This is a genomic window from Pedobacter duraquae (assembly GCF_004362245.1).
Classification (GTDB): domain Bacteria; phylum Bacteroidota; class Bacteroidia; order Sphingobacteriales; family Sphingobacteriaceae; genus Pedobacter; species Pedobacter duraquae.
This window is the reverse complement of sequence record NZ_SNWM01000001.1, coordinates 172,680-634,052: the sequence shown is the minus strand read 5'-3', so window position 1 is coordinate 634,052 and position 461,373 is coordinate 172,680. Positions and strand designations below refer to the sequence as shown.

399 protein-coding genes, 2 tRNA genes and 2 riboswitches (2 of these 403 running past the window's edge) are annotated in these 461,373 nt (G+C 41.3%); of the genes, 235 read left to right on the top strand and 166 right to left on the bottom strand.

The window, feature by feature from the left end; all coding sequences use genetic code 11:
- The 13 genes from CLV32_RS02810 to CLV32_RS02750 all read left to right on the top strand — a co-directional run.
- Positions 1 to 461: the end of an alginate export family protein gene (locus tag CLV32_RS02810; protein ID WP_133552173.1), read on the top strand. 919 nt of this gene lie to the left of the window's left edge; 461 of the gene's 1,380 nt are visible here — the last part of the coding sequence; its start codon lies off the left edge, out of view; it ends in the stop codon at positions 459 to 461.
- 24 nt (positions 462 to 485) lie between these two features.
- Complete coding sequence (locus tag CLV32_RS02805; protein ID WP_133552171.1) at positions 486 to 1,226, top strand: M17 family peptidase N-terminal domain-containing protein; 741 nt, start codon at positions 486 to 488, stop codon at positions 1,224 to 1,226.
- A 28-nt stretch (positions 1,227 to 1,254) separates the two neighbouring features.
- A complete protein-coding gene (locus CLV32_RS02800) occupies positions 1,255 to 3,120 on the top strand; it encodes an amidohydrolase (protein WP_133552169.1) in 1,866 nt (621 codons plus the stop codon).
- A 7-nt stretch (positions 3,121 to 3,127) separates the two neighbouring features.
- Positions 3,128 to 3,580 (top strand): DoxX family protein, encoded by a 453-nt coding sequence (locus CLV32_RS02795; protein WP_133552167.1) that lies wholly within the window; start codon positions 3,128 to 3,130, stop codon positions 3,578 to 3,580.
- 4 nt (positions 3,581 to 3,584) lie between these two features.
- Positions 3,585 to 4,262 (top strand): YoaK family protein, encoded by a 678-nt coding sequence (locus CLV32_RS02790; RefSeq protein ID WP_133552165.1) that lies wholly within the window; start codon positions 3,585 to 3,587, stop codon positions 4,260 to 4,262.
- Entirely contained in the window at positions 4,255 to 6,540 is a 2,286-nt protein-coding gene (locus tag CLV32_RS02785; RefSeq protein ID WP_133552163.1) for a tetratricopeptide repeat-containing sensor histidine kinase, read from the top strand. Before CLV32_RS02790 ends, CLV32_RS02785 begins: the two co-directional genes overlap by 8 nt.
- A 13-nt stretch (positions 6,541 to 6,553) precedes the next feature.
- On the top strand, positions 6,554 to 7,489 hold the full coding sequence (locus tag CLV32_RS02780; protein WP_133552161.1) for a ring-cleaving dioxygenase: 936 nt from the start codon (positions 6,554 to 6,556) through the stop codon (positions 7,487 to 7,489).
- 23 nt (positions 7,490 to 7,512) lie between these two features.
- Positions 7,513 to 8,124, top strand: coding sequence for an alpha/beta hydrolase (locus CLV32_RS02775; RefSeq protein WP_133552159.1), 612 nt, complete (start codon positions 7,513 to 7,515; stop codon positions 8,122 to 8,124).
- Between the two features lies 1 nt (position 8,125).
- Positions 8,126 to 8,740, top strand: a complete 615-nt coding sequence (locus tag CLV32_RS02770; RefSeq protein ID WP_133552157.1) for a TMEM175 family protein — start codon at positions 8,126 to 8,128, stop codon at positions 8,738 to 8,740.
- 166 nt (positions 8,741 to 8,906) lie between these two features.
- Entirely contained in the window at positions 8,907 to 9,917 is a 1,011-nt protein-coding gene (locus tag CLV32_RS02765) for a sigma-54 interaction domain-containing protein (RefSeq protein WP_133552155.1), read from the top strand.
- An 88-nt stretch (positions 9,918 to 10,005) separates the two neighbouring features.
- Entirely contained in the window at positions 10,006 to 10,707 is a 702-nt protein-coding gene (locus tag CLV32_RS02760) for a hypothetical protein (protein ID WP_133552153.1), read from the top strand.
- A 246-nt stretch (positions 10,708 to 10,953) separates the two neighbouring features.
- Positions 10,954 to 11,712 carry a hypothetical protein gene (locus CLV32_RS02755; protein ID WP_133552151.1) on the top strand — a complete coding sequence of 253 codons (759 nt, stop codon included), beginning with the start codon at positions 10,954 to 10,956 and terminating at the stop codon, positions 11,710 to 11,712.
- Between the two features lie 83 nt (positions 11,713 to 11,795).
- A complete protein-coding gene (locus CLV32_RS02750) occupies positions 11,796 to 12,668 on the top strand; it encodes a ChaN family lipoprotein (protein WP_133552149.1) in 873 nt (290 codons plus the stop codon).
- Between the two features lie 187 nt (positions 12,669 to 12,855).
- Here the strand turns inward: CLV32_RS02750 and CLV32_RS02745 are convergent, their stop codons facing one another.
- Positions 12,856 to 13,089: a hypothetical protein gene (locus CLV32_RS02745; RefSeq protein ID WP_133552147.1), complete on the bottom strand. Its 234-nt coding sequence runs from the start codon at positions 13,087 to 13,089 to the stop codon at positions 12,856 to 12,858.
- A 315-nt stretch (positions 13,090 to 13,404) separates the two neighbouring features.
- Here CLV32_RS02745 and CLV32_RS02740 point away from each other — a divergent pair, with 315 nt between their 5' ends.
- Genes CLV32_RS02740 through CLV32_RS02730 form a run of 3 tightly spaced genes read left to right on the top strand, consistent with a single transcriptional unit; the run spans position 13,405 to position 18,867 of the window.
- Positions 13,405 to 14,136, top strand: a complete 732-nt coding sequence (locus CLV32_RS02740) for an ImuA family protein (RefSeq protein ID WP_133552145.1) — start codon at positions 13,405 to 13,407, stop codon at positions 14,134 to 14,136.
- 2 nt (positions 14,137 to 14,138) lie between these two features.
- Positions 14,139 to 15,644, top strand: a complete 1,506-nt coding sequence (locus CLV32_RS02735) for a Y-family DNA polymerase (protein ID WP_317130230.1) — start codon at positions 14,139 to 14,141, stop codon at positions 15,642 to 15,644.
- Positions 15,556 to 18,867: an error-prone DNA polymerase gene (locus CLV32_RS02730; RefSeq protein ID WP_317130229.1), complete on the top strand. Its 3,312-nt coding sequence runs from the start codon at positions 15,556 to 15,558 to the stop codon at positions 18,865 to 18,867. Before CLV32_RS02735 ends, CLV32_RS02730 begins: the two co-directional genes overlap by 89 nt.
- A 7-nt stretch (positions 18,868 to 18,874) precedes the next feature.
- On the opposite strand, the gene CLV32_RS02725 is transcribed toward CLV32_RS02730, so the two are convergent.
- Positions 18,875 to 20,683: an erythromycin esterase family protein gene (locus CLV32_RS02725; RefSeq protein ID WP_133552141.1), complete on the bottom strand. Its 1,809-nt coding sequence runs from the start codon at positions 20,681 to 20,683 to the stop codon at positions 18,875 to 18,877.
- 234 nt (positions 20,684 to 20,917) lie between these two features.
- Between CLV32_RS02725 and CLV32_RS02720 the strand changes: the two genes are divergently transcribed.
- The 4 genes from CLV32_RS02720 to CLV32_RS02705 all read left to right on the top strand — a co-directional run bounded on the left by CLV32_RS02720 (position 20,918) and on the right by CLV32_RS02705 (position 25,514).
- A complete protein-coding gene (locus CLV32_RS02720; protein ID WP_133552139.1) occupies positions 20,918 to 21,946 on the top strand; it encodes a hypothetical protein in 1,029 nt (342 codons plus the stop codon).
- Between the two features lie 204 nt (positions 21,947 to 22,150).
- Complete coding sequence (locus tag CLV32_RS02715) at positions 22,151 to 23,407, top strand: sensor histidine kinase (protein ID WP_133552137.1); 1,257 nt, start codon at positions 22,151 to 22,153, stop codon at positions 23,405 to 23,407.
- 7 nt (positions 23,408 to 23,414) lie between these two features.
- The gene (locus CLV32_RS02710; protein ID WP_133552136.1) at positions 23,415 to 23,855 is read left to right on the top strand and encodes a response regulator; all 441 of its coding nucleotides are present in this window, start codon (positions 23,415 to 23,417) and stop codon (positions 23,853 to 23,855) included.
- Positions 23,856 to 23,867: 12 nt separating this feature from the next.
- Positions 23,868 to 25,514, top strand: coding sequence for a hybrid sensor histidine kinase/response regulator (locus tag CLV32_RS02705; protein ID WP_133552134.1), 1,647 nt, complete (start codon positions 23,868 to 23,870; stop codon positions 25,512 to 25,514).
- 43 nt (positions 25,515 to 25,557) lie between these two features.
- On the opposite strand, the gene CLV32_RS02700 is transcribed toward CLV32_RS02705, so the two are convergent.
- Together CLV32_RS02700 and CLV32_RS02695 are read right to left on the bottom strand one after the other, a co-directional pair.
- The gene (locus CLV32_RS02700) at positions 25,558 to 25,989 is read right to left on the bottom strand and encodes an EamA family transporter (protein WP_133552132.1); all 432 of its coding nucleotides are present in this window, start codon (positions 25,987 to 25,989) and stop codon (positions 25,558 to 25,560) included.
- 45 nt (positions 25,990 to 26,034) lie between these two features.
- Positions 26,035 to 26,766, bottom strand: a complete 732-nt coding sequence (locus tag CLV32_RS02695; protein ID WP_133552130.1) for a DUF481 domain-containing protein — start codon at positions 26,764 to 26,766, stop codon at positions 26,035 to 26,037.
- Between the two features lie 121 nt (positions 26,767 to 26,887).
- Here CLV32_RS02695 and CLV32_RS23035 point away from each other — a divergent pair, with 121 nt between their 5' ends.
- Complete coding sequence (locus tag CLV32_RS23035; RefSeq protein ID WP_166641865.1) at positions 26,888 to 27,064, top strand: hypothetical protein; 177 nt, start codon at positions 26,888 to 26,890, stop codon at positions 27,062 to 27,064.
- A gap of 6 nt (positions 27,065 to 27,070) precedes the next feature.
- On the opposite strand, the gene map is transcribed toward CLV32_RS23035, so the two are convergent.
- From map to CLV32_RS02645, 10 genes are all read right to left on the bottom strand, one after another.
- Positions 27,071 to 27,871, bottom strand: a complete 801-nt coding sequence (gene map / locus CLV32_RS02690; RefSeq protein ID WP_133552128.1) for a type I methionyl aminopeptidase — start codon at positions 27,869 to 27,871, stop codon at positions 27,071 to 27,073.
- Positions 27,872 to 27,935: 64 nt separating this feature from the next.
- Positions 27,936 to 29,039 (bottom strand): PAS domain-containing sensor histidine kinase, encoded by a 1,104-nt coding sequence (locus tag CLV32_RS02685; RefSeq protein WP_133552126.1) that lies wholly within the window; start codon positions 29,037 to 29,039, stop codon positions 27,936 to 27,938.
- Positions 29,040 to 29,242: 203 nt separating this feature from the next.
- The gene (locus tag CLV32_RS02680) at positions 29,243 to 31,678 is read right to left on the bottom strand and encodes an outer membrane beta-barrel family protein (protein WP_133552124.1); all 2,436 of its coding nucleotides are present in this window, start codon (positions 31,676 to 31,678) and stop codon (positions 29,243 to 29,245) included.
- A 40-nt stretch (positions 31,679 to 31,718) separates the two neighbouring features.
- Entirely contained in the window at positions 31,719 to 32,450 is a 732-nt protein-coding gene (locus CLV32_RS02675) for a hypothetical protein (RefSeq protein ID WP_133552122.1), read from the bottom strand.
- A gap of 38 nt (positions 32,451 to 32,488) precedes the next feature.
- Entirely contained in the window at positions 32,489 to 33,346 is an 858-nt protein-coding gene (locus CLV32_RS02670) for a DUF4097 family beta strand repeat-containing protein (protein WP_133552120.1), read from the bottom strand.
- Between the two features lie 20 nt (positions 33,347 to 33,366).
- A complete protein-coding gene (locus CLV32_RS02665) occupies positions 33,367 to 34,152 on the bottom strand; it encodes a hypothetical protein (RefSeq protein ID WP_133552118.1) in 786 nt (261 codons plus the stop codon).
- Positions 34,145 to 34,705, bottom strand: a complete 561-nt coding sequence (locus CLV32_RS02660; protein WP_133552116.1) for an RNA polymerase sigma factor — start codon at positions 34,703 to 34,705, stop codon at positions 34,145 to 34,147. Before CLV32_RS02660 ends, CLV32_RS02665 begins: the two co-directional genes overlap by 8 nt.
- 272 nt (positions 34,706 to 34,977) lie before the next feature.
- Positions 34,978 to 35,175, bottom strand: coding sequence for a hypothetical protein (locus tag CLV32_RS02655; protein ID WP_133552114.1), 198 nt, complete (start codon positions 35,173 to 35,175; stop codon positions 34,978 to 34,980).
- 46 nt (positions 35,176 to 35,221) lie between these two features.
- Entirely contained in the window at positions 35,222 to 35,662 is a 441-nt protein-coding gene (locus CLV32_RS02650) for a hypothetical protein (RefSeq protein ID WP_133552112.1), read from the bottom strand.
- 106 nt (positions 35,663 to 35,768) lie between these two features.
- Entirely contained in the window at positions 35,769 to 36,050 is a 282-nt protein-coding gene (locus CLV32_RS02645; protein ID WP_133552110.1) for a hypothetical protein, read from the bottom strand.
- A 177-nt stretch (positions 36,051 to 36,227) separates the two neighbouring features.
- Here CLV32_RS02645 and CLV32_RS02640 point away from each other — a divergent pair, with 177 nt between their 5' ends.
- A complete protein-coding gene (locus tag CLV32_RS02640) occupies positions 36,228 to 37,058 on the top strand; it encodes an alpha/beta fold hydrolase (RefSeq protein WP_133552108.1) in 831 nt (276 codons plus the stop codon).
- A gap of 37 nt (positions 37,059 to 37,095) precedes the next feature.
- Here CLV32_RS02640 and CLV32_RS02635 read toward each other — a convergent pair whose 3' ends face one another.
- From CLV32_RS02635 to CLV32_RS02620, 4 genes are all read right to left on the bottom strand, one after another.
- Entirely contained in the window at positions 37,096 to 39,390 is a 2,295-nt protein-coding gene (locus CLV32_RS02635) for a histidine kinase dimerization/phosphoacceptor domain -containing protein (RefSeq protein ID WP_166641864.1), read from the bottom strand.
- A 4-nt stretch (positions 39,391 to 39,394) separates the two neighbouring features.
- On the bottom strand, positions 39,395 to 39,997 hold the full coding sequence (locus CLV32_RS02630; RefSeq protein WP_133552104.1) for a DUF1275 family protein: 603 nt from the start codon (positions 39,995 to 39,997) through the stop codon (positions 39,395 to 39,397).
- A 253-nt stretch (positions 39,998 to 40,250) separates the two neighbouring features.
- Positions 40,251 to 41,066, bottom strand: coding sequence for a helix-turn-helix domain-containing protein (locus tag CLV32_RS02625; protein WP_133552102.1), 816 nt, complete (start codon positions 41,064 to 41,066; stop codon positions 40,251 to 40,253).
- A 39-nt stretch (positions 41,067 to 41,105) separates the two neighbouring features.
- A complete protein-coding gene (locus CLV32_RS02620) occupies positions 41,106 to 41,999 on the bottom strand; it encodes an oxidoreductase (protein ID WP_133552100.1) in 894 nt (297 codons plus the stop codon).
- Positions 42,000 to 42,469: 470 nt separating this feature from the next.
- Between CLV32_RS02620 and CLV32_RS02615 the strand changes: the two genes are divergently transcribed.
- The 7 genes from CLV32_RS02615 to CLV32_RS02585 all read left to right on the top strand — a co-directional run bounded on the left by CLV32_RS02615 (position 42,470) and on the right by CLV32_RS02585 (position 53,373).
- On the top strand, positions 42,470 to 43,483 hold the full coding sequence (locus tag CLV32_RS02615; protein ID WP_133552098.1) for a sensor histidine kinase: 1,014 nt from the start codon (positions 42,470 to 42,472) through the stop codon (positions 43,481 to 43,483).
- On the top strand, positions 43,480 to 44,241 hold the full coding sequence (locus CLV32_RS02610; RefSeq protein ID WP_133552096.1) for a LytR/AlgR family response regulator transcription factor: 762 nt from the start codon (positions 43,480 to 43,482) through the stop codon (positions 44,239 to 44,241). The genes CLV32_RS02615 and CLV32_RS02610 overlap by 4 nt, the downstream gene beginning before the upstream one ends.
- 178 nt (positions 44,242 to 44,419) lie before the next feature.
- Positions 44,420 to 45,751 carry a TolC family protein gene (locus CLV32_RS02605; protein WP_133552094.1) on the top strand — a complete coding sequence of 444 codons (1,332 nt, stop codon included), beginning with the start codon at positions 44,420 to 44,422 and terminating at the stop codon, positions 45,749 to 45,751.
- Positions 45,752 to 45,753: 2 nt separating this feature from the next.
- Positions 45,754 to 46,812, top strand: a complete 1,059-nt coding sequence (locus CLV32_RS02600) for an efflux RND transporter periplasmic adaptor subunit (protein ID WP_133552092.1) — start codon at positions 45,754 to 45,756, stop codon at positions 46,810 to 46,812.
- Positions 46,813 to 46,823: 11 nt separating this feature from the next.
- Positions 46,824 to 49,949: an efflux RND transporter permease subunit gene (locus CLV32_RS02595; RefSeq protein ID WP_133552090.1), complete on the top strand. Its 3,126-nt coding sequence runs from the start codon at positions 46,824 to 46,826 to the stop codon at positions 49,947 to 49,949.
- Positions 49,950 to 49,964: 15 nt separating this feature from the next.
- Positions 49,965 to 50,984, top strand: a complete 1,020-nt coding sequence (locus tag CLV32_RS02590) for a DUF6268 family outer membrane beta-barrel protein (protein WP_133552088.1) — start codon at positions 49,965 to 49,967, stop codon at positions 50,982 to 50,984.
- A gap of 52 nt (positions 50,985 to 51,036) precedes the next feature.
- Entirely contained in the window at positions 51,037 to 53,373 is a 2,337-nt protein-coding gene (locus CLV32_RS02585) for a mechanosensitive ion channel family protein (protein WP_133552086.1), read from the top strand.
- Positions 53,374 to 53,383: 10 nt separating this feature from the next.
- On the opposite strand, the gene CLV32_RS02580 is transcribed toward CLV32_RS02585, so the two are convergent.
- Entirely contained in the window at positions 53,384 to 54,772 is a 1,389-nt protein-coding gene (locus tag CLV32_RS02580; RefSeq protein WP_133552084.1) for an MFS transporter, read from the bottom strand.
- Positions 54,773 to 54,842: 70 nt separating this feature from the next.
- Positions 54,843 to 55,502 carry a hypothetical protein gene (locus CLV32_RS02575; protein WP_133552082.1) on the bottom strand — a complete coding sequence of 220 codons (660 nt, stop codon included), beginning with the start codon at positions 55,500 to 55,502 and terminating at the stop codon, positions 54,843 to 54,845.
- Positions 55,503 to 55,659: 157 nt separating this feature from the next.
- Here CLV32_RS02575 and CLV32_RS02570 point away from each other — a divergent pair, with 157 nt between their 5' ends.
- From CLV32_RS02570 to CLV32_RS02500, 15 genes are all read left to right on the top strand, one after another.
- Complete coding sequence (locus CLV32_RS02570; RefSeq protein ID WP_133552080.1) at positions 55,660 to 57,057, top strand: glycoside hydrolase family 30 protein; 1,398 nt, start codon at positions 55,660 to 55,662, stop codon at positions 57,055 to 57,057.
- Between the two features lie 10 nt (positions 57,058 to 57,067).
- On the top strand, positions 57,068 to 58,624 hold the full coding sequence (locus CLV32_RS02565) for a carboxylesterase/lipase family protein (RefSeq protein WP_133552078.1): 1,557 nt from the start codon (positions 57,068 to 57,070) through the stop codon (positions 58,622 to 58,624).
- A 111-nt stretch (positions 58,625 to 58,735) separates the two neighbouring features.
- Entirely contained in the window at positions 58,736 to 60,562 is a 1,827-nt protein-coding gene (locus tag CLV32_RS02560) for a sodium:solute symporter family protein (protein WP_133552076.1), read from the top strand.
- Between the two features lie 18 nt (positions 60,563 to 60,580).
- A complete protein-coding gene (locus CLV32_RS02555; RefSeq protein WP_133552074.1) occupies positions 60,581 to 61,774 on the top strand; it encodes a glycoside hydrolase family 130 protein in 1,194 nt (397 codons plus the stop codon).
- A gap of 271 nt (positions 61,775 to 62,045) precedes the next feature.
- Positions 62,046 to 65,354, top strand: coding sequence for a SusC/RagA family TonB-linked outer membrane protein (locus tag CLV32_RS02550; RefSeq protein WP_133552072.1), 3,309 nt, complete (start codon positions 62,046 to 62,048; stop codon positions 65,352 to 65,354).
- Between the two features lie 31 nt (positions 65,355 to 65,385).
- Positions 65,386 to 67,170 carry a RagB/SusD family nutrient uptake outer membrane protein gene (locus CLV32_RS02545; protein WP_133552070.1) on the top strand — a complete coding sequence of 595 codons (1,785 nt, stop codon included), beginning with the start codon at positions 65,386 to 65,388 and terminating at the stop codon, positions 67,168 to 67,170.
- 30 nt (positions 67,171 to 67,200) lie between these two features.
- A complete protein-coding gene (locus CLV32_RS02540; RefSeq protein ID WP_133552068.1) occupies positions 67,201 to 70,071 on the top strand; it encodes a SusC/RagA family TonB-linked outer membrane protein in 2,871 nt (956 codons plus the stop codon).
- A 16-nt stretch (positions 70,072 to 70,087) separates the two neighbouring features.
- Positions 70,088 to 71,779, top strand: coding sequence for a RagB/SusD family nutrient uptake outer membrane protein (locus CLV32_RS02535; RefSeq protein ID WP_133552066.1), 1,692 nt, complete (start codon positions 70,088 to 70,090; stop codon positions 71,777 to 71,779).
- Between the two features lie 11 nt (positions 71,780 to 71,790).
- Positions 71,791 to 72,348: a DUF1735 domain-containing protein gene (locus CLV32_RS02530; RefSeq protein ID WP_133552064.1), complete on the top strand. Its 558-nt coding sequence runs from the start codon at positions 71,791 to 71,793 to the stop codon at positions 72,346 to 72,348.
- A 20-nt stretch (positions 72,349 to 72,368) separates the two neighbouring features.
- Positions 72,369 to 73,514 (top strand): PKD domain-containing protein, encoded by a 1,146-nt coding sequence (locus CLV32_RS02525; protein ID WP_166641863.1) that lies wholly within the window; start codon positions 72,369 to 72,371, stop codon positions 73,512 to 73,514.
- Positions 73,515 to 73,519: 5 nt separating this feature from the next.
- The gene (locus CLV32_RS02520; protein ID WP_133552061.1) at positions 73,520 to 75,082 is read left to right on the top strand and encodes an FG-GAP repeat domain-containing protein; all 1,563 of its coding nucleotides are present in this window, start codon (positions 73,520 to 73,522) and stop codon (positions 75,080 to 75,082) included.
- A gap of 6 nt (positions 75,083 to 75,088) precedes the next feature.
- Complete coding sequence (locus CLV32_RS02515) at positions 75,089 to 76,774, top strand: DUF5060 domain-containing protein (RefSeq protein WP_133552059.1); 1,686 nt, start codon at positions 75,089 to 75,091, stop codon at positions 76,772 to 76,774.
- A gap of 9 nt (positions 76,775 to 76,783) precedes the next feature.
- Positions 76,784 to 77,905, top strand: a complete 1,122-nt coding sequence (locus CLV32_RS02510) for a glycoside hydrolase family 18 protein (protein ID WP_133552057.1) — start codon at positions 76,784 to 76,786, stop codon at positions 77,903 to 77,905.
- Positions 77,906 to 77,967: 62 nt separating this feature from the next.
- Positions 77,968 to 78,987, top strand: a complete 1,020-nt coding sequence (locus CLV32_RS02505; protein WP_133552055.1) for a glycoside hydrolase family 26 protein — start codon at positions 77,968 to 77,970, stop codon at positions 78,985 to 78,987.
- 12 nt (positions 78,988 to 78,999) lie between these two features.
- On the top strand, positions 79,000 to 80,148 hold the full coding sequence (locus tag CLV32_RS02500) for an esterase (protein ID WP_133552053.1): 1,149 nt from the start codon (positions 79,000 to 79,002) through the stop codon (positions 80,146 to 80,148).
- Position 80,149: 1 nt separating this feature from the next.
- On the opposite strand, the gene CLV32_RS02495 is transcribed toward CLV32_RS02500, so the two are convergent.
- Positions 80,150 to 81,025 carry an AraC family transcriptional regulator gene (locus CLV32_RS02495; protein WP_133552051.1) on the bottom strand — a complete coding sequence of 292 codons (876 nt, stop codon included), beginning with the start codon at positions 81,023 to 81,025 and terminating at the stop codon, positions 80,150 to 80,152.
- A 298-nt stretch (positions 81,026 to 81,323) separates the two neighbouring features.
- On the opposite strand from CLV32_RS02495, the gene CLV32_RS02490 reads away from it, so the two are divergent.
- Entirely contained in the window at positions 81,324 to 82,550 is a 1,227-nt protein-coding gene (locus CLV32_RS02490) for an AGE family epimerase/isomerase (protein WP_243732222.1), read from the top strand.
- Here the strand turns inward: CLV32_RS02490 and CLV32_RS02485 are convergent.
- Complete coding sequence (locus CLV32_RS02485) at positions 82,531 to 84,276, bottom strand: tetratricopeptide repeat protein (RefSeq protein WP_133552050.1); 1,746 nt, start codon at positions 84,274 to 84,276, stop codon at positions 82,531 to 82,533. The two genes, CLV32_RS02490 and CLV32_RS02485, sit on opposite strands and share 20 nt — an antisense overlap.
- 181 nt (positions 84,277 to 84,457) lie before the next feature.
- Here CLV32_RS02485 and CLV32_RS02480 point away from each other — a divergent pair, with 181 nt between their 5' ends.
- Positions 84,458 to 84,892: an SRPBCC domain-containing protein gene (locus tag CLV32_RS02480; protein WP_133552048.1), complete on the top strand. Its 435-nt coding sequence runs from the start codon at positions 84,458 to 84,460 to the stop codon at positions 84,890 to 84,892.
- A gap of 32 nt (positions 84,893 to 84,924) precedes the next feature.
- Here the strand turns inward: CLV32_RS02480 and CLV32_RS02475 are convergent, their stop codons facing one another.
- Positions 84,925 to 85,101 carry a DUF3606 domain-containing protein gene (locus CLV32_RS02475; RefSeq protein ID WP_133552046.1) on the bottom strand — a complete coding sequence of 59 codons (177 nt, stop codon included), beginning with the start codon at positions 85,099 to 85,101 and terminating at the stop codon, positions 84,925 to 84,927.
- Positions 85,102 to 85,208: 107 nt separating this feature from the next.
- Here CLV32_RS02475 and CLV32_RS02470 point away from each other — a divergent pair, with 107 nt between their 5' ends.
- A complete protein-coding gene (locus CLV32_RS02470) occupies positions 85,209 to 85,775 on the top strand; it encodes a chemotaxis protein CheB (protein WP_133552044.1) in 567 nt (188 codons plus the stop codon).
- Positions 85,776 to 85,880: 105 nt separating this feature from the next.
- Here CLV32_RS02470 and CLV32_RS02465 read toward each other — a convergent pair whose 3' ends face one another.
- Together CLV32_RS02465 and CLV32_RS02460 are read right to left on the bottom strand one after the other, a co-directional pair.
- A complete protein-coding gene (locus CLV32_RS02465) occupies positions 85,881 to 86,657 on the bottom strand; it encodes an alpha/beta hydrolase (protein ID WP_133552042.1) in 777 nt (258 codons plus the stop codon).
- Positions 86,658 to 86,693: 36 nt separating this feature from the next.
- On the bottom strand, positions 86,694 to 87,209 hold the full coding sequence (locus CLV32_RS02460) for a RidA family protein (RefSeq protein WP_133552040.1): 516 nt from the start codon (positions 87,207 to 87,209) through the stop codon (positions 86,694 to 86,696).
- Positions 87,210 to 87,473: 264 nt separating this feature from the next.
- Between CLV32_RS02460 and CLV32_RS02455 the strand changes: the two genes are divergently transcribed.
- The 13 genes from CLV32_RS02455 (at position 87,474) to CLV32_RS02395 (ending at position 112,617) form a co-directional block, all read left to right on the top strand.
- Complete coding sequence (locus CLV32_RS02455) at positions 87,474 to 88,013, top strand: DUF2975 domain-containing protein (protein WP_133552038.1); 540 nt, start codon at positions 87,474 to 87,476, stop codon at positions 88,011 to 88,013.
- 4 nt (positions 88,014 to 88,017) lie between these two features.
- A complete protein-coding gene (locus CLV32_RS02450) occupies positions 88,018 to 88,230 on the top strand; it encodes a helix-turn-helix domain-containing protein (RefSeq protein WP_133552036.1) in 213 nt (70 codons plus the stop codon).
- A gap of 140 nt (positions 88,231 to 88,370) precedes the next feature.
- Positions 88,371 to 89,369 (top strand): PAS domain S-box protein, encoded by a 999-nt coding sequence (locus CLV32_RS02445; RefSeq protein ID WP_133552034.1) that lies wholly within the window; start codon positions 88,371 to 88,373, stop codon positions 89,367 to 89,369.
- Between the two features lie 141 nt (positions 89,370 to 89,510).
- Entirely contained in the window at positions 89,511 to 92,141 is a 2,631-nt protein-coding gene (locus CLV32_RS02440; RefSeq protein ID WP_243732221.1) for a glycoside hydrolase family 3 C-terminal domain-containing protein, read from the top strand.
- A gap of 266 nt (positions 92,142 to 92,407) precedes the next feature.
- Positions 92,408 to 95,464, top strand: a complete 3,057-nt coding sequence (locus CLV32_RS02435; protein ID WP_133552032.1) for a SusC/RagA family TonB-linked outer membrane protein — start codon at positions 92,408 to 92,410, stop codon at positions 95,462 to 95,464.
- A gap of 10 nt (positions 95,465 to 95,474) precedes the next feature.
- Positions 95,475 to 97,121, top strand: coding sequence for a RagB/SusD family nutrient uptake outer membrane protein (locus CLV32_RS02430; protein ID WP_133552030.1), 1,647 nt, complete (start codon positions 95,475 to 95,477; stop codon positions 97,119 to 97,121).
- A 98-nt stretch (positions 97,122 to 97,219) separates the two neighbouring features.
- On the top strand, positions 97,220 to 98,476 hold the full coding sequence (locus CLV32_RS02425; RefSeq protein WP_166641862.1) for a glycoside hydrolase family 28 protein: 1,257 nt from the start codon (positions 97,220 to 97,222) through the stop codon (positions 98,474 to 98,476).
- A 179-nt stretch (positions 98,477 to 98,655) separates the two neighbouring features.
- Entirely contained in the window at positions 98,656 to 101,901 is a 3,246-nt protein-coding gene (locus CLV32_RS02420) for a SusC/RagA family TonB-linked outer membrane protein (RefSeq protein ID WP_133552026.1), read from the top strand.
- 18 nt (positions 101,902 to 101,919) lie between these two features.
- Complete coding sequence (locus CLV32_RS02415; protein WP_133552024.1) at positions 101,920 to 103,743, top strand: RagB/SusD family nutrient uptake outer membrane protein; 1,824 nt, start codon at positions 101,920 to 101,922, stop codon at positions 103,741 to 103,743.
- Between the two features lie 10 nt (positions 103,744 to 103,753).
- A complete protein-coding gene (locus tag CLV32_RS02410) occupies positions 103,754 to 105,385 on the top strand; it encodes a DUF4957 domain-containing protein (RefSeq protein WP_133552014.1) in 1,632 nt (543 codons plus the stop codon).
- 14 nt (positions 105,386 to 105,399) lie between these two features.
- Positions 105,400 to 107,055: a glycoside hydrolase family 28 protein gene (locus tag CLV32_RS02405; RefSeq protein ID WP_133552012.1), complete on the top strand. Its 1,656-nt coding sequence runs from the start codon at positions 105,400 to 105,402 to the stop codon at positions 107,053 to 107,055.
- Between the two features lie 2 nt (positions 107,056 to 107,057).
- The gene (locus CLV32_RS02400; RefSeq protein WP_133552010.1) at positions 107,058 to 108,128 is read left to right on the top strand and encodes a glycoside hydrolase family 43 protein; all 1,071 of its coding nucleotides are present in this window, start codon (positions 107,058 to 107,060) and stop codon (positions 108,126 to 108,128) included.
- 106 nt (positions 108,129 to 108,234) lie between these two features.
- Positions 108,235 to 112,617: a hybrid sensor histidine kinase/response regulator transcription factor gene (locus tag CLV32_RS02395; protein WP_133552008.1), complete on the top strand. Its 4,383-nt coding sequence runs from the start codon at positions 108,235 to 108,237 to the stop codon at positions 112,615 to 112,617.
- Positions 112,618 to 112,714: 97 nt separating this feature from the next.
- On the opposite strand, the gene CLV32_RS02390 is transcribed toward CLV32_RS02395, so the two are convergent.
- The 7 genes from CLV32_RS02390 to CLV32_RS02360 form a co-directional block, all read right to left on the bottom strand.
- A complete protein-coding gene (locus tag CLV32_RS02390; protein ID WP_133552006.1) occupies positions 112,715 to 112,933 on the bottom strand; it encodes a hypothetical protein in 219 nt (72 codons plus the stop codon).
- Complete coding sequence (locus CLV32_RS02385; protein WP_133552004.1) at positions 112,914 to 113,675, bottom strand: hypothetical protein; 762 nt, start codon at positions 113,673 to 113,675, stop codon at positions 112,914 to 112,916. Before CLV32_RS02385 ends, CLV32_RS02390 begins: the two co-directional genes overlap by 20 nt.
- Positions 113,676 to 113,889: 214 nt before the next feature.
- Positions 113,890 to 114,108 (bottom strand): hypothetical protein, encoded by a 219-nt coding sequence (locus CLV32_RS02380; RefSeq protein ID WP_133552002.1) that lies wholly within the window; start codon positions 114,106 to 114,108, stop codon positions 113,890 to 113,892.
- Between the two features lie 47 nt (positions 114,109 to 114,155).
- Positions 114,156 to 114,752: a M17 family peptidase N-terminal domain-containing protein gene (locus CLV32_RS02375; RefSeq protein WP_133552000.1), complete on the bottom strand. Its 597-nt coding sequence runs from the start codon at positions 114,750 to 114,752 to the stop codon at positions 114,156 to 114,158.
- 100 nt (positions 114,753 to 114,852) lie between these two features.
- Positions 114,853 to 117,321, bottom strand: a complete 2,469-nt coding sequence (locus CLV32_RS02370; RefSeq protein WP_166641861.1) for an outer membrane beta-barrel protein — start codon at positions 117,319 to 117,321, stop codon at positions 114,853 to 114,855.
- Between the two features lie 143 nt (positions 117,322 to 117,464).
- Positions 117,465 to 119,369: an LTA synthase family protein gene (locus CLV32_RS02365; protein ID WP_208110935.1), complete on the bottom strand. Its 1,905-nt coding sequence runs from the start codon at positions 119,367 to 119,369 to the stop codon at positions 117,465 to 117,467.
- A 107-nt stretch (positions 119,370 to 119,476) separates the two neighbouring features.
- Positions 119,477 to 119,890: an EamA family transporter gene (locus CLV32_RS02360; protein ID WP_133551994.1), complete on the bottom strand. Its 414-nt coding sequence runs from the start codon at positions 119,888 to 119,890 to the stop codon at positions 119,477 to 119,479.
- 168 nt (positions 119,891 to 120,058) lie between these two features.
- On the opposite strand from CLV32_RS02360, the gene CLV32_RS02355 reads away from it, so the two are divergent.
- On the top strand, positions 120,059 to 120,736 hold the full coding sequence (locus CLV32_RS02355; RefSeq protein WP_133551992.1) for a response regulator transcription factor: 678 nt from the start codon (positions 120,059 to 120,061) through the stop codon (positions 120,734 to 120,736).
- Positions 120,733 to 121,995, top strand: coding sequence for a sensor histidine kinase (locus CLV32_RS02350; protein WP_133551990.1), 1,263 nt, complete (start codon positions 120,733 to 120,735; stop codon positions 121,993 to 121,995). The genes CLV32_RS02355 and CLV32_RS02350 overlap by 4 nt, the downstream gene beginning before the upstream one ends.
- On the opposite strand, the gene CLV32_RS02345 is transcribed toward CLV32_RS02350, so the two are convergent.
- A complete protein-coding gene (locus CLV32_RS02345; protein WP_133551988.1) occupies positions 121,967 to 123,154 on the bottom strand; it encodes a PepSY-associated TM helix domain-containing protein in 1,188 nt (395 codons plus the stop codon). The genes CLV32_RS02350 and CLV32_RS02345 overlap by 29 nt on opposite strands.
- Before the next feature lie 109 nt (positions 123,155 to 123,263).
- Here CLV32_RS02345 and CLV32_RS02340 point away from each other — a divergent pair, with 109 nt between their 5' ends.
- The 6 genes from CLV32_RS02340 to CLV32_RS02315 all read left to right on the top strand — a co-directional run bounded on the left by CLV32_RS02340 (position 123,264) and on the right by CLV32_RS02315 (position 132,629).
- Entirely contained in the window at positions 123,264 to 123,986 is a 723-nt protein-coding gene (locus CLV32_RS02340) for a hypothetical protein (RefSeq protein WP_133551986.1), read from the top strand.
- A gap of 95 nt (positions 123,987 to 124,081) precedes the next feature.
- Positions 124,082 to 126,475 (top strand): TonB-dependent receptor, encoded by a 2,394-nt coding sequence (locus CLV32_RS02335; protein WP_133551984.1) that lies wholly within the window; start codon positions 124,082 to 124,084, stop codon positions 126,473 to 126,475.
- 143 nt (positions 126,476 to 126,618) lie between these two features.
- Positions 126,619 to 127,407 carry a phosphatase PAP2 family protein gene (locus CLV32_RS02330; RefSeq protein ID WP_133551982.1) on the top strand — a complete coding sequence of 263 codons (789 nt, stop codon included), beginning with the start codon at positions 126,619 to 126,621 and terminating at the stop codon, positions 127,405 to 127,407.
- Between the two features lie 10 nt (positions 127,408 to 127,417).
- Positions 127,418 to 128,665 carry a TolC family protein gene (locus CLV32_RS02325; RefSeq protein ID WP_133551980.1) on the top strand — a complete coding sequence of 416 codons (1,248 nt, stop codon included), beginning with the start codon at positions 127,418 to 127,420 and terminating at the stop codon, positions 128,663 to 128,665.
- Positions 128,662 to 129,594, top strand: a complete 933-nt coding sequence (locus tag CLV32_RS02320) for an efflux RND transporter periplasmic adaptor subunit (RefSeq protein WP_133551978.1) — start codon at positions 128,662 to 128,664, stop codon at positions 129,592 to 129,594. The genes CLV32_RS02325 and CLV32_RS02320 overlap by 4 nt, the downstream gene beginning before the upstream one ends.
- A 2-nt stretch (positions 129,595 to 129,596) precedes the next feature.
- Positions 129,597 to 132,629 (top strand): efflux RND transporter permease subunit, encoded by a 3,033-nt coding sequence (locus CLV32_RS02315; RefSeq protein ID WP_133551976.1) that lies wholly within the window; start codon positions 129,597 to 129,599, stop codon positions 132,627 to 132,629.
- Between the two features lie 273 nt (positions 132,630 to 132,902).
- On the opposite strand, the gene CLV32_RS02310 is transcribed toward CLV32_RS02315, so the two are convergent.
- Both CLV32_RS02310 and CLV32_RS23405 read right to left on the bottom strand, forming a co-directional pair.
- The gene (locus tag CLV32_RS02310) at positions 132,903 to 133,268 is read right to left on the bottom strand and encodes a hypothetical protein (protein ID WP_133551974.1); all 366 of its coding nucleotides are present in this window, start codon (positions 133,266 to 133,268) and stop codon (positions 132,903 to 132,905) included.
- 83 nt (positions 133,269 to 133,351) lie between these two features.
- On the bottom strand, positions 133,352 to 133,477 hold the full coding sequence (locus CLV32_RS23405) for a hypothetical protein (protein ID WP_262711499.1): 126 nt from the start codon (positions 133,475 to 133,477) through the stop codon (positions 133,352 to 133,354).
- Positions 133,478 to 133,633: 156 nt separating this feature from the next.
- Between CLV32_RS23405 and CLV32_RS02305 the strand changes: the two genes are divergently transcribed.
- Positions 133,634 to 133,954 carry a hypothetical protein gene (locus CLV32_RS02305; protein WP_133551972.1) on the top strand — a complete coding sequence of 107 codons (321 nt, stop codon included), beginning with the start codon at positions 133,634 to 133,636 and terminating at the stop codon, positions 133,952 to 133,954.
- 17 nt (positions 133,955 to 133,971) lie between these two features.
- Here CLV32_RS02305 and CLV32_RS02300 read toward each other — a convergent pair whose 3' ends face one another.
- Together CLV32_RS02300 and CLV32_RS02295 are read right to left on the bottom strand one after the other, a co-directional pair.
- On the bottom strand, positions 133,972 to 134,337 hold the full coding sequence (locus tag CLV32_RS02300; protein ID WP_133551970.1) for a cupin domain-containing protein: 366 nt from the start codon (positions 134,335 to 134,337) through the stop codon (positions 133,972 to 133,974).
- A gap of 23 nt (positions 134,338 to 134,360) precedes the next feature.
- Positions 134,361 to 134,594: a DUF2798 domain-containing protein gene (locus CLV32_RS02295; protein WP_133551968.1), complete on the bottom strand. Its 234-nt coding sequence runs from the start codon at positions 134,592 to 134,594 to the stop codon at positions 134,361 to 134,363.
- A gap of 263 nt (positions 134,595 to 134,857) precedes the next feature.
- On the opposite strand from CLV32_RS02295, the gene CLV32_RS23295 reads away from it, so the two are divergent.
- Positions 134,858 to 135,223: an RNA polymerase sigma factor gene (locus tag CLV32_RS23295; RefSeq protein WP_243732220.1), complete on the top strand. Its 366-nt coding sequence runs from the start codon at positions 134,858 to 134,860 to the stop codon at positions 135,221 to 135,223.
- On the top strand, positions 135,217 to 135,444 hold the full coding sequence (locus tag CLV32_RS23290; RefSeq protein WP_243732219.1) for a sigma factor-like helix-turn-helix DNA-binding protein: 228 nt from the start codon (positions 135,217 to 135,219) through the stop codon (positions 135,442 to 135,444). The genes CLV32_RS23295 and CLV32_RS23290 overlap by 7 nt, the downstream gene beginning before the upstream one ends.
- A gap of 117 nt (positions 135,445 to 135,561) precedes the next feature.
- Here the strand turns inward: CLV32_RS23290 and CLV32_RS02285 are convergent, their stop codons facing one another.
- Positions 135,562 to 136,212 (bottom strand): hypothetical protein, encoded by a 651-nt coding sequence (locus CLV32_RS02285; RefSeq protein WP_133551966.1) that lies wholly within the window; start codon positions 136,210 to 136,212, stop codon positions 135,562 to 135,564.
- 505 nt (positions 136,213 to 136,717) lie between these two features.
- Here CLV32_RS02285 and CLV32_RS02280 point away from each other — a divergent pair.
- Together CLV32_RS02280 and CLV32_RS02275 are read left to right on the top strand one after the other, a co-directional pair.
- The gene (locus tag CLV32_RS02280) at positions 136,718 to 137,782 is read left to right on the top strand and encodes a TlpA family protein disulfide reductase (RefSeq protein WP_166641860.1); all 1,065 of its coding nucleotides are present in this window, start codon (positions 136,718 to 136,720) and stop codon (positions 137,780 to 137,782) included.
- 246 nt (positions 137,783 to 138,028) lie between these two features.
- Positions 138,029 to 138,385: a nuclear transport factor 2 family protein gene (locus tag CLV32_RS02275; protein ID WP_133551962.1), complete on the top strand. Its 357-nt coding sequence runs from the start codon at positions 138,029 to 138,031 to the stop codon at positions 138,383 to 138,385.
- Positions 138,386 to 138,402: 17 nt separating this feature from the next.
- On the opposite strand, the gene CLV32_RS02270 is transcribed toward CLV32_RS02275, so the two are convergent.
- From CLV32_RS02270 to CLV32_RS02255, 4 genes are all read right to left on the bottom strand, one after another.
- On the bottom strand, positions 138,403 to 139,191 hold the full coding sequence (locus CLV32_RS02270) for a helix-turn-helix domain-containing protein (protein WP_133551960.1): 789 nt from the start codon (positions 139,189 to 139,191) through the stop codon (positions 138,403 to 138,405).
- A 42-nt stretch (positions 139,192 to 139,233) separates the two neighbouring features.
- On the bottom strand, positions 139,234 to 140,190 hold the full coding sequence (locus tag CLV32_RS02265; protein ID WP_133551958.1) for an SDR family oxidoreductase: 957 nt from the start codon (positions 140,188 to 140,190) through the stop codon (positions 139,234 to 139,236).
- 146 nt (positions 140,191 to 140,336) lie between these two features.
- Positions 140,337 to 141,047: a hypothetical protein gene (locus tag CLV32_RS02260; RefSeq protein WP_133551956.1), complete on the bottom strand. Its 711-nt coding sequence runs from the start codon at positions 141,045 to 141,047 to the stop codon at positions 140,337 to 140,339.
- The gene (locus CLV32_RS02255) at positions 141,044 to 148,369 is read right to left on the bottom strand and encodes an IPT/TIG domain-containing protein (protein WP_133551954.1); all 7,326 of its coding nucleotides are present in this window, start codon (positions 148,367 to 148,369) and stop codon (positions 141,044 to 141,046) included. Before CLV32_RS02255 ends, CLV32_RS02260 begins: the two co-directional genes overlap by 4 nt.
- A gap of 292 nt (positions 148,370 to 148,661) precedes the next feature.
- On the opposite strand from CLV32_RS02255, the gene CLV32_RS02250 reads away from it, so the two are divergent.
- A complete protein-coding gene (locus tag CLV32_RS02250; protein WP_133551952.1) occupies positions 148,662 to 149,570 on the top strand; it encodes a glycerophosphodiester phosphodiesterase family protein in 909 nt (302 codons plus the stop codon).
- A gap of 32 nt (positions 149,571 to 149,602) precedes the next feature.
- Here CLV32_RS02250 and CLV32_RS02245 read toward each other — a convergent pair whose 3' ends face one another.
- Complete coding sequence (locus CLV32_RS02245; RefSeq protein WP_133551950.1) at positions 149,603 to 149,839, bottom strand: hypothetical protein; 237 nt, start codon at positions 149,837 to 149,839, stop codon at positions 149,603 to 149,605.
- A gap of 305 nt (positions 149,840 to 150,144) precedes the next feature.
- Here CLV32_RS02245 and CLV32_RS02240 point away from each other — a divergent pair, with 305 nt between their 5' ends.
- Complete coding sequence (locus CLV32_RS02240; protein WP_243732218.1) at positions 150,145 to 150,540, top strand: helix-turn-helix domain-containing protein; 396 nt, start codon at positions 150,145 to 150,147, stop codon at positions 150,538 to 150,540.
- Between the two features lie 195 nt (positions 150,541 to 150,735).
- Here CLV32_RS02240 and CLV32_RS02235 read toward each other — a convergent pair whose 3' ends face one another.
- A complete protein-coding gene (locus tag CLV32_RS02235; RefSeq protein WP_133551946.1) occupies positions 150,736 to 151,812 on the bottom strand; it encodes a helix-turn-helix domain-containing protein in 1,077 nt (358 codons plus the stop codon).
- 541 nt (positions 151,813 to 152,353) lie between these two features.
- Positions 152,354 to 152,635 (bottom strand): hypothetical protein, encoded by a 282-nt coding sequence (locus tag CLV32_RS02230; protein WP_133551944.1) that lies wholly within the window; start codon positions 152,633 to 152,635, stop codon positions 152,354 to 152,356.
- A gap of 216 nt (positions 152,636 to 152,851) precedes the next feature.
- Between CLV32_RS02230 and CLV32_RS02225 the strand changes: the two genes are divergently transcribed.
- The 3 genes from CLV32_RS02225 (at position 152,852) to CLV32_RS02215 (ending at position 154,613) form a co-directional block, all read left to right on the top strand.
- Positions 152,852 to 153,601, top strand: coding sequence for an SDR family NAD(P)-dependent oxidoreductase (locus CLV32_RS02225; protein ID WP_133551942.1), 750 nt, complete (start codon positions 152,852 to 152,854; stop codon positions 153,599 to 153,601).
- A 30-nt stretch (positions 153,602 to 153,631) separates the two neighbouring features.
- Positions 153,632 to 154,252, top strand: coding sequence for a TetR/AcrR family transcriptional regulator (locus tag CLV32_RS02220; RefSeq protein ID WP_243732217.1), 621 nt, complete (start codon positions 153,632 to 153,634; stop codon positions 154,250 to 154,252).
- 271 nt (positions 154,253 to 154,523) lie between these two features.
- Positions 154,524 to 154,613 (top strand) — tRNA-Ser (locus CLV32_RS02215).
- 75 nt (positions 154,614 to 154,688) lie between these two features.
- Here CLV32_RS02215 and CLV32_RS02210 read toward each other — a convergent pair.
- Both CLV32_RS02210 and CLV32_RS02205 read right to left on the bottom strand, forming a co-directional pair.
- A complete protein-coding gene (locus CLV32_RS02210; protein ID WP_133551940.1) occupies positions 154,689 to 156,188 on the bottom strand; it encodes a cryptochrome/photolyase family protein in 1,500 nt (499 codons plus the stop codon).
- Positions 156,189 to 156,200: 12 nt separating this feature from the next.
- Positions 156,201 to 156,839, bottom strand: a complete 639-nt coding sequence (locus CLV32_RS02205) for a flavin reductase family protein (protein WP_133551938.1) — start codon at positions 156,837 to 156,839, stop codon at positions 156,201 to 156,203.
- Between the two features lie 296 nt (positions 156,840 to 157,135).
- Between CLV32_RS02205 and CLV32_RS02200 the strand changes: the two genes are divergently transcribed.
- Genes CLV32_RS02200 through CLV32_RS02185 form a run of 4 tightly spaced genes read left to right on the top strand, consistent with a single transcriptional unit; the run spans position 157,136 to position 160,378 of the window.
- Positions 157,136 to 157,438: a hypothetical protein gene (locus CLV32_RS02200; RefSeq protein ID WP_133551936.1), complete on the top strand. Its 303-nt coding sequence runs from the start codon at positions 157,136 to 157,138 to the stop codon at positions 157,436 to 157,438.
- Between the two features lie 19 nt (positions 157,439 to 157,457).
- The gene (locus CLV32_RS02195; protein ID WP_133551934.1) at positions 157,458 to 157,961 is read left to right on the top strand and encodes a hypothetical protein; all 504 of its coding nucleotides are present in this window, start codon (positions 157,458 to 157,460) and stop codon (positions 157,959 to 157,961) included.
- Positions 157,945 to 159,381, top strand: coding sequence for an ankyrin repeat domain-containing protein (locus CLV32_RS02190; RefSeq protein WP_133551932.1), 1,437 nt, complete (start codon positions 157,945 to 157,947; stop codon positions 159,379 to 159,381). The genes CLV32_RS02195 and CLV32_RS02190 overlap by 17 nt, the downstream gene beginning before the upstream one ends.
- A gap of 19 nt (positions 159,382 to 159,400) precedes the next feature.
- Entirely contained in the window at positions 159,401 to 160,378 is a 978-nt protein-coding gene (locus CLV32_RS02185; protein WP_133551930.1) for an ankyrin repeat domain-containing protein, read from the top strand.
- A 20-nt stretch (positions 160,379 to 160,398) separates the two neighbouring features.
- On the opposite strand, the gene CLV32_RS02180 is transcribed toward CLV32_RS02185, so the two are convergent.
- On the bottom strand, positions 160,399 to 161,487 hold the full coding sequence (locus tag CLV32_RS02180; RefSeq protein ID WP_133551928.1) for a TlpA disulfide reductase family protein: 1,089 nt from the start codon (positions 161,485 to 161,487) through the stop codon (positions 160,399 to 160,401).
- A gap of 183 nt (positions 161,488 to 161,670) precedes the next feature.
- Here CLV32_RS02180 and CLV32_RS02175 point away from each other — a divergent pair, with 183 nt between their 5' ends.
- Together CLV32_RS02175 and CLV32_RS02170 are read left to right on the top strand one after the other, a co-directional pair.
- Entirely contained in the window at positions 161,671 to 162,750 is a 1,080-nt protein-coding gene (locus CLV32_RS02175) for a sensor histidine kinase (protein ID WP_133551926.1), read from the top strand.
- Entirely contained in the window at positions 162,747 to 163,421 is a 675-nt protein-coding gene (locus tag CLV32_RS02170) for a LytR/AlgR family response regulator transcription factor (RefSeq protein WP_133551924.1), read from the top strand. Before CLV32_RS02175 ends, CLV32_RS02170 begins: the two co-directional genes overlap by 4 nt.
- A gap of 60 nt (positions 163,422 to 163,481) precedes the next feature.
- Here CLV32_RS02170 and CLV32_RS02165 read toward each other — a convergent pair whose 3' ends face one another.
- The 4 genes from CLV32_RS02165 to CLV32_RS02150 are packed head-to-tail and all read right to left on the bottom strand — an operon-like array spanning position 163,482 to position 166,724.
- Positions 163,482 to 164,465, bottom strand: a complete 984-nt coding sequence (locus CLV32_RS02165; protein WP_133551922.1) for a YihY/virulence factor BrkB family protein — start codon at positions 164,463 to 164,465, stop codon at positions 163,482 to 163,484.
- A 9-nt stretch (positions 164,466 to 164,474) separates the two neighbouring features.
- On the bottom strand, positions 164,475 to 164,882 hold the full coding sequence (locus CLV32_RS02160; RefSeq protein WP_133551920.1) for an acyl-CoA thioesterase: 408 nt from the start codon (positions 164,880 to 164,882) through the stop codon (positions 164,475 to 164,477).
- A 4-nt stretch (positions 164,883 to 164,886) separates the two neighbouring features.
- A complete protein-coding gene (gene mltG, locus CLV32_RS02155; RefSeq protein ID WP_133551918.1) occupies positions 164,887 to 165,939 on the bottom strand; it encodes an endolytic transglycosylase MltG in 1,053 nt (350 codons plus the stop codon).
- A 14-nt stretch (positions 165,940 to 165,953) separates the two neighbouring features.
- Entirely contained in the window at positions 165,954 to 166,724 is a 771-nt protein-coding gene (locus tag CLV32_RS02150) for a PASTA domain-containing protein (protein ID WP_133551916.1), read from the bottom strand.
- A 165-nt stretch (positions 166,725 to 166,889) separates the two neighbouring features.
- On the opposite strand from CLV32_RS02150, the gene CLV32_RS02145 reads away from it, so the two are divergent.
- The gene (locus CLV32_RS02145) at positions 166,890 to 167,876 is read left to right on the top strand and encodes a D-alanine--D-alanine ligase (RefSeq protein ID WP_133551914.1); all 987 of its coding nucleotides are present in this window, start codon (positions 166,890 to 166,892) and stop codon (positions 167,874 to 167,876) included.
- Here CLV32_RS02145 and CLV32_RS02140 read toward each other — a convergent pair.
- Both CLV32_RS02140 and CLV32_RS02135 read right to left on the bottom strand, forming a co-directional pair.
- Entirely contained in the window at positions 167,873 to 169,288 is a 1,416-nt protein-coding gene (locus tag CLV32_RS02140) for an MATE family efflux transporter (RefSeq protein WP_133551912.1), read from the bottom strand. The genes CLV32_RS02145 and CLV32_RS02140 overlap by 4 nt on opposite strands.
- A gap of 3 nt (positions 169,289 to 169,291) precedes the next feature.
- Complete coding sequence (locus tag CLV32_RS02135; protein ID WP_133551910.1) at positions 169,292 to 169,711, bottom strand: acyl-CoA thioesterase; 420 nt, start codon at positions 169,709 to 169,711, stop codon at positions 169,292 to 169,294.
- A 129-nt stretch (positions 169,712 to 169,840) separates the two neighbouring features.
- On the opposite strand from CLV32_RS02135, the gene rpsO reads away from it, so the two are divergent.
- The 5 genes from rpsO (at position 169,841) to CLV32_RS02110 (ending at position 175,255) form a co-directional block, all read left to right on the top strand.
- A complete protein-coding gene (rpsO, locus tag CLV32_RS02130; protein WP_133551908.1) occupies positions 169,841 to 170,146 on the top strand; it encodes a 30S ribosomal protein S15 in 306 nt (101 codons plus the stop codon).
- A 116-nt stretch (positions 170,147 to 170,262) separates the two neighbouring features.
- Positions 170,263 to 172,404 carry a polyribonucleotide nucleotidyltransferase gene (gene pnp / locus CLV32_RS02125; protein ID WP_133551906.1) on the top strand — a complete coding sequence of 714 codons (2,142 nt, stop codon included), beginning with the start codon at positions 170,263 to 170,265 and terminating at the stop codon, positions 172,402 to 172,404.
- A gap of 92 nt (positions 172,405 to 172,496) precedes the next feature.
- Positions 172,497 to 173,168 (top strand): ribulose-phosphate 3-epimerase, encoded by a 672-nt coding sequence (gene rpe / locus CLV32_RS02120; RefSeq protein ID WP_208110934.1) that lies wholly within the window; start codon positions 172,497 to 172,499, stop codon positions 173,166 to 173,168.
- A gap of 60 nt (positions 173,169 to 173,228) precedes the next feature.
- Positions 173,229 to 174,299 carry a 3-phosphoserine/phosphohydroxythreonine transaminase gene (gene serC / locus CLV32_RS02115; protein ID WP_133551902.1) on the top strand — a complete coding sequence of 357 codons (1,071 nt, stop codon included), beginning with the start codon at positions 173,229 to 173,231 and terminating at the stop codon, positions 174,297 to 174,299.
- A gap of 5 nt (positions 174,300 to 174,304) precedes the next feature.
- Positions 174,305 to 175,255: a D-2-hydroxyacid dehydrogenase gene (locus CLV32_RS02110; RefSeq protein ID WP_208110933.1), complete on the top strand. Its 951-nt coding sequence runs from the start codon at positions 174,305 to 174,307 to the stop codon at positions 175,253 to 175,255.
- A 33-nt stretch (positions 175,256 to 175,288) separates the two neighbouring features.
- Here CLV32_RS02110 and CLV32_RS23030 read toward each other — a convergent pair whose 3' ends face one another.
- The 3 genes from CLV32_RS23030 to CLV32_RS02100 are packed head-to-tail and all read right to left on the bottom strand — an operon-like array spanning position 175,289 to position 176,762.
- Complete coding sequence (locus CLV32_RS23030; RefSeq protein WP_166641859.1) at positions 175,289 to 175,432, bottom strand: hypothetical protein; 144 nt, start codon at positions 175,430 to 175,432, stop codon at positions 175,289 to 175,291.
- Position 175,433: 1 nt separating this feature from the next.
- Positions 175,434 to 175,937, bottom strand: a complete 504-nt coding sequence (locus tag CLV32_RS02105; protein WP_133551900.1) for a hypothetical protein — start codon at positions 175,935 to 175,937, stop codon at positions 175,434 to 175,436.
- 45 nt (positions 175,938 to 175,982) lie between these two features.
- Positions 175,983 to 176,762 (bottom strand): SAM hydrolase/SAM-dependent halogenase family protein, encoded by a 780-nt coding sequence (locus tag CLV32_RS02100; RefSeq protein ID WP_133551898.1) that lies wholly within the window; start codon positions 176,760 to 176,762, stop codon positions 175,983 to 175,985.
- Positions 176,763 to 176,865: 103 nt separating this feature from the next.
- Here CLV32_RS02100 and CLV32_RS02095 point away from each other — a divergent pair, with 103 nt between their 5' ends.
- From CLV32_RS02095 to CLV32_RS02080, 4 genes are read left to right on the top strand one after another with little or no spacing between them, the layout of a single operon-like run.
- The gene (locus tag CLV32_RS02095) at positions 176,866 to 177,828 is read left to right on the top strand and encodes a PhoH family protein (protein WP_133551896.1); all 963 of its coding nucleotides are present in this window, start codon (positions 176,866 to 176,868) and stop codon (positions 177,826 to 177,828) included.
- A gap of 31 nt (positions 177,829 to 177,859) precedes the next feature.
- Positions 177,860 to 178,804, top strand: coding sequence for a phosphoribosylaminoimidazolesuccinocarboxamide synthase (locus CLV32_RS02090; RefSeq protein ID WP_133551894.1), 945 nt, complete (start codon positions 177,860 to 177,862; stop codon positions 178,802 to 178,804).
- 26 nt (positions 178,805 to 178,830) lie between these two features.
- A complete protein-coding gene (locus CLV32_RS02085) occupies positions 178,831 to 179,220 on the top strand; it encodes an STAS domain-containing protein (RefSeq protein ID WP_133551892.1) in 390 nt (129 codons plus the stop codon).
- On the top strand, positions 179,220 to 180,131 hold the full coding sequence (locus CLV32_RS02080; RefSeq protein WP_133551890.1) for a ribonuclease Z: 912 nt from the start codon (positions 179,220 to 179,222) through the stop codon (positions 180,129 to 180,131). The genes CLV32_RS02085 and CLV32_RS02080 overlap by 1 nt, the downstream gene beginning before the upstream one ends.
- Before the next feature lie 12 nt (positions 180,132 to 180,143).
- On the opposite strand, the gene CLV32_RS02075 is transcribed toward CLV32_RS02080, so the two are convergent.
- The 3 genes from CLV32_RS02075 to CLV32_RS02065 are packed head-to-tail and all read right to left on the bottom strand — an operon-like array spanning position 180,144 to position 182,789.
- Entirely contained in the window at positions 180,144 to 181,094 is a 951-nt protein-coding gene (locus CLV32_RS02075) for an MlaD family protein (RefSeq protein WP_133551888.1), read from the bottom strand.
- Between the two features lie 10 nt (positions 181,095 to 181,104).
- Entirely contained in the window at positions 181,105 to 181,905 is an 801-nt protein-coding gene (locus CLV32_RS02070; protein ID WP_243732216.1) for an N-acetylmuramoyl-L-alanine amidase family protein, read from the bottom strand.
- Positions 181,905 to 182,789: an N-acetylmuramoyl-L-alanine amidase family protein gene (locus CLV32_RS02065; RefSeq protein WP_243732215.1), complete on the bottom strand. Its 885-nt coding sequence runs from the start codon at positions 182,787 to 182,789 to the stop codon at positions 181,905 to 181,907. The genes CLV32_RS02070 and CLV32_RS02065 overlap by 1 nt, the downstream gene beginning before the upstream one ends.
- Before the next feature lie 56 nt (positions 182,790 to 182,845).
- On the opposite strand from CLV32_RS02065, the gene CLV32_RS02060 reads away from it, so the two are divergent.
- The 3 genes from CLV32_RS02060 to CLV32_RS02050 are packed head-to-tail and all read left to right on the top strand — an operon-like array spanning position 182,846 to position 188,146.
- The gene (locus CLV32_RS02060) at positions 182,846 to 185,500 is read left to right on the top strand and encodes a putative LPS assembly protein LptD (protein WP_133551884.1); all 2,655 of its coding nucleotides are present in this window, start codon (positions 182,846 to 182,848) and stop codon (positions 185,498 to 185,500) included.
- Positions 185,501 to 185,502: 2 nt separating this feature from the next.
- The gene (locus tag CLV32_RS02055) at positions 185,503 to 186,759 is read left to right on the top strand and encodes a competence/damage-inducible protein A (RefSeq protein ID WP_133551882.1); all 1,257 of its coding nucleotides are present in this window, start codon (positions 185,503 to 185,505) and stop codon (positions 186,757 to 186,759) included.
- Positions 186,760 to 186,808: 49 nt separating this feature from the next.
- Entirely contained in the window at positions 186,809 to 188,146 is a 1,338-nt protein-coding gene (locus CLV32_RS02050; RefSeq protein ID WP_133551880.1) for a dihydrolipoamide acetyltransferase family protein, read from the top strand.
- Positions 188,147 to 188,199: 53 nt separating this feature from the next.
- Here CLV32_RS02050 and CLV32_RS02045 read toward each other — a convergent pair whose 3' ends face one another.
- The 4 genes from CLV32_RS02045 to CLV32_RS02030 form a co-directional block, all read right to left on the bottom strand.
- Entirely contained in the window at positions 188,200 to 189,444 is a 1,245-nt protein-coding gene (locus tag CLV32_RS02045) for a homoserine dehydrogenase (protein ID WP_133551878.1), read from the bottom strand.
- Between the two features lie 2 nt (positions 189,445 to 189,446).
- Complete coding sequence (locus CLV32_RS02040; protein ID WP_133551876.1) at positions 189,447 to 190,505, bottom strand: homoserine O-acetyltransferase family protein; 1,059 nt, start codon at positions 190,503 to 190,505, stop codon at positions 189,447 to 189,449.
- Positions 190,506 to 190,514: 9 nt separating this feature from the next.
- Positions 190,515 to 191,822, bottom strand: a complete 1,308-nt coding sequence (locus CLV32_RS02035) for an O-acetylhomoserine aminocarboxypropyltransferase/cysteine synthase family protein (protein ID WP_133551874.1) — start codon at positions 191,820 to 191,822, stop codon at positions 190,515 to 190,517.
- A 253-nt stretch (positions 191,823 to 192,075) separates the two neighbouring features.
- Positions 192,076 to 192,188, bottom strand: a riboswitch (SAM riboswitch).
- Positions 192,189 to 192,347: 159 nt separating this feature from the next.
- Positions 192,348 to 193,472, bottom strand: coding sequence for a trans-sulfuration enzyme family protein (locus CLV32_RS02030; protein WP_133551872.1), 1,125 nt, complete (start codon positions 193,470 to 193,472; stop codon positions 192,348 to 192,350).
- A 101-nt stretch (positions 193,473 to 193,573) separates the two neighbouring features.
- Between CLV32_RS02030 and CLV32_RS02025 the strand changes: the two genes are divergently transcribed.
- From CLV32_RS02025 to CLV32_RS01985, 9 genes are all read left to right on the top strand, one after another.
- On the top strand, positions 193,574 to 194,068 hold the full coding sequence (locus CLV32_RS02025) for a lipocalin family protein (RefSeq protein ID WP_133551870.1): 495 nt from the start codon (positions 193,574 to 193,576) through the stop codon (positions 194,066 to 194,068).
- Between the two features lie 93 nt (positions 194,069 to 194,161).
- Positions 194,162 to 195,652, top strand: coding sequence for a phytoene desaturase family protein (locus tag CLV32_RS02020; protein WP_133551868.1), 1,491 nt, complete (start codon positions 194,162 to 194,164; stop codon positions 195,650 to 195,652).
- 6 nt (positions 195,653 to 195,658) lie between these two features.
- On the top strand, positions 195,659 to 196,174 hold the full coding sequence (locus CLV32_RS02015) for a hypothetical protein (protein ID WP_133551866.1): 516 nt from the start codon (positions 195,659 to 195,661) through the stop codon (positions 196,172 to 196,174).
- Positions 196,175 to 196,177: 3 nt separating this feature from the next.
- Positions 196,178 to 196,645, top strand: coding sequence for a sterol desaturase family protein (locus CLV32_RS02010; RefSeq protein ID WP_133551864.1), 468 nt, complete (start codon positions 196,178 to 196,180; stop codon positions 196,643 to 196,645).
- Between the two features lie 90 nt (positions 196,646 to 196,735).
- Positions 196,736 to 197,929 (top strand): aminofutalosine synthase MqnE, encoded by a 1,194-nt coding sequence (mqnE, locus tag CLV32_RS02005; protein ID WP_133551862.1) that lies wholly within the window; start codon positions 196,736 to 196,738, stop codon positions 197,927 to 197,929.
- On the top strand, positions 197,930 to 198,544 hold the full coding sequence (locus CLV32_RS02000) for a histidine phosphatase family protein (protein ID WP_133551860.1): 615 nt from the start codon (positions 197,930 to 197,932) through the stop codon (positions 198,542 to 198,544).
- A 2-nt stretch (positions 198,545 to 198,546) separates the two neighbouring features.
- Positions 198,547 to 199,272 carry a menaquinone biosynthetic enzyme MqnA/MqnD family protein gene (locus CLV32_RS01995; protein ID WP_133551858.1) on the top strand — a complete coding sequence of 242 codons (726 nt, stop codon included), beginning with the start codon at positions 198,547 to 198,549 and terminating at the stop codon, positions 199,270 to 199,272.
- 87 nt (positions 199,273 to 199,359) lie between these two features.
- The gene (gene mutS / locus CLV32_RS01990) at positions 199,360 to 201,969 is read left to right on the top strand and encodes a DNA mismatch repair protein MutS (RefSeq protein ID WP_133551856.1); all 2,610 of its coding nucleotides are present in this window, start codon (positions 199,360 to 199,362) and stop codon (positions 201,967 to 201,969) included.
- Positions 201,970 to 201,979: 10 nt separating this feature from the next.
- Entirely contained in the window at positions 201,980 to 202,480 is a 501-nt protein-coding gene (locus CLV32_RS01985; protein ID WP_133551854.1) for a C40 family peptidase, read from the top strand.
- 109 nt (positions 202,481 to 202,589) lie between these two features.
- Here the strand turns inward: CLV32_RS01985 and CLV32_RS01980 are convergent, their stop codons facing one another.
- Together CLV32_RS01980 and CLV32_RS01975 are read right to left on the bottom strand one after the other, a co-directional pair.
- Positions 202,590 to 204,512 (bottom strand): DUF3857 domain-containing transglutaminase family protein, encoded by a 1,923-nt coding sequence (locus tag CLV32_RS01980; protein ID WP_133551852.1) that lies wholly within the window; start codon positions 204,510 to 204,512, stop codon positions 202,590 to 202,592.
- Position 204,513: 1 nt separating this feature from the next.
- A complete protein-coding gene (locus tag CLV32_RS01975; protein WP_133551850.1) occupies positions 204,514 to 206,490 on the bottom strand; it encodes a DUF3857 domain-containing protein in 1,977 nt (658 codons plus the stop codon).
- Positions 206,491 to 206,669: 179 nt separating this feature from the next.
- Between CLV32_RS01975 and CLV32_RS01970 the strand changes: the two genes are divergently transcribed.
- Both CLV32_RS01970 and CLV32_RS01965 read left to right on the top strand, forming a co-directional pair.
- Positions 206,670 to 207,635 (top strand): 3'-5' exonuclease, encoded by a 966-nt coding sequence (locus CLV32_RS01970; protein WP_133551848.1) that lies wholly within the window; start codon positions 206,670 to 206,672, stop codon positions 207,633 to 207,635.
- Positions 207,636 to 207,673: 38 nt separating this feature from the next.
- Positions 207,674 to 209,533, top strand: coding sequence for a M1 family metallopeptidase (locus tag CLV32_RS01965; protein ID WP_133551846.1), 1,860 nt, complete (start codon positions 207,674 to 207,676; stop codon positions 209,531 to 209,533).
- A gap of 3 nt (positions 209,534 to 209,536) precedes the next feature.
- On the opposite strand, the gene queG is transcribed toward CLV32_RS01965, so the two are convergent.
- A complete protein-coding gene (gene queG / locus CLV32_RS01960) occupies positions 209,537 to 210,472 on the bottom strand; it encodes a tRNA epoxyqueuosine(34) reductase QueG (protein ID WP_133551844.1) in 936 nt (311 codons plus the stop codon).
- A 76-nt stretch (positions 210,473 to 210,548) separates the two neighbouring features.
- Between queG and CLV32_RS01955 the strand changes: the two genes are divergently transcribed.
- Positions 210,549 to 210,758 (top strand): hypothetical protein, encoded by a 210-nt coding sequence (locus tag CLV32_RS01955; RefSeq protein WP_133551842.1) that lies wholly within the window; start codon positions 210,549 to 210,551, stop codon positions 210,756 to 210,758.
- Here CLV32_RS01955 and ruvB read toward each other — a convergent pair whose 3' ends face one another.
- From ruvB to pdxH, 3 genes are read right to left on the bottom strand one after another with little or no spacing between them, the layout of a single operon-like run.
- Positions 210,759 to 211,781 carry a Holliday junction branch migration DNA helicase RuvB gene (ruvB, locus tag CLV32_RS01950; RefSeq protein WP_133551840.1) on the bottom strand — a complete coding sequence of 341 codons (1,023 nt, stop codon included), beginning with the start codon at positions 211,779 to 211,781 and terminating at the stop codon, positions 210,759 to 210,761.
- A gap of 33 nt (positions 211,782 to 211,814) precedes the next feature.
- Positions 211,815 to 212,708 (bottom strand): 3-hydroxybutyryl-CoA dehydrogenase, encoded by an 894-nt coding sequence (locus tag CLV32_RS01945; RefSeq protein ID WP_133551838.1) that lies wholly within the window; start codon positions 212,706 to 212,708, stop codon positions 211,815 to 211,817.
- A 4-nt stretch (positions 212,709 to 212,712) separates the two neighbouring features.
- Positions 212,713 to 213,363: a pyridoxamine 5'-phosphate oxidase gene (pdxH, locus tag CLV32_RS01940; protein WP_133551836.1), complete on the bottom strand. Its 651-nt coding sequence runs from the start codon at positions 213,361 to 213,363 to the stop codon at positions 212,713 to 212,715.
- Positions 213,364 to 213,423: 60 nt separating this feature from the next.
- On the opposite strand from pdxH, the gene CLV32_RS01935 reads away from it, so the two are divergent.
- Positions 213,424 to 213,975, top strand: a complete 552-nt coding sequence (locus CLV32_RS01935) for a YqgE/AlgH family protein (RefSeq protein ID WP_317130228.1) — start codon at positions 213,424 to 213,426, stop codon at positions 213,973 to 213,975.
- Here the strand turns inward: CLV32_RS01935 and purE are convergent.
- Positions 213,968 to 214,462 (bottom strand): 5-(carboxyamino)imidazole ribonucleotide mutase, encoded by a 495-nt coding sequence (purE, locus tag CLV32_RS01930; RefSeq protein ID WP_133551832.1) that lies wholly within the window; start codon positions 214,460 to 214,462, stop codon positions 213,968 to 213,970. The genes CLV32_RS01935 and purE overlap by 8 nt on opposite strands.
- On the bottom strand, positions 214,462 to 215,601 hold the full coding sequence (locus CLV32_RS01925; protein ID WP_133551830.1) for a 5-(carboxyamino)imidazole ribonucleotide synthase: 1,140 nt from the start codon (positions 215,599 to 215,601) through the stop codon (positions 214,462 to 214,464). The genes purE and CLV32_RS01925 overlap by 1 nt, the downstream gene beginning before the upstream one ends.
- Positions 215,602 to 215,618: 17 nt before the next feature.
- On the opposite strand from CLV32_RS01925, the gene CLV32_RS01920 reads away from it, so the two are divergent.
- Entirely contained in the window at positions 215,619 to 216,848 is a 1,230-nt protein-coding gene (locus CLV32_RS01920) for a BaiN/RdsA family NAD(P)/FAD-dependent oxidoreductase (RefSeq protein WP_243732214.1), read from the top strand.
- Here the strand turns inward: CLV32_RS01920 and CLV32_RS01915 are convergent.
- Positions 216,845 to 217,267, bottom strand: coding sequence for a secondary thiamine-phosphate synthase enzyme YjbQ (locus tag CLV32_RS01915; RefSeq protein WP_133553471.1), 423 nt, complete (start codon positions 217,265 to 217,267; stop codon positions 216,845 to 216,847). The two genes, CLV32_RS01920 and CLV32_RS01915, sit on opposite strands and share 4 nt — an antisense overlap.
- A 3-nt stretch (positions 217,268 to 217,270) precedes the next feature.
- On the bottom strand, positions 217,271 to 220,522 hold the full coding sequence (locus CLV32_RS01910) for an amidohydrolase family protein (RefSeq protein WP_133551828.1): 3,252 nt from the start codon (positions 220,520 to 220,522) through the stop codon (positions 217,271 to 217,273).
- Between the two features lie 57 nt (positions 220,523 to 220,579).
- Between CLV32_RS01910 and CLV32_RS01905 the strand changes: the two genes are divergently transcribed.
- The 9 genes from CLV32_RS01905 to rplT all read left to right on the top strand — a co-directional run bounded on the left by CLV32_RS01905 (position 220,580) and on the right by rplT (position 229,597).
- A complete protein-coding gene (locus tag CLV32_RS01905; protein WP_317130227.1) occupies positions 220,580 to 222,484 on the top strand; it encodes a RecQ family ATP-dependent DNA helicase in 1,905 nt (634 codons plus the stop codon).
- 35 nt (positions 222,485 to 222,519) lie between these two features.
- Positions 222,520 to 223,230, top strand: coding sequence for a GIN domain-containing protein (locus CLV32_RS01900; protein WP_133551826.1), 711 nt, complete (start codon positions 222,520 to 222,522; stop codon positions 223,228 to 223,230).
- Positions 223,231 to 223,273: 43 nt separating this feature from the next.
- Positions 223,274 to 224,584, top strand: a complete 1,311-nt coding sequence (locus tag CLV32_RS01895) for an MFS transporter (RefSeq protein ID WP_133551824.1) — start codon at positions 223,274 to 223,276, stop codon at positions 224,582 to 224,584.
- Between the two features lie 21 nt (positions 224,585 to 224,605).
- Positions 224,606 to 225,343, top strand: a complete 738-nt coding sequence (locus CLV32_RS01890) for a (Fe-S)-binding protein (RefSeq protein ID WP_133551822.1) — start codon at positions 224,606 to 224,608, stop codon at positions 225,341 to 225,343.
- A gap of 70 nt (positions 225,344 to 225,413) precedes the next feature.
- Entirely contained in the window at positions 225,414 to 226,283 is an 870-nt protein-coding gene (locus CLV32_RS01885) for a hypothetical protein (RefSeq protein WP_133551820.1), read from the top strand.
- A gap of 160 nt (positions 226,284 to 226,443) precedes the next feature.
- Positions 226,444 to 228,369 (top strand): threonine--tRNA ligase, encoded by a 1,926-nt coding sequence (thrS, locus tag CLV32_RS01880; protein ID WP_133551818.1) that lies wholly within the window; start codon positions 226,444 to 226,446, stop codon positions 228,367 to 228,369.
- A gap of 13 nt (positions 228,370 to 228,382) precedes the next feature.
- Complete coding sequence (gene infC / locus CLV32_RS01875; protein WP_008238148.1) at positions 228,383 to 228,952, top strand: translation initiation factor IF-3; 570 nt, start codon at positions 228,383 to 228,385, stop codon at positions 228,950 to 228,952.
- Positions 228,953 to 228,977: 25 nt separating this feature from the next.
- Positions 228,978 to 229,178, top strand: coding sequence for a 50S ribosomal protein L35 (gene rpmI / locus CLV32_RS01870; RefSeq protein WP_133551816.1), 201 nt, complete (start codon positions 228,978 to 228,980; stop codon positions 229,176 to 229,178).
- A gap of 74 nt (positions 229,179 to 229,252) precedes the next feature.
- On the top strand, positions 229,253 to 229,597 hold the full coding sequence (rplT, locus tag CLV32_RS01865) for a 50S ribosomal protein L20 (protein WP_133551814.1): 345 nt from the start codon (positions 229,253 to 229,255) through the stop codon (positions 229,595 to 229,597).
- A 48-nt stretch (positions 229,598 to 229,645) separates the two neighbouring features.
- Here the strand turns inward: rplT and CLV32_RS01860 are convergent, their stop codons facing one another.
- Together CLV32_RS01860 and CLV32_RS01855 are read right to left on the bottom strand one after the other, a co-directional pair.
- Positions 229,646 to 230,047 (bottom strand): hypothetical protein, encoded by a 402-nt coding sequence (locus CLV32_RS01860; protein ID WP_133551812.1) that lies wholly within the window; start codon positions 230,045 to 230,047, stop codon positions 229,646 to 229,648.
- Between the two features lie 67 nt (positions 230,048 to 230,114).
- A complete protein-coding gene (locus CLV32_RS01855; RefSeq protein WP_133551810.1) occupies positions 230,115 to 230,894 on the bottom strand; it encodes an XRE family transcriptional regulator in 780 nt (259 codons plus the stop codon).
- A gap of 133 nt (positions 230,895 to 231,027) precedes the next feature.
- On the opposite strand from CLV32_RS01855, the gene CLV32_RS01850 reads away from it, so the two are divergent.
- Positions 231,028 to 231,378, top strand: coding sequence for a GIY-YIG nuclease family protein (locus CLV32_RS01850; protein ID WP_133551808.1), 351 nt, complete (start codon positions 231,028 to 231,030; stop codon positions 231,376 to 231,378).
- A gap of 6 nt (positions 231,379 to 231,384) precedes the next feature.
- Here CLV32_RS01850 and CLV32_RS01845 read toward each other — a convergent pair whose 3' ends face one another.
- Together CLV32_RS01845 and CLV32_RS01840 are read right to left on the bottom strand one after the other, a co-directional pair.
- Positions 231,385 to 234,519, bottom strand: a complete 3,135-nt coding sequence (locus CLV32_RS01845; protein ID WP_133551806.1) for a DPP IV N-terminal domain-containing protein — start codon at positions 234,517 to 234,519, stop codon at positions 231,385 to 231,387.
- A gap of 15 nt (positions 234,520 to 234,534) precedes the next feature.
- A complete protein-coding gene (locus CLV32_RS01840) occupies positions 234,535 to 236,991 on the bottom strand; it encodes a transglycosylase domain-containing protein (RefSeq protein WP_133551804.1) in 2,457 nt (818 codons plus the stop codon).
- A 337-nt stretch (positions 236,992 to 237,328) separates the two neighbouring features.
- A riboswitch (cobalamin riboswitch) is annotated at positions 237,329 to 237,524 on the top strand.
- Positions 237,525 to 237,614: 90 nt separating this feature from the next.
- On the opposite strand from CLV32_RS01840, the gene CLV32_RS01835 reads away from it, so the two are divergent.
- The 5 genes from CLV32_RS01835 to CLV32_RS01815 all read left to right on the top strand — a co-directional run bounded on the left by CLV32_RS01835 (position 237,615) and on the right by CLV32_RS01815 (position 242,877).
- Positions 237,615 to 239,489, top strand: coding sequence for a TonB-dependent receptor plug domain-containing protein (locus CLV32_RS01835; RefSeq protein WP_133551803.1), 1,875 nt, complete (start codon positions 237,615 to 237,617; stop codon positions 239,487 to 239,489).
- Between the two features lie 38 nt (positions 239,490 to 239,527).
- A complete protein-coding gene (locus CLV32_RS01830) occupies positions 239,528 to 240,130 on the top strand; it encodes a DUF6580 family putative transport protein (RefSeq protein WP_133551801.1) in 603 nt (200 codons plus the stop codon).
- Between the two features lie 383 nt (positions 240,131 to 240,513).
- Entirely contained in the window at positions 240,514 to 241,446 is a 933-nt protein-coding gene (locus tag CLV32_RS01825) for an ABC transporter substrate-binding protein (RefSeq protein ID WP_133551799.1), read from the top strand.
- A 32-nt stretch (positions 241,447 to 241,478) separates the two neighbouring features.
- On the top strand, positions 241,479 to 242,171 hold the full coding sequence (locus CLV32_RS01820; RefSeq protein ID WP_133551797.1) for a Sir2 family NAD-dependent protein deacetylase: 693 nt from the start codon (positions 241,479 to 241,481) through the stop codon (positions 242,169 to 242,171).
- Positions 242,164 to 242,877, top strand: coding sequence for a Dph6-related ATP pyrophosphatase (locus tag CLV32_RS01815; protein ID WP_133551795.1), 714 nt, complete (start codon positions 242,164 to 242,166; stop codon positions 242,875 to 242,877). The genes CLV32_RS01820 and CLV32_RS01815 overlap by 8 nt, the downstream gene beginning before the upstream one ends.
- Here CLV32_RS01815 and CLV32_RS01810 read toward each other — a convergent pair whose 3' ends face one another.
- Positions 242,878 to 243,168 carry a hypothetical protein gene (locus CLV32_RS01810; protein WP_133551793.1) on the bottom strand — a complete coding sequence of 97 codons (291 nt, stop codon included), beginning with the start codon at positions 243,166 to 243,168 and terminating at the stop codon, positions 242,878 to 242,880. It abuts the gene before it with no gap.
- A 229-nt stretch (positions 243,169 to 243,397) separates the two neighbouring features.
- Between CLV32_RS01810 and CLV32_RS01805 the strand changes: the two genes are divergently transcribed.
- From CLV32_RS01805 to CLV32_RS01760, 10 genes are all read left to right on the top strand, one after another.
- Positions 243,398 to 244,954: a PAS domain-containing sensor histidine kinase gene (locus CLV32_RS01805; RefSeq protein ID WP_133551791.1), complete on the top strand. Its 1,557-nt coding sequence runs from the start codon at positions 243,398 to 243,400 to the stop codon at positions 244,952 to 244,954.
- Positions 244,955 to 244,995: 41 nt separating this feature from the next.
- Entirely contained in the window at positions 244,996 to 246,384 is a 1,389-nt protein-coding gene (locus CLV32_RS01800; protein ID WP_133551789.1) for a mercuric reductase, read from the top strand.
- Positions 246,377 to 247,285, top strand: coding sequence for an ABC transporter ATP-binding protein (locus CLV32_RS01795; protein ID WP_133551787.1), 909 nt, complete (start codon positions 246,377 to 246,379; stop codon positions 247,283 to 247,285). Before CLV32_RS01800 ends, CLV32_RS01795 begins: the two co-directional genes overlap by 8 nt.
- Positions 247,286 to 247,289: 4 nt before the next feature.
- Positions 247,290 to 248,852 carry an ABC transporter permease/substrate-binding protein gene (locus CLV32_RS01790; RefSeq protein ID WP_133551785.1) on the top strand — a complete coding sequence of 521 codons (1,563 nt, stop codon included), beginning with the start codon at positions 247,290 to 247,292 and terminating at the stop codon, positions 248,850 to 248,852.
- 6 nt (positions 248,853 to 248,858) lie between these two features.
- Positions 248,859 to 250,010, top strand: a complete 1,152-nt coding sequence (gene egtB, locus CLV32_RS01785; protein WP_133551783.1) for an ergothioneine biosynthesis protein EgtB — start codon at positions 248,859 to 248,861, stop codon at positions 250,008 to 250,010.
- Positions 250,010 to 250,954 carry an L-histidine N(alpha)-methyltransferase gene (locus tag CLV32_RS01780; protein ID WP_133551781.1) on the top strand — a complete coding sequence of 315 codons (945 nt, stop codon included), beginning with the start codon at positions 250,010 to 250,012 and terminating at the stop codon, positions 250,952 to 250,954. Before egtB ends, CLV32_RS01780 begins: the two co-directional genes overlap by 1 nt.
- Before the next feature lie 139 nt (positions 250,955 to 251,093).
- The gene (locus CLV32_RS01775) at positions 251,094 to 252,203 is read left to right on the top strand and encodes an ATP-binding protein (protein WP_243732213.1); all 1,110 of its coding nucleotides are present in this window, start codon (positions 251,094 to 251,096) and stop codon (positions 252,201 to 252,203) included.
- On the top strand, positions 252,190 to 252,627 hold the full coding sequence (locus CLV32_RS01770; RefSeq protein WP_133551779.1) for a response regulator: 438 nt from the start codon (positions 252,190 to 252,192) through the stop codon (positions 252,625 to 252,627). Before CLV32_RS01775 ends, CLV32_RS01770 begins: the two co-directional genes overlap by 14 nt.
- Positions 252,628 to 252,702: 75 nt before the next feature.
- A complete protein-coding gene (locus CLV32_RS01765; protein WP_133551777.1) occupies positions 252,703 to 253,878 on the top strand; it encodes a lycopene cyclase family protein in 1,176 nt (391 codons plus the stop codon).
- Positions 253,879 to 254,208, top strand: coding sequence for a hypothetical protein (locus CLV32_RS01760; protein ID WP_133551775.1), 330 nt, complete (start codon positions 253,879 to 253,881; stop codon positions 254,206 to 254,208).
- 50 nt (positions 254,209 to 254,258) lie between these two features.
- On the opposite strand, the gene CLV32_RS01755 is transcribed toward CLV32_RS01760, so the two are convergent.
- A complete protein-coding gene (locus CLV32_RS01755; protein ID WP_133551773.1) occupies positions 254,259 to 255,602 on the bottom strand; it encodes an OmpA family protein in 1,344 nt (447 codons plus the stop codon).
- 299 nt (positions 255,603 to 255,901) lie between these two features.
- On the opposite strand from CLV32_RS01755, the gene CLV32_RS01750 reads away from it, so the two are divergent.
- Both CLV32_RS01750 and CLV32_RS01745 read left to right on the top strand, forming a co-directional pair.
- Positions 255,902 to 258,118, top strand: coding sequence for an ATP-binding protein (locus tag CLV32_RS01750; protein WP_133551771.1), 2,217 nt, complete (start codon positions 255,902 to 255,904; stop codon positions 258,116 to 258,118).
- 6 nt (positions 258,119 to 258,124) lie between these two features.
- Positions 258,125 to 258,544 (top strand): response regulator, encoded by a 420-nt coding sequence (locus tag CLV32_RS01745; RefSeq protein ID WP_133551769.1) that lies wholly within the window; start codon positions 258,125 to 258,127, stop codon positions 258,542 to 258,544.
- Between the two features lie 23 nt (positions 258,545 to 258,567).
- On the opposite strand, the gene CLV32_RS01740 is transcribed toward CLV32_RS01745, so the two are convergent.
- The 3 genes from CLV32_RS01740 to CLV32_RS01730 all read right to left on the bottom strand — a co-directional run bounded on the left by CLV32_RS01740 (position 258,568) and on the right by CLV32_RS01730 (position 261,092).
- Entirely contained in the window at positions 258,568 to 259,950 is a 1,383-nt protein-coding gene (locus CLV32_RS01740) for an MBL fold metallo-hydrolase (protein ID WP_133551767.1), read from the bottom strand.
- 54 nt (positions 259,951 to 260,004) lie between these two features.
- Positions 260,005 to 260,814 (bottom strand): SDR family oxidoreductase, encoded by an 810-nt coding sequence (locus CLV32_RS01735; protein WP_133551765.1) that lies wholly within the window; start codon positions 260,812 to 260,814, stop codon positions 260,005 to 260,007.
- Positions 260,815 to 260,885: 71 nt separating this feature from the next.
- Positions 260,886 to 261,092, bottom strand: a complete 207-nt coding sequence (locus CLV32_RS01730) for a cold-shock protein (protein WP_133551763.1) — start codon at positions 261,090 to 261,092, stop codon at positions 260,886 to 260,888.
- 151 nt (positions 261,093 to 261,243) lie between these two features.
- Between CLV32_RS01730 and CLV32_RS01725 the strand changes: the two genes are divergently transcribed.
- The 4 genes from CLV32_RS01725 (at position 261,244) to CLV32_RS01710 (ending at position 263,644) form a co-directional block, all read left to right on the top strand.
- Positions 261,244 to 261,489 (top strand): hypothetical protein, encoded by a 246-nt coding sequence (locus CLV32_RS01725; protein ID WP_133551761.1) that lies wholly within the window; start codon positions 261,244 to 261,246, stop codon positions 261,487 to 261,489.
- 64 nt (positions 261,490 to 261,553) lie between these two features.
- Positions 261,554 to 262,018, top strand: coding sequence for a YMGG-like glycine zipper-containing protein (locus tag CLV32_RS01720; RefSeq protein WP_133551759.1), 465 nt, complete (start codon positions 261,554 to 261,556; stop codon positions 262,016 to 262,018).
- Between the two features lie 176 nt (positions 262,019 to 262,194).
- Positions 262,195 to 262,581: a response regulator gene (locus tag CLV32_RS01715; RefSeq protein ID WP_133551757.1), complete on the top strand. Its 387-nt coding sequence runs from the start codon at positions 262,195 to 262,197 to the stop codon at positions 262,579 to 262,581.
- A complete protein-coding gene (locus tag CLV32_RS01710; RefSeq protein WP_243732212.1) occupies positions 262,547 to 263,644 on the top strand; it encodes a sugar transferase in 1,098 nt (365 codons plus the stop codon). Before CLV32_RS01715 ends, CLV32_RS01710 begins: the two co-directional genes overlap by 35 nt.
- Positions 263,645 to 263,647: 3 nt before the next feature.
- Here the strand turns inward: CLV32_RS01710 and CLV32_RS01705 are convergent, their stop codons facing one another.
- The 5 genes from CLV32_RS01705 to CLV32_RS01685 form a co-directional block, all read right to left on the bottom strand.
- Positions 263,648 to 264,331, bottom strand: a complete 684-nt coding sequence (locus CLV32_RS01705) for a hypothetical protein (protein ID WP_133551753.1) — start codon at positions 264,329 to 264,331, stop codon at positions 263,648 to 263,650.
- A gap of 68 nt (positions 264,332 to 264,399) precedes the next feature.
- On the bottom strand, positions 264,400 to 265,191 hold the full coding sequence (locus CLV32_RS01700; RefSeq protein WP_133551751.1) for a hypothetical protein: 792 nt from the start codon (positions 265,189 to 265,191) through the stop codon (positions 264,400 to 264,402).
- A gap of 75 nt (positions 265,192 to 265,266) precedes the next feature.
- Positions 265,267 to 267,402 (bottom strand): OmpA family protein, encoded by a 2,136-nt coding sequence (locus tag CLV32_RS01695; RefSeq protein WP_133551749.1) that lies wholly within the window; start codon positions 267,400 to 267,402, stop codon positions 265,267 to 265,269.
- A gap of 8 nt (positions 267,403 to 267,410) precedes the next feature.
- A complete protein-coding gene (locus CLV32_RS01690) occupies positions 267,411 to 268,343 on the bottom strand; it encodes a PorP/SprF family type IX secretion system membrane protein (RefSeq protein WP_133551747.1) in 933 nt (310 codons plus the stop codon).
- Between the two features lie 72 nt (positions 268,344 to 268,415).
- Positions 268,416 to 272,279, bottom strand: coding sequence for an Ig-like domain-containing protein (locus tag CLV32_RS01685; RefSeq protein WP_133551745.1), 3,864 nt, complete (start codon positions 272,277 to 272,279; stop codon positions 268,416 to 268,418).
- Positions 272,280 to 272,678: 399 nt separating this feature from the next.
- Between CLV32_RS01685 and CLV32_RS01680 the strand changes: the two genes are divergently transcribed.
- The 7 genes from CLV32_RS01680 to CLV32_RS01650 all read left to right on the top strand — a co-directional run bounded on the left by CLV32_RS01680 (position 272,679) and on the right by CLV32_RS01650 (position 281,625).
- Positions 272,679 to 273,383, top strand: coding sequence for a TolC family protein (locus tag CLV32_RS01680; RefSeq protein WP_133551743.1), 705 nt, complete (start codon positions 272,679 to 272,681; stop codon positions 273,381 to 273,383).
- Entirely contained in the window at positions 273,384 to 275,525 is a 2,142-nt protein-coding gene (locus tag CLV32_RS01675) for an exopolysaccharide transport family protein (protein WP_133551741.1), read from the top strand.
- Positions 275,526 to 275,527: 2 nt separating this feature from the next.
- The gene (locus CLV32_RS01670; RefSeq protein ID WP_133551739.1) at positions 275,528 to 276,712 is read left to right on the top strand and encodes a glycosyltransferase; all 1,185 of its coding nucleotides are present in this window, start codon (positions 275,528 to 275,530) and stop codon (positions 276,710 to 276,712) included.
- Positions 276,713 to 276,841: 129 nt separating this feature from the next.
- Positions 276,842 to 278,344, top strand: coding sequence for an O-antigen ligase family protein (locus tag CLV32_RS01665; protein WP_133551737.1), 1,503 nt, complete (start codon positions 276,842 to 276,844; stop codon positions 278,342 to 278,344).
- A complete protein-coding gene (locus tag CLV32_RS01660; protein WP_243732211.1) occupies positions 278,341 to 279,555 on the top strand; it encodes a glycosyltransferase in 1,215 nt (404 codons plus the stop codon). Before CLV32_RS01665 ends, CLV32_RS01660 begins: the two co-directional genes overlap by 4 nt.
- Complete coding sequence (locus CLV32_RS01655) at positions 279,552 to 280,658, top strand: glycosyltransferase family 4 protein (RefSeq protein ID WP_133551735.1); 1,107 nt, start codon at positions 279,552 to 279,554, stop codon at positions 280,656 to 280,658. The genes CLV32_RS01660 and CLV32_RS01655 overlap by 4 nt, the downstream gene beginning before the upstream one ends.
- A gap of 4 nt (positions 280,659 to 280,662) precedes the next feature.
- Positions 280,663 to 281,625 (top strand): CgeB family protein, encoded by a 963-nt coding sequence (locus tag CLV32_RS01650; RefSeq protein ID WP_133551733.1) that lies wholly within the window; start codon positions 280,663 to 280,665, stop codon positions 281,623 to 281,625.
- Here CLV32_RS01650 and CLV32_RS01645 read toward each other — a convergent pair.
- The 12 genes from CLV32_RS01645 to CLV32_RS01590 all read right to left on the bottom strand — a co-directional run bounded on the left by CLV32_RS01645 (position 281,622) and on the right by CLV32_RS01590 (position 293,566).
- The gene (locus CLV32_RS01645) at positions 281,622 to 282,443 is read right to left on the bottom strand and encodes an alpha-1,2-fucosyltransferase (protein ID WP_133551731.1); all 822 of its coding nucleotides are present in this window, start codon (positions 282,441 to 282,443) and stop codon (positions 281,622 to 281,624) included. The genes CLV32_RS01650 and CLV32_RS01645 overlap by 4 nt on opposite strands.
- A 9-nt stretch (positions 282,444 to 282,452) precedes the next feature.
- Positions 282,453 to 283,805: a flippase gene (locus CLV32_RS01640; protein WP_133551729.1), complete on the bottom strand. Its 1,353-nt coding sequence runs from the start codon at positions 283,803 to 283,805 to the stop codon at positions 282,453 to 282,455.
- A 9-nt stretch (positions 283,806 to 283,814) separates the two neighbouring features.
- Complete coding sequence (locus tag CLV32_RS01635; protein WP_133551727.1) at positions 283,815 to 284,762, bottom strand: hypothetical protein; 948 nt, start codon at positions 284,760 to 284,762, stop codon at positions 283,815 to 283,817.
- 31 nt (positions 284,763 to 284,793) lie between these two features.
- On the bottom strand, positions 284,794 to 285,861 hold the full coding sequence (locus CLV32_RS01630) for an ATP-grasp domain-containing protein (RefSeq protein ID WP_133551725.1): 1,068 nt from the start codon (positions 285,859 to 285,861) through the stop codon (positions 284,794 to 284,796).
- 75 nt (positions 285,862 to 285,936) lie between these two features.
- Positions 285,937 to 286,815 (bottom strand): glycosyltransferase family 8 protein, encoded by an 879-nt coding sequence (locus CLV32_RS01625; RefSeq protein WP_243732210.1) that lies wholly within the window; start codon positions 286,813 to 286,815, stop codon positions 285,937 to 285,939.
- An 18-nt stretch (positions 286,816 to 286,833) separates the two neighbouring features.
- Positions 286,834 to 287,724 (bottom strand): glycosyltransferase family 2 protein, encoded by an 891-nt coding sequence (locus CLV32_RS01620; RefSeq protein ID WP_133551723.1) that lies wholly within the window; start codon positions 287,722 to 287,724, stop codon positions 286,834 to 286,836.
- 1 nt (position 287,725) lies between these two features.
- Positions 287,726 to 288,505: a glycosyltransferase family A protein gene (locus tag CLV32_RS01615; protein WP_133551721.1), complete on the bottom strand. Its 780-nt coding sequence runs from the start codon at positions 288,503 to 288,505 to the stop codon at positions 287,726 to 287,728.
- Positions 288,506 to 288,654: 149 nt separating this feature from the next.
- Positions 288,655 to 290,838, bottom strand: a complete 2,184-nt coding sequence (locus CLV32_RS01610; protein WP_133551719.1) for an LruC domain-containing protein — start codon at positions 290,836 to 290,838, stop codon at positions 288,655 to 288,657.
- Between the two features lie 201 nt (positions 290,839 to 291,039).
- Entirely contained in the window at positions 291,040 to 291,567 is a 528-nt protein-coding gene (locus CLV32_RS01605; protein WP_133551717.1) for an ATP-binding protein, read from the bottom strand.
- Positions 291,564 to 291,902, bottom strand: a complete 339-nt coding sequence (locus CLV32_RS01600; protein ID WP_133551715.1) for an STAS domain-containing protein — start codon at positions 291,900 to 291,902, stop codon at positions 291,564 to 291,566. Before CLV32_RS01600 ends, CLV32_RS01605 begins: the two co-directional genes overlap by 4 nt.
- Entirely contained in the window at positions 291,889 to 293,031 is a 1,143-nt protein-coding gene (locus tag CLV32_RS01595) for a fused response regulator/phosphatase (protein ID WP_133551713.1), read from the bottom strand. The genes CLV32_RS01600 and CLV32_RS01595 overlap by 14 nt, the downstream gene beginning before the upstream one ends.
- A complete protein-coding gene (locus CLV32_RS01590) occupies positions 293,024 to 293,566 on the bottom strand; it encodes a hypothetical protein (protein ID WP_133551711.1) in 543 nt (180 codons plus the stop codon). The genes CLV32_RS01595 and CLV32_RS01590 overlap by 8 nt, the downstream gene beginning before the upstream one ends.
- 36 nt (positions 293,567 to 293,602) lie before the next feature.
- Here CLV32_RS01590 and CLV32_RS01585 point away from each other — a divergent pair, with 36 nt between their 5' ends.
- Complete coding sequence (locus tag CLV32_RS01585; protein WP_133551709.1) at positions 293,603 to 294,514, top strand: glycosyltransferase family 2 protein; 912 nt, start codon at positions 293,603 to 293,605, stop codon at positions 294,512 to 294,514.
- 6 nt (positions 294,515 to 294,520) lie between these two features.
- Entirely contained in the window at positions 294,521 to 295,687 is a 1,167-nt protein-coding gene (locus tag CLV32_RS01580) for a glycosyltransferase family 2 protein (RefSeq protein ID WP_133551707.1), read from the top strand.
- 2 nt (positions 295,688 to 295,689) lie between these two features.
- On the opposite strand, the gene CLV32_RS01575 is transcribed toward CLV32_RS01580, so the two are convergent.
- From CLV32_RS01575 to CLV32_RS01550, 6 genes are all read right to left on the bottom strand, one after another.
- Positions 295,690 to 298,212: a non-ribosomal peptide synthetase gene (locus CLV32_RS01575; RefSeq protein WP_133551705.1), complete on the bottom strand. Its 2,523-nt coding sequence runs from the start codon at positions 298,210 to 298,212 to the stop codon at positions 295,690 to 295,692.
- Positions 298,213 to 298,496: 284 nt separating this feature from the next.
- Complete coding sequence (locus tag CLV32_RS01570; RefSeq protein ID WP_133551703.1) at positions 298,497 to 298,682, bottom strand: hypothetical protein; 186 nt, start codon at positions 298,680 to 298,682, stop codon at positions 298,497 to 298,499.
- Between the two features lie 223 nt (positions 298,683 to 298,905).
- Positions 298,906 to 299,463 (bottom strand): hypothetical protein, encoded by a 558-nt coding sequence (locus tag CLV32_RS01565; protein WP_133551701.1) that lies wholly within the window; start codon positions 299,461 to 299,463, stop codon positions 298,906 to 298,908.
- 9 nt (positions 299,464 to 299,472) lie between these two features.
- Positions 299,473 to 300,129 carry a hypothetical protein gene (locus CLV32_RS01560; RefSeq protein ID WP_133551699.1) on the bottom strand — a complete coding sequence of 219 codons (657 nt, stop codon included), beginning with the start codon at positions 300,127 to 300,129 and terminating at the stop codon, positions 299,473 to 299,475.
- Between the two features lie 359 nt (positions 300,130 to 300,488).
- Positions 300,489 to 300,740, bottom strand: a complete 252-nt coding sequence (locus CLV32_RS01555) for a hypothetical protein (RefSeq protein ID WP_133551697.1) — start codon at positions 300,738 to 300,740, stop codon at positions 300,489 to 300,491.
- A gap of 14 nt (positions 300,741 to 300,754) precedes the next feature.
- Positions 300,755 to 302,122, bottom strand: a complete 1,368-nt coding sequence (locus CLV32_RS01550) for a S46 family peptidase (protein WP_133551695.1) — start codon at positions 302,120 to 302,122, stop codon at positions 300,755 to 300,757.
- Positions 302,123 to 302,232: 110 nt separating this feature from the next.
- Between CLV32_RS01550 and CLV32_RS01545 the strand changes: the two genes are divergently transcribed.
- The 15 genes from CLV32_RS01545 (at position 302,233) to CLV32_RS01475 (ending at position 315,045) form a co-directional block, all read left to right on the top strand.
- Positions 302,233 to 302,709 carry a GAF domain-containing protein gene (locus CLV32_RS01545; RefSeq protein ID WP_133553461.1) on the top strand — a complete coding sequence of 159 codons (477 nt, stop codon included), beginning with the start codon at positions 302,233 to 302,235 and terminating at the stop codon, positions 302,707 to 302,709.
- Entirely contained in the window at positions 302,702 to 303,307 is a 606-nt protein-coding gene (locus CLV32_RS01540) for a DNA-3-methyladenine glycosylase (protein ID WP_133551693.1), read from the top strand. The genes CLV32_RS01545 and CLV32_RS01540 overlap by 8 nt, the downstream gene beginning before the upstream one ends.
- Positions 303,308 to 303,363: 56 nt before the next feature.
- Entirely contained in the window at positions 303,364 to 303,852 is a 489-nt protein-coding gene (locus CLV32_RS01535) for a pyridoxamine 5'-phosphate oxidase family protein (protein ID WP_133551691.1), read from the top strand.
- 69 nt (positions 303,853 to 303,921) lie between these two features.
- A complete protein-coding gene (gene kynU, locus CLV32_RS01530; RefSeq protein WP_133551689.1) occupies positions 303,922 to 305,214 on the top strand; it encodes a kynureninase in 1,293 nt (430 codons plus the stop codon).
- Positions 305,207 to 306,115 carry a histone deacetylase family protein gene (locus tag CLV32_RS01525; RefSeq protein ID WP_133551687.1) on the top strand — a complete coding sequence of 303 codons (909 nt, stop codon included), beginning with the start codon at positions 305,207 to 305,209 and terminating at the stop codon, positions 306,113 to 306,115. The genes kynU and CLV32_RS01525 overlap by 8 nt, the downstream gene beginning before the upstream one ends.
- Positions 306,112 to 307,959: a DNA topoisomerase III gene (gene topB, locus CLV32_RS01520; RefSeq protein ID WP_133551685.1), complete on the top strand. Its 1,848-nt coding sequence runs from the start codon at positions 306,112 to 306,114 to the stop codon at positions 307,957 to 307,959. Before CLV32_RS01525 ends, topB begins: the two co-directional genes overlap by 4 nt.
- A 59-nt stretch (positions 307,960 to 308,018) precedes the next feature.
- Entirely contained in the window at positions 308,019 to 308,384 is a 366-nt protein-coding gene (locus CLV32_RS01515; protein WP_243732209.1) for a response regulator, read from the top strand.
- Positions 308,385 to 309,500, top strand: a complete 1,116-nt coding sequence (locus CLV32_RS01510) for an MBL fold metallo-hydrolase (RefSeq protein WP_133551681.1) — start codon at positions 308,385 to 308,387, stop codon at positions 309,498 to 309,500. It begins immediately after the preceding gene.
- 39 nt (positions 309,501 to 309,539) lie between these two features.
- Positions 309,540 to 309,851, top strand: a complete 312-nt coding sequence (locus CLV32_RS01505; protein ID WP_133551679.1) for a hypothetical protein — start codon at positions 309,540 to 309,542, stop codon at positions 309,849 to 309,851.
- A 29-nt stretch (positions 309,852 to 309,880) separates the two neighbouring features.
- Positions 309,881 to 310,648: a hypothetical protein gene (locus tag CLV32_RS01500; RefSeq protein ID WP_133551677.1), complete on the top strand. Its 768-nt coding sequence runs from the start codon at positions 309,881 to 309,883 to the stop codon at positions 310,646 to 310,648.
- Between the two features lies 1 nt (position 310,649).
- Positions 310,650 to 311,567, top strand: a complete 918-nt coding sequence (gene miaA, locus CLV32_RS01495; RefSeq protein WP_133551675.1) for a tRNA (adenosine(37)-N6)-dimethylallyltransferase MiaA — start codon at positions 310,650 to 310,652, stop codon at positions 311,565 to 311,567.
- Between the two features lie 141 nt (positions 311,568 to 311,708).
- Positions 311,709 to 312,248, top strand: a complete 540-nt coding sequence (locus CLV32_RS01490) for a hypothetical protein (protein ID WP_133551673.1) — start codon at positions 311,709 to 311,711, stop codon at positions 312,246 to 312,248.
- A gap of 185 nt (positions 312,249 to 312,433) precedes the next feature.
- Positions 312,434 to 312,985: a hypothetical protein gene (locus CLV32_RS01485; protein ID WP_133551671.1), complete on the top strand. Its 552-nt coding sequence runs from the start codon at positions 312,434 to 312,436 to the stop codon at positions 312,983 to 312,985.
- A gap of 128 nt (positions 312,986 to 313,113) precedes the next feature.
- Positions 313,114 to 313,650, top strand: a complete 537-nt coding sequence (locus tag CLV32_RS01480) for a DUF3347 domain-containing protein (protein ID WP_133551669.1) — start codon at positions 313,114 to 313,116, stop codon at positions 313,648 to 313,650.
- Positions 313,651 to 313,758: 108 nt separating this feature from the next.
- Complete coding sequence (locus CLV32_RS01475) at positions 313,759 to 315,045, top strand: citrate synthase (RefSeq protein WP_133551667.1); 1,287 nt, start codon at positions 313,759 to 313,761, stop codon at positions 315,043 to 315,045.
- Positions 315,046 to 315,121: 76 nt separating this feature from the next.
- Here the strand turns inward: CLV32_RS01475 and CLV32_RS01470 are convergent, their stop codons facing one another.
- Genes CLV32_RS01470 through CLV32_RS01455 form a run of 4 tightly spaced genes read right to left on the bottom strand, consistent with a single transcriptional unit; the run spans position 315,122 to position 318,820 of the window.
- On the bottom strand, positions 315,122 to 316,369 hold the full coding sequence (locus tag CLV32_RS01470; RefSeq protein ID WP_133551665.1) for a nucleoside permease: 1,248 nt from the start codon (positions 316,367 to 316,369) through the stop codon (positions 315,122 to 315,124).
- A 48-nt stretch (positions 316,370 to 316,417) separates the two neighbouring features.
- Entirely contained in the window at positions 316,418 to 317,035 is a 618-nt protein-coding gene (locus CLV32_RS01465; RefSeq protein WP_133551663.1) for a bifunctional nuclease family protein, read from the bottom strand.
- Between the two features lie 38 nt (positions 317,036 to 317,073).
- Positions 317,074 to 318,045: an electron transfer flavoprotein subunit alpha/FixB family protein gene (locus CLV32_RS01460; protein ID WP_133551661.1), complete on the bottom strand. Its 972-nt coding sequence runs from the start codon at positions 318,043 to 318,045 to the stop codon at positions 317,074 to 317,076.
- Positions 318,046 to 318,082: 37 nt separating this feature from the next.
- Positions 318,083 to 318,820, bottom strand: a complete 738-nt coding sequence (locus CLV32_RS01455) for an electron transfer flavoprotein subunit beta/FixA family protein (RefSeq protein ID WP_133551659.1) — start codon at positions 318,818 to 318,820, stop codon at positions 318,083 to 318,085.
- Between the two features lie 73 nt (positions 318,821 to 318,893).
- Here CLV32_RS01455 and CLV32_RS01450 point away from each other — a divergent pair, with 73 nt between their 5' ends.
- Entirely contained in the window at positions 318,894 to 319,202 is a 309-nt protein-coding gene (locus CLV32_RS01450; protein WP_317130226.1) for a tetratricopeptide repeat protein, read from the top strand.
- An 11-nt stretch (positions 319,203 to 319,213) separates the two neighbouring features.
- Positions 319,214 to 320,413, top strand: a complete 1,200-nt coding sequence (chrA, locus tag CLV32_RS01445) for a chromate efflux transporter (protein ID WP_133551655.1) — start codon at positions 319,214 to 319,216, stop codon at positions 320,411 to 320,413.
- Positions 320,414 to 320,417: 4 nt separating this feature from the next.
- Here the strand turns inward: chrA and dnaB are convergent, their stop codons facing one another.
- Positions 320,418 to 321,995 (bottom strand): replicative DNA helicase, encoded by a 1,578-nt coding sequence (dnaB, locus tag CLV32_RS01440; RefSeq protein WP_133551653.1) that lies wholly within the window; start codon positions 321,993 to 321,995, stop codon positions 320,418 to 320,420.
- Between the two features lie 274 nt (positions 321,996 to 322,269).
- On the opposite strand from dnaB, the gene rlmB reads away from it, so the two are divergent.
- Positions 322,270 to 323,040, top strand: a complete 771-nt coding sequence (rlmB, locus tag CLV32_RS01435) for a 23S rRNA (guanosine(2251)-2'-O)-methyltransferase RlmB (RefSeq protein ID WP_133551651.1) — start codon at positions 322,270 to 322,272, stop codon at positions 323,038 to 323,040.
- On the opposite strand, the gene CLV32_RS01430 is transcribed toward rlmB, so the two are convergent.
- Complete coding sequence (locus CLV32_RS01430) at positions 323,037 to 324,128, bottom strand: mannose-1-phosphate guanylyltransferase (protein WP_133551649.1); 1,092 nt, start codon at positions 324,126 to 324,128, stop codon at positions 323,037 to 323,039. The genes rlmB and CLV32_RS01430 overlap by 4 nt on opposite strands.
- A 25-nt stretch (positions 324,129 to 324,153) precedes the next feature.
- On the bottom strand, positions 324,154 to 325,119 hold the full coding sequence (locus CLV32_RS01425) for a KpsF/GutQ family sugar-phosphate isomerase (RefSeq protein ID WP_133551647.1): 966 nt from the start codon (positions 325,117 to 325,119) through the stop codon (positions 324,154 to 324,156).
- A gap of 89 nt (positions 325,120 to 325,208) precedes the next feature.
- Here CLV32_RS01425 and recQ point away from each other — a divergent pair, with 89 nt between their 5' ends.
- Both recQ and kdsA read left to right on the top strand, forming a co-directional pair.
- On the top strand, positions 325,209 to 327,398 hold the full coding sequence (recQ, locus tag CLV32_RS01420) for a DNA helicase RecQ (protein ID WP_133551645.1): 2,190 nt from the start codon (positions 325,209 to 325,211) through the stop codon (positions 327,396 to 327,398).
- 9 nt (positions 327,399 to 327,407) lie between these two features.
- Complete coding sequence (kdsA, locus tag CLV32_RS01415; RefSeq protein ID WP_133551643.1) at positions 327,408 to 328,223, top strand: 3-deoxy-8-phosphooctulonate synthase; 816 nt, start codon at positions 327,408 to 327,410, stop codon at positions 328,221 to 328,223.
- 15 nt (positions 328,224 to 328,238) lie between these two features.
- Here the strand turns inward: kdsA and CLV32_RS01410 are convergent, their stop codons facing one another.
- Positions 328,239 to 330,134 carry an OmpA family protein gene (locus CLV32_RS01410; protein ID WP_133551641.1) on the bottom strand — a complete coding sequence of 632 codons (1,896 nt, stop codon included), beginning with the start codon at positions 330,132 to 330,134 and terminating at the stop codon, positions 328,239 to 328,241.
- Between the two features lie 43 nt (positions 330,135 to 330,177).
- Positions 330,178 to 330,801 carry a 7-carboxy-7-deazaguanine synthase QueE gene (locus CLV32_RS01405; RefSeq protein ID WP_133551639.1) on the bottom strand — a complete coding sequence of 208 codons (624 nt, stop codon included), beginning with the start codon at positions 330,799 to 330,801 and terminating at the stop codon, positions 330,178 to 330,180.
- An 81-nt stretch (positions 330,802 to 330,882) separates the two neighbouring features.
- Here CLV32_RS01405 and CLV32_RS01400 point away from each other — a divergent pair, with 81 nt between their 5' ends.
- Positions 330,883 to 331,215 carry a Rieske (2Fe-2S) protein gene (locus tag CLV32_RS01400; RefSeq protein WP_133551638.1) on the top strand — a complete coding sequence of 111 codons (333 nt, stop codon included), beginning with the start codon at positions 330,883 to 330,885 and terminating at the stop codon, positions 331,213 to 331,215.
- On the opposite strand, the gene CLV32_RS01395 is transcribed toward CLV32_RS01400, so the two are convergent.
- The 4 genes from CLV32_RS01395 to CLV32_RS01380 are packed head-to-tail and all read right to left on the bottom strand — an operon-like array spanning position 331,216 to position 335,906.
- On the bottom strand, positions 331,216 to 332,097 hold the full coding sequence (locus CLV32_RS01395; protein WP_133551636.1) for a bifunctional 5,10-methylenetetrahydrofolate dehydrogenase/5,10-methenyltetrahydrofolate cyclohydrolase: 882 nt from the start codon (positions 332,095 to 332,097) through the stop codon (positions 331,216 to 331,218).
- A gap of 23 nt (positions 332,098 to 332,120) precedes the next feature.
- A complete protein-coding gene (lepA, locus tag CLV32_RS01390; RefSeq protein ID WP_133551634.1) occupies positions 332,121 to 333,908 on the bottom strand; it encodes a translation elongation factor 4 in 1,788 nt (595 codons plus the stop codon).
- A gap of 29 nt (positions 333,909 to 333,937) precedes the next feature.
- Positions 333,938 to 334,741 (bottom strand): nitrilase family protein, encoded by an 804-nt coding sequence (locus CLV32_RS01385; protein WP_243732208.1) that lies wholly within the window; start codon positions 334,739 to 334,741, stop codon positions 333,938 to 333,940.
- Positions 334,742 to 334,760: 19 nt separating this feature from the next.
- Positions 334,761 to 335,906: a methionine aminotransferase gene (locus CLV32_RS01380; RefSeq protein ID WP_133551632.1), complete on the bottom strand. Its 1,146-nt coding sequence runs from the start codon at positions 335,904 to 335,906 to the stop codon at positions 334,761 to 334,763.
- A gap of 104 nt (positions 335,907 to 336,010) precedes the next feature.
- Here CLV32_RS01380 and CLV32_RS01375 point away from each other — a divergent pair, with 104 nt between their 5' ends.
- The 8 genes from CLV32_RS01375 to CLV32_RS01340 all read left to right on the top strand — a co-directional run bounded on the left by CLV32_RS01375 (position 336,011) and on the right by CLV32_RS01340 (position 352,550).
- Positions 336,011 to 336,781, top strand: a complete 771-nt coding sequence (locus CLV32_RS01375; protein ID WP_133551630.1) for a queuosine precursor transporter — start codon at positions 336,011 to 336,013, stop codon at positions 336,779 to 336,781.
- Positions 336,778 to 339,252: a ThuA domain-containing protein gene (locus CLV32_RS01370; protein ID WP_133551628.1), complete on the top strand. Its 2,475-nt coding sequence runs from the start codon at positions 336,778 to 336,780 to the stop codon at positions 339,250 to 339,252. The genes CLV32_RS01375 and CLV32_RS01370 overlap by 4 nt, the downstream gene beginning before the upstream one ends.
- Before the next feature lie 75 nt (positions 339,253 to 339,327).
- Positions 339,328 to 340,929: a DUF6377 domain-containing protein gene (locus CLV32_RS01365; RefSeq protein WP_243732207.1), complete on the top strand. Its 1,602-nt coding sequence runs from the start codon at positions 339,328 to 339,330 to the stop codon at positions 340,927 to 340,929.
- Between the two features lie 211 nt (positions 340,930 to 341,140).
- Positions 341,141 to 344,266 (top strand): SusC/RagA family TonB-linked outer membrane protein, encoded by a 3,126-nt coding sequence (locus CLV32_RS01360; protein ID WP_133551626.1) that lies wholly within the window; start codon positions 341,141 to 341,143, stop codon positions 344,264 to 344,266.
- Between the two features lie 17 nt (positions 344,267 to 344,283).
- Positions 344,284 to 346,083, top strand: coding sequence for a RagB/SusD family nutrient uptake outer membrane protein (locus CLV32_RS01355; RefSeq protein ID WP_133551624.1), 1,800 nt, complete (start codon positions 344,284 to 344,286; stop codon positions 346,081 to 346,083).
- A gap of 76 nt (positions 346,084 to 346,159) precedes the next feature.
- Positions 346,160 to 347,773, top strand: a complete 1,614-nt coding sequence (locus CLV32_RS01350) for an endo-1,3-alpha-glucanase family glycosylhydrolase (RefSeq protein ID WP_133551622.1) — start codon at positions 346,160 to 346,162, stop codon at positions 347,771 to 347,773.
- 19 nt (positions 347,774 to 347,792) lie between these two features.
- Positions 347,793 to 349,943: a glycoside hydrolase family 97 protein gene (locus CLV32_RS01345; RefSeq protein ID WP_133551620.1), complete on the top strand. Its 2,151-nt coding sequence runs from the start codon at positions 347,793 to 347,795 to the stop codon at positions 349,941 to 349,943.
- Positions 349,944 to 350,084: 141 nt separating this feature from the next.
- Entirely contained in the window at positions 350,085 to 352,550 is a 2,466-nt protein-coding gene (locus CLV32_RS01340; protein ID WP_166641858.1) for a hypothetical protein, read from the top strand.
- 78 nt (positions 352,551 to 352,628) lie between these two features.
- Here the strand turns inward: CLV32_RS01340 and CLV32_RS01335 are convergent, their stop codons facing one another.
- The 4 genes from CLV32_RS01335 to CLV32_RS01320 all read right to left on the bottom strand — a co-directional run bounded on the left by CLV32_RS01335 (position 352,629) and on the right by CLV32_RS01320 (position 357,711).
- On the bottom strand, positions 352,629 to 353,009 hold the full coding sequence (locus CLV32_RS01335) for a YtxH domain-containing protein (RefSeq protein ID WP_133551616.1): 381 nt from the start codon (positions 353,007 to 353,009) through the stop codon (positions 352,629 to 352,631).
- 61 nt (positions 353,010 to 353,070) lie between these two features.
- Positions 353,071 to 353,916 carry a CvfB family protein gene (locus CLV32_RS01330; RefSeq protein ID WP_133551614.1) on the bottom strand — a complete coding sequence of 282 codons (846 nt, stop codon included), beginning with the start codon at positions 353,914 to 353,916 and terminating at the stop codon, positions 353,071 to 353,073.
- Between the two features lie 29 nt (positions 353,917 to 353,945).
- Complete coding sequence (locus CLV32_RS01325; RefSeq protein WP_166641857.1) at positions 353,946 to 354,812, bottom strand: NAD(P)-dependent oxidoreductase; 867 nt, start codon at positions 354,810 to 354,812, stop codon at positions 353,946 to 353,948.
- A gap of 439 nt (positions 354,813 to 355,251) precedes the next feature.
- Positions 355,252 to 357,711 carry a M1 family aminopeptidase gene (locus CLV32_RS01320; RefSeq protein WP_133551610.1) on the bottom strand — a complete coding sequence of 820 codons (2,460 nt, stop codon included), beginning with the start codon at positions 357,709 to 357,711 and terminating at the stop codon, positions 355,252 to 355,254.
- A gap of 84 nt (positions 357,712 to 357,795) precedes the next feature.
- Here CLV32_RS01320 and CLV32_RS01315 point away from each other — a divergent pair, with 84 nt between their 5' ends.
- Positions 357,796 to 359,844 (top strand): prolyl oligopeptidase family serine peptidase, encoded by a 2,049-nt coding sequence (locus CLV32_RS01315; RefSeq protein ID WP_133551608.1) that lies wholly within the window; start codon positions 357,796 to 357,798, stop codon positions 359,842 to 359,844.
- Positions 359,845 to 359,860: 16 nt separating this feature from the next.
- Here CLV32_RS01315 and CLV32_RS01310 read toward each other — a convergent pair whose 3' ends face one another.
- From CLV32_RS01310 to CLV32_RS01285, 6 genes are all read right to left on the bottom strand, one after another.
- Positions 359,861 to 360,580: a DUF4397 domain-containing protein gene (locus CLV32_RS01310; protein WP_133551606.1), complete on the bottom strand. Its 720-nt coding sequence runs from the start codon at positions 360,578 to 360,580 to the stop codon at positions 359,861 to 359,863.
- 1,623 nt (positions 360,581 to 362,203) lie between these two features.
- Complete coding sequence (locus tag CLV32_RS01305) at positions 362,204 to 364,024, bottom strand: M1 aminopeptidase family protein (RefSeq protein ID WP_133551604.1); 1,821 nt, start codon at positions 364,022 to 364,024, stop codon at positions 362,204 to 362,206.
- 76 nt (positions 364,025 to 364,100) lie between these two features.
- Complete coding sequence (locus tag CLV32_RS01300; protein ID WP_133551602.1) at positions 364,101 to 364,613, bottom strand: TonB-dependent receptor; 513 nt, start codon at positions 364,611 to 364,613, stop codon at positions 364,101 to 364,103.
- A 135-nt stretch (positions 364,614 to 364,748) separates the two neighbouring features.
- The gene (locus CLV32_RS01295) at positions 364,749 to 365,375 is read right to left on the bottom strand and encodes a DUF6266 family protein (RefSeq protein WP_133551600.1); all 627 of its coding nucleotides are present in this window, start codon (positions 365,373 to 365,375) and stop codon (positions 364,749 to 364,751) included.
- A 37-nt stretch (positions 365,376 to 365,412) separates the two neighbouring features.
- Entirely contained in the window at positions 365,413 to 366,048 is a 636-nt protein-coding gene (locus tag CLV32_RS01290; RefSeq protein ID WP_133551598.1) for a DUF6266 family protein, read from the bottom strand.
- Between the two features lie 510 nt (positions 366,049 to 366,558).
- A complete protein-coding gene (locus tag CLV32_RS01285; RefSeq protein ID WP_133551596.1) occupies positions 366,559 to 367,596 on the bottom strand; it encodes a cupin domain-containing protein in 1,038 nt (345 codons plus the stop codon).
- Between the two features lie 327 nt (positions 367,597 to 367,923).
- Between CLV32_RS01285 and CLV32_RS23025 the strand changes: the two genes are divergently transcribed.
- Complete coding sequence (locus CLV32_RS23025) at positions 367,924 to 368,100, top strand: hypothetical protein (protein ID WP_166641856.1); 177 nt, start codon at positions 367,924 to 367,926, stop codon at positions 368,098 to 368,100.
- A gap of 142 nt (positions 368,101 to 368,242) precedes the next feature.
- On the opposite strand, the gene CLV32_RS01280 is transcribed toward CLV32_RS23025, so the two are convergent.
- Both CLV32_RS01280 and CLV32_RS01275 read right to left on the bottom strand, forming a co-directional pair.
- On the bottom strand, positions 368,243 to 370,717 hold the full coding sequence (locus tag CLV32_RS01280) for a mechanosensitive ion channel family protein (RefSeq protein ID WP_243732206.1): 2,475 nt from the start codon (positions 370,715 to 370,717) through the stop codon (positions 368,243 to 368,245).
- Between the two features lie 200 nt (positions 370,718 to 370,917).
- Positions 370,918 to 371,706 (bottom strand): PhzF family phenazine biosynthesis protein, encoded by a 789-nt coding sequence (locus CLV32_RS01275; protein WP_133551594.1) that lies wholly within the window; start codon positions 371,704 to 371,706, stop codon positions 370,918 to 370,920.
- Between the two features lie 144 nt (positions 371,707 to 371,850).
- On the opposite strand from CLV32_RS01275, the gene CLV32_RS01270 reads away from it, so the two are divergent.
- From CLV32_RS01270 to CLV32_RS01260, 3 genes are all read left to right on the top strand, one after another.
- Positions 371,851 to 373,086, top strand: coding sequence for a polysaccharide deacetylase family protein (locus tag CLV32_RS01270; RefSeq protein ID WP_133551592.1), 1,236 nt, complete (start codon positions 371,851 to 371,853; stop codon positions 373,084 to 373,086).
- A gap of 124 nt (positions 373,087 to 373,210) precedes the next feature.
- Complete coding sequence (locus CLV32_RS01265) at positions 373,211 to 373,939, top strand: FISUMP domain-containing protein (RefSeq protein WP_133551590.1); 729 nt, start codon at positions 373,211 to 373,213, stop codon at positions 373,937 to 373,939.
- Between the two features lie 249 nt (positions 373,940 to 374,188).
- Positions 374,189 to 375,538: a PhoH family protein gene (locus CLV32_RS01260; protein WP_133551589.1), complete on the top strand. Its 1,350-nt coding sequence runs from the start codon at positions 374,189 to 374,191 to the stop codon at positions 375,536 to 375,538.
- Here the strand turns inward: CLV32_RS01260 and CLV32_RS01255 are convergent, their stop codons facing one another.
- Positions 375,539 to 375,760 (bottom strand): hypothetical protein, encoded by a 222-nt coding sequence (locus CLV32_RS01255; protein WP_133551587.1) that lies wholly within the window; start codon positions 375,758 to 375,760, stop codon positions 375,539 to 375,541. It abuts the gene before it with no gap.
- Between the two features lie 48 nt (positions 375,761 to 375,808).
- Entirely contained in the window at positions 375,809 to 376,675 is an 867-nt protein-coding gene (locus CLV32_RS01250; protein WP_133551585.1) for an EamA family transporter, read from the bottom strand.
- Positions 376,676 to 376,798: 123 nt separating this feature from the next.
- On the opposite strand from CLV32_RS01250, the gene CLV32_RS01245 reads away from it, so the two are divergent.
- The gene (locus tag CLV32_RS01245) at positions 376,799 to 377,962 is read left to right on the top strand and encodes an MFS transporter (RefSeq protein WP_133551583.1); all 1,164 of its coding nucleotides are present in this window, start codon (positions 376,799 to 376,801) and stop codon (positions 377,960 to 377,962) included.
- Here CLV32_RS01245 and CLV32_RS01240 read toward each other — a convergent pair.
- Positions 377,959 to 379,569, bottom strand: coding sequence for a L,D-transpeptidase family protein (locus tag CLV32_RS01240; protein WP_133551581.1), 1,611 nt, complete (start codon positions 379,567 to 379,569; stop codon positions 377,959 to 377,961). The genes CLV32_RS01245 and CLV32_RS01240 overlap by 4 nt on opposite strands.
- Positions 379,570 to 379,711: 142 nt before the next feature.
- Here CLV32_RS01240 and CLV32_RS01235 point away from each other — a divergent pair, with 142 nt between their 5' ends.
- From CLV32_RS01235 to CLV32_RS23215, 3 genes are all read left to right on the top strand, one after another.
- Entirely contained in the window at positions 379,712 to 380,332 is a 621-nt protein-coding gene (locus tag CLV32_RS01235) for a phosphatase PAP2-related protein (RefSeq protein WP_133551579.1), read from the top strand.
- Positions 380,333 to 380,412: 80 nt separating this feature from the next.
- A complete protein-coding gene (locus CLV32_RS01230) occupies positions 380,413 to 381,870 on the top strand; it encodes an aminoacyl-histidine dipeptidase (RefSeq protein ID WP_133551577.1) in 1,458 nt (485 codons plus the stop codon).
- 72 nt (positions 381,871 to 381,942) lie between these two features.
- On the top strand, positions 381,943 to 382,413 hold the full coding sequence (locus CLV32_RS23215) for a hypothetical protein (protein ID WP_208110932.1): 471 nt from the start codon (positions 381,943 to 381,945) through the stop codon (positions 382,411 to 382,413).
- Here CLV32_RS23215 and CLV32_RS01220 read toward each other — a convergent pair whose 3' ends face one another.
- Entirely contained in the window at positions 382,414 to 384,588 is a 2,175-nt protein-coding gene (locus tag CLV32_RS01220) for an outer membrane beta-barrel family protein (protein ID WP_133551575.1), read from the bottom strand.
- A 142-nt stretch (positions 384,589 to 384,730) separates the two neighbouring features.
- On the opposite strand from CLV32_RS01220, the gene CLV32_RS01215 reads away from it, so the two are divergent.
- From CLV32_RS01215 to CLV32_RS01185, 7 genes are all read left to right on the top strand, one after another.
- Positions 384,731 to 386,182 (top strand): sensor histidine kinase, encoded by a 1,452-nt coding sequence (locus CLV32_RS01215; protein ID WP_133551573.1) that lies wholly within the window; start codon positions 384,731 to 384,733, stop codon positions 386,180 to 386,182.
- Positions 386,172 to 386,867 carry a response regulator transcription factor gene (locus tag CLV32_RS01210; protein ID WP_133551571.1) on the top strand — a complete coding sequence of 232 codons (696 nt, stop codon included), beginning with the start codon at positions 386,172 to 386,174 and terminating at the stop codon, positions 386,865 to 386,867. Before CLV32_RS01215 ends, CLV32_RS01210 begins: the two co-directional genes overlap by 11 nt.
- Positions 386,868 to 387,064: 197 nt before the next feature.
- The gene (locus tag CLV32_RS01205) at positions 387,065 to 387,472 is read left to right on the top strand and encodes a response regulator transcription factor (protein ID WP_133551569.1); all 408 of its coding nucleotides are present in this window, start codon (positions 387,065 to 387,067) and stop codon (positions 387,470 to 387,472) included.
- Between the two features lie 161 nt (positions 387,473 to 387,633).
- Positions 387,634 to 387,837 carry a hypothetical protein gene (locus CLV32_RS01200; protein WP_133551567.1) on the top strand — a complete coding sequence of 68 codons (204 nt, stop codon included), beginning with the start codon at positions 387,634 to 387,636 and terminating at the stop codon, positions 387,835 to 387,837.
- A 145-nt stretch (positions 387,838 to 387,982) separates the two neighbouring features.
- The gene (locus tag CLV32_RS01195; RefSeq protein ID WP_133551565.1) at positions 387,983 to 388,162 is read left to right on the top strand and encodes a histone H1; all 180 of its coding nucleotides are present in this window, start codon (positions 387,983 to 387,985) and stop codon (positions 388,160 to 388,162) included.
- Positions 388,163 to 388,240: 78 nt separating this feature from the next.
- Positions 388,241 to 388,627 carry an acyl-CoA thioesterase gene (locus CLV32_RS01190; protein ID WP_133551563.1) on the top strand — a complete coding sequence of 129 codons (387 nt, stop codon included), beginning with the start codon at positions 388,241 to 388,243 and terminating at the stop codon, positions 388,625 to 388,627.
- Between the two features lie 31 nt (positions 388,628 to 388,658).
- Positions 388,659 to 389,678, top strand: coding sequence for a CobW family GTP-binding protein (locus tag CLV32_RS01185; protein WP_133551561.1), 1,020 nt, complete (start codon positions 388,659 to 388,661; stop codon positions 389,676 to 389,678).
- A gap of 96 nt (positions 389,679 to 389,774) precedes the next feature.
- Here CLV32_RS01185 and CLV32_RS01180 read toward each other — a convergent pair whose 3' ends face one another.
- Positions 389,775 to 393,029, bottom strand: coding sequence for a S41 family peptidase (locus CLV32_RS01180; protein ID WP_133551559.1), 3,255 nt, complete (start codon positions 393,027 to 393,029; stop codon positions 389,775 to 389,777).
- Positions 393,030 to 393,322: 293 nt separating this feature from the next.
- On the opposite strand from CLV32_RS01180, the gene CLV32_RS01175 reads away from it, so the two are divergent.
- A complete protein-coding gene (locus tag CLV32_RS01175; RefSeq protein ID WP_133551557.1) occupies positions 393,323 to 395,698 on the top strand; it encodes an ABC transporter permease in 2,376 nt (791 codons plus the stop codon).
- 60 nt (positions 395,699 to 395,758) lie between these two features.
- Here the strand turns inward: CLV32_RS01175 and CLV32_RS01170 are convergent, their stop codons facing one another.
- Genes CLV32_RS01170 through CLV32_RS01155 form a run of 4 tightly spaced genes read right to left on the bottom strand, consistent with a single transcriptional unit; the run spans position 395,759 to position 398,353 of the window.
- Entirely contained in the window at positions 395,759 to 397,102 is a 1,344-nt protein-coding gene (locus tag CLV32_RS01170; RefSeq protein WP_133551555.1) for a thioredoxin family protein, read from the bottom strand.
- Positions 397,103 to 397,109: 7 nt separating this feature from the next.
- Positions 397,110 to 397,448: a hypothetical protein gene (locus CLV32_RS01165; RefSeq protein WP_133551553.1), complete on the bottom strand. Its 339-nt coding sequence runs from the start codon at positions 397,446 to 397,448 to the stop codon at positions 397,110 to 397,112.
- Between the two features lies 1 nt (position 397,449).
- The gene (locus tag CLV32_RS01160) at positions 397,450 to 397,998 is read right to left on the bottom strand and encodes an RNA polymerase sigma factor (RefSeq protein WP_133551551.1); all 549 of its coding nucleotides are present in this window, start codon (positions 397,996 to 397,998) and stop codon (positions 397,450 to 397,452) included.
- A 7-nt stretch (positions 397,999 to 398,005) separates the two neighbouring features.
- On the bottom strand, positions 398,006 to 398,353 hold the full coding sequence (locus CLV32_RS01155; protein ID WP_133551549.1) for a DUF6249 domain-containing protein: 348 nt from the start codon (positions 398,351 to 398,353) through the stop codon (positions 398,006 to 398,008).
- A 167-nt stretch (positions 398,354 to 398,520) separates the two neighbouring features.
- Between CLV32_RS01155 and CLV32_RS01150 the strand changes: the two genes are divergently transcribed.
- On the top strand, positions 398,521 to 399,507 hold the full coding sequence (locus CLV32_RS01150; protein WP_133551547.1) for an aldo/keto reductase: 987 nt from the start codon (positions 398,521 to 398,523) through the stop codon (positions 399,505 to 399,507).
- A 13-nt stretch (positions 399,508 to 399,520) separates the two neighbouring features.
- Here the strand turns inward: CLV32_RS01150 and CLV32_RS01145 are convergent, their stop codons facing one another.
- Positions 399,521 to 399,784, bottom strand: a complete 264-nt coding sequence (locus CLV32_RS01145) for a hypothetical protein (RefSeq protein WP_133551545.1) — start codon at positions 399,782 to 399,784, stop codon at positions 399,521 to 399,523.
- A gap of 212 nt (positions 399,785 to 399,996) precedes the next feature.
- Here CLV32_RS01145 and CLV32_RS01140 point away from each other — a divergent pair, with 212 nt between their 5' ends.
- From CLV32_RS01140 to CLV32_RS01125, 4 genes are all read left to right on the top strand, one after another.
- Positions 399,997 to 401,733 carry a thiamine pyrophosphate-dependent enzyme gene (locus CLV32_RS01140; protein ID WP_133551543.1) on the top strand — a complete coding sequence of 579 codons (1,737 nt, stop codon included), beginning with the start codon at positions 399,997 to 399,999 and terminating at the stop codon, positions 401,731 to 401,733.
- A 70-nt stretch (positions 401,734 to 401,803) separates the two neighbouring features.
- Positions 401,804 to 402,148, top strand: a complete 345-nt coding sequence (locus tag CLV32_RS01135) for a cupin domain-containing protein (protein WP_133551541.1) — start codon at positions 401,804 to 401,806, stop codon at positions 402,146 to 402,148.
- Positions 402,149 to 402,230: 82 nt separating this feature from the next.
- Positions 402,231 to 402,303: transfer RNA gene (locus tag CLV32_RS01130), tRNA-Lys, on the top strand.
- Between the two features lie 207 nt (positions 402,304 to 402,510).
- Positions 402,511 to 403,569: an Ig-like domain-containing protein gene (locus CLV32_RS01125; protein ID WP_133551539.1), complete on the top strand. Its 1,059-nt coding sequence runs from the start codon at positions 402,511 to 402,513 to the stop codon at positions 403,567 to 403,569.
- Positions 403,570 to 404,305: 736 nt separating this feature from the next.
- Here CLV32_RS01125 and CLV32_RS01115 read toward each other — a convergent pair.
- From CLV32_RS01115 to CLV32_RS01100, 4 genes are all read right to left on the bottom strand, one after another.
- Positions 404,306 to 405,040, bottom strand: coding sequence for a FadR/GntR family transcriptional regulator (locus tag CLV32_RS01115; RefSeq protein WP_133551537.1), 735 nt, complete (start codon positions 405,038 to 405,040; stop codon positions 404,306 to 404,308).
- Positions 405,041 to 405,147: 107 nt separating this feature from the next.
- Positions 405,148 to 407,055 (bottom strand): AAA domain-containing protein, encoded by a 1,908-nt coding sequence (locus CLV32_RS01110; RefSeq protein ID WP_133551536.1) that lies wholly within the window; start codon positions 407,053 to 407,055, stop codon positions 405,148 to 405,150.
- A 21-nt stretch (positions 407,056 to 407,076) separates the two neighbouring features.
- Positions 407,077 to 408,138, bottom strand: a complete 1,062-nt coding sequence (locus CLV32_RS01105; RefSeq protein WP_133551535.1) for a histidine kinase — start codon at positions 408,136 to 408,138, stop codon at positions 407,077 to 407,079.
- A gap of 1 nt (position 408,139) precedes the next feature.
- Entirely contained in the window at positions 408,140 to 409,228 is a 1,089-nt protein-coding gene (locus CLV32_RS01100; protein WP_133551534.1) for a sensor histidine kinase, read from the bottom strand.
- A gap of 108 nt (positions 409,229 to 409,336) precedes the next feature.
- Here CLV32_RS01100 and CLV32_RS01095 point away from each other — a divergent pair, with 108 nt between their 5' ends.
- The 3 genes from CLV32_RS01095 to tssD (CLV32_RS01085) all read left to right on the top strand — a co-directional run bounded on the left by CLV32_RS01095 (position 409,337) and on the right by tssD (CLV32_RS01085) (position 410,800).
- Positions 409,337 to 409,552, top strand: coding sequence for a hypothetical protein (locus CLV32_RS01095; protein ID WP_133551533.1), 216 nt, complete (start codon positions 409,337 to 409,339; stop codon positions 409,550 to 409,552).
- A 387-nt stretch (positions 409,553 to 409,939) separates the two neighbouring features.
- On the top strand, positions 409,940 to 410,335 hold the full coding sequence (gene tssD, locus CLV32_RS01090; RefSeq protein ID WP_133551532.1) for a type VI secretion system tube protein TssD: 396 nt from the start codon (positions 409,940 to 409,942) through the stop codon (positions 410,333 to 410,335).
- A gap of 69 nt (positions 410,336 to 410,404) precedes the next feature.
- On the top strand, positions 410,405 to 410,800 hold the full coding sequence (gene tssD, locus CLV32_RS01085) for a type VI secretion system tube protein TssD (protein WP_133551531.1): 396 nt from the start codon (positions 410,405 to 410,407) through the stop codon (positions 410,798 to 410,800).
- Between the two features lie 64 nt (positions 410,801 to 410,864).
- Here tssD (CLV32_RS01085) and CLV32_RS01080 read toward each other — a convergent pair whose 3' ends face one another.
- Entirely contained in the window at positions 410,865 to 412,025 is a 1,161-nt protein-coding gene (locus tag CLV32_RS01080) for an iron-containing alcohol dehydrogenase (protein ID WP_133551529.1), read from the bottom strand.
- Between the two features lie 71 nt (positions 412,026 to 412,096).
- Between CLV32_RS01080 and CLV32_RS01075 the strand changes: the two genes are divergently transcribed.
- The 3 genes from CLV32_RS01075 to CLV32_RS01070 all read left to right on the top strand — a co-directional run bounded on the left by CLV32_RS01075 (position 412,097) and on the right by CLV32_RS01070 (position 413,423).
- Positions 412,097 to 412,519, top strand: coding sequence for a GNAT family N-acetyltransferase (locus CLV32_RS01075; protein WP_133551527.1), 423 nt, complete (start codon positions 412,097 to 412,099; stop codon positions 412,517 to 412,519).
- A gap of 43 nt (positions 412,520 to 412,562) precedes the next feature.
- The gene (locus tag CLV32_RS23020) at positions 412,563 to 412,730 is read left to right on the top strand and encodes a hypothetical protein (RefSeq protein ID WP_166641855.1); all 168 of its coding nucleotides are present in this window, start codon (positions 412,563 to 412,565) and stop codon (positions 412,728 to 412,730) included.
- A 126-nt stretch (positions 412,731 to 412,856) separates the two neighbouring features.
- On the top strand, positions 412,857 to 413,423 hold the full coding sequence (locus CLV32_RS01070; protein ID WP_133551525.1) for a hypothetical protein: 567 nt from the start codon (positions 412,857 to 412,859) through the stop codon (positions 413,421 to 413,423).
- A gap of 14 nt (positions 413,424 to 413,437) precedes the next feature.
- Here CLV32_RS01070 and CLV32_RS01065 read toward each other — a convergent pair whose 3' ends face one another.
- Together CLV32_RS01065 and CLV32_RS01060 are read right to left on the bottom strand one after the other, a co-directional pair.
- On the bottom strand, positions 413,438 to 415,063 hold the full coding sequence (locus tag CLV32_RS01065; RefSeq protein WP_133551523.1) for a serine hydrolase domain-containing protein: 1,626 nt from the start codon (positions 415,061 to 415,063) through the stop codon (positions 413,438 to 413,440).
- 42 nt (positions 415,064 to 415,105) lie between these two features.
- Positions 415,106 to 415,957: an AraC family transcriptional regulator gene (locus tag CLV32_RS01060; RefSeq protein ID WP_243732205.1), complete on the bottom strand. Its 852-nt coding sequence runs from the start codon at positions 415,955 to 415,957 to the stop codon at positions 415,106 to 415,108.
- Positions 415,958 to 416,058: 101 nt separating this feature from the next.
- On the opposite strand from CLV32_RS01060, the gene CLV32_RS01055 reads away from it, so the two are divergent.
- Positions 416,059 to 416,520 (top strand): DUF4268 domain-containing protein, encoded by a 462-nt coding sequence (locus CLV32_RS01055; RefSeq protein WP_166641854.1) that lies wholly within the window; start codon positions 416,059 to 416,061, stop codon positions 416,518 to 416,520.
- Between the two features lie 2 nt (positions 416,521 to 416,522).
- Here CLV32_RS01055 and CLV32_RS01050 read toward each other — a convergent pair whose 3' ends face one another.
- Positions 416,523 to 417,743, bottom strand: a complete 1,221-nt coding sequence (locus CLV32_RS01050) for a DUF2252 domain-containing protein (protein WP_133551521.1) — start codon at positions 417,741 to 417,743, stop codon at positions 416,523 to 416,525.
- A 122-nt stretch (positions 417,744 to 417,865) separates the two neighbouring features.
- Here CLV32_RS01050 and CLV32_RS01045 point away from each other — a divergent pair, with 122 nt between their 5' ends.
- The 3 genes from CLV32_RS01045 to CLV32_RS01035 all read left to right on the top strand — a co-directional run bounded on the left by CLV32_RS01045 (position 417,866) and on the right by CLV32_RS01035 (position 419,581).
- On the top strand, positions 417,866 to 418,183 hold the full coding sequence (locus tag CLV32_RS01045) for a hypothetical protein (RefSeq protein WP_133551519.1): 318 nt from the start codon (positions 417,866 to 417,868) through the stop codon (positions 418,181 to 418,183).
- Positions 418,184 to 418,492: 309 nt separating this feature from the next.
- Complete coding sequence (locus CLV32_RS01040) at positions 418,493 to 418,993, top strand: RNA polymerase sigma factor (protein ID WP_133551517.1); 501 nt, start codon at positions 418,493 to 418,495, stop codon at positions 418,991 to 418,993.
- Positions 418,994 to 419,581: a hypothetical protein gene (locus CLV32_RS01035; protein WP_133551515.1), complete on the top strand. Its 588-nt coding sequence runs from the start codon at positions 418,994 to 418,996 to the stop codon at positions 419,579 to 419,581.
- A 56-nt stretch (positions 419,582 to 419,637) separates the two neighbouring features.
- On the opposite strand, the gene CLV32_RS01030 is transcribed toward CLV32_RS01035, so the two are convergent.
- Entirely contained in the window at positions 419,638 to 420,828 is a 1,191-nt protein-coding gene (locus CLV32_RS01030; RefSeq protein WP_133551513.1) for a PepSY-associated TM helix domain-containing protein, read from the bottom strand.
- Positions 420,828 to 423,302, bottom strand: a complete 2,475-nt coding sequence (locus tag CLV32_RS01025; protein WP_133551511.1) for a TonB-dependent receptor — start codon at positions 423,300 to 423,302, stop codon at positions 420,828 to 420,830. Before CLV32_RS01025 ends, CLV32_RS01030 begins: the two co-directional genes overlap by 1 nt.
- A gap of 204 nt (positions 423,303 to 423,506) precedes the next feature.
- Between CLV32_RS01025 and CLV32_RS01020 the strand changes: the two genes are divergently transcribed.
- From CLV32_RS01020 to CLV32_RS01005, 4 genes are all read left to right on the top strand, one after another.
- Positions 423,507 to 425,390, top strand: a complete 1,884-nt coding sequence (locus tag CLV32_RS01020) for a gamma-glutamyltransferase family protein (protein ID WP_133551509.1) — start codon at positions 423,507 to 423,509, stop codon at positions 425,388 to 425,390.
- Between the two features lie 85 nt (positions 425,391 to 425,475).
- The gene (locus tag CLV32_RS01015; protein ID WP_133551507.1) at positions 425,476 to 426,081 is read left to right on the top strand and encodes a hypothetical protein; all 606 of its coding nucleotides are present in this window, start codon (positions 425,476 to 425,478) and stop codon (positions 426,079 to 426,081) included.
- Positions 426,082 to 426,200: 119 nt separating this feature from the next.
- Positions 426,201 to 426,737 carry a pyridoxamine 5'-phosphate oxidase family protein gene (locus tag CLV32_RS01010; protein WP_133551505.1) on the top strand — a complete coding sequence of 179 codons (537 nt, stop codon included), beginning with the start codon at positions 426,201 to 426,203 and terminating at the stop codon, positions 426,735 to 426,737.
- Between the two features lie 13 nt (positions 426,738 to 426,750).
- Positions 426,751 to 427,461 (top strand): DUF92 domain-containing protein, encoded by a 711-nt coding sequence (locus CLV32_RS01005; protein WP_133551503.1) that lies wholly within the window; start codon positions 426,751 to 426,753, stop codon positions 427,459 to 427,461.
- An 11-nt stretch (positions 427,462 to 427,472) separates the two neighbouring features.
- Here CLV32_RS01005 and CLV32_RS01000 read toward each other — a convergent pair whose 3' ends face one another.
- On the bottom strand, positions 427,473 to 427,859 hold the full coding sequence (locus CLV32_RS01000) for a group III truncated hemoglobin (RefSeq protein WP_133551501.1): 387 nt from the start codon (positions 427,857 to 427,859) through the stop codon (positions 427,473 to 427,475).
- 110 nt (positions 427,860 to 427,969) lie between these two features.
- On the opposite strand from CLV32_RS01000, the gene CLV32_RS00995 reads away from it, so the two are divergent.
- A complete protein-coding gene (locus CLV32_RS00995; protein ID WP_133551498.1) occupies positions 427,970 to 428,959 on the top strand; it encodes a 2-hydroxyacid dehydrogenase in 990 nt (329 codons plus the stop codon).
- On the opposite strand, the gene CLV32_RS00990 is transcribed toward CLV32_RS00995, so the two are convergent.
- Positions 428,956 to 429,459 (bottom strand): DUF892 family protein, encoded by a 504-nt coding sequence (locus tag CLV32_RS00990; protein WP_133551496.1) that lies wholly within the window; start codon positions 429,457 to 429,459, stop codon positions 428,956 to 428,958. The two genes, CLV32_RS00995 and CLV32_RS00990, sit on opposite strands and share 4 nt — an antisense overlap.
- Before the next feature lie 20 nt (positions 429,460 to 429,479).
- The gene (locus CLV32_RS00985) at positions 429,480 to 430,778 is read right to left on the bottom strand and encodes an MFS transporter (RefSeq protein WP_133551494.1); all 1,299 of its coding nucleotides are present in this window, start codon (positions 430,776 to 430,778) and stop codon (positions 429,480 to 429,482) included.
- Positions 430,779 to 430,868: 90 nt separating this feature from the next.
- Between CLV32_RS00985 and CLV32_RS00980 the strand changes: the two genes are divergently transcribed.
- Positions 430,869 to 431,402, top strand: a complete 534-nt coding sequence (locus CLV32_RS00980; protein WP_166641853.1) for a 5' nucleotidase, NT5C type — start codon at positions 430,869 to 430,871, stop codon at positions 431,400 to 431,402.
- Between the two features lie 14 nt (positions 431,403 to 431,416).
- Here the strand turns inward: CLV32_RS00980 and CLV32_RS00975 are convergent, their stop codons facing one another.
- Positions 431,417 to 431,854 carry a helix-turn-helix domain-containing protein gene (locus CLV32_RS00975; RefSeq protein ID WP_133551491.1) on the bottom strand — a complete coding sequence of 146 codons (438 nt, stop codon included), beginning with the start codon at positions 431,852 to 431,854 and terminating at the stop codon, positions 431,417 to 431,419.
- An 86-nt stretch (positions 431,855 to 431,940) separates the two neighbouring features.
- Here CLV32_RS00975 and CLV32_RS00970 point away from each other — a divergent pair, with 86 nt between their 5' ends.
- From CLV32_RS00970 to CLV32_RS00960, 3 genes are all read left to right on the top strand, one after another.
- Positions 431,941 to 432,645 (top strand): CPBP family intramembrane glutamic endopeptidase, encoded by a 705-nt coding sequence (locus CLV32_RS00970; RefSeq protein ID WP_133551489.1) that lies wholly within the window; start codon positions 431,941 to 431,943, stop codon positions 432,643 to 432,645.
- 33 nt (positions 432,646 to 432,678) lie between these two features.
- Positions 432,679 to 433,437: a DUF72 domain-containing protein gene (locus CLV32_RS00965; RefSeq protein WP_133551487.1), complete on the top strand. Its 759-nt coding sequence runs from the start codon at positions 432,679 to 432,681 to the stop codon at positions 433,435 to 433,437.
- A gap of 79 nt (positions 433,438 to 433,516) precedes the next feature.
- Positions 433,517 to 434,935 (top strand): glycoside hydrolase family 125 protein, encoded by a 1,419-nt coding sequence (locus CLV32_RS00960; RefSeq protein WP_133551485.1) that lies wholly within the window; start codon positions 433,517 to 433,519, stop codon positions 434,933 to 434,935.
- Here the strand turns inward: CLV32_RS00960 and CLV32_RS00955 are convergent.
- The 7 genes from CLV32_RS00955 to CLV32_RS00925 all read right to left on the bottom strand — a co-directional run bounded on the left by CLV32_RS00955 (position 434,932) and on the right by CLV32_RS00925 (position 440,733).
- Positions 434,932 to 435,786 (bottom strand): universal stress protein, encoded by an 855-nt coding sequence (locus CLV32_RS00955; RefSeq protein WP_133551483.1) that lies wholly within the window; start codon positions 435,784 to 435,786, stop codon positions 434,932 to 434,934. The genes CLV32_RS00960 and CLV32_RS00955 overlap by 4 nt on opposite strands.
- 106 nt (positions 435,787 to 435,892) lie before the next feature.
- A complete protein-coding gene (locus CLV32_RS00950; protein WP_133551481.1) occupies positions 435,893 to 436,507 on the bottom strand; it encodes a hypothetical protein in 615 nt (204 codons plus the stop codon).
- A 29-nt stretch (positions 436,508 to 436,536) separates the two neighbouring features.
- The gene (locus CLV32_RS00945; RefSeq protein WP_166641852.1) at positions 436,537 to 438,750 is read right to left on the bottom strand and encodes an outer membrane beta-barrel family protein; all 2,214 of its coding nucleotides are present in this window, start codon (positions 438,748 to 438,750) and stop codon (positions 436,537 to 436,539) included.
- Positions 438,751 to 438,770: 20 nt separating this feature from the next.
- Complete coding sequence (locus tag CLV32_RS00940) at positions 438,771 to 439,148, bottom strand: hypothetical protein (protein ID WP_133551477.1); 378 nt, start codon at positions 439,146 to 439,148, stop codon at positions 438,771 to 438,773.
- 43 nt (positions 439,149 to 439,191) lie between these two features.
- Positions 439,192 to 439,629 carry a hypothetical protein gene (locus CLV32_RS00935; RefSeq protein WP_133551475.1) on the bottom strand — a complete coding sequence of 146 codons (438 nt, stop codon included), beginning with the start codon at positions 439,627 to 439,629 and terminating at the stop codon, positions 439,192 to 439,194.
- Between the two features lie 43 nt (positions 439,630 to 439,672).
- Positions 439,673 to 440,122 carry a hypothetical protein gene (locus tag CLV32_RS00930; protein ID WP_133551473.1) on the bottom strand — a complete coding sequence of 150 codons (450 nt, stop codon included), beginning with the start codon at positions 440,120 to 440,122 and terminating at the stop codon, positions 439,673 to 439,675.
- Complete coding sequence (locus CLV32_RS00925) at positions 440,119 to 440,733, bottom strand: RNA polymerase sigma factor (RefSeq protein ID WP_133551471.1); 615 nt, start codon at positions 440,731 to 440,733, stop codon at positions 440,119 to 440,121. The genes CLV32_RS00930 and CLV32_RS00925 overlap by 4 nt, the downstream gene beginning before the upstream one ends.
- Positions 440,734 to 440,882: 149 nt before the next feature.
- On the opposite strand from CLV32_RS00925, the gene CLV32_RS00920 reads away from it, so the two are divergent.
- Entirely contained in the window at positions 440,883 to 441,485 is a 603-nt protein-coding gene (locus CLV32_RS00920; RefSeq protein WP_133551469.1) for a GAF domain-containing protein, read from the top strand.
- 85 nt (positions 441,486 to 441,570) lie between these two features.
- Positions 441,571 to 442,536 (top strand): ligand-gated ion channel, encoded by a 966-nt coding sequence (locus CLV32_RS00915; protein WP_133551467.1) that lies wholly within the window; start codon positions 441,571 to 441,573, stop codon positions 442,534 to 442,536.
- 39 nt (positions 442,537 to 442,575) lie between these two features.
- Here CLV32_RS00915 and CLV32_RS00910 read toward each other — a convergent pair whose 3' ends face one another.
- Positions 442,576 to 444,408 carry a DUF4394 domain-containing protein gene (locus CLV32_RS00910; RefSeq protein ID WP_243732204.1) on the bottom strand — a complete coding sequence of 611 codons (1,833 nt, stop codon included), beginning with the start codon at positions 444,406 to 444,408 and terminating at the stop codon, positions 442,576 to 442,578.
- Between the two features lie 202 nt (positions 444,409 to 444,610).
- Between CLV32_RS00910 and CLV32_RS00905 the strand changes: the two genes are divergently transcribed.
- Together CLV32_RS00905 and CLV32_RS00900 are read left to right on the top strand one after the other, a co-directional pair.
- Positions 444,611 to 445,792: a GAF domain-containing sensor histidine kinase gene (locus tag CLV32_RS00905; protein WP_243732203.1), complete on the top strand. Its 1,182-nt coding sequence runs from the start codon at positions 444,611 to 444,613 to the stop codon at positions 445,790 to 445,792.
- 78 nt (positions 445,793 to 445,870) lie between these two features.
- On the top strand, positions 445,871 to 446,446 hold the full coding sequence (locus CLV32_RS00900) for an acyl-CoA thioesterase (protein ID WP_133551465.1): 576 nt from the start codon (positions 445,871 to 445,873) through the stop codon (positions 446,444 to 446,446).
- Here CLV32_RS00900 and CLV32_RS00895 read toward each other — a convergent pair.
- Positions 446,414 to 448,045, bottom strand: a complete 1,632-nt coding sequence (locus CLV32_RS00895; RefSeq protein WP_133551463.1) for a TPM domain-containing protein — start codon at positions 448,043 to 448,045, stop codon at positions 446,414 to 446,416. The genes CLV32_RS00900 and CLV32_RS00895 overlap by 33 nt on opposite strands.
- Before the next feature lie 119 nt (positions 448,046 to 448,164).
- Here CLV32_RS00895 and CLV32_RS00890 point away from each other — a divergent pair, with 119 nt between their 5' ends.
- The 7 genes from CLV32_RS00890 to CLV32_RS00860 all read left to right on the top strand — a co-directional run bounded on the left by CLV32_RS00890 (position 448,165) and on the right by CLV32_RS00860 (position 453,881).
- Positions 448,165 to 448,983 carry a TerC family protein gene (locus CLV32_RS00890; protein ID WP_133551461.1) on the top strand — a complete coding sequence of 273 codons (819 nt, stop codon included), beginning with the start codon at positions 448,165 to 448,167 and terminating at the stop codon, positions 448,981 to 448,983.
- Positions 448,984 to 449,084: 101 nt separating this feature from the next.
- The gene (locus CLV32_RS00885; RefSeq protein WP_133551459.1) at positions 449,085 to 449,780 is read left to right on the top strand and encodes an HAD family hydrolase; all 696 of its coding nucleotides are present in this window, start codon (positions 449,085 to 449,087) and stop codon (positions 449,778 to 449,780) included.
- Positions 449,777 to 450,613, top strand: coding sequence for a phosphoribosyltransferase family protein (locus CLV32_RS00880; protein ID WP_133551457.1), 837 nt, complete (start codon positions 449,777 to 449,779; stop codon positions 450,611 to 450,613). The genes CLV32_RS00885 and CLV32_RS00880 overlap by 4 nt, the downstream gene beginning before the upstream one ends.
- 1 nt (position 450,614) lies before the next feature.
- Complete coding sequence (locus CLV32_RS00875; RefSeq protein ID WP_133551455.1) at positions 450,615 to 451,169, top strand: TerD family protein; 555 nt, start codon at positions 450,615 to 450,617, stop codon at positions 451,167 to 451,169.
- A 5-nt stretch (positions 451,170 to 451,174) separates the two neighbouring features.
- The gene (locus tag CLV32_RS00870; RefSeq protein ID WP_133551453.1) at positions 451,175 to 451,789 is read left to right on the top strand and encodes a TerD family protein; all 615 of its coding nucleotides are present in this window, start codon (positions 451,175 to 451,177) and stop codon (positions 451,787 to 451,789) included.
- Between the two features lie 23 nt (positions 451,790 to 451,812).
- Positions 451,813 to 452,910: a toxic anion resistance protein gene (locus CLV32_RS00865; RefSeq protein WP_133551451.1), complete on the top strand. Its 1,098-nt coding sequence runs from the start codon at positions 451,813 to 451,815 to the stop codon at positions 452,908 to 452,910.
- An 8-nt stretch (positions 452,911 to 452,918) separates the two neighbouring features.
- Entirely contained in the window at positions 452,919 to 453,881 is a 963-nt protein-coding gene (locus CLV32_RS00860) for a hypothetical protein (RefSeq protein WP_133551449.1), read from the top strand.
- Here CLV32_RS00860 and CLV32_RS00855 read toward each other — a convergent pair.
- Positions 453,878 to 456,037: a TonB-dependent receptor domain-containing protein gene (locus CLV32_RS00855; protein ID WP_133551447.1), complete on the bottom strand. Its 2,160-nt coding sequence runs from the start codon at positions 456,035 to 456,037 to the stop codon at positions 453,878 to 453,880. The two genes, CLV32_RS00860 and CLV32_RS00855, sit on opposite strands and share 4 nt — an antisense overlap.
- A gap of 163 nt (positions 456,038 to 456,200) precedes the next feature.
- Here CLV32_RS00855 and CLV32_RS00850 point away from each other — a divergent pair, with 163 nt between their 5' ends.
- Both CLV32_RS00850 and CLV32_RS00845 read left to right on the top strand, forming a co-directional pair.
- The gene (locus CLV32_RS00850; RefSeq protein ID WP_166641851.1) at positions 456,201 to 457,244 is read left to right on the top strand and encodes a sensor histidine kinase; all 1,044 of its coding nucleotides are present in this window, start codon (positions 456,201 to 456,203) and stop codon (positions 457,242 to 457,244) included.
- Positions 457,241 to 457,954, top strand: coding sequence for a LytR/AlgR family response regulator transcription factor (locus tag CLV32_RS00845; RefSeq protein ID WP_133551443.1), 714 nt, complete (start codon positions 457,241 to 457,243; stop codon positions 457,952 to 457,954). Before CLV32_RS00850 ends, CLV32_RS00845 begins: the two co-directional genes overlap by 4 nt.
- Positions 457,955 to 457,997: 43 nt before the next feature.
- Here the strand turns inward: CLV32_RS00845 and CLV32_RS00840 are convergent, their stop codons facing one another.
- The gene (locus CLV32_RS00840; protein ID WP_208110931.1) at positions 457,998 to 460,028 is read right to left on the bottom strand and encodes a M3 family metallopeptidase; all 2,031 of its coding nucleotides are present in this window, start codon (positions 460,026 to 460,028) and stop codon (positions 457,998 to 458,000) included.
- Between the two features lie 244 nt (positions 460,029 to 460,272).
- Here CLV32_RS00840 and CLV32_RS00835 point away from each other — a divergent pair, with 244 nt between their 5' ends.
- Positions 460,273 to 461,373: the beginning of an outer membrane beta-barrel protein gene (locus tag CLV32_RS00835; protein WP_166641850.1), read on the top strand. Its footprint extends 1,656 nt past the window's final position; only the first 1,101 of its 2,757 coding nucleotides appear in the window; its start codon is at positions 460,273 to 460,275; its stop codon lies off the right edge, out of view.

Genomic DNA, 461,373 nt, shown 5'->3' with positions numbered 1-461,373 from the left:
GCCCCTGGAAGCCTACAATTAACCTTAGGAACGATTACATCTCTGGCGATGCAAATAAGGGCGATGGTAAACTAAATACTTTTAACCCTATCTATCCTAAGGGAGGATATTTTGGCTTTAGCCCCCAGGTGGGCCCAGTAAACCTAATTGATATCCATCCCTATGGCAGCCTGCTGTTATCTGATAAATTGACTTTGCAATTTGATGTTGTCTTTAACTGGCGTTATTCTTTACAGGATGGCGTATACAGACCCAGTGGAACTTTTAACCTCGGCGGTGCAACCTCCCAGAAACGTTATATAGGGACGGCATACCTGGCCAGCGCCATTTATGGCTGGACCAAATTTATCAGCCTAAATGCAGGCGCACAATATTTCAAAACCGGAGCTTTTATCGACGACATTATTCCGGGATCTCAAAATGGCCTGTTCATCAATGGCAGGATCGTATTTAAATTTTAATCTATAACCATTAATCACACAATTATGAAAAAGAACACGATGAACCTGAAAACACACAATAGCAAGTTACTGATATACCTGATGGTATGTCTCGCATGCTTTACCACCACAAATGTAAATGCTCAGGCAACTACGCCGGCAGGAACGGCTAAAATATGGGGCACTATAGATGGTGTCGCTATAGAAGGTGTGGTTCAAGGGCCGTCTGCTCAGGTGAGCGACCTCCAGGTAGCCTGTGTATTTGAATATACTGAAGGAGATATTTTTAATGCTCCCCCGGCTTTACCTGCTCCAGTAAATGGTATGGTGCACCTCGATCATGATATGAAAGGTATGATCACCGAATTACGTAAAAGCGGAAAGTTTATTGGGCACGCTTACGAAACAATATTAATCAGTCCGCCAAAAGGTACTATCGGTGCTAAAACGTTACTGCTGATTGGCCTTGGCAACAGAAATAGCTTCGATGCAGCGATGATGACTACAATTGGTAGCGTAGCCATGCGCGAAGCGCTGCGCCTCGGTGTAACAAACTTCTCTTTTGCAAGCGATTTGAAAGACGCAGGTATAGATTCTCCAACAGCCCTTGTAGCAGGGAATGTGGTGAAAGGGATTTTTGACGCTTACCGCACACAGACCTGGCTTAAAGATAAAAAGATGGCTGGTTTTAAACCGGTAACTAAAGTGATGCTGCTGGCAGGTCCTGCATTTTTTACAGTTGCGGGTCAGGGAATTCAGGATGCCATCGCAGCAATCAAAAACTAATCGGATTATCCATAAAAAACGACAGCTTATGTACGCAGATATGATCTTATTCAATGGTAAAATCCATACCATTGCCAAACATACAAAGGAAATTTCGGCGGTAGCCATTAAAGATGGTCAATTTATAGCCCTCGGTACTGATGCCGAAGTAATGAACTATGTAGGAAGTAGTACGCAGGTTATCGATCTTGAACAAAAAAGAGTGGTGCCGGGTATCAATGACTCGCATATTCACCTGATCCGTGGTGGTTTAAACTACAACCTTGAACTGCGCTGGGATGGTGTGCCTTCCCTGGCTGACGCTTTGCGCATGTTAAAGGTTCAGGTTGATAAAACGCCTGCGCCACAGTGGGTGAGGGTAGTAGGGGGATGGTCGGAATTTCAGTTCGCCGAACGCCGGATGCCCAGCTTAGATGAAATTAATGCCATCGCACCAGATACCCCGGTATTCATTTTGCACTTGTACGATCGTGCATTGATGAATGCTGCAGCCTTACGCGCTGTAGGATACAACCGCGATACACCAGCGCCGCCGGGAGGTCAGATCCAAAAAGATGCCTCGGGAAATCCTACGGGTCTGATCATTGCAAGTCCTAATGCCATGATTTTATATGCTACCCTAGCCAAAGGTCCAAAGCTTTCCCACGAACATCAGGTTAATTCGACCAGACATTTCATGACTGAGCTTAACAGATTCGGAATTACCAGCGTGATTGATGCAGGTGGGGGTTTTCAGAACTTCCCTGACGACTATAAGGTTGTTGATGAGCTCAATGAGAAAAAGCAACTTACGGTACGCATCGCTTACAACCTGTTTACGCAACGTCCGAAACAGGAGTTTGAAGATTTTGACCAATGGACAAATACCGTTGAGCTTTACCAGGGAGATGAGATGTACCGGCACAACGGAGCCGGGGAAATGCTCGTATTCTCGGCAGCTGATTTCGAAGATTTCCTTCAGCCAAGGCCTGATCTTCCAGAAAATATGGAGGCTGAACTGGAACGTGTTGTCAGGCTCCTTGTTGAAAAGCGATGGCCCTTTAGACTACATGCTACTTATAATGAAAGTATCAGCCGCTTTCTGGATGTTTTTGAAAAGGTAAACCGTGATATTCCCTTTGCAGGAATCCCATGGATCTTCGACCATGCTGAAACAATAGACGAACGTAATATGGAGCGTGTAAAGGCGCTTGGAGGTGGTATTGCCATCCAAAGTAGAATGGCGTATCAGGGTGAATATTTCACAGAACGCTATGGTGCTAAAGCAGCACTTCAAACGCCACCAGTAAAAAAGATGCTGGAAATGGAGCTCCCGGTAGGTGGTGGCTCAGACGCCACCCGTGTGAGTAGTTATAATCCATGGGTGTCTATGTACTGGTTGTCTGTTGGAAAAACCGTTGGTGGACTGAGGATTTATGATGAACAAACACAGCTCAGCAGGGCAACGGCGCTGGAACTGTATACACGTGGAAGTGCCTGGTTCTCTAATGAGCAACAGAAAAAAGGAGATATCGCTGTAGGGATGTTCGCAGACCTTGCAATTCTTAACAAAGATTATTTTGAGGTTGCCGACGAGGCCATCAAAAGTGTCGAGTCAATTATGACTATTGTAGCAGGGAAGATAGTATATGCAAAAGGTGATTTTTCTCCCTTTTCACCACCCGAGATTCCTGTACTGCCTGATTGGTCGCCGGTAAAAACCTATAAAGGATATTATTCGGCAGATGGATCAGCCAATCATCAGGCGGTAGCAGTACTAAATGTTGTGCACTCCTGTGTAGGCAGTTGCGATGTTCATGCACACAACCATACCGCTGTAAGACAAAGTAATATACCTATTAACAATTATACCGCATTCTGGGGCGCACTGGGCTGCTCATGCTTCGCATTCTAAAAAAATTATGGAAAATATCATACATACTTTGCTTTACTCCGATCTGGGAAGTCAGGCAAATAACATCTTCATTCTGATATTCAGGTTTTTATTGATGATTGAACTTTTTCGTGTCCACGGTATGAAGAAATTCAGACTTGAAAATGGACAGCGGGAGCATGTGCCTAATCCCTTACATCTGCCTGAAAAGTTAAACGGATTGGTAGCAACATTTTCAGATACCGTAGTTCCCTTTCTCGTTATCCTTGGACTGGGAACAAGGTTGGTACTGTTACCATCTATAGGTGTTACCGCAATTGGTTATTTCGTTGTCCACAAAAACGATAACGTCGAAGTAAGGGATGTTCCCTATATGTATACAATTGCCATGCTTTTTTTATGGGCCGTGGGTCCAGGAACTTACGCATTGGATAACTATATCTTAAATAATCTTTTAACGGGAGTATCCCTGCCAAACTAAAACGATGGAAAATAAAAAAATAGGATTCGTAACCCTTATACTCACTGCGATAGCGGGCTATTGCGATACCATTACTTTCGTTGCTGCAGATAAGATATTTTCTGCTCATGTTACAGGAAACTTTATCGTCTTTGCCTACCAACTTATAAAAGGTGGGGAAGGAGATACCTGGATTAAGTTGCTGACTTTCCCGGTGTTCATGATTTCTGTAATGATAGGCGGATGGATAGCCGCAAAATTTGTAAACAAACACTTCATACTTTTTTGCGAAGGCCTTGTCCTTATTTTGAGTGGTATCCTCGCCTATGCACTGGGCTACCTCGACAATGCTGAAATTACCTGGCCTATGTATCTGGTGGTGATGCTGATTGTTTTCGCAATGGGGCTTCAAAATGCATTTAGTAAAATTTTCCCCAAAGAGACCCATGGGCCAACTACAATGATGACCGGTAATGTGACACAGCTTTCGCTCGATATCAGAAGCGCTATAGTCGCACGTTTTCAAAATCCTGATTTCGTAGCGGGTTTAAAACATGGATTAATTACAGTAGGGGGCTTCCTGATCGGCTGTCTGCTGGGTGCTTATGTAGGTAAACTTTTCGGACTTGCCGGCGCCCTTCTTCCTGGTGTGGCCATGGTTATTTGTTACTACTATACAAAACCTGCTGCAGAAAATGTTTAACCTTCAATCATTTTTGCGCTCTGCATGTGCCATGCTTATTTTGCTGCTGACCTTGGTTAGCAGCAGATTGGCTGGTCAGGAAATCAGAACTACGGCCGACCTCAATGCTGCAAATAAGCGTATACAAGGTACCGGAAACACCAACGGCCGGGTGGATCTCCTGATTGCCATAGGGAACTATTACCTCAACCTTCCGGGAGAATCTAAACAGGATCTGAGTATTGCAATGAGCTTTAGAAAACAGGCGGCCGCTTTGGCTCAAAAGCTTACATATCCTGCTGGCATTGCCCGCTCTATCATTTTAGAAGGCAACATACGCAAGGAAAGTGGAGACCGCTCCGCGGGAGATCGAATTTTCGATCAGGCGATTCAGTTCGCGCAGAAAAATATGCTCAAAGACGAGCTCGGCGAAGCCTTTTTCGCCAAAGGCCAGCTCTTCGGTAATGAGGGTAAGGATCTCGAAAGGAAAATTGCGCTCAGTGAAAATGCACTGAACCAATACCATGCTTCGGGGAATAAGATGAAAGAAGCAAATACACTCAAAGATCTTGGTGATTTTTATCTGGTAAAAGGTGATTCTAAGCATGCTTTTAAACTAATGGACACTGCGCTGGTAATTTATAAGTCTATAGGTTTTAAAGAATTGCAGGGACTTTATAATAACATGTGTATCAATTACGTCCAGTTGGGAGACCTGTCAAAAGCACTGTATTATGGGCTACAGGCCGAAAAAACGGCTGACGAACTACACGATAACAGTCTGCAGAAAAGCTCTATTTATAACCATCTCGGACTTACCTATTACAATCTCAAAAAAGACCAGCTCGCGCTGGATTATTGGTTAAAGGCCAAGCAAATAGCCGTAAAATATAACGATGGTGGGTACATACAGACAATCGTCGCCAACATATCTACCATCTTGGTAAGGATGAAAAGACCTCAGGAGGCCATCGCACAATTGAAGGATCTGGTTAAAAAATACCCACCCCAGGATACACAAACAAAACTTCGTATTCCCTATATCCTCTTTAGTATCTATTATAACATCCAGGAATATCAGAAGGCTGAGCCTTACTATAAACAGTTGCTCAACTTTCACGAAACTTTAGCTAAAGACGATCCAAATCAGAACTATCTGTATATCGTGATCATCAGGCGATTGATGCAATACAAGGACTTCGATAAACTTTATGATTACCTGAAAGAATATGATAAAATCACTTCCGAGCGTAACGATCACCTTGCCCGTGCCAACGTACAGCGGTTCTGGTTTATGGCAGATTCTGCCTCTGGAAAGCCCTGGGCAGCTATAGACCATTATAAACTCTATAAATCACTCACAGATTCCGTTGCAAAAGGTGCACAGAATAAACAGATTGCAAATCTGGAAATTCAATACGAGACTGCAAAGAAAGATAAAGACATCGCATTACTTCGCCAGAAAAGTGCGCTGCAGCAAACAAAAATTAGTCAGGAAGAAACCCTGCGTTATGTTTTTGTATTTGGCCTTGTTCTTCTGGCCTTGTTTATAGCTCTCCTCGCCAGCCGCTATAGTCTCAAAATCAGGAGTAACAAAGTTTTGAAAACCCAGCAGGAAGAGATCAATGTTCAGAACGACATGCTCAGGCGATTACTGGGCGAAAAAGAATGGCTGCTTAAAGAAATTCACCATAGGGTAAAAAACAATCTACAAATTGTGATCAGCCTCCTCAATACGCAATCGGCTTATCTCGATAATGAAGATGCACTGGTGGCGATCAGAAATAGCCAGAATAGGATGCACGCGATGTCGCTCATTCATCAGAAACTTTACCAATCCGATAATCTGGCAGAGATTGATATGAACTGGTACATCAAAGAGCTGGTAGACTATATGCGCGAATGTTTCAGTACAGACAAACAGATCGATTTTATAGTAAATACAGAAGTGATTAAGCTTGACGTGGCGCAGGCTGTACCGCTCGGTTTAATCCTTAATGAAGCGATCAGCAATGCGATCAAATATGCTTTTCCAAATCATAGGAAAGGGCGGGTAACAATCGCCTTTAAGCTTGTACCAGATGATATGTGTGAGCTGAGTATCGCCGACAATGGTGTGGGCCTGCCAGAGAACTTTGATCCCGAAAACAGCACCTCGCTCGGAATGAGTTTAATGACTGGTCTTAGCGAGCAGTTAAATGGAGAAATTAAAATGAGAAATGCCGAAGGCCTGTTACTTGAAGTTCGTTTCAAACGGCATAATGAACTCATTGCACATGCAGAAATTATAGAAAACTAATCAATTTAAACATATGGAAAATAATATTTTAGGTTTACACCACATTACTGCCATTGCAGGAAATGCCCAACAGAATTTCAGCTTCTACACGGATGTTCTCGGACTAAGGCTGGTCAAAAAAACAGTGAACTTCGATGATCCTGGGACATATCATCTCTACTATGGAGATGAAACAGGCGCTGCAGGAACGATATTGACGTTCTTCCCCTGGGAAGGGATCGGTCAGGGTACCGAAGGTGTTGGGATGGCTACAGAGATAGGTTACTCTGTTCCTGAAGGAAGTCTTGATTTCTGGACCAACAGGTTTACCGAAAATAAGGTCAGCTTTACTCTTGCCTCAGAGCGATTTGGCGAAACTTTTATTTCTTTTAAGGATCCGGATGGTTTATCATTAAGCTTAATAATTCCCAAAAATGCAGATGGCAGGAAGCCATGGGAAACTGAATCTGTAAAGAAAGAAAATGCAACGCGCGGATTCCATAGTACAACATTGAGCTTGCAAAAGATTGATGATACCGCTAAAGTGCTGACTGATATTTTTGGTTATCGCTTACTCGGACAAGAAGGTAACCGTTACAGGTTTATCACAGATACAGTGGAGCATTCTGCCATTGTTGACCTCCTGGAACTTCCCGACGGTAAAAGGGGCAGAAATGCTGCTGGTACCAACCATCATGTGGCATTCCGAGTTAAAAATGAAGAGATTCAAATGGAAATGAGAGAGAAAATTCTGAGCAAAAACCTGCAGATCACCCCGCAGATTGACCGCGACTATTTCTTTTCACTTTATTTCCGTGAACCCGGAGGTGTACTCTTCGAAATTGCTACAGATAATCCAGGTTTCACTGTTGACGAGCCACTTAACGAGCTGGGTACCCACCTGATGTTACCTCATCAGCATGCACATCTGAGAGAAGACCTGGAAAAAATTCTACCAAAATTAGGCTAACCTAAACATTAAATCAGAACAGTATGGAACATGTAGTAAGGAGTGGCAAACCACTTAAAGAAGCTGAAAAAGTATTGATTATGATTCATGGAAGAGGTGCCAGTCCACAGGATATCCTGTCGCTGGCACCCAGCCTTCATGTGTCAGATTTTGCATTAATTGCCCCAGCGGCAAAGGGAAATGCCTGGTATCCAAATTCTTTCCTTGCACCACGGGCAGAGAACGAACCCTTTCTGTCCAATGCGCTGAAGCAGCTGTCTACACTGGTCGCTGAGCTCGAAGAGCAGGGGTTTGCAAAATCGCAGATCTACCTGCTGGGCTTTTCGCAGGGTGCATGCCTGGCACTTGAGTTTGCCGCCTCTGGCGCCACGCGTTTTGGTGGCATCGTGGCCTTTACCGGTGGCGTGATCGGAGATCACCTGGATCACAGGAATTATCATGGTGATTTCGATGGTACACCTGTTTTCATTGGTAGCAGTGATCCGGATTTCCATGTTCCGGTAGTCAGAGTACAGGAAACAACCGCCCTCTATGAAAGTATGGGTGCTGCGGTAACAGAGATCATCTACCAGAATATGGGACACACCATTAGTGAGGCTGAAATCAATCAGGTTAATAAACTTATTTTCCCCTAACATGGAAAAGGAAACCGCCAGAATAGAAGCTTTCAGTGATGCTGTATTTGCTATTGCAGTCACATTGCTAGTGCTGGAACTCCATGTCCCTGAATTTAATGAAGGAAAAAATCCCGCAGCACTTTTACACGCGCTCTGCGCACAATGGCCTGGATATGTAGCATTCATTATCTCATTTTTCACCATTTTTATCATGTGGGTAAACCACCATAAGCTTTTTAAACAAATCTATAAAAGGAATACAGGCCTGATGTTCGCAAATGGCTTGATTCTCTTTCTTGCTTCGTTGGTTTCCTTTCCAAGTTCTTTGCTTTCGCAATTTTTCCGTACACCTTCAGAACAGATCGCCGTATCCATTTATACGGGAATGTTTGTACTCGTTAATATTGCCTATAATTGGCTTTGGTATGAGGCCTGTAAGGATAATGGATTACTTAGACCGGGTCTGGGGGCCGGAGATATCAGAAAGATAAGAAACGACAATTTGTATGGCTTACCAGCATATCTCGCAGCCTTTGCGCTTTCCTTTTATTTTCCAACAACAGCGCTGATTATCTGCTTGCTGCTCTGGGGATTCTGGGTGCGCTCATCTAAAAAACTTGAAATAGAAAATTAATAGTAATATTCTGAAACTGGCGGCTGTATTTCGTATGCTAAACTCGCTGATTGGCGAAATATAGTGAGCCTTTAAGCTTTGTTTTTGATTAAATTACTGTATTTTAGTAAGTTAAACAAGATGGCATGTATTTTGGATTTGTTCAGTGTTGAACTAACCAAAATATATGATGGAAGAATCAGAATCACTACAGTACGACACTTTAGAAAGGTACGGATCGTTTGCACAACCTTCAATAATTGGTAATGGCACGGCAATGCGCCGTGTATTTCAATTGCTGGATCGGGTAGCGGATTCTGAAACTACGGTATTGATTCTTGGCGAAACAGGCACAGGGAAAGAATTGATCGCAAAGGCCATTCATTGTGGCTCCAGCAGGAGAGAAGAGACAATGATCAGGGTAAATTGTGCAGCTATTCCAGTCAACCTCGTAGAATCTGTCTTATTTGGGCATGAAAAAGGAAGTTTTACAGGTGCAACGGAAAGACGGATAGGTAAATTTGAGCTCGCACACAAGAGTACCTTGTTTTTGGATGAAATTGGAGAACTTTCCTTGGAGTTGCAGGTGAAATTATTAAGGGTTTTGCAGGAAAAGGAAATTGAACGTGTGGGCGGCTCTAATACGATAGCTGTTGATGTCAGGATTGTATCAGCTACCAACAGGGATCTGGCGCGCGAGGTTGAGGAAGGACGATTTAGGCGGGATCTTTTTTATAGACTTAATGTATTTCCGGTTTCCCTGCCGCCATTAAGACACCGTCGGGATGATATTCCCTTACTGGCCGATCACTTCCTGAAACGTTTCTGCCAGAAATCCAACAGACAAATTTCCGGTTTCTCTCAGCGTGCATTAGCCGACATGATGAATTACCACTGGCCGGGGAATGTAAGAGAACTGGAACACCTGATCGAAAGACAAGTAGTCATGTCTACAGGCCATATTTTAAAGGAAATTGACATCCCTGGCTCAGCTCAGCTCATGATGGTGGATGGAGCTGAACCTACGGCGGTAAAAACAATCTCAGAGAATGAACGTGATCACATTTTTGCCGTACTTAAGTTGTGTAATGGGAAAATATCAGGTAAAAATGGAGCCGCAAAACTGCTCGGGGTGCCCGCTACCACACTGAACTCTAAAATTAAACGACTAGGTCTTTCTAAAAAACACCTGTTGTAATTTGGAAGATTTGCTTTTAAGATTTTCAAGGATGTAATTATGGCGCGGTTTTTATAATAAAATCTGTAACCTTAAGCATACAACTGGCATGTGCATCTCTAAATTCACCAAAAATCTTGTTTTCTTTGCTTGTATCCTATTGGCTTCCTGTCAGGGGGAGCCAAAGATTATCGGTGATAGTCCTTTAAAGCTTGATAACATTGATTTTAATTTTAATGTGGTTAAGTTTTATGACGACTCAGCACTGTTTAATGGAAAAAAGGATATTATTATTCGCAAGGAAGTTGAAGAAGATGGGGACTGGGGAGCAGAAAAGCCTGTAAACATTCAGTACCATCAGGTGAGCTATAGTTCGGATCACATTCTGGCAAAATTTGAAGGACTGTCGTGTTATGGGTTAAACATGGTCACCACCATGGATAATAAGTTGATGGTTATCAGTGCGGTAGTTTCAGAAATGAGCAAAGATGAAAGTGACGACTTCATTGCTGCTATGACCAAAAAATACGGGAAGTCTCAGAAGCGGGAAAATACTTTTATTGAACTCAAATACCCTATTTACAGGTGGGAATTAAAAGACAGGGTTTTGCAGTATAGCCCTGTTTTTAATGATGAAAGTAATACAATAAAACTGGAGGCTGATGGTAATGATGGAAAGCTCAAAGCCGGCAAACCAAATCCACATTATAAAGGCTATATTTACATCACCAAAAAGCAATACGAAAAACAAGTTTTTGGCACCCTCCACTCTGGAGACTTTGTCTTTTACGATCGCATTTCTGAAGAATAAAAAAATCCTAAAAAAAATAATCAGAAAAATTTTGGCCCCTTTCGAAACGATTAAGGTTATCGCTATATAATGGGTACCTGCTCCGTACCTCGTTCGGACACGTTCGACCGGGATCGAAGAAATTCCGAAGAAAATAGGGTACATGTTGACTGATAGATAGGGTCTAATATTTTGTATCTTCTTGTTTACATGCTGGTATTTAGCTGTAGATTTTTGTAGTATTGATTACACACAAATGTAAACAGTATGAAAAAATTAATCATCGTCGCAATAGCCTGTTATGGGCTTAGCGCTGGCGCCCAGGTGCGCCAAAACAACTTCATTTATCTCTATTCTGATTCATTGATCTATGCCAACAGCATCAGATTTCGGCCCGATTTCGCCAATGTATTGCAACTGCGCGTAGATTCCCGAAGGGTGCCGACAGAGCAGGTAAAATTCTTCAATAATGAAGACGGTTTCTTCGCAAATACAAGAAAGCTGAACTATCCGGGATTAAATGAGTTCTCAGAAAGAATTATAACAGGAAGAATTAATTTTTACCGGCAGGTTACTTACGATCCTTATATTTATGACAGAGGATTTAGATACAGGAGTCGGCGACCAGAAGTCGCTGATGCGCGTATGTATTACAATAAGGGATATGGGGATCTTAAAAAGGTAAATTACTCGAACTTAATACAAGATATGGCGGATCGTGCAGAAAGCATGAACCTGCTGGAGCGCTATAGAAAGAATGTGAACACCAGCAGGATTTTATATGGAGCTGCCGGAGCCTCTATATTAGCCGGATTGATATCATTTGTTGCAAAAGGTAAACAAAACCGGGATGTACCGCCTTTTATAGGGGCCGGCCCAAGCAGACGCATTAATGAAAGGCACACAAATTTTGCAGCAAGTTTTGGACTTATGGGTCTTGGTGCAGGTTTAGCCGCCGGTGGTTATGTAGTTGGAGTGCAAGGTGCGAGGCATCTGGAAGATGCTGTTGATGCATATAATAAATAAACTCAGCCTGCTAATCCCTAATTTATAGGATCTTGCTGCTAGTCAGCAAGATTTTTTTTGCAAAAAAATCCTTTACTTTGAGTATGAGAAAAATATTGTTTTTAGCCCTTGCCCTTTCTTTTCCAGCTTTGCTGTTTGCTCAAGGTATGGAGCAGAATTATAAAATTTATGATACTAAAAAGGCGAAGATCATTTCTATTGATGATATTATTGCAGACGTAAAAAATATTGATGTCTTGTTTTTTGGTGAAGAGCACAATGACTCTACCGGCCATTATCTTGAAATGAAAATTTTCAGAGAACTACAGCAACGTTACCCAAAAACTGCCCTTACACTCGAAATGTTTCATACCGATGTACAGCCAGTACTTGATGAATACCTGACCGGAGCTATATCAGAGAAAAACTTCGTTAAGGAAGCCCGTGCCTGGAACAATTATAAAGATTATAAACCCCTTATAGAATTTGCAAAAACAAACAAGCTACCTGTTATTGGAGGGAACGCTGCGGTACGTTACAGTAATATGGTCACCATGGGTGGCTTGCAGGCTCTGGATAAATTACCAGCTGCTTCTAAAGCTTTCCTGCCTCCATTACCTATAGATACTGCTACAGGCAGATATAATGATAAGTTTACAGAAACCCTGGGTGGGCATAGCATGGGTAGCATGAAAATCTACCAGACTCAGAATTTTTGGGATGCTACAATGGCTTGGTCTATTGCAAAATATCTGCAGAAAAATAAAGGATATAAGGTCTTGCAATTAAACGGGCGATTCCATAGCGATGAGCGATTGGGTACCCTTGCGCAATTGCAAAAAATAAATTCTAAAATCAAAATAGCGAATATTTCTGCTTTCTCTGCAGATGATTTTAACAACCCCGACTGGGATAAGTATAAAGTTTTAGGTGATTATGTTATTGTTACCAATCCGGCACTTAAGCGAACGTTTTAAGCTGTCCTTTTACTGATTGCCTTTTTATGCAAAAAGCCCTGATCTCCATCGGGGCTTTCTTTTGTCAACTAAACCTAAACGTAAAATACTAACCAAATATTTTTACAGCACAAACATAGTGGTCTAATATGAACCTAATGTTAAATTTACGCTATTTGTGGCTCCCGCAAAATTTGGTTGTTTTGAATTACCTGTGCGGTTTAAATGTATTCAAGACGCTAAGCAATTCACTGGAATTGATAAATTCAGGGCTGTTAAACTGCCTTGAAATAAGATCATCCGGCACTTCAATATGTCCTGCTGTTGTTTGTAAGGATATTCCTGAACTTGTTTTTCTATAGGAACTATACTCGCCAATTTCTGGATCTAATTCCTGAAGTCTGATCAATAACTCGTAAAAGATGTATACTGCTACCTGCATATTGCAAAATTAGATAACTTTAACGTAACGTTAAGTTATCATTTTGTTAACACATTTGCTGCAAAAAATGAAAGCTTAACATTGATTTGTGCAAAATCGACTTGGATTTCACAAAATTTCGAGCTATTTTTTTGATCTGCTGAAACTCACAGGCTCACCTGCTCTTTACTATAGCTGAACTTCAAGTCGCCAGCATTATTTTTTATTCAAAAATCCAGCGTTTAAATATAGCTGAAAAACAAAATGTGGAAAAGATGTGTATTTATTTATACTGATTACTAAAAATATTAGCATAAATTTACACTTCCAAAGCATATGTTAGCCGCAAAGAAAGATATCGTCAAACAACTTCAGAAGCAGATCCTGCAATGGGAGGGCTTTGCTCCACCTTCGGCAAAGAAGGTTGGAAATATAGGGCTGGGGGAAATCGAGTCTGCTTTCCCCAATGGTGTTTTTCCAACCGGTGCTATCCATGAAATGGTTTGTCCCACGCCTGAACATGCTGCGGCTACGGGTGGGTTAATGGCGGGAATACTGCAGTCATTAATGAAACAAGGCGGCGCATGCCTCTGGATCAGTGTTTCCAGAACACTTTTTCCTCCAGCATTAAGCACATTTAATGTTGCACCTGACCGGGTAATTTTTATCGATGCCAAAGAAGAAAAACAAGTCCTTTGGGTGATGGAGCAGGCATTGAAATGTGAGGGGCTGGCGGCTGTAATTGCAGAAGTAAAGGAAATTAGTATTGTCCAGTCCCGTCGCCTGCAGCTAGCCGTTGAAAGCAGCAGGGTAACCGGCTTTCTACTGCGTCATGATCCTAGGAAACTAGGTGCCAATACCTGCGTAGCCCGCTGGCAAATCAGCCCTTTGCCCAGTATTTTAGCAGATGGCCTGCCCGGTGTAGGTTTTCCAAGATGGGAGGTAAATCTGCTCAGGGTACGCAATGGTAATCCTGGAAGCTGGAAGCTGGAATGGATAGATGATAGGTTTATAGTGAGACATGAGCAGGTTACTGATGGGGTAGAAGAGAAACGTATAGCCGGATAACGATGATGAACAGACGGTTTGTATCTATATGGTTCCGGCATTTAACAACGGATTGGCTAACGCTAAGGCGCCCGGAGTTAAAAACAGTACCCTTTGTTTTTGTTGCAGCTATCCGCAATAAGGTCGTCATCACCGCTGCAAATAGCCTGGCAGAGAGTCAGGGTGTTGTTCAAGGCATGGCCGCAGCAGATGCCAAAGCTATTGTTCCCGGACTGGAAGTTATACCTGATATTCCCGGTCAGGAAGAGAAACTATTAAAGGCATTGGGAGCATGGTGCATCCGGTATTCACCCCAGGTGGCTGTCGACCTGCCCAATGGCCTGGTACTGGATATTTCAGGCTGTGCACATCTTTGGGGAGGTGAACGGGGATATCTGAAAGAAATTGTAACCAGATTGATCTCCAAAGGTTACGATGTGCGTGCTGCTTTAACAGATACAGTTGGTGCATCCTGGGCTATTGCCCGCTACGGAAAAATAAAGCCGATTATTGAACCTGGTGAACATCCCGATGCTTTACTCACATTACCCCCGGCGGCATTGCGTCTGGATCCACTTATTCTTGACCGACTACAAAAATTAGGTTTTTATACGATAAAGAGTTTTATTGGTACTGGCCGGTCGGCTTTGCGCAGACGTTTTGGGCAGGATTTTATCTTGCGACTTGATCAGGCTTTGGGGAATGAAGAAGAAGTACTGCAACTCCTTCAGCCTGTTGAACCCTATACAGAACGCTTGCCCTGCATGGAGCCCATTCGTACCAGAACAGGGATAGAGATCGCAATTAAAACGCTACTGGAAAGTCTATGCAAGCGGCTCGCTGCTGAAGGGAAAGGTGTCCGCACAGCAACATTAAAGTGCTATCGTGTAGATGGAGAGGTAATAGAGACTGCTATCGGCACTAATCTTGCCTCTAATCAAATGGTTCATTTATTTAAGCTCTTCGAGTTAAAGATCGAATTAATCAAACCACGGCTGGGTATTGAGTTATTTACACTCGAAGCCGCTAAGGTAGAAGAAGTAGATCCTGAGCAGGAATTACTGTGGTCGCCAGAAGGCTGTGGACTGGAAGATACCGCACTCGCCGAGCTGCTCGACAGGCTGGCGAATAAGATAGGCGCAGATAAGATTCACCGCTACCTTCCCCAGGAACGTTATTGGCCCGAACAATCCTTTAAACTTGCCACATCGTTAAATGAAAAGCCTGCTGCGCTATGGCGTAAAGACAGGCCCCGTCCATCACTGTTATTGCCCCGCCCTGAAAAAATCGAAGTAACCTCTTTGTTGCCCGATAATCCACCCATGTTATTTATTTATAAGGGTACTCGCCATGTGATCAGAAAAGCCGATGATGCTGAGCGTATTGAGCGCGAATGGTGGGAAGACCAGGGATTGCACAGAGATTATTATGTTGTAGAGGATGAAGAAGGAAGGCGGTATTGGGTGTTCCGTTCCGGGCATTATGCCGATGCAGATTCCACCTGGTATTTACATGGTTTTTTTGCTTAGCGCTATGAATTACGCAGAACTACAGGTTACCAGTAATTTTACTTTTATGCGGGGAGGTTCACACCCGGAAGAGCTGGTAGAGCGTGCCGCAGATCTTGGTTATACCAAGATTGCAATTACAGACCGGAATAGTGTGGCAGGTGTAGTGCGCGCACATCAGTCAGCAAAAATAAAAGGTATAGAAATTATTCCTGCATGCAGACTCGATTTAACGGACGGACCAAGTCTGTTGGCATATCCAACAGATATCACCGCCTGGGGCCGCCTCTGCGCACTGCTAAGTTTGGGCAACCTACGTACAGAAAAAGGCAAATGTGAACTGCACAAGGAGGATGTTTACCGGCATAAAGAAGGTATCAAGTTCATCGTAATTCCGCCGGCAGCGTTAAATAGCCGCTTTGATTTTGATGATGACTTTAAAAATAACCTGAAGGCATACCAGGCTGCTTTTGGTAGTAACCTTTATCTTGCTGCAGTTCGTGCCTACGGGGGAAATGATAATAAACGTTTTCATCGCTTAGCAAATTTGGGCGTTCCTATTGTAGCTACAAATGATGTACATTACCACGAGGCAGGACGACGGGAGCTGCAGGATATACAGACTTGCGTTCGGGAGAAATGCACAATCCACAATGCTGGATTTCGGCTGCATGTAAATGCCGAGCGTTACCTGAAATCAAAAGAAGAGCTGGAACGTTTGTTTAGAAAATATCCTGAAGCAATTGCGCGTACCCAGGAAATTGCGGAAGCCTGTAAGTTTTCTCTCGATACCCTAAAGTATCTGGAACCGGAGTGGGTAAGTCCTGATGGCAGGACTGCCGATGAGCACCTGGCCGAACTTACCTGGGCAGGTGCACACAAAATGTTTAAGGGTGAAATTGAAGAAAAAGAGCGGAAACAGATTGATTTTGAACTCGGATTCTTTAAAAAGCGTAAGCTGGCACCTTATTTTTTGCGTATTCATGCCTATACCAGCAAAGCAACGGAGTTAGGGATTTTGCATCAGGGGCGCGGCTCGGCGGCCAATTGCACGGTATGCTTTTGTTTGGGTATTACCCCTGTAAATCCCAAAAACTCAAGGCTGCTGTTCTCCAGGTTTATGTCTGATGCACGCGATGAGTGGCCGGATGTTGATGTGGATTTTGAGCATGAACGACGTGAAGAAATTATGCAATGGATCTATGAGACTTACGGTCGTGATCATGCTGCAATTGTTGCTACAGTAACCCAGGAAAGGCATAAAGGGGCAATCAGGGATGTAGGGAAGGCAATGGGTTTGTCTGAAGACACGATTAAGCGACTTTCAGGGGCAATATGGGATTTTTCTGAAGAGGCTTTTGACCGCGAGCGGATCATATCCCAGGGACTTAATCCTGATGATCCATTGTTGAAGAAAGTGTTGGAGCTTACTTGTGAGTTAATTGGGTTTCCCCGCCAACTTGGTCAGCATACCGGTGGGTTCGTCATTACTCAGTGCAAATTGTCTGATATCTGCCCGGTGATGAATGCGAGGATGAAAGACCGAACGCAGCTGGAATGGAATAAGGACGACCTCGAAGCATTGGGTATTTTAAAAGTTGATGTACTAGCCCTGGGAATGCTTACCTGCATCCGTAAAGGATTTGATCTTGCTAAGCAACATTACGGGCTGGATCTAACACTTGAAAATGTGCCACAGGCTGATTCAAGGGTATATGACATGATTTGTCGTGCAGATACCCTTGGTACCTTTCAGATCGAAAGCAGGGCCCAGATGTCTATGCTCCCACGCTTGAAGCCGCGCTGTTTTTATGATTTGGTGATAGAGGTGGCGATTGTACGACCGGGACCAATTCAGGGAGATATGGTGCATCCTTATCTTCGGCGGAGGGACGGAATTGATCCTGAAATCTATCCCAAAGAAGAATTGAGAGAGATCTTGGGAAGAACTAAAGGGGTTCCTCTTTTTCAGGAGCAGGCCATGGAAATTGCTATTGTTGCTGCAAATTTCACCCCCGCAGAAGCCGATCAGCTGCGCAGGAGTATGGCAACTTTTAAAGCAAAAGGGCTGGTCAGCGCCTTTCGGAAGAAACTTGTGGATGGCATGGTTGAGAAAGGCTATGAAAAAGAATATGCTGAGCGCGTGTTCAAGCAGCTTGAAGGATTTGGAAGCTACGGTTTTCCCGAAAGTCACGCTGCCAGCTTTGCCCACATCGTTTATATTTCCTGTTGGCTCAAATGTCATTATCCTGATGTGTTTGCTGCGGCTTTACTCAATAGCCAGCCTATGGGTTTTTATCAGCCGGCACAAATCGTTATTGATGCCGAGCGACATGGTGTTGTGATGCGTGCAGTAGACATCAACCATTCTGTATGGGATAATACCCTCGAAGAAAAGGATGGGACATATTGCACCCTGCGTTTGGGTTTTCGTCAGGTGTCAGGATTAAATCAGGAAGATATGGAGCTGCTGGTTTCCCGTAGGCCTGAGGGAGGGTATCAAAGCATTAGTCAGTTGAGCGATGCTGGAGTGCCACAAGCAGCTATTGAAAAGCTGAGCGATGCTGATGCTTTCCGTTCTCTAAACCTTAACCGCAGAGAGGCTTTATGGGAGATCCCTGCTTTAAGTGATAAGCCTATAGGCCTGTTTGCCGGGCAGCCCTCCGAGAGCGCCAAAGAAACACAGATAAGTTTGCCATTTATGACTGATGCCGAACATGTGGTTCAGGATTATGCTGCTACAGGACTGTCTCTAAAAGCACACCCTGTAAGTTTTGTGCGGGAAAAGCTGAAACTCCTGCATGTTACTGAAACTTCCCGTTTACCGGAACTAAAGAATGGAGATCCAATCCGTGTATCAGGCCTGATCACTGTCAGGCAAAGACCGGGTACCGCCAAAGGTGTTTTGTTTATCACTATTGAAGATGAAACCGGCTTTGCCAATCTGGTAGTGTGGGAGCAGACTTTCGAGAAATACCGAAAGGAGATTCTGCAATCCCGTTTATTCATGGTGGAGGGGAAACTTCAGATTGAAGGCGCAGTAATCCACGTGGTTGTAAAACGCTGTTTTAATCTCAATAGCCTCTTAAGTGGCCTTACCTCTGTTGCCAACAATGATCAGCCGGTTTTAACACTTTCGAGGGCCGACGAAACGACTTCTCCATCTCATGGGGGAACAAATAAAGGTCAGCAACAGGTAGCTAAGCAAAAGGAAATATTTCATAAAGGAAGAAACTTTAAGTAGTAACTGTTTATTTATTGATCAGCGTATGAGCGGCTGTTGTATTTTTGAAAAAGAATATCCCGTCAAAGGTTGAACTTAATGTACCATAGTATTTATAGTTATCCTCATTAGCCGAATAGATGTAGCCCAGATCGAGGTGTTTCATCGGTTCCAATGTCCATTTACCTCCGGTTCCATTTGTTTTGTTTTTTGTAAGTGGCAGGAAATAGTTATCCACTTTAGCCTTGTTGAGCACATAGGCATACGTTCCTCGGTAGGGTAGCTCAAGAACGTAAGTTTTCCATAGCTTTTGGCTGTAATCTGGAGTTGCCATATAAGTTCCAGCACCTGTACTAATTGCCAAAGGACAATATCCTTCTTTATAGTTCTCTTTCAGGTAGGCACCCATAACTTTTTCTACTCCCTGGCTTGAATTTGCTATGTGAAAGTTATGCGCCCAGACCATTATTTTTTCCGATGGATGGCTATTTAAGTAATATGAAATGTTCTCTGCCATAAATAAATCCCTTTTTCCATCAAAAAAGCGACTTTCTAACCATTGCTGGCAAACTCTGACTGCAGTGTTTAAATCGAACAGTATATCGGTATCATTGATTTGTATTTCTGAATCACCAAGCAACTGTTGCATACGTTTTAAGTCGGATGCCACGCTGTTGGCCGCCAACTGTATTTTATTTGGATTACTCCTCTTTGAATTCAATACCAACAGTGAATCCAAATCGGCATCTACAAGCTTAATCAGTGTTGCGATTTTCTGGTTTTTCTCTGTTCCATAATCTCTGAGCATTTTTCTTGCTCCTTTTATCTGTATGTCCTCCATGTCAATACCGATTAGCTTGACTTTATTGCTACGTTCAAGGTTATAAGCGCGAAGCCACTCAAAAAGCGCTTCCATCTCGGTCGTTTTCCAACATTTATAAAAAGGCATGCTTAACAGACTTTCTCTGATATTTACCTCAGACTGGTTTATGATTTTGTTCATTTCTATACACGTAGGAATGTTTTCTTCGAGGGCTATCGTTGTGAAACCTTTTTGCTCGACGAGGTATTTGAATAGTTTTAGCTTGAGATTTGTTACCTCACTGGTGCCGTGGGTAGGTTCACCAATTCCTACAATCCGTGCTTCCGAAAGTATGTTTCCTACTGGCACTAATTCAGGTATATGATCGTCAGCTTTAACCGAACCAATAGGATGCAGGTTATTATTTAACCATCGAATGTCAGTTGCACTGGCTTCTTTGTAAAGATTCTGGAGGTCTTTAACAGGTGTTTGATCTACTTTAAGTGATACATCGTCGCACCAGACAACCGCACTGTCGTTCACTTCAATGCCGTAATAGAAGCCATACCACCTGGCTGGCTGTCCGAACTTGAAGCGCAGCGTTACCTTTTGCCACTTGTTGTTAGCAGGACTGCTCAGCTTCAAAAATGACCTGATGATTGTATCTCCTTTTAAGTCCTGAATAAACAAGGCAATGGTCGAATCTTTAGTAGATGCAGTCTTGATCCATGCAGTTAATTCAACACTTTTTAACTGTTGCGAAGATGCGCCTCCAAAGGTGTTTGCTGCAAGTGCTGGTCTTTTTTTAGTTGTTTTCGACTTAGTGCCATCGATGCGAAGGCTATGTTTGCCCTGAAAAAATACAGTGGAATCTATCCCGATGTTAAAACTAGATTCGCCGTTATCTATGATCCAGGTGCGGGGCAAATTTTTGTTGTTTAAAAGTTCAAATCCCCCGTTAACAATTTCCTGTGCTTGCACAGTTACAAGTGATGATATGATAAATAGGAGCAGTAGAAGTGTAGATCTTTTCATATGTATTGGTTTTGTTATAGTACAAATGAAGTTAATGTCACAGCGTAAAGCATGATCTATTCGACCAAGGCCGAGAATCCCGGCTATCAAAGAAAAGCATCTCCAATTTAGTCGTGCGAAAACAAACGTTCGTCGGCAAGACCCTGAATTGAGTATTCGGCATAAGCATCGTAAAAACAGTTTGCTGAAACCTTGAACCCTAAAATTTGTTACTCAGGAAACTTAAGCAACGCTATGTCAATCAAGTCAATCACTAAAACGAAATGGTCTATCGAACCAGGTAGGGTAATTGTTTATCCCAATGGACTATCATTTATTCTCGCCGGAGTACTATCTCTCATCTTTGCAGGTATTTTTTTTCTCTTTTTATACTATGAGAATATGGGGATGAGTTTGTCCTGGGGCATCATTATCGTTTTTATAGCACCACTAGTTTTATTGTGGTTGCATGGTTATACCCAAATCATTTTTGATAACGCAAATCAGACAATGAAAAAAATGCTCTTTGGCATTTTTCCGGTTAAAACTATTCCTTTCTCCCGCATCCACACGATCAATGCAGTATCTAACATGGGTGGGGGATATAACTATAGGGTTTTTACAAAGGAAAACAAGTTTGGCAGAGGAACTACTGTGAGCTGTGGTTACTCAAAAACGGATGATCCAAATGCCATTGCTTTTGTTGAAGAAGCCGTGCCAGCTATTTATGCTTTCCTTGACCAAAGCTATAACCCGGCAGCTGATGCCCCTGAGTTTATAGATAGCTACAAATACTTTACAGCGGAAAATGGGATATATACTTTAAAAAATAAGCGGCTTGGGGCTATCATTTTTGGTCTCTTCTTCATTGCATTAGGAGTTTGGATGGCAATGGTTGATGCAATGGGTAACGAAACAAGTCCGGGAGCCAAATTTTTCATCACTGTAATTCTAATCATTGTGGGATTGGTCTTTATCAATGCAGCCTTTACCAAGGTAGAAATTAACACGATCGACCAGACGCTTAAAAGAACAGGATTAATAAAGCTAGGGAACAAATTTTACGCCTTACAGGATTTCAATGGTTTTCAGACGGTGAGAAAATCGGTTAATTTTATCTACACAGGTACAGAAGTGCATATGTACTTTTCCCCATCAGGTACTTTTAAGCAGGAAGTTATTGTTTTACAAACGCTGAGAAATAGCAATCAAATAGAACGATTCCTACAGGAGATGTATCAAATTATGGATGAGATTAGTGTACAAACCAAAAACCGACCGTAGATAGATCAATTAAAAAATAATACTAAGGAATTCTTACTTGAATAAATTTTAATATCATCCAATCTAATTTAAACAATAGTGCAGAATTGGGCCATTATCAGTTATATTATGTTAGCTTTATAAACAATTCTCTGGGAAAGTCAAATATCCTACCCATCGACGATCCAATACTTCACCAATTTAAAGCAGACATATCCTCAATACATGGAGAACGATGATTCTAATGAATTAATCATTGCAAACAAGGCGATAGATTTTCAAAACAAAGAAAAAGAGCTTCGTGCTGCAGAATTGATTGTAGCTAATAAAGAACTTGTTTTTCAGAATGAAGAAAAAGAAAAGCGGGCCCAGGAGCTCGTTGTCGCAAATGAAGAGCTTGCTTTTCAAAATAAGGAAAAGGAACTCCGGGCTGCTGAACTGATTGTCGCCAATGAAGAACTTGTTTTTCAGAATGAAGAAAAAGAAAAGCGGGCTCAGGAGCTCGTTGTCGCAAATAAAGAACTCGCTTTCCAAAATAAGGAGAAGGAGCTGCGTGCCGCTGAGCTGATCATTGCAAATGAGGAACTTGTTTTTCAGAATGAAGAAAAAGAAAAGCGCGCACAGGAGTTGGTTGTTGCCAACAAGGAATTAGCCTACCAAAATAAAGAAAAGGAAAAGCGCGCCAAGGAGTTGATCATTGCTAATAAGGGCTTGAAAAAGGCCGAGGACAATATCCGGAAACTAAATGATGAACTGGAGCAGAAGGTTATTCAACGTACAGCACAATTGGAAGCTGTAAACAAAGAATTGGAGTCTTTTTCTTATTCGGTGTCGCACGACTTACGTGCACCAATTCGTGCAATTGATGGGTATACAAAAATCATTGCAGAGGATTATGCCGATAAATTTGATGAAGACGGGTTGAAGATTCTCCAATCCATTATCAATAATTCAAAGAAGATGGGGATGCTTATCGACGATCTCCTTGCTTTCTCTAAATTGGGAAGAAAACAGGTTGCTTTTCTCGATATTGATATGATGGCTTTAGTCGGCTCAGTGCGCGAAGAATTACTATTTGAAGTTGGTGAAAATGTGCCGGAGTTTACTATTGATGCGCTTCCACCTGCCAAAGGAGACCAGTCTTTGATCAAGCAGGTCTGGATAAATTTGATTTCCAATGCAATCAAATATTCGAAATATAAAGATAAAACAACGATTACGATTGATTATTATATTGATGGAAATCAAACAGTTTATTCTATAAGGGATGAAGGAGCGGGGTTCGATATGGCATACTACGATAAGCTGTTCGGAGTTTTTCAGCGCCTCCACTCACAATCTGAGTTTGAAGGAACGGGGATAGGGCTGGCAATTGTTCAAAAGATCGTTGACCGACACCATGGATCGGTATGGGCAGAGTCCGAATTAGATAAGGGTACTTGTTTTTATTTCAGCCTGCCAAGCAGTACACAACAAAATTAAAAAAAAAATGATTTACGATAACATAGAAATCTTATTCGTTGAAGATAGTGCAGACGATGCGATGCTAACCATGCGTGCTTTGAAAAAAAGCGGTTTCAATAATAAGTTACTCCACCTTGCCGATGGTGCAGAGGCACTGGACTTTATCTTTTGTCGCGGAATATATCAAAATAGAAATATCAAAGACCATCCGAAATTGATATTACTGGATTTAAAAATGCCAAAAGTTTCAGGCCTTCAGGTCTTGGCGAAAATAAAAGCCGACCCTGAGCTAAAATCAATCCCCGTGGTTATGCTCACTTCATCGAACGAAGGACCGGACATTGAACGCTGTTATGAGTTGGGTGCGAACAGCTATATTGTTAAGCCGGTAGATAGCGACAAATTTTTTCATGCCATTAAGGAAATTGGGATGTACTGGATGCTTTTGAGTCAACCAGGGAATTAATTGATCTGATATATGTCCATAACGCTCCGCATACTCATTCTTGAAGATAATGAAAACGATGCCGATCTGATTAGTCGGGAACTGAGAAAATCAGATCTCATTTTTACCGCTAAGATTGTACAGAGTCGTGCGGAATATCAACAAGCGCTTGATGATTTTTCTCCAGATCTGATATTATCTGATTTCGCCTTACCAGCATTTGATGCAGGTACTGCCTTTAAAATTGCGCAAAATAAACATGCTCATATACCGTTTATCATTGTCTCGGGCACTATCGGTGAAGAGAATGCGGTTAAGTTGATAAAGGAAGGTGTAATAGACTATGTTTCTAAACAAAAGCTATTTACACTCTCTCCAAAAATTGAACGGGCACTAAAAGATGTTAAGGAAAGAACGGAAAAGGCACTTATTGCGGCGACGTTAACTATTCAGACTGCAGACCTCCAGAGCGCTAATGAGGACTTACTTGTCCTCTCCCAAAACTTGAAAGTTCAGCAGGCAGCGCTTCAGAAAGCAAATGAGAAATTGTTGGAAGAAGAAGGCAAAGTTAAGGTGGCTAACCTGGCGCTTTCTGCGCTGAACAAGGAACTTGAGGTTCGTGTAGCGAACCGTACTAATGCACTTGCCGAAAGTGAGCGTAGGTTTCGTACGATGATGGAAACCATTCCCCAGATTGCGTGGACTAATAACATGGAGGGAGAAATTCTTTTCTACAATCAGCGTTGGTATGACTATACCGGTTTGAGTGATGAAAATCATGGTGCTTCTGACGCATACGGTATAATTTATCGCAATGATCGGAAGACATTCATGGCTCGTGTGAAGTCGATTTTCGACAATGGTGGAGAAGGGGAGTTCCAAATTAGGGCCAGGCGCGCAGATGGGGTTTATCGATGGCAGCTGATCCGCATGATTCCCGTTTTGGGTGATGATGGCCATATTCAGGTTTGGGTGGGAACGGCTACCGATATCGAAGAACTTAAGCAGCTGCAGCAGCATAAGGATGATTTCATCAGTATTGCCAGTCATGAGTTGAAAACACCCATTACTACGCTGAAAGCATCCCTGCAACTTTTGGATCGTTTGAAAGATAACCTGGTATCGCCGATGGTTCCGCTCTTAATTGGAAAGGCCAACAGAAATCTGGAAAAGGTTAATACATTAATCGAAGACCTGCTTAACGCAACGATGGCTAATGAAGGCAAACTTCAGATCCATAAGAAAATGTTTAACATCAGGGAATTGATTGAGGAGTCCTGCGACCATGTTCGCTCGGAAGGTTTGTATAAGATCAATACTGATGGTGTTAGAAATCGTGAGGTTTTTGCAGATGCCATCAAAATTGAACAGATCATCGTAAACTTCGTTAACAATGCGATTAAGTATGCGCCTAAGTCACTGGAAATCATTATTCACACTGAAGAGATCGACAGACAACTGAAAATTTCAGTGACCGATAAGGGTGATGGAATCCCCCAAAATAAGCTTGCTAATTTATTTGATAGATATTACCGCGTAAATGCAGGAGAAACACAGTATAATGGTTTAGGCTTGGGGCTATATATCAGTGCTGAGATTATCAAGCAGCATCATGGGACTATCGGTGTGGATAGCGAGTTGGATACTGGAAGTACTTTCTGGTTTACAATTCCACTTTAGACCATTAAACCAGCGCTAGATTCAATACACGTTACCGTGATCATTATTTCTTTGCACTTTCTGAAAGTGCAATTAATACGGCACCCGCTAAAATCAATATTGCTCCTGCAACCAGTTGCCAGGTTATTTTTTCTTTAAGAAAGATCACCGACAGGAGTATTGTGAAAACGAGGGATGTACGTTCGATAGTTACAACCATCGAAGCTGGCCCCATAGACAGTGCTTTAAATGAAAATAAAGTAGACAAGGTAGTGGCGATGCCAGCAAGAATCAGCAGGATCCATGCTTTACGGTCAATCTGCTTCAGTTCGGGTACTGTACCCTGATAAAATACAAGGATCCAGGTAATAGATACGATTAATAGCGCCTGAATGGCAAATGCCAGACTCGAATCAACATTTTTTAAGCCAGCCTTCGTTAGTACCATCACTAGTGCTGCCGACAAAGCGGCCAAAATAGCCCAGAATATCCACATAAATTGATTGTTTGATAAGACAACACTGAAGAGGGCATTTTGATTTTAAAAATACCTTTCAAACGTCAGCCCATAACTTAGTAATGTGTTTTCACGCTTCGTTCTTGAGATTTTATTATAGTTATAAGCGGTTGTGAAACTAATCCACCTGTTCAGTTTTAGCGATAAACCAGCATTGCTGCGGATGATATAATCGTTCTGGTCATTCAAAGAATTCTGTATGAAACTGGTACTGCTTAGCGTAACAGCTTTCCTTATGATAAACTTAAATGACAGGCGGAAAGAGTTTCTAGTGGTTTCATACTGGTCATGTAATCCACCCCCAAGATCCAGGTCGCTGCTATCAAACAAGATCCCATTGCTGATATTCAGATATGCTTCTTCCCGGTCGTAGATATTATAAGCTACTCCCAGGCCGGCAAGTAATTGATTGTTGATTTTTAATGACCTGCTGGTATTGTAATTAGCCAGTCCCCAGTAAAAGAAATGTGGAAAGGTCTTGTACAGATTAAAATCCAGCGTAGATGAATAATCGTTGTTGGTAAGTTGGCTATTCTGTTTTCCGTAGATCCAATTGTTGTTGAAGTTAAGGCTGATGCTCTTTTTTTTAATGCCGAATTTAAGGGTATTGTTGAGAAGATAAGCCCTGCTGTCATTTGTTTTATTTAATGATCCTGTAGGGGAGAAGGTAACTACATACTGAGTTGTATCAGTAAATTGTGCATAGGAAAATTCAGTAAATAAGATGCAGATTAAAAAAGTCAGGATTCTTACCATAGAAAAATGGGATGGTTAAATAGATAACAGCCATCACCAATGTTTGTTTTGGAGCCACATAGACTTATCCATCTTGTAACAAAGCATTTTTTTTGCTGTCTTAACAATAAAACAGACATTTATGATCGTTTTAAAATCCGAATATTTTATGTCGCATGAGCGACTTACTCAGTTTATCAACGAAAACAAAATTAAGCGCGAAGACATTTTATCTATCCTCATCGCAGCAGGGACATTAACTATATTCTTCTATGCAGATGATTCAGTTAAAGAAATTACCCATGGATTTTTTAGCTAATAGTCTCTAATAATAGCTGGTATTCAGGTTCGAATTTTGTTTCTCGGCCAACTCAATCGGGGCATAATCAGATAAGATCAATGCCTCACCTTTTTTGACGCAAACATCATGTTCGAAATGTACAGAGGGGGTGCCGTCTTTTGTTCTTACTGTCCATCCATCTTTCTCGATAAAAACTTCTTTTTTGCCGAGATTGATCATGGGCTCTATGGCAAGTACCAGATTTTCTTTGAGCAACATGCCCGATCCTCTTTTGCCGTAATTGGGAACCTGCGGGTCTTCATGCATGCTTCTGCCTAAACCATGGCCAACGAAGTCTTTAACCACTCCATAACCTTCGTTTTCGTTGTGGGCCTGTATTGCATAACCGATATCGCCAAGTCGCTTGCCCGCCACAGCTTCTTTGATACCCACAAATAAAGATTCCTTTGTTGTTTTTACAAGTTTGAGAATTTCTGGGGAAACCTCACCGATGATAAATGTATACGCATGATCTCCATGAAATCCATTTTTTATAGTGCCTACGTCTACAGAGATAATATCGCCATCTCTCAGCTCATATTTTCCGGGAAACCCGTGAACAACTACATCATTAACAGAGGTGATAATGTGATATGGGAAGCCATTATATTTATAAAATGAGGGAACGGCACCATTATCAAGTATGAACTCATTTGCTATTCTGTCAATTTCAATCGTTGGCATGCCGGGCTTCAGTACTTTTGCAATCTCTGCAAGTGTGTCACTTACCAGTAGCGCACTAATTTGCATCAGGGCTACTTCCTCATTCGTCTTGTATGTAATCATTTACTGCAAATTTAAGAAAATAAGTCTGCTGACTACATTCAAAGATTAAAACATGACCAAATTTTTATTTTAAGCCGAGGGCCGGTAGGCTAAAATGAAATGTTGAACCGCCACTTGGAACACTGTCCAGCCAAACTTTTCCTTTATGACTATTGATGATTTCCTTTACAAGATAAAGACCCAAACCGAAACCTTTGATGCCATTGGGGTTGGTGCGATAGAAGCGGTCAAAGATTTTCGCCTGATCTTCGGGAGCTATGCCGCGGCCCTCATCTGTTACTGAAACCTGTACCTGATCCGCATGGGTTCTGCACTTCACTGATATGGAACCCTTTGCCGGGGAATACTTTACCGCGTTGCTCAGATAATTGACGAGAACCTGAGCAATTTTCTCACGATCAGCAAAAACTATTGCATCAGATGAAAAACAGATATCGAATTTTCTGTCCGGGTAAATCATTCCTATTTCTGTAACCGTATCGTGAATCAATTTAACCATGTCAAATGGCTCATGAACTAACTGCAGACTGGAGTTTGATACTGCAGAGGTTGTAAGAAAGTTATCGATCATCCTGGACATCACCCCAACTTGCATTTCTGCTTTGTCAAGTGTTTCTGAAATCTGATCAGCCTGACCGAGACTGATTTGTTTTAGCGCCATCTGAACATAGAGCTTTATCGTGGTCAGTGGTGATTTTAGTTCGTGATTCAGCAACGCAACATAGTCTTCCTTTCTTTGCTCTTCGGCCTTTTCAGCAGAAATATCTATAATCGTTCCCCCCAGTGCCTCGTTTCCCTTGTCGTTGTTATATTTCCCGCTGATTCGAAGCCATCTGGGATTTTCGTCAATTGCTGTAATGAGCCTAACATCCGCTGATAAGCTTCCTTTTTTTCTGCATGCCTTATTTAGGGCCTTAATTAGAAACCTGGCATCCTGTAGTAAGATCAGGCGTAAAATCCTGAAAATGCTCACGCTGGCCTTGCTGTTTTTGAAAAAAGCACTGGCAGTAGGGCAGAGACTGATCTCATCGGCGTCAATTGCAAAATTCCAGATGCCAATTCCAGCATTTTGCAACAGCTGACTGAGCATATAATCTGATTGAGCTACCTCTGTGGCATTTCTTTCTTGTGATCTTGTGTTATTTGGTAAGGTTGGTCTTAAGTTCATCGCGTTGAGGGTTTTAGTGATGTTTTCCTTACCAGTAGTCAATAGCCGTGCCTGTCTTTTATTTTGCTGTAAATGAGTTTGTTATGTGTTTTATGAGTCTTGCCTGCTTACGCTATTTCGTTAATTAATGATTTGATGATGCAAAGAAACGAAATAAAAAGGCGACAACTCTCCATTGTCGCCGTTGGTAGTTAAATACAACACTATTTACCGGTTGTACTTCCGCCTTTCACGTCATCATTAGTAATGCTGCGCTTGTTTTTCTTAATCTCGTCTTTCAGGCCTCCAAATTTCCAATTTAAGCCTAGCGTAAATGATCGGTTATAGTTTTGTCCCTTGTACTGTTGTCTGAAGTTTGGTCCTTCAGTGAAGCTCTCGTATAACCTGTATTTAGAAAATGGATTGTATATGCCAGCTGATACGGTGAGCTTATCCTTGATGATCTCCTTACTGCCGCTGAACGACATAAATACATATTCGCCAGATTTACCCTGTAATGTTACATAAGGTGCGTTATAACTGAAGCTGGCATTAGCTTTCCACTGCTTTTCGAATTTATAGCCGGTATTGATGTAACCATAGCCTTTTATACCTTCATTTTGAGTTACTACGCCATTGATAGTTCCTTCCAGCCAGGTATATCCAATATTCCCACTCACACTTACATTCCATTTCGCAGTTAGCGGATAGTTAATATTCAGGTTTGTGGTTAGGGATTTATCTCTGCCGATGTTGGCGAATGAAGTCCTTGTGATACCTGTTACAGGGTTATAAACGGACACATTCTGAATGGTGTTATTCGCGAAATTGTAACTCAGGCCAACGTTTACAGATCCTTTTTTAAACTTGCTGTACGTCAGTTCAAAGTTGTTGGCTAACACGGCCTTCAGATCTGGATTTCCGGTAGATTCGAAGTTAGGTGTTGACCGGTCTACAAAGGGATTCATATTATATATACCAGGTCTTTGGATCCGCTGTGTAAATCCGAAATTCACATTGCTTTGATTGGCGAATTTGCGGTTGATGGAGAAGGAGGGGATAATATTAAAGTAATCGGTATTTACGTTTGATGAATTACTGATAAAATCTGCTTTTACAAATGTCTCTTCTATACGTACGCCAGCTTTGAAGACTACGTTCGTCAAACTATACGCATAGGTATTATAGGCGGCGATAATGTTTTGTTTATTGTTGAACATGTTTGTTCTGGTTGGATCGGTTACGTATTGCCCGTTCTGACTATTAAATGTTTGGTACTCAAAGTTACTACTGTTGTCACGAAGGATAGCTTTGATGCCACCTTCTATATTTAACTTGTTTACAGGATGAACATAATCCAGCTGCATGGTCTGTTCCTTCTGCCTGCTATCATTCTGTTGCAGATAATTTGGGTCTGTATAGTTCTGGCGTTCTGTAAATATCAGCTCATTTTTCTGTGGGTTGCTGCCGCTATTGGATTTAAAGGAAAAAGTGAGCAGTCTGTCTTTATTACTTTTGAAACCGTGCTGATAATTTAAAGAAAGTTCTAGTCCATCCCAATCAAAGCGGTTCCTGCCGAGCAGGTGATATGACGAAAGTTGTGAAGGCGTTCTTAGGCTAAAGGTTTGGTTATTTGTGGCATCGTATAATCCATTATAGGGGTTTATACCTGCCGTAAAGAGGTTGAGGGTATCAAGCTCAAAACTAAGATCTGCACCTCCATACCGAAATATGTTGTTTGATTTTCTTTTTCCGATGTTCAGCAATTCGGAAGGGTTGACACCAGTTGTTGACCGGGAGGTTACAATTTCTGTTTCCGGAGCTGCATATTTTCCTGTTCCACCATAGGCAGTAATTCCAAATTTCCCTTGTTTGTAGGCAATATTGGCACTTCCATTTGGTCCACCAACAGGAAACTGGTGGCGAAGGTTGATACTCCCATTATAACCGTTATCTATCTTTTTATTGGTGATGATGTTGATGATTCCTGAAAGGCCCTCGCTATCATATTTGGCAGGGGGTGTGGTGATCACCTCAATCTTTTGAATGGACGAGGCAGGCATTCCACGCAGCACATCTTTAGGATTCCTGTCGAGCATTGCCGATGGTTTTCCATTGATTAAGATCCTGTAGTTGTCGCTTCCTTTCAGTTTGATATTGTCATCGGCGTCAAGCGAGAGCAGAGGTACTTTCCGCATCATGTCCAATGCTGTCAGTACCTTGCTCTCGGGATCTGCCTGAATATCGTAACTGATCCTATCCACTTCCTGTTTAATGATGGGGCGTATGGCTACAACTGCCACGTCTGCAAGCGCATTTACCTGATCTGCGAGCAGTATATTACCTGCGTCGAAGCTGTTTTTTTCAGCCGTTAATTCAAAAGGAACAACTTTAGGTGTATAACCTGTTGCTGTTGCTGTGAGTGTGTATTTTCCAAAAGGGATTTCGGCAAAAGTGAAACCTCCATTTTGAGTAGTCAACACTGTTTTTACAACGTTACCATCCTTTTTAATGGCAAGGGTGATATATTCGGCGGGTTTACTGCTAAGGGAATCGGAAACAATTCCCTTAACACTGCCTGAGAGGTCCTGAGCCATAGCAATTATGGGCATGAAAAACAGGGCCATCAGGGCACAAAGGAGCTTGCAGATATTGTTCATAACTGGAGAGGGGGTAAGGGTTAAGAAATTTACAGCTTGTTTATTTTACGGAACTGCGGAGATAGATGTTGCCGTAAGTAGAACTGAAGTCGTAGCTGGGCCCGGTGCCAGGCGCTGCTGTAATGGAGGTAAAGAAGTCTTTTTGGATTTTTTCGGTTGGCTGGAGCGCCAGGTTCGTAAAGATCTTTCCATATCTCGTTGTGAGTTGCAGCTTGCCAACTGATTTTTCAGCCACACTTGCATCTATGCCGCCATATCTTGCATCCACCTTAATCGGGGCATTGAACGTTCCAACTTCAACAATCCCATAGGTAGACATAATTTCTGTAGTCATTCCATTTGGTATTTTAACATTGATGGTTACTTCTATATCGCGCTGTTGGTAGGTTGATACGCTGTTGCTGCCTTGTTGTGCTACATAAGCATTAAGGTCCTGCTTTGAAGTAAACCGTGTTTTGATGCCTTTATCCAGGATGTAATAACTATCAGGGATCATGTCCATATCCAGTTTGTTGGATATGGAAATTTTGTCGCCAGACGTGCTTTCTGTTAAAGTAAAAGCGCGGTCACTTTCGCCGTTGTTGATCTTTACTGTGGCCTCGACAACGATTTCGTTGCCCTCCCAGGTGCTGATATGAACGATCTTTGGATAGTCAAAATGAAGGTCTACAGTCTGCCCTTTTGTTACCGGGTATGATTTGTTGATTTTTGTCTGGGCTAAGGCAAGGCATGGCCCAATGGCTATAAAGAGCCACAATACTAATGATTTCATATAGATTGGTTAAGAAGCCGTCGGTTGGACTATTGGGGCTATTTTTCTCTCAGGTAGACATTTTTATAGCTCGATTTAAGAATTAAATCGGCACCGCCACCATTGATTTTTCCTTTGATGCTGTCTGAATTACGAACACCAGCCAGGTTGTTGATTGTGAATGCAGTCTGTCCGGTAGCAGCGGTTGAATAATTAATATAGGCGCCTGATCCGGTTTCACTTTTTTCGGCTGTATTTTTTTCAATTGCGATTTTAAGACTTTCTGCAGCATATAACTTTCCGTAGCTGGTAGAGATTTCAACATTTGCTTTTGTAGTTGCAGGAAGTGATACATCAACATAACCATATACGGATACGATGGAAACGGGGCCTTTAATTTCACCTGCAAAGATGGCATCAATAGATCCGTAAAGTGTTTTTACGTTCATTGGTCCGGTGTTGTTCTCCAGCTTGATTTTATTGTAGCTTGTAGACACCTCAATTTCGTTTTTTAAATTTTTAAGGATCACTTCAGACTGATTTACACTGCTTGAATTATTGAAAATGATCTTGATGTTTTGGGGTACTTTGATCGTTAAGATTGAAGATCTGTCTCTGGTAACATTGTTAACAGTCACTTCATCCCCTTGCGTAGACACATCGAATCCCAGTCCGCTGTTGTCTGTAAATCCTGACCCGTTAATTGCGCGAAGGCCTTTTGCACGCTCATCTACAGATTCTTTCTCAACTTGTGGAGAGGAGAAGATAATTTCGTTGCCTGTATATCCTTCTATAATTGCGCCTGAGATATTTAACTTCAGTGTGCCGGATGTTTTAGCTACTTTGTATTCTTTCTGTGCAAATACCGAGGTAGCGATTGTTAAAAGGGAAAACAGTACTATAAATTGCTTTTTCATATTTCTTTTTTTGAATTTGATTATAACTTATTTTGATTGAGAAGTATGCTGTAGGCCTCGTCTCTGACTGCAGCAAAGGTATCGGGGCCATCGGCAAGTGACTTAAGCTTGTCGTCGATTTTTAAATTTTTCTTTTTTCCTAAAAGGCTTACCAGGCCTAATTGTACAATAGGGTCGTTCTGTTTATTTAGTGAGCTGACTAACAAGGCCGAAACATGTCCATCATCACTATATTTCTGCATCAGGCTCAGCGCTGCGAGTCTGACATTGGTATTGCCGTCGTTGTTCAATGTTAGCGCTAACATATCCATTACACGGTTGTCTACCCTGCCAGTTTTTTCCATTTCCAGTATTGCCATCAGCCTGGTACTTGCCGAGGTGCTGTCCTGAAGTCCGGCATACAGATCCTGGGTAGCTGCACTTGTATTAGGCTTCCTGGGCCCTGCTTTACGGTTGCTGGCAAATGCTACCGGAACTGTTTCTGTTGTAGCTACAACGTCTGGTGTTTTTGTCGTTCCTGTAGTATCATTTTGTTTAGTAGCTTCTTTTACCGGTTGCTGTGCAAGTTGTGATGCCGGTTTTACAGCTGTATCATTGAAGAAAAACAACCATAGGCAAGTCACAGTCACCAGTACCGAAGCCGCCACCAGCCATTTGCTTCCGTTAGTTATCAAAAAACTTTTTTTTCTCACTTCCGGAGCAGCCTGAAATCTTGGTTTCAGCTGATCTAGTTTTAAAACAGGGGCTTCGAGATGATCAAATTCCGCTCTGTTCTTTTCCACGAAGTCTTTTATCGGATCATTCATAATAACTCTTGTCTTTTAGTGATAACAATATTTTGTTTTTTGCTCTATGGTATTGTGTTCTTACTGTGCTGTGGGAGAGTCCGAGCATCCCTGCAATTTCTTCCTGGGACAGCTTTTCAAACAGGTACAGATTGATAATCGTTTTGTAACCTGGTGGAAGCGCTTCGATGCTTTTTCTGACATCTTCGACTCGACAATCGAAAATATCATTCTCATCTGCCGTTTGCTGCTCGTCGTCTGCAATCTCTGTTTCTCCCAGATCGGTGAAGGTTATCTTTTGCCTTCGCAGATGAGAGATAGACTTGTTAATTGCTACCCGCCGTACCCAGCCCTCAACACTTGACACCCCTTGCAGCTTTTTCATGTCTCCAAATATCAGGCAAAAGGTGTCCTGAAGGATATCTTCTGCTTCTGCTGTGTGGGAAACAATCCTACTGATGGAGTTGTAAATTCCCCTGGCATACCTATTGTACAATTCAGTATACCCGAAATCTTTGCCTTTAAGGCACATCTCTATCAATTCCTGATCAGTTATCTTTTTTGTAAGCTGCAATTCCGGGCGTTTAATTTAGTTCTTTACTGCGTTTCTATCTTGAAGTCGCAGCCTCATTTAAAATGTTGCATCACGTCACAGATATTTTTTTTGAAAGCCGTTTTTACTGCTTAAAGATAGCGTAAATTTGAATCAGCACAGGAAGCATCATCAGTGGATCAGGAAATCTGGATTGTTATCTGGAAAAAGAAGAATCCGTTGAGGGGCAGCTGCTGGCGCTGCGGAGCATTATTCTTATAAAAGATATAGGTAGACGTTAAAAATTTAAGATCCTAATTTTTAAATGCCCAGGCTGAAACCGCTATCAAAAGTGCGATGAGCAGATAGCTTTCTATTCTCGCAAAATTGAGTGTTAAACCCATTCCCTGGTTCATTTTTGGGACGATTGCCCGGCGATCGTTTCTGTTGAAGTAAATCACACCATACTTATAGTTTGACGGATCCTGGGTGGGCTCATTAAAATCTTGCATGGGGCTTAATTATTGAGCTAAAGTAACGAAACAATCTAATAATGGACTACTTGGTTTTCATTGCCTTCACAAGCAGGCCTGTAACGATGGCGCCAAACAGATAATAGCCAATGGTAAGCACTTTCTTTTCATTATTTTCCGCTACGGGCTCAGGCCTAAGTCCCATAGGTTCTGGTAAGGTAATCGCGCCAATACCTGCAGAAAGGCCAAAGAAGAATACTTTTGCCCAAATATACTTTTGTTTTCCTGAACCAATTAAGCTATAGTAAACGGTGTTGCTGATCAGGTCGCCAACTAAGGTAGCACGGTACAAAGTTTTTTCGTCATCAATATGCTCACCAACCAAACCAAGGCCCTTATTCAACGCTTCTTCACCTAACAGATCTATTCGTGGTGTTTTATTGCTTTTGTTTTTAAGCGCTTCGTGAAGAACATTCATTGCTACGGCGCCGGCAAATCCCGCTATGATATTTTTAATTTTTCCCATGATAACAACATAACATTTATGGAAGTCCAAAGTTTTCTAAAAAGAATAATGAACAAAGGGGATAATCTGCTAATTATCCCCTTTGTTCATCGAGTAGGACGAAGAATTAAATTTCTTCCTCATCATCTTCCTCAACTAATGAGTCGTCTTCAGGTAAATCATCTGTATCAAGATCATCATCTTCTAGATCTTCGAAGTCATCATCAGCAGCAAATTCTTCTTCAAGTTGCGTCCCTTCGCCATCAGCAAATTCTACCTCATCTTCAGTATAATCGCTGTCGTCTTCCTCATCATGTTGTTTCTCTTCTTCAGGGGCTCTTCCCACCTGGAACTGCTCAAGATTTACGATCTCATCTTGTTCCATTTCTTGTTCTTTCTTGTTTTCCATGGTTTTTGTTTTAGATGTGGGTTTAACGATCGGGCTGCTAAAATTGTTTAAGAAGACATGAAATCACTACATATCGCTACACTTTAAATGTTGTTATTTTGCTAATTGGCTGATTGTTAGTTTTTTGAGCCCCGGCATTTTATCTGCTTAAGTTTTGCTGAATTAAAAAACAACAACATGAAAAAGATAAACACCTTAAAATCAATCAATGCCTTCATGGTATTGGCGGTATTGCTCGTTAGCACTATTGCCGTTCAAGCAAAAACAGTGGCACAGAAAAAAACACCTGTCAACACTTATGTGCTGGTGCACGGTGCCTGGGCAGCTCCCTACGCATGGAAAATGGTTAAAGACCAGTTAGAGAAAAAAGGGCAACGTGTAATCACCGTTCAGTTACCAGGACATGGTACAGATCAAACACCTGCTGCTGATATCACCATGGACAGCTACATCACAAAAGTTGTTCATACCGTTAATAACACAAAGGGAAAAGTAATTCTGGTGGGGCATAGTATGGCTGGAATGATCATCTCCGGGGTTGCAGAACAGATTCCGGATAAAATAGAGAAGTTAGTTTACATCGCCGCCTATGTGCCAACGAGTGGCCAGTCTGCTTACGCCATCTCTATGCTGGATAAACAATCATTGCTGGGCGCTTCACTTGTTGCTTCCGCAGACAATACCTTATTTGATGTGAAGCTAGACCAGGTTACTCATATTTTTTGCCAGGATGCCCCTGATCGCATAAGAAAAATGATTCTGGAAAGGTATCGTTCGGAGCCTGCCCATCCGTTTTCGAATCCTGTAATGCTTACCGCTGAACGTTTCGGGAAGGTACCGAAAGCATATCTATCCACTTTATTGGATAACGGGATAGGAGTGGATCTGCAAAATCAGATGATCCGCGCACATGGAATTACAGAAGTGTATAAACTGAAAAGCGGTCACTGTCCATTCTTATCTATGCCAGATGCTGTTACAACGATTTTGATAAAGACTGCCAAATAAGCTATTTCTAAAAAGCATCCCTGCCCCGGGGTGCTTTTTATGCCCTAATTCCAGACTCGTTGAATGCAACATGTTTAAAAGTAATACATACGCGTAAGCCATCTTTATCTTGTAGTGCAAACTCTCCTTCCAATTGATCTGTCAGGCCTCGCATTAGACTCATCCCCAGGGAACTGGTTTCCTCAAGGTCAAAACCCTCAGGCAGGCCCGAGCCATTGTCGGCAATGCACATCAGATATTGCTGCTCACCAACCGGCTGCAGCGAGATCGCAATCTTTCCCTTGCCTGTGTTTTTAAAAGCATATTTTATCGAATTGCTGATCGCCTCATTGAGGATCAATCCCAGTGGTACTGCCTGAGAAACATACAACTTTATTGGTGCAATATCCAGACTCATGCTGATCTGGTGATCACTGCTAAAACTGTCGTGCAGATAATCTACAAGCTCCTTAATATAATGCGACATATCGATGCTGGCCAGATTATCAGATTGATAGAGCTTTTGGTGGATGAGCGACATGGCATGCATGCGGTGCTGACTGTTCTTGATAGCGTCAAGGGCGTCACCGTTATCGAGGTATGCGGATTGAGTGTTCAGCAAACTGATGACGATTTGCAGGTTGTTTTTTACGCGGTGGTGAATTTCTTTCAATAACCACTCTTTTTCAGTCAACAGCATCTGCAGAGCATCGTTAGCGGCATTTAGGCTCTGCTGACTAAGCTCTAGTGCCTGGTTTGACCGTTGTTTTAATAAGTACCTGTTATAACTCAAACCCAGGAGCAGCAATAGCATGATCCCTCCGGCAATGCTGACATTCCTTACTGTCTGCTCATGAAGTAAACGTACCTCCTGGTACTGTGCCTGTTTGTGTAGCAACTGTATGCGTTGTGCTTTGATACGGATGTCTTCATCCTTTTTTTCTGTTTGATAGGATACCTGCAAATCGGCCAGTTGAGATGCTTTTTTTGTATTGATCAGGGAATCTGAAATTGTCTTGAACAATTGGAAATGGGTAATGGCAGATTTTAGATTACCACTTAGAGAATCGGCTTTAAACCAATTCAGGTAGTTTTTAGCGAGAAAATCAATCTGACTGTTATTTCTGCAGGCGGTATCGTTGAGTTTCAAAAATGTAATTGCCTTTTTTTGCTGGCCTGTAGCCATCAGATATTTGATCAATACATTGTAGTTTGTGGTTTGATGGGAATGAAACTTCTCCAGCTCAGCCGTTTGGTTCAATACCTTGCTGTAGTACACTTTCGCAAGGTCGAATTTCCCCGCTAATGTATAAGCTTCCAGAAAATTTACGTTGATAAAATGTCTCCATCCCAGATTACCTTGTGGATAGCGATTTCCTATTTTACGTAGTAAGGCAATGGCTTCATTCGGTTTATGTTGGGCAAGCTTCGATAAAACCAGATTTCCCAATACCTGGGCAACCATGGTCGAATCATTGTTCAATATCGCCTGCTGATGTGCTATTGGCAATGCTTTCTTCAGAAAGTATGCTTGTGTGTCGTATCGTTTCAAAAGACCATTTAACAGCGCAACGTTATTATATATCTTGAAGGCTTTCAAAGAAGTATCGTGATTTCGTTCAATAATTCTGACTGATTGCAGCCCGTACTTTAACGCCTCGGTATAATTATCTTTCCCCAGATATGCATAGACGAACCTTTCGTACAGGAATTCCAGATCCATTTCCTTTTCAGGATACTGCATGGCATCATACAGTTTTTTGGCCCTGTTGAGTAGTTCGATCATGGTCTGATACTTCCCGCCCATCAGATAGATACTGCTTAGTTTGATGAGCGTGGCAGCTTCAGTCCGCTTTGCACCACCTGATTGGTAGATCTTTAATGCCCGTTGATAGTATGCTATTTTTTGTGCCGACATTTTTTCTCCATCCGGCAGATTATCTCCAAGAATAACAAATGCCTCTGCAAGCAAAAGGTTGTTTGTCCGCGCCTCATACATGGTCAGCACTCTGCGCGCATACAATTCAGACTGTTCGGCTTTTTTCAGGTCCTGAAAGATTCTGGCACGCATCAGCCAGCTTTTAGCCAGGCCTGCTGTGTTTTTTTGTGTTGAACTAAGCTGTTCTGCTTTGGCGATATAGGCTAACGCACTGTCGGTCAAAGATGCTGAGCGTACCGTTGATTCAGAAAATAAATGACTGATACGTAGAAGTGCAGTTAGTTTTGTTGTGTCAGAGCCGGTGCTGTTAATTTCCTTTTTAAGCGCTCCAATTTTGGAGCGCTCAGAAACAGACTGCGCATTTGCATAGCCGAACAGTAGCAGAAATAGGAGTAAGGCAGATAACTGCTTCATGCGATTAATCATTTATAGTGGCTAAAAATAGGATAATGCCAGCCAAGGCAATCGCACTCAAACCAAAAAGATGTCCGGTAACGCCGCCGAACAGGAAGCCAGTTAAAAAAGCCAATGCTGAAAAAAACATGCGGTGGGTGTAGAACTTACCCGCACGGGTAGTCTGCGAACTATTAAATATTACATTGTACTTTATTCTTCTAAAACTTGTATACCGAAGAAAAGAAACGACGAATATTACCATAAAGCAAAGGATTTGTCCCCCTACGCTATCGGCAGCGTCTAGAAAATTCTCCGTTAGAAAAGCGAATAGTCCTATAAGCATCAAAGAAAGACCGGATACACGAATAGGGTTGAAGTTTGCCTGGTTTCTATAGGTTATGGATTGTACAGCCAGAATAGACGCTGCGTAGATTGGAACGGTAATGAGTTGGGTAAATGCAATGTTCAAATTGCCGTCGAAAAATTGATAGGCTGCTAAAATGATGTTTCCAAAAACATGTACTGATAAAAAACCAGAAGAAAATAGCGTCACTGAGTCACAATACCCGGCGATAAAAGTTAATAGGAAAATTGTGGACAGTCCGTATGTTTTAGTAAGCTTCATTTGGGTATACTCTGATAACGCATATCCAATTACAATACCAAGCTTAAATGTATTGATATTTAGTGTATTATGTTTATTTTTCTTTGTTCAATTTACTATATATCGTCATTTCACGAATCGATTGATTATATATAGTTTTTGATATTGCAAGGATGGATATATCAAATCTTCAGTGCTGCATTGTTAGTTTATAAGCAAGACTACGAAAAGAGAGAAGATTCACCGGAGTTTGTAGAGCCTCCGGTGTTCTTTTTTATATTGACGCAATTTTAGTTGGTGATATGCCAAATTGCTTTTTAAAGGCAAAAGAAAAATGGGACAGGTCCTCAAATCCAAGATCCAGGTAAACATCAGATGCTGTTCTTCCCTTTGACGAGATCAGATAATATGCTTCCTGTAGCCGTTTATGCTGCAGCCATTTTCCCGGCGTCTGACCGAATGCCTTTTCAAAATCTCTTTTAAAGGACGCCAGACTTCTTCCTGTTAAATAGGCAAACCTCTCCAGGTGTACGTTGAAATGGTAATTTTTGTTCATAAAAGCCTCCAGATCCATTTTATGAGGCTCATTGAAATCGAACAGTACATTTTTAAGCTCCGGATCTGCCTGAAGCAAGAGTATCAGTAGTTCCTTAATCTTTAGATCAATTAAATCCGGGTTTTTCAGGCTATCTGCATTATGATAAAGCAATAACGAATCCATAAAACTTTTCAGTAAAGGGCTTGTCGTAATTGTGGAGATTGGCCGGTCGTATTCTTTATGCGCTGCTTGGATATGATATTCCCTGCTAAAATCTTTTAGGATCTGCTGACTGAGGTAGATGGACAAGGATTTAAACTCACCATTTGCCGGCGGCTGCTTAACGAATTTCAACAATTGATTTCTCTTCACAAAACGTATAGAACCTTGTTCAGATGGATAGTCTCTAGTGCCGTCACTAAGTACCAAAAAACCTGAAATCTGATAACTTAAAACATGCTCAGCTACAAAATGTTCGCCCTCCCTGCTTCTTTGATAGTAACAAGAGTACACGATACCTGAGGCATTTTTTTTCTCTTTCTCTGAGTTCATTTGTACTAAAATAGGTAATAGATTTCTAAAACTAATCAATTACAGTTTAATGCCTTTTTGGCTCAGGTATTTTTTCCCTTCCTCAGATTCGAACATATTTATAGCATCATCATGATCTGTCGAAACCGTTACTGGCATCCATTTTTCAAATTCGGCCTTTCTCTGTTCGTCAGCATTCCTTAAGATGGCCGCTGCTTCGCTACCCAATATCAAGTGAAGGGGAGGCTCTGGATTTTGTACCAGATCAAACATCACTTTGGCTGCTTTAGCAGGATCTCCCATAGGTGTAAATTTTCCTGACAGGAGGAAATCTTTAATTCCGCCTACTGTGCCTTCATATCCGGCTATATCTTCGGCAAAGGACATTGATGGACCGGCCCAATCCGTACGAAATCCACCGGGTTCCACAGAGGTAACCTTAATTCCTAAAGGAGCAACTTCCTTGCTCAACGCTTCAGAAAAGCCTGATAACCCGAATTTCGCTGCCTGATACATCGTTAATCCGGCGTTGCCCACTCTTCCGCCAACAGAACTGATCTGTAAGATATGGCCTGAACGTTGATTGCGCATAAAAGGCAGAACAGCACGCGTGATCGCTATAGGCGCATATAAGTTAACGTCCAGCTGGCTTTTTACCTGATCCTCTGTAAATGCTTCTGCAGCTCCGGTGATGCCAAATCCGGCATTATTAACCAAGACGTCGATCCTACCAAAGTGTGCTATCGCAGCCTTTATAGCCAAAGTAATCTGCGACGCATCACTGACATCAAGTGCCAATGTCAATATCTGATCTGGGTAGCTTTTAGCCAGTTCATTCAATTGTTCAGGATTTCTTGCCGTAGCAACAACGTTATCGCCATTTCGCAGTACTTCTTCCGTCAGGCTTTTTCCAAGCCCTTTGGAGCTTCCTGTTATAAACCATACTTTTTTCATTTTCTTGAGATTTTTATTTAGACAAAGATGCGGAGCAATGCGCTAGATAGCTTTGCTGCGGAGTTCAAAGTTGCTTTGTTAAAAAGCTCAGTTTTTGAAGGTGGCGATCATATGATTATGGGTGTTACAGTCTGTGGGAGAGTTTGTTAGCTTATTGTAGGCATACAGACCCCACAAACGTATCGGAGGCGGCCCCCACAAGGCGTTAACGCGCCCTGTAGCCGGGATAATGCCGCGTCAAGGGCGCGTCAACCCCCCGTGTGTGCCCCGTTTGCCTATAATTTGTCGATAATGTTTTATTAGCGTTCTTACACTTGTCTTATACTGTTTTACTTGACGTGTTTAGCGTCTTATTTTTTTATTTTACTGTTTTTACTTGTCATTGGTTTTTTTGTCCGTTTCAATCTCAAGATTGGCTATTCTGTTGCAAATCTGGGCAACTCCTTAAATTTTTTCCAATACATTTGCAGATGTTTAAATCCTACCAGATCAAGTGGTTTTTCATCCTTACAGGAATTTTAACAATCAGCACACTCTTGTTAAGACAAGAAACGATCAGTGAATACCCATATTGGCAGTTTATAAATTATGGATTCCAACTGGCTGGCTCAATTTTTATTTGTTGGCTCATTATTGGATACTTCTTTCTGCATAAAGTCAACTCGCTAACCATTTATTCAAAGTTTGTGATCAGTGTGCTCTTATCAATTATCGCATCATTCGTCGCTGGCTATCTTTTTTTTACTTTTTTGCCACCCAATGTGTTGGCTACCAGGGTTGTTTTGTATGATAATTTGTCTGACCTTAAACTACATTTTACCGGATCATTTTTTTTAAGTCTGGTATGTTATGTGGTATTTTATAGTACCCATACCAATGCCGCTTTGCAGGAAACTAAACTGGAAAATGAAATCCTGGGGCAGGCCCATCTTCGTGCACAACTGATCTCATTACAACAGCAAATAAGTCCACATTTCCTCTTTAATTCCTTGAGCACCTTGAAAACGATTGCTACAGACCAGCCTACAAAGAATTATGTTGTACAGCTGGCCACAGTATATCGGTATGTGCTCAACTTCAATGAAGAGTATCTTACTCCGCTGATTGATGAGATTAACTTTATCAGGTCTTATCTTTATATCATGAACGAGCGTTTTGAAGATGGACTTAAAGTTGATATTCAGGTGCAGGAAGAGCACCTAAAATTGTTTGTACCAGCATTGTCATTGCAATTGCTAATAGAAAACGCGACAAAGCATAATGCGATTTCTTTGGAGCAGCCGCTACACATATCGATTAGAACTGATAATACGCCTGCGTTGATTGTTGAAAATAATTTTCAACCTAAAAAGATTAAACCTGAAGGTACAGGAAATGGTCTGAAGAATATTACCGAACGCTACAAATTGCTCGTTAAGCGGCCCATCGAGATTATTAAAAACGAGCATATATTTTCTGTAACCATACCCCTTCTGCAAAAATGAAAGTAGTAATCATTGAAGATGAATTAAAAACAGCAAAGGAGCTGAAGTCTATCCTGCAGAGTCTGGATGATGAAATTATCGTTGAGGCAATACTCAGTTCAGTAGCCACAGCGATAGATTGGTTGAAAAAAAATCCTACACCAGATCTCATCTTTTCAGACATCCAGTTGGGGGACGGTCTGAGCTTTGAGATTTTTAAAGAACTTCAAACGGATGCCCCGGTAATTTTTTGCACCGCTTTTGATGAATACGCTATCCGGGCATTTGAGTCTAATAGTGTGGATTATCTTTTGAAGCCTATCGAAGAGACCATGCTTCAAAAAAGTCTTGATAAATACCATCGCCTTAAAGAACCACTGCATGCAGGTGCTCAGACTGCTCAAAACCTGAATAAGGTAATCGCCCAGATGGATACCGGCTATAAGCAAAATATCCTTGCTTACTTTAGAGAAAAGATTATACCTGTCCGGGTTGTTGATATTCAGTTTATCTACGCTTCCAATGGCTCGGTGTATCTGCATACTTCGAATGAAAAAAGCTATATCGTGCAATACACAATAGAGCAATTGGAATCTATGCTTAATCCCCATCAATTTTTTAGGGCGAACAGAAAGTTTATCGTGAACAGGGAATATATCAACAATATAGAGCATTATTTTAACCGCAAGCTCTATGTAGTTACCAGCAGCGAAGCTCCGGAAAAGATCATTATCGGGAGGGCTAAAGCCCAGCCGTTTTTGAAATGGATGGAACAGTAGGTTGTTGACTTCTTTACAGAGATAGTCAATTTCCATCTATTTTGTTTTTTGTACGTTTCATTCTTCATTTTGGCTGCTTCAGCTCTAAATTTCAAATCAGGGCCTATTATCTCTATACTTTTGAATCAATTGGTAAATGCCTTCAGCGCTATTGCCCAATACGAATCAAAAGTAAAATATGAAAAAAAAGGTAATATTTGGTTTGATGTATCTCTTACCCTTTCCGCTGTTTGCGCAAACCTGGGGATTGAAAGATTGCATCGAATATGGGCTCAAGAATAATCGCAATACCATAGTTTACGAAAATGAAAAGAAGGCTGCTGATGCTAAGGCTAAGGAAGCACTTTCAGATTATCTTCCAAAAATCAGCCTGACAGGTACATTAGATGACAACCTTAAAGTTCAGGAATCAATTATTCCGGCAGGCGTATTTGGCCCTACGGATATACGTGTGGCTTTTAGTCAGAAGTACAACACCAACGGATCGGCACAGCTGGATCAGACCATTTACGATCAGTCGTTATTAAATGGCCTTAAGGCAAATAAATATAGTCGGCAGCAGGCAGATCTTAATGTTAAGCAGAGCCAGGAAACAATCATTTATAACATCGGCAATGCATATTACCAGATTTATGTTTACAGGGAGCAGTTGCGTCTTTTGAAATCTAATCTGGAAACCTACCGTAAGCAAATGGAGGTTTATAAATTACAGGTAGAGAAGGGTGTTACACTAAAAAAGGATTTGGACAAGGTTACGGTAGACTACAACAATGCGGTATCACAGATTCGTGTTTCTGAGAGTAACCTGGCACTTGCCGAGAATCAGCTTAAATACGAAATGGGCTTTCCAATGGCGTCAGAACTTCCTGTCGACAGTGTTTCTCAAAAAGACGTGATGCCTGTAGTATTAAAAACCCCTGGTAACACCAGCTTTGAAGTTGGGAACAGGGTAGACTACCAGCTCTCAACCGTAAATTCTAAGTTGCTAGAAATTGATCAGCAGCGGATCAAAGCAGGGTGGCTTCCCAAACTTACCGGCTATGCAAGATATGGGGCTAACGGGTTTGGAAGTACCATAGGACCCGCTTTTAGTGAACTTAATGCGTATTCGGCAGTAGGTTTAAAGTTGAGTATTCCACTTTTTGATTTCTTCAAGCGTAACGCCCAATATAGTCAGGCGAAATATAAAAGCCTCAACGCCATAGAAAACCTGAAGCTTGACGAAGGCAAATACACCCTGGAATATGAAAACGCAAGAACCAAAATGGTAAAGGCAGAAAGTAGTTTGGAAAGCGACAAACGAAATATCGAACTGGCACAGTCGGTTTTCAAAACTACAGATCTTCAGTTTCGAAAAGGGGTTGAAAACCTCACTGAATGGTTGAATGCGCAGAACTCCATTAAGGAATCACAGAATAACTACCTCAATTCACTCTACAGCTATTTACAGGCCAGACTGGATCTGGAGAAAGCTTCAGGCGGTCTTAAAACATTCTATACTTCACTCTAAATATGAAACGTAAATACATCTTAGGTCTGATCGTTATCGTGCTTGTTGCACTTATTATCTTTCAACTCGCTTCCAACAAAAGTAAACTTGATAAAAAAGAACAGCCTGCTCAGGATTCCATTATTCGGATTCCGGTCAAAGTTGCCGCTGTTAAGGAACAGCAGCAGGAAATTAATCTCGTTAAAACGGGAAGTCTCGCTCCCTTTAAGGAAGCGAAAGTATTATCGACCGTTGGAGGTACCATCCAGCAGTTGCGCTTTAACCTTGGCGACCATGTGACTGAGGGGCAGATCCTGGCGATTATGGATACCAGGTTAATGCAGCTTGATTTGCAAAAGGCACAGACGAATGCCGCTAAATTGCGTCGCGACCTGGATACTTATACAGAGTTACTGGCTGGAGAAGCTGCGACGCAGGAAAAGGTAAATGAAGTTCGTCAGAATTATCTGGATGCTGCAAATCAAGTAAGCCAGATCAAAAAACAAATTTCTGATGCAGCAGTAAAGGCACCAACTAGCGGTACCATTGCCAGTAAACCTTTAGAACAGGGTGTTTTTGCAAACGCCGGAGCAGAGATTGCAACTATAGTCAACCTTTCCCAGGCTAAGGTGCAGCTAAATCTTACGGAAACTGAGGTTTATCAGGCAAAACAAGGACAGCAGGTAAAGATCACCACCGATGTGTATCCCGGCCAGTTGTTTATTGGTAAAATCACGTTTATCAGTCCACAGGCAGACGAAACACACAGCTACCTTGTAGAAATTCTTGCTGAGAATAAAGCAGGTTCGCTCCTAAGATCAGGCACATTTGTTTATGCCGATTTCTCGAGGAAGACCATGCAGGATATCTTGCTGATTCCGCGCGAAGCACTGACAGAAAGTATCAAGGATGCTTCAGTATATGTTGTAGAAAAAAATGTGGTGCATCAAAAGCCGATAAAAACAGGCCTGGAGATGAACAACATGATCCAGGTGCTTAGCGGCCTGAAAGCCGGTGAAACGGTGGTTACCTCAGGCCAGATTAACCTTAAAGAAGGTACACAGGTAAGTATTTCCAAATAAAATTAGCAGCAATGTCTATAACCGAAATTGCCGTTAAGCGGCCCTTATTAATCGTAGTGATATTTACCGTGTTGTTTATATTCGGCGCACGGTCTTATTTTAGTCTCAACTATAATTTATTACCCAAACTCGAAGTGCCCACCGTGTCTGTAAGTACCGTTTATCCCGGTGCGGCGGCAGCAGAGGTTGAGACGTCGGTAACAAAAAAGCTGGAGGATGCCTTTTCTTCTATTGAAGGGTTAGATAAGATCACGTCAACTTCACAGGAAGGCGTATCGAGTGTCGTTATTCAGTTAAAAACAGGCACTGACGTTGATAAAGCAGAACGAGATATCCAGCGCAAGGCTGATCAGGCACAAAATGATCTTCCTGATGACATTGATAAGCCTGTAGTGAATAAAATTAATCTCGAAGACGCACCGGTAATCAAAGCTGGTGTGACATCTAATATGGCGCCACGTGCCTTATATGATTTTGTAGACAAACAACTGCTTCCTATTCTACAAAATGTTAACGGAGTGGGGCAGGTTAACATCATCGGCGGAGATGAGCGCCAGATCCAGGTTAATATTGATCAGGAGAAACTTAAAGCCTATGGGCTGGCTATCGGTCAGGTCACCGATGCTTTAAATAATGCCAACCAATCTTTTCCGGCTGGGCGTATTGAAACGCGTGATCAGCAACTCTCGATCCGATTTGATGCGAATGTTACCTCGATGGAACAAATCAGAGGCCTCATTGTACAACAACGTCCAAAGGCTGGTAGTGTTTACTTAAGAGATATTGCCGAAGTTGTTGATGCAACAGCTAAAACTACTGCGGTAAACCATATCGACGGACTGCCATCCATCGGTGTGCAAATTATCAAGCAGACCGATGCAAACGCAGTAGATGTAAGTGAACAGGTAAAGAAGAAGTTTGAAGAGGTAGAAATACAGTACAAAACACAAAAGTTGAAATTTAGTGTCTCTTCAGATCAAAGCGTATATACGTTGAAATCTGCTGACGGCGTGATGGAAGATTTAGGTCTTGCCGTAGTTATTGTAGGTATTGTGATGCTCGCATTTTTACACAGTTTCAGGAGCTCCATGTTCGTGTTAATTGCCTTGCCTTCATCCATTATTCCAACATTTATCATCATGTATTTTCTGGGTTTCTCGCTCAACCTGATGACATTGATGGCCATGTCACTTGTTGTCGGCATTCTTGTTGATGATTCTATCGTGGTACTTGAAAATATCTATCGGCATCTTGAAATGGGATCAGATAAAAGAAAAGCGGCATTAGACGGTAGGAGTGAAATCGGTTTTACAGCGCTTGCGATTACCTTGGTCGATGTTGTGGTTTTCTTGCCAATTGCTTTTTCAGGTGGTATTATCGGCTCCTTACTTCAGGAATTCTCCCTTGTAGTCGTTTTTTCTACATTGATGAGTTTATTTGTTTCCTTCACAATTACCCCTTTGCTCGCCAGTAGATTTGGTAAGATTGAAGAAATGAACAAAAACACACTGTGGGGTAGGATTAACCTGGGTTTTGAAAATTTCATTGATGCTGTAAAAACAGATTACGGAAAACTTTTACTCCTATTGTTGCATAAGAAAAGGTGGCTTTTATCGGGTGTTATTGTACTCATATTTGGGGCCATTGCACTTATTCCATTCGGATTTATCGGTGCGGCGTTCATGCCAACAGCAGATCAGGGAGAGTTGATGATCAATTTAGAATTAGCACCTTCCGCTTCGATTTATCAGACAAATATGGTAACCCAGGAAGCCGAAAAGATGATCATGAAAGACTCGCTTGTAACCAAAGTATTCTCGAGTGTAGGTTTTGTGAGCGGTAGCGTTGCCGGTACATCCAACAATAGTAACAGGTCTGAGATCACGATCACGTTGGTTGACAAAAAGAAAAGGAATATGTCGGCAGAAGAGTTCGGTACCTATATGCAGAGAAAATTAAGTGCCGCAATTCCGGGCGCTAAAATTACCTCCGCACCAACATCTCTTGTAGGCGGGGCTACAGCATCACCCATCCAGATTGGAATAAAAGGCGTTGATTTGAAAGAAGTACGTAAGGTTGCTGAGCAGTATAGAGCAGTTGTGGCAACTGTTCCTGGAACCCGGTTTGTTGAGCTTTCAGTAAAAGATCAGAAAGAGCAGGTTGAGGTAAATCTGAACAGAGAGAAAATGACCTTGCTCGGTATCAATGCCAGTCAGGTTGGGGCTGCATTGCAAAATGCCTTTAGCGGAAATGATAAAGGAAAATTTAAACAGTCGGGCAACGAATACGATATTTTAATCAGCCTCGATCAGTATGACCGTTCTAACATCAATAACGTCAAAAACTTATCTTTTACAAATGCCGACGGGCAGACTTTCGTGTTGAGTCAGTTTGCTGAAGTTAAATCGGGACTGGGAGAAAGTATCCTGGAGCGTAGCGACAGATTGGGAACGATCAGTGTGAAATCAAATGTTGCTGGCAGACCCTCAGGGTCGGTTACCAAAGATATTAAGGAAAAAGTAAGCGGAATTAAGGTGCCTGCAGGGATTACCGTGGAATATCTGGGTGACGCTAAAAATCAGGGCGACGCTTTCGGTAGTCTTGGATTTGCATTGGTTGTCGCAATTGTATTGGTATATCTCATAATGGTTGCCCTTTACGAAAATGCAGTTTATCCTTTTGTGGTGTTATTTTCTATCCCGGTAGCATTGGTAGGAGCCTTATTGGCTCTGGCGCTAACAATGGATACGCTAAACGTATTTTCTATCATCGGTATGATCATGTTGCTCGGACTCGTTTCCAAGAACGCAATTCTGATTGTGGATTTTACCAATCAGCTAAAAGCGGAAGGCAAAGGTGTTGAAGAAGCACTCCTTGAAGCGGGTAAGGAAAGATTAAGGCCTATCCTCATGACCACGCTTGCGATGATTTTGGGTATGTTGCCGATCGCACTGGCAAGCGGCGCAGGGTCAGAGATCAAGAATGGAATGGCCTGGGTGATTATTGGGGGCTTAACAAGCTCCATGATTCTTACGCTGTTTGTGGTACCGTCAATGTATCTGATTGTCGACAAATTAATCGCAAAATTTAAAAAGAAGGATACAGCAGGTCAGCTCTTACTGGAAGCCCATAACTAGCACATATACATACAAATGAAACATAAACTTCTTCTGCTCTCCATTACACTAGGCTCTTTTTCACCCGCAGTATTTGCGCAGACTAAACAGGAACAAGCCATGAAAAGGATGATCGACTCGCTCAAAATGGAAGGTCTTTCTACTTTTGCTATGCGTTATCCGCAACTGAGACAGGGCTTTTTTGCTACCGATCTGATTGGTAAAGGACATGTGAAGTCTGAATTTAAAGGAAAGGATCTGTATGAGGGCGATATGAGTATCACCAGAATAAGGTCGAACTTTAGCGTTCCGATTTCCCAATGGGGTAAAAACGCGGTCATAGGTACTATAGGTTATCAACAACAGCAATTCCGGACAACAAATATTACCAGTTACAATCCGCAATTTTCTAATGAAGATATAGATATCACGAAGCGTACCGTAAGCCTGTCGGCATCATTTACCCGCTCAGACTCTATCTTTAACAAACAGGTTTTTTACTCTGCGGGTATTGCTGGTGTTACCGATGAAGCTTCGTCGATTAAAAGGCTGAATTATCTGGCTACGGTGACGGTTCCTTTAAAGAGAAACGCAACGTCCGCTCTTACTGTCGGACTTGTCGTGATCATTGATCCCTCATCAGTGGCGCCGGTAGTTCCCATCGTGAGCTACTGGCATAAATTCAAAACGCAGGATCTCGAGCTTTTTGTTGATATGCCTTCCAGGGTTGCTTTAAGGAAGCAACTTTCTAAAAAGGCCTGGACTTCTATAGGTACAGAACTTGGGGGTGGATTGCTCTTCTTTGATCTGGATCAGCCTTCGCTGCCACGAAACAATATCTATACGAGTCTGGAATTTAGAAGTGGGGCAACTTTTGAATACCTGCTTACGAAGAAATTAATCTTCGGTGTTAATGGGGGAGTGTTTACAAGCGCCGCATCTCGTATGTTCGAAAAAAACGATAAGCCAAACGATTATTTTTTCAAAGCTAAAACAGGCTCTGTTCCTTATATAAGCTTTTCAGTTTCCTTTCTGCCTTTCCTGAAAAAGTTATAAATAGCTACTCCTGATGGCAGGGATTGGTTAAATTGCCGACTTAAACTTTGATATGAAGATTTTCAATACATTCTTGCTTTTTCTGCTGTTTACCTGTGCTTTACAGGCTACAGCTGTGAATCTGCCAGCGGATTCAATTTCTTTGGGCGGAAATAAGGTTCAACGGACAGATTCCTTATTGAAAACTATCGATCTACTGCATGATAAGGCAAATGAGATAGAAAATTTGTCGGAAAAAGGTTTTAACCTGGATGAAATTAAGACTGGTTTACCCAGCATCATCAGAGATATCCGTACGCTGAAGACAAATCTGAATTCTAACGTTCAGGTGATGGACATGCGGAGCCTGCAGACATTCGCCACCTTGCTTGAACAGTCTCACGACCAGCTTAACGAATGGAGAAGTGTACTTTTGGGTTACAACCAGCAATTGGTTAACATGCAAACAGAAATTCAGGGATTGCATCAGAATAAATTATTAATAGCTTTTCAATCCGATAGTCTTTTCGTTAAACTCTATACCACAGAACTTAATTCTATAGAGGCCTCCTGGAACAAAGCAAAGCAGTTGAATACCAAAAACCTGAAGGAGATTAGCGACTTGCAAGCATCTGTTACCATTTATTATTACCAATCCGGAGATCTTCAGAAAGAGTTGAGAACCCAGATTCGTAACTATGCTGGTCGGGTAATGGGCAATGAATATCCATTTATCTGGAAATCGTATACAACAAATGTAGATAAGGAGGCCTTAAAATTCCTGAATGCTTCTTTGTTAACACAGCGGCAACTGATAACTGAATATTTAAAGAACAACATAGGTTACCATGCGTTCCTTGGGATTGCCATATTAGCACTCTATATTTATTGGGTTAGAAAAAACAGGAACAAACTACTGACCGAAGGTAAAAGCAAGGAGTGGCTTGACTTTACTAAAGATGCCACTATTTCTGCGTTTCCTTTATTGCCTGGATTGATTGTTGTTTTTAACCTAGCACTATTTTTTGATATTGATCCGCCGCAGGCCTATGTTGCTTTACTGCAACTACTGCTGTTTATTATGATCAGCATTTTTATTTTCAGGCATTGGAACAGGCAGGACAAAATTTACTGGACAAAGATTGGTTTATCTTTTATCTTGTTTATTGGGTTGAATGGTGTTTTTCATCCGGGAACGGGGGTAAGGTTAGTGCTGATAGCACTTAACGTTTTTCTCGCGTTTAATGCTTTGTATTTTATCCGTAACAAGTCTACCGTACTCCAGCTCAGCAAATTTGCAAGACAGGTTAGTTATATTGTCTTAATTTTAAATATCCTTGCCATAATACTCAACATTACTGGCCGGGTTACCCTCGCACGGGTGATGACCAACACAGCTATTGTCGGTTTTATTCAAATTATTTCCCTGCTGATATTTACAAATATTGTAAAAGCCGTCTTTTTTCTGCAGGCTCATACTGCAAGTGTGGTGAAGCATGGTGTATCAGTGATCAATTACGAAAAACTGAACAACAGTATATTACGGCTATTGTCTGCAATCGTGGTGATTCTATGGTTTGTCGTATTTACATCCAATATGAACTTGTATAACGGGATTATAGAGGGGCTGGGTAAATTTCTGTTCCAGCCACGGACAGTTGGAAGTACGAGTTTCACTATTGGAAACATTCTGCTTTTCTTTTTTGTGATCTATCTGGCTGCACTTGCACAAAAGTATGTAGGCTACATTTTTGGAGAAAACCAGGGATATACCTCTCCCGGGGAACGAAAAGGCTCAAAGGTGGTTGTTACTAAGTTGATTATCATCATTATTGGATTTCTGCTTGCTGTTTTAGTTTCCGGATTGCCTGTCGATAAGATTACAGTGATCCTTGGTGCATTTGGCGTAGGTATTGGCTTGGGACTTCAAACGATAGTCAACAATTTTGTTTCCGGTATCATCCTGATATTTGAGCGCCCATTGCAAATTGGTGATTATGTGGAAGTAAGCGGCTATAAAGGCTGGGTAAATGATATTGGTATTCGGGCTACGCGTCTTTCGAGTAGTGAGGGGGCAGAGATATTGGTGCCCAACGGAACCATTCTTTCTGGAAACCTGGTAAACTGGACTTTGAATAATGCACAGATCCGATTAGAGCTTGTCTTAAAAATAGCGCCTCAATCGAAGGTCAATGAGGCAAAGGAACTGATCAATACAATTCTAAACGAAGAAGAAGATGTTGTTAAAAACCGCACGCCAGAAATTTTCAACCAGTCAGTAAATGAAGGCGCGGTGGAATTGAAGGTGTGGTTTTGGATCGGGCAGGTGTCGAGACAGCAGATGGTCCGTAGTAATGTAATCACTAACATCTATGCTACATTCGAAAAAAATGAGATCAAGTTATTGTAAGATAGCCTCGTTATTTTGACATGCCAGAATTCTTTAGATATTTAAAATTCAATGTATATAACAATATAGAGAGTAGAATGGCTATCGCTGCGCAGGTATAGATCGCTTGTAAAAGTGACGCTGTATTACCGGCGGCCATGGCGCCGGAAACAGCAACACCGATTGCGCCAGCGGCTTGTCTCACCGTGTTTAACACCGCAGAAGCTGTGCCCGACAATGCTTTATCCGTACTGGATAAAATGCCGTTTGTCATAGATGGAACGGCAAGGCCCATACCCATTGGGATGACCAGAAAAGGAAGGAAAAGCTGCCAGTAAGGTGTATCTGCCTGAGCTATAAATAATCCGGCAAAACCTGCAGCAAAAAGAACCAGGCCAGTTAGGATAGGAATCCGGATCCCGAACTTATTGATGATACGACCACTCAGCAGATTGGAAATGACGAAGCCCAGTGTTAATGGGAGAAATGCAAATCCTGCATGCAGGGATGGGTAGTGAAGTACATTCTGGAGATATAGACTTAAGATAAAAACTGTTCCGTAATAGGCCCAGTTCAGTATTGCGCCCAATAAAAGTAATACATTGAATGTGGCGGACTTGAACAAATGCAGCGGGAGCATTGGCGCAGTTACTTTATTTTCAATGGCAAGAAAAAGTAGAAAAGTCACGCCACTGAAAATCAGGCTACCGTAGATCAATGGATGGCTTAAGCCCAGTTGCGGCCATTCTATTATTGATGCTATTAACGTAGTGATTGATAACATCCATGCTATTTGTCCGGCAAAATCAAACTTCTTTTTGACTTTAGCCATATCCGTTTGTTGTAGGCGGAAGCTCAATAACAATCCTGCAATGCAGAGCGGAACATTTACTAGAAAGATAAATCTCCAACTGCTCAGTTCAATAAGAATACCACCAACAATGGGACCAGCGGCAATTGCAGCACTCCCTGTAGCTGTCCATAATCCAATAGCGCGGGTACGGGTTGCCGGTTGATGGGCAAATGCCTGGTTCAGTATTGCCAATGAACTTGGGATCATCGTTGCTGCACCAACCCCCTGCAGCACCCTAAAGCCAATTAAGCTCCCTGCATTTGGTGCAAAGCCGCATCCCAGTGAGGCGATCCCAAAAATGCACATACCCAGCTGAAAGATCCTTTTAGCTCCTAAGAGGTCGCTCAGGCTGCCTGCCGATAACATCAGCACCGCAAAAGCTAACGTGTATGCATCAACAACCCACTGGAGCATGCTTATGTCTGCCTTGTACGTCTGAACGATTTGCGGTAGTGCAATGTTGACGATGGATACGTCGAGTTGTGCGATTATAAAAGCAAGACTTGTGATTGTGACAATCCAGGCAAAAGATGTGGATGGCGCTGAATTCTGTTTAATAGACGTCATTTGATTTGTTATGAATCGCTGCGAAATTAGGCAATGGATTACCGCAATACGTCATATCGATGTTAGAAACTCAGTTTACAAGGCAATCATGTTTTTTTTTATTTCTGAACGCGACCAGCAGGTTGAAATCCGTGATTAGCGGTTGTACAGATTTACAGTTAACTTCCTTACTCTCCATGTCTGCTGCCCTCGGGTTGGCCTCACTGTTGGAAAACTTTTCGTATTTCTTTTCAAGACAAAGAATAGCCTTCTTACCGGCTATGTATGTCCTTTGTTCAGTAATATTGTCTTTAGTGCTGCCTTCAGCGGCCTCGCCGGATACAAATTCCCAGGTTACGGCATTTCGATATGCGAAATATAAATTCCCATCAGCCACATAATAGATATCCGTTGCAGAAAAGTGATCGTGTTCGTTGTATATGTGTTTTATAATAGCCAGCTTTCCACGATCAGTGTAGTAGGTAATCGTGCCAATGCGTTCATTACTGCAATTGTATTTGCGTGTGGTAGAATCCAGGGTTTTGCGCGTTAACCTGGAAGTTACTGTTGCATATAGATTTTTTATCTCGGCCAGCGGAGCTGGATTTTGTATCTGAGCTATTGTGTCTGTTCTTCTGGCAGGGGTAGTAATTATGCTGTCTTTTTCTACGCTTTGATCCTGAACGGTTTTCGGTTGCTGCTGACAACATATTAAGATAGGAAATAACAGGAGCAGGGCGTATCTTTTCATAACTAGCTATTAGATTCCTTTTGATAACAAAATTTCCGGTGCTTGGTTCTAAACTTTGCAATCGCAGGCTATACTGAAAAAGATCAGAACTTGTTAAAATACTATTACAGCAGGGTAGGCTAATTAATTAGTTTTGAAATATTCTAACCCGATATCCATGAGCCGACACCTCGCCAAAGCTTTTGCAGCTTTTCTTTTGATGCAGTTATTTTTATTTTCTACCGCCTCCGCCCAATCTGTTGCATTGTGGTTGACAAATAAGGAGGAGACTGCATTGTTAAGCAAGCAGCCGACTTTCAATTTCATTCCTGCCGTTAATACAGCGATCCCTGTTGTTGAGGTCAACGCTGAAGAGAAATTCCAAACCATTGATGGTTTCGGTTTTGCGTTAACAGGTGGCAGCGCTCAACATTTGCTTAAAATGTCAGCAGCAGCAAGAACAAAGCTATTGTCGGAGTTATTCGGAAATGGCGAGCGTTGCATAGGGATCAGCTATCTGCGCCTGAGCATTGGTGCATCCGATCTCAATGATCATGTGTTTTCTTACAACGATCTTAAGAAAGGAGAGACCGATCTGCAACTGAAAAAATTCAATCTTAATGTAGATACCGTAGAAGTGATTCCTGTGTTGAAGGAGATTTTAGCTATCAATCCAAAAATCAAGATTATGGCCTCACCCTGGTCGGCCCCAACTTGGATGAAGACAAATGACAATATTCAGGGAGGGAAGTTAAAAGAAGAGTATTATGGCGTATATGCCAACTATTTCCTGAAATATATTCAGCAGATGAAGAAAGCGGGAATAACGATAGACGCTATCACCTTGCAGAATGAACCGTTTAATAATGGGAATACACCAAGTATGCAGATGTTTGCAAAGGAGCAACTCAGGTTTATAAAAAATCATTTGGGGCCGCTTTTTAAAGCTGAAAGGATCCATACAAAGATCATTTTGTATGATCACAATTGCGATGCACCTGAATATCCGATATCCATTCTTACCGATCCGGCCGCGGCCAAATATATTGATGGCTCAGGTTTTCACCTGTATACCGGACAAACGTCGGCGATGTCAAAGGTACATGATGCTTTTCCGCAAAAGAATCTCTATTTCACCGAAATGATGGCCGTGAGCAGGAATGGTTTTAACGTTGCTACTCCCGTAGATCGCATCCTGATTGGTGCAACGCGCAATTGGAGCAAAAATGTAATCCTCTGGAACCTTGCAGCAAATGCCAAATATGAACCGCATACTGATAATGGTGGGTGTTCAATTTGTCAGGGGGCCATTACAATAGAGCAAGACCAGGTGATCAGGAATACTGCCTATTACGTAATTGGTCATGCTTCAAAGTTTGCCTTGCCTGGTTCAGTACGGATTGCCAGTTCTCAATTTGGAGACATAGGAACCGTTGCATTCGAAACACCTGCGCACAAAATAGTCCTCATTGCTGCCAATAAGGGACAGATGGCACAAAGATTTAATATCCTTTACAAAGGAAAAACAGTAGCGGTAAATTTAACAGCAGGAGCTGTAGCAACATATGTTTGGTAAAAAAAAGTATATGAGATCGATACAAATTATGATAGCATTGATGCTATTTTTAGGTGGGAGCAGTATAAAGGCGCAAGATATCACAGTGAAAACGAGTAATGGGATTTTGCAGGGGAGCACAGCAGGCGGCGTAAATTCCTTTAAAGGAATTCCGTATGCGCAAGCTCCAGTTGGAAACTTAAGATGGAAGGCACCGCAACCCGCCCGGAATTGGAAAGCCGTAAGAAAGGCTACAGCTTTTGCGCCGCGTGCGATGCAGAAGGTGGTTTATAAAGATATGATTTTCCGTTCGCCGGGAACTAGCGAGGACTGTCTGTATTTAAATGTTTGGGCACCAGCAAATACAGGGAAGGGCCATTTGCCTGTTTTAGTTTACTTCCATGGTGGCGGTTTTTCTTCCGGCGATGGATCTGAACCGCGGTATGACGGGCAAAGCATGGCTGAAAAAGGAATCATCGTAGTGACAGTAAACTACAGGCTGGGTATCTTTGGTTTTTTTGTGCACCCGGCCCTTACTGCTGAATCTCCGAACCATGCTTCGGGTGATTACGGCCTTCTCGATCAACAATTTGCGCTCAAATGGGTAAATAAGAATATTCAGGCTTTCGGTGGTGATCCAACACAGGTTACCATAGCCGGGCAGTCGGCGGGCTCCATCTCTGTCAGCATGCACATGGTTTCTCCTTCATCTAAAGGTTTATTTCGCGCTGCAATAGGGGAGAGCGGGTCTATTCTGGGTACAAATCCTCCTGTTCCGCTTCATAAAGCAGAACAACTTGGTGTCGACTTTTTGGCTAATTCAGGCTTGAAAGATATTGCGGCATTACGCAAACTGCCGGCAGAAACCCTACTGGATCTGGCAGTGAAACCCGGAACAACATTTTTTCCAGTGGTTTTAGACGGATACTTCCTGCCGCAGGCACCAATAAAGCTTTATGAGCATGGTCTTCAGGCTGACATCCCTTTGCTTGCAGGCTGGACATCTGCTGAAGTTGGCTATGGGCGTTTATTGGATAAGGCAGAGCCTACCCTGACAAATTACCGTGCAGCAGTGCTAAAAACGTATGGGGAAGATGGTGCTGAAGTGCTAAAACTATATCCGGCAGAAAAAGAAGAGGATGTAAAGCTCGCGGCCACAGCACTGGCCGGTGATCGCTATCTAGGTTACAGTACCTGGAAATGGATTGACCTGCATGGCAAAACAAATGGCTTTCCAGTTTATAGATATATGTACAGTCAGCCTCTGCCCGCAATGCGAGGAGCGGAAGCGACTTATATTAAACCCCTTGGCGCTCCTCACTCTGCAGATATCGCTTACGCGATGGGCAATTTAAAACTTGACCCGGTATATGCCTATACGCCTGACGACTTTAAAACATCCGCAACGATGCAGGGCTACTTTGTGAACTTTATAAAGACTACAGATCCGAATGGCCCGGGCTTGCCCTTGTGGTCAGGTTTTCAGAGCAGTATCCCTCAGGTGATGTACCTTGACGCAAACAGCAAACAACAAGGTGAAAAATTCTTGAAAAGATATACCTTACTCGATCAGATCTTCAATAAATAATAAGCCTGATGTTCTTATTTAAGATAAGTACATTCTTTAGTTAAAATAGTATTAACGGAAGAGCTGTGCTGATGATACTTTTGACTAATTAAATATTTCTAACCAATTTGTATGAAACTCCATTTACTAGATATTCTTATTCTTGTTTTTTACCTGGTCATGATGTTGTTCATTGGCTGGTATTACCGCAATAAGGCCAGACAGAATAAAGAAAGCTACCTGATGGGCGGTAAGAAATTACCATGGTACATGCTGGGCTTGAGTGATGCTTCGGATATGTTTGACATTAGCGGAACAATGTGGATGGTGTCGCTTTGTTTTGTCTACGGACTTAAAAGTATCTGGATCCCGTGGCTATGGCCAGTGTTTAACCAGGTCTTCAATATGATGTTCCTGGCGAAGTGGTTAAGGCGATCAAATGCTGATACGGGTGCCGAATGGCTGGCTACCAGGTTTGGACTAAAAGGAACAGGGGTTAAGGCTTCACATAACGTAACGGTAGTGTTTGCTTTGATCGGTTGTCTGGGCTTTCTTGCCTACGGTTTTATTGGGCTTGGCAAATTCGTTGAGATTTTTATTCCCTGGAACCTCGTAGAGGCGTACATTCCATTTCATGTAGCACCACAATACGTCCCTCATTTTTATGGGATCGTCTTCACCCTGTTTGCTACATTCTATTCTGTGCTTGGCGGTATGCACAGTATTGTGGTGGGAGACGTAATCAAATATGCAATTATGATGGTTGGCTGCATTGCTATCGGAATTATTGCTTTCACACACCTGCATGGGCAGAATGTAAATGTTCCCAAAGACTGGGCAAATCCTTTCTTTGGATGGAATCTTGAACTCGACTGGTCGAATATCGTTGCTGATGCCAATAAGAAGATTGCCGATGACGGCTATGGTTTGTTCGGCATCTTTTTCATGATGATGTTATTTAAGGGTGTTTTTGCCAGTCTGGCAGGACCAGCGCCGAACTATGATATGCAAAAGGTACTGTCTACGCGCTCGCCAAAAGACGCTTCAAAAATGACGGGCTTTGTGTCGATCATTCTATTGCCTATCCGGTATACCATGGTAATCGGGTTAACAGTTTTGGCTTTACTATATTACAAACAGCTGGATCTTAGCGCACCCACAGGAACAGATTTTGAAAAAATTCTTCCTTCGGCAATCAACTCTTTTCTGCCGGTAGGAATTCTCGGTATCGTACTGACCGGGCTGATGGGCGCCTTCATGGGGACTTTTTCCGGGACTTTAAATGCCGCTCAGGCTTATATCGTGAACGATATCTATTTAAAATATGTAAAACCTGAAGCCAGCACGAAACAGATCATGACCATGAACTACCTTACGGGGATCGTTGTGGTAATAGTTGGTGTGTTTCTCGGTTTTTTTGCCAAAGATGTAAACAGTATTCTGCAATGGATTGTGTCTGGTCTTTATGGTGGATATATTGCTGCAAATGTGCTTAAATGGTATTGGTGGCGATTCAATGCCAACGGATTCTTTTGGGGTATGGTAACAGGGATTGCAGGTGCATTGGTGTTTTCACACTTCTTCAGTGGAATTCAGTTTCTCTACTATTTCCCGGTGTTGTTTGCCATCTCTATTGCTGGTTGCCTGATCGGAACTTATAGTGCTCCCGCAACAGACATCAGTGTTTTAAAGCAATTTTATAGCACTGTTCGGCCCTGGGGATTCTGGAAACCTGTGCACGACCAGGTCATTGTTGAGCAGCCAGACTTTGTAGCCAACAAAAGATTCTCGTTGGATATGTTCAACGTGGTGCTGGGCGTTGCAGCACAGCTATGTCTGACCGTACTGCCAATGTACTTCATCCTTTGGATGAAGCTACCACTACTGATAACGGTGGGGCTGGTAGCGGTAATCGCGTTGATCCTGAAAAAGACATGGTGGGATAAATTAGAAAACTAAGAAAAATATTTATATAGTATGGATTTTAATAACAGACTTGAGCAATTAAAGAGCAGGTATGAGACGCTTATTGCGAGAGATAACGTTCCTGAGCCTTTCAGTAACGGAATCTATGAACGTTACCAGTTTCCAATCCTGACCGACGAGCATATTCCGTATTTCTGGAAATACGATCTGAATCCAGAATCTAATCCACTATTAATGGAGCGGATAGGAATCAATGCGGTGTTCAATTCAGGAGCGATAAAATTTGAAGGGAAGTATCTGGTGATGTCGCGCGTAGAAGGAAAAGACAGAAAGTCCTTTTTTGCCATTGCAGAAAGTCCTAATGGCATTGATAATTTCAGATTTTGGGACAAGCCGGTGCTGGTTCCTCACCTAAATGGGGAAACCAATTTGTATGATATGCGTTTGGTGAGGCACGAGGATAGCTGGGTCTACGGAATTTTCTGCACAGAAAGCAAAGATCCATCGGTATCAGAAGCAGACCAATCTTCGGCAGTTGCCCAGTGCGGAATAATCAGAAGTAAGGATATGTTACATTGGGAGCGTCTGGCTGATTTCAAGACCACATCTGCGCAACAGCGAAATGTAGTACTGCATCCGGAATTTGTTGACGGTAAATATGCGTTTTATACACGTCCACAGGATGGTTTTATTGAAGCAGGGAAAGGTGGGGGAATTGCTTTCGGACTTGCCGAATCTGCTGAAAATGCTGTCGTAGAACAGGAAATAGTGCTTGACAGGCGTGTTTACCATACCAACTTTGAAGCCAAAAATGGTCTGGGCCCTGAGCCAATAAAGACAGATAAGGGCTGGCTACATCTTGCACATGGTGTGCGGAATACTGCTGCAGGTTTAAGATATGTGCTTTATATGTTTATGACAGACCTGCATGATTTAACAAAAGTAATCCATAAACCTGCAGGGTATTTCCTGGCTCCTCAAGGTGAAGAGCGGGTGGGTGATGTGTCGAACGTGGTCTTTAGCAACGGATGGATCGCTGATGAAGATGGCAGGGTATTCATCTATTATGCATCGTCAGATACCCGCATGCATGTTGCTGTTTCTTCGGTAGATCAGCTCCTGGATTATATGCAAAATACGCCCGAAGACGGGCTTAATTCTTCCGCTTCAGTACAAGCAATTTACCGGTTGATTGAGGCTAATAATCTAGTCGGAATTATGAATAATAACACCATAAATTGGTAAAATAATACCATAATAATGAAGATTGATTTTGGTCAGTTGTAGCCGCTTCAAACCTTGCTCGAAGGTTAATTTGAGCTACTCCGGCAATTTGGTTAGAAGGCTCATGAATCATGAGCCTTTTTTTGTTTGTTAAATTTATACCTATATAAAAATAAGCATCTAATCCTACCATATTTTGTTAAAATATTATTAATATTCAATAGGCTTTCTGCAGTAATATTGTTGATAAATTAATTGCAACCAGCAAATTAACCTAACCAAAATAAACTGTATGAAAAGTTTTTTACACACAATAACAGTGTGCGTAATTTTTTTGCTAATCCTTCCTTTCAAAGGGCAGGCGCAGCAAAAAACCGTTAGAGGTACTGTAAGTGATGCAAGTGGTCTGCCCATCCCAGGGGTGTCGGTCATGATCAAAGGATCACAGCAAGGAACATCTACTGATAACGAAGGAAAATTTACGCTCAATGTTCCATCGGAGGCTTCCATCCTCCAGTTCCGGGCTATTGGTTTTAATACCATAGAACGACCGGCAAACTCAGGCACTATCAACGTGCGTCTTGCAGAAAATGCTGCGGCACTGCAGGAAGTTGTCGTGCAGGCATTCGGCACGACGCAAAAAAAGGCAACTGTTACAGGATCTGTGGCAACTATAAAAGGTGCTGATCTGGTCTCTACATCTGTTTCCAACGTAACCAATATGCTAATCGGTAATGCACCGGGGGTTAGTGGTCTGCAAACGAGCGGCGAGCCGGGCAGAAACGGTGCCACAATTTATATCCGTGGGGTATCAACATTTGCAGGGAGCAGAGATCCATTGGTTGTTATTGATGGAATCGAACAGGCTTCAGAACGTCCTTATGATCAGCTGAACTCGATGGATGCCAACGAAATTGAAAACATCTCTATCTTGAAGGATGCTTCATCTACAGCCGTGTATGGTATCAGGGGCGCTAATGGAGTCATTATCGTAACAACGAAAAGAGGTAAGGAAGGCCGACCAGCGTTAAGCGTATCTACAAACTTTGGGTTAACCAATGCCACAAACCTCATGCATAACGTAAACTCCTACGATTATGCGGTGATGCGAAATGAATCCATTGCGGTAGAGAAAAGTACGTTTGGTACGTCCAGCTTTGACGGTTATGTTTTTACGCCCAATGATCTCTATAAGTTGAAGAACAACAGGGATTTCACGCCTGCCGAAATTGCTGCCTATCCCGGGTTAACAGCCGATCAACGTGCGCAGTTGGCTAACAGTCCGGCATTATATTACGGTAGTCGTGATTTATTCGCGGAGCAATTTGGCAATACAGGTGCACAGCAGCAATTTAACCTGACTGTTTCCGGAGGTTCTCCAAAAATCCGCTATTTCACTTCACTGGGCTATTTTAATCAGGGAAGTATCCTCAATAACACCAGTTACTATGGTGCAAACACTGGATCAACGTTCGATAGGTACAACTTCAGGTCTAACTTCGATATTGATGTTGCTAAAAACCTGTTGGTTTCCATTAACTTATCCGGGCAGTTTGGAACAACCTCGGGTCCGGGATATAATAACGGGGCAAACAGTCCGTACGATCTTAGTGCGCGGTACAAATCAATCATGCAATATATTTTTGATTCCAACCCCCTTACCGCGCCAGGGTTAATCGACAATCATCTGATTAATCAGTATGCGGCCTTGCCAGGCACAGATCTGGCCAGCCTGCTGGCAAAACTAGGAAGTCAGAAAGGCAATCAAAACGCCATCAGAAACCTTTTAACAAGCGGGAGGGAAAGTTTATACAATACCCTGCTCAGCAATAGCATCACGGTTAAGCATACCATGAACTATATCACCAAAGGGCTGTCTGCACGCGCCACGGCAAATTACGATGATAATTATGTGAAATCTGTAGCCTATCAGCTCGCAGTTCCTGAGTACACTGTTCGCCGGAATATCACCAATCCCAATAACATAGACTTTTTTGGGGGTGCTATTGGTACCAATACATTTACTTCCAATGCCGGGCATAACAGCACCTGGAGGAAAACCAACTTTCAGGCCGGATTGGATTATGCATCGCGTTTTGGTGACCATAGTGTAACCGGTTTATTATTGGGAACTGCGCAGAAATACAGTTTGCCATCCAACGATACCTTTTATACCCCATCGGGCGTATTGGGGCTGGTGGCCAAGGCCACTTATAACTACAAAGAAAAATACCTTGCTGAATTCAGTGCCGGATATAATGGTACCGAGCAGTTTGTTGAAGGTAAACGCTTTGGGTTTTTTCCGGCCTACTCTGCAGGTTGGGTAGTAACAAACGAATCTTTTTTTCCTAAAAACGACTATGTAACTTTCTTAAAGTTACGCGGCTCATTTGGTGAGGTTGGTAACGATCAGGTAGGTGATCCACGCCGTCGATATCTTTATCTGCCAAGTACCTACAGTTTAAATCAGGCTGGCTATTACTGGGGAACCAGTAACGGCTCTGTTGTTAACCCGTATTTCAGTGGCACCTATGAAGGCAATATCGGTAATCCTGAAGTGACCTGGGAACGGGCCAAGAAAACCAACATTGGACTGGAAGCAAAATTCTTCGCCAACAGATTGTCATTTACTGCCGATGTGTATGAAGATAAAAGGGATAATATCCTGACCAATCTGAGCGACATCATCCCATATACCTATGGTGTTGCCAGTAACTCTGTACCTCCGGCCAACGTGGGTAAAGTAACCAACAAAGGCTATGAGCTGGTATTGGGCTGGAGTGATAAAGCGGGTGAAGTGGGCTACTTCGCGACAGCAAACCTGAACTATTCGCGCAACAAGATTATCTATAGGGCAGAAGCGCCAAAAGCATATCCCTGGATGAACGCTACAGGCTATTCTATCGGCCAGAAGTTTGGTCTGCTGAGCGATGGATTTTTCAATAACCAGCAGGAGCTGGCAAACCGCCCCTACAATAAGTATAATGCGAATCAGGCCGCTCTGGGTGATGTACGTTATAAAGATGTTAACGGCGATGGCTTTATTGATGAGAAAGATGTGGTGCCGGTAGGGTATTCCAACCTGCCGCAATACAATTTCAGTTTAAAAACCGGACTTACCTACAAAGGATTTGACCTGAGTGTGCTGCTTACGGGAACTGCAAAAGGATCATTCAGCTTAAACAACTATGCTTTTAATACACCTTTCAGTCAGACTGCAGGAAATGTGATGCAATATATGTTTGACGGACGCTGGACTGCAGATAAGGTTGCGAGGGGAGAGAAGATTCTGTATCCGAGGGCAACGATGAATGGTGGAACAGGTAGTACAACAAACTTTATTGCAAGTGATTTGTGGACGATTTCCAGCGATTTTATGCGCCTGAAGAATGTTGAACTCGGCTACACTTTGCCGAAGATAGGCTTCTTAACAAAAGCAAAGATCAGCGCGATCCGCGTTTACGCAAATGGAAATAATCTCCTAACCTGGAATAGTAAGGCTATGGATCTTGGTCTTGATCCTGAAGCTACAGATGGCGGGGGCTATGGTGTATACCCACTCACCCGTGTATTTGTATTCGGTGCCAACATCAGATTTTAATCAGCTATAAAAAAAATATAAACATTTCAATATGAAAAAGTTAGTATATCTCTTATTGGTGTCGGGCTTGCTAAGCTGCCTCTTGGCCTGTCAGAAAGAATTTCTTCAAAAACCAGAGACCACCGGAAATGTGACGGCCGAATCGGTATTTGCTACACGCAACACGGCAGAGGCAGCAGTTGCAGGAACCTACCGCGAGGTGCTGGTTCAAAACCTATGGAACGGTCGGGCCATAGATAACGGTACACTATCGGGTATCTCGGGCGAGATGTCGTACGGAGAGCCCTGGGCAACGCTGGCGCAGTATGTATCCTCGGGTTTTTTACCTACGCCTTATCAGAATAACAAAGCGCAGAGTTCCGATAATTTCTTCGACAGCTTCAGTTCAGTGCGCAAAAGCTACCTCGTGCAAGAGAATATCGATAAAGTTGCTGATATGGATGCGACACAAAAAGGATATGTGAAGGCAGAAATGACAGGGTTAGTCGCTTACCGGTATATGGGCATGATGATCCATTATGGTGGTGTTCCCCTAGTAACGAAATCTCTTGCGCCTTCTGATGACCTAAATATCCCGCGTGCCACCTTGCAGGCTACGCTGGATAAAATTGTAGAGTGGAGTAATGCTGCTGCGGCAGGTCTGCCTGATAAATGGGAAGATAAATATGCCGGCAGGCTAACCAAAGGAGCAGCATTGGCAATAAAGGCCAAAGCACTCATTTATGCAGCGCGCCCTTTGTTTAATTCTGCAACGCCATACCTCAGTCTGGGTGCCAACAGCAACCTGATTTGTTTTGGATCGGCAAATGCCCAACGCTGGACAGATGCAATCACTGCCAATGAAGCGGTAATTTCCTGGGCAAATGCCAACGGCTATGGTGTGATCAACACTGGAGGATCGACGGGAGTTCCTAATCCAAATGCTTTTGCAGATTATGGTACGGCAACATCAACACCCAATAATAAAGAAGTGCTCCTGGCTTTTAAGCTGGATGAGAATGGCAGTAAGTTCTTTAAGTTTTATAATCCGACCAGCGGGAATGGCGAACGGTATCTGATCGCCAGATATGGTATGCTTACCAACTTCTTAACAAACTACTATAAGGCTGACGGAACCGATCAGGTTTGGCCTACCGGCGGCGCGGCGCTGCCCTATGCTGATTATGCCAGTAAAATGCAGAATATGGAGCCACGCTTCAAGGCAGATAACTATGCCCATGGTATTGATTCATGGAATAACCCAGGAAACAGCTTATGGTCTTATGCGAATGCAAGCAAGGGGTCAAACAATCCTACAAACAGTGAAGGCACGCGTGGCCATGGTGTGGCCCAGAGCACTAAGTTTTATTATATGGCAGGTTCAAGAGTCTGGTTTGAGTATCCGCTTTTCCGGATGCCTGAGTTTTACTTAAACCTTGCCGAAGCCTATAACGAGACAGGAAATGCACAGAAGGCATTAGAAAATCTAAATATTGTACATAATAGAGCTGGCTTACCTTCTATTACTGTGACGGATCAGACGGCCTTACGCAGAATCATCCAGCGTGAATGGGCAGTAGAGTTTTACAATGAAAACCACAGGTTCTTTGATGTGAAACACTGGAAACTTGATAACATCGGCAATGGTATTATGGGTGGCGGTATGCGCGAGTTTCAGTTTACAACGAATGGGCAGAATGACCGGTTACCGCAAAATCTGCTAACCTATTTCGATAAGGAAACCTACACAGCCTACTGGAACCCAAAAATGTTCCTCGATCCGTTTCCTCAGGAAGAGATCAACAAAGGTGTACTTATACAAAATCCAGGCTACTAAGCTGAATTAACCAAACTCCAAGCAGAAGAAATGAATAAACAAGATATTTTTAAGGGTATACTTACCGGCGTTTGTTTTCTGGGACTAGCTGCACATACATCTGCGCAGACCAAGTCGAAACAAACAGCTGTGGGCACAATTCAGGATACAGTACCTGGACGACTCTTCACAATTAAACAGAACAGATCTACAGCAGCAGTCTCCACAGTAAGTGCTGAGGTACTTAACAATACTGCTGCACCGAATTTAACAAATACATTATACGGTCGTTTGCCCGGACTTACAGTAAGTCAGCGGGGTGGTGAGCCAGGAAATGATGCAGCTTTATTGGGTATTCGCGGTATTGGAAGCTTCGGCTATCTGGGGGGCGCCTTTGGCTATAAAACCTATAAGATCTTTGTCGATGGCTTTGAGGTTAACGACAACTATTTCAATGGCTTGTCGCCGGCAGAAATAGAATCCGTTTCGGTTTTTAAAGATGCGGCGGCACTATCGACCTTTGGCATGCGCGGTGCTAACGGCGTAATTTCGGTAACTACGAAAAGAGGACGGATAGGGAAACCCAGCATTCAATTCCAGACACGTACCGGACTGCAAAGCGCAACACGTATCAACAGACCCCTGGATTCTTACGGTTATGCAAACCTGTACAATCAGGCAATCAGCAATGATAATGGAAATGTATGGACACCGAGGTATTCAGCCGCACAGCTGCAGGCATACCAGAATGGTACCGCACCAAACGTAGATTGGTATAGCGAGGTGTTGAGAAGCAGGGCACCCTTAACAACCGGTGATCTGCAGTTTTCTGGAGGTGACACCATTGCAAGGTATAACCTGGCGTTGGATTATGCCGATCAGAAGTCCCTGTTAAATGTCGGCAACACAGATGCAACGTCAAATCAGATGTTGAAGCGCTATAACATCCGCACCAACCTGGATTTTAATCTCTTTAAGATTTTCGAGGCGCGGGTAGACTTAAATGGAAGAATTGAGGATGTAAAACAGCCCAACTTTAACATCGCCAGCCTTTTTAGTAATCTGGCCAGCTACCCTTCAAATATTTATAATGTAAGGGATGGCGCAAACTGGTCTGGAACGGCGCTATATCCAAATAACCCGGCAGCTTCAGTGAATGCTTTGGGCTTTTACAATACACACAACAGGATCTTGCAGGGTAACTTTGGCTTAAAGGAAAAGCTTGATTTTATTACGCCAGGACTTTACCTGAATGAAGCTTATTCCTTTAACAGTTATGCCCAGACCCTTTATGGTAAATCAGCAACTTATGCGCGTTACTTCAATGGAGCTACAACAACTACCGATCAGAATACGCCGCTAAGAGCCTTTAACCAATCGGCACAACAGCAGCAGGATTGGAAGCAGTTGATGGTGACTGCGGGTTACGAACGTAGTTTTGGCGACCACCAGCTTACTTCGGCAATCAACTATCACCAGTCGGATTTCCGTGGCGATGGGGATTTCTCCTTTGCATACCATTATCAGAATGTAAGCGGAAAAGCCAACTACGCTTACAAAGGGAGGTACATTGCTGAATTTGGGTTCTCCTATTTCGGAACCGACGCTTACGCACCTGGCAATCGCTGGGGTTTCTATCCATCAATCTCAGGTGCATGGATTGTATCCGAAGAATCGTTCCTTAAGGATTCAGAGACCATTGGCCTCTTTAAATTAAGAGCATCTGTAGGTAAACTGGGGAGTGCCGATACTGAAGGTACGGGCATTTCTATAGGCGGCCTCAACGGGCGTTACCTGTATCAGCAATATTATTCAGGGTCAGGAACTTTTTACCTGGGTAATGACGGAACGCCCGCAGGGCAAACGGGAATAAGTCCGGTATTCATTGCCAACAAAAGCATCTTCGCTGAAAAAAGTATCAAATACAATATCGGGGCTGACTTGACCCTGTTTAAAAAGCTAAATATTCAGCTTGACGCATTTATGGATAAACGCAGCGATATTATCTATCCTGACTATGCCATTCCCGCCAGTTATGGAAATAATGTGCTGGTTAAAAACCTTGGGAAACTAACCAATAAAGGTTTTGAGGCTTCCGCTGTATTTACCGATCAGCCGGGCAAGGTTGGATATAGCCTGTCGGCCATGGCCGCCTATAATAAGAATACAGTAGATTATATGGCCGAAACTGCAGTTGCCTATCCCTACAACGCTTTAACAGGTAGGTCTTATGGAACGCGTATCGGGTTGGTCTCTGCAGGGTATTATCAGTTAAGCGACTTCAATGCCAACGGTACCTTGAAATCCGGAATTCCTGTTCCTGCTTTCGGTACAGTACAGCCCGGCGACCTTCGGTATCAGGATTTAGATCATAACGGAACGGTAGATGATAATGACCGTACTGAAATTGGTAAAGCAGGGTATCCACGGTTAACATATGCCTTTGGTGGAAACATCAACTACGCAGGTTTTGACCTTGCAGTTTTCTTACAGGGTACCTATGGATCCACAGTAGATATATTGAATTCTGCAGCTAGTCAGACGCAAGCTTTTGTTGGAAATGGCAATGCTTACGCTATCGCACAAGGTGCCTGGGCTTATTATCCTGACCAAGGAATCGATACCAGGGCAACAGCAACATATCCGCGATTAACTACAACAACGAATCCCAACAATTACCGTACAAGTTCTTTCTGGATTAAAAGCGGTGATTTCCTGAGGATCAGGAATGTAGAGCTCGGTTATTCTTTCAGCAGCAACGTGATCCAAAAGATCGGCATGCGTAAGCTGAGGATATTTGTTAACGCAGTGAATCCTGTAACCTGGAGTTCACTACTAAAGGACTACCATATGGATCCCGAGACCTTGTCTGGCTATCCCGCCCTAAAATCATTCAACACAGGCATTTCTGTAACTTTTTAAAGATAGGTAAACGACCATGAAATATAAACATACATTATTGATCGCAGCAGCTATTGCTGGCCTGAGCAGTTGTAAAAAAGACTTTCTTGATACTAAGATCGATAAATTTACTACGCCGGAGTCTATTGCTTCAGACCGCGGCTCGCTCTATACTTTCGCCAACGCATTTTACACCCAGCTTCCGTACGGGTTCAATGCGTTGGACAACAACTTATTTGCGGCCGCATCTGATGAAGCACAGCAAACCTCTGCTTTTGCCAATAGCACACTGGCATTTAACCAGGGTACTTTGAGTGCTATTAATCTTCCGGGCGAAGTGGATGCCTATTACAAAAACATGTACGATGGCATCCGCGCAGCGAACTTCTACATAGACTATTCTAAAAACTGGCGTGAGTTTATTGCCAGGGGACGTGACACGCTCGCAGCTTCGGAAGCGATCAGTTATCCCAGGGACAAACAATTTATTGGCTGGTATCGTGGCGAGGCGAGGGTAGTCAGAGCCTACTATTACTCCGAACTGATTAAACGGTATGGTGATGTACCACTGATCACTAAAAACTATAATCCCGGAGAAGCCGTAAACCTGACGAAGACCAAGTATGATGATGTCGTAAACTTTATTGTTTCTCAGATTGATACCTATAAAGACAGCCTGCAGGTAAACTGGCGTACATCCTCCTTCACTGATCAGGATGGAAGATTTACAAAAGGTGTGGCACTTGCTATTAAATCAAGGGTGCTGTTATATGCTGCAAGTCCGCTGCATAATGCCTCAAACGATCTCGCCAAATGGCAGCGGGCAGCAGAGGCAGCAAGGGATGTGATGACTACTCCCGGACTCAACTATTCATTGTATACCGGTGGTTATGGCAATTATTTTCTGGAAAACAATTCGCTAACCAGCAACGAGACTATTCTGGCCGTACGCCGTCCGGCAGATCAAAATCCGGAAAAGCTGAACTATCCAATCGGCACACCTGGTGGAGGCAGCGGTATTGCACCATCTCAAAACCTGGTTTCCGACTATGAACTGAATGGTGCGGCTGATCCTGCAGACCCCTATAAAAACAGGGATCCGCGCCTGGCTGCAACAGTGGTAACTAACGGTAGCAGCTGGAATGGAAGGGTGATCGACCAGTCGGCAGGCGGCAGCGATGACATGAATAAAGCAAATACGAGCAAGACGGGTTATTACCTTAAGAAATTTTTATCGAGCAATCTAAACCTGACCAATGGCGGTACAGCGAGACATAATTGGATCCTGTTCCGTTATGCGGAGATTTTACTCAACTACGCCGAAGCGATGAATGAAGCCTATGGTGCTGATGCGGTTCCCGCTGGATATACTAAGTCGGCACGTCAGGCGCTCAATGAGGTTCGCGCGAGAACTGGCGTTAACATGCCTGCAGTAACCGTAGCTACCGGAATACCTTTCCGCAATGCTGTAAAACATGAACGCAGAATAGAACTGGCCTTTGAAGATCACCGTTATTGGGATCTGCTACGCTGGAAGGATGCCGAATCGGTATTAAACCAGCCTGTTACCGGAGTGAAGGTAACTAAAACCGCTACCGGCACTTTTACCTATCAGACTGCCAATATTAGCACGCGGGTATTCAGGGCTCCAGTGATGTACCTGTTCCCTTTCAGCAGAACAGAAGTGATCAACTCCAATGGTACATTAATTCAAAATTCTGGCTATTAATCTTTAGAAATATGAAACTAAAAACTAAAATATCTTTGCTGCTTAGCATGGCCTTGCTACCGATAATGATCCTGAGTTGCGAAAAAGATGACAGTGATGCTGACTTTGGATTTGCGAAAATATTTATGCCCCAGGCTACATTGGCCAACCTCAATTACAATGTTCCTTCCGGCCGCGATTCAGCAACATTCAACTATAAGATCGATGCCCAGAAAGTAAACGTTTTGCTGGGGGTATCACGATCAGGAAAACTGGATCTGGGCGCCTACAGTGTAAATGTTGTTGCAAATCCAGACACCGTGACCCAAATGATTACCAACGGCATTTTACCGGCGACAACTACCGTAGTAATGCCTGCAGCGATGTATAACCTGCCACAAACGATATCTGTATCCGACGGGCAAAGTCAGGCCACCTTTGTGCTTTCAGTTGACAGGGCGCAACTTAAGACTTATGTTGGGAAGAAAGTAGTGCTAGGCGTAGTGCTGAAAAATCCAAGTCAGTATACCCTCAATCAGGCCATTAACAAAGTGGTCGTAATTATCGATGTCAACCAGTTAAAACTTTAATCACGGCAATTAAGATGAATATGAAAATTAATACAAACATCTGTGCTCTGGGGCTGGCCGCCATGCTGTTGTCGGGCCTGGTAGCCTGTAAGAAAAATGAAATAGTAAGTTCAGTGGTAGTAGATGGGGTTAAGCCGACTACCGCATTTACAAATACAACAGGGTCGCTGGTGATTACTTTTACCAACACCTCGCAGAATGGAGATTCGTACTATTGGCAGTTTGGTGATGGCACTAACTCTACAGAAAAATCGCCCGTGCATACCTATGCCAGTCCGGGTAAATATAATGTGATCCTTAAGGTAAACAGTGCCGCAGGCTATTCGACTACATCGACTAAAGTCGTGCCGGCCTCGGTACCAGCGGTTGCTGATTTTACCCTGGCTTCTAATTTTGAAACCAATGGTGTTTTCAGCAATACTTCCCTGGCTGCGGATGCTGTGGTGTGGGATTTTGGTGATAATACAGCAACGTCAACAGATCTTAATCCGACTCATAAATTCCCGGCATATGGGGATTATACAGTAAAGTTGACTGTTACCGGGCTCCTTGGCGATGTTTCGGTGAAGTCCAAAGTAGTTAGCGTAGCCAATACGAATTTGTTAAAAGGAGGGGGATTTAATGCTGGTGACGGAACATTCTGGCAAACCTGGAGTTCGCAGGCGAGTATACCTCCGGATTTCGGATACACGACAGATAAACCCGCCGGTGGCTATGATGGGTGCTTACGCTTCAAGTCTTTTACCAATAGTGCAGGCTTGAATCATCTGATCTATCAGGCTGTGCAGGTTGTTGCGGGTAAAAAATATAGTCTCTCGGCAGTAGTTAAGGCACCTGCGGGAGGTAAGAACAACTATCTTCAATTTTACATTTCTAAAGACGCAAATACCTGGGTAGAAAGTAGCGCTGCAGATGCCAATTTCTTTTTGGCACTAAATAATTACCACGCCTGGGGAGCTACAAGCAGTAGTACCACCGCCGTTAATGGTGATCTATACAAGGCTGTTGTTGCGAATGGTAGCTACGGACTTGGTGTTGCAACTGCTGGTGTATACACTGCAACAACTACCGGCACCTTATATATCGGCATTCAGTGTGGTGTGTACGCAGGAACATCCAATGGAGATATCCTGATTGATAACTTGAATTTCGTACCACTTAATTAACAATCTTGGAAAACAAGAAAGCCAATAAAATTTCAACAACCATTGCGACAACAATCGCAATGGTTGTCGTATTTGTTGCCGTATACTTTTTGTATCCGAAAAAGAAACCAAGTGTAGCACATTCACAGATAAACAGTGACGCTGAATTTCTGCGAGGCAAAGTTCTTGCCGGTAAATTCTGTGCTTCCTGTCATATGTTGCCAGATCCGGCTTTGCTACCAAAGGCAGTCTGGAGTCGCTCGGTATTGCCAATTATGGGGCTTTACTTAGGCACTACACCTCACCAGGAACAACCCGATCTGGAGCAGTCAGGCCAGCGCTTCATGCCATTTCCTGAGCACCCAATGATGACTGAGGAGGACTGGCGACTGTTGCAGGCCTATTACCTTAACGCTGCACCAGAACAATTAGTCGCCTCTGAAAGTCGGGCGCCAGATGCAAATAATCTTCCCTTTACTGTTATCCAACCTAAGGGATCTGATCTTTATAGTACAGCAGCAGTTGCTTCGTGCCTTAAATTTGATCTCATTTCCCAGCCAGGCCGGTTATTGGTAAATGATGCCGTTCAAAAAACAATCTACGCCTTCAGTTCCGATATGGATGTATTGTCGTCTGGTAAGACCCAAGGCCCGGTTGTAGATCTGCTGATTGAAAAAAACAGGATTATAGCCACTATTATTGGGAAGGAGCTTACCGCTAACGACCTGAAAGAAGGGGAGGTTGTTCGCTTAAAAATATCAGCAAAAGAAATCTCCGCCGAAAAGCAACCCTTATTTGAGCAACTTGCGCGACCGTTACAAGTTCTTGCAGGAGATCTCAATGCTGATGGAAAGACGGATTATGTTGTTGCTGAGTTTGGAAATTTGACCGGCAAACTAATCTGGATGGAAAATAGGGGTAATGATCAATATCAGAAACACGTGATCAGGGAAGTGCCGGGGGCGATAAAGATCGTGTTGAATGATGACGATCAGGATGGGCTTCCGGAAATATACGCGCTGTTTGCCCAGGCTGATGAAGGCATATTTCGCTTTAAGAATAAAGGGAAGGGCATTTTTGAAACAGAGCGCATGCTCAGGTTTCCACCAACCTACGGATCCAGCAATTTTGAATTGGTAGATTTCAATGGCGATGGGAAGCTTGATATCTTATATACCTGCGGCGATAATGCCGACTACAGTCCGGTTTTAAAACCTTATCACGGACTGTATCTCTATCTGAATAACGGACGCTCTTACGAGCAAACGTTCTTTTATCCCATCAATGGCTGCTATAAAGCGCTGGCCAGGGATTTTGATGGTGATGGCGATCTGGATATCGCCGCCATCAGTTTTTTCCCTGCGGCGGCAAAGCCATGGGAAGCTTTTACCTATCTCCAGAATAATGGAAACTATCACTTTAAGAACTATGGCCTTCCTGCGGGAACAAAGTTTCAGAAAGGAATTACGATGGATGCCGCCGACTTTAATCAGGATGGCAAACCAGACCTTGTTTTAGGAAATGGCTATTTCGCCACCGCTGCAAACGCAGAAAAACAGCCCCTGTTTATATACCTCAAACACAAATAAATTAAGATGAATATCAAATCAATCCTATTCAGCCTCAGTTTTTGTATACTGGTGTTGGTTGCCCGGGCACAATCAGGCAATCTGCTGACCGCAACATTGCTGACAAAATCTCCTGATCAATACCTGAAAATGGAATGGAATATTCCGGTATCCGGGAAGTTCAAGAATCCATACGACCAGAAGGAAGTTATGCTCGACTTATGGCTAACATCTCCTTCTGGTAAGCCCTTGCAGCTTCCCTGTTATTTCGAAAAGAAAGATAACGGCACGTCGCTTTTTAAAGCCAGGTTTACACCTCAGGAGTCAGGTAAATACAGCTATTATTTTAAACTGATAACAGGCAAGACATCCCAGGACTCCAAGCCTGAAAGTTTTACAGCGCGCAAGACCCAGAAAAAGGGCTTTATGCATAAGAATAACAACTACACGTTTAAATTTGACAATGGCGAACTGTTCAGGGGCGTAGGAGAAAACGTTGCCTGGGAGTCGAGGGATTTCGAAAATCAGAAATTTACATATGACTACCTGCTGCCAACGCTGGCTAAAAACGGTGCTAACTTTTTCAGGACATGGATGTCGTACTGGAACATTCCTTTGGAATGGAAAAAGGTAGGCGGAACCAAAAGATACCAAAATAGCGACGATTACTTTAACCCTGGAGCTATCAAACGTATGGACGAGCTTGTCCAGCTGACAGATTCTCTGGGTCTGTATTTTATGCTGACACTGGATTGGCATGGTCATCTGATGCAGAACTTCAAACGCAGCAATTACAGCACGGCTATGGGTGGCCCGGCAGCTACACCAACGGAGTACTTTACGCTGCCGGCCAGCATGGAGATGTATAAAAATAAGCTCAGGTATGTGGTAGGCCGCTGGGGTTATAGTACCAACATCGCCGCCTGGGAGTTTTTTAACGAGATTGATAATGCCGCATTCGGGGCAAAGGACAGTGTCATCATCCCGTTAGCTGCAATCAATCACTGGCACCAGGAAATGAGCCGCTATTTAAAAGACCTTGATCCTTACCAGCATCTGGTAACCACGAGTGTCTCCCACCGCGATATCCCAGGGATGAACTCTATTCCTTATATCGATTTTAACCAGAAGCATATTTATAAGCATACAGAAAAGATCCCTGGGATCTATCCGGATTATATACAGACCTTCAATAAGCCATATGTAGTTGGGGAGTTCGGTTTCCGCTGGGAAGATATGGATCCGAAATATGCCAAGGAAGCGAATTATGATTATAAGCGCGGCCTGTGGTTCGGGATGTTTAGTGAGACGCCGATTTTACCTATGACCTGGTGGTGGGAGCTTTTCGACGATCAGAAGATGACTCCATATTTCAACAGCGTAAGAAAGATCAGCGATATGATGCTTGCTGCCGGTAAAGGGAAATTTCAGCAATTTAAGCCCGAGGCGGGTCTGCTGCATGCGCAAGGCATGCAATGTGGTAACAGTTATTTTGTGTACCTGCTAAATGAAACGGAACATGAAGTGGCTGCAGCTGTATCTTTTCCAGTAGCGAAGGCTACTGGTGCGCTCCAAAGCTTCGATCCTGAGGGCAGGAAATTTGCAATACTGAAAAGCAAGGCAATAGCGGGGAATACATTAACTTTAGCTGTTGCTGATGGTGTGAAACTCAAAGCTGGTGAAAGCAGGGTGCTCATCTTCGGTATGAAATAAATGTCTTTTATGAAAGTAGCCAGGTACAGTATTTTGGTGTTGATCTGCCTATCCTTTGGTTTTAAGGTAGGGAAGAAAAAGGTAGTAATAGGCTATGTTGGCGGGTATCGTGGACTTGTAAATACCGCTGCTATTGAAGTAGAAAAACTAACCCATATCAATTACGCCTTTGTAGATATTAAAGATAACAAAGCCTGGTTGCATCAGGAACGTACAGATACTGTTAACTTCAGGAATCTCAATGCGCTGAGACAGCGAAATAAAGACATTAAGATCTTGATTTCCATAGGTGGCTGGACCTGGAGCGGGAAGTTCTCTGACGCCATGCTCAGTGATACCAGCAGGCTTACTTTCGCTAAAAGCGCTGTAGGAATCATAGAAAGGTATAATCTTGATGGAATAGATATCGACTGGGAGTACCCCGGACTGCATGGGGCAGCTGGAAATGTGTTCAGGCTTGAGGATAAGCAAAACTATACCCTGATGTTTAAAACCCTGCGTGAACAACTCGATTCATTGCAGCAGATAACAAGGAAGTCGTACCTGCTTACTACCGCCGTGGGTGCCTTTCCTGGATTTGTATCGCATACTGACATGGGGGAAGTGCAGAAATATCTGGACTACGTAAACCTCATGACCTATGATTTTGGTGGTTCACCCTCAGTGCACCAAAGCAATCTGTATCCTACGGCAGACTACGGATCAGAAAACTCCGCAGATAAGGCTTTTAATGATTTTACAAAAGCTGGTGTTCCTGCCGAAAAGCTCGTTATGGGAATTCCTTTTTACGGTCGTGGTTATGAAGTAGAAGATGCTGTCAATCACGGCTTGGGGCGCAAAGTTATCAGCAGTATCAAATCCGGAGGCTTCACATTTATCAGCGATAGCCTGGAAAATAAAAAAGGGTATAAGAAATTTTGGGATCGCAAGGCGAAAGTGCCATACCTTTTTAACAAGCAGGACCGGCATTTTATTGCGTATGATGACCGGCGCTCTGTAAAGGAAAAATGTGCCTATGTTTTACGGAAAGATATGGCGGGTGTGATGTACTGGGAGCATGACTCTGATCTAAAAGGGTATTTATTGACAGAAATTCACAACTATCTCCTCAAGAAAAAGGCTGTCAATTGAGTATATGATTATGGTAAAATACGATTAGTTGTTTGTGGCAACAGTACTTATTTTTGGATATTATGAAAGTAAATCCCTGTTTTACCATTTTATTATGCCTCAGTCTGAGTGTTTCCCTGAGCTCTGCACAGCAGAAAGTGAAAACTGTTAGGCAGGCTGTTAAAGGACCAACACGTTTTAAATCCTTAAATTATTTATACGAGATTTCCGGTAAAGGGACTATCGCAGGGATCCACAATAGAGAGCCTAATGCAACGCCAGCTGCATGGACGGATGAGGTGAATAAGACAACAGGGAAATTCCCTGGTCTTTGGAGCGGTGACTTCCTTTTTCAGGCCGAAAATATCGCCAACAGGCAGAAAATGATTGATGAGGCTGCCGTACAATGGAAAAAAGGTGCCATTGTAAATATCATGTGGCATGCCTGCAATCCCGCTTTGGAACAACCATGTGGCTGGGACAAACAGGGAGTGCTCAGTAAACTCAGCAATGCGCAATGGGAGGAATTGCTTACCGATGGCAGTAAAATCAATCTCCGTTGGAAAGATATGATGGATGAGGTTGCCGGTTATCTGCAGCAACTCAAAGATCAAAAGGTAGAGGTTTTGTTCAGGCCCTTACACGAGATGAACCAGGGTGTTTTCTGGTGGGGAGGAAGACCAGGTAAAACGGGTACATTGAAATTATATCAACTGACGCACGACTACCTGACTAAGAAAAAAGGCTTGGATAATCTGATCTGGGTTTGGGATATCCAGGACTTCGGCACGCTTGCCAACGATGCGGTGGTCTATAATCCAGGTACCGACTACTGGGACGTTGCTGCACTTGATATCTACGACGATAAAAGTGGATTTAGTCAGCAGAAATATGATATTATGGTAAAGGCAGGCAGTAATAAGCCTATAGCAATCGGCGAATGCCAAAAATATCCTACTGCAGAGATCCTTGCAAAACAACCAAAATGGACTTTCTTTATGGGCTGGTCAGAGTTGGTATTCAGCCATAACACGATCCCGGAAATCAACACATTAATACATGCACCCAATGTGATCACGCTTGATCAGATGAAGGGCTGGTAAAAAAACAACACCATGAAAAAACTTGTCATTTGCTGCCTGCACGTGTTGCTGGCTCTAGCAACCTATGCCCAAAAACCCGAAAATACCTATAGTGTACAAGGGTGGTGGGGACCAGCGTCAGCTCCTTATTCACCGGTAGTACATACAGATCGGACCATTACGTTCCGCTTACTTGCGCCAAAAGCTACTACGGTAAACTTATCTTTCGGAGAATGGGATATCGTGCCTAAGGCTATGACCAAAGACAAGTCAGGAAATTGGGAGATAACCATACCGGCTGTGGCTCCCGGTATCTATTCTTATCAGTATAACGTAGACGGGTTGAGCATGCCCGATCCTAAAAACCCGGTCTTAAAAGTCGGTACCGAGGTATATGGAAGTGTAGTGGAGGTTCCGGGAATGCCTGCGCGATTTGACGAAGTGCAGCTGGTGCCGCATGGTATTCTGCAACAGATTAAATACCAATCCAGCGAGCTTAAGAAGCCTCGCGGCATGGTCGTCTTTTTGCCTCCTTCCTATCAGTCTGATCAAAAACGACAATTTCCGGTATTATACCTGCGCCATGGTGGCGGCGATAATGAGACAAGTTGGACACAGGCTGCGGGGAAGGCTGATGTCATCCTGGAAAATCTGATTGCTGCGCAAAAAGCTAAACCAATGCTTATAGTAATGACAAATGGCTTAACTGACGGAACATGGGCTGGCGGAAGTACCAAAGCAGGTGTAGCGCAGCTTGAAGCAGAATTGCTTAGGGATGTGATTCCATACATGGAGAAAAACTACAGGGTGATACCCAAAAAAGAAGCTCGGGCCATTGCGGGATTGTCTATGGGAGGAGGTCAGGCCTATTTAATTGGCTTGAAAAACCTCCAGACCTTTAACTATGTTGGCGAATTTAGTGCGGGCTTGCTCAGCGATAATAAGTTCGATATCAACGAACGCATACCGGGTATATTCAATGACCCCTCAACGGTAAACAGCAAGCTTAAATTATTGTGGATTGCATGCGGAAAAGATGATCCCCGATTCCAGGGGCATGTTGCGCTCGACTATACGCTTACCGAAAAGCAGATTCAGCATGAGTTTCATCAAAGCGCCGGAGGTCACGAATGGCGATTCTGGCGTGAGCAACTTGCTGGATTTATGCAGCGACTTTTCTAAATCAGATAAATACCCGCTTACCCTGATAGTTTTCGCGGAACTCTATCGGGGTACAACCTTTCTTGCTTTTGAATGTGCGGTTGAAATTAGCCATGTTATTAAACCCACATTTAAAGGCAATTTCCGCTACCGACTGCGTGGTGTCGATCAGCATTCGCGATACATGTCCCAGCCTGATTTCATTGAGGCTGTCAATGAACGTATATCCTGTTCTTTTCTTGATAAAGCGGCTGAAGGATGCTTCGGGCATATGTGCAATTTTCGCCACTTCAGAAAGCGTAATAAGCTTGTTGAAATTGGCATTCATGTATTCAAATACTTTCTCAATCCTGCGACTGTTATAATTAAATTCTTCTTTAGTGAATGTAGCGTCTGACAATAGCTTGCTATCGCGCGAAATAGAAAGATCGTGCAGCATCGAAAATAATTCAAGTATCGAGTCAAATCCATTGATGTTGCTTAAGCCCAACAGTCTCGGTGCAATACGCTCTATTGTCTCCCTGGAAAAAAGAACCCCTCGTTTAGCGTTCTCAAACATGTTCCTGATATATGCCAGTTGGTTTCTTTTCAGGAACTTATCATCCAGTAAATCTTTGTGGAATTGAATGGTGACTTCCCTGATATCCTTACTGGTGCAATTGTGGTTAAACCATCCATGTGAGAGATTTGATCCCACAAGAACCAGCTCCATGTCGTCGATTTCTCCAATGTGATCCCCCACGATTCTTTTTGCTCCGCTGGCATTTAACACCAGGTTCAATTCCATGTCCTCGTGGTTATGCAGGGGAAAATCAAACTCTGTTTTCTTTCTGGAAAAGATAGTAAAACAGTCGTTCTGAGTAAGTGGAGTGATCTCCCTGATTACATTTTTTAACATATTAGATTTGTATTTGGTGCCAGCAATTTAGTTAAAATAGTATTGTCTTGAAAGTTGATCTGTTAAAGGTGGGTTAAATTGATACGTATACGCATATGGTTATCGTTATCAAAATAATGCGCTTTCGCTGAATAAACCTGTAAAATGGATTTTATCTGATTTTTATTGTGAAGGGTTGTGTTAAAATAATACTAACTTTTGATAAGATACAATCAGCTATCGGATAAGCAGATTTACATTTGATAATGGTAAAAAAGTATTATAATAAATGTGCAAGTGCAATTACATTTGATCCTGTATGGATAGAGAACTGCAAATAGCCACTATGGAAAGTTTTAGGGATGCACAGGCTGCTGAATTGAAAAGTATTTTAGACTACTGGGGAAAGCATACTTTAGATGAGTTACATGGAGGCTATATCGGGCAGATTGATGAACATGAACTTGCTCATTCAGACGCTGCAAAGGGATCAGTGCTGAATGCAAGAATATTGTGGAGCTTCTCCGCTGCATATAACCTAAATGCAAATCCCAATTATCTGGAGCTCGCCAATAGGAGTTTTGATTACATAGCCACTTATTTTGTGGATAAGGAGTATGGGGGCGTGTATTGGACGGTAGACCATCTTGGAAATCCCTTGGATACAAAGAAGCAGATTTACGCAATAGCTTTTACGATTTATGGTCTTGCAGAATACTATAAAGCCTCCAGGAAGGAGGCGGCATTGGAACTGGCTAAATCACTGTTTTCAGTTATTGAAACACACAGCTTTGATCAGTTAAAGGGAGGATATTTGGAAGCTTTTACCCGCGACTGGCAGGAAATTCCTGACTTAAGGCTCAGCGACAAAGACGCGAATGAAAAGAAAACGATGAACACGTTGCTACATATATTGGAGGCATACACCTGTCTTTATAGTGTATGGCCTGATGGAAACCTGCGTACGCAGTTGATTGGTCTGATCAGTGTGTTTAATGAATTTATTATAGGTGCCGATGACCATCTACAACTGTTCTTTGACGAAAACTGGAATTTAAAATCGCAGCAGATCTCTTACGGGCACGACATTGAAGCATCATGGTTGCTGCTGGAGGCCGCAAAAGCAATAGGTGATGCGTCAGTGCTACTTGAAACTGAGGCTACTGCCGTACGCATCGCTAAAGCAGCCCTGAAGGGGATGGATCCTGACGGCGGGATGAACTATGAATATGATCCTGTTAGTCAACATCTGGATGCTGATAAACACTGGTGGGTACAGGCAGAGGCAATGGTAGGCTTCTTTAACGCATGGGAATTGTCAGGAGAAGAAATTTACCTCAATACCTGTGATCAGATCTGGAATTTCATTCAAGACTATATCCTCGACAAGCAGAATGGCGAATGGATCTGGGGGGTGCATGCAGATCATTCCCGCATCGCTGGTGAAGATAAGGTAGGACTTTGGAAATGCCCGTATCATAACAGTCGTGCCTGCATTGAACTGATCCACAGAACGGATCATGTGATTAAAAAACTGAGGTCGTAATCGGTAAATCCTTCAACTTCCAGGCATTTTTTAAACTAAGCTGTGTTGCCGCCAGGGCAGTGGTCTTTCCCGTGCTTTGGTAGGCCTGGAGCAAGCCATTTAACGCCCAGCCATTATTCGGGTTGATTACTAAATCCTGTTTAAATACAGCAATTGCTTCATCATTTTTACCCGCCTTTAGTAAAGTCTGCCCAAGATATTGTCGGGCGGGTAAAGGCCAGTCGCGGGGCTCGCCATAAGTAATCTTGTCTTCAGTATCCACAGCCTTTCGTAAGAAGGCGATGGCGGAGGCATATTGCTTTTCCCTATCAGCAATAACACCCAGTAAAATGAGTCGTGCAACCGTTGCCGATTCCAATGCTGTGCTGAAGTTATCCATTCTTGCCCTTAAAGAAGTATCGCGCATTTTTGTGTCCAATAGTTTGAGTTCCTGTCTTGCTTTGGCGGCATCACCTTTTGCCGACCAGGCGATTCCTCTTGCAAAATGTGCCAGGAGGGAAGCATAGGGTAACGAATCAACAGGCTTTGCCTTTATTGCATCGTCCCATTTACCAAACCGAATAGCGGTAATAGCAGGCTCCATATAGATGGACTGCACAAAGTTGCCGTCGGCACCCTTCATGCCCAGATAGTCTGCAGGGATACTTTTTTTAAGTTTATCAGCAGTTGTGCTTGCAGTACCATAGGCGCCAGCCATTTGCGCGCAGGCAAGCTTAAGGTGCATATTGTGTGCTACATACAGGCCAAATCCGTTCATTACCGGCGCATACTGCTTTTGATAAATATTAAATCCGGCGATAGCGACATCGTTGTCTTTAATACCGCGTTCAAAATCGCCGGTGCGGAGATAAATATGCGAAGGCATGTGGGTGATGTGCGAAACCAGGGGCATCAGGGTATCTAACAGATGTGCGCTGCCATTAGCAAGCTGAGGTGTGGCTGAGGGCTCCATGGTATGGATATAATAATGATTCGCACCAGGATGCTTTGAAGAAATTGCAATCGCTTTTTCCAGTAAGCTCCGTATTTCAGGTGTCCATGGCCTTGGCGTAAAATCATGTGCATACAGGTCCCAGGGATGGAGTAACATCAGTGCGTCTGCATACAAAGTCATCACATCCACATTATCCGGATATTTGGTGTACACAGCATGCATGGCATTTGCATAGTTTGTTCTCAGCTGTTTTACTGATACGGTGGTGTCGCTGCTGTAACGCTGTTCCATTGCGGTAATCAATGCCTGTTCCACCGGTGTAGCATTACCCTTCAGGAGTTTGGCTTTTATGGAAGCTTCATATGCGCCTTTCGGCGGAACATAACCGTTTGGATAGTTGATTGTAGGCCCCATCGCTAATGACTTACCGTACCAGGCCATCGCAGATGAAGGATCCAGGTGTGTAGCTTTGGTGAATGACGCAATGGCTTCGATGGTATGAAAAGAATAGTACATACTCAGGCCCTGGTTAAAATAGATCTGTGCACTATCAGATTTGGTCGTGATCTTGAATTTATAATTACCCCATCCGGTTAACAATGGAATGTTAGCGGCAGTATCATCATCCTCATACATCGGTGCGCAGAATGCAGCGACCCTGTTAAAGCCTTTAAACGAATATGCGACATTTACTGTAGGTTTCTTTCGAACATACCCGCTGTAAAAAGACTGAGCTGTTATAAAAAAGATCAACAACAATATAGAACTGACAACTGGATATTTTAATTTCATCACAAAGCGCTTATTTGTTTATAATGAGTAATATAGCGAATTTATCTGAGGAAAACAAACGCTATCTTTATAAATAAAACGGGCACAAATGCCCCTGTAATTTGTCCGGCTTCCCACCTTGTTTTACCTCTTCAGGCAGTAAATTTGGATTAACAGATTCATCAACCTAAAAACCGAAACTATGGTTAAGCAACATTTTAATATTCTGATTAAGGCTTCAAAAGAAAAAATATGGGATATCCTGCTCGGTGAAGATACTTATACACAGTGGACAACGCCTTTTGCACCGGGTTCTATAGCCGTCACAGATTGGAAAAAAGGGAGTAAGGCGCTTTTTACCGATGGGAGTGGAATGGGTATGGTATCAGAGATTGCTGAGCACATTCCAAATGAGTTTTTATCCATTAAACATAATGGAATGATAAAAGATGGGGTAGAAGATGTGGAAAGTAAACAAGCCACACAGTGGGCCGGTTTTGAAAACTATACACTCAAGCGTGATGGCGATCAAACTGAGTGGCTGGTTGAAGTAGATGCGCCAGAAGAACACCTGGACTATTTTACCAATGCCTGGCCTAAAGCCATGGCAATTGTAAAGAAACTTGCAGAAAAATAAAATAAGCCTTTCGATTTTGAAAGGCTTATTTCTTATTTCCCAAGATGCTTTTTCACAGCTTCCCGTGAACTTCCCACTTGCTTAATTGCTTCTCTTATTTCTGAGGCGGACACACCAAATTGTTTTGCTGCATATTCAACCTCATTTGGGTCGTTTGAATCGATCTTGCTATCGTCACGACCGTCCTGTTTGCTTTTGTCATCTGCCATATCGAAAGGTTTTAATTGCTGCTATAACACCTTTCCTGTTTTAAAGGTTTATTTTTTTAAAACATTATTCCTGCAATGTGTTATTGTAATAAATTACAATTTGCCGTATGAATAATGAAGTAACAGTTGTCGGCCTCGGCGCCTCGGCAGGCGGTATTGATGCGTTAACAGAATTTTTCGATCATGTTTCTCCTGACATACCTGTGGCCTTTATTGTCACGGTCCATCTTCACCGTGATTTTAAAAGTAAACTGGACGAAATCCTGCAACGACATACTAAATTGCCTGTGCTGCGGGTTGAAGCAGATACTAAAATTGAACGTTCAAAGGTCTACGTGCTGATAGAAAATAAGACGCTTAAAATAGTGGATGGCCACATCCATACCGAGCCAAGGGGAACAGAAATTATCAATTACGCTGTGGATGAATTTTTCGAATCACTTGCTGCAACTCATGATACAAATTCTATCGTTATCATTTTTTCAGGCGCAGGAAGTGACGGACTGGAAGGGGCAAAATCAATAAGTCAGGAAGGCGGAGTAGTTATGGTTCAGGATCCGGCAACAGCAACCGTTAAGGGGATGCCAAATGCGATCATTGAAGGCGATCATCCAAAAGAGATACAGTCGCCAAAAGAACTTGCGCTGAGCCTCAATAGAATGTTTTTCCTGTAGGGTATTTATGGAACTTACTTTTCCAGGAGCAGGTTTCGTAAAACAAGAAAACCCCTGCAAACGAAAGTCTGACAGGGGCCAAATTGAACCTGGAATATATATTGCTTATTTACTGCCGTTTGCTGCCTTCACAATCACTGCAGATACTTTTGCCGGTTGTGAGATGAAAATAGTGTGACTTCCTTTGACTTCCGTAACGTAAAAAAACTTGCCGTTTTTATACATGTTGCGTTCGATATCCGGGTTGATGGCTTTGTCTTCGGTAGCAACAATACCGTATGCTGGTTTAGTAAGATAAGCCGCAGTTTCGATTTTATCCATGAAACACCTGCCAAAGATCGGACCTTGAGAAGCATACATAAAAGCCGCTAACTCCGGACTAGAATCGGCGCAAAAACCTGCGTGAAACTTCGCTTTATCAAAATAGATCACACCATTTGCATCTGGTGCTAAAATCCCATTTTCAGGTGCCGGAGGTAATGAGCTGGCCCACTGTAAGGTGTTTTCGCCACTGTTTGGTGCAAATGCTGCGATGTAAACCAAACCAACAACTTTTGGGTTGTTTCCAGCCTGGGTAATTACAGAACCTCCCCAGGAGTGTCCAACCAGAATAACCGGGCCATCTTGTTTGTCGATGATTCTGTTGGCTGCATCAACATCGTCCTTTAACGAAGTTAGTGGATTTTGCACTACAGATACATTGTAACCCTGCTTGGTCAGGATATCGAACACACTTTTAAAACCTGAGCCATCTGCAAAGGCGCCATGCACAATTACAATGTTCTTTACTTTAGCTGTAGTCTGTGCTACGGCAACGGTGCTTAATAATCCCAGTGCCATTGCAGCTGTCAGGAAAGCATTTTTAATTGAAATCGTTTTCATTTTTTGTTTGTTTAAGGGGGTGAGTTTATTATTTGTTTATTCTTTTAATTCTACAATCATTTCTACCTCTACAGGCCAGCCGCCGGGTAAACTGGAAACGCCAACAGCAGACCTTGTATGGATGCCAATGTTTCCAAAAACTGCGACCATCATATCTGAAAATCCGTTAATTACTTTAGGTTGATCGGTAAAGGTGTCTACGCCGTTTATAAAGCCTGTAACCTTTACGATCCGTTTAATTCTGGAGAGTTCTCCCAGTTCGGCCTTCAACACCGCCAACTGGGCAAGGGCGCAAAGCTTAGCCGCATCATATCCCTGTTGTACACTGAGATCCTTAACCAGCTTTCCGACAACATAGGTTCCATCCAGTTGCATCGGTCCCCTTCCAGAAAGGAATAACAGGTTGCCTACCCGGACAACGCTGGTGTAATTACCTATGGGGGTGGGTATCGCCGGCAATACCATATTTTCCCTGGTGAATACCGCTTCGGGGCGCTGAGCAGATGCGGTTAAGGCTATCAGGATAAAAAAAATAAGTAGTGGTGGTTTCATGTCGTTTAGATACTGTTAGGGGTATTCAATTACTATGCCTCAGGGCTAAGTGATTGTTTGTTAGTGTGTTGTTTGTAAATGGCGTGATTGAAGATTACTTTATATCGTAAATTGACGCTTTGGCTAACGAAACCAAGTCTCGATCCCTTCAATGCATCATAGCAATTCGATAGCACAGACTTATTTATTGAAAATTAATCTTTATTTGTTGATTATCAATAAATATTTATCTATAATTGTCTCGTTAATTTTATTTAAACGGATATGGAAACAAAAACTAAAAAAATCTTAAAAGTGATGCACGTGGTATGCTGGGTGTTGTTTGTAGGCGTATGCCTGAAAACGGGTGCGTTAATATTTTCATTTGTGGTAAGCCTGACCAGCAGTGCCATTGCAGCGCATAACCTGTATAGAGGACTCGACCTATCTGCCCTTTATGCCAATCAACTACCTCATTACGTTACCCTGGTTTCACTGGTAATCGCAATTTGGGGCTTACAAGCCTTTCTCGTATATCTTGTGCTCAGGATTTTTGCCAAAATCAATTTCATGCACCCCTTCAGTGCAGACATCGCGGAATTAGTATCCCGGATCAGTTACGTTGCCCTGATCATTGGTTTTTCAACTTTGATGGTTTACCACTACGCAGATTGGATTAATGCAAAGCTTACGCATTTGCCCAATTTGCAGGCTTATTTAACCGGAGGAGCCGAATTTGTGCTGTTGGGAATGATTATCTTTGTAATTGCCCAAGTATTTAAAAGAGGAATTGAAATCCAGACTGAAAACGAACTAACTGTATAACGCTATGCCTATTATTGTAAACCTGGATGTGATGATGGCCAAGAGAAAAATGTCGTTGAATGAACTTTCAACAAAGGTAGATTTAACCCTGGCCAATCTTTCGATCCTTAAAACAGGAAAAGCCAAAGCTGTGCGTTTCAGTACGCTTGAAGCTATTTGTAAAGTGCTTGAGTGTCAGCCTGGAGATCTTTTAGAATATCAGGAAACAAAGGAGTAAGTATTTGGTTATGGCTTCACCCTCATGAAGTTCCATAACCAAATACAACCTGAACGAATTGTTCATTTCATTCTTATTCCACCTCAATTGTGGTCTTTTGCAATATTTTGTAATTTGGAACTTTTTCGATTACAAAAATTATGACTGTGCCTACCGCTTCACAACATGATGGCGCTCAACAGGAGCCTGAGGATTTTGAGCAACAACTGCTTAAATACCAGAAACGAATTGCCAATATCCTGGAGAGCTTTACCGATGCTTTCTTCGAAGTAGATGGCAATTGGACGGTTACCTATTGGAATAAAGAGGCCGAGCGGCTCCTTGATAAACCGAGAGACCAGATCATCGGCTTAAACCTATGGGAGGTGTATGCGGATGCGGTCCCCCTCAAATTCTTTGAAGAATACCATAGGGCACGCGATCAAAATATAGCCGTTCGTTTTGAAGAGTACTTCGGGCCAAAAAATATCTGGTTGGAAGTAGCTGCTTTCCCTTCGGGAGATGGCCTTTCGGTATATTTCAAGGATATCAGCTCGAGCAAAGAAAACCTGGAGATGTTGATGCGGGAACGACAAAAGTATAGCGACTTATTCAACTTGAGTCCTGTTCCGCAATGGGTTTATGAGCTCACTACACTCAAGTTTTTGGACGTCAACGAAGCGGCTATTGCTCATTATGGGTATAGCAGGGAGGAATTCCTAAATATGACCATCAAGGATATCCGGCCCGAGAGCGATCTGGAGTTACTACAGGAAACGCTTCGTAAGCAGATCACACCGGGCATATTGAACAAAAGCATGGTCAGGCATCAAAAGAAAAACGGTGATATCATCTCTGTTCTGGTAGAAGGTAATTCTATATTTTTTGAAGGACGTACGGCAAGATTGGTGATGGTCGTAGATCGGACTACAGAAATTGAAGCTGCTGAGGCTGCTAGAATACAGGCGGCGCGACTTCAGGAAATCTCCTGGATACAGTCGCACAAAGTACGGAGTCCGCTGGCAAGTATTCTGGGGCTAATCTCTCTGATCGAAGTCAACAGGGAAGATCCCGGTGCCATCCAGGAATTAATTCCTTTACTCAAAGTATCAGCCGAAGAACTGGACCATGTGTTGAAAGAGATCTTGCAGAAAATTTGATTGCATTAATAAAAACGGCAGTTTATACCGGTTTGAGCAATTTTTAAACCTTTTACATCAATTTCTGGAATAGCACGCTAACCCAATTATAAACCTTCACCATTAGATTTGCTTTTGCCCTTTTGGCAACCAAATTATACAATGATGATGAACAAAAGCCTGATCAGTTCCCTTGTACTGACGTTGCTGCTCCTGAATGCAAAACCTGGAAAAGCACAAACTTTCAAATATCCATTTCAGAATTATAAACTCAGCTTTGAAAAAAGAGTAACAGACCTGGTGAGCCGCCTTACCCTCGAAGAAAAGGTATCTCAGATGCTCAACTCTGCACCCGCCATATCCCGACTGGGAATTCCCGCGTACGACTGGTGGAATGAGACCTTACATGGAGTGGCCAGAACACCATACAACGTAACTGTATATCCGCAGGCCATTGCGATGGCAGCAACATTTGACGAGCCCGCACTATTTAAAATGGCAGATTATTCTGCAATAGAAGGCCGGGCAGTGTTTAATAAAGCAAACGCCAACGGGCGGGGAGGTGGCAAATATGTTGGCTTAACCTACTGGACGCCGAATATCAATATCTTCAGGGATCCACGTTGGGGCCGCGGACAAGAAACTTATGGGGAAGATCCATTCCTCACCGCAATGATGGGCGATGCTTTTGTAAAAGGCTTACAAGGCGACAATCCCAAATATCTAAAAGCTGCCGCTTGCGCTAAACACTTTGCCGTACACAGTGGCCCCGAGCCCTTACGACATAACTTCGATATCGATGTTTCGGCCTATGAACTCTGGGATACCTATCTTCCTGCGTTTAAAAAGCTGGTGGTAGATTCTAAAGTGGCCGGCGTAATGTGTGCCTATAATGCTTTCAGAACGCAGCCTTGCTGTGCCAGCGATATCCTAATGAATGATATTTTACGCAATCAGTGGGGCTTTACAGGATATGTAACGTCGGACTGTGCAGGGATCGACGATTTTTTTCTAAAACATAAAACCCACCCCGATGCTGAGTCTGCTGCCGTAGATGCGGTATTTCACAGTACCGATGTGGAATGCGGACACAGCGCTTACCTTTCTCTGGTGCAGGGCGTCAAAGACGGCAAGATTACCGAGAAGCAGATTGATATTTCTGTAGAGCGCTTATTTATGATCAGATTCCGACTGGGACTATTTGATCCTGCAAGTATGGTTCCTTATGCGCAGGTTCCTGAATCTGTTTTGGAAAGTAAAGAACATCAGGCGCATGCCCTAAAGATGGCGCGCGAATCAATGGTGCTGCTCAAAAACAATAACCTGCTTCCGCTGCGTAAAAACATGAGGAAAATCGTTGTCTTGGGGCCAAATGCTGACAATCCATTATCCATCCTCGGTAACTACAACGGCAATCCATCAAAGCTGGTAACCATCCTCCAGGGGATTAAAAATAAGCTCGGCGCCAATACCGAGGTAGTTTACGAAAAGGCAACAACCTTCACCAGTGATGAATTGCTGGATTTTTCGGCATTGGAGGGTAAGTTTTCTTTTGAAGGCAGGCCGGGTATCAAAGCAGAATATTTCAGTAATAAAGAACTAAGCGGCAAACCTTTATTTACTAAAACAGAAACAACCTTTAACCACAGCTGGCAGGAAGGGGAGGTTATTGCCGATAACCTCAGGGCAGCAGAGTTCTCTGCCCGCTACAGCGCCAGCTTCAAAGCACCGGAAAATCAGACCTTATCTCTGGAGGCCGAAGCAGATAACGGCTGCCGTGTATTTCTGGACGGGAAGCTGATTATTGATAACTGGGGCACTAAAAAAGGGCAGCAAAAGAAATTAGACCTCAAGGTAAACAAGGATCAGGTATACAATCTGGTTGTAGAAATGTGGCAAAGCGATGCTACCGCATACCTCAAATTTAATATCGGTAAATACGTAAAAACTGATTTCAACGCGCTCATTGCAAAACACAAGAATGCCGATGCCTTTATTTTCGCTGGAGGTATCTCACCACAACTGGAAGGTGAATCGATGCGGGTAAATGATCCTGGATTTGATGGGGGAGACCGCACCTCCATCCTGCTGCCCAAAGTGCAAACAGAGCTCATGAAAGCACTACATAGTACAGGCAAACCTGTTGTTTTTGTGATGATGACCGGCAGCGCCATTGCAACACCATGGGAATCACAAAATATCCCGGCGATTTTGAATGCCTGGTACGGCGGACAAGCTGCGGGAACTGCAGTAGCAGATATCTTGTTTGGCGATTACAATCCTTCGGGAAGATTGCCGGTAACCTTCTATCAGGGCGATGACGACCTGGCCAGCTTCACCGATTATAATATGGACAACCGTACGTACCGGTATTTCAAAGGTAAAGCATTGTATGGTTTTGGGTATGGATTAAGCTATGCTACGTTTAAATACAGCCAGTTACAAATACAGGCAACTGCGGCAAAAGGTAAGCCAGTAAAAGTCTCGGTACGCGTAACCAATACCAGCAAAAAAGCAGGGGATGAAGTTGTGCAGCTGTACGTCTTAAACCAGAACAAATCCATTAAAACAGCCATCAAAGCATTGAAAGGATTTAAAAGAATCAGCCTCGCCGCAGGCGAGTCAAAGCTGGTCAACTTTACCCTCAGCAAAGACGATCTTTCTTATGTTAAATCTGATGGCAATTCGGCAAGCATAACCGGAAAGGTCAGCATTAATATCGGAGGGAGCCAGCCAGATGAACCCAACCCAACAAGTGGCAATGTAATCAGTAAGCTGATCAGCATCTATTAAAAGGGGCGTTAATCCCTGTTAAATACCATTTTTTAGAACATTTAGCCCAGAAATTGAACCTCTGGCGCTAAGTTGTTCTTTATGTTTGAACTCCACAAAACCAAGTGTAAACATAGATCTCCAACGGGAGATCTCTAAACTGTAAAGCTATGACGTGAACTGTACGCATATCCCCAACCGGCTGCCCCTTGCTGTCCGATGAAGCAGGAAATATTTCCCCTGCACCCAACAATCAAAATAGGTTTCATTACTAACAAGAAAAAAATATGGTGATTTTAAAACCACGCAATGCGCCACACAGATTGGTCAATGCAGGTTTGTATGCCTCAGGATTGCTTTGTATCCTGCTTGCTGCAGGCAATGCCAAAGCTGCTGCCGTTACGAAACATGCAATACCAAATCCAACTGTTAAGTCCAGTTCTCAAAAACTTGCCGAGCTAACCATAGAAGGTACTGTGAAAGATGCTGCGGGACTTCCTATGCCCGGCGTAAGCATACTGCTAAAGGGAACAAAAAATGCAGCGATGACAGATCCTGCAGGTCGATTTAAGATTGTTGTTCCCGACGGTACCGGAACGCTGGTATTTTCTTATATCGGTTATGCTAACCGCGAAGTGCCCATCAATAACCAGACAAGAATAAACATTGTACTTGCCGAAGATTCAAAAGTGCTGAATGATGTAGTCATCATTGGTTATGGAACGGTTAAAAAAAGAGACCTTACCGGGTCAGTATCCTCTGTTAAAGGCGAAGACCTGAAAAACGTACCCGCGCAAAACGTAATGGAATCTATCCAGGGAAAAATCCCAGGTGCAGATATTACCAGAAGCAGCGGCCAGACAGGATCTGGTGTCAATATTACCCTGCGTGGTAACAGATCACTGGCAGGGAGCAACGCACCTTTGTTCGTTGTGGATGGCGCGATCTATTATGGGAACATTGCCGACATCGCGACTTCAGACGTGCAATCGATTGATGTGCTCAAGGATGCATCTTCAACCGCTATTTATGGATCACGTGGTGCCAATGGTGTAATCATCATCACCACCAAAAGAGGGGCAAATGGAAGTACTACAGTTAGTGCCAACAGCTATGTAGGCGTGTCTGATGTTTCACGCGTTCCAACGCTGGCAACAGGGCCTGAATATGTAGCCTGGAAGCGCGAAGCAAACCGCGCTGCAGGAAGGTGGACCAGCACGGCAAATGATCCTGCAATTTTTAACCCTACAGAAATTGCCGCAATAGCTTCTAATACCTGGACTGATTACCATGATCTTTTGATCCATAGCGGTTTGCAGCAGGATCATCAGTTTAGTGTTACTTCAGGGACAGAGAAAACTAAGATTTATTTCTCTGGCGACTTCTATAAAGAGAAAGGGGTTTTCAAGCTTGACGACCTCAGTCGCTATTCAGCAAGGATGAACGTGGATCAGACGATCAGCAAGATCTTCAAGGCAGGGATCCAGGCACAGATTGTGTACTATAAACAGCACCTGCGGGGCGATCCTTTAAATGCTGCCAACAAGATGATTCCTCTCGGCTCTGCTTTTGATGCCAATGGAAACTTCCTGTTGCAACCAATTCCAGGCGGTGCCTTCAGCCCGCTTTCAGATGAACAACCGGGTGTTTATGCTGGCGAAGGAAGAAACAACAGGAGCTTCGGAACGATCTATGCAGAACTGACACCATTGGCAGGATTAAGCATCCGCTCAAATTTTACAGCCAACCTTTTCAATACCAGAACAGGCTATTACTACGGTGTAAACTCGCTTAACAGAGGTGGATCTGCGGCAAGATCCCAGTACAATACTTCGGGCTCAACAGATCTGCTTTTCGAAACTATTGTAAACTATAACAAAACTATCGGCGATCACTCGTTGACCTTAACAGCTATCGGCGGACTCCAAAACCGGACTGCTGATAGTGGTTCTGCACAGGGCGACGGACAGCTGCTTGGATCACAGATTTTCTACGGACTTGGCGGTGCAACAAGTGGATTGATTTCCAATACCGCTTACTCTCGTCAGGATATCCTTTCTGTAGCCGGTAGGGTCAACTATTCGTACAAAAGTAAATACCTGTTAACATTGACAGGAAGGAATGATGGGTCATCAAAATTAACTGAAGGTAGTAAATGGACCTTCTTCCCCTCGGCTGCCGCTGCATGGCGCGTAAGCGAAGAATCCTTTTTAAAAGATAACAAGACGATCAGCGACCTGAAATTCCGTGTGAGTTACGGCGTTGCTGGAAACGATCCTTATGAGCCTTATGTTACACAGAGTGTGCTCACAAGAAACCCGTATTCTTTTGGTGAAGTACTGGCACCAGGTTATGCCTATAGTACCCAGATTGGAAATCCTGACCTGAGATGGGAAAAATCTAGCACTATAGATCTGGGACTTGACTTTGGTTTCCTCAATAACAGGTTAACGGGTACAGTTGATGTGTATAACACCAATACCAATGATTTACTATTGCCAAGGAGGCTACCTGCAAGTTCTGGCGTATCTACAACCGTTCAGAATGTTGGAAAAACAAATAACAAAGGAATTGAGCTCAGCTTAACATCTGCGAATGTGCAGGGAAAAGACTGGACCTGGTCTACTACGGTAACCTTCACAAAAAATAAAGAGAAAATCAAGGAACTTGTTACTGAAGGGGTAAATGATATCGCCTCGGGCTTATTTCTCGGTCAGCCGATCCAGGTTTATTATGATTACGAAAAACTGGGGATCTGGCAAACAAGCGAAGCAGCAGAAGCAGCAAAATTTGGTCAGCTGCCAGGATCAATCAGAGTGAAAGACCAGAATGGAGATGGAAAGATCGACGCTACAAATGATAGGATCGTGCTTGGCACGTCAAGGCCAAAATGGAGCGGCGGTATAGATAATACGGTGCGCTATAAAAACTTTGACTTCAATGTGTATGTATTTGCGAGAATCGGTCAGATGATCGCGCCAGATTTTCTTGGTGTTAAAACCAACTATGGCGAAAACACCGCAGCTGCCGGCTTAAACTACTGGACTCCTGAAAATCCCTCAGGTATTTATCCACGTCCAAATGCAAACGGAGGTTTTCTGTATACGTCGACCATGAACTATACCAATGGCTCTTTCGTCAGAATCCGCGATATCACTTTAGGATATACCTTACCTAAAACACTGTTCGGTGGTGCTTTCAAAAGCTTCCGTATTTATGCGAACGCCAAGAACTATTTCACGTTCTCTAAAGATCGTATCAAAGAGTACGATCCTGAGCGCGGTGGATCAGAAAACTTCCCGATGACGAAATTGATGACTGCCGGTATTAATGCAACCTTTTAATTATTGAATCATGAAAAAACTAAACCTTTATATACTTTGGGCCGGATTGGCGGTCTTAGCTTGCAGCTCCTGCAAGAAACAGTTGGAGGAATATAACCCTGGTGGGTTAACTGCCGAAGCCGTATTTACTACGCCTGCAGGTTTCGAGACTTTAGTTAATGCAGCTTACGAGTACCAGCGCTGGTGGTATGGTAAAGAAGACGGATATAGCCTGTCAGAAATGGGTACCGATATCTGGACCGCTGGATCTGGCGATGTGTACCCTGAGCTAAACCGTTATATCAACCTTACCGGTAACAGCGTTGCCCTAACCACAGAATGGCAACAGCTCTACGCTGCGGTAAATTTGTGTAATACCGGGATCAACAGGATTTCTGGTGCCGGATACCCCGCTGCAACAGCAACAACCCGCGAAGCGGAACTGCGTTTCCTGCGTGCCTTTTATTACTGGCATATCGTAGAAACCTGGGGCGATGTACATTTTACCCTTCAGGAAACTAATGGAATTGTAACTACAGCGAACAAAACACCTGTAGCTACCTTTTATGATCAGATCATCAAAGACCTGATCTTTGCTTCGGCTAACCTGCCCGCAACGACTACAGATTACGGTCGCGTTACCAAACCTGCTGCACGTGCATTTTTATCAAGGATTTACCTCACCAGAGGTATGAACAAGGAAGCTATCGATATGGCAAATGACGTAATCAAGAACTACGGATTGTCATTACAGGCCAACTACGCAGACCTCTGGAAAATGAGCAACCTGCAGAATAAAGAAGTTGTTTACGCCGTAAACTACTCTGCAAACCTAAGTCTGAACGATTTAAAAGATCCAATTCTATTCCCGAACGGACATGGAAGGGGCGGAAACAACGGACATATGTTGTTCGTCATGAAATACGATGATCAGCCCGGATTAACCAGAGATATCCCTTACGGTCGTCCGTTTGTACGCTATGCACCAACTTTATTTCTGCTAAACCTATTTAACGAAACAAATGATGCCCGCTACGACGGCTCATTCCAAACCGTATGGTATGCCAACAGTCCTACCCGCCCCGCAGGGATGAACCTTGGCGATACTGCTGTATTTGTATCTAAAAATGTGGTTCCTCTGGCAGACCAGGCAAAAAAGGTATACCGTACATATGATCGGAACAAAACCTATAAAGCAGACGGCTCTTATCTGGATAACAACCACTATGTTACCCTGTCAAAATTTGCTGATCCTACCCGCCCAAGCTCCAATGAGGTGCAGAGTGCCAGGGACGTATTCGTCATCAGACTTGCTGAGATGTATATGAACGCTGCTGAAGCAGAATTTAAACTCGGCAAACTGGACTCAGCAGCTTATTATGTGAATATCGTGCGCACCAGGGCAGCAAAAGCTGGTAAAGTAGCGGCTATGCAGGTAACACAAGGTCAAATCAACCTGGATTTCATCCTTGACGAACGTGCGCGTGAGTTTGCCGGTGAGCAGATCCGCTGGTTTGATTTAAAGCGTACAGGTAAGTTGGTTGACAGGGTAAAAGCTGATAACCCGGATGCGGCAGCGAATATTCAGGCCTTCCATTTACTGAGGCCGATTCCTCAATCGCAACTCGATGCAGTGACCAACCGTGCTGATTTCAAACAAAACCCAGGCTATCAATAATATTGTAATACGCTCAATAAATTTCAGGCGCCTCCGTTTAGTACCGGATGGCGCCTGATTGTTTATATTGTTCCACCAACAACATGACTTGTACACAAATGAAATATATTTCAATCCTGATTGCGCTCTTAGCTGCTTCAAGCAGCTCAAATGCACAACATACTGCCTCACCAAGCATTCCAGACCGCACGCTAAACATCACAGCGTTCGGCGCTGATGGCACAGGGAAACGATCTTCAACCCAAGCCATCCAGCAGGCGTTGGATCAGCTGCACAGCCTGGGTGGCGGTAAAGTTGTTGTGCCCAGGGGGATCTACCTTTGTGGCCCGCTGAAACTGTACAGTTACATCAATCTGCAGCTGGATGCCGGCGCTACGCTGCGCCTTAATAACGAAATCAGCAGTTACGTGCTTGAAGACGGTCACTACGGCAATTTTATCGAAGCCAAAGACGCTACAGATATTAAGATCTCAGGTACCGGGACGCTTGATGGGCAGGGAGAAATCTGGTGGCAACAGTTTGATGCGAAGAAGCTTCAATACAGAAGACCACAAATGGTGTACCTCGTAAACCCAACACGCCTGGAAATATCTGGTATCACGTTCCTAAATCCACCCAATACCCACCTTTCTGTAAAAGACGGAACGGATGTTTATATTCACCATATCAGCATGCAGGCACCAGAAAATTCCCATAATACCGACGGGATCAATATCTCTGTGCGTAATTGCACTATTGAGCAAAGTACGTTCAGCACTGGCGATGATGATATCGCCTTAAACTTTGGCAGCAGAAAAGATGCTACCGGATTACCCGCCTGCACACAAATCCTGATCCGCAATTGTACCTTCCTTTCCGGACACGGACTTTCTATTGGCAGTTATACTGCAGGAAACCTAAACGGACTTAAAGTGAGCGAATGCAGCTTTGAGGGTACAGCCTCGGCACTGCGCATTAAGAGTGCGCGCGGCAGGGGTGGAATTGTTGAAAATGTAAGCTACTCAGACATTACCATCAAAAACTCAAAATCGCCGATTTATATATCCGCTTATTACCCTAAAGAACCTGCAAGTCCTGAGTTGGATACTGCAGCAGCGGTAAAGACCACCACCCCAACATACCGGAATATCAAATTCAAAAACGTAACAGTTACCAATGCAGAATATGCATTAAGACTCTGGGGACTGCCAGAATCTCCGCTCCAGAATATCAGCTTTGAAAACGTAGCCATTTCCGCCAAAAAAGCAGGAATCATCGCCAATGCAAAAGACATATCGTTTATAAATAGTAAGCTCATTGTCCAGGATAAATCCGTAATTCAACAATACCATTCGGATGCCAGGGGATTGGAGTAAAACGGAATAATGTGCCTTTTTAGTGTCGTTTGACCAATCTTTGAACCTATTGTACCAATTTCTGAACCCCTGAAAGGTACGCTGCAGATTATGTTTGTAAGATAAACCAAATATAATCAGTTAACCCCATCGGATGATCGAGCGCCCGCTCAGCTTCCGATGAACTAACCAAAACAGCTATGAATAAAGGTCTACTTTACGTTCTTTTATTGCTACTTTTTTCTACGTCCGCTTGGGCGCAAACGCGCCTGGTAACAGGACGGGTAGTCGGTAAAAATGATGAGATCCTGGTTGGCGTAACCATTACGATCAAAGGATCCAAAACACAAACCAGCTCAGATCAGAGCGGAAAATTCAAAATCAATGTCCCCAGTACCGGAAAGCCTGTGCTTGTTGCCAGCTACATCGGCGTTAAGCCTGTAGAAATTACTGTGGGCGACCAGTCGGAAGTCCTGTTCGAAATGAAGCAGGACGACGAAAATGCCTTACAGGAAGTTACCGTTGTAAATATCGGTTATGGTACTGTAAACAAAAACTCAATCCCCGGGGCAGTATCATCTGTAAGTGCCCGCGATCTGAAAGATTTTCCGGTAGCAACAGCAGCAGAAGCACTTGCTGGTAAACTGGCCGGTGTATCCGTTATCACTTCCGAGGGTAAGCCAGGTGCGGATATCCAGGTGCGTGTGCGTGGTGGTGGTTCCATTACGCAGGACAACTCGCCCTTGTATATCGTTGACGGTGTGCAGGTGGACAATGCATTATCGGTAATTTCCCCACAGGAGATCGAGTCTATCGACGTATTGAAGGATGTCGCTTCCACAGCAATCTATGGTGCCAGGGGTGCCAATGGGGTGGTACTCATCACTACCAAATCAGGTAAAAACTCACGTACGGTAGTTTCATTTAGTGCCTTTGGTGGGGTGCGCAAAATTACCAATAGCCTTGATGTATTGAAGCCTTACGATTTCGTGATGTATCAGTATCAGTTGTATAACAACAACACAGATCAGCAAACAAAAGATGCTTTTACGAAGACTTATGGAGCATTCAGCGATCTTGAGATTTACAAGAATGTGCCTTTTACAGATTGGCAGGATCGTGTATTTGGTCGCGATGCTCAATCTTATACCCAAAATTTAACCATCAATGGTGGTACAAAAACATCAAGCTATAACCTGAACGTCAACAATTACAAGGAAGACGGGATCATGCTGAATTCTGGTGCGAAAAGAACCTATGTATCTTTCCGTTTTGATAACTCGAGCTCTGAGAAATTCAGGTTTGGCTTTAATGCCAGATACAGTCGGCAGATGGTATTCGGTGCCGGAACATCCAACACAGGCAGTCAGAGTAACAACAGCCTAAGAAACGCCGTTCGTTACCGCCCTTATGATGAACCCGGACAAACAACCATCGTCGATGAGTTTGATCCTGACTATGCCAATCTAACCAACCTGATCAGTCCCGTACTCGGTGCCTACTCCGTAACAAAAAACGATTATAACAACCAGATGATCACCAGTGCGTATGCACAGTACACCATCATTCCGGGTTTATCTATCAAAACTTTATTCGGGATTACCAATGGAGAGCGTAGGGGAGATCAGTTCAACAGTGCCGTAACCGGTATTGCCAGGCAAAATGCAAACATGCCGGTGGTTACGATTAGTAACGGATCAACGCTCACCATCACCAATACAAACACCATCAACTACGATTTTAAAATTAAGGACGATCATAAGTTTAACTTTTTGTTAGGTCAGGAGATCAACCAGAGCAATACCAAAAATCAGGCTACCTCAACAAAATGGTTACCGGTAGATTTGACGGCAGAGCAGGCTTTTGCAGGGATCCAGAAAGCTACGCCGCCTCCGGGTGGGGTGCAGGATGCGCCAACAACCTCGCAGGGTGCCAACAGGTTATTCTCTGTGTTCGGTCGTGCTTCATATACCTATAAAGATAAATACCTGGCTTCGGTAATCGTAAGGAATGATGCTTCGTCATTATTTGCGCCAGGAAACAGAGATGCCTTATTTCCTTCAGCACAGGTTTCATGGCGATTAACCGAAGAGCCTTTTGTTAAAGGATTGGATCTTCAATGGCTAAGCAGTGCCAAAATCAGAGCAAGTTACGGTGCCGGGGGTAACAACAGGATCGGAACCGATCTGTGGAAAGTGCTCTACCTTGGCGGCGGTAACTACGGCTATGCTGTAGATGACGCTGTTACACCAGGATTTGCGCCAAATGCTTTGGCTAATCCAAACATCAAATGGGAAACTACAGTATCCAGGAACTTAGGTCTGGATCTGAACCTGTTCAACAGTCGCCTAACAGCAACATTTGATATGTATAAAAACAACACCAAGGATTTGCTGCTGTTAGCTCAGGTCCCTGTAACTACAGGCTGGAGCACCCAACAGCAAAACATCGGCGCTACATCCAACAGAGGTATGGAGCTTCAGTTGGCCGGTGCCGTAGTGAATACCAACAATTTCAGTTATAACATCAACTTCAACATTTCCTTTAACCGCAACAAGATCGAAAGCCTTGGTTTAGACCAATACGGAAACCCCAACAGCTCTTATTCTGTAGCCTCGGGAGGTATCAATGGGTTCGACTTCCTGGCTCAGGTAGGTGGCCCGATTGGGCAGTTTTATGGCTATGTTGCTGACGGGCGTTATGAGTTAAGCGATTTTGATGCTACTTTCAACTCAACAGCAAATTCATATTCCTATAAATTAAAAGCAGGCATCCCAAATGCAAGATCTATTGCGCTGGGTGGCAGAGATCCACAACCGGGTGATATGAAGCTTAAAAAACTATCCGGCGCTGCTGGTGATGATATTACCGAAGCCGATAAAACGGTTTTGGGCAATGCCTTTCCAAAGTTCGCCGGAGGTATCAACCAGCAGTTTACTTTAGGAAACTTTGATGCGAGTGTGTTTATGAACTTCTCTATTGGTAACAAAACCTATAACGCTAATAAAACTGAGTTTACAGGTCAGTATCTGTATAAAGACAATAACATGCTTGGTGTAGTTGCCGATCGCTGGAAAATGTTTGATGAGACAGGGGTAAAAGTAACAGACCCTGCAAAACTGGCTGCACTGAATCAGAATACCACATTCTGGACGCCACCAGGTGGTCAGTATATCTTAACTTCTTATGCTATTGAAGACGGTTCATTCCTTAGGGTAAGCAACGTAACCCTGGGTTACTCGCTACCACAGAAATTCCTGTCGAGAACCAAAGTATTCTCGAGGTTCCGTGTGTATGCCACAGTAAATAACCTGTACACTTTTACCAAGTACAGCGGTTACGATCCTGAAGCCAATACCCGCAGAGGTCCACTTACTCCAGGGGTAGATTATGCTGCTTATCCTAGAAGTCGCTATGTGCTGGCCGGTATCGATGTTAGTTTTTAACAACATAAATCAAAGAAAATGAAATCAACATATAAAAAAGCTTGTCTGCTGCTAGTTGCAGGCTATATCACCATAGGATTTACATCTTGTAAAAAATACCTGGATGTAGAAGATCCTTCAACAATATCCCAGGAAACTGCTTTCAGCAGTCCTTCTTACGCCAATACTGCCATTATAGGAATCTATAATGTATTACCGGGTGATAATGGAATTACCAAAGAGGGCACAATCTGGTCTTTATCTACCGATGAGTTTAAAACTTCGGGGAGTTATAGCGCACAGGACCGTCGTGGGATAAGCATGTATGGAGCAAGCAGAGAAAACGGAGAACTGCTTGACGGCTTCAAACAACTGTATACCGGTATCGAACGTGCCAACATCTGTGTAAAAGGTATTACCAATTCTCCATTATACGCAACAGGTTCAGGAAACAAAGCCGTTATGGGTAAATATCTGGGCGAAGCATTAACCTTACGTGCTTTACTGTACTTCACACTGGTCCGTAACTGGGGAAGCGTAGTGGCGCAGTGGGAGCCTTCGGGTGATATTACCGCGCTTGATGTGCCGGTAACAGCGGGAACGGCCATTCTGGATCGTTTGCTTGAAGATCTGAAAACAGCAGAAGACCTGGTACCCTGGCGTTCGGAGTCTGGCTATACCAGCACCCGTTTTACTAAAGGCGCGATCAAAGGTTTACGTGCCAGAATTGCCTTGTTCAGAGGTGGTTATATGATGAATAAAGCTACGCATACCATGGAGCGAAGCGCCGACTACAAAAAATACTATCAGATTGCCAACGATGAATGCAAGGATGTGATGGCGCGCCGCGATCAGCACAACCTGAACCCGATTTATGAAGATGTGTTTAAATCGCTGCACAGCAGCACCCGTGCTGATGCCAATTATGAACTGATGTTCGAAGTTGGTGCTTATGGTGCCGGCTCACGCACAGATACCAAACTGGGTTATTATAACGGACTACGCATCAACTCAGCATCACGGTTTGGTGGTGGTGGTGGCGGTATGACAGCAATCCCAACTTACTTTTATGAATATGATCAGCTTGGCGATTGCCGCAGGGATGTAACCATCGCCTCTTACGAGATTGATGCAAACAGTCAGAAAGTAATGAATACGCTGAACAACATGACCGATAACAAGTTCAGACGTTCCTGGACTAATATCATAGGTACTACCCAAACCTTAGCTGTAAACTGGCCGGTACTGCGTTTCGCAGATATTTTGCTGATGTTTGCCGAGTCAGAAAATGAACTAAACGGACCAACAGCAGCAGCACAAAGTGCTTTACTGGAAGTTAGAAAACGTGCCTTTGTAGGTTTTGAATCCCGGATTCCTGCGGCTCCTGCAGATTATACCAGCTTTTTCAACGCCATCGTTAAAGAAAGGTTGCTGGAGTTCGGCGGCGAAGCTATCCGTAAATATGATTTATTACGCTGGAACAACATGTTTCAGATCTTTGCCGATACCCGCATCAAGTTACGTCAGTTGATGAATGGCGAGGGTGCTTATGTGAACGTACCTAAATACGTGTATTCAAAAGCAGCAGCCTATAACGTCATCAACTCCCAACTGGAATTCAATTCTTTGGATACCTATGGAGGTTCCCCTTCGGTTACCCTGTTCCAGCCAGGGTTGGGTGTAACCGGCGCACCAACAGGCTACACCACCAAAAACTGGCGTGCCTCGTTGAACGAAGAATTCATCTCGGGACCAACTTCGGGCTTTGCTACATTCTTTGTTCCTAATCAGAAGGAAGTATTTCCTTTCCATCAAACTGTATTGCTGTACAATACCAATACGGTTCAGAATTTTGGCTATTAATTTGATCACAATGAGAACATATAAAATTTCATTTCCAGCATTGGCATTACTATTTGGGCTGCTGCTTACGTTTTTCTCCGCATGCAAGAAAGACGATCCTAACGAAGGACTGGAGCCACAACGTTTGTTTAAAGTAAGCGGCGTTAGTGTGCGTACCGACCAGACTACCGCAAAAGTAACCTGGACCAAACCCGTATTGAGTTCAAACCTGAAACTGTCGTATATGACAGAATTCTCACAGGATTCTACCTTTAAAAGTACTGAATTCAGTATCAAGGTAGATACCATAGGCGTTATCGTGACTGATGCCAAAGTAAGTGTCCGTAAAAAATACTGGGTACGGATTAAAGCACTGGCAACAGAAACACAACCAGAATCACAATGGATCACCAGTGTAGGTGGATTCTCCATCTCTGGCGAGCAGTTGTTCTTGCCAGTACGTGATGCCGAAGTGCTGGAAACACAGGTAACCCTAAGGTGGAAACCGACAACTGGTCTGGATAAAATAACCATGACCGCTACCGGCGCAGCCGAAGCAAGTTATACGATTTCTGCATCCGAAGCCACGACAGGGGTGAAAGTGATCACCGGACTTACCGGTGGCCTGGAGTATTCCACGGAAATTTATCAGGCTGGCAGGAGCAAAGGTATCCTGAACATCAAAACACCAGCACCTGTTGTTTATTCTGTCATCCTAAACCCAGGCGATGACATTACTGCGGCTATCAATAATGCAGCAAATAATGCCGTAATTGGTTTGCGTCCGGGTACTTACAGTGCAGGAACAAATACTTTTAACCTGGTATCAAAAACTATTACCTTAAAATCTACCTCAGGTAATCCTGCAGATACAAAAGTTAACTATCGTGAATTTACCTTAAAGGGAACAGGAGCAGGGATTATCCTTGACGGTCTGGAACTTGACGGAACAGCTTCCGGCGCTTTATATTTTATCAACTTAACTGGTGTACTAGCCGATGCGGAGCCAGCGGTATTTACGCAGGTTAATATCAACAACTGTACTATCCATGATGCACAGACCAGCTTGATGCGCGCCAACAGGGGCGATTACAAGATGGATCAGATTGTCGTTAAAAATTCTTTGGTTTACAATATCGGATCCAACCTGAGCTATATCTGTTTCCACCTGGATAAGTTGCAGTTTACAACGATGAACATCACGAAGTCAACGTTCTATAACTTTGGTCAGGCGTTGATCACCGCGTCAACAGTAGTTCCGATTCCTCCGACGATCAACATAGATTATTCAACATTCAATAACTTCGGCTCTAACGCACGTTATGTGTTGCTGGATGCGAATGCGAACCCGATTAAGTTCAATGTAACTAACAGCATTATCGCCAATACCCCACGTTCGGCAGGAAGTGTAAACGGTGTAGCAATCAGGGCTTCAGGTGCAGGATCAACAATTGTGTTCAGCAACAACAACACATTCAACTTTACCAATGGAAGTGGTGCTACGCTTACTTTGCCAACCACCAATACCTCACAGGCAAACAACCAGAGCATTGCTTTAGGCTGGACACTCACAACAACAAACTTTACCTTACCGGCAGCTTCTCCACTAAGAACAGCCAGTAACTCGGGAAGCCCGATTGGCGATCCGAGATGGACGTACTAAATACCAAAATCATCATGAAACGATACCAGAAATTACTTGCCCTTGCCCTATTAGGAGTGGTATTTATCGAAACAGCAAATGCCCAGGAGAAATACTCCTGGGCTAATTTGCCTCAGTCAGCATTGCCCAGCTTTAAAAAGGACACCTTCAACGTTGTCAGCTATGGCGCACGCCCAGACGGAATTACCTTAAACACCTTGCCGATCAATAAGGCTATTGCCGATTGCAGTGCCAAAGGTGGCGGCGTAGTGCTTATACCGCAGGGGGTATGGCTTACAGGACCGATTGTATTAAAAAACAATGTGAACCTGCATGCAGCCAGTGCCGCATTGATCCAGTTTACAGGCGATAAAAGTCAGTATCCATTGGTAGAAGGTAACTTTGAGGGTAAAAAATCCATCCGAAATCAAAGCCCGATCTCCGGATCCGATCTGTCCAATATTGCAATCACCGGCAAAGGGATTTTTGATGCCCGTGGTGAAGTATGGAGACCGGTCAAAAAGGATAAACTTACTGAAGGCGAGTGGAAAACCCTGACCACCTCCGGAGGCTTGGTTGGCCCTGATGCTAAAACCTGGTATCCTTCCAAAGGATACCTCAAAGGAGAAAAAGAACCTGAAAGCACCTATTTTAAAGAAGGTAAAACCTTGAAGGATTATGAAGCTGTCAAAGATTTTTTCCGGCCCAATATGCTGGTACTCAACAACTGCAAAAAGATCCTGATCCAGGGTGCAACATTCCAGAATTCAGCAGCATGGGGAATCCATCCGATCCTGTGCGAAAATCTAACAATTGATGGCATTCAGATCAGAAATTTGCCGAGCGCACAGAATGGCGACGGATTGGATATTGAATCCTGTACTTACGTGACGGTGAAAAACAGTATCCTGGATGTGGGAGACGACGGACTTTGTATCAAATCTGGAAAAGACGAAGAAGGACGTGCCCGCGGAAAAGCAGCAGCCTATATCGTAATTCAGAACAATACCGTTTACCGTGCACATGGTGGCTTTGTAATTGGCAGCGAGATGTCGGGCGGAGCACATGATATTTTTGTATCCGACTGTACCTTTATCGGAACCGATATTGGCTTGCGTTTTAAGACAGCCCGCGGTCGCGGAGGTATTGTAGAGAATATCTTCATTAAAAATATTGGCATGCACAACGTCGTGCATGATGCCATTTTGTTTGATATGTATTACTTTGCCAAAGCACAAACGCTGGCGCAAACCAATGGCAAAGTAGACATCCCGGCAGTAGATGCCGGTACACCTAAATTCCGTAAATTTTATATCAATAACATTGTTTGCGAAGGTGCTGAACGTGCGATGCTGATCCGTGGGTTACCTGAAATGAGTATAGAAGATATCTTCCTGGAAAACGTAAGCATCAGATCGCACCGTGGTGCTGATATCATGGAAGCTAAAAACGTAAGTCTGAAGAATGTAACCTTGCAATGCGATGAGTCCAGCCCGCTCATTAATATCGAGAACAGCAAAAATATTGCTTTTAACCAATTGAAAGCGATCAATCCGGTAGATGTTTTATTTAGCATTAACGGCGATCGCTCAAAAGCAATTACAGTTGAAAAAACAGATAGCTCAACGGCTAAAACCAGTGCCACATTTAATTATGGCGCAACCAAATCACAGTTTGAAATTAGCCGGTAAAAATGATTAAAAGAATCACCCAACTAACCCTAGGCATAAGCCTGTTTGTTGTAACTGTACAGGGGCAGCAAAAGCCTGATACGACAAAAAAGGTTATTCATTATGCCAATGAACCGGTCATTAGTTCAATTTATACGGCTGATCCATCTGCGCATGTGTTTAATGGAAAAATTTATATCTATCCTTCGCATGATATCAATACAGGGAAACCGAGTACCAATGGCGACCACTATGATATGCAGGACTACCACGTACTGAGCATGGATAATATAGGGACGCCAGCCAGAGACCATGGCGTTGCGCTTAAACTTAGTGATGTAAGATGGGCGGAGCGCCAACTATGGGCGCCAGATGTTGCCGTCAAAAACGGTAAATACTACCTCTATTTTCCAGCACGTGATCGTGAAGGCATCTTCAGAACGGGGGTGGCTATAGGTAAATTGCCCGAAGGGCCATTTATACCAGAACCGACATTTATTCCCGGAAGCTTCAGCATTGATCCCTGTGTTTTTCAGGAAAATGATGGAACCACCTACATGTATTTTGGCGGTCTCTGGGGCGGTCAGCTTGCAAAATGGGCGAAAGGAACTTATGACGCTGCCGAAGAACGCAAGGACCTGCGTAAAGCAGATGAGCCTGCATTAACACCTAAAATCGCCAAAATCGACGGCAGCATGCTGAGCTTTGCTGAGCAGCCCAAAGATGTAGTGATCCTTGATGAAAACGGAAAGCCACTTCTAACCGGAGATCACGAACGCCGTTTCTTTGAAGGAGCATGGGTATTTAAAAACAAGGGCCTTTATTATTTTACGTACTCTACAGGCGATACCCATAAGATCGTTTATGCAACAGGTAAAAGTCCATATGGCCCATTTACGTATCAGGGCGTGGTGCTCAAACCTGTTTCGGGCTGGACAACACACCATTCTATCCTGCAGTTCAAAGGGAAGTGGTACCTGTATTATCATGATACCCAGCTGTCTGGTAAAAACCACTTGAGAAATGTAAAAGTAAGTCCGCTTGAGATTACGCCTGGGGGAAAAATAGTAACAATAGATCCCATTAAAACTTAAAGGAAACAGCGGTAAGGCGCTTTAAAACTTGCTATCCGGTTAATTAATGGTAATTTTAAGAGCTGTGTTTACCACATATTAACCAAATAAAAAGAGGAGTGAACGGATGAAGAAATTTACTAGCATAGTAAAGCCTATTTACATGATATTGCTGTTTCTGGCGATGTATGGAAAGCTCTTTGCCCAGCCTCCGGTAAAACTGGAACACTACTCTACGGAAGACGGTCTGTCGCACGACATCATCACCTGTATGTTCAAAGACAGGGAAGGATACATGTGGTTCGGTACCTGGAATGGCATCAACCGTTTCGACGGACATCAGTTTACCGCCTTCACCTCAGTTCCTGGTGATAAATCTCAGATCAAGAATGACAGGATTGACCAGATTTTTGAAGATGCTGCAAATCATTTGTGGATAAAGTCCTACGATGGTGAAGTATACCGGTTTGATAAGGATACTGAGCAGTTTACCCCCTTGTCTGAGATCCTGAGTCTAAAAAAGAAGATTGTATTTGACAGAATCCTTTCAGCTGATGATGGCATGCTCTGGGTAAGTACAGTAAGCAATGGATTAATTGCCGTTGCCGATGTCACGCGCAATCGCTCTCCATATTACACCTTTGCAAACTCAAAAAATAAAGGGGCTAACACGCAGTCAGAGACTGTAAATTTTTTCTACCGACAGGCTCACAATAAATTGTGGGTGGGTACTACACAAGGCTTAATAGCCTTAACCAGAAAATCGTCAGGAACATTTGACGTCAGACAAGTAGCTACCAATACCTCCTTTACGGCCGTAGCAGGCAATAGTCAAAACCTATATTTCGGTACCGCTGCTGGAGTATTGTTTGCGTTTAATGCCTCAGGTAAGGCGCTCAAACAAGTTTTGCTTGGCAAGGGGAAGATTAACGCCCTGCACATCGGGAAAATTACAGGTGAACTGTATGCCAGCTCATCCGGCGGAGCCTTAATTACCTATAATCCCCAATCGGGAACTGTACGTGAAGACAGCACTGGCGGGGATGCATTCTTCTCCATTTTTGAAGACCGGACGGGCAGCCTCTGGTTACAACCGGAAAAAAGAGGGGTAACGCGTTACGAGACCAAAAACAAAACCTTTACCACTTTCGGACAGAAAAATGATGCCTCCAGCATGGTACCGCGGAATCATTTTAAGGTATTTGAAGATAAAAATGGAACGGTATGGTCGGTATTACGGGATGGCGGTTTCGGCTATTACGATACTGCCGCGGCAAAGTTCAGGTATTTCTATAATGAACCAGGTGCCGCTACGCGGAGAATGTCGAACCTGGTTGCTGTAGCATTCTACGATCCGGCAGGGGTGATGTGGCTGCATACCGATCAGCGAGGACTGGAGAAAGTAATTTTTAACCCCAATGACTTTAAACAACGCCTGCTTGCTGACCCCGGACTTTTTAAATCAGATAATGAAGTTCGTGGCATGCTTTCCGACCGCCAGAATAGGCTTTGGGTGGGGGCAAAAAGCAACCTGCTTTATGTGTATAAAAACGGTCAGCAGCAAAATATAACCTTTACAGGCGTTCCGCAAGGCGGTATGGGCGCCGTATATACCATTTTCCAGACTAAAGCGGGAATTGTATGGCTGGGCACCAAGGAAAAGGGGCTTTTTAAGGCTACGCCACTCAATGCAGAAGAAACCAGCTATCGGCTTACTCAATATCGGCATGACGCAGCAAACCCAGGCTCGCTAAGCAGCGATCAGGTATACTCGGTGATTGAGGATGCCAAAGGCAGACTACTGGTTGGTACGTTTGATACCGGGCTCAACATCATGAACCCATCGGTCAGTGCCGATTTTAAACATTATTACGATGGCAGCAATGGCTATCCAAATCGCTTTCACAAAATCAGGCATTTGGCATTGGACGGACAGGGGCGTTTATGGATTGGTTCAACCGACGGCTTGGTCATCGGCACCCCAAAAGGCGATCAGTTTACGTTCAACACCTATAGCAAACAACCGGGCAGTCTGCAAAGCATCGGTAATAACGACATCCAATATATCCTTAAAGACCATAAGAACAGGATGTGGCTGGCCAGTTCTGGTGGCGGATTAAACCTGGCACTGGGTAAGCCCCAAACCGGAATGAACTTTAAGGTATATTCCACAAAGAACGGTCTTGGCAGTAATTATACCCTCAGCATCAAAGAAGATCGAACTGGAAAGTTGTGGATCGCTACTAAAAGTGGCCTCTCTAAATTCGATCCTGAAAAAGAAAGTTTTCATAATTTTAACTCCTATGACGGGGTACCCAATGACGGTTTTTCCGAAGGATCCAGTGTAGAAACTAAAGATGGGCTACTTGTTTTTGGCACCATCAGAGGGATACTGACTTTTGATCCTGCAAAAATTCAATACCATCCCATCCAGTCGAACATCGTGTTTACCGGATTACAGGTGAATAACGAAGATGTGGATCTGGGTGATCCCCAAAAAATCCTGACTAAAGACATTAACCATACCGATCAGATTACCCTTAAGTACAACCAGAATATCATCAGTCTGGACTACACGGTGCTTGATTACCGTTCCGGAAACAGACAGGCTTATTTATACCGGCTTAAAGGTTTTGATAGCACCTGGCATGATAATAAAGACCAGCGCCGGGCCACTTATACCAATCTTCCTCCGGGTGATTACCAGTTTGAAGTGAAGTCGCCTGACCCCGAAAATTACACCAACGTGCCAGCCAGACAGCTCAATATCACCATCCTGCCACCACCATGGAAAACCTGGTGGGCCTACCTGATCTATCTGATCCTGTTCGTAATTGCTGTGGAAGTGACGCGCAGGATTGTGATGACTATGCTGCACCTCAGACAGGGGATTGCCGTAGAGCAGAAAATGACAGCGCTGAAGATGGCCTTTTTTACGAATGTTTCTCATGAGCTGCGCACACCCTTAACGCTGATTTTAAACCCTATAGACGAAATCCTGAAGAAAGAAAAACTTTCTGAACAGGGACTCGATTATGTAGCGATCGTACGGCGCAATGCCATGCGCATGGTTTTGTTTGTCAATCAGCTGCTCGACTTAAGGAAAGCGCAAAGCGGTCAGGCCAAATTAACAGTGTCTGATGTAGAACTAACGGCCTTTGTAAGCGGCATAGCCGAGAATTTTAAAGAAGAAATCAGAGCCAATGAGATCGATTTCAAAGTATTTGCTGATGGTGAGATCAACCTGTCTCTGGATGCAGATAAAATGGAGATTGTGATCTACAACCTGTTGAGTAACTCCTTTAAGTTCTCCAGTCCGGGTACAAGTATTTCTGTTGTTTTAAATGATACCCTCAAACCCGGAATGGTCTGCATTATGGTAGCGGATCAGGGCTGCGGCGTACCGGATCATGACCTGGAGCATATCTTCCAATTGTATCACGAAAGTGTGCAGCCAGAAACACAGCAGATGAAGGGTACGGGTATCGGACTGGCCTTAGCCAAAGAAATGGTGGAGCTTCATGGCGGTACCATTTCCGCAACCAACAGGGAGCAGGGCGGACTGATGATTACCATTTTGTTGCCGATGCAGCAAACCGGACATGTTCAGCGAACTATTTCAGAAGAACCAGCAACATCCTGGTCAAAAATAGCAGACAAAGCCGAAACGCAGCAACAACAGGAGGTTAAAATACCGGCATTGATTGAAGCAGAAGAACTGACCGATGCTAAGCTGATTCTGCTGGTAGAAGATAATGAAGATATGCGGGCCTTTTTGATGGCCAACCTGCGGTCGATGTACAGAATTCAGGCTGCCGCCGATGGGGTAGAAGGGTTGGCGCTGGCCAGAAAAATACAGCCTGACATTATTTTGAGTGATATTATGATGCCTAAGATGGACGGTATTGAGATGCTGGATCAGTTGAAGAACGACCCTTTAACTAGTCACATTCCAGTGATCCTGTTATCAGCAAAAAGTGCTGTAGAAAGTCAGATTACCGGCTTGCGTTATGGAGCAGATTTTTACATCAGCAAGCCTTTTGACAACGAGTTGCTGTATGCAGCGATAGCGAACATCATTGAACAGCGACAAAGGCTGGTAGATAGACTGGTGTCCGGGCAAAAGCTGGTTGAACTGAGTCCGGGGCAAGTGATGGTGACCTCCCGGGATGAACTCTTTTTGCAGAAAGTGATAGAAATTGTAGAAGAGAAGATGGCAGATCCAGACTTCAATATCGATACCGTTGCCGAGATGATCAATATGGCGCGGGCCACATTTTTCAAGAAATTTAAAAGCCTTACCCAGCAGGCACCAGTAGAGTTTGTACGTATTATGCGGATTAAAAGAGCAAGGCAACACCTTGATGCAGGCTCAGGAAATATCACCGAAGTGGCTTATGCGGTTGGTTTTAGCAGTGCAAAGTATTTTGCCACCTGCTTTAAGGCTGAATACGGCATGTCGCCTTCAGAATATTTGAAATCCACACGTCCCCAGGATTCTGTGGTTTAAGATTTTAGTAAACCCTTCATACAGGTTTCCTATTTGGTAGAGACGGGAAGTACCGGATGGTCTTCCCGCTCTTATTTTTTAGCTAAAATATTTTATGCTATAGATAATGGCGAGTGGTTAGCGCTGATTTGTTGTACGCCCTGTAATCTTCTATAGACACCTCATATAAAGCCAATGCTTCTTTGAGGGAAAACGTACCTGCTTCCACAGTACCATGGACAGCTAAACAAGCCTGTTCAAGTTTCACACTGGAACTTTGTCCAAGGGTGTCCTCGGGATAGGCTTCTTCTCCGAAATTAAAGTTCCTTACGTACATATTTTATAAAGTTAAGTAATTGATCTTTATTTTTAAAATCTATAACGCCCTCCCATGATGTACCAAGTAATATATCCTTCATAAAGGGGATGTTCGCCCATCTGACAATAGGAAAACGCTCTCCGTCAGGGTGTAATACATAGTATGTGTCAAAGATCTTTTTAATAGCGGCAAATTTGGTGCCATCAAGCATCCTTTTACCTTTAGCCAAGATTACCTCCATCTGTCTTTTCTCGGTTGCTTCGAAATGATATCTAGCCCAAACTAGTCCACCATCTGTTAATCCAGTCGTTACTAATAATAAGTCAACATCAATGTTTATATACTGCTGTATACTGGGAATAAAAGTTTTGCGTGCTAGGTTATTTCCTCGCGCGATCGATGGGACTCTAAATAACTTATGTTCAACTATCATTTTATGCCCTTCTTTTCTCAATTGTCGATGTAGTGCTAATCCTAATTCATCATCAGCATAAAGATGATCGGCGATGATAACATCTATTTTTAAGGCTCCATACTTTGAGAAAGTAATCTCTTTATAAACTGGCGGTGTTGCTTCCTTTAAGATAAGTTTTTCTAAAATTTCCATCCATTTCAGAAGATCCAGGTTCGGGAAATGTAAATTTACATACGCTGCAGACTGCTTATGATCTAAATTAATTACATAACCCAAAACGCAAAGCACATAAAAGTCTTGTGGTATAGACTTACGTAAGACTTTCTGAGGTATATCTTCGCTCATAACCGTTAAAGTATATTAATAAATATAACTGAACGTAAATCAAGAAATATTAAACGAAATAAAGTAATTTATTAATTAATATATTCTCGTAATGAGGCGATCTAAAATCAACGTTATGGAAGATAAATCAGTGTTATTGAGCTTTCTGTTGCGATGCAGGGCAGCAAAACCGCCAAATTGGGAAAAATAATCTTTAGACAAAATGAAATAATTGCTATTTCTTACCCGCGCGTGCCCGGATTAAATTGAATGCAGTTACGATAAAAGTAAGGATCAGCCCGATAGCCAATGTGATCATAAATCCTGCAAGGAAATTAGTCAGTTCTTCACTTAAGCCTAAAGCTTTATGTCTATCAAATAAACTCGATGCCACTACAAGCAAAATAGTTAAGGCAATGAGGGTATATAGTTTAGACTTTGGTAAAGTTTTCATGCAATAAAACTAAATATTTGTCGCGATATTACAAGGGGAGCTGCAAATCAATTTCCGAAAAATCGTTGTAATCCTTTAAAAGCATTTTCAGCTTGTGGCGCACCAGCCAGCAAAGTGATTTTTTTAAGCACACTAATCCGCATCAAGCCTTTTGAACTCAATATTGCTGTAGTATCCAAGGCATGCTGCATGCCCTTTGCCAACGCAGCAGAAACATCATCGGCAGCAAGGCCAGAAACTCCGGCGTCTTTTAAACTCGGGGCAAAGCAGAAAGCGGTAACGTTTAACTTTGCCGCTTCCAAAACAATCAGGTAGCCCACTTTTTCAAACAGATTGAGACTTACCTCATCAGGATCACCTAACCCTATTAACAGGAGTTGATCAGCAGGAATCTGTTGTTGGGTTGGTGTGATTAATAGCGTTTCGAGCTCCCTTCCAGAGAAAATCCCATTAGATCGGAGTTCAGCAATCGCCCCGGAGAAGTGTGCATTTACCGCGTCGGTTCCACCTTCGTAATGTTGGTTTTTATTGCTGTCAAAAAAGCAAACGATTTGAAGAGGCGTAACGGTAGCAGATGGGCTTTGTACAAGCACACTAAAGGTGATGCCATTTTTATCAAAAGCTAATGGGTTTTCGGGTTTCATAGTGTCAAATAATCAAGTGTGTTTAAGCTTATATCAATTAACATACCTCTAGTACAAAGCTATTGTTCCAGATTGGCTAAGATTTGACGGAACACAGGCATTACTTACCGCCGCCTATATCCGGAAGTTGCGGCGCATTATCCTCTTTCGAATCTTTCTTGAACTGCAACTTACCAAACTTGTAGGTAAAAGTAATGCCAAACGACTGCACGGGAACCATACGCAGGGTGTTCTGATTAAAATTCTGGCCAAAGCTCACCTGTCTTTGATTCAGGTAGGTGTTGAAAGGATTGGCAGCGGTTAATCCAATGCTCGCAGTTTTGTTCAAGAACTGTTTTCTTACCGCCAAACTGTAATTAAACGCTGAGGGCCTTGTGCTCTGCAGGTTTTTCTGTTTAGCATTATAGGTTCCAAAGACCTCTGCCTGTAAACTGTTGGCAAACTGGTAGCTGGCATTTAGGTTAACCCGGTACGCAAATCCAGTTACACTATTTCCCGGATTGCTGTTGGTACGTATGCCTGCCTGTATGTTAGACCGCAGATTTAATTTATCGGTAACTGGTACAGAAGCAAAGATATTACTGCCAACGGAGGTTTGCGAGCCGATATTAACGCGTTGCGTTAATGCTACTGCAGGATAATCAATTCCATTAATCGTTAATACATCGTAAAAAGTAGTAATCGCCTGGAGATCCTGGGTGTTTCTTCTATAATATCCCGAAAAGCTAATATTAGCTCCTTTCTCGAAAGTCTTGTTGTACCCAAGTTCAATATTATTTCCAACCTCTGGTTTCAAGATAGGGTTTCCGGTACTGATGTTATGTGGGTCGCTAATGTTATAAAATGGATTCAGGTCTTCGTAATCTGGTCGCTCAATCCGGAAAGTGTAAGCGAGTTTGATGGACTGTGTTTCATCCAGCTTATGCTGTACAGTAAATGAAGGGGCAAACGTATTGTAGCCGGCAATATCGGCACCGGAAAAATCTGCGACGTTACCTGTACGTTCGTACCTCAAGCCTGCTTTACCGGTCAGGAAATCCTGAAACAAGGTAAACGATGCGGACAGGTAGGCGGCATAAATCTGTCGTTTGTAGTGAAACGCGTAGGTTTGATTTGCATTCCTGATGTAAGCGCTGTTGCCTGATAAAGTATCCGTAACTACGCCATTAGTGAGGTCGTCAATACTAAATTTGCCCCCGGTTTCAATAGTGAACTTTTTACTTACCGGTAGGGTATAGTTCAACTGAATCTCCGTTTGGCGTTCTTTGCCCGGATTTGAGCTCCGCAGTCCTGTAGTCGGGAAATTCTCATTCAGGTAGCTGGAGGTTTGCGATGCATCGATTGTATTGGTGCCGAAACTTCCGTTGTATAACAGTTCCAATTCATGGCCGTCCTTATTGAAGCTCTTTTTATAGGCCACACTGATATCTGTCGCATTGGCGCTAAAACTACTATTAGAATTCCTGATGCTGCGTAAGTCGGATATCAGTCCGCCCGTGGATGCCAGCAGGTATTGTTGCGACTGGTTAGTTATGCCGCTCCCGTTATTGCTGAAATGGTTGTAGCCCAGCGTGGCTGTCAGCTCATCTTTAGGGGAAATTGACCAATTCAGATTTACCCCGGTCTGATAACTTCCCCTGTGCATGGGGTTAGTTCCATCCTGAAAAAATTTGTTAACTGTATCTCTGGAATTATTGTAGGAAAGCCTATCTGAAGAACTTTTGCTGACTGTGTTTAATTGCTTGTTTCCGCTAAAGAACACTCCAAGACCCAAATTACCCCGTTTTGCATTTAAATTAACCGATCCATTCTCCAACCTGGTTCCTGCAGATAAGTTGATGCTTCCATTAATGCCTTCAAATTTATTGTCTTTCAATACGATATTGATGATACCACCGGTACCATTTGCATCATACCTGGCACCCGGACTGGTAATGACTTCTACGCTCTTAATCTGGCTTGCTGGAATCGATTGCAGCGCGTCAGCTAAACTTGCCCCAAAGATACTGGAAGGTTTACCATTGATTAAAAAGCGTATACTTCCACTACCCTGTAGTTCCACGTTGCCGTCAATATCTACACTCACCATCCGTACCTTCTTCAAAACATCCAATGCCACGCCATTTTGTGCTGTCAAATCATTGGCCGTATTGTATACCAGTTTATCAATTTTGTTTTCTATAATCGGTGCCTTTGCCGTGATGGTTACCGTTTGCAGCTGCTCATCTCTGGATATCAGTAAAACCGTATTTAGCGACAGGGTAGCTGTGCCCGTGCTTAGCACTACGGGTTCATAGACTTTTTGTGTATAACCAATAAAATCCACTGTAACACGGTAACTGCCCGCTGCCAGTCCTGTCACCGCAAAGTTTCCTTTGGTATCGGAGCTGGTACCGTTGACCGGCGATTTAGATCCCAATTTGTAGACGGTTATCGTTGCGAAATCTACAGGTAGTTTTGTGGAGCTATCAATCACATTACCTGTGATTTTTCCTTTGCCAGCATTGTTTTTTGCGTATGAATATTGGATGAGACTAAGAAAGAGAAAAGTAAGGAGAAGAAATCGCATGAATAGGTGTGTTGATGTAGGTATAAGGCAAATATCTTCTTGCATTCTGATGCAAAACTGAAGATTGGTTAATTGAAGCGGGTAAACTGAATGTTTAGTAAAATAATTAGGACGATAAGGTTGAAGAAACCAGAATACGATACTTATTTTTCAAATTGATAAAGACCTTTTTGATATAAATAAGATGCCATTTGGTAATTGGCAATGCCTTCCTGAAGCAAACGCTGATCTTCAGCAATTGGTACCGCATTGCCGGTGTTAAAATCAGGTCTGTAGGTAGCCGTCTTTTTGTTCGGATCAAGGATCACCAGTTTGCCATCCTTAATATAGCCAAGACTTTGATAAGTACTGATAAATGCACGTTCTTTACCAAGAGGTAACTTGAATACATCCTGACCAAAAAACTTGCTGGTATAATTAACGTTTAACCAGCCAAGGATGGTTGGACCAATATCAATTTGTGCGGTAAGTCGATCAAATTTACCAGCAGCAATATGTCCGGGGCTATACATAATCATTGGTATATGGTATTTATTTACGGGTAACTCCACCTTTCCGGCACTTGAGGCACAGTGATCGGCAACAATCACGAAGAGGGTATTGGAAAACCAAGGCTTACCTTTTGCCTCCCGAATAAACTTGCCAATCGCGTAGTCGGTGTATTTCACAGCGCCCTCTCTGCTGGTATGAGAAGGGATATCAATCCGTCCTTCGGGATAAGTATATGGGCGGTGGTTAGATACAGTCATGATGTGGGCAAAAAATGGTTTCCCAGCACTATAATCCTTATCCATTTCTCTGATTGACAAGCTGAAAAGATCCTCGTCGGCTACGCCCCAGATATTTGAATAGTGAATCTCTTTATCCGTTAATGAACTGCGATCAGTCACATTGTAGCCGTTTTGAGAAAAGAATTCATTCATATTATCAAAATACCCGTAACCACCATAAATAAAACGACTGTCATATCCCTTGGAGCGAAAGATATTGCCTAGCGTGAAAAGTCCCTGATTGTTCTGACGCTTTACAATAGATTGTCCGGGTGTAGGTGGGATACATAAAGAAAGTGCTTCCAGTCCGCGTACCGTCCTTGTACCAGATGCATATAGATTAGTGAACAACAGCCCTTGACTGGCCAGTGAATCCAGCTGTGGGGTAATTTTTTGGCTATTGCCAAAGCTGCCTAAAAACTCAGCACTCAGACTTTCCACGCTGATGAGCACCACATTCATTTTGCGCTCTGTAGCTTCACTTGCAATCAATCTCTTGGTATTGATCAAGTTATCCCGGCCAGGGATTTTTTTTCCTGACAGAAGCGCTCCGAGGATTGCGTTCGCTGTTTTTACAGGTAGTGTTTTATAAAAAGTATTGTAATCGAGTTCATTGTGCCAGAAAGCGAAACCAAAATCGTACATGCCGTTGCCAGAAAGCTCATTTACATATTGATTATCGCTTTGGTATTTCCATTTATGACTAACGCAGAAGTAAACCAGCACCGGTAAAATCAAAATGGAGAGTGCAATAATACTGCGTTGCCTAAAAGGCATACTGGGCAGCGTAGACTTCTTGATTACAGGACTCAGGAAATAGAGTAACACAGCAGTAAGCACGAACAGCCCCGCTAAAATGCTATTGATCGGATAAGATTGCCTGATGTTGCCCAACACCTCCGTGGTGTAGACCAGATAATCAACAGCAATGAAATTGTACCGAACAGAAAATTCCTCCCAGAAAAACCATTCAGACACTGCATTAAAAATTAAGGTTGCAATAACGATAAAAAAATAGGTCAGCAACAAGAACCTGCTCGTCTTACTATTGTACCATTTGGAGGGCATTACCCAAATATAGATAACCAGAGGAATGAGTGCAAAAGATGCAGCTGCAACGTCGTACAGCAGACCGATCAAAAACACCTTAAGCAGGCTCGAAAAAGACCAGTCAAAAGAACTGGCGCTGTTAATCAGTAAGACGATCCTAGTCATCAGCGAAATTCCGCAGGAAAGTATGCCAGCTAAGAGCACTGCCCCAAATCTCTTAGTAAGCAAATTGTGTATTTTGAGTCCAGGTTGCATAAGTTACGTGAGTAGGCAGCGAAGGTATCTGCACATTCTGAAGCAATTCTGTAGTCAGAATTTATACGAAAAGTGGTGTCTTATAAAAGTATCACCAAACTACCGCCAACGATCATAAGTCCTCCAATCAGTGTCTTGGTTTCGATAGGTTCTTTTAAGATCAGAAAAGCCAATCCCATGGCGATGGCAACGCTGAGTTTGTCGATAGGCGCCACTTTAGCTACGTCACCTGTTTCCAAAGCTTTAAAATAGAAAATCCAGGAGAGGCCCGTAGCAACACCCGACAAGCCCAGAAAAATCAAGTTATTCTTGCTTAAGGTTTTCAGTTCTGATATTTCTCCCGAAGCGAGAACAATGCCCCAGGCGATAAACAATATGACAACCGTACGCAATGCAGTGGCGATATTTCCATTAACCCCCTTGATACCAATCTTCGCTAAGATTGCCGTTGCTGCAGCGAAGAACGCTGATAATAGTGCATAAAATTTCCACATGAGTTAAATCTTTAATGACAGTTAATTCTACAGTCCGTTAGCTACTAAAATAGGCGCCAATTCTGTAGAAAAATTGTTTTTTTATTTCCGAAACCCTGGAAAAAAAGATATGGTAAAAATCTACAGAGTCTCTACAGAATTGACGGCTAAATTTGATAATTTACGAATATGAAAATTCTAATCATCGAAGATGAACAGGCCCTGATGGAAAGTATGCTCGCATACTTTACCGGCGAGGGGAATATCTGTGAGCACGCGTCTAATTTTGCTGCAGCATCCGAGAAAATTGAACTCTACAACTACGATTGCATCCTGCTGGATCTGGGTCTGCCAGATGGAGAAGGTCTGCAGCTTTTATCGCGACTTAAAAAGTTGCATAAAAGAGATGGCGTGCTGATCATATCTGCAAGACACTCTCTGGACGACCGACTTGCGGGGCTGGATCTCGGTGCCGATGATTATCTTGTCAAACCTTTTCATCTTTCTGAACTCAAAGCCCGGGTAAGTGCCATTGTGCGTAGGAAAAATTTTGATGGTGATCATGTGATCACTTTCAATGAAATCAAGGTTGATGTATCTGCGATGAAAGTGTCCGTTGCAGATAATCCGGTCATACTAACAAAAAAAGAATATGAACTTTTAATCTACTTGTTGTCCAACAAGAATAAGGTAGTCTCAAAAAATGCCATAGCCGAGCACCTTTGGGGCGACGAAATGGATCTTTCCAACGATTTCGATTTTATCTATACGCACATTAAAAATTTAAAGAAAAAGCTTAGCGAAGCAGGAGCAAAAGATTACTTGCGTTCCATCTACGGCATAGGCTATAAATTTGGCGAGCTATGAAATTATCTGCACGCTACAACCGCGTCAACATCCTGACCTCAATTTTTGTATTGGTCATCACTGGCGTCCTTTATTACCTGTTTATCCACCTGATCTTAACCAATAAACTTGATCGGGATCTGGCAGTAGAAGAGAACGAAATCAGACAATATACCAGCACATACCAGAAATTGCCCTTGCCTGCAAGTTATCTCGATCAGCAGGTATCCTACAAAAAACTGCTAGCGAATGCTCCGGTTGTACGCGACTTCAGTTATACGACGTATGTTGACCCCAAAGAAAAAGAAACAGAGCCGGGAAGAAGCTTGGTTACCTCAGTGCGGTTAAATGGTAAACTCATTGAGGTAACTATCACCAAATCGCGGGTAGAATCTGAAGACCTGGTCAGGATTATCCTGCTGATTACCCTCGGTGTTACCATTATCGTGCTAATCTCCCTGTTCTTGATCAACCGATTTGTGTTAAACAGGCTATGGAAACCTTTTTACGTGACTTTAGATGGCATGCGGAATTTTGAAGTCGCCAAAACGGATACAATCATTGCAGAACCCACGCGCATCGACGAATTTAATGAGCTCAATACCTCGGCAAATGCCATGGCCGAAAAGGTAAGGCAGGACTATAAGGAACTTAAAAGCTTTACCGACAATGCATCGCACGAAATGATGACCCCACTTGCGGTCATCAATTCAAAACTTGATTCTTTGCTACAAACTGAGTCTTTTACCGAATATCAGGGCGCGTTGCTGGAAGATATTTACCATGCTACAGGTCGACTGTCACGTTTGCACCAGTCGCTCTTACTCCTGGCTAAAATTGAGAATAACCTAATCTCCGATGCGCAGGAGATTGATCTGAAAGACATGATTTCGGGTAAAATCAGGCAGTTTAAGGAGCTCTTTGAACGGGATAACTTGCAGATTAATGCTGATCTCTCGGAAAAGAAAATTCAGATGAGCCGATATCTCGCTGATATTTTATTGAACAACCTTTTTAGTAATGCGGTAAGACACAATATCCCCGGTGGTCAGATCTGGATCTCGCTTTCTGCCGAAACGCTGACAATTTCCAATACTGGCAAAGAAACGCGATTCCAGAACCGCTTGTTTGACCGGTTCTCCAAATCCAATGAATCGGAGGGGATGGGACTTGGCCTTGCCATCAGCAAACAGATCTGCAACTTATATGGTTTCGAAATTAGTTACGATCAGAAGCAACATAACCACACGTTTACAATACGGCTGGCTCCGGCTTACTGAGTAAAGGATTAACCTTCGGCTTGCTCTTCTTTTTCTTGCCCCGGCCTAGCCAAATTAGCAGTCCGGTAATAGGTAAACTCGCAGTAATCAAAGCGGTAAGAAATGCGATAATCTTTGTGGGCCAGCCCAGGATGCTCCCCGTGTGAATCGATTTGTTCAGTTTCCTGACCTGCGATCCTAAACTCAAGGAACTGAAGGACGCTACTTTCAGGACTTTTGCCGTTCTGCTGTCCAGATAAAGCTGACTAACGGTATCCACTAATGCAGCTGAATTCTCTTTTGAAACCGTAAAAGGTTTCCCCTTTTTATCCGGAAAGGTAATCATGATCTGCCCGTGTGTGGGATAAACCGTGTTTGTAGCAGTAACGACGAGTTCTACAATTCCTTTTTCCTTTTTGATCTTTCCCTCAGGTTCTTTAACCACTTCCACCTGTTCTTTCTTGCCATCGGTCATTTTAAACATCATGGTTTCCACCCAATCGTAACTCCATATCAGGCCAGTCAGCGTAATGAAAAACAAAAAGATCATGGCGTAAAAGCCACCAACACCATGAAGATCCCAGTTTAAACGTTTTCTCGAAGCATCCATTTTAACTTTCAGGCGTTGCTTCAAAACCTTCTTGTTATTCGGCCACCAGAGATATAGTCCACTTAGCGTCATGAAAAACGTAATCGCACAGGAAATACCGGTAATTATTTTCCCCGTATCGCCGGCCAGCAAATACCTGTGTAAGTTGAGTACAACCGGGAAAAAACGTTCTGCTTCCTTGCCCTTAGCAAGAATAGCCCCGGTATAAGGGTTCATGTATAGATAATCGTAACCTTTTTTCTTGGTGCCAAAAGTTACTTTCACACTTTGATCCTTTTCTGCAGGCAGATAAATCCTGAAGATTTTTTTCTTTGGATACGTCAACTTCGCTAATGATACCAGCGAATCTGCAGAGAGCCTAGCCGGAGCAGGCGTAACCTTTTGCTCCTGCGCATAAATGATTGGCGTTAATTCATCTTCGAAAGTCAGAATACATCCAGTGAGTGCAACAACAAGCAGGATGGTTCCTGCGGCAAGTCCGAGCCACAAATGGAGAAAAGAAATGACCTTGCCAAATTCCGATTTTAGTGTTTTTGGCTTGCTTCTTTTTTGCGGATTGTTGGCGACCATATTCCCTATTTGTGTTTAAACACCAAAATTACCGATTATTTAGAATAATTAAGAACAGTTGGGGTAATCTTAGCGATTGATAAGTAACTTTGTTGTTCATCATAGGGCTATGTTTCTGAAATCAATCTCTTTTTTGCTATTACTAGTTGGCTTGTCTAGCGTGACGCATGCCGCCGCTTACTGGTTGGAAATTAAGGGTATCGGAAAGATTAATACTGAAGTTGTAGTAGAAATTATCTATGGCAATATTGATGAACAGGGGATCAGGCACAGGCAGCAGGGGAAGGAACTTGTGCTGACTGGTGATTTTAAATTTAATGTAATTACACCTTCCGGTAAAAAGATTCCGGTAGCAATGCACATGAAATCAGACTACTGGACATTCTCTTATTTGCCAAAGGAACAAGGCGTTTACCGTATTGTTGGAATCAATGCAACCCATCCCGTTATAGACCGTTCAAAAACGGGTGGTGAAAACGTGCTGCCCATTGATTACCTCTGTGCACAGTATACAGTTGGCTCAGCGCACAACAGTCCAATGCCAGAACAATTTCTCGATATCATAGCCGATTGGGTCGGCAAATCTGTAAAAATCAGCGCGTTCAATAACAATGCTCCTGCAAAGGCAGGCGTTAAACTTCGGGTCTTCAATCCAGAAAATTGGGAAAAAGAACTTGTGCTGGACGAAAAAGGTGAAGCCAACTTTTGGCCAACTTTAAAAGGAATGTATATGATCAGGCAGGATTGGATAAGTAAAAAGTCAGGCACCTATTTGGATATACCGTATACCAGTGTCAGGCACCGCTGTAATTATTGCTTTTTTCTCAACTGAAATGAATACGCCCGATTTAATATTCCTTAATTAGACTCGTTATAAATAACTTTTCTATCTTTGCTGTTACAACACATAATTAGAAAATTTATTTGATGAGACTTTTACACCGCATCCTGACTGTCATTTTAATAGTGACCGGCTTGAACACTTTCGCGCAGACTACCGGAAAAATATCTGGAAGAGTTACGCTTTTCGATGGACAACCCTTTGCATCCGCTTCAGTCACCTTGTTGCAAAACAAAAAAATAACCCTTACAGATGAGGATGGAAAGTACACTTTTAATCAAGTAGCCCCAGGTAGTTATACCTTGAGAATCCAGGTTCTCGGTGCGCCGCAGAAAGATCTTGCTGTTAGGGTTATCGCTGGTGATTCGACCGTCGCCAATTATCAACTGGAAAGAGAAAATGTGCAGGCCCTGCAAGAAGTAACGATTGCAGGAAACACAAATAGATTTACCCAAAAGGAATCCATTTACATCGCCCGCCTGCCCTTAAAAAATCTGGAGAATCCACAGGTTTACAATTCAGTACCTAAAGAACTTTTCCAGGAGCAGATGGCGGTAGATCTGGGAAGCATCGCTAAAAACGTTCCCGGTGCAGGTATCCCTATGACTGCCAATCAGGGTCGTGTAACCTTCCGCTCCCGCGGTTTTGACACCGAGCCTAATGCCAGAAATGGAGTAGCCGGTGCGGCTTTTTCATTTATTGATCCGGCCAACTTAGAGCGGATCGAAGCCATCAAAGGTCCTTCTGCAACTTTGTTTGGCAATAGTATTGCCAGTAGCTATGGTGGTTTGTATAACCGTGTAACCAAAAAACCTTATAATGCTTTCGGCGGAGAAGTGGGATACTATACCGGTAGTTGGAACTTTAACCGTTTAACTGTGGATGTCAACACACCTGTTAATGCTGATAAAACAGCGTTGTTCCGGATCAATGGCGCCACTACCTGGGAGCGCAGCTTCCAGGATCAGGGCTATACCAACTCCATGAGTATTGCGCCAAGTTTTTCGTATCAGATTACTGACCGACTTTCCTTGTTGCTGGATGTTGAATTCGGACAGGCTAAAGGTACTTCTGTAGTGCGCTTAAACCCTTTTGTAGGTGTTCCAACGGGCAAAACTGAAATAACCAGATCTATTGCTGATATCAACTTCCCCTATAACAAAACATTCCTGAGCAACGATCTGACGTATAAAACGCAGATGATGAATATTTTCGGACAGATCAATTATAAGATCTCCGATTCCTGGACTTCCCAGACTATTCTTTCACGTGCCCGTTCATCCATTAGTGGTGATATCACCGCCCTGAATGGCAGATCTGAAACTGTGATCCGTCCAAATGTGATTGTGGGTTATACCCAGTTTATCGCTACAGATTTACAACAAAACTTCATTGGCGACTTCAAAATTGCTGGTCACAGGAACAGAATTGTTGCCGGTTTAGATTACTACAATAACTTTAACGACTTTGACCGCGTGACTGTAAACCTTCCCGATGTTGATTTTGTAAATATCCCAACAACATACCGCGTGAGCCAGTTTAAAGTGGATTCTTTATCATCCAGAGGTGCTTTACGTAAAGAGTACAATGGCGACAATACCTATGCTGCTTACGTTTCTGATGTCTTCAGTGTAACCGATCGCTTAAATGCTATGGTAAGTCTGCGGATCAATCGTTTTCAATACAAAGGTGTTTATAACGTAGTTACCGGGCAAACTTCAGGTGGATTGAGCGGACAAGGCGTGCAAACCGGTCCTTACGGACAAACCTCTTTATCACCGAAATTCGGTTTAGTCTACGAAGTTGTTAAAGACCAGGTTTCCCTTTTCGGAAACTACATGAACGGTTTCTTCAACAAAAGTGGCGTAAAAAGAGATGGCGGTGCCTTTAAAGCAGAATACGCAGATCAACTGGAGTTTGGTGTAAAAACAGATCTGTTTAACCATAAATTGTTAGGTACAGTAAGTTATTACGATATTAAAGTGCAGAATATCCTGCGTCCGGATCCTGTTAATGTAAACTATTCTATTCAGGATGGATCACAATTGAGCAGGGGACTGGAAGTTGAGTTTACAGCCAACCCGGTTGTTGGATTAAACATTGTTGTAGGGTATGCCTATAACGACAGTAAACTTACTGAGGCTGCTGATGTAAGAAACAATGGTTTGCGCCCAGGACAGTCAGGCCCGCCAAATGCTTTTAACTTCTGGGTAAGCTACCGCATGCCTGAAGGAAAATTAAGAGGATTGGGTGCAGGTTTTGGTGGTAACATCGGCGATCAGTCGTACCACACCAATACCTATAATTCTAAATTTATTATTCCGGCTTATCAGATCTTTGATGCAAGCTTGTTTTATGATCAACCAAAATTCAGAATTGGATTTAAAGTAGATAACCTGACCAGCGAAAAAGCATGGTCGGTAAGGCTAACGCCGCAGATGCCTGCGCGTTTCCTGGCTAACTTTATCCTGAAATTTTAATCATCTTAAACACCTTTAAAAAGTCCTTAAGCCAGCAGGTTTAAGGACTTTTTCGTTTCTCTGCATCAACTCTTTTTTAGCCGGTTAAGTTGCTACAGAATTCCTACATAATTGAGTTCTAGTTTTGATTTAAATATCAGATCATGAAAAAGATTATTGGAATTTCCTTGCTGTTTGCCACTAGCTTGAAGGGCTTTGCCCAAAATCGAGATACCACCACAAACCTGCCTGCAGATACCACTGCAAGATGGTATGCAGGAAAAGAAATTCCAAAAAAACAATTCAAAGTTGCTGCTTTCATCGTGCCTGTTGCCTTGATGGGCTATGGATTTGGCGCGGTTTACGACCATGGAGCCTTAAAACAACTCGATGTAAGCACCAAAGACGAGCTGCAGGAAGACCATCCACTTTTTGCCGCACATCTGGATGACTATATGCAGTTTGCACCTGCGGCAGCGGTTTATGCATTAAACCTGGCAGGGGTAAAAGGTAAACACAACCTGTTCGATGCCTCTATGCTGTACGTTACCTCAGGGCTGATCATGGGTGGATCAACCCATTTCACCAAAAGGTGGGTAGGCAGGGAGCGTCCGGATCATAGCGGCTATAACTCCTTTCCTTCGGGCCATACCGCTTCGGCTTTCATGGCTGCCGAATTTCTCCATCAGGAATATAAAGATGTTGATCCCTGGATCGGCTACGCCGGATATTTTGTGGCCACCGCTACCGGAACACTGCGGATGTATAATAACAAACACTGGTTTAGCGATGTAGTAGGCGGCGCAGGCTTTGGGATCGCCTCCACTAAGCTGGCCTACCTGGTTTATCCGTATATCAAGGAGCTGTTTATGTTTAAAAAACAAAGCAATTTTACCCTGATGCCTTTCCACGGGCAGGGAGGGAATGGCCTGATGTTATCCGGAAGGTTTTAAAGTAAGCGCTATGAGATACAAACGCATTTCTTTAACTATAATCCTCCTGATTTGTACTGCGCTGAGCGCTGTTGCACAGGAACCCATAAAAACCCTGGATGATTACCTGAAGCAGGCAAAAGCGGCCAGTCCGGTGTTCCGGGATTTCGAAAATCAACAGCGGGCGGCAGGTATTGATAGCCTTATTGCCAGAGCAAGTGCGCGACCACAGGTAACCGGCAGCAGTTCGGGCATGTATGCGCCGGTAATCCGTGGTTACGGCTATGATGAAGTAATCACTAACGGGCAGGCGTTGGATGTTCTACTCAATGTCAATTACGATCTGCTCAATAAAAAAAGAATCGATAACCAGCTGGCAGGCATCAAAATTCAGCGCGATTCGATCCGGTATGCCAATCAGCTATCCATTTATGATCTAAACAAAAACATTATAGACCAATACATTACCGCATTTGCCAGTCAGGATCAAGTCAACTTCAACCGGGAGCTCGTTGCCTTGCTGAAAAAAGAAGAAGGCCTGCTCAAATCCCTCACCCGAAGTAATATCTATAAACAATCAGAATACCTCACCTTTCTGGTAACCCTTCAGCAGCAGGAGTTAAGCCTTCAGCAGGCCGAACTGCAGTTTAAGAGCGATTATGCCATGCTGAATTACCTGGCTGGTGCAACAGATACCACCCGGGTAAAATTGGTGGAACCTCAATTACAAAACGAATTGCTGGTTGCCGAAAAAGCCTTCTTTAACAGGCGTTTTGATATCGATAGCCTGAAAACGATTAACCTGAGGCAGTCTATCGCACTCAACTATCAACCCAGACTCAGTGTTTATGGCAACAGTGGCTACAATTCGTCACTGATCTTCCAACCTTACCGGAATTTTGGTGCCAGCGTAGGTTTTACCTTTTCTGTTCCGATATATGACGGTCACCAAAAGAAAATGCAGTATAGTAAACTGGCACTCGCAGAAAATACCCTGTCCGGATACCGCAATTTTTTTAACCGGCAACATGCCCAGCAACTTAACTTGATCAGGCAGCAGATTGCACAGACCGATGCGCTGTATACTAAGATAAACGAACAGATTCGCTTTAGTAAGGGGCTGATTGATGTAGACAGCAAGCTGTTGCATACCGGAGACCTGCGGGTGGCCGACTATGTGCTGGCGATCAACAATTATTTGTCGGCCCAGAACCTGCTTAGACAAACCACTATAAACAAACTCAAACTGATCAACCAATTGAATTACTGGAACAGATGATGATGCATAACTTTACTAAATTTCTCTACGCCGGACTCGCTGTTTTAGAGATGCTTTCGGCCTGTACCAGCGCAGATCCAACGGCCGAACCCGATGCACCAGCGCCAACCACTCCGGTTACCATTACTACCGTGCGCGATAGCAGTTTATCAAACTATGTAGAACTTCCCGCAGTTTCGGCCTATCTCGAGCAAAGTTTTGTGAAGGCCAACATCAATGGCTACGTCCAGAAAACCGCTGCGCGAACAGGTCAGCAGGTGCAGCGCAACCAATTGTTGTTCTCGCTCATCACCAAAGAGGCCCGTTCCATCGGCAATACCATTAATCAACTCGATCCGGGATTTAAGTTCTCCGGCACCTCCAATATCAAGGCAGGGCAGGCGGGAGTCATTATGCAGGTTAACCATCAGAATGGGGATTACGTGCAGGACGGAGAGGCGTTGGCCACCATCAGCAATAGAAATAGCCTCGTGTTTTTGCTCGATCTTCCTTATGCGCTCAACCAGATCATCAAAAGTAATAAAACCCTTCAGGTGCTTTTGCCAGATGGCACCAGGCTGACAGGAATAATTTCAGGAACGATGCCTTTGGTAGATTCCCTGGCACAAACACAACGCTATATCATCCAGGTAAACAGCAAAACCGAAATCCCCCAGGGTTTAATTGGCAGGGTAAGGTTAACGCAGCAGCAACATGCCCAGGCACAGGTGCTTCCCAAGGCCGCAGTGCTGGCTAATGAAACAGAAGATTCCTTTTGGGTAATGAAACTAATCAATGATTCAACTGCCGTTAAAGTGTTGGTTAAGAAAGGTATCGAAAGTACTGGGGCGATTGAAGTTCTAGAACCGCGCTTTAGCAAAACAGACCGGATCATTTCCAGTGGAAATTATGGGCTGGCCGATACAGCGAAAGTCAAAATCCAGCGCTAGCCATGAAAAACTTTTTTATCACCCATAAAAATCCGGTACTGGCGGTGCTTGTCATTTTGCTGGTGGGCGGGGTCTATTCTTTCCAACAATTGAAGACCGGATTATTTCCCGAGATCACCTTTCCAAAGATCAAAATCATTGCTGAGGCAGAGCTGCAGCCTGTGGATAAGATGGTGGTTACCGTAACGCGACCCTTAGAAAACGCCGTCAAACAAGTGCCTGATCTGCAATTGGTGCGGAGCAAGACCAGTCGTGGTAGCTGTGAACTTTCTGCCTATATGAATCCCGGTTCGGATATGGACTTAAGTCAGCAGCGCATTGAAGCACAGATTGCCAAGATCTCAGCAACACTGCCTGCAGGGGTAAATATCACTGTCGAGAAAATGAACCCCTCCATTCTTCCCGTTAGCGGATATAGTCTGGAAAGTCACAATTATTCGCCCGCCGAACTTAAAAAAATAGCGACCTATACCGTCAAGCCATTCCTTTTCCAGGTTGATGGTGTTTCAGAAATCCGCGTTATTGGTGGCAAGAGCAAGGAATATTGGCTCAACCTGGACGCCCAGAAAATGCAGGCGCTAGGCATATCGCCCGATCAGATCTCTGCGGCTTTGGCGCAGACCAATTTCATCAAATCAAACGGGTACCTGGCCGATCATAACTTTCTGTATCTATCAGTCACAGATGCCACCGTAAAAACTAAAAACGATCTGGAAGAACTGGTGCTGGCCAGAAAAGGAAACAGAATTATAAGAGTTGCCGATATTGCCACGGTCAACATTCAGCAAAGTGTAGAATACACCCGCATTAATGCCAACGGGAAAGATGGAATCCTGATTGCTGTGATTAAACAACCCAATGCCAATCTGATTGATCTTTCAGGGGAGATATCAGCTAAAGTGGTGCAACTTAAAAAGATATTGCCTGCGGGAGTTTCCATCAAACCTTATTATGTGCAGGCAGATTTTGTAAATGAGTCGGTTAAAAGCGTGCGTGATAGCCTATTGGTAGGTTTGGCCCTGGCTATTGTTGTTGCGATACTTTTTTTACGGTCGATGAAGGCGAGTGCCACCATTCTGATCACGATTCCAATCACCTTATGCCTCACCGTTATTGTGTTGTATGGTATTGGCTATTCCTTGAACATCATGACGCTGGGCGCTATCGCAGCTGCTATCGGGCTGATTATCGATGATGCTATTGTGGTGGTAGAACAGATTCACCGAACCCATGAAGAACATCCCGAAGAGCCTACAGTAAGTTTGCTGAGTAAGGCCATTAGCTATCTTTTTCCTGCGATGTTGGGTTCATCCATCAGTACAATCGTGATATTTATTCCCTTTGTACTGATGACGGGCGTTGCTGGGTCCTATTTCCAGGTCATGACGAATACCATGATCATCACGCTGGTTTGTTCCTTCCTGGTTACCTGGATCGGCCTGCCGGTAATTTACCTGCTGCTTACAAAAAATGCTGCGGGTAACATGACAGGCAGATCCGAAACCTTCCACGAAGTGAAAAACCAGAACTGGGTACATTATTTTATTGAAAGACCCTATATCAGCTATATTTTTATGCTGTTGCTCAGTTTGTCTATTGTGCTTGCTTACCCGAGACTGGAGACTGGTTTCTTGCCGGAAATGGACGAAGGCAGTATTGTTTTGGACTACGCATCGCCGCCGGGCACCTCCCTGGAAGAAACAGACCGGATGCTGAAAGAAGTAGAAAAAGAAATTGTGAAGATTCCCGAAGTTGAGGCCTATTCTAGAAGAACGGGCACGCAGATGGGCTTTTTTATTACTGAACCCAATACCGGTGATTACCTGATCCAGCTGAAGCACAACAGAAGCAAGACCACCGATGAAGTTATAGCTGAGATCAGGGAACATATTGAAAATACCCAGCCCGCATTGGTTGTAGATTTTGGTCAGGTGATCGGGGATATGCTGGGCGATCTGATGAGCTCTACCCAACCTATTGAAGTTAAAATATTCGGGAACGATCAAAAAAAGCTACAGGTGCTTTCCAAACAAGTGGCGGCGCTGATTTCGAAAGTTCCGGGCACGGCCGATGTGTTTGACGGGATTGTATTGTCCGGGCCAACGGTAAATATCCAGCCCCGGTACGGGATACTGGCACAGTATGGGGTTACCCCGGCATCCTTCCAGGCTCAGCTGCAAACTGCGATGCAGGGTAGTGTAATAGGGGATATGTACGACAAACAACAGCTGTCGCCGATCCGGATGGTTTACCCTGGCAGCCGCAATTTTGGTGTGTCAGATATTGCTAACCTGAAGATTTTTCTTCCGGATGGTACTGCCATACCTATCCAGAACCTGGCTCAGGTAGATCTTCAGGCGGGAAGCGCAGAAGTTTCGCGAGAGAACCTGCAAACGATAGGCGCTGTTACCGCGCGACTCGATAAGCGGGATTTGGGTAGTGTGATGAAGGATATTCAGGCTACAGTGAATACAAAGGTGAATCTGCCTTCGGGCTATCACATCGAATATGGCGGTGCTTTCAGGGAGCAGAAACAGTCGTTTGCCGAACTGCTTACCATATTGATCGCTTCCAGTTTGTTGGTGTTTACGGTGATTCTATTTCTTTTTAAAGATTTCAAAATTGCCTTTCTGATTCTGCTGATCTCGGTATTAGGGATTTCTGGAAGTTATCTGGCCTTGATTTCAACCCATACGCCACTCAATGTTGGCAGTTATACGGGATTGATTATGATCGTCGGCATTATAGGAGAGAACGCTATTTTTACTTTCCTCCAGTTTAAAGAATCGTTGCTTACAAAGTCTGTAGATGAGGCTATTACTTATGCAATTTCTACTCGGTTAAGACCTAAACTGATGACTGCGCTGGGCGCGATTATTGCTTTGTTGCCGTTGGCCTTGGGCATTGGAGCAGGAGCACAGCTGCATCAGCCTTTGGCAATTGCTGTTATTGGCGGTTTTATTATTGCTTTGCCATTGCTGCTGGTTGTACTGCCAAGTCTGATCAGAAAGCTATATAGTGACTGGAGGATCTGAAAAATCTAGTGTCTTAGCGTGGTTGTTATGTGAATAATTTCGGGCCTGGCATCCTAAAAATATTTAGGAAATCGGAACTAAAGCATCTCGTCAAATTTATCCGCACTTTCTCCCATCCTGATCCGGATCTTCTTCGTACCTCGTTCGACAAAATTCGAATAAATCCCGAAAGAGGTGGGCTTAAGTTTATCAGTAAATTACCTTAATTATTTTAGGGTTGTAAATTTGATACCTAAAATAATCTGTATACAAATTATTTAGCGATTTTGGTGACTAACGGTACTGTCCACGTTCCATGAGCGTGTTGATATGCGTTTGTGTTTTGAGCAGCTGATCTTTCAGATCAATGATTTTATTTTTCTCGATGATCAGGCTTTTTAAGCGTTCAATTTCCAGATCGGCTTCCTGTTTGGACTGACTTTTCAGCGTTTTGATTAAAGCTTCATTCTCATACATTTCGAAGAAGTTGAACTTTAATTGTTCGCTGATTTTTAGGAGCAGCTCTGTTTCTATAGACTTACTGTTGAGGATAGTCTGTAGTTTGTTTTTGCTGATTTCCAGCGACTCAGCCAAAGTGGCAACAGAGGTCTGTTGCTGCTTCATTTCTTTCCAGATCATTAGGCCTATATGGATGCTCATTTTTTGATAGATAGTTTCGGGACGAAATTTATATAAACTTCTTCAGTAAGCACGAGTTTGATTGGTAATGATAATTAGATTAATTATTTATAAAGGTTTGTCTTTTTTAAAACGAGGTTAATCTGGTCAATAATCAGCTGTGGTTCGCTGGCCTGGATGATATGTCCGCTGTGCTCAGCCTTTACCAGCCAGCTGAGTAAGGAATACATGAATCAATACTTTCATCAACCAAAAACTAAATTTTACGAACCCAATTATTTTTATTTTCGAATGTATCATTTTATTTGGAATTATTCTAAATAATATCATTCTTTGTAATAAGGCTGTTCAATGCATCAACAGCATCGATACTAAACCAGGATTCTATGTGTAAACCTACAGTAATCAGTCGCGAGGGAGATATTTGTGTTACCCACTGCGTTAATTGTAAAATTGTGAACGTATGGAACAGAAGCGTTTTGATGACCTTCTCTGTTGAGCAGTTCCATGCTTTTATCAATGCAACAAGACAGCTTGAATTTGATGATTACATCGAATATCATCCGGATGGTACAGAGATCGTGGTATTAGCTTCGCCCTTTCCGGATATCAGTTTGTGTTTTACGCGGGTAGAGTGGCATGAATTTTTTTCAGCATTGAGTCAGGCTGCGTATATGCAGCAGATTTACAAGATGGTGCATCACTAACCCTTCGGGTTACTGTTTTATTGTTGTTCGTCGGCCACGAAATATGTGTTGGCCCCTTCTTCAAAAACAATATAAACGCGTTTCCAGGGCTCATCGTTGATGAGTTTCCATTTATGTCCGGTACCTGTGGTGTCGGTGGCAACTAATACATCCCCGGGATGCAGCGTAAATGTTGCTCCGTTTTTGGTTTCAAATTCAAGAATTCCCGATAGGGTGATAACGTATTGTGTAAAAGGGGCGGTATGCCAGTCGTAAGTAGATTGCGCTGCAGTTTCTTTGAATAGCGTGCGATCCGCTTGTAACAATGCGCCTTCGCTGATACTTCCGTGGGTAAAATGAGAATTTCCGTCGGCTCCGGTATAAAGATGAATGGCTCTGATCATGGGTGGTAAAGGTAGTATTTATATTAATTATCCTTTTCTGTGTAATGGTCTATTAGTTTTTTAAGTAATGGGTTCAGGATAAATCCTGTGGGAATTGAGATCAAACATCCGGAGATAAAATCGGGTCTCCAAAGGGTGAAGAACTCCCTGTCTATTGCATGGTGTGTGCATAAAATCCCGAAGCTCAATATCGCGGTAGTACAAATAGAAACCAGAATTATGAATACGATGTCGGCCTGTTTTTTTGAAAGTTTCATCGTTAGGATTTGTTAGGTTCAATAATGGGGTTTACTAAAATCAGACCTAAAATTAACTTGTTTAATTTGAGTTGATTAGCGGATTTTTATTGGTTAATTCTTGACGATATTTCGTGTATTTACCGAGGTTTTTGACGGGTTTAGGTGGTTTGCTTATGATACTATAGTTTACGCGGTGCAAGGTAGCGAAGGTGTTTTTAGGGCAACAAACGGGGAGGAATAAAATAATTGCTACATTTAGCTATGTTTGAGGCGGGCATCCTATGGTAGACTACAGCAATTATACTGATCCTGATTTAACCGGACTTTTAAAAGCCGGTGATCAGCATGCTTTTGCTGAAATCTATAACCGCTATAAATTCATTTTACACAACCACGCCTGGAACAAACTTAAGAATAGGGAAGAGGCCAGGGACTTGATTCAGGAAGTGTTTTCGACGATTTGGGATAAGCGTGAGACGCTGCAGATTGGACATAACCTTTCCGGATATTTGTACAGCTGTGTGCATAACCAGTTTTTAAATAAGGTTGTACACCAATCGGTTAAAAACAAGTACATCGATTCTATTAAACAGTTTGCCGAACATGGGGTGATTCAAACTGATCATCGGGTTAGGGGAATATGTTAAAGGAAATTATTGACAGGGAGATTGATGCACTGCCGCCACGGATGAAACAGGTTTTTATTTTGAGCAGGAGGCAACACTTGAGTCATAAAGAGATTGCGGAGCTGATGAATACCACTGAGCAGACGGTGAAGAAGCAAATGGTTTATGCGTTGAAGATCTTGAGGAAGAGATTGGGGTTGGTGTTGTTTTTATGTGTGTGTTGGATTTATCCGAATATTTAGGGGATTTGACATTAACAAATGTGATCAGTAAGGAGATGTAGTTCATTTCCCGTCGAGACCAAAAAGCCTTTCAACTAACACGGCGAGCTTTTAATATTTCATAGCTATAATAGAGGGCTATTTAGTACTATTAATTAAAGTTAATTCATCCCAAGGGACTACAATAAAGTTATATTCTGCAGCACCTACTAATTCCTTTACTAAAAAAGAGAATTCCCAGCAAAGCCTGTCAAACGTCTCCTTGTATTCAAAGGTTACAAAAAAATTGTTTAAATTGTAATGTCGCGTATTTGCTTCTTTAAATGCGAATTCTTGAATGGCCTTTCTGGAAAGAAACATCTTTGTACTTCCCGCCCCATGTCTTGGCCAATTAAGCTTTAGTATTTGACCATAATCGTCTAAATGAAGTGTTATATTATAACGATTTATGCCTACTGAAGTATCTTTCAGATAAAAATTCAGTTCATACTTCGGGACAACCGAATGTCTTTTATGTGGATCACCATCTTTAAGATAGGAGATAACATCAACAATTTGAGCATTCACGAAATGAATAGAATCTTTTAAACCCCAAAAAGATTCATCCATTAGTATTTTAACTTCCTTTTGTATGCTAGAGGGTAGTTTATTAAAAGATAACACTGTTTTGGAAGCGTCCTGATAAGTATAAGCAGTCCAATCCTCTTCATGAACAATCATCTTTTCCTGACTAACCGCAGAAAACCAAAAGATCGTTATTAACAATGCTATTAGATAAAATTGTTTCATTGTTTAAAGATATAAATCCGAAATTAATGGAACTAAATTTTATGTTTCGTTTTAATCACTTTTGATTGTTAAAGAACGATGAAAAGTACTCATGTCATAGCTGAAAATGTGTTATTTAATTCTTAACTCGTTTATTGTAAGTATACGTTTAACTTTATGTGAAATAAATTCAATTTTTTGAATTATTCCCTAAAAAAAGTGCGATTTTGGGTTTTAATATGAATATATTGCTTTGTAAATAGGTGGTCGATTGTGCTAATTCAAAGTATGGTCCGATTTGTAATATCTCAACGTATTTGGAAACAAGTCTGCCATCAAGATATTACATGGAAGTAGTAAGCTAATGGTGATGCAATTCTTGAAGTGGCACCTTCTTTTGTTTCTCCGGTAATGCTCTTTAATCTTGCCAGTCAAATGCCTCAAAATAAATAAGTTAAATATGCTTAGCAAATCGTTCTACAGTTTTATAATTTTTCCGTTCCTGCTTATATCTATTTGTCATTCTTTGTCAGCTCAAACCCCTTTGAAAATCAGTGGCAGATTTCTGAATGACCCCGGGGTAAAACAAATCAAAATAGGCATCTTGAACGCCCAGACGAAAGAATTCTTGCTTGGAACCGCTCAGGTTGAGCGCATGAATTTTACATTTGATGCGAAGGCGACCGGAATGGAAACTTATTTCTTGAAGTACAATGAAAATATGATTTATTTCGATTTGGGACCCGGGATTGCAGATATTATCCTTAAGGACAGTACACTCAAAATAGTTACTATCCAGGGAAATAAGGGGTATGATGACATGAATGCATTTCGTACCCAACTTCGAGCTGATAGTAATTTCACAAATAACAGGAGAGATCGAGCAAGACTTGATAGTTACCGTCGTGCTAAATTAATTGATTCTGCAGTCTTGAAACAAAAGGAAAATGCTTTCGCAGCTTCCGAGCTAAAAGGGATGAATACGCAATTAGGTTATACTGTGGAATGGATTAAAACACACCCATATTCTTTTATTAATAGTAAAATTTTATTTGAGATTATTCAAACTGCTCCAGAGATCATCATAAAAGACACTTTTAAACAATTACCAGATTCGCTTAAGAAAGATAGCTGGGCAAGACTGACGGAATACTGGATAGATAGTCTCTCTACCGGAGGAAAATTCCCTGAAACGAATTTTCATGATCGCAATAATAAGATCTTAAGCGTAAATAGCCTACTAAAAAAAGGAAAATATACTTTGGTTGATTTTTGGGCAAGCTGGTGCGTACCCTGTAGACAAGAGATGCCACTGCTTGCTTCAGTGTATAGCAAGTATAGTAAAAATAAATTTCAATTTATCAGCGTTTCGCTCGATCAGGATAGAAATGCGTGGTTGGAAGCTATTAAAACAGATAAATTAAAATGGACGCAACTCGCAGGAGAATATAAGCAGGTTTTAGCCAAATTCTTAATACCTTCTATTCCGTCAAATCTTTTGCTCGACGCCAACGGTAAAATTGTAGCTAGAAATATCTCTGCTGAAAAGTTAGACATATTATTGAATGCTGAACTTAAAAGCTTGAATTAGAGCAAATAGTTATTGCTTCCTCAAATCTTCTACTTCCTGAAAGATTATGAATAATGAAGTCTTGATTATGACAGCTAAAACGAGGTTTTCTACTAATATTTTTAACGACAAGTAATTTTAAATAGCCTGTCAATTAAAAGCGCCGAATTTCTAATTCTAACCATCAATCTATTAGAAATTGGGTAGCGTTGTTATAATTGGTTTTCACCAGATTCATTAAATTAAAGCTTTTGTTAAACAAGAAATATGGACAGCACATTTTTTACAGAACTGCAGCAGACCCATGTAAACGCATGGAATGAAAAAGATTCAGCGAAGCGGATTGAACTACTCAAAAAGATCTACAAAGATGAGATCAGGATGTACGATAAAGACTTTATTTTTGAAGGCTTGAACGCTGTTTCTGATTTTATAGGAAAGCTTATTGCTGAGGATCCTGCTTATCATTTTGCCGCGGCCAAGCCTATTGAGCCACTTCAGAACAGCGCAAGATTTTATGGCAACATTCAAACGAGTGGTGGTTTGCTGAATAGTATGGACTTTTTCCTTTTTGAAAGTGGAAAGGTAGCGCATTTATATGCCTATCTGGAGCCCGCGGTGTAGGCGATGGTCGTAACCAACTAAACGTGCGTCACTTCACTTGGACTTTTTCCAAACTCTTTCTTAAAAGCGAATGAGAAGTGCGATAAATCCTCAAAACCAACTTCCAGGTATACTTCACTAGGTTTTAGATGCTGCCTGGAAATTTGGAAATAGGCCTCATCCAGTCTTTTTTTCTTGAGCCATTCGCCTGGTGTAGTGCCAAAGGTTTTCATGAAATCTCTTTTGAAAGAAGATAAGCTTCTGCCGGTTAAATAGGCAAAACGTTCCAGGCTTACGTTGAACCGGAAATTGCGGTTCATGTAAACTTCGAGATCCATTTTATGGGTGATGCCAAAATTGAAGAAGATATTGGCCAGGTCTGGTTGAGACTTTAGCAAAATCAGTAATAATTCCTCTCTTTTGATATTGGCAAAGGTTTCATCCAATTGCAAGTCGCCAGTATAATATGGCGCAAGCGACTGAATGTAGTTCTTGATGAATGTATTTTCCGGAATTAATAGAAAGGCATCCTGATCTTTAGATGCTTCGGCATGGTAGGGATGCCTTTCTAGAAACTGCTTTAAAAAAGCTTCATCAAACGTGATGATTATTTTTTCGAAGTCACCGTTGTCCTTAAACTTTGTATAGCGTACCAAGTGGTTTTTCCGCGCTAAGCAATAATCCCCAGGCTGTAGTTCGTAGTGTTTATTTCCATCGTAACCCTTCATAGACCCTTTAAGCAGATACAAAAAGTAATGTTCCTGAATGAGTAGTTCAGGGGAAATTGCGGGGCCTAAGTGGCAGGACTGTATATTGTTAACTTTCAATCTTCTTTAAGCTAAGTTTTTAGTAAAGATAAGGAAACCAATTTACTGTAAACTATCAACACTTGCTAATTTCGCTTCTTCTTTACTTCTGGGTTGCCAGTGTAATAGCGTTCTGGCTTTGAGGTTAGACATTTGCTTGTAAAATGTAGCTGGAGTAGGTTGCATATGGGCAATGTTTTGTGAAATATCGGGACGTTCTTTTCTAATCAGTTCAGCGACATCGTAAAAGCTCATTACACCATCAGCATTGGCCAAAAATCGTTCGCCAGCTGCTGCTGGGTCGGTCATTGCTTTGATGTGGAGATCGGCTACATCGCGTACATCTACCACGCCCATTGTGAATTCGCCACTTTGATTTGTAGTTCCGTTTAAGATTCCAGTGATCGCAATGTCTAATGAAGCAGATGTGATGCCGCCTAGTGATGGTCCGAAAATTCCGACAGGATTGATCACGGTTAATTTTAAACCTTTACCTTCATTGGCAACATAATCCCAGGCTGCTTTTTCTGCAACGGTTTTTGATTTGATGTAGGCTGGAAGGGGTGTATTGACATCGGACCAGTCCTCTTCTGTAAAAACGTGTCCATCTATATTTCTACTGTAACCGACTGCTGCAAAGGAGGAGGTTAACACCACTCTTTTTACGCCTGCATTTTTTGCTGCTTTTAAAACGCGCAAAGCACCATCACGAGCGGGGATGATCAGATCATCCTCATTTGTAGGTTGTGTTGCCGGGAATGGCGATGCGATGTGCAGCACATAGTCGCAATCTTTAACCGCTTCCTCCCAACCTTTGTCGGCAGTAAGTTCCGCTTCAAAGAAGGAGAGCTTAGTGAAATCGGTAATGCCACCTGCTGTAAGTGCAGCAGTGATTGTTTCTTTTTTGGTTAAAGATCTGAGTGTAGTGTTTACTTCGTAGCCTTTTTCTAATAATTGCAAGATAGTGTGTATGCCTACAAATCCGGTGCCGCCGGTAACTAATACTTTTTGATTGTTCATCTGATGTAGATTAAATTTATGATTCAAAATTCGTCAATTGAAAAAGTATTTGTTTTGCTGTGAAGTTCAATTTTTGTTTGTTGTGGGGGTCGATTCTAACGATAATGAACGGCTAATGGTAAAGATTTTTAAAAAAATGCTTTACACTACTTCACAGTAAACTGATATACGCCCGAATCGGATTTATTTCCCTTGCTGTCTTTTGTCACGACTTTCCATACATAAGCGGTTCCAGGGACAACTGATAAGTCGGCCAGGAAGGAATTTGTTTCATTTGCTTTTACTAGAACAGGGCTGGTTGTTCCGACGTACACATCGTAACCGACGATGTCGCCCTCTACATCACTGCCTCTCCATTCTAGTCTCACTTTGCCTGAGGTTGCGGTAACAGTCTCTGCCATTACAGGAGATATAATTTCTGCAGGAAAGGGCGCATACGTAATCGCTCCGGGACCTGCATTGTAGAATTTCCATACGTCGCTTTTCGTGCTTTCAGTATTCGATTTGGAGGTTATAAACCAGGAGTACGGGGTATTTCTAGCCAGGGTCACTTCAAGTTCAACGGCAGTTGCGACTTTTGTTACGGACTCATTTGTAAGCAGATTTTTGAGCGTGAGCTCATAGCTCGTTGTGTTTTCAGCGACAGCCCATTTGAATACAATTTTACTTTCAGTTTCGGATACCACAGTACCGCTTGTGCACACGTCATTTTGTGCTGGAAAAGATAATGAAGATTTGCCAGGAACCGGAGTAACTACCACCGGTGGTGGAACTACGGGCTCCGGTGTTCCTTCATTTCCTTTTCCACAGGCTATCAATAACGTGGCTATAAAAATAGATGCTAATTGCTTTTTCATTTTTTAATTATTTTAAGATAAGACTCGGTCTTCTGTCCCGTTATTTTCAGGCTATAGATACCACTGTTCAAATCTGATAAGGCAAGTTGTATGATGCCTGATTCATTACGGTGTTTTCCAGTGTACACCAGCTTTCCGTTTAAGTCACGTATTTCAATGAGCACTGGAACTGTATCACCTGTAGACACGCTAATGTTATTTTCAAATGGGTTTGGAAAGGCTATAAGTTTGGTGAATACCTGTACCGTTTTTGTAACTGGTCCCTGACAAATTTTGTCTGAAGAAAGCGTAATTTCATTCTTTCCAGTTTGAAGTGGCAGTGTTACTTCCTGTTGTGTAGTCTCATAGATCTTGCCATTTAAATTAATAAAGTAGTGACTGGCACCTGATAAACTCAACTTGACCTGTTGATTGTCGTTACTTATTGATGAGTACAATTGAAGGTCTTTGGGTTCTTCAATTACCACATCAAAACATTGCTTGTAATCTGGCTGTCCGGCAACCGTAATGCATACGGAATACGTGCCAGCAGCAAGATCACTGACGCTAAGCACATCAGAAAATGTTAATGCGGAACTTCTTTGGCTACCTTCAATTGCCGCTGTATAATTACCTGCAGTTACGGCAGTAATTTTTAATGCGCCGTTAGCACTACCTTTGCATGCCGCAGCGCCAATTTGAAGTTTGAAGTTGTTTGCTGGGAGACCAAATATTACCGTAACAGGTATTTCGTTTGATGGTACTTTAAGCCCTGGTACTACAATGCTAGCCTGATAAGATCCGGATTGTGTTACCGTTATGGATGCCTGTGTCTGGCCACTTATTTCAGTCCCATCCTTATACCAAGCGTATGTAAAATCTGATCCCGTATTTGTTGAAAGCAAGACGCTGCCGCCTGTTCCGAATTTAGTAGATCCGCTGGCAGTGATTACAGGTTGTGGAAGCACGGTCAGTCCTGCCAGTGAAGCAGTTCCGCCAGGGGTGGTTACGGATATAGCGCCAGTACCAGGTGTTGACGTGATGGCAGTTATTGTTTCTGGCCCTTCAACCTTGAAAGATACGGCATCTGTTACGCCAAGCTTAACCTGTGAAGCTCCATTTAAATAAGCCCCGTTTATGGTGACCGTTGATCCAACAGTAGTGAACTGTGGTGTGAAGCTGGTAATCACTGGGAGGGGAATTACCACAACACTAATTTTGTTAGATGGAACTTTAAGCCCTGGAGCTACAATGCTGGCCTGATAAGATCCGGATTGTGTTACAGTTAAGGATGCTTGTGTTTGGCCGCTTATTTCAGTCCCATCCTTATACCATACGTATGTAAAATCTGATCCCGTATTTGCAGAAAGTACTACACTTCCACCATTTGCAAATGTTGTCGGTCCTGCGGCAGCGATTACTGGTTCTGGAAGTAATGTCAATCCGTTCAAGAAAGATGTTCCGCCAGCTGTTACAACCGTTATGCCCGCTGAGCCTGTCCCATTAACTACGGCGGTGATCGTCTGCGCATCGTCGATCGTAAAAGATTTAACATTCACAGACCCGAATTTAACTGAGGTTGTGCCGTTCAGGTTGGTTCCTTTGATTACTATCGTTGCACCGGAAAGTGCGAACTTAGGATTGAAGTCTGTTATAACAGGGGCTGGGATGAATGTAAATCCGTCTTTTGTAGCTACGCCACCAGTGGTTGTAACTGTAATAAGCCCAGATTCTCCTTCACCTACCATAGCCTTGATCTCTGTAGGGGAAATAACCTCAAATGACGCTGCTGGTTGCGTACCAAACAGTACTGAACTGGTCTTGGAGAAATTAGTGCCTGAAATTGTTACGACATCTCCTTTTGCAGCGTTTGCCGGTGAAAAGGATGTTATGGTAGGGGTGATGTTGAAGCCATTGTGGTAAATAGAAAACTTACTCTGATTCTCGCCTGCTACCAGGAGATCGGGCTTTCCATCTCCATTGACGTCTGCTGCAAGCAATTTATTAATCTGCATAAATGCTCCCGGATAGTCGAGTGGAATACTTGCAAGCTCTCCACTGGTAATCCAGTTTGGCCCATATTCTGTGGGTTTATTTAAGTATGCCAAAGCAGCTTTTGAATTTGCATACAGCAGGTCTGGTGTACCATCACCATTTAAATCAATAATAGACGGGAACTTAACCAGCGACTGGGTAATAAGATAGGCCCCAAATTTGAACGAAATGTTATTAGCGTTATCATATAAAGAATTGTTGTATAAGATAGAAGCACCGCCGATGTAAAAAGGGGGGATATTTATCAATATATCTAGTTTATCATCCGCATCAAAATCTTCAATTACTGTATTTTCAACCCTAGTGTAACCGAGATCCAGGTTGGCATTTGATAAGAATGAGAATGTGCCCGGAGTTGAAAGGTTCCTAGCTACAAATTGTTTGTAGTCAGATTCAATGTTTACCGCATCGGGCTTGCCATCTCCGCTGAAGTCTGAAAATGCTATTGGCGGTTGACCGGAAGATCTTCCAATAGCTAAATTTGTGCTTGGGGCAAATGATAGCGTATTGGTAGTAAGATCAGAGGTGTTTCTGTAAATTGCCGTTGTATTCAAATTGACCAGATCAGCTTTACCATCTTTGTCAAGATCGATTATATCAATATTTTCAAATGGACCTGAATTGACATTGTCTACAAAATGATTGGTGAAAGATATCTTTCCTGGTGTCGACGTATTTTGAAGAATGAGTACTCCAGATGAATTATTAAAGCAAAAATCAATCTTACCATCACCTGTTAAATCACCAGCAGCAAAGCAATTTACCGCTCTGTCCTGAACAACTACTTTTTCAAAATAGTTCTCATCGCTGATCAGACCAGGCCCCTTTGAACGGTATACCAATAACTGATTTGAGGTGGTTACGATGATGTCATTTTGCCCGTCACCATCAACGTCGGCTGTTTTTATAAGGCCTAACTGACCATCAACATTGAAGTCAACTTTCTTAGCGAATTGCTGACTAAGATCTGCATTGAAAGCAGCTGATGTTATACGGAATTTGATGGGCGAGATGCCAGTAAGGTGAGTATCGGTATTGATAACGCTAATGGGCAGAAAACTGCCGCCGGCAGGAACAATCGCTGTTAATGTTGTCGCCGATGCCGATTTGACGGTCGCTTTCAGCGAACCGAAATACACCAGGTTCTTGCTGATGTCCACATTAAAGTTGTTTCCAGAGATGGTGATTAGCGTTTCTGGTGGTCCTGAGCGTGGTGTAATTGTCGTAATGGATGGCGGCGTATCGTACAGGAAACCGCTGAAGATGCCTGTTCCGGCTGTGGATGTGACAGCGATTAGCCCCGATTTTCGTGATAGCGGCGTTGCCGTGATTACTGTAGGAGAAACGACTGTAAATGCTGTAGCGGGTTCATCATCAAATTTGACTGAAGTGATGTTATTGAAGTTTTGTCCAGTAATAGTTACGGTTGACGTACCGGGTGCACCATTCCACTTGTAGGCTGTTATCACTGGTTTTGGAATGAAAGTGAAACCCGCTAGCTCGGCAGTGCCATTTATAGCTGTGAGGGTAACGGCACCTGATTTGACTTCGCCGAGCTTAACTTTAAGCACCTGCGAGGTGGAGGTTCCATATTGCACGATTGGCACCGTGACGCCACCAACTTTAATCTCTGAAACTACAAAAACGTCACTGTATTTGATGCTGAGGGTATCGCCTTCAATGGCAGTGGTGGGCGAGAAAGCACTAATTACCGGTTGGCGCAGCCATGTCAACCCTGATTTTGTGCCAGTGCCATTAGGGGTTACAACTGTCACAACTCCTGACTCCTGATTTTCAAGTTCGGCTCTGATTTCAAAGGATGAAACCACTGTGAAAGACTTTACAGGTACTCCGCCAACTGTCACTGCTGTTGCACCGGTCAAATTCAACCCATTAATAACCATTGTATTTCCATTCCATGCAGCAAGGGGTGAAAAGGCATTGATAATGGGAGGAGGAATGTATGTAAACCCTTGAAGTGATCGTGTATCTCTGGAAGTTCTTACGCTAACATATGATAAGCCTGTAGTATATCCACCACCATCAGCCATAACTGCTGTAATAGTGGTGGGAGAAACCACGGTGAATGAAGCCGATTGGATGCCAGCCAACTCTACACTGCGAATGTCAGTGAAATTTGTTCCTGTGATCGTAACGATATCCCCAGCTTTCGCTGATTTCGGTGAAAAGTCAGTGACTGTCAATCCATCGTAAATAAAGCCGGTCTTCACCGCTGTACCTGCTACGGTATTGACTTCAATGTTTCCGCTCCCCGGTAAGTTAATTGGAATATATGCAGTTATTGAGTTTGCGGTGCTTGCAAAGAAGGACGCCGGAAGACCGGCGATTTTTACGCTATTTACACCGATAAAGTTGGTTCCGGTAATTACAATCTGCCCACCATAATTTTGTGATGTGGGACTGAAGCTTGCAATTGTAGGCGGCGAGACAAAAGTGAAGCCTGTGCGTTGGCTAGTCCCCAGGGGCGTTGTTACAGCCACAGCTCCTGATGTACCTCCTGCTACTATTGCCGCTATTGATACTGGAGAAACGACGTTGAAAGATTTCGCAGGTGTGCCTCCGAATGTGACCGCTGTGGCGTTAGTAAAATTCTGTCCGCTGATCATGACAGTTCCATCTGTACCTGCATTTGTCGTGAAACTCGTTACTAATGGCCCCGAATGAGAGAATCCTGATTTTACACCGCTTCCTAAGGCAGTTTTAACAAGAATACTACCACTTTGTCCGTCACCAACAGTTGCACTGATCTGGTTATCGGATAATACAGTAAATGCTGTAGCCGGCACGCCGCCAAAGGCTACACCCGTAGCACCGGTAAACCTGATGCCGTTAATTAGTACAGTGCTTCCGGTGTTGGCGGATGCCGGAGTAAATATGCCTACGACTGGTGCCTTGTGTGTGAATCCAATTCCATAGACTTTCCCGCCAATGGTTGATACCGAAAGATTATCACTGCCTGACTCTGGGACAACTGCCTTGACTGTTGTATTTGATATTGTGGTGAATGATGACGCAAGAACATCCCCAAAATAAACAGCGGTTGTTGTGCTGAGATTGTCGCCGGTAATCGTGACTTCATCTCCTACGGCCGCGGTTGTGGGAGTAAATGAACTTATGCTTGGGAAGGGGATAAAAGTGAAGCCTGGTAAAGTTGCTGTTCCACCGGGCGTAACCACTACCACATCGCCCGAAGCACCTGAAGAGACCTGAGCCTGAATCTGAAATCCATAGCTTGTATATTGATAGCACCTGACGCCGCCAAAGTATACTTCTGTCGCATTGGCGAGGTTTTCTCCTGTAATGATGACTGAACGGAAATTCAGACCTGCTGTTACGGGTGTAAATGAGGTAATCACCGGAAGTGGGATAAAAGTAAATCCATATTGGATAGCTGTTCCAGCTGGTGTAGTCACTTCTATGGTAGTGCCAATTGATGCAGGCGCTACAACAGCCGTGATCCGTGTTTCATTAACTATAGTGAAAGAAGTAGCTGCTTTACCTCCAATACGCACACTTGTTGTATTTAGAAAGTTGTTGCCGTCGATGGTTACAGTACTTCCCGTTTTTCCTTGCTGAGTTATTGCCTGTATAAGGGGTTGCTGAAAGGCTTTGAAATTCGGCGAGGTTGTGAAGCCTGTGCTATTGATTACAGAAATGCCTGATCCTGAGTTGTATGTTGGTACGGTTGCTTCCAGTTCGGTATCTGACTTTACCGTAAATTGAGCCTCGGTATTACCTATACGCACGGAAAGAGTTGTTGAAAACTGCGTTCCAGTTACTGTGACTTTATCACCTGGATAACCATTTGCAGCGCTTAGCGCCGTGATTGTGGGTTCTGTAATCACCGATAAAGAGCCTGCTGTGGCCGTTCCATGTGGATTGCTTAAAGAGAGATTTCCGCTAGCAAGCCCCACAGGAATCTGAATGGTCAGACTTTCGCTTGTAATTAATGTAAAAGGCACTGCCGTGTTACCAATTTTAACTTCAGTTATCCCCGAAAGATTAGTGCCCGTAACTGTCACAGTTTCGTATTTAGCAGCAGCCTTCGGCGTAAAATCGGCGATAGTTGGCGGTGTAGGGGGGATGTTGACACCTATGCGTAGTATGGTTTCTGCCAGCCCGGTGGCGTTAGCTGCGGTAACCACGTAGTCTTTCGCCTCGGATATGACGGTTGGCGTTCCGCTAATCAGACCTGAATTACTTAGTGATAAACCGGCGGGTAGTGCCGGACGGATATCATATCCTACGGTCTTGATGACCTTGATATGAAAGTAATCTACTACGTAAATATCCCCATTTGGATTAACTGTCAAATACGAAGGATAACTCCAGCCTGCTATTGCCCCTGGGCCCTCCATGTCGGATTTGCCCGTAGTGCCAGATAAAATCTTTCCTTTTCCATCGGGAGAATATATATAGATCAGTGCTCCTGAACTTAAGTAAAGATTGTCGTTTTTATCCAGGGTTATATATATGCTTGCTTGAAAGAAGATGTCACCTGGAGTACCGGCTCCTGCAAAGATTGTTGAGGTACCGTCGGGTTTAACTTTGAACACTTTTCCCGTAATCCGATTGTCTGCTATAAAAATGTTTCCTTTAGAGTCTATGCTCATGCTGGATACCTGATCTATACTCCAGGATCCTGGAATTTGAGTCTTGACACCGGTGGTTGTCATTTTCTGTAACTTACCTTTTTCAATGAAGTACATCACATCATTGGAGTCCATTACGATTGGACCTGGAGATCCTAATGAACTGGCTATTGTAGTTACAACACCATTTGGAGTTACCTTCCTGATCCTGCTATTGTCGCCATCTCCAAAATCATAGTCTGTAACATATAAGTCGCCATTTTTGCTAACTGCTATACCGACAATGGATTTGAATTTGGCTGTTTTCGCGTCGCCATCTAGATTTCCGAAAGTAGTTCCGGTTAATAATTTGACGTTGCCCTGAAGATCAATAGAGAAAATGCGCTGATTATTCTCTGTAAAATACATGATTCCGGAAGGTGCTGTAGTAAGCAATTTGAAATTGGTTCCTCCATAATAACCTGGTGTGTAGTTGCTAACAGGGAATGCTTTTGTGTAGCTGTACAACTCTTGAGGAACGGAACCACCTGAATTTTGAATCTGGATGGGTGTAATAGCTGTACCCTGGGTGAAAATTTGCGGTGTAGACACACTAATGTTTGGTAGTTGAAGCTGGCCAAACGAGGGACTCACTGCGAAACACAGCAAGGCACATAACAAAGAAGAAAATTTCATTGAAGTATCGGAATAGAGCGTTAGGTTAGAGAACAAAATTTAGTTCACTAATATAGTGAAAATATTGGAATGCCTGGATCAGGCTGTCAATTTTACTAATGTCATCTAATGAGATAGGTGTTTTTCTAGGCAAAGAATCAGCGATATCTACAAGGTCTTCATTTTGATTAAAAGATGCAATTTTCGATTCGCTAATTGCAAATATTAGTTTAGGCGGTTTATCTGATTTGCCCTTTTTGCAGGTAAATTGTACCTTGCGGGTGCTAACAAATAATGAAAACTGAATACGCATATGAGATCTGCTTTATTTGCAACAATTGTCATCAGCACTTTAGTATCCTGCGCCGGTATGAAAACAAATACACCTGGTAAATCTGAAACTTTTTACACGATCGGTCATAGGGGCACACGTGGGTTAATGCCTGAAAATACGATTGAGGCCATGAAGAAAGCGATTGACCTGGGCTGCAATACGATTGAGTTTGATGTGCATGTGACTAAGGACGGAGAAGTAATTGTATATCACGATGATTCTTTTAATCCCGATTACACCTTGTTGCCTGATGGCGCTGAGTTTAAAAAAGAAGACCGCAAGAAATACACGTTTTACCAGATGGACTATGCTGATATCCGCAAGTTCATCATCGGCAAAAAGAAATATAAAGATTTTCCGCAACAACAGCAGCAGGCAAGTTATACACCGCTGCTGGGCGAGTTGATCGACTCGGTTGAAGCTTATACTAAGGCTAAAAAACTGGCAGGCATCAATTACCTGGTAGAAATCAAAGCCAACCCGGCAACCGATGGATTTGAGCAACCGGTACCTGAAGTTTTCGTAAAGAAAGTAATGGATGTTTTAGCTATAAAGAAATTGGGTAAGCGTTTGATCATGCAGTCGTTCGACATCAGACAATTGAAGGTTTTGCATCAAAACTATCCTAAGGTTGCTGTTGGCCTATTGACGGGTGACAAGGCGGTTACCATGGCGAAAAATCTGAGTGATATGGGTTTTACGCCTGATTTCTACAATCCGCATTACGGCATGGTTACACCACAAATGATCGATACCTGCAGGAGTAAAGGGATGCTGATTGCGCCATGGACGGTTAACGACCTGCCAGAAATGAAGAAGCTTAAGGCTTTAAAGGTAAACGGCATTATTACCGACTATCCTAATTTTTTCGCTGACCTTTCTAAGTAGCATTAATTTTTGCTTCTAAATTTTCAGCGGGATTACTTCTCGTGGTTTAGCATCAGGTGGTACTGGATGCCTTCTCTTATAGCATGTAAAGCAGGGCTATCCAGTTGACATCCGATGCTTTCGCAATGTTCCGGATTTTTATCGTCCAATTGAATTTTCCCAATAACATCGCCTTCTATTGAAATTTCATATTGGGCATTACCTAAGGGGTTAATGTCGTAAAATCTTCCCTCTTCTGCTACGGCTACTTCTATTCTGAATTGTTTCATTTTCTGTCTTTTTCGTATAACAATATGAGCTGAGATAAGTTTCCAATACTATCTACAAGTTATATTTTTTGTGTACTTGTCTAGTAAACGATCAGAAGCGAACTTAGGTTGTTTTTGATTGTGTTGTTTAGAAATTCTAAATTTTATTTATTAATCTAAACATATGTCGTAAATTTAACTCATTGTAAATGGTTGTTATCAGTTATGGTGCGCTGAAAGCGTTTATTATAGTATGACAAATTAAAAGATTGCTCAATGCTTTAAATTGAGCCCCTTGATGCTACTGCGGGTGATCATGTAGTTGAATGATGTTTGTATTTGTTTCGATGAATCTAAAGCGTAAAATCACACAGGATGCCGACTACGATGTAGTTATGGCCAAAATCGATGCCTTAATGGCGAAAGGAAGTAGTAATGTTACCAGTGAGGAACTTGCTCAGATCCGCGAACTTGCACTGGAAGCGCAAAAATACGAGCATAAAAAATATACAGTCGAATTGCCGCAAACCTTAATAGGGATGATTGAAATGAGAATGTATGAATTGAAACTCAAACAAAAGGATCTTGCCGAAAAGCTTAATGTCAGCACAGCAAAATTATCGCTTATTATGAATGGTAAACAAAAGCCAGATGTAGAATTCCTAAAAGCCGTTTATACTGAACTGGGGGTAGATGCTGATTTTATATTACAACATGCGTGATATCGATTAGTAGGCATATAGGTGAGCTCTATTATTGTAAGTGCATTTATAGTTGGTTTTTGGATTATTTTTGTTGGATGGTATATAGGATTGATTTCAAAAACCTTTCTTATTTAACTAAAGGAGATGCAAGACAGCAGCTCGCTTATGTGGCAATTTCTAGGCTAGGTATCATGAATGTACTCTCTTTCTGAATTATAAAGAAGTAGCAATCGAAAAGTTCTCTTTATAAAGCGTTGGCGTAGTGCCGCGGTGTTTCTTAAAGGCAGTGTAGAAGGTGGATTTTGAATTGAATCCAACTTCATATCCAATTTCTTCGAGTTTAATTCCTTTATCGGCAGAAATCAGTTCGCAAGCACGCGCAATGCGGTATTCATTGATGTAAGATGCGAAACTTTTGCCCAGGTTATCGTTGAGCAATTGAGAAAGCTGGTGCGCACTGATATTTACTTTTTGCGCCAGATCATTTAGTTTGAGATCTGGATTTTTATAGAGTTCCTGCTCATTGATTGCTTTATGCAGTCGATCTGTTAGGCTGCTGGCATGGTCTCCGTCGATTTTCTTATTAGCGTAACGTTCAGGCTCTTCGTTCCCGAGAAAGGCAGTGTCAGATTTTTTTCTGCCCAGAAATATCGGGATGTTGAGGTATAGTAGCAGGGAAAAGAAAAGTGCCCCGGCGATGTACACGCTGCTGAAAGACCAGAAAAAGACAATCACATAGGCAATCAGGATGACCATATTACCAATAAAGATGGATAATATAGGTTTTTCGCCAGGCGAGAGCTTTTGAGTATTGTCAAATAATTTAGCAATGGTTTTTCGCAGTGTCCAGCCAGTTAAGAAGAAATAGACTACCCATTGCGCGTAAATGATGTGGACGATGTAATGATTCCAATCCCAGGGATGCGTTTCATAAGGGAGCACCAGTCCGACGCCGACGATAGCAACTATCCACCCCCAATAGGTATACTTCCAGCGTTTTGGTGTAAATTGAATATTACTTAATGCAGCTCTGGTGAAATAATAGAGTGAGGGGCCGATGAGGAAACATCCTGAAAGTCCGATTTGCAGATAGGTGCGTGGGAGACCGTGGAAAAAATAACCGAAGATGGCTTTGGTGATCCTGATGCTAAGTGCCAGCAATAACAAGCCAAGGAAGTAGGAGGCGGGCGACTTTGGCTTTTTAAAGAACAAAAGATAGCCGCTGATCACAAATCCATTGAATGCTCCTAACATGCTAAAGAAGAATAGGATCTGTTGTCCGAGGTTCATGTTCAAAAATAGTAAAATAATCGAAATCTCATGTCTGGTTCTATGATTGTCGACAGAGTCATTATAATTTTCGCATTTGACTTCTGTGCATTAATTTATTATAATATTTGTCTGATTATGAGGATTTTGTGTTTTTTAGGCGTCCTTGATTACTGTTTTAAGAGGGGTGTATGTTACGTGTAACAATGAAAAGCGCAATAGGCCTTTAAAGTGGTTTAAACCGCGATTTTGTTTTTTCTGAAATATTTTTTTTCCCACTTTAAAGTATCACCAAGGCCGATTTTGGTCTTTTTTGCAGGGGGGTGTAACACCCCCCTACACTGTTTTCATTGGTATAGGTTGTGGATATTTGTATAGCAGTTCCATAACAACAACGACAGTAGTCGTGATGTGCTGGGCTTGAGGTGCTAGATGCGTGCATTCGGTTACCTAGCAATCAGCCGGGATGGCGTTGCAAATGTTCTTTGATATATTGGATGAGTCAATTGAAGCAACTATGAATATGGTTGATAGAAGACTTGTCAAATGGGATGTTGATGAATTAATTATCTGCTCCAGGGAGAGGAGCAGATAATTTATCTGACACCGCCCATGATATTACATCGCGAAAATCTATTTTGGCTGCCTCGGTCAGTTGAATAACAGATTTGAGATCTCCTTTTGCGAGAAAAAGTACAGCATTTCTGGTATTATTTAAATTGTATGCTGATTCTGCCATAACATGCCTGAGTTCTATAGATATGAGCTGGTCTTGTACCAACTGTTGATCGGCTGTTTTGAATTGAGCTTGAATTAGTTCGATGAGTTGTGTACTTAATTCCATATCGCTTCCGTTTTTGATCGCTTACCTAGATTTTGAATATAGTGAATCTTTCTGTTTTTATGTTGTGGTGAAAATTTTTAACAGAACGCTATTCGCTCACCGGGACCTGTTTTGTCATGAGAAAACAATATAAATTAAAACAGGAACGATTGTTCCGGTATTGATTGTATGTTTGCGGAACGATTATTCCAAATAGAAAAATAGTCACTCATAACAATGAAAAAGTTAGAAAGCAAAATAGCAGTAGTAACAGGCGCATCAAAAGGTATTGGTGCAAGTATCGCTAAACACCTTGGCGCAGCAGGTGCTAGCGTAGTTGTAAATTATGCATCAGCAAAAGATGGTGCTGAGCAGGTTGCTGCCGAAATAGTTGCCGCTGGAGGAAAGGCCATCGCTGTACAGGGAAATGTATCAAACGAAGCGGATGTAACCCGTTTATTCGAAGAAACTACAAAAGCATTTGGTCCGGTAGATATCTTGGTAAATAACGCAGGAGTATATAAATTCGGCGGTATAGAAGAGATTAGTGCTGAGGATTTCCACAATCAGTTTGATACGAATGTGCTTGGGTTATTACTGGCTACTAAGGGTGCGGTTAAGAACTTCAGCGAAAATGGTGGCAGTATCATTAACATCGGTTCTGTAGTTAGTGCAATCACACCTGTTGGTAGTTCGATATATACGGCAACTAAAAGTGCGGTAGACTCGATCACTCATGTATTGGCAAAAGAGTTGGGTGGTAAAAAAATTCGTGTTAATTCTATCAATCCAGGTATGATTGAAACTGAAGGTACGCATACTGCAGGTTTTATCGGTAGCGATTTCCAGCTTGATACAGTTAAAAACACACCACTTGGTCGTATTGGTCAGCCAGATGATATTGCTGATGTGGCAGTATTTCTAGCTTCTGAGGATGCGCGCTGGTTAACAGGTGAGATTTTACTTGCCGGTGGTGGCTTAAGGTAATACAGCTCTTTTAATAGTTAATAAATTAAAATGAATAGCTTTGCTTTAACAAGCAAGGCTATTTCAGTTATGGCAAGAACGAAAGATTTTGATGAGAACGAGGTGCTGGCTAAAGCTATACAGGTTTTTTGGCACAAGGGGTACAATGGCACATCTATGCAGGATTTGGTAGACGGCCTGGGCATCAGTCGTTCTAGCTTATATGACACTTATACGGATAAACACAGCTTGTTTTTAAGGGCGCTGGATAGCTACCAGTGTAAAGGGGCTGCGCAGATTCAGGAAATTGTTAACGGAGCTGGATCAGCAAAAGCAACGATAAAGCGGCTACTTGAATTTACTGTTGAGGAATTGTTGGGCGACAGACAGCAAAAGGGCTGTTTCATGGTAAATGCAGAGGTTGAAGTTGCTCCGCATGATGAACAGGTAAGTAACTTGGTTTGTAAGAACGACCAGCAGATGGAAGATGCATTTTATCAGGTTATCCAAAAAGGTAAGGACAGTGGTGAAATCAAAGGCACACAGGATGTGCGTGCGCTTGCCAGGTTTATCTTTAATGCAGTAAAAGGTATGCAGGTTACTGCAAAGTCGACCAAGGATAAAGCAGTGTTTGATGATATCATTGCGCTGACGGTATCGGCGTTGGGGTAGGTAAGTACTTTCTTTCATCGAATTTTATCAGTCTATGGTGGAAAAAACGACGTAAAATGTCGTTATCACAAAATATTTTCATTTTGTTTTGGGGTCGGATCCTTATAGTTAAAGCTAACATTGGCTTAACATCAGCAAAAATTGTTGGCTTAAAACTTATTTCAAGGCACATTTAAAATCTTTCTGGCTCATTTTAAACGGCTTATCTGGTTTCTTTAAAAAAAGTGAGATCACTATTTGCAAAATCAATCAGAGTTTGTACTTTTGTCGCGGAGAGTTGGCAGAGTGGTCGATTGCGGCAGTCTTGAAAACTGTTGACTTGTCAAAGGGTCCGCGGGTTCGAATCCCCCACTCTCCGCCAAGGTATCAAAACCTACAAAAAGCCTGAATCGAAAGATTTCGGGCTTTTTTGTTTTAGTTGCAGGTATGGCGTGTTTTAGGATAATGTCATTTCGGTATCCAGCCTTTTCAGAAACTGCTCTGCGTTTGTTGAATGAAGCTCCTGCTTGTCTTTATCCATCTTATCATACATGTTTACCAGCATCCCCAGGCGCGGATTCTTTAAAAAGAAGTTGCGGTGTACATCCATAAATCGCCAGAATAGCCCATCCCACACAGATTGCCATGCTCCTTTTTCATAATCACTCATTTTCATTAAATAATTACTACCACTGATATAAGGTTTCGTTACCATCAAACCACCGTCGGCAAACTGAGTCATTCCGTACACATTTGGTACCATTACCCAATCGTAAGCATCAATGAACATTTCCATAAACCAGCGGTATACTTCGTCAGGATCAAACTCGCATAGTAGCATAAAATTCCCAAGCACCATTAATCTCTCAATATGGTGGCAATATCCAGTTTTCAGAATCTTCTTAATAGTAAGGTCAATAGGAGGGATTCCTGTCTCACCAGTCCAAAAACTGCGGGGAATCTTTCGTTTAAATTTCCAGTAGTTGGTAGTACGCTGCTTTACGCCTTCGCGCTCATATACCAGGTGAACAAATTCCCGCCAACCCATAATCTGTCTTATAAATCCTTCAAGAGAATTTAAGGGAATGTTATATTTTTCCGACATAGCTAATGTTGCCTGGATAATCTGCCCGGGTTGCAGTAAGCCAATGTTGAGCATGGGGCTGAGTACAGAATGGTGAAGTACGTGTTCTTTAGCTACAATAGCATCCTCATAAATACCGAATTTTTCGAAGCGGGTTTTCAAAAAGTTATCCAGCCATTTTATGGCATCGTCAAATGTCACTACAAACAGGCATTGCGTATGAAGCGCTCCATAGTTGTTAGGGAAATGCTTCTCCACATATTGTTTCGCTTCAGTAATAAACTCAATCTCTTCAGGCATTTTTAGCGAAGGTGCCTGTTCTTTTTTGGGGAACCTTTTTCTGTTGTCTTCGTCAAACGACCATTTACCTCCAATTGGTTCTCCATCCCATTCCAATAGGATGTTATTTTTCTTTCGCTGCCAGATATAAAAGTCAGTTTGAAAATAAGCTTTCTTTTTGTTGAAATATTCAGTCGTATCTTTGACAGTATTTAGGAAATTCGGACTGTCGTAAATATACAGGGTAACATGATGAATCTTGCAGGAATGTTGGATTCTCTTTAATAACCAATCGTCGGCCACTGCTGCAATTTCTATACGCGTAACACCTTGTTCCGCAAGATTAGCTACAAGTAATCTGCAGTCATTTTCTTTTGTGCATGTTTCTATATATCGAACAGTATATTCATTTTCTTGCAACCATGATTCGTAAAATTTCATACTTGCCCTGTGCAAGACTAATTTTTGCCGATGAAAATGATACTGTCTGAATAACAACGATTCCTCAACCAGATAGATGACCTGACTCTTTTTAATTGCCGGATGATTTTGAAATAGCTGGTGTGGGAAAATTAGGGTAACTGAATTTACCATTGCTAGCTAAACTTATTTGGTTATTTCGTGGGGTTCAATTCCAGGCTTTGCATAAGCTAAGCGGCCAATCGGCTGTGGTAAAAAATAGGCATCTAAGCCAGCAACTGTCATTGTTTTAGCTTCAACATGATCTACAGTGCCGTCTGTGGTAACTATGTTGTTGTTAGCCAGTATATGGATAATTTCTCCGATCACTATCGTTGTACCATTAATTTTCATATCAATTAGCTCCTGCAGTTTTAAGCCAATGCGGATGCTTGATTCTTGTACGAAAGGTGCAGTAAAACCTTCAATATACAACTCGTTAAAACCACAGGCATCAAACTCAGACACGTCCGCTGGATAAGATGCACTGGTTTGGTGTGCTTTCATGTACCATTCTGGCAGGACATTATTTAATGTATACTGCCCAGATGATTTGATGTTTTTTAGCGTGCTGTTATGCTCACGCTCTGGTCTGATAACCAGGCCCAAAAGTGGTGGGTTGGCGCCCAGGTGAAATGCCGAACTTATCAGGCATAGATTAGAGATCCCTTCATCATTAGCGGTTCCCAGGAGATTAAGGGATTTATATCCGATAACGCTATTGATCAGGCTTATTCTATATTGTTTCTCCAATTGTGCTATCTGTTCACGCTGAATGTTTACCATATTATTTCCGTTTTTAATTTCTTAATTACATCTGCATCCGTAACTACCTAACCACCAGTTGCAAGCTGAATTGATCGGTTCCCTAAATTTAACACAAACTGAATCCAGGCTTGTACTGTAGTTCGAATTAGTACAATAATAAATTATAAAGTACAATCCTGTACTTTTTTATTGAGATTTCATTCGAGGATGTATACTAAACCGTTCTTATCGAATCGGAACGATATTTGATTTGTATGAGCAGGGATACGCTGATATTCCAACCTTGAACTTTTAAAATTAAACCAAAACGACCTATGTTTTCATCTCTAACTAAAAAAGAAGACGGCGCTGAAAGCAGCGACGTAAACGGTAAAATCATGAATTCTCTTGGCCCTGTAATGGCAGAGCATTGGCCAAAAATAGAGCCGTATGCTGATAAGGCTTTAGCAGCTGCACAAGACGATTCAACTTTCGAAATGTTGGCGCGCAAGATATATCCATGGCTTCCGATGTTGGTTCGCTTAGCAATTAAGGAAGATAAATTTGTATCATTTACTTTAGAGCATAAGGGACCACTTCTTGCTAAGCTAGCTGAGGTGAAATCGAAGAATCAATAAATTACGCTAATCATTTAATATGCTCTTAGGATCAACAACTAATAATCAGTCGCAACCAAATTCAGAGTCGTTAATAATCCAGTTATTATTACAACAGCGTTATGCTGAAGCGTATGACTGTTTGATTGGTCAGCAGCCTTTACAAAGCGCGGCGCTTTATAATATGGCGCTTTGTTTGCATTGGGCAGGGAATTATGAGTCCGCTTTAAGCAAGCTCGAAAATATCCAGCTTGCCCCTCAGTTAAGCAATGGGAACAAATTAAATGGTAACGGCGAATATGTAGAGATTAGAAACAAGCAAAATGAAACTAATGATTACCTGCATGGCCTGACTGAGGTATATATAAAAGCCTTTCCATCCTTAGCGCATGATGCGATCATCAGGCTTAAGACTGATTGCTGGTTAAAGTTGCGTAACTACGATAAGGTAAGAGCTATTGCTACTCCAATTGCCAGTAAAGGGTATAAAAATATTACAGACGCATTAAAATTTGCAAATACACCCAATGATGAAAGAATTTAATGATATCAGGGATGCCTACCAACGGAATATGTTTGCGGCAGCTGCTGACAAAGTTGACATATTAAACCTATACAAACAGTTGCCAGATCCAGGCATCACCAGTGAATATGAGGAGAATCTTTACCACCTGGCCGCAAGGTTTACTGACGTTGACGCTATTCATTTTCTAAAAGAAGCTGGGCTAAAGCCAGCAACTGATAAATACGGGAATACCCCTTTACATGCGCTTACTGGTACGCGATTTGACTTTGGCGATCCTAACGTTGAGGAGGTTGCAGTTAAAATTTATGATACTGCCAGAGCCTTGTTAGATGCCGGCATTAACCCAAAAAAGAAAAATGATTCGGGCAAACTTGCCTATTTTGAAGCGGGTCTGCTTTATATGTACCCCTTTTTGCAGGCAATGGGTGAGGCCGATGTTAGGATGGACTTTACAGAAAGTGGCGGTATGAACCTACTGCATACGATATGTGATAAATTGGGAAACCGAAAAGATCTTCGGGGTGCCGTAGAAGCAGTGACTAAAACCGTAAGGATACTGCTTGAAAAGGGCGGTATTGATATTGAAGACAAAGATGTATTTGGTACCACACCACTTACGTATGCGCAGCGCAGCGGCGTAAAAGAAGTAGCGGCCTTGATATCGGGAGATGAAAGTGACGTGGCCACAGGCGGAATGACTATTCATGAGGCTGTCTTAAACCGTGATCCTACTGCCGTAGAAGCTTTGATCAACGCTGGAGTCGATTTGAATGAAGTGTCTGATCAGTACAGGCGTACAGCCCTGATGCTGGCATGTGAATACGCTTCTGCGCCATTAGTGAAGCTGTTGGCCACAGGTGGGGCAGATGTAAATTTCAGAGCGGGAAATGGGGAGACTGCTGTTTATTACTTGATTACCAAATCGGTAAGTAATTTCGGGAGGGGGATAAGTCAGGATCTTAAGGACGTGGTAAAAATGCTGCGCACCTTATTGGAAAACCGATTAGACTTTAACGCCGCTGTTGATAATGAAGGTAATACTGCGCTTAATCTGGTATGTCAGGCTGGATACCTGGCTGATCTTAATTCAAGTCTGGCAGAAGAGTTGATTGATGCCGGTGCCGATCTTAACCAACCCAACCAGTCAGGTAAAACGCCATTAATGTCTTTTGCGCAGCGGGGCAACGAAATGAAATATAACATTGCCGAGTTATTGCTTGATAACGATGCTGATACGAGCTATGTAGACCAATTGGGAAATACTGCATTAATCTATGCAGCTGGAAATTCTGATCAGATGTCGGGTAAGCGGATCGTTTCTTTGATTTTGGAGAAAGATAAATCAACTCTGGAAAGGGTAAATAATGCTGGTCAGACGGCCATGGACGTAGCTATTCAGAATAACAATGAGGCCGTTGTTAAACAACTAATGATATAAAAAACGCAGATAGAGCAATATGGATAATATGTTTTTAAACGCATGTAAAAATGCACAAAAAGGAATTGTACAGGCTTTTTTGAAAAAGGGTGGGATAAATGTAGATAAGCGCGACAGTTTGGGTAATACTCCTTTATATTATGTTTGCGCTAAAGGTGCAAAAGATATTGTAAAACTGTTGATTGAGGCCAATGGCGATGTGAACCTGGCAAACAACATTACCGAAACTCCATTACATATTGCTGCACGCAGTGGCAGCAAAGAAATTATTAAGTTGCTTACGGATGCTGGTGCTGATGTTAACGCGAGCAATAATACTGGGCAAACTCCCTTATTTTATGCCGTGTTGGCTTACAAAACAGAAACGGCCTTGAACCTGATCAGCCTGGGTGCTGATACTTCAGTTAAGGACAACGCAGGATTTAATGTGTTGGATCATGCTACTGCAAATGGTTTGCGCGATTTAGTTTCCGCACTATCGAACGGCAATGTTGCACAAAAAGACGATCATGGCAATACACCCTTGCATCAGGCGGTTTATAATAACCAGAGTGAAACGGTTCGGGCGTTAATTCAAGCTGATGCATCGAATGTCAATGAATTAAATAATGATGGTGTTACTGCTTTGGTATTGGCAGTGAATAATTCTAATATTCATTTAGCCGAGTTGCTGGTTAAAAATGGTGCTGATGTAAATCTGCACCTGTTAAATGGAAATTCAGCCCTGCATTATGCAGCGGGTTTAGGAAACCAACATATGGGAAAATTACTGATTAATGCTGGTGCGGAGATTAATTCGCGCAACAGCTTTAGTGAGACGCCACTACTTGTTGCCGCTCAATGTGGCTTTAATGATTTTACAGCGATGCTGATCGAAAAAGAGGCGGATGTAAATGCTGTAGATAATGGAAGTAGGAGTGCCATGGATTTTGCCAGCGAGCGTGGTTATACTGAGATTTTAGAACAGTTGTTAATGGCAGGTGCGGATGGTAAATAAGCACGTGGATTTTACGAGGTTCAATTCAATAATTTTTCTAATTGCTCATCCAAAGCTTTTCCTCGCAGATTTTTAGCGATGATGATACCATGCTCGTCAATCAGGAAATTATTTGGAATTGCATTGATACCATACATCAGGGCAGCTTTGTTTTTATCACCGCGCAGATCGCTCACATTGTCCCAGGTTAGCTTGTCTTTCTTAACTGCGGCTAGCCATTGTGCTTTATCGTCATCCAAAGAAATACCCAATACGTTAAATCCTTTAGCTTTAAAGCGGGCGTAGGTGAGGACTAGATTTGGATTTTCTTCACGGCATGGCCCGCACCAGGATGCCCAGAAGTCAAGCAGAATATATTTGCCTTTTACCTGTGATAGTTTAAAGTTTTTACCGTTTGTATGTAACTGTTCAAAATCGGCATAGTGATCACCTATTTTCAGGTTTTTAGCAAGCGCAAGGTACTCGCTGATTTCTTTTCCATATTGGGAGGCCTTCATTTCGGGAGCCATGTTTTGATAAAGAGAAGCGGTGATATCCTTACCCCAGGTAGTGGTATAGATATCGAGCACGTTGGCCGCTACCAGCGATTGCGGATTGCTTTTTACCCATTGTTGCTCTACCTGTTTGCTTTGTGCATCCACAGATCTGATCTGTGCGATCAAGCTTTTTCTTGCTATGCTATCTTTAGTGTTCGTCAAGATCAGGTTTAGACTGTCAGAACGATTGTCGAAGGGCTTACGCAAGTTTGCAAGTTGCATATCTTCATCCTGCGTAGCAGAACCTGTGATTGATCCTTTTTTGAATTCGCCGGCTTTAAGTGCCATATTGATTGTGGTGTTTTCAAGCCAGAGATGGACATAATTTGTGTATTTAGCGGTATGTAAGTATACGGGAGTAGCAGGATCAGTAATTTTCCCAGTCATTTCAAATTTACCATCTATAACACGACATGAATCAATGTCTTTGTCGGGTTTGGCTGTACGCAGATAAAGCCATGTGCTGTCTGGCAAACCACTAACTGTTCCTTTAATTTGGTAACCTGGTCCAGCCGGCAAAAATGCAAAAGCAGAAAGGATGCAGACCGTGAGTAGGATAAAAGTATATTTCATGGGGTTGTATAATTATTTGAGTTAAAATTAGCTGGTTAGTTGTTAATTTTTCTGGGAATTAGACCGACCACCTTAGTTTTTCGACTGAATACTAATAGCTGGTTTAGTCGAAAAAAGTTAACGCTTTGTCGAAAATCAAGAAGTATACTTTTTGCCCTGAACAGAATATCCTTATTTTGCGTCATGAAGGCTAATAAGTATTGGGTAGACCGGAAATATTTCTGGATAGAATTAGGCTTTATCTTTTTCCTTTCCTTTATGATCACCTTGATCAGTGATCTGGAATACAGTACCTATGTGCAACACGATATGTCGAGGTTTAGCGAAGACTATGGCTACCGACTAATCACTGAATCACTCAATTTATTCTGCTATGGTGTATTATACTGGGGGTTTTTAAAACGCTATGTTTTTAAGCGTAAACTGATTGGCGTGATGCTATCTTGCGTTGGCTTTGTGATACTTAATCATATTTTCGACAAGTATGTGACCAATTGGGCGCTGATCCATTCAGATATTGTATCCGGGGAGTTCCGTAAACGGGCATTAAAAGATATGCTTGAACCCAAGATACTATTCACGTTTAATTATATGTTGATCTCGGCGATCTTTCCGTTAATCGGTCTAGCTTTTTTGGTACGGTCGCTAACGCAGGATCGTGATATGAAAGCGTTGAAAGAGCAACAATTGATCTCAGAGCTTAATTATCTGAAGGCGCAGCTCCACCCACATTTCTTTTTTAATACGATTAACAATATCTATGCGCTGGCATTAAAACAATCAGCAGATACGGCACCAATGGTAGCCAGGCTAGGGGAAATGATGCGGTATATTCTTTATGAAGCTGATCAGAAGACTGTGCTCTTGTCAAACGAAATCGATTTTCTCTCCAGCTACGTCACCGCAGAAAAGATCAGACATCAGGAACAGATCAATATTAGCTTTGATGCTCAGGGCATCAAAGCCGACGCCCGGATTGAACCTTTGCTGCTGTTACCGTTTATAGAAAATGCTTTTAAGCACGGTTTGGAAGAAGAGACCAAGTCTGGCTTTGTACATATTGTGATTTGTGAGACGGATGAAGACCTGACCTTGCAGGTGAGTAATAGTAAGCCGGAACTGTTAAGAGGTAAAGCGCCTGCAGGTATTGGCATCAACAATGTGCTTAAGCGACTTGAATTGCTATACCCTGACAAGTATAAGCTTAACGTGAATGAAGATGTTGAAAGTTATGAGGTTACTTTAATTATTACCACCGTATGATCAGATGTATTATCATAGATGATGAGCCGTTAGCACAGGAGGTACTGGAAAACCTGATCAGCCGTTTCCCTGCCTTAAAACTGATAGGGAAATGTAATAATGCAATAGCGGCGTTTGAGATGCTGCATAACCAAGCGATAGACCTGATGTTCCTGGATATCAAAATGCCTGGTATTAACGGACTAGATTTTATCAGTTCCTTAAAGGAACCGCCCGCAGTTATTTTTACCACTGCGTTTGCTGAACATGCTGTTCAGGGTTTTGAATTGGATGCCGTAGATTACCTTCTGAAGCCGATAAGTTATGAGCGCTTTGAGAAAAGCATCCATAAAATATTGAAAATCTTTAAACCGGAAGGGGAGGTTCAAAAAGACTATACCTATTTTAAAATATCGGGGAGGTTAATCAAAGTGCCTCATGCCGAGTTGATGTATGCACAATCTGTTAAAGATTATATAATGCTGTGTACGACTACAGGAAATTACCTCACGCACATGACGATGAAGTATTTGAATGAGTTGTTACCATCTCCAGTATTTTTAAGGGTTCATCGTTCTTATCTGGTAAATCCCTCGCACATTAGCCGTTTTGATAAAAACACCATTCAGGTTGGAGCGGAAGTGATCCCGGTAGGTGAAAATTATCGGGGCAATATGGAGAAGATAACCTAGCTGGAAAACTGATTTTGTAGATCCGATACTGGGTTAAGTATATGAAATTGTGTTGCTTGATTAATGCTCAAATTTCTGTTCAATTACATCGCTTTTCTTGAAGATATTAAAGGTTGGGCGGATGATCTTGACACTACGTTTAGAGAGATCTACACTGGCATTTAATTCGAAACCGAGTAGTAGAATCAGGGAATTAAGATATAGCCAGATCATCATTACGATGAGGGTACCGATAGAGCCGTATACTTTGTTGTAAGAACCAAAATGGTTGATGTAGAATGTAAATCCCCAGATGGTTAGGAAGGCAAGAATTGTTGCCAGCCAGGAACCGGCGCTAAAGAACCGCCACTTCTTGGCATTTGCAGGCCCATACCGATACAGGATGGATGTTGTTACAAAATATAACGTGCCAAGCAATGCCCATCGTGTAAACTGGATGGCATAGTAGGTGAGGTTGCCTTTAATGTGGAGTTCTGTTTTGATATAGGTTAAGGCAATTTCTCCAACCGTCATGGCGCCAATACAGACGATTACAGATAACGCGATGATTAAGGTGAGTACAACGGCAATGAGTCGCCTTTTAAGCCATGTACGGGTCTCTATAATCAGCGAAGACTTATTGAAAGCCTTCATCAGGTTGTGCACACCATTTGTTGCAAAGAACAGGGAGAGTACAAAACCGAAAGATAATAAACTGCCGTTCTGGATTTTTACAATTTCCTCAATGGTTCCTTCAAAAGCCTCGAAAGCTTTAGATGGAAGAATTAAAGCAATCAGCGACATCAGCTGATCCTGAAAGCCCCTGGGTAAAAAAGGGATCAGCGTAAACAGAAAGATGATGGCCGGAAAAATAGCCAGCATGAAGTTATAAGCCAACGATGTTGCCCTGTTTGGGAGAGAATCTTTTTGAATCTCTTTAAAGAAAAAAGCGGCAACAGTATAAAGGGGAAGTGGGCTAAAACCGGGTAAAACATAGACTTTGGTCCATTCTATGAACATAGCATAGAATTTTAGCCTTAATAATTGTCTGTGTACCCACTCCATTTATCAAATCTACTCAAAATACTGGCCAATTCTTGTCATGAAGTTTTGTGGCGGAGGGCATGGTCTCTTTTTCACCATGTCGAAAAACACGAGCGTAGTGGCACCCAGGTTAATAAGGTCGCCAGTTTCGTTAAACAACTCGTAAGTAAAATAAATACGTACCCCAGGCAATTCCTTAACAGTAGTCTTGATTGTAATTTCCTGATCGTAATAAGCAGGTTTGATAAATTTACTATTCAATTCGAGCAATGGCATCATTACACCGGTTTCTTCCATGTCGCCATACGACATACCCAGGCTGCGCAGCATTTCTACCCGGCCAACTTCATAGTATTGGGCGTAATTGCCGTTGTACACATAGCCCATTTGATCAGTTTCACTATACCTTACGCGGATTGTTGTGCTGTGTGTATACATATTCTTATCTGAAAATTTTTCTTGCGTTTAAGGCATCTCTGTATTTTTTCGCATTGATCTCATGCTCTGCTTTTGTTTCTGCGAAATTGTGATAGCCTGAAAAATCTTCTTTGGCGCACATGTAGATGTAGTTGTTGGTGTTTTTGTTCAATACTGCGTCAATTGCATTGATGCTGGGCATCATTACCGGCCCTGGAGGTAAGCCTGCATATTTGTAGGTATTGTATTTCGAATCTACCTGCAGAAGCGCGTTGGTTACTCTTTTTACGGTAAAGTCGTTATTGGCAAAGATCACCGTTGGATCTGCCTGGAGTTTAATACCTCGGGTTAAACGGTTCAGGTATAAACCGGCAATGATCGGCATTTCTTTATCGTAAATAGCTTCTCCATCTACAATAGATGCCAAAACAGTAACCTCAGCAGGAGTGAGGTTCAATGCTTTTGCTTTTTGCAATCTTTCAGGATTCCAGAATTTGGTATATTCTTTATGCATTTTCTCGAAAAAATCGATCGGGCTGGTATTCCAGTACATATCATAAGTATTCGGGATAAACATCGTGTAAATATTGTCTGTGGTGAAACCATAGTTTTTAACCAGCTGTGCAGAGTCCAGCACTTTAATAAAGGCCAGAGAATCTGCCTCTAATGTTTTTGCCAGATAGCCTGCAAACTCTTCCTTACGACGGATGTTCTGGAACTTCAGTTTTACGGCATCCTGATTGCCAGATTTGATTTTGTTGATCAGCTCGCGGTTTGTAGCTCCTTTCTTTAGTTCGTAGCGGCCCGGTTTTACGCGCTTTGCCAGATCCATTTTAGCAGCTGCTTCGTTAAAAGATGCTGCGTCTTTCAGCATATGCTTACTGGTAAGCTCGGCAATTACATCATTTGCTGTAGCGCCGGTTTTGATATACAGGTATTTCTCAGTTCCGCTCACGTTGGGCGAGAAGTACACTTTATAAAGTTTCATTCCGAAAAAAGTTCCGGAAAGGAGGATAATCAGGATGAGTACTAATGCGATTTTTTGGGTAGTGCTTAAGCTTTTTTTCTCGTTGCTCATTGGTAGATTAGAATCTAATTCGATTTATTTGACAGGACGATATTGATCGGAGTACCGATTTTTACTTTTGTTACAGAGTCTGTAAGGGCAGGGGTTTGCATCACGATAACAGCGCTGGCGCTATCTGTAATTACACCTTCGTAGGTGATAGTTCCAAAAGAAAGCATTGATCCTTTTAAGGAGAACCTGGCCTCGTCTTTTGTTAAGCCAATTAAGGCGGGGATGTCTACTTCTTCGTTTCCACGACCGTCGCCAAGTACCAGGTCTACTCTGGATCCCCTTAATATAGTTTGTCCGGTTTGAATAGGCTGTCCGCCGAAAGTTGCAGCTAATACCACATCTCTGCTCACGTCGGCTCTGTAAGTGGTATCGCCAATTTTAAGTCCGTAGCTTTCCAGTAAGGGTTGTACTTCGCGCAGGGATTTGAATTCAATATCAGGGAATTTAACGCTGGGTACTTCTCCTTTGTTAATGGTCAGGTAAATTGTTCTGTTGTCTTTTACAAAGGTATTGGCTTCAGGATCCTGATCTATAACAATGCCCGGAGGTTTATCCATAATATATACAGAATCTACTTCGTAACGAAGGCCAGCTTCTTCGAGTTTGCTTACTGCCTGGGTAAAGGAAAGTCCTTTTAATGAAGGTACGTTGAGGCCTTCGCCATGTTTTGTATAATACCTCAGACTAAAAAAAGCGATCCCCAGCAACACAATCACCGTAACGATGGCTGATAGTAAATTGTTTCTGAAGGACTTAGTTTGTAAATAGGCTATGAATTTGCTCATTGAGTTTTCTTGCTGCGGTATATTTTCATCAAATTTAGCTTAAAAAAATATTTTATAGGAATTAAAATCATTTGGGGTTAAACTAATTTATATTTTTGATGCTAACAAACCAACGACAATTATGTTGGATGCCGGCTGCAATTTAGCCTTTTAGAAAGACGACAAATGAAAAAAACGATAGCATTACTTACCGGTGGTACAACAGGGGAATGGGTGATCTCTGTTAAAAGTGCGGCCACCATAGCACAGAATCTTGACCCCGATAAATTTGATGTTTATAAGATCATGCTGACCAAGCAAGGTTGGTTTTATGAGCCTGCCGATTCTGTAAGGATAGAGATTGATCGCAACGATTTTTCTTTAACTATTAAAGGACATAAAATTACTTTTGAGGGCGTATTTATTGCTATTCACGGAGAGCCTGGCGAAGATGGCAAACTGCAGGGTTACTTTGATATGCTCGGTATCCCGTATACTACCTGCAACGCATTAACTTCTGCTGTGACTATGAACAAAGGGTATACTAAAGCTATTGTTCAGGATATTCCCGAGTTGCACGTGGCTAAATCAGCGCAGATTTTTAAACACAGTCCGTATCAGATTGAACAGATTAAAAAAGACCTGAAGTTGCCTTATTTTGTGAAACCAAACAATGGTGGGAGCAGCATCGGCATGAGTAAGGTAAGCAATCAGTACGATTTGACATCGGCTATTGATAAAGCCTTTGCTGAGGATACACAAATCCTGATCGAAGAGTTTATCACCGGTAGGGAATTTACTGTGGGGGTTGTGAAATTAGGCGGAAAGATTATTGTTTTGCCGGCCACAGAGGTGGAGACGGGTAAAGAATTTTTCGACTTTGAGGCTAAATATACACCGGGCGTAGCTACAGAAACCACACCGGCTAACATCAAGGATGATACAAGAGAACGTGTTGTGCGTATCGCTACTGCTGTTTATGAAAAGCTGAATTGCCGCGGCGTAGTGCGGATTGATTTTATCCTTGGGCCAGAGGAGGGTGATTTCTATTTTATCGAGATCAATACCATCCCCGGACAAACGGCAACAAGCTTTATCCCGCAACAGGTTGCTGCAATGGGTATGAAGTTGAATGATTTCTATACAGCTCTGGTGCGGGAAACAATTGGCTAAATCTTAATTTTTTTCCAGCCGCCTCTTTTAAATAAGATATAACCGGCTAAGGCTATTCCTGTTTCTGCGATGGGAATAGCCATAAATACGCCTTTTGGTCCCATATTGAAATGTTTTGCCAATACGTAAGCTAAAGGAATCTGAAATAGCCAGAATCCGAAGAAATTGACTATGGTGGGTGTCCAGGTATCTCCAGCACCATTAAATGTGCTAACAAGTACCATCCCTATTCCATACAAAATATAACCCGTAGCCAGGATGTGAAGTGCTGTGATGGCTACTTCCTGGGTTTTGGGATCGTTGGTGAAAAACGAAACCAGCCAGTCGGCACCGATGAAAGTGATTGCGGTAACAATGGCCATATAGATAATGTTGTACTTGGCTACTTTTAATACAGAATCTTCGGCGCGTTGCAATTCTTTGGCCCCTAAGTTCTGACCAACTAATGTTGCTGCTGCGTTGCTCATACCCCAGGCAGGTAACATGAAAAACATCATGAGTCTGAGTGCTGTCTGATATCCGGCAGAGCCATAATCTCCACCGGTAGTTGCTACCAATTGTGCCAGGAAGATCCAGCTGCAAGAGGCGATAATAAACTGAAAGATAGCGGGTGTTGCTATTTTAAGTAACGCTTTAACCTGCTCCCATTGTAATTTGAAATATTCAAGGCGTGCTTTGACAATATTTTTGCCATTTAGCAGTTGCACCATTTGGTAGGTTACCCCGGCACTGCGGCCGATAGTAGTAGCAATAGCTGCACCTGTTAATCCGAAAGCGGGGATAGGTCCGAGGCCGTTGATGAGGATAGGACAGAGGATGATATTTGCTCCGTTGGCAATAACCAGACTCTTCATGGCAATGGCGGCATTGCCGGCACCACGAAAGATTCCATTGATGAGGAAGAGCAGTACGATAATGATGCTACTGCCCATCATGATCTTAATAAATGTTGTTCCGTGATCAGCAGTTTCCTGCGAAGCTCCCATCAGCAATAAAATTTCCCGTGCGTAGATGATCCCCGCCGCGCTGAGCACTAAATTAAAAAGTACGGCAACACTGATGGCCTGTAAACCTGCTCTGGATGCTGCTTCAGGATTCTTTTCGCCAATACGGCGTGCCACCACTGCCGTTGCGGCCATACTCATACCCACCGCCAGCGAATAGATTATAGTAAGCACGGATTCTGTTAGCCCTACAGTTTGTATAGCGTGACTGCTGTTGTGCAGGTGACCAACAAAATAGAGGTCGACCAAAGCAAACACAGATTCCATGGCCATTTCCAGCATCATAGGAATAGCCAGCAAGATGACTGCTTTACGGATAGAGCCTTGAGTGAAGTCAAGGTCGCCACCCTTAAATGCCGTAATCAGCAGGTCAAATGCTTTTCTGGATTTGGTTGGTGTTGTGGTCATATTTTATATACTATAGGCAAGGATCATCTCCTCGTTAACTTTGCAGCCTTTACCTGTTGTGGTATCAATCATTACATAATCAAAGTAACCATCAGCAGCGATTTTTTTTGTGCGTACATTTTCCATTTCAAATTGTACGCGGCATCCTTTTTCGTTGATGGTGAGAATACCGGTGCGGACTTTGACGATATCACCAAGAATTAACGGACGTTTGAAGTCTACATAGGCTGTGCGTACTACCCAGCCAAAGCCACTGTTGAGGAAGGATTCCATCGGCATTTTATAGAAAAGGTCCATTTGTTCGTATCTTGCAGCAAGCACATAATCAAAGTATTTGCTGTTGTGCACATGGTTGAACATATCGATATCATCTGGGCGGACTTTAAGTTCAGTTTCAAAAATGCTATACTGGTTCTTTTCCATAGGGTTGGCTTATCCAGCAAAAATAGGAAATAGCTTCATGTATCTATGGTATGTATTTGTTAATCTTTAAAACTTAGCTTATCTTTGTCGCTAATTAATTAATTATACACACTTTAGTATCATTCAAGAATGTATTTAAGTACTGAGAAGAAAGCCGAAATCTTCCAAAAACACGGCGAAGTAGCAACCAACACTGGTTCTGCAGAAGGTCAAGTAGCGTTATTTACTTATCGTATTGCGCACTTAACAGAACACTTGAAGAAAAATCGTAAAGATTTCTCTACTCAATTGTCACTTCAGAAATTAGTAGGTAAACGCCGTGGTATCCTGGCCTATCTATTTAAAAAAGATATCAACCGTTATCGTGCAATTATCAAAGAATTAGGTCTAAGGGACATCATCAAACCTTTAGGTTCATCCAGAGATAGCAAGTAAGCGAATAATATCACAAAAAGCCATCCTTTTCAGGATGGCTTTTTTACATTGAAAAGTAAAACACATATATAAATCCGGTGTGTAGAAAGAGGAAAACACACCACAACAACTTTTAAATGAATGTAATAAAAAAATCGTTCGATCTGGGCGATGGTAGAACAATCGAAATTGAGACCGGTAAATTGGCTAAACAAGCTGATGGTTCTGTTGTCGTAAAAATGGGAGACACCATGCTTCTTGCTACAGTAGTATCTACAGTAGGTGCTAAAGCGGGTGTTGACTTCTTGCCACTTTCTGTAGATTATCAGGAGAAATATGCTGCCGCTGGCCGTATCCCTGGTGGTTTCTTACGTCGCGAGGCTCGTTTATCAGACTATGAGGTATTGATCTCACGTTTGGTTGACCGTGCTTTGCGTCCGATGTTCCCTGAAGACTATCACTCTGATACACAAGTGATGATCTCTTTGATTTCATCTGACAAAAATATTATGCCGGACTGTCTTGCTGGTTTAGCTGCTTCGGCTGCTATTGCGGTATCTGACATTCCTTTTAACGGACCGATCTCTGAAGTTCGCGTAGCGAAAATCGATGGTCAGTTTGTAATCAACCCTTATGTTAGCGATTTAGAGCGTGCAACAATGGAATTCCTTGTTGCGGGTACTGAAAATGATATCGTGATGGTTGAAGGTGAAGCTGATGAGATTTCTGAAGCCGATATGGTTGAGGCAATCGAATTTGCACACAAAGCAATTATCGTTCAGGTTCAGGCACAGAAAGAACTGGCTGAGTTAGTAGGTAAAACGGTTAAACGTACTTACTCTCATGAAGACAGCAATCCTGAGTTGAAAGAGCAAGTATATGCAGCTACTTATGATAAAGTATATGCAATTGCAAAAAGCAATACTTCTAAACAAGAACGTGGAGACCAGTTTGGCGCAATCCTGATGGACTTTATCGCTTCTTTAGGTGAAGGTATTGATGACGTTACCGGATTCTTATCAAAAAAATATTTCCACGATGTACAATATGATGCCATCAGAAATCTTGTTCTTGACGAAGGAATTCGTTTAGACGGACGTGATGTACGTACGGTACGCCCGATCTGGAGTGAAGTAGGTTATTTGCCTGCAGCACATGGTTCGGCAGTGTTTACCCGTGGTGAAACACAATCTTTGACCACTGTTACTTTAGGTTCTAAAGACGATGAGCAAATGATTGATGGTGCTTTCGTTAACGGTTACAACAAATTCTTGTTGCACTACAATTTCCCAGGTTTCTCTACAGGTGAAGTTCGCCCGAACAGAGGTGCTGGCCGTCGCGAGATCGGTCATGGTAACTTAGCTATGCGTTCCCTGAAAAAGGTATTGCCTGGTTTGGAAGAAAATCCATATACCATCCGTATCGTTTCAGACATCCTGGAATCTAATGGTTCTTCTTCAATGGCTACCGTTTGTGCGGGTACATTAGCTTTGATGGATGCTGGTATCAAAATCAAAGCACCTGTTTCAGGAATCGCTATGGGGTTGATCACAGATGAGAAAACTGGTAAATATGCAATCCTTTCTGATATCCTGGGTGATGAAGATCATTTGGGTGATATGGACTTCAAGGTTACAGGTACCGAAAAAGGTATCGTAGCTTGTCAGATGGATTTAAAAATCAATGGTCTGAAATGGGAAGTGTTAACAAACGCTTTAATACAGGCTAAAGAGGCTCGTCTTCACATCTTGAACGAGATGAAGAAAACGATATCTGCTCCACGTGAGGATTACAAAGCACACGCTCCACGTATCGTTTCATTAACAATTGATAAAGAATTTATCGGTGCTGTAATTGGTCCCGGTGGTAAAATTATTCAGGAAATGCAACGTGAAACCGGCGCTTCGATCTCTATCGAAGAAGTTGGTAACAAAGGTATCGTTGAGATCTTTGCTGACAATAAAGCGGCAATTGACGCTGCTGTTGGACGTATCAATGCAATTGCTGCTAAACCAGAGATTGGTGCTACTTACGATGGTAAAGTAAAATCAATCATGCCATTTGGTGCTTTCGTTGAAATCATGCCAGGAAAAGATGGTTTACTCCACATTTCTGAAATTGCATGGGAACGCTTAGAAACTATGGACGGTGTATTGAAAGAAGGTGACAGACTACAGGTTAAGTTACTTGATGTTGATAAACAAGGTAAAATGAAGCTTTCAAGAAAAGTTTTATTGCCTCGCCCGGAGAAAAAAGATAACGCTGAGAAACCAGCCTAGTCTTTTATCTGCTTAGGCATATGAATAGTTAAAACCCCGCTTTTTGCGGGGTTTTTTCGTTTACAAAAGTTTATTTATTTTATATTTACCAGATGAAACACCTGGTAGCACCCTCTGTACTTTCTGCTGATTTCGGTAATCTGCAACGTGATGTTGAAATGATCAATGCCAGCGCTGCCGATTGGTTTCACGTAGATGTAATGGATGGGGTTTTTGTACCCAATATCTCTTTTGGCTTTCCGGTGATGGAAGCCTTGAAAAAACATGCCACCAAGCCTTTGGATGTGCATCTGATGATTGTTAACCCTGATCAGTTTATTTCGCGCTTTGCTGAGGCCGGCGCTTATAGCATCACTGTTCATTACGAAGCATGCACGCATTTACACCGCACGATACAGGCTATCCATAATTCCGGATGCAAGGCCAGCGTGGCTCTTAACCCACATACTCCGGTAGATTTATTGCAGGATATTATTGGTGACCTGGATATGGTGCTGATTATGTCGGTAAACCCGGGATTTGGCGGTCAGCAATTTATCCCAAATACCTTAAACAAAGTGATGCAATTGCGGAATATGGCCAATCGGCATAACCCGGAACTTATTATCGAAGTTGATGGTGGTGTTGGTGAAAGCAATATCGCCACACTGATCGAAACAGGGGCTAACGCTTTTGTTGCCGGCAATGCCATTTTTGCTGCGCCATCGCCTTCAGATATGATTGCCGCCCTGAAGTCTGTTCCTAATGGAATTGTCAATATCTAAATTTTGTTGACTGCCAGCTTAGCTAAAACACTTACATTTACAACCATAACAAGTAGACACATGACACATAACTTTGGTGCAGGTCCCTGCATTTTGCCTCAGGAAGTATTTAAACAAGCTGCTCAGGCGGTTCTGGATTTTAAAGATGGTTTATCTATTTTGGAAATCTCGCACCGTACCCCTGAGTTTGAAGCCGTTGTAGCTGAAGCGGGTAAATTGGTTAAAGAATTATTAAATGTACCGGAAGGATATTCGGTGCTGTTTTTACAGGGTGGTGCGAGTCTTCAGTTTGCGATGGTTCCAATGAACCTTTTGCCTGAAGGTGGTACAGCAGCCTATCTGGAAACAGGTGTTTGGGCTAATAAAGCTATTAAGGAAGTATCGACCTTTGGTAAGGCGAATATTGTTGCTTCTTCTAAAGACAGCAACTTTACTTTTATACCAAAAGATTTGAGTATTCCCGAAGACAGCGCATATTTCCATTATACTTCTAACAATACTATTTATGGTACGGAGCTATTTAATGTTCCTGAAACCAGCGTACCTGTAGTTTGTGATATGTCGTCCGACATCATGAGCCGCGTTATTGACGTATCTAAATATGACCTGATTTATGCGGGTGCACAAAAAAATATTGGACCTGCGGGTCTTACTGTTGTGATTGTTAAGGACGAGATCCTTGGTAAGTCGGGCAGAAAATTGCCGTCGATGTTAGATTACAAACAACATATCGACAATGGCTCTATGTACAACACGCCTCCGGTATTTTCTATTTATGTAGCGATGCTGAACTTGCGTTGGTTAAAATCTAAAGGTGGAGTAGCTGATATCGAGAAAGAAAACATTGCTAAAGCGAATGCTTTATATATGGAGATTGATAGAAACCCATTATTTAAAGGCACTTGTGCTGTTGAAGACCGTTCTAGAATGAACGTTTGTTTCGTGATGACCAATCCGGAACTGGAAAAACCTTTCCTGAAGTTTGCTGAAGAGAACGGCGTTGAAGGAATTAAAGGACACAGAAGTGTAGGTGGTTTCAGAGCATCGATGTATAACGCACTGCCAATTACGAGCGTACATGCCCTAATAGAATTAATGCAAATTTTTGCTGAAAAGCATCCAAATAACTAATTGAAATGATCAAGATTCTTGCAAACGATGGGATTGATCCCATAGGTAAAGCATTATTAGAACAAGCTGGTTTTGTTGTTGATACGGAAACAGTTCCTCAGGACAAATTAATTGAAGCATTGCAGAATTACGACGGATTAACTGTACGTAGTGCCACTAAAGTACGGCAGGATGTAATTGATGCCTGCCCAAACCTGAAGCTTATCGGTCGGGGTGGGGTAGGTATGGACAACATTGATGTTGACTATGCAAGAAGTAAGGGTGTAGCTGTTGTAAATACACCTGCGGCTTCTTCTTTATCTGTTGCTGAGCTTGTATTTGCGCATTTGTTTACCGGCATCCGGTTTTTACAGGATTCTAACCGTAAAATGCCTGTTGAGGGTGCTACACAGTTTAATAACTTGAAAAAGGCCTATGCTAAAGGTATTGAGCTTCGCGGAAAAACGATGGGGATAATCGGCTTTGGCCGGATTGGTAGGGAGACGGCTACCCTGGCATTAGGCTTAGGTATGAATGTTTTGGCTTACGACTTGTTCCCTTATGACGGCACGATTACTTTAAACTTCCAGGGCGACCTGAAACTTGATATCCCGGTACGTACCGTGTCTTTAGAAGAAGTTATTACCAAAAGTGATTTCATCTCTTTACATACGCCATTTGCCGACAAGCCTATTTTAGGTAAAGCTGAATTTGATAGTATGAAAGCTGGTGTTGGTGTAGTGAACTGTTCACGTGGTGGTACGATAGATGAGGCGGCTTTAATTGACGCACTGGACAGTGGTAAATTAGCTTTTGCTGGTCTTGATGTATACGACAATGAGCCTACGCCTTTAGCAGCTATATTGCATCATCCTAAAATCTCTTTAACGCCGCATATCGGTGCATCCACAAACGAGGCACAGGAACGGATTGGGACTGAGCTTGCGGAACTGATTATCGCACATTTTAAAAATTAAATGATAAAGGCCTGGAAATTTCCAGGCCTTTATTTATTTCAGGGAGTTTGTTAGTGCCCAGTATCTGAAGCCTAAAACGGCCTTTTGGGCAGTACTTAATTTATTGGGATCTTTTTGGGAATAACTTGGCAGGATGGCGTTGTTTATCTTGACCAATAGTTTAAATAACGTTTTCATATCAGGTTGTTTTTAGTTTTTTACGCTGCATATAGATGTATGCGCCAATGCCTATGAGTAACAAAAAGACAATATACCAGGCACCGCTCATCGGTTCGGGCTTGTTTAGCTGATCCCTCAGTATTGCGTTGTTGTCCTGAAGTTTCTTTATTGCCGCCATATAGCTGTTGAGACGTTCTGTGTTGTCAGTCACAGATGATTTCACCTGCTGAACCTGAAGATCTTTATAGTCGAGCAATACTTTAAGCTCCTTGAATATGGTATTGTCGTTCAAAGTAATCTGACGCAAGATCTCGTTTGAATTACGGATGTCTTGTTTGGTCTGGAAGCCAAAGATACCTGTGCGTTCGTTCAGACTCTGTTCATATTGTCCGAATTTTGTGCTCCGCTCGGCAAGCAGCGCGTTGATCTTTGCACGCTGCGTTTCGTAGGCCGAGGTATCAACTTGTGCATGCGTTGTACTAAAAGAGAAGAGAAGGGCGAAAATGCAGATCAGTCGGGTCATAGTATATTTTTTGTATACCAATCAAACTTCATGCCTTAGAATAGGCTAGGAGTGGAATTCGACCCTAACGATGTCACTAAGGTGTAAACCCAGGAGTCCGCTGGCTTTTCCTTTGTTAATGGCGATCTCCAGATGGTTACTAATGCCAAAAAGACATAGTTTTTCTCCTTCGGGAACTTCATTATAGTGCCAGCTTAGCTGTGTAATGGTTTCACTTTTACGGAAGTACAGCGTGAAATCGCGGTTACGCTGAATTTTGGTAAACAGGTCTTTCGTGATATTGGTGATCACGTTGCAAAAAGTATCAATATAGATTACACTGCCACGGATGATATCTCTTTCGATAACAGGTTGCAACAGCATGCGTTCCTCTACTTTTTCTGCAGGAACGCCGATGTCTTTTAGCTTGCCACCTTTAGCGAGGTGGATGGCAGCTTTAACAAAAATATCCACCAGCGGAAAGTGGAGATATTTAAGATCCTGCATAATATTAAGCTCTACGAGTTCTTCAGGTGCCTCATCAAAAAGGAGCGAGAAAATACCATTATCGGCACCCACAAAGTAGTGGTCGTGGTGCTTCAAAGCCATGTATCTGGTATTCTCGCTGAACACTGAATCTATACCAATCAGGTGCACAGTTCCTTTAGGAAAATAAGGGTAGGTATTCTTTAACACAAAGGCCGCATACGAGATGTTAAAGGATGGAACTTCATGGGTGATATCAATAATATTGGCCGTAGGAAGGATGCTCAGGATACTGCCTTTAAGGGCAGCCTGATAGAAATCCTTGGAACCTAAATCCGTTGTTAAAGTGATAATCGCCATTAAAAATTGAATATTTATGCTTAATCTTGCGTAAGCGGCAAATCGCGTACAAATATTCAATTTTTAAATCAAAGTATACACCTCTATCTTAAAAAACAATATTTTGAACGAAATTAAACTCACTTTAGAATCCGTTGATCCGGCTCAGTTTTGGGGGACTAACAACGAACATTATGAGCTGATTAAGCACGCTTTTCCGAAGCTAAAATTAGTGGCGCGAGGCACTGATGTTAAGGCTTTAGGTGATGAGAAGGAACTGGCACTTTTTGAAAGTAAATTTGACAGCCTTGTTGCGCATCTGGACAAATACCGGTCGATGACGCCGAATGACGTGGAGTCAATTTTGAACTTCAGGAAATCGCCGGTTGCGGCAGAGCCTGCAGCAGAAAAGCCTGCCACTGTGAACGGAGAAGTCATAGTTTTTGGGAACAATGGGCTGATGATCAAGGCGCGTACTGTTAACCAGCGTAAGATGGTCGACAGCATTATCAAGAATGATGTTCTGTTTGCCATCGGCCCTGCCGGAACAGGAAAAACGTATACAGCAGTAGCACTTGCTGTGCGGGCCTTGAAAAATAAAGAAATCAAAAGAATCATCTTAACCCGTCCGGCTGTTGAAGCTGGAGAGAGTCTGGGCTTTTTGCCGGGTGATTTAAAAGAAAAGGTAGATCCTTATTTACGTCCGCTATATGATGCACTGGACGATATGATCCCTGCTGAGAAGCTGAAGTTATATTTGGAGAACAGAACAATTGAGATTGCTCCGCTGGCATTTATGCGTGGAAGAACTTTGGACAACTGTTTTGTAATCCTTGATGAGGCTCAAAACTCTACAGACCTGCAGTTGAAAATGTTCCTTACACGAATGGGGCCAACGGCAAAGTTCATTGTAACGGGAGATGTAACACAGATCGACTTACCGAAAAAACAGATGTCGGGCTTGCACAATGCCCTTCGTATACTCGGAGACATCCCTGGCATCGATATCATTTACCTGAACGGAGATGATGTGGTGCGACACAAGCTTGTTAAAAGAATCTTAAAAGCCTACGGCGATATACAATAATTTATACCACAAAAGCGATTTGGCGCACACCATGAAAGCAATAAAAGAAACACAATTTAACTTTCCAAAACAGACCAGTTTTTATAAAGGCAAGGTCAGAGATGTATATACTATCGACAACCAATATATGGCTATGGTGGTTACCGACAGGATTTCTGCATTTGATGTAGTTTTACCTGAGGCAATTCCATTTAAGGGACAGGTATTGAACCAGATTGCCGCTAAGTTCCTGGCAGCGACGCAGGATATTGTGCCCAATTGGGTAATTACCGTTCCTGATGAGATGGTAACCATTGGCCGCATCTGCGAACCTTTTAAGGTAGAGATGGTAATCAGGGGTTACCTTGCCGGTCACTCTGCACGCGAATATGCAGCTGGCCGCAGAGCGGTATGTGGTGTAACCTTGCCAGAAGGACTGAAGGAAAACGATAAGCTTGATGAGCCAATTATAACACCTACAACTAAAGCGTCGGTAGGACATGATGAGGATATTTCCAGAGAAGATTTACTATCTAAAGGGATCGTATCTATTCAGGATTATGACTTGCTGGAAGAATATACCCGTGCTTTATATAAACGTGGTACTGAAATGGCGGCTGAGCGCGGCTTGATTCTGGTTGATACGAAATATGAATTTGGTAAAGTAGGAGATACGATTTATCTGATTGATGAAATCCATACACCGGATTCTTCACGCTATTTTTATGCTGATGGTTATCAGGAGCGTCAAGATGCCGGTGAACAGCAAAAGCAGTTATCTAAAGAATTCGTGCGCCGTTGGTTGATCGAAAATGGATTTCAGGGTAAAGACGGACAGGTTATTCCAGAGATGACTCCAGAGATCGTTGAATCTATCTCTGACCGTTATATTGAGTTGTACGAACAGATTACTGGTGATACATTTGTGAAAAACGACAGTGCAGATGTAAGTCAACGCATAGAAGAAAACATCAATAAAGCAATTGCCGCTTTATAATGTAATAAAGCTTAAACACAAAGAATATGGCATTAACAGTTGATAAACACGAAAAATACGTTGTTGTTAAACTCAATGAGGCTCAATTTACGAATGACAATACCCCTTTGCTGAAATCAGAATTTATTCATCTGACATCTCAGGGTTACAGAAATATTATTATGGACCTGTCGAGCGTACAACACTGTACAGACTCTCAGGATCTGAGCTGCTTGTTGGTAGGCGACAGGCTGTGTAAAAAAGAAAATGGGATCTTCCTGATTACCGGGGTCAGTACTGAACTGGAAAAGATTATTGAGATCTCAGGATTGGACGAAACACTGAACTTTGTGGCAAGTCTGGAGGAAGCTGCAGACCTTGTTTTTATGGAGGAGATTGAGAAAGATCTGCTTGACGATTTTGATGAGGAAGATTAATGAAGTTTGAAGTAACGATATTAGGAAGCAGCTCGGCCACTCCGGTATATAACCGGAATCCAACGGCGCAGTTGCTGAACTGCAACGAGAAGGTTTATTTGATTGACTGCGGCGAAGGGATACAGCAGCAGATGATTCGTTATGGGTATAAGACGAGCAAGATTGATTATATTTTTATCAGTCACCTTCACGGTGATCATTATTTTGGTCTGATTGGGTTATTGTCGAGTATGCACTTGAATGGGCGGATCAAACCTGTGCAGCTTTTTGCCCCGGCACCTTTACTTGAAATATTAGAACTTCAATTTAAGCACTCTGATACGATACTGAGATACCCCCTTGAGTTTACGCCGGTATATGCAGATGAAAACAGATTGATCTATGAGAATGCTGATGTCTCTGTTGAAACGATTGTATTGAATCACCGCATTCCCTGCACTGGTTATAAGTTTACAGAGAAGAAACGCCTGCGCAAACTTCTTGTTGAAAAGCTGGAAGCCGATGGTGTGCCGGTTTCTTACTACCCACTGCTTAAGCGCGGTGTAGACCTGGATCTGCCGGATGGAAAGGTAATCCTGAATGCCGACTATACTATTGACTCCAATGCGCCTAAATCGTATTGTTATTGTTCAGATACGTTAGCAGACGACAGTTACCTGGAGCCGCTTCGAAATTGCACGATGTTGTACCATGAAGCCACATTTTTGCAAGAGATGCTTGACAGAGCAAATCAAACCTTTCACAGCACCGCTTTACAGGCTGCTGAGGTTGCTGTAAGAGTTGGTGCAGGTAAATTGCTTATCGGACACTTTTCATCACGTTATAAAACACTACAGCCGCTCCTTGATGAAGCGGCTGCAGTATTTCCTAATACAGAACTTGCATTGGAAGGTATAACGTTCGAGATTTAGCTCCCTTTTGTTTTATTTATCTTTGTTACCACCTCCAAATACGGAGAAGTGTACGTAACGTTTTGGATTTTGTTTCAGATCAATTATCAGGTTATCCAGATTTTTCGAAGCGTTGTTCAGGTTGTCATACATTTTGCTGTCGTTTAGCAACAAGCCCAAAGTGCCGTTACCATTGTTCATCTTATTAACTACCCCTTGTAAATCAGCTACGGCTTTATTAGCGTTCTCAATCGTTTGCTTAAAGTTGGCAGCAGCTACCTGATCTGTAATCGAGTTGATGTTATTCATGATCGCATTGATCTTGGCATTGTTGTTTTTAAGGTTACTTGAGATAGATTCAGCATTTGTTAATATGACAGAGATCTTAGATCCTTCAGTACCTACCATATTGTCTACCTTTTTAGAAGTAGCCTCTAAAGAAGCCAATGTTGCAGCAATACTGGTAAAACTCTTATCCACGTTTTTCTGAAAGTTAGGATTTACAATGGCATTAATGCTGGTAAGTATAGAGTCCATTTTGCCGATGATTGCTTCTGCTTTTTTCTGCACGGGCTGAACGGCCTCCATCAGATTTTTTTCTACGTTAGCATTCAGCGTGTCGCCGTCCTGAGCAAAGTCTTTTCCTGTTCCCAGTGCCATAACAATGGCTTTACTTCCCAGCAGGTCTGTACTTTCCAATCTTGCTGTGCTATTTTTTGGTATTTCGTACTTTCCCTTGATCTTCAAAGTTGCCAGGATGGTACCATCCGGTTGGAGTTGTAACTTATCGACACGTCCGATTTGGAATCCGTTGATCAAGACGGGCTTGGAAACGCCTAATCCATCAACATGTGAGTATCTTGCATACAAAACAGTTTCGGTAGAGAAGATGGCATTTCCTTTCAGGAAGTTATATCCAATGATTAACAAGGCTATGGAAAAGGCCGCCAGTATGCCTACTTTAGTTTCGTTCGCTATTTTCACTCTGTTCTGTTTACTTAATTACTTCTGTTTGTTTCTTGTACTGCTTTACGGCATTAAATATGGCATTCACAATCTCTTCCTGCCCTTCGGGAGAATTCATGTAGTTCTCTTCTGCAGGATTGGTGATAAAGCCAATCTCTGTCAGCACTGCAGGCATCCCACACCTTTGCAGAATTAAGATTCCCTGTTCCTTTACTCCCCGGCTTAAGCGCTGGTTCATTTTTTTGTAATTGGATTGGATGAGACTAGCAAAATCCATGCTCTTCGTCCGGAATTTACTTTTAAACAAAGATAGTATAATAAATGTTTCAGGATCGTTAGGATCGAAACCATCATAGTTTTGTTTATAGTTCTTCTCCTTTTTAATATCGGCATTCTCCCTAACGGCTACATCCTGCTCATTGAGGCGATGCGAACCTGCCACGAAGGTCTCCGTACCATAAGGCCCCTTGTTGCTTCCCGCAGAGTTGCAATGTATGGAAATAAATAGATCCGCCCTTGCATTGTTTGCGAGTTCAGCACGTTTATAAAAATCAACATCCACGTCGGTTTTGCGCGTATACAGGATTTTTAGTTCGGGCATGTCGTCCTCAAACCGTTTTCCAAGCTTCAGCGCGACTTTCAGCGCTATGTTTTTTTCTAGTGAGTAAGCTCCGGAGGCGCCAGGTTTGTTGCCCCCGTGTCCGGCATCGATAACTATGGTTTTTAAGCGGTAGCCTTTATCCTGTGCAAGAACAGTTGTGCTGCAACAGATAATCATAAAAAGGAATACCTGAGAAATTAACGCTGTGTTAAATGTTTTTTTGCCCATTAATTACGTTCTACACTCTTCTTATACCGTTGTATGGCACTTAATAATCCGGCGCAGATTTCTTGCTGTCCGGCATCTGAATTGATATAATCTTCTTCTTCGGGATTACTAATAAAACCAATCTCCGTAAGTATTGCAGGCATTCCGGCACGTGCCAGTACAGCAAGGCTTTTTTCTTGGACACCGCGGTTTATTCTTCCTGCTTTTACGTATTCGTCTTGTACCATCTTCGCAAGATTGAGACTCGCTTCACGATAATTGTTCTTCATGAGCGACAGGATGATATAGTTTTCAGGATTACTCGGATCAAATCCTTCGTAGTTTTCCTTGTAGTTGTCCTCAAGGAGGATCGCATCATTTTCTCTTTTTATCACCTCGTTGTCTTGTTCGCTCATACGACCAAATCCGGAAACAAAGGTTTCTGTTCCATGTGTAGAGGTGCTCTTGCGGGAAACAGTTTTAGTGATCGGCACCCGTTTGCCCTTTTTATTGCGGGTATAACCCGTAACAACGGTACTTCTATATACCGGCATGTCGTTACAATGGATCGAGATGAAAAGATCGGCTTTGTTTACATTGGCAATCCCTATCCGGTCATATAATTTTACGAAAACATCTTCCTTACGGGTGTAAACAACTTTTACATCCGGCATGCTCGCTTCAATCATTTTGCCGAGGTTAAGCGCCGTTTTTAGCGCTACATCTTTTTCTGTAGAATAGATCCCCCTGGTACTGCCGTCAATGCCCCCGTGACCGGCATCAATCACGATCGTTTTCACTTTGTATTGTTGTGTAAAAGCCTGACTATAAGAGGCTATAACTAAGGCTGTGGAAATAAATACCATCAAAATCGCTTTTGCACCGGGCAATGGTATATTTTTCATTAATTTTGGACGTTTTGGATTAAACATTAATGCAAAAATAACATTCACACACGAATTTGAAACTTTTACATAAGATCATTTTACTAAATTCAATTGTTTTATTAACTGCGGTTAGTCAAAAAGCATTTGCATTGGCTAGTTTTTCCATGTTCCAGGAGCGTCAGCAAGTGGATACAACGAAGAGAGACACCACAAAAAACAAGGTAGTTAGCACAAGTGGCTTACAGGACGGCATAGAAAATAAATCTGATTCCAGCTTCACGGATAAAAAAACAGGTATTCTGTATTTATTTGGTAATGCAAGGGTGGTATACCAGACGTTTGAACTGGATGCCGATTATATTCAGTACGACACCAAGAACAATATTATTTTTGCCCGCGGTCGTAAAGACGAGAAGGGCAGATATGTAGGCAGACCTATTTTTAAAATGGAACAGGAAGGTTCTTCTATCGCAGATTCTCTTTTTTATAATACTAAGACGGGAAAGGGTACCGTGTTTAATACGTATAGTGAACAGGATGGAAGTTACTTTTCTGGCGGACAAAGTAAAAAACAGCCGGATGATGAAGTGCATATTAAGGGCGTGACCTATAGTACGTGTAATTTGCCGCATCCCCATTTCGGTATTTTTATTACTAAGGGGATCGTCACTAAAAATCAAATCATAACCGGCCCGGCATATCTTAAAATTGAGGATATTCCTTTTCCTTTGGGTGTTCCCTTTGCTTTTTTTCCCAAGCCGAATAAAAAGACTTCAGGCGTGTTGCTTCCCAATGTAGGGGAAGATGCGAGCAGGGGATTCTTTCTGAAGGATGGGGGATATTATTTTGCTTTCAATGACTACGTGGATGCCAAAATTACAGGTACCGTATATACCAGAGGTTCATATGATGGGAATGTGTCAAGTAATTATATGAAACGCTACCGGTATAACGGTAATGTGAATTTCTCTTACGCGAGTACACGTACAGGATTAGAAGGAACGCCGGAATATGAACCCAGCAAAAACTTCCATATCAACTGGAGTCACAGTCAGAATGCAAATGCACATCCTGGAACAACATTTAGTGCTTCAGTAAATGCAGGAACAGCATCTTACAACTTAGCTACTGCGGCAAATGCAAGTTATGATATTCGTACGATATCTCAGAACACCATGGCATCCAGTATTAGTTATGGTAAAGTGATGGGAATATTCAACCTTACGGCCGCTTTGCAACACAGTCAGGAGATCCAGGCAAAAACGCTCAGTTTGACCTTACCTCAGGTAAACTTAAACATGAGTACCATTAATCCTTTTGATTCAAAAACAAGGGTAGGTGATCAGTTATGGTATCAAAAACTAACTTTAGGATATAGTATGACGGCTACGAATACGGTGTCTGGGAAAGAGAGCGAAATCTTTAAAAAAGGTGGTTTTAGCCGTTTTCAAAATGGAATTGGGCACCAGATACCCATTAGTTTGCCGTTTAACGTTGCAAAGTATTTCAACTTCAACGTAAATGCACAATATAATGAGCAATGGCATTTCCAGACTATTAATCAAACGATGATTAAAGGTATTAAACGGGCGGATTCGTTGGTATATGATACCATTCCTGGATTTAAACGTTCAGGAGAATACAATATCGGGATTGGAATGTCTACAAAGATTTATAACACAGCCCAATTTAAGCACCTTGGGAATTTGCAGGCCATCAGGCATGTGATGACGCCTAGCGTTAACTTAAGTTATAAACCCGACTTTGCTACAGAAAGCAGGGGATATTATAAAAAACTGCGGTACCAGGATGGCACGCCGCTTACAGATCCATTGTATCCAGGCCAAGATAAGTTGTACTCTATTTTTGCTGGGACACTTTTATCGGGCCCTTCGCAGGGAAAACAGGCTTCATTAGGCTTTGCTTTGGATAATACGGTGGAAGCAAAAATAAGATCTGATAAGGATACTACAGGCACTGGTTTCAGAAAACTAGCAATCTTGCAAGGATTGAATATTTCTGGTAGTTATAATTTCCTGGCTCCTGCTTATAAATTATCCACCTTGCCATTTAGTGGTAGATCGCAGTTTACCGATAAGCTAGGAATCAATTTTAACGGGGAGCTCGATCCATATCAGGTAGGCGACACCACAATTAATGGTATAAAAACTAAGCAGATTATCGATAAGTATACATTTGCCAATTTTAAATTACCCCGCTTAACCTCCATTGGTTTTTCTTTCTCTTACAGCCTGAACCCTGAAGCGCTCAAAGCAAAAAATGCCAAGATGGACAAGGTGAATTCTCAGACGAATACTGCGGGTCTTACTGCAGAGCAAAAAGAACAACTTGAAGCGGTGAGCAGAGATCCTAACGCTTTTGTCGACTTTAAAATTCCATGGAATTTTGCATTCGATTACAGTTTCCAATACCGCACAACAAGGGCAGGAACAGATCCTACCGTTACCAATGCATTAACATTTAATGGTGATTTTAATGCGACACCGAAATGGAAACTGCAATTCAGATCTGGTTATGATTTAAAAGCCAAGACACTCGCTTTGACAAGTATCGATATTTACAGAGACTTACATTGCTGGGATATGAGTATCCATTGGGTGCCGCTTGGTGTGTACAGAAGTTTTTATCTGACACTGAAAGTGAAATCCTCTATTCTTCAGGATTTGAAATTAAGCAAACAACAGAGTTATTCTCCACGTTATAACTAACTATGCTAGCAGAAATTATTACCATTGGGGATGAGATTCTCATAGGTCAGATTGTTGATACCAATTCGGCCTGGATGGCCAAACAGCTAAATCTGGCAGGAATCAAGGTAAAACAGATCACTTCGGTGTCTGACGATGAGGCACACATTCTGGAGGCTTTAAAGCTGGCTGAAGAGCGTGCAGAGATCATTTTAATTACCGGAGGCTTAGGCCCAACAAAGGACGATATCACGAAACTGACGCTGGCTAAATATTTCAACATGGGCTTCCGCCGGGATGAAGAAACGTTGGAGCAGGTAAAGTCTATATTCAAGCGGTTCAATCGTCCGATGATCGAGTCGAACATGAAACAGGCAGATGTTCCCGATGGTTGCATTGTTATCCAGAACAAAAATGGCACTGCTCCATGTATGTGGTTCAACCATGGATCAAAGGTTATTGTATCAATGCCTGGAGTGCCCTATGAGATGATGTACTTGATGGACGAGGAAATATTGCCAAGATTAAAGGCTGCTTTTGTATTGCCCAACATCGTTCATAAAACTATATTGACAGCTAACATCGGCGAATCTTTCCTGGCGCAACAAATTGAAGATATTGAAGATACTTTACCCGCATATATTAAGCTTGCTTATTTACCGAGACTTGGGCAGGTAAGGTTAAGACTCAGTGGTTCTGGCGAGGATGAGTCTGCATTGCGTGCAGAGATTGAAAGCTATGCGCGACTGATCGTTGATCGTGTAAAGACGTATGTGGTTATTGAAGATGATATTGCATTGGAAAAAGTAATTCTTGATGTGATGATGGCGCAAGGCCTTACCTTGTCGACCGCAGAAAGTTGTACTGGAGGTTATATTGCCCATTTGATTACGACACACCCCGGCTGTTCTGCAGTTTTTGCAGGAGGGGCCGTTGCATATTCTTATGAACTTAAAGAATCTATTCTGGGTGTACAACAGGAAACACTTGCCACCTACGGTGCAGTAAGCGAAGAAACCGTCAAGGAAATGGCTTCCGGTGCGGTTGGACATTTCAATACTGACTATGCTGTGGCTGTTAGTGGTATCGCAGGTCCAGATGGTGGTACGCCCGATAAACCAGTTGGTACTGTGTGGATTGCAGTAGCAAGCAAAGATCGGGTGGAAGCTAAAGTGTTCAATTTTGGCAACAAAAGGATTCAAAATATTGAGCGTTCAGCTATTGCTGCGCTTACTATGATTATTAACCGTCTGAAAGAAGATGATCGTTTTTCTGGATAAATGCCTTACTTTTGTGGGCAATACCAAAGTATAAATTTACTGTAAACAAATGGCTCAATACGAATTGCTGTTACCCAAAATGGGGGAGAGTGTTGCTGAAGCAACCGTGATAAAATGGCTTAAACAGCCAGGAGATATGATCCAGTTGGATGATACCTTGCTGGAAATAGCAACTGATAAAGTAGATTCTGAAGTGCCTTCACCCGTTGCAGGCAAGCTGATTAAACAATTATTTCAGGAAGATGAGGTGGTACAGGTAGGTGCTGTCATCGCAATTATAGAAACTGAGGGTGGCGATAGCTCTGCCCCGGCAATCGAAACTGTTGTGCCTGCTGTAGAAATAGCAATTGAACCTGCTTTTACTGAAACTGATGTTGCTGAATCTATTCCGGGTATGGATCAATTAAAATCTGCTGAACCTGCAGAATCAGGTCGGTTTTACTCCCCATTAGTTAAAAACATAGCCAATCAGGAAAACATCAGTCAGCATGAGCTGGAGGGAATTTCTGGCACTGGCGCTGAAGGTAGATTGACAAAAGATGATTTGCTAAGCTATATAGCTTCAAGAAATTCTGGAAAATCGGCAACGGCTGCTCAACCAGCACATGTACAAAATCCAACTCCGGTAGCGGCTTCTGCTCCTGCTAAATCTGCGCCTGTTGCTGCAAGCGTTAGCGGTACAGATGAGATTATCGAGATGGATCGTATGCGCAAACTTATTGCAGAACATATGGTGATGAGTGTTCAGACCTCTCCACATGTAACTTCTTTTGTGGAAGCTGATGTGACAAATATGGTGATGTGGCGCGAGCGTGTGAAGAAAAATTTTGAAAAACGGGAGAATGAGAAAATCACCTTTACGCCAATCTTTGTAGAGGCTGTAACGAAGGCGATCAAAGATTTTCCGATGATCAACGTAACGGTTAATGGGAACCAGATTATTAAGAAAAGAGATATCAATATAGGTATGGCCGCGGCATTGCCAAGTGGTAACCTGATCGTTCCTGTTATAAAAAATGCTGACCAGCTTAACCTTGTAGGCTTAACGAAAGCAGTAAACGATCTTGCCGGCAGGGCACGTATCTCTAAACTTAAGCCCGACGAAACACAAGGTGGCACATTTACATTAACAAATGTGGGTTCTTTCGGGAATGTGATGGGCACGCCGATTATCAATCAGCCGCAGGTAGCAATTCTTGCTGTAGGCGCAATTAAGAAGAAACCGGCAGTTTTAGAAACGGAGTTTGGTGACGTGATTGCGATCAGACACATGATGTTCCTGTCGTTGTCTTACGACCATAGGGTGGTAGACGGTGCACTGGGTGGTTCTTTTGTACGAAGGGTAGCCGATTACCTGGAGAACTGGGATATTAGCAGAGAAATTTAAATAGCAAAGGGCCGGATTATCCGGCCCTTTTGCATTTCAAAACAAAACAAACATTAGTTAACTAAAGCCGCTTCTTCAGCAATAATGTGCTGAATTTGATTTTCTGTGTAGGTGTACTTGCCTGTGTGCGCGATAAACACTTCTTTTTGTATCAGAAGATCTTTATTAGCGAGTAAGGTTTTTAGCGAAACACTTCCGATCACATATTTATAATTACTTCTTGAAAAACGCTCTACAATGTTCGTCACTTTAAGCTTCTCTATGGTATATTCATGGGCATAGCGGATATATACCTCGATATTTACATTGTCTGTATGGATCAAACCATTATTCTGATTGTATTTTTTATACTCATATCTATATCCGTAACGGAGTGCGGCAATATCTGATAGGACCGCTGCACCAGTAGGATGTCCACCCGCTCCCTTACCAAAAAAGAACTGCTTGTCAGCGAAGGCAGCCTGGACTGTTACACCATTATATTCGTTTTCCACGTTGTACAAGAAATCATCGGACCTAACAAATTTTGGCAGCACGTAGGTTACGATCTGTTTGGTGCTGATCTTCCGCGCTGTAGGAACGAGCTTTATTTTAAAGTTCTTCTCTCTTGCATATTGGATGTCGTCTTCAGATAAATTTTGAATTCCTACGTTTAGAATTTTATCCGGACTGATGAACAAGCCATAGGCATGGGCTGTGGCAATTGCCAATTTAAACTTAGGATCAAATCCTCCAACATCCAGGATAGGATCGGTCTCGGCAAATCCCAAGTCCTGAGCTTCTTTAAGGGCAGTCTCATAAGCCATGTTCTCGTTGAAGATCTTGGATAAGATGTAATTTGAGGAACCATTAAAGATGCCGCTGATACCATGCAACAACTCATTGTCATAATATTCTTCCAGATTCCTGATGATTGGAATACTTCCGCAAACGGCACCTTCGTAAAGCAGTGAAGCGCCATATTTTGTCTGTAGTTCTACCAACTCGGCTAGATGGGTAGCGATCATTTTTTTGTTGGCAGAGACCACGTGTTTACCGCTTATTAAAGCTCTTTTCGTGATTTGAAAGGCCGCTTCTGCATCATCGATCAGCTCCACAATGGTGTTTATTTCTGGGTTATCCAGCAATTCGCTGTGGTCTGTTGTGAAAAGATTGGCGTCGAGTGTCCGTTGTTTTTCGGGGTTTTTAATAGCGATCTTAATGATCTCAAGATTGAGGTCCTGTCCGCGAATAATGTCATGTAAGCCCTGGCCAACAACGCCAAAGCCAAATAATCCAATTTTTATTTTTGTACTCATTACTAAGCTGTCTGATGTAATTTTACTATTTTTTTATTTACGCTTTCTTTAAGAAAGTTTCCGATTACACGGGTAAGGATATCTGTTTCAATTAAGAAGCCATCATGTCCGTATGCGGAATTAACACTGAAGAATTCCGCATTGCGGATGTTTTCGCTGAGGAATTTTTGCTCTGTAACTGGAAACAACACATCGTTTTCTATCCCAATAACCAGGGTATTTGATTTGATCATTCCAAGTGCGTCTGCTATACTTTTACGTCCACGTCCAACATTATGACTATCCATTGCCTTAGTGAGGTACCAATAACTATAGGCGTTGAAGCGGTTGACAAGTTTCTCACCCTGATAGTTCTGATAAGAAGCTGCCCTGAAACCTTCGGTCTTTTCGTTTACACTTTCCAATTGGGTTGTGTTGTAAGCTTCATAAGTTCTATAAGATAGCAGGGCGATGCTTCGTGCTGTTTTTAGACCTTTGGAACCACCGTCAGGTTTGTTTGCGTAAAAGGTACGGTCGGTGCTGATTGCAAGTCTCTGACTTTCGTTAAATGCAATTCCCCAGGGAGAATGAAAAGCATTTGTAGCAACGAGAATCAGATTTTCTATTGATTTACTATCACTTATCGCCCATTCTAATGCCTGTTGTCCGCCAAGGGATCCACCGATCAGCACTTTAATGTGTTCCACTTTAAGGTGCCTGGCGAGTAGCTGATGTGCCTTCACGATATCACGAATGGTGAATTCAGGGAAAGCTAAATAGTAGGGCTGCCCCGTTACTGGATTCGTACTTAGCGGATTTATAGTTCCATATGGCGAACCGATCACATTGGCGCATACGATAAAATGTTCTTCTGGATTAAACAAGGCATTGCTGCCGAAGAGACCTTTCCACCAATCCAGTACATCTGCATTTGCAGTAAGTGCATGGCAGGCCCAGATCACATTGTCTTTTTTTGCATTGAGCGTTCCGTACGTGTGGTAGGCAATTTCTAAGCCACGGAGTTTTTTGCCGCTCTCGAGCTTAAAGATTTTGGTGTCTTTATATTGATGTTGTGTAGTCATGATTCTGATTTATTGGCCCTCGTAGACTTGTTCAAAAGCCTGTTCAAAGTCAGCTTTAATATCATCGATGTGTTCAATGCCGACTGAAACCCTGAGTTGTCCCGGTGTAACACCTGCAGCCAGTTGTTCTGCAGCACCAAGTTGCTGATGGGTTGTTGCCGCAGGCTGGATGATTAGGGTTTTCGCATCACCTACATTTGCCAGGTGACTAACGAGTTGCAGGTGATCGACAAACTTAGTTGCCTGATCCTGATCGCCGTTTAATTCAAATGAGAGTACAGCACCAAAGCCATTTTGCAGGTATTTTTTTGCATTAGCGTGATAAGGGCTGCTTTCTAATCCTGGATAATTTACATTTTTTACGGCGGGGTGTTTTTCAAGCCAGGTGGCCAATGCCAGCGCATTGTCTACATGGCGCTGTACCCGAAGGGAGAGTGTTTCCAGTCCCTGGATTAATAGAAATGAATTGAAAGGGGATAAGGCAGGGCCAAAATCCCTCAGGCCTTCCACGCGGGCGCGGATGCTAAACTGAATATTGCCAAATGGACCGCCGATCCCGAAGACGTCACTGAAGATCAGTCCGTGGTAACCTTCAGCAGGCTCACTAAATTGCGGATATTTGCCATTTCCCCAATTGTAATTTCCTCCGTCGACAATTACTCCCCCAATACTTGTACCATGACCGCCAATCCATTTTGTGGCTGACTCTACAACTACGTTGGCGCCATGCTCTATTGGTCTGAACAAGTATCCGGCGGCGCCGAAAGTATTGTCTACAACTAGTGGCAGATCATGCTTCTGCGCAATAGCGGCGAGTTTCTCAAAGTCTGGGATACTAAAGGATGGGTTTCCTATGCTTTCCAGATAGATTGCTTTTGTTTTGGAATCGATGTGGCGTTCAAAGTCGTTGACATCGGCTCCATCGGCAAATTTTACTTCTATGCCCAATCTTTTAAAAGCTACTTTGAATTGATTATAGCTTCCCCCATAGAGGTGTGAAGAGGAGATGAAGTTATCTCCCGCTTGTACGATGTTGTTTAAAGCGATAAATTGGGCAGCCTGTCCGGATGCAACAGCAACTGCGGCAACACCACCCTGAAGTGCAGCAATTCGCTTCTCGAATACATCTGTGGTCGGGTTCATGATCCGTGTGTAGATATTCCCGAACTCTTTAAGTGCAAAAAGATTGGCACCGTGTTCAGAGCTTTTAAATCCGTAGGCTGTAGTTTGATAGATGGGTACTGCGCGGGCACCGGTTGAGGGGTCAATTTCTTGTCCTGCATGTAATTGCAGGGTCTCAAATTTATATGTTGACATAAAATAAAGCTAATGTGAATGGTTCTGCTGATTGCAGAAAATATATAACAATTTCAGCGTACCTCCTGAAGAGGCCTTCCGTATGATAGATACAAAGGGAAGATTTTTAGGTTAGGCTATGCAACAGCACATACAGTAAGTAGTATGTGATTTGCAAATTTGATTGTTAAAACGGGAAATTCCAGATAGTACCTTAAAATGGTTTTCTGGTGTAGGACTGGTAGTGTTGAAAGCTTGCTTTTTCATCTGTCTCATTTTATCTTTCCAAATAACACCATGTTATCTGGTCAGGAATTGGCACCTTCTCTTTTTTGGAGGGTTGCCAGTGGGTCGTAGAGCCTGTCTCTCGCCACTTCTTTATAAATCAAAACATCTTTTGGAGGTATTGACTTGATTAGCTGTGCTAATGATGAAGCAAATGTATACTTAATAGCTAATAGTTCAAAATATTATTTTGAATTTTAAACAATGCACTGTAAAACAGTTATTTATTTTAGTTATTTCAGTTCATTGGGTTAATTTTTTCTAATTAATTAGTGCCAAAGCCTGATCAAAATCAGCAATAAGATCGTCAATATGCTCCAGTCCTACGGATACCCGAATTAAATTCTGTGGTGTCTTGGTGTCTGGACCTTCTACTGATGCACGGTGTTCTATTAAACTTTCTACACCGCCCAGACTTGTTGCCTGTGCAAATATATGCACATTATTTACTACTGTTTTAGCGTTGTCAAATCCACCTTTGACCAATACTGAGAGCATCCCCCCAAAGTCTGACATCTGGCTTTTAGCAATACTATGCTGTGGATGGCTTGTTAATCCAGGATAATATACGGCATCAACTTTAGGGTGTTGTGCCAGGAAGTTTGCAAGTGTGTTAGCGTTTGCACAGTGGCCACGCATTCTGTATGGAAGTGTTTTGATACTTCTAACCAATAAGAAACAGTCGAAAGGAGATGGGACTGCACCACCTATCTGCTGAATATTCCGGATCCGCGCCCAAAGGTCATCAGCTTTTGCTGTAACCAATGCACCACCTAGCACATCACTGTGTCCTCCAATATATTTTGTGGTCGAGTGCATCACGATATCTGCACCAAGCGTTATTGGATTTTGCAGGCAAGGAGAGGCGAAGGTGCTATCGCAAGCCAAAATAAGGTTGTGTTTTTTTGTAATTGTGCTCAGTGCGGAGATATCTGTTACTTTTAGTAACGGGTTAGACGGTGTTTCAATCCAAATCATCACCGTGTTAGGTTGGATATAGGCTTCTATGCCTTCAGTATGTGTTAAATCGATGAAATCTATCGTTAGGATGTCTGCAAAAATAGACTGTAGCTGTTTTTTAAATCCCCAGTACATATCGTCGGGCGCAATGATGTGGCTTCCAGGTTTAAGGGCCTGAAATACAGCCATGCCAGCGGCATTTCCTGATGAAAAAGCGCAGGCTTCGGCACCGTGCTCCAGTTCAGTAAGCAACTGCTCCAATGATGAGCGGTTGGGATTACTTACTCTGCTATACATGTGCCCACCAGGATAACCACCGTTTTCATCTCTTAGATAGGTAGTTGATAAACTTAAAGGTGGTGTTACATCGCCGGTAGCACTTTTAACAAAATTACCTGCGTGTATCGCTATAGTTTCTGGTTTCATATCAGTAAGCATTCTTATGTTGCCGGCAAATTTAATGATTATATCCTAGCAGCTCGTGTTTTGGCAAGATTTGTGTAAGTTGTCATGAAAATAATATATTTATGAAAAGAATATTCGTCATAGCGGCCATTTTATGCAGTTCATTAATGGTTTTGCAAAGTTGCTCGACTACAAAAAATGCTTCTGGAACTACTGTGGCAAAACGCGGTAATGTGACTGGGAAATGGGTTCTTAACAACGTGAGTTTCGAAGGTATCCCGTCTGTAGCAGTAAAAGGCTTGTTTAATGAGGCGTCTTACCAATGCTTTGTGGGTAGTACATGGAATTTTACCAATAGCGGAAATGGTTCGTATACTTTACCTGGTGGAAGTGGTTGTGAAGCTAAAACTCAAACGATATTTTGGTCAGTAAGTACTGCAGATCAAACTTTCCAGTTCAAAAAGATTTACGAAGGAGAAAAAGCTAAAAATGTAACAGAAGGTTACAGGTTAGTATTGTTTTCTGCGAATGGAGACAATCTGATTCTGAAATCGCCCGTTGAATATGGTTCTGGTACAGCTTACATTGTATTAGATTATACAAAGGCTGCAAATTAATAGCTATAGCTTATTTAATATCGACCCGGCGTAATAGCCGGGTTTTTTGTTACCGGTTGTCGGCTAATTTCCTTAACTTAGGGACATCAATTTATGGCTAAAATATCTATAATAGGTAGCGGATTTTCTGGTCTGTCTGCTGCATGCTTTGCGGCGAGAGACGGTCACGAGGTTACAGTTTTTGAAAAGAACAGCGGCATAGGTGGTCGCGCCAGAACTTACGAAGCGGCAGGATTTACCTTCGATATGGGGCCCAGCTGGTATTGGATGCCGGATATTTTCGAGCATTTTTTCAATCAGTTTGGGAAGTCGGCTGCCGACTACTACCAACTGAAGAAGCTTGATCCTGGATTTCAGTTGATCTTTCCGGGAAAAGAAACCCTTGAAGTACCTGCAAACCTCGATGCGCTTTATGCAACATTCGAATCTATTGAGCCGGGAAGCAGCAAATCACTCACTAAATTTCTTAAAGAGGCCGAATTTAAATATAAAATCGGGATGAAAGAACTGGTTTACAAGCCAGCATTCTCCTGGATGGAATATGCAAACAAAGAAGTAATTGTTGGGATGTTGAAGTCCAATATCTTTAGCTCGGTAAGCAGTTATGTGAGGAAGTATTTCAAAGATCCGCGTCTGATTGCATTGTTGGAATTTCCGGTGCTTTTTCTGGGGGCAATGGCGAATAAGATTCCCGCTTTATATACCATGATGAACTATTCTGCCCTGGTACAGGGAACGTGGTATCCGGAAGGAGGGATGCATAAGATTATAGAGGGGATGTACGAACTGGCAGTATCGTTGGGCGTGAAATTCAAAACGGGCCTTCCTGTTACGCAACTCAAAATTGCTGGAGATAAAGTTTATGGTCTGGAGACTTCTGAGGGGATAATGCTTACCGACGGTGTGATTGCTTCAGCTGATTATAACCATGTAGAGCAGCACCTTCTTGAAGAGCAATACAGAAATTATACGCCTGATTATTGGGATAAAAAGACTTTCGCACCTTCTTGTCTTATTTTTTATCTCGGGGTAAATAAAGAAATTCCAAACCTACATCATCACAACCTTTTTTTCGATGCAGATCTTGATCAGCATGCTAAAGAAATATACGCTACGCCGCAATGGCCTACAGACCCCTTGTTCTATGTTTGTTGTCCGTCAAAGACTGACCCTACTGTAGCTCCAAAAGGAATGGAGAACCTATTTATCCTCGTTCCTATAGCTACGGCTTTGAAGGATACTGAGGAGATCAGAGAAAGCTATTTTAAGGGTATCATTAAACGTATTGAGGATAAGGTTGGTGTAGAATTTTTAGCTGATATTATTTATAAGCGATCATATTGTCTGGATAATTTCGTTACTGATTATAATGCCTTTGGAGGAAACGCATATGGTTTGGCTAATACTTTGATGCAAACTGCGGTACTTAAACCTTCTTTGAAAAATCATAAGGTTGGCAATTTATTTTATACAGGGCAATTAACGGTACCCGGCCCCGGAGTGCCGCCAGCATTAATATCTGGTCAGGTTGCTGCAGCAGAACTTATTAAATCAATGGCAAAGGAAATGATAAAAACCGCTTAGATATTTATGAAACAGCTGCTGTTCTTTTTTATCCCATTTTTTTTTGTTGGCAAAAATTCGACTAACCTCGTTGCTTACCGGAAGATGATGGATGCAGCGGTCGAAAATAGCGACGTAGCGGAAAGAATATACGGTGAATTTAAGGCGTTTGATGAGAACGGGCAGTCTGTGCTTGTTGGATACCGTGGTATTTCGGAACTGTTAATGTGTAAGCACGTATTTAATCCGGTTAAGAAAATAGCCTATTTCAGAAGAGGAAGGGCATTGCTGGAAAGTGCTATTAAATCGTCGCCCGGAGATCCGGAGTTGATTTTTTTACGCTACACAACACAGGTCAACGTGCCATCAATTTTGAATTATTCGGCAAATCTGGATAACGATAAAGACCTGCTGATTGCCTATTTGCAAAAGGGTGTTTCGGGAAACACCGATCAGGATTTATACTGCCGGATAAAAAATTATATGGAACAATCCAGGACTTTAACTGCTTACGAAAGAAGCATCATTAAAAATCTACTCTAAATTATGTCTGTAATAATATATATAGGTATTGTAGTGTTAACTTTCTGTATCATGGAAGGTATAACCTGGTTAACGCATAAGTACATTATGCATGGTTTGTTGTGGACGCTACATGAAGATCACCATAATAAACAACCACATTTTTTTGAAAAGAACGATTACTTCTTTGTGATATTTGCCGTTATTGCGATGACTTTTTTTTCCATTGGAACCTATATTCCTGGATGGGAATTCCTGATCTTCATTGGAATTGGAATTACGCTTTATGGCATAGGGTATTTCCTGGTTCATGACATTCTGATCCACCAGCGGTTCAAGCTGTTTACCAGAACAACCAACGTGTATTTCAGAGCCTTACGGAAAGCACACAAAATTCATCATAAGCATTTGGGCAAAGAGGAGGGAGAATGTTTCGGAATGTTGTTTGTGCCGTTTCGCTATTTTAGAGAGGCCTGGCAGTATAGGAAGTAGTTTACCTTTGACATAATGCTGACAGCTTTCTGGGGGCATAAGACCAAAAGCATTCTATTTTATCTTACTTTTGTCTATACAAATTGGACAATGGATACCTCTATAAAACTCAGTTACTTGTTAAATGACCCGGATCTTCCGGAAATGCTAAGAACAATTGCACTAAAAGTAAATAGCGGTGAGCGCATTAGCTTTGATGAAGGTGTTTATCTTTATGAACATGCAGATTTAGGTTATCTGGGCGTTCTTGCCAACTATATCCGTGAAAAAAAGCATGGTAACAGAACTTACTTCAATAGAAACTTCCATGTAGAGCCAACAAACCTTTGTGTATATACCTGTAATTTTTGTTCTTATTCCAGGTTGATCAAACAAAAAGAAGAAGGTTGGGAAATGAGTGTTGATGGAATGTTAGACGCCGTTAAAAAGTACGATGGCGAGCCCGTTACCGAAGTTCACATCACTGGAGGTGTTGTTCCAAAACAAAATCTTGATTTTTATGCTGAGTTCTTTAGGAGAACGAAGGCTCACCGTCCGGAATTACATATTAAGGCGTTAACACCGGTTGAATATTATTATATTTTCAAAAAGGCAAAGCTGTCACATTATGACGGGATGAAGTTTATGAAAGACGCAGGTTTGGATTCCATGCCTGGCGGAGGTGCAGAAATATTCCACCCTGAAATCAGAACTCAGATTGCGAACGATAAATGTACGGCCGAACAATGGCTCGATATCCATGAGCAGGCACATAAACTAGAAATGCGCACCAATGCGACGATGTTATATGGGCACATTGAGCAGTTTTGGCATCGTGTAGACCACATGGAGCGTTTAAGACAGCTTCAGGACAAAACTGGGGGCTTCCAGGCTTTCATCCCCCTGAAGTTCAGGAATCAGAACAATCAAATGTCAAATGTTGCTGAGGTTTCAGTAATTGAGGATTTAAGGAATTATGCTGTGGCCAGAATTTATCTTGATAATTTTGACCATATTAAAGCATACTGGGCAATGATCAGCAGACAAACCGCTCAGCTGTCGCTAAACTTCGGGGTGGATGATATCGATGGTACGCTTGACGACACGACAAAAATCTATTCTATGGCTGGTGCTGAAGAACAAACACCTGGAATGAGTACCCAGGAGCTGGTCAACCTGATTAAACAAGTTAACCGTGAGCCTATTGAACGTGACACTTTGTATAATGTAGTAACTGATTATACGGATTTTGTTTTTGAAGATGAAGTAAAACCACAGTACTATAAACTACCAGTAATTAATTAAATGCCGAAAACACTTTATATCATCAGACATGGTGAGACTGAATTAAATGCCCGTGGAATTGTACAGGGCCGGGGAATAAACAGCGATCTGAATGATACCGGTCGGGCACAAGCGGAGTCATTTTATGAAATGTACAAGGATGTGCCCTTCGATCATATCTATACTTCATCGCTGAAAAGGACACACCAGACTGTAAAGCGATTTATCGAATCTGGCTTGCCCTGGACGCAGTTGTCAGGTCTTGACGAACTTGCCTGGGGAATTTGGGAAGGCAAAGAGGGATCAGAAGTTTCTATAAGCGCTTTTCGGGATATGGTTGAGCGATGGCAAGCTGGTGAATATACCGCAAAGTTTGAAGGCGGTGAAAGCCCTGAAGAGGTAGAAATCAGACTAAAAGAAGCTATGCATACCATTATCAGTGCGACGTCTGAACAGACCGTATTGGTTTGTATGCATGGACGGGCAATGCGCCTGTTGCTTTGCGTCCTGATGAATAAGCCTCTTGCTGAAATGGCTGATTTTCCACATCAAAATACGACTCTTTACAAGCTCTCTTATACTGATGGTGTTTTTGACATCATTGATTTTAACAATACTGATCATTTAAGTAGTTAACATTGAATAAGATTAAAATTTCTGCAGTAGCCTATACCAATACCAAACCTTTTATTTACGGCATTGAACATTCAGAAGTGAAAGATCTGATTGACCTGACATTGGATATTCCGTCAGACTGTGCCGCAAAACTAATCAGTGGGCAGGTCGATGTAGGACTTATTCCAGTTGCCGCAATTCCAGACGTGCCTAATGCGGAGATCATTGCCGATTACTGCATTGGATCAAAAGGTGCTGTGAATTCTGTGTTTATTTTTAGTAAAGTCCCTGTAGCTGAGATTAAGACAGTGAAGCTGGACAGAGAGTCCCGAACATCGAATAACCTGGCCAAAGTGCTCCTGAAATTTTATTGGAAACAAGAAGCTGTATTCACTACGGATTTAAGTGCCGAGACTGATGCGATGGTGCTCATTGGAGACCGGACTTTTGGTAAAAGGGACGACTATGCCTACGCTTATGATATGGGTGAGGAATGGATGAATTTTACAGGCTTACCATTTTTGTATGCCGCCTGGGTGGCCAATAAATCTATTCCAGCGGAATTTATTGGAACTTTTAACAAAGCATTGAAATCAGGTCTCGATTCACGTAACGAAGTTTTGAAGATGCTACCTGCTGTACCCAATTTTGATGTTGAGGACTATCTCTTGCATAAGCTTGATTTTGAGTTAACGGATGATAAAAGAGAAGCCCTTGCTCTTTTCCTAAGTTATATTAGTAAACTATAGTTTCTGGAAAAATCAAATTATATTGAAATGGAAGCAGAACGCTAATCCAGAACATAGTATATTTACGATTTTGTAAATAGAATCATTTTGGCGAAAGATAAAACTAAGGAAACACCGTTAATGCAACAATACAATGCCATCAAGGCTAAGTATCCGGGTGCATTGCTATTATTCAGAGTAGGAGACTTTTATGAGACTTTTGGCGAAGATGCCATAAAGACTTCCCAGATCCTGGGTATTGTGCTTACCAGAAGGGGCAACGGTCCCGGTGGTCATATTGAATTAGCAGGTTTTCCACATCACTCCCTCGAAAATTATCTTTCTAAACTTGTCCGCGCAGGCCAGCGCGTAGCAATTTGCGATCAACTAGAAGATCCGAAAACCACGAAAACCATTGTTAAGCGTGGTGTTACGGAATTGGTAACACCGGGTATCGCATATAATGACAACATACTTCAGCAGAAGTCAAATAATTATTTAGCGGCGGTATTTTTCGAGAAAAATACTTGTGGCGTTTCTTTTTTGGATATCTCTACCGGCGAATTTCTGGTTGCCCAGGGCAACACTGATTATATAGATAAGCTGTTGCAAGGTTTTAAACCAACAGAAGTTGTGTTTCAGAAAAGCAGGAGAAAGGATTTTCTGGAGTTCTTTGGCGACAAATTTTATACCTTTCATCTGGATGATTGGGCTTTTACCAATGATTATAGCAATGAGGTGCTGACCAAACATTTTGAGGTGAATTCCCTGAAAGGCTTTGGCGTTGAGAAATTGACGATAGGGCTGGTAGCTGCCGGGGTAGTTTTGCACTACCTGAATGAAACGGAACATAGGAACTTAAAACACATCACTGCCATTTCCAGGTTGGAAGAGGATAAATTTATGTGGTTGGACCGTTTCACAATCAGGAACCTGGAGCTGATCAGCACAGCGAATGATAATGCGGTAACTCTTTTTGACGTGCTTGATCAAACCTCTACGCCGATGGGTGCGAGATTATTGCACAAGTGGATTATTATGCCTTTGAAGGAACTGAAACCCATTGAAGAGCGACTGGGTACTGTCGCATTTCTGGTTGATCAGCCGGAACTGATCCAGGAATTTCTAGTGCAGGTAAAGCAGATTGGTGATCTGGAAAGACTGATCTCCAAAGTAGGACTTCAAAAAGTTGGCCCAAGGGAACTTAATCAACTTAAAAAGGCATTACATCATATTGAGACTATCAAAGTAAACTCTGAGCAATCTGGAAATCCATATCTGGCAATGCTTGCCGGACAGCTTAATCCTTGCGTGTCTATCCGGGAGCAGCTGGAGCACACCCTGCAGGAAGATCCACCGGCATTGCTTATTAAAGGGAACGTAATAGCAGATGGCATAGATGAAGATCTGGATAGACTGCGGAAAATTGCTTTTGGCGGGAAAGACTATCTGGTTGAAATTCAAAAAAGAGAGGCGGCGGCAACAGGTATTCCGTCTTTGAAAATTGCTTTCAATAATGTATTCGGCTATTATCTGGAAGTTACGCACACGCATAAAGACAAAGTGCCGGCGGACTGGATCAGGAAGCAAACTCTGGTAAATGCTGAACGTTATATTACACCAGAACTTAAAGAGTACGAGGAACAGATTCTTGGGGCCGAAGAAAAAATTCAGCAGATTGAAGTCCGCCTATACAACGAATTGATGTATCAGGTTGCAGCGTACATTAAACCGATACAGCTTAATGCTTTCGTAATCGCACAGCTTGATGTTCTTTTATGCTTCGCACAGCTTGCAATTAACAACCATTACGCAAAACCGGTGCTTAACACCAGTAAGGTGTTGGATATTAAAGGTGGAAGACATCCTGTGATTGAGAAACGCCTGCCAACAGGTGAAGAATATATCACCAATGATGTGTTTTTAGATAACGATACCCAGCAGATTATCATTATCACCGGGCCAAACATGTCTGGTAAGTCTGCTATTTTAAGGCAAACAGGGCTTATCGTACTGATGGCACAGATGGGATGTTTTGTGCCAGCTAAGGCCGCAGAAATTGGATTGGTCGATAAAATTTTTACACGCGTGGGTGCTTCCGATAACTTATCATCCGGAGAGAGTACTTTTATGGTGGAAATGAATGAGACGGCAAGTATCTTAAATAACATCTCTGATAACAGCCTTATTTTGCTGGATGAGATTGGAAGGGGAACGAGCACCTACGACGGAATTTCTATCGCCTGGGCAATTGCCGAGTTTCTACATACCCATCCGACCGCAAAGCCTAAAACATTGTTTGCTACGCATTATCATGAGCTAAATGAGTTGGCAAATACCATGGGCAGAGTAAAGAATTTTAACGTGTCCATTAAAGAAGCAGGAAACAAAATTATATTTCTGCGTAAGCTGATTCCAGGAGGCAGTGAACATAGTTTCGGTATCCATGTGGCTAAGTTGGCAGGAATGCCGCCAAAGTTGATCAACAGGGCAAACGAGATATTGAAAAAGTTGGAATTAGATCGCACAGAGGGGCAGAGTATTAAGGATAGCATTAAGAAAGTGCAAAATCAGGCATATCAACTGCATATGTTTGCTATTGATGATCCCGTACTGGTTAAAATCAGAGATACTTTAAATAACCTCGACGTGAATGTTTTAACACCGGTTGAAGCGTTGCTAAAATTGGATGAAATCCAACGACTGATAAAAACTTAATCCGCTAGAAATGAAATGTACGCTGACTAAGATCACCATATTGTTTTTGTTGCTGGGCTTCCTTTCTGCATGTAGCTCTAGAAAAAATACGGCAACAGTCCGGACTCCTGCAGCAAAAGCTGCAGAAGCCATGGCGAGTTTAAAAAGCAAAGATTTGTATCGCTTTATAACCGATTGGTCAGGTGTTAAATATAAACTTGGCGGGCTTGATAAAAGTGGTATCGACTGTTCTGGTTTTGCGCTCCTGCTGGAACGTGATATTTACGGCCTCGAATTACCACGAAGGTCAAGAGATCAGGCAGAGACTATTAAATCTAAAAATCTTGACCAATTGAAAGAAGGGGATCTCATCTTTTTTTCTTTTGGGGGTTCGGAAGTGGATCACGTAGGCATCTACCTGAATGACGATTATTTTGTACATGCCTCTACCACCAGGGGGGTGGTAGTGGATAATATCAAATTGCCGGCGTATCAAAAAGTATTTGTTAAAGCAGGCCCTATTAAAAATTAAATCATGTCAAACGATAAACAACCGGTATCATTCTGGACCAAATACAAAAAGTTTGCGGTAACAGAAATTCTGATGTATTTAATTATGATCGTTGCGATTGCCTTGGGAATTATTTTTTTGAGCTAGCGAGCGTAAGGACAATTTTATTTTGGTCGGCGATGTAAGCTTTATTGATAAAGTCGGCAAATTCAGCGTAGGCTTTGGGAGGAAATTTTCCTGTTTTTCCTGTTAGTATTCGCTTGTAAATAAGCGTATGGTCTTTGAAAGTTATTAGCGCATGGTAGTCGCCGAACACTGTTTCCATGTTTATATTCTGGGGTTGATATTCGATCTTAAGGTTTTCTGGTAATGCAAAAGTGAGCTCATCTTCGTAGCTATATCCCCTGTTTAAATAAAGCTCAAGTTTCCGCTCTTTCAAGTCAGGAATACTTCGCGTCTTATTAAATATGTTGAGTTGAAGATAACTTAGATTGCCCGATTGAACCATATAATTTGGGATGGTAATATTGCAGGTTTCTGTTGTTAAAGGCCATGCGGAACCTTTGTTCTGAGCAATTTTGAGTTGCTCAAAATTGATATTGTCTATATCGTATATATCCTTTAGCAAGTTAAGTTGATCGGCATAAGGTTTTGTAAGAAGCTCTTCATCATTGTCGTAATTTGATCCTGCAAAAATAGTTTTCATCTGACCGGTAATATTCCCCTGCATGTCGACGGTTAACTGAGCCCTACGTTTAATGCTATTCATTTCAGCTGTAAGCACGGGGGTGTGCAGTAATTTCCCTCCAGATTCTGTGCAGGCAAGAACAGTTCTGTCATCGGTAAAATCACCGAGATAGCCGAACGGCGTAACCTGACTCGTGCATTCCAGCCAGGTAGTATCTTTTTCGAAAGGGACGCAAAGAATAATGTGGTTTGCCTGATTCATACTGGCAAATTCAGGATCAAGGTTCTGTTTAAAGCTCCCTGCATATACGATGCAATAAAGTGAGGGAATGCCTGCGGCTTTCAACAAGGCTTGCGTGTAATTAACGAGTCCTTTGCAATCTCCGTATCCCAAATAATGAACATTTTCTGCGCTTATCGGTTGATATCCCCCAATTCCGATCTGAACACTAACATATCTCGTTTTATCTTGAACATATTGATAGATTTTGCGTGCTTTTTCTTTTGGATCGTCGATGCCGTTTACTAGTTCCCTGACTTCAGCGATCGTAGCAGGGGATAGCTGTTGTCTACTTTTGATTAAGTCGTTATAAATCCATTTTCCCAACCCTTCCCAATCGGCATAAGTGCCTTTTGTATTGTAATAACTGAAATTTTCGGCTGCGACTTTGACGTAGGTAAGGAAATTATCTCCCGAAGACATATACGGTTCGGCCTTCAATGCTGGTAGGTTAACAACGTCCCAGGTATAGCTAATCATGCCGGGTGTAGAAGATTCTAATGGCTTTCCTGCATAATTGTAAGCTTTCATTCTTAGCTTTTCACCTGTTTTACAGCTAAAGGTATAGCTGCTTTTTTGTACCGCTACATCGGTATAGGGGTTTGCATACCAATCTGGTATTACCAAGTTTTGTTTAAGACGCAATTCATACTCGTAGAATACCGTGTAAGGGTAACTATTTACAGATGGTGTAAAGTGCTTGATGCGTTCATCTTCATATAGAGAGAAATCACTGGCTGCACTGGCATCTTCAAAATCTGAAAGCGTTATTTTTTTGATCAGCAAGCCATCAGCATCGTATACGGATCCTTTTACGGCTTTTATAGTCCGACTTTTGTTGTAAGACAACACGAGACCAGCCATATCTTCTCCATTTTTATTCAGTATAGTGACGGTTTTCCTGATGCGGATTATGACCTGATCTGTGGCAACCATATCTACATTTGTCTCCATATTTCGAATAACAGCACTTGCCCTGACCAACAACGGAGTTGGAATCTCACTGGCTTTGTAGCCGGGTTGTGCATGTACGTTGTATTGGTGTAAAAGTCCAACGAACAGCAGAAAAAGTGTTTTTTTGAACATCCTATTTAACTTTTTGCAATACGAGATCTGTTTTTTGCTGTTGTATGACCTGGCTATATAACGCCTTTAGAAACAGATATTCATCGGGTTGATATACAGGTTTGTTTAGTGTAAATAACGAGCTAAATGTTAATTCGTTTTTGTCTATAGTGGCTGAGGTCTGGTAACGGCCACCATTTCCTGGAAGTCCGACAGCACTATTTTTAGGTACTTCGGCAAAAACATAGTCTGCTGGCAGTGTCAATGTAATACTCACTCTTCTATCTACACCCGCCCCAAGATCTACAGGGTAATTGCGCTCGTTTAGATTAAATGGATTCTTTGTTGTCCTATCTAGAAAATAGGGGTTATAGAAAAACTTATCCAGACCGGGCTTGTCAAAGCTATTCATGGTTACCTCGTACGTTTCTATCAGATACTCGTCGAGGCTGTCGATATTGTCGATTTTATAATTGCCAACCTTGATATTAGTTAGTCGTTCGGCCAGGGATTGAACATAATTGTCAGCTGATCCTGCTGCTGCTATCTTTTGTCTTCTTTCCAATGCTGCGTATCCTTTGGAATAAGTGGTTAATGTTCCAGTGATCTTACCATCTGGCGACAAACTAGCTACTAAATTACTTCTGGTCAATTCTTTTTCTGATGCTAAAAGATCAAACCAATAAGATGGTTTTTTCAGATTCACCACTCTGCCTTTTCCATTGATGCATCTAAGGGGTAACAGACCAAAAGGTAAGAGGGGTTCAGTTGCGTCGAGCAGGTAACTTTTGTCTCCGATATTAACCTTCGCAATGACGTAGTCGAAATCTGTAATTACAGGATATAGCGAGTTTACCAAACCATTCGCCCTTGTGGATAGAATTACCGCTTCAGTCTCTATTCCGGCTGCCGACAAAGCTGCTATTAATGCAAGATTGATATCGCCAACGTTGCCGGAGTGTGTTTCCAGGGCCTTTTTAATTTGAAATTCACTATACTTACCCAGGTAATGGTTCCATTTAATCTGTTTTTTAATATACGCATATACAGCTTTTGCTTTAGATAAAGGATCTGTTGCATTTTGAAGAATGACAGGTAGTTGCGCAGTAAAAAGATCTGTTCTTTTCATCTGGCTGCCAAATTCTCTCGATGAGGTCAGCTCATTATCCACATCCCTCCAGTTTTTTGTATAGTTGGTTGTGCCTCCACTAAAATGGCGTACATCCTGGAGTTCAAAACTGATTGCTGATTTGAAGTTTGAAGCTGCCGTCATGTAATCCTCTTCTTTAAAAGCCGGGATATTATCCATGGTGTATATACTTCTTGAACAATCACATTTATTGCCAGCAATACTGATGCAATCCCGAACAAGTTCGGTTTTTTGTGAGGTAAGTTTCTGTGCCCCACGGAGCGATATGTTATAATTATAGATGGCTGGTAACGAGGAGATGTAAGTGCTTGTTATTTTTGGAATATTGTCCTGAAACTGCCATGATTTGAAATTGAATATATTGTTTACACGTAACCGGTAACTGATTTCTATGATGCTGCCAGGCCTAAGGTTGGGTAAGGTGAATTTGGTAAGGTTGAGATACCTGGTCTTTTGCTCGGTAAACACCTGCGTGATCGGCAATATAGTAGGCTTGGGATAACCATCGGTATAGTTGTAAGTAGTAGCAACAATTTCTGAAATCTCATCTTGTTTTTTATCATATATGTAGCGTTCAATGACGAAATTTGCAGCATTAAACCCATTTTTGGTCAATATCTTGATCCGCGTATGGTATACGAAATTGACATAACTTTCATTTGTGTAATTGTCCAAATCGATATTGGCTGATCCGAATTCGCGAAGTACTACCGCATCGGCAGTGCTGTCATTCGCATAGATTTTCATGTCGAGTTCTTCTTTAGTAAATTTGCCGTACTCGAAGTTTTGGGCGTAAATAGATCCGGAGCAAAAAAAGAATAGGAATAGGAGTGTGAACGTAGTTTTCATTTGAGCATTTAAAGTGGCACAATATAGATTTAGTTGGTAACCTAATCAAATTATTATGCAATTAATGAATGATTTTTCCGACTTTTGGTTGGTAGGATTTTAGCTTTTACAACTAGAGCCCTGAGTCTGGATACTGTTTCAGAAGCCAGTGATGACAATGCATTGAAACTTAAAAGAAAATGAAATTAAACTTAAAGCGTCCCTTAGCCTTTTTTGATCTGGAAACTACAGGAGTAAATGTAGCCTCAGATAGAATAGTAGAAATAGCAATATTGAAGGCTATGCCAGATGGTTCTGAATTGATCAAAACTTTGCGCATTAATCCAGAAATGCCAATTCCTTTGGAATCGTCGTTGATTCACGGGATTTATGATGAACACATTAAAGAAGAGCCGACCTTTAAAACTGTCGCTGCCGAGATTGCTGAGTTTATTGGCGATGCGGACCTTGCAGGATATAATTCAAATCGATTTGATATTCCTGTGCTGCTTGAAGAATTTCTAAGAGCAGGTGTCGACTTTGATATGTTTGACCGTAAATTTGTTGATGTGCAAAATATTTTCCACCAAATGGAACAGCGCACACTGAGAGCGGCTTACAAGTTTTATTGCAACAAAGACATCATCAACGCACATTCTGCGGAAGCTGATATCACTGCAACTTACCACGTATTGTTAGCTCAGCTTGAACGTTATGCGGGTGTAGATTTTGAAGACAAGCAAGGTAAGATCAGTCAGCCTGTGCTGAATGATGTTGATGCGCTTCACCTTTTTACCAATATGAATAAGCCCGTTGATTTCGCCGGACGCATGGTATTTAATGACAAGGACGAAGAATGTTTTAACTTCGGAAAACACAAGGGAAGGACTGTAGAGCAGGTGTTTGACCTGGAACCTAGTTACTATTCATGGATGAAGCAGGGTGATTTTCCATTATATACCAAGAAAAAGTTGGATGAGGTTTGGACAAGGTGGAACAAGAAGAAAGAACTAACGCGTGCTGCCCGACAGCCTCAGCAACCTGCGCCGGCGCCGGCCAGGCCACAGGCTCCAAAACCTGTTACTCAACAAAAGCAGCAATCTAAACCTGCAGTTAGTGTAACTCCAGATATGCTGGAACAATTAAAAATGAAGTTTGGTAAGTAAACAATATAATACACCTCTTAAAAATTAAAGATATCCTGATGAAAAGATTCCTGGTTGTAATCGGGCTGGTATTACTCAGCTTTCAGCTTTTTGCTCAGCTTCCTATATTGCCGGCACTTCAGCCTGCCTATACCAAGCAAACACGTGATTTATCTGGTAAACCAGGTAAAAATTATTGGCAAAATAAAGCAAGCTATGCGTTGAAAGCTGATTTTAACCCTGAAACGAGACTGATTACGGGATCAGAAGATATTGTTTATGAGAATAACAGCCCCGATACACTCAAACAAATTTGGTTTAAGCTCTATCCAAATTTATATACCAAGGAGGCTGAAAAAAAAGCTACACGAATTGATCAAAGCGATCTTGGAGAAGGCGTAAAAATTGCCAGTTTAAAAATAGGTGCCAAGGCATATAACGCTTCGATGTATACCATTCAAGGAACAAACATGTATCTGGATATACAGCCACTTGCGCCAGGCAAGACGGTTAAAGTATCGGTAAGCTATTCTTATGTTTTAAATAAAGGATCTCATACCAGAACAGGCGAGGTAGATCAGGGTTCACATTTTGTTGCCTACTTTTTTCCTCGTATAGCGGTTTACGATGACATTGATGGCTGGAATAAATACCCATACAACGGTGCTGAGGAGTTTTATAATGATTTCTGCGATTTCAAAGCTGAAATCACTGTTCCAAAAGATTATATGGTTTGGGCCACTGGCGACCTGCAAAACAGTAGTTCAGTACTTAAGCCCGCTGTAAATGATAAATTGCGTCGGGCGGAGAAATCTGATGAGGTAATTGACGTGATTACGCCTGAGGATCTGCAGAAGAAAATGGTGACAGCGGATAAACCCAAGAATACATTTAAATTCGAGGCAAAAAAGGTAACAGATTTTGTATTTGCAACGAGTGATCACTACTTATGGAAATCATCGAGTCTTGTTGTAGATCCTAAAAGTGGTAGAAGGACCCGGGTCGATGCTGCTTTTAACCCTATACACAAAGACTATTTTGAGGTAATTGATTTTGCCCGGAAATCTGTATACGATATGAGCTATACTTTTCCAAAATGGCCATTCCCGTATCCCCACATCACTGTTTTTGATGGACTTGATCAGATGGAATATCCAATGATGGTCAATGATAACCCTGTAAAAAAACGGGAGGACGCAATTACACTTACTGTGCATGAGATATTTCATACCATGTTCCCTTTTTATATGGGTACTAATGAAACGAAGTATGCATGGATGGATGAGGGCTGGGCAACAATAGGAGAGTGGAAAAATGGTCCGCTGATAGATACTACTATGGTTGATACCTATGGCGTTTCACAAACTGGCTCAAGCTCGGGCAAGAAAGACGATGTACCGATCATCACTTTTACACCTGATCTAAAGGGTGCAGGAACTTTTACTAACGACTATCCTAAACCAGGGATGGGCTATCTTTACATCTGGGATTATCTTGGCGACGATTTATTTATCAAAGCGCTTCACCATTATATTGAACAATGGCAGGGAAAACATCCTATTCCTTACGATTTCTTTTATAGCATGAACGAAGGTTCAGGGAAAAATTTAGATTGGTTCTGGAAACGTTGGTTTTTTAGTGAAGGCGTTACTGATATGGCAATCATAGGGGCAGACAAAACCGATACCGGCTATAAAATCTCGATACTCAATAAAAGTACTAAGCCGTTGCCCGTGGATTTACTTTTAACCTATGTTGATGGATCTCAAGAGAAAATTCACCGTAGTATAGGGGTGTGGGAACAAGGTGACATGAACATCCAGATATTGGTTCCAACCAGTAAGAAACTGGTGAAAATTTTAATGGGAGATGCACATACACCTGATAAGGACAAATCAGACAATATCTTTAATTTGTAGCGCTCAGGTTCTTTTTATAAAGTCAATATTTCTGGTCAGGCCTTTAAACTTTGTCCTTTTTACTGCCGAGTTTTTGAAGATTTTACTGAATACATCTTCGGTTATATCTTCCCAGTCTTCTTTTCTCATATGAACAATAGACTCGCTGGCCGCAAATTCGGGTTCCTGGTGTGGTACGGAAAATTTGTTCCAGGGGCACACATCCTGACAGATATCGCAGCCAAACATCCAGTTGTCCATCTTGTTACTGAATTGTTCAGGAATTTGATCCTTTAGCTCGATTGTCAGGTAAGAGATGCACTTTGTCGCATCTATGATCGCCGGGGCCAAGATAGCATCTGTAGGACAAGCGTCGATGCAACGTGTGCAAGTTCCACAATGATCTGTTAAAAAGGGTGTGTCGTATTCGAGTTCCAGGTCGATTATAAGTTCGGCCAGGAAAAAAAAGGAACCGCTTTTTTTATTGATTAAATTACTGTTTTTGCCGATCCACCCTAATCCGGATTGTTTAGCCCACGCTCTATCTAAAACTGGTGCAGAATCTACAAAAGCACGACCAGCCACTTCGCCAATTTCTTCTTCGATAAATGATAGTAGTTGGAAAAGTTTCTCCTTAATTACCAGATGGTAGTCTTTCCCGTAAGCATACTTTGATATCTTTGGCGCATTAGGATCAGCTTGAATCACTTCAGGGAAATAATTGAGACTTAAAGATATTACAGATTTAGCATCCTCAACCAATAACCTGGGATCAAGTCTTTTATCGAAATGATTTTCCATGTAAGCCATCTTTCCATGTCTATTGTCAGCTAGCCAGCGCTCTAACCTGGGCGCTTCTTCTTCCAGAAAACCGGCTTTAGCAATACCACATTGCATGAACCCCAAACGAATGGCTTCGTCCTTGATTTTTTTGCTATTTGTGGCGGCAGTGCTGAACATGACACAAAGATAAGGTTTCCGGGGTTTAAAACCTTTCAGTGGCAAGTTTGTTCTATAGGCAAACAAAACTAAAGCCATGGAAAATACAACTGAAGAACATATCGAGGATCCAAACAAGGCACCGAAACCTATTGAACATGATTACGCACATCATGAAAACGACCCCGGGCCATCGCCGCAGGCAGTAGAAGAAAAAAATGAGAATGGGGCAGGCCCCGTAATGAAATGGATTATACCTATCCTGGTAGTAATCTTACTCATCTATTGGTTCGCCTTCCGTAAATAATTAAAAGAGTCTGCCGGATTGGTTGTGGTATATCCTTTTCAGATGCTTATAAGCAGCTTCTGTAACTTCCCTTCCGCGCGAGGTACGCATTAAATAGCCCTCCTGTATCAGGAAGGGCTCGTATACCTCTTCTATTGTACCCTCGTCTTCACCAACAGCGGTAGCTATGGTTTTTAAACCTACGGGACCTCCCTTAAACTTATCTATTATAGTTACAAGGATTTTATTATCCATCTCATCCAGCCCATGTTCATCTACATTCAGTGCAGTAAGGGCATATCTTGCTATATGCGTATCAATTTCCCCATTTCCTTTGATCTGAGCAAAGTCACGTGTTCTTCTCAACAGCGCATTAGCAATACGAGGGGTACCGCGACTTCTTCGCGCAATTTCATATGCTCCTTCGTCGGTAATCGGAGTCTTTAATATCTCAGAAGATCTTTGGACAATTGTTGTAAGCAATTTGGCATCGTAATAAGCAAGTCTCGAATTAATTCCAAACCGTGCGCGAAGTGGTGCGGTGAGGAGCCCTGAGCGTGTGGTAGCACCAACAAGGGTAAAAGGATTTAGCGTAATCTGTACAGAACGTGCATTTGGCCCACTCTCCAGCATAATATCGATCTTGAAATCCTCCATTGCCGAGTAAAGATATTCTTCTACAAGGGGGCTCAATCTATGAATCTCGTCTATAAAAAGGATGTCGCCGGTTTCCAGGTTGGTAAGTAATCCGGCAAGGTCGCCAGGTTTATCCAGTACAGGCCCTGAGGTTACTTTAATGCCAACATTCATTTCATTGGCGATGATATAAGATAGCGTTGTTTTCCCTAGTCCAGGAGGACCATGGAGCAGTACATGATCTAGTGGTTCGCCACGTTGTTTAGCAGCGGCAACAAAAATCTTAAGGTTTTCCATAACTTTCTCCTGACCAGTGAAATCGTCAAAAGCCTGCGGCCGCAATACTTTTTCGATATCACGTTCTGTAGGACTTAAGTTCTCAAAAGAAGGATCCAGATTTTCGTTCATGCTGTAAAGATATTATAAAATTCGTTTTGGCAGTTAAGCGCGAAGGAACTTTGAGGCTACTTTAGCGGCTTTTGGCCCGTCGGCATAGTTGTAAAAGCCTTCGCCAGACTTGATGCCTTTCTTTCCAGCCATAACCATGTTTACCAAAAGCGGACAAGGCGCGTATTTAGGGTTTCCAAATCCGTCGTGCAATACTTTCAATATGGCGAGGCAAACATCTAGACCGATAAAGTCTGCAAGCTGCAATGGCCCCATAGGATGTGCCATGCCGAGTTTCATTACCGTATCAATTTCTGACACCCCTGCAACACCCTCATATAATGTAGCAATAGCTTCATTAATCATAGGCATCAAAATCCTATTGGCTACAAACCCAGGATAGTCGTTAACTTCCACCGGTTTTTTTGCCAATTTCACTGAAAGCTCCATGACAGCAGCGGTAGTCTCGTCACTTGTGGCATACCCCCTGATTACCTCTACAAGTTGCATAACAGGAACAGGATTCATAAAGTGCATGCCAATTACCTGTGATCCCCTGTTAGTTACAGCAGCAATCTGCGTAATCGATATCGAGGAAGTGTTGCTTGCGATAATCGTGTGAGGTGGTGCAAAAATATCGACTTCTCTGAATATTTTCAGTTTTAAGTCCAGTTGTTCCGTTGCAGCTTCTACCACAAGATCAGCTTGAACTACACCTTCCTTCATGTCTGTGAAGATGTTTATACGTGCTAAAGTTTCTTGTTTCTCCGTTTCACTGAGTGTTTCTTTTTGCACCTGTCTGTCGAGATTTTTCTCGATCGTTTTTAATGCCTTTTGCAAGGCTTCCACATTGATGTCAATAAGATTTACCTGATAACCAAACTGGGCAAACGTATGCGCAATTCCGTTACCCATAGTTCCGGAACCTATTACTGCAATGATCTTCATGATGTTATGGTGCTAATCTATTTATAAGCCAGTTCCCGTCAACCAGGTCGTAGACAATTCTGTCGTGTAGTCTGCTTGGCCTGCCTTGCCAAAATTCAATATGTTGCGCTTCAAGAAGGTATCCACCCCAGTATCCCGGCTTTGGCACTTCTGATTCTGCGTATGTTTTGGTGAGAATTTTGACCTGCTCCTCAAGTGTTGTACGATCTGGAATAACACTGCTCTGCGGCGATGCCAGTGCACCAATCTGGCTACCTTTCGGGCGTGAATGGAAATAAGCGGTAGATTCGCTTTCGTCAATTTTACTGATCACACCATCAATGCGAACCTGCCGCTCTAGCTCAGCCCAGAAAAATACCATCGAAGCTTGTGGGTTTTCCAGTAATTCTTTGCCCTTCCGGCTCTCATAGTTGGTAAAGAAAACAAAACCTTTTTGGTCAAACCCTTTAAGCAAAAGGATCCTCGCAGAGGGTTTTCCGTAAGAGTCTGCAGTAGCCAGGGTCATTACATTTGGCTCGTAAATATTGGCAGCCAGCGCTTCCTGAAACCATTTCGAAAACTGGTCTATGGGATCTTTCTCAATCTCCTCTTCAGATAGTGTTGCGGAACGGTAATCTTGTCTTAAATTTTGGATTGCTTCTTGTGTCAGTTCCATATGCAAAAATAGGTTTTAGTTTCGTTAAAATAGTCGTAATTTTCCAAAATGTTGAGTCTTGTGAAACCATCGAAGGGCCGATTGTTAATTTCGGAACCGTTTATGAATGATCCGAACTTCAGGCGTTCGGTAATCCTGCTTACCGAACATGGTGAGCTTGGTACTGTTGGCTTTGTGTTAAATCATCCTACAAATCTTTTGCTGAAAGATCTTATACCGGAGTTGACTTCTGCCGAGTTCAAGGTTTTTAACGGCGGTCCTGTGGAGCTCGATACCATACACTTTATCCACAGATGTTACGATAAGCTGCATAGTGGCGAGGAAATAGCAGAAGGTATTTATTGGGGAGGTAATTTTGAAGCTTTAAAAATTCTAATTGCTAACGGAGACCTTTCAGAAAATGAAGTCAAGTTTTTTATCGGCTATTCTGGTTGGGGAGAAGAGCAGCTGGATACCGAGATTAAGGAGAATACCTGGATTGTCTCAGATAAATATCAGCCAGACGTCCTCTTTTCTACTGATGAAGAGGAAGCCTGGCGTGAGGTAATTGTGAACCTTGGACCGAGATATGCCCATGTCAGCAAATTTCCGGAAAATCCAAATCTTAACTAGCGTCTTCCATATCCTGTGCAGTTTCTTCAACTTTCCTGCGCAGCTCGTCTTTATAATCCTGAAGTTTGATTGCTAGTTCCGGATTTGCTGTAGCGAGGATCTGTACAGCAAGAAGCCCGGCATTTTTCGCGGCATTAAGCGCTACAGTTGCCACAGGAATTCCATTAGGCATTTGCAGAATAGACAGGATAGAATCCCAGCCATCAATTGAGTTTGATGATTTTACAGGGACGCCAATTACAGGTAGAACTGTAATTGATGCTACCATTCCCGGCAAATGTGCCGCTCCGCCAGCGCCGGCAATAATAACACTCAAACCTCGTCCAGCAGCCTCTTTCGCGTAGCTGAACATCCGGTCGGGAGTACGGTGAGCAGATACAACAGTGATTTCGAAGTCTATATTAAATTCCTTCATCACATCAGCAGCGTCATTCATGATATGTAAATCAGATTTGCTGCCCATGATGATTCCTACTTTTGCACTCATTATGATATTACTTTTAAAGTTTGTTTAACGAAATTGGCTTTTTCTATCGCATGTTCCCTATTTTGATCAACAATAGTAACATGCCCCATTTTACGGAATGGTTTAGTGTATTTTTTTCCGTAAAGGTGTACGTATACACCATCAATAGCCATGATTTTTTCTAATCCCTGGTATTTGGCCACGCCGTCATGACCTTTTTCACCTAACAGGTTAATCATAACCGCATTACTCCTGGAACGGGTATCGCCCAAAGGTAAATTGCAGATCGCGCGCAAGTGCTGCTCAAATTGAGAGACAAAATTCCCTTCTATGGTATGATGACCGCTGTTATGCGGGCGGGGCGCAAGTTCATTAACTAAGATATCGCCATTTTTTGTAATGAACATTTCTACTGCAAGTAATCCGGTGATATTTAGTGCCGAGGCAATCTGACATGCGATTTTCTCTGCCCTCTCCTGTACATCTGCCGGATAAGTAGAAGGGCTGATGAGGAATTCTACCAAATTGGCTTCAGCGTTAAACTCCATCTCTACCATAGGGAAAGTCTTGACGTCGCCGTTACTGTTTCTAGATACTATGACCGCTATTTCTTTTTCAAAATCTACCAGCTCCTCCATAAGACATGGCCCCTCGAATGCGTTCTCCACGTCGTATAGGTTTTCGATCTTCATCACACCTTTGCCATCATAACCATCTCTACGTTGTTTTAGCATATAAGGAAAAGGAAAATTGACGTTAACGAGCTCTGCCTTGCCATTTACCAACTGAAACGGTGAAGTAGGAATGTCGTTTTCTTTAAAGAACTGTTTTTGAATTCCTTTATCCTGGATAAGTCTGATAACTCTGGATTGTGGAAATACCAGTTTACCTTCCTTTTCCAGTTGCTCGAGTGCCTCGATATTTACTTTTTCAATTTCAATGGTGATCAGATCAGCCTTTTTTCCAAAATTATATACCGTATCAAAATCAGTTATAGAACCACATTCGAAGTAATTAGCCAGGTTTTTACATGGAGCATCAGGATCAGGATCCAGGATCAAGGTGCTTACATTGTAGTTAACAGCTTCCTGAATCAGCATTCTGCCCAATTGCCCGCCGCCCAATATTCCTAATTTCAGTTCGCTTATTTGTTTTGCCATATCGATATGAAAAAGTTATGCTTATTTTGCACAAAAATAACAATATAAACGGATTGATGGATGTAGATGCTATAATAATTGGCGCCGGAGCGTGTGGACTAATGTGTGCGGTGCAGGCGGGGTTCCTGGGCAAAAGAGTAATCCTACTTGAAAAAGGAGCGAAGGCGGGCGCTAAAATCCTGATTTCTGGGGGAGGAAGATGCAACTACACTAATTTATATAGTACTGACGAGCAGTTCATCTCCAATAACAAACACTTCGTCAAATCTGCTTTTAAACAATGGTCGGTTAGTGACACGATCAGCTTTTTTGAAACGTATGGTGTTTTTGGGAAAGAAAAAACATTAGGTCAATTGTTTCCGGATGGCAAAGATGCCAGAGACATCGTGGCTATTTTCACCGGGCTTTGTGATGAGCTTGGGCAGAACTTAATCTGCAAGGCGAATGTGTTGGATGTTGTCCCAATACCTGATGGCTTTGAAGTTGAATACGAAACAAATGATGTCCGTAATATCATTACTGCCTCCAAAGTTGTGGTAGCCACCGGTGGTCTGCCGATCCCTAAAATGGGTGCAACAGATTTCGCACTTAAGCTAGCCAGACGTTACGGTCTGGAATTAACGGATACAGCACCGGCACTGGTGCCATTAACGATTACCGGAAAAGACGAAGAATGGTATGCTCAATTGTCTGGAAATACTGTTTTCTGCGAGGTGAGTAATGATCACATATCTTTTGAAGAAAACCTGTTGTTTACACATTGGGGTTTAAGCGGGCCATCTATCCTTCAGATTTCTTCTTTCTGGCGCCCGGGGCAAACGATCACAATCAACTTATTACCACATCAAGATATCGCTGTAATAATCGAAGAGGAGCGGAGGAGCAATGGCAAAATTTTGCTATCGACCCTTTTAAGTCGTTTTTATACACGCAAGTTTACTGATGCCATGGGCAAGTTTCTTCCGTTGGATAAGCAGATTGCAAATCTCACGAAAGTGGATATTGATAGCGTTCACAAAATTTTGCATGAATTTACGGTGAAGCCGGCCGGTGACAAAGGGTATGATAAGGCAGAAGTGATGCGCGGAGGGATTGACACCGATGAACTGTCGTCGAAAACCCTGGAATGTAAAAAAATACCGGGTATGTTTTTCGGTGGAGAGTGTGTTGATGTTACGGGATGGTTGGGTGGTTACAATTTTCAGTGGGCATGGGCAAGTGGATTTGTTATTGCTCAGCATATTTAGTTGCCCCAAATAGTAACTACTATATTTCTGCTTCCACCGTGGTTACGGTGTTCACAAAGGTAAATCCCCTGCCACGTCCCTAAAGCCAACTGACCATTGCTAATAGGAATAAGTAACGATGTGTCTAATAATGCAGTTTTTAAATGTGCAGGCATATCATCGGGTCCTTCGTCATCATGCAAATATTCAGGATCATTTTCTGGAACAGTTTTATCAAAGAACATTTCAAAATCCGCCCTTACCGTCGGATCGGCATTCTCATTAATGGTAAGGGACGCGGAGGTGTGCTGGATAAAGATCTGGCACATCCCCACGCTAATTTCGTTCAACTGCGGCAACGCCTGTACAAGCTCTCTTGTTATGAGGTGGTATCCACGACTCCGACCTCGAATTTGTAATGCTTGTTGAAAAATCTTCATCATCTAATCACAGTTTGGTACAGTAAAGGTCCATGTTTCAGAGGCCCTGTTCGGGATAGAATAACCCATTCCCTTGCCCATTTCGAACCATAATTTTCCTCTGATTTTTTCTCTGGTGATAATCTCATTCATCGACATGCTGTCGTATAGGCGACCGTTGACCATTACATATTTTATTCTTTCTGAATTCCTGATATCATCTAAAGGATTAGCGTCCATGATTACCAAATCAGCAAGTTTGCCTTTCTCAAGGGATCCGATCTCTTTGTCCATGCCAAGATAGCCAGCTCCGTTTATGGTTGCACTTCGGATAGCTTGCAGTGGACTCATTCCGCCCTGAACAAGCATCCAAAGTTCCCAATGTGCACCAAGTCCCTGCAACTGTCCGTGTGCACCCAGGTTAACCCTCGTGCCCCCATCAGCAATTTGTTTTACGGCTTTTGATACTTCGATATGACCATAATCGCCATATTCCGAGGTTGTTCTTCGTCTTGATCTCTCATCAACAATGGAACGCGGGGTAAAGGCGAGCAAGCGTTCGTTTTCCCACACGTTAGTACGATCATACCAATAGTTTTCTCCCCACTGTGCACCATATGCTACAATTAATGTGGGTGTGTAACCCACTTTAGTGTTATTCCAGAAATTTACAACGTCTTTGTAGACCGGTGCTACAGGTAAGCTGTGCTCAAGACCTGTGTGTCCGTCGGCAATCATATTCATATTTGTGAAAAAGGTAGAGCCACCCTCAGGCACCACTTCCATTTTCAACTGCCGCGCAGCTTCCAAAATTTGCTGACGCTGCTCTCTACGGGGTTGGTTATAGGATTTAACAGAAAAAGCACCCACAGCCTGCAATCTTCTGAGATTTGAAAGTGCATCGTCAAGGCTGTTGATTACAACTTTCATGTCGGCGTCGGCACCATATAATATAGATCCGGTTGAATATAGCCTTGGACCAACAAGCCTGCCGGCTTTAAGCATCTCTGACTGGCTAAAAACCATTTCCGTGTTGCTTGATGGATCATGAGAGGTTGTAACACCAAACGCAAGGTTGGCCAGGTATGCCCAATCAGTTTGCGGTGTTAAGCCGTCAGGACTGGTGTGCAAATGTGCATGCACATCAACAATTCCGGGCATAATTGTTTTTCCAGTAACGTCTACCACTTTAGCATTCGAGGGGATAGCAATATCAGCCATTTTACCGAGCTCCGTAATTTTATTGTTTTCCAGGAGGATAGTTCCCTCTTCGATTACTTCGTCGCCCTTCATCGTTATTATTCTCGCTCCCTTTAAAGCAACAATTCCAGTGGGTACGTCACTTTTTAGTTTTAGATTGATGGACAGACTATCGGGAGCAACTTTAGTTCCCGGAGCAGGAGCACCTTCAACAAAGCTAAAAGCATTTTTCAGGTCCTGACCATAATACTGTTGACCTAACATCCAATGGATTTTTTTACTATCTGCACTCCAATGCATGTAGGTTCCTGCATCCTTAGTCAAACGCGTAAGTGGAATGGATTTGTTACCTGAAGAAAGCTCCAACGCTGCGCCTGCGGTTACCATTGGTGTGATATAAATATTGAACAATTCCGTAAATGCCATCCATTTGCCATCAGGGCTAGGAGCAAACTGATTGGCATATGTAGATGTATAGTGTGTCATTGGATTTGTGCCGTTCACGGAAATGCTTTTGTAAGCTTTTTTCCCATTTTCGTTGCCCTGGAAAAAAACACGTGTATCATCGCTGTTGAAAACTGGTCTGATACCGGATTCAGAAATCAGTGTTTTTGAACCTCCGTTTGCGGGCATAATATATATTCCGGCACCCTTACTAAAGGTATATCCTAGTACTTCATTTCCCGTACCTTTTCTAAAAACAAGTTTATCTCCTTTGCTGGAATAGGAAGGTCCGTAGTAAAATCCGCGTTCGTCAGTCAGCGTTATCGTTTTTCCCGACTTGAGATCTGTTCGTTTAATTGCCCCCTTAAATTCGTCGCTCCAGGTAGTATAAACCACAAAGCGGCCATCTGGACTAATTGCAGGCTCAAATTCGAAGTCTATCCCAGTGGTTACACGCTCTGGATTTCCATTAGGTAATTCTTTTTTATAGAGGTAACCTGCAGCATTAAAGATCACAAATTTACCATCAGCAGAAGTTATCAGTTGCCTGATCATCTTTACCGTAAAATCAGCATTGAATACTTGTTGGGGGAAATGAAGGGACTCCTGTATAGTTTGTGTTGCATTAACCTGGAAAGGAATTTCTGCCGTAATTAAAGTATTCAGGTCAGTTTTGCGGATTTTCCCTTTAGCATAGAAAATTATGCTTTTAGCATCTGGCGTCCACGCAAAATTCGGATATACGCCAAAAATAGCCCATGTTTCCTGCTGATCGTGACTAAGATCTTCATAAACCGGCCATTCTTCTCCGGTTTGTATATTCTGGATGTATAATGCTGATTTTAGACGTACCCGCTTTACATAGGCCATCAGCAGACCATCAGGGGATATTTGGGGTCTGGCCGCGCCACCTTGCTCATCGATAAGATTGCTCAGTTTACCTGTGCTTAGGTTCAATTGTTTAATGGCGTAAATGGTGCCGTTGGGATCTTTGCTGTATTGAAATGTTGGGCCAGGAGATACATCCTCACTAAAGAAGATGCTTTTCCCATCAGGTGCAACATTAGGTTCACCGGCATCCTGCTGATCATTTTTCCTTTTTGTAAGCTGGATGCCATCACCACCATAAATGCTGTACATCCACATCTCGCCTGCGCCAAGAGAACGTGTACCTGTAAAATGCTTTCTTGCGATAAGGTAGTCACTCCCAGGCATCCAGGTGGCATTATTCAACAACCTGAAACTTTCTTTCGTGATCTGTTTTTTATTGGAACCATCCCTGTCCATAATCCATATATTATCACCGCCTGCTTTATCGCTGGTATAAGAAATGTATTTACCATTGGGACTAAATCTCGGCTGCACATCAAAGGCGATCCCGCCACTAAGTAACTTTGCGTTTCCACCGGTTACAGGCATCACATAAATGTCGCCCAGCATATCAAACACGATTTCCTTACCGTCCGGACTCACATCAAGATTCATCCAGGTACCCTCATCGGTGGCGATGTTGAATGTTTTTGTTGTGCCCCGGTATTTTTCTACATCCCATTTAGGATCAGTTGATTTTTCCTGTGAAAAGGCTAAAGAAGAAACGGATAATAATAGTAAAAGCAAACTACGACTGCGCATAATATCAGGTTATATAAAGCGCAATTTAATAATATCAGTTCGTTTTTATAGTTTTGAATGGAACCTTTTATGAATAAAGCGGAGATTTTAAAACAGTTTTGGGGATTTGAAACCTTCAGACCTTTACAGGAAGATATTATAGATTCAGTTTTAAGCGGGCAGGATACACTTGCGCTTCTGCCTACAGGAGGAGGTAAATCTGTTTGTTTCCAGGTTCCTGCGTTAACTAAGCCGGGGATCTGTCTTGTCGTTTCTCCATTGATCGCTTTGATGAAAGATCAGGTAGAAAATTTAAAGGCAAAGGGCATACAGGCAGTAGCAATCTATGCAGGTATGGGTAAAAGGGAGATTGATATCCTGCTTGATAATTGCATATATGGGAAAATAAAGTTTCTTTATTTATCACCAGAACGGTTGCTGTCGCCTATTGTAAAGGAACGTATTTCCTATATGGATGTTAATCTTATTGCTATTGATGAGGCGCATTGCATTTCCCAATGGGGATACGATTTCAGACCGCCATACCTGTTGATCAAGGATTTAAGGCTCATACATCCTGCCGTACCTTTTATCGCATTAACAGCTACTGCTACAGATTTTGTACGTGCTGATATCATCGATAAACTCGAAATGAAGTCGCCCGGCGTTTTTGTTAAAAGTTTTGCAAGGAAAAATCTGAGCTACGTAGTACTTGATCTGGAAGACAAATACAAAAAGCTGATTGATGTGGTCAAAAATGTGAAGGGGAGTGGACTCGTATATGTGCGTAATAGAAGAGAAACTGCCGAAGTAGCTCAGTTTCTGCAAAGAAATAATATTGCTGCCGATTTTTATCATGCTGGGATCGACAGTAAGGATCGGTCAAAAAAACAAGAAGACTGGAAGAAAAACAAAATACAGGTTATGGTTGCAACCAATGCTTTTGGTATGGGTATAGACAAGCCTGATGTTAGGTTTGTTGTGCATCTGGACTTACCCGAAAGCCTTGAAGCGTATTATCAGGAAGCTGGAAGGGCCGGTCGTGATGAACGGCGTGCATTTGCAGTTTTACTGGCTAATCAATCAGACCAACTATCGCTCAAGGCAAAATATACTGATAACTTTCCAACGGTGCATGAAATTAAAGTTGTTTACCACCATCTTGGTAGTTATTTTCAGCTTGCCTACGGAGCGGGAGAGGGTTTAAGTTTTTCCTTTGATCTTGCCGATTTTTGTAAGAGATTTAAGCTTGGTGTGATCAAGACCATTTCTGCATTAAAGTTTCTGGAGCATGATGGGTATCTTACATTATCAGAGAACATTTTTTTGCAATCCAGGTTGCTTTTTATCGTAGGTCATGAGGATGCTTATCGCTTTCAAATTGAAAATGCCGGCTATGATACCCTGATCAAAACGATTTTGAGGTCGTACGGGGGAGCATTTGACCAATATGTTAAGATTAACGAAAATGATATTGCCGGTAGAATAGGGGCGTCTTACAACGTTGTTGTTAACTTATTAAATAAGCTGCAGGAGCAGGGATTGATATCTTACCTCCCCCAGTCAGATCAGCCGCAACTCCAGTTTATCCGATCCAGGGTGGACCAGCTTCATATGGACATAGATTCCAATTACCTTAATTTAAGAAAACGTATTCAGGAAGATCAGATTGCCGGAGTTCTTCGTTATGCGTCAGAACCTGTTTGCAGAAGTATACAATTACTCGCCTATTTTAGTGAGCCGCATGCCCCTAAATGTGGTATTTGCGATATTTGTATTGACGAAAAGAAAATGCTGGAGAGTGATGAAATTAATGAAAAGATAGAATTCGACATGGTAACCTTATTGCAAACGGGGCCTCAGGTTTTGGATGAAATCATGTTATCAGTTAAAACCGGAAATGAGAACGAAAAGCTCAGCAGACTTCGCTTGTTGCTTGATTCGGGAAAAATTAAAACCGACGGTAAAAACTATTATTTGTAATCCTGTTTTGGAGTGCTATTTGCTACCTTTAACTTATGAAACAACCTGTAGGCCTTTTTCTGATCCTTGCAATAGCTTTTGCTGGCTGCAAATCAAAATGCATCGAAGATTCCGGAAAACATATCGAAAAGAAGATCGTTGCCAAAAACTTCGACAAAATCAGTTTAACGGGTCCCATTAAGCTGGTGATTCATCAGGATAGCAGCTATGCGATAACAGTATCGGCAGATTCGAATGTAGTAGATGCTATTGAAACCAAAGTGAGCGGGTCGGAACTTACCGTGAAACTCGATGCAGATAAATATTGTGGAACAGACTCTATAGTAGTACACGCTGGAATAGGCCCCCTCACACAACTTAAGGTAAAAGGAGCGTCAACGATAGTCAGTACCGGTGTTCTAAAACTGGGCGATTTGAAACTTGAATTTTCAGGAACGATTAGTGCCAATCTGAATCTTCAGGCTGGAAAAGTGAGTACCGTCTCCGAAGGTGTAACTGATTTGAAATTAACCGGGCAAGCTGGTCAGCATGAGCTGAATTCGAAAGGTACGATTACGTTAGGGGCGCAGGATTTCACTGTTGGTATTTACAAGTTAAATATAGAAGGATTGGGTAATTCTAAAATCAACGTTCTGAATGAGCTTTATGTGGAAACTTCAGGCGCAAGTGAGATTTACTACAGAGGTAATCCTAAGACTATCAAAGAGAACAAAAAAGGTGCGGCAAAGCTTGAGAAAGTAAATTAAAGCCTTTATCAATTTTTTTATACTTTAGTTCCTTATTTGTATTATGGGATTGAAAAATGATAAAAAGGTTATTCGTGCGTGGGCGATGTTCGACTGGGCAAACTCCGCATATAATCTCGTTATAACCTCTACGATCTTTCCAGCATATTATACGATCATTACGCAAACACCAGAAAATGGTGATAAGGTTTACTTTTTTGGGATGAGGTTTGTTAACACAGCTTTATCTAACTACGCGCTGGCCGTTGCCTATTTGATTATAGTACTTTTATCGCCAGTGCTGAGTTCTGCTGCAGATCATAAAGGGAACAAAAAGATCTACATGAAGCTTTTTACATGGCTGGGATCGCTTGCTTGCTGCGGATTGTACTTCTTTAAGTTGGATACGTTGGAATTGGGTGTAATTTGTTTCGCACTAGCAGCTGTGGGTTACGCAGGTGGATTTGTGTTCTATAACTCTTATCTGCCCGAAATTGCAAGTCTTGATAAGCAGGATGCGGTGAGTGCTAAAGGTTTTACATACGGTTATGTAGGAAGTGTGCTATTGCAATTGATTTGCTTTTTATTTGTTTTAAAGCCTGAATGGTTTGGTATTAATGACTTAAGTTTCCCCCCCAGACTATCGTTTCTTCTTGTTGGCATCTGGTGGTTGGTGTTTGCTCAGATTCCGTTTTATTTTTTACCTAAGGGAAGCCCTAACTATAATCCTGAGGAGCAAAAGAAGGTGTCTAATGGCTTCGCCGAATTAAAGAAAGTTTGGCTGCAGGTAAAACAGATGGTCGTCCTGAAAAGATTTCTCGTCGCCTTTTTCTGCTATTCTATGGGAGTTCAGACGGTAATGCTGGTAGCAGCAAGTTTTGGAGAAAAAATACTTCATTTACCAACAGAAAGTCTCATCGTCGTAATATTGATTATTCAATTGGTCGCCATCCTCGGTGCCAACCTGATGTCGAAATTGTCGCGCACATATGGAAACGTTCAGGTACTTATCATTGTTGTTTTCATTTGGGTTTTGGTTTGCATCGCGGCGTACTTTGTATACACGGCAAATATGTTTTATGCGCTTGCAGCTGTCGTAGGACTGGTAATGGGCGGAATACAGTCGCTCTCCCGCTCTACCTATTCGAAGTATATTCCTGAAGGTACCGCTGATACGACATCGTTTTTTAGTTTTTATGACGTTACTGAAAAATTAGCTATTGTTGCCGGTCTGGCAAGTTTTGCATATGTAGAAGAACTTACGGGAGATATGAGAAGCTCTATTATTGCGTTGACCTCGTTTTTTATCCTGGGACTGGTGTTTTTGCTGTTGCTAAAAAAAGTGTCGCCTAAATTTGTTGCGACGGAGCTGTAAAGCTACCTATAGAAATTTACCATGAATATAGAATTGTTTATACCGTGTTTTATCGATCAATTATATCCGGAGACTGCCTTTAACACGATTAAGGTACTTGAAAAATCTGGTTGTATAGTAAGTTATAATCCTGAGCAGACCTGCTGTGGACAGCCCGCATACAATGCAGGCTACTGGGAGGAAGCGAAGGAAACAGGGAACAAATTTTTAACTGATTTCTCCGATACAAAATATATAGTGGCGCCGTCTGCTTCCTGTGTAGGCATGGTGAAGAATGGATTTAACGATCTGTTTACAAATACCATAGTCCATAACCGCTGCAGAAATATACAAGGAAATATTTTTGAACTGTCCGATTTTCTGGTGAATGTACTTAAACGTGATTACTTCGGCGCAGAGCTGGAAGGAAGGGCAGTTTATCATGACTCCTGTAGTGGATTGCGGGAATGTAAGATTAAAGAGGAACCCCGGCAATTGCTCGCTAAAGTACATGGACTGGAAATGGTGGAAATGAAGGATACGGATATGTGCTGCGGTTTTGGTGGTACGTTCTCCGTGAAATTTGACGCTATCTCTTCGGCAATGGCAGAGCAAAAGATCAATAATGCGCTGGAACAAGAAGTGGATTACATCATTTCAACTGATCTTTCTTGTCTGTTACATCTTCAAGGTTACATCGATAAACATCAAATTCCGTTAAAGACTATGCATCTGGCCGACGTGCTTGCAAATGGCTGGTTGGAAAGCACTGAATATTAGTAACATTTAACATACTTTAACAAAAGGAATATTTAAATCGCTTAAATTTGTACAAATTTTATCAAGTCCCATGAAAAGACACATTGCGGCCATTTTTGGCATAGTTTTACTTTCTTTACAACTGAATGCTCAACAAAAAAAACAATCAGGAGCTATCCAGTTTACATCTTCATTTGATCCTGCGGCTATGGCAGCGGCAAATGGTGTTAAATTATCTGAAGAAATGTTGGCACGTATGCCTAAAAGTTCTAAATCAAATTTTGAGTTGTTATTTAATGCAACCAATGCCAGTTATATGACCGCTGAAGAGGTAGAAGATAGCAATACCGGTGCTGGAGGTGGTAACGGAGGGGCGCGTGGTTTTGGTGGGTTCGGAGGTTTCGGTGCCGCTGGTCACGATCTTTATTTCAATTTCCTTGAAAACAAACTGACTGAAGTATTTGACCTTAGTGATACCACTTATTTTCTTCAAGCTAAATTAGGTGTTTCCAGTAGTCCGGTGATGAACATGGGACCAATGGCTCCAGCTAAGGCTCCTGTGACAACTGTAACGAAGTCTGATGAGACTAAAAAAATTCTTGGTCTTACTTGTAATAAAGTAGTCTACAAGACGGTTTCTACAAGAAGGATCATGAATGAAGAACGCGAAATTACTGAAGAAACTAATGTATGGTATACTAAAGAGCTCGGATTCGACTTTTCTCCAAAGCCAGAATTCTGGACTGAAGGCGCGGTGCTGGCCATCGAAGGTAAAGGATCCAGTACAATCGCAACGAGTATCGAATATAGGAACGTTAGCAACAAAGACGTTAACCTGCCTAAAAAGGGTATTGTAATTACGCCGGATCAGTACAAGGCGAAAATGGAACAACGCATGAAGCAAATGAGAAATAATAACAATAGAGGTGGCAATGTTCGAAACATTGTGATCGGCGGTTAATATTTCCAAAATTAAATTGATAAGCCTCCAATAAATTTGGGGGCTTTTTTGTGTGTTATAGGGTAGATCGGCGAAAATTATTTACCTTTGTAATTGGAAAATCACAGCGTAGGTGATTTCAATAATTTATACATTTTTAACTAGTAAATCATATTTGTAGATGATTCAGATTACACTCCCGGATGGATCTATCCGTCCGTATGAACAGGGTACAACCGCCCATCAGATTGCATTGTCAATCTCAGAAGGTCTGGCCAGAAACGTTTTAGCGGCTGAAGTAAATGGCGAAGTATGGGATGCTTCCCGTGCAATTGACAATGATGCAACCGTAAAACTGCTGACATGGAATGACACAGCAGGAAAAGCCACTTTCTGGCACTCGTCTGCTCACTTAATGGCAGAAGCTTTAGAAGCTTTATATCCAGGTACTAAATTCGGTATCGGACCTGCTATAGAAACCGGTTTTTATTACGATGTAGATTTTGGCGATAAAGAATTTTCTTCGGATGATTTTAAAGCCATCGAACAAAAAATGCTTGAACTGGCCCGCCAGAAAGAAGTATTCGAAAGAACATCGGTGTCTAAGGCTGATGCACTTGCTTATTTTGAAGACAAAGGGGATGAGTATAAACTCGATCTTCTTCAAGGTTTAGAGGACGGTAAAATCACTTTCTACAAACAAGGTGCTTTTACTGATTTATGTCGTGGACCACACATTCCAAATACTGGCTTTATTAAAGCTGTAAAGTTGATGAATGTTGCAGGCGCGTATTGGCGTGGTGACGAAACAAAAAAACAACTGACCAGAATTTATGGCGTAACTTACCCTAAGCAAAGTGAGCTAACAGAATACCTGCTCATGATAGAGGAGGCCAAGAAAAGAGACCATAGGAAACTGGGTAAGGAATTGGAATTGTTTGCTTTTTCTGAAAAAGTAGGTGCTGGCTTACCACTGTGGTTGCCAAAAGGTACTGCTTTACGTGAGCGTTTGGTTCAATTTCTGACAAAAGCGCAAGGTAAAGCCGGCTATGAGCAGGTAATTACCCCACATATTGGTCACAAGAATCTTTATATTACTTCGGGACACTGGGAAAAATATGGTAAAGACAGTTTCCAATCTATCAAAACACCGCAAGAAGGCGAGGAGTTCTTATTAAAACCAATGAACTGTCCGCACCATTGTGAGATCTACAAGGTTAAACCAAGGTCATATAAAGATCTGCCGTTACGCTTTGCTGAATTCGGTACTGTTTACAGGTATGAGCAGAGTGGTGAGTTGCATGGTTTAACCAGGGTAAGAGGATTTACTCAGGATGATGCACACTTATTCTGCAGGCCTGATCAGGTAAAGGAAGAATTTAAAAAAGTAATTGATCTTGTACTGTATGTCTTCAAATCTTTAGGTTTCGAGAGTTATACTGCACAGATATCACTTCGTGATCCTGAAAACAAAGCGAAATATATTGGTTCTGACGAAAACTGGAAGTTGGCAGAGCAGGCTATCATTGAAGCTGCGGAAGAAAAAGGATTGCCAACTGTGATTGAATTGGGCGAGGCTGCATTTTACGGACCAAAGCTAGATTTCATGGTTAAAGATGCGCTGGGTAGAAGATGGCAACTCGGAACTATTCAGGTAGATTACAATTTGCCTGAAAGATTTGAACTCGAATATACTGGTAGCGACAATCAGAAACATAGGCCGGTGATGATCCATCGTGCTCCATTTGGATCTTTGGAACGATTTGTGGCAGTACTTATCGAGCATTGTGCAGGAAACTTCCCATTGTGGTTATCTCCGGAACAATTCATAATCCTTCCTATTTCAGAAAAATATGAAGATTATGCAAAAAAAGTTTTAGATGAACTAAATAATTCCGATATTCGCGGTTTGATTGACTTTCGTGATGAAAAGATTGGAAGGAAGATCAGAGATGCAGAGGTTAAAAAGATACCTTATATGTTGATCATCGGCGAAAAAGAAATGGCTGAAGGGAAACTATCAATAAGGAAACACGGTGAAGGAGATTTGGGAGAAATGACCCTGCAAGAGTTTGGTGAATTATTAATTAAAGAAATAACAGTTTAAACAAGATACACATTTGGCATTAGGCAGACCAGGATTTAATAGGGGACCACGTCCTCCTTTTAAGAAAAAAGAAGCAGAACATAATATTAATCAGTTTATCCGCGCTCAGGAAGTAAGATTGGCTGGAGATAATGTTGAACCGGGGATTTATCCTTTGGCAAAAGCTTTGGCCCTTGCCGATGAATTGGAATTAGACCTTGTTGAAATTTCTCCAAATGCTGTTCCTCCTGTTTGCAGGATTATAGACTACAGCAAGTTCGTTTACGAGCAAAAGAAAAAGCAAAAGGAAATTAAGGCCAATGCGAAACAAACAGTAATTAAAGAGATTCGTTTCGGTCCTAATACCAATGATCATGATTTCCAATTTAAGCTTAAACATGCAGTTAGCTTTTTAGAAAATGGTGAAAAAGTGCGTGCATATGTACACTTTAAAGGTAGAGCGATCGTATATAAGGAACAAGGAGAAATCCTGTTACTTAAGTTTGCTCAGGCACTTGAAGACATAGGTAAAGTAGAATTGTTGCCTAAACTGGAAGGGAAAAGGATGTTCCTGACACTGGCTCCTAAAGTTGCAAAAAAATAAATAAATTACATAAATAAACAAGGTTATGCCAAAAATGAAAACCAATTCCAGTGCTAAAAAGCGTTTTTCGCTTACTGGAACAGGTAAAATCGCAAGAAAAAATGCATACAAAAGCCACATCTTAACAAAGATGTCAACTAAACGTAAGCGTAATTTGGGCCACACCAGCATGGTGTCAGCAGCAGATACAGGTAACGTTAAACGTATGCTTTGCATCGGTAAATAATTAATTTTTAACCAGGTACCCGGTAGTAAGTTTGCTGAAATACGCAACACCGTTTATCAAAACAACAACACACTATGCCACGTTCGGTAAACGCAGTAGCTTCGAGAAGAAGAAGGAAAAAAGTCCTAAATATGGCCAAAGGCTATTGGGGATCAAGAAGCAAGGTTTTCACCATTGCTAAAAATACAGTTGAAAAAGGTTTGCAATATGCATACCGCGACCGTAAAGTTAAGAAAAGAGAATTTCGCGGATTGTGGATTCAACGTATCAACGCTGGAGCACGTCAACACGGTATTTCTTACTCTCAATTGATTGGTAAACTAGCTACTAAAAACATTGGCCTTAACCGTAAGGTTTTAGCTGACTTAGCTATGAATCACCCTGCAGCTTTCAAAGCTGTAATCGATTTAGTAAAATAGTACTGATAAATAGATCAATAAAAAAAGGGAGCTAAAAGCTCCCTTTTTTTATGCCTTAGATTTTTCGGCTTTTTGTTTGTTATGACCTTTGCCTTTTTTATGGTCTTTTTTCTCTTGTTGTAAACCAGCAAATTTTTTCTTCTGATCTGGTGTAAGCACCTTTTCAAGCTGTCCCTTATTTGCAGTTAGGAAAGCTTTCTGTTTGTCCTTGTCAGCAGCTTTTGCATCGTGCTTTGCTTTATGCCAAGATTCGTTATGCTTAAATTTTTCCAGTTCGATCTTATAAACTGCATCTTTTTGTTTTGCATCCAGGGCTAAGTCTGTCTGCAGTTTCGCAGTAGATTTCTGTGCCTTCTGCTCAGGAGTCAGATGAGCTTTTTCTGTTTTCTGTGCGTAACTGGCTGTTAATCCAAAAACTGCCAGTGCTATTGTTAATGCGATCTTTTTCATATTGTGTGTTTTCTAGAATAGAGCCGATAAATCAAATAAAGTTTAAAGACGCTACTGTTAAAAAATGTTAATTGCTTTTGTTCATCTGAGAAATGGACTTTTGCATTTGCGACATCATGTGCGTTAGCGTTTCCATAGTCGGCTCAGGGGTAGGGTCTGGTAAGCTGGAAGTGATGTAAGCCTTTGCCTTCCATATTTCCATAATGTCTTCTGCTGCCACGGAATATGGATCGTAGACTTTATTGTCAGAAATCAACTTCAGTTCTTTGTTCTCCTTAAATCTATTTCCTGCTCTTTTGTAAACCACACCTTCATTTTTACTGATTATGATATACGTCTCACCTGTCTTAACTTCAGACCAATTTTCCAAGTATTCTCCAATAACAATACTTCCCGGCTGGATCGGTAGCATAGAGTCGCCCATAATTTCAAAGCCTCTGAATGTCCCTTGTTTTAGTGATGGCAGTGGTAATTGGAACTTAGGAAGATCCTTGATATACTCGGGGTCTGAAAAGCCATTTAAATAACCTGCACTAGCCTTAACAGGTACAAGTTCGATATTTTCATTATCGTCCTGATCTACAGAAATACTTAATATCCTCAAATTAGATCCGTGACCCTTAGGTTTAGGCTTCCACTTATCATTAATCTCCTCATTGATAAACTCGTCAATCGTGAAATCATGATATTCTGCTATTCTTTTTAGTAAATCATATTTCGGCTCTGCACGATCCTCCTCATAGGCCCCCACCAAAGATCTTTTAATTCCGATTTCATCTGCGAATTGCTGCTGTGTGAGGCCTTTTTTCTTCCTCAGGTATTTCAAATTGGACGAGATGTTTGACATAAAAATAAATATTTAAAAATAATTTGTTTAAACTAAAAATGTTAGTATTATTGTGCCAATAAAGTTAGCAATATTTATCGGTCTCCCAAATATATGTACTAATTATATTAGTTTAAAATTTAATTTAACAGTGATGAAAAAATTTGTGTATATCGTAACCGACAGAAACAGAACAAGTATGCATGTTGGAATGAGTTCTGACCTGATCAAGACACTTGATTTTTATAAAAAAATGCCAAGTTTGTTTTTCGACAGTGCTCAACAACTCACAAGGCTTGTTTATTTTGAGGAATTCAGGACCGAAGCACAAGCTATTGCGCGTTTTAAGGTTGTAAGCAGGTTTACGCGTATGCAGAAAGAAAGACTTGTAAGATCTTGTAATCCAGATTGGATTGATCTGACTATAGGACTTGATTTTGAGCATATCCTGATGAGCAAGCCAATCAATACTCAGGTGACAATGCCGCTGAGTATTCTGTCCTAAACGTTTCTACCAGCCGGGTGCGAAGGTTAAGCCGAATACACCGCCTTTTACATCTTTACGCTGGAAAGGGAAGGCGTAATAAGGCTCAAGTACAAAGGCATTGAAAATGTTAACCCGCAAGGATACACCGGCACTCAGGGCAGGTACACGTTCAGCTGGTTTACCATTTTCAAGTAAGACGCCGTCTGGCTGACTTTTAAATTTGACATTCGAATATTCGTCCCAAGCTACGCCTGCATCAAAAAACAAATTTAGATCTGTAAACAACAATTTTGATGGAATTTGAGCCAGTTTTTTGGGTCCTGTAAATGGCAGTCTTACTTCGAAATTAAACACAGCTATTTTGCTTCCTGACAACTGGTTGATATCGAAATTTCCATTTTCTCCAGTCTTGCTGTTGTAAAACGAATTAGCCTCATAACCTCTAATCAGGTAGGGATAACCCAAGTATAGTGGGTACAGGTTTTCACCGTCTGCGCCCAGACGCATATCTGCATAAAACCTGGCGGCAAAAGTTACGGGCTTAGCGCGCACATATTTTCGTAGATCAGCATTAAGTTCTTTAAATTTATAATCTCCCAGATATTGTGTAGCAGCAATGCGATATCTAAAACCAGCAATTGGCGCAGTCATACCAAATATCGAATTATCTCCCACAAATCCAGCATTCAGTTGATAGAGAGAGAATGAGCGCAATGGCAGGTTTAATTCGTTGCTTGCCTGGTCATTTGGAATCCTATCCCTGCTGGTACCCACATAACCACCAGACACCCCATTGATATTTTCATAGTAATTGCTGATTCTTTCTACACGATAACTATAGCGTGACACCGCAGTTCCTACTTCAAAACGGTGGATTTTATTGAAAGGATAGGCAGCAAAAAGCTGCAGCTGATCTTCAAAAGTTCTGATGATGTTGGTCTGTTCATTAAAAACGGGAATATTTGTTTTGCCATCGCTGGATGGTAATGACTCGGTGGAGACATCTCTAAAACCAGTAATATATGGTATATGTGAGACAGCAACGCCCCAATTGATCCTGCTTGCCTGATTGATATAGCCTACTAATCCGCCGAAGTCATAAATCTGACCATTCACCGAAATATTAGCGATAATTTGATTCTTTCCAAGGATATCACTAAACATTCCCATTATACCTCCCTGAACACCAGTACCAAACCTTCCTGAAGAAACGCCAACACCGCTATTGGCGAGATAATCCAATTTAAATCTTGCTCTGTATGGAACTGTTCTCATAGAGTCCAAACTCGTCCGCTCAAACCGGCCAAAGTTCCGGAGGTTAGCGTTTACAATGCTGACGCCCGTTTCTGCTACTGGTGGCAATATAGCAGCGTCAAAATTGGTAGACGTGCCATCTATAGGTCTGCTTTTAAAATTGCTGAGGGTAGCGTTATAAAGCGTATACCGCTGTGACCTGTAATAACTATATACAACATCGTCGTTCCTTGATACAGACATAGCAGGAGAGAATTCTGTAATTCCGCTCACTCCCGTAAAGTAGTCAGTTAACTGCAACGTTTCCTGTGTACCCAGGTTATATTGGTATATGTTGCGGAAGCCATCCCTGTTTGATAGAAAGAAAATCTTTTTGCTGTCTCCAGAGAACTGCGGATTTAAGTTGTTTGCACCTTTAAAAACCGAAATATTGGAAATTTCCTGCGTTGAAAGATCAATCATACTTAAATTTAATGCATGTACTGCATTAGTGCTGCCTTTTGTTGCTGCAACACGATCAGAAGAAAATACGATATGTTTGCCATCGGGTGCATAGCTTGGCGCGTAATCCGAGTAGATGTCCTTAGTTAACTGTTTGACCTCTTTTGTGTTTAGATTGTAGGAGAATATATCGCTCTGACCTTCCTGCATTCCTGAAAACGCGATCGTTGATCCGTCCGGCGACCAGCTGAGGTTGCCAAATTGCTCGATTTTCCCCATCCCAGTCTGCAATAAAGTAGTGCCGCGGTTAACATCAATAATCATCAATTGATTACGGCCTTTACTGTAAATGCTGAACGCGAATTTTTTGCTGTCGGGCGACCAGGTTCCGGCCGATTCCAGAAAGTTGAAATCGTCGATGTGGGAATTAGAAATCTGACTGCTTAATTTTCTTATAATTTTACCGGTGCGGGCATCCGCTAAAAACAAGTCGATTCCAAAAAGATCTTTTTCGGAAAGGAAGGCCAACAAGTTACCATCAGGACTGATTGCTGGCGCAACATTCATATTGCCTGCGTTTTTATTATCAATAATCTTAACACCGCTGATTTTAACCTGGGAGCTATCGGTTTTAAGCATCGGCCTGTAATGCGCCTCAATAGCCTGTTTCCATAAGCCAGACAACGATTTGTCGTCGTATCCAAGGGTATGTCTGAGACCATCTTCATAGCCATAGCGTGCAGTAGCTTTGAATAATGGTACTATCGTGCTGTCACCATAGGTTGAGCCTATAAAAGTCCAAAAAGCCTGCCCATAACGATACGGAAAGTATTTATTGGAATTGGTCAGGTCCTTTAATGACGGGATGTCTCTGTTAAGCATCGCGTCACGCATCCACATAGATGTAAAAGCATCGGATTTGCCGATAGATAGATACTCGGCCATTCCTTCAACCATCCAAAGTGGAACCTGGCTTACATTTTCCAGGCTCATAGAATCTTTTTCTAGCAGGAGATGGTATTGAAAAGCATGCACAAGTTCGTGTCCAAGTACATGTCGCGTTTGATTACCCAACTCCATTACCGGCATAATTACCCTATTTTTTAGTGCTTCCGTCACACCTCCGGTACCAATTCCTATTTCGCCGCTTAAGGCAGTAGTCTGTTGGAAATCGGGTTGGTTATTATATAGGATAATCGGATTTTTTTTGAGGAACGTATCTCTGAAAACCTCCTGGTGCATTTTGTACCAGGTCTCGGCATCCTGTGCAAATTTTTGAAGCAATTGCTGGTTTTTAATATAATAGTAGATTTCAAAATGGGGCGTTTGCAGCACCTTAAATGGTTCGTTCTTATATCTTACCTTGTTCTGTCCGAAATATTGCGCTTGCACATAGGTTGTTGTAATAAGCATCAAAAAAACGAGCAGACTTAGATTTTTAAAACCGGTAATTGTTTTTTTCATATCCACGGATTGCTTTTAGTTAGGTGGGTTATTCTTTTTACGTTCTTTTTCTTCCTGCTTTTCCTTCCTTCTTAATTCCCGTTGTTCTTTTCTGGTCAGTGGAACTTCGGGTGCGGGAGGTAGTTTCTGTACAGGTTCAGGAGCTTTTTTCTCTTCAACCTTTACCGGTGTTTCTTCCGTCTTCACCTGTTGAGGCTCTTCAGTAGCAGCAACATCCATATTTAGGGAATCCAACGTTGTGCTGTCTACAGCCGAGGTATCAACTTTATACCGGGGAGTAGGGCAGTCTATATTTCTGGTGATTTTGACCTTTGCTTTAGGAAATGGACCGTACGTATAGCCTGAATTAGGATCATGGTATACTTTCTCCATGAACTTTGCGAAAATAGGCAACGCTGTTTTTGATCCTTCCCCGGTTTCACCATTTTTAAAGTGGGCAGTGCGCTCGTCACATCCTACCCAAACCCCGGTTACGAGGTCCTTTGTTATACCCATATACCAGGCATCTACATAATCTGAGGAAGTTCCAGTTTTACCACCAATCTGGTTGTTTTTCTTAAATAAATCCCATTCCCAAAGCGCAGCAGAAGTTCCACCGGGTTCATCAAGGCCGCCACGGAACATATAAAGCATCAACCAACTGATTTCTTCTGATAAAACTCTTTTCGTTTTAGGCTTGAAATCGTCAATTAAATTATCGTCCTGATCCATTATTTTTTCTACCAGAATCGGATCTGTTTTCACGCCATCATTCAAAAACGTGCCATATGCCTTAACCATTTCATAAACAGAAACGTCATTTGGACCCAGACTTACCGAAGGGACAGACTGTAGATGGCTGTCGATGCCACATTCATGCGCCCACTTCACAACATTATCCCAGCCTACTTTTTCTGTCACCTGTGCAGTAATGGTGTTAACCGATCTGGCCATGGCCAGGCGTAATGACATCTCTTGATAAGTGTTGTTCCAGTCGGCATTTCTAGGTTCCCAGTATTCCGTTTTGCCTTTATCCTGATAGGCAATGCGCACAGGCTTATCGGTAAAAGTATCACATGGATTCATGCCACTTTCTAAAGCTGCCAGGTATGCAAAAGGCTTGAAAGTAGAGCCAGCCTGTCTTTTGCTCTGATTAACATGATCATATTTGAAAAATTTATGGTCAATACCACCGATCCAAACCTTGATTTTACCCGTGGATGGCTCAAGTGTCATCATACCTGTATTCATGATCTTTCCGTAATAGCGAATTGAATCCATCGTTGAAAACAGTGTGTCACGGGCGCCGTTCCAGGAGAAAATCTTCATTTTCTTTTTTTTATTGAAATAGGCTTCAACAGAATCGGGGTTATTTGGGTATTTCTTCTCGAGCATTGCATAGATGGATAAGTTATGCTTTGCGCGGCTTGGATAATCTACCTTATTTTTTTCTGAATCATACCATGGATCTTCTTTACCCCATACATTGTAAAAACGCCGTTGTATAATTTTCATCTGCTCTGCAACAGCTTCTTCTCCGTATTTTTGAAGCTTGGAATCAATCGTTGTGTAAATCTTGAGTCCGTCTTCATATAGATCGTAACCGTTGTCTGTGCACCATTTCTCAAGATATTTGGCCACAGCGGCACGCAAATAGGAATCACCATCGCTCCCCTCATCCAGATTACCAGCTTTTAACTTGAGTGGGCTAGCCTTATATTCTTTTAACTCAGCAGAACTCAGATAATCATACTTGTTCATTTGTCCGAGAACAGTATTTCTTCTTTCCAGTGCCCTTTCAGGGTTTCTTAGGGGATTGTATATAGATGTACCCTTTAACATTCCGATAAGTACCGCAGATTCAGGTACGGTAAGCTCATTTGTTTCCTTGTCAAAATAAATTCGCGCAGCTGTTTTGAGCCCGTATGCGTTGTTACCGAATGACACAGTATTTAGGTACATGGTCAGAATATCATTCTTGGAATAGTTTGATTCGAGTTTCACAGCGGTCATCCATTCTTTAAATTTGGACACTATTGTGCGGATAACCGGAACGTATTTAATAAAACCCTGCGATTTATTGTACCTCGTACGGTAAAGGTTTTTAGCAAGTTGTTGCGTGATCGTGCTGGCCCCGCGTTTATCTCCTGTTGCTGTGGAAATTCCACTGGAAAGGAGTGAGCGGAAATCAATACCCATATGTTTGTAGAAGCGGACGTCTTCAGTAGCAACCAATGCATTGACGGCGCTCGGCGCAATTTCTTTGAAATCTACGGGTGTTCTGTTTTCTTTAAAGTATCTGGCAATTAACTTCCCGTCTGCTGTATATAATTCAGAACCAACACGTAGCGTGGGCGCTTTGATATCTCTATAAGATGGAGAATACCCAAATAGCCACAAAAAATTAAGCTGTAAAGCGCAGAAAAACACTATAACGAAGAAGATGGCTATACTAATAAATCGAATGTATTTATTCCGGATTTCTTTAAACATAGGATAAAGGTCAAAAAACTTGTAAGCGTATAAATATAAAACAGGTAAAAAACTCCTGCAAATTAACGTAATAAATTAACTAAAATTTCAGTGTATTACTGTAAAAGGCATAATTTTCCTCTTGATGATGTCTTTCTTTCGTTTAAATGACGAGCTTGTTGTGCCGCTGTTTTTGAAAGCACAGTTCCATTAGCTTAAATGATCAATTATTGTTTTTGAATGCCTTTTGGTATTCGATAAGACAACCTAATCAACCTATAACATTGATTTATTTTAATTAGCAGTGATAATATATTATCCTAAGGTAATAAAATTTGGTAGGGGTTTATATTTTTCTACCTTTGCGTCGCTTTTTGGTTCCTGAACTAATTAAAACACTCAGGATTAAAAGGGAATGCGGTGTAATTCCGCAACTGTCCCGCAGCTGTAAGCTCCATAACGGATCCAAATCAAAGCCACTGTTTCAGAAATGGGACGGGAAGGCAGGAAAACCGGGAGTAAGTCAGAAGACCTGCCTTTAAGTATTAATTTCATAGCTTTCGGGGATTGAAGCTGGAGATGGGATACGTATTTTGATTTATCCATTTCTGTTCTTCCGATTGCTTTGTTTAAAAACAAAAGCAATGAAAAAAAACAACAATCTATTTTTGGCGGCCGGTTTAGGTTTCGCCCAGGTATTAGGACTGAGTTATGCATCCTTCGCTCAGGAAGATGTTAAATTAAATGAAGTCGTAATTACCACAACAAAAAACGATCAGAAACAATCTCAAACAGGTAAGGTCGTTACCGTAATTTCTGCCGAGCAGCTATCACATAGTGCCGGTAAAACATTACCAGAACTATTAAGCGAGCAGGCAGGTATCATTGTTGGTGGTGCAACCAGCAACCAGGGGCTTAACAAAAGCATCTTTGTAAGAGGGGCTGGGAGTGCCTATGCAGTTGTATTGATAGACGGTATATTGGCAAGTAACCCATCAGGAGCAGGTGCAGCTTTTGATCTGCGCATGTTCTCAATTGATCAGATCGATCATATTGAAATCATCAAAGGTGGTCAATCTACTATCTACGGTTCTGATGCTGTAGCAGGTGTGATCAATATCATCACTAAAAAGGGTGGTAAAGGTGGAAACAGCGTATATGGCACCGCCAGTGCCGGAAGCTACAAAACTTATAAGGGTACCGTTGGAATTAGCGCGAAGGTGGAAGATTTTTCTTACAACGTAGCTTACACACAAGGTAAAACCAATGGGATTTCTGAAGCGGCCAGACCAGAAGGAAGTACTGCAGAATTTGATAAGGATGGTAACAAAACCGGAGCGGTAAACGCCAATTTCTCTCTGCAGGCATCTAAAGAATTCAGTATTAGTCCTTTCCTGAGGTATTACTATGGTCATTATGATTTCGATGCTGGGGCATTTGCTGACAATGCAACAAATAACTTCAAGCTTAAACATTTTGCAGGTGGTTTGAATACCAAGTATGAATTTGCGACTGGAAAAATAAACCTGAATTATAGTCATGAAACAACGTCAAACGAATCGGTAAATCAATATGGTGCGAGCTTGTCACAAGGTCGCATGGATCTGATCGATTTATTTTATAATCAAAAGGTAGGATCCAACCTTGACGTACTTGTTGGCCTGGATAATAGAGTTACAGCAGTTAAAGCCGCTAACAATCCTACAACAAACCTATTCAGTACGTATGCTTCCCTGTTTTTGCATGATCTTAGTATCTTTAATCTGGAAGTTGGCGGACGTTATAATAAACACAAACAATATGGAGAAAACTATACTTACAGTATTACACCATCAATAAACATCATCAAAGAAGTAAAATTATTTGGAACTATCTCGACAAACTTTAAGGCTCCAACCCTTGAAATGTTATTTGGTCAATATGGTGCCAATTTAGCGCTGACACCTGAAAAATCTAAAAATTACGAAGCTGGTTTTAACATCAACGTACTTGATGAGCATGTTACTTTAAGAGTTGCAGGTTATAAAAGAGATTTGACAAATGCTATTGTATACGGTACTGTTGGTTATATCAACCAATTGAGTCAAAAAGCTAAAGGTTTTGAAATCGAACCTGCTGTTCATTACGGAAAATTCAATATCAAAGGTTTTTATGGATATGTAGAGGGTACAGAATTCAACTTCGTGGATAATGCTACTGAAAACTATCTGTTCCGCAGACCTAAACATAGTTTTGGCATAAATGCAGGTGTTCAAGCTACTTCAGCATTATTTGTCAGCGCGAATCTTAAATATATCGGGAAACGCACTGATGGAAACTTTGAATATCCAAACACCTCAGTTGTTAATTTGCCTGCTTATAAGCTACTTGATTTTTATGGGGAATATGGAATAGCGAAAGGAAGAGTTAAACTATTCGCAGATCTGAAAAATATTCTGGACGAGAAGTATACAGAGTTCTACGGTTACAGCAGCATGGGCTTTAATGTCAATGCCGGTGTTAGTTTTAATATCAGATAAAATTTGATAACTTTGTACTACTAACCAACTATATAGATATGTCTAATATTAAATTTAATCCTAGAACACTTATCCTATTAATCTTTATCCTTGTTGTCGGAATGTTACGCGTTCTGGTACCCGTGATTGGAGACATTAAAGTGCTGGCTAATTATTCTGCTATTGGTGCTATCGCGCTATTTGGTGGGGCTTATTTTAATAGTAATGCAAAGGCGTTTGCTTTTCCCTTACTCACCTTGCTAATCAGCGATCTAGTTTTAAGTCTTACTGTTTATAAGCAATACAGTAGTGGGTTTTTGTATGAAGGTTGGTACTGGGTGTATGGTGCTTTTGCACTAATGACTTTAGTTGGGAAACTGGTGATTAAAAAACCGGGTGTATTGAGCTTTGCTGCTGCAACACTGATTATTGTATTGATTCATTGGATTGTTACTGACTTCGGTATGTGGTATGGTTCTCCATCTTTTCCACAAACTTTAGCAGGATTCTGGACTGTGCTTGAAATGGCTATTCCATTCGAATTCCGTTTCTTATATGGAACATTAGGTTATGGGGCGTTGATGTTTGGTTCGTTTGAATTGCTTAGGTATAAATATCCTGTACTGAATTTCAAAGGAAAAGATGCTGCTGTAAGTATATAGGATTTACTAAATTATTGTTTTAAGGCTGCCTCCGAAAGGAAGGTAGCCTTTTTAGTTTCGGACGGAGCGTCATAGCCTGCCAATATTCATTTAAAGATCACCATTTTTTCATTAAAACACTGTTAATCAGATGAATATAAGTCTTTTATGTAGTAACTTAAGAGCATGTTCATAGTTGATTATCCATCCAAGCCTATTCTATACGGCCTCAATACGGCCTTAACGCGCCCAACAGCCGGGTTAAGGCCGCGTCAAGGGCGCGTCACCCCCCCGTTTAGGCCCCGTTTGCCTATAATTTGTCGATAATGTTTTATTAGCGTTCTTACACTATGTTCTCACACTGTCCTCATTGCTCAAACCAAAAAAAAGATTATTTTTACACTATGAAAGTCGTCTCTTTTTTACCTGCTGCAACTAAAATGATTTATGACATGGGATTGGAAGACCTGCTTTATGCAGTTACTTTTGAGTGTCCTAAAGAAGCAGCAGCATTACCGAAAGTAGTGCGCTATGTGCTTGAAGGAAACACCTATACCAGTCAGGAGATTGATCAAATTTTTTCTGCTTCAAAGGCCCAGGGGAAAAGCATGTATTGGGTCGATGAAGAGATTATGGAAAGCATAGCTCCTGATATTATCTTTACCCAGGACACCTGTGAGGTTTGCCTCATCGATACAACCTGTACCTTAGCTTCAATTGCTAACCTAAGCAAGCAGCCTGAACTCGTTTCATTGAGTCCCAATACGCTTGATGATGTATTTGAGTGTGCTGTAACCATAGCCAGGGCACTGGGTAAGGAAGAAGTCGCTTATCGATATCTGGCCGGTTTGAAAGAGAAGAAAGATAACATCATTGATCAGCTCCGGGCACATAAAGCTCCTTTAAAAAGAGTCATGTTAATGGAATGGATTCAACCAATCTATAATTGCGGCCATTGGATTCCCTATCAGATTGCTATCGCAGGTGGTATAGATATGTTATCCAATCCGGCAGGTGATTCTATCGTTAATAAATGGGAAAAGATCAGGAAGTATAATCCCGAGGTTCTGGTAATTGCGCCATGTGGATTCGATCAGCAGAGGAGTTTGGAAGAGATGTATCTACTCGCCTCCCACCCAGGCTGGGATGAACTTGAAGCTGTAAAACGAAATGCGGTATATATTGTCGACTTTGATTTGTTCACGCAGCCAAGTATTGGCACTTTGATAAAGGGGGTAGAGGTGCTGTCCTGTATATTCCATCCCGAAATTTTCAGGCCGGATGATTCTCTGAAAGCATGTTTTACCCACTACGATACTAAGCCTGTCAGGGTTTAGCATATATTGTTTATTTCCAAGATTAGGAACACATGAAAAAAAAACTGGTGGTTTTAACTGGTGCCGGAATAAGTGCAGAAAGTGGCATTCAGACGTTCAGGGATGCAGATGGACTTTGGGCGGGTTATAATATTGAAGATGTTGCCACTCCGGAGGCCTGGTTAAGAAACCCCGGACTGGTACAAGAATTCTATAATCAGCGTAGAAAACAAGTACTGGCGGCTCAGCCTAACTCTGCTCATCAACAATTAGCTGCCTTAGAGGATCTGTTCGATGTTTCGATCATTACTCAAAATATTGACGATCTTCATGAAAGGGCCGGTTCTAAGCATATTATTCACTTGCATGGTATTATTACGAAAGCTCAGTCTGACGTGGATGGAAGCCTAACCTATCCAATTGATGGATGGGAATTAAAAACGGGCGACGTTTGTACTTATGGGCAACAATTGAGGCCCCACGTGGTGTGGTTTGGTGAAGATGTGCCTATGATACAAGTTGCATCAGTAGCCTGCAGTCAGGCGGATGTTTTTATGGTGGTCGGTACTTCACTTGCTGTATACCCAGCTGCCGGCTTGCTTGATTTTGTTCCTGACGACGTTCCCAAGTATATCATTGATCCAAGAATACCCGTTACCGGTTATTATAAAAATACTGTACCGATTGAAGAGGCAGCCACAACAGGAATGCTGACTGTTTATCCATTATTGGCACAATATGCTTGAGAAGTGTGCTTTCTTTAATTGGAGCGGCGGTAAAGATAGTATGCTTGCTTATCACTACGCTTTTATCAAAAACGAATTGGATATCGGCTGTTTTGTAACGTCTATCAGTACTGAATTTGACAGGGTTTCGATGCATGGATTGCGTGCTTCTTTACTTCGTAAGCAGGTAGCATGCCTGAATCAGAGTTTGTATGAAATCCGAATGCCAACGATGCCAGGTATGGAGATCTACAGCGAAGTAATGAATCAGCATTTACAATTTTTGAAAAATGAAGGATATGACTATTCCTGTTATGGAGATATCTTTCTTGAAGACCTTAGGCAATATCGGGAGCAGCAGCTGGCCTCCCATAACATATCGGGCATTTTCCCTATTTGGAAAAGAAATACCAAATCGCTCATCTCTGAATTTATTGATTTAGGTTATAAAACAATCGTTGTATGTGCAAAAGAAGAGCTATCAGAGTTTTGTGGAAGAGTTATAGATCATGATTTTATAAAAGATCTTCCAGCAGCTATTGATCCTTGCGGAGAGCATGGCGAATTTCATACTTTTGTGTTTGATGGCCCGTTATTCAGCAGCCCGGTGAAATTTTCAGTAGGAGAAAAGGTAATCAGGGAATTCCCTGCGCCAAAATCAGCACAGGGTGTAGGAGATTCAGTTAAAGCTTTAGGATTTTGTTATCTGGATTTGATTGATGAGTAATCATTTTTGATTTATCATTTGCTCAATTTCCTCACCAATTTCATCTACCGTTTCCTCATCAAGTACGATCTTTAACCTGTCGCCAGACAAATCATCTTGATATAAAGGCAGGTCGCCAGCCTCAACTTCTTCGGGTGGTACAACTTCCCAAAGGTCTGTGTCGTTTTCGTATCGTACGGCGCCGAGTACACCACCAAAATAAATTACCTTGTAATAACCGTTTTCATGAGGAAGGATGGTTAGGGTAACCTCGTGTTCTCCAAATCCTGTTTTAATGTTGAATGGATCCATGCGCTAATAACCTGATTATGGTCAAAATGTTTTACGTTTCTTTGCGGCAGTTTCTTAAGGCGGAAACAATTATGAGGTGTCGATTGTAAAGCGAAGCAATGACCAGCGCTCAGTGACTTTAACTCCGAAAATTATATGTGTTTATGCTGACCTTTATTTTGTAAGTAAACCCGTAATTATATTTAATAAAGTTTAAATTTAGGTTCTTAAAATTAGACAAGAACAGACAATGGCCGCCAAAAAGAACGATAAGCAGGATGCCGGTAACGCTCTCAATAATCAGGAAGAAATAGCTCAAAGTCGCGATGAGTTGTTATTTGCAATCAATGCGGCGGAACTAGCTACCTGGGATTTAAATCCTGTTACCTTCAAATTTAGTGGAAATAATAGGCTGAAAGAATGGTTTGGTCTGACGCAGGATCAAGATATCGATCTCAGTGTTGCAACAAACGCAATTGCCGCAAAGGACAGGATGCGTGTTTCAGAGGCCATTCAATATGCGATGCAATTTGTCTCGGGTGGTATATACAACATTGAATACACTATTGTAAATGCAATTTCCGGCGTAGAAAGGACTGTCTTGGCTCGTGGAAAGGCGCTGTTTGACGATCGGCAGGTAGTTACGAGATTTAATGGGATTCTTCAGGATATTACCGAAGAAAAAGCTTCTAGATCGGCCCTGGTTGACGCAGAAGAACGGGCCAGACTAGCGGCAGATGCAGTGGATCTGGGCACATATGACATGAATTTAATTACCGGAGTAATGATGACTTCGGCAAGGTTCGATGCTATTTTTGGCTTTGATCGTAAAGTTGCCCGGTCCAAATTTGTAGGTGCAATACATCCCGATGATTTGGGTATTCGCATCAATGCACATCGCAGATCAGTAGAAACAGGTCGGTTATTTTATGAAGTTCGCGTAGTTTGGCCGAACTCAGAGATTCACTGGGTGCGTGTAGAGGGTAAGATTTACTATAACGACTCGATCAGGCCTGTCCGCATTATTGGGACCGTGCTGGATATCTCTGACCGCAAGTTTGCTGAGGAAGAGCTTATGCAGATTAATAAGAAACTTGAAATAGCGCTAGAAGAGCAGAAGGAACTGCAACGGCAAAAAGACGATTTCATCGGCATAGCAAGTCATGAATTGAAAACCCCCGTAACGAGTATCAAAGCCTATACACAGGTGCTGGCAAAGATATTAAATCAGAAAGGGGATGTCAGGGAAGCAAGTATGATGCAAAAAATGGATGCACAATTAAACAGGCTGACAAGTTTGATCGGTGATCTTCTTGATGTTACGAAGATGAATTCCGGCAGACTACAGTTTAATGATGCCCATTTTAATTTTCTGGATATGCTGAACTTTGTGATCGAAGATTTGCAAAGGACAACAGAAAGACACACATTGATTCAGAATTTTGAAAATATAGGTTCGGTATTTGCTGATCAGGAACGGATAGGACAGGTTTTGACCAACTTAATTTCAAATGCCATCAAGTACTCACCCGGAGCAACGGAAATTAATATTTCGTGTAGCGTACAAGGAGATGAGGTGGTTGTGTGTGTTGAAGACCATGGAATTGGAATCCCGGAAGATAAGCTAAACAGAGTATTTGAGCAATTTTATCGGGTGAGTGGTAACATGCAGCATACTTTTCCTGGTTTAGGACTGGGGCTGTATATCTCTTCGGAGATCATCAAACGAGAAGGTGGCAGACTGTGGGCTAATAGCGTTGAAGGAAAAGGATCTACATTTTGTTTCTCGCTGCCGCTATCCAGATAAAAATAGACCGGCGACGGTATTAATACTAAAAGCGAATATATATGAAAGAATTTGATGCAATTGTTATTGGTGCGGGACAAGCCGGTATTCCTTTGGCGAAAAAACTGGCAAAATCAGGGATGTCAGTAGCTTTGATAGAAAAACGATTTGTTGGTGGCACTTGCATTAACGACGGCTGCACACCAACAAAAGCCTTAGTAGCTTCAGCCCGGATGGCCTACCTTGCAGGGACTTTGAGTGAGGAGTTAGGTGTAGATATTCCTTCCTATAAACTGAATTTTGAGCGCGTAATGGCTCGTAAGAATAAAATTGTTGGGCAATTTAGGGCTGGCTCTATCAAAGGGCTGGAAGCAACTGAAAATCTAACACTGATATATGGTGAGGCGAAGTTTGTGTCAGATAAAGTAGTCGCCATAAACAGCAGCACTGGTGATGTTTATGAGCTTACAGCTAAATATATTTTAATTAATACAGGTTGTTCACCTACGGTAACTAAAATTGAAGGCATACACGAGATAAAATATTTAACCTCGACCAGTATTCTTGAATTGGATGAGGTACCTGAGCATTTATTAATCGTGGGCGGGGGGTATATCGGTCTTGAGTTTGGACAGATGTTTGGCAGATTTGGTGCTAAAGTAACGATCATTGAGCATTCTGACCGACTACTGCCTCATGAAGATGAAGATGTATGTGGTGTGATGACGGATATTTTCAAAGAGGAGGGAATTGAGGTGATTACACAGTCTAAAGTTACAAAATTCGAAAAGTATGGTGCTGACCGTATTCGGGTTACTTTTACAACCTCGGATGATGTGCAAACCAGGATGTGTACTCATGTTCTGCTTGCTTCCGGACGCAGCCCACAGACAGGCAACCTTGGATTGGAGAATACAGCTGTCACTGCAGATGATGCAGGATTTATTAAAGTTGACGATTATCTGCAGACGGCAGTCCCTAACGTATTTGCCTTGGGTGATGTTAAGGGTGGGCCGGCGTTTACGCATATCTCTTATAATGATCATTTGATAATCGCTGACCATTTAATCCATGGAAAAAAAGAATCAATTAAAGGAAGGTTAGTACCCTATTGCATGTTTACTGATCCTCAAATAGGTCGGATTGGTATTACGGAAGAGCAAGCTATTGCCAGTGGCGTAGCACATCTAGTTGCCCATATCCCCATGCGAAACGTTGCGCGTGCGATTGAAACGGGTGAAACACGGGGATTCATGAAAGCGGTCGTTGATAAAAATACAGGACTTATTTTGGGTGCAACGATTATAGGTGAGCAGGGTGGTGAGATCATGACAGTGTTACAGATGGCTATGATGGGGAACATCACGTATAGCCAAATTCGCTTTGCAATCTTCGCGCATCCCCTGTATGCTGAATCACTGAATAACCTATTTATGTCATTGGATGCTTAGTCTAAAGAACATCACCAAAAAATTCGACGGACGATTGGCCGTTGACGGGATCAGTTTTGAAGTTGAGACAGGGGAGACGTTAGTTTTACTAGGGACCAGCGGATGTGGGAAAACGACTACCTTAAGGATGATAAACCGACTTGAAGAGCCTGACTCCGGGGATATTCTATTGGACGGTAAATCTGTGAAGGATTTTGATGTTCAGGAGCTGAGGAGGGGAATGGGATATGTACTTCAGAATCACGGATTATTTCCACATTATACTGTGGCAGAAAACATCGCTACTGTTCCTAACTTAATGAACTGGGATAAGAAGAAAATTCTTAATGAGATGGAATCTCTTTTCGAAAAATTGAATCTAGATCCCACAATACGGGATAAATTTCCTGAACAGCTCAGTGGTGGACAGAAACAACGGGTAGGCTTGGCACGCGCATTAATTACACAGCCGGCTGTTTTACTTATGGATGAGCCTTTTGGAGCATTGGACTCCATTACAAGGATCTCAATCCGCAAGGAACTAAAAGGTCTCGCTGATTTTCAGGAAAAAACGATTGTGATGGTCACGCATGATGTTCAGGAGGCATTTGATATGGCAGACCGGATTTGCGTGATGGATCAGGGACGAATCATGCAGCTTGGCACTCCGGAGTCCTTACTATTTGATAGTTCTAATGCGTTCGTTAAGCAATTTTTAAAGGACCAACGCTTACAACTGGAGTTGAAGACGGTAAAAATAGATGAACTTAAATCAGTGTTGCCTGTTGAGTGGTATATGAATTCAGGATTTAAATCCGGGCAATCAGTTTGGGAAGTGCTAGAGGATTCGTTAGCGTCAGGTGATGCCACAATACCTGATCCTGGAATGTTAATGAAGGGTTTCTTTTCGTTTAAAAAATAAATACATGAACGAGGAACAAAGTTTTTGGGAATTTATACATGAACAGTCGGGTAAATTGCTTGATCAGACCTGGGCACATATTGGGCTGACTTTTATTTCACTGATTCTGGCTTTAGTTATTGCATTGCCGCTTGGTGTTTTCATCGCCAGAAAACAAAAACTCGCTGGTGCAGTTCTTGGCTTTGCAGGAATATTACAAACCATTCCAAGTATCGCTTTATTAGGCATTATGATACCCTTTTTAGGAATAGGACCAAAGCCTGCAATTCTAGCTTTATTTCTTTATGCACTGTTGCCTATTATTAGAAATACATATACTGGTATCACTGAAGTTGATCGGACCGTTAAGGATGCGGCGAAAGGAATGGGTATGAGCGATTGGCAAATCCTGACTAAAGTTGAACTGCCATTAGCATTTCCTGTATTAATGGCTGGTATACGAACTGCCGCTGTAATAAATATTGGTGTCGCTACCCTCGCGGCATACATCGCAGCTGGGGGACTCGGTGAGTTTATTTTTGGTGGTATCGCCTTGAATAATAGGAATATGATCCTTGCGGGCGCTGTCCCTGCGGCTATGCTCGCTATAGTGTTTGATTTCTTATTATCGCAGTTGCAAAAGCTGAATTTAAAGAAGATCAATATTTTTGGATTGCTGCTTCCCCTTGTTTTAATTTTATGTTGTTCTTTTTATGTATTGCCTACTAAAATTGGGGGGCGCATGTTAGCAGGATTTACGCCTGAATTTATGGGAAGGTCTGACGGGTTTCTAGGTTTACAGCAGAAGTACAACTTCAAAATGGAAACTGTGGTAATCAGTGATGCAGTGATGTATAAGGCGGCTTTTGAGAAAGATCTCGATGTGATTGATGGCTACAGTACCGACGGAAGACTGAAGGCTTACGATTTGGTTACCCTAATCGATGATAAAGGGATTTTTCCACCTTACTATGCCGCTCCATTGGTTAGACGCTCCACTTTAGTGGCACATCCAGAGTTAACAGCGGTGTTGAATCAACTTTCGGGAACGATTAATGATTCTGTGATGACTAGTTTAAATTACAGGGTTGACAATCTTAAAGAAAGCCCTGAGTTGGTTGCAAAGAACTTTTTACAGGAAAAAGGTTTATTTAAGAGAGATCGACTTGGGAAGGGTGCGACAATCAGAATAGGTTCGAAAATTTTTGGAGAGCAATATATATTGGCGCAGATGTACAGGTTTTTAATCATTGGAAATACGGATTTGAGCGTGGAAACAAAAACAGGGTTGGGAGGGACAAAGATATGCTTTGATGCCTTGACAAATAATCAAATAGATTTTTATCCTGAATACACCGGTACTGCCTTATTAGTACTACTTAAATCTGATGCAAAAGTTATTGACCAATTAAAAGGAGAAAAAGATGCCGTGTATAAATATGTTAAAGATAAGATGCGCAATGATTTACAGCTTGAATGGCTAAAACCTATTGGTTTTAATAATGCCTATGCGCTCATGATGCGCAGAGAACAGGCACAGAGTTTGCGCATTAAAACAATATCTGATCTAACCAATCATCTAAAATAATATTATATGTCGCTTTTGGACCAATATGCCATAACCAGGGCGTTAACGGAGAAAATTTGCTCTGCGCTTGAAAAAGAAGACTACGTGGTTCAGCCAGTGGCGGACGTTAGTCCGCCGAAATGGCATCTCGGACATACCACCTGGTTTTTCGAGACTTTCTTACTCATTCCTCATGCGGTAGCTTATCAACCGTTCAATACCGATTATAATTATGTTTTTAACAGTTATTATGAAACAATAGGTGCAAGGGTGATCCGTACGGATAGGGGTAATTTGAGTCGGCCAACAGTAGACGATGTGTACAAGTACAGGGCATACGTTGACAAAGGAATGGCGCACCTATTAAGTTGCGGCCTTTCAAATGAACTGCTTGAAATTTTTACCTTGGGCATAAATCATGAACAGCAACATCAGGAGTTATTGTGGTATGACATCAAGTATATTCTTGGCCATAATCCTTTGTTTCCAGCATATTCACACGAGAAGACAATCGAAGATGGGCTGAAACATGCTGAGAAAGATTGGCTCGTTATACCCGAAGGCATTTACGAAATGGGCTACAAGGGGTCTGATTTTACTTTTGATAATGAGCTTGGCAGACACAAAGTTTACCTCAATGGTGCCAGTATATCAACCGAACTGGTTACCAATAGAGAATTTAAAGAATTCATCGATGCAGGATGCTACACTGATTTTAATTATTGGCACGCTGAAGGCTGGGATTGGGTGAAGACAAATAACATCAGGTCGCCGTTATACTGGCATAATGTGGACGGTATTTGGTTTAATTATAGTTTGGGTGGCCTGGTACCAGTAAAGGATGATCAGCCGGTCTCACACATTAGTTTTTATGAGGCCTGGGCATATGCTCAATGGAGTGGACATCGTTTGCCAACGGAGTTTGAATGGGAAGTGGCATCGGATAAATTTGAATGGGGCCAGCTGTGGGAGTGGACAGAAAGTGCATATCTCCCTTATCCTGGATTCTCAAAGGCTCCGGGTGCTATTGGTGAGTACAACGGCAAATTCATGGTAAATCAGAAGGTTCTTCGTGGTGCTTCTGTTGCTACCTCTCCAAACCATAGCAGGAATACCTATCGTAATTTTTTTCATCCACATCTGCGTTGGATGTATAGTGGATTAAGGCTCGCAAAATAATGGCAAGACAATTTTTAGCTGATGTGATCAGCGACCTATCTCGATTTCCTAAGAAATTGAGTTCTAAATATTTTTATGATGAAGCAGGAGATAAGCTCTTTCAGCAAATCATGAATTGTGATGAATATTATCCTACGGATTGCGAACTTGAGATATTTACAAGTCGGACAGATGAACTTGTTGCAGCTTTTACCAATAGTACAGCTCCTTTCGATCTAATTGAATTGGGAGCTGGTGACGCTACAAAATCAAGCTTTTTGCTTAGTGCTCTCGTTGCGAAGGGTGTGGATTTCAAATATATTCCGATAGATATTTCGGGCACTATGATCAACTACTTAGAAACTTCCTTGCCAAACAGGATTCCTGGCTTAACAGTGAATGGACTCAAGGGTGATTATTTCGATATGCTGGACCAGGCTTATATGCGGTCCGAAAGACGAAAGGTACTGTTGTTTCTTGGGGGAAATCTGGGGAATATGCCTGTTGCTGATGCGTTAGGATTTTGCCAAAGATTGCATGAGTCCATGAAGCCAGGAGATCTGCTTCTATTGGGTTTTGACCTGAAAAAAAATCCTCAGATTATTTTAGCAGCATACAATGATATCGGGGGGCTGACGCGTGATTTCAATCTCAACTTGTTAAAACGTGTTAATCGTGAACTTGATGGCAACTTCGTGATTGAAAATTTCCAGCACTATCCAAGCTATGATCCTGAAACCGGCGCTTGTAAGAGTTATTTGATTAGTTTAACAGATCAAGAGGTTGTTATAGCGGGAAATACGTTTTCTTTTGCTAAGGATGAATTTATTGATATGGAAATTTCACAAAAATACAGCATTGCAGAAACCGATAATATGGCTACAGATTCTGGATTCGTTCCGGTAAAACATTTGCTTGATTCGAAGGGCTGGTTTCTGGATACTATTTGGGAAGTTAGCCAATAAATCCCCAAACTGGGAAAAAATTGGGGCAGAAAAATATCCGTATTTAAGCTTATCAGGGTTGAGTATGAATTCAGAGCCTGAAAATACACTGGCTTGGAATTTGTTTTTTGTTTGGTACTCTACCTATACCGAATATTAGATGCCGCCATTTACAGATTTCTCCAAATTATTACACATGCTTGAAGAGGTGGAAGACTATGCCATTCTTTTCCTGGATAGAGAAGGAAATATAGAGAATTGGAATAAGGGTGCTGAACACATTAAAGGATATTTGGCTACAGAAATCATCGGCAAGAATTTTACCGTTTTTTATTCTGCGGCCGACCAGAAGAAGGGATTGCCGCAGAAATTAATGTCTGCTGCATTAGAGCGTGGGAAAGCAAAGCACGAGGGCTGGAGAATCAAGAAGGATGGATCCCGATTTTGGGGAAGCGTAACAGTAACCGCTGTTCACGATTCAGCAGGTCGCCATGTGGGATTTTCTAAAGTTACGCGTGACTTAACCGAAAAGCTAGAACAGGAAGAATCTATTCGTGATTATTCGCGTCAGCTGGAGCAGAAGAATAAGGAATTAGAGCAGTTTGTTTACATCGCTTCTCATGATCTGCAGGAACCATTGCTCACCGTAACTAATTTTATCAATCTTTTTAAAGAAGAATATGGTGATAAGTTAGATGAGAATGCGCTGATCTATCTTAAATATATTAACCAGTCGTCTGAGCGTATGAAGGATTTGATTCGTGGGCTGTTAGATTATGCGCGACTAGGACGTAAAGTTGAGCAGCTAAAAGTAGTCGATTGCAAGCTCGTTATGGATAATGTAGCTTCTGATTTGCTAGCAAGTATTCAAAAACATCAGGCTATTTTAAAGTACGGTCAGCTTCCTACTATTGTCGGAGACCAAACGCAGATCAGACAGTTGTTTCAAAATCTGGTAAGTAATGCGTTAAAGTTTGCCAGAGATAACGTTGTTCCCGAAATCGGCATTTCAGCAGTAGAAACTGAGGAAGGCTGGATGTTCAGTATAAAGGATAACGGCATAGGAATGGAACCAAGATATTTGGAGAAGATTTTTATCATTTTCCAAAGACTGAATACGAGGGCTGATTTTGAAGGAAACGGAATAGGGCTTGCACAGTGTAAGAAGATCGTTGAATTGCACAGAGGGAAGATTTGGGTTGAATCAGTACCAGGAAACGGTAGTACTTTTTGGTTTACTTTGAACAAGATAAAGGATGAAAAAATTTAAGGATCTGAATTGTGTTTTGTTGGTAGATGATGACATTCCCACGAATTTTATTCATCGTAAAATCGTTCAGACATCAAATGTTGAGGTCGATGTAACAGCTATTACATCGGCTGAGGAAGCGCTTGATTTCCTTAGATCTAGCGGGAAATATGCGGGAACTTCATGGGAAAGCAAGCCAGGGATAATATTTTTAGATATCAATATGCCTGGTATGAGTGGGTGGGATTTTATGACTGAATATGAAAAGATCGATCCTGCTCAAAAAGCTAAAACAAAGGTGATTATGCTCACCACATCTTTCAATCCAGATGATAAAGAACAAGCATTGGGACATACGGACATTGTTAACTTTATGCATAAACCCTTAACAAGAGAATTGTTTGCGGAGATCGCGGGTACCTATTTCGAAGAATATCTGAGCTAGATTATGAGTGGCGTTAGCTATCTTTACAGAATTAGCCGCAGACATCTTTGTTAGTGCTAATTTAATTCTGTTTGTGTGCAATCCAAAAAAAATCACTTCGATATTATTATTCTTGGTGCTGGTTTAGCCGGCCTCAGCTTGGCGTATCGTGCTTTGCAAGCTGGCATCTGGGATGATCAATGTATATTGATCATAGACGGGCAACAGAAAAATACAAATGATAAAACGTGGTCATTCTGGCAATCTGGTAACGGTTCGTTTGACCACTTGATCTGTAAGAGCTGGCAAGACCTCTCATTTTTCTCTACCTCCGGTGAAGAACTTCTGCTAAATACCGGCGATTATGCATACCACACTATTCATAGTTTAGATTTTTATAACGCTACACTTAAAGCGTTAGAAAAATATAACAATGTATCGTTCATTTTTGAGACAGTTGTTGATTTTTCTTCAGCTGACGGGACGTGTTTGGTCAGGACTAATTCGGGCATCTATTCTTGCAATTATATTTTTAATTCCCTATTCGAAAAACCGAAACTCCCGGCAGGTGGACAATATTTTCTTCAACACTTTAAAGGAATTACGCTGCAAATAGATAAGCACGGACTCGATGTTAACAGAGCTTTCCTAATGGATTTTAGAACAACGCAGGAAGCAGGAACAAGTTTTTTTTATACGCTGCCGTTGAGTGACGACCTGATTTTTATAGAATACACACTTTTTTCTAAATCTTTGTTAGATGACACAGTTTACGATAGCAAACTAACGAGTTATATCCACGATATACTTGGGCTTAATAATTATATTATACTCGAAAAGGAGTTTGGAGTTATACCAATGACTGACTACAACTTTACGCGTTTTAATGAGAAGGTTACGCACATAGGGACGATAGGAGGTGACACAAGAGGAGCAACGGGCTATACTTTTACTAACATTCAGAAAACCGTTAGTGAAATTATCATGCATTGGGAAAAGTTTAAAAATCCATTTTTCAACTCACGTCAAATCGGTGCGAAGGAGCTGATGTATGATGGCACGCTGTTGAATGTGCTTGATCAGGGTCGATATCCCGGACATCAGCTTTTTTACGATTTATTCAAGGGTGTACCTGCCTACCGGATATTTGCGTTTTTAGATGCCGAAACTAACTTGATAGCTGACTTAACAATTATCAAAAGTCTACGACCAATGCCATTTGTAAGCGGACTAATAAGTTATCTATATCATAAAATTAGGAAGCACAAATAGATGCAGGCAAAACTTAACATTCAATTTCCCGATGATTTAAAACAAGTTTCGGGTCCAGCATTAATTGCTCAATTACAACAAGAAATTCAACTGCATAAACTCCAGATTGGTTATCTGATTCAGGATTATTATCCAAAACAAAAGGTGAGGGTTGCCGAAATAATTTTTCCGTCTCCAGAACGTCTTGAATTATTTGTGAGGTTTTCGCTGGAAGAGTTTAGTTCGTGTGCGGCTATTGATACTTATGATCTTGCGGGTATGAAACTGCAGGTTATTATTGATGCACACAATCAGGAGATAGAACTTGTTGGCGAAGAATGGCCTGAATAAAAAAAAGGCGACTGATTCTCATCAGTCGCCTTTTTTTAAAGAAGATATCCTTAGAATAAAGAGAATTCAACTCTTCTGTTCTTTTGACGACCTTCTGCAGTTTTATTTGTTGCAATTGGTTGGTTTGGACCGTAACCTGTTGCTTCAATAGTAGATGCATTAGCACCTTGTGATACTAAATAAGCTTTAACAGCTTCTGCTCTGTCTTTAGATAAAGACAAGTTCAGTGCCATTGATCCCGTATTATCTGTATGACCAGCTAATTTAAGGCTAAAGTTTTTCTCTACTAACAGTGCAGCAACACGGTTTAAGGTAGCATAAGAACTTGCTTTGATTGTAGATTTACCCAATTCAAACTCTAAGTTTTTAATTGCTTCACCAACAACCTTACGGTCAGCTTCAGTAACAATTACTTTTTCTCTGATTACCGGAGCAGGAACTCTTAAAGGACAACCAGCACCATCAACAATAGTATTCGGTTTTGTACCAGGACACTTGTCAAATTTGTTAGCTACACCATCACCATCATCATCACCCATTTCTTGCGCATATTTAGCAGCAGCTTCTTCTCTATCTCTTCTTGCGTTTTGCTCCTGAGTTGATAATTGTCTTCTCAAGTCAGCAGCTTCAGCTGCACTTTCTTCACGTAGCGCAGCAATAGGGCTATATCTTTGTAATTGTGGGCTCGATTTTTTACCCAATGCAATCTCTATACCTGCATGAGCATATGAAAATCTATCATTTGATGCACCGCTGTAACCATCAAAGTCGCGGCTTTTCATGAAGTTAACATCGTATCCGAAATCTAGATTGATGGTGTTAGAAAGACCTAACTTAAAACCAGCACCAATTGGAATAAACCAGTTTTCGTTATATCCTGTGCTTGCAGCTCCAGGTGCAGTGTAATTTACGTTAGCACTTGAAGACATATAACCAGCACCACCTGTCAGGTAAGGAGAGAAAACGCCATTTTTATGGTTTAAGCTTAAGTTAGCTAAAGTAATATTAGCTTTTAAAGCTGCTGACCAATCGATTCTAGTATTAAAAGTAGAATTGTTTTGGGCTGCAGAACCTGAAGGCAGCGCATTAGCTCTCATACCTTTGATTTTACCAGCTAAAAAGTCTGCTTGTAAGCCAAATCCTGGTGTAATTTGTTTTTTGATGTAACCACCGTATCCCCAAGACTCCTGAGGTGTAAAGTAATCACCGTTGCTACCACCATTGAAAGGTGTGTAATGTGTAAGCATACCTCCGTTAAGTCCGATTGACCAGGTACGGAAATCTTTTTTAGCAAATCTGTTTGTTGAATCAGGCATAGAATCCTGAGCGAAAAGCGCAGATGATAATCCTACCAAGGATAAAATCATCGCTGATTTTGTAATTTTTAAATTCATTTTTTTATAAGTTAGATATTCGTTCTTATTGTATGTTGAACGATTGCCTTATTGTAAATACCTTGCCAAATCTGTGTTAAGGTTATATTAAGCCTGAATTTGTTAGTAATCAATCTGTTACAATTGCGTATCATTGGAACCCCAAAAAGCATGTTTTTGGGGAATTGTGTATTGTAATTAGTACATAACGATGTTTTTTACGCTTAAATAGGAGTTCGCACTATTTTTGACCTTATGTTTAGCATAATATATCGTGAATTAGTATTTTGCGATTACCAAAGAATAATCATCTCAGCTTTATGAATACAAATCAAGTGGACTTAACTAATTGTGATAAAGAGCCCATACATATTCCAGGTCGGATACAATCACATGGGTTTTTAATTGCAATAGACATCGATACGTTGCTTATTAAGTACGTAAGCTTAAATACATTCAAATTTATTGAAGTTGAGGCGGCAGATCTACTTGATAAATCCATTTTGTTTCTGGAAGAACAAATGATTTTTAAAGACGACAAAGTTCAGCTAAAGTCTTTGCTAATCTTAGGTAGTCAGAAAGATAGTTACGAAGGAATCAATCCTTACTATCTAAACATTAAAGGCCAACCTTTTTATCTCATCATCTCAAAGTCCGGGGCGTACCATGTGCTGGAGTTTGAACCGGCGATCCTCGATTTTGACATACAGGGAACTGTTGGTAGATCCATTTCAGGAATTCTAGCAGGGCGGCGGTTGATCAGTATGATGGAAAATACTGCTGACGAAATCAAAAAGATTATAGGTTATGACAGGGTAATGGTCTATAAGTTTCATGATGATGGACACGGAGAGGTAATCGCGGAAGCGAAAAATGAAGATTTGGAGCCATTTTATGGATTGCATTATCCTGCGTCTGATATTCCAAAACAAGCACGGGCGTTGTATCTATTGAATTATACACGCATCATTGCTGACGTAAATACCAATGATTCTGCTGTGATAACTACATCTGATAACTTTTCAGCACTGGATCTTACACATTCGGTACTCAGGGCAGTGTCTCCGATACACATACAGTATCTTAAAAATATGGGTGTCGATTCCAGCTTCAGTATTTCGCTAATTACGAACGGTAAGCTTTGGGGACTAATTGCTTGTCATAATTATACCCCAAAATTTATTGATTATAAAGCAAGAGAAAGTACTAAACTGATTGGTCAAATTCTTTCTTCTGCACTGGAGTATCGACAGGAGGAAGAAGATGATGAAAAAGTAAAGTTGCTATTGGCTCATGCAGAAGAGTTACAACAGAGCCTTGTTGCTGATCAGGATTTTATTTCTGCTTTAACCACGCACCGGGTCACCATTAAAGATGTCACTCACAGTACAGGAGTAGTAATTTGTTTTGAAGGGAGGCTGTATACGTTAGGTCAGGTTCCTGCTGAGGAAGAGATCAAAATGCTGGTTGCCTGGTTGACAACAACGATGGAGGATTCTGTGTACCATACAAGTCAACTTCCTGAAGTATTTTCACCCGCAAAGAACTTTAAAAGTACTGCCAGTGGAATTCTGGCTGCTATGTTATCAAAAGATTTAGGAGAATTTGTCATTTGGTTTAAGCCTGAACAGATAACAACTGTACATTGGGCAGGAAACCCAGAAAAGCCCATGACAGAAACTCCTGATGGCCACATGGACTTAAGTCCGAGGAACTCATTTGAATCGTGGGCACAAATTGTGGAAAATACGTCTGCGTCTTGGACTCGGGAGGAAATTGCGTCCGTAATTAAAATAAGACATAAGTTATTAGATGTAATCAATAAGAAAGCAAATGAAATTCGGGCGCTAAATGAGCGACTTAAGCTGGCTTATGAGGAGCTCGATACGTTCAGTTACACGATCTCGCATGATCTTCGGACACCACTAACATCTATTAAAAGCTATACAGAGCTGGTGCTTGCCACAAATAAAAGCTTAGATGAACAAGGCAAAATGCTGCTAAACCGGGTATTAGCAGGAGCAAATAAAATGGCTTTCCTTATCAATGAAATCTTAAAGTTAGCACGGGTTGGTCGTTCTGATCTGAAGGCCGAACAACTGGATATGGGAAGCATTTTAGAAGAAATAAAAACAGATGCGCTTAATGTGGATGGGGCCAGGCATGTAACAGTCAAAATTGGGGCAACACCATCGATCTTAGGAGATCCCACATTGATTACTCAGATATTTGCCAATTTAATAGGGAATGCTGTAAAATACAGTGTGTCGGCCATTGATCCTATGGTAGTGGTTTCTGGTGAAGATGGGGGAGATGAGGTTATTTATACCATCAAGGATAATGGTATTGGTATAGATTTAAACTACCATGATAAAGTTTTTGAGCTTTTTAAACGGATGGATAACGCAAAGGGTTATCAGGGCACTGGTGTTGGTCTGGCAATTGTAAAAAGAATTGTTGAAAAGCACAATGCAAGAATTTGGTTTGAAAGCGAATTAAAAGTTGGCACAGTATTTTACGTAGCATTTAGAAAATAAGACAAAGTGATTTCTCCAGATATATTTTACGTAGAAGATGACCAGGATTTTGCATTCATCATGCAATACGCGGTAAAGGAAGTGAAGGATGATTTAGTGGTTCGAATTGTTGAGGATGGAACCGAGGCTATGCGGATGCTCGACAGTTATGTTGAAACACAGCAAAAGCCAAAGTTGATATTGCTGGATCTTAACCTCCCTGGATTATCCGGGATTGATCTCTTAAAAAAGATCAAAGAAATTCCTTATTTTAAATATGTGCCTGTAATTCTGTTTTCAACGTCAGATGACCCTATTGATGTTAAACGGTCTTTAGAGTTTGGTGCTAACGCATATTTGACGAAACCGGACGGTTATACAAATTTGATTACCTGCATCCAGTCATTATATGATTTCTGGTTTAATCAAAACAGAAGTATTAATTAGGTGTTATTTAATACTTCTACTGTCTAATTAAGATCATATACCTGATCTTTTTTGGCTATTTCAACTTGATAACCTTCCTGTTGAAGGGCCTGCTGAAAACTTAGGAGTCGTGACTGCTCACCGTGAACAAGAAAAATATTTTTAAGTTGTTGATTGTTTTGTGTTCTTACGGTATTCATTAAATCTTCATGGTCCCCATGTCCGCTCAATTGATCAGTTTTCCTGATCGAGGCGTACACCATTAGATCCCTTCCCCTAAGTCTAACTATTGGATCTCCACGAAGAAGTCTATCTCCGAGTGTGCCCTTGGCGCAGAAACCTACGAATAGGATGGTACAGTAATAATTTTGAATATTATAATACAGGTGATCCTGAATTCTACCGCCCTCAAGCATGCCCGCAGAAGATATTATAATGCAAGGCTCATGATAATTTGAGATAGAGAGACTTTCTCTTTTATCATTAATATAAGAAAGCTCGTCAAATTCAAATTCATCACCCCGTTTCTGATAAAAATCTTTAGCCTCATCATTGACTAGATGATGGTGTTTCCTGTAAATGTCTGTCGCAAAGATTGCCAGCGGACTATCCACAAAAACTTGTACTCTTGGCAGAAGTCCTTCACTAAAAATCTTATTTAAGGCGAATACAAGTGCTTGAGTTCTTCCAATACTGAATGCAGGAATGATAAGTCGTCCTGGATATTTTAAGCAAGTCTCATCTATATATTTAATAAGCTGTTCTTGAAGGGAGCTGTCGGTAGTGTGCAATTTGCCGCCATAGGTTGATTCTGATACCAGATAATCGACCTGTGGGAGCGGTTCAGGGTCTACAAGTACCGGGTAATTTTTGCGCCCTATATCACCGGTAAATGCTATTTTTTTTGTAACCCCGTTTTCATTGACTTCTAATATTACCGCGGCAGCGCCTAGTAAATGACCTACGGGTACGAAGTGAAAAGAAATACGATCGTTAATTTTAAACTGTTTATTAAAACTAATTGTGACAAAGCGTTCCACCGTGTCCATCACATGCTTTTGTAAGTATAACGGCGCTGGACCAGATCCTCTACCGCGACCCTTTTTTTGTTGTTTTGAAAGAAATATAGATACGGAGTCCAACAGCAGTAATTCAGTAAGGTCTGCTGTAGGTGGGGTACAAAGGATTTGCCCATGAAAGCCCAATCGAACCAGTGTTGGTAGGTTCCCTGAATGATCGATATGTGCATGTGTAAGAATAACGACGTCGATATCTGCCGGATTGAATGGGAAATGTTGGTTTTCCTCCTGATAAGTATCTTTCTCGTAATCCAGTCCACAATCGATAAGTATATTGTATCCCTGAGTTTCTAAAAGATGCATGCTCCCTGTCACCTGTTCCGCTGCTCCGCAAATCGTTAATTTCATTCTCTAATGTTCACCTTTATCCACTAATATATTACTTTATTATTCAATTATAAATTAAAATTTATCTCCGCAGTAAAAATTGAACTGGTAGTCAAGTAGTTCAGTAATTTTCACACTAGACACAATTTTCCAATTTTTGCATTCCTCAATAAAAATCGGAGATTCCAGCCGGCTGCGAAGCGCTGCTGCGGTATAAAAATCTTTTCGGGATGGATGAACAGGTGAGCATGCATTAATGACATGACCAAAGGCTTCTTTCTCTATTATACTTATGGTGATACCAATGCAATCCTGAAGATGAATTAAATTAACTGGAGCAAGTCCATTAGGAATCATTTTTTTGCCTGCGAGAAATCGTCCAGGATCTCTACCGGGGCCGTATAAGCCTCCGAATCGCAATATGGTTGTCCTAAAAGCAGGGCAATCCATAAATTTTTGTTCTGCGGTTGCTAACAGTTTTCCACCGCTAGTGTTAGGGTTGGGTGGATCATTTTCAGTAACTTCCTTATTAGGCTCCCCATAAACAGATGTGGAACTGATTAGAATAACTAATTTGACTTCATTTTTTATGATCGTTTTAATTAAGATATCAATTTGATCCAGGTAAGTAATACCAGATGTTGAATCCCTTGCTGGAATTGTTATGATAAGCAGGTCGGTCGTAAAAAAAGACGTATTTTCTATCGATGTTGGACTTTCAAGATTAATGGTACTTCCATGAATTCCTTTAGAATTCAACATTTCAGCTTTTTGAGCTGATGTTGTAGATCCTTTGATCCCGTAGTTTAAAGAAATCAGTTGTTCAGCGAGGGCAAGTCCATACCAGCCACACCCAAGGATACTTATATTTTTTTTATCAGGCATTTTAGGAGATTACCACTAACAAAAAAAGGGTTTTGCGAAGCAAACCCTTAGTGTCTTAATGGATAAAAAAGTTAAAGAACTGTTACATTTGAAGCTTCAGGTCCTTTTTTACCGTCATTTAATTCAAATTCTACATCGTCACCTTCTGACAATTCCTTAAAAGAATCTCCAGCGATTGCCGAAAAATGTACAAAAATATCTTTACCTCCATTTTCTGGAGTGATGAACCCAAATCCTTTAGCTGAATTAAACCATTTAACTTTTCCTGTTGTACGCATATTAGTATGAATATATTATTTGTTGTGAAAATAATGAATAGATGTCGTATTCCAAAGCCATAAGCAATTGTTGTTGTTAAATTGACATTTAAATAGTTCGATGTTTTCAAACAAATGAATTGTAGAACTGTTCAGACAATAAAAAATAGCCATGGATTTATCAGACGACAATAAAAAAGCGCCTAATGACAGGCATGAGGTACGAAAAAGTGATGTAGGAATGGAATCAGGGACTGCAGAAAATCTCGGAATGGACGCTGACCGGTCTTCGGATGATCAACGTATTGACAGAAAATACAACATGGATAACGACATTGTATCTCATAATCCTGATGGAGAGAGCGACGACAGCGATGCAAACTTGGAACGGGGTTCCTCTCCATTAATGGACAAATAAAAATAGTTCGATTTTCTGGCACTATTTTTTCTTAACTACTATTGAATATCTAAAATCTCATATCATGAAAAAAATATTTTCCATATTAGCTATCGCGCTTGCGTTGTCAGCGTGTACTAATAAAGCTAAAGAAGAAGAGAACAAACAGGCAGCTATTAAGGCTGTAAAAGATAGTATCAGGTTAGATAGCTTCAAAAGGGCAGATACCGAAAAACAGAAGGTGCTTGCTCAACAGGCTGAAGAAAAACGCGTGATGATGCTTGCTGAAGAGCGTAGAGCAGCGTCTGCACCAGCAGTTACTTCAGGAACAAGTACAACCACATCTACTACCACAACCAAGAAAAAGGGTTGGAGTGATGCTGCTAAAGGTACAGCTATTGGGGCTGGAGCCGGTGCACTTGGTGGAGCATTGATAGATAAGAAAAAAGGTAGAGGAGCTATTATTGGAGGTGTTGTTGGAGCAGGTGCCGGTTATTTGATTGGACGTGGCGAAGACAGGAAATCTGGCAGGGTTCAGCCTAAAAATTAATTGAGATAATATCTCATACACCCGGTTGATTGATATTTACTATTAAATCAACCGGGTTTTTTTATGGATAAATTTTATTTGTAAAAATATGTGGCTCTAATCGATCTTAATCGTGGATTATTTCGTATGTTCGTTACTGAAAAGGCTGTGCAAGCGATTATAAACAGGATCAAAGAATGAAAAAGCAATTATTAATAGTGGATGATGAAATTACGATTCTGAAGTTATTGAATTTTGTATTATCCAACGAATACGATTTGGTGATCAAAACTAGTGGCGTGGAAGCCTTGAGCTGGTTAGAAGAAGGTCATTCTCCGGCCTTGATTCTATCCGATCTAGAGATGCCCTATTTTGATGGAAGTTCTTTTATTTATAATTTAAAAATCAGTGGATTTTATCGCGATACTCCGGTAATAATTCTATCTGGAGCAAGTAATTTGAACGAAAGAGTAGCAAAAATGCCCTTTCAATTAGATGCCTTTATCCCAAAACCATTCAATCCTGCCCAATTAAAAGAAGCCATTTCTAATGTTTTCAGAAAATATGACGCCATCGGAAACTAATTCTAAAGAATCCAATTCTCATCATCAGATCTCTATTTTAGTACATGCTAAGTCTTTCGGAAACGAATTACTTAACAGGTTAAGCGCTGCCTTCCTGGTACATAGCGAAGATACACTGGACAATCTAGATACCTATTTAAAAGAACAGTCTTTATTTAGCCTTCCTGATGTAATCATTTTGGAAGTAGACCCTCAGCTTTCCTGTTTCAATTATGTGAACAAGCTTAAGGAGAATGCTTTGCTTAAAGGTTTGGTTATTATTTTACTATCCGATAAAAAAGATCCCAATGTTAGGAGCTTAGCTATGAAGTCGAAGGTGAACGACTTATATGTAAGTCCTTTGCCTATAGATGATCTTTGCGAGCGTATTATATTTTTGGTTAAATTTAAACTTATAAAACCCCAGCTTTCTGACCTTTCGAGTATAGATTTACGTTATCGAATGCCATTTTTCAAGCGATGTTTTGATGTGGTTGCCTGTGGATCTGTATTGTTGGTAATTTCACCATTTTTATTGATAGTGGCTGCTATCGTGGCTTTGGAATCCAAAGGACCGGTAGTGTTTAAAAGTAAAAGAGTCGGTACTGGTTACAAAGTGTTTGATTTTTATAAATTTAGGTCGATGCGCCAAGGTGCAAGCGATGAATTAAGCAAACTGAGTGCGCTTAATCAATATGATAAGTCTGAAGCTGGAAGCACTACATTTGTCAAACTAAAGAATGATCCCCGGATTACCAGGTTTGGTAAGTTTATACGGAAATTCAGCATTGATGAGCTTCCACAACTTTTTAATGTACTAAAAGGCGATATGTCTCTTGTTGGTAACAGACCACTTCCATTGTATGAAGCGGAAATGTTAACGTCCAATGAATGGACGATGCGGTTCTTAGGTCCCGCTGGATTAACTGGTTTATGGCAGGTAAGCAGAAGAGGTAAGGCCGATATGTCTGAACGTGAGCGTAAAAAGCTTGATAACTTTTACGCCCAAAATCATTCTTTCTGGTTGGATTTAAAAATTATCTTAAAAACATTTCCTGCCTTAGTTCAAAAGGAAAAAGTATAATATCTATAGCGAATTATAGTAGTTCACTAGCTTAGTAAGGTCTTCATCTTTTTTGAAATTTACTTTGTTGTCGTTAATATATTGTTCTATTTCTTTAGCATGTCCAACAAGTGCATTTACAATATCTTTCTTATTCAAAGATAAGGTTCTTAATGGTTTGTCTTTCTCAGCTGTGTAATAGGACGATTTATTTACGTAACTTTTTTCTGTAACCGCCGAACTATATTCTTTAACTTCTTTTACTACTACAGTCGTCTTCTTTAAAAGCAGAATATTCCCTTCTGTCATCACTTCGAGATAATCTGTGGGTTTAACATCAGAGTTAGTGAATCCATTTCTCAAAACTACAGGATTTGTATTTAGTATGGTTGCATCTAGTATTACTTGAGTTACAGGTTCTACAAAGCCCATGGTCTCACCTTTATCTCCTTTAAATATAAATTTTTGGTCAAGCAGATTCAATTTTACGAGCATGTTCTTATAAGTTTTTCCGTTCTTAACAGTTACCGAACCTAGCTGCCAATCTTTATTTAAATAGTTTGTTCCAGAGATTTCATCGGTAGTAGCAGGTCGAATTGGGAAACCACTTACGTCGTTTATATATATCCCGGCATTTTGTGCGTGAGAGGATTGACTGTTAAATACAACTACTGACAGGGCGATAAGGCTTAAATGGCTGATTTTCATAGCTAAATATAACGAACTTTGCGAAAATCTGTATGTTCTTAGGTGAAAAAAAAGGTTTATACCCGGGTTTATTTAGATAATTGCATCTTAAAACACACACCTTGCGTGATGGAGAAGGTAGAAGTCCATTTTTTTCCGCTACATTCGGCCGTATAACTGTAATTTCCTACTGGCAGCGTGAAATTGGCTCCACCATCTGCGCCACATGCTGGCGAGGCGGAAAAAGATTTGTTAATTGTGGCACTTTTCCCGGAAACGCTGACCGTTATATTTCCGCATCCCAGATCAGAATTAATCCAAAAGATGATATTTCCAGTGCCTGTTGTGCCCGTTCCGCCTCCTGAGACCGTGGCGCATTTAGCAATGGCAGACATATTATATCCGTAAAATTGTTTTGTAGATTGTTTAAAACTCAGCAGGGCTAACTGTGGATCAAAAGATCCCTGTGTTGCCTGATGTGCAATATAAATTGTACCGACGTTAGAGAGTAGCAATTTACCCTTGGAATCTACCATTGCTCCCCATTTAAAGGTTGCTGTTGATGCCGTTACAAAAGTACTTGGTTTGGAAGTTATAATGCCTGTTCCATCAGATTTGTATTCGATACAAAAATCATTTCCATCATTATCCCAGCATCCAATGAGCTCAGGTATGTTATAGCTCGTAATAGTCGATTTTCCTGCTGCAGAGATACATTGGTATCGGGATGGGAGTGAAGAGCCGCAGGTTAGCGTTTGATCTTCTTCTGAATTACTGGTATCGTCCTTTTCGCAAGCGGAAAAGACAAATAGAACAGCTAAAACAATAAAAATAAAAATTTGGAGTGTTTTAGGTTTTTTTGAGGAGGATAGTCGTACCATATTTTTTGAGTTTTAATTTCTCTAAAAATATGGTACGATATTCGTTTGTTATATACCTAGTTATAAGTATTTTAGCTACTTATCTTCGCAATTTTGACGCGTGATATTTACCCCATTTAATATCACATCAAACTCCGTCCGCCTGTTTAGTTGTTGGTTTTCTTCTGAACATGGCACTCCGTCGAAACATCTGTTGACTAATCTGGTTTTACCGTAATACTCGATACTGATCCGCGAAGGCGATATACCTCTGGCTATGAGATAAGATTTAGCCGCTTCACCTCGTCTGAATGACAATGCCCTATTGTATTGCTCAGTAGCTCTACTGTCGGTATGGCTAGATGTAATAACCGAGATCTCTGGATATTTAGTCATTAACCTAACGAGCTCATCCAGGGCCGGACGGGCATCTGCTCTAATCTCAGAACGATCCAGGTCATAGTATATGTTTTTTACTGCAAAAACCTTCTTCAGTGAATCGCAATTTGAGATTACATATTGTTGTAAACTTTCTGCTTTATTTAGATAGATATCTTTTCTAAGAGTTGTGTCTCCTACAATTCCAACAGAGCTAACGAAGCTGATTTTATTTACATAACCAAGTTTTTGTGCGGTAATCTCGTAGTCAGTTTCCCTTGGTAAGTCGCGTTTATAATATCCTTTGGCATTTGTTCTGATCGTATCTACGCCATCAAGATGACGCATTAACAGGCGACTACCTGCAAGTGGTATCTTGGTGATCGCATCATAAACCGTTCCTTCCAGCGTCAGTCTGTTGGTAGAACCTTTAAAGTTATAGATATCATCACTTCCTTTCCTGTTAGAACTAAAGTAACCGCTCTTGCCATCGTCACTGATCGTTAAACCAAAATCGTCGAAAGATGAATTGATGGGTGTACCCATATTAACGGGATCCGACTGGGCCTTCATTTCTTTAAGTGCAACCTTAAATAAATCAAGTCCACCAAGTCCAGCATGTCCGTTTGATGCAAAATATAAATTCCCTTCTTTATCTAAGAATGGAAACATTTCATTTCCTTCTGTATTGATTTTCTTTCCTAGGTTTACGGGTCTGGTCCATGGACCCTTACCCGATCGCACGGAGTAATACAAATCCGTACCACCAAATCCGCCGGGCATGTCAGACGCCATGATGAGGATGTTTCCATCTTTATTCAACGCGGGATGTCCGACAGAATATTCGTTGCTGTTGTAGGGAAACTCCGTGATTTTGCTAAGGTTTTCACCGCTAGCGGTATATAATTTCAATTTAATGATCCCGTCGGTGCTTCTTTGAGTCTGGCCTTTAAAATAGTTATTTCTGGTGAATATGATTGATCCATCAGGGAATACAGAAGCTGAGCCATTATGATATTTACTATTGACACTCCCATTAAGCAACTTGGTGAATTTGCTTTCTTCCAGTACCGAACTCATATCTGCCCATCGTACGGGAGCAGCATTGCCTAATGTTTTCGTGTCGTTGCTGGTAGGAGCCGTATCATCAACATTCGTTTTTCTACTTTTTGCATTCTTAGCTTGTGAGGCAGCCAATGCGCTATCTGCATTGATTATTTTGATGTCCTTAAGCTTACTTACCGAATAAAGGTTAGTAAAAGGTGTATTATCCCATTCAAATACATGATTTAGGAATTTCCCTGACTGTCTATTGCTTGCGAAAAGCAGACCATCATTGTAATATACGGGGGAGTACTCCGAACCCATAGTATTTATGTTTAGATAGCCTATAGTCCAGTGACCACCATTTTTACTCAGGTCGCCCAATTTTGTATTAGCAAAATTGGCTGCGCGTTTATCACCTGGAGTAAGGAGTAAATATTTCCTATACCAATTTTCAGACTTTTCGTATTGTTGTGCAACAGCAAGTTGTTCTGCATAATTTAAGGCCCATTCAGGTTTTAGTGGCTTTTGTTTACTGAGCTGCTCATAAGCCGTCAAAGCTTCCTTATAGTTATTCGTCATTTTATAACTATAGGCGAGCATATCCATTGCTTTAACGTTCGTAGTATCACTTTTAACCAATGGACTCAATCTCGAGATCGCAGCAACATACCTAAAGGCTTTGAAATCTTCTGTGGCTTTTTTTAATTCAGCATCATCTTTGGCCGTTGTTTGGCTCATCGCCGTTGTAAGGTTAAACAGCAGGCATATACATCCCAGAATACTGGCTTTTGTAGAGGTTGATTTCATACGTTAATTTAGAAATATCTTGGTGAAATGATTCGTCCGCGCTCAGATCCAAATTCAAATCTAAGCATGATTTCATGACTTCCTGAATTGAAATTCTGTAAACGTGTTGTACTCCGGTCATAACTGTAACCGATACGAAACTGAGGTGTAGCCTGAATTTCCAATATTCCGGAAACATCTGCTTTAGTTCTGTATTGTGCACCAATTCCAATTACGTCCTTAATCCACAGCGTGCCATTGATATCGCCTTCAATTGGGGCACCATGTACATATTTTATCAAAAAGGAAGGTTTCAGTTTGAAATCGTCCGATACAGGAAATACGTATCCTGACGATAAAAATACGTGCAACGCTTGTTTCCCTGCAATCCGGTCACCTGTTGTACCTTGGTCTGATAAGGCATTTGGTATAAGGTCTTGCGCCGAGAGCCCCAAGAAAAATTTATCCGTAGTATAATATACACCCGTTCCAAAATTGAATAGCGTTTTTCTTACATCGTTAGCAAATGCCGGATCATAAGCTGATGTAGATCCTGTGATCACACTACTCAGATTGGACCTGTATTGACTTACGTTTCCCTGAACACCAAAACTTAAACTAGCTTCATCAAGACGTATTCTATAGGCTAAGCTTACAGCAGCAGCATTTGTTTGGGTTACGCCAAGTTTATCTGTCATTAGCTGCAGGCCAATACCAAAACGCTTGTCCATAATCGGGGCGTCAATGGTGAACGTTCCAGTTTTCGGGGCACCTTCGATACCTGTCCACTGACTTCTGGCAAGTGCAGTAGCTGACACAACATTTCTACTACCTGCATACGCTGGATTAATTGCAAGGGTATTGAACATATATTGGGTGTACATGGCGTCCTGCTGGGCACTAGCGCTTATACTTAATAGCAGTAAGGCTGGAAGCAGGAGTAACTTAGTCATTCTTTTCATCAGTGTATAATTTTATGGTAATCAAACAATCAAGCGCAGCTATAATAAATGTGCTGCGCTGAATGCTGTATCCTATCTATTTATTGTAATATATCCTACGTACTTATTATTGTCTGCTATTACTACATAGTAGTAAGTTCCGACAGGAACATCGTCACCGATGTAAACCCCTTCTGTCGTTTTACCATTCCAGGTATTTTTATAGTCGGCAGAACGGAAGATTCTATTTCCCCAGCGGTTAAACACTTCTAAAAGAATTTGTTTTCCACTTCCATTCTCTATGACAAACAGATCGTTAATGCCATCTCCGTTTGGAGAGAATCCTTTAGGTATAAATAGTTCATTGCGGATTAACTTTACTGGTGTTGGGTTGGCAGGCGAATAGTCACCTGCAACGTTTGGATCTGGGTTCACACCATCGGTAGAAGTATCTGAAGTAACGGTACCATCGCTCGCCGAAACTCCGGTTGTAAAGCTGGTGTTATTGAAAGTACCATCTTTATCACCTATCACTACATTAATCTGCAAGATCAGTTGTTCCTTCGATTTTGCTCTTACAGTACTGGTGTTTAAAAGCATTTCACGAACAGTGGTGCCGTTATACAGCGGGTTTGTAAACAAAATGCCACTGGCATTCAGCCTGGTCACTGTAACTTTACAGCCCGGGAATGCTGCTGACAGATCATCTGTCAGGCTGACTTTTTCAACAGCTATATCACCATTATTTACGAGCGAAAATAAATAGGTAAGATCATAACTTCCATCTGTATTTTTAACACTTGTTACAAGACTTTTTGCGAGACCGATTTTGGCAGGAAGCGATACATTGATCGTAATTCTACCTGGAGCTACCGAAGTATTTCCGTTTCCGTCAGTTATTGTATACGTAAAATCATCTGGTCCGCTATAATTCGGATCAGGCGTATATACTGGTAGTCCGGTAACTGGATCGATTGTCACAGTACCATGTAATGGAGGACGCACTATCGTTATCCTTCCGCCTGTTGGCAAAGGAACATTGATTGTTCCTGGTTTGCCAGAGGTTCCGGTTACCGTAAGATCTGGTGTAACAATGGGTGAAGCGATATTAATCGTCACTGTAATTGGATCAGAAGCAATACCATCGGCAGTTGTTAGCACGTAAGTGTATGTGTCTGTTCCTGAAAAACCGTTTGTCGGCACGTAACGCATTACACCAAGTGCATCCACCGTTACTGTTCCATGTGTTGGGCTGGTATTAATTGTTGCAAGCGTTCCTGTTCTGGACAAGTCATTGTCTTTTACGCTGATTGAAATCGCAGTGTTGATTGGCGTTGTTACATTATCAGGACTTCCTACTGGTTTAACTGTGATCGATGCTAAAATAGGGTCAGAGTCAATACCATCCGCAGTTCTTAGTATATATGTAAATGAGTCTTTACCAGAATATCCAGTATTGGGAACATAATTTACTACACCATCTGTTCCTACAGTAACAATACCTCTCAATGGATTGGTCTGGATAATCACTGTTGTGCCCGACTTGGTTAAATCATTATCTTTTACCGGAATTGGTAGTGGTACGTTTGTGTTTGTGGTAACAGCATCAGGGCTCCCTACTGGTTTCACTGTGATGTTGGCTACAATAGGGTCTGATACCAGTCCGTCAGCAGTTGTTAGTGTATACGTAAATGTATCTTTACCCACAAAACCTGTAGTTGGTGTGTAAGTTACCACGCCTGCTGGAGTAACTGTTGCAGTTCCACTAAGTGGGGGAGTGATAATCGTTACGGTCGTACCCGTTCTACCTGCATCATTATCTTTTATTGGGATAATAACAGGAGAGTTCGCTGGTGTTGTTGCATTATCAGTTGAGCCAGCCGGTTTCACGTTAACTGTTACAGTAATTGGGTCGGATTCTAATCCGTTGCCATTGATTAGTTTATACGTAAAAATATCTTTGCCGCTATAACCAGTCGTCGGGGTGTAGGTAACTGTTCCGTTTGCATTAAAAATAACAGTTCCATGTAATGGGTCAGTTGTTTTAATTGGCGTGGTTCCTGCTTTTCCAGGATCATTATCTAATATACTTATAATAACCGGGGTGTTTGTAGGCGTGGTAGTGGCGTCGTCAGCACCAATGGGCTTAACATTTACCGCGATATTGACTATGGCAGTATTGGATTCGACACCGAAATTATCTTTAATGGTGTACACAAAGGAATCCATTCCAGAGTATCCTGGGGTCGGTTTATAAGTAACTAATCCCGTAACGTTGTCTACAACAAGTGTACCATGTGCAGGTGGGCTTTTAATACTTATGGATGCTTTATCAATAGTTGCATTGCCGTCAGCATCAGTATCGTTATTTAAAATTGGAATTGCAACGTCTGTATTTAATCCAGTAGCAAACTCGTCATTTACAGCAACAGGGCGATGATTTACGATGATCTGCACATCGTCTGAGAGCGTACATCCGCCTACCGATGTGAATGACCACCTAAATACATATGTACCACCTGTAAGGTTGGTAACAGTGGTATTGGCTACTGCTGGATTGGTAATTACTGCACCAGTTGGTCCAGATACCTGTGTCCAAATACCACTGTTTGCACCAGGGCTATTTCCGTTTAAAACATATACTGCAGTAGGATTTGTGATATTTACGAACTCATCCGGCCCGGCGTTGGGTTGGGTTGGAGGAGCAGCTATTGTGACAGCTACCGTCGCGATATTAGAAGTCAGCGCGAACGAATCCTGAATGGTATAATTACACGAGGCGGTTCCAGTAAAGGTTGATACTGGAACAAATTGAACAGATCCAGCCGAGTTTACGCTAAATGTCCCCTGACCAGTTAGGGTGAATGAGGTCTGAATACCTGGAGTGTTTGGGTCAAGGTCAATCGAGGCTTTAATTAGCGTTCCTCCAGTATTTGTAGTTTTATCGTTTGCAGCTACATCAATTATAGCTGGGCTGCCCTGACAAACTGTTAATGCATCGTTAGCTGCGGTAGGAGTAGAAAGACCAGCAGGCGTAAACGCATTAATTGCCACATTTCTGATTTCATGTACGTTTGTTTGAAACCCTGTAGAAGAAGCGAAACCATAACGCAAGTTTGTTGGCGCTATGTCTGGATAATAGTAACGGTCGATAATTGTTTCAGTCACCGTTGGAGTTCCTCCACGCGTAATTTTTACAGTTATGTTAAATCCACCATTTAAATTTGGTGCAAGATCCATGAATACCCTTCTATAACCTGTAACGGTTGAATCCGGCTGACGTGCCCCACCATTTCCGACAAGGGGGAAATTTGTAGGCATTTGCACGCTTGTTAAATATCTATAATTGGTAGGTACCGTAGCATTGCCATCGCCCGATCCTCTAAGTGTAACGGATCCGGGTCTTAAACCTGGAATACCTCCCTGACGGGATTCTGTTGGATTTGAGAAATTCCCATATTCATCCAGACCGATAGCAAGGTATCCCTTACTTACCCCGGGAGTAACTATTGGTGTATTTACGTTTATTTGTGCGTAACCTAACGAACCACCAAATCCTCCAATAGTGAATGGAGCAGCTGTAGCATCAAAGAGGAAGAAACTAATTCCGTCAGCACCGCTACCCCCATATATATTATATTCAAACATTACGCTCAGACCATTTGCTGAAGGGAAGTTTGCTGTACTGATAGCATACCCTTTCTGGTCATTGGCACTACTTGTCAATCTTAAGAATCCGTTACCCGGCGCATCTAGTGGTGTACCGGTATGTTGATTTGTTGTTTGATCAAAGCCACTTCCTGCGGCAGTTAAAAAAGCAGACGGTGCACCGCCAAACGTGATACCTGCAGCATTCGCATTCCTAAAACTTTCCACATAAGGAAATTGTGCATACGATTTTTGTGCTATACAAAGCCAAAACAGGAAAAATACGGAGTACCGTAAAAGTTTTATCATAGAACTAATAATAATGTTATCGCAAATCTAATATCCAAATATAAAGCCATTGTGCAAGAAATTCATTCATTATCGCAAAGAACCTTGAAACATAGGTTTAAATCAATAAAATTAGCCTTTAGAATATTGATTTTTCTGTATTTGAAAGATGCTACTAGGTTAGATTGTGGAAATATATCTCCATTGTTGAAAGGATATCCACACTTCTGTGTTTGACGTGGGGAATTATTGCCATTTTAATATCTTGATTATTATTTAGTTTAAGTTATTTTTCGGGTTGTAATTGATTATCAGGCTATATTTGCCTCATTAATGTGGAAATAAACACAACTCCAATTACTGGTATAATATTAGCATTATTTGAAGCATAACTATATATTTGAACTTTACTGGAAATCTATGTCTAAACCCATACACTATTTAAAAATTACTGGATTATCTTTTTTTTTGCTTTTGAGCATCCCGGGGGCCAATGCTCAGGAGAACGTGATCACGGGTATTTCAAATCTGTATATCGAAAAACTTATTGCAACAGCGAAACAAAACTATCCTAGGCTTAAGCAGTTTGAAAGTCAGGTAAAGGCAGCAAAGAGTGATCTTTCTGGTGCGAAAATTTCCTGGTTGGATCCTTTTTCTTTTCAGTATGTCAGAAGATCTAATGATGCAAACTCGACAAATACGCCTACCATTACGACCGCTGATGTGTTAAGTGGTTATCAATTTGGGTTCTCATTTAATCCCGGAACATTATTTCAGAAGCCAAGTCAGGTTAATAGAGCAAAGGAGCAGGTGAAAATTGCTGAATATAATCAGGCTGAATATAATTTAAGTTTGGAGGCTGAAGTTAAACGCAGATATTATACGTTTTTCCAATCAAAAGCTTTACTGGTGCCGATTAATAGTGCGTTTCTAGATGCTGAAAACAATTATAAGGTTGTCAAAATCAAATATCAGCGTGCAGAAGTAACGATACAAGAATATAATACAGCATCTATGTCTTACACGCAGGCTAATGAAGCTAAGATTCAATCGGAAATCAATTATCTGGCTGCAAAAGCTGCTCTGGAAGAATTAACCGTTAAAAAACTGGAAGAAATAAAATAGATGGAAGAGATAAGTAAATTTTTAGGACTTCTTAGGAAATATCGCTTTATTTTAATTGTGATACCTGTTGTTACTGTGTGTATTACTTTCTTTCTGGTTCGTAATCTTCCCAATTCCTATATCTCCCAGTCTCAGATTGCAACAGGGATCGTAGATGAGACTAAGCAGAGTCTAATGGATCAGGTGGCTCCACAAACGTCACAGATTATTCAGAAATTCAGCAATCTTATCGCTATTATGCGGATGAAGAAAATGGTCGATCTGGTTTCTTACAAATTAATCATTCATGATCTCACAGCATCAAAACCGTTCAGGCCACTCACTTCACAGTTGAGTAATATGGATGCCGCGCAGAAAAGACGTGCCATTGCAGTTTATCAAAATTTCTATGAAAAAAATGAGAGTCTGAACTTATACAACAAAGAACAAGCGAATCTCTATGAAATGATTCAGTCGATGGGCTATGATAGTGATGCATTGAGTGGGAAATTGAGTATTTTCAGATCTGGCGATAGTGACTTTATCGTGGTGCAGTGTGAAACCGAAGATCCCGGACTTTCCGCATTTGTTGTTAATGAGTTATCTACGGAATTTGTAAGATATTATTCTTCTGTTGTTAAGAGTAATCAAATCAAGACGACCAATTTCCTCAGTAATTTATTATTGCAAAAAAACGATACCCTGACCCGAAGAATGCTGGATTTAAGAGATTACAAAATTCGGAATCGGGTTCTAAACTTGGACGAGCAGTCCAAACAGCTTTACACTCGAATTATTGAATATGACGACAAAAAGCAGGAGGCTATGCAGAATACCGCATCCACTGCTGGTGCTTTGAGTGAAATTGATCGTAAATTCAGTCCAAACGAACGTCGTTATATTGAGGCGACAATGTCAAAAGTCAACAGTAACATCATCTCAACTAAACAAGAGCTGAGTTCGTTATACGACCTTTATTATCAGAACGATCTGGATGATAAGTATAAACATTCAATTGACTCCTTGCAAGGTAAGTTAACAGAACAGATCAACAGATCTTCAGACGAGTACATCAACAATCCTTTGAGTCAGAAATTGGCCCTTATCCAGCAAAAAATGGATTTAGAGGTTAAGTTGGATCTTTCGAGATACAGCATGAACTCGCTTGAGCAGGAGTTGAGGAAACTAAATGGTGAATTTAGTAGTCTGGTACCTAAAGAAGCGGAAGTTCAAGCGCTTGAAATGAAGGTTGATATCGCAACAAAGGAATATCTGGATATTCTAAACAGATACAATCAAAGTAGCCTGGAAACAGGATTTGAAGTAAAGCTGAACATCGTTCAACAGGGTATGCCAGGCCTGGCGCAGCCGTCGAAAAAGATGCTATTAGTGATTTTGAGTGGGATTATCAGTTTTGTATTCTGTCTTTTTATCATGTTCCTGATGTATTTTCTGGATGATAGTGTCGTTTCGCCGAAAGGGCTTGCAAATGCCTCACAAAGCCCGGTCTTGGGAGGTGTTAATAAGCTTGTTGCACCTTCTGTAGACTTAACAAATTTATGGCAAACAGAATCGACAGAACCCAAACTCCTTGAATTCAAGAACCAATTGCGTTCATTACGTTATGAAATTGAAAACGACTTAAAGGATAAAGTACTTGTCGTTACAAGTATAAGTCCAACAGAAGGAAAAACCTTGCTTGCATTAAGTTTGGCTTTTGCCTGGAAGATGACCAATAAAAAAGTATTGTTGATTGATGGGAATTTTACTAATCCTGAGATTACTAACTCTGCAAATCCTAAAGTTTATCTGGAAGACTTTTTTAAGGGTGAGAGTAATGTGTCAATCAGTGAGAAAAAAGGTTCTATTGATATTTTAAGTAATCGTGGTGGAGACACTTCCTTACTTGAACTTGCGACACATGAACAAATCCGCGCTAAGCTTGATTGGGCTAAGCGTTACTATGATTTAATCATCATTGAAACTGCGGCACTTGATGATATTAACCAGTCAAAGGAATGGATGTTATTCACTCAGGATATAGTGGCGATATTTGAAGCAGGACAAACGATTTCAGAACAGAAAAAGAATTTCATCTCTTACTTGAAAGGAACAGGATTCTTTATGGGATGGATTATGAATAAGACGACAACTAAAATATAAGCATGAGTTTGAGTGAGGTCATATGGCTATTTATTCAATTTGTAATAGGTTACAACTTATTGTTGCCGATTTGTATTTATCTGATCTGGTTAATTTTCGTAAAGAAAAGAAGCAGGGATAATCCGATATCAGTAGGGGAAATAGATTTCGCTGTTATTGTTACTGCATATAAACAAACTGCCTTACTGCCAGCTGTTGTTAAGTCTCTCTTGAATATGGAGTATCAGAATTATCTGGTCTATATTGTAGCAGATAACTGTGATATTTCTGAACTGAATTTTACAGATTCAAGGATAATAGTCCTACGACCTGAGGAAATTCTTGCGAGCAACACTAGATCCCACCAATATGCACTGGATCATTTTCAGCGAAATCACGATGCAGTTACAATAATTGACAGTGATAATATTGTAGATAAGAGATATCTGGCAGAACTAAATCGCGTGTTTAGCAGAGGATATAAGGCTGTACAAGGACTTAGGGCGGCGAAGAATCTGGATAGCACGATCTCATGTCTGGACGCTGCACGTGATATTTATTATCATTTTTATGACGGTCAATTGCTCTATGAAATTGGTTCTTCGGCTACGCTTGCTGGATCTGGAATGGCTTTCAGCTATGACTTGTATAGAGAATTTCTTGTTAAACATAATGTGAATGGTGCCGGATTCGATAAAGTATTGCAATCCTGGATAGTTGGGCAGGACTTGCAAATCGCCTTTACACACAACGCTATTGTGTATGATGAGAAGACTTCCCAGACGGAGCAGCTCGTTCATCAACGTAGTAGGTGGATTAATACCTGGTTTAAATACTTCAAATTAGGATTTGCAATTGTTTTTTCAGGAACTAGGAATTTCAGCAGAAACCAATTCATCTTTGGTTTTATCTTGCTCAGACCGCCATTATTTATCTTTTTGCTATTATCACTACTTTGTGCTGCCATTAATTTGTTTTTAGGTGCTTGGCTAGCCGCCATAATTTGGATATTAAGTTTGATTATTTTCGTGCTGTCTTTTTATATATCGCTGACTTATTCCAATACAGACAAACGCATCTATAGGTCATTGGTAAACATTCCGCAGTTTATTTTCTTTCAGCTGATATCGTTGATTAAAAGTCGCCAGGCAAACAAGATATCAGTTGCGACAACACATTACGTTAAAGAGGAAGAAGGGGGTAAATAAAATGAGAATTGAGCCTGTTGATGTTGAAAAGAAAGCTGCGAAGTTTATTTTATTGGCAAAGAAAAATATTGCGATCTTAATATCCCTGGGGCTAGTATCGTTCTTCTTTATTAAAATTTTATTTTTATAATGGGGAGAGTCAGCGAACTGATCATGAAGGGAAACAATAAGATTGCGATTTTAGCGGTCGGTCTTGGTTTGCTCTTTTTCTCAGCCATCTTTGCGCTCATCGTGGCGATTTGGAGTACCACCGGGGGGTTGTTACTTATCATAGGAATTGTTGTTCCAATATTTGTCTTCTGTATTATCAGGTACCCCCATTTTGGAATTCTTACCTACCTTACCGCTGCTTATTTCGTTATGTATGCATTGGGTTTCCAGATAGATTATCCGCTTGGGACGGTAATGGACAGTATTTTGTTATTGCTTATAATTGGTTTTTTTATCAATCAAAAGACAAAACCAAACTGGGAAATTTTTAAAAACCCTGTTACATTTATGATTCTTGTGTGGATTAGCTATAACCTTATACAGGTAATTAATCCGAATGCCGAATCGCGTTTGGCATGGCTATATACCATCCGTGCGGTAGCGGGGGTGATGCTTTCCTACTTTATATTCAACTACCAGATTAACTCAGTGAAGTTTATACGATTAATTTTTAAGATGTGGTTGGTTTTTAGTATTCTAGGAGCATTATATGCTATCAAGCAGGAGTACTTCGGATTCTTTGACTACGAACAAAGGGTATTGGATGCTAATCCCCTTCTTCAGAATCTTTTGTATATTAACGGACACTGGAGAAAATCAAGTATTTATTCTGATCCGGTATCGTTCGCTTACAATATGGCAGTGTCAACGATATTGTGTATTATTTTGATAACAGGTCCTACACGCGTGAGTTCTAAAATCAAGTTGGCAATTATGGCAGCCCTTTTTATGAATGTGATGCTATATTCAGGAACACGTGCTGCATACGTACTCGTGCCTTCAGCAATGATTCTGTTACTGGTCGTTAAGTTCAATACAAGGATCTTAATATTTTTTGGCGCATTCAGCTTACTACTCGCTATGCTTGTCTATACACCCACTTCGAATGCCAGTCTGGCAAGGTTTCAAAGTGCTTTCAGACCCTCAGACGATGCATCCTATAATGTACGCGCCCAAAATCAGAAACGTATACAACCTTATATACAAACTCATCCGCTCGGTGGTGGACTTGGTGCCACAGGAGTTTGGGGTGTTAGGTTTTCACCGAATTCGTTCTTAGCCCAATTTCCGCCAGACAGTGGTTTCGTGAGGGTCGCAGTCGAACTGGGCTGGATAGGACTGGGATTAATTTGCGCACTGTTCTTTGTGGTACTGAGAACGGGCATAAATAACTATTTTGCAATTAAAGATCCCGAACTTAAAACGTACTGTTTAGCGATGGTCTTGATGGTTTTTGCCATTGCTATTGGAAACTTCCCGCAAGAAGGTATTGTGCAGTTTCCTTTAAGTGTGTATTTCTACCTGATTATTGCATTAATGAATATCACACTTAGACTCGATCAGGAAAAAAACCCCGAACATCACCTTAAGCCTGAAAAAAGTGATGGAGCATTCTGGATGACTAAAAGAAGAGTAGCATGATGAGTTTGGAAAACGAAGTGATTTTTATTTTAGGAATAGCAAAATTTGATGGGCCATATGAATCTACCAGCTTTACGATCGCTAAATTTCTTGCTCAGAAAAATGACGTTTACTACATTGATTATCCGTATACACTAAAGGACTATTTTTCAAACAAAGATGCAGCTTTTCAGATCAGGAAAAATTCTTTTTCCAGGTCATCTGATGGACTTATTGACACGGCGATCCCCAGACTTAAAATACTTATTGTTCCGCCGCTTTTATCAATTAATTTTTTGCCGGAAGGTAGCTTTTACCGGCTTTTGCTAAAAATTAACGAAAAAACGATTTACAACAGAGTAAGGCAATGTATAAAATCGAAAAATATAACAGATTATATTTTCATTAATTCTTTCAACTTTCATTACCCAAATGTGGGATCGCTTCTTAAGCCGAAATTGTTAGCTTATCATTGTGTAGATCCGCTTATAGTGGAGCACGATAGAAAGCACGGTGTTGTATCTGAAGCGATAATCGTTAAAAGAAGTGATCTGGTAATCTGCACAAGTAAACAGTTGTACACTGAGAAATTACCCCAAAATCCAAATACTTATTTCATTCCAAATGCAGCTGATATTACACACACTTCAAAAGCATTAAATGACAATCTTGAAGTTCATCCTTCGTTAGCCAATATCAAACAACCAATTGCAGGGTATTTTGGAAATATTGAACGCCGGATGGACTATGTACTACTTGCCGAAGTAATCGGGTCGAATCCGGACATTAATTTTGTGTTTGCGGGTCCTGTTGATGAGGGGTACCTGCCTAAAGATTTTCGACTGCCGGGCAATGTCCATTTTGTTGGACGCGTACCGTATGAAGAAATGCCAGCGATGATCAAAGGATTTGATGTGGCTTTAATCCCCTTTAAGAAAGACGAAGTCAGCCATACTATTTTTCCGCTTAAATTGTTTGAGTATCTTGGTGCAGGAAAACCTGTTGTAGCTACAGATTTTAATACCGATCTACGTGAATTTACTGGGGAAACGGTACAGTTTTGCGCCAATGCAGAGACGTTTTCTGCAGGGATAAAGGTTGCATTGTCAAAAAATACCAGAGCGGATGTAGAGACCAGGCTTTCGATTGCTGCAGATAATACCTGGGAAAAAAGGGGTAATGAAATTGCAGATTTGTTGGCCAGATTCCTGAAAAATAAATTAAACAGATGAAACCACTAAAGATATTTTTTGATCACCAGAAATTTAGTACACAACGTTATGGTGGTATTAGTCGATATTTTGCCAATATAGTTCAGGATATAAAAAATAAACCTGACTACGACTACCAGATAGGTTGCTTGTATTCACCGAACCATTACATTAAGGATGAACCTCAGTTGCTTAATAACAAGCTGGGCAGGTCACTACTTCAATCTAAATACGGATCCAAAACCTATAAGTTAAACCAACAGTATTGTAAATATTTGATCAATAAAGGTGATTACGATATTTTGCATCCTACCTATTACGACCCATATTTTATTGGACGCAATAAAAAGCCCGTAGTGACTACAGTCCATGATATGACTCACGAGCGGCTGCCTGAGTATTTTTGGGCTGAAGATGATCTGACACATAATAAGAAGCTAAATATTGCTGCGGCAGATAAAATTATTGCAATTTCTGAGACTACTAAATCCGATTTAATTACTTATTCGGATGTTGATCCATCAAAGATTGAAGTAATTTATCATGGGATAGATATTGAATCGCCGCTTATTTATCAGGAGATCCCAGGATTACCCGAATCTTATTTCTTATACGTAGGGGATAGATCAGGGTATAAAAACTTTTATCGATTTTTATATGCATTTAAGGCACTTTCTGAACGGTATCCGGACATTGAGATGCTATTGACCGGCGGTGGTGCAATCGCAATTGCGGATCGCGAATTAATTTCCAGACTCAACCTACAAGAAAAAGTTAAGCATGTTAATGTCTCGGATGAACAACTAAATTATTTATATGCGAATGCAGTGGCTTTCGTATATCCTTCTCTTCATGAGGGATTTGGACTTCCAATATTGGAGGCGTTTAAGGCTGAATGTCCTGTAATTCTAAGTGATACCGCGTGCTTTTTAGAGATAGGGGCTGAAGCTGTTGATTATTTTAGTACGTATGAGGTCGATTCTCTTATCGCAACGATGGAAAAAACATTGATGGATGAATCACATCGAAAAGGTTTAGTTGCAAAAGGTTTAATAAGGTTGATGGATTTCCCAATAGGGAAATCGTTAGAACAAACATATGATGTGTATAAATCCGTAGTTTAATTCTATGTTAAAAGATCCAGTTAGAGGCAAACGTATCCTATTTATCGGAGTGAAATTTTATCATTACAATGATGAGATCATTTCGAAATTAAAGGCCCGAGGAGCTGAAGTAGTTTTTTTCTATGAGCGGGATATCACGCTCAAGCATGCTTTTATTGATTCCTTTTTACCAGATCAAATGGATAAATGGCAGGCGCAACATTACAATTGCATTCTAACATCAATATCCGGACAAACATTCGATTATTTGCTGGTAATTAGGGGTTATAAAATGCCGATCGGTTTTGAAAGTGCTGTTAGGTCTATGAATCCGAACATCAGAAGTATATTGTATCAATGGGATTCATTAAATAACTGGAACTATTTGGACGCAATGGGTAGTTTTGACCGTGTTTACACTTTTGATTATAAAGATGCTGAAGATTTAAACATCAAATATATCCCAACCTTTCATACCGATGAATTCTCTGTACTTAAACCCGTTAAGATTAAGTATGATCTGTTTTTTTTCGGTAACTATACATTGGAACGCTACCAGGAAATGCAGAAAATTATCGATTTTTCTGTTGAGAATGGTTATCGGCTTAAGACACATTTATTCCTGAGTTTTAAACGTTATTTAAGAGAACGTATTAAAGGTGCGAAAATTGACCGTAAATATGTTGCTTTCACCCGGATGAATAAATATAATTATCTGCAGCTATTTAACGAGAGTAACATCATTGTTGACATTACTACAGAAACGCAATCGGGACTCGCCATGCGAGTTCTAGATGCGCTTGGGGCAGGAAAGAAGTTAATCACCAACAACAAGCATATCAGTGCGGAACCGTTTTATAATCCAAAGCAGATTTATATCGTAGATCCAGCTAACTTCGAGATCCCTGCGTCTTTTTTCGAAGAGGAAACCTTTGACAAGATAAATTATTCTATAGATACGTGGATAGATCGAATTTTTGCAGATTAGGATTTAGGTTCAAGTACATCGCACCAAACGAAACGATCTGTCATCACTTTTTTTGGATGTTCTTTACCAATCCTGAATCCAAGCCAATTTTTAGGTCCATAAACCGTATTTTTCTTTTTCGATAAATAACATGCCCACCAGGCGAAGCTACTATTGGAGATAATGGCTATGTCAGCATTGCTGATCAATTGAAAATCGATAATTTCAGAATTTGAAGAATAAACATAATTTGGCATTGGCTCAAAAAACGACTTTACGTGATCCATGTCGTCACTTACAAAAAAAACCTTGTAAGCAGATATATCACCAAGTGCATCAAGTCGATCCTTAAAATATTGCATCGGCAGCGAAATATCCCTTTTACCATAGTTCATATAATCAGTTCTCCTGATATGAACCACAATGGTTTTATTGGTGCTGAAAAGTTCACCAAATCGCTCCTGAAATTGAGTTAAAAATTCCTGCTTCAGCTTAATCTTGAAATCTCCTGAAATTCGTTTAACATACCAGTCGGTCTGAAAAAAACCTTTGTATATAGTCCAGTTTGTTACATCGATTTTTTTAGGTACCTGAATGTTCTGGATATAAATTTCTTTAAATCGAATTAACTTCGGGATTGATCGCGCAATTATCGAATAGAATTTTGAGCCTAGCGTCAGACTTTGATACGGTTCAAGTTCAAAATACTTAGTTAAATAAGCATGATGAGGATTTATAAAAAAAAATGATTGTTTAGGATTATTCGTTTTCAAGTACTGAAAAAAAGCATACTGAAATATTTGATTTCCGAGTCTTCCGTTAAACTTTACACCGATCATATTCTTTGGCTAGTTGGGTTCATTTTGTTTCTTGTCTGGGCGTATGTATTTATGATATACTTCAGGATAAAATCTGTAAGCATAAATGAATGTATGCAGAACATTTACATGTAACTCTTTACGGAGAATGTATTGCGCAATGGCAAATCCTATTACGTTTGATAAAAGTGTAGCATAGGCAGCACCAATCACTCCAAATCTAATGATGAATAAGTAATTTAAACCGAGGTTCAAACTTGCTGTAATCAAGACGATCACAAATGTTAAGCGTGTGCGTCCTATCGAATCCAGGATAGTACCGAATTGACGGCCGTATGGGATCAACAAGCAATATAAAAGTGTTACACGAAGCAAAGGTATTGAATCATCGTATTTACCACCTGCAATAAAATGAACGACAAAGCCAGAACAGAAATAGAGAACAATTAGGCCGGGTATTAAAATAGCCAGGATAGTGCCAACAGACTTTTCATACAAGTATCGGATAGCATCTTTACCTTCGGTCTCCATCCGCTTTGCACTTTGGGGAAAAACAATGGTCGCAACTGCTCCGGTAGGAATATCAATAAGATTGGTAATTCTTACCGCTATGTTAAATGCCCCCGATGCAGCTGGAGACAGTAATCCTCCGAGCATCATCTGATCTATTGTTCCTGATAAGATTGAACTGATTGATGTACCAAAAGCATATTTTCCATAGTTGAACAGCTTCTTAATCCATTCAGGATAGATTTTAAAAGCAATTTTAAGATAAGGTCTTGTATAATAAAAGGCGACTATGGTAGACAATAACGCACTGAAAATCTGTACATAAATTAAATGAATCAGTGGCATGTTGTAATTACTTAAAAAACACGCTGCCACATATAGGAAAAATGATGCCTGTCTGATGAAATTTGTGATTACAATCCCCGTAAAACTTAGGTTAGCCTGCTCAATACAATTAAATTGCGTAAGCAGTCCCGAGAGTAGAAATACAATGTTATAGGTGTAAAACATCGTAGTTAATTCCGGTGATTTCCAGATTACGGCTAAAGTATGCGCGAAAATCAGATTGGCGATAATGCAACCTATCGTAAGTGCACCACTTATGGTAAAGGAAGCAGAAATGATTTTATGATGTTCAGATTTTTCTGAAGATGAAACGAATTTGATCAGTGCGTTCTGGATAAGGCCACTTCTTATAATTTCCAAGATTGTTGTTGTCGACATGAATAACGTCCATGCCCCATAATCCTGCTTACTTAAAAGGCGAACCAGAAAATAAAAACTCGCAAAACCAAAAAATACGCCCGCAAAGTTTTGAATAACATTCAGGAAACCCGATTTGATCCAATATTGATCTTTAAATTTAAATTTCATCTGAATTAGCTAAAAGTACTGCTCAACATAATTTCTGACATCCTCGTCTGTTTTTGCATGAAGGATCGTAGCACCCGAAAACTTAGGATATAGCTTTTCGTAACACTTGAAGTGGTGCTCAGGGCCTTTCTTCGATAGGATAAGATTCACACCACCAAAGTAACTCGCCAAAGTAGCGGTTCCTCCATGTATTGATATAAATTTATCCGCATTTGCATACACCATCATTTGCAAATGATTAAAATTATTGGCTTTAACCAAATTCTCTTTAAAAAGGTTCTCCATTAAAATTACTTCAGGGTATTCCTTTTCCAGCCATTCGAATTCGTCCATGTCATAAACATCACTATTGTCCATTGTAATATTTTGTGGACGGGGACGATTATAGATAATAGTATACCGGTCTTTAAGATTTGATATAATATGCTCCAGCGCTTCGATGCTGTAAAAACTGATTGGAGGGCCATCCCATTCCATATTATACCTATTGGCAATGATCAGTATGGGTTTATCATATTTGTATACGTCATTCTTATAAGTATCCTTTAAAGGAACAGGAAGCCATTTGGACATATCGTAATCCTGGCTGTAAAGAATTCTTGGCATTTCATAGTTGTAATTTCCTTCGTTACTTCTTGTATCAAAACTTTCCGTATGATCGGGTGAGAAAAAATACATTTCCTTAGTAAATTTCGCTGCATTGGTGCTTTTCAGCGTACCATTTTTATAGTGCCAGTAGGCAAATGGAAGAGCGAACTGAAGTTCGGGTGCAAATTCCCCGCTAAATGCAAGCTCTTTATATTTCTTTTTAAATACGTAATCTTTCAAAAGATATTTCCATTGCACAAGCTCGCAGTAATATGTATCACGATAGTAGTAGCGAAGATCGACGGGCAAATTACCATATCTGACTTTTACCAGGAAACCAAGAACCTTATTAATTAATTTTTCGAACATTTGTGATCAATTATAGTATTGTTTTTTATGGTCAGTTGTTTAGGATTTGTAAGGTCCTCGCTACCGGATCAGAAAAATAACTTTTATACTTCGTTTTTTTTAATGATAAGCCATTGGTCAAGATCGATCTAAAATATTCTTTTAGGGAAATCTGCTCTGCATTTCTCTGTTTAGAAATTGATATATGCTCATTTAAAGCTAAGCTAACCATAATTTCAGGAAAATTCAATCCAGCTTTTAAATATGATGAAACTACCGATGCCCAAAACCTACCGTTAATTTCCAATATAAGTGCAGATTCTGTTTTAGCCATCCTGCGCATATCTACGCAAGCCACACCATTCCAGTTTAATAATTTCATCATTTTCTTTATAATATCAATCACTTTCTCGTCGTCATGAAATGTAAGCGTGTCATTTGAACTGAAATCAGATCCTGTTTTTACCGGAGACTCCTGTATCGTATGGAAAAGAACTTCTCCGGATTTACAGATCACATTACATGTAATATCACTTCCAATAATAAACGGCTGGACGATATAGCCGCTCATTGTGTCTGCGTTTTCGTTGTAAAAAGACATTAATTCTTCAAGAGATGAGAATTTTTGGATCATCCTTCCGAAAGATCCTCTAACTGGCTTGACAAGTAAAGGGAAACCGATCTTGCTTGCTGCAAGTTTAAGCTCATCTTCGCTTTCTATATGTGCAAAAGTAGGACAGGGGAGGTCATGTTTTTTTAAAAATTCCGCAAGCAACATCTTGTTGACACCTATATCGAAATTTAATGGATCGGTAACCAGACTGCATTTAGCGTGTTGAGATAATACTTCAAGATTTGCACTGACAAATCGGATTTCCATCTCATCGATTGGCATAATCAAATCTATAGCGTGCTTTTTGGTGATTCCAATCATTTCTCTCAATTGATCATCGGGATCATAACAATAAGTTTTCTTGAGAAATCTTGAATATTTTGCCGCATTCTTCCGATTACTCGTCAGTAAATAAATCCGGTGCCCGGAATTTCTTAAACAGTACAAGACGCCAAGACACAAATTAGCGTCATAGCCAATAATTAAAATGGACTTATTCTTTAGCATCTAACGTAGCTTTACGAAATATAAACATACTGTAGTTGCATATAAAAAACAATACAGGGATACGATAAAGTTTATTTATTTAAACATTTTACCGAGTTTGATCATCACCTTCCTGAACAGCCGCTTATAATCACTCACGGGTTTGAAAGACTTGTACGGTGTTAAACGTAAATATTTATAGAAGGCATCATAATAGGTCTTATTTGTATTATAAGACTTGAAGATAGGTTTTATGTCCAGAAAATGTATAAGAAATGGATCTTCGACATTGAGTATCGAAAAAGTATTCCATCTACGATCAAGTTCCAGCCATTGGCCATGTAGAACTACATTAAGTCCATATTGATCTGCGAAGTTAACGGAATCCATATTTACGTTAATTGCGGTAATCACTTTATTGGATATATCTTGTGCACGCCATTGAATAGGATCGACTAACAATAGACCCGCATTGAAATATTTGGAGGCTGGATCTATTCCGAGTTCTTTATAATTAGGTATGCCTCCCCAGTCACTGCCGACTATCTCACATAGATCCTGTGCTGCTGCGAAAAGGTGTCCCTGAAGATCTGTATTCCATAATTCAGAAATATCTTTCATGACAATCATATCCACATCCAGATACAGCATTTTTTTTGTGTCTGCTGGAATTATATACGGTGCAAACAGACGCATATAGGTGGTGATTGGAAAAGCAGATTTATCTGTGGGAATCTTTACATCCTTTGGTACAACGTCCTTTGTTTTTTGCCAGTGCAATTTAAACATAGCCGGATTTGCAGAGCCAGTGATCATCTGTATGTTCTTTTCAGATATCCCGTCGTCGATGATATAAAAGTGTATAGGCTCGCCAGATACATGGTTAACTTCTATTGACTTAATCAATGCAGCCAGTAGAATGGCATAAAAGTTATCTGTTGCAGCAACAATGGTGATGTGATTCTGATTTTCCAATGTATTGACGTGAGTGTGTTAAAAATTTTCTGAACTTGGACCTGATAAATATTCTTTCATTCTATTTGAATGTAACTTTAATCTATTGAGGAAAGATTGCATTAGTCCACCTTCTGAAGTAAGGCGGCGTGCTGATGTGAATACCCTAGCTTTAGGTGCGGTAACAAGCACCAAATGCCCAACTTTTTTCAGGTTGAGCGCCATCCGCCCATCTTCTGCCTCATCTACAAAATAATCACTCCCTACTGCGTTGTCAAACTTCCTTACTTCCGTTACTTCAAATCCGCCATTGTTCCTGCCAGCCTCAGTAAGAAAGCCCATATTAAAACCTAAAAAGTTAATATGCTCACGTTTATACTTTCTGACCCGGATAAGTAATCCCGTGATCTTCTCGTAAATCGTCATCATGAATCGCTCTTTTGGCTCTTTTGGCATGAAAGAATAACGGCCGTATACGCCAACACAACCTTTAACTGTTCTCAATGGCTTTACCATCAAGTCTACCCAAGAAGGCGGGTAATAAGTGTCGGAGTCAGCACAAAGGTGATATTTACCCTTAGCTGCCTCTAGTCCCATCTGACGTGCATGTGCTGTTCCTTGATTGGGTTGGAAAAGGCTAAGTACACCAAGTTCATCGAGCACGTGTTGTGTATTGTCTGTAGAGTTATTATTGATTACAACAAGCTCTACGCGATATTTTGTGTTGCTTGAAGCCAACGAAGACAATGTTCTAAAGATATTGTTCTCTTCGTTCCATGCCGGGATCATAACAGAAATCTCCGGATCTGCGGACCGGAATTTACTAAGACGTGATTTCAGATCAGCTATCTCATCAGCAGATAAATCTTTGAATTTCTTGTCTGGAAACTGATGTAGCTTAACCCATTTTGGTATATCAAATAAAGCCATATTAAACACTTTTGTTCTGAAGATGAAAGTCCAGATGGAACTTAAGATAGCGATAACTGTGCTTAATTACTACTATTAACGGATTTTTTGTGTTCCTCCAATAGTTTCGTTGGACTGTGCTTGGCTCGGAAGAGGAGTTTTCCTGACTAAACAGCCCGTTTATATCATTGTAAAATAAAGCCTTTCCTTTATGCTGAATAAAAGACATCATCATCCTATATTCTGTCCTTTCTACCGGTATGCCTTCAGCATACCTTCCAAATTTCTCATAAAAGTTACTCCGTCTCAGATGAGGGTGATCACTATAGTAATAAAATTTTCTATAACCGGTATACCAAGGCCAGGAAGAAAAAATCATTTCCGAGAAATTACCCCGATAGGGTTTAAGATAGGGATATTTAAAATAAGCATAATATCTCGTCATATCAAATTGCTCATTTTCTTCCATCATACTAAGAGAAGCTGCAAATTCAGTTTTGAACAGATCCTTAGGTACAAAGTCTTCCTGTACATATAATGTGTATTTTGCTGAAACGCGGTCCTGACCCTTATTTATATTATTGCCCAACCCTTTGTTTTTAAGCGTTGTAACTAATATATAATTATAACTCAATTGCATTTCCTTAAGACGCTCAAGATGCTCAGGCTTACTACCGTCATCAGAAACAACAATTTCATGAAAATGGAAATCTAACTCCTGGAACCTCAACAGAAGTCGCTCAAGCGAACTGCTTCTGTTGTAATGGGTAATCAATAAAGAGACGTTATTAAAAATGCTCATTTTGGAACTGAAATTACGCAATATAAATTATAGTACTAAGCTAAGGTATAATAAGGAACACTGAAACTATTTCTTGAAAAGAAGAGAGAATTTAAAGTTAATGGCATTAATAAAAGATGAAGCACCCATTTTGATGGGTGCTTCATCTTTTATTTTGTGTAGATATAGCTGGAATTGATAAAGTTTGAATTCGTATACCAATCTGGATATAATTTTCCGCCTGAATTTGCCCACTCAGCGAATTTGGTATATCCTTTTGTGATTTCTACGCGTTCGATAAGATAACCGAAATTTGCAATCGGTAACTCTATAGCCCAAGGTAGGTTATTTGCTGTAGTATAATATTTACCGGGTTCAGACTTGTCATCGAGCGTTCCGAACAATTTTTGATTGGCTAGTTTTGTTGGAGCTTTCCCAAACATATGTGTTTCATAACCACGTCCAAATCCTGCAGTGTTATTCCAGATAAAGGGGTTATATGTTCCGATACCGAAATTTGCCAATAACGGGCCGCCCAATACATCAAATGTTATAGAATAATTCTTGACAGGTGATACGGTTTTTCCTGGTTCTGTATTACCTGTTGCTTGTTCTTTTCTGCTGTCGTCAAACAACATAACCACAACGCTATCTTGTTTTCCTTCGAGATAAATACCTTCGCTCGCAGTTACAACTTTCGCATTGGCAGCAGGTAAATTAAACTGTATTCCTGTCCCATTATGATAATCCGCACCTGTAGCTTTCAGTGCATAACTGGCGCTAATCTGTACAACGATATTATTGCTGTTAGTTACTAACAAGTATTTACTATTCAATACCACATCGTTCAAATCATAGTCACCTTTTAACGGCCAGCTATCTTCAAATGCAATTGTCGATCCACCATTAGCGTAGTTTACTGAGTAGCTGTTAAATGCTTTATTCACGTCATTTGGGTAGGCATCCTGCTCATCAATGATTCCATCACCATCAGTATCGGGTTTAGTAACAACTGGGGTAGGAGCTTTGCCATTGCCAGTTGCGTTACAATCTGTAATAGGGATATATAAATCGCATGAAGCGACTGCACCATTTGAATAATGCTTGGTACCAATGTCTGTTGTGCTACAAAATTGTACTGAGCCTGTTAATTTTCCTCCATTATTTTTTACTTTATCGTCAACCCTGCCAGTCACTTTAAATAATGATGGTGAGCTTGTGCCTATTCCCTCAATGCTGCCGTCCATGTTATTGAGTGTTGCAGTTAAGTGCATTGCACCGGCATACAAGTTGATCTTTCCACTACCATTAACGTAAGTATCGCCTTTTACTGTAACTAAACTGTAATTGTTCAGCGTGTTGTTCACAGTGAATGTATTGTTTACGGTAAGGTTACATTGATTATTGACAACAGCATTACCATTTAAGACCAGATTCTGAAATATAGCTGCTTTATTGTTAGTAAAAGTTCCGTCTAACTTCGACTCGTTTGCAGTAACATTGAATTCTAAGTTATTGACGATCGTAGAATTGCTGTTTGTTTCGAAATTGTTTTTTATGGTTAATGTACCATCATTTTGTAAAACAGTGTTGCCAGCCAGTTTCAGACCGTTGAAGGTAATTGTTCCTCTGTTTATAATGTATTCCGCGCTTTTCAATTCATAGTTATTATTAAAAACTACAGTTGTATTACTGGATACCACAATATTTAAGGCCGTATGATTGAAATTATTGATCGTAATTGTTTTAGATGGTGCATTTAATTTTAATGTTCCTCCTTCATTCGCAGTAACATCGAGTGAAAGGTTGTTAGTAGCAGTAAAACAAACGACCTGATTTTTGCTTACATTTAAGCTAGTGTTGTTAGATGATGAAGTTGTAAGTCCGCAATCTGCCTCAGTGATAGTAGCCATAACAGGATTTAGGCTGACCGATTGAGTATTATTAACCGAGCTTAAAGCCACAGAAATATTATTCGACGTCAGCGCTATTTTTTGCGTTGTCGAAGAACCATCCGGTGCTGTTTTTACTACATATACTTCATTGATGGTAGTCGGTAAGGAGATTTTTGTGTTAAAAGGACTAACTAACGAGGCAGATCCTTTAGATATAGGCGTGCCGCCGTTTATAGGATCATTAAGGTAAACCGACACAACATGTAGCTTGTTCTGGAAACGTGTGTCGCTAATTCCAATACTTAGCGAAACGTCACGTGAGGTTTCCCAATGAAAAGACGTTGGAACAGCTAAATCCGTAACTGTTTGATTTGCGGCATTGTCTACCGAACTATCTTTTTTACAGGCAGCCAGAAGTATTACTAGGCCACAGAAAATTGAGCGTACTTTTATATTCATATATCTATGTAATTGCCCTCTACAAGGCAAAATTTATTCCTAAATGAGTAATTAAAGGATGGAAATTAAAATTCGATTAAATTTAGTTGACTATTTGATTTTAAGCTGTGAAAATATATTTCATACTACATATCTATTTATAATTCATGTTTTTTTGTGTGGAATTATTTCCCGATTTGTGGATAAATTGGGGAAAAATGCTCACAAATTTAGATGTACAATAAACCGGTTTTCCAGTAAATCGGGGTCATGCTGGTATATAAAGCTGTCTGATGCTAAAGTAATGATATATAACCCAAAATGTTCAGGTAGAAAATCAATACTGATCCCTTCTTTATAATTGTCTACGAACCTAAATCTATAAGGATCAAGAATCTTAATATGATGGGGTTGTGATTCTGACAGATGAACCTTGATTGTCCTGTCAAGTTCCACAAATGGAATTTGTTCTGAATCTCCTGCAAATTCTATTTGTAGTCCTTTATCTACTTTCTGTATGGTAAGGGTAGGGTGGTTGAATGTAAATTCAATAGACGCATTTTCATCCTCAGAATGTTTAATGGAGTTGGTTACCAGTTCGACAAGAATTAGTTTGATTTTTCTAATCTTGTCTTCGTCCAATGTGACCTGAGCCTTCAATAATTCCAGCACCTCATGTACATACGCAAGTATCCCTTCTGCATCTTTTGGGATTTTTAATCCGATTTGTATGGATGAGGGTTCTTTCATTTAAAATCCTGTAAAGCTGTTTCTAAATTATCTTTCAATATAAATATTTTATCTAACCTGGTTAGTTCAAATAAGTTTTTTATATCCGCATTCAAACCTGTGATTCGTAGCGTGCCATTTAGAGGCAGGAGGTTCTTTAATATCGCTACCAGCGCTCCTAAAAATGAGCTATCGAGATATTCTACCTTTTCAAAAGAAATGATCAATTTGGTTTCTCCCTCCGCTATTTCACTTAAAACCATTTCCTTAAAATGTTCAGATTTAGAAAGGTTCGCTTCTTTTTCTTCAATTGTTAGGATAAGGATATCACCCTTTTTTTCTTTACTGATATTCATCTTTTTTTCTTTTAATAATTATAATGCTGCAGTCGTCGATTTGTGATGTATGTTTATTAAATAACTTGGTTACAATATGCTCAGTTGGCTCATTCCGTAGTTTCAGATCTCGAAGTTTTTGTTTAAACAGGTTTATGTCTGACTTTTTTTCTCCATCTATTTCAAAATCTATCATTCCGTCTGAGATCAGATACATTTCTTCACCAGGTTGGAGGTCTATATTGATGTCGTCATAAAAGACTTTTTCAGAAAATCCGAGTAAGATGCCTGTCGACTGGTAAGCAGCTATTTCAGTTGTTCCTGCTTCATACTTTAGTACGGGTAAATCTCCTGCTCCTGAATAGCAAAGTGTAGCTTCCTCATCGTCGATCAACACAATACTTAATGTGGAGAAGATATCACTCAGAAACTCGTCAGCATAAATTACCCTGTTCAACTTATGAAGGATGATGGGAAGCGAAAATGTTTCATCAAATACACAGAGCCGGATGGCAGATCGGATATAACTCAAAAAGCTAAAGGAAAAAAACCATGCGCCCCACTTTTTCCCCATAACATCTCCAAGGATTACAAAAGTATAACGATCGTTAATTTGAATAAAATCTATGAAGTCGCCGCCGGGCTGATATTGATAGGATTGATTGAAATAACTAATCGAGAAGTTCTTAAGTTCTGGTGCTTTTTTAGGTATATTTCTAAGATTTAATTTTTCGGCTATACCTTTGACTTCACTAAGCGATCGTTCGTAGTGTTCCCTTACCGCAAGCATCAGGTTGTTGATTTTTGACAAAATGCGTGCCGGTGGAATATCTTTAGCCATATAATCTATCGCCTTTAAATCCAGGCCCTGCTGGATAAAATGCTCATCATTTACCGATGTCAAAAAAAGAAACGGAACATTTTTTAATAGGTCATTTTTTAACAGCCTTTTTCTAAACTCGAAACCATTTTTATCGGGCATCTCATAGTCTGAAATGATCAGGTCTGGAATTTCATTGTTGAGTAAGATAGCTTCGGCTTCGTCAACAGACAAAGCTATACGGCAACTGTATCCATTGTTCTGAAGTAGCTTTTCATACAACTTCAACTGAAACATGTCATCATCAACCAATAGAATGGTTTTATTCATTGGGCTTAAAATTAAAAAATGATTTTACAATAATATAAATTCCTACAGCAATTACAATCAATGATATCACATCCATAAGCGTGACCCCATCATTGGGATTGAAATAAAATATAGTAAACATTTCAAAATATGGTGGGGCAGGTAAGATGATCATCGCAAAACCTAAAGTAAGCAACAAAAAACCTATGATTATTTTGATGAATTTTAAAATGAAATTTTTAAAAACAACTTTTTTAACCTGTCGCGAATCGATATGCTGTGTGGTCAAAAGAAATTCCAATTGATCGAGCTGATCAAGCTTATCCAGATTAGCCATAGAGATTTGCTTGATCTCATTGATTACGTCTTCACTCTTGACTTTGCGTTCTATTGCTGTATTGATGGTATCCTGAATTTCTTGTATATTTTTTGAATCCAGCTTACTTTGATCAAGTAGAGCCATAAATTCGCCTAGTTTTTGAAATAATTCTTCATCTTTGGCTTCAAGATGCTTTAATTGTATTAAATCTTCAGTAAGTTTAGTTTTCTCTGTCAAAATGTCCGCGCGCTTAATTATGCAAAATAAGAATAAATGTCTCTGATTTCTATCATTACCGTTAATTTTAATCAGCCAGAGGCTACGCTGGCTTTGCTCAAGTCGATTGCCGACTATGATTCCAAATTCGATCTTGAAATTATCGTTGTCGATAATGGAAGTAAGGAGAATCCAGAACCCCTATTTCTCTCCGCTTATCCCGGAATTACCTTTATTCGCTCCGCAAAAAATCTAGGCTTTGCAGGAGGAAATAATCTGGGAATCGACGTGGCAAAGGGAGATTTGCTCTTCCTGGTAAATAACGATACAGAATTCAGGCCAGAATTAATTGAACAGCTTGCAGATACGTTGAAAGGGAATAATCGAATTGGAATTATTTCTCCAAAAATTCTTTATTTTGATGCACCCGAAATTATCCAGTACGTTGGTTTTACACCAATGAACTATTATACCTGCAGAAATAGGTGTGTCGGGCAATTTGAAATTGATGAAGGGCAATATGATCATATCATCGGACCAACTGGTTATGCGCATGGTGCCGCAATGATGATTACGCGCGAAGCACTGGAAAAGACAGGGGCAATGGCTGAAAATTTTTTTCTTTATTACGAGGAAATGGACTGGTGCGAATTGATTAAGAAGGCTGGATTCGAAATCTGGGTAAACACCAATGCGGTGATCCTTCATAAAGAATCGCTATCAGTGGGCAAAAACAGCGCACTTAAAGAATATTTTATGAATAGAAATAGGATCTTGTTTATCAGAAGGAATGCCGGACTGCTTCAAACATTGTTTTTTATGATTTACTTTGTCCTGTTTGTAGCTCCCCGAAATATCATGAAATATTTCAAAGATGGCTACGCAGCATACAGCAAGGTTTTGTTGAGTGCCATATGGTGGAATTTCACTCATTCAAAATCAAGTAAAGAACTTGGATATAAACTTTAATATATAATGATTATTCTATTCTGGATTTCTCTGTTTCTGGTATTTTATACATTCTTCGGTTATGGAATAGTATTGTACCTCCTTGTGCGTTTAAAAAGGATTTTCACGCCAGTTAACAGGAAGAAATTTCTATTTGACGATTTACCTAGTTGTACACTGATTGTTGCTGCTTATAATGAGGAAGACTTTATTCATGAAAAAATAAAAAATACCTTGCAGCTAAACTATCCAGAAGGAAAGCTGGAGCTGATTTTTGTTACAGATGGCTCATCTGACAGGACTCCGGAGATTGTGGCCGAATATCCAGCTATCAAATTATTACACGATACCGCTAGAAAGGGAAAGATTTCGGCCGTCCACCGTGCTATTGAACATGTTACGACCGAATTAGTTGTTTTTACTGATGCAAATACCTTTCTGAACAAAGATGCATTGGTTTTGATGTGCCGCCATTACGCAGAGCCAGGAGTAGGTGCTGTTGCTGGTGAAAAACGCGTATTGATTGAGGAAAATGCAGACGCCACTGCCGGCGAGGGCTTTTATTGGAAATATGAATCAAAACTTAAAGAGTGGGATTCAGAACTTTACTCTGTTGTAGGAGCAGCAGGAGAACTTTTTAGCGTCAGGAAAAATCTTTATCAGCCAGTTCCTGCAAATAGTGTGTTAGACGATTTTATGATCTCGATGAGGATTGCGGAAAAAGGGTATCAGATTATTTATGAACCCGACGCATATGCACAGGAAAGTTCGTCGGCTAACATCGCTGAAGAATTAAAAAGGAAAGTCCGTATTGCCGCCGGAGGCATACAATCGGTAATCTGGTTAAGCGCACTGTTAAATCCATTTAAATTTCCGGTGCTTAGTTTTCAATACATCAGTCACAGGGTGTTGAGATGGACGATAACACCCTTGTTAATGGTGCTCACATTTGTGCTAAATGGGTGGCTAGCAGTATTGCATGCCGGATTAATTTACGATTTGCTGTTTGCTGGGCAAGTTTTCTTTTATCTGGCCGCATACCTTGGTAAAGTCATGGAGACCAGAAAAATGAAAGTGAAATTATTTTTTATTCCCTATTATTTCTGTGTGATGAATTACGCAGTTATGGCAGGTTTATTCCGTTTCTTTTTTGGAGAGCAGTCTGTGATTTGGGAAAAAGCAGTGCGCAAATAGAATTAGGATGTACCATCGAGTGCATTCTGTAATTTACGTGCAAACTTTTCGTTCAAAGCATGTTCGAAAATAGTAAAATGATTGCCGCGGATCCTATGAAGGAAGACTTCTTTCACAAAAGGCTTCCATGCCTGATACCGTAGATAATTAATTACCACAGAAGGCTTCGTGGCCATAAAGTAATGCACCGAGATGTCTGACTTTTTTAAATGGTATGAAAGACTGGCGATTTCGTTAGCTCGGGTTACTTTCGCTACAGCCTTAAAGTTGGTATCCATGTCATCTTCGTGGGCAAGGTGTTGCGCTGTTGGCCTGGCCGCAAGGAATTTCCGATACAGGGTAGCGGAGATATCGGAGATGCTGCTATTTATACGCGCTAAAATCCCAGATGATGAGATTGCACCCTTTGGAACATAGGAATCAAATAAACCAAGGAATTGTACTATACGACCCATTTTTATCATCTGACGTGCCATCTCAAATGCAATCAAGCCGCCTTGAGAGTATCCTGCTAAGAGATATGGTCCATCTGGATTTTGTTTGATAATTTCCTTAATATATGCCGAGGCCATTTCTTCTATAGTCAGTAATGGTTCTTCGTGTCCGTCGATTCCGCGTGACTGTAAACCATAGACAGGCTGATCATTTGCAAGTCGGTTTGCAAGATCCAAAAAGGCAAAAACAGTGGCGCCAACTCCATGTACTATATATAATGGGTTTTTGGAGCCTCCGGGCTTTAATGGCACAAGGGAATCAAATGCAAATGGTTTGATATTGTCCATTAATGAAGAGAGTTCCGCAATGGTCTTGTATTTAAAAAGTGCACCTAAAGGCAAATGCTTGCCTGTATTATTTTTGATTGCCACAGTTACGCGAACAGCAGACAGGGAATCACCTCCTATATCAAAGAAATCGTCGTGAATTCCAACATTATTCAATCCAAGGTAAGTACACCATATCTGCTTAAGCTGAACCTGTAATTCAGTCTGCGGTAATTCCAGATCCTCAGCCACCCGGCGCAATCGAATAGCCGGTGTGGGTAACGCTTTCCTGTCAATTTTTCCATTTGCTGTTAGCGGGAAGTTTTCTATTAGCATAAAGTCATTCGGCATCATAAAGCCTGGGATAGCCGTTTTAAGAGTTTCTTTCCAAGCCCCAATCCAGGAATCCAGGTTTTTTTCGTCTACAATGCTATCCGTACTAACGTAGGCAATGATTCTAATGTCACCATTTGATCCTTCCCAGGTAGATGCCAATGCCTCTTTAATATGCTCGAGATGTGATAAACTATAATCTATTTCACCAAGTTCTATCCGGTAACCTCTAATTTTTACCTGGTTGTCAATTCTTCCAAAACATTGTATTTCGCCATTTGGAAGAATCTTGCCTAAATCGCCGGTTCTGTAAATCCTGCCCTCAAAATCACCGTTCTGAGGGAAGCTGATAAACTTCGAGGCAGTCAGCCCAGGATTGTTGAAGTATCCTTTTGCGAGACCTAAGCCCCCTATACAGATTTCACCTGTCCTTCCATTGGGCATCGGGTTCTGACAAGCATTAAGGATTACTACGTTAGTATTTCTAATGGGTCTACCAATCGTGATGTCTTCAATAGATGTAATCTGTTTTCCGGTAGAATAAATGGTGGTCTCTGTTGGCCCATACATATTGAACAACGCTGTACAGCGTGGAAGGATTTTTTCTGCCAGTTCTTTTGGTAATTGTTCACCGCAACAAAGCACTTTCATGTCGTATTTCGTCTCCCATCCGGCCATCAGCATCAGTTTGTAACTTGAAGGAGTGGCCTGAATAAAGTTAATTCCGTTTCGTTCTATTGCTTTGAGGATCGCTGTACCATCCTTAGCAGTAGCACTATCAGCCAAAACCAATGTTGCCCCCACTGTTAATGGAAGAAATAGCTCGAGTACAGAGATATCGAACGATACTGTCGTTAAAGCCAGCAGTCTGTCCTCTTTTGTTATCCCTGGGAACTCCTGCATGCTGGTTAGTAAATTGCGTAGACTTCGGTGTTCAATCATAACACCTTTGGGCAAGCCTGTAGATCCTGATGTATAAAGTATATAGGCAAGATCAGTATCTGAAGGCTCCTCTGTACTGCCTGCAGCGGGATAATCATCAAGCAAGGAGAAAATATCATCGATTAGTATTTCAGCACCAGGGAAATTAAGTGATTTTTGATATTTTTCGTCGGTGATCAATAATTTTGCCTGTGCGTCAACAAGCATATATTCTAATCGTTTTTTTGGGTAACCTGGATCCAATGGGAGATAGGCGGCTCCAGCTTTCATGATAGCTATAAAAGTAATAACCATCTGTATTGAGCGGTCTACAGAAACGGCAATGACATCACCTTTACCATACCCGCCTTGCTTAAAAAGTGCGGCAAGTTGATTTATCTTTCTGTTTAATGCCCCGTAATTAATATGCTCATCTTTGAATATGATGGCTATCCTATCCGGGTTTAACTTGTATTGTTCCTTTAATATCGGAATCGTAGTTGTCAGCATGCAAATAATCTTTTGGCTTGTAGTAAGCCGGCTTAATCAAATGGTCAGTTTCAAGAGACGTTTAAAACAGCATTGGATTAGCGCTGACATTGTCAACGCTGATTAAACATAAAAGTAATTTGGTTAGCTTTAGCCAATACAAGCCTGTTCGTTTCGTTCATTTTCGGTAAACGGACAACACAGAATCGTGTTCACTTAATAATTGGTGAATGGCAATTGTGTAACGGATATCAGGGGATTTGGTTTGAAAATAAAAAGGCCGTTTTGTGAAACGGCCTTTTTATTTATTTTTTCTCAGGAGGAGTAGATACGATTTCGCCAAACTCATTGACGTATGCCATCATACTTTCCAAGTCTCCACCAGCAGAATTTTGCTGACGTTCTTGTTTTCTTTGTTCTTTATCTTCTTTTTTCTTTTGTCTGTTCTTTTCGAGTTGCTTCTTCATGAAGGTAGCCTGTGATTTAGCCATATAGTCAATTTTTAAGTAAATAAATAACTATGCTCTGTATCCACTTATGGTAGCTCTCCATATATAATATGGATGCCATAGATCGCAATGTTTAACTCTCGGGAGGGAACAATGAAGTAGCCAGGAGAAATTGAAACCCAACCTAGATCAGGTTAGGATGCTGATTATAGAGAATAGTACAATAATGTAATGCAAATATACAGAAAATTTCTGAAATACTACACTACTTAGCTAAAGTGACCCTGTATTGTGCGGTCAAGGTTGCTTTAAAACTTACCGGAGTTGTTCTCCTGACTTTGCCAGATAATTCATAGGTGTAATTTCCGCCATTAAAAATATCTTTAAGTTCTTCTTCCGGTCCTGTGATGGGAACAATTAATGACGGGGCAATAAAGTCAAAATTGGTATTCACTTTCGCTAATTCATTTGACACGCCTGTTCTGGATTTTAACTTTACTGTTAGATTTTCCAGCAACCTGAAGTTGTATGTAGTATCTGTATTTAAAACATCTAACCTTAATGCACTAATTTTTATACTCCGTATATCTCCTATATTGAATTCGCTGTTTGTTGCTGCACTGATTAAGGAATCCAGGTTGGTGCTTCCTTTTACTTCTGTGATTGTTGTGTTTGTACTGGCGTCTGTAATAACAGGGAAGGTAAAGCCTACTGGAACAGCTGCGGTGACGAGATCTCGTGTAATATGTTCATTTCCCTTACTGCAGGAAATAAGTAAAAGGATAGGGAATATAAATGTAAAGAATAATTTCAACGTCTTCATGCTGTCGTGTTATTTGACCAGTTTATAAAAAACTTTACTCAAATTAGTTTTCATGCCAAAGGTAATCGGAATTGATTGAAATACCTTATCCTGGATTTTGCCAAATCCGCGCATATAACTTGCTTCGAAAAAAATTAAGGTAAATCCCAGACCATAATCTATTCCGCCTCCGGTTTCAATTATACTCATTCCATTTACTTTGTTGTTTAATGTCGCAATCTGATTAAGAGCATCCAGCTTGACCCGAGGGCTCAGAATAAGTCCACCGCCACCACCTAGGAATCCGTAGTATCCAAGCCTGCCAGATGTCTTTCTATATCCTATAGCCATGCTGGCTAAATAGGTTGTTGCGCGACTATCTTTGATGACTGTTGTGTATCCTTTATCGGGTGTTATTTCATCGAATACATAGGCATGTAAACTGGCCTTTGGATAGAGGAAAAAATTACTCCTACCAAGCGCAAGAAGGCCACCTATGGAGGTCGAAAATTTTGGCCCGAGATAGTCGCGCGTTTCGCCAATTGGAAACGCAAATCCAAATCCACTTACGCTGTAAAACTTGTCTTCACGAACGGGTGTCTCCTGGGCAGATAAGTTCTGTGAAATAATGGAGATGAATGGGAGTATGGTTAAAAAACGGAGAAATCTTAAGGCTTGATCAGTCATGGATAGAATATGTGTTTCCGCTTTTTTACGTCGTTTTAAAAACAGTCTTTCGGTGAAATAGTTTGTGTTAAATTGTTTTAATGCTGAAGGTAATCTATAGCACAACCAAATCAAATTATTTTGTCAAAATAAGTGAAACCTCTCATAAATTTGGTTATAAGCTCTAACAGAATTTTATTTTTTGTCTTTTTATAAGTTATTATTAATCAAATAAATAATTTAGTTTTTATATTTTAATGATTCATATCCATGTAGTGACATTCGATTGAACTTAACTTTAACGGCCGTTAAAATCCAAATTTAATTCTGATCTTAATTTTAAGAGTTTATTTTACAATATCTTATGAAGATTTAATAAACTAATACTCTTGGCGCTTAATGGCATTTGAGAAATCGCTTCGCATTGTCTTAAAGCGATCAATTACTGTCGAGATGAACGCATCATCAAGTATCTGAAAGACTTCATTGGCCCCTCCTCCGGTGAGGTCAAGTTCAGATATTTTATAACTTTGTTCAAGTGTGCCCTGTTCAAATTTAACGATGTATTTCTGATTCATATTGAACAGGGAAATTTTACATTCTGGATGCGGAAGCTCGGCAATGATTCTCATATTTATTTAGTTTTTCAGTTATTTATTCCTAACTCCTCAAGGATAGATTGGCCATTTTTTATGCCTGATGATACACCTATGATTGTTCTAATATCAACCATATTTAGCTTGTTGTTTATGATGCCAACAAGCTCGCCTTTAGCATTCATGACTGGGGATCCTGAGAAGGCTACAGGCGGGTTACTTATTTTGCCGAACGTGAAAAGGAGACGGCTATTTTGTAACCCTAATTGGTAGGTGTTGTCACGCTCTGTTTTTGTGTTTTTCAATTGTTTGCTGATGTCATTTTCAAACACCAATAACCCATCGTTGTAAGCGGAAAATAACCTGAACGATTTAAGCAAATTACCAAATACGTACTTTTGGTCTTTAAGTTTTGTGAACCCCCAGGTATCATTCACGAAGTCGTTGATTGCAGCCGAAATATCAGTACTTCTGTCTGTAATCTTTTTTACGGCATCGATAGTTATACCTGGTCCTAAATTAGTTGAAGAATTCAGTAGTTTCGCCAAATCGCTTCTCTCCTGATCCAGTCGCATCTTTTGATAGTTAGACAAGAGTGCTTGCTTGAAGGCTTCAATATTTTGCAGGTAATAGGATTCTTTTTTAGATGAAGGCTGACTCTCTAAAGAGGCCTTAAAGTCATTTGTTTGTTTGCTGATTCGTAACAATGGAATGTTGCTGTATAGTTCGTTGAACCATTGGTCTGTCTTCTGTTGTTGTTCCAGCGCCAGAACTTCATCTTTTGTTTGATAGCGTTTAGCCTTAGAAAAACCTAGGGAGAATATAAAGTCATTCATAGCGGCGCCATTTCCATTAACCGACAGGATTTTCGTCGGTGTGTATGGAATGTTTTCTGGGGAGTACGAAGTTGGCCTTCCTTCTTGCGACACATATGCGCGTAGCACGATGAAGTCTCTTGTGCCGTTGTCAGCTTTTGTTGCTTCTGTAATCGGACAGTATACGAATCGGAGATCAAAAATGTTCGTCGTATTGCCGTAAGGGTCTGTAATAGTACATGTAAGTCCTTTTGCTTCTATCTCCTGGTTTTTATCGCCTGCGGAGAAATATTGATTTAAACTATCTGTCTTTGAAAATGTGAGTGGCTTAGCTGCATTTATTTTTTCATTACTCGTTGTAATCAAAATCCCGCTGTTTGACAGAAATGTTCCTGTGTAACCACCAAAGTCAACTAATGCGCTGCTTAATCCCGATCCGTTGTTATTGTGAATAGCAGAGGGTTCAATAGCAAGCCCAGAAGATTTAAGTGGGAGCGTTGGGATCATTTTTAAAGGGTAAACCCCCTCCTCAGGAGTTTGCTTAGCCTGTAAGGAGTTGATGTTGGACAACATTAGTCCAATAATTACTAAATATTTAATCATCGAAAACCGTTCTAAAAGTGGCAAAGCTACTAATTTTTACGCTTTTACGTCAGTATTACAAATTCGTTATGGATATCCGTAAATTTGTGTTTCTAAAAAAAAACATGAATATGGCTGAAGACCTGAAAATTCTCAAGGATCTGAGTAAAGAAGAACAGTACCAATCGCTGATACCTCAGTTAAAAGGCTTGCTTGCCGGAGAGACGGATTTAATTGCGAACCTCGCTAATGTGGCGGCAGCTCTAAAAGAACAATTTAGTTGGTTTTGGGTTGGATTTTACCTCATTAAGGGGGATGAATTGGTATTAGGGCCATTTCAGGGCCCGGTTGCTTGTACACGCATTGCAAAAGGGCGGGGTGTTTGTGGCTCGGCCTGGCTTAGAAACGAGACGATTATCGTTCCGGATGTAGATCAGTTTCCAGGGCATATTGCTTGCGCTTCTGCGTCACGTTCAGAGATCGTTTTACCGTTTTATCTTGCTGAGGAGATGGTAGGTGTACTTGATGTTGATAGTGAATATCTTGCTTATTTCGATGATGTTGATGCTGTTTATCTAACTGAAATATTAAGATTAATCCATGGCTAAACTTCCTTTTTCTTTTTATCAGCAGGATGACGTAAACTTAATTGCCAGGCAGCTGTTGGGTAAGTATTTGTACACAGATATTGACGGGGTTTGTACTGCCGGCATAATCGTTGAAACTGAAGCCTATAAAGGAGTTGTCGATAAAGCTTCTCATGCCTACGGGGGGCGTTTCACTGACCGAACAAAGGTTATGTATGAATCTGGTGGAATAGCTTACGTATATTTATGCTACGGCATTCACTATCTGTTCAATGTGGTTACTGCCGATCAAGGAAGTCCTCATGCTGTATTAATCAGAGGATTAGAGCCAGTTGTAGGTCTTGACGTGATGCAGGCAAGACGTAAAATGGCAGTAATTAAATCGTCCATAACTGCAGGACCTGGGGCCCTTTCAATGGCATTAGGGATAAATAAGAAGCTAAATGGTGCTGATTTGTTGGGGGATCAGGTGTGGATCGAAGATCAAGGCTTGAGCTATCCTGATAACGACATAGCTACTGTCCCGAGAGTGGGGGTCGACTATGCCGCTGATCATGCATCTTTGCCTTGGAGGTATTATGTTAAAGGCAACAAATACGTGAGCAAGCCGAATAAGTAAAACAATTTTTCCTGGATTTCTGTTGTCTCGTAAATTGAATTTATATACAATCGATCATGAAAAACGAGAAAAACATAGCGATATTAAAGGAAAAAATTGACGAAGTCAGAATCTGTTTATTTACTACTGTTGACGCAAAAGGCGCTTTTTCGAGTCGTCCCATGGCAACCGCCAAGGTTGAAGACGATGGGAGTATTTGGTTTTTTAGTAATGAGTATTCACTAAAGTCAGCCGAAATTTCTAAAGAAAATGAGATTACATTAGGGTATAGCAGTCCCTCAAACAACACCTATATTACTGTAAATGGTAAAGCTGAACTTGTTGATGATCAGGTTCGTAAAGAGTCGTATTTTTCTGCGGCTGTGAAAGCCTGGTTTCCTGACGGTGTAGAGGATCCGAGATTAATCCTGATTAAGGTTACTCCGGCATCTGCGGAATATTGGGACAGCAGCTCTTCTAAAATGGTGGTTGTCTTTAATATCTTGAAAGCACTTGTTACAGGAACTCAGTACGAGGGTGGTGATCACGATCAGATTAAATTCTAAAAAGCATTTTTTTCATAAATAAAAGGCAGGTAAAATTATTATCTGCCTTTTTTGTGGATATTTGAAACCATGGATTTTGAAAATAATCTGGCCTTCGCGGAGGCTATGGATCGGGACGATCCACTCAAAGAATTAAGAGGCGAATTTATTGTTCCACAGCAAGGAAGTGAATCGGTAATATATATGTGTGGTAACTCTTTAGGTCTTCAACCTAAAGTTACACGTAATGTCGTACATGGTCAGTTGGACCAATGGGCTAATCTTGCTGTTGAGGGATGGTTTGAGGGAGAAGAGCCTTGGATGTATTATCATAAATCATTGAAGGAGTTGCTTGCTCCAATGGTTGGCGCAGTGGTGTCGGAAGTGTGTCCCATGAATACATTGACGGTTAATCTACATCTGTTACTTGTAAGTTTTTATAAACCTTCGGGTAAACGGTTTAAAATAATTATGGAGGCTGGCGCATTTCCATCGGATCAATATGCATTGGAAAGTCAGGTCCGGTTTCATGGATACGATCCCGCTGATGCGATAATAGAAGTCTCACCAAAGGGAGGAGCGCTGACGCTTAAAACCGCCGACATTATCGCGGCTATCGAAACAAGTGCCGAGGAAATTGCATTGGTGCTTTTTAGTGGCGTAAATTACTTCACAGGACAACTTTTTGATATGGAGGCAATAACAGAATCTGGTCATCGTGCAGGAGCGATCGTTGGCTTCGATTTGGCTCATGCCGCAGGCAACGTTCCTCTGATGCTCCATGATTGGGAAGTTGATTTTGCATGTTGGTGCTCCTATAAATATCAAAACGGCGGGCCGGGAGGTATAAGTGCCATATTTGTACATGAAAAGCATTTCAAGGATAAAACACTGAATCGCTTTGCTGGCTGGTGGGGATATCAGGAAAATATTCGTTTTAAAATGGAAAAGGGCTTTATACCTGAGCCGGGAGCCGACGGATGGCAAGTGAGTTGCGGACAAGTTATACCAATGTCCATGTATTCGGCCGCTTTGGGTATCTTTAAAAAGGCTGGATTTATGGGACCTTTGAGAGATAAAAGTATTAGATTAACTGGATATCTTTATTTTATTATAAATGAGGTTAATAAAAGTCTTCATTTTGAACAGTTTAAAATTATAACCCCAGAAGATATCGAACAGCGGGGAGCGCAGTTGTCGATTGTTGCGACTAAACACGCTAAAGAAATCTTCGGGGAGTTAGTTAAACGTAACATTCTCGGAGATTGGAGAGAACCTAACGTAATTCGTTTGAGCCCTGTGCCTTTATACAATACCTTCGTAGAGATCTTTCAAATAGGTCAGCAATTGTTAGCTATTTGTAATAGCCTGCCTAATGATTAAAATTGCCTTCCATGGATCCTATGCTCATCCGCTGCCAGAAGGTCATCGGTTTCCTATGTTAAAGTATGAGTTAATTCCAGAACAGTTGCTACATCAGGGAATTGTAAAGCAACAACAATTTTTTAGTCCTGATCTTGTATCTGAGGAAGTGATATGCCTCGCACACCAGCGCTCTTATTGGCAGAGTCTAAAAGAATTGGCTTTACCTGCTAAGGAACAGCGGCGTATCGGTTTCCCGCTTACAAAACAGCTGATAGATCGTGAGTGTCGAATTGTTCAAGGTACTATTCAAGGAGCGTTACTAGCCAAAAAATATGGTATTGCCTTTAATGTTGCAGGCGGAACGCATCATGCCGGCAGCAATTGGGGTGAAGGATTTTGTCTTCTGAATGATCAGGCTGTTGCTGCCAACTATCTATTAAATAATAAATTAAGTCATAACATATTAATAATCGATTTAGATGTACATCAAGGAAATGGAACGGCCCAAATTTTTAATCGTTGCAGTAATGTGTTTACTTTTTCTATGCATGGCGAGAATAACTTCCCTTTCAGAAAAGAAAAGTCTGATTTAGACGTCGGACTTGATGATGGTTGTCTTGATGCCGAATATCTCGATAGGTTGCGGCTGTCGCTGAATTTTTTTGAAAGTAATTTAAAACCAGATTTTGTGTTTTATCTTGCCGGCGTAGACGTACTCGGTACAGATAAACTTGGTAAGCTAAAACTCAGCAGGTCAGCGTGCCGGCAACGCGACGAAATGGTATTTGCCTATTGTAAACGGCAAAATCTTCCGGTACAAGTAAGCATGGGAGGAGGGTATTCCAGCAGCATTAGAGATATTGTTGATGCACACTGTGCCACATTTAAGGCTGGAATTGATATTTTTGAAGAATTATGAAGATTGTGATTGCTGAAAAGCCATCTGTAGGCCGCGAATTAGCTAAAGTTTTTGGGGCTACAGTCAAGAAGGATGGATATATAGAAGGTAAAGGGTATTCTTTTACCTGGGCGTTCGGCCATTTGCTTCAGCTCGCTGCTCCACAGGAATACGGTTTTATAGGCTGGAGAAAACAACATTTGCCAATGCTTCCTCAGAAATTTAAACTTTCTGTTCGTAAAATAAAGACTAAAGATGGATATGTCGAAGACCCCGCAGTACGCAAACAGTTAAATACTATAAAAATGCTCTTTGATGAGGCAACGGAAATCATTGTCGCAACGGATGCGGGACGTGAGGGTGAGCTAATCTTTCGATATATATATTATTACCTAAAATGTAAAAAGCCGTTTAAGCGCTTGTGGATTTCTTCTCAAACAGATGAGGCTATCAAAGAAGGTTTTCGGAACTTAAAACCTGGAACTGATTATGATACGTTGTTCAACTCGGCTCACTGCCGGTCACAATCAGATTGGCTTGTTGGCATGAACGCCACGCAGGCACTTAGTATATCCGCAGGAAACAGATCGGTGCTTTCGCTTGGAAGGGTACAGACGCCAACATTGGCGCTAATTTGTGCAAGATACTTGGAGATACAGAATTTTGTGCCTAAGATATTTTATCAGTTGAGTATCTTGCTGGATCAGGAAGGGCTGCAGTTTAAAGCGATGTCCTTGCTGAGCTACGACAAAAAAGAAGACGCCGAGGCCGCATTACTACGCGTTCGTGATGTCGCTTCAGGATTTCCTGCCGGCGGAAATGTAACGGGCGTTGAGTCCAAGCCCAGAAAAGAACCACCTCCCTTGCTGCATGATTTAAGTAGCCTCCAGCAGGAGGCGAATAAGAAGAAAGGGTTTACTGCTGATCAGACGTTGACATTGTTACAGGGACTCTACGAGAGCAAACTAGTCTCTTATCCGCGTACGGGAAGTCGCTATATAGGAGATGATGTCTTCGCTGGCGTACCCCGCCTGATTGATTTAGCAAAAGATCATCCTGAATTCGGAAAGGCGGCAGAATTTCTTGGAACAATACCACTTAACAAACGTAGTGTTAATGCTAAAAAAGTTACAGATCACCACGCTATATTACCTACAGGCGAAAAACCTTACCAACTCAGTAGTGATAAACAAGCAGTCTATGATATGGTCTTGGGTAGGATGCTGGAATCTTTCCATCAGGAATGCGTAAAGGAAATTACCAAGATTACGATCGAGTCAGGCAGTGAATTCGTGGCCAACGGTACCGTTATCCGGTCAGCGGGATGGAGATCCGTACTGAACGCGACGGATGATGATAAAGAAGAGGACAGTGTTTCCCTGCCTAAGGTCAAAAAAGGTGTACAATTGCCAGTACCCGAAAAAACTTTGCTTGAGAAACAGACGAAGCCTAAGCCTTTATACAATGAAGCATCACTGCTCAAGGCACTTGAAACGTCAGGTAAAGAAATTGAAGATGAAGAGTTGCGTTATGCTATGAAAGATAGTGGTTTAGGAACACCGGCAACAAGGGCCTCAATTATTGAAACGCTGATCACCAGAGAATACATTAAGAGAGAGAAAAGGAATTTGGTACCCAGTGCCAAGGGGCTTGCAGTTTACGATGTGGTTAAAGACCAGAAAATAGCACAGGCTGAACTGACCGGGCAATGGGAGAAACGGCTCGAGGAAATTCGCTCCGGAGCGTCAGTTGCGGACTTTAAGGCAGAGATTACAGCCTATACGCGTGAGATTACCCATGACCTGTTAACCAGCGGTGCTTCCATTTCTGGTAAAATAACTCCACCTGTCCAGGAGACTGTATAGTGGTATTATTTTTGTTGTGTTCCCGGTTTTAAAATATGACTACACTTTACTAAATGAACATGCTTAAAAAAGTAATGATTGCCGATGACGATCCTGGGATCCTCGATGCAGTTACAGCTATGTTGGAATTCGGCGGTTACGATGTTAGTTCAACGTCTGATGGTGCTACTGTACTTGAGATAACTGACCAACTTCCTGATCTGCTTTTATTAGATATATGGATGTCTGGAACAGACGGAAGAGATGTTTGTAAAGAACTTAAAAAGAGAGAGTTCAGTAAAAATATGCCGATTATTATGATTTCCGCAAGTACAGAACTTGAGCGTTCTGCAAAAGATGCCGGCGCCGATGACTTTCTGGAAAAACCTTTTGATATGGAAGAGCTACTCAACAAGATTGCACACTTTTTGGGCCAGACAAACTAGGTGCTGTCCATTTTATTATGCTGTACTATTGGCATTGGTTTATTCATCGCGCTGACCTTTTATGTATTACAACTTCCGGTTTTTGGTAAGCTGCCCGCAGGTGAACGCCTGATTCGGGTAAAAGGTTTACCAAACTATGATGATGGTGCCATACAGAATTTGTCACATACACCGCAACTTGCACCTGGTGCTACCTATTTCGACTTATTACGAAGTTTATTCAAAAAAAATATTGGTGGTACCCCAACAGGGACACTTCCACATAAATATCCTGATTTCAATTTTGTTGATACGCCAAAGATAACCTGGTTTGGTCATTCTTCCTATCTGATTCAGGCCGACGGACGATCCATTTTGGTCGATCCTGTTTTCAGTAAACGAACTTCCCCTTTTTCATTCATGGGCAACCTCAATTATCCCGGGACAGACTTTATGAAAGCAGAAGACTTTCCTGACTTGGATGTGGTGCTTATTACCCACGATCATTACGATCACATGGATTACCAAACCATCCTTAAGTTAACCTCCCGGGCCACACTTTTTATCACCTCTATTGGCGTGGGTTCTCATCTTGAGCGGTGGGGGATTCCAAATGATAAAATTGTAGAATTAGCCTGGTACGAAAATTTTAAAAGTAGTTATGGATTTGAAGTTACCGCCCTTCCAGCCCGGCATTTTGCAGGTAGAGGTTTTAAACGGAATCAAACTGCCTGGTCGTCGTTTTTCCTGCAAACATCCGCGCATAAGATTTATTTAGGAGGAGACTCAGGATACGATACGCACTTCGAGAAAATAGGAAAGACATATGGACCTTTTGATATTGCAATTTTAGAATGCGGGCAGTACAATGCTTACTGGCCTTTTATCCATATGTTTCCTGAAGAAACTATTCAGGCTGCAATCGATTTGAAAGCTAAATATCTTTTACCAGTACACTGGGGGAAATTTACCCTTGCCCGTCATCCTTGGAACGAACCTGTGATCAGGGCTGTAGCGCACGCTTCAATTATCAGACAATCGATAACAACGCCAATGTTAGGTGAGGCTGTAGTTTTAGATGCCCACTATCCTTCAGATGCGTGGTGGCTTGATTCATCAAACAATGCAAGTGTTTAACTGTTATTATTGGGATTCTAACTTCTATAAAAACTTACTATGAAAACAGATTTCATCGAAATATTTCAAACAATCCGTGCCGCCTTACAACCTTACACTGCGCTAGATTTCTCGAACAGAATAAATAGCGATGAGGCATACGATCTGTGGAGTGATAAAAATTTTAAGTCCGAATCCGAATCAGTAACGGAACGCTTTTTTGCAGCGGTAGAAATTACCGGAAAGGGTGTTAGTTTTCGCTGTGGTACAGATGAACAGCTGATCGAACAATTGGATACGACGTATATGGCAAAAATTGAGGATCAACTGTCTGCTACCTATAAGACGTTCAAGGAAGAGGAGTGGGTCTGACAGATACAATTTTTTCTGATCTGTATAAGTTGTTATCGCAACATAACATATCTGCGACTTTTTGTGACGACCAACATTTTTCTATAATTCTCTTAAATGATTCAAGGCTCGCCATTAATCTGATTCCCTTAATAAATGATTTTGCACCCGGCGCATTATTAGCGATCCAGGAAGAATATCAAACACGTGGCATCTTATTGGCCCATTTATGGGCCGACGTTTGGATTTCCAGAACTCAGCAGGTTTTAGACCGTATTTTTTCCCTTTTAGGATTGAATAAGCGCATCCATGGACGAAAAACCGAGGCAGTGGCAGTGCATCAGGCAGAGGCTGATGAGTTCATGGATAAATACCATATCCAGGGCGCAGTAAAATCCAGGTATAAATATGCATTGAAGTGTCATGGAGAGATTGTTGCCATGGCAACATTCAGTAGTGCCCGGACGATGACACAATATCAACATGAACATAGATCTGTAGAGCTCATTAGGTTCGCTGCGAAAAGTGGCGTTACAGTTGTTGGCGGTTTAACTAAGCTGATCACGTATTATCGCTCAAGGCATACCGTCCATGATATTATGTCTTATGCCGATCGCGATTGGTCGGCTGGTAAAGGCTACCTGGTAGCAGGATTCCTATTGAAGGAAATTATTGATCCCACCGAACTTTGGATAGATAGCACCAACATGAAACGGTATTTTAACCACAGATTACCAGCGCATGGTGCAGCAGGGCAGCCCAATAATTTTACCAGGGCTTTCAATACCGGAAATCTGAAATTCGTCTTATACTTGTAACATGAATGATCAACCGCTTATTGTGGTACTTGGCGCTACAGCATCCGGAAAAACCAAAATGGCTGTCCAGTTGGCTCACGCATTGAAAGGAGAAATCATCAGCGCTGATAGCAGACAGGTATATCGTGGCATGGATATCGGTACCGGAAAAGATCTTAATGAATATAAGACGAAGGATGATGCTGTTCCATACCATTTAATCGATATCGTTGACGCAGGTGATAAATACCATGTTAATAACTTTATAGAAGACTTTCATAAGTGTTATCACAAAATTAAGTCGGCAGGTAAACCGGCTATTCTGTGCGGTGGCACTGGAATGTATATCCATACGCTCTTACAGAACTATCAATATACCGGCATTCCAGTGGATCCAAACATGAGGGCGAATTTGACCGGTCTGAGTCGTGAAGACTTGATAAAACGTTTATCAACCTACCCTAAGCAATACACTGTGCATGCTGACCAGTCTACGGTGAAAAGACTAATCCGGGCGATAGAAATTGCAGCATACCTGGAACGTCATGGTTTGCAAAACGAACAGCACCCTCAACTATCAGCGCTCGTAATTGGATTGGTAGACGACGTAGTGCAGCGTCGTGCCAAAATCGAAAGCAGACTGGACCGTAGGTTAGCAGAAGGGCTTGTGGAAGAGGTGGCTGGATTACTGGCACGTGGTGTTACCACGGATATGTTAGAATTTTATGGGTTGGAGTATAAGCTTACTGTACAGTTTTTAAACGGAATGTTAAGCTTTGATACTTTTAGAGCACAATTATTCACTCAGATTTGTCAATATGCAAAACGACAAATGACATTTTTTCGTAAAATGGAAAAAGACGGTGTGCATATCCATTGGTTTCAGGCAGATACGCCCGCTGAAGTAGTTCAAAAAGCCCTATTAGACAATTTTCTTTGATTAATACCTGCGTTTTTTTTAGATTGATTCAAGCCTTCTATTCAACAAATCTTCACTATGGCATACCTTTTGTTTATGAAGCGGTAACAGATAAATATCTGTTTTGCTTCGGCAAATTATTAAACGAAATCAATAATCAAAATGAAAAAAGTTACAAAAATTTTAGCTTCTGCAGCAGCTGTAGCCGCTATCATCTTTACAACTAATGTTAATGCACAAACCCCTAAATTAGGAATAGGCGTAAATCTTGGTGTGCCAACCAGCGATCAATATAAGTTTGCTTTAGGTGCGGATGCACGTCTCCAATTTGATGTTTCAAAACAAGTATCTATCCCGGTAACCGCAGGTTATACCCACTTTTTCTCCAAAGATTATACAGTGGCTAATGTTAATGTTAAGCAAGATTATGGATATATCCCGGTTAAAGCAGGTATCAAGCTGTTCTTCGATGAGTCAGGGTCAGGTATTTACGCTTTAGGAGAAGCCGGTGCTGCTTTCGGAGTAACCGACGGGTCTAAAACTGGATTTTTATATTCACCAGCACTAGGGTATTCATGGAGTAGCGGTTTAGATCTTGGTGTAAAATATGAGGGTATCTCTGGTGGTAGGGATGCAAGCTTAATCTATCCTAAAAATACTGGTCAGGTTGCATTGCGTATAGCGTACGGTTTTAAACTGTAATTAGTAATATTTCAAAATTATTGGCCCTTTCTACATAGTATGTAGAAGGGGCCTTTTTATGAAAAAAAATTGATCATATTTTTAATTATTATCGCATTTAATACGTTTTAATAAAACCGTAACTGTATTTGGCTCGTATCTCAGAGTAGTAAACTACAATTATCAATAAATATAATCTACCAATCATGAAAACAATTACTAAACTTTTTACCATAGCAGCAACCGCTGTTGCCGCTATGTCGCCTTCACTAAGTAAAGCTCAGGATATGAGCATGACTGCGGATAGTACACCGGTATTTCAAAAAGCGTTGCGTCTTGGAATAGGAATCAGTGGAGGTATTACCAGAGACAAATCTCCATTTGATTACGGATTGGGTGCGGATCTTCGCCTTCAATGGGATTTACAAAAACATTTGTCCCTTACCGCAACTGGCGGATATACCAGAATGATGGCGAAAAATGATTTGCCTGATTACGACTTTATCCCTTTAAAAGGTGGAGTAAAAGTATTTCCAGGACATTCTTTATATGCTTTAGGTGAAGTAGGTGCAGGACTGGGTATCAAAGACAACTCTAAAACATCCTTTATCTGGTCGGGTGGTGTTGGTTATGCCTGGAAGAATGGTCTTGACATCAGTGCCCGTTACGAATCATACCAGCAAGATAGCAACTCAAGCACCTATTACCCCGTTAATGGTCAATACGCTTTGAGATTGGCTTACGGCTTTAAATTATAATCTGAATCCAATAAGTTACAAAAGCCCTCCGAATTTCGGGGGGCTTTTTTTTATTATCCCAATTATAAGTGTTATTTTGAGCAAAAAAGAAAAAAGGTGTTTAAACACTACTAACTAAATTATTCCTTATGAAATACTACATTGGAATGGCATGCATCATGGCCTTGTCCGCATGTACCGGTGCTGCAAAAAAGCAATCGGTTGCTGTGGATTCAACGGCTGTTGTTGCGACTGCCGCTGCCGGGCGGAATGTCGTGTTGACGGATCCAAAAGTACAAGGCATTTATGACCATTATTTATTGCTAAAGAATGCTTTGGTAGCTTCTAACTATGACGCCGCTAAAACTGCCTCAACAAGTCTTGCTCAAAAGTTATCTACTTATGAGGGATGTGAAAATACCGCGCTTATTGCCAATAAGATTGCCACAGCTAAGGATCTTGTAGATCAAAGAAGAGAATTTACCTATCTGAGCTCTGATGTTATTGCCATGTTCAAGCATGCAAGCATAGAAAAAGGTGTTATTTTCGTTGAACACTGCCCAATGGCAAACAATGGCGACGGTGGTGATTGGCTTGCCGCAGAAAAGAAAATCAACAATCCCTATTATGGAAAAGAAATGCTGGAATGCGGATCTGTTGTTGAAGAATTAAAGGCCGTAAAATAGCTCGGCGTTTACTTATTATTTCATGATTATTTAACAGCTTTGTTATATAACCATGTATTTTAGTTGAATTGATTAATTACTTTTGTTATTTATAAATTATAAGATTATATGTCAGATTTTGCAGAAATTAAGATCGATGGAAAAGTATATGAGTTTCCAATCATCGTGGGAACTGAAGGCGAGAAGTCTATCGATATTTCTAAATTAAGAGACTTAACAGGTCACATTACTTTAGATTTAGGTTATAAAAATACGGGCTCTACCAAAAGCGCGATCACCTTTCTGGACGGAGAAGAAGGTATACTTAAATATCGTGGTTATGGAATCGAAGAGCTGGCAGAAAAATCTACTTTTCTTGAAGTAGCTTATCTCCTGATATATGGTGATCTGCCAAATCTAGAGCAACTGGCTGGATTTCAGGCTTCCATTACAAGTCATACACTCATTCATGAGGATATGAAGAAATTTCTGGACGGCTACCCATCTAAATCACACCCTATGGCACAGCTCGCCTCTTTGGTTTGCTCCCTGTCTACGTTCTATCCGGAATCTTTAAACGCAAATTCTTCACCTGAGACAATGGATCTCACGATGATAAAGTTACTTGCTAAGTTTCCAACAATTGTTTCTTTCATTTACAAGAAGTCCCTGGGCCATCCATTAATCTACCCTAAAAATAAATTTGACTACGTCAGTAACTTCCTGAATATGATCTTTGGTCAGCGTACTGAAGAAGTGGAAATTGATCCTGTAGTAGTCAATGCAATGAATACCTTACTGATCCTCCATGCTGATCATGAACAAAACTGCTCAGCATCTACGGTACGCATGGTTGGTTCGTCTGATTGCAATTTGTATGCTTCTGTATCTGCTGGTATCGCAGCCCTTTGGGGACCTTTGCACGGTGGCGCAAATCAGGCGGTAATTGAGATGCTTGAAAATATCAAAGAAGATGGTGGAGATACCGAAAAATGGATTAACAAGGCAAAAGATAAAAACGATCCATTCCGTATGATGGGCTTCGGACACCGTGTGTATAAAAACTTCGATCCGAGAGCAAAAATCATCAAAAAAGCATGTGATGATATTTTGGAGAAATTAGGGATAAACGATCCTGTACTGGAAATTGCTAAGAAATTGGAAGAGGCTGCATTGAATGACCCATATTTCGTAGAGCGCAAATTATATCCAAATGTAGATTTCTACTCTGGTATTATTTATAGAGCACTAGGCTTCCCAACAGATATGTTTACCGTGCTGTTTGCCTTAGGCCGTTTACCAGGATGGATTGCCCAATGGAAAGAAATGCATGAAAATAAAGAGCCTATCGGACGCCCACGTCAAGTTTACGTTGGACATACCAACAGAACGTTCACTGATATTTCAGAGCGCTAGGCGTAGTAACCAAACAAAAAGGCCGGATAGTTGTAAACTATCCGGCCTTTTTGTTTGGTTACCAATTCTTTATATATTAAAAATGATTGTTTACTGCCTTTTCTTCTGCAGTATCGTGCTTATATTTAAATACGAAAGGGAAGGTCACACCTAGTATTAATGCATATGCAGCAAAGGTAAACCAGATATGTTCCCAGTTACGTATACCATTTTGTGTAAAGTGGTCCACTACCCAGCCGCTTAAAATTCCACCAAAGAAGGCGCCAAGTCCATTGGTCATCAGCATAAACAAACCTTGTGCACTGGCACGGATATTTAGATCTGCCTCACGTTCCACAAATAAAGAACCCGAAATATTAAAGAAGTCAAAGGCCATTCCGTAAATGATCATAGACATGACCAGAAGGTATAACCCGGAACCAGGATTTCCTAGTCCAAAAAGGCCAAAACGAAGTACCCATGCAAAAATGCTGAACAACATCACCTTTTTTATCCCAAATTTATTCAGGAAGAAAGGGATCGTTAAAATAAATAGGGTCTCTGAAATTTGAGAAACAGATAATAAAAGATTTGGATGTTTAACACCAAATGTATCAGGATAGATCGTTTTAAAATCATCCAGAAATGTACCGCCAAATAAATTCGTTATTTGCAAAGCAGCACCTAAAAACATAGCGAAAATGAAGAATATCGCCATTTTCTTTTTCCTGAACAGAACAAATGCATCCAGACCTACGCTAGAAGAGAAGCTTCTTGCATCTGTTGATTTGATGGGCGGCCGTTTTGGCATTGTGAAAGCATACAAGCCCAAAATTAATGCGGCTCCCGCGCTAACATATAACTGCATAGGACTCTTCGTCCACCCCAGGAAGTCAACCATCCACATAGCAAAGATAAATCCTACTGTACCCCATACGCGTATAGGAGGGAAGGCCTTGATAATATTGATGCCATTCTTTTCCAAGGCATTATAGGATACTGTATTAGCTAACGCTATAGTAGGCATATAGGCCATGGAATTAAAAAGCATGATGATGTACAAAGTAGGATAACTCTCTACTTTCGCTGCCACAAAAAGAAGCAAAGCGCCGATAATGTGACAGATACCCAGGACTTTCTCTGCATTTATAAACCGATCAGCGATAATTCCCAAAAATGCCGGCATAAAAAGTGACGCAATCCCCATTGTAGCGAAAATACTGCCCACTTCAACACCCGAAAATTTCAAGGTGGCGATCATGTAACCGCCAAAAGAGATTAGCCAGGAACCCCAGACGAAAAATTGAAGAAAATTCATCAGGGTTAACCGTAATTTGATATTCATAAAGTCTTTTGTTTGTTTCTAACGATGAAGATAGAATTATTTCCGGATTTATTGACCGGAATTCCTTTTATTTAATTCATCACGAATACGCGCCGCTTTCTCATAAGCTTCTTCCGCGAGCGCCTCCTGAAGTTTTTGCTGTAGTTCTTCTACGCTCAGAGACTTATAACCTGATCCGGATATTGGAGTGGGTATTTCCTCGGTTCCGTGCTCTTTAGAAAGGCCCTCCATGTTTTCAAGAAACAAGAAGTCATCACCTTCGATTACTATCCCTGCAGAAGACAAGATAAATTCATAGGTATAGATACTCGCATTAAATCGTACAGCTAATGCAATTGCATCAGAAGTACGTGCGTCAATTTCCTGCAGATTGGTACCGTCAGAGCAAATCAATTTTGCAAAGAACACACCATCTACAAGATTATAAATTAGTATTTCTCGTACCTCGATATGATAAGCCTCAGCAAATGTTTTGAATAAATCGTGGGTTAAAGGCCTGCTCGGAGTCATTTTCTCCATTTCTATCGCGATAGCCTGTGCTTCAAACGCACCAATTATAATAGGTAGGCGTCTTCTGCCATTTACTTCCCCAAGTACTAGCGCATAGGCACCAGATTGAGTTTGGCTGTAAGATAAACCAACAATGTCTAGTTTTACTTTTTTCATAAGAATGATATCCGCCCGGGAAAACCCGGGCGAATATATTAAGCTTTATGCGCTTTTAACGCCTGAATTAATTTTGGTACTACTTCGAATGCATCGCCAACAATGCCGTAGTCAGCCACCTTAAAGAAAGGTGCCTCAGGATCTTTGTTGATCACAACGATAACTTTTGACGAACTCACACCTGCCAGGTGCTGGATCGCTCCAGAAATACCGATAGCTATATATAAATTCGGACTGATCGCAATTCCTGTCTGTCCAACATGCTCCGAATGTGGTCTCCAGTCTGCATCAGAAACCGGTTTCGAACAAGCTGTTGCCGCACCCAAAAGTGAAGCCAGTTCCTCGATCATTCCCCAATTTTCAGGGCCTTTTAAGCCCCGGCCCGCAGAAACAACCAACTCGGCGTCTGGCAATGAAATTTTGTCTGTAGCGCGCACAATTTCTTTAACAACGGCGGCAAAATCTGTGGATTTTACTTCTGGTGAAAACGATTCAATAACTGCATCAACAGGAGATTCCTTAACGCCAAAAGCATTTGGATTTAAAGCGATCACTTTCGCGTCAGATGTTAATTCTGTAACGGCAAAAGCTTTACCTGAGAAAGCAGTTTTTTTAACGGAAAAAGTACCGCCATCCGTTTTCGGAAGCTCTACTGCACCATCGATCAAACCCGCATTCAATTTAACTGCGATACGCGGAGCCAGTCCCTTTCCGGAAAAAGAATTTGATAACACAACAAGGTTAGCACCTTCTTTCTTTGCTGCTTCGGCAATAATTGAAGCATAAGCCTGGTTGACAAAGTCTTTAAGTTGTGCAGTATTTACCTGAAGTACCTTTGAGGCGCCATATTTTCCCAATTCTTTTAATTCCGATTCATCAACATTCCCTATAGAAATGGCCGTAAGGGTGGTCTCTGCCTGCGCAGCAATCGCTTTCGCATAAGAGACAGCTTCATAAACAGATTTTTTGAACTTGCCATCGGCTTGTTCTACATATACTAAAACTGACATATATCTTTTTTTAGATTTTTATAAGGATTAACAAAAATTAAATCACTTTAGCTTCTGAATGAAGCAGGTCAATTAATTTTTCGGTTTCTTCTGCAGGGACAAGTTTTACAGCGCCACGTGGGGCAGGGGTTTCAAAAGCAATGACTTTACCAACGGTAGCCACTTCTTTAGCCTCTATAACCTGAAGGGGTTTTGTTCTCGCCGACATGATACCACGCATGTTCGGAATTTTGGGCTCAGCAACGCCTTCCGCGCAACTTGCAATGAATTTTCCAGTAACAGTAAGGATTTCTTTTCCACCCTCAATCTCTCGCTCAATAGTTGCAGTATTGCCGTCAAAGTCCAATTTCTTGATAATAGATATAGATGGGATATCCAAAAACTCACCAATCATAGCTGCAACCTGGGCGCCGTTATAATCGATAGATTCACGACCGCATAAGATCATGTCGAAATTATCCGTTTTAGCGTATTCTGCAATCTGATAAGCCGTAAAATAGGCATCCCTTGGGGCTGCATTGATCCTCACCGCGTCATCAGCTCCGATAGCCAAAGCCTTCCTAATCGTCGGATCTGTACTGCTATCTCCAACATTAATCACTGTCACAGTGCCTTTGCCACCTTCACAAAGCTCAATCGCCTTCGATAACGCAATCTCATCATATGGGTTTACAATAAATTGTACACCTGCAGTATTGAATTGTGTATTATCGTTGGTAAAAGTTATTTTTGTAGTCGTGTCCGGCACATTACTGATACAAACTAATATTTTCATAAAAAATGTCTTTTTGCAAATCTAATTAAAAAAGCAGGGATTTAAAATGCAAACTACCCGATTGAACAAGTTAATGGAATTTTTGGAATCCGATCCTAATGACCCCTTTATACTATATGCGCTTGCAACAGAATATAACGTACAAAATGATGTAGAAAAAGCATTAGCCTATTATTTACAATTGATCGATAAACATCCAGATTACGTGGGTACTTATTATCATTTAGGTAAATTGTACGAAAAGCAGCAGCTATCAGAACGCGCCATCCAGATCTATAAAGATGGTATGGTTGCAGCGAGAAGAAAAAACGATAACCATGCATTTTCAGAGCTGCAGGGAGCGTACAATTCTGCTATGGGAATGGATTACGAAGACGACTAAAACGCTGTACTTTGGCCAACAGAAAACTTTTATTTCTCCGCGACGTATTCCTGTTTACTTTGTCAGCATTTGGTGGTGCCCAGGCACATATATCCTTATTGCTGAAGTATTTTGTTAAAGACAGGCCTTATGTGACTGAAGCCGAATTACTTGAGTTAAATGCCCTGGCACAGGTTCTTCCCGGGCCGGCATCAACACAAACTTTAGTTGGAATCGCTTATAAAGTAGGAGGACTCAGACTCTCTATCCTGACCTTTCTCATCTGGATCATACCCTCAGCTGCGGTAATGACATTCGCTGCAATCAGTTATGCAAGATTTGATCATAAAGCAAGGTTTGTAGAGATCCTCAAATATATTCAACCCATTGCGTTGGGTATCGTAGCATATGGTGCTTTTAACCTCGCGCAAAAAGTGCTCTCCTCACAGTTATCCTGGTTCCTGGCCGTTTCGGCTGTTATAGCTACGCTGGTGCTGCGAAATGCCTATGTATTTCCTATGGCAATCCTGATAGGTGGAGTAATATCATCTTCTATAGAAACGCCAAAAGAAGAAACGGAACTCAGAATGAGACTTTTTTCAAACATCAATAGGAAAAAGCTTATTTACTTTTTTGCCGTGCTGATGGCACTGGCCTTGCTTGGTGCCATTATTAATACAACATCCCCTTTCAGTTTGCCAATACGCTTATTCGAGAATTTTTACCGTAACGGGATTTTTATTTTTGGAGGGGGGCAGGTTCTTGTACCGCTCATGTTTACTGAGTTTGTTCAGATGAAACATTATCTGAATCCCTCAGAGTTTTTGTCGGGCTTTGCATTGCAACAGGCCCTTCCCGGCCCAACGTTTTCGTTCACAAGCTATCTCAGCGCCTTAAGTATGAAGAATTTCGGATATGGTGTAGGAGGGCAGGTTGTAGGTGGATTGATCGGCGTGCTCGGAATCAATATCCCCGGACTGATTTTGGTTCTTTTTATTGTTCCTTTTTGGGATGACCTCAAGAAAATTACCCGTATCAAACATTCCCTTTCAGGAATCAATGCGGTAAGCGTGGGCTTTATTGTGGCTGCCTTTATCTTGCTCGTCAGGCCTATCGGTGTCGATGTCCTGTCATTTGCAATCATTGCAACTACCTTTCTTGTTTTAAATTATACCAGAATCAGTCCGCCCTTTATCGTTATTGCCGGAATGATCCTGGGATATTTTTTATAGTTTGCTAGAAGGGTGCATCTTCATCGTGCATATCATCCATACGCGAAGGCTTGATGATTACATTGCCAAAGTTGCGGTCAAAATCAGCCGATGGTTGCATGCCTGCTCCTGGACTTTCTGCTGCAAATGAATTTGGTGGCATAAAGTCTTCTTCCAGATCTGCAAACTTAACATACTTACCAATAAATCTTAATGGAACAATACCTGTTTCACCATTTCTGTGTTTTGCGATGATAACCTCTCCAACACCTGCCTGTGAACGACCTTGTTCATCTTCCATAATACCATAATATTCCGGTCTATATAAAAACAAAACCATATCGGCATCCTGCTCAATAGAGCCTGACTCCCTCAAATCCGATAGTAATGGTCGCTTTCCATTTTGTCCAGGCCTGTTTTCTACCGCACGACTCAACTGAGAAAGTGCGAGTACCGGAACGTCGAGTTCTTTAGCTACTGACTTTAATGCCCTGGAAATACTACCAATTTCCTGCTCCCTGTTTCCTCCGCCACTCTGCCCTTCACCCTTGCCGTGCATCAATTGCAAGTAATCGATGATAATCATCTGTATATCATACTGCGATTTAAGCCTACGGCATTTCGCTCTGAATTCAAAAATATTCAGTGCAGGAGTATCATCAATCAGTAAAGGCGCTTCTGTTAAAGAACCGATCTTACTATGCAGCTGCTGCCATTCCCACTCCGCAAGATTTCCTTTACGAATTTTCTCCTGCTCGATTTCTGTTTCTCCGGAAATCAAACGATTAACGAGCTGTACAGACGACATCTCTAAAGAGAATACAACTACCGGTCGCTTAAATTCTACGGAAGCATTTCGCGCACAGGTAAGTACAAATGCAGTCTTTCCCATCGCAGGACGTGCCGCAATAATTACTAAATCCGACTTCTGCCAGCCACCGGTGATGCGGTCAAGCGCGGTAAAACCGGACGGCACACCCGTCAAACCATCAGTTTTTGTGCGAAGTTCCTCAAGCGTAGCTAGCGACTGCTTGATGATCTCGTCCATTTTCTGAGTATCCCTCCGTAAGTTGTTTTGTGCAATGTCAAATAGATTCTTCTCTGCATGATCCAACAAATCAAAAATATCTGTTGTATCCTCGTAAGCATTCTGAATGATCTCAGAGGAGATCCTGATTAGTTCACGCTGGATATATTTCTGAGATATAATCCGGGCATGGTACTCAATGTTTGCCGCAGACGCAACTCTATTCGTTAAGTTGGTAATGTAATACGCGCCGCCTACCATCTCCAGTAAGCCCAGATTTCGTAACTCAGAAGTTACAGTAAGGATGTCAACAGGCTTAGACTTCTGAAAAAGTTGTTGTATCGCCTCGAAGATTTTTTTATGCGCTTCGTCGTAAAAAACCTCAGGTTTGAGAATGTCAATTACGGTCGATAATGCATCTTTTTCCAACATCAGGGCGCCCAAAACAGCTTGTTCTAAATCAGTTGCCTGAGGCGGGATTTTGCCTAAAGTACTCGTGGTATTTGTTAGCCTGTTCTTCCGCGCAGTGAAATTTGTTTTCTCCTGTTGTCCCTGTGTTCCGTTATCCGTACTCATGTTACAAAATTAGATAAAAATACGCTCTCGAAGGGAATTCTTTCTTAACATTCGTTCATGTTTAAATAGTGTAACTCCGTTCCTGTTTGGGGTAATATTGCTTATTTCTTAACAGTTTGATGTTGATAAACAAGGTGGTACGATTCATGACAACACGCTACTACCCGATGTACTCTTAAAAAAAATATGTCATCGATCTACAATACCAACTAAATTCAATAGTATACCTGAAATACTTTAAATTCAAGTATTTTTGCAAAATAATAAGTAGCGAATGGATAACCCGAGGAGGCCGCAGAGGCCAAAAGAAAATAACGAATTTATATTTGGCATCAGAGCTGTAATCGAGGCCATCAGAGCCGGAAAAGAAATTGAGAGCATATACCTGCAACGGAGTATCAATGGTGAGCTGATTGCTGAACTTAAAGGTGTGTTGAGAGAGGTAGATGCACCGGTGCATCACGTGCCTGTAGAGAAGCTGAACAGAATGACAACTAAAAATCATCAGGGTGTAATTGCCGTTGTTTCAGCAATTACTTTTCAGAAAATTGAAGATATCATCCCAACGATCTACGAAAAAGGCGAAACGCCATTAATCTTAATATTAGACGGCATCACAGACGTTAGGAATATGGGGGCTATCGCGCGGACTGCAGCTTGTGCAGGTGTGCATGCCATCGTTTTACCTACTAAAAACTCGGCTCAAATAAACGCGGATGCTATTAAAACCAGTGCCGGGGCATTATTCTCCATTCCCGTTTGCAGACATGCCAACTTGCACAAAACAGCGCAATATCTTCAGGAATGCGGGTTACAGATTGTTGCTTGTACAGAAAAAACAAGCGATTTGATTTATGTTCCTGACTATACAGCGCCAACAGCAATTGTGATGGGAGCGGAAGACGAAGGTATATCACACGAAATCATGCGGATGGCGAATCATTTGGCCAAAATCCCCATGTTTGGAGAAATTGGCTCTTTAAACGTTTCAGTGTCTACTGGTATTATATTATACGAAGCAATAAGGCAACGTAATCCTGCTTAAATAAACTTTGTTCCAAATCTGGATTTTACATCGGCAACGATTTTTTTTACACTCTGTTCTTCAGCTCTTGGACAGATGAGCAGAGTGTTATTGGACTCAACAACGATATAGTCGTGAAGGCCTTGAAGGATTACCAGTTTCTCGTGAGGGACGTTAACCATGCAGTTCGATGAGTCAAACATGATCACCTGTTCTGATGGTATTACCGCATTGCCCACGTAGTCTTTCTCCGCCATGTCATAGATAGAAGCCCAGGTGCCCAGGTCAGACCAGCCAAAATCAGTAGGTAATACGTATACATTGTCCGCTTTCTCCATGATAGCGAAATCTATGGAGATATTGGTGCATTGTTGATACGCATCGCCTATAAACCCGCCTTCGTCAATCGTATTGTATACGGATTGACCCGCCTGGAAAATATCAAACATATCAGGAAGGTGTTTCCGGAAAGCGTTATTGATGGATTTTGCCGACCAGATAAAAATCCCGGCATTCCAAAGGAAATCACCGCTTTGTATAAAAGATTTCGCCAGGTCAAGATTTGGCTTCTCCGTAAAAAGCTTTACTTTATGAATCTTAGGGTCGGAAGCAAGGGTATTATCTACATATTGAATATAGCCGTATCCGGTATCGGGTCTGCTCGGCTTTATGCCTAGTGTAATCAAACAATCATTCGAAGAAGCAGCAGCTAGTGCCTCATCAATCGCAGCAACAAATCCATCCTGATCTGCAATTGTGTGATCAGAAGGCGCAACAACAATTGTCGCATTGGGATTCAGTTCCGCAATTTTCATTGAGCCATAGGCGATGCAGGGTGCTGTATTTCTCATAATAGGCTCAGCCAGAATCTGATTATCACTCAATTCAGGTAGTTGTTTTTTAATGAGCTCTATATAAATTTCATTGGTTACGATAAAAATGTTCTCTGGTGGACAAATTCTAAGAAAACGTTCGTAAGTGCTTTGTATCAGTGTTTTGCCGACGCCAAAAAAGTCGATGAACTGCTTCGGGTGTTCTGTTCTGCTTACCGGCCAAAAACGGCTGCCGACACCGCCGGCCATAATTAGCGCAAAGTTGTCTTTATTCATGTTTAACTTATCGAAATAATTCTTTCTAAATAATTCCCTCCTGCAATAGATCATGTACATGCACCAATCCATAGTAGGCGTCCTGTTCTGTGATCAGCAATTGTGTGATGTTTTTCTCCCTGATCAACGCTAATGCCGTTGTTGCCAGTACATCTTTATCAATCTGCTTTGGATTTACACTCATGATATCCCTTGCCTTGAGGTCGAGCAAATTACTATGTTTTTCTAACATTCTACGTATGTCTCCGTCAGTAATTATCCCCAGGATCGATTTATGCTCAATTACCACAACAGCGCCAAGTCTGTTTTGGCTGATCTCGATGATTACATCCTTAATCGATGCTTCGGGCAAAATGCTCGGTTTCTGATTTTTAAGTGCCAATTCACCCACTTTGAGGTATAACTTTTTTCCCAGCGAACCTCCGGGATGAAATTTTGCAAAATCATCTTCATTAAAAGCTCTGCTATGCAGCAGGCATACCGCCAGCGCATCACCCATAGCGAGTTGTGCCGTGGTACTCGTAGTAGGTGCAAGGTTATTTGGACATGCTTCCTTAGCAACATAGGTATTCAGTACCAGGTCTGCCTGTTTCGCCAGGTCAGACTCCATAACTCCGACCATTCCGATCAATAAATTGCCGGCTTGTTTAAGATAAGGTGCAAGTACTTTTATCTCCGGCGTATTGCCGCTCTTGGAAATACATATGATGATGTCGTTTTTCTGAATCATGCCCAGGTCACCATGTACAGCATCGCCAGCATGCATAAAGATAGCGGGAGTGCCCGTGGAGTTAAATGTCGCTACGATTTTTTGCGCAATGATAGCGCTTTTGCCAACTCCGGTAACGATCACACGACCCGCACTCTCCAAAATAGCAAGTACTGCCTTATGAAAATCAGCGTTTATATTGGGGATTAAGTTTAAAATTGCCTCAGCTTCGAGTTGTAAAGTGTTGACCCCAACTTCTAAAATCGATTTTTTACTTTTCAAAGAGAATTATTTAGTATCTTAATGCTTTAATTACTGCAAAATTATGTTATTTTGAATCAAAAATAGCACTGAATATTTTAGTACACAAAATGGACGTGAAAAAGTCGTTGTTTGACAACTTACAGACCTTTTTTGGGTTTGATAATTTTAAAGGTGATCAGGAGCCGATCATCACCAATGTTCTTGAAAGGAAGAACACCTTTGTCATCATGCCTACTGGTGGTGGCAAGTCGATATGTTACCAGCTACCAGCCTTAATGAACGAGGGTACCGCCATCGTCATCTCACCCTTGATTGCCCTGATGAAAAATCAGGTCGATCAACTGCGCGCATTTGGCGGCAGTGATAGCATAGCACATTTTCTTAATTCTTCGCTTAATAAAACTGAAATCACACAGGTTAAAACAGACCTTTTAAGTGGGCAGACCAAATTATTATACGTAGCACCAGAATCCCTTTCTAAACCGGATAATATTGAGTTTCTCCGTTTAATAAAGATTTCCTTTGTTGCAGTAGATGAAGCACATTGTATCTCTGAATGGGGACACGATTTCAGGCCTGAATATCGAAAGATACGTCAGGTAATCAGTGGCCTTGGCGATGATATCCCAATCATTGCGCTAACAGCAACAGCTACACCCAAGGTGCAGCAGGATATTATCAAAAATCTTCAGATGAGTGATGCTACACTCTTCAAGTCATCATTTAACAGGCCAAACCTCTTTTATGAAATCCGTCCTAAAAGGGACGTTCTTAAAGAAATCATTCGCTACATTAAACAGAATACGGGGAAATCAGGAATTATTTATTGCCTTAGCCGCAAAAAAGTTGAAGAAGTTGCAGAGGCACTTAACCTAAATGGTATCAAGGCACTGCCATATCATGCCGGTCTGGAGCCAAAGGTTCGTGCAGATACACAGGATAAATTCCTAATGGAAGATGTAGAAGTTATTGTAGCAACGATTGCTTTTGGAATGGGTATCGATAAACCCGATGTGCGATTTGTAATCCACCATGATATTCCTAAAAGTATGGAAGGATACTACCAGGAAACTGGTCGTGCCGGCCGTGATGGTGGAGAAGGGGTATGCATTGCCTTTTATGCGCAGAAAGATGTAGACAAGCTGGCTAAATTTATGAAAGATAAGCCTGTTTCTGAACGTGAAATAGGAACACAGATCCTTAAGGAGGTGATCGACTACGCTGAATCTGGTGTCTGCCGCAGAAAACAAATCCTTCATTACTTTGGTGAGAACTTCAACGAAACAGGCTGTAATTGTATGTGTGATAACTGCAAAAAGCCGAAAACGCATTTTGAAGCCGAAACGCATCTGAGAGAGCTGTTGGTGCTGATCAAGAATATAGGTGAGAAGTTTGATGATACGCATATCCTCAATATCCTTATGGGATCTGAAACAGCACAAACCATCGCGTACGAACACAGTAAGCTTAAAGAATTCGGCCTTGGTAAAATAGAAGGAGAGAACCTCTGGAAATCGTTGATCCGCCAGGCAGTGCTAAACAACTTCTTGTCGAAAGATATAGATAACTATGGTCTGCTGGGCCTGACAAATTCCGGGCGCAATTTCATAGAAAATCCATACAGCCTTAAATTTATCCTGAACGAACCAATCGAAAGTGCCGCAAGTGATGATGAAGATGATGTAAAACATGGTTCAGGTGTACTGGACACCCAGTTACTTCAATTGCTTAAAGATCTTCGTAAAAAGATTGCACGACAAAAAAATGTACCTCCATTTGTTGTATTCCAGGATCCATCACTCGAAGAAATGTGCACGCATTACCCGGTTGTGCTTGACGAATTGAAACAGATTTCAGGAGTAGGGCATGGTAAAGCATTTAAATTTGGTGGTCCTTTTATTGAGCTTATCAAGAAATATGTAGAGGATAATGACATCGAAAGACCAGTAGACCTCATCATTAAAACGCAGGCCAATAAATCTCAACTTAAGGTGTCCATCATTCAGAATGTTGACAGGCAGATTGGACTGGAAGATATCGCTAAATCAAAAGGTATTACATATTTCGAAATCCTCAAGGAAATTGAAGCTATTGTCAATTCAGGCACCAAATTGAATCTTAATTATTTTGTAGATGAGGTGTTGGACGACGACAGGCAGGATGAGGTTTTCGATTACTTCCGTTCAGCTGAGAATGACTCAATAGATGAAGCGCTGAAAGACTTAGGGGAAACAGACTATACACGCGAAGAAATTCAGTTAATGAGAATCAAGTTCATGTCTGAACTTGGTAACTAAACACACCCTATGATCAATTTTGAATTAGAAAAACTAAAATATACCCAGTCGGGAAATTTCTTCCTGATGGCGGGGCCCTGTGCAATTGAAGGTGAAGAAATTGCCCTTCGCATTGCTGAACGCATCGTCACGATTACTGACAAACTGAACATTCCCTATATCTTTAAAGGCTCGTACCGTAAAGCCAATAGATCTAAAGGCAGTTCATTTACCGGCATTGGTGATGAAAAGGCACTAAAGATATTAGAGAAAGTAGGACGCGAATTTGGTGTTCCTACAGTTACAGATATCCACGAAAGTGCTGAGGCAGCAATGGCGGCGGCCTATGTAGATGTTTTACAGATCCCTGCTTTCTTATGCAGACAAACAGATTTGTTAATTGCTGCGGCAGAAACAGGTAAAGTCGTTAATGTTAAGAAAGGACAATTCCTGTCGGCAGGATCTATGAAATTTGCTGTGGATAAAGTTGTTGAAGCCGGAAATAACCGTGTTATCTTAACGGATAGGGGTAATACCTTCGGCTATCAGGATCTAATTGTTGACTATCGTGGTCTTCCTGAAATGCAAGAATTTGGTGTTCCCGTAGTAATGGATTGTACACACTCCCTGCAGCAGCCCAACCAAAGTTCTGGAGTAACAGGCGGAAAACCTGCACTGATAGGTACAATTGCTAAAGCAGCGATTGCCGTTGGTGCTGATGGTCTTTTTATCGAAACGCATCCCGATCCTGCACATGCCAAATCAGACGGCGCTAACATGTTGCATCTCGATAACCTTGAAGAGTTATTGGTACAACTAATAAAAATCAGAAAAGCCATTAGCTAATGGCTTTTCTGATCTCTATATTTTTGTAATTAAAAAGCTCGTTCTCCTGTTCTGCTTTCGCCCTGCTTCCGTACCGTTGTCTGCAATAGGTTTTGAGGCGCCAAAACCAGTATGACTAAGTCTTTCCGGATCTATCTGCTGACTGATCAAATAGTCGTAAACCGCCTTAGCTCTGTTATCCGATAATTGACTGTTTTGATCTGCTACACCCGTATTGTCTGTATGACCCTGGATTTCGATGCATACTGTCGGATTTACTTTTAATAAATCTATCAGTGTGTTCAATTCAGTAATTGATGTAGGCAATAAATCAAACTTATTGACGTCAAAAAAGATATTTTTCAGCGTCAGATTAGTTCCAACTTTAATCCTTTCCAGGTTTATCTCCAACTCATACGGCTTATCAAATGTTGCGTCCTTCAATTCAAAATTGTCCGAATAAAAGATGTATCCGTCAGATGATACATTAAATACATAATTGCTGCCCAATGGCATCACCGCAAGAAATGTTCCTGTCTCTTCTGATGTAAAATCATTGAATTTTGTTTCTTTAGTCTTGGTATCTACCACAAGAACCAATGATTCCAAAGTTTCCTTTGTTATTTTATCCTTGACGGTGCCTTTCACATAAGTAACCTTACCCGGTTTCGCAGCGTCGGGCATGTTGAACTTGTAGATATCCATATCCCCAAATCCGCCAACTAAATTGGACGAAAAGAAGCCGAGTTTACCATCTGCACTTACTATCAGGCCATTCTCTTCATTAAATGTGTTTATTGGATAACCCAGGTTAATCGGCGTACTCCAATGATCACCGTCCCTGTGACTCAGAAATATATCTTTATCACCAAAACCCGGCCAGCCATCGGAAGCAAAGTATAACGTTTTACCATCAGGATGAATAAAGGGTGTATTTTCGTCGTAAGGTGTATTGACTTCTGGCCCGAGGTTGACCGCTTTACTCCAGGTGCCCTCAGCACTGAGCATGCTTTTCCAGATATCATACCCGCCAAGTCCACCCGGGCGGTTGCTTACAAAATATAGGGTGTTTCCATCTGGACTAATTGCAGGTTGGGAATCCCAGTGTGGGCTGTTTACTGTTTCACCTAAGTTAAATGGCGTATCCCAGTCTTTTCCTTTTTTATGACTAACGTAAATATCACAGCTTCCCGCACCATCAGGTCGGTTACAGCCAGTAAAATAAAGGTACATGCCGTCAGGAGAAATAGATTGTGCTCCTTCATTGTATTTTTTGGTATTAATAACCGTACTCATTGGCTTAGCGGTAGTCCAGCTACCACTGCTGTTCTTCTCCGATAGAAAAAAATCTTCATTACCGTCGATAACACGGCTGAAAATTAGCGTACTTCCGTCAGCGGTAAGTGCAGGAAAATAATCCCGATAACTGGAATTGATCTCGGCTCCCATATTTAAAGGCTCGTATTTTTGAGGATGCTGCTTTGCCTGAATAGCAAAATTGCAGTCGATGAGATATTTCTTTGCCTTTACCAATAGCTCAGGATTGGCGCCAGAGACAATAAATTGCTGGTAATGTGTTTTAGCGTTAGCATAATCTCCGGTATGTAATTCTACATCCGCTAAAAAATAATATACTCTCGGATCAGGGCTCGACGTAATAGCGAGTACTTTGAGGTACGCCTGTTTTGCACTGTCGAATTTCCGCAGTCTGCGGTAAACATCTCCAATCTGAATGTATGCAGACTGGAATTTAGGATCGGCATCCACTGCCGACTGCAATAATTGCAGTGCCGTGTCATACGACTGGTTTTTTAAACTTTCTTGTGCCTTATCAAACTGCTTCTGAGCACCCGATATGGTTGATTTCTCCTGCGCATAACTTGCAGCGCCAAAGATGACAAGGAAGCAAATAAAAAATACAGATTTGCACATTCGCTATTCGGTTATACGTAAATATAGCGAGAAGCAAGGAATATTAAGGAATGTTAAGATATTTATGTGTTTGCAGCGAAATCTCCCATTTTGGATTGGCCATTACGTAATCGATGATCAGCGGGGTAATCTCTTTTGACTTAGACCATTCAGGTTGTAAATACAATTTGCAGGTGTCTGAAACCGTAGCGGCATATTGCTCAGCCCAGGCAAAATCACTTTTATTGAATACAATTACCTTCAATTCATTTGCAAATGGAGTGATATCTGGCCTTGGCGCTTTAAATTTCTTTGGCGACAAACAGATCCAGTCCCAGCTTCCTGAAAGGGGATATGCACCAGACGTTTCAATAAATGTCAGAATATTTCTCTCTTTCAACCGCGCAGTTAGATAATCCAGATTGTAGATCAAAGGCTCGCCACCCGTGATTACCACAGCTTTACCAGGAAAGGTATCGGCCTTGGCGGCAATATCATCAGAAAGTGTTAATGGATGTAAATCGGCATCCCAGCTCTCCTTAACATCGCACCAATGGCAGCCCACGTCACATCCACCCAGCCTGATAAAATATGCTGCCTTACCGGTGTTGTAACCCTCTCCCTGAATGGTATAAAATTCTTCCATTAAGGGAAGTAACGTTCCGTCTGTTGGTATTTGATGTGCCATAGTATTAAGCGGGCAAAGTTAAATAAAATATCATCCCTAAATGGGATATTCTGTACCTTAGGTTTGTTTAATGACCAATCTATGAAGAAGTGGCAGAAAGTGGAAACGCAAGTCCCAGACACAGATTTTGTAATGCAGGTAGTAGCAGCAGGAAAAAAACTTTGCCTCATAAGGGATGAAAACCGTTTATTCGCCGTTCAGAACACGTGCCCACATGCTGGAGGCATACTTTCAGGAGGTTGGTGTAAGCATGGGCAAATTGTTTGCCCCATCCACCGATACACTTACAACCTTCAAAATGGGAGAGGAGCAGCAGGTCAGGGAGACGCTATCCGCACCTATGCTGTAGAACAACGCGTAGATGGGATTTATGTAGAGCTCGCTGAAAGCTGGTTTAAAAGTCTGTTCAGCTGATTAAGGGTAGATCTCTTTCTTGGCAGAAGCCAGGGTGTTTTTCAACAGACCTACGATCGTCATCAGCCCAACACCACCAGGTACCGGAGTAATCCATGATGCTTTAGGAGCTACATTTTCAAAATCAACATCACCATATAATTTATATCCCGACTTGGTAAGCGTAGAGGTTTCTCTGTTGATACCCACATCAATGATGATAGCACCTGGTTTAACCATATCAGCTGTAACAAAATTCTTTTTGCCAATGGCAGCAACAATAATATCTGCCTGAAGTACTATTTCCTTAAGATCCTTGGTTCTGCTGTGCGTAAGTGTTACCGTACAGTTTCCAGGATTAGCATTTCTTGCCATCAGGATACTCATTGGACTACCTACAATATTACTTCTGCCAACTACAACACAGTGCTTGCCAGCAGTATCAATTTGATAAGCCTCCAGCATCAGCAGGATTCCGTAAGGTGTAGCAGGAATAAAACAAGGTAAGTTACGCATCATCCTCCCCAGATTTACCGGGTGAAAACCATCAACATCCTTGCGGTGGTCGATAGTTTCGGTTACTTTTTCAGGATCAATATGTTTAGGCAACGGGAGTTGAACAATTAATCCGTCAACTTCAGCATCAGCATTGATCTCACGGATTTTCTCCAGCAATTCTGCCTCTGTTACAGAAGTATCATACCGTACCAAAGAAGATTTAAAACCAACCTTCTCACAGTTCTTCATTTTGCTCGCTACATAGGTCTCGCTACCGCCGTCGTTACCAACAAGGATAGCGATCAGGTGTGGCTTTCTGCCGCTGCTTTCTAAAAAGTCAGCAGCTTCTTCAGCAATCTGTGTTTTAATATGTTCAGAAGCAAATTTCCCGTCTAGTAATTGCATATTCGTATAAAATGGTCTAGGAATTAGTCAAGTTTAAGAACAGCCATAAATGCAGTCTGTGGAATCTCCACATTTCCTACTTGGCGCATCCGTTTTTTACCCTTTTTTTGTTTTTCAAGTAATTTACGCTTACGTGAAATATCACCACCATAACACTTGGCTGTAACATCTTTACGTAATGCACGTACGTTCTCACGCGCAATTACTTTGGCGCCAATAGATGCCTGGATAGCGATCTCAAACTGTTGTCTTGGAATTAGTTCTCTCAATTTTTCACAAATACGTTTACCGAAATCATAAGAGTTGGCGCGGTGAATCAATGACGACAGTGCGTCAACATGCTCACCATTTAACAAAATGTCCAGACGTACAAGATCTGATTTCCGATACCCAATTTGATGGTAATCAAATGAAGCATATCCTTTAGAAATAGTTTTTAGCTTATCATAGAAATCGAATACAATTTCACCCATAGGAATTTCAAAAACGAGTTCTACACGGTCAGCCGTTAAATAAGACTGATTCACAATGATACCACGTTTCTGAATACAAAGTGACATTACCGGGCCAACAAATTCTGCCTTGGTAATGATATTTGCTTTGATGAAAGGCTCTTCCACATATTCCATTTTACTGGGATCCGGAAGATCTGAAGGATTATTTACAATAATCTCTTCACCGCGTGTAGTCATAGCGACATAAGATACATTGGGTACAGTCGTGATTACTGTCATATCGAATTCGCGTTCCAGACGTTCCTGGATAATCTCCATGTGCAGCATACCCAGGAATCCGCAACGGAAACCAAAGCCCAGCGCAGCCGAACTCTCAGGCTCAAATACAATAGAAGCATCGTTCAGTTGCAACTTGTGCATCGCCTCACGTAATTCTTCAAATTCATCTGTGTCTACGGGGTAGATACCGGCAAAAACCATTGGCTTTACTTCCTCAAAGCCCTGGATAGCATCCATCGATGGACGCGCAACATTGGTAATCGTATCACCAACCTTTACTTCTCTGGCCTCTTTAATACCGGAGATAATATAACCCACATCACCGGTTTTTACCACGGTTTTAGGAAACATATTCAGTTTCAGAACACCTACTTCATCAGCTAAGTATTCCTTTTCTGTATTGATAAACTTTACTTTATCACCTTTTTTGATTTCTCCGTTTACTACTTTATAATAGGCGATAATTCCTCTAAATGAATTAAATACAGAGTCGAAAATCAATGCCTGAAGTGGCGCTTCAGGATCACCCACAGGTGCAGGAACACGATCAATGATCGCCTGAAGAATCGCTTCAATACCCAATCCGGTTTTACCAGAAGCTGGAATGATTTCTTCACGTTTGCAGCCAATAAGATCAATAATCTGATCTTTCACTTCTTCAGGCATAGCACCTGGCAGGTCCATTTTATTCAGAATAGGGATAATTTCCAGATCATGCTCCAATGCCAGATATAAATTGGATATCGTTTGCGCCTGGATACCCTGCGAAGCATCTACAATAAGCAAGGCGCCTTCACAAGCGGCAATGGAACGGGATACCTCATAAGAGAAATCCACGTGTCCGGGAGTATCAATTAGATTGAGCACATACTCCTGACCATCAAGAATGTAGTTCATCTGGATGGCGTGACTTTTAATAGTTATACCGCGTTCACGTTCCAGATCCATGTTATCAAGCAACTGTGCCTGAGACTCCCTTTGCGTGATGGTTTTAGTGAATTCTAATAAACGGTCGGCTAAAGTGCTCTTCCCGTGATCAATGTGTGCTATTATGCAGAAATTACGTATGTGCTTCATCTTTGCGCAAAGATAGGATTTTGCCGTGATTAATTTAATGTAAATTCATCACCGTCCTTGAGGAAGGGGAAAGACCGCCTTATTTTAACCAGGTCAGGGTAGTTGATACTAAAAGTATATAAATCCTCATCTTCTGGTTTATAATAGATCGTGTTTCCCGATGGATCGATGCACATCGAATGCCCGCTGTGATACACCTCATTACCATCATGTCCTACACGATTTACCGCAATTACATAACACTGATTTTCAATAGCACGCGCCGGAATCAGTTGTTTCCAGTGCATTACACGCTTATCAGGCCAGCTCGCAATAACCAGCAGAATGTCATAATCATCGTGTCTGTTGCGCAGCCAGACCGGAAAACGCAGGTCGTAGCAGATCGCCAGCCTAATTTTCCAGCCTTTTAGTTCAACAATTACCTGCTCCTGTCCTGCAGTATAATTCTGGTCTTCCTCACCAAGTCCAAAAAGGTGGTGTTTATCATATTTTTCATAGCTGCCGTCGGGAAGCATCCATACCATCCGGTTGTAATATTTTCCACCGTCCTTAATAATCAGACTTCCGGTTATCACAGCTTCATATTTCCGTGCCATATCTGCCATCCAGACCATCGTTGGTCCGTCTTCAGCTTCAGCTAAATTCTCGGCGTTCATGCTAAAGCCAGTATTGAACATCTCTGGTAACACGATCAGATCTGTATTTTCTTTGACGCCCATCGACAAGCGTAAAGCCAGATTCTGTAAATTTTTGGTTGTATTTTCCCAAAATAAATAGGCCTGAAAAACAGTAACCTTTAAATTCGGTATAGTGAGATAGTTGGGATTTTCCATAATTGATTCGGGATGAACATTATAATTTTATTAATCTCTCAACGGCTTTTTCAAGTGTTTCTTGCTTCTTTGCAAAGCAAAATCGTAAGACCTTGTGGTCGGTATTGCGTGTATAAAAGGCAGAAACAGGGATACTGGCCACGCCATATTCGGTGATCAACCGCATTGCCATATCCACATCGGGATCCTCGTTCAGATGCGCGTAACTAACGCATTGAAAATAAGATCCATGACAAGGTAATAAATTAAACTTCGTCTGTGCCAGTAACTTGCGGAAATAGTCTCGTTTCTCCTGAAAAAAATCAGGAAGTCCCAGGTAACTCCCAGCATCCTGCAAATAATCTGCTATTCCAAATTGCATCGGCGTATTCACACTGAAAACATTAAACTGGTGGATCTTCCGAAACTCCTTGGTCAGATTTTCGGGAGCCAGGCAATAACCCATTTTCCATCCCGTAGTATGTAACAGTTTGCCAAAAGATGCGACAATAAAAGCACGCTCCCGAAGTTCCGGGTAGCGGGCAACACTTTGGTGCTCTGCACCATCATAAATCAAATGCTCGTAAACCTCATCACTTAAAATCAACACATCGGTACCCTTCGTCAGTTTAATCAGGCATTCCATATCATGCGCAGACAAGGTGCGTCCAGTAGGATTATGCGGACTATTCAGGATAATCATTTTTGTGTTTACACTAAACAAGCGCTTAACCATATCCCAATCAATCTCATAATCTGGAGGGGCCATCTCATACGACTTAACCTGTCCGCCAAGCATCTTAACAGTTGGTCCGTAACAATCATATGCCGGCTCAAAAATAATTACCTCATCACCCTGTTGAATCGTTGCCGTAAGTGCAGTAAATATAGCCTGCGTTCCGCCGGCAGTAATCGTAACATCAGTATCAGGATGATAATCTGAATGGTATAACCCGTTTGTCTTATCAGCAACAAGCGCACGCAAAGACATCAGTCCCGGCATCGGGGCATATTGATTGTAGCCATTTAACATGGCCTTATTTACCTTTTCAATTAATAAAGGATCGCATGGGTAGTCTGGAAATCCCTGAGAAAGGTTAATCGCATTGTGTTCTTCAGCCAATTTTGACATCACCGAAAAAATAGTGGTTCCGACTCCTGGCAATTTTGAGTTTATAGCTATCATGTACAGCGAAAATAGACATAATTTAATAGATGCCCATTTTAAGCCCCTGAAAAATTATACCAATAGCAGCTACTTATCAAAATAATTTGATAATTTCATCTGCTATGACATTCAAAACCAAGGAAAGTAAATTACTACTTGTATTAGCTACATTTTTTGTCGCCAATGCCATTCTTTCAGAGTTTATTGGGGTGAAAATATTTAGTGTCGAAGGCACCCTCGGCATTCCAAAGTTCAATATCAATATGCTTGGCGTGCCTAACCTAAGCTTCAATATGTCGGCAGGCGTACTTACCTGGCCCATTATTTTCATCATGACCGATATCATCAATGAATATTTTGGCGTAAAACAGGTGCGGTTTCTATCTGTGTTGACTTCCATTTTAATCGCCTTCGCCTTTATTGTTGTTGGCCTCGCCATGAAACTTAATGCATCAGACTTTTGGGTGAACCAAAATATTAATGGACAAAATCTAAACATGAATAACGCCTTTGCAGGAATTTTTGGGCAGGGCATGTGGATCATCGTTGGATCTATCGTTGCCTTTATCATCGGTCAGGTTGCCGATGTACTCATATTTCACCGGATTAAAAAGATTACCGGCGAACGTGCCCTTTGGCTGCGCGCTACCGGATCCACATTGGTTTCCCAACTCATAGACAGCTTTGTTGTCATCTTTATTGCATTTTATCTTAACCCACAGTACCATTGGAGCTGGCAGATGGTAGCGGCCATCGGACTTGTTAACTACACCTACAAATTTCTTGTTGCCATTTTAATGACACCAATTTTATATGTTGTCCACGCCATAATTGATGGCTACCTGGGCAAGGACTTGTCGGGAAGATTAATCAAAATGGCAGCACGGGGATGATGAAAATAAGCTGGATTTGCATGCTGATCTTTTCAATTGCTTTTAAGGCAGGAGCAGCGCCAGCAATTTTTGTCAATCAAGTCGCTTACGATAGTAATAATATTAAACTGGCAGTCGTAAAGCTTGATCTACCCAATCAGACGGCAAGTTTTAGCTTGCTCAATGCCAGGCAGCAATCCGTTTATAGCGGCAAGTTATCTAAAGCCACACAGGTAAAAGACTGGGATGCAAAATCCTGGTTTTGTAAAGCTGATTTCAGCGCCTTTCAAACTTCAGGAACTTATCACCTTCAAATAAAAGTGGGGAGTAAGGTCTATCGCTCCGCAAACTTCAACATCGGCCCCAACGCACTGATCAAAACTACTTTGCCGGCGCTGCTTAACTATTTTAGGAAACAGCGTGCAAACACACCTCAGGAGCTCTCGGCCGATCAAAATATGTTGTTATACGGGAGCGATCAGCGCGTGGATATCAGGGGTGGCTGGGCGGATGCGTCCGGAGATATCAGCAAATACTTTTCCCACCTGGCTTACACAAACCTGATGTCGCCACAGCAGATTCCCTTAGTTACCTGGAGCCTTATCCAGGCTGATGAGGCTATGCCTAAGTTGTTAGATGAGCTCCATCTGAAAGACTCCTTGCAGGATGAAGCCCTCTGGGGCGCAGATTATCTCATCCGTTCTTTGTCTAAAGCCGACTATTTCTATATGACGGTGTTCAGTTATTTTAAACCCGATGCAAGTGCCCGCAGAATTGTAGGACTCGAAGCAAATAGCGTAACCACATCAGATTACCAATCTGCGTTTCGGGAAGGAGCGGGAGTGGCCATAGCAGCCCTGGCAAGGATATCAAAATGGAACAAACATGGTGCATATACTTCTGGTACTTACCTGGCTGCAGCAGAGCGCGCTTTTGCACATTTATTAATCAATAATTTGAGGTACGACGATGATCATAAGGAAAATATTATTGACGACTACTGTGCACTTCTTGCGGCAACAGAATTATGGAAAGCTACCGGTAAGGAACTATATCGTACTGAAGCTAGAAAACGAAGCAATAATCTTTGTTTACGCATAACGCCTGCAGGGTATTTTATGGCGAATGATCAGGGAAGACCTTTCTGGCATGCTTCCGATGCCGGACTCCCGGTGGTGTCACTGATACGATATCTTAAAGTCGAAACAGATCAGGAATTTCGTGCCAGGGTGATTAAAGTAATTGATCAGTCGGCAAACTATAACTTGCGTGTAACTAACCATACCACAAATCCTTTTGGTTACGCAAGGCAAACTTTTAACTATAAGAATACCATTAAGGAAGGGTTTTTTATTCCTCACGAAAACGAATCGGGCTGGTGGTGGCAAGGGGAAAATGCCAGACTCGGCTCCCTGGCTACGGCAGCACTGCTCAGTAGCAAGTTGCATAGCTCTTCAGCAAGCCCTGGTCGCGCTAAAGCTTTAAACGACTATGCTAACACGCAGTTGTCGTGGATTCTCGGTACAAATCCCTACAACATGTGTTTTATGTACGGCATGGGTGGTAAACAGGTTCCTTATATGGCGGCGTTATTCGGCCACGGTTCTCAGCGTGGCGGGATCTCTAACGGAATTACAGGAAAAGAGGGTAGAGGTGACGGATCGGGAATCGATTTTAAAATCGAAGATAAAGGAAATGAGTGGCGATGGACTGAGCAATGGTTGCCACATGCTGCCTGGTTTTTGCAAGCCCTTACAGCCATGGCTGAAGAAAAACCAGAGGGTTTGGTTTTACTTAGCAAACCGAGATTTAAAGCGCTGGCATTGGCAGAAAATGGTGGCCACCACATCGAATATAGTAAACGCGCCAAAGTGTGGCTAAATTCATTGGCTACAGACAGCAATTTTGTAATAGACTATGTAACTAATACAGATGGCATAGATTCGAATACCCTTAAAAACTACCAGCTAATTATTCAATTGGATTATGCCCCATATGCCTGGAAGCCTGCCGCAAGCAAAGCTTTCGAGCAATATATTGATCGCGGAACAGGTGGCTGGATCGGCTTCCACCATGCTACTTTACTGGGCGAATTTGACGGTTTCCCCATGTGGACCTGGTTTTCCGATTTTATGGGTGATATTCGTTTCCTTAATTATATACCTGACTTTGCATCGGCAACAGTGAAGCTTGAAAACGGTAACCATCCGGTCTTGCTGGGCGTTAAACCAGAATTTTTAGTCGCCAAAGAGGAGTGGTATACCTACAATAAAAGTCCAAGACTCCATGTAAAGGTGCTGGCAAGTGTTTTGGAATCTACCTATCATCCGGATTCTAAAATAAAAATGGGTGATCATCCTGTCATCTGGTCAAATCCAGGAAAAAAAGCGAAAAACGTCTACATCTTTATGGGGCATGACCCAGGTCTTTTTGATAATGCCAATTATGTTCGCCTGTTTCGCAATTCAATATTTTGGGCAGCGCAGAAATAATGATAACTTTATCGCGAAATAAACCAGATATCCTACTATCTAATGTATCCCCGCGTTTTCAGGACCTTAATTTCTATGCGTTTTAAATGGCTGTTGGTATTGTTAATTACCTCGTTGAGCACGTATGCCCAATCTGGTTTCGATGCCTCATTGCGCCAGCTCAATGAACGTATTGCAGAAAAAGACCAGTACGACCAGGAAAAAAATACACGCATTAATAAATTGCAGAACGCACTCGAGCTACCAGAAAATGCCTCTGCAGCAAAAAAATACGAACTCTACACCAGACTATATGAAGAATATAAGTCCTTTAATTACGACAAGGCATTTTTTTATGCACAGCGTATGCAGGAGTATGGCCGTAAACTCAAAGATCCCGTTAAAATTGCTAAAGGAAAGATAACAATGGGCTTTATCCTCCTTTCTTCCGGGATGTTCAAGGAGACTTTCGATTCCCTCAATACGGTAAATGTTCGTATTCTTCCAGATAGCATTAAAAAAGAATATTATTTTCTAAATGCACGGACTTATTATGATCTGGCCGACTTTGATAAAGATAAATACTATACGCCAGTCTACATCAGCAAAGCATCGCTGTATATAGACTCCGCACTTTCCCTTTCTAATCCCTCAGCCTATGAATACCAATATTATCTTGGGCTCAAGGACCTGAAAATGGGTAAAAATGATCAGGCAGAAAAGAGGTTGATGAAATTGTTGAACAGCCATACCATCAGCAACCATCAGATGGCCGTAACAACATCAACCCTCAGTGATATATATATTCAAAACAACAACATTGACGAGGCTATCAGACTGTTGTTTACAGCCGCGGAAGCTGATATAAAGTCTTCAACGAAAGAAGCGGCAGCGATGCTTAATCTTGCACAATTGCTCCATAAAAAAGGAGATATCAAAAATGCCTTTGTGTTTATTAATGAAGCCATGCGTGATGCAACCTATTATGGCGCGCGGCAACGTAAACTGCAGGTTAGTGCTATATTAATGGTTATAGCTGGAGAAAAAGTCAATTCCGTAGAAGAACAACGCCGTATCCTGTTTATCTATGCCGCATTGCTTACACTGCTGGCGGCAATGGTGATTTTGTTCGCCTTTATCATTTCCAGACAACTTAAAAAGCTGCGGAAAGCCGATAAGATCATCGTTCAAACCAATACTTCGTTGCAGGAAACAATCAATAAACTCAATGAGGCAGAGAAAATTAAGGAAGAATATATAGGATATTATTTCAACCTGATCTCAGAGTATATTGCCAAGCTCGATCAGTTTAAGCGTGCCGTGAACAATAAGATTGTAACCCGGAAGTTTGATGATATGCAGATGCTGGTGAATAATATCAACCTGAAGAAAGAGCGCGATGAGCTTTTCCTAAACTTCGATAAGGCTTTTCTCACCCTATTTCCAAATTTTGTTGAAGCATTCAATGCACTATTCGCAGCAGAGCATCAAACAAAACCTGCCGCCGATCAACTACTAAATACCGATCTGCGTATTTTTGCCCTCATCCGCCTGGGTATCCACGATACTGAGAAAATTGCCTCTATCCTGGAATATTCCATCAATACCATCTACAACTACAAAGCTCGGATTAAAGGTCGGTCTCTTGTAGCAAACGATGATTTCGAAGCAGCTATTCTGGCCATAAAAGCTGTTTAACTGATCATTTGCTGTTATATTTCGTTTATATTCTATTACGCTGTTTTGTTTTCAACAAACTGAAAAACAATTATTTGAATTTTAAAATCGCTTTATTGGTTTATATTTTGATTTTGAAAATTGTTACTGAGTAAATATTGTTATCTCTTTGAAATGCAAAAGGCGAAAGCCTGGAGCAAAGGAATGATAACCATATATAAACATTGTAACGATGAAAAAACAATTACTTAGAGCACTCCAGCTTTGTGGTATTTTTCTGTTCTTGTCCTACGCAGCAATGGCGCAAAAAGCCACCATCAGCGGAAAGGTAACAGATGCACAAGGCCTACCCTTACCGGGAGCAAACATCCTAATCAAGGGAACAACAACCGGACAAACCGCCAGCAGTACAGGAAACTTTACTATTCAGGTTAACAACCAGAGTACTGATATTCTTGTGTTTTCTATGGTTGGTTACGCAAAAAAAGAAATCCGCGCATCGGTATCCAGCACGATTAACGTACAGCTTGCGGATGATAATACTGAACTTAATGAGGTGGTCGTGGTAGGTTATGGTACGCAACGCCGTAAGGATGTCACGGGATCCATCGCATCTATTAAAGGCGATGCTTTCAAAAACCAGCCGATAACAAACCCTACAGAGGCACTGCAAGGCAGGGTTGCTGGTATTGATGTGGTGAAAAACTCAGGAGCGCCTGATGCAACACCAAACATCATTATCCGCGGACTAACGTCTTTAAGTCAGCCTGCACCTTTATATATTATTGATGGTGTACGCTCGCCCGATGGTAACAACCTGAACGTACAGGATATTGCTACCATTGATGTATTGAAAGATGCAAGTGCAGCAGCAATCTACGGATCAGCGGCAGCAGGTGGTGTTATTGTAATCACGACTAAAAAAGGTACAACTGCAGAGCCTGCAGTAAATTTCAACGCCCGTTATGGCATCACACAGCCTAAATTGGTGAAACTGTTGGATCGTGATCAGTTTATCCAGTTGCAAAACTACATCCGTCCACAATATTTCTCCACTGCAACAAGAACAGATACCCTGGCGAATACAGACTGGACTAAAGTATTGTACCGTGATGCAAGCGAACAGAACTATAACGTCTCAATCAGTGGTGCCACGCCAACTGTAAATTACTTGGTTTCTGGGTTTTACAACAGGCAGGAAGGGGTGTACATCAGAAACTTCAGTAATATCGCTGGAGCCAGGATCAATACAGACCTTAACCTGAGCAAGCGTATTAAAATAGGAGAGCAGTTAGCGCTTTCGCAAAGAGAAACCGCTCCTCCAATTGGTGTTGAAGCACAGCTACATAATGCACCCTTTCGTACTTTGCCAATCATCGGCGAATACAACAAGGATGGCTCTTACGGATCTGTTCCCGGCGGATATAATGGGTTCACTTTTGGCGGACCAAACCCACTTTCTACGGCAAATGCCGCAAGTGTGCAGAACTTCAAAAATAACCTGCAGGGTAACGTTTACGCAAACATCATCCTGCCATTACATTTAAACTTCAGAACAACTTTTGGCTATTCTTACTATCATGAAACACAGGATTACTTCCAGGATGTGTTTTCTGGTAATGGTGCCAATGCAAACAACTCTTTAACAAAACTTGCTATAGACAGTCGCCAATTACTGAGCAACTATGTGTTGTCATACGACCAGACTTTTGGTGGCCACACAATTAATGCAGTGGCAGGTTTTGAACAGATCAGCAGTAACTACTTCAGCTCCAGTGTTCGCGAAAGCAGTATCGGTTTACCAGGCTACTCGTTCATCCCGACAACATCAACGGGATATGCGGTAACAGGTAAAACTGACAATAATGGCTTGATCAAATCATACTTCGGTCGTTTAAACTATAATTATAAAGGCAAGTACTACGCTTCTGGGTCGATCAGACAGGATGCTAACTTCACAGTTTTTGGTCCAAACAAACAAAAAGGTGTTTTTCCTGCGGCTTCCGCCGGATGGAATATCTCTGAAGAACCGTTTCTTAAAAAAGCGTTACCAATCATCAATACGTTAAAATTAAGAGGTAGTTACGGTGAACTTGGTAACAGTAACATCGCTCCTTACAGCTATCTCGCTCTTTACAGCCCTTTTACTGCATTCGGACAGGGTTCTGCTGGTGGACAAAATTTTGCACCTGGAACACCACTTATATTGGGTAGCAGCTATGGAGCAATTCCTAACCCTGATCTGCACTGGGAAACTGTACGCGAATCTAACGTAGGTATTGATGTTGCATTATTAAATAGCAAACTTTACTTCACTGCAGAATATTACAACAAAACGACTAAAGACTTATTGTATGCTTTACCAGTTTCGCTAAGCTCTGGTATTACCAGTCCTTATTTAACTAATATCGGTTCAGTAAACAGTAAAGGTTTTGATTTCTTGTTAGGTTATCAGGATAAAGCCGGCGATTTCGGTTATGACGTAAGTGTTACTGCTGGTTTCAATAAAAACAAAGTATTGAGTCTTTCTGGTATAACTACAGATGCGCTATACGATGGTTATAATTTTTACAACAATGGGGATGCCGGATTCAACATCATGCCGAATCAAAGAATTACTATTAGTCAGGCCGGCCTGCCTTTCGGCTCTTTCTATGGCTATAAAGTAAAAGGTATCTTCCAAACGGATGCCGAAGCGGCGGGTCAAAAAGTAAATGGTAATACTGCACATGCAGGTGACTTGATTTTCGAAAACGTAGATGGAAATCCGGAGATTACCTCGGCCGACAGACAGGTTATAGGAAATCCAAACCCTAAATTGGTATATGGTATTAACCTGCGCTTCAACTACAAAGGTTTTGACGCTGCATTTTTATTCAACGGTGTTGCTGGCGTTGATATCTTTAATGGTACTAAAGCTTATGAAATGTTCCCTTTTGCTGACGGAAATACATCTCCTAAAGTGTTCGGAGCTTCTTTTCTTGGTGCCAATGGCGTAACGTCACAACCTCGAATAGGCATTCAGAACGGTACAAACTTCACGCTGGATCCCAACTCTAACTACTCGTCGGTAAACAGCTATTTCGTAGAAAAAGGAGATTACCTGAAACTCAAAAATCTGCAGATTGGTTATACTTTCTCTACCAACCTGTTAAGTAAGGCTAAAATTAAAAGTGCAAGGATCTTTGTGATGGGTAACAACCTGTTCACAATCACTAAATATTCTGGTCTGGATCCTGAGTTAGGAAGTGCATTCTCACAGGCAGGTTATGCCGGTCCTACAACACGTGGAATTGATGCTGTTTCACAGTATCCACAAACACGCATTTATTCATTCGGTGTCGATGTTAATTTCTAACCTATAAAACTTAAGTCATGTACAAAAAAATATATATAGCCATCCTGATGCTCGCTGTGCTAAGTAGCTGCAAAAAGGATCCTGATAATGTAGGCCCTACAGATGCCTATTCCACTTCAAATTATCCAAAAACAATCAACGATTTACAGAGCATCCTTTCTCCGGGATATTCTAACTTGCGCAGCTTGGCCCTCTACGGTTTTGAATTGATGCCTAAGGCAATGGCAAACTCCACCCATACGTCGAATGGCGCTTACGGAGACCTTGTTTGGACAGAGTGGATGTCAAATAACCTAAGCGTAAATAATACGTTCTCTGCAAATGCATGGAGTGCCCTGTACACAGGTGTCAAAAACTGCAACGTTACCCTTCAGGCGGCAGACTTCTTTGAGAAAAACTATGCTACAGCAGGAGATAAGCAGAATATTGATTATATCCGGGGTCAGGCGTTATTCTTGCGCGCTTTCTATTATTTTCAGCTGGAGTGTTTCTATGGCGAAAGCTATATCAAAGGCACCACCGGAGGCGATAAAATGGGCGTTCCTATTTATGAAACCCTGCCGGCTAATCTTGAGGCAGCACAAAAGCCGAGAGCAAAAGCAAGAGAGGTATGGGATTTTATCCAAAAAGATTTAAAACAATCAGCAGTATTGCTTAAGGGTAAAGTATGGACAGGAAATGATCTGGGACGTGTATCTGAGTGGGCAGCCAAAGGGCTGCTGGGAAAATCTTATGTATTTACTGAAGACTGGACAAACGCTCGTCCTGTATTGCTGGATGTGATTCAGAACAGTGGTAAAACGTTAATGGCTTATGATAAATATAGGGATGCCTTTAATGGTAACTCTGCTAATGAATTCAACGAAGAATCATTATTTGAGTTGAACGTAGATAAAGACCCTATGGGTGATTATGGTATCTACGGAAGTACACCAAATGCAACTACGCTGAATGGCATGATCTGGTCTCCAAACGTTTTAGGTGCTGATGGAACTGAAATCGCTGCCCATGGCCTGGGTTATACGGGTAATGGTGATATCCATGATCAAAATATCAAACGCTTCGGTTATCCTTTAGGTTACTATACCCTGGTAAACAATCCAAACTTTAACACTGCCAAGTCGGCAAGCTACAGCAACCCCGCCAAAGTAATGGATCCTGCATATAAAGCTCAGGCGTTGGCAGTACGTGCTAACAAATTAGCCGATCCACGTTTGTTTGTGAATACCGTACAGCCTTGGTTAGATTCCTTGAAATTTGATGGTGCAAACTGGGCTCCGGTATCAAAACCACCGTATCTTGCCTCAAATGTAAATACTTACGGATGGGGATACCGTAAATATGCAGCACTGGATTACCGTATTGAAACTGTACAGGCAGATGCATGGAACTGGTACTTCCTCAGAATGGCTGATATCTATTTATTATATGCCGAAGCTTCCAAAGGTGCTGGCGATCAGGGAACTGCACTGGAATACCTCAATAAGGTAAAACGTCGTGCCTATAGCTTGCCGATCAATTCGCCATCTGCAATAGATTATACCAGCTTAACTGGACAAACTAAAGCCATTAACGACCCTGTTCTCGGTAACAACCCATTATACTATGAACGTTGGGCAGAGCTGTTCAATGAAGGTCAGTGGTGGTTCGATATCTGCAGATGGAAACTCGGGAAATCTGAAGCGGCTTATTTCGGTTCTACATTGACAGTTAGTGCATTGCAGTTTAACGAAAATAAAGCCTACTCATGGCCAATTCCGCAAGATGAGTTCAACTCTAATGCGAAGATCGCCGGACAACAAAATCCAGGTTATTAATTCATTCAGTCAATTTGGTTAGTTGACAGTGTAAGGCCGCCGCAAGGTGCCTTACACTTTATTATAAAATACCCGCATGCACAGATTACCGAAATTCCATTCTTTTGTAGCGCTGTTCCTACTGTGCTGGCTGGTGCAGGAGCCTATACTCCATGCGCAGGATAGCTTGAAAAATCTCCCCGAATACAGTCTCCCGTTAACATCAGAAAAGTTGGTTATTGCGCATTGCATGACCAACATTATTAGTTTTAAAGGACATCCGTTAGAAGATAGTGGCAATAGCCGGTACTACGCGCCAACTGGAAACATATCAGCCCCACTTGGAGGCCTGACACAGGTGAAAGTAATGGTCGACAGTATGATGTCCAGCCGTTCCCTGGATGAAGCGGTAGAATTTGAGATGCGTGCCGCCATTCGCTCAGGTATCGATGGCTTTCAATTTTACTACATTCTGGGAGCCAAAGACTGGGACAATATTATCAAAGCCTACTTCCGTGTAGCCGAACAACAAAAGCTCAAATTTAAATTTACTTTTTGTATCTCTCATCCCAATGGAAAAACAGAAGACCTAAAGATTGAGGAATACGCAGCCAGGATGAATGGGATACTTGATGAAGTTGGACGCGATAATAAACACTGGCTCCGCACACCGGACGGCAGACTCGTCATTTACCAATGGGATGGGGAAGGGCTGGCAGATATTCCGGCCGACCGTAATGGATTACCAGTTCCTTATTATATTGCGAGAGCGTATCAGCGACTTGCCGATAAGACACACGAACGTTTTGCTTGCATATTTACCATAAACAAAGAAATTACTAATAGAGACCTCAACGATTTCCTGGATTATTTCCCCGCAACGTGGATCTGGACGCTACCTTACAACGATAAGAACTACGTTGGGGAACGTATCTCTCAAATCTGCTCAACCAGAAAACGAACTTTTACAGCTTCTGTTTTTAATGATTTCTATACTTCAAAATTGTTAAAAAAAGGAACATGGGATATGTACCACCAGGTATCTGATGCCGTTCAGGCTGGAATAGGGCAGGTGGAACGTAAGTATATTACTACGGGGCTATCCTACAATTTTAGAAAACTGCTGGAATTTGGCATAGCAAAAAATGCTGCTATTATTAATGTGATAACCTGGAACGATTATCCCGAAGGACATCACCTGGCACCAGAAATAAACCATAATGAAGGATTTTCTATTCTGTTAAACTATTACAAAAGCAAATGGAAGAACGAACCATCGCCATATGCCGACAGGGATGTAGCGATTGCATTTTTTAAGAAATATAAACATGATGTTGTTCCTGCACCATTTAACATCCCGGTAAAAGCTTTTCAAAAGGAGGTAATACCCGCAGTGTGGGAAGACTCGATAGAGCTGGTTACTCTGCTCAGGGCTCCGGCAGATATCAACGTCAATGGTAGCAAAAAACATGCTGCTGCCGGGCTTTCCATTTCAAAATTTCCAATGAAAACGGGTGTAGTTAGTGTAAATGTTACACGAAACAATCAGCGCACTGTAAAATTCGTCACTCCTGAAGGAATTACGGCCTTTCCTTACCGTTCAGACCGGATTACCTATACCTTTAGCAGTGAATTTGAACGGTTTTATAAAGATCTTTATCCGGGATTTACACCTTCATTTTCCACAGAATATAACACACGAAAACAATAACATATAATTAAGATACGACATGAGAAAGATGAGTACCTGTTTTTTGAGCTTACTGCTGCTGAGCACCGGCCTGTTTGCACAGGAAAGCCAGCCGCTGAGCGCGCAATTGAATAAAGTAAAACTGGAGTTTAAACTTGACGAAGCCGGACGACCGGTTTATCAGGTAGATTACGCAGGGAAGAAAGCCATCAAGCCCTCGGTAATGGGCTTTGAACTTGCTAACGATGCAGCCTTCGCTAAAGATTTTGTAATTACAAGCAGTCAGAAGTCGGCACACGACGATAGTTGGAAACCAGTTTGGGGTGAGGTGAGTTCTATTAGAGATCATTATGAGCAATTAACTGTTCACTTAAAGCAAAAAAATGCACCCTTCAGATTACTTGATATCGTTTTCCGTGTATTCGAGGACGGTGTAGGTTTTAGATATACCTTCCCAAAACAAAAGGATCTGAAACACTTTGTTGTGAGCAAAGAACTGACAGAATTTAATCAGACTGGCGATCATAAAGCATTCTGGATCCCTGGTGATTACGATACCAATGAATATAAATATACAACCTCGACCTTAAGTGCTGTTGACGCATGGGTAGTAAAAGATAAGGCTACAGACATCGTAGTACGCGTTGTTCCGGATCAACATTCAGTAGCAACGCCACTCATGTTAAAGACTTCCGATGGTTTATATATCAATATCCACGAAGCCGCACTGGTCAATTATCCAGCGATGCAATTGCATGTTGATACCAAGAATTTCGGTATGTCGGCAAGCCTGGTACCAGATGCTACAGGTAATAAAGCGTATTTATATGCACCGTTCAGTACTCCATGGAGAACAATTATTGTCAGCGATAAAGCTACAGACATCCTGAGTTCTAAAATGATCCTAAACTTAAACGAGCCGTCAAAACTAGCTACAACTGATTGGATCAAACCAATGAAATTTATGGGTGTTTGGTGGGAACTGCAAATCGGTAAAAGCGGATGGAACTATGCCGACAGTCAGGATACACTGGATGCAAAAGGTCAGCTCATTCCAAACGGCAAACATGGTGGTAATACCGCCAACGTAAAGCATTATATCGACTTTGCAGCTAAAAATGGTATTCAGGGCCTATTGGTAGAAGGCTGGAACGTAGGCTGGGAAGATTGGTTTGGCAGCTGGAAAGAAAATGTGTTTGACTTTACCACACCATATCCTGACTTCGATGTTAAAGCGATTTCTGACTATGCCAAGTCTAAAGGTGTAAGCATGATTATGCATAACGAAACATCTGGCGCTGCAACAACTTATGAACGTTATCTGGATACAGCATTTAAGTTTATGAATACCTACAACTATCCTGCAGTTAAAACGGGTTATGTTGGTAAGATAATTCCTAGAGGGGAGCACCACGACGGGCAATGGATGATTAACCATTACCAACGTGTAGCGCAAAAAGCTGCCGATCATCACGTGATGCTGGATTCGCATGAGTCTAACCGTCCAACAGGATTACACCGTACTTTTCCAAACTGGATGGCTTCTGAAGCTGGTCGCGGTAACGAATACAATGCCTTCAGTGATGGAAACCCGCCAGATCATGAAACGATTATGCCTTTTACCCGGTTTATGGGGGGCCCAATGGACTACACGCCGGGTATATTTAAACTGAAAGGTTATGCCGCTGCGGCACCAGATAGGCAAGTACATACTACACTGGCTAAACAACTGGCGCTATATGTTACCCTTTATAGTCCACTGCAAATGGCAGCCGACCTTCCTGAAAACTACGATGCGCACCAGGATGCCTTTCAATTTATCAAGGATGTAGCCACAGATTGGGATGATACCAAGGTGGTAGAGGCTGAGCCGGGCGATTATATCTCTACTGCAAGAAAAGCGAAAGGTACAAGCAACTGGTTTATCGGTGCGATTACCGACGAAAATAGCAGAGTAACAAATATTCCTTTAACCTTCCTGGATAAAGGAAAGAAATACATTGCTACGATTTACGGCGATGCGGCTACAACAGACTGGCAGAAAAATCCTGAGGCCTATGTTATCACTAAAGTCGTGGTTACGCAGGCAACTGTACTGAATCTTAAACTTGCCAGTGGCGGGGGAGCAGCAGTAAGCGTTTATCCGGCAACTGCGGCTGAGGCTTCAAAATATAAAGCCTATAAAAAATAAGTAGATCTTCTTTATACCCTTTAAATAGGAGAAAAGGCTATATCGTACTATATGATGTAGCCTTTTCTCTTTTGTAATAAATACTGACTATATTGTTAATGTCAGCGCTTAGCTCTGGCAGCCAAATATATGTCTCCCTGTATGAAAAATCCGATAATGGCTCTTTGCGTTGCATTTATCTTATGTTTTTGCTCAGCCTCTGCACAGCAAAACACTGAGCGCATGATCATTGACAAGCTGAATAGCCAGGGCAAAAATTATCCCCAGGAAAAAATACATCTGCATTTTGACAGGTCTTTTTATGCTGCCGGAGATACCGCCAGATTTGCCGGGTACCTCGTCAATGCTGTCAAAAACGTCCCCAGTGATTTGAGCCGAATTTTGCATGTTGAACTGATAAATGACCAAAACAAAATCATAAAAACTTTAATTTTACAGACAATAGCGGGCTTCAGCGCAGGTGATTTAGCACTGTCCGACAGTCTTCCTCAAGGGATGTATCATGTTCGTGCATATACCAATTGGATGCGTAATTTCAGTCCGGAATTTTTCTTTACTAAATACATCAACATCATCAACCCCTATAATGGTTCCGTTGAATCTGCTGAAAAAGAGGGAAGCATTGCTGATAACGCAAAAAAATATAAGGTCAGTTTTTTTCCGGAGGGAGGGCAATTGATTAACGGGTTGACTGCTCGTGTCGGTTTTAAAATCGTTAATTGGCGGGGTAATGGTGTAATCGCATCAGGATTATTACTTGATGAGGCCGGTAAAAGCATCCTTGAGTTCGGTTCCGGACATGCGGGAATAGGCAGTTTTCTGTTTACACCATCATCGTTAAAACAGTATACGGCCGTTTTTAACTTTCCAGATGGATCAAAGCAGGAAGTCCAACTTCCAATTGCATTAAATAGCGGAACCATTCTTACAGCAAATAATAGCAACCCAGATAGCCTTTTTGTTAAAATTCAGTCGACTGAAGATCTCCTTAACAAAAAAACGTTTACTTTCATTCCGTTGTCAAATGGTATTCCCTTGTTTTACATGGATACACAACTTCCTGACCAGCAAATTTCTATTACCATACCGAAAAGTAAACTACCAGGTGGTATCCTGCAGCTGAGCCTGCTCAATGACTTGAATCAACCAATATCTGAACGATTAATTTTTAATAGTTATCAGGAAAAGATAAATCTTGCGCTTTCGGGATTTAAACCAGCCTACCAAAAAGATGAAAAGGTGGAGTTGGAATTGCAGGCTACAAGCGTAACCGGAAAACCAATAATTGGTAGTTTTTCGATGGCAATAGTCAGCTCCGGTGATTTAAGTGCCAATGAAGACGATGAACAAACAATCTATAGCAACCTCCTCCTCAATTCTGATTTGAAAGGTAGCATAAAGCAGCCTAACTACTACTTCAATAGCCCTTCGGAAAAAAAAGATGAAGAACTGGACGGCCTGATGCTTACCCAGGGCTGGAGCAGGTTTATATGGCAGCAAGTTTCTGGCACTCAATTATCAGATCCGGTCTTTGCCGCCGAACGGAGGATAAAAATTAGCGGACAGATCACAGGAGTTTCCAAAGGCTCACCCATAGCAAACATCCCTATTACCTTGCTGGCCGGCGAACTGGATAAGGGGATGTTATTGGATACGTTAACTAATCGAGATGGACAATTCACTTTTTATCTGTCAGATTCTCTGGGATATTTGCCCTTAAGGATTCAGGCTAAAGCCAGGCAGGGTGTAGCATATACGGTAACTATCAATCATGAACAACGGCCGAATATAGCCGAAAATACCAGTGGTAATAAAAACCTAAAGGGGATAGTCGATGCATTTAAAACAACAAAGGATTATGGAAATTATGTTGCCCAACTGAAGACTAGGGGCGAAAGTAAGTTTAATTTTAAGGGGCTTAATCAATTGAAAGATGTCAATATAGTAAATTATAACCGGAAAATAAAGCTTGCAGATTCGCACTCCACAAATCTAAATGGTCCTGGAAACGCAGATAGAGTTCTGCTTCCTGATGTAGTGGAGAAATTGCCAGACCTGACAAACTTAGATGGGATATTGCCTATCGTCAATGTACCCGGTGGCTTCAGATTAAGATCGGCGATACCCGACGGCAGTCACACACCCGACATGTTGGTTTTAGTTGATGGTGTACCTGGATTGATATCCGTTCGGGAAATATCTCCCAGGGATGTCGAAAGTATAGAATTTATGAAAAATGTGCTGACAACAGCTATTTATGGTATAAGAGGTTCGGGTGGGGTACTTTTGATCACTACAAAGAAGGGCGATTCTTATAAACATCAAAAGCAGGCTGCCAATTCGCTCTTTATCCCTGGCATATTTGCCTTACAGCATAAATTTTACCAGGAAGCCTTTGCGCATGAAGTGCAAAGTAACCAGGTGGTCAAAACCATGTTTTGGAAACCCGATCTGATCACAGATCAACAAGGACGGGCGAAAATTAGCTTCAACAATTTTCCTAATCTTAAGGATTGCACCGTCATTATTGAGGGAGTAGGGGCAAGAGGTAACCTCGTTCGTAAAACAATCCGTAATGGTGATTTACAATTAGGTCAGAGGAATTAACAAAAAAAAATACCCCCAAATAGTATCTAACTTTTTGGGGGCAGTGCAAATTAGGGGGATTTTTAAATAAAATCAGAATTAGGCGTTCTGAACGGCGTCGTTTGCATCATCAGATGCATCTTTTACCGCATTTAAAGAGTCTTCTTTGTACGCTTTAAATTCATCAGACAGGCCTTGCGCTTTGCTCTTAACCTTGTCTACAACACTGTCTTTAAGGTCAACAAGGTCGTTCTTTCCAGAAGCTACCCTGTCTTTAACAGCTTGATATTTATCTTTTAGATCTTCTTTAAGATCATCAGCTTTGTCGGCAATAAGGCCCCTGGTTTCTTCTCCACTTGAAGGCGCAAATAAAACACCTAATACAGCACCAACGGCTAAACCGGCTAAAAGTGCTACAATCGCTTTAGAAGAATCAGATCCGCTGGATGTGCAGTTGGATAATAATTTTTTGTATTTCATGATAAACGTGTTTTTGTATAGTGTAACAGCTTATCATCAATTGTGTTTTTAAAAAAACGAATTATTCTGCTTCTTCATCAACGTTAATCTTGATTTCATGGTCAGAAATCACAATTAAACGTTCTTTATATAAAGAACCGATCGTCTTTTTAAATGCACTTTTGCTAATTTTGAACCTGTGGTAGATATCTTCAGGTGAGCTTTTATCTCCAAGGGCAATAACACCACCACTGGCTTTTAATTCTTGGAAAATAACTTCTTTGCTGTCCAAAATATGACCATAACCCATAGGTTGCAGACTTAAATCAATCTTTCCTTCTACACGAATCTTTTTAACCCAGCCTCTTCTAACTTCCCCGGAATGCAATTCGTCAAACAATTCGTTGGTATATAACAAACCGATATATTTATTATCGATGATCGCATTGAAACCAAGATCAGATCTGTCTACAATCAGCAAACTTACTTCATCGCCTTCTTCGAGGTCGATATCATCTTCCTCAACAAAATTCGTTAAACGTGATGAAGCTACCATACGGTCATTGCTGTCATCAAGAAACACATAGACAACGTGCTTATCACCCTTAAACATCGGACGCTTCTGTTCCCGGGTAGGCACGTAGATATCTTTATCGATGCCCAGATCCATATAGACCCCATCTTCGGTCGAATCAATTACCGTTAAATAAGCAAAATCACCTACGCAGGCTAAAGGTCTTTGGGTTGTAGCAAGTAAAGTCCCGTCCTTATGGATATACACAAATGCGTTTAAGTCGCCCCCAATTTCCAGTGTTGCAGGTACCAGGTGATAAGGTAAAAGCACTTCTTTATCCCCGTCAGTAAGGATCAGTCCTTTTTCAGTTTTCTGTGCGACTTTTAAATCATTGTATTGTCCAATAGCTATCATGCTGCAAAGATAACATAAGGGAACCTTTGTTAGCTAATAAATTTTGTTAAGTAACGGTGTATGGCTACCATATCGTCATCACCAAGACCTTTTTCCACGGCGTCAATCAAGGTTGCCGACAAAGCTTTTCCCGTAGGGGTGTCCATTCCCATTGCTTCGGCGAGGCCGATATCTTTTTTTAATAACTTAAGCGCGAAAGCTGGCGTGTAGTCTTCATTTACAATGTTGCTGGTCTTCAACTTAGTAATTCCGCTGCCTATCGGTCCGTTATTAATTAATGGTAGCAGATCCTCGGCACTGATTCCATTCTTTGCTGCAAACACAACTGCTTCCGATAAGCCCTGAATGGTAATTCCCAAAAACAGGTTAATAGCGAGTTTAGCAATGTTACCAGCACCAGAGGCACCTAAAAGTGTAGACGATTTGCCAAGAGCGGCGAAAACCGGTTGTACCTGATCAAACGCAGCAGCATCCCCGCCAACCATGATGATCAGTTGTCGTTCTGTTGCGGGTTTTACACTTCCGGATACAGGAGCATCAAGGTACGAAATTCCCTTCTCTGCTGCTGTAGCAGCGAGTTGCCGCGTTGTTTCGGGAGATACAGTGCTCATGTCAATATAAATAGAAGCCTTTCCTGCACCAGCAGCAAACAGATTGCCATAAACTTCCTGCACAGCCGCATCATTGCTCAGCATGGTAATAATCACGTCTGATGTCGATACCAACGAAGCAACAGTGTCAGCAACCTGGATATCAACAGTCTGTTGAAAGTCTTTTGCCTTCTGAGCGTTCCTGTTGTATACCTGTACTGAAAAACCTGCGTTCACCAGATTTGTTGCCATGGGAACACCCATATTACCCAAACCAATAAACCCTATATTTTTAATTGTTACCATGATCATTTATTTTGAAATCAAAATTAGTTGCCCAACTTCAATATTTATGTAAAAACACTGTCTTTTTTATTTTTGTTCCGTTTAGGTACACGTCCTAATACTGTGTTGAAAATGCCGGGTTTACGAGAGCCTTTCACAGAATTTTATGAAAACAATAAAAAAAATGAACAGCCATCCCCTTGTCTGCTAGTATACTATTTTATAACTTAGCCCTTGAGAGCGTTAATGGGGTGTGGGTTGGTTGATACTAACCCCGCCCTTTTTTGTTTTATGTAAATACCTAATTGTAGGTATTTCTACCATCCCAATTGCTATTTACCTTTATGCCATACAAATTAGACCTTAAAGCTAACGGAAATGGCATTTATTACCTATGTAAAAGAACGAGTATCCTACATGATACTCATTCTTAAAAAAGTTTAACAGGCCGGTTGCTGCATTATTTTAATTCAGCGATAGCGGCATCAATATAAGCTACATTGGCTTTGCCAATTGGCGTTTCCTTGAGTTTGTTTAGCAATGTGCTTGCATATCTGTTCATGCCCTGAGCTCTATTGCCCAGACCGAATGCCTTCGCATCGTCTACGGCAAGCTCCAGCGCGGCAGTATTATTCAGTTTCCCTACCAAAATTAAATAAAGTGGTAAAGCAGCCTGTTGCTCAGCTCTGCTTTTTTGAGCAAAACCTTCAGAAAAATAGGGTAGTTCAGACAATGTGCCATTATTTGCATATACCAGTCTAATGGCGCGTGTGAGCAAGCCCTTATTGTCTTTCTCTAATGATTTGGCTGCTTGAACAGCATTAGCGGGCTCTTGTTTCGCCAGGGCAGTTAATGAAGCAGCCTGCACATTGTACGACTGACTTTTTAAGCCGTTCTGGAAAATAGGTAAGTAAGCAGAGCTCACAACTGTACCCAGCATATTAATCGCTTCTGCTTTTACCGAATTGTTAGGGTCGGTTTCTGCCAACCGCTGGATTTCAGGCATCAGTTTCCTTGAAATAGCAGGATCTTTCAAATCGAGAACCTTCAGTGTAGTTAAACGAATATTATAATAAGGGTCTTTCAGGGCGGTAATCAACGTCGAGAAGCTCTCCGGGTCCTGAATGTTCTTAGCCGCAACCAACATAGCTTCCAAACGATCTACGTAAAGAGGAGCATGCGCAAACTGAAAGTTGAACGCGTGCAGGCTTTTCTGGTCTGCTTTTTCCCAAAGTACAACCTTATCTGCATCAACATTAATTAGATCCGGTTCGGTTGGACTTAGAAATGTAAAAGATTGTACGGCATCTTTCAACGTGATCTGGTGGCGTTGTTTGGTGCCACCTAAATAAACGTCAACAGCCATAGGAATGATAAACGGCGCTCCTTTTTGAGTTTGGCTCATCGTCACCGTGGTTCTTTTATTTTCAGCATCCCAGGCATAGCTGATATTCACAACAGGGTGGCCAGCATTAAAATACCATTGGTTAAAAAACCAGTTCATATCCTGTCCGCTTGCTTCTTCCATTGCCAGGCGCAACAAATGAGCCTCACCATTTTTGAAGGCATTTTGTTTCAGGTAAATATTAAGTCCCTTGAAAAATACCGCATCACCAAGATAGTTCCGCATCATATTCAGGATTCGCCCGCCTTTTTGGTAAGAAACCAAGTCAAAAACCTCTTCCTTGTCATCATAATTAAAACGAACGAGTGGTTTTGTGTAATTTGAAGTGCGACTCAGGTAGCTCAGCTGATCTCTGTAATTGTGGTCATCTGCAACATCCTTTCCGTATTTGTGTTGTGCCCACAATACCTCACTATAATTAGCAAACGACTCATTTACTGTAATATTACTCCAGCTTTCTGCAGTCACATAATCGCCAAACCATTGATGGAAAAGTTCATGAGCAATGGTGCTTTCTGGATTATCGTAGTTTTCGTCCAGCATTTGTCTGGGCGTACGCTGTACATATTCGCCATGTAATGTGGCGGTAGTATTTTCCATTGCACCACTAACATAGTCCCTGGCCACAATTTGGCTATACTTATTCCATGGATAATCTACACCCAAAGTTTTAGAATAGAAATCTATCATTTCTGGTGTTAAGCCAAAAATTTGTTTTGCATAAGGCGCATAGGCTGGCTCCAGGTAATAATTTACCTCTTTCGTTTTCCACTTGTCATGATATACCTTGAAATTGCCAACTGCCATCATAAATAGGTAGGTAGAGTGGGGAAGATCCATCTTCCAGGTATCGGTACGCGTGCCATCAGTGTTTTTTACCTGCGTAGTCAGCTGTCCATTAGACAGTGTAACGTATTTTGCAGGTACAGTCATGCTGATCTCCGACGTGGTTTTCTGGTTTGGTCGATCCAATGTTGGGAACCATGCTGAAGAAGATTGTGTTTCTCCCTGTGTCCAAATCTGAACGGGTTTACCTTTTACAGCACTGTCAGGATTGATAAAGTACAAACCTTTAGCATCGGTAATGGCTGTTGATCCCTTAACAGTTAACTCGTCAGGTTTTGCCGTATAAGCAATATATATAGTATAAGCCTGGCCTGGTAAAAATTTCTTACCCAGCTGAATCTTAATTTCCTGTTTGTCATAGCTGAATTTTAAGGGCTGCAATGTTTTACCATTTACCAACGCGACAGTTTTAATGTCCATGCCCTGTGCATCAAGCGTCAGGCTGTCTGTTGCATAGGCGTAGGGTTTAAAGGTTGCCCACTCTTTGCCGTACAAATACCGTTTAGCATAATCAAATCGTACATCCAGTTTAGTATGTACCAAAGCGTTTACTTTTGTGGCAGAAGCGCGATAAGGCTGAATAGCCACTTGGGCTGCTGGTGCCTGCGCCATTGCACTATAGCTACCTGCTATAAGTGCAAGGCTAGCCATCAGGGAGATTTTACTCATATAAAGAAAATATTAAAGGGCGAATGTAGTTATAGATTCACAAAGTAATTAACGCCAATTTACATTTAAGCTTATATTGCAGGCATGAAATATCCAGTTACCCGAAAAGATACGATAATTGATAACTATTTTGGAATCCAGGTGCAAGATCCATACCGCTGGCTGGAAGATGACAAGTCTGCCGAAACCGCCGAATGGGTTGAGGCACAGAATGCTGTTACACAGGATTTTCTAAACCATATACCCTTCCGCAGTGCTATCCAGGAAAGACTGAAGAAATTGATGGACTACGAGAAATTTTCTCAACCTTTTAAAAGGGGAGTATATACTTATTTTTATAAAAATAGCGGACTCCAAAATCAAAGCGTATTATACCGGCAGCTGGAGGACGGAACTCCCGAAGTTTTTTTAGATCCCAACACCTTTTCTGAATCAGGAACATCGGCCCTGGCTGGGATTAGCTTTAGCAAAGATGGCAGTATGCTTGCCTATCAGGTGTCGGAAGGTGGGGCTGACTGGACCGATATATACGTGCTGGATGCCGCGACAAAGCAACTTGTTGCTGAAACGATCACTAACGTTAAGTTCTCGGGCGTAGCCTGGAAAGGCAATACAGGTTTTTATTACAGTACCTACACCCAGCCTAAAGAGGGAAGTCAACTGTCAGGCATAACCGATCAGCATTGTCTTTATTACCATACTCTGGGTACAGGCCAGTCTGAAGACCAGTTGGTTTTTGGAGGGGCCGCACAACCACGCAGATATGTAGGTGCCGAGTTGACCGAAGACGAGCGTTTTCTGGTAATAACGGCAGCAAACTCAACGTCCGGAAATGAGCTCTACATCAAAGACTTCAATGATGGAGGCGATGCCGGGTTGCAATGTTTGGTGGATAATTTTGAACAGAACCATGATGTGCTTTGCAACGTCGACGCTACTTTATACATATATACTAATCTTGCCGCACCCAATGGACGTATCGTGACGGCCCATGTGGCCGCCGCGAAGCCGGAAAGCTGGAAGGACCTGATTCCAGAAACAGAAAATGTGCTGAGCCCCTCAACAGGTGGAGGTAAAATCTTTGCTAATTATATCAAAGATGCTGTTTCAATGGTAAAGCAATACGCGATTTCTGGTGCGCTCGAACAAACTATCGACCTGCCGGGCTTAGGTACGGCAACAGGATTTAGTGGAAAAATAGATCAACAAGAACTTTATTATACATTTACTTCTTATATCTATCCGCCCACGATATTTAAATATACTATTGCGAACGGGAGTTCGGAGATTTATAAAACATCAGGCGTACAATTTGACCCTTCTTTGTATACGTCTACGCAGGTATTCTACAATTCCAAAGATGGCACACGGGTGCCAATGATTATTACACACCAGAAAGGTCTGGTGCAGAATGGGCAAAATCCAACGGTGTTGTATGGCTATGGTGGCTTCAACGTGAGCCTAACGCCCGGATTCAGCACGGCTGTGGTAGCGCTGATTGAGCAGGGTGGGGTTTATGCTGTAGCAAATTTAAGAGGCGGTGGCGAGTATGGCGAAGCATGGCATGTAGCCGGAACCCAGATGCAGAAACAAAATGTGTTTGACGATTTTATCGCAGCTGCGGAATTCCTGATTACTGAAAAATATACTTCATCCCGTTACCTTGCTGCAATGGGTGGCTCTAACGGCGGACTCCTTGTAGCGGCAACGCTGATCCAACGACCGGATTTATTTAAAGTAGGATTTCCCGCTGTCGGCGTACTTGACATGCTCAGGTATCATAAGTTTACTGCGGGTGCCGGTTGGAGCTTCGACTATGGGACTTCAGAAGATTCGAAAGAGATGTTTGAGTATCTGTTAGCATATTCCCCTGTACAAGCTATCAAAGCGGCTGCGCGCTACCCGGCAATGTTGATTACTACAGCTGATCACGACGACAGGGTAGTGCCTGCACATTCATTTAAATTTGCTGCAACGATCCAGGAAAAACAAGGAGGGGAGGCACCGGTACTGATCAGAATTGAAACCAATGCAGGGCATGGTTCAGGAAAGCCTACTGATAAAGTTATTGCTGAGATTGCTGATAAGTGGGCCTTTTTATTAAATCAAATGGGATTAGCTTACAATAGCTAATCCCATCTGAAAAAAATTATTGATTGGTCATAGTCTGACCACCAAAACCAATTTGCTGGCTGGTTGGTGTGTTCATTCCTTTAGCAAAAACTGTGTAATGGTATCCTGCGGCGAATACAACGCCAGTTAATGTTGTTTTAACGGCTCCAGTTGCCTTGTCCTTGATGTCAAATGAATATGTTTTTGGATCAACCTGGACAAATGAACTCGCTGTCTTGTAAGTTTTATCTGAAATTAAATTGGTTGTAGCACCTGTGACAGCGAGGTCAAGCGATCCCGCATCAGGAGATAAATTGATGAAACGCACAAAGGCTTTATCTGAAGAGGTTGCAGACAAATCATCATTCACTAATAAACCATCTAGTGTACTAGTTGTGCTGCCAATTAAAAAATACGAATACGCGCTGTTATCAGACACTGTCACCGTTTTTGTAAGAAGGCTTTCGATGGAGCTGGCAGAAGTAAATTTCAACGTATTACTTCCAGAGGCAATCGTCCTGTATGATACCGTGCCGCCGAATGGTAGAGCAGCACTATTGAGACGTGTATCGGTATTGAGATATACATTATAGGTAGCTGGGGTAGGTGATGCATTGATCAGCGCAATTCCGTTTGCTACAGTTACAGTAGCATCTTCTTTTTTACATGAATTGAAAAGCAGCGCTCCTGCAGTCATTCCGATCAGCATCAATAAACGAGAGGTTTTGTTGTGACTGAAGTTTGTAGAAATTTTCATAAATACGAATAGTTGATTTTAAGTCTAAGCTGTTAGCGTTATCTATCCCTTGCTAAACGGATAAAGTCATCCTGGTGCTACATATGAATTAAACCTGTGACCTAACGCCGCAAATATCAGGAATAACAATAACAATTGGTTCATTATTTTAACACACTATACGTTAAAAAAAGTTAAAATCAAATTCAGGATGTAATAAAAATTGGATTTGAACCTTTAATAGATAACTGAAAATTAAATTTGTATAAAAGCGTGATTGTGTCTAAAAGACAGTGTTCTTATAAATATACATATCTGTGTAGCTCTGAAAACTGACTAAATCGAAATAAATAGTATTTATTTGGTTGACCAATTTTGTTTTTTGGATCATATAGGTTTTTTAGTGGTGTTATTTCTTGAAATAAGTTCAAATTATTGTTATTTTTTAAATTTTGACCGAAAAATATGATTTTATTGAGTGTTTATTGATCATTTTATGAGTTTTTGTTGGTATAATTTTGATTTATGGTGTTTAACTTAACATTGAGTTCGGTAAAGTGTATTGTGTATCCTATTATGTAAGGTTATTTATTGTTTTGTTGATTAGTTATTTTGTCTGAATTCGTCTTTTTGTCGGATTTCAATTTTTTATTGCTCAATATTGGGGTTGAAAGCGCTAAAAATTCTTGCTAATGAAGGATAACGCCAATTAAATAGGGGATGAGATAATCAAATTCCGAATTATAAGGTTAAAAAAATATTTTTATTTAATTTTTTACATCAAATGTCAGAAATAATTCGTTTTTTTACAGAAGTTAAGTATTGCGGATGCAACACTGTTAGCCAAACGGCATGATATTTGGATACATGAATTAATGCTAATAACTTTTTTATAAAAATATTCATAGTGTATTTTGTACACTAACAAAAAGTTCTTACATTTGTATCAGCAAGTAGATGATCAGCGGATCATCGAACATTAAAATTGACATATCATTTTCAAGTCTGTTAACCAGCAGTCAAAACTGCGACTTGAAGATATAAAGGAAAACCCGTTCATACAGGTTTATATTTGGTTAGAATAGGGATGTGTCTGGATGGAACAACCCTTTCTTTTTTTATAGCCTTTTCTCTTCTCTCTATCTTCCATTTACTTTTCATAATCTTTATCACTTCTTTCATAATCTTTATCACTTCGTATTTTTTTGATTTTTTATACCGAAAACCAAAACGGTATTATCATATTAATGTCATTTGTAATTGACTAAATTTGAATTTTTGATCCAATTTATGGTGTCCTCTTGTCAAAATACTGCTTTAAAGAGGTTTTTTAACAGAAAATCGGATTAGAACTTCGATTTCTTCTGTAGTTCTCGTGTTTTTTATAAAAAAAAATAATAGTGTATTTTGTACACTAAGAAATAGTTCTTATATTTGTATCAGCAAGTAGATGATCAGCGGATCATCGAACATTTAAAATTGACATATCATTTTCAAGTCTGTTAACCAGCAGTCAAAACTGTGACTTGAAGATATAAAGGAAAACCCGTTCATACAGGTTTATATTTGGTTAGAATAGGGATGTGTCTGGATGGAACAACCCTTTCTTTTTTTACAGCCTTTTTTTAATGTAAATCTTCATGCTTATTTCGAGAAAAATAAAGCCGCATCATCCGGATCTAATTTATAACTCAATATCGTTCCTCCATCAAAATGCACCGTCTGTGTTCTGCTACTCAATACTATTTTCTTTTTTAGCGTTTTACCGTTCTTGAGTGTTGCCTGAACCGTTAATGGAAAGATGAAAACGTCAGATTCCTGAATGATTGTTAAAGTGTTTTTTGCTTGCTCTACACTTAAGGTCGGTATCACCTTGCTATGCAGCCAGGAATTGACAAATAATTCCAAATCCTTTCCCGTATTGATGTTTAGCTGAGCAATAAATGTCTTTACTGATTGGTTTGTTAACTTACTGAACGCTGACATTGTTGCAGCTAACTTTTGTTCGCCAACGTATTGCTGTAGCAGATAGAACAACCAGGAGCCCTTGCTATACGAAACACCGCTATTTCCATAATCGTTCAATAAATCAGCGTGTCCGTCAAATTTGCCATTGATATAATTTAGCTTCTGGGATTTAAAGAATGTCCGTACAATTGTGTCGCCATAGGTTTCTTTCAAAAGTATTGATTCTGCATATGTTGCCCAACCCTCGGTTAGGAAATTCGTTGCTGCGCCGTTTGGATTTGTCCACTGATGGGCGATTTCATGTCCAAAAATTGCTCTCGGACTTGGTTTGTCGGTAATGATATACCCACCGGTCTCTGCAGCGATAATCACGCTGTTACTTCTGTTTTTCCAGCCATTGCCTCCGCTGGAGCGATCCTGCAAAATTCCGAAGTAATTGCCTTGTGGTTTTCCAAAATTTCGTTGCAGGGTGTCATAGACCTTAGAGAATTGCTGATACAGCAGCTCGTGGTCAGGCCGAAAATCTTTTGTAGCGTAAACTACAAGTGCAATATCATCCTTTTTAGAGATTGTCGTTTCCCATTCCTTGTCATAATATAGGCCGAGGGCAAAAATAGGGCCGTCAGATTTAGCGCTGACGATTTTATGCTGACCTTCAACTGCCTCTTGCTGCGGTAGGGTGGTGGATATCCCATATGTCGCAGGAATTTCAGCATGAACAGAAAAATCAGCCCGGTCATTTGCGCTAGAGAAACTGAAAAAGGGATGCCAGCAATATTGATTGCGCACATGTCCGAAAATGTCACCGAAATAACCTGAGTTCCTGTTATTGTCGTCTTTCTCGATTGCTAGACTGTAATTAAGTACAATTTTTTGTATGCCGCGCAGCTGTGTGTTGACCCAGAGTAATCCGCCGCCAGCCAGATAGTTTAATTTCTGTCCATTGCTTGTTAGCCCGGATATCAAAGCATGATGGTTAAATCTTACAGCAAAACCCAATGGGTCGCTTACATCAATAGTTAAGGTGTCAGAAACAATTATGCCGGCTCCCGGTGTTACTTTCAGATTTAAGCTCTGCCTTTTGATTTTATTAAGCCGGTCTATAGCCAACTTTTCGGCAATTATCCAGGATCCATTTATTTTTTTGAATTTGTAAATACCACTGTAAATCACCGATGTGTTTGTCTCATCTCCGGAGTTACCATACAATACCGCGCCGGTAATCAATGCAAAAGCACTATCACCCTGCACTTTGATAATGCGGTGTAGTCCTGCTTTTCGCTCAAACTTTTTGTTGACAGTAGCTTGATAGAAGCTTTGGAGTTCTGCTAAAGGGATAAGTTTATTAAAATCAACCGTGTCAGCACGCTGAAAAGCGGAGTCTATACTGATAATATATTCATTTAACAGTCGGTCAGCATTTTTCTCTTGTGCTAAATTTACTATCGGTGAAAAAAGGGCGAAAAGGACGAGCGGTACGTAAGTTAGTTGTTTCATGTTGCAGGATTGGAGTGCCAACCATCAACAAGTCGAAATTACCGATCAAATGTTGCATCAACTATATGGTTAAAAGCTATTGTCTGATATTCAATTTGTCCGAATTGCTAGCGCCGGCATCCTGCTCTCCGCTAAGCGAGAGTTGTGCTACCGCGGGATCAATTTTTGCAGTGCTTTTTAACTGAATGTTGACTACTCCGTTTACTCCACGTGCACCATATGCCATGTTTGAGTAGGGTGCTTTCAGAACACCTATCTCTTCAATTTTTGATGGGGTAAGGAACTCTCTAACAAAAAAGGCTACATCTGCTGCAGTTAAAACATCTAATTTATAGCTGAGTTTGTTATTGATGATAAATAGTTTGCTGTAATTGGCGACGTTTGTCACATCTTTTCCATTGCCAATCAAGTCTAACTGATTAAATTTAAGTGTATCACGGGCAATCTTTATTTTCAAACTGTCAATAAACTTGTTGATCCGAGACGGTGGGACTTTTTCCAGGTGGTTTGTTGTCTGACTATGTGCAGTGTTAACCATTGCGGCACAAATGGTAAAAATAACGAGTGCATGCGTTAAGTAAGATTTCATAGCGTTCTTTTAAGGGTGATCGCTATTTATAACAACAGATAAGAATATATTGTTCGATCAGATAGATTAAAAATATTGGCTATTAGGTCTTTATCACAGTCGGCGGAGCATAAATTCTATCTGTAACTGCTTATGTTACGTTACTATAAGTTTACCAAGGTACATGCTATTGCTGGCGATTGTTCCATTCGAGAATAGGATCCAACTATGGATTTCTTTATCTAGAAACGCATCTCCTAAGTTAGCTGAAAACTCTAGGGCCGAACGTTTTGCAGTGTTAATGAAACGATGAGCGTTATTAAGAGCAGGGCAGTAGCAGAGAATTGTGACGAGATCATTTGGATTACTCATCGGAAAATGATCCCAGAAAAACCTCACTTGAAAATTCCCCGCTACTTGTATCCCTGGTTTGTAAGAAGCTGGAAGACTTCCCTTGCCAATTTGCAGCTTAGGGTAGTTTATTTCGGCGGTGGGCGCAGAGAAATCAAGCGCATTTCTCATATTAATCTTTATCGCCTGATTAACGGACGTCAGGCCCGTCCGTTTCGCCGGAAAGCCAATTTGTAGTACTGTCGATATACGGGTAAGGAAACTTGTCATCGTCGAAAGCCGGTCTCGTGATAACAATTGGGCTTCTGTAGGATTGTCTATCCTTATGTCCCCTACGCCTTTCATAACAGCTTTTCCTCGGTTTGATGTGCCGATTACTGAAGCAACTTTTCCTGTGAATGGTCCGTTAATGCCTTCTGTATATGATGCCATAACAATTTGATTTTACTCTGTTGATTAACAATTTCGCCTAATTGATCTCCCGGATATATATGCTATTGGACACTTCTTCCGAATAGCTTGAACAGAAAGCAACGTAAATATGCATTTTTTCAGTCGTCATACCTGGTAGCAAATGGAATGTGTCATAACCCTGCGCACGTTCAGCACCAGTCATCTTAAATATAGAGGCGCCTTTTTCAGGGAAATGAATAAGCATCATCACCCGGTCTTCAGAAAAGTTCCAGTGTAAATCTTCGTCGTATTCCCAGGTAAACAGTATATTATCCCCATCGATAACCGCATTTGGAGCTGCAGGTTCCAGCAGCTCGCCTTTAGCTAATAATATCTTGTCGTACAAAATAGTTGGATGATCAGTGTCTACAGCGATAGCTTTAGGGTTGTTGTAAGACATTGCCAGATTATGATAGTTTGAAGTAGTGTGTTCAGCCGCGGCTCCAAAGCCTTTCTTAATAAAAGCCTTCATAGGGTTGAAAAAATGGACCAGTAAACTCTGTCTATTCGATGATCTTATTTCCTGTGGAGTTCGTGGTCCAATTCTTCGTCCGATTTTGCGTACTACCGGTTCGCCGTTAAGCAAGTAATATACGTAATTCCCTAGTCGACCATAAATCGGTCCCCCTAGTCCGTTTGGTGCAAATGCCATAATCTGAAGTTTAAGATGATTTAATATAATAAAATCAATGTACAAATAAGCATCTGAAAAACAAATAGATACGATGCATAATGACTTGATTCTGACATATGGAATCCGGGTCTTTCTCAGTGCTTTACCCCGGGGTTGACGCCCCCAGGGGGTAGGTTAAGGGGGCGTCAACCCCGGGGCAATGCCGCCCTAATGCCTCGTTAAATACCATGCCTATACGTCTTGTTTTCGAAGCAATTTCTTATGCATTCTGAACTTGGTTTTATAGGCTTATTGGAAAATACTTAGCGATCTGAAATGTAAAAAATGTTTGGTAAGCAAAGACCTTTAAGAATGAACCGCTAATAGATAAAAAAAAGCGGGACTGATCATACCGACCTGTCCCGCTTCATCTAAATTAACGCTCTCGGATATAAGACGACTGAATCCGCCTAATATTGTTATGGATATATTATTACATTTCGTTATGACTTTAATATGGCAAAATAAAGGGTTAATGTCTTTCTTAGTCTACTTTTCAGGTACAATAAATAATTTGCCTTCTGGCAATTTATCTGTTAATGCATCATCAATAAATAAATTCGTGCTTACCACATCTTTTGGATTTCCGGCAAGCCAGGCGCTTAAATCAATAGACTCATAGTGTCCACTGTTGAAGCCAATAAGAATCCTGCACACATCGTCACCATTATTCTTAATGTAATGGCCGGCGCCCATAGGTACATAGCCTACATCTCCGGCATTAAACTGTTCGGTTACTGCGGTTGCTTCTGCCAGAAATACGGTCATCTCTGCAGTTCCGGATATATAGTATTGCCATTCATCAGCATTGGGATGCCAGTGCATCTCGCGAAGGGCACCTGGCTGAAGTTCGATGATAGAGCCAGTCATGCTGGTACTGATCGGAAATTGCTCCATAGAAACCAGTCGCTGAGTGCCGCCACCAGGAACGACTTTTGGTTGTTGGGCTTCGAGTGGATATCTGTGCATGCTGGTAAGCTGGACATCTGGACGAGCAACGGCAAAAGACTTACTTTCATCGGGGTTTGGCCCTAAAGCAAAATAGGCTTCCTTTTTAGGCAGTTGATCAACATCTGCTGTAGAGATGCCCAGATTTTGAGCGAGGATTTCTTTTGGAACGCTGGCCATGAAGTCGGTAATACTAAAGGTATGATCCTCTGAAAAATTACCGTTGTCGAAAATCAGGATAAAGTGTGCTTCAGTAGATCCGGTTGCCTGGATAGAGTGGCCATATCCTTTTGGGAAATACCAGACATCACCGGGTCCGAAATTATCGATATAAGTCTGGCCGTCTGGATGGATGATAGTGGTGCGTAGCGTGCCTGAAATAACATACGCCCATTCAGCAGCATTTGCATGCCAGTGCAGTTCGCGCATACCACCCGGTTGCAAACGCATGCTGACGCCGGCAATACCTGTTGATGCCGGAAATTCTTTTACTGACGCACCTCTGGTTATACCGCCATCACCTAATCTTGGTTCTTTTTTCTCTAGTTCATATCTGAAACTTAATGTCTGATTTTCCATAACCTGTTGATTTATATTTTTGATTCGTTGCTTAAAACTACCGTGATCATTAGGAAAGTGGAAAGAGTGTTCGATGAACAGGCGAAATGAATCGTTAAGATCCGGGCCGGTTTTATGGTTAATGAATTGGCTCTGCTGATGTTCTAAAGATGTATTGACCGCATTATATTAAGCTTTTAGTGCGCTGAAAACACTGTTGATAACCTGTTGGTAACGTGTTAATATCATGTGATTAACTTGTGTATAAGTTACTTGTGTTTTATTTGGTTGGAAACGGTTCAATACGTAACTTAGGTTTATCAATTAGGAAGTACTTTGACAGTCTGAATGAAATCATCCAAAAAGAAATACTTGCCTCAGGGCAAAAAGGTTTCTGGAGATATCGACGGATCAGTATATATCAGCTTCATTGGCAACAGAGAAATGGTATTGGTTACCTTGAGAAAGGTGCACCGGGCTGAATCTGAGACAGACCTTAAATCGGATCAATATTCTATGGAATAGGGATCATGAGTAAAGCAGAAGGAGCTTGCGCAAGCAATACCGGAAAGTTAAATACAGAATATTGATGTTTTATATAGAGCTAAGGCTTTAAATGAAACGAAAACGGAGTACCAGATCGAAAGTGACGGGCTCCGTTTTCTTGTTAAATGCTATTTGGTGGATCAATTGGCTGGTAATGCACATCCTGCCTTGGGAAAGGGATTGTTATTCCATTTTCTTTCAGTGTGGTGTTGATCACGATAATAAGATCGCTTTTTGTCGCATAGGCCTCAGCGATATGCTTGGTCCAGAAATGAATTTTTACGTCGATGGCACTGCTTCCAAATTGTTCATATTGCACTACTGCTGCCGGGTATTTGCTAACCCGTTCTTCTGCGTCAAGAATTCCATTGAGGAGCTGTCTGCATTTTTCCAGATCTGCATCGTAAGAGATGCCTATGGCTATAGACATTCTTTTGCGGTTGCCGGCTAGCGACCAGTTCATGAGGTGCGAGTTGAGGAGGTCGCCGTTAGGCATTACCATATCTGCACCTTCCCAGGTGGAAATAATACTGCTTCTAAAGCCGATGGACTTCATAATACCGCCTTGTCCGCTTACATCAACAACATCTCCTACATTGACAGGTTTTTCAAAAGCAATGATCAGTCCGCTTACGAGATTGTTGACCAGCGTTTGTAGACCGAAACCTATTCCGACTCCAAGGGCGCCAAGAACGATGGTGATGCGGTCTACCGGGATTCCGGCGGCTGCAACAGCAAGAAAAAGACCTATTGCTAAGATGGAGATGCGAATCAATAGGAGCCAACTACCAAGTCCCTGTTTTTCTTGTTTGTTACTTTTTGTCGTTGTCAGGCTTTTGTCGGATGCAAAAAAAGAAACAACCTTAGAGATAATGACAGATATTGCCATGATCACGATAAATAACAATAAATTATTGATACTGAACGTATAATCACCAATGGTGCGGGAACGACTGAAAAAGTCTCTCAGAGGTTCGGCGATATAGTCGAACCCGGCAAAGTTGCGACCAAACAAGACAATCCATCCGGCAATGAGCAGAAAATAAAATAAAGGAGGAACCTTTGTTCCAACCCTGTCGAAATTTAAGTAAAACAGCTTTTTATCTTGTCGTGTGTATACACTGAAGGCAAGAAAGAGCCCTTCGTTGATCAATCTGATTGTCCACAGAAATAATATTGCAATGACGACATTTAGGAAGCCGCTGATCAGTAGTGTTTTGGAAAGATTATATCTACCGTATAGGTTGGCCAGGGTAGAGGCAAGTTCAAGAAAAGCCATAAATCCGATAGAAATAAGGATCAGCTTCTCTCTGAGTTCTTCTTTTTTACCCCGGAATAGTACTGTAGTACCAACAATGAAACCGGTGATTGACACAAGCAGCATAAACCATCTTTCGGCTCTTGAAGCCTGCAGAATCAGGTTGTCGAATGCCGTTATCAGGAACAGTCCGACCATGATCAGCCAAATGTTCATCCAATAACGGGTAATGAATTTATAGAATAGAATGGTGAGGCTAACACAGGCGATCAGCCAGAAAATAACATTCAGGATGAAGGGCGCTGCAGGAAACATGAACTGAAACATGTTGATCACGATCAGCAGCGCAGAAAACAGCGGGTATCGCAATACCAACTGCCCCTCCATGTCGGCATTAAGCAGTTCCTTTTCTATATAGATTTGTTTCAATGAGCGTAGATAAATGAAAGAAGTTAGGATGAGTACGCAAAGAATAGCGAGTTTACCCAGATTGTTTTCAGCATAGAAATAGAGGGTGAGCATACCTTTTTTGCTTGCCTGATCTATGATTTCATCAAATGGGCGATAGTTTGATGCAGGCTCCCAGATATTTCCAAATTCCCGTTTAAAAGTATTGTTCGCCATTGCCAATTGGTATTGTGCAATCTCATCTGAACTTGTTTGCAACTTAAACACCTGCATATTGACCTGGTTAAGGAGGCCTTGCACATTATTGCTGGCACGTTTTAATGCGCTATCTATCGGATGTACTTCATAAGCAACGACGCCAAGTTGTTGCAGATATTTGATAAGTACAGCAGAGTCTGTTGAGAATTTAAATAGCGAAGGTGCATTGAGCAGGGAGTCGAGCTGATAACGAAATGTATTTAACTGCTGCTGATGCATATCCAGTCGCACTTTGCGTTGTTGTGCTTTGCCGAGTAATTCCTTTAAGATTTTTGATGTTGCAGTAACGTTTCTAAAGGTTTGTGCCGTTCCTTTATTTGTAAGGACCCCATCTACTGCAGTTTTATAATTTTCTTCGATTTCAATAAGTTGCGCCCGGGCACCTGTGGTATCTACACCGGTTCGGAGGTAGCTTTTTGCGACTTGCATTGTCTTTTTGACTTCGTCCAGGATTTTGTGTTGCGCAAGGATTGCTTTATCATTCTCAAAATCCCGAGCGCTTTCTTTTGCTTCTTTGCGCGCAAATTCCTGCATTCTGGCAACAAAGCTAGTTTTTACGGTATCCGCCTTTTTGGAGCCAGGAAGAGCATCCTTAGTTTGTGCCGACAGCGAAATGTGTGCGACAAAAAAAAATGTGAACAACAAAAAGGAGCGGAGCGCTGATTTTATCATGGGATTAGGGTAGATTTTGTTAAAATTAGGATATAATATACTGATATCAAAACAACTCTGCAAAACATCGCTGGCAGATATGGTAGGTTTATAAATCTCAGTTTTTGAACTTTTTGATGTTGATAAGCTGTTAGTAACGTGTGCATATCATGTGATTAACCTGTTTATAAGTTAGTTGTGTCTTCTTTGTTAGACTATGGTTAAGCGATCCAGATTGAACCGATAGCATAAGTTCTCGCATAACCACTAATTAACACCCTTTCATCCTGATCTGAACAATACAGCGTGCCTGAGCGTTTAGAAACCTGTATGGCAACCATGTTCCGCTTGCCAAGTTGTTCTTTCCAGTAAGGAATTAGCGAACAATGTGCTGAGCCGGTTACAGGATCTTCGAGGATGGTTGACTGCGGTGTAAAGTATCTTGAGACAAAATCAGAATCATCGCCCTTCGCAGTAACAATTAAGCCACCAGGATCCAGATTTACAAGGTCGAAAATGTTTCTGTCGATTTTAATGTCTTTAATTTCCTGTTCGCTTTCGTAAATAAGGACATAATCCCTGGACTTTAAGGTTAACCTGGGTTGTATGTTCAATGCTTTACTGATATTTTCTGGGAGCTCTGCTGGAACAGGCTTCCTTGCTGGGAAATTTAACGAATAGCGATCATTTTCAATAGTAACAGTTAACAAGCCGCTTGCTGTTTTAAACGTGATCGTATTTTTACCGTAGTTCATGATCGTGTGCAGGACGTGCGCGGTTGCCAGCGTTGCGTGTCCGCATAAGTCCATTTCTATATCAGGTGTAAACCAGCGGAGATGGATGTGACTTCCATGATCTACAAAAAAAGCAGTTTCCGCTACGGCATTTTCTTTAGTTATGTTGAATAAAACTTCATCAGGAAGCCACTCTTTTAAGGGAACCACACATGCAGGGTTGCCCTTAAAAATCGTATCAGTAAATGCGTCGATTTGATATAGGTCTAATTTCAATTGCTAATTAAGTTTTTGTTCATGGTATAGTGTACATTCCATGTGTTCGGAACACCTTTACACATGAAATTGGCTTCAAATATCAAATAAAATGTTGATAATTGACCACGCTTTAAACAGTAATTAACGAGTTAAAAATCAAGTATGAAAATAGGTGTGTTGACGATAATCAGGATGATGGTTTGTTCATTGTTAATCGGTGGCAGCATTCAACCACTATATGCAAACGAATTAGCTGTAGGGTCGAACCCTGACGATCATAAGACGATACGGATCAAAATAAGGCTCAAATCTGCAGAGCCCTTTAAAATTAGCTTAGCTCCGTTGAAATATAACAAACATCTGGCTTTTAGTTTTACACTCGACGATGGGTACCGATCTGCGTATGCTACGGCATTTAAGCTGCTGAACGGGGGTGAAGTAAGCTCATCGCTGCCAGACGTATATCACAGTGACCAGGGTGGAGACGGATTGCATGGTCCAGGCCTGCATTTTTCAGATGGTTGCGGCAATCAGGTTCCATTCAAACTGGCTGTTGCTGTTAACGCCGGGTTGCTGCAGGACACATTAAAAAATCGTGGACGGCTATCCCTGGCTGAAGTTAAAGAAATGTTTGAATCGGGATGGGATCTTTTAAATCATGGGTATTACCACCGTACTAAGCATGGCACGGATTTTTATGAAGAGGTGTTCCAGAACAAAGCGTTCATAACGGAAAAACTTGGTTTTGCCATGACGCATTTCGTGGTGCCAGGTGGGGAACATGATGCTGGGTATGAGCATGAATATGAAAAAGATGCTTTTGTGACTGGCGCAGTATCTGTGGCATCTTATATTGGTAAAGGACCAATAATCCTAGTTGACAAGCCTGTAAATCTTAATAACATGATTTATGCGCGCAATTTTGTTCAAAGTGATCAAGGAAATGTTAACCTGGCAGCAGTAGATCGAAGTTTAAAACGGCTGGATTCTCTGATGAAGGACCCTAAAGCCATTTGGTATAATGAGTTTACGCACAGCGTTGGGAACGGAAATCTTTGGGGAATCAGTATGCTTTATCCAGAATTCAAATATTATATGACTTCCATAGAAAAAAAATATGGCCGGGCCGGTTCAGATCAAATCTGGATGGCTCCGTGGCAGGAGGTTTATGAATACCTGTGGTTGAGGGATCGCACAATGATATCATATCAACAGCGCGGGAAGGATGTCATTGTCACACTGAAGTTGCCCGCGGGAGCCACAGACCTTAGGCATTTAGCACTTTCATTAAATGTTCATATCAAATCTGCTTTTGTTGTCGAATCCATAGGAGCAGTAGCCACAGGATTAGCACAAGAGAATAATGGACTCAATTTAATCAATATACACTGTAAATAGAGCAAAGCTTGCTATGATCCTCTAGATGGAGCTAGCTTATGCTAGCTGTTTTAGTTAATTATTTACGAAACATTCGTAGTTCTGTGTTTTTTTTGTATATTTTAGCCAAGCTAATTTGCTCTATATGAAATTAAAAGGATTTAACGTCATCATCACCTTGCCTGTTTTGTTTTTGCTGTTTCCTGGTTACGTTGCCACAGCTGAACGGGAGTCGACCTTCACAGATCCAAGAGATGGCCATGTCTATAAAACCATAAAAATTGGTGATCAGACCTGGATGTCCGAAAATCTGGCATATCTTCCCTCAGTGGTTGGACCCGATGATCAAACGGACATTGACGGAGAAACTAAGCCTGCTTTTTATGTATATGGGTATGACGGTACTAATGTTTCAGAAGCAAAAGAAATGTTGACTTATGAAACGTATGGAGTACTGTATAGTTTCCTTGCCGCCAAAACTGCTTGTCCACCGGGCTGGCATCTTCCTTCTGAGCAGGAATGGAAAGTGTTAGAGAATTTCTTGGAGATCGCTACCGATCAGTCAAAATTCGTGGTGTTAAATAAAGCAGGTGCTGAGCATAAATTAATTAAAAGCACCGGATGGAAACAGCCGGCTGCCAACGTGGCTGGTTTTTCAGCATTGCCAGGGGGATTTAGAACTTCGGGCAATCCCCGTGCGGGCACAAAAGGATATTTTGCATATCTTAATGATGAGGCTTTTTTCTGGACGTCCACAGTTTACAAAGACAGTAAGTTGGCTGGTTGGAAGGGGATTAGCGCCAGTTCTAGTGGTATTTTTGGTTCTGTGCAGCGTTTTTCAAAAGGCTATTCCGTTCGTTGTATTAAAGACTAGTACAACGGATTTTAAATTTCGAAATTATTCAAATAACAAGAATCACCATGATAAGAGCCGACATAATCATTTGGTTTTAATAGTTTCATCTTTTTCTTCAGACAAGAGCAAGTATCAGTTAATATTGAAAGGATATTAGGAACTAATACATTCAGATTATCAGTTTATTAACTGCTTATATTTATAAAGCAACAGCATTATTGATCATATATCATCAACAAACGCATATTTTCATTAATTTTAAATGTTATGCGTAAAACCTCTGCCCGGCGTCCATCCACGCAAAAAAAAATCTTTGTCCTGGATACTTCAGTGATCTTATATGATCATACTGCTTTTAGTAACTTTCAGGAACATGATGTTGCCATTCCAATTCAGGTATTGGAAGAATTAGACAATATGAAGACTGGCAACGAGACGCGTAATGCAGAAGCGCGCAGTTTTATACGCTTGATTGATCAGGCATCGGGCAATCAGATTATGAATCAGTGGAACCCAATTGCGGGAACCAATGAGGGGCGGTTCAAAGTTGTTATGGACAACCATCCAGGGCAGGTAAATGCAGAGCAGGTTTTTGGGGCAGGAAAGATCGATCACCGAATATTGAACTCCGCACTAGGCTTGAAACAAGAATTTCCGGATAAGCAGGTTGTGCTTGTTTCAAAAGATATCTGCCTGCGCCTAAAAGCAAAATCATTGGATCTTTTTGCGGAGGATTACGAAACGGGAAAAGTGAAAAACCTGAATGAGTTGTATACCGGGCAGACTACTATGGCTAAGCTGCCTGAAGAACTATTTCTGGAACTGAGGTCTGCCGGCTCCATTAGCACAGAAACATTGGACATGTCGGCATCAGCAAGTAATAAGTTTATTTTATTAAAACACGGTCGCAAAACAGCTATGGCATATTACAATGCCGCAAAAGAACAGCTGGATGCAGTTAAATCGCAGCCGGTATTTCACATCACTCCAAGAAACTTCGAGCAGTCTTTTGCCATTCATGCTTTGCTAAATCCCGACTTAAAATTGATCACCATACAGGGTAAAGCGGGTACAGGGAAGACGTTGCTTGCTATAGCTGCGGCCCTTGAACAACGCAAGCTGTATAGGCAAATATACATTACCCGGCCTGTGGTGCCGCTGAGCAATAAGGATCTGGGCTTTTTGCCTGGTGACATTAAATCAAAGATGGATCCTTATATGGCGCCGATATGGGATAATCTCCGTTTTATTAAGGAACAACACGCAGATATGAAGTCGCAAGCCCGTATTGATGAGTTTGTCAATACAGAAAAGATTGTTGTTGCTCCGTTAGCCTATATCAGGGGCAGAACCCTTAGCCGGATCTTTTTTATCGTGGATGAGGCACAAAACCTGACGCCACACGAAATTAAAACGATAATTTCCAGGGCGGGAGAGGGTACCAAGATTGTTTTTACGGGAGACATTTACCAAATAGACACGCCATATCTTGACGCAGAGAGCAACGGGCTTTCTTATTTGATTGAGCATGCAAAAGATCATCCCCTTTATGCGCACATCACGCTGGAAAAAGGAGAGCGCAGCGAACTTGCGAATTTAGCGAATGACCTTTTATAGCTAATCTTCCTGTTCAGCGTTTTTTTCTTCCTGAGACGTTTCTGTCCTGGAAGTTGGATGCATATCGCCTGTTATATGATCTTCAACTTGATTTTCGTCATTGTCTGCCGATACATTCGCGTCAGGCAATTCGTCCTCTGCTTTACGTAAATATTCACGGTCTTCTTCTGGAATTTGCGCTTTAGGGTCTTTTTGCGGATCTGTAGTTTCGTCGTAATTCATGTCGATAGAGTTATGTTCCCTAAACAACAGCTTCCGGAAAGGTTTTGTTTACTGATCTTTTTGAGTCTTTGCGGTGAGTGCGGCGCCCAAACTTGCCAGTACAATCAGCATTACGGCGATCCACTCTTTTAAAGACAGCACCTCGTGAATAAATATCAAGCCACAGATCGCTGCTGCTGCCGGCTCCAGACTCATCAGGATACCGAATGTTTTCTTTGGTAGTTTATGCAATGCGCTCATCTCCAGGCTGAATGGGATGGCACTTGAAAGTAATGCCAGGGCAATGCCAGAGAGCGAAAGGCCAAGGGTAAGCTTTTCGAAGCCACCACTTGCCACACCAAAAGGAACGATGATGATAGAAGCAACGAGCATGCCGACCGTTACAGCAGTCCCCCCGGATATTACTTTAGACACAGCAGATCCCATGATAATATAACCTGCCCAGAAGGCGCCGGCAAGTAATGCAAGGCCTACGCCCATCGGGTCCAGGCCTTTAGCCGTCCACGGTGCAATCAAGGCAATTCCTCCTGCGGCAAGTACTACCCAGAGGTAATCGGTTTTACGTTTAGAACCCAGAACTGCGACAAGAAGGGGGCCTACAAATTCTAAGGCAACAGCCAGTCCTAATGGAATGCGTTCTGCAGCAAGGTAAAATACAAAATTCATGGCGCCAAGCATCAGTCCGTAGGGAATAACGGCCTTCCATTGCTTACCAGTCAATATTCGTAAATTTGGCCGGTTTACGGCCAATAATATCAAGGCCGAAATACCGATCCTGAGCGACGCCGTGCTGGCAGGACCTATTACAGGAAACAAACCTTTGGCAATAGCCGCACCACCCTGAACGCTAATGATAGCCAGAATTACAGCCGGTATAGGGGCCAAAATGGGTTTGCGCGTGGTGTTCGGTTCCATGGGAAAAATTGAATCGGCGAAGATAAAGATTAAAACTGCGTGATTTGACTTAAATCCGACTTTTAGTTATTTATAAAGCCTAATTTTGCATTGTGTAAATATTACACTATCTAAATTGTTCCCATGAAGAAAAGTTTGCTCGCGCTCACACTTGGCGGTCTTGGTATCGGCATCACAGAATTTGTAATGATGGGTTTATTACCTGATATTGCTGCCGACTTACATATCAGTATCCCACAGGCAGGGCACTTGATTTCTGCCTATGCCTTAGGTGTTGTGATCGGGGCGCCACTGTTGGTTGCCATAGCGGGAAGCTTTCCTCCGAAAAAAATATTATTGGCTTTGATGATCATGTTCACAGCTTTTAATGCATTTTCTGCTTTTGCTCCCGATTACATTTCCATGTTAGTGGCACGACTACTTGCCGGATTACCACATGGTGCATTTTTTGGTGTCGGATCAGTAGTAGCCAGCAGACTTGCCGAAAAAGGGAAAGAAGCACAGTCAGTTTCGATGATGTTTGCCGGGTTAACCATAGCGAATATCATTGGGGTGCCATTGGGCACGTACATCGGCCATGCTTACAGCTGGAGATATACATTTGTGATCATTGTGGCCGTTGGTTTGATTACATTACTCAGTCTTAAACTGTGGATGCCGGCTATGCCAGCAACCAAGGACAGAGATCTGAAAAAAGAACTTAGTTTCTTTAAACTTCCTGAAGCCTGGCTGATTATTGCAATGATTGCGATTGGCACGGGAGGTCTATTCTCCTGGTTCAGCTACATCGCTCCTTTATTAACCGACGTATCGGGCTTCAAATCTGAGACCATCACCTATATACTGGTACTGGCCGGTTTGGGGATGTTTGTCGGAAATTTCATTGGCGGTATCATGGCCGATAAGATTTCTCCCGCAAAGGCAAGTCTTGTGTTACTTTTCGCAATGTCTGTTGCATTGTTTATTATGCATTATACTTCTACTAACCAAGTGTTTACTTTGGTTATGACCTTTATTGCCGGCGCCTTAGCTTTCGCAGTAGCTGCGCCAATCCAGATGCTGATGATCAATACAGCGAAAGGATCTGAGATGATAGCGGGGGCGGTGAGTCAGGCCAGCTTTAACATTGGCAATGCTTTGGGCGCTTTTCTCGGTGGTCTTCCCCTGATCGCTGGCTACGATTATACTTCACCTGTTTGGGTGGGTAGTCTCCTTGCTTTTGCGGGTGGCGTTATTGCTTGGACATTAATTGCCCGTACCAGAAAACAGGTATTAGTTGCAGCTTAGTTAGTTTTGAATAACTGTGCACGAATCTTTGCATCGTGTCCATAAATATCATCCCTGAAGTTCAGTGACCCATCCTTGCTGACCCAGCTGGTAAAATAGGTTATGAATACTGGAACAGGTTTTTTTAAGGTAACCCAGGTTTCTTTGTTGAGGGTCATCGCCTTATTAATTTTATCAGAGGTCCAGTCGGGACGATCGGTAAGCAAATAATTAGCCAGTTGTTTTGGTGCCGCCAGACGGATGCAACCATGACTAAATGCCCTTGCGTTTTCCTGGAATAAAGATTTTGCCGGGGTATCGTGCAGATAGATGTTATATACGTTAGGGAAGAGGAATTTAACACGGCCCAGAGAATTGTTATTTCCTGGTTTTTGTCTGATGACAGGTAAACCATCCGCCGTTCCATTTTGTTCCATATTGCTCTGTGCCAGGTAGTTTCTATTGCGTCGGATGTTGGGTAAGATCTCTGCTTTGACAATACTTGGTGGCACATTCCAGTAGGGACTAAAAACAATGTTTTTTAAGGTATTGCTGAAGATGACAGTCTGGTGTGCAGACTTCCCAACTACTATGCCCATATTGATTACTTCTTTTTTCGCTTCAAAGACATGGAGTTTATATTCGGGGATATTTACCAGGATCACTTTATCTTCAGGAAAAAGCGGGATCCAGCGCATGCGTTCAAGATTGACGAGCATTTGTTCAATACGTTGCTGAATTGGTACATTTAAAGCTTTAATTAAAACCTTATCCGCAGTGCCCGTTTGCACCAGACCAAACTGCTTCTGTGCTCTCTTAACAGCGATAACAGTAGAATCATTGTATAAACCTGAGGTGTCTGTTGCAGCAAGATTGCCGTATTGTACCAATCGCAATTTGATAGCTCGGACTATAGTATCTGAATCATTTAACTTATATTTTGATTTTGCTGCCAGAATAGGTTCCCAGTTACCTTGTTTCTGCAGACCGTTCCATTTAAGTAAAGCTGCATTTAATGTTTTATAGTATTCATTGACAGGTTCCCATGAGTCGATATCTTTTCCTTTTTTAGCAACAAGGGAATCCAGTAAAGCGACGGCATCGACCTTCTTACGCGGAATGAACCATTGTAATGCTGCTGGATTAAGCTTTCCACCATATGCGTTGGTTACGAAGTTGAAGAAATGTTCGGTCAGCTGCAGCTCCAGTTGCGCTAATGCCGGGCTAACTTTAAGGATGGTAGTGTCTTTATCAATCAGGTTATCCAGACGCTTGTGCAGCTGCTGATCAAAAGCAGTACTGTCACGCGAAGTGCTAATATATTGCTTGTCCAATTCTGAAAATGATCTTGCTTGTTCTGCAAGTCCGTGTTCCGAGATCCAGGCGAACTGGAAATTCCTGCTGTTATAAAAGTTGCGAAGCCTGACAGCAGCACTGTCATCAAGTTTACCTTCAGTAATGAACTGTTCCATTTGTACACTATCCACATAGAGCTTGGTAACGGCATTTTTTGGTGTAATGGTTTGGTCGCGTTCCACCTTTGGCGGTTTCGGTTTACACTGACTGAAGGCGAGTGGAAATAACAATATTACTGCGTATCGGGCTATCTGAGGGCTGAATTTAGTCATAGGTTTTGTAATCTTTAATTGAAGGTAACGATTTTTAAAACATTCATAATTTTAATCTCATTTTAACCCATAATGTTAAGCGATTGTTAATTCAGTGTTTATATTTGTAACCTAAATATAAGCTAAAGCTGAGATTATTGTAATGCAGTCAAAGATTTTATCCTGGCAAATTGCCTGGGATGTACCGGCCTTCCGTGTGAAACTCCTTCTGGGACTGTTCTTTATGGGGCTGATCTTATTTTTACTGCCTGATTTTTTTCTTTATATCCAGGGTCGGGACGGTTTTGTAGTAAACGACTATGTTTTGCGTTCGATCCCAACTGAGGATGTATCAAACTGGATTTTTCTGGTGCTTTATCCCGCAATTGGCTTTTTCATCTGGCAGTTGATTGGGCATACTGAAATGTGTGTAACCGCACTCTGGGGCTACATATTTATGTGCTTAGCCAGGATGATCACGATCTCTTTAATTCCGCTGAGCGAACCGGTTGGACTTATGCATATGTCTGATCCTTTTTCCATTCTTTTTTATGGATCCAGTGTGATCACGAAAGATTTATTCTTCTCTGGCCATACAGCGACACTATGTTTGATTGGACTGTGTTTGGAAAATAAAGTTCAAAAACGCATTGTCTTCGTCGGCACTGCTGTACTCGGCGTGCTGTTATTGATTCAGCATATCCATTATACCATGGATGTTTTTGCTGCACCGGTTTTCAGTTACCTGTTCTGGTACCTTGGGAAAACTATTGCCAAGATATAAGGCAGATAATCCTTAATTTGCGACCATTATTAATTTAAACAATTACCTGCTATTGTTAGCGGGCTTAATTTATACCAGATATGGAAGTCAGAAATTTAGAACCATCATCACTTTGGAACAATTTTGCGGATTTAAACGCTGTTCCCCGGGCTTCTAAAAAAGAAGCCGAGGTTATCGCATTTATGGTTGCTTTTGGCAAAAAGCTTGGCCTTCAGACTGTACAAGATGCGATCGGCAATGTGGTGATCAAAAAGTCGGCAACCAAAGGCATGGAAAATCGTCAGACGGTAGTTCTGCAATCTCACTTAGATATGGTGCACCAGAAAAATGGGGACAAAGAATTTGATTTCGCTACTCAAGGCATCGAGATGTTTGTTGATGAAGATTGGGTTAAGGCGAGAGGCACAACATTGGGCGCCGATAATGGTATTGGTGTAGCAACAATTATGGCCATACTTGCTTCATCCGATATCGCTCATCCGGCATTGGAAGCAATGTTTACGATAGACGAAGAAACAGGTATGACAGGGGCGAAGGAACTTGATCCAGCCAATTTTTCCGGGAAAATCTTGTTGAACCTTGATACTGAAGAAGATGACGAACTGACTATTGGGTGTGCTGGTGGTATTGATACCAATACCAGTTACAATTACGATGCACAGCCGGCCAACACGGTGAGCACAAGCTACCAGATCACGATCAAAGGACTGATGGGAGGTCATTCCGGGATGGATATTCATAAGGGTAGGGCAAATGCCAATAAATTAATGAACAGGTTGTTGTATAGTTTAGTGCAAAAGGTTAACCTGCAATTAAGTAGTTTGGATGGTGGAAGCTTGCGCAATGCTATTCCCAGAGAATCCAATGCGGTAGTTGTTATCCCCCTTGATCAGGATGCACATTTTCAAAGCAGTCTGGCAGAGTTTATTGAAATCATCAAAACCGAATATCGGGCCATCGAAGCTGGTTTGCAAATTTCTGTTCTCGCTATTCCTGCTGCATTAAGCGTGATGGCGCATGAAGACCTGATTAAAGTACTTAATACAATTTATGCATTGCCAAACGGTGTTTTCCGCATGAGTCCTGATATTGCTAACCTGGTAGAAGCGTCTTCAAATTTGGCCAGGGTAGTGATCAAGGAGGGTTTATTTACGACACAGTCTTTACAGCGTAGCAGCGTGGAGAGTACTAAGACTGATGTTTCCAATTCCATTCGTGCTGCATTTGAAAATATGGGTGCTACGGTACAGCAGGGTGGAGATTACCCGGGCTGGAAACCCAATGCAGATTCTGATATTCTGCGCTTGATGGTGAAGTTATACGCCGAGTGTTTTTCTGCTGAACCCAAGGTAGAGGCTTGTCACGCAGGACTGGAATGCGGAATTATTGGTGGGCATTTGCCAGGTATGGATATGATTTCCTTTGGACCAACGATCCATGGTGCACATTCGCCTGATGAGCGGGTTCAGATTTCTTCAGTAAAGAAATTCTGGGGTTATTTATTGGCGGTACTGGAACAGATTCCTGAGAAAAATTAAGGGTAAAGCTTAGGAAGGCATTGTATTTGCGAGGAATCGCACGTACAATGCCTTTTTATTTGCTGTTAACCTATGAATGACACTATAGACCTTTGGAAAGCCAGAATTACTGAAAAGATCAATGCCCGCACTCTTGATTGGACCGATGCCGAAAAATTTAAGCTTGATTTGCCTTATTTGAAACACGTGACTAACCTGGTTGCCGACAAGCACCAAACGCAAACGGAGTTGGATGAGTTTGGTGAAAAGCTGGATCAGCTGATCACCTGGATACCAATTCGTGGTGAAGATGGAATGTTGGCTTATGGTCTTTATAGTAAGGAGCTTGCTGAATTCAAAAGTTTTGTAGGGCGCAAATATCAACTGGTACCTGCACGTCATTACGGACAATTATTTTTACCAATCGGAATCGCATTGGGTGTTTCATTTGGTTTGCTTTTTAAGAACCTGGCGCTAGGTCTCGCGTTGGGTGTGGCCATTGGCGTTGCTCTGGGAGCCGGTATGAAACGCAAAGCTGAAAAAGACGGCAGAATCATAGAATAATTAATAGCCTGCTCTTTTTTTCTCATCTTCTGATCCTGTATTTCTTTTTCTTGGTGCGCCAACTATGTTGCCGAGTTTCCAGGACATGCTTAGGGTTACACTTCTGGTGTCCGTCTGTTCTCTGAATCCGTTACGTTGATTTAAATAGTCGACATCAATCCGGTATGGATTTCCATTAAACAAGTCTGTCGCAGCCAAACGAATGGTACCTTTCCCTTTAGCGATATTCCGCCTGATCCCGGCGCTTAAATCGAAGGTGCTATTCAACTTATAGATTCCCTGTATAGTTGGAGAGGAATACCAACCACTTAATTCAGCCTTAAGTCCGGATTTGCTATGAATGTTAAATGAATTATTCATATTCGCATAGATACTTGCCACATCATAATCATAAGTTCCTTGTAAGTATCCTGATTTTTCTCGTTTATAGGTGCCCTGGACAAAATTATTAATCTCCCACCATTTTGCTATTCGTACAACTGCTGAAATAGCAAATCCGGTAGTGAGGCTGAGTTCTAAATTCTGTTGCGTATCATAAAAAAGCTTATTCTCGTTGTCTTGAACAGTTATATTACTAAAATAACCGCTGGTATTGCGATAAAATAAACTGAAGTTATACTCTTTTCTATAGGTATATCCGAGCTCTGCGCTGTGAATAAAAGCTGGTTGTAGCGTTGGATTACCAACCATATAACTATATGGACTTGTGTAATATTTAAATGGATTTAACCGGCCGTAGTCAGGTCGAGAAATCCGGTAGCCATAACTGAAATTCAAGTCATGATTATCAGTTAACTTATAGACGGCAAATAAAGTGGGAAATAGTTTCACATAACTATTTTTCTGGATGCTATTTAAGGTTAGTGAATGCCCTTTGGTGCGGGTGTATTCTGCACGCAGACCTACCTGATATTCCCATTTTGCAGAACTTCCAGCCATGCTGGAATAAGCTGCCGAGGTGTTTTCATCATAGATAAAATCGTCGCTACGATTTGCTACAAAAACAGGAGTTGAACTTGAATTATTGTAATATTTGTTGCTGTTGTTAGTGCTGATACCGCTGTATTTGATACCCGACTCTATGTTTAATGACTTAATTTTCCATGCGTAGTCTGCTTTGACCGACCAGATATCTATTTTCTGATTTGAAGTTGTGTTAATCCGGTAGGGATTTGATGCTTGTGTTCCGTCTGAAAGGAGGGACAGGTTGTTTACTGACTGGAATCTTGGACTACGGTATGGTACATAATCCAGGTCAATGTTTAGGCCACCGGTCATAGTATCTGTTTTCAGCTTATAATTAACATTGAAAGTATATTGATCTGTGGTTCCGCCAGAGTTATTATTAGTTTTTAACAAGGAGTCAGCAGTGCTTCTATGCGCATTGTAAATTGATGTACTTACGTTGTTGGTACGTTCATTGTCACCATTATAGCCGTTGATCAACAAACCAAGTACCTGTTTTTTATCAAGGTCGTAATCCAGTCCCATTCTGTAGGAATTTGCTGATCCAGACCTAATGCCATCCTTAATGTTGTCCCAATAAGAATAGTTGTCTGGACTTTCGTAGATGATATACTCTGTTTCACCTGCTTTCTTTTTCCTTCGACTATAGCCGTAATTTCCATAGATATTTAGCTTATCCTTGCGGTAGTTAAATATAGTACTGGCTGTAGAGCTACCATAAGTGGCCTGTGTATAAGCGCCGTTAAGTGTGACGTTGAGGCCATCCGTTTTATTTTTCTTGGAGATCAGTTGCAGTACAGCACCGCCATCGGCGTCGAAGCTGGCTGGCGGGTTACTGATCAGTTCGATCCTGGCTATCTGATCAGCAGGAAGACTACGCAGATAAGTGGCCAGGTTTTCGCCGGATAGTCGCAGAGGTTTTCCATCCATATAAACAACCACACTCTTATTGCCGGCAGTAATTCCACCATCAAAATTAGTCTGGACACTTGGTACTTTGGTGAGTGCGTCCCATACGTTCCCTCCGCTAGAAGAAATACTATTTTCCAGATTAAAAATCAGTCGATCTGCTTTCCTGACAATTAATGGCTTAACACCATTAATGGCAACTTCATCAAGTTTTTTTACTTCCGTTGTATCTGTTTTTTTCTTTTGTGCAAGCGCCAGGAAAGGCAGGCACATCATAATAAGGAGGGTGTAAGTTTTCATGAAGCAAACATAGATTCCTGCTTTCTAAAGGGGAGTTAAGGAAAGTTAAATAGAGTTAAATCGCATTTTAAATAAGGTTATTTCCACATAAATAATAGCATCTTAGTAACAAGAAATCAATTGTAAGGATTGAAGTTTGTTTATGAGAAAAAGTCTACAGCCGCTAATTTATCCTTTTGTGATCTTCTCAGTATTGGTGACGGTATTGCTGCAACTTGCCTGGCTGCAGCAACTTTATCAGGCGCAGAAGGTTAGGGTAAAGGAACAGTTAGAAATCACGGTCAGAAATGCCGCACAGCGACATATGTATCTGAGCGTTCAAAAGAATATACATCCTACAGCAAGTTTTAAGCGCTTTTTCAGTTCGGTTGAGTGGATACAATTGAGACAGTCGTTTGATGATATGAAGGTTCAAGGCCTGCATAGTGACTTCCGTTACGGTTTTATGGAGGATAGCGTGAAGCTTAGCCTAAGTTTTTCTTTTCCTGTAAATCCCGGAAAAAAGCCACCGAAACCGGCCAGAGGTGCATTTAACAAAGAAAGTAAGAAGGAACTTAAAATAATAGAGGAAACATCGATTTTGGCAATCAATAAGGATTTAGATTCTGCACTGGAGGCCATTCCACTGAAGAACTCTTCGAGTTTCAGGATCTATGATTACACAGATAATAGTCTTGTTTACGGGCCGAAACCGAATAAGATCAAGAAAGATTTTGTGAGTAAGGCTTATTCCTATAATCTCAAACACCTGCACAAATACCAGTTATTGGTTCCTGATATTGGATATACTGTGTTGTATAGCATGCGATATTACCTGATCTCTTCAGTGATGATGTTGTTGTTAACAATAGGGGCCTTTTATGCGTTGCTCCGCATGATGCGTAATCAACGGCTGTATGCAGGTGCACGACAAGCTTTTACGAGCAATATGACACATGAGTTGAAAACACCAGTTGCAACGGTATCTGTGGCCCTGGAATCTATAGAGAAATATGGCTTGATCAATGATCCTGAGAAACTGAAAAACTATCTAAAAATAAGCAGGCATGAACTACAGCGGTTGAATCTGATGATTGAAAAGGTGCTCAGTCTGGAAGCCGAAAATGATGCCCCCTTAGTTCGACATGTAGAATTATTCGATGTACAGCAGACATTGAGGGAGGTAATTGCGGTAATGGATCTGCAGTTTACGGCAAACGGTGGGAAGATTAATTTTGCCCCATCAGCTGAACCATGCTTTTTGGAAGGCGATCCTGTTGAGTTAAGTCATGTATTTTATAACCTGATGGATAATGCGCTTAAGTATGCCGGTCCGGCTCCAGTTCTAGCTATTAATTGTAATTCAAATCAGGAACATATCGTAATCAGTTTTGAGGATTATGGGGGAGGAATAGCTTCAATTTATCAGGATAAGGTATTTGATCGCTTTTTTCGGGTGCCAGCAACAGGCGACACCCATGATATCAAGGGATCCGGCCTTGGCTTAAATTATGTGTCTGAAATTATCAGTAAACATGGTGGAACAGTACGGCTAAAGAGTGAAGTTGGAAAAGGTTGTATGTTTATATTAAATTTACCAGTAGATGAGTCATAAGGTACTTTATGTGGAAGACGAACCAGCACTAGCGCAAATCGTTGGCGACGGACTTCAAAGTAGCGGTTATGAATTGCTCTTAGTGAAAGATGGAGGTAGGGCAGAGCAGGCGTTTAAAGATTTTGAGCCTGACATTTGCATTTTGGACATTATGTTGCCTGTTTTGGATGGTTATGAAGTTGCAGCGCGGTTTAAGTTGCTGAACCCGGATATCCCGCTAATTTTCCTAAGTGCTAAAACGCTGACTGCAGACGTGGTTAAGGGATTTAAAAGTGGGGGAGATGATTACCTGAAAAAACCGTTTAGTATGGACGAATTGCTGGCAAGAATGGAAGCATTGCTGGGAAGGTACGGGCGTAAAACAAACACCGGACATCCAATAAAGCAACAACAATATATTTTTGGAAAATGTACGCTAGACACAGTTACTCAGAAACTGGTTACCACTGCTGGAGAATACAGTTTATCCTATAAGGAAGCGGCTTTACTTGAACTACTGGTACAGCAAAAAAATAATATTTTAGAAAGGCAGGTTGCGTTGCAAACTATTTGGGGCGAAGATAGTTATTACAATACGCGAAGTATGGATGTGTTCATGTCACACATCCGGAAAATGTTAAAAGACGAAGCCGGAATTCAGCTGATGAATATCCGGAGTATCGGATTTAAGTTAATATGTAGCTAGCAAATGTGTTGATATCGTAAACAATCTGTTTAGATTAGACAACAAATGCCTCTACAGAATATTAATTTCCAAAGCTCTAATGTCCTTAAAGGCATCTTAAGGGCATTTCTTGTAATTAATTTGTGTTTGAACAGTCATTTTGCAATTATGGCAAAATTGTTGCTTGTATAGATCAAACACTAAGCATAAATTTGAATATGATCAGAAGAATACATGTACTTGAAGATGATAGCGACATCAGGGATGTAATTGAATATTTATTGAAAGATGAAGGCTATGAACTACAGCTCTCGTCATCTTTTAGTGAATTAAAGGCTAAATTAAGGGATTCTCTACCAGATTTATTTTTGGTTGACGTAATGCTCCCGGATGGTAATGGGATTGAGATTTGCACGGATCTTAAAAACGATATGTTTACGAAACACATCCCGGTAATCGTGATGTCTGCAAACCCAAGAAGTAAGCAATTAAGTGCTGGTGCTTGCGCAGATGATTATATCAGTAAACCTTTTGATGTGAATGATGTAGTACAACGTATTGATCAGTTATTAGATAAAAAAGGTCCTGCTGTTAAGAAGGATACAACGAATGCACCTGTGAAATAAGGTAAATTCTAAGAAATAAAAAGGCTCGGACTGTGAATCCGGGCCTTTTTTTGTGCGAAAAATCTTTTTTTTGTCACGATTTCCAGATTTTTTCAAAATATTTTTTTTCGCAAAAACTTTAGTGTTTCCAGCTTGTTCTTGAGGTATAAAAAAACTATCCTATGAAAAACACATTAAAATCGGAAAATCCTGCAGGCCACTTCTTCGCTTCACATGCTACGGTGTTAGAATCTTCGATGGAAAAGTCTGAAGACCAAAGGTTTAGCGACGAGGGTGTAGAGAGCTATAAAAATGCTGCTCAGTCACGCTCAGCTATCCCTGTTGGATCAAGGAAAAAGTCAAATCCACGGTTATTTATCTTATAAATGCCGAGGTATATATAAAGGGTGCTACTAAAAATAGCGCCCTTTTTTTATGCGCATTTATACGCGAAAACAGATTTAAATGGCATCAGTAGCTATTTATTTGCCAATTATCCTATATTTGAAACCAAATTAAAAAAATCAAAATATGGAAAAATTTGCAAAAGTGAAAGAATTGTTAGCTTCAGTTGAAGCTGATGCAGAGAAATTTTATAACGCTGGTAACAGTGCAGCAGGAACAAGAGTTCGTAAAGCAATGCAGGATTTAAAAGTGCTTGCTCAGGACATCCGTGCTGAAGTAACAGAGAAAAAAAACACTGCTAAATAATTAAAAGCATTTTTCATAACAACAGCCTGTATCTCGATACAGGCTGTTGTGCTTTATACCCATTTTACTATTTCATCAATGACGATAGACGATAAGATCAAAGCCTCAGAGACCCGTATTTTCAAAGCCGTATTCCCTAATACGACAAATCACTATGATACACTTTTTGGCGGAACGGCCATGTTGATGATGGATGAGGTTGCTTTTATAACTGCAACACGCTTTAGCAGACAAACAATGGTTACGGTTAGCAGTGATCGGATTGATTTTACGAAACCTATTCCTGCAGGAACTATTGTTGAGCTTATTGGTACGGTAACACATGTAGGAAACACCAGCTTAAAAGTTAAAGTAGATATCTTTGTTGAGCAAATGTACTCTGAACATCGTGAGATGGCCGTAACAGGATCCTTTTCCTTTGTGGCGATTGACGAGAACAAGAAGCCTACGTCTATCTTAAAATAGTTTGTTGCTGATCGAGTTATAAGAATTTAACATGGCTAAAGAAGTTACACTACTTACCGGTTTTTTAGGGGCGGGCAAAACAACGTTACTCAATCAGATCATCACACAGAAAACAGAAACACGTTTTGCTATCGTGGAAAATGAGATTGGCGAAATGAGTATTGATGCTGAACTTGTTGTTAAAGGTGCGACCGAACTCGTTGAACTGAATAACGGATGTTTGTGCTGCTCGCTAAATGATGACATCTTTGAAGTGCTCAATGAGCTTTGGGATAAGCGGGAGCAATGGGATCATCTGATTATTGAAGCAACAGGGATTGCTGATCCGGCGAACATTGCACAGCCTTTTCTAACGATGGAGCAGGTGAAACGTGGATATATCCTAAAAAGGGTAATTTGTGTTGTTGATGCGGAGCAGGTAGAAGATCAGTTGCGGGAGACTGCGGAGGCGGTGCAGCAGCTTGTGTTCAGCGACCTGATCTTACTAAACAAAACTGAAAAAGTATCACCAGAGTACCTATTGGAATTGCAGGCAACTTTGAAATCCATTAATCCTTTTGCAACTGTATACATCGGTACAAAAGACGACTACAAGATTAAGCAACTTTTTCAACAGGAGAGAATACTGAATTTCTCTGCCAGTCCACAAGCAGTAACACCAAAGGGTATTTTCAGTATAAGCAGAGATCCGGCAAAAGCGGCGCCGCTTCTGGCAATAAGTAGTTTGCATCAGCAACACCAGCATTCTGAGATTGAGACTATTTTGTTGAGATATACGCAAAGCATGGACATTACGTTGCTTGAACACCGCATGATGGTGTTTCTGATTTTACAATCAGCCAGTGTGTACCGGATTAAAGGAATCATTTATAGCGAAGGGTTTGAGAGTAAAATCATTCTTCAAACTGTCGGGAAATCCCTGGCTGTCGATCTCGGCGAGCGTTGGCTGCCTGACGAGCTAAGAGAATCAAAGGTTGTGTTTATCGGTAAAAACCTGCAGGTGCATGGTTTTGACAAGATGTTCAGAGATTGTCTGACTAAGAATTTATAAGCTGGATACGTTTGACGCGTGCAGTCAAAAAAGCAATGGAATAAGTTGAGGAATACAATTCTTGCATCCCTCAACCTGTTATTCCGTTGCGCTATTTTATTTCTTCACTGTTTTAAGCATTTCTTTTACTGCTGCTTCCAATTGTTGATCCTGTCCGGCTAACACTTTGGTGTATTCGTTCAAGATCTGAATATCTGGTTCCAGCTGATGGTTTTCAGTGGCATGCGTTTCATTAGGGCCGTAAGTTGCGATCATTGGAATACCAAATACAATGCGGTTATTGATCTGAGTTTCCCACCATACCGCGGTTCCTGTACCTGCCACCGGCATACCGATTAGTTTACCTATGCCTAATGCTTTGTAAGCATAAGGGAACATAAAAGCATCTGAGTAATTGCCTTCCGACATCAGTACACAACTTGGTTTACTCCATTTATTTAAAGGTTCACCACCAGTGGTCACATGTCCTTGGGGTCTTAACGTGAAATACATCTTTCCGCTTAAGAAAGTTACCAGGTCATCATGCAGCCATCCACCTCCATTAAAACGAGAGTCTACGATCAGTGCCTCTTTATTGCCATTCTTACCAAGTACCTTATCAAAGGTGACACGGAAACTTGGATCGTCCATGCTACGGACGTGAACATAACCAACTTTACCTCCAGACAAGCTATCTGTTAATTTTTCCATGAGTTTAACCCATTTGTTGTATAGCAGTGTGCCGGTTTCTGTACGCGGACGAATTGGTTTAACAGTCTCCTGATATTTGATGCCGTTGGCATCGTGGAAGTTAATCAGAGTAAACTGACCGGCTTTATGGTTAAGTAGTTTTGCCCAGTCTTCATCAGGGCTGATCGCATTGCCATTGATCTGATCAATCACCATGTTTGGTTTCATTTTGGTACTGGCATTATCAAATGGACCTCCGGGGATAATTTCCTTTACATATAAGCCATTTGTCTTGCTTAGGTCGTAAGTTAAACCTAGTGCGGCAGTTTCATCTCCAGTAGGGAAGCTTGGACTATATCTGCCACCGGTATGAGAGGCATTTAACTCACCAAGGAATTCGCTGAGTAATACCTGGAAGTCATAGTCATTGTTGATGTATGGGAGAAATTGCTTGTAATTGCTATAATAGTAATCCCAATCTACGCCTTGCAATTTAGGGTCGAAGAATTTCTTCTTTACTTGTTTCCAGGTATGTTCTAAAATATATGCCCGCTCAGCACCCGCTTTAAGCTCCATCTCAGAATTGATGCGTATAGGAGTAACCTTACCGTCATCGGCACCAATTTTCATAATGCTTCCATTAGCCATCACAAAAAGGAACTTTCCATCTTTTGTAATTTCCAAATCGGCACCAGAGGCATCGAGTTTAGCAAGGATTTTCGACTCTTTAGTACGAAGTGTAGTTACCCATAGATCAAATCCTTTATCATATCTGGCTAAATAGTAAAGTTTCTCGCCGTCTTTAGAAAGTTTAACGCCAGATATATTGGTTGATGCGTTTGTTAAGCGCTGCGTACGATCCTCAAGGTTTTTGAGGTACGGTGCAAAAGGCTCAACCGGCGTTGCAGGTTTAGCTGGTGTTTTTTTATCCGTTTTAGATTTATCGATTTCAGGTTTTTTACCCGCTGTATCTTTTTTCTCCTGTTCAGTGCGTAATTCGAAATCTTCTTTACTTAATTGGAATTTATCCCAGGTTTTTTGATCAAAGAACATGGCATAAATATCGTCTTGCGAACCCCGGCTAAGGTTTTTCATCCCATCTTTATCAGTTAGCCAATACATCATTTTGCCATCCATACCGAACTGCGGATAAGAATCACCGAAACCACTATTGGTCAGGTTTACACGTTTGCCTGAGCCATCGTCTTTAATCAGTACAACTTCATTCTGGAACCAGCCACCACCTTCTGTTGATTGGGCGAGCAGATATTTGCTGTCTGGCGACCAGGTGAAATATTGATCACCATCCGAATAAGAGAAGTTGACGCCTTCAGGTAACAACGACGCTGATGTTTTGCTGGCAATCGTATAAGATTTCAGTACATTTCGTTCTTCAAGATAAGCGATTTTCTTGCCGTCTGGTGAATATACACCCTGAAATTCATCTTTGTCAGATGCAATAACAGGCGTTATTTTTAAGACGGTTGCAGCATAGAAGTAAGGCTCGTTTTTATTGACGATAGTTGCTTCCATGATGTCCCAGGATTTCTCGTTTTCTGCCGAAAATAGAAGAGATTTACCATCAGGAGAAAATTGTACCATTCTTTCCTGATACGGGGTGTTGGTAATCTTTTTTGTAGTAGCACCGTCTGCAGCAGTTACGAAAATGTCACCGCGATAAACGAAAGCTACCTGTTTGCCGTCCGGTGAGACTGCCATCTCTGAAGCTTCGCCACGGACAGGCATGATAGCTACCTGATCTGCAGCAAAATCTGCTTCGAAGTTGATGGCGACTTTTTGCGGCTGACCGCCATCTTTCAAACTATAGATATCTCCATTATAGGTGAATACAAGTGTTCCATTTGTGGAACGCGACAAGTTGCGGACAGGATTTTTGTCGAACTTCGTAATCTGAGTTATCTGTGCCGGGTTGGCAATTGAAGATTTAAATAAGTTTTGATTGCCATTGCGTTCGCTCAAATAGTAAAAATCGTCACCATTTCCCCATACTGGCTCCCTATCTTCTCCTTTAAAATCAGAGACCTTGTGATAGCTGTTATTTTTGAAATCATACGTCCAGATATCGCGGGTAACTGCTGAAGTATGATGTTTACGCCACGGATCCTCGTAACCTTTTCTATCCTGGAAGATAATCTGGTCACCTTTCGCGTTATAATGTACATTTTCGGTACCAGCGCTATTGATCAGAGCACTGTTTCCACCTTTCACAGGAACTTCGTATAGTTTCATGAAATAACTGTCACCCGGAAATCTGGCCGAAGTATATATATCATGTCTATCTGTACCAAAGATTACTTTTTGATCGTCAGCGGAGAAATCATAAGGAATATCTTTCGCGGAATTGAAGGTTAATCTTGTTGCGTCTCCACCTGCGGCCTGGATCACATATACATCGAAATTACCATAGCGATCTGAAGAAAAAGCAATTTTTTTACTATCATGACTCCAGACTGGATAGCCATTGTAAGAACTTGCCAGTGTAAGTGGAATTGCACTTCCACCAGTTGCGGGCACCTTGAAAATATTGCCTTTGTATTCAAAAGCAATCCATTGGCCATCAGGCGACACCGCAGGTTGTTGCATCCACCTGGGTTGATTTTGTGCTTTTAGCCCCAATGCGGTGAGGGCGAATAGCGATAAAGTCAGTAAAGTTTTTTTCATGAATTTTTGGTTTAGATCTAAATGCAATGTTATTGCATAAAGGTATACAAAGTTTTAACTATTCAGTTTTGGAGGAGCAATTTATTTATTAATACTGGAATCTTAAAATCGATTCCCAATTGTAATAGGGTGGATAGGCTTTGATAATAAAGATCTGTACGTTTTTGTACGGTACTTGTGCGATAACGAACGGAAATAACAGATATTTACAACATATAGTGCCTTTTTTGATGATTAAACTATGGTATGTTTGATTGGCATGTTATTCGTAATTGGCTCAGAAAATTAAAGATATGTTTTTCATCAATTTAAAAATAGCATTCAGGAATCTTTGGAAGCACAAAGGATTTTCGGCGATCAACATCGGTGGACTGGCGATAGGTATGGCATGCTGCCTGATTTTGCTCCTATATGTAAATTACGAATGGAGTTACGATAAGCAATTCAAGGATATAGATCGGATATACTATAGTGAAATAAATCTTAATGTTAATGGGAAGCTTATTACCACTCAAGCAAATCCTAATAAGTTGGCTGCAGCAGCACAACAAAGTCTTCCTGGCGTTGAAAGTACTGCCCGCATCGCATTTAGCAGTAGTGACAAGCTCTTTAGTCACGATGAAAATCGATTTAAGTTAAACGCACTGAGTGTTGATCCATCCTTCCTGAGGATCTTTGATTATACTTTTATTTCAGGATCCGCAGAAACCGCCTTAAATACACCGGAAGGAGTTTTACTAACTGCATCCACTGCGAAAAAGCTTTTTGGCGCTGTTAACCCAATGGGTCAGTTGGTGAAATGGAATAACAAACGCTTTTTAAAAGTAACTGCGGTGGTTGCAGATTTGCCTGACAATCAAAGCATCAAGTACGATGCCTTAACCAGCTGGTCTTTCTTTGACTCAGAAAATCCTGATGATAAAAATAATGGTTGGGGCTCCATAACTTGTGCGACATTAATTAAATTGAAAGACAAGCGATTTTTCGAAAGTACAGATTTGGGTCTAAGGAGATTGATTAAGGAAAATGAAAAGGATACACAGTTGGAAGCATTCCTATTTCCCTTTTCGAAACAACATCTATATGGCGAGTTTGAAAATGGAAAATCAATTGGTGGAAAAATCGATCAGGTTCGGTTATTTGCGTTTCTCGCTTTTTGCGTGTTACTCATTGCCAGTATCAATTATATGAATTTATCTACCGCACGTTCGGAAAAACGTGCGCGCGAGGTAGGGGTGCGCAAAGCGCTTGGCTCATCGAGGAAAACGCTGATGGGACAATTTATACTTGAGTCGATGCTGTTTTCCAGTATTGCCATCCTGTTAGCTTTTACATTACTCGAACTTGCGTTACCTTACTTTAACAACCTCCTTGGAATCTCCATAGGCATTGCCTACAATAACGTTCTTTTTTGGCTCACGCTGCTCGGAATGGCCTTAATTACCGGGTTACTAGCTGGCAGTTATCCTGCGTTTTATTTATCATCCTTTATGCCTGTTAAAGTGCTCAAGGGTTTTAACGGCAGCGGCAGATCATCGTTGTCAATCCGTAAAATACTTGTGGTTTTACAATTCAGCTTATCAATTTGCATGATCGTATGTGCAATCATAGTTTATTCGCAAATTCAGTTTATCAAACAGAAACCCCTGGGTTTTGCGCAAGACAATCTGGTACAACTCGATCTGGAAGGTGAGTTAGAAAAGCCAGAGAAACTAAAATTCTTCAAGGATGAGTTAATCCGTAGCGGTGCAATTAGCTCTGCAACAGAGTTTGCTCAATCTTTTAGTTCTTCGGGATCAATTACTGGCAATTTCAGCTGGCCCGGCAAAGATGCGAACGATAAGTCGATTGTGAGTTACCGGAGTGTTGGATTTGATTTTACTAATACGGTAGGTGTCAAAGTACTAGCGGGGAGAGATTTTTCACGACAGTTCAGAGCGGATACAGCAACTTCACTTCTTGTGAATCAATCTATGGTAAAACATATGGGGTTGAAAAATCCCGTAGGTACGGTGGTGCACTGGGGAGAAAACCCACCGCTTACCATTATTGGAGTTGTTGATGATTATTATAATGAAAAAGCTGGAAAGGCAGCGCAACCAACGTTCTTCTTCAACAATGCAAGTATTACACATGTGTTATTGATGAGACTTAGTGCAAACCAGGCTGCGAGCCTTTCAATTGACCGGATTAAGGAAGTGAATAAACAGTTAAATCCTGGCTATCCCGGTGAGCTGACGTTTGTGAGCAGCAGGATGGAGGAGCATTTAAAAACAGAACATCTCCTAAGTGTATTGTCTAATTTATTTGGTGGCTTTGCAATCTTTATTTCTTGCCTTGGATTATTGGGATTGGCACTATATATGGCAGAACAAAGGAAAAAGGAGATCAGTATTCGTAAAGTGCTGGGAGCCGATTTAAGAAGCATACTGATTTTACTAAATTTAGATTTTATGAAATTGGTTTTGCTTTCCAATATTATAGCATTTCCTGTTGCATTTGTATTAATTCAAAAATGGTTGAAAAATTATGATTATAAGATTGCTATCGGAGCCTGGCCATTCCTCATTGCTGGTTTGTTATCACTAGTTATCGCTGGGCTGACTGTGAGTCTGCAAAGTTTTAAGGTAGCTAAGGCAAATGCAGTTGATGCGCTGAAGTATGAGTAGGTGCATAAAAGCCGACTTCAGCAATCAATGTTTGATGAAGTCGGCTTTTGAAGCTGGCGCTTAGATAATTTCATCAGCTTCCATTTTTGTTAATAATTCCTGAAGTTTTTTTACAGCATATGCGTTATCCGCGACCAATTGAATTGCCGATTTCATTTGCTGGATTGCCTGTTCTTTTTGATGCATTTTGTAAAGTACCTGCGCATCGATGTTCAGATAATAGGGAGTTACATTTTTATAGTATGCGGGATCTGTTTGTGTAATTCGAAGGGCTTCATCTGTCCAAGTTTTCAGTTGCTGCAGTTCTTTTTTACTTAAGGTGATTTTTAGCATCTCTTCAGTAGTATGTATAATCGTGTTGCTGACCTTTATGGAAGCGGTATATTTGTAAGACTCGGCGTCAGGGATTGATTTCATTGATGCGTATACTACAGCGTCATTTTTAACCAGGGTATCGGCAGGTATTTTAAGTACGGTTCGATTGATATAATCGGATGCATTTTTTTTGTAAGCCGGATAATCTTTTACCGCAAAAAAGTACTTCATTGCCAGGGTTTGTTTGTTATCAAAAGGATCACTTTTAGTATCCTTTTTTAACCTGGAAACGAGTTGGAATAACGACATATCTTTATTCGCGATGGCTTTTTGAAGCGATACATCCATTGCACCAGTTTTGATATGTGCTAAAGACTCCCTGCGGGGATCATTTTCCTGTAACTTATTAAATATGCTTTCGTTGCGTTCAAGTACCGCGAGGGCAGGGCCTAATTGTAGTTTTCTATTTAACCACACGCCATTCTCTGTAATCAGACGGATTGTTTTTGGATCAGCCTGTTCTGATGGCGAAAGTAGCGTTACATAGTGATCAAGGAGATCTGTTGTGGGAAGCTTGAGTCTGGTAAGACGGTTGAGGTAATTGTATAAAAACCCCTTATCTCGCTGATGTTGCGGATAAATTGATTCGAGTTGTGCGATAGTTTGTTCTTGAGTAGATTCACGAATAGCATTCTTAGCATGCTGTATGAATGTAGCTGGTGGCATTGATCCATCCATGCTGTAGATTAATGTACCATTACTATCAACAAATAAGTAAGTGGGATAGGAGCTCACACCATATTTTTTAAGTATGGCGGGGCCAATTCCTTTTTCTGCATCAAGTTTAAAATTGATGAAATTCTCATTAAATATTTTTGCAACCTCTGGCAAGGTAAACACCTCCCCATCCATTGTTTTACAGGGTCCGCACCATTCTGTGAATACATCGATAAATACCAATTGGTGTGTAGATTTAGCTGTAGCAAGCGTGGTTTCCCAGGATTGCTCTTTAAAATTAATAATTAGTTTTTCCTGCGCATAACTTGATATAGCAGAAAAGATTAAGGTTATAAAAATGATTTTTTTCATGACTCAGTTATAGTTTTTTCGATTTGATAAATAATTTGATGAGTTTTTCTGACTGCATCAATACAAAGGCTACGAAGAGCAGTTGAAAAAATATCAGCATATTGGGGCCTGAAATACCAGCGACAGTTTTTCCGGATACATCCAGCATCGTCGAAATAAGTAGTCCGAGTCCTGTTCCAAGAATAAAAAACAGGATAGACAGGTTTAAGTCTTTTAGTAAAGACTTCTTGAAGGTTATCTCTTTATGGATGCGGAGCATCATTCGGTCTTCAAAATCGCTGTAAGGCATATCAACCCTGCTTTTTGCCATCATGCTTTGAAAAAAGGTTTCTTCTGTGGTCGACATACTAGTGTTGGTTAAGTTTGTTTAACAATTGGTTTACGGCTTTGAGCATACTTTTCCGTGCGCGGTGCAAAGTAACCTTGGTATTCGAATTGGTCCAGCCAGTAATTTCGCAAACCGCTTTTATACTTTCTTCTTCAAGGTAGAAAAGTCTAAGTACGAGGCTTTCTTTTGGCGCAAGCATTTTTAAAGCTTCATTTACGAGATCTCGATATTCATCCTGATGCAGCTGATTGATCAGTTCCCCATCAGGAATATCTGCTTCAAATTCGCTTGTAAACACCATAATCTCTTTTTTTATCTTATTCAACCTCATAAAGGCTTCATTTGTGACGATTCGATAGAACCAGGTACTGAACTTGGCTTGAAAGTTAAATGAATTCATGCCTCTAAATGCTTTCATAAAAGCATCTTGTACAACTTCTTCAGCGATGAATTCATCCTTCACAACAGAAAGTGCAACGGAAAATGCCATGTCTTTGTATTCCTTTAGAAAATACCTGTAAGCTTCAGTATCACCATTACAAACTTTTCTGATGTATGTATGATCCATGGGATGCCTAGTCGTTTTTCTTGTGATCAATTCTATTTGCCAGCACCAATGCAGTGCCACCGCAAATCCCAAGTATAGCCATTATTGTTGCCGGAGAATCATTAATAAGATGGAGCTGAGTGATAAAAATTGAGATGCTCAACAGACCGATGCTGAGCCCCAGCACTACGATGCCTACTTTTGCCCAGCTTAACTTGCTTCTATGTTCCTTTTTTCTTAAATCTTCTGGAGACACTCCTTTTTCAATTAGCATTAATTTCTCTTTATGTCTGGCACGGTGTGAAAAGTACCAACCAAGAAATCCGCAGGCCATGAATGCCAACCAAACAATTAAGAACATTTCCGATCTTTCCATGATAATATAATATTGATTTTCATCTATAGGATTAGCGAAAATGAATAAAGGTTACAAATCCATCAAATTACACAAAAAGACCAACGAATTTAATCGCCTAAAGCATAAAATGATCATTCTGATCACACAAATTGATTTTCTGACTGTTTATGTCTTAAAATCAAAATATGAAATATAGATCACTCGGAAGCACAGAAGAAAAATTGTCTGCGATAGGTTTAGGATGCATGGGGATGAATCATGCTTATGGAACACCTGACGATAAGGAATCGATAGCAACATTGGAACTAGCGCTTGATCTGGGTATTAATTTTTGGGATACAGCTGACATATATGCTGCTGGCGAGAATGAAGCGTTGTTGGCCAGGGTGCTCAAATCAAAAAGGCAAGAGGTGTTTTTGGCAACGAAATTTGGGTTCGTCAGTAATCCCGGTGCCGGAAACGCACAATTTGACGGTTCTCCGGCGTATATCAAAATTGCTGTAGAGCGTAGTTTGAAGAGATTAGGAACGGATGTGATCGACTTATATTATGCACATCGCGTTGATCCAAATGTGCCAATCGAAGATACTGTCGGCGCAATGTCGGAGTTAGTTAAAGCAGGAAAGGTAAGGTACTTAGGGCTTTCTGAGGCGTCGGTTACATCGCTGAGAAAAGCGCATGCGGTACATCCGATCAGTGCGTTGCAAAGCGAGTATTCATTGCTTACGCGTGAGGCAGAAAACAATGTGTTACCTGTATGTAAGGAGCTGGGAATTTCATTTGTGCCTTTTAGTCCGTTGGCGCGGGGCTTAATGACAAATACACTGGACGTGAGCAAGCTTGATGATAGCGATTTCAGGAAGTCGTTACCCAGATATCAGGAGGCTTATAAGGCTAATAATGAAAATTTAGCAAATGGGTTTGCAGAGATTGCGGCAGGCAAAAATCATAGTGCCGCTCAGTTGGCTTTAGCCTGGGTATTGGCTCAGGGCGAACATGTCATCCCAATACCTGGGACCAAAAGAAGGAAATATCTGCTGGAAAATGCTGATGCCGTAGATCTGCAACTTAGTGATGATGATTTGAAGGCCATTGATGATTTATTGGCTACATATCCAAACACCGGTGCGCGTTATAGCGAGTCTCAGAATAAATTGGTAGACCGTACTTAATTGTTTAAGCAGGTTAATCTTCTTCAAGATAAATTTCGTGTACTAAAAAATTAACTTTTGCTACTGGCTCCAAGAGTTCGGAAATATCTTCTGAATCGATAGGGTAGATTGTTTCGTCACTATCCATGACAATAGAATCAGGAATTAATTCAAAAAATTTAACTGGCAGATCAGTTTCCAATTCAATCAGTTTGATATAGGTAACACCATTTTCTTTCCAGTTATCTAGAATTTCGGCGCTAAATTGGACGTAGGGACTTTTCTGTTCGTTTTCCATCAGACAAATCTAATGATTTTGAGACAGTATGGAAGGTTGATTTCACTGTATTTCGCCAGTTTGTCATTTTACCATCAGTTCCTTTCTAAAAAACAATTTCTACTATAACTGCTAAAACAATATTGTCAATATTTAAGTCTTACTATAAGATGTATCGCGTATCGGCATGATTGATTGCGTATAGTTAAAAAGGAGAACAAGACCCAAAACATATGAGTAAAAATGTAGCAGAACAATTAGTAGAAATGCTGGTTGAGGCAGGTGTAAAAAGAGTTTATGCCGTTACCGGCGATAGTTTGAATTACTTTAATGATGCTGTTCGCAAGAGTGGTAAAATTAAATGGATTCACGTGAGAAATGAGGAAGTTGGTGCGTTCGCCGCCGCCGCAGAGGCAGAGCTGGATGGTATTGCGTGTTGCGCGGGAAGTTGCGGGCCAGGGCACGTGCACCTCATTAATGGCTTATATGATGCCCATCGATCGCATGTGCCGGTTATTGCTATTGCTTCAACTATTAATACCAACCAATTTGGTATGGACTACTTTCAGGAAACCAACACTATAAAATTATTTGACGACTGCAGTTATTATAACCAAATAGCGACTACTGCTGAGCAGGTGCCACGTATGTTTCAAACCGCGATTCAGCATGCCATCCATAAAAAAGGAGTCTCTGTATTCGGTTTGCCCGGCGATGTTGCGCAACTCCCGGCGGTAGAGAGTGAAACTGCCATGCAAATTTTCAGGTGTAATCCGGTGATGAGGCCTTCTGATGCTGAGTTGGTGGCGCTTGCTGATTGTCTGAATGCACATAAGAAAATAACTATTTATTGCGGTATAGGTGCTGCTGAGGCGCATGATGAAGTTATTGAGCTTGCAAAACTGTTAAAGGCTCCAATAGGTTATTCTTTCAGGGGGAAAATGGGTATGCAGTACGATAATCCACTGGAAGTAGGGATGACGGGATTGTTAGGGCAGCCATCGGCATACCACAGTATGCATGAGTCGGACGTGGTGCTATTACTGGGAACGGATTTTCCATATCAGAATTTCATGCCTGAGAAAAATAAGATCATTCAGATTGATGAAAGTCCGGAAAGACTCGGCCGAAGGGCTAAGCTTAGTATGGGGCTTTGTGGCGATATTAAGGATACTGTATCAGCTTTGTTATCGCTGATTAAAGAAAAGGAAGATGAAAGTTTCCTGAAAGCACAGCTGGATTTTTACGGGAAAGTAAAGAAACATCAACAGACGTATATTGAGGATCGAGGATCAGAAAATAAGATACAGCCTGAATTTGTTGCTGACACGATTGACAAACTGAGTGATGTGGATGCGATATTTACTGTAGACACAGGCATGTGTTGTGTATGGGGAGCACGTTTTATTCACGCTACTGGAAAGCGTACCATGCTGGGATCTTTTAACCACGGAACGATGGCAAATGCTATGCCGATGGCTATTGGTGCTGCTTTAGCGCATCCAGAGCGGCAAGTTGTGGCCCTTTCCGGTGATGGTGGTTTATCCATGTTATTAGGTGACCTGGCCACGATAAAACAATATAATCTTCCAATCAAAATTATCGTATTTAACAACCGGGCTTTAGGAATGGTAAAATTAGAGATGGAGGTTGACGGTTTGCCAGATAGTGAAACTGATATGATCAATCCTGATTTTGCATTGGTTGCACAGGCAATGGGTTTTAGGGGGATAACGGTTTCAAATCCTGCGGATGTAGAAACCGCTATCTCAAATGCGCTTAGGGAAGATGGGCCTGTTTTACTGAATATCATGACAAATCCGAATGCACTGGCTATGCCACCGAAAATTGAGTGGGCGCAAATTAAAGGGATGACCGCTTCTATGACAAAGCTGATGCTTGGTGGTAAAATGGATGAAGTGTTTGATACCATCAAATCGAACTACAAGCACTTAGGGGAGGTGTTGTAATTCTTAAAAAATGCTTGCTATATTTACGGTCAGAAGGCCTTGGCCGTAACATTTACTTTAACGAATTATAATGGTAAAACAAAGCAACGCCTTCTTGTTGGAAGACGATATGGAATGGGAAGATCTGGGTGCTGGTGTACAGCGCCAAATCATGGGGTATAATGGTGATTTGATGATGGTCAAGGTTAAATTTGAGACTGGGGCTATTGGTGTACAGCATCAGCATATCCATACACAGGTAACTCATGTGCACAGTGGAGTCTTTGAAGCTACGATAGATGGGCAGGCTCAGATTTTAAAAGTGGGGGATGGTTTTTTTGCAGAACCTATGATATGGCACGGTGTAGTATGTTTAGAAGCTGGTATTCTGATAGATGGATTTAGCCCGGTGCGGGAAGATTTCCTGAAAAAATAGCCTTGAAAAACTTTTTTCATTTTTATTTAGCAGAATAAAAAATTAATTATATCTTTGCACCCTCTTCAGAACGAAGGGAAATGATTCCGTAGCTCAGCTGGTAGAGCATTACACTTTTAATGTAGTGGTCCTGGGTTCGAATCCCAGCGGGATCACGAAAAGCCTCAGAGAAATCTGGGGCTTTTTGCATAAATGGATCTTACGAAATCTTTCGATAACCGTCGAAAAAATATTCATCACTGAGTAAATATTAGTTTGAAAAACATTATCTTCAGTGTAAATATTTGCCTGATAAGAATCAGTTAGATCGAATTGTTATTAGTTCGGCAAGACTACTGAAATTACCTATATCTAATCGTCTCATGAAAAGATTAATCCTCTCCCTCGTCCTACTCGGAACAATTCTATTTGGAGGTTGTAAAAAAAATAACAACCCGGCTCCTGAACCCTTCTTTAAGTTCAATTTCGAGTCCAAAACAATGGATATAAAAGATTACCAAAAGATAGACTCTACTAGTTTTACGACTAGTTATAAACCCTCAGAGATTCATTTTGAATCTACTGATTCAAAAATCCTCTCTGTAGAAAAGGGGGGCGTAGGCTATCAAATGTTATCGGCTGTTGGAAAGGGTACCGTGTACATTAAAGCAATGAAAGGGGCGGCTGAATTAGGGAGATTTAAAGTGACCGTTAGTTATGTTCCGATTACTGCTATGTCCATTTCTGGAAGCGTCGAGCGGACGATCACAGAAGTACAGGAAACTTCGCTTCAAATATCCATCGCTCCCCTTAATTCGACAAATATGCAATTAACCTGGACAGTTTCAGATCCTTCTGTGGTAATTAAATGGGCTGAAGAACGGAATGCAGTAATAATCGGAGATCATCCCGGTACGGCGGTTGTAACTGCAACATCGCCTGATGGTTTTAAAGTGAGTGTCAAGGTCACTGTAACAGCGCTACCACCATACCCAAAAACAGGTGTTGATGCGGTTGTTAAATCCTTTAACGAGAATATTCTGCCAATGTTAGACCGGGAATCAGATTTAATTATTAAAAAACTGACGATATTGCCTGGAATAAGAGAAAAACAAGTAACTGCGTTTGACTGGGCGGGACAGCTTAAACTCATATTGTCTGTAGAGTCTGCATCTGGTTTTTATAGGTATCCATTGCCAGCTACTCCAATTAAAGGGTTTACTTTTCTTTTTTGGACGGAAAATACAAATCCACCTGTTAACAATGCGGGTCTAAAGATCGCTGTTAATTTTTTTGGTGACCACTTTGAGGTCGTTCCTAAAAGCGGGTCTGTTCCTCGGGTATTTAACTACAATCAAGTTTCAGAATTCACAAAATTTCTATTGGAATCTATACAGGCGGATGTTGCTAGCATAAAAAAAGAATTTCCAACTTACTTTTAGTGTAAAGAAGTTTTTTTGCAAAAAAAAAAGGTTCTTTTTTTAATCAGTATGTATTATTAGCTTTGAGAAAAGCCAAATTATGCCCTCAGCCTCAATTATTTCAAACTGGAGCCTAACGAAAAAAATCTATTTTCGCTTTTCATTTATTTTTTTGCTTCTATTTATTTTTCTGAATAATAATGGAGCATTTATATATGTATCCCAGATCTTTCTTACCCAACGGAACTATTGCATCAGTTTATACCCTGGTTTTCTCTTCATGCATTGGATTATACCTACGACTTTTCTATTGTTGCAAATGGAAGTGGTGATACGAGCTATAATTATATCCAGTTATTTTTATTTTTCCTGGTGGCTTTAGTTGCCAGTCTAGTCTGGTAATTACTTGATTACAAGCGAAAAAGTTATTCGATATTATATTATTGGCTCATCGTTCTGGTAAGATTTTATCTTGCTTTCACGCTGATGCAGTATGGATTAGCGAAGGTCATCCAGCTTCAATTTCCTCAGCCGCATCTTTCGCGTTTATTGCAACCCTTCGGTGATGCATCTCCAATGGGGCTGGCCTGGACTTTTCTGGGTTTGTCAAAAGGTTATAATCTGTTTATGGGCATCGTCGAAGTTTCTTCAGTATTGTTGCTCTTCAGGAAGACGATGATAGCTGGAGCATTTTTGTTGTTGGCGACAAGTGTACACGTGATGGCTATGAATTACTCACAAACTTTTTTAATAAATCTTACATATACATCGTTACAGCGTTCAAGCCATTTGGATGTCTGCTGATTTCGAGCAGATCGCTGAGGTGGCTGGAAATTGCGTAATGCGCAGCTTTGGGATCTTTTTCCCTGATAGCATTATAGATATCACGATGCTCCTGAATTGCCTGAATTTTTCTATCGGCACCAAAGATTTTTTTGCCTACCATGTTTTTTACCAGATCGGGTATTAAAACGAGGATCATAGATTCGATTACGGAATTCTTAGACGCCCGGGCAATTTGCATATGAAACATCATATCTTCCTGATAGGCCTCCTCACCAGCGTTGGTTTTCTCCTCATATTCTACAAGAGCCTCTTTTAACCTTTGTAGGTCTTCAACCGATCGGCGTTCTGCAGCAAGTTTTACCGCATCCCGTTCTAAGTAATACCGGGCTTCCAAAAGAGCGTTAAAATCATCTTTATTGAAGTTTACGATATCGGCGATAATACTATCGAGCATTTTAATACTCAATCCAGAAACATATGTGCCACTCTGGGGATTAGTCTTCAACAAGCCGTAGAATTCCAGTTTTAGTATGGCTTCCCGTACATAACTTCTTCCAACACCAAATTGTTCTGCCAAGACACGCTCAGCAGGCAAACGCTGTCCTGGTTTGATCAAGCCAGTCGTAATCATTTGTCTCAGTTGCCCGATAATATGATCTACAATAGGTTGTTGTGGCTTTGAATGACTAGTTTCCTTTTGGTTCATTATTCACTGGAGTTGAAGAGCACAGTTTTCAAAAATATAAATTTATGCCAGAATATCAGCTACTATTTTCAATTAGATCTTCCTCATTGTTGTATTAATAATATTCGTTAGTCGTGCATAAACTCCCAGGCGCTGTTATAAACACCTTCCTGTTCTGCATAAGCAATGAAATCCGAATAGAACGGCAAACGGGCAAGAGTAACGCTGTCTCCTACAACGACAAGTTTCTGTTTAGCTCTTGTCATCGCCACATTCATGCGTCTGATATCCGCAAGAAAGCCTATCGTGCGTTCGGCATTGCTTCTCGTTAAACTGATATAGATGATATCACGTTCCTGTCCCTGGAAGCTATCGATTGTGTTAATGGTAATGTATTCTTTATACGGGTCCAATTCCGGCGAACTTTGTAAAAGATCCTTTAAACATCTTATTTGTTGCTGATAAGGAGAAATGATTCCAATAGAAGGAAATTGATCTATGGGACAATGATTGACCAGTTCTAAAAGGTATGCCGTTAAGTGTTTCAGTAGAAATGCTGCTTCTTCGGGATTGCTCACACTGGTTCCCTCGAGTTTTTCATCGAAAGCACAGCCGGCAGTATCTATAAAATTTAAGGGGATATCATCGGTAAATAATGTTTTGCCGGCTACTGATGAGGCAGCCTTAAGTTGATTGTTGTAGAAGAGCCGGGAAGGGTATCCCATGATCTTATGATGCATCCTATATTGCTCTTCCAGCAATACAACTGATTCAGGATAAATAGCTACACACTTTTCAAGTAATGTTGTACTTAAACCTTTTTTTGCTGCTTCAACAGATTTAATTGTTGGCGGTAGTTGGCAGTGATCGCCGGCTAGGATGACTTTTTGCGACTTTAAGATAGGAATCCAACAAGCAGGCTCTAAAGCCTGACCGGCTTCATCTATCACCACGGTATGGAAAGTCAGATTTCGGATCGTGTGGTGATTTGCGCCTACCAGCGTGGCCGTGATGACTTGGGCTTTAGCAACAACCTGATCAATCATGTATTGCTCGGTATTGCCAACCTCCTTCATAATTTTATGAGCTTCATTGAACAAGGCTTTACGCTGTTCCTGTTCAGCGCGACCAAAAGTTCTTTTATATTTATGCGCCATGTTCTTATACTCAGCAGCCTGTTTTTTTAATGCCCTGACCTCCTTCATGTGCTCATGGTCGGCTATTTTGCTATCCAATGTTAAAGAAAGCATTTTGGCGGATACCCTGGCTGGATTTCCAATCCTTAAAACATTCAGGCCTTCCTCGGCTAATTTTTCGCTCAGAAGGTCAACCGCAGTATTGCTTGGCGCTACGACCAGAATTTGTTGATGGTTTTGTTTGATCAGTGCCTTGATGGCTTGTACCAGGGTGGTCGTCTTTCCAGTTCCGGGAGGGCCATGGACAATAGCCAGATCATTTGCAGCTATTATTTTTTCTACGGCCAATTGCTGGACGGCGTTGAGCTGCGGGATACTGTAATGTAATTTTTTATCGCTAAACCCTGGTTTACTGCTGCCAGTAAGGACGCTAACCAAATCACCCTGTTTCGGATTTTCTGCTCTTTGTGCTGCTTCTTTAAGGGCAGCCTGCATTTCATCGTAGCTATTGTTGTCGAACAATAGGTCGATACCCAACTTACCATCCCTGGACCAGTCGGGCAACTCATCGCTACGTAAAGTTATTTTGATCTTATTTCCTGAAACGTGAGTTACTGTGCCTTCTATACGGTCCTTGCCGGGATCGTGATTGGAAAATAGTGCCACTGAAGCGCCAAACCGGAATTGGTGACTTAAATCCTGATGTGTGGTGCGTTCCAGTTCGACGCTGAGATAGTCGCCGCGGCTCATTTCTGTACCTCGTATTGCGATCGGATACCAGGCAAGACCATTCATTCTGCGGTCGGTAACAGAAGATGACTCCGTTAGGCGCCGATAGGCATTGAGGTCTTCATCTTTTTCAATTTTTAACAGGTCAATTAACTTTTTGAAATAGTCCATTACCGCAAAGGTATCCGAATTTTACGAAATAGGCAGGACAAGCTCTATTTTGCAATGGTCGTCATCACAGTTTTTAAAATGAAAATGAATTGTTTCACCATATAACGTATTGTAGTCCCTGCCGTACGTATTAAGATCCTCTAAAAGGGATCCGGTTGCGTGTTTATTATAATTCATGTGCATTTGCAGCAAATCTTCAGCGATATGAATTTCAATAGCCAGCGATGTAGGATGTTCTGGGATCACTTTACAGAAAGGTTCCATGACATTAATCAGCGCCAGGGCAGCGATTGACTTGGCTGCCGGATCGCCGAGGCAATCCAATGTTACTTTCAAATTATTATTCCTGTAGTCGAAACTAATAAATTCAATGAAGCAGGCGAGTGCAGTGAGCTCTTCATGCAGTGGCGTTGAGGATTGTTTACCACGGTATAACCTGTATCTTAAAACTTCAGAAAAAGTGATTATCGACGTAGGCGTATAAGGTTCAGACAGTAGTGCCGATCGTTTGAGCTGATCAAGGGATCGCATCATGAAGTCGGGGCTAATGTTCGTTTTCAATAGATCCAGTTTCACCAGTTCTATTTCTTTTTTTTCATTCGCTACTTCTTCCAATAAGCTATTCTCTTCATTTTTCTCCATGAAGAATAACAGTATGGAAAAGATGAGGAAATTGATGACATAGACGTATACAACCTGGATATAATTTTCCCAAAAAGAAGTAGTATAATCGTAGCCTGTGCCCTCAACCATGCGCACAAACTTTTTATTGAAGTACATATCGTTCACTGTCAAAACAAAAAACGAAATGATCAATAAACTCCAAAACAATAAGGGCTTGTTCCTTTTAAAGAAATACGGAATGAGCAATAAGCAATACACATAATAGAATATCGCAATATTTAAATTCGACAGAAAGAAATTATTGAAAATTATGGATGCGGTGATTGGGACTTTAACGCGTATTAATGTTCCCAGGATAAGCACCCAGCCCCAATAGGCTACATGCGCCACCCATCGGTATTTAGTGAAATACACCCATTTATTCCTTTTGTTAATCTCTTGTTGAACAAAGTTACTCATGTTAGAAACTTAGGGTTAAATCAACTTCAAATCTGTCTTTCTTTTCTGTGATAGACAGCGTATGTTTTCCTGGATACAAAATTTCCAATCTTCTTTTCACATTCTTTAATCCAATCCCTCCGGTGTATTCTGATATAGGTTGAGTTAGTGAAACCTGTAACGGCTTACTATTTTGCAAGAGGAAATGCAGACCCCCGGCAGATACTTTAATATCCATATTGATCCAGGATTTTCCGAAACTTGCCTTTGTGCCGTGTTTAAAAGCGTTTTCCAGGAAATTTATGAGGAGGAGCGGAGCGATGTACTGATCCTTCACTTCTCCCTCAACATTCATGGTTACCGTACATTGGTCATCACGATGCCTGAGTTTCTCGAGAGCAATATAACTGTTTGTAAATGTGAATTCCTGGGCCAGTAAAACGAGGTCAGCTTTACATTCGAAAAGCATATAGTGCAGTAAGGATTCCAGCCGCTCGATAATAACAGCAGTTTGTTCAGATTTTTTTAAGCTAAGCGCATAAATATTGTTGAGCGTATTAAAAAGAAAGTGGGGGTTAACCTGTGACTTTAGAAAGCTGCTTTCCAAGGCAATTTTCTCTGTTTTAAATTTGGCCAGCACTTGTATTTCTCGTTGTCTATCGTATATGTCCTGGAAATAAAATGCAGCGATAAAAAAGGAAAAAAGGGCAATTAGCGCAAAAATGTATTTACCGAGCATGCTCAGAAAAGCTGTGTCAGGTATCGGATTCAAACTGGGAAACTGCAATAGTATCAATTTAACAAATACGACCTGCAGGCAGTCGGCCAAAAACACCAGCAAAATCAAGCTGATCCAGAAGTAAATCAACTTCTTTGGCCGATACAGCGGCATTACAAAAAACAAAAAGCTATAGCAGAGCAAGATAAGTGTTAAGAATCTACTCAAAGACACTTCCATGGTGTAAGCAAGGGGGTATTTGGGAGCAACCAACGCGGCCTTATACTGGAAATAAAATACCACAGCAAGTAGTGTCCAATAGATGACATGCAGTCTCCATTTTTTTCCTTTAAATACAGAACTGATCTGGTTTTTGATGGTAAGTGAGGCCAAGTTTCTTTCGGGTGCGTATTTGTATTTCCAAATATGGTATTTTTTAATGTAATCTTTTTAAACCAGAAGCGGTTTAACGTGTTTTTTAACATATAAAAGGATTATATCATGGATAGTATTGAATCATTAAACAACCAGGAGGATGTGAACCCCGGGACAGAATTAGATAAAATCATCAATAACGATGAGCCCGAAACGAATGTGAAAACCGGCGGTACAGGAGCAAATAACCCGGTGCCAACCCCGGGAACTGTGGTCATCAAAGAGAATGATCAAGGTGATGGCCGTATCGTTGAAAACAGGCCCTCAAAGCCGAGTAATTAAATTAGATTTAAACAGAGCCTGATTACCCGATCAGGCTCTTTTATGGGCGTCTGTCGGCGCCACCTGTAATAATGTGAAGTAACTTATTAATCGAAGATTCTGTTTCTGTTTTTATGTTCAGGTTCACAGCATGTTGTCCCTACATTCTACACGTCTTTTGGTACGGAGTTTATTGCCGTTTAAAAAAAATAAAAAAAATAAAATGTGGTGTAACATCTATTAATTGTTTGGCAGGTGCTCTGCGCGAGTTTTTTTATAAACGTGCTGAATTCGAAATTTTTGTGCTATAAATGAGTGAGATAGGCTGATACTTGGCCTGATCTTTGGACTTGAGTTATCAGCAGCAGGACGCTGTCAATTAAATATTCACCTTTAAATTTTAAAGCTATGGCTTTCAAAGCTAGATTAAATTTTTCAGGCAAGGAGTACGATGTACTTCATTGTGCCTATGCGTTAAACAGGGATGTTGACGCCAAAGGAAGACCATCCTCCGGAGTTTATGGAGGAACCATTGATGTGGAAATCGAATCCACTGAAGACACTTCGATCATCGAAGCAATGGTGAACAACCAGTACAAACCAATTACGGGAACACTTCTGATTAAAAAATCCGAAGAAGATGCCAAAATGAAAGAAGTTAATTTCGAAGATGGGTACATTGTTAAGTACACTGAAGGAATTAACATCATAGGCGACCATCCCATGACTCTGAAATTTCAGATTTCAGCCAGAAAGCTCAAGCTAGGAAACGCAGAGCATGTAAACGACTGGCCTAAGGCTTAATTACGGTCTTTTGCTAACCAGCCCGGGATGGGTAAACTTATTATTTCTTAACATTTAACATGTACAATCATGGCATTTAAAACCCGCTTAACTCTGGGATCAAAAGAATTTGATGTCCTGCAGTGTAATTTTTCTTTAAACCGCGATGTTGACGCAAAAGGCCGTCCATCTTCAGGTGTTTACGGTGGTACTATCCACATTGAAATTGAATCTACTGAAGATACTTCAGTAATAGAATCAATGGTCAATAACCAATATAAACCACAATCCGGTACCATCATTTTCAAAAAAGGAGAAGAAGACGCCAAAATGAAAGAACTGACTTTCGAAGACGGCTATATCATCCAGTATAATGAGGGTATTGCTGTAAATGACAATACTCCTATGACTTTAAGTTTTGTTGTATCGGCGCGTAAATTGAAGCTTGGTAATGCTGAGCACGAGAACGACTGGCCGAAAGCTTAATCGTCAGTAAATAAAAAGGGCGGTTTCTGCAAAGAAATCGCCCTTTTTATATGCTATCTATTGACTAGTAGCTCATTTCAACAATCTCCTGCACGTGTGCTGGCGTAAGTGATTTGTGTTCACCTAAACCATTCCAACCGCGTTCTATAAAGCGCGCAGAGATTTTTTCTGCAGTTCCTTTATAGTCGGATGTATATTCTGAAAGGGCGGTTTTGATATCCAGTGAATGGAAAAACTCTTCTGTTTTGACAATAGCTTCTTTTGCGATGTCTTCATCAGTACCTTCAGTAAGGCCCCAAACACGCTTTCCGTATTGCGCTAATTTCTCCTTTTTAGATTCAAAATTGAAACGATAGTGACTTGGTGCTACTATGGCAAGCGTTCTTGCGTGATCAATACCAAATAATGCAGTTAACTCATGCCCCATCATGTGCACTGCCCAATCGCCCGGTACACCTTTCTGTATCAATCCGTTTAGTGCAAGGGTGCAACTCCACATAAAGTTTGCTGCTGCTTCATAGTCTGCAGGATTTTTCATAATTCTAGGCGCAATTTCGATCAGTGTCTGCATGATACTTTCCGCAAATCTATCCTGAAGATATCCGCCAGCAGGATAGGTCATATACTGTTCTAACACGTGTGTAAAAGCATCGGTAACTCCATTGGCTAACTGTCGCTGCGGAATTGATGCCACTACCTGAGGATCCAGGATTGAAAATACAGGGAACAGTCCGGGACCGCCCATAGCTCGTTTTTCTTGAATCTCTGCACGTGTGATAACGGCACCTGAATTCATTTCCGAAGCTGTAGCTGGCAAGGTCAATACCGTTCCAAAAGGCAAACCTACTGTTGTAGGAATTCCATTAGTCAGGATATCCCAGGGGGTATCGCCCTTAAATAGGGCCGCAGCGGATAAGAATTTAGTGCCATCAATTACTGATCCACCGCCTACGGCAAGTAAAAAAGTAATGCTTTCGTTTTTTATTACCTGAAGTGCTTCAAGTAATACCGCATATTCCGGATTTGCAGGGATGCCGCCAAATTCTACGACTTCATGACCGTGCAAAGCTTTTTTTACTTGCTCGTAAATACCGTTTTGTTTGATGCTACCGCCACCATATAGTAATAACACTTTGGCATCTTTCGGTAGTTCTTTTTCAAGATTTTTGATCTGATCTTTTCCAAAGATTATTTTAGTTGGGTTCTTTAATTCAAAATTTAACATATCGTGTGTTTTTGGTAAAGGTAGGATGTATCATTACAGGCATCATCATCTTAATTTCATATATTTAAGTGATGGAAGAAATTCAAATTGAACAAATACGATACGAGTTAACCTGGCGTATCAGGCATCAGGTAATGTATCCTGATCAACCTTTCGATATGATTAAGCTGCCAAACGATGCAGATGGAATTCACTTTGGGCTATACGTAGGATCCTGGATTACCGCTGTAGTTTCTGTTTTCGAAAATGGGCAGGACTATCAATTTAGGAAATTTGCCACACTCGAAGCGCAACAGGGGAAAGGTTATGGATCAGCATTACTTAAATATATCATAGATTACTGCAGGGACAGGGGAGCTAAAAAAATCTGGTGCAATGCGAGGATATCTGCCGGGAGTTTTTACCACAAGTTTGGATTGGTTCCGGTAGGAGCAACTTATATGCAATACGATATTGAATTTGTTAAGATGGAATTGAATCTCGAACAAAAATGATGAACTTTTGTTGTTCAATAAATTAATGGTTATATTTGATAGCATGAACAAGGATAAGGAACTTAGTGCTGTTATCCACTCTACAAGTGGAGGCAGATTGTACATTGAGGCGCAGGATTTCTTCGGTCAGGATAAGATTAAGAATATGGTTTCTAAATTAATGGAATCAAGTATTTTTAAGCAAATAGAGCGGGAAAAAAATAAAAAATAACTATCCATGCCATTCAATCTACTCTTATTTCCTCTGATAGGGGGGTACTATATTTTGATTAGATTTGAATATCTCAGGTACAGGCAATACAGGCTTGAAAATCAGCGAGTGTTATTAAATTCTGCTATGCTTGGCATCTTTTTACTTGGGGCCTGCCTGATCATAAGAACATTTTTATTGACTGTTGCTCCTGAGGCGGTGTCGATGATCAGTAACGCCCTCCCGCTTAAAACACCATTTTTCGGAACCGCAAGCATGTCGCTTGTTGTTGCTATTTTAGCTACAGAAATTGCTAATAAATTTATTAGCCGGGAAAAGGCTATTCAGCATGCATTAACTGCTGTCGGAAATGAATTCGAACTCCTTTTGAGCACGTCATTTAGCAATGCGCATCTTTTACAGTTTACCTTAAATAACAACAAGTTTTATATCGGATGGGTTAAGGAACTGCCAAAACCTTTTACAACAAACTACATTAGAATTACACCTGCGTTTAGTGGTTACCGGGACGATAAAAAGGAATTAGTCTTTACTACCCAATACCTATCTGTTTATGCAACTTATATAGAAGAGGGGTCGGTAGCAAATATCGGAGATCTCAAAACGGATCTGGTAATAAAGGTTGATACCATTACATCTGTTTCTTTTTTCGACATCAATATGTACAGTCGGTTCAATCCTGCAGAGGCCTAGCTTAAGGCTTTAAATTATAGAATAGCAGGTAATATATACTCTTCGATAATCTGATCGGCCTGGCGGTGGGCATAACCGTTTCCATAGGCTGTAGCTGTAATTACCACTACAAGATCGAGGTCTTTGAAAATGTATATTTTGTTACCTCCATTTCCCGAGCAGTAATAAGCTTCCTGTATTTTTCCCCCGCTGCGGTATATTTTATTCCAAAACAAGTAGCCATAGTACTCACCTGGTTTCTCTGTAATTGGGATCTGGTGACTAAGACTTTCATTTACCCATGCCTCTGGAAGAATTTGTTTTCCTTTCCAGCGTCCTTTGTTGGCATAAAGTTGACCATATTTAGCAAAATCAAGGGCATTCATTCGGATTCCACCTGCTGTACTTGGTGCTTTTTGTGGCATATATTGCCATTTATAGTTTGTGATATTAAGTGGTTTAAACAACTTGTTGTCTGCATATTTATCTAGTCCACCGGGAATGACCTGGTCAAGCGTACTACCTAATAGCATAACGCCTGTAGTAAAATAATGCCATTGATGATCGTATTTAACAGTATCTAGCGGTAGATCCAATGCAAATTTGACCCAATTGTCGGTAGGATACATATTCTCTTCATTACCAGGTGAATTTGGATCATCATCGTCACCATCGAAACGCGAACTCATAGTCATCAATTCTTTGAGCTTTACACGTTGCTTAGCACCCGAATATTGTTGGAAATCTTTTACCTGATAAAAGTCGCCCAGCGTCTGCTCTACCGATTTGATATATCCATCGCGTATTGCCATGCCCGTAAGTGTAGATGCAAATGATTTTCCAACCGATCGTACATCATGTAGACTATCGCGCGAGCTGCCATTAAAATATTCTTCTAACAATATTTTGCCTTTTTTAAGGGCTACAACGCTGGTTACATGTCGGAAAACATCAGCATCTATATAAGCTTTCAACTTTTTGATGCTGTTATGATCAAAAGAATCCTCTGATGGAGTCAGATCAGGATAGGATTTTATTTCAGACAATTTAATGTCGGATACATTGACATCGGGTTTACGTTTGACAAGTAATTCCAGTTGTCCTTGGGCGATAATGTTACCAATTTTTAGGTCTGGCACCTTAATATAAGGGCGGATCAAAAGTTTAAAAATATGAGTTCCCTCTGTTAGTGCCTGATCGCCACCATTGAACATAAAACGGTTCCAGGCCGATTGGCTCCACCAAGCACCTTCATTTTGATTGTCGATCAGCGGTTTATTCCATTCGGTTTCCGTTTGCTGCTGCAAAGCCCTTGGCGCTCCGGGAATAAGGTTAGTTTGATAGATCAGGTGATCATCTACGAGAAATGAGAACTGATAATTGCCGATTTTTGAAAGTGAATCAAGGCTTAGCGCTGGAGCCAAATCATGTAAAGAGCTACTTAACGTTTTTGCCAGAAAAACACTGATAAATAGATTTGTCTTATTTGTTAATATGGTTTTTTGTAAATTATCCTCAGTTGCAATCTTGTTTACAGTAACTGCACTATTGGTAAAAAAAATCTTCCCGGACCTTGTGGATGGAATTGTTTGAGCCTTAGAATTTTCAAAAGCTATTACTGTAAAAAGAAGGATGAGTAAGTTCTTTAGGATTGAATGCATAGACAAATCTAGAGTTGTAAAGCCATTAAAAATAGAATCCCGTTAACATCTGCTAATTAATTTTTTATAGCTGAGGGGACTCATTTGCTGATATTGTTTAAAGATCCTGATAAAGTGGCTTTGATCGGCAAATCCGCAGGAAGCAGCGATGCTGCTAAGTGTATGGATTGGATTTGACATCAAAGCCAATGCCCGCTGAATTTTTAGCTGCCGCAGGTAGTCGCTCAGAGTGTTGTTAAAATATATTGGGAAACTTCTTGATATGTGAACGGGATGAACCCCCGCTACATTAGCAAGTTCTTTAAGTGAAAACAGATGACTCTCAGGTTCGTCGTTAAGTAGTTGCCGGAGTCTGTTTACCCACAATGGCTTGTCTACAACTTTTTTAGTAGTATAGCCAGAGGCGGCAGATAGCAGTGAAATAAGCAAACTGTCAATAGCTGCTTCTGAGGGATTTTCATCTTGTTTTGTTGTGGCAAAGATTCGGTACATCTCCAGTTTGGCAAAAGGGTGTTTAATATTGCTGCTTCCCTCCATAATGTCGCTGCTGATGTCATATTGGTCAAACCAGTGTTGCTTGAGTTCAATTTGAAATCCGCGTGTAAATCCTTTTGGTTTGATGTTGTAATGGGCTTCCTGCCAGTTGTGAAAAAGTAAATCTCCAGATGTACAGTGATATACTTCTTTTTTATTGCCCTCTATCACATTTCCCTGGATGATAAAGGTAAAATAGGCATTTTCATGATAGTGCCAGTCAACAACCGGAATTGTATATTCCGTGTCTGTAATGATAAGCGCCTGTAGTTGCAAGGTCTGATTTGTAACGCCGTAAAATTGTCCTGTTTTTAGTTCCAGCATCAGAAAGCAAATTACGTTTATTTTAGTTTGATGCATAGATCTATTTAAAATTGTTGCTGTTCTGAATTAATAGTTTCGGGATTTAAAACCTATCCTTACTTTTGCACCTAATAGGAGTGTTTATTTAACAGGGAATTTTGTATAGTAAAGATCAGGCATCGGCAATTAAGCAGGAATTTTGGACAGCATTTGGTCAGTACATGGCTTTACAGCTTTCGGCAGAGGGGCTGAGAATAAATTGGGTGAATTATAAAACAGGAATTAAGTATCTGAATTTTAAGCTTGAGGCAGGGCAGCGGTCGGCGAGTATTATGATTGAGATTTCGCATCCAGATCTGGCCATTCAGGAGTTGATTTTCGAACAGTTTAAAGAGCTAAGAAACATACTTCATGCTGAGCTGAATGAAGTGTGGAATTGGGAACTGCACGTGCCGGATGCTTACGGAAAAACAGTAACACGAATCGTGAAACAACTCGATGAGGTCAGCATTTTCAAAAAAGAAGACTGGCCGACACTCATCAGTTTTTTGAAACCCAGACTTGTTGCATTAGATGAGTTTTGGAATGACGCACAATATAGTTTCGAGTTATTTAAATAACCTTAATTAAATACACCATTCTGGTAATCTTCCTTAAAAGTGTTAAAATCTTTTTCGATATCTTTTTTAGTTTCGAGCGCATAATTTAATGCTGCTTCCTGCCACGTTTTATCTGCGCCAAATGCTTTCAGTTCATCTATAACAGCAGATCCGTCCATTCCGCCACTTCTCAATTGGGAAGAGGCCGTGAGCACGGCCATATCATCAATAACCTGAATGATGTCGCGATAGCGGTCTTTGATCAGCTTAAATCTGATGGTATCCTTAACTGGTTGTAGTTCCTGAATGACATATGAGTCGCCATTAAATTCTGTTGTGCTTAACATGGAAGATGACATATGTTGCATTCTTTGCTGAACCATAACTATCCTTTCTGATTCCGATGTCCATTCAGGTTGCTTTGCCTTTGTGTATGGTAATAAAGATGACGGGAAAGATTGTTTCATATCTATTATAAGATAGTTATCTTTCTCGATCTTACTCTTCAGTAAAAAAAGATATCGTTTAACACCAATACTTCCTGTGCCAGCAAGTCGAAATACCGCATCTTTGACTTTATAATTGTATGGACTTTCATTAGATTCTGCTATCCAATGCTCCATGTGTTCTATTAAAGCTTCTTTTAGTGGTTTGTGAATTTTGAAATGCCTTTCGTCATGTAAGGACAGAACGACTTTATGTTTCTTTTTTTCAGTACGTTTTTCCAGGATATCCTTATAATTGTTTTTATCGGCACTGTTCAGGAAATCGCACACAATTCCTTTAGCCGTTCGCGGATCAATATTAATTGGTTTTCCTGTGCAGAGTGTTGCAGAATAAGTTTTTAAAAATAACGTAGCCATATTGAACGCCTGATCTTGGTCAATATCCAGTGCGTCGAAAGCTAGGAAGATGCTGGTAATCAATCTCAATACTTCCCAAAGTGCCGGAGCAAGAACGGCTTCGTCAAAATCGTTCAGGTCAAAATAGACCAATTTATTGTTCGCTTTATAGCTGCCATAGTTTTCCAGGTGTAAGTCGCCACAAACCCAGGTGACCGGTGATGCAGGGATTTTCTTTGCATTCCTGAGATTTTCGTAAAATAAATGGCAAGTACCGCGGTAAAAACGAAAGATGTTTTCAGTCATGGCCTCATATTTGAGTTTCACCATTTCGGGCAGTCTATGTTGATTGAACTTTTTTAAACGTTGAGCGAGTGCTGGCATATATGGCTTTTCCATCATAACATACTCCTTTAATCATTGTTTAAGATTTCAATGTATTACATAAACCTGACTTTAAGAATTAGATAAATTAATAAGAATAATTATATTTGCTAATATTTGTAGTATTACCTGATTGATGTATGACTGTAACTGTACTTCCGATTATAGAGCACGATAGCAAGCCTGCGATTCCATTGGCTAAAGTTATGAATGAAAGATTAACCAGATTTGCGATGGAATTGCAGGATGTTCATCTTAAGGGACTCATTAAGCGGGAGCCACTTTTTGAAGATGTGGTGATCTATATCAGTTATAATCCCAATTATGCTGTTCGATGGAAAGTTGTCAATGATGTATCCTCTGAGGTGGAGCTTATTGTCGCGGAACAATGTAATAGACTGGGTTATATCAAATGGAAAACTACTTCTGTAAATACGTTTAACGGGAACAAGAGTTAAATACCAATTTATTTTAACGAATTCATTATCAGTCTTTTTTGTGCTTTTTTAAAATCCCTGTAATTTTTGAGTTGCGGTAGATACTAACTGGTCGTATTTGATCCGGAGTCAATAACATCACGTAAAGCAAAAATAAAAAGATGAAAAAAATAAATACTACTTCTTCAGCTTCTGCAGCCCTTGTAATTCTCAGTTCAATCTTTGAGGGACCATACTATATTAAATATTCTTTGTGGATCTGCACGTTAATTTCCGTAATTATAAGGATTGTTCGTTATGAACGAGAGCGAAGAATGAAACTTGTCGAGCATGGTAAAGATATATGTTCGTAACATGGATGAAAAAGTCTTTCTGGAACAGATTAATTCGCATAAAGGTATTCTCTTCAAAGTAAGTAATCTTTACGCCGATGATGCTGAAGACCGAAAGGATCTCCGTCAGGAAATCATTTATCAGTGTTGGAAATCGTGGAATAATTTTAAGGGTGATGCGAAATTTTCAACATGGCTGTATCGCGTTAGTCTTAATGTTTCTTTGACATACCTAAGCAAACAAAAAAAGGCGGCTCACGTTAATGGACTGCCTGCCGAAGCCTTGTATTTTGAGCAACCACAATTATCTGAAAGGGCAGAACTGTTATATACTGCAATACGGCAATTGAATGAAGTTGACCGGGGAATAATTATGTTGCACCTTGATGGTTATGATAACGCTGCGATCAGCGAGATTACAGGAATATCAAAAAATAATACAGGTGTTAAGCTACATCGTATCAAACAACAACTGGCAAGTATTTTAAACAAAAAATAAATGGATATACAGGAAGAATGGGATAGCCTGAATGCTGAATTTGAGCATAATTCTATCGCAGATCAGATAATGCTGAAAAAGCGTTCTACCGGAGTCTACGAGACGACACTTAAGCACTTGAAATATAAACTATATTGGGTATTTGGACTTTGCCTCTTACCATTAAGCTTAGCCCTGCTTAATTCGGGATCATTACAGGTTTTGCTTTTAGGAGCATTTGCAGCCTTTCTGTTTGCAGCTGTAGCGATGGCAATGAAATTAAAGTCGCTGCCAGCTCAGTTAAATTATAGTAAGGTAACTAGCTCGTTACTCAAAGAACGTATCAGGTTGATTAATGAAATATTACGTTTCGAGAGGTACTGGGGCTATATTTTCATCCCGATCGCGGCTCCAATTGGTATCATTGCCTCACGACTGGTAAAGCGGAATGATTTTTCGTTGGTTTTTAACAGCGATAATTGGTTTTATCTGGTTCCGGTATGCGTATTTCTAGCTGTTGCCGGCATTTTTTTAGGTGCAAAGATGAATAGATTTGCCTTCGGTACTTATCTGGATAAATTAAGAGAGTATGCTGAACAATTGAGCTGAGTACGAAATTATAGGATGAACAATGCCCCAGGGAGTATCCAACTTTTGGGGGCATTTTAATCACTGAGGCCTTTTTCTTTTGTGGTAAGAATAGGTTTCTTTTTTTTATTACGTTTTCCGTACCAGATCATAAATCCAGATATAGGGAGTGTCGCACAAAGTAAACTGGCAATAAAAGCGATAATTTGCGTGCCGACACCAAACAGTCGTCCTGTATGGATATCTAAATTGGAATTTCTCCATTTCATACCAAATGTTTTTTCCGCATGCGGCATTACGTCAATTTGCTTGCCGGTACGACCATCATAGAAGTAATAGCTCACGCCCCGCCAATAGTCGGTATTATCATTAATGCAAACATAGGCCATAACCACTTTGTTCGTTTCGTCAGGGATACCCAGACTAACCTCATTCCAGTTGCTATTTAACTGTTTCCGCAAATTATAATGAATGATGTCAAGTTTATTTAAGGTAGAGTCACTTGTGTTGATTACCGGTAACGGTCTTGCAAAACTGGGCTTTTCCTTGGTTCCAAGGATTTTATACATTCCAGTTTCCCACCATTTAAAAGACCAGACCAACCCGGTAATAGCGATTAATATGGCAATTGGGAGTGCATAAAATCCAAGACTGTTATGCAGGTCATAATTCAGTCGTTTCCATTTCGAATTCCATTTGATGCTTATACTCTTTTTAAATTGCTTATAGTTTTTAGGCAACCAAAGTACAAAACCTGTGATCATCATCAAGAGGAACAGTAATATACAACTTCCTACAAGCACACTACCCACCGGTTTAACCAATAATAACTGTCTATGTAACTGCTCTACAATATTGAAAAACTCATAACGCATATCTATTACACCAAGTACTTTCCCGGTATATTGGTCTACGTAAACCTGATCCAGGTATTCGAACTGACTGAAATAGGATAAGTTTATTTTTTTGGGACCATTTACCTTGAACCCAGAAAATACATAACTACGGTTTGGATCGGTGATCTTCACATTATTGAGTACTTTATTAGGATCAATGGATTTCTGAGCAATCAAGAGTAGCTCAGAGATAGGTTTTGCTTGTCTTTTTACTTCTACATACACTAATTTTTTATGTACACTATCGAATATTTCCTCATCAAAGGCATAAATACAGCCGGTTATTGCTACTATTACAACTACAATACCGGTGGAGAGGCCCACCCAAAGGTGGAGCCATCCGGCGATTTTTTTGAGTTTGCTTTTAGCCATTAAAAGGAGTATCCTAAGGTTAACATGTAGTTTTCGGGCTGACCAGGGAATAGGCGTAAGTAGTCATAACCACCAATCCAGTGCTTTTTGTTGCCGATGTTATTGGCATTAAGTTGTAATTGCAGTTTGCCAATATTGTAAAATAACGCAGCGTTGAATAGCGTATACGAGGGTAGCGTAAGTTGATTATCCGGGCTGAACTTCGCGTCATACAGGAGGTTTCTTTTATCAATATAGTTAATGCCAAATCCAACACCAAAACCTTGTAACGAGCCTTTGATGAAACTATAACGGCTCCACAAATTTGCGCTATTTTTTGGCGTGTTTGGCTTTTGTATGCCGATTTCTCCAGGAATTCCGCTGTCAAGGATTTTTGCTGTATTATAAGAATACGAGGCGATAACATTCCAGTTAGGCATGATTTTACCAATTACATCCATTTCAAATCCCTGGGATTTTTCATCACCAATTTGCCTTAATACGTCTGTTACTCCAGGTGTATTATAAAGGGCTCCGGTTTGTTTAATTTTGTAGACCGCTGCGGTAACAGTCAGTTGATCTCTGAACCAACTCGTTTTTGTACCAAACTCAATCATACTGCTTTTTAATGGATCAAAGGGTCCTCCTGCATTTGGGTTGGCAATTGTTGCCGACGTTTGAGGATTATAACCTTTCACGTAACTTCCATAAACGTTTATGTTTGGGATAATTGTATAAACTGCACCTAATCTTGGCAGCCAGGCTTCCGAATGTGTTTTCGATTCAGTTGTGGTTTTGTAATTAGAATAATCCGTATAATATTCATACCGGATGCCCAATAACACCTGTAAAGCACCTATTTTCAGTTGATCCTGGACGTAGCCAGCATTAAGGTAATAGTAGGCTGGGGCGACGGTTGATTGCGTAAAGAAATCTTTGCTATCATCCTGCATCCGCTGTGAGGAAATCGGATCACTTAGGTTAAAATGCGGAACATTTGGAACGGGATTACCTGCGGCGTCTAACAGATATCTGCTTTTATTGGCAACAACATAACTAGCAATAGATCCGTTATTGGCAGCATTTCTATATCCTGAAGCTGTTAATTGAGATCCTCCCACCGGAGTTTTTTCGCTTCCATAATCTAATCCTGCAACAATCTTATGTTCTATGATACCTGTTTTTGGAGTATAGTTTAAATAGCCAGAAAAATTATCAATAAAACGCTTACGCTGACGAATCTGAACGATCATACCTGCAAGGTTGTTGATGGGTGCACCGTTTCCATCAAGTGCGTAGGAATTTGATGTCCGGTGTTCATTTAAGTCTTCGGAATAGCCTGTTTTCATATAAGAAGCATTCAGGCTAAGGTTATTGGAAATTTTGTGATTTAAGGAGACTGAGGCGTTATAGGTGATCTCATTGAGATAATCATTTGTAGTATTCAGTGATAGCGATTGCGGTGTAGAATTCAAATCAAAACTACCGAAGATTGGCTGACCACGGTCTAGGCGACTTCTGGAATCTGTATAAACAAGGTCGAAGTTGATACGTGTTCTATCTGAAGGAATAAAGGTAAGTGACGGCGCAATTACAATATTTTTATCAAACATGAGGTCTCTAAAAGATTCTGCATTTTCGTACCCAACGTTAACACGATATAATAATGAACTGTCTTTTGTGGCAGGACCGGTGAAGTCGCCGAGAGCCCTCAAAGTGTTGAAGCTACCTAAAGCGAAACTCACTGATTTACGGCTTTCATCAAGAGGTTTTTTTGTGACCCTGTTTAACACACCACCAGGACTTGCATTACCGAATAAAGCTGAAGACGGACCTTTAAGGATCTCGACACGCTCGAGATAGTTCGCCAGCGACTGTTTCCAGAATCCGGTACTGGTTCTCATCCCATTTAATAATTGGGTGTTGGTTTGACCATTAACACGGAAGCCGCGGATTGTTAAATCATCGTAAACACTAAATTGATTTACACCGCTGAAGTTTTTAACCACGTCACCAACGCGCATTAAACCCTGATCAGCAATTAATTCCTTACTGGCGTACGATACCGATTGTGGAACATCTTTCAATTGATTTTCATTCTTGCCGATAAATGTGGAGGTTGTCTTATAAGTTTTTTCCTTACGACCTGTAATTTCTACCTGCTGAAGTGCATCGCTTCGGGATTCGAGGGTAATATTTTCTTCAACGCTATTATTTTGAACAGTGATCGTTCTTACACTTTCTTTGAACCCTATGAAGGTATAACGAATGGTTAACTTACCGTTTTGGATACGCAATCTATAGTAGCCTTTGTTATTAGTTGACGTCGAAAAAGATGTACCATCAACAGTAACGCTGCTGCCAGGAAGGGGTTTACCTTCCTGGTCTTTAATATAGCCTTCTACATACACTACAGTCTGCTGTGCATGAAGGAAAGTTGGTATGACCAGTAGAATAGGTAAAAGGATGGATCTGAAAATAGAAGTTAAGTGCATATATTATTTAGATTGATTAAAAATTACGCAAACTTAAACTTATTTTATAAAACAAGCTATTTTGTTTAAACTTATTCTAAATAATTAGTGCGTTACATATTTTGCTTATCGCATGATTGGCCGTATCCAGAATGTGACATGCAATCTTACTATTGCCTTCTCTTTGATTTTCGAATTGTTTATTTTTAGCTCATAAAGCTGATTATGAAAGTACTGTCACTTACCTTTTTGCTCACCGTCACGCTGTTTTCGGCATGGGCTCAACCTACGCAGAAACCCGTTATTTATGGTAAGAACTGGATGGCCATTACTGGTAAACCACTGGCGGCCACTGCTGGTGCCATCACTTTTCAAAAGGGAGGGAATGCCGTTGATGCAGCTTGCGCTATGCTGGCGGCAACATGTACTATGTGGGACACCTTAAGCTGGGGTGGAGAAACCCAGGTTTTGATCTACAATCCTAAAACCAAAAAAGTTATTGCGATCAATGCAATGGGTGTTGCACCAACTGGTGCTACGGCTGATTTTTTTAAAAGTAAAGGATACAACTTCCCGCCTGAATATGGGCCATTAGCTGCAACAACACCTGGAACGGTAGGTGGATTGATCTACATGCTGGTAAATTATGGTAGCTTAAGTTTGGAGCAGGTATTGGCACCTGCTATGGAACTGGCGGCGGGTTATCCTATTGAAGCGCAGGCTGCAAATGCTATGGAGCGTGGTAAAGCACAAATCAAAACATGGCCTTACAGTGCGAAAGTATTTCTTACCCATCCAGGTGAAAAAAGAGAAGCACCTGAAGCGGGGGAGATCTTCGTTCAAAAAGATTTGCTGGTTACGTTAACTAAAATGGTTGCTGCAGAAAAGTTGGCACTAAAAAGTGGAAAAACCCGTAATCAGGCATTGATGGCGGCATATGACAGATTCTATACTGGCGACATTGCCCGTGAGTTTGTTCGCGGTGCACAGGAACAAGGTGGGTTGATTACGATGCAGGATTTAGCCAAATGGAAGCCTTTAGAAGAAGATCCACTTACAGTGAACTATAAAGGAATTGATGTGTATAAAATGCAGCAATGGACTCAAGGGCCAGTCATGTTACAGGCTTTGAATATACTTGAGAATTTTGATCTGAAAAGTATGGGCTACAATAGTCCGAAATATATTCACACCCTTTACCAGGCAATGAATTTATCATTTGCTGATAGGGATTTTTATTATGGCGATCCGCGTTTTTCACCTACAGAACCGATGAAGGGTCTGTTAAGTAAAGCGTATGCCAGGCAGCGGGCTTCATTAATTCGTTTTGATAAAAATGATGCTGATATTGGTCCTGGAAATCCATATCCATTTGAGGGAAAAGTTAATCCCTATATAGACTTACTTAAAGCCAGGGGGTATGATTTGGACACCGGAAAGCGGAATTTTGCGCCTAAGCATGATTTGGGTAAAAACACCACACCGGAGGCGTTATATCATGACAGACTGTGGTTAGGTACTACGTCTGTAGAGGCAGCAGATGCTGCCGGATGGGTAGTATCGATCACTCCGAGTGGAGGCTGGCTACCTGCGTGTATTGCAGGTAATACAGGGATAGGGATGAGTCAACGTATGCAGAGTTTTGTGTTAGACTCAACTATTAACCCATTCAACGTTGTTGCGCCTGGCAAGCGACCAAGGGTTACACTTTCACCTTCATTGGCTTTGAAAGATGGTAAACCTTATCTTTCCTCTGCTGTACAGGGGGGAGATACCCAAGATCAGAATCTGTTACAATTCTTCCTGAATGTAACTGAGTTTGGGATGAACGTTCAACAAGCTGCTGAAGCCCCTAACTTTAATACAAACCAACTCTGGCTTTCTCTTGGTGGGACAAAGACAGAAGACCGCAGGCCAAAACCAGGACAGTTGCTCTTGCAGAGTGCGACAAAAGAGGAGGTACGGAACGATCTTAAAAAGATGGGGTACGTGCTCAGCTTTGAAAATAGAACCAGTGGACCGATCAACGCTATATATTTTGATTGGAAACATGGCAGCATGTGGGGCGGATCCAGCAACCACGGCGAAGATTATGGTATCGGCTGGTAGTTTTGTAAAATGTTAAGGTGTGTTAAAAAACTGGTGATCAGTAAATTGATTACTAATTTTACGGGTGTTGTTAAACGCCTAACTCATGCATACTACATACCTGAAAGTCCTTTTTATACTTTTGCTTTTCTGCCTAAGTCAACAAACGTATGCCCAAAAACGCATTGATTCTATTGCATCTAAAAAAGATTCGTCCATATTGAAACGCACTATTCAGCTCAATGAAGTAAGGATTCAAGTAACGCGGAATTATAAAGATGATTCTCTCGCCCTGCGAAAAGAATATGCGAAAGTCTTTGACCATCAGGCTCCGGGTTGGAAAAGCTTGCTGGCGTCAAAAAACAGGATTGCAAAGAGTCCATATCCTTCAAATTCTACTTCTTCCATAGCCGGACTAAATTTATTTGCGGTAATTGCTTTGATCAGAAAAAATAAGTCGCCAGTTGCTAAACTTCAAAAAAGGTTATTGAAGGAAGAAGAATATCATTTTGTAGATCAATCTTTTTCCGCTGAAAAAATCAGATTGCTCACCCCCTTAAGTGGAGATTCACTTTTTCAGTTTACTGAATATTATCGGCCACAGGCCGAGGTTGCCAGAAAAATGACTGACTACGAGATGATGTTGTATATCAAAAAAAGTTATACTCAATTTCTAATCAGGAAAGACACTTCTGGAATCAGTTTTCCATAATAAATGGAGTGGGGTGACAACCCGGCATTATTTGATGATGATGGAATTTACAGGAACATCAGCAGAACATTTTAAGTTATAGGTTGTTAAAACACATCGAAAACTTAATATCAAAACCTATGGACAGCATTAACAATAACCAACCCGAGGAGAATCGCGAAAACCTGAGCAGCGAATCAGCATTGGAAAAAATTAAAGAGATTATCAGTCAATCGGATACCTGCTTTTTCTGTACGCAGGGAAATGGCGGACCATCTAATGGCGTACGCCCGATGAGCATTCAGCAAGTCGACGACCAGGGAATGCTATGGATTCTTGTCGCCAATGACAGCCATACGCACGAGGAAATAGCAATGGATCCAAAAGTTAAATTATTTTTTAAAGGATCTAAGCATTCCGACTTTCTGTATCTTGACGCGAATGCGACCATTCACACTGATCATGCGAAGGTCAAAGAATTATGGAATCCTATTTTAAAAACCTGGTTCACTGAAGGAGAAAACGACCCACGCATTGCTTTAATACGTATTGAACCTTCAGATGGCTATTATTGGGATACCAAACACGGAAACTTCGTTTCAGGAGTAAAAATTATGGTTGGCGCTGCGATCGGTAAAACTTTGGATGATTCTATTGAAGGAACGCTGAAAGTTTAGTAGCATTGCAGCTATGCAAGTTAGTGTTCCGATCTATCCTATTTTACTTTGTATCGCACTGGTAGCAATTATGGTAATTTGTGTGAAAGCAAAGAAATTGACTATTTCAGCTGCGCTGGTTGCCGGATTAATTGGTTCAGTCGTATACCTGGGAGCAGCAGAGAGAGGTATCTTTCTGCTGCTTACGTTTTTTATTCTTGGTGTTTTGGCAACTTCTTATAAAAAAGAAGCTAAAGCTGGAATTTTCAATGAAGAGGTGACAGCACCAAGAACTACAGGACAGGTACTTGCTAATGGAGGAGCTGCGGGAATCCTCGGTCTGCTTGCCTTTTTTAATCCTGAGCATGCGAATATCTATCAATTGATGATGGCCGCGAGCCTTGCCTCAGCTTTGGCTGATACGCTATCTTCGGAATTGGGAGTTCTTTATGGAAAAAGATTCTTTAACATCTTAACTTTTAAACGGGATACAAAAGGATCGGATGGTGTCATTAGTTTTGAAGGCACACTAATTGGTGCTTTTGGCGCTTTACTCATCGCTTTGATATATGCGGGTCTGAGTAAGCTTTCTCTTATCGTTACGCTTGCGGGTATCATTGGAAACATGCTGGATTCCATTCTCGGGGCTGCGCTGGAACGAAAGCAATTGCTCAATAATAATGCAGTTAATTTTTTAAATACTTCTCTGGCAGCGATAGTAGCATGTGCCTTAGCAAATGTTTAATCTACGGTTGACTATAAGATTGTTTTTATTTTGTGTTCGCGCATGTAGCTCAGTTTGCTCATAAACAATGCTGCCATAAGGTCAGCGCGTTTTTTAACTTCTTCTGCCATGTCTCCTATAAAATTGTTGTCAATAGTTTCCCTAAATAACACAAGCCAACGGTCAAAATGTTCTTGTTCTATTGCTAAGGGCGCATGTTTGGCAAAAGGATTGCCTTTAAAGCCGGGTACGCTGAAGAGCGCGGCATTCCAGAATTGGTACATTTTTTCCAAATGTGGTGTCCAGTCCGACACCGCTAGGGCGAATACAGGGCCAATCAGATCATCCTGTTGTACTTTACCATAGAATTCGTTGACAAATGTTTTGATGTCATCAAGGCCGTTGATGTCGTTTTTCATACCCTACAATATTATGTATGCAAATATAGATCAATTCGATGGCGAAAATGATGATGCAAGTCATATGTTTTGCCAACCGATTCGATTACCTTAGTAGAAACAGAAATCAAATGAAAGTAGCCGTTTTTAGTACCTGTGCCTATGATGAAGATTTTTTTAAACAATTTAACACGGGGCATGAGCTTTCTTTTTTTGCCGTTCCGCTAACAGACCAAACTGTATCGCTGACTAATGGCTTTGAGGCAGTGTGTATTTTTGTCAACGATCAGGCGGATGCAGTTGTTTTAAATAAACTTCATGAGAATGGCGTTCGCTTGATTGCTTTGCGTTGTGCGGGATTCAATAACGTGGATTTGATAAAGTCAAAGGAACTGGGGATCCAGGTAGCTCGGGTTCCGGCCTATTCGCCTGAAGCTGTTGCCGAACATGCTTTGGCGTTGATTTTAACCTTAAATAGAAAAACGCATAAAGCTTATAATCGTGTCCGTGAGGGAAATTTCTCTCTGGAAAGATTGATGGGGTTCAACTTACACGGGCGTAAAGTTGCTGTGATTGGGACGGGCAATATTGGAAAAGCTTTTTGCATGATCTTAAAAGGACTGGGCTGCATTATCAGCGCCTATGATCCATATCCAGACGAAAGTCTGAAATCTTTAGGCATCACTTACGGTACACTTAAAGAGACATTACTGGATGCGGATGTTGTTTCGTTACATTGCCCGCTAAACGATGATACTTTTCATCTCATTAATTCAGAAACATTAACTTTATTTAGCAAAGGAGCGATGTTGATCAACACCAGTCGTGGCGCGTTGATAGATACCGCATCAGTAATCAATGCGCTAAAATCCGGTCAATTGGGATATCTTGGAATGGATGTTTACGAACAGGAAGGTAAGCTTTTCTTTAGGGATCATTCCGAAGACGTGATTCAGGATGATCTGATTACCAGGCTGATCTCTTTTCCCAATGTGCTGATCACATCACACCAGGGATTTTTTACTCAAGAGGCTATGGAGCAAATTGCAACAACTACATTTAAGAATATCGACGATTTCGCCGCCGGCGTTGTACTCACCAATAGTGTTATTGGCATTTAAGCACGTTCTGCTGCCGGATAGATGATATTTTGAGCAATCTGACTCAGATAGGCAACGGTATTTTTATAATCTTTGAAGCACTGTTCCAATAACACGGCGGCCTTTTCTATTTTTAAAGCGGTAGCCATTTGATATAATGCTTCATACGCTGCGATCCTAATCTGCACCAACTGTGTGGCTACCTGCAAGATTTGAATATCCTTCAAAACGGACTGCTGTTTTTGAAATCCGCAGATCTCTTTGCCCATTACAAGCAACTCATCGTCTAATGCCGAAGTAATTCTGGAAGTTTTCAAGTTTGCCGTCTCCATGATCTGAGTCAACCTCGATAAATGGTTTTCAAGATCTGTACCCTCAGGGTTAATTGCCGACCTAAGTTCATCGGTAAATGCCGCTTCAGCCATTTGCTGAAAGCATTTCATGTATTTTTTTTCAGCAGCATAAACTTCTGAAAGTGTTTGCAGATATACTTCGTTGAGGGTAAGCGGTGGAGTTTTCATAGTTTGTAAAGATACGGAGATTAGTCTTCGATTTTCGAATGATGTTTAGTGTCTTTCATAGTGATATATAAAATTAACGAAATAAGGATACAAGCTGTCACATACCAGTAAAAGTATGTTTCGTGACCTATGTTCTTAAACCAAAGCGCCAGGTATTCTGCGGTGCCGCCAAAGATGGCAACGGTTAAGGCATAGGGCAATCCAACGCCAAGTGCACGGATATGTGCAGGGAATAGTTCAGCTTTAACAACTGCATTGATACTTGTGTAACCGCTTACAATAATAAGTGCAGCGATCATCAGAAAAAATATAAAGACGGTATTAGTTGCGGAACTTAGTGTGATGAGGATTGGGTAAGTACAAATAGAGCCTAAAATGCCAAAGCCAATTAACAGTGGTTTTCTTCCAATTTTATCAGAAAGTAATCCGAATAATGGTTGCATGATGGCAAAAACGAACAAAGAAGCAAAAGATAGCAATGTAGATTGTTCTTTGCTGAGATGAACAGTATTGACCAGGAATTTCTGCATGTACGTACTGAAAGTATAGAAAGCAATGGTGCCACCTAAAGTCAGACCAACCACGGTGAGAAGTGCTTTTGGATATTTTATTAGTTCAGCGATGCCAGTTTTTTTATCACTTGTTCCTTTTGCTTTGAAGGCTGCTGTTTCGTCAATATGTCTGCACAAGTACAATGCAATAAAAGAAAGGATCGCACCGATAAAAAATGGGATTCGCCAACCCCATGCCTGAAGCTCTGCAGATGTGAGTAGCCAGTTTTGCAGTGCCAGCTGGATTCCCAGCGCCAGGAGTTGGCCGCCTATGAGTGTAACGTATTGAAAACTGGAATAGAATCCCCGACGTTCCCTGGTAGCCATTTCACTAAGGTAGGTGGCGGAAGTTCCATATTCTCCGCCAGTACTAAGTCCTTGGATAAGTCGTGCGAACAGGAGCAGGAGTGGAGCAGCGATACCAATTTCTTTATAGCCGGGTGTGAGGCCGATAATCAAAGAGCCAATAGCCATGATAAATACAGATAGTGCCATTGACTGTTTTCTTCCGTATCTATCCGCAATGCTACCGAATAACCAGCCACCAATAGGGCGCATTAGAAAGCCTACTGCAAAAATTCCTGCAGTATTGAGCAACTGTGCATTCGGGCTGCTGTTTGGAAAAAAAACAGGTGAGAAATACAATGCAAAGGCAGAGTAGCTATACCAGTCGTACCACTCTACAAGATTTCCTATAGAGCCACCAAATATAGACTTCAACCTGTGCTCAATATCTTTGATTTCCCCAGCCTTGAAATGATCTGCCATAAAACAAACATAAGGATTTGATACAAAAGATATCCGAATCTATAGTGAATGTTCTGTTGTTGGGATATATTTGTGGATACTAAAAACTATATGCTGAAGAAGAAAACCATTGCCATCGATATGGATGGCGTACTTGCCGACATCGAGGCCCAAGCCTTAAACTGGTATGAAAGAGACTTTCATGTCAAGCTAACAAAAGCAGATTTACAAGGAAAGACAGAAATGGATCTTTTTCCTGAAAAAGGTATTATACGTGATTTTGTATTAACTAAAGGATTTTTTCTGACATTACCCGTAATGGAAGGGGCAGTAGAAGCTGTGAAATCACTCTCAGAACATTTTGAAATCTATGTTGTATCTGCAGCTATGGAATTTCCACTAAGTCTTAACGAGAAATTGGAATGGTTGGGCATACATTTCCCTTTTATCAGTTGGAAGAATATTATTTTTTGTGGAGATAAAAGCATTATCAATACAGATTACATGATTGATGACCATATTAAAAATCTTGATCATTTTAAAGGGAAGACAATTATGTTTCATGCCTTTCATAATGGCTCTGTTACCCACCATGACCGGGCAAACAATTGGAATGAAGTGATAGCACTTCTGAACCAGGTTTAAAAATAATTCATCTTTTATGCCCAGATCTTCCAGGCGATGCCCGTGTAGAAGATAAGCAGAGCGCCGATAAAAAGGAATAGCTCGAATGTTGTTTCGGGAAAGCTTGCTGATTGGGAAAGATATGCCACGGCGAGAATGAAGAAAAGTAACGCTGTTGAGCAGGTAAGGATAATCTTACCGGGAAGATTGAGTTTAGTCATGAAGGATTCTTCTTCAGCTGTGGATCCCTGAATTTCTGGACGGTAAATTAGTTCTTCAGGATCAATGTCCAGCATTTCTGCCAGTAATTTTAAAGTATAAGATCTGGGCAATACCTCAGCCTTCTCAATGCGTTGCACAGAGCGCAGGTTGAGCAGACAAAGTTGTGCAAGCTCCTGCTGCGAATAGCCTTTTGCTAGTCGCCGTTCCTTAATAATCCTTGAAATTGTTTCTTTTTCTGTATGGTTTACCATAATTCCCTCACGACATTCTTACGGCATTTGTAAATGCCGACCCCGATGCGTCCTCAAAGATAATACATTAGCAAAAAAAAAGCACCATGATTGGCATCAGCATTGAACTTTTAATTTCCTGGGTACTATTACGCCTGATTTTTCGCGAGAATCTCGCAATTCTCGGGTTTATGTTATCAAAAAAGAAATTGGTGCTCGTTATTTCGGGCTTTTTGCTGCCATTGATATATCATATAGTGCTTCAGCTTAGCATTGCTGCTGTAGTGGAAAATCCTTTTATCAAGAATCAACAATATTCCTTTGCCGTATTTGCAAATACCGTATGGTTTATTGTAAAAGGGGTGCTTGTTGAGGAGTTGTTATTTCGCGGAGCTATATTGCTCCTGATTATTCGCAAGTGGAATTTGGCTGCCGGGCTGTGTTTTTCTGCGTTCGGCTTTGGAATCTATCATTGGTTTTCTTACGGGGTCTTCGGTCAACCTGCACAAATGATTACCGTGCTGCTGAGCACAGGACTAATGGGGCTGTTGTTTGCACAGGCCTTTTACAAAGCCAAAACAATTTGGATGCCCATAGCGCTACATTTTGGTTATAACTTTACTTCAATGGTGGTATTTTCCATGGAAAAAAATACTGGTAGCCAATTTTTTGTGAAAAAGTTTATTCTAGATCCTATACATCCTGAAGGTGTGATTCCATTATTGTTGCTGATACTCTATTACGTAGGGTTTCCATTGTTGTGTTTTTTATTTTTACGCAGTATAAAAGAACAGTCGCAACAGAGGATTTAAACAAATCTCGTCAACTTGCAGTTATTGCAAGTGATGCAAGATCTATCTCACGAAAAATATTTTACAGGTACCAGCGGACTGCTTTTGCCTGTTCGTAATAAATTAGCCTACCCGGAAGAATTTAAACAAAAAAGCCGACTGTGCTTTTACGGGTCAATGATGAATAGCATTGAGATTAACAGCTCGTTCTATAAAGTGCCGATGGGTAGTACCGTTCAAAAGTGGTCGGAAGACACTCCTGAGCATTTTAAATTCACTTTTAAACTTTGGAAAGATATTACGCACAACAAAATGCTGGCTTACGATCCTGCTGCGGTTAGCCGTTTTATAGAAATTATCAATAGAGTAAACCAGAAAAAGGGTGCATTATTGATTCAATTTCCACCGAGCATTAGATTAGACCAGACGAGACAAATTACGAGCCTTTTAGCCGACGTCAGAAATGCTGATCCGGCAGGTAGCTGGCATACAGCGGTTGAGTTTAGGCATCCTTCATTATATCATGACGATATGTTAGAGATTCTAAATAATTATGGAATGGCGCTTGTGCTTCACGATCGTCCCCCAGCAATTACACCAATCAAATTATTAGATGCCAATTTCGTGTATGTCCGGTTTCATGGACCGGGAGGGAGTTATAGAGGGAGTTATACAACGGATCTGCTCACAGAATATGCAGAATATATCCGGGAGTGGCTCGCTGATGGGAAAAAAGTGTACGCTTACTTTAATAATACAATGGGAGAGGCCATTCAAAATTTAATGACATTGAGAGATCTGATCAGCAAATAATCGGTATTGTTTTTTCTTGTAAATCCTATCTTGATGCTTATTTTAGCAAGCTCACACTTGCAGGAGAGATATAGTTATCATGAAAAGAAGATCCTTTATACAAAAGACTACTGTATTAACAGCTGGGATATTAGGAAGCAGGCTATCGTCCTTCGCTACTTTGCCGGATTATAAGGTAGTGCGAACACATCTTTCGAATCGGAGATTTACCAGTAATGCGATTGAAAAGGCTATCGCAGAGTTCAGTGCTAAAGTCAATAATAAAGAATTAGCCTGGCTCTTTAACAATTGCTTTCCCAACACCCTTGATACTACAGTTACTTATAATCTCCATGATGGAAAACCGGATACCTACGTCATCACAGGAGATATTGACGCGATGTGGTTGCGTGACAGCAGTGCGCAGGTATGGCCGTACCTTCCTTTCATGAAGCAAGACGTCAACCTTAAAAACCTTATTGCAGGCGTGATCAACAGGCAGTCAAATTGTATTCTCAAAGATCCTTATGCGAATGCTTTTTATGGAAATTCAACTAAGGTTGGTGAGTGGGCCCATGATTTGACCGACATGAAACCTGGTTTACACGAACGCAAGTGGGAGATAGATTCGTTATGTTATCCGATACGTTTGGCATATCATTATTGGAAAGAAACAGGAGATATTGCCCCGTTCGATGCGAACTGGTTATCGGCGATAAAAACAATTCTTAAAACTTTTAAAGAACAGCAGCGGAAAGAAAACGACGGTCCTTATCACTTTCAGCGAAACACTGCCTGGGCAACTGACGGCGTTCCAATGGCGGGTTATGGTTATCCGGTTAAGCCCGTTGGATTGATTTGCTCGGCATTCAGGCCTAGTGATGATGCTACGGTATTTTCTTTCCTGATCCCTGCGAACTTTTTCGCTGTGATTAGTTTAACGCAGGCTGCAGAAATGGTGAAAATTATTGCCAAAGACCGGTCTTTGGCAGCAGAGCTACTTGCGCTATCGAAAGAAGTACAACAAGCCCTCGAAAAACACGCTGTTGTTGAGCATCCTGGATTTGGAAAGGTTTATGCGTATGAAATCAATGGTTTCGGTAGTTATAACTTAATGGATGATGCTAACATTCCAAGTTTACTGGCAATGCCCTACCTTGGGGCTGTCTCTTTAAATGATCCAATTTATAAAAATACACGCAGAATGGTATTATCTGCCGACAATCCTTTTTACTATAAAGGTAAGGCAGCTGAAGGGATTGGCGGGCCGCATGTTGGTAAAGACATGATTTGGCCATTAAGTTTAATTGCCCGTGGGCTAACGAGCACAGATGATGCAGAAATTAAATATTGCATCCAAATGCTACAAAGTACCCATGGCGGTACGGGTTTTATGCACGAGTCGTTTCATAGAGACGACGCAACGAAATTTACGCGGTCATGGTTCGCTTGGGCAAACACAATCTTTGGGGAATTTCTATGGAAAACCTATCAACAACGGCCACATCTCCTTGCTTAGTCCCTTCCAGGAAAAACAAAAAGAGGGATAATAGTTTGTCCGGCCATTTTGTGTGTGTGACTACTGCCTACCAGATTTGCCATAAAGCCCGAACTTTTGTGTACCATAGCCAGCATATCAACCTGACCAAATTCACTGATCCAACTTAAACCTTTTAATGTATCGTTCTGGATAACATTCCTGTAAAAAATGTTAGGATAGTTGGCTTTGTCCGCGATCTGTTTTAGAAATGACTGGTCCCATATGCAGTTTTTTGATTCTCCCTCCTTGAAGATATGCACCAGTAAAATTTCTGCATCCAGCATGCGTGCGAATGGAACCAGATTGTATATATTTTTCAGATCCTTTTCCAGATCCCTAAAGTCCGAAGCAAATCCAATTTTTTTAATACGTACCGGTATTGCATCTGGTGGCACAAGCAGGAGTGGCAGTTTAGTTCCATTAATCATAAATCTACTGTGGTTTCCCAGAAGAAGTGCGCTCATGCCACTATTTCCGTGTGTACCCATCACTACAAGTGCAATCTGATGTCTTGTAGCAACTTGATCAACAACATCTATCAGTGAACCAAGTCCGTTCGTGCAATTAACAATCGGGTGGAAGCCATCCGTACGGTCTGTATGTTCCAGTCTCTTTTTTAAGATTTTAAGCTCTTCGACGCTCTCTTTTAGCAGGGTTTCGTCAATCTCTGGCGGCCAGGTTACAAAGCCCGTTTGCGGAATCTCTGCCGCCGCATTTACAGCATGGCAAATCAGCATTTTTAGCCTAAGCTGTTTGGCCAATTTGTAGGCGTAGTCTGCAGCGTGTGTTGCATTTTCCGAGAAGTCTGTTAGAAAAAGTAATGTTTTCATGATCTTTGGTTTAATCAATACATTTGCTGATTCAAAGGTCTGATAAACAAGGGTGGTTTTAAATGACCCGGATCATTAACATATGTGCACCTGGTCACAATCACTATTAAAAGCTTTGTGGGAATACCTGAAGGAAGTAAACAAAGGCAATAAAAACAACAAGACCAATTAAGTATACCTTTTTAAAGGATTTGTAAGCGTTATTTTTTGTTTTTCTGATGGAAATAGTAAAGTATATCGTCAAGCCAATTATAAAAATAGAAACAGGGAAATAATAAAATGCCATGAAGCTAAGTGGTTTAAAATTTGCTTCGTCGTAATTTTTATTGTACCACCTTGTCCAGATCTTTGGACGTAGATTGTTTGCATCAAGGTAAGCATCAAATGAGGACTGATCATTAAAAAAATTAACACTTGGTTGTTTTTCATTAATTACAGTAAATGATGTATCAGTTTCTGCGATTACATAACCCTTGTAGAAATAAAAATCGCTGAAGGCCGTTTGCGTCGCCTGTTTACTTATTGCTTCAGAAGCCCGGCTTGTTGCTCCAAACATGAAGGTGACCGGGCTTCCTGCAGAGCCATCATAATATACCGTATTGTCGTATGGTGTGCGTTCCTGAAAAGATGATAATCCACCAGCTAACAGACTGGTCGGCAAGAAAAAAAGTACTAGCGTAGTTAAGTTGATAAGAGACATGAAAGACGTTAATTTTTTCATCTCTGTGAAATAGCTAAAACCTGGCCAAACTAATTTTTTACCCTTCCTTGTTCAGTGTCAGCACTGCCGGCATCGTGTCTGCGCTGTCCCTTAACGGCTTTGCCAAACCGCATGCTCACAGACAGTATTCCTACTCTGGTATCGCCAAGGTTTTTATACGTAGCTTCCGTGTTCTTCAGATTGTTGATCGTCCCTTTATTAATATTTGTATACAGAATATCGCTAACACTGATTTTAAGCTGAAGGCTGGCAGATATTTTCTTTGCCAGGGCTGCATTTAACCGGCCTTTCGCTGCCGTGAGAAACTGGGCATTGGTTTGTCTGCTTTGATAATTGCCATCAAGTTGTCCGCTCCAACCTTTGCCGGCACTAAGCTGGATTAATGCCTGCAGGTAAGTAAAATACCCGCTGGTATTTAATGTGCCAGTATAAAAATCACTTTTTGACTTGATATTTGATAGCTCCCCGTTCAACTGAAGACTTAGCCACCTGGTGGGCGCGTAATTTCCATCTACAGAAATTCCGTAAACCTGCACGTTACCAATATTGCCTGGGCGACTGTAGTAATTGCCATTTGCAATCTCAATTGTTTCGTTTACTGCATCATGACTCGAGCTGTAATGGGTACTCATGGTTAGTCTGTTTTTAAAAATATAACTTAATTCGAAGTTGTCTGAAAAAGAGGGTTTTAAATAGGGGTTTCCTACATAATAGGTGAACTTATCCAGAGGGGAAATAAATGGATTTAAGTCCTGGTAATATGGTCGGTCTATGCGTCGTCCATAGTTAAATTTAACCTGGTGCATCGCTGTGCTGTCGATTTTATAGAGTGCATAAAACGTTGGGAAAAGATTAAGGTAATTTCTTTGAAACGCGGAATCAGGCCTCTGGATATTACCGAACTGGTGTCCTTTGGCCGAAGTTTGCTCAATTCTCAATCCTGCCTGAATGTTTAAACGCTTAAAATCTTTGTTTAGATTTAAATATCCAGCATTTATAGATTCCTGATATTTAAAATGATTTGTTTTTTCATAATCAGGGATTTCTGCCTGTGCAACTACATTGAAATATTCTGCCAGGTTATCCGAGTTGGTGTAACTGGATTTAATTCCCGATTCAAGCTTCCAACCGGTCGCGAGTGTTTGGGAAAAATCCATTTTTCCAGCATATATATTGATTCCAGAAGGCAGGTGGCCAAATAGCGAATCATGAACTAGAGAAAGGGGAGCGATGTCATAACTTTGGGCGCTAAAGTTCTGATTATTTAGTGTTGTGTAATTTAGGTAATCAAGACTTCCACTCAGTTCAGCGCCCTTATTGTCGAAGGTGCGTCTATAATTCAAGTTCAGTCCTCCATTTTTGAAATTTCCTTTCTCGTGGTTTTCCGATGTTATAGTGCTAATAACGGCTCCAGCTGAGTTGCTTATATGTCCGATACTCGTACTTAGGTTTTCAGGATATCGACTGAGTCCTTTAACCGCAATCCCAAATGTCGTATGTTCAGAAGCGAAGTAATCGGCTCCGGCAGTAGCCAGGAATCCATAACCTCTCCGCTGAAAATGTGTGTCCTGATTAAAACTGTTTAACGGATTTCCTACCTCATCTTTATATTGCCTGTAGATATTAACGTCAGCGTAGCCATTCCGTATAGTATACGCGAAATTTCCGAAAACGTTAACTTTTCCTTTTCTGAAATTCATGTCCATACTATTGTTAGTGGCGGCAACTTTGGTTTGTCTTAAGGATAAGTTAACACCAATATTAAATCCTTTAACCTGCTGTTTTTTTGTTTTGATATTGATAACGCCGGCATTGCCAGATGCATCATATTTAGCGGGCGGATTTGTCATCAGCTCGATTTCCTGTACAATATCTGAAGACAGGGAACGGAGGTAAGCTTCTAGATCTGCTCCTGATAAATAGGAAAGCTTGTCGTCGATTAAGACCATAACGCCCTGCTTGCCCTTCATAGTGATGGTACCGTTTTGGTCAACAGACACTCCAGGCGCAAGTGTCAGGATTTCCAATACGCTAGTGCCGGCGGTACTGATCAGTGCACTTACGTTTATCACTGTCCGGTCTGTTTTCTGTTGTATAAATTTACGTTGGGCACTGATTACAACTTCTTTTAATTTCAAGGTGTCAGATTTAGCTTTTTGTGGCATTTGAGTTGCCTGGCTAAAGGCAAGATTTGAGGCATAGCAAAGCCATAAGGTCAAAATGACCTTAAATATTATTTTCATAAGCATATTTTGTTTAAGTTTTATTTACTCGTATTGAGTTTAATCCCCGAGCAGATTTTTTTTAATCTGGCAATTGAGAATCGGGAGTTTTTCGTTTTGTCTATCTCTATATGAAGGGAACCTTCTGCAGTCTTAATATCGAAAATAGTGTTGTCTTTTAAGTGAACATGGCGCTCTGTTGTGGAGTGTTCGCTAAGCGATTTTTCAGGAGCAAAACAAGAGTCAAGGTAGCGGTAAACGAAAGCGGTTTGAGATCGATCATAACTTGCATCGAATGTGTATTCCCCAGGGGTGTCATGAATTGAGACTGAAGTCTCAACATTATTTGTGCTGCAGGAAAATACGAACGTAACTATCCATGCTATACTTCCGAGAAGTATCGTTTTGTGGTTTTTCATTTGAATAAGATTAAAGTTTCCGAATTTATCGGGTATGCAGCTATTAATCTTTTGCGTTCCTGATGAATAGGAAGTAGGCGAAAAAGCCTAAGGCGGCACTTAACGACATGATCAGAACTGAATGAATACCAATTGGCTGCGTGAGGTAAGTTGCTGTCAATCCGATGCTTATAGCACTCAATAAGAAAAACCATTTGATCGCCAAGTTTTTTTCCTGCTTCTGCTGTGGCAAAAGCTTCGCAATGATGTTTTCTGGAGTTTGTTTTTCAAGCATTGACCTTCTCAACCGATCGTTCATGAACAGTCTGATCAACTTCAGGATAAATGTTGAAGTTAGAATCATAATTAGGATAATAACGGTAGAGTTTAGCAAATTGTGTGCGATCTCCCGATCTTCAAGCACAGTGTAGTGTGGTTGTTGGGCATTTGCAGAAAGTACAGTGCAAATCAGGATTTGAGTAACAGTGAATATCTTTTTCATTTTCTTATATTAATTTATAACAGATTAGACCGGTTTTAACCGGTTAGGTTGCAAGATTATGTTCATTCAGGATACTAAATTTTTTACTGTAGTCCTGATAAACAGAAAAAAATTGTAATGCAGTGATAATGACTGCCGGGCATACAATAATCAATATCCATATGGGCGATATGCCCCTGGAAATCTCAAGAATTGAAGAACCGTAATAAAAAACAAGCGCTGCGCTGAAGATCACGGATAGGGATGCTGCTAACGCCGGCAACCAGGCATATTGAGGCTTAGCTAGTGGCAGTTGGGCCAATACCAGATCTGCGAGATCAAAATCAAAAATAGGAACTTCTGCTTCCTCAATTGCTTTGAACATAGATTGATAGTTTTCCACTGACAACTGACAGTCTTGGCACTCTGCAACGTGACTGTTAAGTTCTGTATTGTTAGAACCCAGTTCAGCAAAGCGTTGAATTTCTTGTTCTGAAAGGTGTGTTAATTTCATAGGTCCTCTCTTTTATAGTTTGTTAAAATATTTGTCTTTAAAGTTTTTCGCGCCCTAAATAAATGGCTTTTTATTGTTCCTTCTGGTAAGCCCGTAATATCTACTATTTCCTGATAGCTTAGCTCTTCCTGGTGGTATAAGGTAATTAACAACTTCTGCATGGGCGGAAGGCGCTCAATTTCCATTTTCAGAATTTCTGCTGATTCCCTGCTGAATACCAGCTTTTCGGTGTCATTCTGGTAAACATCCTGTGATTTAATTTGCAAGCTTTCCAGAACATCGGGGTCCTCATTATCATTTTCGAGGAAAGCATCCAATAACACCAGTTTTTTCTTTTCAAGGTAATGGAGGCAGGTGTTATAGGTAATTTGTCCAATCCATGTAGACAGTTTAGATTGAAATTTAAAACTTTTTAAGTTCTTGTAAACCTTAAGGTATACGTCCTGAGCTAGATCCTTGCGATCGCCGGGGCTGGCTATCATTTTAAAGGTCAGTTGTGCCACTAGTCCTTGGGTATTTTTTATCAATAGGGCATATGCTTTCGTATCACCTGCGAGTATTTGGGATACAAGTTGCTGATCAGTTAAACTATATGCATTTTGGTTGCTCACTTAGGAGATTAGACCGGGAAGTTACAAGAAAGTTGCAGCGTTTTAAACCAAAAATAATCGATGATTTTGTTCTGTTCATTTCATCCATTTTTAGTTTACTATGTTTTTAATGATTTCATTATCAGTACATTTGTCTATCCCTTGGTTTATTGAACGTACAAATAACATCTGAATGGCCTTTAAAGCCGTTTATATTTGAAGACACACAATTGAAAGATATGGATACCAATGACATCACTACACCGGTACCTTCCAAGGAAGCAGCCAGGTTAGCAGAGTTATATCGATACGAAATTTTAAATACGAGTGCCGAACCCGTTTTTGATCAGATCGTTGAAACTGCAGCAAAAGTTTTTAATGTGCCAATTGCACTTTTATCTATGGTAGATTTAACTGAAATCTTTTTTAAAGCAAAAGTTGGGCTGGAAGGCAATACCTTTCCCCGAAGCACCAGTCTTTGCACCATAGCAATTTCCAACGCGGAGCCGATGATCTTGCATAAGGGCGAAACAGAACACTGTTTATTAAGCAATCCGATGATCGCCGCAGAGTTTGGCCTTAAGTTTTATGCAAGTATTCCGTTAGTAACACCGAATGACTTGATTATCGGAACGCTTTCCATCGCAGATACCAAGCAACGGACTTTTGGTGCGCAGGAGCTGGATATCCTTCAGGATCTAGCCAAAGTAGTGATGCATACGCTTAACCTGAGACTTGATTTGTCTATGGAAAATGACGTGCGCGTAGCGTAATTTTTAATAACCGACAATCTGCTGCAACATTGTTTTATATATTGCTTAAGTTTAGGGGAAATCAGTTTAAACTAAGCATCATATCTTGAAAACAAAGTTATTTTTTTATTACTTGCTTTTTATAGCGACTTTTTCAGTTTCCCTTGCAAACGCGCAAGAGGCGAAACCAGATTCTGTGCTTACAGGAATTTATATTACAAGCATTCACGACATAGATTTTAAGGAAAAAGAGTACACAATTAACTTCTGGTTATGGCTAAAATACCGTAATAAAGATTTTGATTTCATGCAAAATTTGGAAATTCCTGCTGCTAAATCAGTCACCAAGTCTTTTTCGACTACTGATACTGTGAACGGCCAGATTTATCTGTTGATGAAGATTCAGTGCGTGATGAAAGATACCTGGGCAATAGACAATTTTCCTTTTGATCAGCAACGTCTGCGCTTGTCTTTAGAAAATTCTCAATTTGATTCGAAAGACCTCATGTTCGTTCCTGATACGCTAGGTAAGCACTTTGATCCTAGATTTGCACTTCGGGGATGGCAGGTAGACAGCTTGAACATCAGTTCAGGCATAAAGGCTTATGAAACTGCCTTTGGCGATCCGACAGTTAAGAAACCTCATACTGAGTATAGCAGTTACAAGGTTAAAGTTGTTATTAAGCGAGATGCAATGGGGCTGTTTTGGAAGATGTTTCTAGGGATGTATGTGGCTTTCCTAATCGCGTATATGTGTTTCTACATTCATACAGATAGTATCGATTCCAGGTTTGGTCTCAGCGTAGGTGCTTTATTCGCTGTGATCGGTAATAAATATATTATCGATTCTTCACTACCAGAGTCAACAACATTTACGTTAGTAGATACACTCCATGGCATTACGCTCATATTTATTCTGGGTATTATCGTAGCTACGGCATTTTCATTGCGACTGATCAAAAAGGATAAAATCAAGCAGGCAAATCGCCTTGATTTCGTATCGGCACAGGTATTAGTTGTGGCTTACGTATTGCTTAATGCTTGGTTTATCTATCAGGCTAGTCAGGGTTAGGCGCATAAGTTACGCCTAACCATAACAATAGCCAGTGTTCTAGAATCCCAGGCCGAGTGTAAAGCCGCGCACAGGCTGAGGGAATGTAGCACCTGCAGTAGCAGCGCCGGTACTTAGGTTAACTGTGTAAATCTTCTGCACATTGCTAACTGTAAATATACCGTAGGCAAGTCCGCTGGTTCCACCGATATCAAACCCATTGGCACCGGTAATTGTTACGCCCAGAGCTCCTACGCTGACCAGTGTTCCTGCATTTGGTGGGTCCTGTTTAAATAAACGACTTCCGGCAACATCAATATCGTAGAGCACCGTAGTTGTTGCTCCCGCAAAATTGTTTGTATAGGCAGCTCCGTTAATACGTTCTGTGGTTATACCAAGATTTACATCAGCAGTTAATGTAGCGTCCGCAGGATTGATTCGGAGGTTTTGTCCGGTGTTCGTAACGATACGAATCCGGTCTACAGTAGGATTGAAATCTATGCCTATATCGGTACCCGACAGTAATGTCGTCAATTGTCCTGTCCCTATTTGTGTGGCTGCACCCGAAGATGCATTAATAGCATAGATTCTGCTGGTATTACCAATTCCGAATAATTGTCCATTTAAAGGTCTCATGTCAATGCCTAACATTATTTCTCCTGCTTGTAGCCCGGTTATTGCTTTAATAACTGGAGTGGGGGTGATAGCTGCCGGATTAAAGATCAAGAGTTCGTTGTTAGCACTTACCGCATAGGCTACGGGCTCTGTGGGAATTGCTAAGCCAATAATCTGCGATGCAAAGTTGCCCACCTTAGTTGCTTTACCAGAATTAAGGTCAATCGTAAACAAGCCTGACTTGCCACCAACTGAAAGTGCGGCGAGGGCTGTTGTACCATCAGGACTGATATCGAATCCTCCTGCGTCTTCAGCATCTATACCCAGACTACCAACTTCTACAAGTTTACCGTCGTTTGGCGGATCCTGTTTGTGTAGTTTATCATTCGCAACATCAATATCATACAAGATTGTTGTTGCCGCTCCAGCACGATTCTGGGTATAAGCAGCAGATGTAACACGCGCATTCGATACGCCGTTAATAGTACCGTCGGTAATCATAACGGCACCAGTTTCTGGATTTAATCTAAGATTTTGTCCTGCTGAGGTAACCAAACGGATGCGGTCTACAGTCGGATTGAAATCAAAAGCAACTGCTGTTCCGTTAAGTATCGGCGTAAATGCGGAAGTTCCGATAGCTCTTGCTATTCCTGTTTTAGGATCCACAACATAAATCCTGCTACTGCTACCCGCGGCATACAATTGTCCCGTTGCGGGTCTGAAATCAATGCCTAGTAGCAACTCGCCAGTTTGAAGTCCGGTAATTGTTACTGTCGAAGTGATAGTCGAAGTGTTTTGGGCGTTTATGAACAATAACTTATTGTCTGATGTGAGCGCATAGAAATTCTGGTTTGGACCCGGATAGATCATATCAGCATCGTTTCCGCGGTCTTTTTTACACGAGGATATTAAAATAATAAGCGCAAGGGCGTATAGGGCCATAAATTTGGCCTGTTTAAAATTAAGCATAGGTAAAAAGTTAAAATGAGTAAATAAACTAATTGAGTAATTTAAAATTAACCGTGGTGGCTCAATCGGAATGCGGAGATGTGTTAAAGGGAGCGCAAAATAGAGGGTAATTTTTGGTGCTTTTTTCGAAACGTAAAAGTATAGTTGAGCATGTAAAGAGTCTATCATGAAATCTTTAAACTCCATCTTTTCTGTGCTCAGCTCTTCGTCAGTATCTGCCGGATCTGTAAATGAAATTGATTGGTGCTGAATTTTTTGATGGGACGACTTCTGGAAATATTGGGTGCTACCAAATGCAATCTTGGACATAAATATACAGAGTATAAAAACCGGACAGATAATTCTGAAAAAAGAATGGTTTTTTGTCATACTATGTTTTGTCAGCGCATGTTCTGCTGCGATTAGATATACGTCATATTCTGTCATAAGGTTTTAAGAAAGGTTCTCTGAAATTCTTGTTTGGCTTGGAAGTTCTATTTATTTGTATATTTACCCTACTTATTGAAATAATTTGTCAGAATCAAGAATAACTTTCGAAGCCGATCTGGAAGCAATTAGCCGTATAGAATCGGTATCTTCAATCCTGGATATTATTTGCAGGATCACAGGGATGGGGTTTGCTGCAATAGCAAGGGTTACGGAAGATCGTTGGGTAGCATGCGCAGTAAATGATCACATTAACTTTGGATTGAAACCCGGAGGGGAGCTTCAACTTGAAACTACTATATGTTATGAGATTCATAAACATAAACAGATTGTTGCTATAGACAATGTATCGACAAACGATCTTTATAAAGACCACCATACCCCATTGTTATACGGATTTCAAAGCTATATTTCGGTACCTATTGTTTTAAAGAATGGCGATTTTTTTGGCACGCTTTGCGCTATTGATCCTAAGCCCGCCAATCTTGATAACGCGCATATTACTGGAATGTTCAGACAGTTTTCAGAACTGATCGCCTTTCATCTTGAAGCTGCCGAGCGTTTGGCTGTTAGCGAGTCGAAACTGGAAGAAGAACAGAAAAATGCCGAACTTCGTGAACATTTTATAGCAGTACTTGGGCATGATCTGCGTAACCCGGTAGGTGCCATAGCTAATGCAGCGCAATTGCTTTTAAGAATGCCCCTTGACGAACGTATGCTTCGTTTAGTGACGATAGCACAGGACGCCTCTTATCGCATGAAAGTACTAATCGACAACGTACTGGACTTTGCACGTGCACGATTAGGGGAAGGAATAGCCATCAATATGGCTCCGGAATCTAATATGCAGGTGATTCTGGATCAGGTAGTAAGTGAGCTGCAAATTATATGGCCTGAAACACCAATAGATCGTTTTTACAGTTTAAATGCGGTGGTGAGCTGTGACAGGAGCAGAGTAGCACAGTTATTTTCAAATCTCCTGGGTAATGCGCTTTCACATGGAAAACATGGTCTTCCGGTGCAGGTATCGGCAGATACTGAAGATGGCCAGTTCCGTTTGTGTGTATCTAATACCGGAGATAAAATCCCTGACGCTGCCATGGATCGTTTATTTCAACCTTTTTCCAGGGGCGACGTGAAAGCTGGTCAGGAAGGGCTGGGGCTCGGTTTGTACATCGCGCAAGCCATCTCAGAAGCACATCATGGTAGCTTATCGGTTGTTTCTACCGATGAGGAAACATGTTTTACCTTTAATATGCCATTATAAGGTAGTTCAATCTGAACTTTGCAGGTTGTATTTGCATTTTTCGATGAAAAAAGTATCTTGCAATATAAAAAACCGCCCATGTCCGAATACAAGCCTGTATCTGCCTCACATACCACTTTAACAGAACTCATGATTCCATCTTATTCCAATTTTGGAGGTAAGATTCATGGAGGCATAATTTTGGGGTTAATGGATAAGGTGGCCTATGTCTGTGCTGCTAAACATTCTGACGGTTATTGTATCACTGCCTCGATTGATGTTGTCGATTTCTTGGCACCGGTTGAAGTTGGTGAATTGGTATCACTTATGGCTTCCGTCAACTATGTAGGTACAACCTCTATGATTATTGGGATTCGGGTAATATCTGAAAATCTTAAGACACAGGTAAAGAAGCACACTAATACCAGCTATTTTACCATGGTTGCCATTGGTGATGACCATAAACCTAAACAGGTTCCCGGACTTATCTTAAAAAGTCAGGACGACATCAGGCGATTCTCTCAGGGCTTAAATCGTAAGGAATTAAAAAAGGCGTATAAAAAAGAAGAAGCAGAAATTAAAGAGGACTATGATGTTACAGCGTGTCAGAAAACCCTACAGCACGAGCGCTGTAAGATAGATCTACCAGCTACTTCCAGCGCCACCACCACCTGAAGAGCCTCCACTACTTGATGAACTTGAAGAGGAGCTTGACGAGGATGAAGACGAGCTGCTGCTACTGCTGCTGCTTGAAGTCGAGATCTTAGCAATAGTGAATTTTTCCCGTTTTTCATACGCGCAATTAAGACAGTTATAGATCATAAATCCTTCTCCTTCAAAAGAAGTGCTTGCCCTGACCGTTGTGATCTTTTTGGTGAACTTAAAAGTCTTAAAATGACACTTTGGGCATTCTGTTAATTTCGTATCTAGGTTACTATAATCGAGGATAAGCTCATCTTTGCAGGATCCGCATACCCACACATCGTAATCAACAGAACCTACCCTTTCCTCAACACGTTGTCCCATAGACAAATGTTTATCGTCTTGTTTTTCGTCAAGTCTTTCCATGGCTTTTGAACATTTTGGGCAGTCCATAGGGTCTGAGCGCAGCTGTTCCAGCAATAACGTATATTCTGACCAGTAGGTATTTATAAATGGTGAGGGAAATGCTTTTCTTGACCAGCTCATAGGCGCAAACATTTCTCTCCATTTCAGATATTGTGTGTGTCTGGATTCTCCAAGGAGTGATTTTCCCAACCGGATGCGGAGATTATAAAAATGGAGATGTGCATACAGGTACATGAAGAAATAAAGCACAAGAACCATTCTAAAGTTTGCCCAGCCTTCTGTGATCGGGTAATAAATGTTAAGTGCAATGGCAATTACTACGGGAACAAAGGCCAAGAAATAGAACAGCGGGTTTGAAAACGGATTTTTATATGTTAACGCTTTCATTCTTCGCGATACAAAACCCGAAATTATAATATATACAATCACAATACCTAAGGTGAAGATATTCCAGGTTGAGCGGGGATCCACTGCCTGTTCCTGATAAGCTGTTTGGGGAGTTTGATCTGCGGGAACCACAACACCGGGATCAACTTGAACATTATTGTCTGAAACCTGAGGATCTAATTGCGCAGTATCGCGGCTTGCTGAAGGCGAACTGGCTGCAACGGTGGTATCAGCAGCATCCGCAACGGAATCCTGCAGGTCGTCATTACCTTTCGCAGCAATACTGCCACCCTTCAGGACGCCAATTACGGCATCAACACCGTTAATAACAGCAGCATCGTAATTTTCTACTTTTGCATAAGGCACCATGTTTTCTTGTTGGATCCTATAACAGACTACATCGGGAAGGGTGCCTTCCAGGCCGTAACCGGTTTCAAATTCCACTCTGCGCTGGTCTTTTACCATCAGAATTAACAATCCGTTATCCGTTTTAGCATCACCAATCTTCCATTTGTTAAAAAGTGTTGTCGCAGCCTCTTTCGGTACGAGATCACCGATACTATTTACAAAAACCACATCTATATGTGCTGTTCCTGCCTGGTCTAATGCGCTTAGCTTGGAATTCATCTCTGTTACTGTGGCGGCACTAAGCAATCCATCGGGATTGCTCACATAACTTTCGTTCAGTGTTTTAGGGTCAGGAATCTTGTCAAGAACTTTATCGTCTGTTTTAGTGTGACAACCAGATAAAATAAACAAAGATAAAAGCAGTGCTGATGTGGTTCTGAAAATTTGCAGCGGGAGTACGGATTTGAGCATACGTATAATTTAACGATTAAGGATATTGAGCCTTCTGCAAAATGTATGCCTGCCTTAAAAAAAATATACAACCATCGGAAAGCATAATTTTTTTATCTTAGGCCTGTTATAAACAAACTATGGATTTTTTACATACAATACTGGGTGAAGACATTGAAGCGGGACTGCTGATCATTTTAAATCTGATCGTTATCGAGAGCCTGCTCTCGGTAGATAATGCGGCCGTTTTAGCGACAATGGTGATGGATCTGCCAAAGAGCCAGCGTGAAAAAGCGTTAAAATATGGTATCATTGGTGCCTACGTTTTTCGTGGTATCTGTTTATTTCTGGCGGCATGGCTTGTTAAAATCTGGTGGCTTAAACCGCTAGGCGGATTGTATTTATTATATCTTGCTTTCGACTATTTCAGAAAGAAAAGTGCTAAAAAACAGGACGAAGAGGAGGAAGAAGTGGACAAAAGTAAAAGCTGGATCTACCGATCTACAGTCGGCCTTGTGGGTACATTTTGGGCGACAGTGGCGCTAGTTGAAGTAATGGATCTTGCTTTTTCTATCGATAATGTTTTTGCTGCCGTCGCTTTTACTGATCATATATGGCTCATTTACATTGGCGTATTTATAGGAATTCTTGCCATGCGTTTCGTAGCCCAGGCTTTTGTTAAGCTCATGGAGAAGTTTACATTCCTGGAAACCATTGCTTTCCTGGTTATAGGCGTTTTAGGTATTAAACTCACTTCTTCGCTCGTTACCCATTTTTACCCTGAATCACCAATATCAAAAGCGATTGAAGGGGAAAAAACTGATCTTTTTGTTTCCATTTTTACGGTAGCAATATTCATCCTACCTGTACTATCATCGCTGCTGTTCAACTTTCCTAAAAAAAACATTACTGAAACTCCGGTTTCAGAAGAAGCAGAAGATGTGCTTGATAAATCTTAATAGAGGCAGACTTCTTTTGACTAACACGACTTTAATTTTTCCTGAATATCTGATTGGTAGTATTAAAATTCAATAGCATAACTTAAAATTATCCCTTGCTTATGATGTTTTACAAACACTATTCTTTCGACCTCTGGCTTACCTTGATTAAGTCAAATCCTGCCTTTAAAACAGAAAGGACTTTATATTTCCAACAACACTTTAATCGCTTCAACAAATCTATTGAAGAGGTTGGACAGGTGTTTAGAAAGGTCGACCTCGTAGTTAATGCCATCAATGAAAAGACCGGCAAAAATGTTGACGCAGATGAGATGTATCTTCTGGTAATCAGCATCATCAATGAATACACAACCGATTTTCGAGACGTTGATCTTGATAAGCTATACAACGATATGGAAGTGCTCGTTATGGAAAACCTTCCAGTAATATATTGTCCGGAATGTCCGGAGGTATTATACGAACTAAAAGCAAGTTCATTAAGTTCAGTTAGCCTCCTAAGTAACACAGGATTTATTAAAGGCAAAACCTTAAGAAAAGTCCTCCATGAACTTGGGCTCGATGCCTACCTGGATTTTCAGCTCTATTCTGATGAGGTGAGGCTTTCAAAACCGAATCCCGCATTCTTCAGGCTGATGTTGGACACTATTGACCGAAGTCTGCATCCCGAACTGGAGTTGCATCAAGTGATCCATATCGGCGATAATCCACAGGCAGATGAGCAGGGGGCTCAGGCGGCCGGGATTCATAGCCTCCTGATCAATTCAAACGATTTATCCATCTCTCATTTACGCTCATGATACCTTTAACTTATTCGCTACACCAAATAGATAACCCCACGAATTTTGACTTTTGTCCTAACGCGTACAGCCGATTCAAGTTTGGCGATGACCTTGAAGCACGGGCCTTTGGCGAAGCACTTGCAGCAGGATTCATCAGAGACCGACTTACCGGGATAGGAGCGCTTGATCAGATGGTCGTAATTTCTAGCCCCTATGCTTTCATTCCGACTGCCACTTTCGCTATGAAGAACTATTTTGTGTATACACTTAATCGTTGGCTCGCCGAACATGGGCACCCCGTTGTTGAGGAAACAAAAGTACATCGGACGGTTACATATAAAGAGGATTATGGCGCTCTGAGTGCTGAAGAGCGACTTAGTCTCATTGGTAACGATTCTTTTCACATAGATCGCCACTTCCTGGAAGGAAAAACGCTGATCTTCCTTGATGATATCCGAATTACCGGAAGTCACGAAAGAATGATTCTCAAAATGGCTGAAGCTTACCAACTGAAAAATCCCATGCACCTCCTGTATTTTGCAGAATTAGTTAACAGAGATATCCATCCGAAAATTGAAAATTTCCTTAATTATCATGAGGTGAAGTCCGTTTTTGATCTGATGCCAATTATATCCAGTGCTAATTTTTGTTTCAATACACGCATTGTAAAATATATCTTAAATTGCGATTCTAACAGCTGTAGGATTTTCCTGCAACAGTGCAAGGAAGCATTCGTGAGCCGTTTATATGACTTGGCGCTTGGTAACAATTACCATACGATTGCGTCTTATAGTGAGAACTTAGATTTAATTAAAAACTACTTGAATAATAAAAACTATAAATTGATTTAATATGGCAATTAACTTGCAAAAAGGACAACGTGAAAATATCGATGCCCCTAAATTTACAATTGGTTTAGGTTGGGATACCAACAGCTCTTCTACAGGTACAGCATTTGACCTTGATGCATCAGTATTTATGCTGAACGATCAGAAGAAATTAATAGCAGATGAAAACTTTGTGTTTTATAATAATCTCATTTCCCCGGATGGTGCGGTAGAACATACTGGTGATAACCTGACTGGTGACGGCGATGGAGACGATGAGCAGATTAAGGTAGACCTGACGAAGGCTGACAGTCGTGTGCAGGAAATTTGTGTCGTGGTAACTATCCACGAAGCCGATATAAGGAGACAGAATTTCGGACAGGTGAGAAATTCTTTTGTCCGGATTTTCGACGCGGTAACGAATGAAGTACTGCTGAAATATGAGCTGGAAGAAGATTTTTCTATAGAAACAGCCGTAGAATTCGGAAGAATCTACAAACGCGAAGGAAAATGGAAATTTGAAGCTGTCGGTGTAGGCATGAAGGGTGGTTTACAGGATTATTTAAATAAATATCAATAGAAAATATGGCAATAAATCTTCAAAAAGGACAGCGTATCAGTCTGGAAAAAGCAAATGGTAGTAAACTGCAGAATATTTGTGTAGGTATCAATTGGGGAGCTATAGAGAAAAAAGGCTTTCTGGGCTTTGGTAAATCCGTTGAGGCGGTGGATCTTGATGCCAGCTGTGCTATGTATAGTGAAAGTAAGCAATTAACCGATGTGGTTTATTTTGGAAATCTAGGATCTAAAGACGGTGCAGTAAAACACAGTGGAGATGATCTTACAGGAGATATGGGTGGAGATGACGGACTGGACAATGAAGTGATTACACTTGATTTTTCCAGATTAAATCCTGCAATCAGCTATGTCGCATTCGTGTTGAATAGCTTTCGCGGACAGGATTTCGGGACAATACCTTTCGCGTCGATTAGGATTTACGAAGGTACGTCTAAGCGCGTTAATGAAGTTTTTGCCAAGTACGATATCGCACATGGCTCAAATTTTGCAGGCCATGTGTCAATGGTGATGGGTGTGTTTTATAAGAAAAATGGTGAATGGAAATTCAACGCAATCGGCGAGCCTACACGCGATAAGAAATTGGAAGAAACTGTAAACACTGTTACGCAGAATTATTTATAGTACTAGCTTAACCGCAGGAAATTATGGAAACAAACCCAGCTCAAACGCAGGAAATTACTCCAGTTAAACTGGATAAAGATGGTAACGTAGATCTGACGGCGATTACCCCGGCAGAAGAACAGAAATACAAAGAAATCGCCAAGTCTTTGGAGCCTTCAGACGTGAATTCTATTCTGAATTACGGAGTGGATGCACAGAACTCCATGGAGAAGTATAGCAACGACTTCCTTTCTTCAGTACGTACATATAATAGCGGTGAGGTTGGCGGACTGATCAACGAACTGCTGACCGAGTTAAACTATATCGATGTTTCTGAACTCGAGCAAAGCGGTTGGAAGTCTATGCTCTCAAAGATTCCTTTTCTCAAGAAGCTAGTTGTAGATGCCAAAAAATTGTTTCAGAAATATGATGTGGTGGTCAATAATATCGATAAAATCACCAACAAAATTAAAGCGGGACGCTTAAATTCGATCAAGGATAACAGTTCATTGCAAACTATGTTTGACAGCAATGTTGGTTATATCCATCAGATGGAAGAACTTATAATTTCCGGCCAGCTCAAGTATAATGAACTCAACCTTAAACTTGCTGAAATGGAAGGGCGCCCGGCAGATTATCAAGACTATGAAATTGCAGATCTGAGGGACTTCATCAGCCGCCTGGATAAAAGACTGGCGGATATGAAAATTGTCCGTTTCATCATGCTGCAGTCGCTTGCCCAGATTCGTGTGGTGCAGAACAACAATACTTCAATTGCTGAGAAAGCGCAATCTATCGTATCCACAACAATTCCAGTCTGGAAAAATCAGCTTACCATCGCTGTGGCGCTGCAAAGACAGAAAGCCAATGTGGAAATGCAAAAGAAAATCTCGGATACTACAAATACGATCCTGCAAAAAAATGCAGAAATGTTGAAGCAAAATAGCATCGATGTAGCTAAAGAGAATGAGAAGACTGTTGTATCTTTGGAAACACTGAAAATGACTACCGCTTCACTGATTGACACGTTGAATGAAGTGAAACAGATTCATGAAGCCGGAGCGGCAAGCAGGAGGGTGCTTGACGGGGAGCTTAAAACTCTGGAAACAGAGTTAAAGAAAAACGTGACTCGTGTGAATTAAGTTAAACAATGGATGAACACCACCTTACAATATTAAAACAATCACGCACAGAGATCAACCGTTTACAGTTGCTCTCTGTGTTTTTTGAGGAGGAAACGGTCTATAAGATATATTTGAGGACACAGGTTATCCACCAGCTGTTCGAACAAAATGAGGAGCTTGATATCGATAAGCTCGAACTTTTTCATGTGCAGTTTACGCAAAGTGTGGTAGAGCTGCTCAGGAAAATTAAAAAGAATAACGAAAAAAATGTGAGTTTGCTCTATGCCGAGATAGATCTCAATCAAACGCTAATCACACAAATGCAAGCCTCAGTATTCACTCAGCAGGAATATAAACTGGCCAGGCAGAAACAATCCCTTAAAATAAATCAGACCCTGCGGAGATTGTTCGATGTATTATCTGAGCTCAGTACCGACTTTCCTTTCGCCAAAAATATACTCTCGTTCAGCGCCCGCTTTGCCAGAGACTTTTACTATTCGATAAGTCCAGATCAACTTGTAGCGTTAATAGACTTTGATCCCAAGCTTGTATATACTGATACCCATGCTATTATTGAAAAAAAGCTTATGGGTCTGCTGTGTAAACAAGAGTTTCGTACTGAATTTTTTTATGGCTTGAAATCCGGGCAGCAGGTGATAGAGATCTATAAATTCATAGAGGTAGACCGCTATTTTCTATTCTTTCCCGGTAGGAACTTGTTTTTGTTTTGTGATCCTAATGACTTGAAAGAGCTCGATTTTTCCAATACATTGTCAGATAAACAACTGATTATCCAGGAACTGGAATTTAAAAATAACACTTTAAAGAGCAGTGCTGCGGTGTTAAAAACAGCGATACCCGCAGAAATTATTCAGTTGCTGGAAGAAAACTACCATAAGATCTCAGATATCAGTTTTCTTGACCATCTGAATAATTTCGACGTGCAGGCCAATATTTTAAAGGCAATGCTGAGGACAGATTTGTTTTAGATTCTTCGCTGTTCGTCTTCGACCCCAGTCTTTCTACCTTTTCTACTGTTTGTATTTCCAAATTTGTAGCTCACAGTGGCCCGTACCACCGTGCTTTCTGAGGTGTTAAGACCGGAGCGTACAATACCGTCAAATTCAGAGTTATACTGCGTTCTTTGGGTATGCAGGATGTCAGATACATTTAGTCTTAGACTCAGTTTATTCTTCAAAAATGATCTCCTGAATCCTCCATTTAATCCATACATTGGATCTAACCGAATCACACCATAGCTCATAGCCGTTTGATAATACCCATTAATATCCAGTGTTATTGCTGCCGGTAATGTAATTGTACTATTTGCGGATGCCGTGAAGGTATTTTGGGCACTGGAAAAGCTATTATCGTTGTTTATCGAATTCCTGAAACCTCCAAGATAAAGGTTAACATCCCATCCTTTAGCCGGATGTAGTGGTGCATTAACTGTAAAATTGAAACTGTTCATGGTGTTTAAATTAGTTCGGGTGCCACCCACCACGTCCGCTTCTTGCCCCCGTTCCACTATCTCTGAAATAAGGTCTTTGGTGCGACTGTAGCTTAAACTAACAAATATGAGTTTTTTGTAGTCGTAGTTAGCCTCCAAGTTGTGCGTAAACTGTGGTTTTAAGTAGGGATTACCCCTGAAATAACTGTAAGGGTTGTTAATGAAGATAAACGGGTTTAAGTAGCTGTAAGTTGGCCGGTCTATACGATAGGCGTAGGTAAGGTCAACAGTGTGTTTTTTTGAAAAAGTATTGGCAATTACTAGTGACGGAAACAGTTTCAGGTAGCTGTTTTTCTTTGTATCCTGCAACGTCTTTGAAAGACCAGTATTTGCAGTATATTCTCCACGCAGGCCGGCCTGAACAGTATAGGTTCCGAAGGTACCGTTAAAATTTCCATAACCCGCATAGATTTGCTCATCGAAGTTATATTGATTAGTTCGTCCGGTATCATTTATCCATTTATCATTCTGTAACTGTTCATACACCAACTCAGATTCTGTTTGTACGCGGCTCCATTTAATCCCGCTTTCAAAACTGAATTTTTCCAACCATTTATGGGTGTAATCTGCCTTAGCTGAAAACACCGTTATTTTGCGCACACTGTTGTTTCGCAAGCGTTCCGGCTGTGGAGTTAAAATATCCTGAATCTGCAGGTAGTCAGTATTCTGCGCAGATCCAAGCGAATAATCGTAATTAACGTAGTTTAAGTCAGCATTCCATTGATCGGTATTTTCTGGGTTACTCGAGTTATAGTGGATGTTAGCTGCATTGTTTCGTTGATCGGTAGCCGACTGCTTATCTGTAATCAAAAATTGTGGATTTATACCTGTTTTTTGCAGGTCGCTGATACCTTTCAAAGCGTAATCTGGTCTGATGCTGCCATCCCATACGGCACCTACACTGCTACGGGCACTCAATTTATAATCAAGTCCGAGCTGAAACGCATAATTGTTTTTGTTACTATTGGTGCTGTAATCTCTTGTAAACAGGCTTCCATCTGTTGTGTTATTGCTTCGGGTAATGTAGGTGTCGTCGGTTTTCGAATACGATAAGTAAGAGTTTCCATAAATCATCAGGGCGTTATTAGTATATGCAGCCTGGCCGCCGGTAGTAGATTTCAGATATCGGCCGTATCCTAACGTCTGACTTGCCGAACCCGTTAGCCCATTTACCACATTCCTTTTTGTCTTTATATTAAGAATGCCAACATTTCCTTCAGCATCGTACTTGGAAGACGGGTTGCTGATCATTTCGATCTGGTTAATCGACTCAGCAGGTGTGTTCTTGAGGTAACTTAATAATTCATCGCCACTCATATATGTTCTTCTATTATCGATCATAATAATTAACCCCTCTTTTCCCCGGATACTAATTTTGTCATTAATCACCGAAACGCCAGGTATTTGTCTCAGGATTTCTAATAATGGATTTCCGGCAGCACTTGCACTTGCTGCTACGTTAAGAGTAAGCACGCCTGCTTTCTTTGTTATTAAAGGAGCTTTTCCTTGGATAGTTACCTGCTGAAGTTGTTGTACACTGTCTTTTTTTATTGTCGTTTTTTGTTCCTGCGCTGCCGCCTGAATGAACAAACAAAGCATACTAAGGAGGAGGGTAAAAGTTGTTTTTGTTTCCATATCGCTAACATCCTGACTTTCCGGCGCCGTAGAAAAGTTATTTGATGAACTTCAGCTATTGCTCGATGAACCTTCTAATAGAGGTTTGGCGAGTAAAACCTGATGTTCATCGAAATAGTATTGAAATGAAGAAGAAAATCAGTTGTTTTGAAGGATGATAAATTTGGCTACATTAACGTATAGACAAAAAGGAGCATGGATAGAGACTATTTATCTGTTAATACTATGTGTACTGGTGCCGTTGGCGATGGGAATTCAGATCTTCACACAGTTTAGTCACACCCTGAGTTATGTGCTGCTCAATATCATGCTTATCCCAGTTATCATGCTGTTTTATAAGTATTACCTTGAAAGGATCCTATTCCGTGAAAAATGGATTTTATCAGTTCTACTGTTGCCGGTTTACCTCTTTGTATTTGATGTTTGGGTTCGCATCACCTATTTTATTATGATCTGGCTACCATTTGTTCCGCAATCCTATAAGGTGAAACTGATGATGGGACATCCAGACGACTTTGGTTCTTCGATCCAAAATTTTGTCTATACCCTCATCATCCTGCTTTCGACACTTGTACTTGGTGCAGTCAAGAAGTTGATCCAGAAACATGATGAAGTCAGAGAATTACATTTCGAACAACTCAGGCTGCAGTTGGAAAATCTCAGGGCGCAGGTGCAGCCCCATTTCTTTTTCAATACACTGAACAATCTCTATAACCTAAGTCTTAAAAACTCTCCACTGGCCCCTGTGTTGATATCCAGATTATCAGCCATCATGCGATATGTGATTTACGAACAACAGGAAAAAGTACCACTTACCAAAGAAATTGAATTCATGGAGAATTATTTCGAACTGGAACGCATCAGGCACACGGGACAAAATCTAATCGATTTCAGTATACAGGGAGATCCTAGTAGTGTAGAGATTGAACCGTTATTGTTTCTGCCCATTATAGAAAATTGTTTTAAGCATGCGCTCCAGGAAGACTTGTTGGAACACCCGGTTAAAATTGTGCTGGTGGTAGATGATGATGAACTTACCTTTCAAACGAGTAATAGGTTATTTGAAAAATCTGAAAAGATAAGTCAGGGTGGGATAGGGCTCAATAATGTAAAGCGGAGACTCGAATTACTTTATGGTGCTAAGCAACAATTTGAGATCAGTACAGAGGCTGATCAGTACATAGCAACAATTAATATTCAACGATGAATCACTTGCACGCATTAATTATAGACGATGAGCCTATGGCCCGCGAGCTTATAGAGCGTCATTGCAAGGCAGCCGGAATCAGTGTCATCGGTAGTTGCAAAAACGCTGTAGAGGCATTTCAGATCCTACATGAACAGGAACCAGATGTGATGTTCCTTGATATCCAGATGCCGGGGATCACTGGACTAAATTTCCTGCGCTCCCTAAAAAAACCACCTAAAGTAATATTTACAACAGCCTATCAGGAGCATGCAGTGGATGCCTTTGAGCTGGAAGCGTTAGATTACCTAGTTAAACCAATTACTTATGAGCGGTTTTTAAAAGCTGTACAGCGTCTGGACGCTGCTACGTCAGCGCTGCAGAGCATACCCCAGGTTACCGATCCATTATTAACCTCTATCTTTTTGAAAGTTAACCGCAGACTTGTACAGGTAGAGCTTGCTGATATTCTTTTTTTTGAGAGCCTGGGTGATTATGTGAAGGTATTTACCACCACAGCAGTTTTAGTATGTTACAGTACTTTAAATAAACTGACCGCATTACTTCCCGAACAGCAGTTTCAGCGGGTGCATCGTTCATACCTCATCGCATTAAAACGGATTCATTTTATGGAAGGGAACTTTATAAAGATTGGAGATACAGATATTCCTATCGGTCAGACTTACAAAGAAGCTTTAAACAAAAGACTCAATCTGAAAACTGAAGATTAGCTGAATAAAAAAGGCAGTGTTCTGAAGCACTGCCTTTTTGCTATTATAGTAAACCCCGTTTCTTCAACATGGGGTTGATATCCGGTGCATGTCCCCTAAAATCAAGGAACATCTTGTTATAATCTTCAGTATTTCCTCTTGAAAGGATCATATCGCGAAAACGTTGTCCATTCTTTCTCGATAGACCACCATTTTCCTGGAACCAGGAGAATGCATCATTTTCAAGCATAGAAGTCCAGGTATAGGCATAATATCCTGCCGCATACCCATTGCTCCAGATATGCATAAAATAGCTCGAGCGGTAACGTGGCGGAACTTCTGATAAGTTCAGATGCGTTTTCTTTAAGGCTTCTATTTCAAATTTATCTACGTCCTGCAGTGGCGCCGTGGCAGGCAGAATGTGCCATTGCATATCCAGATCTGCCGCTGCCAACGCTTCAGTAAATGCATATCCCTGATTAAATGTAGCCGCCTTTTTTACTTTATCCAATAATTCCTGAGGCATTGGTTTTCCTGTCTGGTAGTGTAATGCGTAGTTATTGAATACCTTTGGATCGGACGCCCAGTGTTCGTTAAACTGAGAAGGAAACTCAACGTAGTCCCGAGCAACATTAGCTCCAGAAAGACTAGCATATTGTTGACTAGCAAAAAATCCATGCAAGGCATGCCCAAACTCATGGAACATTGTAGTTGCATCGTCAAAGCTGATTAATGCGGGCTGTCCTTTTACAGGTTTTTCAAAGTTGCAGATATTATAAATAACAGGTTGGGTCTTGAACAATTTTGATTGGTTTACGATATTAGACATCCATGCACCTCCGTCTTTATTGTCGCGCTTAAAATAATCACAATAGAATAACCCAATTTGTTTTCCGTCCTGATCCATCACATCAAAAACCCGTACATCTTCCTGCCATACCGGCAAGTCCTTACGTTCTTTAAATGTCAGGCCATACAATTGATTGGCAGCGAAAAACACACCTTTTTGTAATACCTTGTCAATTTCAAAATAAGGTTTGATCTCATTTTCATCAAGGTTGTATTTTGCTTTACGTACTTGCTCCGCATAATAGTTCCAATCCCAAGGTTCCAGCCTAAAGCCACCTTTCTGCTGATCTATCATAGCCTGTATATCTTTGGCTTCAGCTTTCGCCTTAGCCGTTGCCGCGGGAACCAGTTTGCTGAAGAATTCTGTCACAGCCTCAGGGCTCTTAGCCATTTGATCCTGGAGCTTCCAGGAAGCATAGTTTTTAAATCCTAAAAGATTAGCCTGGGTAGCCCTGATTTGAGCTATGCGTGCGATACCTTTACGGGTATCATTAGCATCATTTTTTTCCGCCCTGTTCCAGGATGCCTCAAAAAGTCTTTGGCGATCAGCGCGATTATCCATGCCCTGTAATTTCGGCTGCTGCGTCGTGTTTTGCAAATCTTTACCTGCTGCCTGTAGTTGCGTGGTAAACTTTGTACTTAACGTAGCTTCTTCTTTATTGAGTGCCTTCAGCTTTTCTTTATCTGAATCATTCAGTTTCGCACCAGCAAGTTCAAACTTCTGGAGGTAGTAATCGAGCAATCGCCTTGATTCAGCATCAAGTTTCGCTCCGGCAGGATCTGCATGTACGGTTTGGACACGTTGAAATAACTTGCTATTCAAATAAATTGCATCATTTGTTTCGGTCAGTTTTGGCGCTTCTTCTTCCTTTACTTTAAGCAGTTCGGGGGTTGAGTTGGCACCGGTAAGCAAATTGAATACGCCATTTACACGGTTCAGTAGTTTACCACTCTGCTCAATTGCGATGATGGTGTTCTCGAAGGTCGGTGCTGCCTTGTTTTCTACAATGGCATTGATTTCAGCCAATTGCTGCTTCATCCCAGCTTCTAACGCAGGCTTGTAGTCGCTATCCTTAATTTTATCGAAAGCTGGTGCCTGAAAAGGCAGACTGCTTTCTGAATAAAAAGGGTTTGAAACACTAAGTGTGTCTGTAGTCGAAGCACCAGTTGTGTTCGTGTTGTTGTTGCAGGAAACACCTGCTATGGTCAGTAAGGCCATCAACGGAATGTAGTTGATTTTTTTCACACGATAAATGTATAAATAATTGGGTAAATAAACTCGTGATTGAATTAGGGGAGAGTTTGTTGGTATTGAATATAGTTGTAAATGTAACATGTTAAATACATCACCTAAAAGTTTAGTTTATTAAAATAACTTGCATACATTCACAAACAATTATACCAAATTATCCTCAACCAACAAGCTTAAATCGCATATGTCTCAAACTTACTACTGTTCCAAACTCAAAAACATAGGGTGTCTTATCTGTTTGTTAACCTGCCTATCATTCGCAGCATTTGCACAAAAAACAGGGAGTGTTACAGGCATACTTGCAGACAGTGCCAACCATAAACACACGCTCACTTATGCAACGGTTTCGGTATATAAAGTAGGGGATACCGTTTTGCACGGTTATAAGTTATCAGACGAAAAAGGAAGTTTTAAGATTAGCAATCTGGAAATAGGCGTTAAATACCGGTTGGTTATCACAGCCTGGCAGTTTAAGGTTTTAAGACAAGAAATCATGCTCACACCAACATCGCCCACCGCCAACCTAGGAACGCTGTTTTTATCCGGTCGCGCCAACGACCTCGAGGAAGTAGTAGTCCGCTCCGAAAGGCCGCCAATCATTGTACGCAAGGACACTATAGAATTTAACGCAGAGAGTTTTAAAACTTTGCCAACAGCTGTAGTAGAAGATCTCTTAAAAAAATTGCCTGGTATAGTGATTGGCGAAAATGGGCAAATGGAATACAATGGTAAGCCTGTAAGTAAACTATTAGTAGATGGCAAAGAATTCTTTGGCGGTGATGCCCAGATCGCCTCAAAAAATTTACCTTCCAACATTGTGGATAAAGTACAGGTAATGGACGATGTAGAACTAAAACGTCAGAATCCCGACCTGATTGCAGCAAATATGCCCCAAGTTATTAACTTGAAGCTAAAAAAGGCAATTAAGCAGGGAGCCTTTGGCAAACTCTATGGTGGGAAGGGTGATAAAAAGTACTACGAAGGTGGTGCGATCCTGAATGTGTTCCGTGATACCACACAAGTTAGCCTCATCGGTTATAGCAACAACGTTAATAAGCCTGGTTTCAGTATCGGTGATGTTTCCCGGATTGGTGGATTTAGTCGCGCAGGCTTTAATTCCATCACCGTCTATAGCGGTAACAACGCATTTTTGTTAGATGGAATTTCTTTCGGTGCAACAGGTAGTGGCGTACACAGGTCCAGCGGTGGCGGAGCCAATTTCAATACCCTGATTAAGGGGGGTATAACAGTTAATGGTAAGTACTTTGTTGGACTTGATAACAATTTTGAAAAACAATTGGTGAATGACAACCAAACCCTGGGCGAAAACAGATTAATT

Bases quoted from the DNA above. Each gene is read 5' to 3' on its own strand.
- CLV32_RS01855 (WP_133551810.1), bottom strand. From the start codon at position 230,894: ATGTCAAACATCTCGTCCAATTTGAAATACCTGAGGAAGAAAAAAGGC.
- CLV32_RS01925 (WP_133551830.1), bottom strand. From the start codon at position 215,601: ATGGCAAAACAAATAAGCGAACTGAAATTAGGAATATTGGGCGGCGGG.
- CLV32_RS01895 (WP_133551824.1), top strand. From the start codon at position 223,274: ATGGGATTGAAAAATGATAAAAAGGTTATTCGTGCGTGGGCGATGTTC.
- CLV32_RS23295 (WP_243732220.1), top strand. From the start codon at position 134,858: ATGGTAGACTACAGCAATTATACTGATCCTGATTTAACCGGACTTTTA.
- CLV32_RS02485 (WP_133552050.1), bottom strand. From the start codon at position 84,276: ATGAAATTAAAATATCCAGTTGTCAGTTCTATATTGTTGTTGATCTTT.
- CLV32_RS23035 (WP_166641865.1), top strand. From the start codon at position 26,888: ATGATCGTTTTAAAATCCGAATATTTTATGTCGCATGAGCGACTTACT.
- CLV32_RS01270 (WP_133551592.1), top strand. From the start codon at position 371,851: ATGAAAATAGGTGTGTTGACGATAATCAGGATGATGGTTTGTTCATTG.
- CLV32_RS02705 (WP_133552134.1), top strand. From the start codon at position 23,868: ATGTCCATAACGCTCCGCATACTCATTCTTGAAGATAATGAAAACGAT.
- CLV32_RS00995 (WP_133551498.1), top strand. From the start codon at position 427,970: ATGAAAGTAGCCGTTTTTAGTACCTGTGCCTATGATGAAGATTTTTTT.
- CLV32_RS01970 (WP_133551848.1), top strand. From the start codon at position 206,670: ATGAAATTAAACTTAAAGCGTCCCTTAGCCTTTTTTGATCTGGAAACT.
- CLV32_RS01570 (WP_133551703.1), bottom strand. From the start codon at position 298,682: ATGGCTAAATCACAGGCTACCTTCATGAAGAAGCAACTCGAAAAGAAC.
- CLV32_RS02240 (WP_243732218.1), top strand. From the start codon at position 150,145: ATGATGTTTGTATTTGTTTCGATGAATCTAAAGCGTAAAATCACACAG.
- CLV32_RS01015 (WP_133551507.1), top strand. From the start codon at position 425,476: ATGCATACTACATACCTGAAAGTCCTTTTTATACTTTTGCTTTTCTGC.
- CLV32_RS01370 (WP_133551628.1), top strand. From the start codon at position 336,778: ATGATGAAAATAAGCTGGATTTGCATGCTGATCTTTTCAATTGCTTTT.
- CLV32_RS01080 (WP_133551529.1), bottom strand. From the start codon at position 412,025: ATGTTAAATTTTGAATTAAAGAACCCAACTAAAATAATCTTTGGAAAA.
- kynU (WP_133551689.1), top strand. From the start codon at position 303,922: ATGGATTTTGAAAATAATCTGGCCTTCGCGGAGGCTATGGATCGGGAC.
- CLV32_RS01860 (WP_133551812.1), bottom strand. From the start codon at position 230,047: ATGAAAAAGATCGCATTAACAATAGCACTGGCAGTTTTTGGATTAACA.
- kdsA (WP_133551643.1), top strand. From the start codon at position 327,408: ATGATCAATTTTGAATTAGAAAAACTAAAATATACCCAGTCGGGAAAT.
- CLV32_RS02770 (WP_133552157.1), top strand. From the start codon at position 8,126: ATGGAAAAGGAAACCGCCAGAATAGAAGCTTTCAGTGATGCTGTATTT.
- CLV32_RS01340 (WP_166641858.1), top strand. From the start codon at position 350,085: ATGAAAAATCCGATAATGGCTCTTTGCGTTGCATTTATCTTATGTTTT.
- CLV32_RS00945 (WP_166641852.1), bottom strand. From the start codon at position 438,750: ATGAAAATAATATTTAAGGTCATTTTGACCTTATGGCTTTGCTATGCC.
- CLV32_RS01260 (WP_133551589.1), top strand. From the start codon at position 374,189: ATGCGTAAAACCTCTGCCCGGCGTCCATCCACGCAAAAAAAAATCTTT.
- recQ (WP_133551645.1), top strand. From the start codon at position 325,209: ATGGACGTGAAAAAGTCGTTGTTTGACAACTTACAGACCTTTTTTGGG.
- CLV32_RS01705 (WP_133551753.1), bottom strand. From the start codon at position 264,331: ATGAAAATCAGCCATTTAAGCCTTATCGCCCTGTCAGTAGTTGTATTT.
- egtB (WP_133551783.1), top strand. From the start codon at position 248,859: ATGTCGCTTTTGGACCAATATGCCATAACCAGGGCGTTAACGGAGAAA.
- CLV32_RS02500 (WP_133552053.1), top strand. From the start codon at position 79,000: ATGAAAAAACTTGTCATTTGCTGCCTGCACGTGTTGCTGGCTCTAGCA.
- CLV32_RS02355 (WP_133551992.1), top strand. From the start codon at position 120,059: ATGAAAATTCTAATCATCGAAGATGAACAGGCCCTGATGGAAAGTATG.
- CLV32_RS00955 (WP_133551483.1), bottom strand. From the start codon at position 435,786: ATGAAAACATTACTTTTTCTAACAGACTTCTCGGAAAATGCAACACAC.
- CLV32_RS02220 (WP_243732217.1), top strand. From the start codon at position 153,632: ATGAATAGCTTTGCTTTAACAAGCAAGGCTATTTCAGTTATGGCAAGA.
- CLV32_RS00885 (WP_133551459.1), top strand. From the start codon at position 449,085: ATGATGTTTTACAAACACTATTCTTTCGACCTCTGGCTTACCTTGATT.
- CLV32_RS01820 (WP_133551797.1), top strand. From the start codon at position 241,479: ATGAAAAAAAAACTGGTGGTTTTAACTGGTGCCGGAATAAGTGCAGAA.
- CLV32_RS01465 (WP_133551663.1), bottom strand. From the start codon at position 317,035: ATGAAAAAAGTAAAACTAGACATTGTTGGTTTATCTTACAGCCAAACT.
- CLV32_RS02540 (WP_133552068.1), top strand. From the start codon at position 67,201: ATGAATAAACAAGATATTTTTAAGGGTATACTTACCGGCGTTTGTTTT.
- CLV32_RS01065 (WP_133551523.1), bottom strand. From the start codon at position 415,063: ATGCATTCAATCCTAAAGAACTTACTCATCCTTCTTTTTACAGTAATA.
- CLV32_RS01165 (WP_133551553.1), bottom strand. From the start codon at position 397,448: ATGTCGACCACAGAAGAAACCTTTTTTCAAAGCATGATGGCAAAAAGC.
- CLV32_RS02310 (WP_133551974.1), bottom strand. From the start codon at position 133,268: ATGAGCATCCATATAGGCCTAATGATCTGGAAAGAAATGAAGCAGCAA.
- CLV32_RS01755 (WP_133551773.1), bottom strand. From the start codon at position 255,602: ATGAATTTAAAAATTACAAAATCAGCGATGATTTTATCCTTGGTAGGA.
- CLV32_RS02680 (WP_133552124.1), bottom strand. From the start codon at position 31,678: ATGAACAATATCTGCAAGCTCCTTTGTGCCCTGATGGCCCTGTTTTTC.
- CLV32_RS02320 (WP_133551978.1), top strand. From the start codon at position 128,662: ATGATGATGCATAACTTTACTAAATTTCTCTACGCCGGACTCGCTGTT.
- CLV32_RS01335 (WP_133551616.1), bottom strand. From the start codon at position 353,009: ATGAAATACAAAAAATTATTATCCAACTGCACATCCAGCGGATCTGAT.
- CLV32_RS01725 (WP_133551761.1), top strand. From the start codon at position 261,244: ATGGATTTATCAGACGACAATAAAAAAGCGCCTAATGACAGGCATGAG.
- CLV32_RS01290 (WP_133551598.1), bottom strand. From the start codon at position 366,048: ATGGCATTTGCACCAAACGGACTAGGGGGACCGATTTATGGTCGACTA.
- CLV32_RS02640 (WP_133552108.1), top strand. From the start codon at position 36,228: ATGAAAAAGATAAACACCTTAAAATCAATCAATGCCTTCATGGTATTG.
- CLV32_RS01630 (WP_133551725.1), bottom strand. From the start codon at position 285,861: ATGCTAAAGAATAAGTCCATTTTAATTATTGGCTATGACGCTAATTTG.
- CLV32_RS02755 (WP_133552151.1), top strand. From the start codon at position 10,954: ATGAAAAAATTAATCATCGTCGCAATAGCCTGTTATGGGCTTAGCGCT.
- CLV32_RS01945 (WP_133551838.1), bottom strand. From the start codon at position 212,708: ATGAAGATCATTGCAGTAATAGGTTCCGGAACTATGGGTAACGGAATT.
- CLV32_RS02185 (WP_133551930.1), top strand. From the start codon at position 159,401: ATGGATAATATGTTTTTAAACGCATGTAAAAATGCACAAAAAGGAATT.
- CLV32_RS02170 (WP_133551924.1), top strand. From the start codon at position 162,747: ATGATCAGATGTATTATCATAGATGATGAGCCGTTAGCACAGGAGGTA.
- CLV32_RS02165 (WP_133551922.1), bottom strand. From the start codon at position 164,465: ATGGAGTGGGTACACAGACAATTATTAAGGCTAAAATTCTATGCTATG.
- CLV32_RS01110 (WP_133551536.1), bottom strand. From the start codon at position 407,055: ATGGACTATTTCAAAAAGTTAATTGACCTGTTAAAAATTGAAAAAGAT.
- CLV32_RS02510 (WP_133552057.1), top strand. From the start codon at position 76,784: ATGAAAGTAGCCAGGTACAGTATTTTGGTGTTGATCTGCCTATCCTTT.
- CLV32_RS01885 (WP_133551820.1), top strand. From the start codon at position 225,414: ATGAAAAGACACATTGCGGCCATTTTTGGCATAGTTTTACTTTCTTTA.
- CLV32_RS02575 (WP_133552082.1), bottom strand. From the start codon at position 55,502: ATGAAAAGATACGCCCTGCTCCTGTTATTTCCTATCTTAATATGTTGT.
- CLV32_RS02615 (WP_133552098.1), top strand. From the start codon at position 42,470: ATGTTTAAATCCTACCAGATCAAGTGGTTTTTCATCCTTACAGGAATT.
- CLV32_RS02710 (WP_133552136.1), top strand. From the start codon at position 23,415: ATGATTTACGATAACATAGAAATCTTATTCGTTGAAGATAGTGCAGAC.
- CLV32_RS02105 (WP_133551900.1), bottom strand. From the start codon at position 175,937: ATGACCCGACTGATCTGCATTTTCGCCCTTCTCTTCTCTTTTAGTACA.
- CLV32_RS01585 (WP_133551709.1), top strand. From the start codon at position 293,603: ATGTCTCTGATTTCTATCATTACCGTTAATTTTAATCAGCCAGAGGCT.
- CLV32_RS02055 (WP_133551882.1), top strand. From the start codon at position 185,503: ATGCTAGCAGAAATTATTACCATTGGGGATGAGATTCTCATAGGTCAG.
- CLV32_RS01280 (WP_243732206.1), bottom strand. From the start codon at position 370,717: ATGATAAAATCAGCGCTCCGCTCCTTTTTGTTGTTCACATTTTTTTTT.
- CLV32_RS01240 (WP_133551581.1), bottom strand. From the start codon at position 379,569: ATGACTAAATTCAGCCCTCAGATAGCCCGATACGCAGTAATATTGTTA.
- CLV32_RS02805 (WP_133552171.1), top strand. From the start codon at position 486: ATGAAAAAGAACACGATGAACCTGAAAACACACAATAGCAAGTTACTG.
- CLV32_RS02285 (WP_133551966.1), bottom strand. From the start codon at position 136,212: ATGAAACAATTTTATCTAATAGCATTGTTAATAACGATCTTTTGGTTT.
- CLV32_RS01025 (WP_133551511.1), bottom strand. From the start codon at position 423,302: ATGCACTTAACTTCTATTTTCAGATCCATCCTTTTACCTATTCTACTG.
- dnaB (WP_133551653.1), bottom strand. From the start codon at position 321,995: ATGAGTACGGATAACGGAACACAGGGACAACAGGAGAAAACAAATTTC.
- rpmI (WP_133551816.1), top strand. From the start codon at position 228,978: ATGCCAAAAATGAAAACCAATTCCAGTGCTAAAAAGCGTTTTTCGCTT.
- CLV32_RS02140 (WP_133551912.1), bottom strand. From the start codon at position 169,288: ATGACCACAACACCAACCAAATCCAGAAAAGCATTTGACCTGCTGATT.
- CLV32_RS02605 (WP_133552094.1), top strand. From the start codon at position 44,420: ATGAAAAAAAAGGTAATATTTGGTTTGATGTATCTCTTACCCTTTCCG.
- CLV32_RS02145 (WP_133551914.1), top strand. From the start codon at position 166,890: ATGAAAAAAACGATAGCATTACTTACCGGTGGTACAACAGGGGAATGG.
- CLV32_RS01150 (WP_133551547.1), top strand. From the start codon at position 398,521: ATGAAATATAGATCACTCGGAAGCACAGAAGAAAAATTGTCTGCGATA.
- CLV32_RS02235 (WP_133551946.1), bottom strand. From the start codon at position 151,812: ATGAACCTCGGACAACAGATCCTATTCTTCTTTAGCATGTTAGGAGCA.
- CLV32_RS01635 (WP_133551727.1), bottom strand. From the start codon at position 284,762: ATGTTCGAAAAATTAATTAATAAGGTTCTTGGTTTCCTGGTAAAAGTC.
- CLV32_RS01900 (WP_133551826.1), top strand. From the start codon at position 222,520: ATGAAACAACCTGTAGGCCTTTTTCTGATCCTTGCAATAGCTTTTGCT.
- mltG (WP_133551918.1), bottom strand. From the start codon at position 165,939: ATGAGCAACGAGAAAAAAAGCTTAAGCACTACCCAAAAAATCGCATTA.
- CLV32_RS02380 (WP_133552002.1), bottom strand. From the start codon at position 114,108: ATGAAAACTTTACCAAAGTCTAAACTATATACCCTCATTGCCTTAACT.
- CLV32_RS01000 (WP_133551501.1), bottom strand. From the start codon at position 427,859: ATGAAAAACGACATCAACGGCCTTGATGACATCAAAACATTTGTCAAC.
- CLV32_RS01735 (WP_133551765.1), bottom strand. From the start codon at position 260,814: ATGCCTGATAAAAAAAATATAAGTATCCTTGGGTGTGGCTGGTATGGA.
- purE (WP_133551832.1), bottom strand. From the start codon at position 214,462: ATGAGTGCAAAAGTAGGAATCATCATGGGCAGCAAATCTGATTTACAT.
- CLV32_RS01430 (WP_133551649.1), bottom strand. From the start codon at position 324,128: ATGAATAAAGACAACTTTGCGCTAATTATGGCCGGCGGTGTCGGCAGC.
- CLV32_RS01830 (WP_133551801.1), top strand. From the start codon at position 239,528: ATGTCTAATATTAAATTTAATCCTAGAACACTTATCCTATTAATCTTT.
- lepA (WP_133551634.1), bottom strand. From the start codon at position 333,908: ATGAAGCACATACGTAATTTCTGCATAATAGCACACATTGATCACGGG.
- CLV32_RS01980 (WP_133551852.1), bottom strand. From the start codon at position 204,512: ATGTTCAAAAAAACACTTTTTCTGCTGTTCGTTGGACTTTTACACCAA.
- CLV32_RS02340 (WP_133551986.1), top strand. From the start codon at position 123,264: ATGTTTCTGAAATCAATCTCTTTTTTGCTATTACTAGTTGGCTTGTCT.
- CLV32_RS02655 (WP_133552114.1), bottom strand. From the start codon at position 35,175: ATGCAAGATTTTAATGAGCCCACCCAGGATCCGTCAAACTATAAGTAT.
- CLV32_RS02260 (WP_133551956.1), bottom strand. From the start codon at position 141,047: ATGAAAAAGCAATTAGCATCTATTTTTATAGCCACGTTATTGATAGCC.
- CLV32_RS01050 (WP_133551521.1), bottom strand. From the start codon at position 417,743: ATGATGGAAAAGCCATATATGCCAGCACTCGCTCAACGTTTAAAAAAG.
- CLV32_RS02740 (WP_133552145.1), top strand. From the start codon at position 13,405: ATGTTAGCCGCAAAGAAAGATATCGTCAAACAACTTCAGAAGCAGATC.
- CLV32_RS00860 (WP_133551449.1), top strand. From the start codon at position 452,919: ATGGATGAACACCACCTTACAATATTAAAACAATCACGCACAGAGATC.
- CLV32_RS01575 (WP_133551705.1), bottom strand. From the start codon at position 298,212: ATGCTGACAACTACGATTCCGATATTAAAGGAACAATACAAGTTAAAC.
- CLV32_RS01040 (WP_133551517.1), top strand. From the start codon at position 418,493: ATGGTAAAGATATATGTTCGTAACATGGATGAAAAAGTCTTTCTGGAA.
- CLV32_RS02645 (WP_133552110.1), bottom strand. From the start codon at position 36,050: ATGGAAAACAAGAAAGAACAAGAAATGGAACAAGATGAGATCGTAAAT.
- rpe (WP_208110934.1), top strand. From the start codon at position 172,497: ATGAAACACCTGGTAGCACCCTCTGTACTTTCTGCTGATTTCGGTAAT.
- CLV32_RS02040 (WP_133551876.1), bottom strand. From the start codon at position 190,505: ATGACTACACAACATCAATATAAAGACACCAAAATCTTTAAGCTCGAG.
- CLV32_RS01720 (WP_133551759.1), top strand. From the start codon at position 261,554: ATGAAAAAAATATTTTCCATATTAGCTATCGCGCTTGCGTTGTCAGCG.
- CLV32_RS01610 (WP_133551719.1), bottom strand. From the start codon at position 290,838: ATGAATATAAAAGTACGCTCAATTTTCTGTGGCCTAGTAATACTTCTG.
- CLV32_RS01985 (WP_133551854.1), top strand. From the start codon at position 201,980: ATGAAATGTACGCTGACTAAGATCACCATATTGTTTTTGTTGCTGGGC.
- CLV32_RS02535 (WP_133552066.1), top strand. From the start codon at position 70,088: ATGAAATATAAACATACATTATTGATCGCAGCAGCTATTGCTGGCCTG.
- CLV32_RS02100 (WP_133551898.1), bottom strand. From the start codon at position 176,762: ATGGCGATTATCACTTTAACAACGGATTTAGGTTCCAAGGATTTCTAT.
- CLV32_RS23405 (WP_262711499.1), bottom strand. From the start codon at position 133,477: ATGTATTCCTTACTCAGCTGGCTGGTAAAGGCTGAGCACAGCGGACAT.
- CLV32_RS01580 (WP_133551707.1), top strand. From the start codon at position 294,521: ATGATTATTCTATTCTGGATTTCTCTGTTTCTGGTATTTTATACATTC.
- CLV32_RS00900 (WP_133551465.1), top strand. From the start codon at position 445,871: ATGTCCGAATACAAGCCTGTATCTGCCTCACATACCACTTTAACAGAA.
- CLV32_RS01675 (WP_133551741.1), top strand. From the start codon at position 273,384: ATGGAAGAGATAAGTAAATTTTTAGGACTTCTTAGGAAATATCGCTTT.
- CLV32_RS02335 (WP_133551984.1), top strand. From the start codon at position 124,082: ATGAGACTTTTACACCGCATCCTGACTGTCATTTTAATAGTGACCGGC.
- CLV32_RS01360 (WP_133551626.1), top strand. From the start codon at position 341,141: ATGAAAAAACAATTACTTAGAGCACTCCAGCTTTGTGGTATTTTTCTG.
- CLV32_RS02450 (WP_133552036.1), top strand. From the start codon at position 88,018: ATGCCTATTATTGTAAACCTGGATGTGATGATGGCCAAGAGAAAAATG.
- CLV32_RS02305 (WP_133551972.1), top strand. From the start codon at position 133,634: ATGTGTAAACCTACAGTAATCAGTCGCGAGGGAGATATTTGTGTTACC.
- CLV32_RS02245 (WP_133551950.1), bottom strand. From the start codon at position 149,839: ATGAAACAATTCAGAATAGAAGTAGCCGTAGCAGAAGAGGGAAGATTT.
- CLV32_RS01890 (WP_133551822.1), top strand. From the start codon at position 224,606: ATGAATATAGAATTGTTTATACCGTGTTTTATCGATCAATTATATCCG.
- CLV32_RS02495 (WP_133552051.1), bottom strand. From the start codon at position 81,025: ATGTTAAAAAATGTAATCAGGGAGATCACTCCACTTACTCAGAACGAC.
- CLV32_RS02440 (WP_243732221.1), top strand. From the start codon at position 89,511: ATGATGATGAACAAAAGCCTGATCAGTTCCCTTGTACTGACGTTGCTG.
- CLV32_RS02585 (WP_133552086.1), top strand. From the start codon at position 51,037: ATGAAGATTTTCAATACATTCTTGCTTTTTCTGCTGTTTACCTGTGCT.
- CLV32_RS01505 (WP_133551679.1), top strand. From the start codon at position 309,540: ATGAAAACAGATTTCATCGAAATATTTCAAACAATCCGTGCCGCCTTA.
- CLV32_RS01070 (WP_133551525.1), top strand. From the start codon at position 412,857: ATGCTTGGCATCTTTTTACTTGGGGCCTGCCTGATCATAAGAACATTT.
- CLV32_RS02785 (WP_133552163.1), top strand. From the start codon at position 4,255: ATGTTTAACCTTCAATCATTTTTGCGCTCTGCATGTGCCATGCTTATT.
- CLV32_RS01355 (WP_133551624.1), top strand. From the start codon at position 344,284: ATGTACAAAAAAATATATATAGCCATCCTGATGCTCGCTGTGCTAAGT.
- CLV32_RS01125 (WP_133551539.1), top strand. From the start codon at position 402,511: ATGAAAAGATTAATCCTCTCCCTCGTCCTACTCGGAACAATTCTATTT.
- CLV32_RS01545 (WP_133553461.1), top strand. From the start codon at position 302,233: ATGGCTGAAGACCTGAAAATTCTCAAGGATCTGAGTAAAGAAGAACAG.
- CLV32_RS01835 (WP_133551803.1), top strand. From the start codon at position 237,615: ATGAAAAAAAACAACAATCTATTTTTGGCGGCCGGTTTAGGTTTCGCC.
- CLV32_RS00870 (WP_133551453.1), top strand. From the start codon at position 451,175: ATGGCAATAAATCTTCAAAAAGGACAGCGTATCAGTCTGGAAAAAGCA.
- CLV32_RS01325 (WP_166641857.1), bottom strand. From the start codon at position 354,812: ATGGTAACAATTAAAAATATAGGGTTTATTGGTTTGGGTAATATGGGT.
- CLV32_RS02150 (WP_133551916.1), bottom strand. From the start codon at position 166,724: ATGAGCAAATTCATAGCCTATTTACAAACTAAGTCCTTCAGAAACAAT.
- CLV32_RS01320 (WP_133551610.1), bottom strand. From the start codon at position 357,711: ATGAGTAAAATCTCCCTGATGGCTAGCCTTGCACTTATAGCAGGTAGC.
- CLV32_RS02675 (WP_133552122.1), bottom strand. From the start codon at position 32,450: ATGAAATCATTAGTATTGTGGCTCTTTATAGCCATTGGGCCATGCCTT.
- CLV32_RS02250 (WP_133551952.1), top strand. From the start codon at position 148,662: ATGAGATCTGCTTTATTTGCAACAATTGTCATCAGCACTTTAGTATCC.
- CLV32_RS01555 (WP_133551697.1), bottom strand. From the start codon at position 300,740: ATGAGAATCATTGCCGAGCTTCCGCATCCAGAATGTAAAATTTCCCTG.
- CLV32_RS01460 (WP_133551661.1), bottom strand. From the start codon at position 318,045: ATGTCAGTTTTAGTATATGTAGAACAAGCCGATGGCAAGTTCAAAAAA.
- CLV32_RS00875 (WP_133551455.1), top strand. From the start codon at position 450,615: ATGGCAATTAACTTGCAAAAAGGACAACGTGAAAATATCGATGCCCCT.
- CLV32_RS01400 (WP_133551638.1), top strand. From the start codon at position 330,883: ATGAAGAAGTGGCAGAAAGTGGAAACGCAAGTCCCAGACACAGATTTT.
- CLV32_RS01315 (WP_133551608.1), top strand. From the start codon at position 357,796: ATGAAATATCCAGTTACCCGAAAAGATACGATAATTGATAACTATTTT.
- CLV32_RS02555 (WP_133552074.1), top strand. From the start codon at position 60,581: ATGGATTTTAATAACAGACTTGAGCAATTAAAGAGCAGGTATGAGACG.
- CLV32_RS02025 (WP_133551870.1), top strand. From the start codon at position 193,574: ATGAAAAGAATATTCGTCATAGCGGCCATTTTATGCAGTTCATTAATG.
- CLV32_RS02580 (WP_133552084.1), bottom strand. From the start codon at position 54,772: ATGACGTCTATTAAACAGAATTCAGCGCCATCCACATCTTTTGCCTGG.
- CLV32_RS02410 (WP_133552014.1), top strand. From the start codon at position 103,754: ATGAGAACATATAAAATTTCATTTCCAGCATTGGCATTACTATTTGGG.
- CLV32_RS01710 (WP_243732212.1), top strand. From the start codon at position 262,547: ATGTTTTCAGAAAATATGACGCCATCGGAAACTAATTCTAAAGAATCC.
- CLV32_RS02590 (WP_133552088.1), top strand. From the start codon at position 49,965: ATGAAACATAAACTTCTTCTGCTCTCCATTACACTAGGCTCTTTTTCA.
- CLV32_RS00890 (WP_133551461.1), top strand. From the start codon at position 448,165: ATGGATTTTTTACATACAATACTGGGTGAAGACATTGAAGCGGGACTG.
- CLV32_RS00940 (WP_133551477.1), bottom strand. From the start codon at position 439,148: ATGAAAAACCACAAAACGATACTTCTCGGAAGTATAGCATGGATAGTT.
- CLV32_RS01540 (WP_133551693.1), top strand. From the start codon at position 302,702: ATGGCTAAACTTCCTTTTTCTTTTTATCAGCAGGATGACGTAAACTTA.
- CLV32_RS02435 (WP_133552032.1), top strand. From the start codon at position 92,408: ATGGTGATTTTAAAACCACGCAATGCGCCACACAGATTGGTCAATGCA.
- CLV32_RS02790 (WP_133552165.1), top strand. From the start codon at position 3,585: ATGGAAAATAAAAAAATAGGATTCGTAACCCTTATACTCACTGCGATA.
- CLV32_RS01155 (WP_133551549.1), bottom strand. From the start codon at position 398,353: ATGGAAAGATCGGAAATGTTCTTAATTGTTTGGTTGGCATTCATGGCC.
- CLV32_RS01595 (WP_133551713.1), bottom strand. From the start codon at position 293,031: ATGAATAAAACCATTCTATTGGTTGATGATGACATGTTTCAGTTGAAG.
- CLV32_RS01810 (WP_133551793.1), bottom strand. From the start codon at position 243,168: ATGGATCCATTCAACATTAAAACAGGATTTGGAGAACACGAGGTTACC.
- CLV32_RS00845 (WP_133551443.1), top strand. From the start codon at position 457,241: ATGAATCACTTGCACGCATTAATTATAGACGATGAGCCTATGGCCCGC.
- CLV32_RS02395 (WP_133552008.1), top strand. From the start codon at position 108,235: ATGAAGAAATTTACTAGCATAGTAAAGCCTATTTACATGATATTGCTG.
- CLV32_RS02650 (WP_133552112.1), bottom strand. From the start codon at position 35,662: ATGGGAAAAATTAAAAATATCATAGCGGGATTTGCCGGCGCCGTAGCA.
- CLV32_RS02775 (WP_133552159.1), top strand. From the start codon at position 7,513: ATGGAACATGTAGTAAGGAGTGGCAAACCACTTAAAGAAGCTGAAAAA.
- CLV32_RS00965 (WP_133551487.1), top strand. From the start codon at position 432,679: ATGCAAGATCTATCTCACGAAAAATATTTTACAGGTACCAGCGGACTG.
- CLV32_RS02695 (WP_133552130.1), bottom strand. From the start codon at position 26,766: ATGGTAAGAATCCTGACTTTTTTAATCTGCATCTTATTTACTGAATTT.
- CLV32_RS02160 (WP_133551920.1), bottom strand. From the start codon at position 164,882: ATGTATACACACAGCACAACAATCCGCGTAAGGTATAGTGAAACTGAT.
- CLV32_RS02600 (WP_133552092.1), top strand. From the start codon at position 45,754: ATGAAACGTAAATACATCTTAGGTCTGATCGTTATCGTGCTTGTTGCA.
- CLV32_RS00985 (WP_133551494.1), bottom strand. From the start codon at position 430,778: ATGGCAGATCATTTCAAGGCTGGGGAAATCAAAGATATTGAGCACAGG.
- CLV32_RS01615 (WP_133551721.1), bottom strand. From the start codon at position 288,505: ATGAGCATTTTTAATAACGTCTCTTTATTGATTACCCATTACAACAGA.
- CLV32_RS01300 (WP_133551602.1), bottom strand. From the start codon at position 364,613: ATGAAATCTTACTTAACGCATGCACTCGTTATTTTTACCATTTGTGCC.
- CLV32_RS02480 (WP_133552048.1), top strand. From the start codon at position 84,458: ATGGTTAAGCAACATTTTAATATTCTGATTAAGGCTTCAAAAGAAAAA.
- CLV32_RS00975 (WP_133551491.1), bottom strand. From the start codon at position 431,854: ATGGTAAACCATACAGAAAAAGAAACAATTTCAAGGATTATTAAGGAA.
- pdxH (WP_133551836.1), bottom strand. From the start codon at position 213,363: ATGGAACTGACACAAGAAGCAATCCAAAATTTAAGACAAGATTACCGT.
- CLV32_RS01560 (WP_133551699.1), bottom strand. From the start codon at position 300,129: ATGACTGATCAAGCCTTAAGATTTCTCCGTTTTTTAACCATACTCCCA.
- CLV32_RS01450 (WP_317130226.1), top strand. From the start codon at position 318,894: ATGGAATTTTTGGAATCCGATCCTAATGACCCCTTTATACTATATGCG.
- CLV32_RS02255 (WP_133551954.1), bottom strand. From the start codon at position 148,369: ATGAAATTTTCTTCTTTGTTATGTGCCTTGCTGTGTTTCGCAGTGAGT.
- CLV32_RS01385 (WP_243732208.1), bottom strand. From the start codon at position 334,741: ATGGAAAATCCCAACTATCTCACTATACCGAATTTAAAGGTTACTGTT.
- CLV32_RS01345 (WP_133551620.1), top strand. From the start codon at position 347,793: ATGAGAAAGATGAGTACCTGTTTTTTGAGCTTACTGCTGCTGAGCACC.
- CLV32_RS01395 (WP_133551636.1), bottom strand. From the start codon at position 332,097: ATGCAATTACTAGACGGGAAATTTGCTTCTGAACATATTAAAACACAG.
- CLV32_RS02455 (WP_133552038.1), top strand. From the start codon at position 87,474: ATGGAAACAAAAACTAAAAAAATCTTAAAAGTGATGCACGTGGTATGC.
- CLV32_RS01140 (WP_133551543.1), top strand. From the start codon at position 399,997: ATGAGTAAAAATGTAGCAGAACAATTAGTAGAAATGCTGGTTGAGGCA.
- CLV32_RS02370 (WP_166641861.1), bottom strand. From the start codon at position 117,321: ATGCGATTTCTTCTCCTTACTTTTCTCTTTCTTAGTCTCATCCAATAT.
- CLV32_RS01365 (WP_243732207.1), top strand. From the start codon at position 339,328: ATGCGTTTTAAATGGCTGTTGGTATTGTTAATTACCTCGTTGAGCACG.
- CLV32_RS01475 (WP_133551667.1), top strand. From the start codon at position 313,759: ATGTCAGATTTTGCAGAAATTAAGATCGATGGAAAAGTATATGAGTTT.
- CLV32_RS00960 (WP_133551485.1), top strand. From the start codon at position 433,517: ATGAAAAGAAGATCCTTTATACAAAAGACTACTGTATTAACAGCTGGG.
- mqnE (WP_133551862.1), top strand. From the start codon at position 196,736: ATGGATACCTCTATAAAACTCAGTTACTTGTTAAATGACCCGGATCTT.
- CLV32_RS02315 (WP_133551976.1), top strand. From the start codon at position 129,597: ATGAAAAACTTTTTTATCACCCATAAAAATCCGGTACTGGCGGTGCTT.
- CLV32_RS02630 (WP_133552104.1), bottom strand. From the start codon at position 39,997: ATGAAGCTTACTAAAACATACGGACTGTCCACAATTTTCCTATTAACT.
- CLV32_RS01655 (WP_133551735.1), top strand. From the start codon at position 279,552: ATGAAACCACTAAAGATATTTTTTGATCACCAGAAATTTAGTACACAA.
- CLV32_RS02565 (WP_133552078.1), top strand. From the start codon at position 57,068: ATGAGATCGATACAAATTATGATAGCATTGATGCTATTTTTAGGTGGG.
- CLV32_RS01180 (WP_133551559.1), bottom strand. From the start codon at position 393,029: ATGAAAAAAACTTTACTGACTTTATCGCTATTCGCCCTCACCGCATTG.
- CLV32_RS01455 (WP_133551659.1), bottom strand. From the start codon at position 318,820: ATGAAAATATTAGTTTGTATCAGTAATGTGCCGGACACGACTACAAAA.
- CLV32_RS02265 (WP_133551958.1), bottom strand. From the start codon at position 140,190: ATGAACAATCAAAAAGTATTAGTTACCGGCGGCACCGGATTTGTAGGC.
- CLV32_RS02795 (WP_133552167.1), top strand. From the start codon at position 3,128: ATGGAAAATATCATACATACTTTGCTTTACTCCGATCTGGGAAGTCAG.
- CLV32_RS01250 (WP_133551585.1), bottom strand. From the start codon at position 376,675: ATGGAACCGAACACCACGCGCAAACCCATTTTGGCCCCTATACCGGCT.
- CLV32_RS01515 (WP_243732209.1), top strand. From the start codon at position 308,019: ATGCTTAAAAAAGTAATGATTGCCGATGACGATCCTGGGATCCTCGAT.
- CLV32_RS02175 (WP_133551926.1), top strand. From the start codon at position 161,671: ATGAAGGCTAATAAGTATTGGGTAGACCGGAAATATTTCTGGATAGAA.
- CLV32_RS01195 (WP_133551565.1), top strand. From the start codon at position 387,983: ATGGAAAAATTTGCAAAAGTGAAAGAATTGTTAGCTTCAGTTGAAGCT.
- CLV32_RS02030 (WP_133551872.1), bottom strand. From the start codon at position 193,472: ATGAAACCAGAAACTATAGCGATACACGCAGGTAATTTTGTTAAAAGT.
- CLV32_RS01700 (WP_133551751.1), bottom strand. From the start codon at position 265,191: ATGGTACGACTATCCTCCTCAAAAAAACCTAAAACACTCCAAATTTTT.
- CLV32_RS01105 (WP_133551535.1), bottom strand. From the start codon at position 408,138: ATGAGTAACTTTGTTCAACAAGAGATTAACAAAAGGAATAAATGGGTG.
- CLV32_RS02085 (WP_133551892.1), top strand. From the start codon at position 178,831: ATGGCATTAACAGTTGATAAACACGAAAAATACGTTGTTGTTAAACTC.
- CLV32_RS01775 (WP_243732213.1), top strand. From the start codon at position 251,094: ATGCCGCCATTTACAGATTTCTCCAAATTATTACACATGCTTGAAGAG.
- CLV32_RS02020 (WP_133551868.1), top strand. From the start codon at position 194,162: ATGGCTAAAATATCTATAATAGGTAGCGGATTTTCTGGTCTGTCTGCT.
- CLV32_RS01210 (WP_133551571.1), top strand. From the start codon at position 386,172: ATGAGTCATAAGGTACTTTATGTGGAAGACGAACCAGCACTAGCGCAA.
- CLV32_RS02760 (WP_133552153.1), top strand. From the start codon at position 10,006: ATGTGCATCTCTAAATTCACCAAAAATCTTGTTTTCTTTGCTTGTATC.
- serC (WP_133551902.1), top strand. From the start codon at position 173,229: ATGACACATAACTTTGGTGCAGGTCCCTGCATTTTGCCTCAGGAAGTA.
- topB (WP_133551685.1), top strand. From the start codon at position 306,112: ATGAAGATTGTGATTGCTGAAAAGCCATCTGTAGGCCGCGAATTAGCT.
- CLV32_RS02550 (WP_133552072.1), top strand. From the start codon at position 62,046: ATGAAAAGTTTTTTACACACAATAACAGTGTGCGTAATTTTTTTGCTA.
- CLV32_RS01410 (WP_133551641.1), bottom strand. From the start codon at position 330,134: ATGTGCAAATCTGTATTTTTTATTTGCTTCCTTGTCATCTTTGGCGCT.
- CLV32_RS02470 (WP_133552044.1), top strand. From the start codon at position 85,209: ATGAATAATGAAGTAACAGTTGTCGGCCTCGGCGCCTCGGCAGGCGGT.
- CLV32_RS02670 (WP_133552120.1), bottom strand. From the start codon at position 33,346: ATGAAAAAGCAATTTATAGTACTGTTTTCCCTTTTAACAATCGCTACC.
- CLV32_RS02425 (WP_166641862.1), top strand. From the start codon at position 97,220: ATGAAATATATTTCAATCCTGATTGCGCTCTTAGCTGCTTCAAGCAGC.
- CLV32_RS01730 (WP_133551763.1), bottom strand. From the start codon at position 261,092: ATGCGTACAACAGGAAAAGTTAAATGGTTTAATTCAGCTAAAGGATTT.
- CLV32_RS01295 (WP_133551600.1), bottom strand. From the start codon at position 365,375: ATGGCATCATATACAGAAGGCATTAACGGACCATTCACAGGAAAAGTT.
- CLV32_RS02460 (WP_133552040.1), bottom strand. From the start codon at position 87,209: ATGAAACCACCACTACTTATTTTTTTTATCCTGATAGCCTTAACCGCA.
- CLV32_RS01485 (WP_133551671.1), top strand. From the start codon at position 312,434: ATGAAAACAATTACTAAACTTTTTACCATAGCAGCAACCGCTGTTGCC.
- CLV32_RS01760 (WP_133551775.1), top strand. From the start codon at position 253,879: ATGCAGGCAAAACTTAACATTCAATTTCCCGATGATTTAAAACAAGTT.
- CLV32_RS02415 (WP_133552024.1), top strand. From the start codon at position 101,920: ATGAAATCAACATATAAAAAAGCTTGTCTGCTGCTAGTTGCAGGCTAT.
- CLV32_RS02050 (WP_133551880.1), top strand. From the start codon at position 186,809: ATGGCTCAATACGAATTGCTGTTACCCAAAATGGGGGAGAGTGTTGCT.
- CLV32_RS01550 (WP_133551695.1), bottom strand. From the start codon at position 302,122: ATGATTAAATATTTAGTAATTATTGGACTAATGTTGTCCAACATCAAC.
- CLV32_RS01815 (WP_133551795.1), top strand. From the start codon at position 242,164: ATGCTTGAGAAGTGTGCTTTCTTTAATTGGAGCGGCGGTAAAGATAGT.
- CLV32_RS23025 (WP_166641856.1), top strand. From the start codon at position 367,924: ATGAAATCATCCAAAAAGAAATACTTGCCTCAGGGCAAAAAGGTTTCT.
- CLV32_RS01330 (WP_133551614.1), bottom strand. From the start codon at position 353,916: ATGATAGCTATTGGACAATACAATGATTTAAAAGTCGCACAGAAAACT.
- CLV32_RS01175 (WP_133551557.1), top strand. From the start codon at position 393,323: ATGTTTTTCATCAATTTAAAAATAGCATTCAGGAATCTTTGGAAGCAC.
- CLV32_RS02515 (WP_133552059.1), top strand. From the start codon at position 75,089: ATGAATATCAAATCAATCCTATTCAGCCTCAGTTTTTGTATACTGGTG.
- CLV32_RS00930 (WP_133551473.1), bottom strand. From the start codon at position 440,122: ATGAAATTAACACACCTTTCAGAACAAGAAATTCAACGCTTTGCTGAA.
- CLV32_RS02465 (WP_133552042.1), bottom strand. From the start codon at position 86,657: ATGAAAACGATTTCAATTAAAAATGCTTTCCTGACAGCTGCAATGGCA.
- CLV32_RS02700 (WP_133552132.1), bottom strand. From the start codon at position 25,989: ATGTGGATATTCTGGGCTATTTTGGCCGCTTTGTCGGCAGCACTAGTG.
- CLV32_RS01915 (WP_133553471.1), bottom strand. From the start codon at position 217,267: ATGAAGATTTTTCAACAAGCATTACAAATTCGAGGTCGGAGTCGTGGA.
- CLV32_RS01285 (WP_133551596.1), bottom strand. From the start codon at position 367,596: ATGGAAAATCAGACATTAAGTTTCAGATATGAACTAGAGAAAAAAGAA.
- CLV32_RS01845 (WP_133551806.1), bottom strand. From the start codon at position 234,519: ATGAAAAAAACAATTACCGGTTTTAAAAATCTAAGTCTGCTCGTTTTT.
- CLV32_RS01235 (WP_133551579.1), top strand. From the start codon at position 379,712: ATGCAGTCAAAGATTTTATCCTGGCAAATTGCCTGGGATGTACCGGCC.
- CLV32_RS01750 (WP_133551771.1), top strand. From the start codon at position 255,902: ATGAATACAAATCAAGTGGACTTAACTAATTGTGATAAAGAGCCCATA.
- CLV32_RS02735 (WP_317130230.1), top strand. From the start codon at position 14,139: ATGATGAACAGACGGTTTGTATCTATATGGTTCCGGCATTTAACAACG.
- CLV32_RS02295 (WP_133551968.1), bottom strand. From the start codon at position 134,594: ATGAAACTTTCAAAAAAACAGGCCGACATCGTATTCATAATTCTGGTT.
- CLV32_RS01265 (WP_133551590.1), top strand. From the start codon at position 373,211: ATGAAATTAAAAGGATTTAACGTCATCATCACCTTGCCTGTTTTGTTT.
- CLV32_RS00970 (WP_133551489.1), top strand. From the start codon at position 431,941: ATGATTGGCATCAGCATTGAACTTTTAATTTCCTGGGTACTATTACGC.
- CLV32_RS01185 (WP_133551561.1), top strand. From the start codon at position 388,659: ATGGCTAAAGAAGTTACACTACTTACCGGTTTTTTAGGGGCGGGCAAA.
- CLV32_RS02725 (WP_133552141.1), bottom strand. From the start codon at position 20,683: ATGAAAAGATCTACACTTCTACTGCTCCTATTTATCATATCATCACTT.
- CLV32_RS01350 (WP_133551622.1), top strand. From the start codon at position 346,160: ATGCACAGATTACCGAAATTCCATTCTTTTGTAGCGCTGTTCCTACTG.
- CLV32_RS00865 (WP_133551451.1), top strand. From the start codon at position 451,813: ATGGAAACAAACCCAGCTCAAACGCAGGAAATTACTCCAGTTAAACTG.
- CLV32_RS01030 (WP_133551513.1), bottom strand. From the start codon at position 420,828: ATGGCTAAAAGCAAACTCAAAAAAATCGCCGGATGGCTCCACCTTTGG.
- CLV32_RS01535 (WP_133551691.1), top strand. From the start codon at position 303,364: ATGAAAAACGAGAAAAACATAGCGATATTAAAGGAAAAAATTGACGAA.
- CLV32_RS02780 (WP_133552161.1), top strand. From the start codon at position 6,554: ATGGAAAATAATATTTTAGGTTTACACCACATTACTGCCATTGCAGGA.
- CLV32_RS02730 (WP_317130229.1), top strand. From the start codon at position 15,556: ATGAAGAAGGAAGGCGGTATTGGGTGTTCCGTTCCGGGCATTATGCCG.
- CLV32_RS02420 (WP_133552026.1), top strand. From the start codon at position 98,656: ATGAATAAAGGTCTACTTTACGTTCTTTTATTGCTACTTTTTTCTACG.
- CLV32_RS02445 (WP_133552034.1), top strand. From the start codon at position 88,371: ATGACTGTGCCTACCGCTTCACAACATGATGGCGCTCAACAGGAGCCT.
- CLV32_RS01470 (WP_133551665.1), bottom strand. From the start codon at position 316,369: ATGAATATCAAATTACGGTTAACCCTGATGAATTTTCTTCAATTTTTC.
- CLV32_RS02560 (WP_133552076.1), top strand. From the start codon at position 58,736: ATGAAACTCCATTTACTAGATATTCTTATTCTTGTTTTTTACCTGGTC.
- queG (WP_133551844.1), bottom strand. From the start codon at position 210,472: ATGTTCAGCACTGCCGCCACAAATAGCAAAAAAATCAAGGACGAAGCC.
- CLV32_RS01965 (WP_133551846.1), top strand. From the start codon at position 207,674: ATGAAAAGATTCCTGGTTGTAATCGGGCTGGTATTACTCAGCTTTCAG.
- CLV32_RS01375 (WP_133551630.1), top strand. From the start codon at position 336,011: ATGACATTCAAAACCAAGGAAAGTAAATTACTACTTGTATTAGCTACA.
- CLV32_RS02015 (WP_133551866.1), top strand. From the start codon at position 195,659: ATGAAACAGCTGCTGTTCTTTTTTATCCCATTTTTTTTTGTTGGCAAA.
- CLV32_RS02475 (WP_133552046.1), bottom strand. From the start codon at position 85,101: ATGGCAGATGACAAAAGCAAACAGGACGGTCGTGACGATAGCAAGATC.
- CLV32_RS02620 (WP_133552100.1), bottom strand. From the start codon at position 41,999: ATGAAAAAAGTATGGTTTATAACAGGAAGCTCCAAAGGGCTTGGAAAA.
- CLV32_RS02750 (WP_133552149.1), top strand. From the start codon at position 11,796: ATGAGAAAAATATTGTTTTTAGCCCTTGCCCTTTCTTTTCCAGCTTTG.
- CLV32_RS01135 (WP_133551541.1), top strand. From the start codon at position 401,804: ATGGTAAAACAAAGCAACGCCTTCTTGTTGGAAGACGATATGGAATGG.
- CLV32_RS01805 (WP_133551791.1), top strand. From the start codon at position 243,398: ATGGCCGCCAAAAAGAACGATAAGCAGGATGCCGGTAACGCTCTCAAT.
- CLV32_RS01605 (WP_133551717.1), bottom strand. From the start codon at position 291,567: ATGAAAGAACCCTCATCCATACAAATCGGATTAAAAATCCCAAAAGAT.
- CLV32_RS02070 (WP_243732216.1), bottom strand. From the start codon at position 181,905: ATGGGCAAAAAAACATTTAACACAGCGTTAATTTCTCAGGTATTCCTT.
- CLV32_RS01920 (WP_243732214.1), top strand. From the start codon at position 215,619: ATGCTTATTTTGCACAAAAATAACAATATAAACGGATTGATGGATGTA.
- CLV32_RS23030 (WP_166641859.1), bottom strand. From the start codon at position 175,432: ATGAAAACGTTATTTAAACTATTGGTCAAGATAAACAACGCCATCCTG.
- CLV32_RS01955 (WP_133551842.1), top strand. From the start codon at position 210,549: ATGGAAAATACAACTGAAGAACATATCGAGGATCCAAACAAGGCACCG.
- CLV32_RS00910 (WP_243732204.1), bottom strand. From the start codon at position 444,408: ATGTCCAAGATTGCATTTGGTAGCACCCAATATTTCCAGAAGTCGTCC.
- CLV32_RS02065 (WP_243732215.1), bottom strand. From the start codon at position 182,789: ATGAAAAATATACCATTGCCCGGTGCAAAAGCGATTTTGATGGTATTT.
- rplT (WP_133551814.1), top strand. From the start codon at position 229,253: ATGCCACGTTCGGTAAACGCAGTAGCTTCGAGAAGAAGAAGGAAAAAA.
- ruvB (WP_133551840.1), bottom strand. From the start codon at position 211,781: ATGAACGAAAATCTGGATCCTTCTTTTGAGAACTTAAGTCCTACAGAA.
- CLV32_RS02350 (WP_133551990.1), top strand. From the start codon at position 120,733: ATGAAATTATCTGCACGCTACAACCGCGTCAACATCCTGACCTCAATT.
- CLV32_RS02345 (WP_133551988.1), bottom strand. From the start codon at position 123,154: ATGGTCGCCAACAATCCGCAAAAAAGAAGCAAGCCAAAAACACTAAAA.
- CLV32_RS01095 (WP_133551533.1), top strand. From the start codon at position 409,337: ATGGATAGTATTGAATCATTAAACAACCAGGAGGATGTGAACCCCGGG.
- CLV32_RS01405 (WP_133551639.1), bottom strand. From the start codon at position 330,801: ATGGCACATCAAATACCAACAGACGGAACGTTACTTCCCTTAATGGAA.
- CLV32_RS01255 (WP_133551587.1), bottom strand. From the start codon at position 375,760: ATGAATTACGACGAAACTACAGATCCGCAAAAAGACCCTAAAGCGCAA.
- CLV32_RS02195 (WP_133551934.1), top strand. From the start codon at position 157,458: ATGCTCTTAGGATCAACAACTAATAATCAGTCGCAACCAAATTCAGAG.
- CLV32_RS23215 (WP_208110932.1), top strand. From the start codon at position 381,943: ATGAATGACACTATAGACCTTTGGAAAGCCAGAATTACTGAAAAGATC.
- CLV32_RS01840 (WP_133551804.1), bottom strand. From the start codon at position 236,991: ATGTTTAAAGAAATCCGGAATAAATACATTCGATTTATTAGTATAGCC.
- CLV32_RS00855 (WP_133551447.1), bottom strand. From the start codon at position 456,037: ATGGAAACAAAAACAACTTTTACCCTCCTCCTTAGTATGCTTTGTTTG.
- CLV32_RS02400 (WP_133552010.1), top strand. From the start codon at position 107,058: ATGATTAAAAGAATCACCCAACTAACCCTAGGCATAAGCCTGTTTGTT.
- CLV32_RS00895 (WP_133551463.1), bottom strand. From the start codon at position 448,045: ATGCTCAAATCCGTACTCCCGCTGCAAATTTTCAGAACCACATCAGCA.
- CLV32_RS01975 (WP_133551850.1), bottom strand. From the start codon at position 206,490: ATGAAAACTACGTTCACACTCCTATTCCTATTCTTTTTTTGCTCCGGA.
- CLV32_RS01310 (WP_133551606.1), bottom strand. From the start codon at position 360,580: ATGAAAATTTCTACAAACTTCAGTCACAACAAAACCTCTCGTTTATTG.
- CLV32_RS01200 (WP_133551567.1), top strand. From the start codon at position 387,634: ATGAAAAACACATTAAAATCGGAAAATCCTGCAGGCCACTTCTTCGCT.
- CLV32_RS02225 (WP_133551942.1), top strand. From the start codon at position 152,852: ATGAAAAAGTTAGAAAGCAAAATAGCAGTAGTAACAGGCGCATCAAAA.
- CLV32_RS02135 (WP_133551910.1), bottom strand. From the start codon at position 169,711: ATGGAAAAGAACCAGTATAGCATTTTTGAAACTGAACTTAAAGTCCGC.
- CLV32_RS02230 (WP_133551944.1), bottom strand. From the start codon at position 152,635: ATGGAATTAAGTACACAACTCATCGAACTAATTCAAGCTCAATTCAAA.
- CLV32_RS01220 (WP_133551575.1), bottom strand. From the start codon at position 384,588: ATGAAAACTTACACCCTCCTTATTATGATGTGCCTGCCTTTCCTGGCG.
- CLV32_RS00990 (WP_133551496.1), bottom strand. From the start codon at position 429,459: ATGAAAACTCCACCGCTTACCCTCAACGAAGTATATCTGCAAACACTT.
- CLV32_RS01490 (WP_133551673.1), top strand. From the start codon at position 311,709: ATGAAAAAAGTTACAAAAATTTTAGCTTCTGCAGCAGCTGTAGCCGCT.
- CLV32_RS02610 (WP_133552096.1), top strand. From the start codon at position 43,480: ATGAAAGTAGTAATCATTGAAGATGAATTAAAAACAGCAAAGGAGCTG.
- rpsO (WP_133551908.1), top strand. From the start codon at position 169,841: ATGTATTTAAGTACTGAGAAGAAAGCCGAAATCTTCCAAAAACACGGC.
- CLV32_RS01115 (WP_133551537.1), bottom strand. From the start codon at position 405,040: ATGAACCAAAAGGAAACTAGTCATTCAAAGCCACAACAACCTATTGTA.
- CLV32_RS01305 (WP_133551604.1), bottom strand. From the start codon at position 364,024: ATGAAACAACTAACTTACGTACCGCTCGTCCTTTTCGCCCTTTTTTCA.
- miaA (WP_133551675.1), top strand. From the start codon at position 310,650: ATGAATGATCAACCGCTTATTGTGGTACTTGGCGCTACAGCATCCGGA.
- CLV32_RS01145 (WP_133551545.1), bottom strand. From the start codon at position 399,784: ATGGAAAACGAACAGAAAAGTCCCTACGTCCAATTTAGCGCCGAAATT.
- CLV32_RS01600 (WP_133551715.1), bottom strand. From the start codon at position 291,902: ATGAATATCAGTAAAGAAAAAAAGGGTGATATCCTTATCCTAACAATT.
- thrS (WP_133551818.1), top strand. From the start codon at position 226,444: ATGATTCAGATTACACTCCCGGATGGATCTATCCGTCCGTATGAACAG.
- CLV32_RS01660 (WP_243732211.1), top strand. From the start codon at position 278,341: ATGATGAGTTTGGAAAACGAAGTGATTTTTATTTTAGGAATAGCAAAA.
- CLV32_RS01190 (WP_133551563.1), top strand. From the start codon at position 388,241: ATGACGATAGACGATAAGATCAAAGCCTCAGAGACCCGTATTTTCAAA.
- CLV32_RS01010 (WP_133551505.1), top strand. From the start codon at position 426,201: ATGGACAGCATTAACAATAACCAACCCGAGGAGAATCGCGAAAACCTG.
- CLV32_RS01665 (WP_133551737.1), top strand. From the start codon at position 276,842: ATGGGGAGAGTCAGCGAACTGATCATGAAGGGAAACAATAAGATTGCG.
- CLV32_RS02715 (WP_133552137.1), top strand. From the start codon at position 22,151: ATGGAGAACGATGATTCTAATGAATTAATCATTGCAAACAAGGCGATA.
- CLV32_RS02300 (WP_133551970.1), bottom strand. From the start codon at position 134,337: ATGATCAGAGCCATTCATCTTTATACCGGAGCCGACGGAAATTCTCAT.
- CLV32_RS02325 (WP_133551980.1), top strand. From the start codon at position 127,418: ATGAGATACAAACGCATTTCTTTAACTATAATCCTCCTGATTTGTACT.
- tssD (WP_133551532.1), top strand. From the start codon at position 409,940: ATGGCTTTCAAAGCTAGATTAAATTTTTCAGGCAAGGAGTACGATGTA.
- CLV32_RS02405 (WP_133552012.1), top strand. From the start codon at position 105,400: ATGAAACGATACCAGAAATTACTTGCCCTTGCCCTATTAGGAGTGGTA.
- CLV32_RS02210 (WP_133551940.1), bottom strand. From the start codon at position 156,188: ATGGTAAATTCAGTTACCCTAATTTTCCCACACCAGCTATTTCAAAAT.
- CLV32_RS01160 (WP_133551551.1), bottom strand. From the start codon at position 397,998: ATGGATCATACATACATCAGAAAAGTTTGTAATGGTGATACTGAAGCT.
- CLV32_RS01480 (WP_133551669.1), top strand. From the start codon at position 313,114: ATGAAATACTACATTGGAATGGCATGCATCATGGCCTTGTCCGCATGT.
- CLV32_RS01215 (WP_133551573.1), top strand. From the start codon at position 384,731: ATGAGAAAAAGTCTACAGCCGCTAATTTATCCTTTTGTGATCTTCTCA.
- CLV32_RS01680 (WP_133551743.1), top strand. From the start codon at position 272,679: ATGTCTAAACCCATACACTATTTAAAAATTACTGGATTATCTTTTTTT.
- pnp (WP_133551906.1), top strand. From the start codon at position 170,263: ATGAATGTAATAAAAAAATCGTTCGATCTGGGCGATGGTAGAACAATC.
- CLV32_RS02635 (WP_166641864.1), bottom strand. From the start codon at position 39,390: ATGAAGCAGTTATCTGCCTTACTCCTATTTCTGCTACTGTTCGGCTAT.
- CLV32_RS02745 (WP_133552147.1), bottom strand. From the start codon at position 13,089: ATGCAGGTAGCAGTATACATCTTTTACGAGTTATTGATCAGACTTCAG.
- CLV32_RS01045 (WP_133551519.1), top strand. From the start codon at position 417,866: ATGACTGTAACTGTACTTCCGATTATAGAGCACGATAGCAAGCCTGCG.
- CLV32_RS01525 (WP_133551687.1), top strand. From the start codon at position 305,207: ATGATTAAAATTGCCTTCCATGGATCCTATGCTCATCCGCTGCCAGAA.
- CLV32_RS01075 (WP_133551527.1), top strand. From the start codon at position 412,097: ATGGAAGAAATTCAAATTGAACAAATACGATACGAGTTAACCTGGCGT.
- CLV32_RS02000 (WP_133551860.1), top strand. From the start codon at position 197,930: ATGCCGAAAACACTTTATATCATCAGACATGGTGAGACTGAATTAAAT.
- CLV32_RS02360 (WP_133551994.1), bottom strand. From the start codon at position 119,890: ATGTGGAAATTTTATGCACTATTATCAGCGTTCTTCGCTGCAGCAACG.
- CLV32_RS02685 (WP_133552126.1), bottom strand. From the start codon at position 29,039: ATGAACTTAAGACCAACCTTACCAAATAACACAAGATCACAAGAAAGA.
- CLV32_RS01645 (WP_133551731.1), bottom strand. From the start codon at position 282,443: ATGATCGGTGTAAAGTTTAACGGAAGACTCGGAAATCAAATATTTCAG.
- CLV32_RS01380 (WP_133551632.1), bottom strand. From the start codon at position 335,906: ATGATAGCTATAAACTCAAAATTGCCAGGAGTCGGAACCACTATTTTT.
- CLV32_RS01020 (WP_133551509.1), top strand. From the start codon at position 423,507: ATGAAAGTACTGTCACTTACCTTTTTGCTCACCGTCACGCTGTTTTCG.
- CLV32_RS02595 (WP_133552090.1), top strand. From the start codon at position 46,824: ATGTCTATAACCGAAATTGCCGTTAAGCGGCCCTTATTAATCGTAGTG.
- CLV32_RS01790 (WP_133551785.1), top strand. From the start codon at position 247,290: ATGAACGAGGAACAAAGTTTTTGGGAATTTATACATGAACAGTCGGGT.
- CLV32_RS02045 (WP_133551878.1), bottom strand. From the start codon at position 189,444: ATGAGTACAAAAATAAAAATTGGATTATTTGGCTTTGGCGTTGTTGGC.
- CLV32_RS02800 (WP_133552169.1), top strand. From the start codon at position 1,255: ATGTACGCAGATATGATCTTATTCAATGGTAAAATCCATACCATTGCC.
- CLV32_RS02275 (WP_133551962.1), top strand. From the start codon at position 138,029: ATGGACAGCACATTTTTTACAGAACTGCAGCAGACCCATGTAAACGCA.
- CLV32_RS02110 (WP_208110933.1), top strand. From the start codon at position 174,305: ATGATCAAGATTCTTGCAAACGATGGGATTGATCCCATAGGTAAAGCA.
- CLV32_RS01205 (WP_133551569.1), top strand. From the start codon at position 387,065: ATGATCAGAAGAATACATGTACTTGAAGATGATAGCGACATCAGGGAT.
- CLV32_RS02505 (WP_133552055.1), top strand. From the start codon at position 77,968: ATGAAAGTAAATCCCTGTTTTACCATTTTATTATGCCTCAGTCTGAGT.
- CLV32_RS02180 (WP_133551928.1), bottom strand. From the start codon at position 161,487: ATGAAATATACTTTTATCCTACTCACGGTCTGCATCCTTTCTGCTTTT.
- CLV32_RS01060 (WP_243732205.1), bottom strand. From the start codon at position 415,957: ATGCATCAAACTAAAATAAACGTAATTTGCTTTCTGATGCTGGAACTA.
- CLV32_RS23020 (WP_166641855.1), top strand. From the start codon at position 412,563: ATGAACAAGGATAAGGAACTTAGTGCTGTTATCCACTCTACAAGTGGA.
- CLV32_RS01650 (WP_133551733.1), top strand. From the start codon at position 280,663: ATGTTAAAAGATCCAGTTAGAGGCAAACGTATCCTATTTATCGGAGTG.
- CLV32_RS01825 (WP_133551799.1), top strand. From the start codon at position 240,514: ATGAAAGTCGTCTCTTTTTTACCTGCTGCAACTAAAATGATTTATGAC.
- CLV32_RS01565 (WP_133551701.1), bottom strand. From the start codon at position 299,463: ATGAAGACGTTGAAATTATTCTTTACATTTATATTCCCTATCCTTTTA.
- CLV32_RS02200 (WP_133551936.1), top strand. From the start codon at position 157,136: ATGTTTTCATCTCTAACTAAAAAAGAAGACGGCGCTGAAAGCAGCGAC.
- CLV32_RS01245 (WP_133551583.1), top strand. From the start codon at position 376,799: ATGAAGAAAAGTTTGCTCGCGCTCACACTTGGCGGTCTTGGTATCGGC.
- CLV32_RS00880 (WP_133551457.1), top strand. From the start codon at position 449,777: ATGATACCTTTAACTTATTCGCTACACCAAATAGATAACCCCACGAAT.
- CLV32_RS01780 (WP_133551781.1), top strand. From the start codon at position 250,010: ATGGCAAGACAATTTTTAGCTGATGTGATCAGCGACCTATCTCGATTT.
- CLV32_RS01795 (WP_133551787.1), top strand. From the start codon at position 246,377: ATGCTTAGTCTAAAGAACATCACCAAAAAATTCGACGGACGATTGGCC.
- CLV32_RS01230 (WP_133551577.1), top strand. From the start codon at position 380,413: ATGGAAGTCAGAAATTTAGAACCATCATCACTTTGGAACAATTTTGCG.
- CLV32_RS01850 (WP_133551808.1), top strand. From the start codon at position 231,028: ATGAAAAAATTTGTGTATATCGTAACCGACAGAAACAGAACAAGTATG.
- CLV32_RS01715 (WP_133551757.1), top strand. From the start codon at position 262,195: ATGAAAAAGCAATTATTAATAGTGGATGATGAAATTACGATTCTGAAG.
- CLV32_RS02035 (WP_133551874.1), bottom strand. From the start codon at position 191,822: ATGTCAACATATAAATTTGAGACCCTGCAATTACATGCAGGACAAGAA.
- CLV32_RS01005 (WP_133551503.1), top strand. From the start codon at position 426,751: ATGCAAGTTAGTGTTCCGATCTATCCTATTTTACTTTGTATCGCACTG.
- CLV32_RS02190 (WP_133551932.1), top strand. From the start codon at position 157,945: ATGATGAAAGAATTTAATGATATCAGGGATGCCTACCAACGGAATATG.
- CLV32_RS02765 (WP_133552155.1), top strand. From the start codon at position 8,907: ATGATGGAAGAATCAGAATCACTACAGTACGACACTTTAGAAAGGTAC.
- CLV32_RS02720 (WP_133552139.1), top strand. From the start codon at position 20,918: ATGTCAATCAAGTCAATCACTAAAACGAAATGGTCTATCGAACCAGGT.
- map (WP_133552128.1), bottom strand. From the start codon at position 27,871: ATGATTACATACAAGACGAATGAGGAAGTAGCCCTGATGCAAATTAGT.
- CLV32_RS01685 (WP_133551745.1), bottom strand. From the start codon at position 272,279: ATGATAAAACTTTTACGGTACTCCGTATTTTTCCTGTTTTGGCTTTGT.
- CLV32_RS01770 (WP_133551779.1), top strand. From the start codon at position 252,190: ATGAAAAAATTTAAGGATCTGAATTGTGTTTTGTTGGTAGATGATGAC.
- CLV32_RS02090 (WP_133551894.1), top strand. From the start codon at position 177,860: ATGAAAGCAATAAAAGAAACACAATTTAACTTTCCAAAACAGACCAGT.
- CLV32_RS00935 (WP_133551475.1), bottom strand. From the start codon at position 439,629: ATGAAAAAGATATTCACTGTTACTCAAATCCTGATTTGCACTGTACTT.
- CLV32_RS01035 (WP_133551515.1), top strand. From the start codon at position 418,994: ATGGATATACAGGAAGAATGGGATAGCCTGAATGCTGAATTTGAGCAT.
- CLV32_RS01620 (WP_133551723.1), bottom strand. From the start codon at position 287,724: ATGGCTTTATTTGATATACCAAAATGGGTTAAGCTACATCAGTTTCCA.
- CLV32_RS02525 (WP_166641863.1), top strand. From the start codon at position 72,369: ATGAAAATTAATACAAACATCTGTGCTCTGGGGCTGGCCGCCATGCTG.
- CLV32_RS02530 (WP_133552064.1), top strand. From the start codon at position 71,791: ATGAAACTAAAAACTAAAATATCTTTGCTGCTTAGCATGGCCTTGCTA.
- CLV32_RS02385 (WP_133552004.1), bottom strand. From the start codon at position 113,675: ATGAGCGAAGATATACCTCAGAAAGTCTTACGTAAGTCTATACCACAA.
- CLV32_RS02010 (WP_133551864.1), top strand. From the start codon at position 196,178: ATGTCTGTAATAATATATATAGGTATTGTAGTGTTAACTTTCTGTATC.
- CLV32_RS02330 (WP_133551982.1), top strand. From the start codon at position 126,619: ATGAAAAAGATTATTGGAATTTCCTTGCTGTTTGCCACTAGCTTGAAG.
- CLV32_RS01670 (WP_133551739.1), top strand. From the start codon at position 275,528: ATGAGTTTGAGTGAGGTCATATGGCTATTTATTCAATTTGTAATAGGT.
- CLV32_RS01695 (WP_133551749.1), bottom strand. From the start codon at position 267,402: ATGAAATCAACCTCTACAAAAGCCAGTATTCTGGGATGTATATGCCTG.
- CLV32_RS01740 (WP_133551767.1), bottom strand. From the start codon at position 259,950: ATGAAATTAACGATTTGCGGAGCAGCGGAACAGGTGACAGGGAGCATG.
- rlmB (WP_133551651.1), top strand. From the start codon at position 322,270: ATGGATAACCCGAGGAGGCCGCAGAGGCCAAAAGAAAATAACGAATTT.
- CLV32_RS02390 (WP_133552006.1), bottom strand. From the start codon at position 112,933: ATGTACGTAAGGAACTTTAATTTCGGAGAAGAAGCCTATCCCGAGGAC.
- CLV32_RS23290 (WP_243732219.1), top strand. From the start codon at position 135,217: ATGTTAAAGGAAATTATTGACAGGGAGATTGATGCACTGCCGCCACGG.
- CLV32_RS02570 (WP_133552080.1), top strand. From the start codon at position 55,660: ATGAGCCGACACCTCGCCAAAGCTTTTGCAGCTTTTCTTTTGATGCAG.
- CLV32_RS01910 (WP_133551828.1), bottom strand. From the start codon at position 220,522: ATGCGCAGTCGTAGTTTGCTTTTACTATTATTATCCGTTTCTTCTTTA.
- CLV32_RS02375 (WP_133552000.1), bottom strand. From the start codon at position 114,752: ATGAAACCCGAAAACCCATTAGCTTTTGATAAAAATGGCATCACCTTT.
- CLV32_RS02665 (WP_133552118.1), bottom strand. From the start codon at position 34,152: ATGAATGATCCGATAAAAGACTTCGTGGAAAAGAACAGAGCGGAATTT.
- CLV32_RS01905 (WP_317130227.1), top strand. From the start codon at position 220,580: ATGGAACCTTTTATGAATAAAGCGGAGATTTTAAAACAGTTTTGGGGA.
- CLV32_RS01800 (WP_133551789.1), top strand. From the start codon at position 244,996: ATGAAAGAATTTGATGCAATTGTTATTGGTGCGGGACAAGCCGGTATT.
- CLV32_RS02545 (WP_133552070.1), top strand. From the start codon at position 65,386: ATGAAAAAGTTAGTATATCTCTTATTGGTGTCGGGCTTGCTAAGCTGC.
- CLV32_RS00980 (WP_166641853.1), top strand. From the start codon at position 430,869: ATGCTGAAGAAGAAAACCATTGCCATCGATATGGATGGCGTACTTGCC.
- CLV32_RS02625 (WP_133552102.1), bottom strand. From the start codon at position 41,066: ATGAACTCAGAGAAAGAGAAAAAAAATGCCTCAGGTATCGTGTACTCT.
- CLV32_RS02490 (WP_243732222.1), top strand. From the start codon at position 81,324: ATGGATAGAGAACTGCAAATAGCCACTATGGAAAGTTTTAGGGATGCA.
- CLV32_RS02430 (WP_133552030.1), top strand. From the start codon at position 95,475: ATGAAAAAACTAAACCTTTATATACTTTGGGCCGGATTGGCGGTCTTA.
- CLV32_RS02080 (WP_133551890.1), top strand. From the start codon at position 179,220: ATGAAGTTTGAAGTAACGATATTAGGAAGCAGCTCGGCCACTCCGGTA.
- CLV32_RS00950 (WP_133551481.1), bottom strand. From the start codon at position 436,507: ATGAAAAAATTAACGTCTTTCATGTCTCTTATCAACTTAACTACGCTA.
- CLV32_RS02205 (WP_133551938.1), bottom strand. From the start codon at position 156,839: ATGGTAAACATTCAGCGTGAACAGATAGCACAATTGGAGAAACAATAT.
- CLV32_RS01170 (WP_133551555.1), bottom strand. From the start codon at position 397,102: ATGAAAAAAATCATTTTTATAACCTTAATCTTTTCTGCTATATCAAGT.
- CLV32_RS01640 (WP_133551729.1), bottom strand. From the start codon at position 283,805: ATGAAATTTAAATTTAAAGATCAATATTGGATCAAATCGGGTTTCCTG.
- tssD (WP_133551531.1), top strand. From the start codon at position 410,405: ATGGCATTTAAAACCCGCTTAACTCTGGGATCAAAAGAATTTGATGTC.
- CLV32_RS01690 (WP_133551747.1), bottom strand. From the start codon at position 268,343: ATGAAAAGAATGACTAAGTTACTCCTGCTTCCAGCCTTACTGCTATTA.